This is a genomic window from Streptomyces tendae, assembly GCF_008632955.1.
Classification (GTDB): domain Bacteria; phylum Actinomycetota; class Actinomycetes; order Streptomycetales; family Streptomycetaceae; genus Streptomyces.
The window spans coordinates 225678-687050 of the sequence record NZ_CP043959.1 but is presented as its reverse complement, the minus strand read 5'-3'; the positions used below and the strand labels follow the sequence as shown (position 1 = coordinate 687050).

418 protein-coding genes, 6 tRNA genes, 3 rRNA genes, 10 pseudogenes and 1 riboswitch (1 of these 438 cut by a window edge) are annotated in these 461373 nt (G+C 71.8%); of the genes and pseudogenes, 160 read left to right on the top strand and 277 right to left on the bottom strand.

Features of this window, described 5'->3' with window-relative positions:
- Positions 1-102, bottom strand: partial view of a cupin domain-containing protein gene (locus F3L20_RS03310; RefSeq protein ID WP_150152063.1) — the beginning only. It extends 231 nt beyond the left edge of the window; 102 of the gene's 333 nt are visible here — the first part of the coding sequence; its start codon is at positions 100-102; its stop codon lies beyond the left edge, outside the window.
- A 76-nt stretch (positions 103-178) separates the two neighbouring features.
- Here F3L20_RS03310 and F3L20_RS03305 point away from each other — a divergent pair, with 76 nt between their 5' ends.
- A complete protein-coding gene (locus F3L20_RS03305; RefSeq protein ID WP_150152060.1) occupies positions 179-937 on the top strand; it encodes a YqjF family protein in 759 nt (252 codons plus the stop codon).
- 72 nt (positions 938-1009) lie between these two features.
- Here F3L20_RS03305 and gdhA read toward each other — a convergent pair whose 3' ends face one another.
- The 3 genes from gdhA to F3L20_RS03290 all read right to left on the bottom strand — a co-directional run bounded on the left by gdhA (position 1010) and on the right by F3L20_RS03290 (position 3701).
- Entirely contained in the window at positions 1010-2368 is a 1359-nt protein-coding gene (gdhA, locus tag F3L20_RS03300) for an NADP-specific glutamate dehydrogenase (RefSeq protein ID WP_167534453.1), read from the bottom strand.
- Between the two features lie 251 nt (positions 2369-2619).
- Positions 2620-2829, bottom strand: coding sequence for a DUF397 domain-containing protein (locus tag F3L20_RS03295; RefSeq protein ID WP_150152057.1), 210 nt, complete (start codon positions 2827-2829; stop codon positions 2620-2622).
- Entirely contained in the window at positions 2826-3701 is an 876-nt protein-coding gene (locus tag F3L20_RS03290; RefSeq protein WP_150152054.1) for a helix-turn-helix domain-containing protein, read from the bottom strand. The genes F3L20_RS03295 and F3L20_RS03290 overlap by 4 nt, the downstream gene beginning before the upstream one ends.
- Positions 3702-4070: 369 nt before the next feature.
- Between F3L20_RS03290 and F3L20_RS34395 the strand changes: the two are divergent.
- A pseudogene (locus F3L20_RS34395) lies at positions 4071-4941 on the top strand (helix-turn-helix domain-containing protein).
- Positions 4942-5013: 72 nt separating this feature from the next.
- Here F3L20_RS34395 and F3L20_RS03280 read toward each other — a convergent pair.
- The 3 genes from F3L20_RS03280 to F3L20_RS03270 form a co-directional block, all read right to left on the bottom strand.
- The gene (locus tag F3L20_RS03280) at positions 5014-6195 is read right to left on the bottom strand and encodes an endo-1,4-beta-xylanase (protein WP_150152050.1); all 1182 of its coding nucleotides are present in this window, start codon (positions 6193-6195) and stop codon (positions 5014-5016) included.
- 134 nt (positions 6196-6329) lie between these two features.
- Positions 6330-7175 carry an LLM class flavin-dependent oxidoreductase gene (locus tag F3L20_RS03275; RefSeq protein WP_150157202.1) on the bottom strand — a complete coding sequence of 282 codons (846 nt, stop codon included), beginning with the start codon at positions 7173-7175 and terminating at the stop codon, positions 6330-6332.
- A gap of 143 nt (positions 7176-7318) precedes the next feature.
- Positions 7319-8341 carry an aldo/keto reductase gene (locus tag F3L20_RS03270; RefSeq protein WP_150152047.1) on the bottom strand — a complete coding sequence of 341 codons (1023 nt, stop codon included), beginning with the start codon at positions 8339-8341 and terminating at the stop codon, positions 7319-7321.
- A 166-nt stretch (positions 8342-8507) separates the two neighbouring features.
- Here F3L20_RS03270 and F3L20_RS03265 point away from each other — a divergent pair, with 166 nt between their 5' ends.
- Positions 8508-9095: a TetR/AcrR family transcriptional regulator gene (locus F3L20_RS03265; RefSeq protein ID WP_145829788.1), complete on the top strand. Its 588-nt coding sequence runs from the start codon at positions 8508-8510 to the stop codon at positions 9093-9095.
- A 280-nt stretch (positions 9096-9375) separates the two neighbouring features.
- On the opposite strand, the gene tuf is transcribed toward F3L20_RS03265, so the two are convergent.
- The 15 genes from tuf to F3L20_RS03185 all read right to left on the bottom strand — a co-directional run bounded on the left by tuf (position 9376) and on the right by F3L20_RS03185 (position 28649).
- Complete coding sequence (gene tuf / locus F3L20_RS03260) at positions 9376-10569, bottom strand: elongation factor Tu (RefSeq protein WP_024883185.1); 1194 nt, start codon at positions 10567-10569, stop codon at positions 9376-9378.
- Between the two features lie 170 nt (positions 10570-10739).
- On the bottom strand, positions 10740-12866 hold the full coding sequence (fusA, locus tag F3L20_RS03255) for an elongation factor G (protein WP_145829787.1): 2127 nt from the start codon (positions 12864-12866) through the stop codon (positions 10740-10742).
- Positions 12867-12905: 39 nt separating this feature from the next.
- Entirely contained in the window at positions 12906-13376 is a 471-nt protein-coding gene (gene rpsG, locus F3L20_RS03250) for a 30S ribosomal protein S7 (RefSeq protein ID WP_003998848.1), read from the bottom strand.
- A gap of 2 nt (positions 13377-13378) precedes the next feature.
- Positions 13379-13750 (bottom strand): 30S ribosomal protein S12, encoded by a 372-nt coding sequence (gene rpsL, locus F3L20_RS03245; RefSeq protein WP_003948652.1) that lies wholly within the window; start codon positions 13748-13750, stop codon positions 13379-13381.
- Positions 13751-14550: 800 nt separating this feature from the next.
- Positions 14551-15084: a DUF1707 and DUF4190 domain-containing protein gene (locus F3L20_RS03240; RefSeq protein WP_150152044.1), complete on the bottom strand. Its 534-nt coding sequence runs from the start codon at positions 15082-15084 to the stop codon at positions 14551-14553.
- Between the two features lie 169 nt (positions 15085-15253).
- A complete protein-coding gene (locus tag F3L20_RS03235; RefSeq protein WP_145829785.1) occupies positions 15254-19165 on the bottom strand; it encodes a DNA-directed RNA polymerase subunit beta' in 3912 nt (1303 codons plus the stop codon).
- 94 nt (positions 19166-19259) lie between these two features.
- Positions 19260-22745 carry a DNA-directed RNA polymerase subunit beta gene (gene rpoB, locus F3L20_RS03230; protein ID WP_145829784.1) on the bottom strand — a complete coding sequence of 1162 codons (3486 nt, stop codon included), beginning with the start codon at positions 22743-22745 and terminating at the stop codon, positions 19260-19262.
- A gap of 581 nt (positions 22746-23326) precedes the next feature.
- Positions 23327-23716: a 50S ribosomal protein L7/L12 gene (gene rplL / locus F3L20_RS03220; RefSeq protein WP_145829783.1), complete on the bottom strand. Its 390-nt coding sequence runs from the start codon at positions 23714-23716 to the stop codon at positions 23327-23329.
- 138 nt (positions 23717-23854) lie between these two features.
- Entirely contained in the window at positions 23855-24385 is a 531-nt protein-coding gene (rplJ, locus tag F3L20_RS03215; protein WP_145829782.1) for a 50S ribosomal protein L10, read from the bottom strand.
- 349 nt (positions 24386-24734) lie between these two features.
- The gene (locus F3L20_RS03210) at positions 24735-25676 is read right to left on the bottom strand and encodes a hypothetical protein (protein WP_150152041.1); all 942 of its coding nucleotides are present in this window, start codon (positions 25674-25676) and stop codon (positions 24735-24737) included.
- A gap of 168 nt (positions 25677-25844) precedes the next feature.
- Positions 25845-26570 (bottom strand): 50S ribosomal protein L1, encoded by a 726-nt coding sequence (rplA, locus tag F3L20_RS03205; protein ID WP_145829780.1) that lies wholly within the window; start codon positions 26568-26570, stop codon positions 25845-25847.
- Between the two features lie 81 nt (positions 26571-26651).
- Entirely contained in the window at positions 26652-27086 is a 435-nt protein-coding gene (gene rplK / locus F3L20_RS03200; RefSeq protein WP_024883170.1) for a 50S ribosomal protein L11, read from the bottom strand.
- Between the two features lie 177 nt (positions 27087-27263).
- Positions 27264-28106, bottom strand: a complete 843-nt coding sequence (gene nusG / locus F3L20_RS03195) for a transcription termination/antitermination protein NusG (protein ID WP_150152038.1) — start codon at positions 28104-28106, stop codon at positions 27264-27266.
- A gap of 80 nt (positions 28107-28186) precedes the next feature.
- Positions 28187-28468 (bottom strand): preprotein translocase subunit SecE, encoded by a 282-nt coding sequence (gene secE, locus F3L20_RS03190; protein WP_145829778.1) that lies wholly within the window; start codon positions 28466-28468, stop codon positions 28187-28189.
- A 108-nt stretch (positions 28469-28576) separates the two neighbouring features.
- A tRNA-Trp gene (locus F3L20_RS03185) sits at positions 28577-28649 on the bottom strand.
- A gap of 283 nt (positions 28650-28932) precedes the next feature.
- On the opposite strand from F3L20_RS03185, the gene F3L20_RS03180 reads away from it, so the two are divergent.
- The 3 genes from F3L20_RS03180 to F3L20_RS34240 all read left to right on the top strand — a co-directional run bounded on the left by F3L20_RS03180 (position 28933) and on the right by F3L20_RS34240 (position 32018).
- Positions 28933-30159 carry a pyridoxal phosphate-dependent aminotransferase gene (locus F3L20_RS03180; protein WP_150152035.1) on the top strand — a complete coding sequence of 409 codons (1227 nt, stop codon included), beginning with the start codon at positions 28933-28935 and terminating at the stop codon, positions 30157-30159.
- 126 nt (positions 30160-30285) lie between these two features.
- Positions 30286-31326 carry an adenosine deaminase gene (locus F3L20_RS03175; RefSeq protein ID WP_150152032.1) on the top strand — a complete coding sequence of 347 codons (1041 nt, stop codon included), beginning with the start codon at positions 30286-30288 and terminating at the stop codon, positions 31324-31326.
- 401 nt (positions 31327-31727) lie between these two features.
- A complete protein-coding gene (locus tag F3L20_RS34240; protein ID WP_206338853.1) occupies positions 31728-32018 on the top strand; it encodes a hypothetical protein in 291 nt (96 codons plus the stop codon).
- Between the two features lie 40 nt (positions 32019-32058).
- Here F3L20_RS34240 and F3L20_RS03165 read toward each other — a convergent pair whose 3' ends face one another.
- The 6 genes from F3L20_RS03165 to F3L20_RS03140 form a co-directional block, all read right to left on the bottom strand.
- Entirely contained in the window at positions 32059-33114 is a 1056-nt protein-coding gene (locus F3L20_RS03165; RefSeq protein ID WP_150152028.1) for a UDP-N-acetylmuramate dehydrogenase, read from the bottom strand.
- Between the two features lie 57 nt (positions 33115-33171).
- Positions 33172-33600: a MaoC family dehydratase gene (locus F3L20_RS03160; RefSeq protein WP_145829831.1), complete on the bottom strand. Its 429-nt coding sequence runs from the start codon at positions 33598-33600 to the stop codon at positions 33172-33174.
- Between the two features lie 8 nt (positions 33601-33608).
- Entirely contained in the window at positions 33609-34061 is a 453-nt protein-coding gene (locus tag F3L20_RS03155) for a MaoC family dehydratase N-terminal domain-containing protein (RefSeq protein WP_145829773.1), read from the bottom strand.
- 120 nt (positions 34062-34181) lie between these two features.
- Positions 34182-34346 (bottom strand): 50S ribosomal protein L33, encoded by a 165-nt coding sequence (gene rpmG, locus F3L20_RS03150; RefSeq protein WP_003948671.1) that lies wholly within the window; start codon positions 34344-34346, stop codon positions 34182-34184.
- A gap of 88 nt (positions 34347-34434) precedes the next feature.
- Positions 34435-34507: transfer RNA gene (locus F3L20_RS03145), tRNA-Met, on the bottom strand.
- Between the two features lie 46 nt (positions 34508-34553).
- Positions 34554-34626: transfer RNA gene (locus F3L20_RS03140), tRNA-Thr, on the bottom strand.
- 208 nt (positions 34627-34834) lie between these two features.
- Between F3L20_RS03140 and F3L20_RS03135 the strand changes: the two genes are divergently transcribed.
- A complete protein-coding gene (locus tag F3L20_RS03135) occupies positions 34835-36103 on the top strand; it encodes an amidohydrolase family protein (protein ID WP_150152025.1) in 1269 nt (422 codons plus the stop codon).
- A gap of 180 nt (positions 36104-36283) precedes the next feature.
- On the top strand, positions 36284-36940 hold the full coding sequence (locus F3L20_RS03130) for an NAD(P)H-binding protein (RefSeq protein WP_150152023.1): 657 nt from the start codon (positions 36284-36286) through the stop codon (positions 36938-36940).
- 17 nt (positions 36941-36957) lie between these two features.
- Here F3L20_RS03130 and F3L20_RS03125 read toward each other — a convergent pair whose 3' ends face one another.
- On the bottom strand, positions 36958-37170 hold the full coding sequence (locus F3L20_RS03125) for a hypothetical protein (protein ID WP_078540711.1): 213 nt from the start codon (positions 37168-37170) through the stop codon (positions 36958-36960).
- Between the two features lie 109 nt (positions 37171-37279).
- On the opposite strand from F3L20_RS03125, the gene F3L20_RS03120 reads away from it, so the two are divergent.
- Complete coding sequence (locus F3L20_RS03120) at positions 37280-37816, top strand: hypothetical protein (protein ID WP_167534452.1); 537 nt, start codon at positions 37280-37282, stop codon at positions 37814-37816.
- A gap of 131 nt (positions 37817-37947) precedes the next feature.
- Here F3L20_RS03120 and F3L20_RS03115 read toward each other — a convergent pair.
- Positions 37948-38029, bottom strand: a tRNA-Tyr gene (locus F3L20_RS03115).
- A 236-nt stretch (positions 38030-38265) separates the two neighbouring features.
- Here F3L20_RS03115 and F3L20_RS03110 point away from each other — a divergent pair.
- Positions 38266-38754, top strand: coding sequence for a YajQ family cyclic di-GMP-binding protein (locus F3L20_RS03110; protein WP_030823445.1), 489 nt, complete (start codon positions 38266-38268; stop codon positions 38752-38754).
- A 76-nt stretch (positions 38755-38830) separates the two neighbouring features.
- Here the strand turns inward: F3L20_RS03110 and F3L20_RS03105 are convergent, their stop codons facing one another.
- On the bottom strand, positions 38831-39097 hold the full coding sequence (locus tag F3L20_RS03105; protein WP_145829768.1) for a GlsB/YeaQ/YmgE family stress response membrane protein: 267 nt from the start codon (positions 39095-39097) through the stop codon (positions 38831-38833).
- Positions 39098-39190: 93 nt separating this feature from the next.
- Here F3L20_RS03105 and F3L20_RS03100 point away from each other — a divergent pair, with 93 nt between their 5' ends.
- A complete protein-coding gene (locus F3L20_RS03100) occupies positions 39191-40456 on the top strand; it encodes an APC family permease (protein WP_150152016.1) in 1266 nt (421 codons plus the stop codon).
- 225 nt (positions 40457-40681) lie between these two features.
- Here the strand turns inward: F3L20_RS03100 and F3L20_RS03095 are convergent, their stop codons facing one another.
- From F3L20_RS03095 to F3L20_RS03040, 12 genes are all read right to left on the bottom strand, one after another.
- Entirely contained in the window at positions 40682-41077 is a 396-nt protein-coding gene (locus F3L20_RS03095) for a YccF domain-containing protein (protein WP_150152013.1), read from the bottom strand.
- On the bottom strand, positions 41074-41934 hold the full coding sequence (htpX, locus tag F3L20_RS03090) for a zinc metalloprotease HtpX (RefSeq protein WP_150152009.1): 861 nt from the start codon (positions 41932-41934) through the stop codon (positions 41074-41076). Before htpX ends, F3L20_RS03095 begins: the two co-directional genes overlap by 4 nt.
- A gap of 332 nt (positions 41935-42266) precedes the next feature.
- Positions 42267-43766 carry an NADH-quinone oxidoreductase subunit N gene (locus F3L20_RS03085; protein WP_150152006.1) on the bottom strand — a complete coding sequence of 500 codons (1500 nt, stop codon included), beginning with the start codon at positions 43764-43766 and terminating at the stop codon, positions 42267-42269.
- Positions 43763-45340 carry a complex I subunit 4 family protein gene (locus F3L20_RS03080; protein WP_150152003.1) on the bottom strand — a complete coding sequence of 526 codons (1578 nt, stop codon included), beginning with the start codon at positions 45338-45340 and terminating at the stop codon, positions 43763-43765. The genes F3L20_RS03085 and F3L20_RS03080 overlap by 4 nt, the downstream gene beginning before the upstream one ends.
- Positions 45341-45346: 6 nt before the next feature.
- The gene (locus tag F3L20_RS03075) at positions 45347-47341 is read right to left on the bottom strand and encodes an NADH-quinone oxidoreductase subunit 5 family protein (protein ID WP_150151999.1); all 1995 of its coding nucleotides are present in this window, start codon (positions 47339-47341) and stop codon (positions 45347-45349) included.
- Positions 47338-47745, bottom strand: a complete 408-nt coding sequence (gene nuoK, locus F3L20_RS03070) for an NADH-quinone oxidoreductase subunit NuoK (protein ID WP_145829761.1) — start codon at positions 47743-47745, stop codon at positions 47338-47340. Before nuoK (F3L20_RS03070) ends, F3L20_RS03075 begins: the two co-directional genes overlap by 4 nt.
- On the bottom strand, positions 47745-48371 hold the full coding sequence (locus tag F3L20_RS03065; RefSeq protein ID WP_150151996.1) for an NADH-quinone oxidoreductase subunit J family protein: 627 nt from the start codon (positions 48369-48371) through the stop codon (positions 47745-47747). The genes nuoK (F3L20_RS03070) and F3L20_RS03065 overlap by 1 nt, the downstream gene beginning before the upstream one ends.
- Positions 48368-48919 carry a NuoI/complex I 23 kDa subunit family protein gene (locus F3L20_RS03060; RefSeq protein ID WP_150151992.1) on the bottom strand — a complete coding sequence of 184 codons (552 nt, stop codon included), beginning with the start codon at positions 48917-48919 and terminating at the stop codon, positions 48368-48370. The genes F3L20_RS03065 and F3L20_RS03060 overlap by 4 nt, the downstream gene beginning before the upstream one ends.
- A complete protein-coding gene (locus F3L20_RS03055; protein WP_150151989.1) occupies positions 48919-49887 on the bottom strand; it encodes a complex I subunit 1/NuoH family protein in 969 nt (322 codons plus the stop codon). The genes F3L20_RS03060 and F3L20_RS03055 overlap by 1 nt, the downstream gene beginning before the upstream one ends.
- Positions 49884-51317, bottom strand: coding sequence for an NADH-quinone oxidoreductase subunit C (locus F3L20_RS03050; protein WP_150151986.1), 1434 nt, complete (start codon positions 51315-51317; stop codon positions 49884-49886). The genes F3L20_RS03055 and F3L20_RS03050 overlap by 4 nt, the downstream gene beginning before the upstream one ends.
- Complete coding sequence (locus F3L20_RS03045) at positions 51314-51964, bottom strand: NADH-quinone oxidoreductase subunit B (protein ID WP_150151983.1); 651 nt, start codon at positions 51962-51964, stop codon at positions 51314-51316. Before F3L20_RS03045 ends, F3L20_RS03050 begins: the two co-directional genes overlap by 4 nt.
- Entirely contained in the window at positions 51955-52347 is a 393-nt protein-coding gene (locus F3L20_RS03040; RefSeq protein WP_024883129.1) for an NADH-quinone oxidoreductase subunit A, read from the bottom strand. Before F3L20_RS03040 ends, F3L20_RS03045 begins: the two co-directional genes overlap by 10 nt.
- Positions 52348-52587: 240 nt before the next feature.
- Between F3L20_RS03040 and F3L20_RS03035 the strand changes: the two are divergent.
- The 5 genes and pseudogenes from F3L20_RS03035 to F3L20_RS03015 all read left to right on the top strand — a co-directional run bounded on the left by F3L20_RS03035 (position 52588) and on the right by F3L20_RS03015 (position 59388).
- Positions 52588-53856, top strand: a pseudogene (locus F3L20_RS03035) (sensor histidine kinase).
- A 110-nt stretch (positions 53857-53966) separates the two neighbouring features.
- Positions 53967-55331: a sensor histidine kinase gene (locus tag F3L20_RS03030; RefSeq protein WP_150151977.1), complete on the top strand. Its 1365-nt coding sequence runs from the start codon at positions 53967-53969 to the stop codon at positions 55329-55331.
- 257 nt (positions 55332-55588) lie between these two features.
- A complete protein-coding gene (locus tag F3L20_RS03025; protein WP_276615865.1) occupies positions 55589-56248 on the top strand; it encodes a response regulator transcription factor in 660 nt (219 codons plus the stop codon).
- A 157-nt stretch (positions 56249-56405) separates the two neighbouring features.
- Positions 56406-58337 (top strand): 2-oxoacid:acceptor oxidoreductase subunit alpha, encoded by a 1932-nt coding sequence (locus tag F3L20_RS03020; protein ID WP_150151971.1) that lies wholly within the window; start codon positions 56406-56408, stop codon positions 58335-58337.
- On the top strand, positions 58330-59388 hold the full coding sequence (locus tag F3L20_RS03015) for a 2-oxoacid:ferredoxin oxidoreductase subunit beta (RefSeq protein ID WP_145829752.1): 1059 nt from the start codon (positions 58330-58332) through the stop codon (positions 59386-59388). The genes F3L20_RS03020 and F3L20_RS03015 overlap by 8 nt, the downstream gene beginning before the upstream one ends.
- A gap of 81 nt (positions 59389-59469) precedes the next feature.
- On the opposite strand, the gene F3L20_RS03010 is transcribed toward F3L20_RS03015, so the two are convergent.
- Entirely contained in the window at positions 59470-60690 is a 1221-nt protein-coding gene (locus F3L20_RS03010) for an FG-GAP-like repeat-containing protein (protein ID WP_150151968.1), read from the bottom strand.
- A 234-nt stretch (positions 60691-60924) separates the two neighbouring features.
- Here F3L20_RS03010 and F3L20_RS03005 point away from each other — a divergent pair, with 234 nt between their 5' ends.
- From F3L20_RS03005 to F3L20_RS02995, 3 genes are all read left to right on the top strand, one after another.
- Positions 60925-61779 carry an SDR family oxidoreductase gene (locus tag F3L20_RS03005; RefSeq protein WP_150151965.1) on the top strand — a complete coding sequence of 285 codons (855 nt, stop codon included), beginning with the start codon at positions 60925-60927 and terminating at the stop codon, positions 61777-61779.
- A gap of 181 nt (positions 61780-61960) precedes the next feature.
- Positions 61961-62995: an EamA family transporter RarD gene (gene rarD, locus F3L20_RS03000; protein ID WP_150151963.1), complete on the top strand. Its 1035-nt coding sequence runs from the start codon at positions 61961-61963 to the stop codon at positions 62993-62995.
- Between the two features lie 47 nt (positions 62996-63042).
- Positions 63043-63516: a VOC family protein gene (locus tag F3L20_RS02995; protein WP_150151960.1), complete on the top strand. Its 474-nt coding sequence runs from the start codon at positions 63043-63045 to the stop codon at positions 63514-63516.
- 22 nt (positions 63517-63538) lie between these two features.
- Here the strand turns inward: F3L20_RS02995 and F3L20_RS02990 are convergent, their stop codons facing one another.
- Positions 63539-64165, bottom strand: coding sequence for a hypothetical protein (locus F3L20_RS02990; protein ID WP_346768059.1), 627 nt, complete (start codon positions 64163-64165; stop codon positions 63539-63541).
- A gap of 1357 nt (positions 64166-65522) precedes the next feature.
- Between F3L20_RS02990 and F3L20_RS02980 the strand changes: the two genes are divergently transcribed.
- The 3 genes from F3L20_RS02980 (at position 65523) to F3L20_RS02970 (ending at position 67899) form a co-directional block, all read left to right on the top strand.
- A complete protein-coding gene (locus tag F3L20_RS02980; protein WP_150151958.1) occupies positions 65523-66032 on the top strand; it encodes a DUF6668 family protein in 510 nt (169 codons plus the stop codon).
- The gene (locus tag F3L20_RS02975; RefSeq protein WP_150151955.1) at positions 66029-67180 is read left to right on the top strand and encodes an amidase; all 1152 of its coding nucleotides are present in this window, start codon (positions 66029-66031) and stop codon (positions 67178-67180) included. The genes F3L20_RS02980 and F3L20_RS02975 overlap by 4 nt, the downstream gene beginning before the upstream one ends.
- A 134-nt stretch (positions 67181-67314) precedes the next feature.
- Positions 67315-67899 carry a flavodoxin family protein gene (locus F3L20_RS02970; RefSeq protein WP_150157201.1) on the top strand — a complete coding sequence of 195 codons (585 nt, stop codon included), beginning with the start codon at positions 67315-67317 and terminating at the stop codon, positions 67897-67899.
- Between the two features lie 13 nt (positions 67900-67912).
- Here the strand turns inward: F3L20_RS02970 and F3L20_RS02965 are convergent, their stop codons facing one another.
- From F3L20_RS02965 to F3L20_RS02945, 5 genes are all read right to left on the bottom strand, one after another.
- Positions 67913-68503 (bottom strand): hypothetical protein, encoded by a 591-nt coding sequence (locus tag F3L20_RS02965; protein ID WP_167534451.1) that lies wholly within the window; start codon positions 68501-68503, stop codon positions 67913-67915.
- A 47-nt stretch (positions 68504-68550) separates the two neighbouring features.
- Entirely contained in the window at positions 68551-69420 is an 870-nt protein-coding gene (locus F3L20_RS02960; protein ID WP_150151949.1) for an ABC transporter permease, read from the bottom strand.
- Positions 69407-70417 (bottom strand): ABC transporter ATP-binding protein, encoded by a 1011-nt coding sequence (locus tag F3L20_RS02955; protein ID WP_167534450.1) that lies wholly within the window; start codon positions 70415-70417, stop codon positions 69407-69409. Before F3L20_RS02955 ends, F3L20_RS02960 begins: the two co-directional genes overlap by 14 nt.
- A gap of 43 nt (positions 70418-70460) precedes the next feature.
- Positions 70461-71690, bottom strand: a complete 1230-nt coding sequence (locus F3L20_RS02950; protein WP_150151946.1) for a LolA family protein — start codon at positions 71688-71690, stop codon at positions 70461-70463.
- A gap of 257 nt (positions 71691-71947) precedes the next feature.
- Positions 71948-72958, bottom strand: a complete 1011-nt coding sequence (locus tag F3L20_RS02945; protein ID WP_150151942.1) for a polyprenyl synthetase family protein — start codon at positions 72956-72958, stop codon at positions 71948-71950.
- A 525-nt stretch (positions 72959-73483) separates the two neighbouring features.
- Positions 73484-73655: riboswitch (cyclic di-AMP (ydaO/yuaA leader) on the top strand.
- A 3-nt stretch (positions 73656-73658) separates the two neighbouring features.
- Between F3L20_RS02945 and F3L20_RS02940 the strand changes: the two genes are divergently transcribed.
- The gene (locus F3L20_RS02940; RefSeq protein WP_024883110.1) at positions 73659-74135 is read left to right on the top strand and encodes a transglycosylase SLT domain-containing protein; all 477 of its coding nucleotides are present in this window, start codon (positions 73659-73661) and stop codon (positions 74133-74135) included.
- On the opposite strand, the gene F3L20_RS02935 is transcribed toward F3L20_RS02940, so the two are convergent.
- A complete protein-coding gene (locus F3L20_RS02935) occupies positions 74099-74971 on the bottom strand; it encodes an HAD family hydrolase (protein WP_150151939.1) in 873 nt (290 codons plus the stop codon). The genes F3L20_RS02940 and F3L20_RS02935 overlap by 37 nt on opposite strands.
- Before the next feature lie 314 nt (positions 74972-75285).
- Between F3L20_RS02935 and fahA the strand changes: the two genes are divergently transcribed.
- On the top strand, positions 75286-76500 hold the full coding sequence (gene fahA, locus F3L20_RS02930; RefSeq protein WP_150151936.1) for a fumarylacetoacetase: 1215 nt from the start codon (positions 75286-75288) through the stop codon (positions 76498-76500).
- Positions 76501-76697: 197 nt separating this feature from the next.
- On the top strand, positions 76698-77636 hold the full coding sequence (locus F3L20_RS02925) for a M56 family metallopeptidase (protein ID WP_150151933.1): 939 nt from the start codon (positions 76698-76700) through the stop codon (positions 77634-77636).
- Positions 77637-77812: 176 nt separating this feature from the next.
- Here the strand turns inward: F3L20_RS02925 and recQ are convergent, their stop codons facing one another.
- From recQ to F3L20_RS02850, 15 genes are all read right to left on the bottom strand, one after another.
- Complete coding sequence (gene recQ / locus F3L20_RS02920; protein ID WP_150151930.1) at positions 77813-79786, bottom strand: DNA helicase RecQ; 1974 nt, start codon at positions 79784-79786, stop codon at positions 77813-77815.
- 186 nt (positions 79787-79972) lie between these two features.
- Positions 79973-81625, bottom strand: a complete 1653-nt coding sequence (nuoN, locus tag F3L20_RS02915; protein ID WP_145829735.1) for an NADH-quinone oxidoreductase subunit NuoN — start codon at positions 81623-81625, stop codon at positions 79973-79975.
- Positions 81622-83193, bottom strand: coding sequence for an NADH-quinone oxidoreductase subunit M (locus F3L20_RS02910; RefSeq protein ID WP_145829734.1), 1572 nt, complete (start codon positions 83191-83193; stop codon positions 81622-81624). Before F3L20_RS02910 ends, nuoN begins: the two co-directional genes overlap by 4 nt.
- Before the next feature lie 5 nt (positions 83194-83198).
- Complete coding sequence (nuoL, locus tag F3L20_RS02905; RefSeq protein WP_150151927.1) at positions 83199-85163, bottom strand: NADH-quinone oxidoreductase subunit L; 1965 nt, start codon at positions 85161-85163, stop codon at positions 83199-83201.
- 14 nt (positions 85164-85177) lie between these two features.
- Entirely contained in the window at positions 85178-85477 is a 300-nt protein-coding gene (gene nuoK / locus F3L20_RS02900; RefSeq protein ID WP_004927567.1) for an NADH-quinone oxidoreductase subunit NuoK, read from the bottom strand.
- On the bottom strand, positions 85474-86316 hold the full coding sequence (locus F3L20_RS02895) for an NADH-quinone oxidoreductase subunit J (protein ID WP_150151924.1): 843 nt from the start codon (positions 86314-86316) through the stop codon (positions 85474-85476). Before F3L20_RS02895 ends, nuoK (F3L20_RS02900) begins: the two co-directional genes overlap by 4 nt.
- Positions 86313-86954, bottom strand: a complete 642-nt coding sequence (gene nuoI, locus F3L20_RS02890; protein ID WP_145829731.1) for an NADH-quinone oxidoreductase subunit NuoI — start codon at positions 86952-86954, stop codon at positions 86313-86315. The genes F3L20_RS02895 and nuoI overlap by 4 nt, the downstream gene beginning before the upstream one ends.
- The gene (gene nuoH / locus F3L20_RS02885; RefSeq protein ID WP_145829730.1) at positions 86947-88320 is read right to left on the bottom strand and encodes an NADH-quinone oxidoreductase subunit NuoH; all 1374 of its coding nucleotides are present in this window, start codon (positions 88318-88320) and stop codon (positions 86947-86949) included. Before nuoH ends, nuoI begins: the two co-directional genes overlap by 8 nt.
- Complete coding sequence (locus F3L20_RS02880) at positions 88317-90821, bottom strand: NADH-quinone oxidoreductase subunit G (protein WP_150151921.1); 2505 nt, start codon at positions 90819-90821, stop codon at positions 88317-88319. Before F3L20_RS02880 ends, nuoH begins: the two co-directional genes overlap by 4 nt.
- Positions 90818-92164 (bottom strand): NADH-quinone oxidoreductase subunit NuoF, encoded by a 1347-nt coding sequence (gene nuoF / locus F3L20_RS02875; protein WP_150151918.1) that lies wholly within the window; start codon positions 92162-92164, stop codon positions 90818-90820. The genes F3L20_RS02880 and nuoF overlap by 4 nt, the downstream gene beginning before the upstream one ends.
- Positions 92164-93024 (bottom strand): NADH-quinone oxidoreductase subunit NuoE, encoded by an 861-nt coding sequence (nuoE, locus tag F3L20_RS02870; protein WP_150151915.1) that lies wholly within the window; start codon positions 93022-93024, stop codon positions 92164-92166. The genes nuoF and nuoE overlap by 1 nt, the downstream gene beginning before the upstream one ends.
- On the bottom strand, positions 93021-94331 hold the full coding sequence (locus tag F3L20_RS02865) for an NADH-quinone oxidoreductase subunit D (protein WP_145829726.1): 1311 nt from the start codon (positions 94329-94331) through the stop codon (positions 93021-93023). The genes nuoE and F3L20_RS02865 overlap by 4 nt, the downstream gene beginning before the upstream one ends.
- Before the next feature lie 62 nt (positions 94332-94393).
- Positions 94394-95143 (bottom strand): NADH-quinone oxidoreductase subunit C, encoded by a 750-nt coding sequence (locus tag F3L20_RS02860; protein WP_150151912.1) that lies wholly within the window; start codon positions 95141-95143, stop codon positions 94394-94396.
- Positions 95140-95694: a NuoB/complex I 20 kDa subunit family protein gene (locus F3L20_RS02855; protein WP_006133126.1), complete on the bottom strand. Its 555-nt coding sequence runs from the start codon at positions 95692-95694 to the stop codon at positions 95140-95142. Before F3L20_RS02855 ends, F3L20_RS02860 begins: the two co-directional genes overlap by 4 nt.
- 14 nt (positions 95695-95708) lie before the next feature.
- Positions 95709-96068 (bottom strand): NADH-quinone oxidoreductase subunit A, encoded by a 360-nt coding sequence (locus F3L20_RS02850; protein ID WP_003974383.1) that lies wholly within the window; start codon positions 96066-96068, stop codon positions 95709-95711.
- Between the two features lie 838 nt (positions 96069-96906).
- Here F3L20_RS02850 and F3L20_RS02845 point away from each other — a divergent pair.
- On the top strand, positions 96907-97734 hold the full coding sequence (locus F3L20_RS02845) for a C40 family peptidase (RefSeq protein ID WP_145829724.1): 828 nt from the start codon (positions 96907-96909) through the stop codon (positions 97732-97734).
- A 327-nt stretch (positions 97735-98061) separates the two neighbouring features.
- Here the strand turns inward: F3L20_RS02845 and F3L20_RS02840 are convergent, their stop codons facing one another.
- The gene (locus F3L20_RS02840; protein WP_150151909.1) at positions 98062-99750 is read right to left on the bottom strand and encodes a hypothetical protein; all 1689 of its coding nucleotides are present in this window, start codon (positions 99748-99750) and stop codon (positions 98062-98064) included.
- Positions 99751-99914: 164 nt separating this feature from the next.
- Positions 99915-101198: a geranylgeranyl reductase family protein gene (locus F3L20_RS02835; RefSeq protein ID WP_145829722.1), complete on the bottom strand. Its 1284-nt coding sequence runs from the start codon at positions 101196-101198 to the stop codon at positions 99915-99917.
- A gap of 99 nt (positions 101199-101297) precedes the next feature.
- On the opposite strand from F3L20_RS02835, the gene F3L20_RS02830 reads away from it, so the two are divergent.
- Together F3L20_RS02830 and F3L20_RS02825 are read left to right on the top strand one after the other, a co-directional pair.
- Positions 101298-101804 carry a GNAT family N-acetyltransferase gene (locus F3L20_RS02830; RefSeq protein WP_150151905.1) on the top strand — a complete coding sequence of 169 codons (507 nt, stop codon included), beginning with the start codon at positions 101298-101300 and terminating at the stop codon, positions 101802-101804.
- Positions 101805-101927: 123 nt separating this feature from the next.
- The gene (locus tag F3L20_RS02825; RefSeq protein ID WP_145829828.1) at positions 101928-102281 is read left to right on the top strand and encodes a PASTA domain-containing protein; all 354 of its coding nucleotides are present in this window, start codon (positions 101928-101930) and stop codon (positions 102279-102281) included.
- On the opposite strand, the gene F3L20_RS02820 is transcribed toward F3L20_RS02825, so the two are convergent.
- Positions 102268-102963 (bottom strand): demethylmenaquinone methyltransferase, encoded by a 696-nt coding sequence (locus F3L20_RS02820; RefSeq protein WP_150151902.1) that lies wholly within the window; start codon positions 102961-102963, stop codon positions 102268-102270. The two genes, F3L20_RS02825 and F3L20_RS02820, sit on opposite strands and share 14 nt — an antisense overlap.
- Positions 102964-103216: 253 nt before the next feature.
- Between F3L20_RS02820 and F3L20_RS02815 the strand changes: the two genes are divergently transcribed.
- A complete protein-coding gene (locus F3L20_RS02815) occupies positions 103217-104206 on the top strand; it encodes a chitinase (RefSeq protein ID WP_150151899.1) in 990 nt (329 codons plus the stop codon).
- A 20-nt stretch (positions 104207-104226) separates the two neighbouring features.
- On the opposite strand, the gene F3L20_RS02810 is transcribed toward F3L20_RS02815, so the two are convergent.
- The 4 genes from F3L20_RS02810 to F3L20_RS02795 form a co-directional block, all read right to left on the bottom strand.
- On the bottom strand, positions 104227-104826 hold the full coding sequence (locus F3L20_RS02810) for an imidazolonepropionase-like domain-containing protein (RefSeq protein WP_150151896.1): 600 nt from the start codon (positions 104824-104826) through the stop codon (positions 104227-104229).
- 7 nt (positions 104827-104833) lie between these two features.
- Positions 104834-106033: a cyclic dehypoxanthinyl futalosine synthase gene (gene mqnC / locus F3L20_RS02805; protein WP_150151893.1), complete on the bottom strand. Its 1200-nt coding sequence runs from the start codon at positions 106031-106033 to the stop codon at positions 104834-104836.
- Positions 106034-106101: 68 nt separating this feature from the next.
- The gene (locus F3L20_RS02800) at positions 106102-106839 is read right to left on the bottom strand and encodes a prepilin peptidase (protein WP_150151888.1); all 738 of its coding nucleotides are present in this window, start codon (positions 106837-106839) and stop codon (positions 106102-106104) included.
- Between the two features lie 13 nt (positions 106840-106852).
- Entirely contained in the window at positions 106853-109828 is a 2976-nt protein-coding gene (locus tag F3L20_RS02795; RefSeq protein ID WP_150151884.1) for a BTAD domain-containing putative transcriptional regulator, read from the bottom strand.
- A gap of 137 nt (positions 109829-109965) precedes the next feature.
- Here F3L20_RS02795 and F3L20_RS34390 point away from each other — a divergent pair.
- Positions 109966-110168: pseudogene (locus F3L20_RS34390) on the top strand (hypothetical protein); the annotation flags it as partial.
- 89 nt (positions 110169-110257) lie between these two features.
- Positions 110258-110602, top strand: coding sequence for a hypothetical protein (locus tag F3L20_RS02785; protein ID WP_145829715.1), 345 nt, complete (start codon positions 110258-110260; stop codon positions 110600-110602).
- Between the two features lie 30 nt (positions 110603-110632).
- Here F3L20_RS02785 and F3L20_RS02780 read toward each other — a convergent pair whose 3' ends face one another.
- The 15 genes from F3L20_RS02780 to F3L20_RS02710 form a co-directional block, all read right to left on the bottom strand.
- A complete protein-coding gene (locus tag F3L20_RS02780; RefSeq protein WP_150151881.1) occupies positions 110633-110866 on the bottom strand; it encodes a hypothetical protein in 234 nt (77 codons plus the stop codon).
- 369 nt (positions 110867-111235) lie between these two features.
- Positions 111236-111826: a hypothetical protein gene (locus F3L20_RS02775; protein ID WP_167534449.1), complete on the bottom strand. Its 591-nt coding sequence runs from the start codon at positions 111824-111826 to the stop codon at positions 111236-111238.
- 8 nt (positions 111827-111834) lie between these two features.
- Complete coding sequence (locus tag F3L20_RS02770; protein ID WP_150151875.1) at positions 111835-112446, bottom strand: hypothetical protein; 612 nt, start codon at positions 112444-112446, stop codon at positions 111835-111837.
- The gene (locus F3L20_RS02765) at positions 112443-113759 is read right to left on the bottom strand and encodes a hypothetical protein (protein WP_150151872.1); all 1317 of its coding nucleotides are present in this window, start codon (positions 113757-113759) and stop codon (positions 112443-112445) included. Before F3L20_RS02765 ends, F3L20_RS02770 begins: the two co-directional genes overlap by 4 nt.
- Complete coding sequence (locus tag F3L20_RS02760) at positions 113756-115183, bottom strand: hypothetical protein (protein ID WP_150151870.1); 1428 nt, start codon at positions 115181-115183, stop codon at positions 113756-113758. Before F3L20_RS02760 ends, F3L20_RS02765 begins: the two co-directional genes overlap by 4 nt.
- Complete coding sequence (locus F3L20_RS02755; protein WP_150151867.1) at positions 115180-115509, bottom strand: hypothetical protein; 330 nt, start codon at positions 115507-115509, stop codon at positions 115180-115182. The genes F3L20_RS02760 and F3L20_RS02755 overlap by 4 nt, the downstream gene beginning before the upstream one ends.
- Positions 115510-115630: 121 nt before the next feature.
- Positions 115631-116092, bottom strand: a complete 462-nt coding sequence (locus F3L20_RS02750) for a Tad domain-containing protein (protein ID WP_150151864.1) — start codon at positions 116090-116092, stop codon at positions 115631-115633.
- 38 nt (positions 116093-116130) lie between these two features.
- Positions 116131-116565: a TadE/TadG family type IV pilus assembly protein gene (locus F3L20_RS02745; protein WP_150151861.1), complete on the bottom strand. Its 435-nt coding sequence runs from the start codon at positions 116563-116565 to the stop codon at positions 116131-116133.
- On the bottom strand, positions 116565-117014 hold the full coding sequence (locus tag F3L20_RS02740; RefSeq protein WP_150151858.1) for a TadE family protein: 450 nt from the start codon (positions 117012-117014) through the stop codon (positions 116565-116567). Before F3L20_RS02740 ends, F3L20_RS02745 begins: the two co-directional genes overlap by 1 nt.
- 29 nt (positions 117015-117043) lie before the next feature.
- Entirely contained in the window at positions 117044-117295 is a 252-nt protein-coding gene (locus F3L20_RS02735) for a hypothetical protein (RefSeq protein WP_006133157.1), read from the bottom strand.
- An 85-nt stretch (positions 117296-117380) separates the two neighbouring features.
- On the bottom strand, positions 117381-118310 hold the full coding sequence (locus tag F3L20_RS02730; protein ID WP_167534448.1) for a type II secretion system F family protein: 930 nt from the start codon (positions 118308-118310) through the stop codon (positions 117381-117383).
- Positions 118307-119263 (bottom strand): type II secretion system F family protein, encoded by a 957-nt coding sequence (locus tag F3L20_RS02725; RefSeq protein WP_167534653.1) that lies wholly within the window; start codon positions 119261-119263, stop codon positions 118307-118309. Before F3L20_RS02725 ends, F3L20_RS02730 begins: the two co-directional genes overlap by 4 nt.
- Positions 119264-119384: 121 nt before the next feature.
- Positions 119385-120692 carry a CpaF family protein gene (locus F3L20_RS02720; protein ID WP_150151855.1) on the bottom strand — a complete coding sequence of 436 codons (1308 nt, stop codon included), beginning with the start codon at positions 120690-120692 and terminating at the stop codon, positions 119385-119387.
- The gene (locus F3L20_RS02715; RefSeq protein ID WP_150151852.1) at positions 120689-121555 is read right to left on the bottom strand and encodes a hypothetical protein; all 867 of its coding nucleotides are present in this window, start codon (positions 121553-121555) and stop codon (positions 120689-120691) included. Before F3L20_RS02715 ends, F3L20_RS02720 begins: the two co-directional genes overlap by 4 nt.
- 17 nt (positions 121556-121572) lie before the next feature.
- The gene (locus F3L20_RS02710; RefSeq protein ID WP_150151849.1) at positions 121573-122310 is read right to left on the bottom strand and encodes a hypothetical protein; all 738 of its coding nucleotides are present in this window, start codon (positions 122308-122310) and stop codon (positions 121573-121575) included.
- A gap of 636 nt (positions 122311-122946) precedes the next feature.
- Here F3L20_RS02710 and F3L20_RS02705 point away from each other — a divergent pair.
- The 8 genes from F3L20_RS02705 (at position 122947) to F3L20_RS02670 (ending at position 130021) form a co-directional block, all read left to right on the top strand.
- On the top strand, positions 122947-123831 hold the full coding sequence (locus tag F3L20_RS02705; RefSeq protein ID WP_240810826.1) for a hypothetical protein: 885 nt from the start codon (positions 122947-122949) through the stop codon (positions 123829-123831).
- Between the two features lie 46 nt (positions 123832-123877).
- Positions 123878-124594 (top strand): hypothetical protein, encoded by a 717-nt coding sequence (locus tag F3L20_RS02700; RefSeq protein WP_150151843.1) that lies wholly within the window; start codon positions 123878-123880, stop codon positions 124592-124594.
- Positions 124595-124956: 362 nt separating this feature from the next.
- The gene (locus F3L20_RS02695) at positions 124957-125625 is read left to right on the top strand and encodes a hypothetical protein (RefSeq protein ID WP_150151840.1); all 669 of its coding nucleotides are present in this window, start codon (positions 124957-124959) and stop codon (positions 125623-125625) included.
- The gene (locus F3L20_RS02690; RefSeq protein WP_150157197.1) at positions 125622-126701 is read left to right on the top strand and encodes a hypothetical protein; all 1080 of its coding nucleotides are present in this window, start codon (positions 125622-125624) and stop codon (positions 126699-126701) included. Before F3L20_RS02695 ends, F3L20_RS02690 begins: the two co-directional genes overlap by 4 nt.
- Positions 126702-126760: 59 nt before the next feature.
- Positions 126761-127066, top strand: coding sequence for a hypothetical protein (locus tag F3L20_RS02685; RefSeq protein WP_150151836.1), 306 nt, complete (start codon positions 126761-126763; stop codon positions 127064-127066).
- Positions 127063-128400, top strand: coding sequence for a putative T7SS-secreted protein (locus F3L20_RS02680; RefSeq protein WP_150151833.1), 1338 nt, complete (start codon positions 127063-127065; stop codon positions 128398-128400). Before F3L20_RS02685 ends, F3L20_RS02680 begins: the two co-directional genes overlap by 4 nt.
- Before the next feature lie 395 nt (positions 128401-128795).
- A complete protein-coding gene (locus F3L20_RS02675) occupies positions 128796-129431 on the top strand; it encodes a hypothetical protein (RefSeq protein ID WP_150151830.1) in 636 nt (211 codons plus the stop codon).
- The gene (locus F3L20_RS02670; protein ID WP_150151827.1) at positions 129428-130021 is read left to right on the top strand and encodes a hypothetical protein; all 594 of its coding nucleotides are present in this window, start codon (positions 129428-129430) and stop codon (positions 130019-130021) included. The genes F3L20_RS02675 and F3L20_RS02670 overlap by 4 nt, the downstream gene beginning before the upstream one ends.
- Before the next feature lie 854 nt (positions 130022-130875).
- Here the strand turns inward: F3L20_RS02670 and F3L20_RS02665 are convergent.
- Complete coding sequence (locus F3L20_RS02665) at positions 130876-131175, bottom strand: WXG100 family type VII secretion target (protein WP_006133193.1); 300 nt, start codon at positions 131173-131175, stop codon at positions 130876-130878.
- Positions 131176-131502: 327 nt separating this feature from the next.
- Here F3L20_RS02665 and F3L20_RS02660 point away from each other — a divergent pair, with 327 nt between their 5' ends.
- A complete protein-coding gene (locus F3L20_RS02660) occupies positions 131503-136206 on the top strand; it encodes an FtsK/SpoIIIE domain-containing protein (RefSeq protein ID WP_150151824.1) in 4704 nt (1567 codons plus the stop codon).
- A gap of 306 nt (positions 136207-136512) precedes the next feature.
- Here F3L20_RS02660 and F3L20_RS02655 read toward each other — a convergent pair whose 3' ends face one another.
- The gene (locus F3L20_RS02655) at positions 136513-137361 is read right to left on the bottom strand and encodes a menaquinone biosynthetic enzyme MqnA/MqnD family protein (protein WP_145829690.1); all 849 of its coding nucleotides are present in this window, start codon (positions 137359-137361) and stop codon (positions 136513-136515) included.
- Positions 137362-137696: 335 nt separating this feature from the next.
- Between F3L20_RS02655 and F3L20_RS02645 the strand changes: the two genes are divergently transcribed.
- Positions 137697-137900, top strand: coding sequence for a cold-shock protein (locus F3L20_RS02645; RefSeq protein WP_006133199.1), 204 nt, complete (start codon positions 137697-137699; stop codon positions 137898-137900).
- 213 nt (positions 137901-138113) lie between these two features.
- Here F3L20_RS02645 and F3L20_RS02640 read toward each other — a convergent pair whose 3' ends face one another.
- The gene (locus F3L20_RS02640; RefSeq protein WP_150151818.1) at positions 138114-138680 is read right to left on the bottom strand and encodes a helix-turn-helix domain-containing protein; all 567 of its coding nucleotides are present in this window, start codon (positions 138678-138680) and stop codon (positions 138114-138116) included.
- Positions 138681-138748: 68 nt separating this feature from the next.
- On the opposite strand from F3L20_RS02640, the gene F3L20_RS02635 reads away from it, so the two are divergent.
- From F3L20_RS02635 to F3L20_RS02625, 3 genes are all read left to right on the top strand, one after another.
- Entirely contained in the window at positions 138749-139486 is a 738-nt protein-coding gene (locus F3L20_RS02635) for an AzlC family ABC transporter permease (RefSeq protein WP_167534447.1), read from the top strand.
- Entirely contained in the window at positions 139483-139797 is a 315-nt protein-coding gene (locus F3L20_RS02630) for an AzlD domain-containing protein (RefSeq protein WP_150151815.1), read from the top strand. Before F3L20_RS02635 ends, F3L20_RS02630 begins: the two co-directional genes overlap by 4 nt.
- Positions 139798-139881: 84 nt before the next feature.
- A complete protein-coding gene (locus F3L20_RS02625) occupies positions 139882-140565 on the top strand; it encodes a class I SAM-dependent methyltransferase (RefSeq protein ID WP_150151812.1) in 684 nt (227 codons plus the stop codon).
- 3 nt (positions 140566-140568) lie between these two features.
- Here the strand turns inward: F3L20_RS02625 and F3L20_RS02620 are convergent.
- Together F3L20_RS02620 and F3L20_RS02615 are read right to left on the bottom strand one after the other, a co-directional pair.
- Positions 140569-142487 (bottom strand): annotated as a pseudogene (locus F3L20_RS02620) (AMP-dependent synthetase/ligase).
- Positions 142488-142729: 242 nt separating this feature from the next.
- Positions 142730-144016, bottom strand: a complete 1287-nt coding sequence (locus tag F3L20_RS02615; protein ID WP_150151809.1) for an acetyl-CoA C-acetyltransferase — start codon at positions 144014-144016, stop codon at positions 142730-142732.
- Between the two features lie 100 nt (positions 144017-144116).
- Here F3L20_RS02615 and F3L20_RS02610 point away from each other — a divergent pair, with 100 nt between their 5' ends.
- Together F3L20_RS02610 and F3L20_RS02605 are read left to right on the top strand one after the other, a co-directional pair.
- Positions 144117-145424 carry a 3-oxoacyl-ACP reductase gene (locus F3L20_RS02610; protein ID WP_150151806.1) on the top strand — a complete coding sequence of 436 codons (1308 nt, stop codon included), beginning with the start codon at positions 144117-144119 and terminating at the stop codon, positions 145422-145424.
- 5 nt (positions 145425-145429) lie between these two features.
- Positions 145430-146299 (top strand): MaoC/PaaZ C-terminal domain-containing protein, encoded by an 870-nt coding sequence (locus F3L20_RS02605; RefSeq protein ID WP_150151803.1) that lies wholly within the window; start codon positions 145430-145432, stop codon positions 146297-146299.
- Here F3L20_RS02605 and F3L20_RS02600 read toward each other — a convergent pair.
- The 12 genes from F3L20_RS02600 to F3L20_RS02550 form a co-directional block, all read right to left on the bottom strand.
- Positions 146269-146967, bottom strand: a complete 699-nt coding sequence (locus tag F3L20_RS02600) for a TetR/AcrR family transcriptional regulator (protein WP_150151800.1) — start codon at positions 146965-146967, stop codon at positions 146269-146271. The two genes, F3L20_RS02605 and F3L20_RS02600, sit on opposite strands and share 31 nt — an antisense overlap.
- A 23-nt stretch (positions 146968-146990) precedes the next feature.
- On the bottom strand, positions 146991-148316 hold the full coding sequence (locus tag F3L20_RS02595; protein WP_150151797.1) for an SPFH domain-containing protein: 1326 nt from the start codon (positions 148314-148316) through the stop codon (positions 146991-146993).
- On the bottom strand, positions 148313-149995 hold the full coding sequence (locus tag F3L20_RS02590) for an SPFH domain-containing protein (RefSeq protein ID WP_150151794.1): 1683 nt from the start codon (positions 149993-149995) through the stop codon (positions 148313-148315). Before F3L20_RS02590 ends, F3L20_RS02595 begins: the two co-directional genes overlap by 4 nt.
- A 163-nt stretch (positions 149996-150158) precedes the next feature.
- Positions 150159-152288: a LamG domain-containing protein gene (locus tag F3L20_RS02585; protein ID WP_240810824.1), complete on the bottom strand. Its 2130-nt coding sequence runs from the start codon at positions 152286-152288 to the stop codon at positions 150159-150161.
- 199 nt (positions 152289-152487) lie between these two features.
- Positions 152488-153792: a dicarboxylate/amino acid:cation symporter gene (locus tag F3L20_RS02580; protein ID WP_150151791.1), complete on the bottom strand. Its 1305-nt coding sequence runs from the start codon at positions 153790-153792 to the stop codon at positions 152488-152490.
- 54 nt (positions 153793-153846) lie between these two features.
- Positions 153847-153933: a putative leader peptide gene (locus tag F3L20_RS35540; protein ID WP_311642580.1), complete on the bottom strand. Its 87-nt coding sequence runs from the start codon at positions 153931-153933 to the stop codon at positions 153847-153849.
- A gap of 167 nt (positions 153934-154100) precedes the next feature.
- Positions 154101-154406: a DUF4229 domain-containing protein gene (locus tag F3L20_RS02575; RefSeq protein ID WP_150157194.1), complete on the bottom strand. Its 306-nt coding sequence runs from the start codon at positions 154404-154406 to the stop codon at positions 154101-154103.
- Between the two features lie 119 nt (positions 154407-154525).
- Positions 154526-155050, bottom strand: coding sequence for a GNAT family N-acetyltransferase (locus tag F3L20_RS02570; RefSeq protein ID WP_150151788.1), 525 nt, complete (start codon positions 155048-155050; stop codon positions 154526-154528).
- A gap of 16 nt (positions 155051-155066) precedes the next feature.
- Positions 155067-155705 (bottom strand): UdgX family uracil-DNA binding protein, encoded by a 639-nt coding sequence (locus F3L20_RS02565; protein ID WP_150151785.1) that lies wholly within the window; start codon positions 155703-155705, stop codon positions 155067-155069.
- 440 nt (positions 155706-156145) lie between these two features.
- Complete coding sequence (gene mqnE / locus F3L20_RS02560; RefSeq protein ID WP_145829674.1) at positions 156146-157309, bottom strand: aminofutalosine synthase MqnE; 1164 nt, start codon at positions 157307-157309, stop codon at positions 156146-156148.
- Positions 157310-157358: 49 nt separating this feature from the next.
- A complete protein-coding gene (locus F3L20_RS02555) occupies positions 157359-157817 on the bottom strand; it encodes an Lrp/AsnC family transcriptional regulator (RefSeq protein ID WP_024883040.1) in 459 nt (152 codons plus the stop codon).
- A gap of 100 nt (positions 157818-157917) precedes the next feature.
- A complete protein-coding gene (locus F3L20_RS02550; protein ID WP_150151783.1) occupies positions 157918-158604 on the bottom strand; it encodes a UbiX family flavin prenyltransferase in 687 nt (228 codons plus the stop codon).
- Between the two features lie 91 nt (positions 158605-158695).
- Between F3L20_RS02550 and F3L20_RS02545 the strand changes: the two genes are divergently transcribed.
- Positions 158696-159301 carry a rhomboid family intramembrane serine protease gene (locus F3L20_RS02545; RefSeq protein ID WP_150151781.1) on the top strand — a complete coding sequence of 202 codons (606 nt, stop codon included), beginning with the start codon at positions 158696-158698 and terminating at the stop codon, positions 159299-159301.
- A gap of 256 nt (positions 159302-159557) precedes the next feature.
- On the opposite strand, the gene mqnP is transcribed toward F3L20_RS02545, so the two are convergent.
- Entirely contained in the window at positions 159558-160463 is a 906-nt protein-coding gene (gene mqnP, locus F3L20_RS02540; protein WP_150151778.1) for a menaquinone biosynthesis prenyltransferase MqnP, read from the bottom strand.
- Positions 160460-161917 (bottom strand): menaquinone biosynthesis decarboxylase, encoded by a 1458-nt coding sequence (locus tag F3L20_RS02535; RefSeq protein WP_145829670.1) that lies wholly within the window; start codon positions 161915-161917, stop codon positions 160460-160462. The genes mqnP and F3L20_RS02535 overlap by 4 nt, the downstream gene beginning before the upstream one ends.
- Before the next feature lie 67 nt (positions 161918-161984).
- Here F3L20_RS02535 and F3L20_RS02530 point away from each other — a divergent pair, with 67 nt between their 5' ends.
- The 4 genes from F3L20_RS02530 to F3L20_RS02515 all read left to right on the top strand — a co-directional run bounded on the left by F3L20_RS02530 (position 161985) and on the right by F3L20_RS02515 (position 164239).
- Positions 161985-162317, top strand: a complete 333-nt coding sequence (locus F3L20_RS02530; RefSeq protein WP_150151775.1) for a PLD nuclease N-terminal domain-containing protein — start codon at positions 161985-161987, stop codon at positions 162315-162317.
- Between the two features lie 400 nt (positions 162318-162717).
- Positions 162718-163428, top strand: a complete 711-nt coding sequence (locus F3L20_RS02525; protein ID WP_240810823.1) for a DUF6232 family protein — start codon at positions 162718-162720, stop codon at positions 163426-163428.
- A complete protein-coding gene (locus F3L20_RS02520) occupies positions 163425-163772 on the top strand; it encodes a hypothetical protein (RefSeq protein ID WP_145829668.1) in 348 nt (115 codons plus the stop codon). The genes F3L20_RS02525 and F3L20_RS02520 overlap by 4 nt, the downstream gene beginning before the upstream one ends.
- 17 nt (positions 163773-163789) lie before the next feature.
- The gene (locus F3L20_RS02515; RefSeq protein ID WP_382687899.1) at positions 163790-164239 is read left to right on the top strand and encodes a nucleoside deaminase; all 450 of its coding nucleotides are present in this window, start codon (positions 163790-163792) and stop codon (positions 164237-164239) included.
- A 63-nt stretch (positions 164240-164302) separates the two neighbouring features.
- Here F3L20_RS02515 and ccsB read toward each other — a convergent pair whose 3' ends face one another.
- The 7 genes and pseudogenes from ccsB to hemL all read right to left on the bottom strand — a co-directional run bounded on the left by ccsB (position 164303) and on the right by hemL (position 172097).
- Positions 164303-165412 (bottom strand): c-type cytochrome biogenesis protein CcsB, encoded by a 1110-nt coding sequence (gene ccsB / locus F3L20_RS02510; protein WP_150151769.1) that lies wholly within the window; start codon positions 165410-165412, stop codon positions 164303-164305.
- Positions 165409-167187: a cytochrome c biogenesis protein ResB gene (gene resB, locus F3L20_RS02505; RefSeq protein WP_150151766.1), complete on the bottom strand. Its 1779-nt coding sequence runs from the start codon at positions 167185-167187 to the stop codon at positions 165409-165411. The genes ccsB and resB overlap by 4 nt, the downstream gene beginning before the upstream one ends.
- Before the next feature lie 3 nt (positions 167188-167190).
- Positions 167191-167964, bottom strand: coding sequence for a cytochrome c biogenesis CcdA family protein (locus F3L20_RS02500; RefSeq protein WP_145829664.1), 774 nt, complete (start codon positions 167962-167964; stop codon positions 167191-167193).
- Position 167965: 1 nt separating this feature from the next.
- Positions 167966-168625, bottom strand: coding sequence for a TlpA family protein disulfide reductase (locus tag F3L20_RS02495; RefSeq protein WP_150151763.1), 660 nt, complete (start codon positions 168623-168625; stop codon positions 167966-167968).
- A gap of 77 nt (positions 168626-168702) precedes the next feature.
- A pseudogene (locus tag F3L20_RS02490) lies at positions 168703-169921 on the bottom strand (hypothetical protein).
- A 155-nt stretch (positions 169922-170076) separates the two neighbouring features.
- Positions 170077-170724, bottom strand: a complete 648-nt coding sequence (locus tag F3L20_RS02485; protein ID WP_150157192.1) for a histidine phosphatase family protein — start codon at positions 170722-170724, stop codon at positions 170077-170079.
- 56 nt (positions 170725-170780) lie between these two features.
- The gene (gene hemL, locus F3L20_RS02480; RefSeq protein WP_150151760.1) at positions 170781-172097 is read right to left on the bottom strand and encodes a glutamate-1-semialdehyde 2,1-aminomutase; all 1317 of its coding nucleotides are present in this window, start codon (positions 172095-172097) and stop codon (positions 170781-170783) included.
- 328 nt (positions 172098-172425) lie between these two features.
- Here hemL and F3L20_RS02470 point away from each other — a divergent pair, with 328 nt between their 5' ends.
- Both F3L20_RS02470 and F3L20_RS02465 read left to right on the top strand, forming a co-directional pair.
- Positions 172426-173034, top strand: a complete 609-nt coding sequence (locus F3L20_RS02470) for a hypothetical protein (RefSeq protein ID WP_206338850.1) — start codon at positions 172426-172428, stop codon at positions 173032-173034.
- A gap of 59 nt (positions 173035-173093) precedes the next feature.
- The gene (locus F3L20_RS02465) at positions 173094-173459 is read left to right on the top strand and encodes an ArsR/SmtB family transcription factor (RefSeq protein ID WP_150151757.1); all 366 of its coding nucleotides are present in this window, start codon (positions 173094-173096) and stop codon (positions 173457-173459) included.
- Between the two features lie 337 nt (positions 173460-173796).
- On the opposite strand, the gene F3L20_RS02460 is transcribed toward F3L20_RS02465, so the two are convergent.
- Positions 173797-174618 carry an SDR family NAD(P)-dependent oxidoreductase gene (locus F3L20_RS02460; RefSeq protein ID WP_150151754.1) on the bottom strand — a complete coding sequence of 274 codons (822 nt, stop codon included), beginning with the start codon at positions 174616-174618 and terminating at the stop codon, positions 173797-173799.
- A gap of 116 nt (positions 174619-174734) precedes the next feature.
- Between F3L20_RS02460 and F3L20_RS02455 the strand changes: the two genes are divergently transcribed.
- The 3 genes from F3L20_RS02455 (at position 174735) to F3L20_RS02445 (ending at position 176937) form a co-directional block, all read left to right on the top strand.
- A complete protein-coding gene (locus F3L20_RS02455; protein ID WP_150151751.1) occupies positions 174735-175334 on the top strand; it encodes a TetR/AcrR family transcriptional regulator in 600 nt (199 codons plus the stop codon).
- Positions 175335-175762: 428 nt separating this feature from the next.
- A complete protein-coding gene (locus F3L20_RS02450) occupies positions 175763-176539 on the top strand; it encodes a DUF5994 family protein (RefSeq protein ID WP_346768056.1) in 777 nt (258 codons plus the stop codon).
- Between the two features lie 11 nt (positions 176540-176550).
- Positions 176551-176937 carry an STAS domain-containing protein gene (locus F3L20_RS02445; protein WP_150151748.1) on the top strand — a complete coding sequence of 129 codons (387 nt, stop codon included), beginning with the start codon at positions 176551-176553 and terminating at the stop codon, positions 176935-176937.
- On the opposite strand, the gene F3L20_RS02440 is transcribed toward F3L20_RS02445, so the two are convergent.
- The 4 genes from F3L20_RS02440 to F3L20_RS02425 are packed head-to-tail and all read right to left on the bottom strand — an operon-like array spanning position 176886 to position 178675.
- On the bottom strand, positions 176886-177077 hold the full coding sequence (locus F3L20_RS02440; protein WP_150151745.1) for a hypothetical protein: 192 nt from the start codon (positions 177075-177077) through the stop codon (positions 176886-176888). The genes F3L20_RS02445 and F3L20_RS02440 overlap by 52 nt on opposite strands.
- On the bottom strand, positions 177074-177307 hold the full coding sequence (locus F3L20_RS02435; protein ID WP_150151743.1) for a hypothetical protein: 234 nt from the start codon (positions 177305-177307) through the stop codon (positions 177074-177076). The genes F3L20_RS02440 and F3L20_RS02435 overlap by 4 nt, the downstream gene beginning before the upstream one ends.
- Positions 177308-177345: 38 nt before the next feature.
- The gene (locus F3L20_RS02430; RefSeq protein WP_150151740.1) at positions 177346-177777 is read right to left on the bottom strand and encodes an Asp23/Gls24 family envelope stress response protein; all 432 of its coding nucleotides are present in this window, start codon (positions 177775-177777) and stop codon (positions 177346-177348) included.
- A 55-nt stretch (positions 177778-177832) separates the two neighbouring features.
- Entirely contained in the window at positions 177833-178675 is an 843-nt protein-coding gene (locus tag F3L20_RS02425; RefSeq protein ID WP_150151737.1) for an alpha/beta fold hydrolase, read from the bottom strand.
- Between the two features lie 67 nt (positions 178676-178742).
- On the opposite strand from F3L20_RS02425, the gene F3L20_RS02420 reads away from it, so the two are divergent.
- On the top strand, positions 178743-179198 hold the full coding sequence (locus tag F3L20_RS02420; RefSeq protein WP_150151734.1) for a MarR family winged helix-turn-helix transcriptional regulator: 456 nt from the start codon (positions 178743-178745) through the stop codon (positions 179196-179198).
- A 49-nt stretch (positions 179199-179247) separates the two neighbouring features.
- Here F3L20_RS02420 and F3L20_RS02415 read toward each other — a convergent pair whose 3' ends face one another.
- On the bottom strand, positions 179248-181191 hold the full coding sequence (locus F3L20_RS02415; protein ID WP_150151731.1) for an AfsR/SARP family transcriptional regulator: 1944 nt from the start codon (positions 181189-181191) through the stop codon (positions 179248-179250).
- Positions 181192-181302: 111 nt separating this feature from the next.
- On the opposite strand from F3L20_RS02415, the gene F3L20_RS02410 reads away from it, so the two are divergent.
- The 3 genes from F3L20_RS02410 to F3L20_RS02400 all read left to right on the top strand — a co-directional run bounded on the left by F3L20_RS02410 (position 181303) and on the right by F3L20_RS02400 (position 183691).
- Entirely contained in the window at positions 181303-182181 is an 879-nt protein-coding gene (locus F3L20_RS02410) for an alpha/beta fold hydrolase (protein WP_150151728.1), read from the top strand.
- A gap of 104 nt (positions 182182-182285) precedes the next feature.
- On the top strand, positions 182286-182768 hold the full coding sequence (locus F3L20_RS02405) for a DUF4396 domain-containing protein (RefSeq protein ID WP_150151725.1): 483 nt from the start codon (positions 182286-182288) through the stop codon (positions 182766-182768).
- Positions 182769-183073: 305 nt separating this feature from the next.
- A complete protein-coding gene (locus F3L20_RS02400) occupies positions 183074-183691 on the top strand; it encodes a VOC family protein (RefSeq protein WP_150151722.1) in 618 nt (205 codons plus the stop codon).
- Positions 183692-183709: 18 nt separating this feature from the next.
- On the opposite strand, the gene F3L20_RS02395 is transcribed toward F3L20_RS02400, so the two are convergent.
- The 8 genes and pseudogenes from F3L20_RS02395 to F3L20_RS02355 all read right to left on the bottom strand — a co-directional run bounded on the left by F3L20_RS02395 (position 183710) and on the right by F3L20_RS02355 (position 191034).
- Positions 183710-184003, bottom strand: coding sequence for a CAP domain-containing protein (locus F3L20_RS02395; protein ID WP_150151719.1), 294 nt, complete (start codon positions 184001-184003; stop codon positions 183710-183712).
- Between the two features lie 90 nt (positions 184004-184093).
- The gene (locus tag F3L20_RS02390) at positions 184094-184801 is read right to left on the bottom strand and encodes an AAA family ATPase (RefSeq protein WP_150151716.1); all 708 of its coding nucleotides are present in this window, start codon (positions 184799-184801) and stop codon (positions 184094-184096) included.
- Between the two features lie 44 nt (positions 184802-184845).
- Positions 184846-186111 (bottom strand): ArgE/DapE family deacylase, encoded by a 1266-nt coding sequence (locus F3L20_RS02385; protein ID WP_150151713.1) that lies wholly within the window; start codon positions 186109-186111, stop codon positions 184846-184848.
- Positions 186112-186186: 75 nt separating this feature from the next.
- Positions 186187-187635 (bottom strand): sensor histidine kinase, encoded by a 1449-nt coding sequence (locus F3L20_RS02380; RefSeq protein ID WP_206338849.1) that lies wholly within the window; start codon positions 187633-187635, stop codon positions 186187-186189.
- Positions 187636-188355, bottom strand: a complete 720-nt coding sequence (locus F3L20_RS02375; RefSeq protein ID WP_145829649.1) for a response regulator transcription factor — start codon at positions 188353-188355, stop codon at positions 187636-187638. It lies immediately after the preceding gene.
- 445 nt (positions 188356-188800) lie between these two features.
- Positions 188801-189358 (bottom strand): annotated as a pseudogene (locus tag F3L20_RS02365) (CE1759 family FMN reductase); the annotation flags it as partial.
- On the bottom strand, positions 189355-190473 hold the full coding sequence (locus tag F3L20_RS02360) for an LLM class flavin-dependent oxidoreductase (protein WP_150151710.1): 1119 nt from the start codon (positions 190471-190473) through the stop codon (positions 189355-189357). The pseudogene F3L20_RS02365 and the gene F3L20_RS02360, both read right to left, overlap by 4 nt.
- A gap of 63 nt (positions 190474-190536) precedes the next feature.
- Positions 190537-191034 carry a MarR family winged helix-turn-helix transcriptional regulator gene (locus F3L20_RS02355; RefSeq protein WP_145829816.1) on the bottom strand — a complete coding sequence of 166 codons (498 nt, stop codon included), beginning with the start codon at positions 191032-191034 and terminating at the stop codon, positions 190537-190539.
- A gap of 114 nt (positions 191035-191148) precedes the next feature.
- Between F3L20_RS02355 and F3L20_RS02350 the strand changes: the two genes are divergently transcribed.
- From F3L20_RS02350 to F3L20_RS02340, 4 genes are all read left to right on the top strand, one after another.
- Positions 191149-191484 carry a YnfA family protein gene (locus tag F3L20_RS02350; protein WP_145829646.1) on the top strand — a complete coding sequence of 112 codons (336 nt, stop codon included), beginning with the start codon at positions 191149-191151 and terminating at the stop codon, positions 191482-191484.
- 152 nt (positions 191485-191636) lie between these two features.
- Complete coding sequence (locus F3L20_RS02345; RefSeq protein WP_150151707.1) at positions 191637-192413, top strand: SDR family NAD(P)-dependent oxidoreductase; 777 nt, start codon at positions 191637-191639, stop codon at positions 192411-192413.
- Positions 192410-192553, top strand: coding sequence for a hypothetical protein (locus tag F3L20_RS33885; protein WP_167534418.1), 144 nt, complete (start codon positions 192410-192412; stop codon positions 192551-192553). Before F3L20_RS02345 ends, F3L20_RS33885 begins: the two co-directional genes overlap by 4 nt.
- A gap of 46 nt (positions 192554-192599) precedes the next feature.
- A complete protein-coding gene (locus tag F3L20_RS02340; protein WP_150151704.1) occupies positions 192600-193163 on the top strand; it encodes a dihydrofolate reductase family protein in 564 nt (187 codons plus the stop codon).
- A gap of 19 nt (positions 193164-193182) precedes the next feature.
- On the opposite strand, the gene F3L20_RS02335 is transcribed toward F3L20_RS02340, so the two are convergent.
- Entirely contained in the window at positions 193183-194376 is a 1194-nt protein-coding gene (locus F3L20_RS02335) for an RtcB family protein (protein ID WP_150151701.1), read from the bottom strand.
- Positions 194377-194591: 215 nt separating this feature from the next.
- Here F3L20_RS02335 and F3L20_RS02330 point away from each other — a divergent pair, with 215 nt between their 5' ends.
- The 3 genes from F3L20_RS02330 to F3L20_RS02320 all read left to right on the top strand — a co-directional run bounded on the left by F3L20_RS02330 (position 194592) and on the right by F3L20_RS02320 (position 197746).
- Positions 194592-195416 (top strand): DUF3558 domain-containing protein, encoded by an 825-nt coding sequence (locus F3L20_RS02330; RefSeq protein ID WP_150151698.1) that lies wholly within the window; start codon positions 194592-194594, stop codon positions 195414-195416.
- 133 nt (positions 195417-195549) lie between these two features.
- Positions 195550-196377, top strand: coding sequence for a DUF3558 family protein (locus tag F3L20_RS02325; RefSeq protein ID WP_240810822.1), 828 nt, complete (start codon positions 195550-195552; stop codon positions 196375-196377).
- An 88-nt stretch (positions 196378-196465) separates the two neighbouring features.
- Positions 196466-197746 (top strand): DUF2637 domain-containing protein, encoded by a 1281-nt coding sequence (locus tag F3L20_RS02320; RefSeq protein ID WP_145829640.1) that lies wholly within the window; start codon positions 196466-196468, stop codon positions 197744-197746.
- Between the two features lie 99 nt (positions 197747-197845).
- Here the strand turns inward: F3L20_RS02320 and lysS are convergent, their stop codons facing one another.
- The gene (gene lysS, locus F3L20_RS02315) at positions 197846-199612 is read right to left on the bottom strand and encodes a lysine--tRNA ligase (RefSeq protein ID WP_150151692.1); all 1767 of its coding nucleotides are present in this window, start codon (positions 199610-199612) and stop codon (positions 197846-197848) included.
- Positions 199613-199822: 210 nt separating this feature from the next.
- Here lysS and argS point away from each other — a divergent pair, with 210 nt between their 5' ends.
- Positions 199823-201583 (top strand): arginine--tRNA ligase, encoded by a 1761-nt coding sequence (argS, locus tag F3L20_RS02310; protein WP_145829638.1) that lies wholly within the window; start codon positions 199823-199825, stop codon positions 201581-201583.
- A gap of 81 nt (positions 201584-201664) precedes the next feature.
- Here argS and F3L20_RS02305 read toward each other — a convergent pair whose 3' ends face one another.
- On the bottom strand, positions 201665-202108 hold the full coding sequence (locus F3L20_RS02305; RefSeq protein WP_150151689.1) for a peptidoglycan-binding domain-containing protein: 444 nt from the start codon (positions 202106-202108) through the stop codon (positions 201665-201667).
- Positions 202109-202429: 321 nt separating this feature from the next.
- On the opposite strand from F3L20_RS02305, the gene F3L20_RS02300 reads away from it, so the two are divergent.
- Positions 202430-203233, top strand: coding sequence for a peptidoglycan-binding protein (locus F3L20_RS02300; protein WP_150151686.1), 804 nt, complete (start codon positions 202430-202432; stop codon positions 203231-203233).
- Positions 203230-204084, top strand: coding sequence for a helix-turn-helix domain-containing protein (locus F3L20_RS02295; RefSeq protein WP_150151683.1), 855 nt, complete (start codon positions 203230-203232; stop codon positions 204082-204084). The genes F3L20_RS02300 and F3L20_RS02295 overlap by 4 nt, the downstream gene beginning before the upstream one ends.
- Positions 204085-204087: 3 nt before the next feature.
- Here F3L20_RS02295 and F3L20_RS02290 read toward each other — a convergent pair whose 3' ends face one another.
- Positions 204088-205296, bottom strand: coding sequence for a PLP-dependent aminotransferase family protein (locus F3L20_RS02290; RefSeq protein ID WP_150151680.1), 1209 nt, complete (start codon positions 205294-205296; stop codon positions 204088-204090).
- 107 nt (positions 205297-205403) lie between these two features.
- Entirely contained in the window at positions 205404-206873 is a 1470-nt protein-coding gene (locus tag F3L20_RS02285; protein ID WP_150151677.1) for a transcriptional regulator, read from the bottom strand.
- Between the two features lie 212 nt (positions 206874-207085).
- Between F3L20_RS02285 and F3L20_RS02280 the strand changes: the two genes are divergently transcribed.
- Complete coding sequence (locus tag F3L20_RS02280) at positions 207086-207847, top strand: DUF4232 domain-containing protein (RefSeq protein WP_150151674.1); 762 nt, start codon at positions 207086-207088, stop codon at positions 207845-207847.
- Positions 207848-207860: 13 nt separating this feature from the next.
- Here F3L20_RS02280 and hemB read toward each other — a convergent pair whose 3' ends face one another.
- Positions 207861-208862 (bottom strand): porphobilinogen synthase, encoded by a 1002-nt coding sequence (hemB, locus tag F3L20_RS02275; protein WP_150151672.1) that lies wholly within the window; start codon positions 208860-208862, stop codon positions 207861-207863.
- A 227-nt stretch (positions 208863-209089) separates the two neighbouring features.
- Between hemB and F3L20_RS02270 the strand changes: the two genes are divergently transcribed.
- The 8 genes and pseudogenes from F3L20_RS02270 (at position 209090) to F3L20_RS02235 (ending at position 217343) form a co-directional block, all read left to right on the top strand.
- Positions 209090-210466: an FAD-binding oxidoreductase gene (locus F3L20_RS02270; protein WP_150151669.1), complete on the top strand. Its 1377-nt coding sequence runs from the start codon at positions 209090-209092 to the stop codon at positions 210464-210466.
- A 186-nt stretch (positions 210467-210652) separates the two neighbouring features.
- Positions 210653-211612, top strand: a complete 960-nt coding sequence (locus F3L20_RS02265; protein ID WP_150151666.1) for a D-2-hydroxyacid dehydrogenase family protein — start codon at positions 210653-210655, stop codon at positions 211610-211612.
- A gap of 99 nt (positions 211613-211711) precedes the next feature.
- On the top strand, positions 211712-212317 hold the full coding sequence (locus F3L20_RS02260; protein ID WP_145829628.1) for a LysE family translocator: 606 nt from the start codon (positions 211712-211714) through the stop codon (positions 212315-212317).
- Positions 212317-213033: a B3/B4 domain-containing protein gene (locus tag F3L20_RS02255; protein WP_150151663.1), complete on the top strand. Its 717-nt coding sequence runs from the start codon at positions 212317-212319 to the stop codon at positions 213031-213033. The genes F3L20_RS02260 and F3L20_RS02255 overlap by 1 nt, the downstream gene beginning before the upstream one ends.
- A gap of 14 nt (positions 213034-213047) precedes the next feature.
- Entirely contained in the window at positions 213048-214538 is a 1491-nt protein-coding gene (locus F3L20_RS02250; RefSeq protein WP_150151660.1) for a PLP-dependent aminotransferase family protein, read from the top strand.
- An 89-nt stretch (positions 214539-214627) separates the two neighbouring features.
- A pseudogene (locus F3L20_RS34380) lies at positions 214628-215934 on the top strand (hypothetical protein).
- Positions 215915-216442, top strand: a complete 528-nt coding sequence (locus F3L20_RS02240; protein ID WP_150151657.1) for an SMI1/KNR4 family protein — start codon at positions 215915-215917, stop codon at positions 216440-216442. The pseudogene F3L20_RS34380 and the gene F3L20_RS02240 overlap by 20 nt, the downstream one beginning before the upstream one ends.
- Before the next feature lie 292 nt (positions 216443-216734).
- Entirely contained in the window at positions 216735-217343 is a 609-nt protein-coding gene (locus F3L20_RS02235) for a DUF4232 domain-containing protein (RefSeq protein ID WP_150151654.1), read from the top strand.
- 153 nt (positions 217344-217496) lie between these two features.
- On the opposite strand, the gene F3L20_RS02230 is transcribed toward F3L20_RS02235, so the two are convergent.
- The 5 genes from F3L20_RS02230 to F3L20_RS02210 all read right to left on the bottom strand — a co-directional run bounded on the left by F3L20_RS02230 (position 217497) and on the right by F3L20_RS02210 (position 223202).
- Positions 217497-219194: a uroporphyrinogen-III synthase gene (locus F3L20_RS02230; RefSeq protein ID WP_150151651.1), complete on the bottom strand. Its 1698-nt coding sequence runs from the start codon at positions 219192-219194 to the stop codon at positions 217497-217499.
- Positions 219191-220150, bottom strand: coding sequence for a hydroxymethylbilane synthase (hemC, locus tag F3L20_RS02225; RefSeq protein WP_150151648.1), 960 nt, complete (start codon positions 220148-220150; stop codon positions 219191-219193). Before hemC ends, F3L20_RS02230 begins: the two co-directional genes overlap by 4 nt.
- Entirely contained in the window at positions 220147-221862 is a 1716-nt protein-coding gene (locus F3L20_RS02220; RefSeq protein WP_150151645.1) for a glutamyl-tRNA reductase, read from the bottom strand. Before F3L20_RS02220 ends, hemC begins: the two co-directional genes overlap by 4 nt.
- A complete protein-coding gene (locus F3L20_RS02215) occupies positions 221859-222641 on the bottom strand; it encodes a redox-sensing transcriptional repressor Rex (RefSeq protein WP_150151642.1) in 783 nt (260 codons plus the stop codon). The genes F3L20_RS02220 and F3L20_RS02215 overlap by 4 nt, the downstream gene beginning before the upstream one ends.
- 288 nt (positions 222642-222929) lie before the next feature.
- Complete coding sequence (locus F3L20_RS02210) at positions 222930-223202, bottom strand: glutaredoxin family protein (RefSeq protein ID WP_167534446.1); 273 nt, start codon at positions 223200-223202, stop codon at positions 222930-222932.
- A 116-nt stretch (positions 223203-223318) separates the two neighbouring features.
- On the opposite strand from F3L20_RS02210, the gene F3L20_RS02205 reads away from it, so the two are divergent.
- The 3 genes from F3L20_RS02205 (at position 223319) to F3L20_RS02195 (ending at position 226854) form a co-directional block, all read left to right on the top strand.
- On the top strand, positions 223319-224266 hold the full coding sequence (locus F3L20_RS02205; protein WP_150151639.1) for an HAD family hydrolase: 948 nt from the start codon (positions 223319-223321) through the stop codon (positions 224264-224266).
- Positions 224267-224588: 322 nt separating this feature from the next.
- On the top strand, positions 224589-225365 hold the full coding sequence (locus F3L20_RS02200; protein WP_150151636.1) for an ECF subfamily RNA polymerase sigma factor, BldN family: 777 nt from the start codon (positions 224589-224591) through the stop codon (positions 225363-225365).
- Between the two features lie 247 nt (positions 225366-225612).
- Complete coding sequence (locus tag F3L20_RS02195) at positions 225613-226854, top strand: DUF5667 domain-containing protein (RefSeq protein WP_150151634.1); 1242 nt, start codon at positions 225613-225615, stop codon at positions 226852-226854.
- Between the two features lie 121 nt (positions 226855-226975).
- On the opposite strand, the gene F3L20_RS02190 is transcribed toward F3L20_RS02195, so the two are convergent.
- From F3L20_RS02190 to F3L20_RS02140, 11 genes are all read right to left on the bottom strand, one after another.
- Complete coding sequence (locus tag F3L20_RS02190) at positions 226976-228037, bottom strand: lysophospholipid acyltransferase family protein (protein WP_145829615.1); 1062 nt, start codon at positions 228035-228037, stop codon at positions 226976-226978.
- Between the two features lie 14 nt (positions 228038-228051).
- Entirely contained in the window at positions 228052-229113 is a 1062-nt protein-coding gene (locus tag F3L20_RS02185) for an NAD-dependent epimerase/dehydratase family protein (protein WP_150151631.1), read from the bottom strand.
- 210 nt (positions 229114-229323) lie between these two features.
- Positions 229324-229422 (bottom strand): 30S ribosomal protein bS22, encoded by a 99-nt coding sequence (locus tag F3L20_RS02180; protein ID WP_003948845.1) that lies wholly within the window; start codon positions 229420-229422, stop codon positions 229324-229326.
- A gap of 154 nt (positions 229423-229576) precedes the next feature.
- Positions 229577-229789 carry a helix-turn-helix domain-containing protein gene (locus F3L20_RS02175; RefSeq protein ID WP_167534445.1) on the bottom strand — a complete coding sequence of 71 codons (213 nt, stop codon included), beginning with the start codon at positions 229787-229789 and terminating at the stop codon, positions 229577-229579.
- A 129-nt stretch (positions 229790-229918) separates the two neighbouring features.
- A complete protein-coding gene (locus F3L20_RS02170) occupies positions 229919-230734 on the bottom strand; it encodes a phosphatase (RefSeq protein WP_150151628.1) in 816 nt (271 codons plus the stop codon).
- Between the two features lie 90 nt (positions 230735-230824).
- Positions 230825-231997 (bottom strand): acetoin utilization protein AcuC, encoded by a 1173-nt coding sequence (locus F3L20_RS02165; RefSeq protein ID WP_150151625.1) that lies wholly within the window; start codon positions 231995-231997, stop codon positions 230825-230827.
- Positions 231948-233183 carry an MFS transporter gene (locus F3L20_RS02160; protein ID WP_150151622.1) on the bottom strand — a complete coding sequence of 412 codons (1236 nt, stop codon included), beginning with the start codon at positions 233181-233183 and terminating at the stop codon, positions 231948-231950. Before F3L20_RS02160 ends, F3L20_RS02165 begins: the two co-directional genes overlap by 50 nt.
- A gap of 60 nt (positions 233184-233243) precedes the next feature.
- The gene (locus F3L20_RS02155; RefSeq protein WP_150151619.1) at positions 233244-233909 is read right to left on the bottom strand and encodes an HAD family hydrolase; all 666 of its coding nucleotides are present in this window, start codon (positions 233907-233909) and stop codon (positions 233244-233246) included.
- A gap of 63 nt (positions 233910-233972) precedes the next feature.
- A 5S ribosomal RNA gene (gene rrf, locus F3L20_RS02150) occupies positions 233973-234089 on the bottom strand.
- 84 nt (positions 234090-234173) lie between these two features.
- Positions 234174-237292 (bottom strand): 23S ribosomal RNA (locus tag F3L20_RS02145).
- Positions 237293-237601: 309 nt separating this feature from the next.
- Positions 237602-239125: ribosomal RNA gene (locus F3L20_RS02140) — 16S ribosomal RNA — on the bottom strand.
- The 16S, 23S and 5S rRNA genes sit together here, the layout of an rRNA operon.
- Positions 239126-239962: 837 nt before the next feature.
- On the opposite strand from F3L20_RS02140, the gene trpS reads away from it, so the two are divergent.
- On the top strand, positions 239963-240997 hold the full coding sequence (gene trpS / locus F3L20_RS02130) for a tryptophan--tRNA ligase (RefSeq protein WP_150151616.1): 1035 nt from the start codon (positions 239963-239965) through the stop codon (positions 240995-240997).
- Here trpS and F3L20_RS02125 read toward each other — a convergent pair.
- Positions 240928-241926, bottom strand: a complete 999-nt coding sequence (locus F3L20_RS02125) for a GlxA family transcriptional regulator (protein ID WP_150151613.1) — start codon at positions 241924-241926, stop codon at positions 240928-240930. The genes trpS and F3L20_RS02125 overlap by 70 nt on opposite strands.
- 91 nt (positions 241927-242017) lie before the next feature.
- On the opposite strand from F3L20_RS02125, the gene F3L20_RS02120 reads away from it, so the two are divergent.
- Complete coding sequence (locus tag F3L20_RS02120) at positions 242018-242620, top strand: cysteine hydrolase family protein (protein WP_150151610.1); 603 nt, start codon at positions 242018-242020, stop codon at positions 242618-242620.
- A 63-nt stretch (positions 242621-242683) separates the two neighbouring features.
- Here F3L20_RS02120 and proC read toward each other — a convergent pair whose 3' ends face one another.
- From proC to F3L20_RS02090, 6 genes are all read right to left on the bottom strand, one after another.
- Positions 242684-243496 (bottom strand): pyrroline-5-carboxylate reductase, encoded by an 813-nt coding sequence (gene proC / locus F3L20_RS02115; protein ID WP_150151607.1) that lies wholly within the window; start codon positions 243494-243496, stop codon positions 242684-242686.
- A 243-nt stretch (positions 243497-243739) separates the two neighbouring features.
- Positions 243740-244495, bottom strand: coding sequence for an ABC transporter permease (locus tag F3L20_RS02110; protein ID WP_150151604.1), 756 nt, complete (start codon positions 244493-244495; stop codon positions 243740-243742).
- On the bottom strand, positions 244492-245292 hold the full coding sequence (locus F3L20_RS02105; protein WP_150151601.1) for an ABC transporter ATP-binding protein: 801 nt from the start codon (positions 245290-245292) through the stop codon (positions 244492-244494). The genes F3L20_RS02110 and F3L20_RS02105 overlap by 4 nt, the downstream gene beginning before the upstream one ends.
- Positions 245293-245324: 32 nt before the next feature.
- Positions 245325-246110, bottom strand: coding sequence for a class I SAM-dependent methyltransferase (locus F3L20_RS02100; protein ID WP_150151598.1), 786 nt, complete (start codon positions 246108-246110; stop codon positions 245325-245327).
- A 39-nt stretch (positions 246111-246149) separates the two neighbouring features.
- Complete coding sequence (locus F3L20_RS02095) at positions 246150-246656, bottom strand: EamA/RhaT family transporter (RefSeq protein ID WP_150151595.1); 507 nt, start codon at positions 246654-246656, stop codon at positions 246150-246152.
- Positions 246657-246748: 92 nt separating this feature from the next.
- Complete coding sequence (locus F3L20_RS02090; protein WP_150151592.1) at positions 246749-247114, bottom strand: SH3 domain-containing protein; 366 nt, start codon at positions 247112-247114, stop codon at positions 246749-246751.
- Positions 247115-247298: 184 nt separating this feature from the next.
- Here F3L20_RS02090 and F3L20_RS02085 point away from each other — a divergent pair, with 184 nt between their 5' ends.
- A complete protein-coding gene (locus F3L20_RS02085) occupies positions 247299-249500 on the top strand; it encodes a serine/threonine-protein kinase (protein ID WP_150151589.1) in 2202 nt (733 codons plus the stop codon).
- A gap of 31 nt (positions 249501-249531) precedes the next feature.
- On the opposite strand, the gene ilvD is transcribed toward F3L20_RS02085, so the two are convergent.
- The 4 genes from ilvD to F3L20_RS02065 all read right to left on the bottom strand — a co-directional run bounded on the left by ilvD (position 249532) and on the right by F3L20_RS02065 (position 254216).
- The gene (ilvD, locus tag F3L20_RS02080; RefSeq protein ID WP_150151586.1) at positions 249532-251385 is read right to left on the bottom strand and encodes a dihydroxy-acid dehydratase; all 1854 of its coding nucleotides are present in this window, start codon (positions 251383-251385) and stop codon (positions 249532-249534) included.
- Between the two features lie 141 nt (positions 251386-251526).
- On the bottom strand, positions 251527-252168 hold the full coding sequence (locus tag F3L20_RS02075; protein WP_150151583.1) for a TetR/AcrR family transcriptional regulator: 642 nt from the start codon (positions 252166-252168) through the stop codon (positions 251527-251529).
- Positions 252165-253010, bottom strand: coding sequence for a sugar phosphate isomerase/epimerase family protein (locus tag F3L20_RS02070; RefSeq protein WP_145829334.1), 846 nt, complete (start codon positions 253008-253010; stop codon positions 252165-252167). Before F3L20_RS02070 ends, F3L20_RS02075 begins: the two co-directional genes overlap by 4 nt.
- 273 nt (positions 253011-253283) lie before the next feature.
- Positions 253284-254216 (bottom strand): Ppx/GppA phosphatase family protein, encoded by a 933-nt coding sequence (locus F3L20_RS02065; protein ID WP_150151580.1) that lies wholly within the window; start codon positions 254214-254216, stop codon positions 253284-253286.
- 95 nt (positions 254217-254311) lie between these two features.
- On the opposite strand from F3L20_RS02065, the gene F3L20_RS02060 reads away from it, so the two are divergent.
- Entirely contained in the window at positions 254312-255184 is an 873-nt protein-coding gene (locus tag F3L20_RS02060) for a hypothetical protein (RefSeq protein ID WP_150151577.1), read from the top strand.
- Between the two features lie 135 nt (positions 255185-255319).
- Here F3L20_RS02060 and F3L20_RS02055 read toward each other — a convergent pair whose 3' ends face one another.
- Positions 255320-257122, bottom strand: a complete 1803-nt coding sequence (locus F3L20_RS02055) for a BACON domain-containing protein (protein ID WP_150151574.1) — start codon at positions 257120-257122, stop codon at positions 255320-255322.
- Positions 257123-257329: 207 nt separating this feature from the next.
- Between F3L20_RS02055 and radA the strand changes: the two genes are divergently transcribed.
- Together radA and disA are read left to right on the top strand one after the other, a co-directional pair.
- Positions 257330-258742, top strand: coding sequence for a DNA repair protein RadA (gene radA / locus F3L20_RS02050; RefSeq protein WP_150151571.1), 1413 nt, complete (start codon positions 257330-257332; stop codon positions 258740-258742).
- Between the two features lie 69 nt (positions 258743-258811).
- Positions 258812-259936: a DNA integrity scanning diadenylate cyclase DisA gene (gene disA / locus F3L20_RS02045; RefSeq protein WP_145829329.1), complete on the top strand. Its 1125-nt coding sequence runs from the start codon at positions 258812-258814 to the stop codon at positions 259934-259936.
- A 105-nt stretch (positions 259937-260041) separates the two neighbouring features.
- Here disA and F3L20_RS02040 read toward each other — a convergent pair whose 3' ends face one another.
- A complete protein-coding gene (locus F3L20_RS02040) occupies positions 260042-260911 on the bottom strand; it encodes a hypothetical protein (protein ID WP_150151568.1) in 870 nt (289 codons plus the stop codon).
- A 175-nt stretch (positions 260912-261086) separates the two neighbouring features.
- Here F3L20_RS02040 and F3L20_RS02035 point away from each other — a divergent pair, with 175 nt between their 5' ends.
- Entirely contained in the window at positions 261087-261740 is a 654-nt protein-coding gene (locus tag F3L20_RS02035; RefSeq protein WP_206338848.1) for a phosphatase PAP2 family protein, read from the top strand.
- A 28-nt stretch (positions 261741-261768) separates the two neighbouring features.
- Here the strand turns inward: F3L20_RS02035 and F3L20_RS02030 are convergent, their stop codons facing one another.
- Entirely contained in the window at positions 261769-262434 is a 666-nt protein-coding gene (locus F3L20_RS02030; RefSeq protein ID WP_150151562.1) for a response regulator transcription factor, read from the bottom strand.
- Positions 262431-264005: a sensor histidine kinase gene (locus F3L20_RS02025; RefSeq protein WP_150151559.1), complete on the bottom strand. Its 1575-nt coding sequence runs from the start codon at positions 264003-264005 to the stop codon at positions 262431-262433. Before F3L20_RS02025 ends, F3L20_RS02030 begins: the two co-directional genes overlap by 4 nt.
- 131 nt (positions 264006-264136) lie before the next feature.
- On the opposite strand from F3L20_RS02025, the gene F3L20_RS02020 reads away from it, so the two are divergent.
- From F3L20_RS02020 to cseC, 5 genes are all read left to right on the top strand, one after another.
- Positions 264137-265072, top strand: coding sequence for an A/G-specific adenine glycosylase (locus F3L20_RS02020; RefSeq protein ID WP_150151557.1), 936 nt, complete (start codon positions 264137-264139; stop codon positions 265070-265072).
- 283 nt (positions 265073-265355) lie between these two features.
- Positions 265356-265895: a SigE family RNA polymerase sigma factor gene (locus tag F3L20_RS02015; protein WP_150151554.1), complete on the top strand. Its 540-nt coding sequence runs from the start codon at positions 265356-265358 to the stop codon at positions 265893-265895.
- A complete protein-coding gene (locus F3L20_RS02010; RefSeq protein WP_150151551.1) occupies positions 265883-266542 on the top strand; it encodes a hypothetical protein in 660 nt (219 codons plus the stop codon). Before F3L20_RS02015 ends, F3L20_RS02010 begins: the two co-directional genes overlap by 13 nt.
- 166 nt (positions 266543-266708) lie before the next feature.
- The gene (cseB, locus tag F3L20_RS02005; protein ID WP_150151548.1) at positions 266709-267407 is read left to right on the top strand and encodes a two-component system response regulator CseB; all 699 of its coding nucleotides are present in this window, start codon (positions 266709-266711) and stop codon (positions 267405-267407) included.
- Between the two features lie 8 nt (positions 267408-267415).
- Entirely contained in the window at positions 267416-268759 is a 1344-nt protein-coding gene (cseC, locus tag F3L20_RS02000) for a two-component system sensor histidine kinase CseC (RefSeq protein ID WP_150151545.1), read from the top strand.
- 44 nt (positions 268760-268803) lie between these two features.
- Here cseC and F3L20_RS01995 read toward each other — a convergent pair whose 3' ends face one another.
- Complete coding sequence (locus tag F3L20_RS01995; protein WP_150151542.1) at positions 268804-270378, bottom strand: MDR family MFS transporter; 1575 nt, start codon at positions 270376-270378, stop codon at positions 268804-268806.
- Positions 270379-270529: 151 nt separating this feature from the next.
- Between F3L20_RS01995 and F3L20_RS01990 the strand changes: the two genes are divergently transcribed.
- A complete protein-coding gene (locus F3L20_RS01990; protein ID WP_150151539.1) occupies positions 270530-271114 on the top strand; it encodes a TetR/AcrR family transcriptional regulator in 585 nt (194 codons plus the stop codon).
- A gap of 201 nt (positions 271115-271315) precedes the next feature.
- Here F3L20_RS01990 and F3L20_RS01980 read toward each other — a convergent pair whose 3' ends face one another.
- The gene (locus tag F3L20_RS01980; RefSeq protein WP_150151536.1) at positions 271316-272053 is read right to left on the bottom strand and encodes a M23 family metallopeptidase; all 738 of its coding nucleotides are present in this window, start codon (positions 272051-272053) and stop codon (positions 271316-271318) included.
- Between the two features lie 440 nt (positions 272054-272493).
- On the opposite strand from F3L20_RS01980, the gene F3L20_RS01975 reads away from it, so the two are divergent.
- On the top strand, positions 272494-273159 hold the full coding sequence (locus tag F3L20_RS01975; RefSeq protein WP_150151533.1) for an HAD family acid phosphatase: 666 nt from the start codon (positions 272494-272496) through the stop codon (positions 273157-273159).
- Between the two features lie 71 nt (positions 273160-273230).
- Here the strand turns inward: F3L20_RS01975 and F3L20_RS01970 are convergent, their stop codons facing one another.
- On the bottom strand, positions 273231-275756 hold the full coding sequence (locus F3L20_RS01970; RefSeq protein WP_150151530.1) for an ATP-dependent Clp protease ATP-binding subunit: 2526 nt from the start codon (positions 275754-275756) through the stop codon (positions 273231-273233).
- 431 nt (positions 275757-276187) lie between these two features.
- Here F3L20_RS01970 and F3L20_RS01960 point away from each other — a divergent pair, with 431 nt between their 5' ends.
- A complete protein-coding gene (locus tag F3L20_RS01960; RefSeq protein ID WP_150157189.1) occupies positions 276188-276862 on the top strand; it encodes an SCO3374 family protein in 675 nt (224 codons plus the stop codon).
- On the opposite strand, the gene F3L20_RS01955 is transcribed toward F3L20_RS01960, so the two are convergent.
- From F3L20_RS01955 to F3L20_RS01910, 10 genes and pseudogenes are all read right to left on the bottom strand, one after another.
- Positions 276841-277176: a histone-like nucleoid-structuring protein Lsr2 gene (locus F3L20_RS01955; protein ID WP_024885867.1), complete on the bottom strand. Its 336-nt coding sequence runs from the start codon at positions 277174-277176 to the stop codon at positions 276841-276843. The genes F3L20_RS01960 and F3L20_RS01955 overlap by 22 nt on opposite strands.
- 213 nt (positions 277177-277389) lie before the next feature.
- On the bottom strand, positions 277390-277923 hold the full coding sequence (locus tag F3L20_RS01950) for an amino-acid N-acetyltransferase (protein ID WP_145829316.1): 534 nt from the start codon (positions 277921-277923) through the stop codon (positions 277390-277392).
- Positions 277924-277932: 9 nt separating this feature from the next.
- Complete coding sequence (locus F3L20_RS01945; RefSeq protein WP_261384054.1) at positions 277933-278343, bottom strand: BlaI/MecI/CopY family transcriptional regulator; 411 nt, start codon at positions 278341-278343, stop codon at positions 277933-277935.
- A 149-nt stretch (positions 278344-278492) separates the two neighbouring features.
- Positions 278493-278675 carry a hypothetical protein gene (locus F3L20_RS01940; RefSeq protein ID WP_150151527.1) on the bottom strand — a complete coding sequence of 61 codons (183 nt, stop codon included), beginning with the start codon at positions 278673-278675 and terminating at the stop codon, positions 278493-278495.
- Between the two features lie 26 nt (positions 278676-278701).
- Positions 278702-279290 (bottom strand): annotated as a pseudogene (locus F3L20_RS01935) (hypothetical protein).
- A 122-nt stretch (positions 279291-279412) separates the two neighbouring features.
- Positions 279413-280210: a type III pantothenate kinase gene (locus F3L20_RS01930; RefSeq protein ID WP_024885862.1), complete on the bottom strand. Its 798-nt coding sequence runs from the start codon at positions 280208-280210 to the stop codon at positions 279413-279415.
- Between the two features lie 8 nt (positions 280211-280218).
- Positions 280219-281196, bottom strand: coding sequence for a carboxylating nicotinate-nucleotide diphosphorylase (gene nadC / locus F3L20_RS01925; protein WP_150151524.1), 978 nt, complete (start codon positions 281194-281196; stop codon positions 280219-280221).
- A 5-nt stretch (positions 281197-281201) separates the two neighbouring features.
- Positions 281202-282998, bottom strand: a complete 1797-nt coding sequence (locus F3L20_RS01920) for an L-aspartate oxidase (protein WP_150157188.1) — start codon at positions 282996-282998, stop codon at positions 281202-281204.
- A gap of 11 nt (positions 282999-283009) precedes the next feature.
- A complete protein-coding gene (gene panC / locus F3L20_RS01915; protein ID WP_150151521.1) occupies positions 283010-284008 on the bottom strand; it encodes a pantoate--beta-alanine ligase in 999 nt (332 codons plus the stop codon).
- A 100-nt stretch (positions 284009-284108) separates the two neighbouring features.
- Positions 284109-285074, bottom strand: a complete 966-nt coding sequence (locus tag F3L20_RS01910; protein ID WP_145829311.1) for a Rossmann-like and DUF2520 domain-containing protein — start codon at positions 285072-285074, stop codon at positions 284109-284111.
- Positions 285075-285246: 172 nt separating this feature from the next.
- On the opposite strand from F3L20_RS01910, the gene F3L20_RS01905 reads away from it, so the two are divergent.
- On the top strand, positions 285247-286479 hold the full coding sequence (locus F3L20_RS01905; protein WP_150151518.1) for a threonine aldolase family protein: 1233 nt from the start codon (positions 285247-285249) through the stop codon (positions 286477-286479).
- Positions 286480-286802: 323 nt separating this feature from the next.
- Here F3L20_RS01905 and F3L20_RS01900 read toward each other — a convergent pair whose 3' ends face one another.
- Positions 286803-287159, bottom strand: a complete 357-nt coding sequence (locus F3L20_RS01900; protein WP_150151516.1) for a hypothetical protein — start codon at positions 287157-287159, stop codon at positions 286803-286805.
- Positions 287160-287258: 99 nt separating this feature from the next.
- Here F3L20_RS01900 and F3L20_RS01895 point away from each other — a divergent pair, with 99 nt between their 5' ends.
- Positions 287259-288365, top strand: a complete 1107-nt coding sequence (locus F3L20_RS01895) for a DUF5937 family protein (protein ID WP_150151513.1) — start codon at positions 287259-287261, stop codon at positions 288363-288365.
- 40 nt (positions 288366-288405) lie between these two features.
- Here F3L20_RS01895 and F3L20_RS01890 read toward each other — a convergent pair whose 3' ends face one another.
- The 3 genes from F3L20_RS01890 to F3L20_RS01880 form a co-directional block, all read right to left on the bottom strand.
- Positions 288406-289026, bottom strand: a complete 621-nt coding sequence (locus F3L20_RS01890) for an AAA family ATPase (protein ID WP_150151510.1) — start codon at positions 289024-289026, stop codon at positions 288406-288408.
- Between the two features lie 32 nt (positions 289027-289058).
- Positions 289059-289730, bottom strand: coding sequence for a response regulator transcription factor (locus F3L20_RS01885; RefSeq protein ID WP_145829306.1), 672 nt, complete (start codon positions 289728-289730; stop codon positions 289059-289061).
- A 74-nt stretch (positions 289731-289804) separates the two neighbouring features.
- Positions 289805-291007 (bottom strand): sensor histidine kinase, encoded by a 1203-nt coding sequence (locus F3L20_RS01880; RefSeq protein WP_150151507.1) that lies wholly within the window; start codon positions 291005-291007, stop codon positions 289805-289807.
- Between the two features lie 173 nt (positions 291008-291180).
- Here F3L20_RS01880 and F3L20_RS01875 point away from each other — a divergent pair, with 173 nt between their 5' ends.
- On the top strand, positions 291181-292194 hold the full coding sequence (locus F3L20_RS01875) for an SAM-dependent methyltransferase (RefSeq protein WP_240810979.1): 1014 nt from the start codon (positions 291181-291183) through the stop codon (positions 292192-292194).
- Positions 292195-292197: 3 nt separating this feature from the next.
- On the opposite strand, the gene F3L20_RS01870 is transcribed toward F3L20_RS01875, so the two are convergent.
- The gene (locus F3L20_RS01870) at positions 292198-293349 is read right to left on the bottom strand and encodes an NADH-quinone oxidoreductase subunit D (RefSeq protein WP_150151500.1); all 1152 of its coding nucleotides are present in this window, start codon (positions 293347-293349) and stop codon (positions 292198-292200) included.
- A 31-nt stretch (positions 293350-293380) separates the two neighbouring features.
- Between F3L20_RS01870 and F3L20_RS01865 the strand changes: the two genes are divergently transcribed.
- Together F3L20_RS01865 and F3L20_RS01860 are read left to right on the top strand one after the other, a co-directional pair.
- Entirely contained in the window at positions 293381-293956 is a 576-nt protein-coding gene (locus tag F3L20_RS01865) for a PH domain-containing protein (RefSeq protein ID WP_150151497.1), read from the top strand.
- Positions 293953-295287, top strand: a complete 1335-nt coding sequence (locus F3L20_RS01860; protein WP_150151494.1) for a PH domain-containing protein — start codon at positions 293953-293955, stop codon at positions 295285-295287. Before F3L20_RS01865 ends, F3L20_RS01860 begins: the two co-directional genes overlap by 4 nt.
- Before the next feature lie 63 nt (positions 295288-295350).
- On the opposite strand, the gene F3L20_RS01855 is transcribed toward F3L20_RS01860, so the two are convergent.
- Positions 295351-296700 carry a hypothetical protein gene (locus tag F3L20_RS01855; RefSeq protein ID WP_150151491.1) on the bottom strand — a complete coding sequence of 450 codons (1350 nt, stop codon included), beginning with the start codon at positions 296698-296700 and terminating at the stop codon, positions 295351-295353.
- 566 nt (positions 296701-297266) lie between these two features.
- Here F3L20_RS01855 and folP point away from each other — a divergent pair.
- From folP to F3L20_RS01830, 5 genes are all read left to right on the top strand, one after another.
- Positions 297267-298172, top strand: a complete 906-nt coding sequence (gene folP / locus F3L20_RS01850; RefSeq protein WP_150151488.1) for a dihydropteroate synthase — start codon at positions 297267-297269, stop codon at positions 298170-298172.
- On the top strand, positions 298169-298672 hold the full coding sequence (locus F3L20_RS01845) for a nuclear transport factor 2 family protein (protein WP_145829299.1): 504 nt from the start codon (positions 298169-298171) through the stop codon (positions 298670-298672). Before folP ends, F3L20_RS01845 begins: the two co-directional genes overlap by 4 nt.
- A 250-nt stretch (positions 298673-298922) precedes the next feature.
- Positions 298923-299282 (top strand): dihydroneopterin aldolase, encoded by a 360-nt coding sequence (folB, locus tag F3L20_RS01840; RefSeq protein ID WP_145829298.1) that lies wholly within the window; start codon positions 298923-298925, stop codon positions 299280-299282.
- Entirely contained in the window at positions 299279-299890 is a 612-nt protein-coding gene (gene folK / locus F3L20_RS01835; protein WP_145829297.1) for a 2-amino-4-hydroxy-6-hydroxymethyldihydropteridine diphosphokinase, read from the top strand. Before folB ends, folK begins: the two co-directional genes overlap by 4 nt.
- Positions 299891-299950: 60 nt before the next feature.
- Entirely contained in the window at positions 299951-300442 is a 492-nt protein-coding gene (locus tag F3L20_RS01830) for a DUF3180 domain-containing protein (RefSeq protein ID WP_150151484.1), read from the top strand.
- A gap of 82 nt (positions 300443-300524) precedes the next feature.
- On the opposite strand, the gene folE is transcribed toward F3L20_RS01830, so the two are convergent.
- The 6 genes from folE to dacB form a co-directional block, all read right to left on the bottom strand.
- Complete coding sequence (gene folE / locus F3L20_RS01825) at positions 300525-301130, bottom strand: GTP cyclohydrolase I FolE (protein ID WP_145829295.1); 606 nt, start codon at positions 301128-301130, stop codon at positions 300525-300527.
- A 140-nt stretch (positions 301131-301270) separates the two neighbouring features.
- Positions 301271-303310, bottom strand: coding sequence for an ATP-dependent zinc metalloprotease FtsH (ftsH, locus tag F3L20_RS01820; RefSeq protein ID WP_145829294.1), 2040 nt, complete (start codon positions 303308-303310; stop codon positions 301271-301273).
- Between the two features lie 188 nt (positions 303311-303498).
- Positions 303499-304059 (bottom strand): hypoxanthine phosphoribosyltransferase, encoded by a 561-nt coding sequence (hpt, locus tag F3L20_RS01815; RefSeq protein WP_145829365.1) that lies wholly within the window; start codon positions 304057-304059, stop codon positions 303499-303501.
- 67 nt (positions 304060-304126) lie between these two features.
- Positions 304127-305155 carry a tRNA lysidine(34) synthetase TilS gene (tilS, locus tag F3L20_RS01810; protein ID WP_150151481.1) on the bottom strand — a complete coding sequence of 343 codons (1029 nt, stop codon included), beginning with the start codon at positions 305153-305155 and terminating at the stop codon, positions 304127-304129.
- Positions 305156-305350: 195 nt separating this feature from the next.
- The gene (locus F3L20_RS01805; protein WP_145829292.1) at positions 305351-306484 is read right to left on the bottom strand and encodes a zinc-dependent metalloprotease; all 1134 of its coding nucleotides are present in this window, start codon (positions 306482-306484) and stop codon (positions 305351-305353) included.
- Positions 306485-306815: 331 nt separating this feature from the next.
- On the bottom strand, positions 306816-308408 hold the full coding sequence (gene dacB / locus F3L20_RS01800) for a D-alanyl-D-alanine carboxypeptidase/D-alanyl-D-alanine endopeptidase (protein WP_167534444.1): 1593 nt from the start codon (positions 308406-308408) through the stop codon (positions 306816-306818).
- A 79-nt stretch (positions 308409-308487) separates the two neighbouring features.
- Between dacB and F3L20_RS01795 the strand changes: the two genes are divergently transcribed.
- Complete coding sequence (locus F3L20_RS01795; protein WP_024885835.1) at positions 308488-308979, top strand: inorganic diphosphatase; 492 nt, start codon at positions 308488-308490, stop codon at positions 308977-308979.
- 130 nt (positions 308980-309109) lie between these two features.
- Entirely contained in the window at positions 309110-310810 is a 1701-nt protein-coding gene (locus F3L20_RS01790; RefSeq protein ID WP_150151478.1) for a threonine/serine ThrE exporter family protein, read from the top strand.
- Positions 310811-310845: 35 nt separating this feature from the next.
- On the opposite strand, the gene F3L20_RS01785 is transcribed toward F3L20_RS01790, so the two are convergent.
- Together F3L20_RS01785 and F3L20_RS01780 are read right to left on the bottom strand one after the other, a co-directional pair.
- Positions 310846-311904, bottom strand: a complete 1059-nt coding sequence (locus F3L20_RS01785) for a DedA family protein (RefSeq protein ID WP_150151475.1) — start codon at positions 311902-311904, stop codon at positions 310846-310848.
- Positions 311905-312093: 189 nt separating this feature from the next.
- Positions 312094-312855: a MerR family transcriptional regulator gene (locus tag F3L20_RS01780; protein ID WP_150151472.1), complete on the bottom strand. Its 762-nt coding sequence runs from the start codon at positions 312853-312855 to the stop codon at positions 312094-312096.
- 101 nt (positions 312856-312956) lie between these two features.
- Here F3L20_RS01780 and F3L20_RS01775 point away from each other — a divergent pair, with 101 nt between their 5' ends.
- Together F3L20_RS01775 and F3L20_RS01770 are read left to right on the top strand one after the other, a co-directional pair.
- Complete coding sequence (locus F3L20_RS01775; RefSeq protein ID WP_150151469.1) at positions 312957-314243, top strand: ion channel protein; 1287 nt, start codon at positions 312957-312959, stop codon at positions 314241-314243.
- A 61-nt stretch (positions 314244-314304) separates the two neighbouring features.
- The gene (locus F3L20_RS01770; protein ID WP_150151466.1) at positions 314305-315714 is read left to right on the top strand and encodes a glutamate decarboxylase; all 1410 of its coding nucleotides are present in this window, start codon (positions 314305-314307) and stop codon (positions 315712-315714) included.
- Between the two features lie 42 nt (positions 315715-315756).
- On the opposite strand, the gene F3L20_RS01765 is transcribed toward F3L20_RS01770, so the two are convergent.
- From F3L20_RS01765 to F3L20_RS01745, 5 genes are all read right to left on the bottom strand, one after another.
- Positions 315757-316485 carry an ABC transporter permease gene (locus F3L20_RS01765; protein ID WP_150157186.1) on the bottom strand — a complete coding sequence of 243 codons (729 nt, stop codon included), beginning with the start codon at positions 316483-316485 and terminating at the stop codon, positions 315757-315759.
- Between the two features lie 35 nt (positions 316486-316520).
- On the bottom strand, positions 316521-317492 hold the full coding sequence (locus F3L20_RS01760; protein ID WP_150151463.1) for an ATP-binding cassette domain-containing protein: 972 nt from the start codon (positions 317490-317492) through the stop codon (positions 316521-316523).
- 74 nt (positions 317493-317566) lie between these two features.
- Positions 317567-318208, bottom strand: a complete 642-nt coding sequence (locus tag F3L20_RS01755; RefSeq protein WP_150151460.1) for a PadR family transcriptional regulator — start codon at positions 318206-318208, stop codon at positions 317567-317569.
- A gap of 82 nt (positions 318209-318290) precedes the next feature.
- Positions 318291-319751, bottom strand: a complete 1461-nt coding sequence (locus F3L20_RS01750) for an aldehyde dehydrogenase family protein (protein ID WP_150151457.1) — start codon at positions 319749-319751, stop codon at positions 318291-318293.
- Between the two features lie 100 nt (positions 319752-319851).
- A complete protein-coding gene (locus F3L20_RS01745; RefSeq protein WP_051490012.1) occupies positions 319852-320676 on the bottom strand; it encodes a helix-turn-helix domain-containing protein in 825 nt (274 codons plus the stop codon).
- Between the two features lie 386 nt (positions 320677-321062).
- On the opposite strand from F3L20_RS01745, the gene F3L20_RS01735 reads away from it, so the two are divergent.
- Positions 321063-321572, top strand: coding sequence for an ATP-binding protein (locus F3L20_RS01735; protein WP_150151454.1), 510 nt, complete (start codon positions 321063-321065; stop codon positions 321570-321572).
- A gap of 123 nt (positions 321573-321695) precedes the next feature.
- Here the strand turns inward: F3L20_RS01735 and F3L20_RS01730 are convergent, their stop codons facing one another.
- Positions 321696-321980, bottom strand: coding sequence for a DUF397 domain-containing protein (locus F3L20_RS01730; protein WP_150151451.1), 285 nt, complete (start codon positions 321978-321980; stop codon positions 321696-321698).
- A gap of 377 nt (positions 321981-322357) precedes the next feature.
- On the opposite strand from F3L20_RS01730, the gene F3L20_RS01725 reads away from it, so the two are divergent.
- On the top strand, positions 322358-322924 hold the full coding sequence (locus F3L20_RS01725) for a hypothetical protein (protein ID WP_382685357.1): 567 nt from the start codon (positions 322358-322360) through the stop codon (positions 322922-322924).
- 70 nt (positions 322925-322994) lie between these two features.
- On the opposite strand, the gene F3L20_RS01720 is transcribed toward F3L20_RS01725, so the two are convergent.
- Positions 322995-324110, bottom strand: a complete 1116-nt coding sequence (locus tag F3L20_RS01720) for a DUF2786 domain-containing protein (RefSeq protein WP_150151448.1) — start codon at positions 324108-324110, stop codon at positions 322995-322997.
- A gap of 88 nt (positions 324111-324198) precedes the next feature.
- Here F3L20_RS01720 and F3L20_RS01715 point away from each other — a divergent pair, with 88 nt between their 5' ends.
- Both F3L20_RS01715 and F3L20_RS01710 read left to right on the top strand, forming a co-directional pair.
- A complete protein-coding gene (locus F3L20_RS01715; RefSeq protein ID WP_150151444.1) occupies positions 324199-324945 on the top strand; it encodes a Clp protease N-terminal domain-containing protein in 747 nt (248 codons plus the stop codon).
- A 75-nt stretch (positions 324946-325020) separates the two neighbouring features.
- Positions 325021-326721 carry a bifunctional 3'-5' exonuclease/DNA polymerase gene (locus F3L20_RS01710; RefSeq protein WP_150151441.1) on the top strand — a complete coding sequence of 567 codons (1701 nt, stop codon included), beginning with the start codon at positions 325021-325023 and terminating at the stop codon, positions 326719-326721.
- On the opposite strand, the gene F3L20_RS01705 is transcribed toward F3L20_RS01710, so the two are convergent.
- Positions 326681-328705: an AfsR/SARP family transcriptional regulator gene (locus F3L20_RS01705; RefSeq protein ID WP_150151438.1), complete on the bottom strand. Its 2025-nt coding sequence runs from the start codon at positions 328703-328705 to the stop codon at positions 326681-326683. The genes F3L20_RS01710 and F3L20_RS01705 overlap by 41 nt on opposite strands.
- A gap of 225 nt (positions 328706-328930) precedes the next feature.
- Positions 328931-331894, bottom strand: a complete 2964-nt coding sequence (locus F3L20_RS01700; RefSeq protein WP_240810818.1) for an AfsR/SARP family transcriptional regulator — start codon at positions 331892-331894, stop codon at positions 328931-328933.
- Between the two features lie 106 nt (positions 331895-332000).
- Between F3L20_RS01700 and F3L20_RS01695 the strand changes: the two genes are divergently transcribed.
- Positions 332001-332384: a hypothetical protein gene (locus tag F3L20_RS01695; RefSeq protein WP_150151434.1), complete on the top strand. Its 384-nt coding sequence runs from the start codon at positions 332001-332003 to the stop codon at positions 332382-332384.
- 658 nt (positions 332385-333042) lie between these two features.
- On the opposite strand, the gene F3L20_RS01690 is transcribed toward F3L20_RS01695, so the two are convergent.
- From F3L20_RS01690 to F3L20_RS01680, 3 genes are all read right to left on the bottom strand, one after another.
- Positions 333043-333843 carry an HNH endonuclease gene (locus tag F3L20_RS01690; protein WP_150151431.1) on the bottom strand — a complete coding sequence of 267 codons (801 nt, stop codon included), beginning with the start codon at positions 333841-333843 and terminating at the stop codon, positions 333043-333045.
- Between the two features lie 7 nt (positions 333844-333850).
- Positions 333851-335056 (bottom strand): restriction endonuclease, encoded by a 1206-nt coding sequence (locus tag F3L20_RS01685; RefSeq protein ID WP_240810817.1) that lies wholly within the window; start codon positions 335054-335056, stop codon positions 333851-333853.
- 344 nt (positions 335057-335400) lie between these two features.
- Complete coding sequence (locus F3L20_RS01680) at positions 335401-336153, bottom strand: hypothetical protein (RefSeq protein ID WP_150151425.1); 753 nt, start codon at positions 336151-336153, stop codon at positions 335401-335403.
- 381 nt (positions 336154-336534) lie between these two features.
- Here F3L20_RS01680 and F3L20_RS01675 point away from each other — a divergent pair, with 381 nt between their 5' ends.
- Together F3L20_RS01675 and F3L20_RS01670 are read left to right on the top strand one after the other, a co-directional pair.
- Positions 336535-337026: a DUF4365 domain-containing protein gene (locus F3L20_RS01675; RefSeq protein ID WP_167534443.1), complete on the top strand. Its 492-nt coding sequence runs from the start codon at positions 336535-336537 to the stop codon at positions 337024-337026.
- 619 nt (positions 337027-337645) lie between these two features.
- Positions 337646-338236, top strand: coding sequence for a hypothetical protein (locus F3L20_RS01670; protein ID WP_150151419.1), 591 nt, complete (start codon positions 337646-337648; stop codon positions 338234-338236).
- A gap of 128 nt (positions 338237-338364) precedes the next feature.
- Here F3L20_RS01670 and F3L20_RS01665 read toward each other — a convergent pair whose 3' ends face one another.
- Together F3L20_RS01665 and F3L20_RS01660 are read right to left on the bottom strand one after the other, a co-directional pair.
- Positions 338365-339171, bottom strand: coding sequence for a protein phosphatase 2C domain-containing protein (locus F3L20_RS01665; protein WP_167534442.1), 807 nt, complete (start codon positions 339169-339171; stop codon positions 338365-338367).
- 2 nt (positions 339172-339173) lie between these two features.
- Positions 339174-340019 carry a sigma factor-like helix-turn-helix DNA-binding protein gene (locus F3L20_RS01660; protein WP_150151416.1) on the bottom strand — a complete coding sequence of 282 codons (846 nt, stop codon included), beginning with the start codon at positions 340017-340019 and terminating at the stop codon, positions 339174-339176.
- A gap of 421 nt (positions 340020-340440) precedes the next feature.
- On the opposite strand from F3L20_RS01660, the gene F3L20_RS33880 reads away from it, so the two are divergent.
- The 13 genes from F3L20_RS33880 to F3L20_RS01600 all read left to right on the top strand — a co-directional run bounded on the left by F3L20_RS33880 (position 340441) and on the right by F3L20_RS01600 (position 350675).
- Complete coding sequence (locus tag F3L20_RS33880; RefSeq protein ID WP_167534441.1) at positions 340441-340614, top strand: hypothetical protein; 174 nt, start codon at positions 340441-340443, stop codon at positions 340612-340614.
- A 92-nt stretch (positions 340615-340706) separates the two neighbouring features.
- Positions 340707-340976, top strand: coding sequence for a DUF6284 family protein (locus F3L20_RS01655; RefSeq protein WP_150151413.1), 270 nt, complete (start codon positions 340707-340709; stop codon positions 340974-340976).
- Positions 340977-341038: 62 nt separating this feature from the next.
- Positions 341039-342082: a conjugal transfer protein gene (locus F3L20_RS01650; protein WP_240810978.1), complete on the top strand. Its 1044-nt coding sequence runs from the start codon at positions 341039-341041 to the stop codon at positions 342080-342082.
- Positions 342082-342432, top strand: a complete 351-nt coding sequence (locus F3L20_RS34375) for an RRQRL motif-containing zinc-binding protein (RefSeq protein WP_150151407.1) — start codon at positions 342082-342084, stop codon at positions 342430-342432. The genes F3L20_RS01650 and F3L20_RS34375 overlap by 1 nt, the downstream gene beginning before the upstream one ends.
- Positions 342429-342746 carry a hypothetical protein gene (locus F3L20_RS01640; RefSeq protein ID WP_150151404.1) on the top strand — a complete coding sequence of 106 codons (318 nt, stop codon included), beginning with the start codon at positions 342429-342431 and terminating at the stop codon, positions 342744-342746. Before F3L20_RS34375 ends, F3L20_RS01640 begins: the two co-directional genes overlap by 4 nt.
- Positions 342747-342848: 102 nt before the next feature.
- The gene (locus tag F3L20_RS01635) at positions 342849-344915 is read left to right on the top strand and encodes an ATP-binding protein (protein WP_150151400.1); all 2067 of its coding nucleotides are present in this window, start codon (positions 342849-342851) and stop codon (positions 344913-344915) included.
- 206 nt (positions 344916-345121) lie between these two features.
- The gene (locus tag F3L20_RS01630; protein WP_150151397.1) at positions 345122-345586 is read left to right on the top strand and encodes a hypothetical protein; all 465 of its coding nucleotides are present in this window, start codon (positions 345122-345124) and stop codon (positions 345584-345586) included.
- A 91-nt stretch (positions 345587-345677) separates the two neighbouring features.
- Positions 345678-346370 (top strand): SAM-dependent methyltransferase, encoded by a 693-nt coding sequence (locus F3L20_RS01625; RefSeq protein WP_150151393.1) that lies wholly within the window; start codon positions 345678-345680, stop codon positions 346368-346370.
- Positions 346367-347257, top strand: a complete 891-nt coding sequence (locus F3L20_RS01620) for a bifunctional DNA primase/polymerase (protein ID WP_150151390.1) — start codon at positions 346367-346369, stop codon at positions 347255-347257. Before F3L20_RS01625 ends, F3L20_RS01620 begins: the two co-directional genes overlap by 4 nt.
- 86 nt (positions 347258-347343) lie before the next feature.
- Positions 347344-347685, top strand: coding sequence for a hypothetical protein (locus tag F3L20_RS01615; protein ID WP_150151387.1), 342 nt, complete (start codon positions 347344-347346; stop codon positions 347683-347685).
- Positions 347682-348842: a DUF3631 domain-containing protein gene (locus F3L20_RS01610; protein WP_150151384.1), complete on the top strand. Its 1161-nt coding sequence runs from the start codon at positions 347682-347684 to the stop codon at positions 348840-348842. The genes F3L20_RS01615 and F3L20_RS01610 overlap by 4 nt, the downstream gene beginning before the upstream one ends.
- 178 nt (positions 348843-349020) lie before the next feature.
- Complete coding sequence (locus tag F3L20_RS01605) at positions 349021-349224, top strand: helix-turn-helix domain-containing protein (RefSeq protein WP_019527422.1); 204 nt, start codon at positions 349021-349023, stop codon at positions 349222-349224.
- A gap of 65 nt (positions 349225-349289) precedes the next feature.
- Positions 349290-350675 carry a tyrosine-type recombinase/integrase gene (locus F3L20_RS01600; RefSeq protein ID WP_150151381.1) on the top strand — a complete coding sequence of 462 codons (1386 nt, stop codon included), beginning with the start codon at positions 349290-349292 and terminating at the stop codon, positions 350673-350675.
- 44 nt (positions 350676-350719) lie between these two features.
- Here the strand turns inward: F3L20_RS01600 and F3L20_RS01595 are convergent.
- From F3L20_RS01595 to bldG, 11 genes are all read right to left on the bottom strand, one after another.
- Positions 350720-350796: transfer RNA gene (locus F3L20_RS01595), tRNA-Thr, on the bottom strand.
- Between the two features lie 118 nt (positions 350797-350914).
- Positions 350915-352501 carry an alpha/beta hydrolase gene (locus F3L20_RS01590; protein WP_150151378.1) on the bottom strand — a complete coding sequence of 529 codons (1587 nt, stop codon included), beginning with the start codon at positions 352499-352501 and terminating at the stop codon, positions 350915-350917.
- A gap of 237 nt (positions 352502-352738) precedes the next feature.
- Positions 352739-353944 carry a DNA polymerase III subunit delta' gene (locus tag F3L20_RS01585; RefSeq protein WP_150151375.1) on the bottom strand — a complete coding sequence of 402 codons (1206 nt, stop codon included), beginning with the start codon at positions 353942-353944 and terminating at the stop codon, positions 352739-352741.
- Between the two features lie 157 nt (positions 353945-354101).
- Positions 354102-357287 (bottom strand): dTMP kinase, encoded by a 3186-nt coding sequence (tmk, locus tag F3L20_RS01580; protein WP_150151372.1) that lies wholly within the window; start codon positions 357285-357287, stop codon positions 354102-354104.
- Between the two features lie 134 nt (positions 357288-357421).
- Positions 357422-360250: a type I DNA topoisomerase gene (gene topA, locus F3L20_RS01575; protein ID WP_150151369.1), complete on the bottom strand. Its 2829-nt coding sequence runs from the start codon at positions 360248-360250 to the stop codon at positions 357422-357424.
- Positions 360251-360495: 245 nt separating this feature from the next.
- Positions 360496-360693 (bottom strand): hypothetical protein, encoded by a 198-nt coding sequence (locus F3L20_RS01570; protein ID WP_150151366.1) that lies wholly within the window; start codon positions 360691-360693, stop codon positions 360496-360498.
- Between the two features lie 723 nt (positions 360694-361416).
- Entirely contained in the window at positions 361417-362946 is a 1530-nt protein-coding gene (locus F3L20_RS01565) for a DUF7059 domain-containing protein (protein ID WP_206338846.1), read from the bottom strand.
- A 69-nt stretch (positions 362947-363015) separates the two neighbouring features.
- A complete protein-coding gene (locus F3L20_RS01560; protein WP_145829270.1) occupies positions 363016-363606 on the bottom strand; it encodes a small secreted protein in 591 nt (196 codons plus the stop codon).
- 183 nt (positions 363607-363789) lie between these two features.
- The gene (locus F3L20_RS01555; protein WP_150151360.1) at positions 363790-366198 is read right to left on the bottom strand and encodes a sodium-translocating pyrophosphatase; all 2409 of its coding nucleotides are present in this window, start codon (positions 366196-366198) and stop codon (positions 363790-363792) included.
- Between the two features lie 321 nt (positions 366199-366519).
- Positions 366520-366957, bottom strand: a complete 438-nt coding sequence (locus F3L20_RS01550; protein WP_150151357.1) for an ATP-binding protein — start codon at positions 366955-366957, stop codon at positions 366520-366522.
- 111 nt (positions 366958-367068) lie between these two features.
- The gene (bldG, locus tag F3L20_RS01545) at positions 367069-367410 is read right to left on the bottom strand and encodes an anti-sigma factor antagonist BldG (protein WP_024885807.1); all 342 of its coding nucleotides are present in this window, start codon (positions 367408-367410) and stop codon (positions 367069-367071) included.
- A gap of 79 nt (positions 367411-367489) precedes the next feature.
- Between bldG and F3L20_RS01540 the strand changes: the two genes are divergently transcribed.
- The gene (locus F3L20_RS01540) at positions 367490-370237 is read left to right on the top strand and encodes a DEAD/DEAH box helicase (protein ID WP_240810816.1); all 2748 of its coding nucleotides are present in this window, start codon (positions 367490-367492) and stop codon (positions 370235-370237) included.
- Here the strand turns inward: F3L20_RS01540 and F3L20_RS01535 are convergent.
- From F3L20_RS01535 to ssd, 7 genes are all read right to left on the bottom strand, one after another.
- Positions 370170-370511: an Rv3654c family TadE-like protein gene (locus F3L20_RS01535; protein WP_240810815.1), complete on the bottom strand. Its 342-nt coding sequence runs from the start codon at positions 370509-370511 to the stop codon at positions 370170-370172. The genes F3L20_RS01540 and F3L20_RS01535 overlap by 68 nt on opposite strands.
- Positions 370512-370597: 86 nt before the next feature.
- Positions 370598-370984 (bottom strand): TadE family type IV pilus minor pilin, encoded by a 387-nt coding sequence (locus F3L20_RS01530; RefSeq protein WP_150151350.1) that lies wholly within the window; start codon positions 370982-370984, stop codon positions 370598-370600.
- Positions 370971-371180 carry a DUF4244 domain-containing protein gene (locus F3L20_RS01525; protein WP_145829264.1) on the bottom strand — a complete coding sequence of 70 codons (210 nt, stop codon included), beginning with the start codon at positions 371178-371180 and terminating at the stop codon, positions 370971-370973. The genes F3L20_RS01530 and F3L20_RS01525 overlap by 14 nt, the downstream gene beginning before the upstream one ends.
- A gap of 89 nt (positions 371181-371269) precedes the next feature.
- Entirely contained in the window at positions 371270-372058 is a 789-nt protein-coding gene (locus F3L20_RS01520; RefSeq protein ID WP_150151348.1) for a type II secretion system F family protein, read from the bottom strand.
- A complete protein-coding gene (locus F3L20_RS01515) occupies positions 372055-372981 on the bottom strand; it encodes a type II secretion system F family protein (protein ID WP_150157181.1) in 927 nt (308 codons plus the stop codon). The genes F3L20_RS01520 and F3L20_RS01515 overlap by 4 nt, the downstream gene beginning before the upstream one ends.
- Before the next feature lie 20 nt (positions 372982-373001).
- A complete protein-coding gene (locus F3L20_RS01510; RefSeq protein WP_240810814.1) occupies positions 373002-374219 on the bottom strand; it encodes a TadA family conjugal transfer-associated ATPase in 1218 nt (405 codons plus the stop codon).
- Positions 374216-375322: a septum site-determining protein Ssd gene (gene ssd / locus F3L20_RS01505; RefSeq protein ID WP_150151345.1), complete on the bottom strand. Its 1107-nt coding sequence runs from the start codon at positions 375320-375322 to the stop codon at positions 374216-374218. The genes F3L20_RS01510 and ssd overlap by 4 nt, the downstream gene beginning before the upstream one ends.
- 578 nt (positions 375323-375900) lie before the next feature.
- Between ssd and F3L20_RS01500 the strand changes: the two genes are divergently transcribed.
- A complete protein-coding gene (locus F3L20_RS01500; RefSeq protein WP_150151342.1) occupies positions 375901-376734 on the top strand; it encodes an HAD family hydrolase in 834 nt (277 codons plus the stop codon).
- A gap of 410 nt (positions 376735-377144) precedes the next feature.
- On the opposite strand, the gene F3L20_RS01495 is transcribed toward F3L20_RS01500, so the two are convergent.
- On the bottom strand, positions 377145-377969 hold the full coding sequence (locus F3L20_RS01495; protein ID WP_150151339.1) for an oxidoreductase: 825 nt from the start codon (positions 377967-377969) through the stop codon (positions 377145-377147).
- Between the two features lie 101 nt (positions 377970-378070).
- On the opposite strand from F3L20_RS01495, the gene F3L20_RS01490 reads away from it, so the two are divergent.
- Complete coding sequence (locus F3L20_RS01490; RefSeq protein ID WP_167534440.1) at positions 378071-379051, top strand: ATP-binding protein; 981 nt, start codon at positions 378071-378073, stop codon at positions 379049-379051.
- 3 nt (positions 379052-379054) lie between these two features.
- On the opposite strand, the gene F3L20_RS01485 is transcribed toward F3L20_RS01490, so the two are convergent.
- On the bottom strand, positions 379055-380320 hold the full coding sequence (locus F3L20_RS01485; protein ID WP_150151333.1) for a polysaccharide deacetylase family protein: 1266 nt from the start codon (positions 380318-380320) through the stop codon (positions 379055-379057).
- 332 nt (positions 380321-380652) lie between these two features.
- Between F3L20_RS01485 and F3L20_RS01480 the strand changes: the two genes are divergently transcribed.
- From F3L20_RS01480 to F3L20_RS34370, 6 genes are all read left to right on the top strand, one after another.
- The gene (locus F3L20_RS01480) at positions 380653-383139 is read left to right on the top strand and encodes a bifunctional SulP family inorganic anion transporter/carbonic anhydrase (RefSeq protein ID WP_150151330.1); all 2487 of its coding nucleotides are present in this window, start codon (positions 380653-380655) and stop codon (positions 383137-383139) included.
- A gap of 195 nt (positions 383140-383334) precedes the next feature.
- Positions 383335-385290, top strand: a complete 1956-nt coding sequence (acs, locus tag F3L20_RS01475) for an acetate--CoA ligase (RefSeq protein WP_150151327.1) — start codon at positions 383335-383337, stop codon at positions 385288-385290.
- A gap of 730 nt (positions 385291-386020) precedes the next feature.
- Positions 386021-387457: a Na+/H+ antiporter NhaA gene (nhaA, locus tag F3L20_RS01470; RefSeq protein ID WP_150151324.1), complete on the top strand. Its 1437-nt coding sequence runs from the start codon at positions 386021-386023 to the stop codon at positions 387455-387457.
- 85 nt (positions 387458-387542) lie between these two features.
- Entirely contained in the window at positions 387543-388031 is a 489-nt protein-coding gene (locus F3L20_RS01465) for a phage holin family protein (RefSeq protein ID WP_024885791.1), read from the top strand.
- Positions 388028-388978: an alpha/beta fold hydrolase gene (locus F3L20_RS01460; protein WP_150151321.1), complete on the top strand. Its 951-nt coding sequence runs from the start codon at positions 388028-388030 to the stop codon at positions 388976-388978. The genes F3L20_RS01465 and F3L20_RS01460 overlap by 4 nt, the downstream gene beginning before the upstream one ends.
- 138 nt (positions 388979-389116) lie before the next feature.
- Complete coding sequence (locus F3L20_RS34370; protein WP_078540982.1) at positions 389117-389299, top strand: hypothetical protein; 183 nt, start codon at positions 389117-389119, stop codon at positions 389297-389299.
- 48 nt (positions 389300-389347) lie between these two features.
- Here the strand turns inward: F3L20_RS34370 and F3L20_RS01450 are convergent, their stop codons facing one another.
- From F3L20_RS01450 to nth, 3 genes are all read right to left on the bottom strand, one after another.
- Complete coding sequence (locus tag F3L20_RS01450; protein ID WP_150151319.1) at positions 389348-390547, bottom strand: MarP family serine protease; 1200 nt, start codon at positions 390545-390547, stop codon at positions 389348-389350.
- 45 nt (positions 390548-390592) lie between these two features.
- Entirely contained in the window at positions 390593-391288 is a 696-nt protein-coding gene (locus F3L20_RS01445; protein ID WP_150151316.1) for an NUDIX hydrolase, read from the bottom strand.
- An 88-nt stretch (positions 391289-391376) separates the two neighbouring features.
- A complete protein-coding gene (gene nth / locus F3L20_RS01440) occupies positions 391377-392480 on the bottom strand; it encodes an endonuclease III (protein WP_150151313.1) in 1104 nt (367 codons plus the stop codon).
- 621 nt (positions 392481-393101) lie between these two features.
- Between nth and F3L20_RS01430 the strand changes: the two genes are divergently transcribed.
- Positions 393102-393776, top strand: a complete 675-nt coding sequence (locus F3L20_RS01430; protein WP_006132548.1) for a Crp/Fnr family transcriptional regulator — start codon at positions 393102-393104, stop codon at positions 393774-393776.
- 101 nt (positions 393777-393877) lie between these two features.
- On the opposite strand, the gene F3L20_RS01425 is transcribed toward F3L20_RS01430, so the two are convergent.
- The 4 genes from F3L20_RS01425 to F3L20_RS01410 form a co-directional block, all read right to left on the bottom strand.
- A complete protein-coding gene (locus F3L20_RS01425; RefSeq protein ID WP_150151309.1) occupies positions 393878-394708 on the bottom strand; it encodes an MBL fold metallo-hydrolase in 831 nt (276 codons plus the stop codon).
- The gene (locus F3L20_RS01420; RefSeq protein ID WP_150151306.1) at positions 394705-395586 is read right to left on the bottom strand and encodes an NUDIX hydrolase; all 882 of its coding nucleotides are present in this window, start codon (positions 395584-395586) and stop codon (positions 394705-394707) included. Before F3L20_RS01420 ends, F3L20_RS01425 begins: the two co-directional genes overlap by 4 nt.
- A gap of 191 nt (positions 395587-395777) precedes the next feature.
- Positions 395778-396248 carry a RidA family protein gene (locus F3L20_RS01415; RefSeq protein ID WP_150151303.1) on the bottom strand — a complete coding sequence of 157 codons (471 nt, stop codon included), beginning with the start codon at positions 396246-396248 and terminating at the stop codon, positions 395778-395780.
- On the bottom strand, positions 396245-396406 hold the full coding sequence (locus tag F3L20_RS01410; RefSeq protein ID WP_003975360.1) for a DUF4177 domain-containing protein: 162 nt from the start codon (positions 396404-396406) through the stop codon (positions 396245-396247). The genes F3L20_RS01415 and F3L20_RS01410 overlap by 4 nt, the downstream gene beginning before the upstream one ends.
- 140 nt (positions 396407-396546) lie before the next feature.
- On the opposite strand from F3L20_RS01410, the gene F3L20_RS01405 reads away from it, so the two are divergent.
- Together F3L20_RS01405 and F3L20_RS01400 are read left to right on the top strand one after the other, a co-directional pair.
- A complete protein-coding gene (locus F3L20_RS01405) occupies positions 396547-397524 on the top strand; it encodes an ArsA family ATPase (RefSeq protein WP_150151300.1) in 978 nt (325 codons plus the stop codon).
- 202 nt (positions 397525-397726) lie between these two features.
- Positions 397727-399115 (top strand): ArsA family ATPase, encoded by a 1389-nt coding sequence (locus tag F3L20_RS01400; RefSeq protein WP_150151297.1) that lies wholly within the window; start codon positions 397727-397729, stop codon positions 399113-399115.
- 497 nt (positions 399116-399612) lie between these two features.
- Here F3L20_RS01400 and F3L20_RS01395 read toward each other — a convergent pair whose 3' ends face one another.
- Positions 399613-399951 (bottom strand): WhiB family transcriptional regulator, encoded by a 339-nt coding sequence (locus F3L20_RS01395; RefSeq protein WP_024885781.1) that lies wholly within the window; start codon positions 399949-399951, stop codon positions 399613-399615.
- A gap of 428 nt (positions 399952-400379) precedes the next feature.
- On the opposite strand from F3L20_RS01395, the gene F3L20_RS01385 reads away from it, so the two are divergent.
- On the top strand, positions 400380-402656 hold the full coding sequence (locus F3L20_RS01385; protein ID WP_150151294.1) for a transglycosylase domain-containing protein: 2277 nt from the start codon (positions 400380-400382) through the stop codon (positions 402654-402656).
- A 161-nt stretch (positions 402657-402817) separates the two neighbouring features.
- Here F3L20_RS01385 and F3L20_RS01380 read toward each other — a convergent pair whose 3' ends face one another.
- Positions 402818-403282, bottom strand: a complete 465-nt coding sequence (locus F3L20_RS01380) for a GatB/YqeY domain-containing protein (protein WP_150151291.1) — start codon at positions 403280-403282, stop codon at positions 402818-402820.
- Positions 403283-403386: 104 nt separating this feature from the next.
- Here F3L20_RS01380 and F3L20_RS01375 point away from each other — a divergent pair, with 104 nt between their 5' ends.
- The 3 genes from F3L20_RS01375 (at position 403387) to F3L20_RS01365 (ending at position 405483) form a co-directional block, all read left to right on the top strand.
- Entirely contained in the window at positions 403387-404310 is a 924-nt protein-coding gene (locus tag F3L20_RS01375; protein ID WP_145829242.1) for a metallophosphoesterase, read from the top strand.
- 299 nt (positions 404311-404609) lie between these two features.
- On the top strand, positions 404610-405362 hold the full coding sequence (locus tag F3L20_RS01370) for a Pr6Pr family membrane protein (protein WP_150151288.1): 753 nt from the start codon (positions 404610-404612) through the stop codon (positions 405360-405362).
- Positions 405363-405409: 47 nt separating this feature from the next.
- Positions 405410-405483: transfer RNA gene (locus F3L20_RS01365), tRNA-Pro, on the top strand.
- Between the two features lie 28 nt (positions 405484-405511).
- Here F3L20_RS01365 and F3L20_RS01360 read toward each other — a convergent pair.
- From F3L20_RS01360 to F3L20_RS01335, 5 genes and pseudogenes are all read right to left on the bottom strand, one after another.
- Positions 405512-405886: a hypothetical protein gene (locus F3L20_RS01360; RefSeq protein WP_150151285.1), complete on the bottom strand. Its 375-nt coding sequence runs from the start codon at positions 405884-405886 to the stop codon at positions 405512-405514.
- Between the two features lie 38 nt (positions 405887-405924).
- The gene (locus F3L20_RS01355) at positions 405925-406683 is read right to left on the bottom strand and encodes a DUF6928 family protein (protein ID WP_150151282.1); all 759 of its coding nucleotides are present in this window, start codon (positions 406681-406683) and stop codon (positions 405925-405927) included.
- Positions 406684-407053: 370 nt separating this feature from the next.
- Positions 407054-407488: a hypothetical protein gene (locus tag F3L20_RS01345; protein WP_150151279.1), complete on the bottom strand. Its 435-nt coding sequence runs from the start codon at positions 407486-407488 to the stop codon at positions 407054-407056.
- Between the two features lie 181 nt (positions 407489-407669).
- Positions 407670-407784: pseudogene (locus F3L20_RS35535) on the bottom strand (PIN domain nuclease); the annotation flags it as partial.
- A complete protein-coding gene (locus F3L20_RS01335; protein WP_150151273.1) occupies positions 407741-407965 on the bottom strand; it encodes a type II toxin-antitoxin system VapB family antitoxin in 225 nt (74 codons plus the stop codon). The gene F3L20_RS01335 and the pseudogene F3L20_RS35535, both read right to left, overlap by 44 nt.
- Before the next feature lie 138 nt (positions 407966-408103).
- Between F3L20_RS01335 and F3L20_RS01330 the strand changes: the two genes are divergently transcribed.
- On the top strand, positions 408104-408592 hold the full coding sequence (locus F3L20_RS01330; protein ID WP_150151270.1) for a cation:proton antiporter regulatory subunit: 489 nt from the start codon (positions 408104-408106) through the stop codon (positions 408590-408592).
- A 187-nt stretch (positions 408593-408779) separates the two neighbouring features.
- Here F3L20_RS01330 and F3L20_RS01325 read toward each other — a convergent pair whose 3' ends face one another.
- The 3 genes from F3L20_RS01325 to F3L20_RS01315 all read right to left on the bottom strand — a co-directional run bounded on the left by F3L20_RS01325 (position 408780) and on the right by F3L20_RS01315 (position 412590).
- The gene (locus F3L20_RS01325; RefSeq protein WP_150151267.1) at positions 408780-409985 is read right to left on the bottom strand and encodes a cation:proton antiporter; all 1206 of its coding nucleotides are present in this window, start codon (positions 409983-409985) and stop codon (positions 408780-408782) included.
- A gap of 744 nt (positions 409986-410729) precedes the next feature.
- Entirely contained in the window at positions 410730-411719 is a 990-nt protein-coding gene (locus F3L20_RS01320) for an NAD(P)-dependent alcohol dehydrogenase (RefSeq protein WP_150151264.1), read from the bottom strand.
- Between the two features lie 175 nt (positions 411720-411894).
- Positions 411895-412590: a TetR/AcrR family transcriptional regulator gene (locus F3L20_RS01315; RefSeq protein ID WP_150151262.1), complete on the bottom strand. Its 696-nt coding sequence runs from the start codon at positions 412588-412590 to the stop codon at positions 411895-411897.
- A 174-nt stretch (positions 412591-412764) separates the two neighbouring features.
- Between F3L20_RS01315 and F3L20_RS01310 the strand changes: the two genes are divergently transcribed.
- Positions 412765-414639, top strand: a complete 1875-nt coding sequence (locus F3L20_RS01310) for an NAD-binding protein (protein WP_150157178.1) — start codon at positions 412765-412767, stop codon at positions 414637-414639.
- A 92-nt stretch (positions 414640-414731) separates the two neighbouring features.
- Here the strand turns inward: F3L20_RS01310 and F3L20_RS01305 are convergent, their stop codons facing one another.
- On the bottom strand, positions 414732-416579 hold the full coding sequence (locus F3L20_RS01305) for a S9 family peptidase (protein WP_150151259.1): 1848 nt from the start codon (positions 416577-416579) through the stop codon (positions 414732-414734).
- A gap of 235 nt (positions 416580-416814) precedes the next feature.
- Between F3L20_RS01305 and F3L20_RS01300 the strand changes: the two genes are divergently transcribed.
- Positions 416815-417702, top strand: coding sequence for an SURF1 family protein (locus F3L20_RS01300; protein ID WP_150151256.1), 888 nt, complete (start codon positions 416815-416817; stop codon positions 417700-417702).
- On the opposite strand, the gene F3L20_RS01295 is transcribed toward F3L20_RS01300, so the two are convergent.
- The 4 genes and pseudogenes from F3L20_RS01295 to F3L20_RS01280 all read right to left on the bottom strand — a co-directional run bounded on the left by F3L20_RS01295 (position 417669) and on the right by F3L20_RS01280 (position 422629).
- Positions 417669-418715, bottom strand: coding sequence for a hypothetical protein (locus F3L20_RS01295; protein ID WP_167534439.1), 1047 nt, complete (start codon positions 418713-418715; stop codon positions 417669-417671). The two genes, F3L20_RS01300 and F3L20_RS01295, sit on opposite strands and share 34 nt — an antisense overlap.
- A 437-nt stretch (positions 418716-419152) precedes the next feature.
- Complete coding sequence (locus F3L20_RS01290) at positions 419153-419824, bottom strand: SigE family RNA polymerase sigma factor (RefSeq protein WP_186568499.1); 672 nt, start codon at positions 419822-419824, stop codon at positions 419153-419155.
- Positions 419825-420276: 452 nt separating this feature from the next.
- Positions 420277-421359 (bottom strand): aspartate-semialdehyde dehydrogenase, encoded by a 1083-nt coding sequence (locus F3L20_RS01285; RefSeq protein WP_150151251.1) that lies wholly within the window; start codon positions 421357-421359, stop codon positions 420277-420279.
- A pseudogene (locus tag F3L20_RS01280) lies at positions 421359-422629 on the bottom strand (aspartate kinase). Before F3L20_RS01280 ends, F3L20_RS01285 begins: the two are co-directional and overlap by 1 nt.
- Before the next feature lie 672 nt (positions 422630-423301).
- On the opposite strand from F3L20_RS01280, the gene F3L20_RS01275 reads away from it, so the two are divergent.
- Positions 423302-423775 (top strand): hypothetical protein, encoded by a 474-nt coding sequence (locus F3L20_RS01275; RefSeq protein ID WP_150151248.1) that lies wholly within the window; start codon positions 423302-423304, stop codon positions 423773-423775.
- An 80-nt stretch (positions 423776-423855) separates the two neighbouring features.
- A complete protein-coding gene (locus F3L20_RS01270) occupies positions 423856-424128 on the top strand; it encodes a hypothetical protein (protein WP_150151245.1) in 273 nt (90 codons plus the stop codon).
- Positions 424129-424171: 43 nt separating this feature from the next.
- Here the strand turns inward: F3L20_RS01270 and F3L20_RS01265 are convergent, their stop codons facing one another.
- The 3 genes from F3L20_RS01265 to F3L20_RS01255 all read right to left on the bottom strand — a co-directional run bounded on the left by F3L20_RS01265 (position 424172) and on the right by F3L20_RS01255 (position 425868).
- Complete coding sequence (locus F3L20_RS01265) at positions 424172-424831, bottom strand: DUF5063 domain-containing protein (RefSeq protein ID WP_145829224.1); 660 nt, start codon at positions 424829-424831, stop codon at positions 424172-424174.
- Positions 424824-425423 carry a recombination mediator RecR gene (gene recR, locus F3L20_RS01260; protein ID WP_030863096.1) on the bottom strand — a complete coding sequence of 200 codons (600 nt, stop codon included), beginning with the start codon at positions 425421-425423 and terminating at the stop codon, positions 424824-424826. The genes F3L20_RS01265 and recR overlap by 8 nt, the downstream gene beginning before the upstream one ends.
- A gap of 103 nt (positions 425424-425526) precedes the next feature.
- A complete protein-coding gene (locus tag F3L20_RS01255) occupies positions 425527-425868 on the bottom strand; it encodes a YbaB/EbfC family nucleoid-associated protein (protein WP_024885754.1) in 342 nt (113 codons plus the stop codon).
- A gap of 292 nt (positions 425869-426160) precedes the next feature.
- Between F3L20_RS01255 and F3L20_RS01250 the strand changes: the two genes are divergently transcribed.
- Together F3L20_RS01250 and F3L20_RS33875 are read left to right on the top strand one after the other, a co-directional pair.
- Positions 426161-426907: an SLATT domain-containing protein gene (locus tag F3L20_RS01250; RefSeq protein ID WP_150151242.1), complete on the top strand. Its 747-nt coding sequence runs from the start codon at positions 426161-426163 to the stop codon at positions 426905-426907.
- 183 nt (positions 426908-427090) lie between these two features.
- The gene (locus tag F3L20_RS33875; RefSeq protein ID WP_167534438.1) at positions 427091-427696 is read left to right on the top strand and encodes a hypothetical protein; all 606 of its coding nucleotides are present in this window, start codon (positions 427091-427093) and stop codon (positions 427694-427696) included.
- Positions 427697-427732: 36 nt separating this feature from the next.
- On the opposite strand, the gene F3L20_RS01240 is transcribed toward F3L20_RS33875, so the two are convergent.
- The 3 genes from F3L20_RS01240 to F3L20_RS01230 all read right to left on the bottom strand — a co-directional run bounded on the left by F3L20_RS01240 (position 427733) and on the right by F3L20_RS01230 (position 430788).
- A complete protein-coding gene (locus tag F3L20_RS01240; RefSeq protein ID WP_150151239.1) occupies positions 427733-429637 on the bottom strand; it encodes a serine/threonine-protein kinase in 1905 nt (634 codons plus the stop codon).
- 78 nt (positions 429638-429715) lie between these two features.
- Positions 429716-430186: a MarR family winged helix-turn-helix transcriptional regulator gene (locus F3L20_RS01235; RefSeq protein ID WP_145829220.1), complete on the bottom strand. Its 471-nt coding sequence runs from the start codon at positions 430184-430186 to the stop codon at positions 429716-429718.
- Positions 430183-430788: a DJ-1/PfpI family protein gene (locus F3L20_RS01230; protein ID WP_150151236.1), complete on the bottom strand. Its 606-nt coding sequence runs from the start codon at positions 430786-430788 to the stop codon at positions 430183-430185. The genes F3L20_RS01235 and F3L20_RS01230 overlap by 4 nt, the downstream gene beginning before the upstream one ends.
- 203 nt (positions 430789-430991) lie before the next feature.
- Between F3L20_RS01230 and F3L20_RS01225 the strand changes: the two genes are divergently transcribed.
- The 3 genes from F3L20_RS01225 to F3L20_RS01215 all read left to right on the top strand — a co-directional run bounded on the left by F3L20_RS01225 (position 430992) and on the right by F3L20_RS01215 (position 433993).
- Positions 430992-432347: an aspartate aminotransferase family protein gene (locus F3L20_RS01225; RefSeq protein WP_150151233.1), complete on the top strand. Its 1356-nt coding sequence runs from the start codon at positions 430992-430994 to the stop codon at positions 432345-432347.
- Between the two features lie 153 nt (positions 432348-432500).
- A complete protein-coding gene (locus tag F3L20_RS01220; RefSeq protein ID WP_150151230.1) occupies positions 432501-433274 on the top strand; it encodes a GntR family transcriptional regulator in 774 nt (257 codons plus the stop codon).
- 68 nt (positions 433275-433342) lie between these two features.
- Positions 433343-433993 carry a hypothetical protein gene (locus F3L20_RS01215; protein WP_145829216.1) on the top strand — a complete coding sequence of 217 codons (651 nt, stop codon included), beginning with the start codon at positions 433343-433345 and terminating at the stop codon, positions 433991-433993.
- 3 nt (positions 433994-433996) lie between these two features.
- On the opposite strand, the gene F3L20_RS01210 is transcribed toward F3L20_RS01215, so the two are convergent.
- On the bottom strand, positions 433997-434287 hold the full coding sequence (locus F3L20_RS01210; protein WP_150151227.1) for a hypothetical protein: 291 nt from the start codon (positions 434285-434287) through the stop codon (positions 433997-433999).
- Positions 434288-434427: 140 nt separating this feature from the next.
- Positions 434428-435711 carry an adenylosuccinate synthase gene (locus F3L20_RS01205; protein ID WP_150151224.1) on the bottom strand — a complete coding sequence of 428 codons (1284 nt, stop codon included), beginning with the start codon at positions 435709-435711 and terminating at the stop codon, positions 434428-434430.
- Between the two features lie 186 nt (positions 435712-435897).
- Between F3L20_RS01205 and F3L20_RS01200 the strand changes: the two genes are divergently transcribed.
- Positions 435898-436758 carry a diacylglycerol kinase family protein gene (locus F3L20_RS01200; RefSeq protein WP_145829213.1) on the top strand — a complete coding sequence of 287 codons (861 nt, stop codon included), beginning with the start codon at positions 435898-435900 and terminating at the stop codon, positions 436756-436758.
- Position 436759: 1 nt separating this feature from the next.
- Here the strand turns inward: F3L20_RS01200 and F3L20_RS01195 are convergent, their stop codons facing one another.
- Positions 436760-437293 (bottom strand): GbsR/MarR family transcriptional regulator, encoded by a 534-nt coding sequence (locus F3L20_RS01195; protein ID WP_150151222.1) that lies wholly within the window; start codon positions 437291-437293, stop codon positions 436760-436762.
- A 104-nt stretch (positions 437294-437397) separates the two neighbouring features.
- Between F3L20_RS01195 and F3L20_RS01190 the strand changes: the two genes are divergently transcribed.
- Positions 437398-438342: an ABC transporter ATP-binding protein gene (locus F3L20_RS01190; protein ID WP_150151219.1), complete on the top strand. Its 945-nt coding sequence runs from the start codon at positions 437398-437400 to the stop codon at positions 438340-438342.
- Positions 438339-440000, top strand: a complete 1662-nt coding sequence (locus tag F3L20_RS01185; RefSeq protein WP_206338845.1) for an ABC transporter permease — start codon at positions 438339-438341, stop codon at positions 439998-440000. Before F3L20_RS01190 ends, F3L20_RS01185 begins: the two co-directional genes overlap by 4 nt.
- A 3-nt stretch (positions 440001-440003) precedes the next feature.
- Here the strand turns inward: F3L20_RS01185 and F3L20_RS01180 are convergent, their stop codons facing one another.
- From F3L20_RS01180 to F3L20_RS01080, 20 genes are all read right to left on the bottom strand, one after another.
- A complete protein-coding gene (locus tag F3L20_RS01180; RefSeq protein ID WP_150151216.1) occupies positions 440004-441224 on the bottom strand; it encodes a cytochrome P450 in 1221 nt (406 codons plus the stop codon).
- Between the two features lie 60 nt (positions 441225-441284).
- Positions 441285-441719, bottom strand: a complete 435-nt coding sequence (locus F3L20_RS01175) for a VOC family protein (RefSeq protein ID WP_150151213.1) — start codon at positions 441717-441719, stop codon at positions 441285-441287.
- A 23-nt stretch (positions 441720-441742) separates the two neighbouring features.
- Complete coding sequence (locus F3L20_RS01170) at positions 441743-442408, bottom strand: response regulator (RefSeq protein ID WP_145829208.1); 666 nt, start codon at positions 442406-442408, stop codon at positions 441743-441745.
- Positions 442405-443751 carry a sensor histidine kinase gene (locus F3L20_RS01165; RefSeq protein ID WP_167534437.1) on the bottom strand — a complete coding sequence of 449 codons (1347 nt, stop codon included), beginning with the start codon at positions 443749-443751 and terminating at the stop codon, positions 442405-442407. The genes F3L20_RS01170 and F3L20_RS01165 overlap by 4 nt, the downstream gene beginning before the upstream one ends.
- 114 nt (positions 443752-443865) lie before the next feature.
- Positions 443866-444528, bottom strand: a complete 663-nt coding sequence (locus F3L20_RS01160) for a response regulator (RefSeq protein ID WP_150151207.1) — start codon at positions 444526-444528, stop codon at positions 443866-443868.
- Positions 444525-445847, bottom strand: a complete 1323-nt coding sequence (locus tag F3L20_RS01155; RefSeq protein WP_150151204.1) for a sensor histidine kinase — start codon at positions 445845-445847, stop codon at positions 444525-444527. The genes F3L20_RS01160 and F3L20_RS01155 overlap by 4 nt, the downstream gene beginning before the upstream one ends.
- Positions 445840-447024, bottom strand: a complete 1185-nt coding sequence (locus F3L20_RS01150; protein WP_150151202.1) for an acyltransferase family protein — start codon at positions 447022-447024, stop codon at positions 445840-445842. The genes F3L20_RS01155 and F3L20_RS01150 overlap by 8 nt, the downstream gene beginning before the upstream one ends.
- Positions 447021-448034, bottom strand: coding sequence for an alpha/beta hydrolase (locus tag F3L20_RS01145; RefSeq protein WP_150151199.1), 1014 nt, complete (start codon positions 448032-448034; stop codon positions 447021-447023). Before F3L20_RS01145 ends, F3L20_RS01150 begins: the two co-directional genes overlap by 4 nt.
- A 159-nt stretch (positions 448035-448193) precedes the next feature.
- Positions 448194-449063 carry an alpha/beta hydrolase gene (locus F3L20_RS01140; protein WP_150151196.1) on the bottom strand — a complete coding sequence of 290 codons (870 nt, stop codon included), beginning with the start codon at positions 449061-449063 and terminating at the stop codon, positions 448194-448196.
- 161 nt (positions 449064-449224) lie between these two features.
- Positions 449225-450427, bottom strand: a complete 1203-nt coding sequence (gene kynU / locus F3L20_RS01135) for a kynureninase (RefSeq protein ID WP_150151193.1) — start codon at positions 450425-450427, stop codon at positions 449225-449227.
- On the bottom strand, positions 450420-451250 hold the full coding sequence (locus F3L20_RS01130) for a tryptophan 2,3-dioxygenase family protein (RefSeq protein ID WP_145829200.1): 831 nt from the start codon (positions 451248-451250) through the stop codon (positions 450420-450422). Before F3L20_RS01130 ends, kynU begins: the two co-directional genes overlap by 8 nt.
- Positions 451251-451415: 165 nt before the next feature.
- Positions 451416-451829 (bottom strand): DUF3151 domain-containing protein, encoded by a 414-nt coding sequence (locus tag F3L20_RS01125; RefSeq protein WP_145829199.1) that lies wholly within the window; start codon positions 451827-451829, stop codon positions 451416-451418.
- A 17-nt stretch (positions 451830-451846) separates the two neighbouring features.
- A complete protein-coding gene (locus F3L20_RS01120; protein WP_150151190.1) occupies positions 451847-453316 on the bottom strand; it encodes an MFS transporter in 1470 nt (489 codons plus the stop codon).
- 61 nt (positions 453317-453377) lie between these two features.
- Positions 453378-454409 carry a class II fructose-bisphosphate aldolase gene (gene fbaA / locus F3L20_RS01115; protein WP_150151188.1) on the bottom strand — a complete coding sequence of 344 codons (1032 nt, stop codon included), beginning with the start codon at positions 454407-454409 and terminating at the stop codon, positions 453378-453380.
- A 156-nt stretch (positions 454410-454565) separates the two neighbouring features.
- The gene (pyrE, locus tag F3L20_RS01110) at positions 454566-455114 is read right to left on the bottom strand and encodes an orotate phosphoribosyltransferase (RefSeq protein ID WP_150151185.1); all 549 of its coding nucleotides are present in this window, start codon (positions 455112-455114) and stop codon (positions 454566-454568) included.
- 9 nt (positions 455115-455123) lie between these two features.
- On the bottom strand, positions 455124-455912 hold the full coding sequence (locus F3L20_RS01105) for an aldose 1-epimerase (RefSeq protein WP_150151182.1): 789 nt from the start codon (positions 455910-455912) through the stop codon (positions 455124-455126).
- 351 nt (positions 455913-456263) lie between these two features.
- On the bottom strand, positions 456264-457286 hold the full coding sequence (locus F3L20_RS01100) for an SRPBCC domain-containing protein (RefSeq protein WP_150151179.1): 1023 nt from the start codon (positions 457284-457286) through the stop codon (positions 456264-456266).
- 85 nt (positions 457287-457371) lie between these two features.
- On the bottom strand, positions 457372-459051 hold the full coding sequence (locus tag F3L20_RS01095; RefSeq protein ID WP_150151176.1) for a polyamine aminopropyltransferase: 1680 nt from the start codon (positions 459049-459051) through the stop codon (positions 457372-457374).
- A 59-nt stretch (positions 459052-459110) separates the two neighbouring features.
- The gene (locus tag F3L20_RS01090; RefSeq protein ID WP_167534436.1) at positions 459111-459644 is read right to left on the bottom strand and encodes a DUF2617 family protein; all 534 of its coding nucleotides are present in this window, start codon (positions 459642-459644) and stop codon (positions 459111-459113) included.
- A gap of 812 nt (positions 459645-460456) precedes the next feature.
- Positions 460457-461371, bottom strand: coding sequence for a carbohydrate kinase family protein (locus F3L20_RS01080; protein ID WP_150151167.1), 915 nt, complete (start codon positions 461369-461371; stop codon positions 460457-460459).
- Positions 461372-461373: the final 2 nt, after the last annotated feature.

Below are 461373 nucleotides of genomic sequence, written 5' to 3'. Positions count from 1 at the left end.
CTCGTGGCCGCCGAAGACGGTGGTGGCGCTGCGGCCGCTGGAGGCCGTGGCAGCCTGTTCCAGGTGCGTGCGGACGAGGGCGTCGAGGGAGAACTTCTGCATACGTCCAGCCTGGCCGACTCCTCCGGCCCGCGGCCAGGGCCATGTGGGCCACCGTGGCCTCCGCGATACTGACGCCGTGCCCTCGACACCGCAGCCCGTGACGCCCGACCCGCCGGAGACGATCGCGCGTCCGCTGCTCACCCAGTCCTGGCTCGACCTGACCTTCGTGCACTGGGCGGTGGACCCCGCCGACGTGGCGGGGCTGCTGCCGCCGGGCACCGTGCCCGACACCCTCGACGGGGTCACGTACGTCGGTCTCGTCGCGTTCCGTATGCACCGGGTGGGCTGGCTGCGGCTGCCGGGAGTGCCGTACCTGGGGAACTTCCCGGAGACCAACGTCCGCCTGTACTCGGTGGACGACCACGGGCGGCGCGGGGTGGTGTTCCTCTCCCTGGACGCCTCCCGGCTGATCCCGGTGCTGGTCGGCCGGCTCGGCTTCGGGATGCCGTACGTCTGGTCGCGGATGCGGGTGCGGCACGTCGACGACCGCACCGTCACGTACACCGCGTCCCGCCGCCGGCCGGGCCCGCGCGGCGCCGGTACGCGCCTCACCGTGCGGCGGGGCGAGGCCGTCGCGGAGCCGACGGAGCTGGAGCACTTCCTCACCGCCCGCTGGGGCATGCACGGCACGTTCTTCGGGCGGTCGATGTACCTGCCGAACGCCCATCCGCGCTGGTCCCTGTACCGGGCTGAGCTGCTGGAGTGCGAGGAGGACCTGGTCGCGGCGGCCGGGCTGCCGGTACCGGCCGGGGCACCGGTCAGCGTGCTGTACTCCCCGGGTGTCCCCGCCCGCTTCGGCCGTCCGGCCCGTCCGGCGGGCATCCCCACGCCGTGACGGCGGGCAGGGGCGGACGCACGCGGGGCCGGGGGCAGCGTGCCCCCGGCCCCGCGCTCCCCGGCGTACGCCTCAGATGACGCCCTGCGCCAGCATCGCGTCCGCCACCCGCTCGAAGCCGGCGATGTTGGCGCCGGTCACGTAGTCGCCGGGGGCGCCGTAGCGCTCGGCGGTCTCCGCGCAGGTGCTGTGGATGTCGGTCATGATCCGGGCCAGCTCGGCCTCGACCTGGTCGGCCTTCCAGCTGGTGCGCGACGCGTTCTGCGTCATCTCCAGCGCGCTCACCGCGACACCGCCCGCGTTGGCCGCCTTGCCGGGGCCGAAAGCGACGCCGGCCCGCTGGAAGAGCTGCACGGCCTCCGGCGTGGTCGGCATGTTCGCGCCCTCGGAGACCGCCTTCACGCCGTTGCGGATGAGGGCGTCGGCGTCGACGGCGTTCAGCTCGTTCTGCGTGGCCGACGGCAGGGCGACGTCCGCCGGGACCTCCCAGACGCGTCCGCCGGGCACGAACCGCGCGGAGGCGCCCCGGCGCTCCGCGTAGTCGCTCACCCGGCCGCGCTCCACCTCCTTGATCTGGCGCAGTAGCTCCAGGTCGATGCCCTTCTCGTCGACGACGTAGCCGCCGGAGTCGGAGCAGGTGATCGGGTTGGCGCCGAGGGCGGCGAGCTTCTGGATGGTGTAGATCGCGACGTTGCCGGAGCCTGAGACCACCGCGGTCTGCCCCATCAGGTCCTCGCCGCGGGCGCGCAGCATGGCCTCGGCGAACAGCACGTTGCCGTACCCGGTGGCCTCCGGGCGGATGAGTGAGCCGCCCCAGCCGGCGCTCTTGCCGGTGAGGACTCCGCCCTCCCAGCGGTTGGTGATGCGCCGGTACTGGCCGAAGAGGTAGCCGATCTCACGGGCGCCGACGCCGATGTCACCGGCGGGGATGTCGGTGTACTCGCCGATGTGCCGGTACAGCTCCGTCATGAACGACTGGCAGAAGCGCATGACCTCGGCGTCGCTGCGGCCCTGCGGGTCGAAGTCGCTGCCGCCCTTGCCGCCGCCGATGCCGAGCCCGGTGAGCGCGTTCTTGAAGATCTGCTCGAAGCCGAGGAACTTGATGATCCCGAGGTTCACCGAGGGGTGGAAGCGCAGGCCGCCCTTGTACGGGCCGAGAGCGCTGTTGAACTCGACGCGGAAGCCCCGGTTGACGTGCACGCGGCCGTTGTCGTCCGTCCACGGCACCCGGAACATGATCTGCCGCTCGGGTTCGACGAGCCGCTCCACGAGGCCGGGGTCGGCGTACTCGGGGCGCGCGGCGAGTACGGGGGCGAGCGTCTCCAGCACCTCACGCGCTGCCTGGTGGAACTCCGGCTCGGCCGGGTTGCGGCGCTCCACCTCGGCACGGAGCTGGTCGAGCGAGATCTTGGGGTCGGGGCGTGAGGTCACGGTGTCCCTTTCTGGCACGGCGGGCAGCCGGTTCACGGGCGCATGGGGGACCCAGGGCGGGAACCGGTGAGGAGCGCTCGGCGCCGTTGCCGCGCGCGGGACGACGGCCGCCCGTTCGTATACGACAGGACGGCCGACCCTTCCAGTGTTACTCCAGTGTTAAGCGGATACCAAGGGGCGAGCCCGATCGTCCGTTATCTGGACACCGCGTACGGAGTACGGATGCCCTGCACGGCGGGCCGGTGCGTGCTTCAGCCCTCCGAGGCGTACGTCACGAAGCGGGCCCAAGCGGCGGGCGCGACCGCGAGCCGGGGGCCGGCGGGGGCCTTGGAGTCACGGACGTGGACAGTGCGGGTGGCTATCGCGACCTCCAGGCAGGAGTCGCCGTCGGGCCCGCTGCTGTAGCTGCTCTTGAACCACTTCGGCTCGGAGGAGTCTCCGGCGGAGGCCTTGCGCATCATGTCTCTCCCAGCACGTGCTCGATGAAGGCCAGCGACTCCTCGGGCGGGAGCGCCTGGGCTCGGATGGTGCCATACCGCAGTTCCAGGACACGGAGCTGCTTCGGGTCGGAGGTGGGGCGTCCGTTGTACGCGCCGTCGGACCGGCCCATCGCCGTCCCGTCGGCGAACTTCAGGACCTCGATCCGCCCGCTCAGGCCGGGGTGGGCGCCGCTGCTGGTCGGCATCACCTGGAGGGAGACACTGCGCAACCGGCCCACCTCCAGCAGGCGTTCGAGTTGTCGACGGCACACCATTGTGCTGCCCACCCGTCGCCTGAGGGCCGCCTCTTCCAGGACGAAGCTGAGCGCGGGCGCGGGTGACCGCTCGAAGACGGACTGGCGTGCCATGCGCGCCGCCAGCACACGCTCCAGGTCCTCCTCCGAGTAGGCGGGCTGCCACGCCTCGAACAACGCCCGCGCGTGTTCCGGGGTCTGCAACAGGCCGTTGATGCTGATGCTCTCGTATACGCCGATCTCGACGGCCTGAGCCTCCAACTTGGCCAACTCACGGACCCGCCGCGGGTACCGGACCCTCTTCACGTCCTCCCACGCCGCCGCGAGCAGCCCTCCCGCCCCCAACACCTCGTCGGCCCGCTCCAGATACTCGCGCCGCGGAATCCGCTTGCCCGCCTCGACCTTGTACACGAGATCCTCCCCGTACCCGACGGCCCTCGCGAAGTCGCACACCCGCATCTCCACGGCCTCGCGCCGCAACCGCAACTGCCGCCCCACCGTGGTGATGACGGCGACGCCCCACTCGTCGTCGGGATCCACCTCCCACCCCGGCTCGTCCGCCTCCCCCACACCCCGTACGACCACGCCGTCCACCGTCATACCCACGCCCCTCCGTGCCGTCCCGCGCCGTACCGCGGCGCCCTGCCCGGACCAACGCGCCGGCGGCCCGGACAGCACCGGACAAACAACGGACGGTGACCACCGCCACCGGAACCCAGGTTCCGACGCTCCGGTGGCGCAGGCGGCTCACCAAGCAAGAACTCGGAGAGAAAACACCCCACCAAGCCCCACCCCTCCCGCCCACGGCCCGTGATCACTCGGGCGGGTGAACATCCGCCGATCAACTGGCTTTTCGAACCCTCGGCACCTCTACGCTCAGCGCAACACAACCGAAAAAGACTTCGGCCCCCGCCGGGACGGCAATCCCGAGGCGAGGGCCTGACCACCGAGGAAGTAGGGCTCTTCCTGATGGATACTGAAAACCCTAGCGCGCCCCCGCGCGCCCAGTCAGCCGACGGCGGCAATCCCACCCGTCCGCATCACCACACCGCCGGTGTCGTTCACGAGAACACCCGCCACACCACCCGCTTCGTGGTGATCGGCAACCACCTCACCCAGCACAAGGAGCTCTCGCTCCTGGCGATCGGTCTCGGCTGCCACATCCAGTCGCTGCCCACCGGCACCCTCGTCGACATCAAGAGCCTCGCCGCCCGGTTCACGGAGGGCGCCACCGTATCGCCGCCGCCCTGCGGGAGCTGGAGACCCACGGCTACCTCCGCCGCGAACGCGTCCGCACCGCCACCGGCCGGATCATCACCCGCACGATCTCCTGCAACCAGCCCGGCCACCGCCGCCGTCCGGCCGACACCGACTGCGCCGCGCCACCCCGGACCGCGCACAGACCGAGCCCCGCCCCCGCAAGGCACTCCCGGCCGTCCCCCGGCCCACCCGGGCCGCCGCCACGGCGCTTCAGCAGCAGGCCACCGACCTCCTGGCCGGCCTGCGCCACCGCGACCCCCGCCTCCTGCTGTCCGCCACCGACACCGAGCACCTCGCCCCCGGCGTCGTCGCCTGGCTGGAACGCGAGGTCACCCCCACCGCCGTACGTCACGCCCTCACCACCGACCTCCCGGACGCCCCCCTCCGCCGCCCCGCAGCGCTCCTCGCCCACCGCCTCACAGCCCAGCTGCCACCCCCCCCGTACCGCACCCCCGCCGCCCCGCCTCCCGTCCGCCACACACTCCGCACCTGCGAGACCTGCGACCGCGCCTTCCGCGCCCCGGAAACACAGACCCACTGCCGCGACTGCCGCACAGAAGCCGCCACGGCTCCCGCGTGAGCATGGAACCGCCCCGGACCGGTGACGGGCGACCGGGCCGGGGCGGCGTTGTGGGTGACCTGCGGGGACCGCTCAGTGCTTGCGGTGCTTCGGGCCCTTAGGGCCGCCCTTGCCGCAGTCGTCGTGGCGGGCGTCCTTCAGGGTGTCGCGCAGGGCGTAGTACGCCGGCTTGCGGACGAAGTCACCGGTCATGACCGTCGCCCAGCCCTCACCCTGGAAGAACACCGGGACCCAGGAGTACTTGTCGGTGAAGCCCCAGATCGTGAAGGAGTTGCAGCCGTCGACCTGAAGGCACGCCTGGAGCATCCGCTCGTAGTACTCGGCCTGCTGCTTCTCCTGCGCCGCGGTGGGCGTGCTGCCCTCCGGGACGTCCATCCGCACGTCCAGCTCGGTGATCGCGGTCTCCAGACCGAGGGCGTCGAAGCGGCGCAGGTTGTCCGTCAGGTCGCCGGGGAAGCCGTACCGCGTGCTCAGGTGGCCCTGCACGGAGAAACCGTGCACCGGCACCCGCTGCGCGCGCAGGTCCTTGATCAGGGCGTAGTAGGCGTCGCTCTTCGCGTTGACGCTCTCGACGTTGAAGTCGTTGAAGAACAGCTTCGCCTTGGGGTCGGCCTGGTGCGCCCAGCGGAACGCGTCGGCGACGATGCCCGGGCCGAGTTCGCGGATCCAGACGTTCTCCTGCGTGCGCAGGTTGCCCTGGTCGTCGAAGATCTCGTTGGCGACGTCCCACTGCTGGATCTTGCCCTTGTACCGGCCGACCACCTTGGTGATGTGCTCGCGCAGGATGCCGCGCAGCTCCGCCTTGGAGAAGTCGCCCTCCTCCAGCCAGGCCGGGTTCTGGCTGTGCCACAACAGCGTGTGTCCGCGCACGACCTGGTGGTTGCGGCGGGCGAACTCCACAATCGCGTCCGCCTGCTCGAAGTCGTAGCGGTCACGCTCGGGGTGGATGTAGTCCCACTTCATCTGGTTCTCGGGCGAGACCGAGCTGAACTCCCGCCCCAGGACCTTCCGGTACTCCTTGTCGTACGTGAAGGGGTCCGGGTAGTCCTGCTCCAGGTGGTGGCCGCCGCCCGCCACGGCGGTGCCGATCACGAAACCTTCGGGGGCTGCTGCGCGGAGCCGGTCGAACGAGGCGTGCGAGTGCGGCGGCGCCTTGGGTCCGGCCGACGGGGCGGCGGACGCCGAACCGCCCAGGAGCGGCAGGGCCAGTGCTGCGGTGGCGAGGGCCACGGTGGCGAAACGGAAGGGTCTCATGCGGGGGCTCTCATTCCCGTCGTCATTCTCGAATGTTTCGAAGCTGTATCCGAAACATTAGGGATGGGCGGACGGTACGATCCGGCCGAGCGGCGCGTCAATACCCGTGCACGCGCCGGGTTTTCCGGTTGCCCTCACCCCACCGACGGACGGATCACCTCCTCCGCCACCCACCGGGCGATTCCCTCGGGGAACGGCGCCGGCAGTCCCAGGACGACGTGCGAGAACCCCGCCTCCAGCGCCTCCCCCACCGCCTGCCGCACGGCGTCGGGCCGGCCGGTGTCGACGGGGAGGTGGATCGACCGGACGATCGACGCGGGATCGCGGCCGATGTCGGCGCAGTACCGGTCGAGCAGGGCGCTGCGGCGCAGCACGTCGGCGAGGTCGCCGCCCGGGACGTTCCACAGATCGGCGTGCTCGGCGACCACGCGCAGCGTGGCGGACGACCGCCCGCCGACGAGGATCGGCGGATGCGGGCGCTGCACCGGCTTCGGGCTGCCGAACGCCCCCGTCAGCCGGTGGTGTGCGCCGTGGAAGTCGAAGGGCTTCTCCTCCGTCCACAGCCGCTTGATCAGCGTGCAGGCCTCGGCGAGGCTCGCCACCGCCTGTGCCGGCTCCTGGAACGGCAGCCCGTGTGCCGGATACTCGCGCCACGCCTCGGGCGGATGCGGACGCGAGCCAACGCCTATGCCGAAGTCGAGCCGGCCGCCCGAGACGATGTCGACGGTCGTCGCGATCTTGGCGAGTACGGCGGGCGGCCGGAACCGGTTGCTGGTGACCATGACGCCCAGCCGCATCCGCCGGGTCTGCGCCGCGAGGGCCGACAGCAGCGTCCAGCCCTCGAACGCCGGCCCTTCGGGGTCACCCCAGATGGGCATGAGGTGGTCGAACAGCCAGGCGTGCTCGATCTCGGGCACCTCGTCCGCCTCACGCCAGACGCGGACGAGGTCGTCGTAGCCGACCTGCGAGGGCGCGGTCATGATGCCGAAGCTGGGCCGCTCGGGCCGGGCGGCCGGACGGATCGCGCCGGACGGACGTGTCGCGTCGGGCAGACGTGTCGCGTGGAGTGGTCGGGTCACGTCGGGCATGGGCCAGGGCCCCCTTCCGGTTCGGGTGGCGGTGGTCAGCGACGGCGGCGCAGGGAGGCGTCGAGCAGCGCGGGCGGGGTGTCGAACTTCTCGCCGGGGGCCAGGTCGGTACCGGGGGCGACGATCTCGTCTATCGCGTCGAGGACGTCGGCCGACAGCACGGTGTCCGCGGCGGCGAGCTGCGAGTGGAGGTGCTGGACCGTCCTGGGGCCGATGAGCGCGGCCGTCACGGCGGGGTGCGCGGTGACGAACCCGAGCGCCAGCTGGATCAGGGTGAGCCCGGCCTCGTCGGCGACCTTGCCCAGCCGCTCGACGGCGGCGTACCGGGCCTGGTTGTGCGGGAGCGAGAGGTCGAAGCGCTCCGGCAGGATCGCCGAACGGTGGGTGGCGACGTCCTGCCCCGGGCGCACCGCCCCCGACAGCCATCCCGAGGCCAGCGGGCTCCACGCCAGCACGCCCATGCCGTACTCCTCCGTCACGGGCAGGACGTGGGACTCGATGCCGCGCTGCAGGATCGAGTAGCTGGGCTGCTCGGTCACGTAGCGGCTGAGCCGGTGCTCACGGGCGGCCCACTGCGCCTGCACGATGCGGTACGCGGGGAAGGTCGAGGAGCCGAAGGAGCGGATCTTGCCCGCGCGCTGCAGGTCGGTGAGGGCCGACAGGGTCTCCTCGTCACTGGTCGTCGGGTCCCAGCGGTGCATCTGGTAGAGGTCCACGTGGTCGACGCCGAGACGGCGCAGGCTGTCGTCCAGCGCGGTGTGGATCCAGCGCCGCGAGCTGCCGCGGTGGTTGCGCTCCTCCCCCATCGGCATGGTCGCCTTCGTGGCCAGCACGATGTCGTCGCGGCGGCCGGCGATGGCCTTGCCGACCATCTCCTCGGACTCGCCTGTGCCGTACATGTCGGCGGTGTCGACGAGGTTGACGCCGGCCTCCAGGGCCGCGTCGACGATGGCGGTGGCCTCCTCCTGCGTGGTGCGTCCGATGGCGCCGAAGTTCATCGCGCCGAGCGCGAGGGTGCTGATCTGGACGCCGGTGCGGCCGAGGGTGCGGTACTGCATGCCGTGTCTCCCCACGAGTAGAATCGGAACAGCGTTCCGGTACGCCTCCTACAATACGGAACACCGTTCCGCTTTTCCAGTCCGGATGCCTTCGGACATGCGTGAGGGCCTTCGGGCAGGCGTGAGACCATGCGGTGGCCATGCGAGTGACGAAGGAAACGACGCGGTGAACCAGAGCGATGACGGGGCGGGCGCCGGCCCCTCACGGCGCAAGGACGCCCGGCGCAACAAGGAGACGCTGCTGGAGGCGGCCGCCGCGGCCTTCGTCGCGTCGGGCGTGGACGCCCCGGTGCGTGACATCGCCTCCCGGGCCGGCGTGGGTCTGGGCACCCTCTACCGGCACTTCCCGACCCGGGCGGATCTGATCATCGCCGTCTACCGGCATCAGGTCGAGGCATGCGCCGAAGCCGGCCCCGCCCTGCTGAAGTCCGCCCCCACCCCGCACGACGCCCTGCGGCAGTGGATCGACCTCTTCGTCGACTTCCTGGTCACCAAGCACGGCCTGGCCGCCGTCCTGCGCTCCGACCAGTCGGGCTTCGAGGGCCTGCACGCGTACTTCCTCGACCGGCTCGTCCCCGTCTGCACCCAGCTGCTCGACGCCGCCTCCGCGGCCGGCGAGATCCGCGTGGACATCAGCGCCCTGACTCTCATGCGCGGCGTGGGCAACCTCTGCATCGGCGCCGAGACCGACCCGGACTACGACGCCCGCCGCCTCGCCGCCACCCTGGTCGACGGCCTGCGCCGAACGCACTGACGACCGGCGAGGGACACGGTCCCGCCTCTCCGGGGAGCCACGGTGCCGGGCCCCCTCCAGCCGGGCAACACGGCGACCGACGGCAGCGCCCCGAGGGCGCGTTGGCATACGCCTGGCGGGCCTGGCGGTTATACCGCCCGATCACGCGACCGAGCGAACTGCCCGGCGCGCGTCGACGCTCGGAGCCGCTCCCGTGACAAACGAAGAGGCCCGCACGACCGAAGTCGTGCGGGCCCCTTCAGGTGCTCGCGGTAGGAGCTACCAGGTCAGAACAACAAGCTCACTTGTTGATCTTGGTGACCTGGCCGGCGCCCACGGTCCGGCCACCCTCACGGATGGCGAACTTCAGGCCCTCCTCCATGGCGACGGGCTGGATGAGCTCCACCTTCATCTCGGTGTTGTCACCCGGCATGACCATCTCGGTGCCCTCGGGGAGGGTCACGACGCCGGTCACGTCCGTCGTACGGAAGTAGAACTGCGGGCGGTAGTTGTTGAAGAAGGGGGTGTGACGGCCACCCTCGTCCTTCGACAGGATGTAGGCCTGGGCCTCGAACTCGGTGTGCGGGGTGACCGAACCGGGCTTGATGATGACCTGGCCGCGCTCGACGTCCTCGCGCTTGATGCCGCGGAGCAGCAGACCGACGTTCTCACCGGCCTGACCCTCGTCCAGCAGCTTCCGGAACATCTCGATGCCCGTGACCGTGGTGGAGGTCTTCTCCTGCTTGATGCCGATGATGTCGACGGTCTCGTTGACCTTGAGGACACCACGCTCGATGCGGCCGGTGACGACCGTACCGCGACCGGTGATGGTGAAGACGTCCTCGATCGGCATCAGGAACGGCTTGTCGACGTCGCGCTCGGGCTCCGGGATGGACTCGTCCACGGCCTTCATGAGCTCGAGGACCGAGTTGCCCCACTCCTTGTCGCCCTCGAGGGCCTTCAGAGCGGAGACCTTGACGACCGGAACGTCGTCGCCCGGGAACTCGTACTCGGAGAGGAGCTCACGCACCTCGAGCTCGACGAGCTCCAGGATCTCCTCGTCGTCCACCATGTCGGCCTTGTTCAGGGCGACGACGATGTACGGAACGCCGACCTGGCGGGCCAGGAGCACGTGCTCCTTGGTCTGCGGCATCGGGCCGTCGGTGGCCGCGACCACGAGGATGGCGCCGTCCATCTGCGCCGCACCCGTGATCATGTTCTTGATGTAGTCCGCGTGACCGGGGCAGTCGACGTGGGCGTAGTGACGCGTCTCCGTCTGGTACTCGACGTGCGCGATGGAGATGGTGATACCGCGCTGGCGCTCTTCGGGAGCCTTGTCGATCTGGTCGAAGGCCGAGGCCTCGTTCAGGTCCGGGTACGCGTCGTGCAGCACCTTGGTAATGGCGGCCGTGAGGGTCGTCTTACCGTGGTCGATGTGACCGATGGTGCCGATGTTGACGTGCGGCTTAGTCCGCTCGAACTTCGCCTTCGCCACTGGGGTCCTCCTGTGGAGTGGTTCTGTACGCCTTACTTCATCGGCGCCAGGTGATCTTTGCTGGGAAACCCGGGCCCGGGACATTCCGTCGGTGTGACGGCGGAATGCCCACTTGCAGGCTCCGGGGTCAAGCCTAAAGCGTTGATACGGAGTCCGTTAAACGGAGCCCCTTATTCGCCCTTGGCCTTCGCGATGATCTCCTCGGCGACGTTCCGCGGAACCTCGGCGTAGGAGTCGAACTGCATGGAGTAGCTGGCACGGCCGGACGTCTTGCTGCGCAGGTCGCCGACGTAACCGAACATCTCCGAGAGGGGCACGAGACCCTTCACGACGCGGGCACCGGCCCGCTCCTCCATGGCCTGGATCTGGCCACGGCGGGAGTTGATGTCGCCGATGACCTCACCCATGTAGTCCTCGGGCGTGGTGACCTCGACGGCCATCATCGGCTCCAGGAGCACGGGCGAAGCCTTGCGCGCGGCCTCCTTGAAGGCCTGCGAACCGGCGATCTTGAACGCGAGCTCGGAGGAGTCGACCTCGTGGTAGCCACCGTCGATGAGCGTGACGCGGACGCCCGTCATCTCGTAGCCGGCCAGGATGCCGAACTGCATGGCCTCCTGGGCACCGGCGTCCACCGAAGGGATGTACTCCTTCGGGATGCGGCCACCGGTCACCTTGTTCACGAACTCGTACGAGGCGTCGCCGCCCTCGATCGGCTCGATCGCGATCTGCACCTTGGCGAACTGACCGGTACCACCGGTCTGCTTCTTGTGGGTGTAGTCCACGCGCTCGACGGCCTTGCGGATCGTCTCACGGTACGCGACCTGGGGCTTGCCGACGTTGGCCTCGACCTTGAACTCACGGCGCATACGGTCGACCAGCACCTCGAGGTGCAGCTCGCCCATACCGCCGATGATGGTCTGGCCGGTCTCCTCGTCCGAGTGGACCTGGAACGACGGGTCCTCCTCGGCGAGCCGCTGGATCGCGACGCCGAGCTTCTCCTGGTCGCCCTTCGACTTGGGCTCGATGGCGACCTGGATGACCGGCGCCGGGAAGTCCATGGACTCCAGGATGACCGGGCTCTTGTCGTCGGACAGCGTCTCACCGGTGGTGGTCTGCTTCAGGCCCATGACGGCGACGATGTCACCGGCGCCCACCGACTCGATCTCCTCACGCTTGTTGGCGTGCATGCGGTAGATCTTGCCGATGCGCTCCTTCTTGCCCTTCACGGAGTTCAGCACCTGGGTGCCGGACTCCAGACGGCCGGAGTACACACGGACGAAGGTGAGCTTGCCGAGGTGCGGGTCGCTCATGATCTTGAACGCGAGCGCGGCGAGGGGCTCCTCGTCCGACGGCTTGCGCGCGACGACCTTCTCCGCGTCCTTGGGGTCGTGGCCCTCGATGGCCTCGACGTCCAGCGGGGAGGGCAGGTAGCGCACGACGGCGTCGAGCAGGGGCTGCACGCCCTTGTTCTTGAACGCGGTGCCGCAGAACACGGGGGTGACGGTGGTGCCGTCGCCCTTGCCGGAGGCGATGGTGATACGACGGATCGCCGCGTACAGCTGCTCCACGGAGGGCTCCTGGCCCTCGAGGTACAGCTCCATCAGCTCTTCGTCGTTCTCCGCGACAGCCTCGAGCAGCTTGCCGCGCCACTCCTCGGCGGCCTCGGTGTGCGTGGCCGGGATGTCGACGACGTCGTACATCTCGCCCTTGGCCGCCTCGGCGGACCACACGAAGGCCTTCATCGTCACGAGGTCGACGACACCCTGGAAGTCGGCCTCGGCACCGATGGGCAGCTGCATGACGAGCGGCTGCGCACCCAGGCGGTCGCTGATCATGTCGACGCAGCGGTGGAACTCGGCACCGGTGCGGTCGAGCTTGTTGACGAAGCAGATACGCGGCACGCCGTAGCGGTCCGCCTGACGCCACACGGTCTCGGACTGGGGCTCGACGCCGGCGACGCCGTCGAACACCGTCACGGCACCGTCGAGCACGCGCAGGGAACGCTCCACCTCGACGGTGAAGTCGACGTGGCCCGGCGTGTCGATGATGTTGATGGTGTGGTCGACGTCTTCCAGCGGCCAGTGGCAGGTGGTGGCAGCAGAGGTGATCGTGATGCCACGCTCCTGCTCCTGCTCCATCCAGTCCATGGTGGCAGCGCCGTCGTGGACCTCACCGATCTTGTAGGAAACGCCGGTGTAGAACAGGATCCGCTCGGTGGTCGTCGTCTTGCCCGCGTCGATGTGGGCCATGATCCCGATGTTGCGGACCCTGGCCAGGTCAAGCGAAGTGGTAGCCATAAGGCTTCAGTCTTCTCTCGGTCTCGATGGGGTCTGCGACTACCAGCGGTAGTGCGCGAAGGCCTTGTTGGACTCGGCCATCTTGTGCGTGTCCTCACGCTTCTTCACAGCGGCACCCAGGCCGTTGCTGGCGTCGAGGAGCTCGTTCAGCAGACGCTCGGTCATGGTCTTCTCGCGACGGGCGCGGGAGTAACCGACCAGCCAGCGCAGCGCCAGCGTGTTGGCACGGCCGGGCTTGACCTCGACCGGGACCTGGTAGGTGGCACCACCGACACGGCGGGACTTGACCTCGAGGGTCGGCTTGATGTTCTCAAGAGCGCGCTTCAGCGTGATGACCGGGTCGTTGCCGGTCTTCTCGCGCAGGCCCTCCATGGCGCCGTACACGATGCGCTCGGCGGTGGAGCGCTTGCCGTTCAGCAGCACCTTGTTGATCAGGGAGGTCACCAGAGGAGAACCGTAGACCGGGTCGATGATGACCGGGCGCTTCGGGGCGGGGCCCTTACGAGGCATTCTTACTTCTCCTTCTTGGCGCCGTAACGGCTGCGAGCCTGCTTGCGGTTCTTGACACCCTGGGTGTCGAGCGAGCCGCGGATGATCTTGTAGCGAACACCCGGCAGGTCCTTCACACGGCCGCCGCGCACGAGCACGATGGAGTGCTCCTGCAGGTTGTGTCCCTCACCCGGAATGTAGGCGGTGACCTCGATCCCGCTGGTCAGACGCACACGCGCGACCTTACGCAGGGCCGAGTTCGGCTTCTTCGGGGTGGTCGTGAACACACGCGTGCAGACGCCGCGACGCTGAGGGGAACCCTCGAGTGCGGGCGTCTTGTTCTTCTCGACCTTGTCCTGCCGGCCCTTCCGGACCAGCTGCTGGATCGTAGGCACTACTTCTCCGGTTTCTGTGTGCCGATGGGTACAGCTAACCTGGAACATCTCCGACCCACGCGGTCGGGTGTGTCGAATCCGGCGGACTCCCACCGCAAGGCAGAAGGAAGCGCTGAATCGCGGTGGCCGTTATGCGGCCCCCGGTGCGGTGTGATGGCACGCACGAAGGCCAGGGCACACCCCAGGCACAAGGACTGAGCGTACCTACCTCATGGACTCCGGTCAAAACAAATGGAGCGAGGCTCGACACGCCCGACTTCTTGCGGTTCCTCCTGCCGCCTCCCGTGCATCCCCCGGCGGGGCTTCTGAATCGGTCCCGGGCCGCCCGCGCCACCCGGCCGCCGGCCGGCCATGCCGTCGTCGCAGCGGGCCCGGGAGTAGCCGGAGCCGGGGCTCCGACCGGGGCGGCCGTCTGCCGGTCCGGAGGAGGTTGAGCGCGCAGTTCCCTGGCCCGCTGCGGCTCCCCCGCCCGCGCCGCCCGACGGCACGACTCCCCGCGGACGACCCGTCCCCGCAGGGAAGCGGGGAACTGCACGCCCAACCCCCACCGACCCGCCGGAAGGGCACCACCCGCGCCCACCCGTGCCCTCATGGCGCGACTGCCCGCAAGGGGACGCCCCCCGGGCAGGGAAGCGGGGAACTGCGCGCCCAACCCCCACCGACCCGCCGGAAGGGCACCACCCGCGCCCACGCGCGCCCTCCCCCGGGCCACGATCGCCCGCGGCGACGCACCCCCGCAGCGGGCCGTGGAACGGCTGGTACGCGCCGTGCGTCGGCCGGCACGCCGCCGGTCGATGCCGTCAGCCCGAGGTCGCCACCACGGCCAGCAGTCCGAACAGCCCCAGGAAGATCAGCCAGCCGGCCAGCGAGAGCCAGCCCAGCACCAGCCCGGTCAGCGCCAGGCCGTCACCGCTCTCGCCGGTGCGGCGTATCTCCGACTGCGCCATGTGCCCGAGGATCACGGCCGGGAGCCCGGTGAGGCCGCCGGTGGCCACGCACAACACCCCACAGACCATGGAGGCGAGTGCCTTGCCGTTGGTCCGGGGCTGCGGCCGGGGCAGGAACGTCGGGGGCACCGGACCCTGGACGGTCGTCAGCGGCTGGGGCATCGGGCCCTGCGGCAGATCGGCCACCAGCAGCGACAGCTCGGCCACCGTGCGGGCCGAGTAGGCGCGCGCCACCCGCTTCTCGAACTCCGGGTGGTCCAGCCGGCCCTCGCCGTACCCGGCGCGCAGGACGTCCACCGCCCGCTCCCGGTCGGCGTGGGAGGCCAGCATCGACGGGGCACCGGGTCCCTGCAGGGGGTTGCCCTGCCACGGAGTCGGATACGACACGGCTGCCTCCCCAGGGCCGGGACGGACACGTCCCAGTATGAGTTTTCACCCTCTTGAACGCACCGCGCGGGCCCTTCGGTTCCACGGAGGCCCCCGCTGCGGGGGATGCGGACACGCCGAAGGGCGGCCACCCGCACGGGGTGACCGCCCTTCGGTTCAGGCGACTCGCTTACTGGTTGTACGGACCGTAGTCGTAGTCCTCCAGCGGAACGGCCTGGCCGGAGCCGGTGCCGAACGGCGAGTAGTCGATGTCGTCGTAGCCGACGGCCGAGTACATCGCGGCCTTGGCCTCCTCGGTCGGCTCGACCCGGATGTTGCGGTAGCGGGACAGACCCGTACCGGCCGGGATGAGCTTACCGATGATGACGTTCTCCTTGAGGCCGATGAGGCTGTCGGACTTGGCGTTGATCGCCGCGTCCGTCAGCACTCGGGTCGTCTCCTGGAAGGAGGCGGCCGACAGCCAGGACTCCGTCGCCAGCGAGGCCTTGGTGATACCCATCAGCTGCGGACGGCCGGAGGCGGGGTGACCGCCCTCCTGGACCACACGACGGTTCTCCTGCTCGAACTTCGAGCGCTCGACCAGCTCGCCGGGCAGCAGCTCCGCGTCGCCCGACTCGATGATCGTCACCCGGCGCAGCATCTGCCGGATGATGATCTCGATGTGCTTGTCGTGGATCGACACACCCTGCGAGTTGTAGACCTTCTGGACCTCGCCGACCAGGTGGACCTGGACGGCACGCTGACCCAGGATGCGCAGCACGTCGTGCGGGTTGGTGGCACCCACGGTGAGCTGCTGGCCCACCTCGACGTGCTCGCCCTCGGAGACCAGAACCTTGGCGCGCTTCGAGATCGGGTACGCCGTCTCGTCGCTGCCGTCGTCCGGAGTGACGACGAGCTTCTTCGTCTTCTCCGTCTCCTCGATCCGCACGCGGCCGGAGGCCTCGGAGATCGGGGCGACACCCTTCGGGGTACGGGCCTCGAAGAGCTCGACGACACGCGGCAGACCCTGGGTGATGTCGTCACCGGCCACACCACCGGTGTGGAAGGTACGCATCGTCAGCTGGGTGCCGGGCTCACCGATGGACTGGGCGGCGATGATGCCGACCGCCTCACCGATGTCGACCAGCTTGCCGGTGGCCAGCGAACGGCCGTAGCACATCGCGCAGGTGCCGACGGCGGACTCGCAGGTCAGGACCGAACGGGTCTTGACCTCCTCGACGCCGCGGGAGACGAGCTCCTCGATGAGGACGTCGCCCAGGTCGGTGCCGGCCGGGGCCAGCACCTGACCGTCGACCACGATGTCCTCGGCGAGGCAGCGCGCGTACACGGACGTCTCGACGTCCTCGGCCTTGCGCAGCACGCCGTCCGCGTCGCGGCCCGCGATCTTGAGGCGCAGACCGCGGTCGGTGCCGCAGTCCTCCTCGCGGATGATGACGTCCTGGGAGACGTCGACCAGACGACGGGTGAGGTAACCCGAGTCGGCGGTACGCAGAGCGGTGTCCGCCAGACCCTTACGGGCACCGTGCGTGGAGATGAAGTACTCCAGCACGGACAGGCCCTCACGGAACGACGCCTTGATCGGACGCGGGATCGTCTCGTTCTTCGCGTTCGACACCAGACCACGCATACCGGCGATCTGACGCATCTGCATCATGTTGCCTCGTGCACCCGAGTTCACCATCATGAAGATCGGGTTGGTCTTCGGGAAGTTGTCGTTCATCGCCTCGGCGACCTCGTTGGTCGCCTTGGTCCAGATCGCGATGAGCTCCTGCGTGCGCTCGTCCTTGGTGATCAGACCGCGCTCGTACTGCTTCTGGACCTTCTCGTCCTGCGCCTCGTAGCCCTTGACGATCTCCTTCTTCGCCTCGGGAACGACGACGTCGGAGATGGCCACGGTGACACCGGAACGGGTGGCCCAGTAGAAGCCGGACGCCTTCAGGTTGTCGAGCGTCGCCGCCACGATGACCTTCGGGTAGCGCTCGGCGAGGTCGTTGACGATCTCGGAGAGCTGCTTCTTGCCGACCTCGTAGTCGACGAACGGGTAGTCCTCGGGCAGCAGCTCGTTGAAGAGCGCGCGGCCCAGGGTGGTGTTCAGGCGGAACGGGTCGCCCTGCTGCCACTCGGAGCCGCCCTCGGGCTCGCCGTCCTCGCCCACCGGCGGGGTCCAGCCGCGCGGCGGGATAGTGCCGACCGGGAAGCGGATGTCGATCTTCGACTGGAGCGACAGCTCGCCCGCGTCGAAGGCCATGATCGCCTCCGCGACCGAGGCGAAGGAACGGCCCTCGCCCTTGAGGTCGCGCATCTCGCCGTCGGTGGTGAGGAAGAACAGACCGAGGACCATGTCCTGGGTCGGCATCGTCACCGGGCGGCCGTCGGCCGGCTTGAGGATGTTGTTCGAGGACAGCATCAGGATGCGGGCCTCGGCCTGCGCCTCCGCGGACAGCGGCAGGTGCACGGCCATCTGGTCACCGTCGAAGTCCGCGTTGAACGCGGTGCAGACGAGCGGGTGGATCTGGATGGCCTTGCCCTCGACCAGCTGCGGCTCGAAGGCCTGGATGCCGAGGCGGTGCAGCGTGGGCGCACGGTTCAGCAGAACCGGGTGCTCCGCGATGACCTCTTCCAGCACGTCGTACACGACCGTGCGGCCGCGCTCGACCATGCGCTTGGCCGACTTGATGTTCTGCGCGTGGTTCAGGTCGACCAGGCGCTTCATCACGAACGGCTTGAACAGCTCCAGCGCCATCGCCTTCGGCAGACCGCACTGGTGCAGCTTCAGCTGCGGACCGACGACGATCACGGAACGCGCGGAGTAGTCCACACGCTTGCCGAGCAGGTTCTGACGGAAGCGGCCCTGCTTGCCCTTGAGCATGTCGGACAGCGACTTCAGCGGACGGTTGCCGGGGCCCGTCACCGGGCGGCCACGACGACCGTTGTCGAAGAGCGCGTCCACGGCCTCCTGGAGCATGCGCTTCTCGTTGTTCACGATGATCTCGGGCGCGCCGAGGTCGAGAAGCCGCTTCAGGCGGTTGTTGCGGTTGATGACACGGCGGTACAGGTCGTTCAGGTCGGAGGTCGCGAAGCGGCCACCGTCCAGCTGCACCATCGGACGCAGGTCCGGCGGGATGACCGGGACGCAGTCCAGGACCATGCCCTTGGGGCTGTTGGAGGTCTGCAGGAACGCGGAGACGACCTTCAGCCGCTTCAGGGCGCGGGTCTTCTTCTGGCCCTTGCCGGTGCGGATGATCTCGCGGAGCTTCTCGGCCTCCTCGTCGAGGTCGAAGGACTCCAGGCGCTTCTGCAGCGCCGCGGCACCCATCGAGCCGTCGAAGTACGTGCCGAAGCGGTCGCGCAGCTCGCGGTAGAGCAGCTCGTCGCCCTCGAGGTCCTGGACCTTGAGGTTCTTGAACCGGTTCCACACCTCGTCGAGGCGGTCGATCTCGCGCTGCGCACGGTCACGCAGCTGCTTCATCTCGCGCTCGGCACCCTCGCGCACCTTGCGGCGCACGTCGGCCTTGGCGCCCTCGGCCTCCAGCTCGGCCAGATCGGTCTCGAGCTTCTTGGCGCGGGCCTCCAGGTCGGCGTCCCGGCGGTTCTCGATCTGCTGGCGCTCGACGGAGACGTGGGCCTCCAGCGAGGGCAGGTCGCGGGTACGACGCTCCTCGTCCACGTACGTGATCATGTACGCGGCGAAGTAGATGACCTTCTCGAGGTCCTTGGGAGCCAGGTCGAGCAGGTAGCCCAGACGGCTCGGGACACCCTTGAAGTACCAGATGTGCGTGACGGGCGCGGCCAGCTCGATGTGGCCCATCCGCTCACGGCGTACCTTGGCGCGGGTGACCTCGACGCCACAGCGCTCACAGATGATGCCCTTGAAGCGGACGCGCTTGTACTTGCCGCAGTAGCACTCCCAGTCCCGGGTCGGACCGAAGATCTTCTCGCAGAAGAGTCCGTCCTTTTCGGGCTTGAGGGTGCGGTAGTTGATGGTCTCGGGCTTCTTGACCTCGCCGTGGCTCCACTGACGGATGTCGTCAGCGGTGGCCAGACCGATCCGGAGCTCGTCGAAGAAGTTGACGTCGAGCACTATGCGTCAATCCCTCTCAGGGTTGTAAGTCATGGGGTCTGAAACGGGGGTCCTGGGGCCGGCGGCCTTCACGGGGAAGGCCGCCGGACTCCCGTCAGACCTCTTCGACGCTGCTCGGCTCGCGCCGGGACAGGTCGATGCCAAGCTCCTCCGCTGCGCGGAAGACGTCCTCGTCGGTGTCGCGCATCTCGATGGACATGCCGTCCGAGGACAGCACCTCCACGTTCAGGCACAGGGACTGCATCTCCTTGATGAGGACCTTGAAGGACTCGGGGATGCCGGGCTCGGGGATGTTCTCGCCCTTGACGATGGCCTCGTAGACCTTCACGCGGCCGGTGACGTCGTCGGACTTGATGGTCAGCAGCTCCTGGAGCGCGTAGGCGGCCCCGTACGCCTCGAGTGCCCACACCTCCATCTCGCCGAACCGCTGGCCACCGAACTGAGCCTTACCACCCAGCGGCTGCTGGGTGATCATGGAGTACGGACCGGTCGACCGGGCGTGCAGCTTGTCGTCGACCAGGTGGTGGAGCTTCAGGATGTACATGTAACCGACCGAGATCGGCTCGGGGAACGGCTCACCGGAGCGGCCGTCGTACAGCCGCGCCTTACCGGTCGGGAGCACCATGCGCTCTCCGTCGCGGTTCGGGATGGTGTGCTGCAGCAGACCCGCGAGCTCGTCCTCACGCGCACCGTCGAAGACCGGGGTGGCGACGTTGGTGCCGGGCTCGACCTTGTCGGCGCCGATGACCTGGAGCCGCTCGGCCCACTCCTCGGCGAGACCGGAGACGTCCCAGCCGCGGCTGGCGAGCCAGCCGAGGTGGATCTCCAGCACCTGTCCCGGGTTCATTCGGGACGGCACGCCGAGCGGGTTGAGGATGATGTCGACCGGGGTCCCGTCCTCGAGGAACGGCATGTCCTCGATGGGCAGGATCTTGGAGATGACGCCCTTGTTGCCGTGACGGCCGGCGAGCTTGTCACCGTCGGTGATCTTGCGCTTCTGCGCGACGTAGACGCGCACCAGCTGGTTCACACCGGGGGGAAGCTCGTCGCCCTCCTCGCGGTCGAAGACGCGGACGCCGATGACCTTGCCGATCTCGCCGTGCGGCACCTTCAGCGAGGTGTCACGGACCTCACGGGCCTTCTCACCGAAGATCGCGCGGAGCAGGCGCTCCTCCGGGGTCAGCTCGGTCTCACCCTTGGGCGTGACCTTGCCGACGAGGATGTCACCGGCGACGACCTCGGCACCGATACGGATGATGCCGCGCTCGTCGAGGTCGGCGAGGACCTCCTCGGAGACGTTCGGGATGTCCCGGGTGATCTCCTCGGGGCCGAGCTTGGTGTCACGGGCGTCGACCTCGTGCTCCTCGATGTGGATCGAGGAGAGGACGTCGTCCTGCACGAGGCGCTGCGACAGGATGATCGCGTCCTCGTAGTTGTGACCCTCCCACGGCATGAACGCGACCAGCAGGTTCTTGCCGAGCGCCATCTCGCCGTTCTCGGTGGCCGGGCCGTCGGCGAGGACCTGGCCCTCGACGATCCGGTCACCCTCGGAGACGATGACCTTCTGGTTGACCGAGGTGCCCTGGTTGGAGCGGGAGAACTTGGCCAGGCGGTACGTGATGTACGTGCCGTCGTCGTTGGTCGTGGTGATGTAGTCCGCGGAGACCTCCTGGACCACACCCGCCTTCTCCGCCTTGACCACGTCACCGGCGTCGACGGCGGAGCGGTACTCCATGCCGGTGCCGACGAGCGGGGCCTCGGACTTGATCAGCGGCACGGCCTGCCGCATCATGTTCGCGCCCATGAGGGCACGGTTGGCGTCGTCGTGCTCGAGGAACGGGATCATGGCGGTCGCGACCGACACCATCTGGCGCGGCGAGACGTCCATGTAGTCGACCTCGTCGCCGGGGACGTAGTCGACCTCGCCGCCGCGGCGGCGGACCAGGATGCGGTTCTCGACGAAGCGCATGTCGTCGCTCAGCGGCGCGTTGGCCTGGGCGATGACGAAGCGGTCCTCCTCGTCGGCGGTCAGGTAGTCCACCTCGTCGGTGACCTGGCCGTCCACGACCTTGCGGTACGGCGTCTCGATGAAGCCGAACGGGTTGATCCGCCCGTAGGAGGCGAGCGAACCGATCAGACCGATGTTCGGGCCTTCAGGGGTCTCGATCGGGCACATGCGGCCGTAGTGCGAGGGGTGCACGTCACGGACCTCGAAGCCGGCCCGCTCACGGGAGAGACCACCCGGGCCGAGGGCGTTCAGACGACGCTTGTGCGTCAGCCCCGACAGCGGGTTGTTCTGGTCCATGAACTGAGACAGCTGGCTGGTGCCGAAGAACTCCTTGATGGAGGCGACGACCGGCCGGATGTTGATCAGGGTCTGCGGCGTGATCGCCTCGACGTCCTGGGTGGTCATGCGCTCGCGCACGACGCGCTCCATACGGGCGAGACCCGTACGGACCTGGTTCTGGATCAGCTCGCCGACGTTGCGGATGCGGCGGTTGCCGAAGTGGTCGATGTCGTCGGTCTCGACGATGATCGAGCGGCCCGACTCGCCGACCGTCTCGGTCTCACCGGCGTGCAGCTTCACCAGGTACTTGATCGTGGCGATGATGTCGTCGGTGGTGAGCACGCCGGCGTCGAGCGGCTGGTCGCCGCCGAGCTTCTTGTTGACCTTGTAGCGGCCGACCTTGGCCAGGTCGTAGCGCTTGGGGTTGAAGTAGAGGTTCTCGAGCAGCGTCTGCGCGGCCTCACGGGTGGGGGGCTCGCCCGGACGCAGCTTGCGGTAGATGTCGAGCAGCGCGTCGTCCTGGCCCTGGGTGTGGTCCTTCTCCAGGGTGGCGCGCATGGACTCGTACTCGCCGAACTCCTCGAGGATCTGCTCGGTGGTCCAGCCGAGCGCCTTCAGGAGGACGGTGACGGACTGCTTGCGCTTGCGGTCGATGCGCACACCGACCATGTCGCGCTTGTCGATCTCCATCTCCAGCCAGGCACCCCGGGACGGGATGATCTTGGCGGAGAAGATGTCCTTGTCGGACGTCTTGTCGATGGAGGAGTCGAAGTAGACGCCGGGCGAGCGGACCAGCTGGGACACCACGACACGCTCGGTGCCGTTGATGACGAAGGTGCCCTTGTTCGTCATGAGCGGGAAGTCGCCCATGAAGACGGTCTGGGACTTGATCTCGCCGGTCTCGTTGTTGGTGAACTCGGCCGTGACGAAGAGCGGGGCGGCGTACGTGAAGTCGCGGTCCTTGCACTCGTCGATGGAGTTCTTCGGCGGCTCGAAGCGGTGGTCGCGGAAGGTCAGCGACATCGACCCGGAGAAGTCCTCGATCGGGGAGATCTCTTCGAAGATCTCCTCCAGACCGGACTTGGTGGGGACGTCGTGCCCGTTCTCGAGAGCCTCCTCGACGCGAGCCTTCCAGGCGTCGTTGCCGAGCAGCCAGTCAAAGCTCTCGGTCTGCAGCGCGAGAAGGTTCGGAACCTCGAGGGGCTCCTTGATCTTTGCAAAGGAGATGCGCAGCGGGGCGGTGCTGGCGCCGTTGTTCGTATTCGCGGTCGAGGCGTTGCGCGAGGCGGCCAAGAGGGGGTCCTTCCGAGGGCTCGGACTCACTACGCGCGTACCGGCCCCCCACTGGGCGCGGGGACGGACATTCCAGGTCGGAAAGGATCCGGTCGTCCGTGCTCGAGTGAGGGCATGCCCCTGGTGACGGGCAGGGGACAGCTAACAGGCAGCGCAAAGGGACAGTGTAGCCACTTGGCACACTGATGTCCAATGCGGTGTACGAGACCGGTTGGAGGCCCTCGTTGTACTCAACTCCTGCGGCAAGGCGCTGCCCTCAACGCACCGTGATACTGCCCTCTTTGCCGTCGATCCATGCCTCGGATTCGGATCCTTGTGACGACGCGTCCTGAGAATTGCGCGCTGCGTGCGGTTCGTCAAGGGCCCCCCTTGTTCGAACCGCCGCCGGCCGGCTCATCTCCGCGGCCCCTCGGAGGCACAACGAAGATCACCATACCCCCCGCCGTCCCGGGTGCAAGGCAGTCGCCGCCGACCCCCCGGTACGCCGAAGAGCGACCACCCGGATGGATGATCGCTCCTCGGCGCTTGAGCGTTACACGCCCCGTGGGACGCGTGTCGGATCCTGTCGGACCCGGAAGGTGTTACTTGACCTCGACGGAGGCGCCGGCGGCCTTGAGGGACTCGGCAGCCTTGTCCGCGGCCTCCTTGTTGACCTTCTCCAGGACCGGCTTCGGGGTGCCGTCCACGAGGTCCTTGGCCTCCTTCAGACCCAGGGAGGTCAGCTCACGCACGACCTTGATGACCTGGATCTTCTTGTCGCCGGCACCGGTGAGGACGACGTCGAACTCGTCCTTCTCCTCGGGGGCCTCGGCGGCGGCGCCACCACCGGCACCACCGGCAACGACGACCGGCGCGGCAGCGGCGGCGGTGACGTCGAACTTCTCCTCGAAGGCCTTCACGAACTCGGAGAGCTCGATGAGGGTCATCTCCTCGAACTGCGCGAGCAGGTCTTCCTGGCTGAGCTTCGCCATGATGGCGGTCCTTCCACTAAATCGGCAGGTGCCGGATGTACGGGGTGAGGCGGGCGTATGCCTGACGGCATTACTCCGTAGACGTCGGGCCCGCGTCGACCCTCACCTCAGGCGGCGAGGATCGGAAAGCGAGCCGAGTTACTCGGCACCGCCCTGCTCGTCCTGCTTGGCACGGAGCGCGTCCACGGTGCGGACGAGCTTCGACGGCAGCGCCTGGAAGACGGAGGCAGCCTGGGACTGCTTCGCCTTGAAGGCACCGGCCAGCTTGGAGAGCAGAACCTCGCGGGACTCGAGGTCCGCAAGCTTCTTGATCTCGTCGGCGGACAGCGCCTTGCCGTCAAGGACACCGCCCTTGATGACGAGATTCGGGTTTTCCTTGGCGAAGTCACGAAGACCCTTCGCCGACTCCACCGGGTCACCGGTGACGAAGGCGACCGCCGTCGGGCCAGCGAAGAGCTGGTCGTCGAGCGTGATCCCGGCCTCGTTGGCCGCAATCTTGGTCAGCGTGTTCTTCACCACGGCGTACTGGGCGTTCTCACCGAGCGAACGACGCAGCGTCTTGAGCTGCGCCACGGTGAGACCGCGGTACTCGGTCAGCACGGCGGCGTTGGAGCTGCGGAACTTGTCCGTCAGCTCGGCAACCGCGGCAGCCTTGTCGGGCCTCGCCATAGAGCCTCGGCCTCCTTCCGGGTGATTCGGACCGCGCGGACCCGAAGGAGGACTGGGGAAAACGAAACGCCCCGGGCGCAGGCGCACGGGGCGAAGCTCAACCGGTTCTCCGCGCCTTTCGGCGGCGGTCTCCCGGGAACTCTTCCAATGTCACCTACGCGGGTCGTCCGCAGTTCAGCGGATCCTTCGGCCACCGTGCCCTCGTACGAGCGCACGGCAACGACCAGCGGTCTTTGGCTTCGGTGGAAGACTACGTGAACGGATCGGCGTGAGGCAAATCGGCCGAACGGGGGCTCCCGGCGCACTCCTGGGCGCCGGGAGCCGACGGCTCGGAGGCCGGCTCGGGGGACTAGGAAGCCGCCCCCGCGCCCAGCGACTCCAGCTCCTTCATCAGCTGCATGAAGTCGAAGGTCTCGCCCGCGGCCGGCGCCTTCACCTCGGCCTTGGCGCCGTAGTCCGAGTAGTGGGCGGTCATCTTCATCGTGCCCTGGTCCATGGTCATGCCGACGACCATCTTGGCCGGGTAGTCGTCCTCGTTGACCCAGACCTCGGTGTCGTAGCCCTTCAGGCCCGTCTTCTTCATGTTGGCGACGAGCTGCTCGCGCTCGGCCTTGGTGAACAGCCCGTCGAGCGCCTTGTTGGTGTCGAGCATCTCCTCGACGGTCAGCGTGCCCTTGTAGTGCTGCGTCTCGACGCCGTCGACCTTCTCCGGGCCCACGTGCTTCAGGCTGGGCGAGCCCAGCAGCATGGCCAGCTGCTGCGCCGGGTCCTGGTTCATGTTCTCCAGGCCGCCGGTCATCTGCTTCTGGACCTCCGGGTCGCCGGTCGCGTCGGCGAGGGCCTTGAAGTCCATCTTCATCCAGCGCTTGCCGTCCATCTGCGCGGCCTGCTCGGCACCCATGTCCATGTACATGACGCCGTCCAGCATGATCATGCGGGCCTCCTGGGGCCCGTCCGGGGAGCCCGCGGCGAGGGCCGAGCCCTTCATGGTGACGTCCATGACGGCCGGGTCCCACCCCTGGACACCGGACATCTCCACGGTGCCGCCGCCGTCCAGCCCGGCCGGCATGGTCATCGTCATCCGGACCTTCGAGGACTTCGCCTCGGACGTCTTCTTGAACGCGGCCTGGAGGACCTCGGTCGCCTCGTTCTGCGTCTGGGCCTCGGAGCCGGACGAGCCTCCGGCCTTCTTGCTCCCGCCCCCGTCACCGTCCTGGCACCCCGCGAGGCCCACGACGACCGCTGCGGCCGTCAGACAGACACCCGCGCGCTTCCATGCGGCCATGGCCATGAATACCCACCCCTGATGTTTCGCCGTGCTCCGTGTGTGATTCCTGTGCACGGTAACCCACCGCGCCGACACTGGCGTACGAAAAAACCCGTCCCCCCACCCGAGTTGGGTGTGAGGACGGGTTCTTCGATGCGTGCGCACACCGGCCCGTCGGCCGGCTCACCCGGCTCAGACGGCGGCCGGGTCCTCCTCGACGAGGAGGTTGCGGGTGCGGTTCGGGTCGAGCGGAATGCCGGGGCCCATCGTGGTGGTGAGCGCGGCCTTCTTGATGTAGCGACCCTTGGCGGCGGACGGCTTCAGACGGAGGATCTCCTCCAGGGCCGCGCCGTAGTTCTCCACCAGCTTGGTGTCGTCGAACGACGTCTTGCCGATGATGAAGTGCAGGTTCGCGTGCTTGTCGACACGGAACTCGATCTTGCCGCCCTTGATGTCGTTGACGGCCTTGGTGACGTCCGGGGTCACGGTGCCGGTCTTCGGGTTCGGCATCAGACCACGGGGACCGAGCACGCGGCCGAGGCGGCCGACCTTGCCCATGAGGTCCGGGGTGGCGACGACGGCGTCGAAGTCCAGACGGCCCTTCGACACCTCGTCGATCAGCTCGTCGGCGCCGACGATGTCGGCGCCCGCGGCGCGTGCGGCCTCGGCACGGTCACCGGTCGCGAAGACCAGGACCCGGGCGGTCTTACCGGTGCCGTGCGGGAGGTTCACGGTGCCACGGACCATCTGGTCGGCCTTGCGCGGGTCGACACCCAGACGGAAGGCGACCTCGACGGTGCCGTCGAACTTGGTCGTGGACGTCTCCTTGGCGAGACGGACGGCCTCGAGCGGGGCGTACAGCTTCTCCCGGTCGATCTTGGCGTCCGCAGCGCGGAGAGACTTGCTGCGCTTGCTCACTGAAAGCTCCTGTGCGTTCGAGGAGTTGTGGTCCGGGCCGAGCCGGCCCTGCCACTACTGCTTGGCTTACGGGGGTGGAGGTCAGCCCTCGACCGTGATGCCCATGGAACGGGCGGTGCCGGCGATGATCTTCGACGCGGCGTCCAGGTCGTTGGCGTTGAGGTCGGGCATCTTGGTCGTGGCGATCTCACGGACCTGGTCGGCGGTGATCTTCGCGACCTTGGTCTTGTGCGGCTCGCCGGAGCCCTTCTCCACGCCCGCGGCCTTGAGGATCATCTTCGCGGCCGGCGGGGTCTTGGTGATGAAGGTGAAGGAGCGGTCCTCGTAGACCGTGATCTCCACCGGGATGACCCAACCGCGCTGCGACTCGGTCGCGGCGTTGTAGGCCTTGCAGAACTCCATGATGTTGACGCCGTGCTGGCCCAGCGCGGGGCCGACCGGCGGGGCCGGGTTCGCGGCACCGGCCTGGATCTGGAGCTTGATGAGCCCCGTGACCTTCTTCTTCTTGGGAGGCATGGCTCTCCGGGTCCTTTCGATTCGGGTCCTGCCGGCGTCCTGGCGACAACCAGGACGCAGGCATACCGCACAACGATAACGGGTATGGATGCGCGGCCAAAAACCGAGCAGGTCAGACAAACGCGCGAGCGTTCGCCTGACCTGCGCGGAAGCTGTGCAACAGCCGGTCCAGAAGGGCTAGTTCTTCTGGATCTGGTCGAAGGAGAGCTCGACCGGCGTCTCGCGGCCGAAGATCTCCACCAGACCCTTGACCTTCTTGGAGTCGGGGTTGATCTCGTTGATGGTCGCCTGGAGCGTGGCGAACGGACCGTCGGTGACGGTGACCGAGTCGCCGACCTCGAAGTCCAGCACCTGGACCTCGACCTTGCGCTGCGGCGCCGGCTTGCCCTCGGCCTCGGCGGCCTCGCGGGCGGCCTTCTCCTCGGCCTCCGGGGCGAGCATCTTGACGATCTCGTCCAGGGTCAGGGGGTACGGGTCGTAGGCGTTGCCCACGAAGCCGGTGACACCGGGAGTGTTGCGCACGACACCCCAGGACTCGTTCGTCAGGTCCATGCGGACCAGGACGTAGCCCGGGAGCTTGTTCTGCTTGATCGTCTTGCGGTCGCCGTTCTTGATCTGGACGACCTCTTCCTGCGGCACCTCGGCCTGGAAGATGTAGTCCTCGACGTTCAGCGAGACGGCGCGCTGCTCGAGGTTGGTCTTCACGCGGTTCTCGTAGCCCGCGTAGGTGTGGATGACGTACCACTCGCCGGGCAGGGACCGCAGCTCCTCACGGAGCTTCTCGACCGGGTCGCGGTCGTCCTCGGGCTCCTCCTCGGCCGCTTCCGCGGCTTCGGCGGACTCGTCCTCGTCGGTCTCACCCTCGACGGCCTCGCCGTCGGTGGTGTCGGCAGCCTCGGCCTCTGCGGGGGCCTCGGTGTCCTCGACGACCGTGGCCTCGACGGCGGCGGGCGCGTCCTCGGCGGACTCGGCCCCTTCGCCGTAAGGCTCGACGGCGTCGTTCACGTTCGGGTCAGACACGGTGGCTGCTTCTTCCTGGATACATAGGGGTGGAACATGCGAAAGGAGCGCCGGGTACCTCGGCGCTCTTCGCTCGGGGATCAGCCGAAGACGTACTTGGCGGCGTGACTGAGGCCATAGTCGATCAGGGTGATCAGGCCGATCATCAGGACCACGAAGACGATCACCGCGGTCGTGTACGACGTCAGCTGGTTGCGGGTGGGCCAGACAACCTTGCGAAGCTCCGCGACGATCTGGCGGTAGAAGAGCGCAAGGCGCTTCAGGGGGCCCTTCTTGGCCCGCTTGCCGCCCTTACGAGGCTTCTTGGAGTCTGCCGCGTCCTGGGCATCAGGCATGTCGATGGAGCCCACGGCGTCCGTCACTCGTCCTCACCTGATTCCGGGTCGTGGCCGTGCCGCGCCCGGTCTGAGCCGCACGGCGGTGCATTGCTGTACGTACATGCGCACACATCCTGGCGAAGGAGTGTGTAGCAGGGCCGGAGGGACTTGAACCCCCAACCGCTGGTTTTGGAGACCAGTGCTCTACCAATTGAGCTACGACCCTTTGTGCGTCCCCCAACGTACCGCATCCGACCGGAAGCTTGGTGTGCACCGGCTGAGCGCGGACCGCTGAAGGCCAACGAGGTGTGAGTGTACGTGTTCCTGGGCCGGGCGTCGAACAGAAAGTGCCTGCGAGGGGCCGCACCGGCCGTACGACGGCCGAAGATCGTCCTGGCCACGCCGTCGGCGAACGCGCCGCTCGGACTGGTGTTCAGCGGTTTGCCCGGTGTTGTTCAGTCCGTGAAACCGCTGTGCCGACTGTGTTTCGTGTCTGGAACGATGGGCGCATGAGCGCTGCAACCCCTCCCACCGAGCGCCGGGTCTCCGCCCGAGTCGGCGCGATCTCCGAGTCCGCCACCCTCGCCGTGGACGCCAAGGCCAAGGCCCTCAAGGCCGCCGGGCGACCGGTGATCGGCTTCGGCGCCGGTGAGCCCGACTTCCCGACGCCGGACTACATCGTCGAGGCCGCGATCGAGGCCTGCAAGAACCCGAGGTTCCACCGGTACACGCCGGCCGGCGGCCTGCCCGAGCTGAAGAACGCGATCGCCGCCAAGACGCTGCGCGACTCCGGCTACGAGGTCGACCCGTCCCAGATCCTCGTCACCAACGGCGGCAAGCAGGCCATCTACGAGGCCTTCGCCGCGATCCTCGACCCGGGCGACGAGGTCATCGTCCCGGCGCCGTACTGGACGACGTACCCGGAGTCGATCCGGCTCGCGGGCGGTGTCCCGGTCGAGGTCGTCGCCGACGAGACCACCGGCTACCGCGTCAGCGTGGAGCAGCTGGATGCGGCCCGCACCGAGAAGACGAAGGTCGTCCTGTTCGTCTCCCCGTCGAACCCGACCGGCGCGGTCTACAGCGAGGCCGAGACCGAGGCCATCGGCAAGTGGGCCGTCGAGCACGGCCTGTGGGTGCTCACCGACGAGATCTACGAGCACCTCGTGTACGGCGACGCCGTCTCCGTGTCCCTGCCCGCGCTCCTGCCCGAGCTGCGCGACAAGTGCGTCGTGGTCAACGGCGTCGCCAAGACGTACGCGATGACCGGCTGGCGGGTCGGCTGGGTCATCGGCCCGAAGGACGTGGTGAAGGCCGCGACCAACCTGCAGTCGCACGCCACGTCGAACGTGTCGAACGTCGCCCAGGCCGCCGCTCTCGCCGCCGTCTCCGGCGACCTGGACGCGGTGGCGACGATGCGCGAGGCGTTCGACCGGCGCCGGAAGACCATCGTGCGGATGCTCAACGAGATCGACGGCGTGGTCTGCCCCGAGCCCGAGGGCGCGTTCTACGCCTACCCGTCGGTGAAGGCACTGATCGGCAAGGAGATCCGCGGCAAGCGTCCGCAGAACTCCGTAGAGCTCGCGGCGCTCATCCTGGAGGAGGCCGAGGTCGCGGTGGTCCCGGGTGAGGCGTTCGGCACGCCGGGCTACCTGCGGCTGTCCTACGCGCTGGGCGACGAGGACCTCGTCGAGGGCGTGAGCCGGATCCAGAAGCTGCTGGCGGAGGCGCGGGACTGACACCCCGTCCCTTCCGCATCGGGGGCGCCCGGATTCCTTCCGGGCGCCCCCGTTCATGTGTGCGAGCAAGACCACGAACGGCGAAAGCGCTACCGGCACGGCCGGAACGTGCGGCAGGATCGGCGAATGGAGCGTGTACGTGATGTCTCTGAGCTGCCGAAGGCCCACCTGCATCTGCACTTCACCGGGTCCATGCGGCCGAGCACCCTCATGGAACTGGCCGACAAGTACGGGGTGCGTCTGCCCGAGGCCCTGACCGACGCCCTGACCGGCGGGGAGCCGCCCCGACTGCGGGCCACGGACGAGCGCGGCTGGTTCCGCTTCCAGCGTCTGTACGACGCGGCACGCTCGTGCATCAGAGCGCCCGAGGACATCCAGCGGCTGGTGCGGGAGGCCGCCGAGGAGGACCTGCGGGACGGCTCCGGCTGGCTGGAGATCCAGGTCGACCCGACGTCGTACGCGCCGCGGCTGGGCGGGCTGATCCCGGCGCTGGAGGTCATCCTCGACGCGGTGGACACGGCGGTCCGCGACACCGGGCTCGGAATGCGGGTGCTGGTGGCCGCCAACCGGATGAAGCACCCCCTGGACGCCCGCACGCTGGCCCGCCTCGCGGTGCGTTACGCCGACCGGGGGATCGTCGGCTTCGGGCTCTCCAACGACGAGCGGCGCGGGATGGCCCGCGACTTCGACCGGGCGTTCGCCATCGCACGGGAGGGCGGGCTGCTGTCGGCCCCGCACGGCGGCGAGCTGGCGGGGCCGGCGTCGGTCCGCGACTGCCTGGACGACCTGGACGCGCACCGGATCGGCCACGGCGTGCGGGCGGCGGACGATCCGCGGCTGATGAAGCGGCTCGCGGACCGGGGCGTCACCTGCGAGGTGTGCCCCGCGTCGAACGTCGCCCTCGGCGTCTACGACAAGCTGGCCGACGTCCCCCTGCGCACGCTGTTCGAGGCGGGCGTGCCGATGGCGCTGGGCGCGGACGACCCGCTGCTGTTCGGCTCCCGGCTGGCGGCGCAGTACGAGATCGCGCGCCGGTACCACGCCTTCACGGACGCGGAGCTCGCCGAGCTGGCCCGGCAGTCCGTCCGGGGCTCGGCGGCGCCGGAGGACGTCAAGGAGAAGCTGCTGTCGGGCGTCGACGCCTGGCTGACCGCCCCGGTCGGGTGACGTGGGCGTAGGGCGGATACGGCTTGTAGCAGATCAGGACCTCGTGCGGGTGTCCTCCGCCCGGCTGCTGCACGAGACCGGCAAGGCTGGACACCATCGCGAGCCGCCCGTTCGTGACGCCTTTCCGACGCGACGCCTTTCCGACGCGGTCCCCAGCCAGCCGCGTAGGCGAAGGACATGGCCGCCTCGGCGAAGACGTCCCGGCTACCGAAGAGGAAGAACGTGCGGGCGTGCAGGGCGTGCCGCAGCTCGTCACGGCAGCCGGGACGCACGGCGCGCTCACGCCGGGCGGCCGCGTCACGGTCGGTGCGCACCTCGTCGGTCCGCACGGTCAGGGGCGTCCCCGGACCGAGGGCGCGGCGCACGCGCGGCCACGCGCTCGGGCGCAGTCCGTAGGAGTGGTGGGCCAGGACCAGGTCCACGCGCTGCCCCGTGCCCTCGTCGGGCGGCACCGCGTCGCGCAGCGGCACATGGACGAGGGTGTGGCGGGAGTACGCGGCGAAGGAGAACAGGCCGGCGAGGCGGTTCAGTCCGTCGTGGTCCCCGAGGAGCATGCCGATGGGCTCGGGAGCGAACAGCGACGTGTGGCGCAGCGGCTGACGCGGCCGGACGACACGGTGCTCGTGCGGACCGGTGCGGGGGCGGTGCTGGAGCAGTCTCAGCTGCATGCGGGGAACCTCACCGGCCCATGATCACGGGCGGGTGAGCCGCACGGCAACGGAGTTCGCGGAGCTACAGCCCGACGCCGACCATGACCGGTTCGTTCACCAGGGTGATCCCGAACGCGTCGCGGACGCCCGCCACGACCTCGCGGGCCAGCGCCAGCAGGTCCTCCGTGGTGGCCTGACCGCGGTTGGTGAGGGCGAGGGTGTGCTTGGTGGAGATGCGGGCGGGCCCGTTGCCGTACCCCTTGGTGAAGCCGGCCTTGTCGATCAGCCAGGCCGCGGACGTCTTGGTGCGCCCCTCACCGGCGGGGTAGGCGGGCGGCTCCACGCCGTCCCCCAACCGCTCCCGCACACGCGTACGGAATGCGGCGAACGTCTCGTCGTCGAGGATCGGGTTGGTGAAGAAGGACCCGGCCGACCAGGTGTCGTGGTCCTCGGCGTCCAGCACCATGCCCTTGCCCGCGCGGAGCTTCAGCACCGTGTCGCGGGCGGTGGCCAGCGGCACCCGCTCGCCGGGGGCGACGCCGAGCACGCGGGCCGTCTCGGCGTACTTGACCGGGCCGGACAGACCCCCGGCGTCCTCCAGCCGGAAGCGGACGCGCAGGACGACGTACCGCTCGGGGTCGGCCTTGAAGCGGCTGTGCCGGTACGAGAAGGCGCACTCCTCGTTGGAGAGCGTGACGGTCCCGCCGGAGCGCCGGTCGTAGGCGATCACCTCGGTGATCGTGGAGGAGACCTCCTGGCCGTACGCCCCGACGTTCTGGATGGGGGTGGCGCCCGCCGAGCCGGGGATGCCGGCCAGGCACTCGACGCCGGCCAGCCCGGCCTCCACGGTGGCCGCGACGGCGTCGGTCCACACCTCGCCGGCGGCCAGTTCGAGGTCGGTGCCGTCGAGGGTGACGCCCTTGGTCGCGACGACGAGCGCGGTGCCGTCGAAGCCCTTGTCGCCGATGACCAGGTTGGAGCCGCCGCCGATGACCAGCAGCGGGGTGCCGGCGGCGTCGGCCTCGCGGACGGCGGCGATCACCTCGTCGTCGGTGGTCGCGGTGACCAGCCGGGTCGCGGGGCCGCCCAGCCGGAAGGTGGTCAGCGGGGCGAGGGGGGCGTCGTGGAGTTCCTGCACGGGCTCAAGACTACGAGACGGCGCCGCCGCCCCCGCTCCCCCGCCGTCCGGTCCGGTTCAGGCGAGCCGGACGACCGCCCGGGAGACGCCCAGGACCTTCTGTCCGGCGCTGGTCGCCACGAGGTCCACCCGCACGGTGTTGTCGTCGAGCTTTGCGGCGACCTTGCCGCTGACCTCGATGAGGGCGCCCTTGTCGTCGTCGGGCACGACGACCGGGCGGGTGAAGCGGACGCCGTACTCGACGACCGCGCCCGGGTCGCCGACCCAGTCGGTCACCACGCGGATCGCCTCGGCCATGGTGAACATGCCGTGCGCGATGACGTCCGGGAGGCCCACCTCCTTGGCGAACCGCTCGTTCCAGTGGATGGGGTTGAAGTCGCCGGAGGCACCCGCGTACTGGACGAGAGTGGCGCGTGTCACGGGGAACGTCCCCGCGGGCAGCTCGGTCCCGACCTCGACGTCGGCGTAGGAGATCTTCGCCGTCATGGTGTGATTCACGCCTCCTCGGCCGCGCGGGCCACCAGCTTGGTCCAGGCGGTCACGACGTGTGCGCCGTCCTGGTCGTGCACCTCGCCGCGGATGTCCAGTATGTCGTTGCCGGCCATCGTCCGGATCGTCTCGATGGTCGACGTGACAGTGAGCCGGTCACCGGCGCGCACCGGCCGGTTGTAGGCGAACTTCTGGTCGCCGTGCACCACCCGGCTGTAGTCGAGGCCGAGCTGCGGGTCGGCGACGACCTGCCCCGCGGCCTTGAACGTGATGGCGAACACGAAGGTCGGCGGGGCGATCACATCGGGATGGCCGAGCGCCTTGGCGGCCTCCGCGTCCGTGTACGCCGGATTGGCGTCCCCCACTGCCTCGGCGAACTCGCGGATCTTCTCCCGGCCCACCTCGTAGGGCTCGGTGGGCGGGTACGTCCGCCCCACGAAGGACTGGTCGAGCGCCATGCGCGCGGCACCTCCTGTGTCGGTTCAGGACCGACGTGTCTCACGGCGAGTGATGTCGGTGGTGAAACGACACGAGGCCGCCCCCCGACTGGGGGGACGGCCTCGTGTACGAGCCTGTTTTTATCGCGTTTCGCGATGCGCGGTGTGCGCATTGCAACGCGGGCAGTGCTTCTTCATCTCAAGACGGTCCGGGTTGTTACGCCGGTTCTTCTTGGTGATGTAGTTCCGCTCCTTGCACTCCACGCAGGCCAGCGTGATCTTCGGGCGGACGTCGGTGGCAGCCACGTGAGTGCTCCTTGACGAACGGATGGACTTGATTAACGCAAGAAGAGTAGCCGATCGAAGGACCGACCCCGCAATCGGCTACTGTCTGTAGCGGTGACCGGACTTGAACCGGTGACACAGCGATTATGAGCCGCTTGCTCTACCGACTGAGCTACACCGCTTTGATGCGATCGGGCCCCGCCTCGCGGCGGGAACCTCACACACCAGAGCCCCAAAACGGAATCGAACCGTTGACCTTCTCCTTACCATGGAGACGCTCTGCCGACTGAGCTATTGGGGCGAGCGATGAAGACATTACACGGTCCGCCGCCGATCGCCCAAATCCGTTTCCGGTGCCTGTCCCCCTCCCGGCGGACGGACCACGCCGGTACGACTATTGCGCTCCTCCCGGCGCGTGGCGGGCGGTCATCCTAGGCTCGACTCACTCTGCGTGATCTTGTCTCAGCGTGACGTGCGTCCTCGTGCGCAGCCCGAGTCCCAGGAGCGCGATGCCCGACAACCGGCCGCAGCCACCGTCCCACCCGTGGTCCTCGCCCTCCGGTTCGTCCCCGGGCGAACCGGCCCCGCTGCTGCTGTGCGGTGCCCGTCTCACCGACGGCCGGACCGTGGACGTACGGCTGGGCGGCGGACGCATCGAGGCCGTCGGTACGGCCGGCAGCCTCGCCCCGGACGCCACGCGCGCGTACGTGCCCCGGCTCGACCTCACCGGCTACCTCCTCCTCCCGGCCCCCGCCGAGCCGCACGCCCACGCGGACACCGCGCTGTCCGCCGACGAGCCGGGGCCCGTCTCCGACGACCCGCAGGACGTCCAGCGCCGGGCGACCGAGGCGGCGCTGCTCCAGCTCGGGCACGGGGCGACGGCGCTGCGCGCGCATGTGCGGGTGGGGGACATGGCCGGGCTGGGCGCGCTGAAAGCCGTGCTGCGCGCCGCGCGTTCGCTGCGCGGGCTGGCCGAGCTGACCACGGTGGCGATGCCCCGGGTGCTGACCGGGGCGGCCGGGGCGGACGGGCTGGCGGTGCTGCGGGACGCGGTGAAGATGGGCGCCTCCGTGGTGGGCGGCTGCCCGGACCTCGACCCGGACCCGGCGGGCTATGTGGAGGCGGTGCTGGAGGTCGCCTCCGAGCACGGCTGTCCCGTCGACCTGCACACCGACGCGGCCGACCCGGCCCGGCTGGCCCGCTTCGCGGCGATGGCGGGCGGTCTGCGGCCCGGGGTGACGCTCGGCCCGTGCGGCGCCCTCTCCGACCTGCCCGCCGACCTGGCGGCCCGCACGGCGGACCGGCTCGCGGCGGCCGGCGTGACGGTGGTGTGCCTGCCCCAGGGCGGCTGCGGCGCGGCCGAGATCCGGGGTGCCGCGCCGGTGCGGCTGCTGCGTTCGGCGGGGGTGCGGGTGGCGGCCGGGAGCGGCGCCCTGCGGGACGTGTCGAACCCGGTGGGCCGGGGGGACCCGCTGGAGGCGGCGTACCTGCTGGCCTCCTGCCAGGGCCTGCCCCCCGAGGACGCGTACGCGTCCGTGAGCACGGCGGCGCGGGCGGCCATGGGCCTGCCTGAGGTGCGCGTGGAGGCGGGTTTCCCGGCCGATCTGCTGGCGGTCCGCGGCGACGGCCTCCCGGCCGCGCTGTCCCTGGCGTACAGCCGTGTCGTGGTGCACGGCGGCCGGGTGGTCGCCCGGACGAGCGCGGTACGCGAGTACTGCGACTCGGCGGCCTCCGGCACGGGGCCGGGGCTGCCCCGGCAGGGGCGGGGGCCGGCGTAGCGGTGGTGGGTGCCGGCCGTGACGGCGGTGGGGCGGCGCACGTGGGGCGGACGCGGGACGGGGGTGCGGGACCGCCTCGGCGGAGGCATTGACCGGTGTGGCGCCGCGGGCTTGTCGTGGACGCGGGCGTGTCGCTGAGTCGCGCGGCGAACGGGCCTGCCGCGGCGTACGGTCGAAGACATGCGCATTGTCATCGCTGGTGGTCATGGTCAGATCGCGCTGCGGCTGGAGCGTCTGCTCGTCGCACGCGGGGACGAGGCGGCGGGCATCATCCGCAAACCCGAACAGGCGGACGATCTGCGGGAGCTGGGCGCCGAGCCGATCGTGCTCGACCTGGAGTCGTCGTCGGTGGAGGAGGTCGCGCGTCACCTGGAGGGCGCGGACGCGGCGGTGTTCGCGGCGGGTGCCGGTCCGGGCAGCGGCGTGGGCCGCAAGGAGACCGTGGACCGGGCGGCGGCGGTCCTGTTCGCCGACGCGGCCGTCCGCGCGGGCGTACGCCGCTTCGTGATCGTGTCGTCCATGGGCGCGGACGCGAAGCACCAGGGCGACGAGGTCTTCGACGTGTACCTGCGCGCCAAGGGCGAGGCGGACGCGTACGTGCTCGGTCTGGACGCCCTGGACGCGACGATTCTGAGGCCCGGTCAGCTCACGGACGAGCCCGGCACCGGACTGGTGCGTCTGGAGGCCCGCACGGGCCGCGGACCGATCCCCCGGGACGACGTGGCCGCCGTGCTGGCGGAACTGGTGGACACGCCCGCGACGGCGGGCCTGACCCTGGAGCTGATCAGCGGTTCCGCACCGGTGTCGGTGGCCGTGAAGTCCGTCGCCGGCAACTGAGGCGCGGGGCGCGGACGTCAGAAGAGGGGCATCTGCCCGGGGAATTCCGGCACCACGTACCCGTCCAGCGACGGCTGTTCGGGCCCGGGCAGGGCGAGCCGGCGCGACCCGGGGCAGGAGGTCAGCTCGCCGCTGCCGCGGGCGCCGGGCGGATCGTGCCGCGCGTACCGTCCGGCGACGACGGCGATCTCGCGACGGCACTCGGGGCACGGACGGCGACGGGACGACATGCCCCCAGTGTGCCCCGCGCCCCGCCCCACCGGGCCGTCAGTCCCCGCTCCGGCGGGCCTCCGGCCCGGCCCCTCACGCGTCCCGCGACCGCGTGGTTCAATGCCCCGCATGGAGGCTCACGGTACGCACCTGGGACCGTTGGAACTGGTCGGCGGGCGTTGGGCAGTCGGAGACGCCACCCGCCCGGACACCCACTGGGTGGAGATCCGCCCGGACGGGCTCCATCAGCACGAGCCGGACTCCGAGGGACGGCTGGTCCCGTGGTCGAGGATCATGACCGGTGTCTGGCTCACCTGGGGCAAGCATTCCGGGAGCACGAACAGCAGGGGCATGTACACGTTCAAAGGGCTGGTCGCCGAGCGCGACGGAGGCTGGCTGCACATGACGCTGCGCCACCCGTACGAGAGCCACCAGCTCCGCTTCGACCAGCACACGCGCCCGTACCGGGCGGTGGATGTCCTCCGGCTGGAGAGTCTGCTGCGGCAGCTCGTCGACGAGGGGAAGCTGCACCTCCTCGGCGACCCGGAATGGGTGGGCCGCGCCGTGGCCTGCCTGACCGGCGGGAGGAACAGCTGGCTCACGCAGCGTGCGCTGCGGCGGGCTGCGACCGAGGCCATAGCGACGGCCGGTCCCGGCGGCCTCTGACGGCCCACCGCCGCCGACGGCGCTCGCGCACGCGGTGCGGCGGGCTCATCCAGGGCACCGGATACGGCGGGGTGAACGACGAAAGGGTCTGTGATCAGCATTGCTGCTGATCACAGACCCTTTCGGTCGTGTGGCGGCGCCAGGATTCGAACCTGGGAAGGCTGAGCCGGCAGATTTACAGTCTGCTCCCTTTGGCCGCTCGGGCACACCGCCGGGTTTGCTGCACCTGAGGCCGCCTCTCGGCGGTGCTCGCTGGCAACGACGTAAACAATACCCGATGGGAAGGGGTGCTCCGCCACCCGATTGATCTCCACCCCGGGGCCGGGGGATGACTAGGCTGGTCCGGATGCGGTCCGGGGCCGACACCGGGCCCGGAGGCCGCCTCACGTACGCCGGTACGCGTCCGGCGCGCAGCCCGATACGCACCCCGATACAAGGAGCCACAGGACATGGCCGACTCCAGTTTCGACATCGTCTCGAAGGTCGAGCGGCAGGAGGTCGACAACGCCCTCAACCAGACCGCCAAGGAGATCTCGCAGCGCTACGACTTCAAGGGCGTGGGCGCCTCGATCTCGTGGTCCGGCGAGAAGATCCTCATGGAGGCGAACTCCGAGGACCGGGTGAAGGCAGTCCTCGACGTCTTCCAGTCCAAGCTGATCAAGCGGGGCATCTCGCTGAAGGCCCTGGACGCGGGCGAGCCGCAGCTCTCGGGCAAGGAGTACAAGATCTTCGCGTCGATCGAGGAGGGCATCTCCCAGGACAACGCGAAGAAGGTCGCGAAGATCATCCGGGACGAGGGCCCCAAGGGCGTGAAGGCCCAGGTGCAGGGTGACGAGCTGCGCGTCAGCTCCAAGAGCCGCGACGACCTCCAGACCGTCATCGCGCTGCTCAAGGGCAAGGACTTCGACTTCGCCCTGCAGTTCGTGAACTACCGGTAGATCCGCCGGCGCGCCGGACGGACGGGGAAGGGTGGGTGCCGCTCGGGTGCCCGCCCTTTTCGCGTGCGCGGCGCCGTCAGTCGCGCGAATGGCCGAACAGGATGCGGTAGGCGATCAGCAGGACCAGCGAGCCGCCGATCGCGGCCACCCACGTGGTGCCGTCGTAGAAGTCCTTGCTGATCGGGTGGTCGAGCCAGCGGGACGAGATCCAGCCGCCGATGAACGCGCCGGCGACACCGATCAGCGTCGTGCCGATGAGACCGCCCGGGTCGCGGCCGGGCAGCAGGAACTTCGCGATGGCCCCGGCCAACAGGCCAAGGATGATCCAACTGATGATCGTCATGCCGAGTACCTGCCCTGTCCCGTCGGCCTTTGCACCATGAAGGACGTCACGAGTCCACCTTCCGGTTGCTCTTGATCAGTAGGGTGCGGCCTCATGACGAACCCGCCGGAACCCGGACTGCGCCGCACCCTCGGTGCGAGTGACGCCGTCGTCGTCGGGCTGGGCTCGATGCTGGGGGCGGGGATCTTCGCCGCGCTCGCGCCCGCCGCACGTGCGGCCGGTTCCGGACTGCTCCTCGGGCTGGCGGCCGCCGCCGTGGTCGCCTACTGCAACGCGGACTCCTCCGCGCGCCTCGCCGCCCTGTACCCGGCCTCGGGCGGCACCTACGTGTACGGGCGTGAGCGGCTCGGCGATTTCTGGGGCTACCTGGCCGGCTGGGCGTTCGTGGTCGGCAAGACGGCGTCCTGCGCGGCGATGGCGCTCACCGTGGGGGCGTACGTCTGGCCGGGGCAGGCGCACGCCGTGGCCGTGGGCGCCGTGGTGCTGGTCACGGCGGTCGACTACGGCGGTGTCCAGAAGTCCGCGTGGGTGACCCGGGTGATCGTGGGTGTGGTCCTGGCGGTCCTCGCTTCCGTGGTGGTCGTGTGTCTGACGTCGGGGGAAGCCGACTTCGGGCGTCTGGACACCGGTGTCGAGGGCGGGGTCGGCGGGGTGCTCCAGGCGGCGGGTCTGCTGTTCTTCGCGTTCGCGGGATACGCGCGGATCGCGACCCTCGGCGAGGAGGTGCGGGATCCGGCGCGCACCATTCCCCGGGCCGTCCGGGTGGCGCTGGGTGTCACTCTGGCCGTGTACGCGGTGGTCGCTGTGGCGGTCCTTTCCGTTCTCGGGGCTCGGGAGTTGGGTGAGTCCTCCGCGCCGCTGGCCGACGCGGCGCGGGCCGCCGGGGTGCCCGGGCTCGCGCCGGTGGTGCGGGCGGGTGCGGCGGTGGCCGCGCTGGGGTCGCTGCTGGCCCTGCTGCTGGGGGTGTCGCGGACGACGCTGGCCATGGCCCGGGACCGTCACCTCCCGGGAGCGCTGGCCGCCGTGCACCCGCGGTTCCGGGTGCCGCACCGGGCGGAGCTGGCCGTGGGCGTTGTCGTCGCCGTCCTGGCCGCCACCGTGGATGTGCGGGGCGCTATCGGGTTCTCCTCCTTCGGTGTGCTGACCTACTACGCGGTGGCGAACGCCTCGGCCTGGACGCTCGGTCCGGGAGTGGTGGCCCGCGTGGTGCCGGTGGTGGGGCTCGCCGGGTGCCTGGTCCTGGCGTTCTCGTTGCCGGCGGTCTCGGTGGCCGTGGGCGCGGCGGTGCTCGGCGGGGGTGTGGCGGCCTACGGCGTGCGGAAGGTGTGGGGGCGGCGGAAGGCCAGGGGCGGGCGGTAGCCCACGGCGTCAGGGCCCCGGGGGCCGTCCCGAAGCGCGCCGGGGTGTGTCAGGGCCCTCGGCGTATGCGGTGCGGCGGAACCAGCGGCTCGTACGGCTTCTCGTGCTCGGTCATGGGTTCACCATGCGGTCCGGCCGCGAGCCGTGTGCGGGCCTGTGGACAACTCCGCGGTTGTGGACAACTCCCCCGCCGTCGGGCGTCCTGTGTGGACGCCCGGTGGTGACTCACCAGCGGTCCGTGAACCCCTGATCCGTACGGACGATCTCGCGGCCCAGCGGGAACAGGGAGACCGGGATCAGCTTGAAGTTGGCGATGCCGAGGGGGATGCCGATGATCGTCACGCACAGGGCGATGCCGGTGACGATGTGGCCGAGGGCGAGCCACCAGCCCGCGAGGATCAGCCACAGCACGTTGACGATCAGGGACGGTGCTCCCGCGTCGCGGCGCTCGACCGTGGTGTACCCGAAGGGCCACAGGGCGTAGACGCCGATGCGGAACGCGGCCACGCCGAACGGGATGCCGATGATCGTGACGCACAGCAGCAGGCCGGCGAGCATGTAGCCGAGGAACAGCCAGAAGCCGCTGAAGACGAGCCAGATGAGATTCAGGATGGTCTTCACAGGTGGCCTGCCATCTTCTCGAGCCGGGCGATGCGTTCCGCCATCGGCGGGTGGGTGGAGAACATCTTTGCGAGCCCCTGCCCCGGGCGGAACGGGTTCGCGATCATCATGTGGCTGGCCGTCTCGATGCGGGGCTCGGGGGGCAGCGGAAGCTGTTTGGTGCCCTGTTCCAGCTTGCGCAGGGCGCTCGCCAGGGCCCGGGGGTCGCCGGTGAGCTGGGCACCGGAGGCGTCCGCCTCGTACTCCCGGGAGCGGCTGATGGCCAGCTGGATGAGGGACGCCGCGAGCGGGCCGAGCAGAAGGATCAGCAGCATGCCGAACAGGCCCGGGCCGTCGTCGTCGTCCGAGCGGCCGATCGGGATCAGCCAGGCGAAGTTGACCAGGAACATGATCACGGAGGCGAGGGCACCGGCGACGGAGGAGATCAGGATGTCGCGGTTGTAGACGTGGCTGAGTTCGTGGCCGATGACGCCGCGCAGTTCGCGCTCGTCGAGCAGACGCAGGATGCCTTCCGTGCAGCACACCGCGGCGTTGCGCGGATTGCGACCGGTGGCGAAGGCGTTGGGTGCCTCCGTCGGCGAGATGTACAGGCGGGGCATGGGCTGGCGTGCCTGCGTGGAGAGGTCACGGACCATCCGGTACAGGCCCGGCGCCTCGAACTCGCTCACCGGACGGGCCCGCATGGCCCGCAGGGCCAGCTTGTCGCTGTTCCAGTACGCGTAGGCGTTGGTGCCCAGAGCGACGACGACGGCGACGACGAGCCCCATGCGGCCGAAAAAACTGCCGATGACGATGATGAGTGCGGACAGTCCCCCGAGGAGGACCGCGGTCCTGAGCCCGTTGTGCCGGCGGTGCACGGTACGCCCTCCAAGTCGTGCGGCAGGGGAACCCTTGCTTGCTGATCTTCCTTCTGACCCGCGCTGCCCACTGGTGCCGTGGTGCCACGTCCAGTGGACCCTCCCGTACCGGTCAACGCCAGGCGAGGGGCACTAGTTCCCTTGTGCGCGTGGTGGCGCGTGTCAACCGTCCGGGTGACCACCGCGCGGAACGTGGGCCCGCGGCACGCGCGCGTGGAGGCCAGGGCGGCTCCCGGCGGGCGTGGGGGCCGGGCGGTCTTCGGCGGGCGTAGGGGCCGGGCGGCTCCCGGCGGGCGTAGGGGCCAAGGGCTCCCCGCGCGTAGACGGCCGCGCTAGAACAGCCCGGTGTCGGTGAAGCGCAGGACCAGCTGGGGAGCCCCGGACAGGGCGATGCCGAGGACGCCGGTGAGGGCGAGTGCCGCGGTGAGGGGCGCGGTCAGGCGGTAGGTGGCCGCTTCCCCCTCCGGTGCGCGGAACAGCAGTGCCGTCCAGCGCAGGTAGTAGACCAGCGCGATGACGACGTTGACGGCCATGACGACGGCCAGCCAGCCGAGCCCGGCGTCGACGGCCGCGGCGAACACCGTGACCTTGGCGAAGAGGCCGATGACGCCCGGCGGGAGTCCGGCGAGGCACAGCAGGAAGAAGCCCATGAGCAGTGCGGTGAGGGGGCTCGCGGCGTACAGGCCGCGGTAGTCGGCGACCCGGTTGAGCCGGTGTGCGCGGCCGACGAGGGCGGCCACGGCGAAGGCGCCCAGGTTCACGGCTCCGTACATGAGGGCGTAGGCGAGGGTGGAGCCGATCGGCCTTTCGGGGTCGTCGGAGTAGCCGGCGGCGGCGATCGGCACCAGGAGGTAGCCGGCCTGGCCGACGGACGACCAGGCGAGGAGGCGTACGGCGCTGTACGCGCGCGTGGACCGCTGGCGCAGGGCGCCGAGGTTCCCGACGGTCATGGTGAGGGCGGCCAGCACGGCGAGCGCGGGAGCCCACGCGTCGGCGTACGAGGGCAGGGCGACGACCGTGACGAGGATGAGGCCGGAGAAGCCGACCGCCTTGCCGATGACCGACAGATACGCGGCGACGGGCAGCGGGGCGCCCACGTAGGTGTCGGGGACCCAGAAGTGGAAGGGGACGGCGGCCGTCTTGAACGCGAAGCCGACGAGGGTGAGGACGACGCCGGTCTGCGCGAGGGTCTGGAGCTGCCCGTCGACGTGCTGGATGCGCTCGGCGACCCGGGCGAGGTGGAGGGTTCCGGTGGCCGCGTAGACGAAGCTGATGCCGAGCAGGCTGACCGCGGTGGCGGTGACGGAGGACAGGAAGAACTTCAGGGCCGCCTCGGAGGACCGGCGGTCGCCGTGCCGCAGGCCGACCAGGGCGAAGGCGGGCAGGGACGCGACCTCCAGGGCGACGACCAGGGTCGCGAGGTCCCGGGAGGCGGGCAGCAGGGCGGCGCCGGCCGCGGAGGAGAGGAACAGGAACCAGTACTCGCCCTCGGGGAGCCGCTTGCCGGAGTCCTTCAGCGCGGTGACGGACAGCAGGGCGGCCAGCAGGGCGCCGCCGAGGACCAGGAACTGGATGACGAGGGTGAAGCGGTCCGCGGTGTAGCTGCACACACCGGTGTCGCCCACCAGGCAGAACGTGCTGCGGTCGGCGTCGAGGAGGGGCAGCAGCATGAGCGCGGCGGCCGCGAGCCCGGCCACCGCGATCCAGCCGAGCAGGGGCTTCCTGGCCTCGGCGACGAACAGGTCGGCGACGAGGACGACGAGTCCGACGACCGCCGTGATGGTGGGCGGTGCGATGGCCAGCCAGTCGACGGACTGGACGAGGGAGCTCATCGGGTGCCTCCTGCGAGGAGCTGCTGCACGGCCGGGTCGGTCAGCCCGAGGAGGGCCTTGGGCCACAGGCCGGCGACGACGGTGAGGGCGACGAGCGGGGTCCAGGCCGCGAACTCGTAGGAGCGCACGTCGGTGAGGCGTGGGGCGTCGTCCCGGGGCGCTGCGCCCATGCAGACCCGGCGGACCACGACCAGCAGGTAGGCGGCGGTGAGCAGGGTGCCGAACGCGCCGATCGACATGAAGGTCAGGAAGGCGGGCCGGCTGAGCCCCTCGGCGGGGTCGAAGGCACCGAACAGCGCCAGCATCTCGCCCCAGAACCCGGCGAGACCGGGCAGGCCTAGAGAGGCGACGGCGGCGAAGGCGAGCAGGCCGCCGAGGCGCGGGGCCCTGCCGTAGAGCGCGGCTCCGGTCTCCTGGGCGAGGGCGTCCAGATCCGTGCTGCCGGTGCGCTCCTTCAGACCGCCGACCAGGAAGAACAGCAGGCCGGTGATGAGGCCGTGGGCGATGTTGGCGAACAGGGCGCCGTTGACGCCGGTCGGGGTCATGGTCGCGATGCCGAGGAGGACGAAGCCCATGTGGCCGACGGAGGAGTAGGCGATGAGCCGCTTGAGGTCGCCCTTCGCGCCCTTCCTGGCCAGGGCGAGGCAGGCGAGGGATCCGTAGACAATGCCGACGACGGCGAAGGCGGCCAGGTACGGCGCGAAGGTGCGGAAGCCGTCGGGGGCGGCCGGGAGCAGGATCCGTACGAAGCCGTACGTGCCCATCTTCAGCAGGACGCCGGCCAGCAGGACCGAGCCGACCGTCGGCGCGGCGGTGTGGGCGTCGGGCAGCCAGCTGTGCAGAGGCCACATCGGCGTCTTCACCGCGAGCCCGATCCCGACCGCCAGTACTGCGATGACCTGCACGGATGTGGTCAGCGACCGGCCGTTGTCAGTGGCGAGTGCCACCATGTCGAACGTGCCCGCCTTGATCCCGATCAGGAGCAGGCCGAGCAGCATGACCACCGAGCCGAGCAGGGTGTACAGGATGAACTTCCAGGCCGCCTCGGCCCGGCCCTCGCCGCCCCAGCGGGCGATGAGGAAGTACATCGGGACGAGGACCGTCTCGAAGGCGAGGAAGAACAGGACCAGGTCGAGGACGGCGAAGGTCGCCAGGGTGCCGGACTCGAGGACGAGCAGCAGGGCGACGAAGGCCTTCGGGGACGGTCCCGCGGGCGGCTTGAAGTACGAGTAGAGGGCGCTGAGGAAGGCCAGCAGAGCGGTCAGGACCAGAAGGGGGAGTGAGATGCCGTCGGTGCCGAGGTGGATCCGCACGTCGAGTGCGGGGATCCAGCTGATGTCGGTCGTGGCCTGCATCTTCGACGGGTGGTCGTGGTCGAAGCCGAGTGCCAGGACGATCGCCGCGGCGAGGATCACTCCGGTGACGGTGACGCCGTGCCGCAGCACGGCCTGCTCGGGCGACTTCCCCTTCAGTCCGGGCGGTGCGGGCAGCAGAGCGGCGGCGGCGCCCAGGAGCGGGCCGACGACCAGGAACGCCAGAAGGAACTGCATCACGGACTCGTTGATATCGATCACGCCTGCTCACGCTCCCGTGGCGACGAGGACGGCGGCGACCGCGAGGACGACGGTGCCGGCGAGCAGCGCGCTCACATAGGTCTGCAGATTGCCGGTCTGGGCCCGTCGTACGGCGGCGCCGAGCCAGCGGGGCAGGGTGCCCGCGCCGCGTACGTAGGTGTCGACGACCTCCCGGTCGAGGAACCGTACGAGGCTCGCGCCGGCCCGGACCGGGCGGACGAACAGCGCCGAGTACACGGCGTCCAGGTGGAAGCCGACGGCGGCGTGCCGGTGCAGCCGGCCGAGCAGCAGCCGCCCGGGGTCCGAGGGGTCGGCCGCGTACGCGATGTCCCCGTAGGCCGGTTCGTGGCTCGCGATGGCCTCCGCCTCGACCCGGCCGGCGTCGCCCTCGGGGTGGGCGGCGACGGCGCCGAGCGGGATGCGGGTGGCGTGCGCGGTGGTGTGCCGCCAGGTGGCGTAGGTGACGATGCCGCCGACCAGGGCCACGCCCGTGCCGAGCACGGAGGTGGTGAGGGCCGGGGTCAGCTCGTGGCCGTCGAACCAGTCGGGCAGCACCCGGAAGGCGAACCCGCCGAGCGCCAGCGACGGGACGGCGAGCACCCACAGCACCGCGGTCATGGTCAGCGGCTGCCGGCCGTGGTCGGGGGCCTCGGTGCCGCTGCCGCGGAAGGCGAGCAGCCACAGCCGCATCGCGTAGGCGGCGGTGAGGAGGGCGGTGAGCAGACCGGCGAGGAGGACGATCCAGCCCGCCGCCGCGGGGGCGTGCTCGGTGTGGCCGGTGACGACGTGTTCGGCGACGCCGAGGACGGCCTCCTTGGAGAAGAAGCCGCTGAACGGCGGGATCGCGGCGAGCGCGAGCAGCGCCACGGTCGTCGTCCAGTAGGCGTCGGGGACGCGGTCGCGCAGGTGGCCCATGCGGGACATGGCGGCCAGCGAGTTGGTGCCGGCGGCGTGGATGATCACGCCGGCGGCGAGGAACAGCAGCGCCTTGAAGGCGCCGTGGGACAGGAGGTGGAAGACGGCGGCGCCCCGGTCGGCGACGGCGAGGGCGCCGGTCATGTAGCCGAGCTGGCCGATCGTCGAGTAGGCGAGGACGCGTTTGATGTCGTCCTGGGCGAGGGCGGCGAGCGCCGAGCCGGTCATCGTCACGGCGGCCATGACGGCGAGGACGGTCATCGCCGCCTGCGAGGCCTCGAAGAGCGGGAGGAGACGGGCGACGAAGTAGACACCGGCGGCGACCATCGTCGCGGCGTGGATCAGCGCGGAGACGGGCGTGGGGCCCGCCATCGCGTCGGGGAGCCAGGTGTGCAGCGGGAACTGCGCGGACTTGCCGGCCACGCCCGCGAGGAGCAGCAGGGCGATCAGCGTGGGGTGGTCGATGCCGCCGTGTGCGACGGCGCCGAGGATCCGGGTGATGCGGAAGGACCCGGCGTCGGCGGCGAGAGCGAACAGGCCGATGAGGAAGGGGACGTCGCCGAGCTTGGTGACCAGGAAGGCCTTGAGCGACGCGGCGCGGGCCTCCGGCGTCTCCCAGTAGTGGCCGACGAGGAAGTAGGAGCAGATGCCCATGACTTCCCAGCCGACCAGCAGCACCATCAGGTCGCCGGTGTAGACGACCAGGAGCATCGCGGAGGTGAACAGCGAGACGAGGGCGGCGTAGGACGGGTAGCGCGGGTCGTCGCGCAGGTAGCCCGTGGAGTAGATCTGCACGCAGGTGGCGACGGTGGCGACGACCACGGCGGTGAGGGCGGCGAAGCCGTCGATGTGCAGGGCGAGTTCGATCGGGACCGAGCCGGTGGGGGTGAGTTCGGTGGCGGCGTCGACCGGATCGCCGCCGCCCTGGCGCGCGGCGACGACGGCGGCGAGCGCCAGGGAGGCCAGTGCCGGCAGGACGGCGAGCGGGCGGGCGAAGCCGGGTGCGGTGCGGCCCAGCAGCAGACCGCTGAGTGCGCCGAGGAACGGAAGGAGGGGGACGAGGACGGCGAGGGTGGTCGTGGTCACGCGGTGGCCTCGGCCTTCTCGCCGGCGGCCGGAGGCGCGGGGATCGCTCGGCCGGTGGCGTCGCTGTCGGGTTCGTCGGGTCCGTGGCCCTCGGCGGTGTCGCGGAGCCGGTCGATGTCCGAGCTGCCGCGGTTGCGGTACACGGCGAGGACGATCGCGAGGCCGATGCCGATCTCGGCGGCGGCGATCGCGATGGTGAAGAGGGCCAGGGCCTGTCCGGAGTGCAGCGTCTCCTCGGCGGCCCGGCTGAGCCAGACGTCGAAGGCGACGAGGTTCAGGTTGACGGCGTTGAGCATCAGCTCGACCGACATCAGCACGAGGATCGCGTTGCGGCGGGCGAGGACGCCGTAGACGCCGGTGCAGAAGAGGAGGGCGGACAGGACGGCGGGATAGGCGAGGTGCATCAGCGGGCCCCTTCCGTGTCGCGCCGGGTGTCCGTCGCGCGGGTCGCGGCGTCGGCCTTTGCCTTGCGGGACAGGACGATCGCGCCGACGAGGGCGGCGAGGAGGAGGACGGACAGGGCTTCGAAGGGGAGGACCCAGTGCTGGAAGAGGCTGGCGCCGGTGACGTCGGTGGAGCCGGCGGGGGCTCCGTCCAGGTCGATCCAGGTGGTACGGAAGGCGTCGACGACCACCCAGACCAGGGCGGCCGCCGCGGCGACGGCGACGGCGAGGGCGACCCACCGGTTGCCGGAGTCGGCGTCCGGTGAGCGGCCGACGGGGGCGCGGGTGAGCATCAGCCCGAACAGCAGCAGGACGACGACGGAACCGACGTAGATGAGGACCTGCACCCAGGCGATGAACTCGGCGGTGAGCAGGAGGTATTCGACGGCGAGCCCGCCGAGGGCCACCACCAGCCACAGGGCGGCGTGCACCAGCTGCCGGGTGGTGACGGTGACGGCGGCGGCCCCGAGGGTGACGAGGCCGACGAGGAGGAAGGTGATCTCGACGCCGGTCGGGGAGAGGAAACCGTGCGACTCGGCGGCGGTCGTGGCGTGCGCGGCCGTTCCTGCGGCTGCGGTCAGGGTCACGACTCCTCCTCCTGCGGTTCGGCCTGGGCGGCGGCGAGCTTGTCTGCGGTCTTGCGGGCGGCGGCCACTTCCTTCGGTTCCTCGGCCGCGAGGTCGAGGGCGGGCGGGGCCGGGACGGTCCACATCCATTCGCGGAGCTTGTCGCGCTCGTGGGTGAGGTCGCGGATGTCCGTCTCGGCGTACTCGAACTCCGGGGACCAGAACAGCGCGTCGAAGGGGCAGACCTCGATGCAGATACCGCAGTACATGCACAGGGAGAAGTCGATGGCGAAGCGGTCGAGGACGTTGCGGCTGCGTTCGCGGCCTCCGGGGGCCGCCGGGGGGACGGTCTCCTTGTGCGAGTCGATGTAGATGCACCAGTCGGGGCACTCGCGGGCGCACAGCATGCAGACCGTGCAGTTCTCCTCGAACAGGCCGATCACCCCGCGGCTGCGGGGCGGCAGTTCGGGCTGGGTGTCCGGGTAGGGGGCGGTGACGGACTTCCGCGTCATCGTCCGCAGGGTGACGGCCAGGCCCTTGGCCAGGCCGGAGCCGGGGATCGGGGCCATTACAGGAACACCACCTTGACGACGCCGGTGAGGGCGATCTGGGCGAGGGAGAGGGGGACCAGGAGCGTCCAGCTGAACTTCTGCAGCTGGTCCTCGCGCATGCGGGGATAGGTGACGCGCAGCCAGATGACGACGAAGGCGAGGACGGCGGTCTTCAGCAAGGTCCACACCCAGCCGAGGCCGTCGGCGCCCCAGGGGCCGTGCCAGCCGCCCAGGAAGAGGACGGTGGTCAGGCCGCACAGGACGACGATGCCGGCGTACTCGGCGAGGAGGAACAGGGCGAAGCGCAGGCCGGTGTACTCGGTGTACGCGCCGAAGATGATCTCCGAGTCGGCGACCGGCATGTCGAAGGGCGGGCGCTGGAGTTCGGCGAGGCCCGCGACGAAGAACACCAGCGCGCCGGTGATCTGCCAGGGCACCCACCACCACTCGAACGCGTCGAGGATGCCGACGAGGGAGACGGTGCCGGCGGCCATCGCCACCGAGGCGGCGGTGAGCAGCATCGGGAGTTCGTAGGCGAGGAGCTGGGCGGCGGTGCGCAGGCCGCCGAGGAGGGAGAACTTGTTGGCGGAGGCCCAGCCGGCCATCAGTGAGCCGAGGACGCCGACGCCCATGACGGCGAGGACGAAGAACACGCCCGCGTCGATCACCTGGCCGACCGCGCCCTCACCGGGGCCGATCGGGACGGCGAGCAGGACGAGGAGGTACGGCAGCAGCGCGACGGCGGGCGCGAGCTGGAAGACGCGGCGGTCCGCGCCGGCCGGGACGACGTCCTCCTTCTGCGCGAACTTCACGCCGTCGGCGATGAGCTGGGCCCAGCCGTGGAAGCCGCCCGCGTACATCGGGCCGAGGCGGCCCTGCATGTGGGCCATCACCTTGTGCTCGGTCTGGCCCACGACGAGGGGGAAGGTGAGGAAGACGACGAACACGACCAGGAGTCGCAGGGCGACGTCGAGCACGTCGTTCACTGCCGGCCTCCTGAGGGGTCGTCGGGGGTGGTGTCTTCGGGGGCGGGGTCAGAGTCGGGGCGCGATTCCGTGTCCGGCTCGGGCCGAGGGTCCGAATCCGGCTCCGGCTCTGGCTCCCCCGCGGGCTCGTCCTGCGCCGGCTCGTCCTGCGCGGGCGCGTCCTGCGCGGGCTCCTCGAAGGCCGGGCGGGCGTGGTGCCACGGAGCGTCCGGGCTGCGCGGGGCGATCGGGGGCTTGAGGTCGGGACGTCCCTCGGCGGGACCCGCTTCCGTGTCGTCCGCGGCCGGCGCCTGCTCCTCTGCCGCGCGCTGCGACGCCGACCCCTCGCTCGCGCTGCGCGAACGGCGCGCGGGGGGGTCGGCCCGCCGGCCGGCCGACCCTTCCGACGCGGACCGCGACCGACGCGGCGCACCCGGCGCCTGCGCACCGGCCTCAGCGCCGCCGGTGTCCCTCTGGCTCGCCGACCCCTCCGACACCGACCGCGACCGACGCGGCGCACCCGACGGCTGCGCACCGCCCTCGCCCGCACCCGCGCCGGAAGCAGCACCCGCACCGGCACCGCGCTGACTCGCCGACCCCTCCGACACCGACCGCGACCGACGCGGCGCACCCGGCGCCTGCGCCGCGCCCTCGCCCGCGCCGGAAGCACCGGCACCGGCACCGGTACCCGCAGGGACACCCGCACCCGTACCAGCGCCCCCCGCGCCCGCACCCGTACCGCCCCCGGTACCCGCCGTCCCCGCCGCCGTCTGGCCGGCCAAGCCCTCCGAGGCCGTGCGGGTGCGCCGGGGCGGGCGTTCGCCCGGTGTGCGTGCCGCCGCGGTGGCCGCGCGGCGGGCCGGGCGGGCCGGGGCGGGCGGGAGCTGGCCCTTGAGGGGTCCCCACTCGTTGGGGTCGGGCACACCCGGCGGCAGCATCTGCCGCCGCTTGGGGCCGCCGTGCTCGGACTCCCCCGGTTCCTTGGCGCCGGGCCACGCCTTGGCGACCCGGGCCGCGAGGACGAAGTTTTTGCGCAGCGGGTGCCCCTCGAAGCCCTCGGGCAGCAGCAGGTGGTCCAGGCCGGGGTGTCCGGTGAAGCCGACGCCGAACATCTCGTGGGTCTCGCGTTCGTGCCAGGCCGCGCCCGCGTAGACGCCCACGGCGGAGGGCAGTTCCGGGGCGTCGTGCGGCACCGTGGTGCGCAGCAGGAGCCGCCGCACCGGGGACAGGGCGGCGACGTGGGCGGCCACGCGGAAGCCGGTGCCGGGTTCGTCGACCGCGCTGAGCCAGTCGAAGAAGGTGCAGCCCAGCCGGTCACGCGCGGCCTCCAGCGCGGGGATCCAGGCGTCGGACGGCACGTCGACGGTGAGGACGCCGTACGACTCCTCCGCCGTGGCCTGCGCGCCGAAGAGTTCCGCCACGTCCGCGGGGAGCCAGCCGACGGAGGTCATCGGGCCTCCTTCCCGCCCGTCGGCCCGTCCTTCGGTGCGGGCGGCTCGACCAGCCCGCTCCGCAGCGCCGCCGCCGAGGGGCGTCCGGCGGAGGCGGTGCCGTACCGCTCCGCCAGGGACTCGCGGGCGATCTTCTCCTGGAGCTTGAGGATGCCCTGGAGCAGCGCCTCCGGCCGGGGCGGGCAGCCGGGGACGTAGACGTCGACCGGGATGATCTGGTCGACGCCCTTGGTGACGGAGTAGGAGTCCCAGTAGGGGCCGCCGCAGTTGCTGCACGCGCCGAAGGAGATGACGTACTTCGGCTCGGGCATCTGCTCGTAGAGGCGTTTCACGGCGGGCGCCATCTTGTCGGTGACCGTGCCGGAGACGACCATCAGGTCGGCCTGGCGGGCCCCGGGGGCGAACGGGATGACGCCGAGGCGGATGAAGTCGTGCCGGGCCATCGACGCGGCGATGAACTCGATCGCGCAGCAGGCGAGGCCGAAGTTGAACACCCAGAGCGAGTAGCGGCGGCCCCAGTTGAGAACCACCTTCATCGGCTCGGGGGCGAGCCGGGCGAGCGCGCCGAGCCTCCCCCCGCCTTCGCCGGGGGGACCCCCGGGTACCGGCAGCAGCACCGGCTCGGGTGCGGCAGGGTTCACGTCCATGTCAGGACGCCCTTCTTGTAGGCGTACAGCAGGCCCACGGCGAGGAAGCCGAGGAAGACGAACATCTCCACGAGGGTGGTCGCGCCGTAGCCGTCGGCGGCGAAGACGGTCGCCCAGGGGAAGAGGAAGATCGAGTCGACGGCGAAGATCACGTAGAGGAAGGCGTAGACGTAGTAGCGGACCTGGGTGTGGGCCCAGCCCTCGCCGACGGGGTCGACGCCGCACTCGTACGTCAGCAGTTTCTCCGGGGTGGGCACCACCGGCCGCAGCAGGCGGCCCGCCCCGAAGGCGACGGCGACGAACAGCACGCCGACGACGGCGAGCAGTCCGACGACCGAGTAGGACTGGAAGTAGTCCGCCGCGACGACGGTCGTTTCCCGCACGTCCGCCCCTCACTCCTCAGATCGGCGACCAGGCGTCCCCACCTGTGCCCTGCCCTTGATCCGTGCCGGTGAACGTCGAACGCCACGGTCCGACGATCTGTACGCACGGGAGTCTAGGCCCTGATAAAGGCACGGTAAGCAGCCCGTCGGGGCTCGGCACCCGGGGGTGGGGTTTTCCTCAGGGCGCCCCGGCGGTCGGCCTCATGGCGCGGGCCCCCGGCGCCGGGCACGCTATGCCCCATGACCGAACCGAATCCGCAGCCGGGCACGCCCGTGAGGACCCTCCCGGACCCGGCCGCCCCCGGACCGGCCGGGCCCGGCGACCGCCCGCCCCCGGCCCGCTTCGCCTACGACGCGCACACGTGGAAGGAGATCGCGCATCTCCTGACGAACCTGCCTGCGGCGCTGGTGGGCTTCGTCTACACGGTGACCGTGCTGTCCGTCGGTGCCGGGCTGACGGTCACGGTGATCGGACTTCCCCTGCTCGCCCTCGGTCTGCTGGGGGCGCGGCAGCTCGGCCGGCTGGAGCGGGCGCGCGCGAGGGCCATGCTCGGGGTGCGGGTGGAGGAGCCGAGCCCGCTGCCGTGGCGCGGTTCCGGCGGCTTCTGGCCGGGGCTGTGGCAGGGGGTCAAGGACCCGGTGGGCTGGCGGACGTTCCTGTTCATGCTGATACGGCTGCCGTGGGGCATCCTCACCTTCGTCGTCGCGCTGACGGGCCTGTTCGTGCTGTGGCCGGTGCTGGCGTTCGTCGTGCGGGCGCTGGCCGACGTCGACCGGGCGCTGGTGCGGGGCCTGCTGTCGCCGTCGGACGAGCTGGAGCGGCGCATCGCCGAACTGGAGTCGGACCGGGGCGTGGTGGTCGACGCGGCCGCGGCGGACCTGCGGCGCATCGAGCGGGACCTGCACGACGGGGCGCAGGCGCGCCTGGTGAACCTGGCGATGGGGCTGGGTCTGGCCAAGGAGAAGCTGCTGGAGGACCCGGACGCGGCGGCGTCGATGGTCGAGGAGGCGCACGGCGAGGTGAAGCTGGCGCTCCAGGAGCTGCGGGACCTGGCGCGCGGCATCCACCCGGCGGTGCTCACCGACCGGGGCCTGGACGCGGCCCTGTCCTCGGTCGCCTCACGGTGCACGGTCCCGGTGCGGGTCACCGTCGACTTGGCCGAACGGCCCGCCCCGGCGATCGAGGGCATCGCCTACTTCACCGTCTCGGAGCTGCTGCAGAACGTCAGCAAGCACAGCCGGGCGCGTTCGGCCGCGGTGGAGGTGTGGCGGTCGGAGGACCGGCTGTTCCTGCAGGTGTCGGACGACGGCAGGGCGGGCGAGCCTGGACGGCGGCACGGGTATGCGGGGCTGGCCGACCGGCTGGGCGCGGTGGACGGCCTGTTCGTCGTGGACTCCCCTGAGGGCGGTCCGACGACGGTGACGGCCGAGCTGCCGTGGCGGGACCGTTCCGGCACAGCGGCCGGAAGCGCGCCGGGGAAGGGGGCGTCCGCCCGCGCCCGTAGGTAGGGAAAACCCCCCGGCCAAGACTGCGACGGACTCCATTCCGCGCCGACCTGCGGCACAGCAGTCTGGACGTACGACAGCACAGCCGCCGGACGAGGAGAAGGACGAAGCCGATGGCCACGGAGTACGGACAGGGCTACGGGCTCCCCACCGAGCCCGGACACGCGCGGGGCGTGGGGGAACGGCGGCACCGGATGCCGGCCGCGCTGCGGGCGCCGGTCGAGGGACGCCACTGGCGGGAGCTGGCGTACGTGCTGCTGGGCCTGCCGATCAGCATCCTGCTGTTCACCTACGCGGTCACGATGGTGTCGCTGGGCGCGGGCCTGCTGGTGACGTTCCTCGGGGTGCCGGTGCTGGCGGCGGCGCTCGCCGGCTGCCGTGCCTTCGGGTCGGTGGAGCGGGCCAGGGCACGGGGGCTGCTGGGCCTGCGGGTGGGTGAGCCGGCGCCGCTGCGGACCGGGCGGCAGGGGTTCATGGGCTGGATCGGGGCCGTGCTCAAGAGCGGCACCTCGTGGCGGGCGCTGCTGTACTCGGTGCTGCAGCTGCCCTGGGCGGTGTTCACCTTCGCCGTCAGCGTCACGTTCTGGGCGCTGGGCTGGTCGCTGGTGACCTATCCGCTGTGGTTCTGGGTGCTGCCGACGTACGCGGGCCAGGACGGCATCCAGCTCTACGGCGACGAGCAGCACTCGGTCTACCTGGACAACCCGTTCGAGATCGCGGTGACGGCGGGCGTGGGTCTGCTGTTCACGCTGGCCACGCCGTGGATCGTGCGGGCGCTGACGACGGTGGACCGGTGGATGGTGTACGGGCTGCTGGGCCCGTCCCGGCTGGCCAGCCGGGTGGTGGAGCTGGAGTCGGACCGCGGGGTCGTGGTGGACACGGCGGCGGCGGACCTGCGGCGCATCGAGCGTGATCTGCACGACGGGGCGCAGGCCCGGCTGGTGGCCCTGGCCATGGACCTGGGGCTGGCGAAGGAGAAGCTGCGGGAGGACCCGCAGGTCGCGGCGCAGATGGTGGACGAGGCGCACGGCGAGGTGAAGACGGCGCTGCAGGAGCTGCGGGACCTGGCGCGGGGCATCCATCCGGCGGTGCTCACCGACCGGGGCCTGGACGCGGCCCTGTCCTCGGTCGCCTCGCGCTGCACGGTCCCGGTGCAGGTGGAGGTGGACCTGACCGAGCGGCCGGCGCCCGCCATCGAGGGGATCGCCTACTTCACGGTCTCGGAGCTGCTGCAGAACGTCAGCAAGCACAGCCGGGCGACCTGGGCGGCCGTGGAGGTGTGGCGGACCGACGACCGGCTGATGCTCCAGGTCGTGGACAACGGCGTGGGCGGTGCCGAGCTGTCCTCGGGCTCCGGACTGGCGGGGCTGGCGGAGCGGCTGGACGCGGTGGACGGGATCCTCGTGGTCGACTCGCCGGCCGGCGGGCCCACCCGGGTGACCGCGGAGCTGCCGTGGCGTGCGGAGCGGGCCCGATGACCGCGCGGTGAGACACGCGGTCCGGCGGACGGACACACGGGCGGGTGCGGGCCTCGGGCGCGCACCCGCCCGCCGACGCGGACGCGGGAGTGCGAAGGGTGTGCGGAGCCACCCGCGGCGACCGGTGACGACACCCCCACATCGCGTTGCCCCGGCCCGTCCTCCCCCGATTGCTGGAATGCTGGACCCGACGACCGGACGCGCCACCAGGGCGGTCCGGGCGCGGGCTTTGGGGGGCCGACGACGTGGAGGACAGGGTGCGGGTGGTCATCGCCGAGGATTCGGTGCTGCTGAGAGAGGGCCTGACCCGGCTGCTGACCGACCGGGGGCACGAGGTCGTGGCCGGGGTCGGCGACGGTGAGGCACTGATCAAGACCGTCACCGAGCTGGACGCCCAGGGCCGGCTGCCGGACGTGGTGGTCGCCGACGTGCGGATGCCGCCGACGCACACCGACGAGGGCGTGCGGGCCGCGGTGCAGCTCCGTAAGGCCCACCCCGACCTGGGGGTGCTGGTGCTGTCGCAGTACGTCGAGGAGCGGTACGCGACCGAACTGCTGGCGGGCTCCAGCCGGGGCGTGGGCTATCTGCTGAAGGACCGGGTCGCCGAGGTGCGCGAGTTCGTCGACGCGGTGGTCCGGGTGGCGCGGGGCGGCACGGCCCTGGACCCGGAGGTGGTGGCGCAGCTGCTGGGCCGCAGCCGCAAGCAGGACGTGCTCGCGGGGCTGACCCCGCGCGAGCGGGAGGTGCTGGGGCTGATGGCGGAGGGGCGGACGAACTCGGCCATCGCCCGGCAGCTGGTGGTCAGCGACGGCGCCGTGGAGAAGCACGTCAGCAACATCTTCCTGAAGCTGGGGCTGTCCCCGAGCGACGGCGACCACCGTCGGGTGCTCGCGGTCCTCACGTATCTGAACTCCTGAGCGGGGCGACGGGCCGTCCCGCGGCCCCGGCCGTGTCCACCATCCGAGCCGTTCAACCGATCCTTCACGGCGGGCGCCCCTCGCGGTCGTAGGGTTTATGCGGGGAAGGCCTGCGGGAAGGCCGTCCCGGACAGCCGCCTCGAGGAGGTCCAGTTCAGTGACCAGCCAGGTCAGCAGCCCAGCGGAGCAGGCCGACGGAACAGTCGTAGGAGAGCAGCGCACAGCGGCGGGCACGAAGGACGTCCGCCGGCTCGACCGAGTGATCATCAGGTTCGCGGGGGACTCGGGTGACGGGATGCAGCTCACGGGTGACCGTTTCACCTCGGAGACCGCGTCCTTCGGCAACGACCTCTCCACACTGCCGAACTTCCCCGCCGAGATCCGGGCCCCCGCCGGAACCCTGCCGGGGGTGTCGTCGTTCCAGCTGCACTTCGCAGACCACGACATCCTCACCCCGGGTGACGCGCCGAACGTGCTGGTGGCGATGAACCCGGCCGCGCTGAAGGCGAACATCGGCGACCTGCCGCGCGGGGCGGAGATCATCGTCAACACCGACGAGTTCACCAAGCGGGCGATGCAGAAGGTCGGCTACGACGCCTCGCCGCTGGAGGACGGCTCGCTGGACGGTTACCACCTGCACCCGGTGCCGCTGACGACGCTGACGGTGGAGGCGCTGAAGGAGTTCGACCTCACCCGTAAGGAGGCCGAGCGCAGCAAGAACATGTTCGCGCTGGGCCTGCTGTCGTGGATGTACCACCGGCCCACGGAGGGCACGGAGAAGTTCCTGCGGTCGAAGTTCGCCAAGAAGCCCGACATCGCGGCGGCGAACATCGCGGCGTACCGGGCGGGCTGGAACTTCGGGGAGACCACGGAGGACTTCGCGGTCTCCTACGAGGTGGCGCCGGCGGCGACGGCGTTCCCGCCGGGCGTGTACCGCAACATCTCCGGGAACCTGGCCCTGTCCTACGGGCTGGTCGCCGCCTCCCGGCAGGCGGACCTGCCGCTGTTCCTGGGCTCGTACCCGATCACGCCCGCCTCGGACATCCTGCACGAGCTGAGCCGGCACAAGAACTTCGGTGTGCGCACCTTCCAGGCGGAGGACGAGATCGCCGGGATCGGGGCGGCGCTGGGTGCGGCGTTCGGCGGGTCGCTCGCGGTGACCACCACGTCCGGGCCGGGCGTCGCTCTGAAGTCGGAGACGATCGGTCTGGCGGTGTCGTTGGAGCTGCCGCTGCTGATCGTGGACATCCAGCGCGGCGGCCCGTCGACGGGTCTGCCGACCAAGACGGAGCAGGCGGATCTGCTGCAGGCGATGTACGGGCGCAACGGTGAGGCGCCGGTGCCGGTGGTGGCGCCGAAGACCCCCGCGGACTGCTTCGACGCCGCTGTGGAGGCGGCACGCATCGCGCTGGCCTACCGCACACCGGTGTTCCTGCTGTCCGACGGCTACCTGGCCAACGGCAGCGAGCCCTGGCGGATCCCGGAGCTGGAGGAGCTGCCGGACCTGAAGGTGCAGTTCGCGCAGGGACCGAACCACACCACGGGCGACGGCGCCGAGGTGTTCTGGCCCTACAAGCGCGACCCGCACACACTGGCCCGCCCGTGGGCGGTCCCGGGCACACCGGGCCTGGAGCACCGGATCGGCGGCATCGAGAAGCAGGACGGCACGGGCAACATCTCCTACGATCCGGCCAACCACGACTTCATGGTCCGCACCCGCCAGGCCAAGGTCGACGGCATCGCCGTCCCCGACCTCCAGGTCGACGACCCCGACGGCGACGCCCGCCTGCTGGTCCTCGGCTGGGGCTCCACCTACGGCCCCATCACCGCCGCGGTACGGCGTATCCGCAAGGAAGGGGGCCGGATCGCGCAGGCCCACCTGCGCCACCTCAACCCCTTCCCGCACAACCTCGGCGAGGTCCTGCGCGGCTACGACAAGGTGGTGATCCCCGAGATGAATCTCGGCCAGCTCGCCACCCTCGTCAGAGCGAAGTACCTGGTCGACGCCCGCTCGTACAACCAGGTCAACGGCATGCCGTTCAAGGCGGAGCAGCTCGCCACGGCGCTGAAGGAGGCCATCGATGACTGACGCCGACACGCTGCTCCAGCTGGTGCCCAAGGCCGAGGGCAAGCAGACGATGAAGGACTTCAAGTCCGACCAGGAGGTGCGCTGGTGCCCCGGCTGCGGCGACTACGCCGTGCTGGCCGCCGTGCAGGGCTTCATGCCGGAGCTGGGCCTGGCCCGCGAGAACATCGTGTTCGTCTCCGGCATCGGCTGCTCCTCCCGCTTCCCGTACTACATGAATACCTACGGGATGCACTCCATCCACGGCCGCGCCCCCGCGATCGCCACCGGCCTGGCGACCTCGCGCCGGGACTTGTCCGTGTGGGTGGTCACCGGCGACGGCGACGCGCTGTCCATCGGCGGCAACCACCTCATCCACGCCCTGCGCCGCAACGTCAACCTCAAGATCCTGCTGTTCAACAACCGCATCTACGGGCTGACCAAAGGCCAGTACTCCCCCACCTCCGAGGTCGGCAAGATCACCAAGTCGACGCCGATGGGCTCCCTCGACGCGCCCTTCAACCCGGTGTCGCTGGCGATCGGCGCGGAGGCCTCCTTCGTCGCCCGCACCGTCGACTCCGACCGCAAGCACCTCACCGAGGTCCTGCGCCAGGCCGCCGACCACCCCGGCACCGCGCTGGTGGAGATCTACCAGAACTGCAACATCTTCAACGACGGCGCCTTCGAGGTCCTCAAGGACCGGCAGCAGGCCGAGGAAGCGGTGATCCGTCTGGAGCACGGACAGCCGATCCGCTTCGGCACCGACCGTTCCAAGGGCGTCGTCCGCGACCCCGCCACCGGAGACCTCAGGGTCGTCACGGTGACACCGGAGAACGAGGCGCGGGTGCTCGTCCACGACGCGCACTCCGCGTCCCCGACGAACGCGTTCGCGCTGTCCCGGCTCGCCGACCCCGACACCCTGCACCACACCCCCATCGGGGTGTTCCGCTCGGTGGACCGGCCGGTCTACGACACCCTCATGGCCGACCAGCTCGATACCGCCGTCGACCAGCACGGCAAGGGCGACCTCGCCGCACTCCTGGCCGGCGGCGACACCTGGACGGTTGTGGGCTGAGCACGCACGCACGCCCGCAGGCACGGGAAGGGCCCCGGCATCCATGGATGCCGGGGCCCTTCCTCATCGGGTGGAGTGTCCTCAGCAGAAGTCGCCGAGGCCCCACCACTCGCCGTGGGTCCGCTGGGCTCCGTACACGGTTCCGCCCGCCCGTCCGCGGTAGGTGATCAGCCAGCCCGGGTTGCCCGAGTAGCCGTCGATCACGTACCGCTCGTTGCTGACGGCGGCCAGGTCGGGACGCCCGTCGCCGGAGAAGTCACCGACCGCGATCAGGTGCTCCATGGCGCTCCAGCCGCCGCCGACGAGCGTGCGCGAGCCGAGCCGCGCGGTGGAGGTCCCCGGGTAGAGCCACAGCTTGCCCGTGGCCTTCTCGCGGGCGTACAGGTCGGGGCGTCCGTCACCCGTCACGTCACCCATGCCGGCCAGCGCGTTCATGCCGTTCCAGCCGCCGGAGCCGATGAGCTTGCGCCCGCCCAGCTTGCCGCCGGAGGCGCCCGGGTAGAGCCACAGCGCACCGGTGGACTTCTGCACGGCGATCAGGTCGGAGCGCCCGTCGCCGGTCTGGTCGCCGTAGGCGGTGATGTGGTTCATCGAGTTCCACCCGCTCGCGCCCAGCAGCTTGCGCGTGCCGAGGGAGCCGGTGCCGGTGCCGGGGTAGAGCCACAGCTTGCCGGTGGCCTTCTCCCGGGCGACGACGTCCTCGCGGCGGTCGCCGGTGAAGTCGCCGTGGCGGGTCAGGGTGTTCATGGCGTTCCAGCCGCCGGAGCCGATGAGCCGGCCGGTGTCGTTCCCCGGGGTGAACCAGAGCCGTCCGGCCAGGTCACGGGTGATGACGTCGGCCTTGCGGTCGCCGTTCATGTCGCCGAAGCCCTGGGCCGTGGGGGAGGTCTCGGAGACCCAGCTCGGGTAGGCGGTCTGGCTGCACTCGCGTTCGGTGCGGACGAACTTGACCGAGCTGGTGGTCGCCTCCGAGGAGCTGCTGAGTTCGCCGGGTGAGTTCGGGTCCTGGGCCCAGTAGCCTCCCCACGGAACGTAGTCCTTGTCCTCGTACAGGCAGGCGATCGACTGCGTACGGTTGACGTACGAGCGGATCCTGTTGTCCCAGCTGCCCAGGTCCGCGACGTTGTTCTTCGTCTTCCACATCGAGCCCTTGGCGTCCTCGCCCGACCACCCGCAGAAGTAGCCGGACGGGCAGTCGTAGGAGCTCGCCGCCGCCGGGGCGGCGGTCGCGACGGTCAGGCCGGTGCCGGCCAGGGTGAGTCCGACGAGCGCCGCCACGCCCCGGTTGAATCGTTTCCGCATGGATGAGTTCCCCTCCCATTGAGGCGCGTCGCGTCCGCTCCTCGCACCCCCCGATGCGACGGCCCCCGGCGGACTGCCTGGGCCGTGCGGCGGCTGCACGCGCGAGCGTGATCGTAGAGCAACGCCGGGCCCCTTCGCGCCCCCGGGCCGCAGGCGCGAAGGGCTTACGCTTTCTAAAAGTTAGCGCCTGCCGTACAGTTAGTGCCAAGCCACCCCCTGAGGAGTTGTCGCATCATGAGCATCGTCGTCACCGGAGCCAGCGGGAAGCTCGGCCGTCACGTCGTGGAGCAGTTGCTGGAGAAGGTCCCCGCGGAGCAGGTCACCGCCGTCGTCCGCGACCCGGAGAAGGTGGCGGACCTCGCGGAGCGCGGGGTGCGGATCGCGATCGCCGACTACAACGCCCCGGAGACCTTCGACGGCCTCTTCGCGGCCGGCGACAAGGTCCTGCTGATCTCCGGCAACGAGTTCGACAAGGGCAGGGTGCGGCAGCACACGGGGGTCATCGACGCCGCCAAGGCGGCCGGTGTCGCGCTGCTCGCCTACACCAGCGCCCCCGGCACCCTGAAGGCCGCGCTCGCCGACGACCACCGCGGCACCGAGCGGGCACTGCTCGACTCGGGCGTGCCCTACGTGCTGCTGCGCAACGGCTGGTACCACGAGAACTACACCGAGAACCTGGCCCCGGTGCTGGAGCACGACACGGTGCTCGCGGCGGCCGGCGAGGGCCGGGTCTCGTCCGCCTCCCGGGCCGACTACGCGGCCGCCGCGGTCGCCGTGCTGACCGGCGAGGGCCACGAGAACACCACGTACGAACTGGGCGGCGACGAGGCGTGGAGCTTCGCCGAGTACGCGGCCGAGCTGAGCCGGCAGACCGGCCGGGAGATCGCCTACAACCCGGTCACCACCGAGGCGCTCACCGGCATCCTGGCCGGTGCGGGGATCCCCGAGCCGGTGGCGGCCGTCCTGGCGGGCGTCGACGCCTCGATCGCCGAGGGTGAGCTGGTGGTCGACAGCGGCGACCTGTCCCGGCTGACCGGCCGCCCGACCACGCCGATCGGCGAGGCGATCGCCGTCGCGCTGAAGGGCTGACCTCCGGGCCGCGAGGGTTCGGGTCTCCGCGAGACGCCGGACACCCCCACCGGTCATGACCGTATGCCGGTACGGACATGACATGTGGGGGTGTCCGGCGTTACCGTCGTCCGGTGGGTCCGCGCGCGCGTCTGCGGGCCCCCGTCGACTTGGGGACGCGTCGGACACGAAGGAGGGGCCCGTGACCGGGAAGCCGGCCGCAGAGCGGCGCATAGGACTGCTGAACGGCTTCGCGGCGTACGGGATGTGGGGGCTCGTCCCCCTGTTCTGGCCCCTGCTGAAGCCCGCGGGAGCGGTGGAGATCCTGGCCCACCGGATGGTGTGGTCCCTGGTCTTCGTCGCCGCCGCCCTGCTGGCCGTCCGCCGCTGGGCGTGGATCGGCGAGCTGCTGCGGCAGCCGCGCAAGCTGGCCCTCGTCACCGTGGCCGCCGCGGTCATCACCGTGAACTGGGGCGTGTACATCTGGTCCGTGAACTCCGGGCACGTCGTCGAGGCGTCCCTCGGCTACTTCATCAACCCGCTGGTCACCATCGCGATGGGCGTCGTGCTGCTGAAGGAACGCCTGCGGCCCGCCCAGTGGGCCGCGGTCGGCGTCGGCGCCCTGGCGGTCGTCGTCCTCACCGTCGGCTACGGCCGGCCGCCGTGGATCTCGCTGTGCCTCGCCTTCTCCTTCGCCGTCTACGGGCTGGTGAAGAAGAAGGTCAACCTGGGCGGCGTCGAGTCGCTGGCCGCCGAGACCGCGATCCAGTTCCTGCCCGCGCTGGGCTACCTGGTGTGGCTGAGCACCCAGGGCGACTCGACCTTCGCCGCCGAGGGCGCGGGACACGCGCTGCTGCTCGCCGCGACCGGCATCGTCACCGCCATCCCCCTGGTCTGCTTCGGCGCCGCGGCGATCCGCGTCCCCCTGTCGACACTGGGTCTGCTGCAGTACCTGGCCCCCGTCTTCCAGTTCGTGCTCGGCATCCTCTACTTCAAGGAGGCCATGCCGCCGGAGCGCTGGGCCGGGTTCGCCCTGGTGTGGCTGGCGCTCACCCTGCTCACCTGGGACGCGCTGCGCACCGCCCGCCGCACCGCCCGGGCCCTCGCCGGACGGACGGCCGCCGCGCGCGGGACGGCCGCACGCGAGACCGCCGCCGATCCGGGCGCCGGCGGGTCCGTGCCCGTCGCCGCGCCACTGTCCGAGGCGGAGGCCAAGGCGCTGGAGACCAAGCCGTAGGCGCGTGGCGGACCGGCGTTGTCGGTGCCGCGCCCTATAACGGGCGCATGACGCAGACACCCACTCCGGCCACGCCGGTGCACTGGAAGCTCGTTGTGGACGCGGCCGACCCGCACGCCCAGGCCGGCTTCTGGGCCGCCGCCCTGCACTACGTGGTCGAGGACAACAGCGCGCTCATCGAGAAGCTGCTCGCGGCGGGGGCCGTGCCCGAGGCGCTCACCGTCGAGTCGCACGGCCGCCGCGCCTGGCGTGACCTGACCGCCGTACGGCACCCCGACGACCCCTTCGAGGAGGAGAGCGGCACCGGGCGCGGACGGCGGCTGCTGTTCCAGCGGGTGCCCGAGGAGAAGACGGTCAAGAACCGCCTCCACATCGACCTGCACCCCGGTGCGGACCGCCGCGACGAGGAGCAGGCCCGGCTCGAAGGGCTCGGCGCCCACGTGCTGCGGCGGGTGGACGAGCCCGGCGGGAGCTGGGTCGTGATGGCGGACCCGGAGGGCAACGAGTTCTGCCTGCACTAGCCGGCTCCCCGGGGCGCGCCGCTCAGGTCTGACGGTCGCGGGCGCGGGCGGTCAGGCGGTCCATGCGGGCGTGGGCGGACTCCAGCTCGTCCGCCTCGTCGGCGGCGGGTCCGCCCTCGGCGGCGAGCTCGGTCCACAGCGCCGTCAGCTCGTGGCCCAGCTCCAGCCCGAGCAGCGGGTCGCGCACCCCGCGCCACGCGGTGGCCGCGCTGCGGACGTTGCCGTACGCGGCCTCCGCGTCGCCCACGCGGCGGCAGACGGCGGCGAGGTCCATGGAGAGCCGGAAGGCGCGCAGGGGCTCACCGCCGAGGTAGGCGATGTAGGCGGTCAGCTCCCGCAGGCGCAGCACCTCCGGGTGCTCCGCACCGAGGGTCTGCGAGGCGTGCGCCACGGTCTCGTCGGCCAGGCCGGCCGCCGTGTCGATCCTGCCCGCCCGGACGGCGTCGTTGATCCGCTCCAGGGGTGCGGCGAGGGGGCTGCCGGCGGGGGCGGCGGGCTCGTCTCCGAGCACGGCCTCGGCGACGGCGTCGAAGCCGCGGGGCGGGGTGGGCCGGGCGTCCGGGTCGGCGTCGAGCACGAGGTCGGTGGGCGCGCCGCGGCCGCGGACGGGCGCCGGGGCCGCCGCGTCCTGGTGGGGCCGCGGCCCCATGGACGGCGGCGGTCCGAACGCGCCCGTCGGAGGTGCGACCGTGCCGGGCGGGGTGCCCGGGGGCACGGGGCCGGTCACCGTCCGCAGCCGGAACGTGGGCGGGGAGTCGAGGGGTTCCTGGGTCCCAGGGACCGGGTGCAGCGGGAAGGTGGGGGTGACGTCCCGTACGGGACGGGGGGCGGCCTGGGCGTCGTCCTCCGCGGACGGGCGCAGAAGACGCGTCGGCAGGTCGCCGGCCTGGGGCTGCGGCGCAGGCGAGGGGGAGGCCGGGGCCGGACTGTCCGAGAGGCCGGCCGGCAGCGCGGGCAGCGGTGCGAGCAGGGTCCGAGGCAGCGGTGCGAGCAGGGTCCGAGGCCTCGGTGCGAGCAGGGTCCGAGGCCTCGGTGCGAGCAGGGTCCGAGGCCTCGGTGCGGGCCGGGTCCCAGGCAGCTGTGCGGGCCGGGTCCCAGGCAGCTGTGCGGGCCGGGTCCGAGGCGAAGGAACCGGCCGGGTCGGAGGCAGTGCCCCGCGTCGGGTCCGGGGCGGCGGACCCGGAGGTAGCCGGGGCGGAGGTCCCGGTCAGGTCAGTGGCGGAACTCCGCGTCGGGTCGGAGACATCGGACCTGGAGGGATCCCGCGCGGCGGACCTGGCCGGGTCCGAGGCCGGTGTCCGGGCCGGGTCCGGGGCCTCGGTGCGGGCCGGGCCCCAGGCAGCGGTGCGGGCCGGGTCCGAGGCGAAGGAACCGGCCGGGTCAGGGACAGTGCCCCGCGTCGGGTCCGGGGCGGCGGGCCCGGAGGGAGCTGGGGCGGCGGGCATGGAGGGGGCCGGGGCGGGGGGCCGGGCTGTGGTTATGTCGGGGTCGAGGTCTCCCGGCGCCGGCGGAGCCGCACCGGCGGCCCGGTGGCTCTCCTGGACGGCGCGCAGCAGCGTCGGCCGGTCCGTGAAGCGGCTGGAGCCGTCCGGGGCGACCAGGAGCGGGACGACGTACCCGATGCGCTCGTCGCGCACGGTGGCGATCACGGCGTGCCCCGAGGCGACGGCGATGCCGTGCAGACGGTCGAGCACCGCCTGCTGGATCTCCTCGCCGGGACCCGCGATCACCCGCACCCCGTCGACCGAGGCTCCCGGCTCGCCCGACCCGTCGGCCGGGACACGGACGTCGACCGGCACCGCGGCCTGCTGCTGTTCTCGCTTCTTCTCGCGGCTGAGTCGAGTCATCGTTCCCTCATTCGGGTCGTACACCTACCGTCGAGTCTGTCCGCTCGCCCGCGCTCTGCACGTCACCGCGTTGTCACAGGCTCGTCCCAACGGTCGAGGGCCCCGCTTCCGTGCGGGCGGAAGGGCATGGACGATCGGGCCGGCGAGCAGGAGAGGGACATGCGGGATGCCACGGAACGGGGACCGGAGATCTGGCTGCGGGGGCCGGTGGCGGCACCGGAGGCGGAGGGCCCGCCGGGGCCCGCGCACGCCCGGGCGACCGCCCGGAGCTTCTCCTGGATCGGTCTGCACGGCGGCGCGGGCGTCTCCACGCTCGCCGCGGTCTACGGCGGTCACGACGGCGGACGTGCCTGGCCCGCGCCCACCGCCCCGCGGTCGGTGCTGCTCGTCGCCCGGACCCACGCGGCCGGGCTGGACGCGGTGCTGCCGGCCGTCGACCTGTTCCGGCGCGGCGAGGCGCCGCACGGGCTCGACCTGGACGCCGTGGTCCTCGTGGCGGACGCGCCGGGACGGCTCCCGCGCCCCCTCGCGCAGCGGGTGCGGCGGATCGAGTCGGTGATCGACGTGTACCGGGTGCCGTGGGTGCCGGACTGGCGCCTCGGCGACCTGGGCGGCCGGCTGCCGCGCGAGACGGAGCCGCTGGCCCGCCTCACGGGCGCCGTGCGGTGAGCGGGGACGGCGCCCGTGAGATCGCGGCCGCCGTACGGGACGGCTCGCGCAAGGCCGTGGACGTGGTCGCGGAGGCGCTCGCGCGGATCCGGCGGGCCGACCCGGTGCTGTGCGCGTTCGCCGAAGTGTGGGACGAGGAGGCGCCGCGGCGGGCGGCGGAGGTGGACGCGCGGGTCGCCGCCGGTGAGGACCTCCCGCTGGCCGGGGTGCCGGTCGCGGTCAAGGGGCGGCGGGGACTGCGGGCGGCGGGGCCGCTGCTCGCGGCCGGCGCGGTCGCCGTGGGCGCCACCGCGGTGCCGGGTCCGGGAACGTCCTGGCAGACCTGGGGGCTCGGGGCGGGCGGCCGTACCGTCAATCCGTGGCGGGCGGACCGTACGCCCGGCGGGTCCTCGGCGGGGGCGGCGGTGGCGGTGGCGGCCGGGCTGGTGCCACTGGCGACGGGCTCGGACGGGGCGGGGTCGGTGCGCATCCCGGCGGCGTGGTGCGGGGTGCTGGGCCTGAAGGTCACGGGCGGCCGGTTCCCCTCGCCCGACCGTACGGGCCTGACCGCTCCCGGAGTCCTCACCCGCACGGCGGGGGACGCGGTGGTGTGGTGGCGGCTGGTGTCGGGGCGGGCCGCACCGTCCGCCCCGCCGTTCCCCGTCGCGGCGGTCTGGTCCCCCGACCTCGGCTTCGCGTCGCCCGACGCGGAGCCCGTCGCGCTGGCCCGGCAGGCGGTCGGCCGGCTCGTCGACGCCGGGGTGGTGCGCCTCGTACGGCCGCCGGCGGCCCCGTTGCTCCTCGACCCCGGACCGGCCTGGCTCGCGCTGCGCACCCCGGGCGCCGACCTCACCGACGCCCACCAGGTCCGGGCGGCCGACGACGAGCGTCTGCGCGCCCTCTTCACCCGCACCGACCTGCTGCTCACCCCCACGACACCCACCGCGCCGCACGGCCACGACGGCCCCGGTGACGTCTACTCGACCGCCCTCACCTGGGCGTTCAACCTCAGCGGTCACCCCGCGCTGAGCCTCCCGGCCGGCTTCGGCGCCGACGGCTGCCCGGCGGGACTCCAGCTCGTGGCACGCCACGACCGGGAGGACCTGCTGCTCTCCGTGGCGGCGGAGGCGGAGAGACGGGGGGCGGTCGAACCGCTGAGGACGCCGTAGCGGAGGCGGGGACTCCGCGCCACGAGGCGCGTCGGGGAAGAGCCGCCCGGTCCCCTCCCCTTGGACATTTACTTGCATACGCATAAGATGCAGAAGCTTGTTACTGGCGAACGCCGAGTATGTGGGGGATGACCATGACCCGCCGTTTCCTGTTCGTCCTGGGCAGCGCCCGCCCGGACGGCAACTCCGCACTGCTCGCCCGCCGGGCCGCCGAACAGCTGCCCCCGGACGTGGAACAGCAGTGGATCGACCTCACCGCCCACCCACTGCCCGAGTTCGAGGACCTGCGTCACGACAGCGACCACGTCCGTCCGACCGAGGGCACCACCGCCCTCCTGCTGGACGCCACGCTCGCGGCGACGGACCTGGTGATCGTCTCGCCGCTGTACTGGTACGCGGTGTCGGCGCAGACCAAGCGCTACCTGGACCACTGGTCGGGCTGGCTGCGCACCCCCGGCCTGGACTTCAAGGACACGATGGCGGGCCGCACGCTCTGGGGCGTCACCGCGCTCGCGCACGAGGAGCCCGAGGTCGCCGACCCGCTGGTCGGCACGCTGAACAACTCGGCCGCGTACATGGGGATGCGGTTCGGCGGGGTGCTGCTCGGCAACGGCAGCAAGCCGGGGGACGTGCTCAGCGACACGCAGGCGCTGGCGCGGGCCAAGACGTTCTTCGCGCAGGACGCCCCGCTCGCCCGCTTCCCGTACGAGGCCGGCTGACTCCGGCGCCGTCTCACCAGCCGAGCTGTGCCTCACCCAGGACCTCGCTGCCGATGTGGGCGGCGCGTTCCTGGGCGAGGGGCAGGTCTCCCCACTTGGTCACATGGACGAAGACGGTGTGCTCCTCCGTCCAGTTGCCCCGCTGGGCTTCGTCACCGTGGAACACGACCTGGATCCCGTCGTACTTCGAGGGCCAGTCCACATCCGCGTCCGAGTCGTCCGGCCAGCGGCCGTGCCACTCGATGGAGGCCATGCCCTCGCCCAGCGCGGCCAGGATCCCGGCCTCGACGCGCTCCCGCTCGACGTGCTCCGAGAAGGTCAGCGGCAGGTGTTCCGTCAGTGCCGCGTCCTCCAGTGCCGTCACGTCGAGGTCGAACCGGAGGTAGTCACCCGTCGCCGGATCGGTCCGGTTCTCCGAGTAGTCGAAGGGCAGTCCGGGAGCGAGCGCGGCGATTTCCCGAACCTCGGAGACCGTGGCCAGTTCGGCGAACAGCCACACCTTGTCCTCAACATTTCTCAGCAGCGCGCACAGCCGCCTGGCCTGCCGAAACGCCTCGGCCGCGTCGGTGGTCCGCAGGACGGGGTACGCCCGTGAATTGCCCATGGGCCGAACCGTCACACGTCCCGGCCCGCCCGTGCGAGCGCATTTCCCTACGCGGTGATGTCCTTGCCCGTGAATCGTGCCCAGGCCGCCGAGCCGAACACGAGCGCGTAGAGGGCCTGGAGGCCGAGGTTCTTGGTCAGGTCGTCCCAGTAGACCGGTTCGCGCATCAGGTCGGCGAAGGACAGCCAGTGGTGGGAGAAGAGGTAGGGGTGGAGGGCGTGCAGCTGTGGGATCTGGTCGAGGATCTGCACGGTGATCAGCAGCCCGACGGTGGTCGCCATCGCCGCGATGCCGCTGTTGGTCAGCGTGGAGACGAACAGGCCGAGTGCCGCCACCCCGGTCAGTGAGACGGCGACGACCAGGGCGATCAGCAGGGCGCGGAGCAACCCCTCGGAGAAGCTGATCCGGGTGCCCGAGATGGTCGTGAGGTCACCCAGCGGGAACAGCAGCGCGCCGGTGATCAGCGCCGAGACGGCGACCACGAGGGTGGCGACCAGACAGAAGGCCATGACCGTCGCGTACTTGGTGAGCAGCAGACGGGTGCGGCCGGCCGGAGCGACCAGCAGGTAGCGCAGGGTGCCGGCGCCGGCCTCCCCGGCGACGGCGTCGCCCGCGATCACGCCGACGGCCATGGGCAGGAAGAACGGCAGGGTGGCGGCGAGCGCCGTGAAGACCAGGAACAGTCCGTTGTTGGTGATCTGCGCGATGAACGCCGGTCCTCCGCCGCCACCGCCGCCTGCCGACGAGCCGTCCCCGGTCTCGATCCGCACGGCGATGCCGACCAGTACGGGCACGGCCGCCAGCACCCCGAGCAGGGCGAGGGTCCGCCAGCGCCGGAAGGTGGTGAGCACCTCGCTGCGGAACAGCCCGAGGGTCCACAGCGGGTTCACCCTCCGTACCGCTTCACCCCGCGACATCGAAGCCCTCCCCGGTCAGCGCCACGAACGCGTCCTCCAGCGAGGCCCGCTCGACGCCGAAGCCGCGTACCCGCACGCCTGCCGTCACCAGTGCCGCGTTCACCTCGGCGAGGTCACGCCCGGGCGCCTCGCCGGTCACCCGCTCCCCGTCCACGACGACGTCGGCGACCCCCTGCTCCTTCAGCACCCGGGTGGCGTCCGCCGAATCCGGTGTGGTCACGACCAGCCGGCCCCGGGCGCCCGCGGCCAGGTCGGCGACCGGCCCCTGGGTGATCAGCCGGCCCCGGGCCATCACCGCGACGTGTGTGCACACCTGCTCGATCTCGTCGAGGAGGTGGGAGGAGAGGAAGACGGTCGTGCCGTCGGTGGCCAGCTCGCGGACGAGCGCGCGGATCTCCCGCATGCCCTGCGGGTCGAGGCCGTTGGTCGGTTCGTCCAGGACCAGCAGCCGGCGCGGGCGCAGCAGGGCGGCCGCGAGACCGAGGCGCTGCTTCATGCCGAGCGAGTACGCCCGCGCCTTCTTGCCGGCCGCGGCCGTGAGCCCCACCCGGTCCAGGGCGGCGGCCACCCGTGCCTTCCGGGTGCGCGGGTCGGCGGTGGGGTCGGCGGCGTCGAGGCGCAGGAGGTTGTCCCGGCCGGAGAGGAAGCCGTAGAGGGCGGGGCCCTCGATGAGGGCGCCGACGTGGGGCAGGACGGCGCGCGCGGAACGCGGCATGGGCCGCCCCAGCACGTGCGCCGTCCCGTAGGTCGGTTCGATCAGGCCCATCAGCATGCGGATGGTGGTGGTCTTGCCGGAGCCGTTGGGGCCGAGGAAGCCGAAGACACTGCCCGCCGGGACGGTCAGGCGCAGGTCGTCGACGGCGAGCTGTCCGCCGCGGTAGCGCTTGGTCAGTCCGCGGGTGACGACGATCCCGTCGCCCGCGGACGTCCCGTCGCGCGTCTGCTCCGTGGCGGACGTCCCGTCGCGCGTCTGCTCGGTGGCGGACGCCTCGTCCATCCGGGTTCCCCGTTCCCCTCGCCGCGCCGCTGGGTGCGGGTACCTACTTCCCCGCGTCGGCCGCCTTCACCAGCGCGTCCTTGGTGACGGTACCCACGTAGACCTTGCCGTCCTCGGTGATCAGGGCGTTGACCAGGCGGGTGCCGAACACCGTGCCGGTGCCGAAGTCACCCTTGACCTCCTCGCCGAGCGAGCCGAGGAAACCGCCGAGGTCACCGCCCGCCTCCGCGGTGGGCAGGCCGGCCCCGCTGCCGGTGTCGAAGGTGGCGACGGTGTTCCAGCCCTCGCCGAGCATCGTCAGTCCGTCGAAGCCCTTGGCCAGGTCCTCCTCGGACTTCGCACCCCGCTCCGGCTTCCCGAAGTGGCCGCGGTCGCGTCCCTGTTCGTCGCCCTCGGTCACCTTGGCGCCCTTCGGCGGGGTGAAGTCGAAGGTGGAGGCGTCCGGGCGGTCGAAGCTCACCTTGGTGAAGCCGACGTCCACGACGGCCGCGCCGCCGCTCGACGGGGTGAGCGTGAACTTCAGCGGCAGGCCCGTCTCGTGGTCGACCGCGATGCTGATGGCGCCGACGGTGGAACCGGACCCCTTGGGTTCGACGACCAGCTTGTACGCGTCCCGGCCGGCCACCTGGGCGGTGCCGTCGACCTTCACGGACGTGGTGTCGTCGACCGCCTTCAGCGCCTCCTCGGCGAAGTCCTGCGGGGTGGCCGGGGGCCGCTCCTCGCCGCGCCCGCCGGGAGCGTCCGCGTCGTCCACCGTGGCGTGGTAGACCTCGTTGGAGCCGCTGTCGTAGCCCCAGACGTCCTTGCCGTCGTGGATGAGGCTGTACTCCGCCGCGTTCTCCAGCAGGGAGAGCTTCTGGCGGTCCGGGCCGTCGGCCGCGACCCGCAGGGTGTGCGTGCCGGACGCCAGCTCGGTGAGCCGGCCGGACGGGTCGGCGGAGGAGCCTCCCTCCTCGTCGGAGCCGGCCGCGCCGGACAGCAGGCCGCTCTCCAGGCCGCCGAGGTCCGGCAGTCCGAGGTCGGTGGTGATCTTCACGGTGCCGGACAGGTGCTCCACGTCCGACTGCGCGATCTTCTCGATGAGCTGGGCGGCGGTGATCTCCGGCAGATCCGGGTCACCGGAGTCGGCGAGCGCCGGGACGAGTCCGATCGTCGCGGCCGCCACGCCCATCACCGTGACAGGGACGACGTAGCGGGCGGCCCTGCGCCGCGCCGTGCGCGGCTCCTCGGCCTCTCCCGCGGTCGTCGTGTCGTCGGATGCGTACGGTGCCATGTGTGCCCTCCGTCGTCGGCGGCGGCTTCCGTCTCGTGTCCTCACACCAGTCTCGGCCCGAGCCGCCATTCTCACCCGAACCGGTGAGAAGTGGTGTTGTCCGTCGTGTTCCATCTGACCAAACCCGCGCGGCGGATTCGTCAGACCGCGGGCTCAACTGCGCGTACTGCTGCGGTATGACACGGGACGACGCCGCCTCACCCGCCCCGTAGGGGTCACCCGGGTGCGGGAGGCGTACGGGACCGTACGGGCGCCGGTCAGCCGGCCCGGTGCACGACCGCGTCGCACAGCTCGACCAGCGCCGACTTGGCGGGACCGTCGGGCAGCGGGGCGAGCGCGGCGCGCGCCTCCTCGGCGTAGCGCACGGTGTCCCGGCGGGCCTGCTCCAGGGCGGGGTGGGCGCGCAGCAGCCGCAGCGCCTCGGCGTGCCGGGCGTCGTCGGTGAGGTCGGAGTCGAGCAGCTCGCACAGGGCGATGTCCTCGGCCAGCCCCAGCCGGGCCGTCCGCTCGCGCAGCCGCAGCACGGGCAGGGTGGCGATGCCCTCGCGCAGGTCCGTGCCGGGGGTCTTGCCCGACTCGTGGGAGTCCGAGGCGATGTCCAGGACGTCGTCGGCGAGCTGGAAGGCGACGCCGAGCCGCTCGCCGTACTGGGTGAGGACGTCCACCACCGTCTCGTCGGCGCCGGACATCATGGCGCCGAACCGGCAGGAGACGGCGACCAGGGAGCCGGTCTTGCCGCCGAGCACGTCCAGGTAGTGGTCGACCGGGTCGCGTCCGTCCTGGGGGCCCGCGGTCTCCAGGATCTGTCCGGTGACCAGCCGCTCGAACGCCTCGGCCTGCACCCGCACGGCCTCCGGGCCGAGGTCGGCCAGGATGTGCGAGGCGCGGGCGAAGAGGAAGTCGCCGGTGAGCACGGCGACCGAGTTGCCCCAGCGGGCGTTCGCGCTCGCGACCCCGCGCCGCACCTCGGCCTCGTCCATCACGTCGTCGTGGTACAGCGTGGCCAGGTGGGTCAGCTCCACCACCACGGCCGACGGCACCACACCGGGCGCGTAGGGGTCGCCGAAGCGGGCGGCGAGCATCACGAGCAGCGGACGGAACCGCTTGCCGCCGGCCCGCACCAGGTGCTGGGCGGCCTCCGTGATGAACGGCACCTCACTCTTGGTGGCCTCGAGCAGCCCTTCCTCGACAGCCGTCAATCCGGCCTGGACATCGGCTTCCAGAGCCTGGTCCCGCACGCTCAGCCCGAACGGCCCGACGACGGTCACGAGGGGTCTCCTGTCTGCTGGTGTCTGCTGGCGGTTACACGGTTTGTCGATAGGTCGCTGCCACCACTCGAGTCAGCGTATCCGGTCACCTTTCGATCACCGCCAGGCCCCGGGGTCACAAGCAGGGCGATAGGGGATCAGAAGCGGAGTGTTTTTGATCGGCTGACAGCAACGGACATTCCTCTGTTTCCCGGACACAGTGGCCGGTGAACCATCCTGCCCGCCCTGCCGTCCGATTTGCCGTCATTGCTGTGCGAATTCCTGTACGCCGCAAATGCGCTCGCATCCCGCGTCCCGTGAGGTGAGTCACGCGTCGACGCGCCGGCCGATCAGCCTCCCGCAACGCCGCGATCCCGCTCCACGCAACGGAGTTGACCCTTGGCGATCGCAAAGGATCAAGCGCCCAAAAGCACCCATCTCAAGATCAAACGGAGTCTTGCGTGATCGTCGCACTTGTTCCCGACATGTGCTCTCGCATACGTTCCGGGCCTGCCGGGTGGACGCCTAGTCCTGCCGCCACCCGCATCACACCCGACGACGAACTCACGCACGGCAGGAGCGGGGGACCCAGGTAAGCCGCCGTACCGGACATCACGCCCGGACGGCTCGGGGTGAAGCCATGCCCGCAGGGGCACGGCCGGGCACTCTCCTCGCCCGAACCCGACAGCTCACCTCGCAGGCGTAGGAGAGGAACCCAGACATGCCCGTCATCGCTTCGTCCCGCCGCCGCCTCGTCCGCTCCCTCGCCGTCGCCGGCACCGGCGTCGCCGTGGTCGCGCTGCCGCTGTTCGGTGCCACCGGCGCCTCCGCCGCGACCACGACCCAGGCCACGACCGCCGCCTCCACGACCGCGTACCCGGAGAACCTCGACGGCTGGATCCGCGAGGCCATGGACGTCATGGCGCAGAACGGCATCCCGGGCTCCTACGACTCCATCCACCGCAACATCATGCGGGAGTCGTCCGGCAACCCGGCCGCCATCAACCTGTGGGACTCCAACGCCGCCATGGGCACTCCGTCGAAGGGCCTGCTGCAGGTCATCGACCCGACCTTCCAGGCGTACCACGTGCCCGGCACGGCCTTCGACCCGTTCGACCCGGTCGCCAACATCGCCGCGGCCTGCAACTACGCCGCCGACCGCTACGGCTCGATCGACAACGTCTTCGGCGCGTACTGAGCCGACCGCTGACGGCCGACTCCGGCCGTCCGCCCGAACAGTCGCTCGAGGACGACGGCCACGCCGTCGTCCTCGTTCGACAGGGTGACCTCGTCGGCCACCGCCTTGAGCTCGGCGTGCGCGTCGGCCATGGCGACGCCGTGGCCCGCCCACCGGAACATGGGGACGTCGTTCGGCATGTCGCCGAAGGCGATCGTGTCCTCGGGACGCAGCCCCAGGTGCTCGGCGGCAAGCGCCAGACCGGTCGCCTTGGTGACCCCGCACGGCTGGAGCTCCACCGTCCCCGGCCCCGACATGGTCACCGTGGCCAGCGAGCCGACCACGGACCGGGCCGCCGCCGCCAACGCGTCGTCCGAGAGCCGCGGGTGGCGCAGCAGCACCTTGCTGATCGGCCGCGCCCACAGGTCGTCGCGCCGCTCCACCGGCACCGACGGAAGCGTCGGGTGCGGCATCCGGTAGCCCGGCTCGATCAGCGTCCGCCCGTCGACCCCGTCCTGGTCGACCGCCGCGTACACCTCACCCACCTCGGCCTCGATCTTGCCGAGCGCGGTCTCCGCCAGCTCCCGGTCCAGCCGGACCGACCACAGCATCCGGTCCGTCCCGGCGTCGTAGACCTGCGCCCCCTGTCCGCACACCGCGAGTCCCGTGCAGCCGAGGTCGCCGAGCAGCGACCGCACTCTGGGGGCCGGGCGGCCCGTCACCACGAGGTGCCGGGCACCGGCGCGCTCCGCCTGCGCGAGGGCGGCGAGGGAGCGGTCGGACAGGGTGTCGTCACCGCGCAGCAGCGTCCCGTCCAGGTCGGTGGCGATGAGAGAACAATCGGTGGGTGCGGCCATGATCAGAGAATACGGACAAGAGGACCGTCCGATTCACCGCGCCCGTATGCCCTCGCTTCGGGTGCCATTTCCCTTCTTTCGGCGCCCGATCAGGACCGGTTGAGGACCGTTTCCCCCATGGGTCGGAACACCGTGCGCCGCCTCCCGTTCCGGTGCCCCTCGCCCGGGTGCCTGCCGGACGGATCCGGGACGCCCGCCCGGCAGGCCCGGACGTCGCCGAATTAACAGGGGCTCACCCGGACGCGACCCCGTAACGTGTGGCACGGCCACGGACACGTGGCGCACCGGCGCACACGAAAGCGAGGCAGCACCCGATGCCCCCCTTCGATGTCCCCGAGGGCGATCCCTTCGGCCCGCACAACCTGCCGTACGGCGTGTTCTCGCCCCCCGGTTCGGCGGACCGCACCGTGGGCGTCCGGCTGGGCGACCACGTCCTCGACGCCGGCGCGGCGGCACACGCCCTGGGCTCCCCCTACGCCTCCCTGCTCGCCCGCCCCACCCTCAACCCGCTGCTGGCGGCGGGCCGTACGGCCTGGTCGGACGTGCGGCGCGCGCTCACCGCGTGGGTGACGGTCCCGGCGCACCGGGAGACCGTCGAGCGGTTCTTCCACCCGCTGTCCGAGGTCACCCTGCACTTGCCGTTCGAGGTCGCGGACTACGTCGACTTCTACGCCTCGGAGAACCACGCCCGCAACGTCGGACAGATCTTCCGCCCCGACGCCGCCGACTCCCTGACCCCCAACTGGAAGCACCTGCCGATCGGTTACCACGGGCGCTCCGGTACCGTCGTGGTGTCCGGCACCGACGTCGTACGCCCCTCGGGGCAGCGCAAGGCGCCCACCGACACCGCCCCGGTCTTCGGCCCGTCCGTCCGGCTGGACATCGAGGCCGAGGTCGGCTTCGTCGTCGGTGTGCCGTCCGAGCAGGGCAGCACCGTGCCGCTCGGCGCCTACCGCGACCACGTGTTCGGCCTCTGCCTGCTCAACGACTGGTCCGCCCGCGACATCCAGGCCTGGGAGTACGTGCCCCTCGGCCCCTTCCTCGGCAAGTCCTTCGCCACCTCGGTGTCGGCGTGGATCACGCCGCTGGACGCCCTGGAGGAGGCCCGCGTCGCCCCGCCCGCGCGCACCCACGAGCTGCTGCCCTACCTGGACGACGCCCGGGAGGAGCCCGGCGGCTACGACCTGCGCATCACCGTGGCGATCAACGGCCACGAGGTCTCCGAGTGCCCCTTCTCCACCATGTACTGGACGGCCGCCCAGCAGCTCGCCCACATGACGGTGAACGGCGCCTCCCTGCGCACCGGTGACCTCTACGGCTCCGGCACGGTCAGCGGCCCCACCGAGCGGGAGCGCGGTTCGCTGCTGGAGCTGACCTGGAACGGCCGTGACCCGCTCGAACTCCCCGACGGGAAGCGGACGTTCCTGGAGGACGGCGACGTGGTGACGCTGTCCGCCTGGGCACCCGGTCCCGACGGTGCGCGGGTGGGCCTCGGCGAGGTCACGGGACGGGTGGTCCCGGCCCCCTGACCCATGAGGCCCCCTGGCACGGCCCCTTGAGGCCCTGCCGATCCGGCCGCGCACGCTGACTCGCACCGCCCTTCGCCGTCATACTTGGCGTCGGGCGGTGCGTCGTCGCGCACACCGCGGTCGTCGTACGCCGCGTGCCCCGCACCACCCGCACGTCCCCGAGCCGCACCCTTCCGACAGGATCCGGAGCCCGTGGCATGACGTACTGCCTGCTCCTGCTGAGCGTGGTCGCCGTGACGGCCGCCGTGCCCGTCCCGCGCGTGCTGACCCGGGCGAAGTGGCCGGAACGCGAGCCGGTGGTCGCCCTGTGGGTGTGGCAGTGCCTGGTCGCCACCGTGCTGCTGTGCTGTCTGACCGCCCTGGCGCTGGGCGCCGCGGCCGTCTTCGGCACCGTCCGCGCCCAGCTCTTCGCACCCGCTCCGCCCGCCGTGACCGCCGCCTACGACCTGTCCGCAGCGTCGCCGTGGACGACCGTGCTCACCGTGCTGCTGGCGTCCGGCGCGGCGTGGACCACGGCCATGCTGGGGCGCGAGCTGGTCGAGGCCCGCCGCCGGCGGGCCCGCGCCCGGGAGCACCTGCGCGACCGCGCGCCCGACCTGCCCTCGGGACTCCCCGAGGGGCGGGGCCCCTTGCTGGTGCTGGAGGAGGAGTATCCCGACGCCTGGTGGATGCCGGGCAGCCCGCCCCAGCTGATCGTCACCACCGGCGCCCTGCAGCGCCTCACCGACCACCAGCTGGACGCGGTCCTCACCCATGAGCGCGGCCACGCCCGGGCCCGCCACGACTGGCTGCTGCACCTGTCGACGGCGCTGGCGACGGGTTTCCCGCGCGTCCCGCTGTTCGCCCACTTCTGCGAGCAGACCCATCGTCTGGTCGAGCTGTCCGCCGACGACACGGCCTCCCGCCGCTGCGGCCATCTCACCACCGCGCTCGCGCTGATCGAACTCAACCAGCACCGGGGCGTGCTGTCCTGCGCCTCCAGCCACCGCCTGCTCGGCGAGCGCGTCGACCGCCTCCTGGAGCCGCCGCCCCGCCTGGACCGCCGCCACCGCGCCCTGACGACGGCCGCGGCGGCCCTGGTCCCCTTCGTCCCCCTCCTGATCACCTTCGCCCCGGGCCTCACGGCGCTGCCGTAGCCGACACTCCGGCCTGTGCGGCTGACGCCCGCCGCAGTACCCGGCGTCCTTGCCAACGCCCTCTGCGGTGCGGTGGCCGGCGCTCCGGCCCGCCCAGCTGACACCCGCTGCGGTACCCGGCCGACGCGGCTGACGCACGCTGCGGTGGCGGCCGGGCCGGCCGGGCGGCCGGGCGCTCAGGACCAGTCGGGCTCGTCGTCGGGCCAGTCGTCCGGGGCCTCCTCGGGGGCGTCTGGCGCGGCGGCGGCATCCCGTGCGGGTGCCGGCGCCGGTCCTGGTGCCGACAGCCCTGCCAGCACGGCCACCACCCCTTCCCCGTACGTCGCCCGCTTCTTCTCGCCCACGCCGCTGATCCCGCCCAGCTCCGCCACCGAGGTGGGCCACGCCGTGACGATGTCCCGCAGCGTGGCGTCGTGGAAGATCACGTACGCCGGGACGCCCTGTTCCCTGGCCTGCTCGGCCCGCCAGGCGCGCAACGCCTCGAACGCGGGCTGAAGCTCCTCGGGCAGCTCGGCCGCGGCGGCCTTGGCCTTGCGATCGCCCCGGCTGCCCGCGCCCTTGGCGGACACCGGCTTCTCGGGCTCCTTGCGCAGCGGCACCTCCCGCTCCCGCCGCAGCACCGCCCCGCTGGCCTCGGTCAGCACCAGCGTGCCGTAGTCGCCCTCGACCGCGAGAAGTCCCTGGGCGAGCAACTGGCGGACCACACCACGCCATTGCGCCTCGCTCAGCTCGCCGCCGATCCCGAACACGGAGAGCTGGTCGTGGTCGAACTGGATGACCTTGGCGGAGCGCCGGCCCAGCAGGATGTCCACGATCTGCACGGCGCCGAACTTCTGCCCGCGCTCACGCTGCAGCCGTACGACCGTGGACAGCACCTTCTGCGCCGCCACCGTGCCGTCCCAGGTCTCCGGCGGGACCAGGCAGGTGTCGCAGTTGCCGCAGTGCTCGCCGTCCGGCTCCTGGCCGAAGTAGGCGAGGAGCTGGCCGCGCCGGCACCGCACGGTCTCGCACAGGGCGAGCATGGCGTCCAGATGCTGGTTGGCCCGCCGCCGGAACGCCTCGTCGCCCTCGCCCGACTGGATCAGCTTGCGCTGCTGGATGACGTCGTTGAGTCCGTAGGCCATCCACGCCGTCGACGGCAGTCCGTCGCGGCCCGCGCGGCCGGTCTCCTGGTAGTAGCCCTCCACCGACTTGGGCAGGTCGAGGTGGGCGACGAAGCGGACGTCCGGCTTATCGATGCCCATGCCGAAGGCGATGGTCGCCACCACGACCAGCCCTTCCTCGCGCAGGAACCGCGCCTGGTGCGCGGCGCGCGTCCCCGCGTCGAGACCCGCGTGGTACGGCACCGCCTCGATGCCGTTGCGCGACAGGAACTCGGCGGTCTTGTCCACCGAGTTGCGCGAGAGGCAGTACACGATGCCCGCGTCCCCCGCGTGCTCCTCGCGCAGGAAGGCCAGCAGCTGCTTGCGCGGGTCGGCCTTGGGCACGATGCGGTACTGGATGTTGGGCCGGTCGAAGCTGGCGACGAAGTGCCGGGCGTCGGGCATGCCCAGCCGCTCGGTGATCTCCCGGTGGGTGGCGTGCGTGGCGGTCGCCGTGAGGGCGATGCGGGGCACGTCCGGCCACCGCTCCCCCAGCACGGACAGGGTGAGGTAGTCCGGCCGGAAGTCATGGCCCCACTGGGAGACGCAGTGCGCCTCGTCGATGGCGAAGACGGAGATCTTGCCGCGGGAGAGGAGGTCGAGGCTGCTGTCCAGGCGCAGCCGCTCCGGCGCCAGGTACAGCAGGTCGAGCTCGCCGGCGAGGAACTCGGCCTCGACCGTCCGCCGCTCGTCGAAGTCCTGCGTGGAGTTCATGAAGCCGGCCCGCACGCCGAGCGCCCGCAGCGCGTCCACCTGGTCCTGCATCAGCGCGATCAGCGGGGAGACGACCACGCCCGTGCCGGGCCTGACCAGGGCCGGGATCTGGTAGCAGAGCGACTTGCCGCCGCCGGTCGGCATGAGCACGACCGCGTCGCCGCCCGCGATCACATGGTCGACGACCGCTTGCTGCTCACCGCGGAAGGCCTCGTAGCCGAAGACCCGGTGCAGCGCCGCCGACGCCCCACTGTCCGTCACTGTCATCCCGGCGACACCGCCCGTCCCGTACATCCCGTACCCCGCGGCCGTCCCTCGACCACTGCGTCCACCTTAGGCGCCCGCACCGACAGCCCCGGAGTTGTCCACAGGCCGCCCGGAACGCTCCGTCCCTCAGCGGAACGCGACCGGGAACGACCGCGGCCCGGCACCCCTTCCGAGGGGTACCGGGCCGCGCCTGCCGTCCGGCGGGCGTGCGCCTCAGCGCACGAACACCCCCGCGTCCCCGGCCAGCTCCAGGAAGTACTGCGGTGCCACACCGAGCACCACCGTGACCGCCACGCCGACCCCGATCGCCGTCATCGTCAGCGGCGACGGCACCGCGACGGTCGGGCCCTCGGGGCGCGGCTCGCTGAAGAACATCAGCACGATGACGCGGATGTAGAAGAACGCCGCGACCGCCGACGAGATCACGCCGATCACGACCAGTGGGGCCGCCCCGCCCTCCGCCGCCGCCTTGAACACGGCGAACTTCCCGGCGAAGCCCGAGGTCAGCGGGATGCCCGCGAAGGCCAGCAGGAACACCGCGAACACCGCCGCCACCAGCGGGGAGCGCCGGCCCAGGCCCGCCCACTTGGACAGGTGGGTCGCCTCGCCGCCGGCGTCCCGCACCAGCGTGACCACGGCGAAGGCGCCGATCGTCACGAAGGAGTAGGCCGCCAGGTAGAACAGGACCGACGAGATGCCCGACGGCGTGGCCGCGATGACACCCGCGAGGATGAAGCCCGCGTGCGCGATCGAGGAGTACGCCAGCAGCCGCTTGATGTCGGTCTGGGTGATCGCCACGATCGCGCCGGCCAGCATGGTGACAATGGCGACGCCCCACATGACCGGCCGCCAGTCCCAGCGCAGCCCCGGCAGCACCACGTACAGCAGGCGCAGCAGGGCGCCGAACGCCGCGACCTTGGTGGCCGCCGCCATGAAGCCGGTGACCGGCGTGGGGGCGCCCTGGTAGACGTCGGGCGTCCACATGTGGAAGGGCACCGCGCCGACCTTGAACAGCAGGCCCATGACCAGCAGCGCCGCGCCGATCAGCAGCAGCGCGTCGTTGCCCATGGTGTCGGCGAGCGCCGGGGTGATCTCCGGCACCGTGCCGTCGACGACCTGCGCGATCGTCGCGTACGACATGGAGCCCGCGTAGCCGTACAGCAGGGCGATGCCGAACAGGGTGAACGCGGAGGCGAACGCGCCGAGCAGGAAGTACTTGACCGCCGCCTCCTGCGACATCAGCCGCTTGCGGCGGGCCAGCGCGCACAGCAGGTACAGCGGGAGGGAGAGGACCTCCAGGGCCACGAACAGCGTCAGCAGGTCGTTGGCCGCCGGGAAGACCAGCATGCCCGCGACCGCGAAGAGCAGCAGCGGGAACACCTCGGTGGTGGTGAACCCCGCCTTGACGGCCCGCTTCTCGGCGTCGCTGCCGGGGACGGCCGCGGCCTGCGCGGCGAAGGAGTCGACGCGGTTGCCGTGCGCCTCCGGGTCGAGCCGGCGCTCGGCGAAGGTGAACAGACCCACCAGCGCCGTCAGCAGGATGGTGCCCTGCAGGAAGAGCGCCGGTCCGTCGACGGCGATGGCGCCCATCGCCGCGATGCCCGCCTTCGTGGTGGCGTACCCGTCCGCGGCGAGCGCCACCACCGCGGCGAACGCGGCGGCGAGCGCGACCACGGCGACGAACATCTGCGTGTAGTACCGGGACCTGCGCGGCACGAACGCCTCGACCAGCACCCCGACGAGCGCCGCGCCGACGACGATCAGGGTGGGCGCGAGCTGCCCGTACTCGATCTTGGGTGCGTCGATCTTGGCGATCGGATCGGCCGCGGTTGTCCACAGGCTGTGGACGGCTGCTGTTGCGCTCACTTGGCCGCCTCCACCTCGGGCTGGGGGTCCTTCTTCTGTACGTCGGACATGGTGTGCTCCACCGCCGGGTTCACGACGTCCGTGACGGGCTTCGGGTAGACGCCCAGGAACACCAGCAGCACGACCAGCGGCGCCACCACCGCGATCTCCCGGACCCGCAGGTCGGGCATCGCGGCGACCTCGGGCTTCACCGGGCCGGTCATCGTCCGCTGGTACAGGACGAGGGTGTAGAGCGCGGCGAGCACGATGCCGAAGGTGGCGATGATCCCGATCACCGGGTAGCGCGTGAACGTGCCGACCAGGACAAGGAACTCACTGACGAAGGGCGCGAGCCCCGGCAGCGAGAGGGTCGCCAGACCCCCGATCAGGAAGGTGCCGGCGAGTACCGGGGCCACCTTCTGCACACCGCCGAAGTCGGCGATGAGCCGGGAGCCGCGCCGGGAGATCAGGAACCCGGCGATCAGCATCAGCACGGCGGTCGAGATGCCGTGGTTGACCATGTAGAGCGTCGCCCCGGACTGGCCCTGGCTGGTCATCGCGAAGATGCCCATGACGATGAAGCCGAAGTGGGAGATCGAGGCGTAGGCGATCAGCCGCTTGATGTCGCGCTGGCCGACGGCGAGCAGCGCGCCGTAGATGATGCTGATCACTGCCAGCACCAGGATCACCGGGGTCGCCCACTTGCTGGCCTCCGGGAACAGCTGGAGGCAGAAGCGCAGCATCGCGAAGGTGCCCACCTTGTCGACGACCGCCGTGATCAGCACGGCCACCGGCGCGGTGGACTCCTGCATGGCGTTGGGCAGCCAGGTGTGCAGCGGCCACAGCGGCGCCTTCACCGCGAACGCGAAGAAGAAGCCGAGGAACAGCCAGCGCTCGGTGCTGGTCGCCATCTCCAGCTCGCCGTTCGCGCGGGCCTGCGCGATCTCGGTGAGGGAGAAGTTCCCGGCGACCACGTACAGCCCGATCACCGCGGCCAGCATGATCAGACCGCCGGCCAGGTTGTACAGCAGGAACTTCACCGCCGCGTACGACCGCTGGGTCGCCGCCTTCTCCTCGCCGTCCTTGTGCGCACGGTCCCCGAAGCCGCCGATGAGGAAGTACATCGGGATGAGCATGGCTTCGAAGAAGATGTAGAAGAGGAAGACGTCGGTGGCCTCGAAGGAGATGATCACCATCGCCTCGACGGCCAGGATCAGGGCGAAGAAGCCCTGAGTCGGCCGCCACCGCCTGCTGCCGGTCTCCAGCGGGTCGGCGTCGTGCCAGCCCGCCAGCACGATGAACGGGATCAGCAGGGCGGTCAGCGCGATCAGCGCCACCGCGATGCCGTCCACGCCCAGTTCGTAGCGGACGCCGAAGTCGGCGATCCACGAGTGGGACTCGGTGAGCTGGTAGCGGTCGCCGCCCGGGTCGAAGCGGACCAGGACGGTGATCGCGAGGGCGAGGGTGGCCAGCGAGAACAGCAGGGCCAGCCATTTGGCCGCCGTGCGCTTCGCGGCCGGTACGGCGGCCGTGGCGATCGCCCCGATGGCCGGGAGCGCCGCCGTCGCTGTCAGGAGAGGAAAGGACATCGGTATCAGACCGCCCTCATCAGCAGGGTCGCGGCGACGAGGACCGCCGCGCCGCCGAACATCGAGACCGCGTAGGACCGCGCGAAGCCGTTCTGCAGCCTGCGCATCCGCCCGGACAGGCCGCCCACGGAGGCCGCCGTGCCGTTGACGACGCCGTCGACCAGGGTGTGGTCGACGTAGACCAGCGAGCGGGTGAGGTGCTCGCCGCCGCGGACCAGGACCACGTGGTTGAAGTCGTCCTGGAGCAGGTCGCGGCGGGCGGCCCGGGTGAGCAGCGAACCGCGCGGGGCGACGGCCGGCACCGGGTGCCGTCCGTACTGCGCCCAGGCGATCGCCACGCCGACGACCATGACCGCGACCGTGGACAGCGTCACCGTCAGCGCGCTGACCGGCGGGTGCCCGTGGGCGTGCCCGGTGACCGGCTCCAGCCAGTGCACGAAGCGGTCGCCGATGCTGAAGAACGCGCCGCCCGCGACCGATCCGACGGCCAGCACGATCATCGGGACGGTCATCGACTTCGGCGACTCGTGCGGGTGCGGCGGCTCGTACTCCCCGCGCGTCTCGGCGGCCGGCTCGACGTCCGGGGCGGCCGGGGACGGCGTGGGCGCGTTGCGCCAGCGCTCCTCGCCGAAGAACGTCATCAGCATCACGCGCGTCATGTAGTACGCGGTGATGGCCGCGCCCAGCAGGGCGCAGGCGCCGAGGATCCAGCCCTCGGTGCCGCCCTTGGCGAACGCCGCCTCGATGATCTTGTCCTTGGAGAAGAAGCCGGACAGGCCCGGGAAGCCGATGATCGCGAGGTAGCCGAGCCCGAAGGTGATGAACGTGACCGGCATGTACTTCCTGAGGCCGCCGTAGCGGCGCATGTCGACCTCGTCGTTCATGCCGTGCATGACCGAACCGGCGCCGAGGAAGAGGCCGGCCTTGAAGAAGCCGTGCGTCACCAGGTGCATGATCGCGAAGACGTAGCCGATCGGGCCGAGGCCCGCGGCCAGCACCATGTAGCCGATCTGCGACATGGTCGAGCCGGCCAGCGCCTTCTTGATGTCGTCCTTGGCGCAACCGACGATCGCACCGAACAGCAGCGTGACCGCGCCGACGATGGTGACCACCAGCTGGGCGTCCGGGGCGCCGTTGAACACGGCCGCGGAGCGGACGATCAGATAGACGCCCGCCGTGACCATGGTCGCCGCGTGGATGAGGGCCGAGACCGGGGTCGGGCCCTCCATCGCGTCCCCGAGCCAGGACTGCAGCGGCACCTGGGCGGACTTGCCGCACGCGGCGAGCAGCAGCATCAGGGCGATCGCGGTCAGCTTGCCCTCGCCCGCCTCACCGGCGAGACCGGCCTCCCCGTGGCCGCCGAGCACCGGCCCGAAGGCGAAGGTGCCGAACCACAGGAACATCAGCATGATCGCGATCGACAGGCCCATGTCGCCGACGCGGTTGACCAGGAAGGCCTTCTTCGCGGCCGTGGCCGCGCTGGGCTTGTGCTGCCAGAAGCCGATCAGCAGGTAGGAGGCGAGACCGACGCCCTCCCAGCCGACGTACAGCAGCAGGTAGTTGTCGGCGAGGACCAGGATCAGCATCGCCGCGAGGAAGAGGTTCAGGTAGCCGAAGAAGCGGCGGCGCCGCTCGTCGTGCTCCATGTACCCGACGGAGTAGAGGTGGATCAGCGAGCCCACGCCCGTGATCAGCAGCACGAACGTCATCGACAGCTGGTCGAGCCGGAAGGCGACGTCCGCCTGGAAGCCCTCCACCGGGATCCAGCTGAACAGGTGCTGCGTGACGGTGCGTTCCTCGGCGCCCTTGCCCAGCAGGTCGCTGAAGAGCACCAGGCCGAGGGCGAACGAGACGGCGGCCAGCGCCGTGCCGATCCAGTGGCCGACGGCGTCCAGCCGGCGTCCGCCGCACAGCAGGACCACCGCTCCGAGCAGAGGCGCCGCCACCAGCAGCGCAATCAGGTTCTCCACGATTCAGCAGCCCCTCACAGCTTCATCAGGCTGGCGTCGTCGACCGAGGCCGAGTGGCGGGAACGGAACAGGGACACGATGATCGCCAGCCCCACCACGACCTCCGCGGCGGCGACGACCATCGTGAAGAACGCGATGATCTGGCCGTCGAGGTTGCCGTGCATGCGGGAGAAGGCGACGAACGCGAGGTTGCAGGCGTTGAGCATCAGCTCGACGCACATGAACACCACGATCGCGTTGCGCCGGATCAGCACACCGGTGGCGCCGATGGTGAACAGCAGCGCCGCCAGATACAAATAGTTGACGGGATTCACTTCGACGCCTCCTCGGCCCGCTTGAAGTTCGGCGGATCGATCGCCCGGCGCTCCAGGCGCTCCTCCGCGCGCTGCTCCATCGCCCGCAGGTCGTTGATCGCCTCCTGCGACACGTCACGGACCTGGCCGCGGTCCCGCAGCGTCTTGCTGACGGTGAGGTCCGAGGGGGTGCCGTCGGGCAGCAGGCCCGCGATGTCCACCGCGTTGTGCCGGGCGTAGACGCCGGGCGCGGGCAGCGGCGGCAGGTACGTGCCCTCGCGGACGCGCTGCTCGGCCATCTCCCGCTGGGTCCTGGCCCGTTCGGTGCGCTCCCGGTGGGTGAGCACCATGGCGCCGACGGCGGCCGTGATGAGCAGGGCGCCGGTGATCTCGAAGGCGAACACGTACTTGGTGAACAGCAGGGAGGCCAGGCCCTGTACGTTCCCGCCGGCGTTCGCCTCGCCGATGCCGTTGAACTCGTTCAGCGAGGCGTTGCCGATGCCGCCCACCAGCAGGACGCCGAAGCCGAGGCCGCACAGCAGGGCCAGCCAGCGCTGGCCCTTGATGGTCTCCTTCAGGGAGTCCGCCGCCGTGACGCCGACCAGCATCACCACGAACAGGAACAGCATCATGATCGCGCCGGTGTAGACGACGATCTGCACGACGCCCAGGAAGTAGGCGCCGTTGGCCAGGTAGAACACGGCCAGGATGATCATGGTGCCGGCCAGGCAGAGCGCGCTGTGCACGGCCCGCCGCATGAAGACGGTGCACAGGGCGCCGATCACGGCGACGGTGCCGAGCACCCAGAACTGGAAGGCCTCTCCGGTGGAGGTGGAGTAGGCGGCGAGCTGGCCGGTCATCGCCCGATCACCTTCTCCGACGCGGGCTCCTCGGGACCGAAGGTCGAGTCGGCCTCCTGCACCACCTCGCCCTTGGAGTGGGCGACCTGACGCTCCGTACCGGGGGCGGCCTCGGTCACCAGGCCCCGGTAGTAGTCCTGTTCGTCGGTGCCCGGGTACATGGCGTGCGGGGAGTCGACCATGCCCTCCTCCAGGCCCGCTAGCAGCTGCTCCTTGGTGTAGATGAGGTTGGCGCGGCTGGAGTCGGCCAGCTCGAACTCGTTGGTCATCGTCAGCGCGCGCGTGGGGCACGCCTCGATGCACAGCCCGCACAGGATGCAGCGGGCGTAGTTGATCTGGTAGACGCGGCCGTACCGCTCACCCGGCGAGTAGCGCTCCTCCTCGGTGTTGTCCGCGCCCTCCACGTAGATCGCGTCGGCGGGACAGGCCCAGGCGCACAGCTCGCAGCCGACGCACTTCTCCAGGCCGTCCGGATGGCGGTTGAGCTGGTGCCGTCCGTGGAAGCGCGGAGCGGTGGTCTTCTGCTGCTCCGGGTACTGCTCGGTGAGCCGCTTCTTGAACATGGCCTTGAAGGTCACGCCGAAGCCGGCCACCGGGTTCAGGAAACCGGGCTTGGTGTCCTTCGGTTCCTCAGCCATCGGACGCCTCCTTTCCATCCGTCGATCCGCCCTGGGATTCGTCACTGTGAGTATCGGGTCCGCCACTGACAACGAGCTCCCGCTCCCGGCGCGGACGGCGTCGCGGCACCGGCGGCAGCTCCTGCCCGGGCAGCGGCGGCACGGGGAACCCGCCCGCCATCGGGTCGAAGGGAGGCTGGTCGACGGGCTCCCCGGTGTCCTGGCCCCGGCCGCGGAACATGTCCGCGACGAAGGAGAGCAGCAGCAGGACGAGGACGCCGCCGGCGATGTAGAGCGCGATGTCGGCGAAGTCGTAGTTCTCGTTGCGCAGCGCCCGCACGGTGGCGACCGCCATCAGCCACACCAGGGAGACCGGGATGAGGACCTTCCAGCCGAGCTTCATCAGCTGGTCGTAGCGGACGCGCGGGAGCGTGCCGCGCAGCCAGACGAAGCCGAACAGCAGGGTCAGCAGCTTGCCGGTGAACCAGAGCATGGGCCACCACCCGTGGTTGGCGCCCTCCCAGAAGGTGCTGACCGGCCAGGGAGCCCGCCAGCCGCCCAGGAAGAGGGTCACCGCGACCGCCGAGACGGTCACCATGTTGATGTACTCGGCGAGCATGAACATCGCGAACTTGATCGACGAGTACTCGGTGTTGAAACCGCCGACCAGGTCGCCCTCGGACTCCGGCATGTCGAACGGGGCGCGGTTGGTCTCACCGACCATCGTCACGATGTAGATCAGGAACGACACCGGCAGCAGCAGCACGTACCAGCGGTCGGCCTGCGCCTCGACGATCGTCGACGTCGACATCGACCCCGAGTAGAGGAAGACGGAGGCGAACGCGGCGCCCATGGCGATCTCGTAGGAGATCATCTGCGCGCAGGAGCGCAGGCCGCCGAGGAGCGGGTAGGTGGAGCCGGAGCTCCAGCCCGCCAGGACGATGCCGTAGATGCCGACCGAGGCGACCGCGAGGATGTAGAGCGCCGCGATCGGCAGGTCGGTGAGCTGCATCGTGGTGCGCTGGCCGAAGATCGAGATCTCGTTGCCGGCCGGGCCGAAGGGGATCACCGCGAACGCCATGAAGGCCGGGATCGCGGCGACGATCGGTGCGAGGACGTAGATCGCCTTGTCCGCGCGCTTGACGATGACGTCTTCCTTCAGCATCAGCTTCACGCCGTCGGCGAGCGACTGGAGCATGCCCCAGGGGCCGTGCCGGTTGGGGCCGACGCGCAGCTGCATCCAGGCGACGACCTTGCGCTCCATGACGATGGAGAGCAGCACGGTCACCATCAGGAAGGCGAAGCAGAACACCGCCTTGACGAGGATCAGCCACCAGGGATCGCGGCCGAACATCGAGAGGTCTTCAGCGGCGAGGTACGGGCTCATGCCTCCACCTCCTGGGGAGCCTCACCGGCGAGGGTCGCCGGGCCGATGCGGACGAGGGAGCCGGGAAGTGCCCCGGTGCCGGAAGCGACCCCGCCGTCCGTGGAGTTGAGCGGAAGCCAGACCACCCGGTCGGGCATCTCGGTGACGGACAGGGGCAGTTCGAGGGTCCCGGCGGTGCCGGTCACCGCGAGCGTGTCGCCGTCCTTGACGCCGACCTCGGCGGCCGTGGCGGCCGACAGCCGGGCGTGGGCGGCGTGCCGGGTGCCGGCCAGCGCCTCGTCGCCCTGCTGGAGCACGCCCAGGTCGAGCAGGAGCCGGTGACCGGCGAGCACCGCCTCGCCGGCGGCCGGCCGGGGCAGGGCGCCCGCGGTCTCCACCGGGTCGGCGGCGCGCGGGCCGTCCCACACGCCGAGCCGGTCGATCTCCGAGCGGACCGTGCGCAGGTCCGGCAGGCCCAGGTGGACGTCCATGGCGTCGGCGAGCATCTGCAGCACGCGCGCGTCGGTGGGCGGGAGCCGCCGGGTCATCTGGTCCGGCTTGAGTGCCGCCTCGAACAGCCGCACCCTGCCCTCCCAGTTGAGGAAGGTGCCGGCCTTCTCGGCGACGGCGGCGACCGGCAGGACCACGTCGGCGAGTTCGGTGACCTCACCGGGCCGCAGCTCCAGGGAGACCACGAACCCGGCCTCGGCGAGCGCGGCACGCGCGCGGGCCGGGTCGGGCAGGTCGGTGACCTCCACGCCCGCCACCAGCAGCGCCTGCAGCTCACCGCGGGCGGCCGCCTCGACGATCTGGGCGGTGTCCCGGCCGTAGCGGTGCGGCAGTTCGGCGACGCCCCAGAGGGCCGCCACCTCCTCCCGCGCACGCGGGTCGGTCGCCGGGCGCCCGCCCGGCAGCAGCGACGGCAGCGCGCCCGCCTCGATCGCGCCCCGCTCCCCGGCCCGGCGCGGGATCCACACCAGGCGGGCGCCGGTCGCGGTGGCGAACCGCACGGCCGCGGTGAGCCCGCCGCGTACGGCGGCCAGCCGCTCGCCGACGACGACGACCGCGCCCTCGGCGCGCAGCGCCTCGGCGGCCGCGGCCCCGTCGCCCTCCAGGCCGACGCCGCTCGCCAGCGCGTCCAGCCACTCGGTCTCGGTGCCGGGGGCCGCCGGCAGCAGCGTGCCGCCGGCCTTGGTCAGACCGCGCGTGGCGTGCGTGGCCAGGGCGAAGGTGCGCTGCCCGTGTCCGCGCCAGGCCTTGCGCAGCCGCAGGAAGACGCCCGGTGCCTCCTCCTCGGACTCGAACCCGACCAGCAGTACGGCCGGGGCCTTCTCCAGGGAGGTGTAGGTGACACCGCCGCCGTCCAGGTCGCGGCCCCGTCCCGCGACGTGCGCGGCGAGGAAGTCGGCCTCCTCGGGGCTGTGCACGCGCGCCCGGAAGTCGATGTCGTTGGTGGCGAGCGCGACCCGGGCGAACTTGCTGTAGGCGTAGGCGTCCTCGACGGTCAGCCGGCCGCCGGTCAGCACGCCCGTGCGGCCCCGGGAGGCCAGCAGGCCCTGCGCCGCGATCTGCAGCGCGTCCGGCCAGGACGCCGGCTCCAGGTCACCCTCCGCGTTGCGCACCAGCGGGGTGCCGAGACGGTCCCGCTGCTGGGCGTACCGGAACGCGAAGCGGCCCTTGTCGCAGATCCACTCCTCGTTGACCTCGGGGTCGTCGGCGGCGAGCCGCCGCATGACCTTGCCGCGCCGGTGGTCGGTGCGGGTGGCACAGCCGCCCGAGCAGTGCTCGCACACCGACGGCGAGGAGATCAGGTCGAACGGGCGGGAGCGGAACCGGTAGGCGGCCGAGGTGAGCGCGCCGACCGGGCAGATCTGGATGGTGTTGCCGGAGAAGTACGACTCGAAGGGGTCGCCCTCGCCGGTGCCGACCTGCTGCAGCGCGCCCCGCTCGACCAGCTCGATCATCGGGTCGCCGGCGATCTGGTTGGAGAACCGGGTGCAGCGGGCGCACAGCACGCACCGCTCGCGGTCCAGCAGCACCTGCGTGGAGATCGCGACGGGCTTCTCGTAGGTGCGCTTCTTGCCCTCGAACCGGGACTCGGCGTTGCCGTGCGACATCGCCTGGTTCTGCAGCGGGCACTCACCGCCCTTGTCGCAGACCGGGCAGTCCAGCGGGTGGTTGATGAGCAGCAGCTCCATCACACCCTTCTGGGCCTTCTCCGCGACCGGGGAGGAGAGCTGCGTCTTCACCACCATCCCGTCGGTGCAGGTGATGGTGCAGGACGCCATGGGCTTGCGCTGGCCCTCGACCTCCACGATGCACTGGCGGCAGGCGCCGGCCGGCGCGAGCAGCGGGTGGTCGCAGAACCGGGGGATCTCGATGCCGAGCTGCTCGGCGGCCCGGATGACCAGGGTGCCCTTGGGCACGCTGATCTCGGCGCCGTCGATGGTCAGCGTGACGAGGTCCTCGGGCGGGACCGCCGCCTCTCCCCCGCCGGAGGGAGCGTTGGTGGTCACAGTCATGCGTGCACCTCCGTACGGTCGGCCCAGGCCGTCGACGCGGCCGGGTCGAAGGGGCAGCCACGGCCCGTGATGTGCTGCTCGTACTCCTCGCGGAAGTACTTCAGCGAGGAGAAGATCGGCGAGGCGGCGCCGTCGCCGAGGGCGCAGAAGGACTTGCCGTTGATGTTGTCGGCGATGTCGTTCAGCTTGTCGAGGTCGGACATCTGTCCCTTGCCGGCCTCGATGTCGCGCAACAGCTGGACGAGCCAGTACGTGCCCTCGCGGCACGGGGTGCACTTGCCGCAGGACTCGTGGGCGTAGAACTCGGTCCAGCGGGTGACGGCGCGGACCACGCAGGTGGTCTCGTCGAAGCACTGCAGCGCCTTGGTGCCGAGCATGGAGCCCGCGGCGCCGACCCCCTCGTAGTCGAGCGGGACGTCGAGGTGCTCGTCGGTGAACATCGGCGTCGAGGAGCCGCCCGGCGTCCAGAACTTCAGCCGGTGGCCCGGCCGCATCCCGCCGCTCATGTCGAGCAGCTGCCGCAGGGTGATGCCGAGGGGCGCCTCGTACTGCCCGGGACTCGCGACGTGGCCGCTGAGCGAGTAGAGCGTGAAGCCCGGGGACTTCTCGCTGCCCATCGACCGGAACCAGTCCTTGCCCCGGTTCATGATGGCGGGAACCGACGCGATGGACTCCACGTTGTTCACCACGGTGGGGCACGCGTAGAGGCCCGCGACGGCGGGGAAGGGAGGACGCAGGCGGGGCTGGCCCCGGCGGCCCTCCAGCGAGTCGAGCAGCGCGGTCTCCTCACCGCAGATGTACGCGCCCGCGCCCGCGTGCACGGTGAGTTCGAGGTCGAGTCCGCTGCCCAGGATGTTCTGGCCGAGGAAGCCGGCCTCCTTGGCCTCGCGCACGGCCTCGTGCAGCCGCCGCAGGACGGGGACGACCTCACCGCGCAGGTAGATGAAGGCGTGCGACGACCTGATGGCGTGGCAGGCGATGACGATGCCCTCGATGAGGCTGTGCGGGTTGGCGAAGAGCAGCGGGATGTCCTTGCAGGTCCCGGGCTCCGACTCGTCGGCGTTGACGACGAGGTAGTGGGGCTTGCCGTCGCCCTGCGGGATGAACTGCCACTTCATGCCCGTCGGGAAGCCGGCGCCGCCGCGTCCGCGCAGTCCGGACTCCTTGACGTACGCGATGACGTCGTCCGGCGACATGGCGAGCGCCTTGCGCAGCCCCTCGTACCCGTCGTGCCGCCGGTAGACGTCGAGCGTCCAGGACTTGTCCTCGTCCCAGAAGGCCGACAGCACCGGTGAGAGCAGCTTCTCCGGGCTGGTGTCCTTCAGTTCGGGTGCCAAGGTCATCACTCCCCCTCCTCGGCGACGGGTCCGGACGGGTTGGACGGGTCGGAGGCCGCCGTGTCCTGCGGCGCGTCGTGCGAGCTGAGGTGCTCGGCGGGCGACGGCTCGTGCGGCGGGGTGTCCTGCGGCGCCTCGCCACGCGGGTGCACCACGCGCGCGGGGGTGGCCTCGCCCTTGGCCAGCCTCAGGCCGATCAGGGAGGCGGGGCCCGCGCTGCCGGTGGCCTCGACGGCCCCTTCCCGCTCGTCGGGGAAGCCGGCCAGGATGCGGGCGGTCTCCTTGAAGGTGCACAGGGGCGCCCCGCGGGTGGGCGCGACCGGGCGGCCGGCGCGCAGGTCGTCGACCATGCGCTTGGCGCTCTCGGGGGTCTGGTTGTCGAAGAACTCCCAGTTGACCATCACGACGGGCGCGTAGTCGCAGGCCGCGTTGCACTCGATGTGCTCCAGGGTGACCTTGCCGTCGCCGGTGGTCTCGCCGTTGCCGACGCCCAGGTGCTCCTGCAGTTCCTCGAAGATCGCGTCGCCGCCCATGACCGCGCACAGGGTGTTGGTGCACACCCCGACCTGGTAGTCGCCGCTCGGCCAGCGCCGGTACATGGTGTAGAAGGTGGCGACCGCGGTCACCTCGGCGGTGGTCAGGTTCAGCATGTCCGCGCAGAACCGCATGCCGGTGCGCGTGACATGGCCCTCCTCCGCCTGCACCAGGTGCAGCATCGGCAGGAGGGCGGACCGGGAGTCCGGGTAGCGGGCGACGATCGCGCGCGCGTCGGTCTCCAGCCGGGCCCGGACGTCGTCCGGGTAGGCGGGGGCGGGCAGTTCCGGCATGCCCAGGCTGACGCCCCGCTCGGAAGAAGAGGTGGTCACCGGTCGACGCCTCCCATCACGGGATCGATGGACGCGACGGCGACGATGACGTCGGCGACCTGGCCGCCCTCGCACATCGCCGCCATGGCCTGCAGGTTGGTGAAGGACGGGTCGCGGAAGTGGACCCGGTAGGGGCGGGTGCCGCCGTCGGAGACGACGTGCACTCCGAGTTCGCCCTTGGGCGACTCCACGGCCGCGTACGCCTGGCCCGGCGGGACCCGGAAGCCCTCGGTGACCAGCTTGAAGTGGTGGATCAGGGCCTCCATGGAGGTGCCCATGATCTGCTTGATGTGGTCGAGGGAGTTGCCGAGTCCGTCGGGTCCCAGGGCAAGCTGGGCCGGCCAGGCGATCTTCTTGTCCTCGACCATGACCGGTCCGGGCTGGAGCCGGTCCAGGCACTGCTCGACGATGCGCAGCGACTGGCGCATCTCCTCCAGCCGGATCAGGAAGCGGCCGTAGGAGTCGCAGGTGTCGGCGGTCGGGACGTCGAAGTCGTACGTCTCGTAGCCGCAGTACGGCTGCGTCTTGCGCAGGTCGTGCGGCAGGCCGGTGGAGCGCAGCACCGGGCCGGTGGCGCCGAGGGCCATGCAGCCGGCCAGGTCCAGGTACCCCACGTCCTGCATGCGGGCCTTGAAGATGGGGTTCCCGGTGGCGAGCTTGTCGTACTCCGGGAGGTTCTTCCGCATCTTCTTGACGAACTCGCGGATCTGGTCGACAGCGCCGGGCGGCAGGTCCTGGGCGAGTCCGCCGGGACGGATGTACGCGTGGTTCATCCGCAGGCCGGTGATCAGCTCGTAGATGTCGAGGATGAGTTCACGGTCACGGAATCCGTAGATCATGATCGTGGTGGCGCCGAGCTCCATGCCGCCGGTGGCGATGCACACCAGGTGGGAGGAGAGCCGGTTCAGCTCCATCAGGAGCACCCGGATGACCGAGGCGCGGTCGGGCACCTGGTCCTCGATGCCGAGCAGCTTCTCGACCGCGAGGCAGTACGCCGTCTCGTTGAAGAACGGCGTCAGGTAGTCCATGCGCGTCACGAACGTGGTGCCCTGGGTCCACGTCCGGTACTCGAGGTTCTTCTCGATGCCGGTATGGAGGTAGCCGATGCCGCAGCGGGCCTCGGTGACCGTCTCGCCGTCGATCTCCAGGATCAGCCGGAGCACTCCGTGGGTGGACGGGTGCTGCGGACCCATGTTGACGACGATGCGTTCGTCGTCGGTCCGGGCCGCGGTCTCGACGACCTCGTCCCAGTCGCCGCCGGTGACGGTGTAGACGGTGCCTTCCGTGGTCTCACGGGCGGATGCCATCGAGGAGGTGGTCCCGGAGGGACTCGATGAGGGGTGGTGGCCGGGCGAAGGGTTGGGAGTGCTCACGAGTACGACCTCCGCTGGTCCGGAGCCGGGATCTGGGCGCCCTTGTACTCGACGGGGATGCCGCCGAGGGGGTAGTCCTTGCGCTGCGGGTGGCCCTGCCAGTCGTCCGGCATCATGATCCGGGTCAGGGCCGGGTGGCCGTCGAAGACGATGCCGAAGAAGTCGTACGTCTCGCGCTCGTGCCAGTCGTTCGTCGGATAGACCGAGAACAGCGACGGGATGTGCGGGTCGCTGTCCGGCACGCTCACCTCCAGGCGGATCACCCGGTTGTGGGTGATCGAGCGCAGGTGGTAGACCGCGTGCAGCTCGCGTCCCTTGTCGTCCGGGTAGTGCACGCCGCTGACGCCGGTGCACAGCTCGAAGCGCAGGGCGGGATCGTCGCGGAGCGTCTTCGCCACCCTCACGAGGTGCTCCCGCTCGATGTGGAAGGTGATCTCGTCGCGGTCGACGACCGTCCTCTCGATGGCGTTCCCGGGGAGCAGGTCCTGCTCCTCCAGCGCCCCCTCCAGCTCGTCGGCGACCTCGTCGAACCAGCCGCCGTAGGGGCGGGCCGCCGGTCCCGGGAGCCGGACCGAGCGGACCAGGCCGCCGTAACCGGAGGTGTCGCCGCCGTTGTTGGCGCCGAACATGCCGCGCTGGACGCGGATCTGCTCGCCGCCCTCACCGCGCTGGCCGGGGAGGTTCTCGGCGGAGAGCTCCTTCTCGGGGTTCACGTCGTCACCCGCGGTGTTGTTCACGTCGCTCATCGCAGCAGCCCCTTCATCTCGATCGTGGGCAGGGCCTTGAGCGCCGCCTCCTCCGCCTCGCGGGCCGCCTCCTCGGCGTTCACGCCGAGCTTGGAGCTCTGGATCTTCTGGTGGAGCTTGAGGATGGCGTCCATCAGCATCTCGGGGCGTGGCGGACAGCCGGGGAGGTAGATGTCGACCGGCACGACGTGGTCGACGCCCTGGACGATCGCGTAGTTGTTGAACATGCCGCCCGAGGAGGCGCAGACCCCCATGGAGATCACCCACTTGGGGTTCGGCATCTGGTCGTAGACCTGCCGGAGCACCGGCGCCATCTTCTGGCTGACCCGCCCGGCGACGATCATGAGGTCCGCCTGCCGCGGCGAACCGCGGAAGACCTCCATGCCGAAGCGCGCCAGGTCGTAGCGGCCCGCGCCGGTGGTCATCATCTCGATGGCACAGCAGGCGAGGCCGAACGTGGCGGGGAAGACGGATGACTTGCGCACCCAGCCCGCGGCCTGCTCGACGGTGGTCAGCAGGAATCCGCTCGGCAGCTTTTCTTCGAGTCCCATGACTTAGTGGCCCCTCAGTCCCATTCCAGGCCGCCGCGCCGCCATACGTACGCGTACGCGACGAAGACGGTGAGCACGAAGAGCAGCATCTCCACGAGCCCGAAAATCCCCAGGGCGTCGAAGGTGACGGCCCAGGGGTAGAGGAAGACGATCTCGATATCGAAGATGATGAAGAGCATCGCCGTCAGGTAGTACTTGATGGGGAAGCGCCCGCCGCCGGCCGGCGTGGGGGTCGGCTCGATGCCGCACTCGTAGGCCTCGAGCTTTGCCCGGTTGTACCGCTTCGGACCGATCAGCGTGGCCATGACCACGGAGAAGATCGCAAAGCCTGCCCCGAGGGCTCCCAGTACGAGGATGGGCGCATACGCGTTCACCGCTCCTCGCTCCTCTCAGTCGGCACTGACTGCTGGCGGTTTGCATTGGACTCACGCGCCCCGCACGCCCCTCGAACCACGCCCGCCCCGGCGAAGATCGAGAACATGTGAAGCAGGTCACAAGCCCAACCGCTCCGCATCTTATGCCTGTGGGTCTGTGATCTGCGACACGGGGTATTGCACAAGCTTTGTGATCTCCACCACCTGACGAACGATCATGAAGTCGGATGAGCAGTGATCTTCACACGCCAAGCGTCCGCGCGATCACCAAAGGTGACATCTTGACCGGTCGGTGCAGCTCAGAGGGGTTCCGGAGGGGGCGTCTCCATATCAAGACGATTCCTCTGCATGCAAATTGGTGCTGGGCGCGATCGCTTGATAGAGGACGCGTTCACACATGAGGGGGGTCGCGGGGCGCGATGTGGACGTGTGCACGCGTTCACGAAGTCCGGATCGCACCCCGGGCACCCAACACCCCCTCCACGCGGTCGTCTCGGGCGGGGCAAACCGGGCACTTCATCTCACGAAGGCACCTCAGGAGCCGCGAACCGGACAAGCGACCCTCGCGGAGGTGCCCGCCGGCCCACCGGACGCCCTGGCAGCCCCAATCGTTCCGTGACCTCCGTCACACTTCTGAGAGGCCCTCAGGAACGGGGCTTGGCCAACCAGCCCAACCGGTGGTAAGCGGGGAGCAATTCGGGCGTAACGATGAAAGTACGTGATCACGGCCCGGTCACGGCCGCCCGCAATGTCCGTTGTGGCGTCAATGGAGAGGGACACGGGGGGAATTTGCGCGCCCGATTGAACAACTGTGGCGCAGCACACGTTTCTTGAAGATATGAAGCAGCCCCTGGTACCGGTTGTTCCCATGTCCCACACCGCTCACATACGCAGCCACCGGAAACCCCGCCGCACCGCGCCCTCCACGATCGCGATGCGGGCCGGAGTTGCCGGTGGCGTCCTCAGCACCCTGGCAGTGGCCGGGGCGTCGGGTTCGGCGAACGCCGCCGAGCCGGTGACGCAGACCCTCGAACTGCCCACCCTGACGGCCGACCTGGCCGCCCAGGTCGCCGAGTCCGCGGACGCCACCCAGCAGGCGGCCGCGAACTACCAGCTGCGGGCCGAGCGCGACGCGGCGGCCGAACTGGCCGCCAAGCAGGCCAAGGCGGACCTCGCGGAGGCCAAGAAGAAGGCCGAGGCCAGGAAGAAGGCGGCCGAGGAGGCCCGCGCGGCAGCCGCCGAGCGCGCCGCCCGCGACGCCGAGCGCCCCTCGCTCACCACGCAGACCGCGACCGTCTCCGCGCCGGCCAGCGGCAGCGTCGCGACGGTCATCGCCTTCCTCCAGGCGCAGGTGGGCGACGCCTACGTCATGGGTGCCACGGGCCCCAACGCCTGGGACTGCTCCAGCCTGGTGCAGGCCGCGTTCAAGCAGGTCGGTGTGGACCTGCCGCGCGTATCCCAGGACCAGTCGATGGTGGGCACCGACATCCCGCTGTCGCAGATCCAGGTCGGCGACATCCTCTACTGGGGCGGCAAGGGTTCCGCGTACCACGTGGGTGTCTACATCGGGAACGGCCAGTACCTGGACGCCGCCAACCCCTCGAAGGGCGTCGTCATCCAGGACCTCTCCGGCTACCCGGCGTCGGGTGCCGTGCGCGTGCTCTGAGCCGCGCCCCACGGACGGAAGGGCCGCTGCCTCACGGAGGCGGCGGCCCTCCGCGTACCTGAGGGACGGGCCCGCACGGGGCGCGGTCCCTCGCGGTGACCACGCAGGACGCCACCGCGGTGACCGCGCACGCCCGCACGGCGGGGCAAGATCACCGTAATGCCGGAATTGCACCCCATGTGGGGTGCGTTGGCGGCGCGCGAAGCGCCACCGCGACCCCCGCCGCGCCCTGTGACGGGCCCTCACGGAGCCCGGGACCCGCGACGGGGGCCGGAGTCCGACACGCCGGACTCCGGCCCCCACAGGGGCGTCACAGCGACGCGCGCGTCAGGCGGCCGCCTCTCCCTCGCGCCGTGCGCGGCGGCGCTGGTGCGCCACGACGCCCGCGCCGAGCCCCAGCGCGAGCAGTGCCGCGCCGCCGAGCAGACCCACACCCTGGGCGCCGGTGAGCGCCAGACCGCCGCCGGTGTCGCCGCCCGCGGCGCCGCCGGAGGTGCCGTTCGTCCCGTTCGTCCCGCTGTCCGGTCCGTCGGAGCCGCCCTCGTCACCGGTCCCGGGTGCGGAGGGGCCGGCCGACGGGCCGCCGTCGGACCCGCCCGCACCGCCGTCTCCCGGCGCGTCCGGAGCGTTCAGCACGATCCACGCGGTGTCGTTGGCGGGGTCGGAGTCGAAGGGGTTGTCCCAGTCCGGCATCGCCACCTTGCCTCTGGCGCCCTCCACGACCCGGTCGACGCGCAGCTCGAACGGGAAGGTGAGCCGGGCGTCCTCCCGCAGCGGGGTCGCCACCGAGCAGCGGTGGCCCGGCACGCTCCCGTCGACGGTGATGGTCCGGCATTCCTTGGGCGCCGAGGTGACGGTCGACCCCTCGGGCGCGACCACCGTGAAGGAGAACGGCTCCCCGCCGGAGCGCAGCGCGCTGATCCAGGCCGGCCCGTTGTTGGCGAACCCGATCTCCGCCGTGACCGTGTCCCCGGCCCTGCCGGACGCGGAGGCGCCGGTGAGCTCCAGGTCGTAGGTGTTGGTCGTGGGCAGGTCCAGCTCGGCGTACTTGGTGTACTGCGCCGGGTCCGCCTCCCCGGCCCGCTGCAGCGTCAGATCGGGACCGCTGCCCTGCCGGCGCCCCTCGCCCCGGTGCAGGGTCTTCGCCTCGCCCGGCTCCAGGGGCCGGAACGAGTACGAGAAGATGTCATGCAGCGCGAAGTCGGCGGTCTTCACCCGCACCGGACCGGCCAGGGAGTACGCCGCTCCCGCCTCGAGGATGCCGGGGAAGGTGCAGAGCACCTCGGTGTGCTGCCGCAGCAGCGGGCCGGTGTCCACCACGGACGAGGAGCAGTTGCCGAAGCCGTCCGGGAAGGACAGCCCGCGCGAGCCGTACAGACGCAGTACCGTGCCCTCGGCCGGCAGCCCGCCGACGTTCATCACACCCAGCGGCGGCTCGAAGGTCTCGCCGGCCTTCAGGGTCTTGGGCAGGGAGAGTTCGCGGTTCAGCAGCTCGGGCCCGCCGACGCGCACGTCGATCGTGAGCGGCCGGAAGTCCAGCCCCTCGCCCTCGCCGGTGACGACGATCTTCCCGGCGTCCCCGGCCTCGCTGTCGTCCGCGAGGTCCAGCCTGATGCCGCCGACCCGGTTGTAGGTCGTGCCGGCGTACAGGTCGTAGCCCGAGCAGACCGCGACCAGGCCGTCGGCGTCGCACGGCAGGTCGGCCTTCGCGACGCCCTTCAGCCCGCGGGCGTCGATGCGGACCGTGTAGTCCCCGAGGTGCACCGGCGGGACCTCGCCGTCGCCCTCGAACGGCGTGCCGGGAACGTCCAGCCGCAGGTCGACCTGGGGCTCGGTGGGGTCGCCGTTGTCCGAGTGGAGGGACAGGTCCACCCGGTCCTCGCCCGTGATCACCACCGGGAGCGGGGCGTCGGCCGCGTGGGCCGCGCCCTGGACCCCGGCGGCGGCCAGAGCCGTGGCGCCCACCGCTCCCAGTGCCGCGAGCCGCGCGCGCAGCCGTCTCGCCTGCTGTGTCATGAATGGCTCTTTCGTCGAACGGGACGTGCCCGACTGGGTCACGTCCCGTTCGACACCGCCCGGAGTCGATCAGTTGTTCACGGATGCGTCACGCGACGATCACGATCGGACACCGTGCCCGGCCATGCCGGACATGCCCGCCGACATCGGTCACGCGCCGCCGGTCACGCCTTCGGAGCCACCTTGCTCAGGCCGTTGATGATGCGGTCCATCGCGTCGCCGCCCGTCGGGTCCGTCAGGTTGGCGAGCAGCTTCAGCGTGAACTTCATCAGCATCGGGTGCGTCAGGCCGCGCTGGGCGGCGATCTGCATGACCTTCGGGTTGCCGATGAGCTTCACGAAGGCGCGGCCGAGCGTGTAGTAGCCGCCGTAGGTGTCCTTCAGGACGCGCGGGTAGCGCTGGAGGGCGACCTCCCGCTGGGCCGGGGTGGCCCGCGCGTGGGCCTGCACGATGACGTCGGCGGCGATCTGCCCGGACTCCATCGCGTAGGCGATGCCCTCACCGTTGAACGGGTTGACCAGGCCGCCCGCGTCGCCGACGAGCAGCAGCCCGCGCGTGTAGTGCGGCTGCCGGTTGAAGGCCATGGGGAGCGCGGCGCCGCGGATCGGGCCGGTCATGTTGTCGGGGGTGTAGCCCCAGTCCTCGGGCATGGACGCGCACCAGGCCTTCAGGACCTCGCGCCAGTCCAGTTCCTTGAAGGAGTCGGAGGTGTTGAGCACGCCGAGGCCGACGTTGGAGGTGCCGTCTCCCATGCCGAAGATCCAGCCGTAGCCGGGCAGCAGCCGGTCCTGCGGGCCGCGGCGGTCCCACAGCTCCAGCCACGACTCCAGGTAGTCGTCGTCGTGGCGGGGCGAGGTGAAGTAGGTGCGCACGGCGACGCCCATCGGGCGGTCCTCGCGCCGGTGCAGCCCCATCGCCAGGGACAGCCGGGTGGAGTTGCCGTCGGCGGCCACCACCAGCGGGGCGTGGAAGGTGACCTCCCGCTTGTCCTCGCCGAGCTTGGCCTTCACGCCCGTGATGCGGCCGGTGCGGTCGTCGACGATCGGCGCGCCCACGTTGCAGCGCTCGTAGAGCCGGGCGCCCGCCTTCTGGGCCTGCCGGGCGAGCTGCTCGTCGAAGTCGTCGCGCTTGCGGACGAGTCCGTAGTCCGGGAAGGAGGCGAGTTCCGGCCAGTCGAGCTGGAGGCGGACGCCGCCGCCGATGATGCGCAGGCCCTTGTTGCGCAGCCAGCCGGCCTCCTCGGAGATGTCGATGCCCATCGCCACGAGCTGCTTGGTGGCGCGCGGGGTCAGACCGTCGCCGCAGACCTTCTCCCGGGGGAACTCGGTCTTCTCCAGCAGGAGCACGTCGAGTCCGGACCGGGCCAGGTGGTAGGCGGTGGTGGAGCCGGCTGGCCCCGCGCCGACGACGATCACATCGGCGGTGTTGTCGGAGAGGGGCTCGGTCACGGCGGGATCTCCCCAGGGTTCGAAATCTTCGTGCCGACCGGCACTGGACACAGGCAGTCTATTCAGCGGACGTGATCACCCGGCTGAAGGGCTGCCCCCGTGAACCGAGCTCTCCCCGCTGTACGGCTGCGAGTCCCCACCGACGAGGACGCCGTCACCTGGCACCGGATCTTCGACGACCCGGACGTGATGGAGTTCCACGGCGGGAAGGCGGCGGAGCTGTCGGTCTACGAGGAACTCACCGCGCGCCAGCGCCGGCACGACGCCGAACTGGGCTTCTGCCTGTGGAGCATGCTCGACGCGACGGGCCGGGTCATCGGCTTCACCGGCGCCCAGCCCTGGCCGCACGCGTGGGGCCCGGCCGGTGAGATCGAGATCGGCTGGCGGCTCGCCCGGGAGCACTGGGGCAAGGGGTACGTCACGGCGGCGGCCGTGGAGACGCTGGAGCGGGTGCGCGCGACGGGCCTGAGACACGTGGTGGCGATGGTGGACACCCGCAACGCCCGGTCCGCGGCGGTCACCCGGCGGCTGGGCATGCGACTCGCCGAGACGTTCACCTCGCCGGCGTCACGGCGGGAGGGCCACTGCTACCGGCTCGACCTCTGACCGCACCACCCCCGGCGACACATCACTCTCGGTAGTCGAATGTCACGGAACGCCACACGCTGCTTCCGTCGGGCGCGTCCCCGGCCTACCCTGCCGGTACCGCTGGGGGTGACGACCGTGCGTATGACACCCGAGAGTTCCAGGACATCCGGGGTGCGCGTGCCGCGCCTGGTCGGCCTGATGGCCGTGGACGCGCGCGAGTCGGCCCGGGCGCGGGGCCTGTCCGTCGAGGCGCCGGGCCGGCCGGACTTCCGTCACGCCGTCGTGGACTACGTGGTCCGCCAGTACCCGCAGCCCGGCACCGAGGTGCCCCGCCACTCCGTGGTGCACGTGTGGCTGGACTTCGGCGAGGGCGAGGGGGGCGGCGGGGTGCGCGAGCCGCGCGGCCCGCTGCCGCCGCCGGGCGGGCTCCGGTGCGAACGGGACGAACCCGGCGCCGGGGCCGCCGCGCGGGTCGTGGTGCTCAGCTCTCCTTGAAGCCCCGGTGCAGCGCCACCACACCGCCGGTGAGGTCGCGCCACGCCACCTTGGACCAGCCGGCCCGCTGGAGCCGTCCGGCCAGTCCCGCCTGGTCCGGCCAGGCGCGGATGGACTCGGCGAGGTACACGTAGGCGTCCGGGTTGGACGACACGGCGCGGGCGACCGGCGGCAGCGCCCGCATCAGGTACTCGGTGTAGACCGTGCGGAACGGCGCCCACGTCGGGTGCGAGAACTCGCAGATGACGATCCGCCCGCCGGGCCGGGTCACCCGGTGCATCTCGCGCAGCGCCGCGTCGAAGTCCTGCACGTTGCGCAGGCCGAAGGAGATGGTGACGGCGTCGAACACGTCGTCCTTGAACGGCAGCCGGGTCGCGTCGCCCGCCGTGTACGGCAGCCAGGCGTTGGTCCGCTTGCCGACCCGGAGCATGCCCTGGGAGAAGTCGCAGGGCACGACGTAGGCGCCGGTGCGGGCGAAGGGCAGGGAGGAGGTGCCGGTGCCGGCCGCCAGGTCCAGGACCTTCTGCGCGGGCCGGGCGCCGACCGCCTTCGCGACCTCCTTGCGCCAGCGCCGGTCCTGTCCGAGGGACAGCACGTCGTTGGTCAGGTCGTACCGTTCCGCGACGTCGTCGAACATCGAGGCGACTTCGTGCGGCTGCTTGTCCAGGGATGCGCGGGTCACGCGCCCATTCTTGCAGCCCGCCCGTCCGGCGGAGGCGTCGGCCGGTCCCCGGCCCTACGGGGTCCCCGCCGGCGACGGGCCCGGATCCGGCCCGTCGGCGCGTCCGCGTACCCTGTGGGTCTCCCGAGGAATCACACGAACCCGGCCGTCCGCCGAGAATCACCGACATTCAGGTGTACGTCCTCAGAAAGCGCACAGACTCGTGTGCCATGGTCACCCCCTCCGACGTCGTCTCATGAACGGAACGCACCCGATGCGCGGTCCGCTGTCCTCCGCTGCCGGGCTCGCCCTCCTCGCCGCCCTGGCCCTGGCCGGCGTGGGCTGCTCCGCCGGGGACGACGCGGCGGACGCGAACTCGGCGTCCTCCGCACCGGTCACCGCGTACGCGCCCTACGTCAACGCCTCCACCGCTTCCGGCACCGACACGGCGGGCTCTCCCACGACGTACAACCTGGCGTTCGTCATCTCCTCCGGCGGCGGCTGCACCCCGGGCTGGGACGGCGTCCAGGACGTCGACGACGCGCAGGTGACCTCCCGGATCGCCGGGCTCACCCGGTCGGGCGCCGACGTGCGGGTCTCCTTCGGCGGCGCCCACGGTGACGAACTGGCGGCCGCCTGCGACACCCCCGAGGACCTGGCCGGGGCGTACGGCGCGGCGCTCGACGCAGCCGGTTCCCGCCGCGCCGACTTCGACATCGAGGGCGACGAACTCGCCGACTCCGACTCGGTGGACCGGCGTTCGGAGGCGATCGCCATCCTCCAGGAGGAACGCGACGATCTGGAGGTGACGTTCACCCTCCCGGTCATGCCGTCCGGACTCGACGACGAGGGACTGCGCCTGCTGGAGTCGGCGAACGACCACGGCGTCCAGGTCGCCACCGTCAACCTCATGACGATGAACTACGCCGAGTCCTACGACGGCGACATGGGCGACTACGCCCTCACCGCCGCCCGGTCGGCGAACGCCCAGCTCCGGGACGTCTTCGGCCTGTCGGAGACGGCGGCCTGGCGGGGCATGGCGCTCACCCCGATGCTCGGCGTCAACGACGTGGCGGGCGAGACGTTCACGCTGGAGGACGCGGCGCAGCTCCGTGCCTTCGCCGAGGACAAGGGCGTCGCGTGGGTGTCGGCGTGGTCGGCGTTCCGGGACCGCCCCTGCGAGAAGGACGCCGACGACCCGCTGACGGACTGCAGCGGGGTGGAGCAGGAGGACGGCGCGTTCGGCGAGACGCTCGCGGGCTGAGGACCGGCCGGCGTGATCGGTCAGCGCCGCCGGTGCACCAGACGTCCGGCCACCACGGTCGCCACGCACGTGGACGCGCCCTCCCGGACCAGGGCATCGCGGTCGGGCACGTCGAACACCGCGAACCGCGCGGGCTTCCCGGCGGCGAGCGGCGGCAGCAGCACCAGCGGCACCGGGGAGAGCGCCGGGGTCCCGGGCAGTGCGGCCGGGCGCCCCGCCAGGGCGAGCCCGGCCCTGCGTACCGCGTCCACGGCCTCACGGCTGCGCAGTTCACCGGCGACCGCGACCGTGCCGTGCGCCAGCAGGCGCTGCACCCCGCGGCGCGCGCTGGCGCCCCGCGCGGAGGGCCCGGAGGCGAGGAGTGCCCGCGCGCGCAGCCCGAACAGCGGCTCGGTGCCCAGCCGGTCCGCCTCGCGCGGATCGGGGTGGTAGGCCTGCTCCAGCAGTTCCGGACCGTACGGGTTGAGCAGTCCGGGCGTCATGATGCCGGGCCACCGCCGCAGCCGGGCGTCCGGGTGGGCGGCGGCCAGCTCCTCGTGCGGGCCGACGGCGGCGATGAGCGCGCCGTCGACCAGGACGGCCGTCCCGGGCGAGGCGTCGGCGACGTGAAGGGTCAGCACCGGGGCGTCAGTTGGCCGGCAGGAGCTTCAGCTCCGGGTGGGCCGTGCCGCCTTCGATGGCGGTGGAGGAGATGTGGGATACGACCCGGTCGTCGACGGGGTCGTTCGCCGGGTCGTCGTGCACGACGAGGTGCTCGTACGTCGTCGACCGCTGTGCCGGGACCCGGCCCGCCTTGCGGATCAGGTCGATGATCTCCAGCCGGTTGGAGCGGTGCTTGGCACCGGCGGAGGAGACCACGTTCTCCTCGAGCATGATCGAACCGAGGTCGTCCGCGCCGTAGTGCAGGGAGAGCTGGCCGACCTCCTTGCCGGTGGTCAGCCAGGAACCCTGGATGTGCGCCACGTTGTCCAGGAAGATCCGGGCGATGGCGATCATCCGCAGGTACTCGAAGAGCGTCGCCTGCGTACGGCCCTTCAGGTGGTTGTTCTCCGGCTGGTAGGTGTACGGGATGAACGCGCGGAAGCCGCCGGTGCGGTCCTGCACGTCCCGGATCATCCGCAGGTGCTCGATCCGCTCGGCGTTGGTCTCGCCGGTGCCCATCAGCATGGTGGAGGTGGACTCCACGCCCAGGTTGTGGGCGATCTCCATGATCTCCAGCCAGCGCTCGCCGGACTCCTTCAGCGGGGCGATGGCCTTGCGGGGCCGCTCCGGCAGCAGTTCGGCGCCGGCACCGGCGAAGGAGTCGAGACCGGCCGCGTGGATCCGCGTGATCGCCTCCTCGACGCTCACCTTCGAGATCCGCGCCATGTGCTCGACCTCGCTCGCCCCCAGGCTGTGGATGACGAGCTGCGGGAACTCCTGCTTGATGGCCGCGAAGTGCTTCTCGTAGTACTCGACGCCGTAGTCCGGGTGGTGGCCGCCCTGGAACATGATCTGCGTGCCGCCCAGCTCGACGGTCTCCGCGCAGCGGCGCAGGATGTCGTCGAGGTCGCGGGTCCAGCCCTTGGCGGTGTCCTTGGGGGCCGCGTAGAACGCGCAGAACCTGCACGCCGTGACACACACGTTCGTGTAGTTGATGTTCCGCTCGATGATGTACGTGGCGATGTGCTCGGTGCCCGCGTAGCGGCGCCGGCGGACGGCGTCGGCGGCGGCGCCCAGCGCGTGCAGCGGGGCGTCGCGGTAGAGGACCAGGGCCTCTTCGGGGGTGATCCGCCCACCGGCGGCGGCACGGTCGAGGACGGGCTGAAGGTCGGCCTTCTCGGTCACCGGTGTCCCTTTCGCAGGGGTGTGGACGGACGGAATCAGCGTACGTCAGCCGGTTGCGCCCGTTGACGTCAGGCCGCGTACGCGCCCATCAGCAGCCCCGCGAAGGCCCCGCCGATCAGGAACGGGCCGAACGGGATGGACGTCCTGCGCCCCGCCTTCCGGGCGACCACGAGAGCCCCGCCGTACAGCGCCCCGCACAGGAATCCGGCGAGTGTGCCGAGCAGCACGGTCGGCCAGCCGTACCAGCCGAGGACCGCGCCCGCGCCGAGCGCCAGCTTCACGTCGCCGAAGCCCATCCCGGCCGGGTTGACCAGGAACAGCACGAAGTAGCCGGCGCCGAGCGCGAGCGCGCCCAGCAGGGCGTCCGTCCACTCCCCGGCGTGTTCGGGGACCAGTGCGGTCAGGCCCAGCAGCACCAGGGCGGCGGCCGCGAACGGCAGGGTGAGCGGGTCGGGCAGCCGCTGCACCCGGAAGTCCACGGTCGCGAGCAGCACGCCGGCGGGTGCCAGCAGCAGCCACACCGCCAGCTCGGGACGGGTCCCGGTGGCCGCCGCGAGGGCGGCGCAGACCAGCACGGTGACCGTCACGGGGACGGCGGCGCCCTTGCCGTACGGCGTCCCCCCGCAGTCCCGGCAGCGGGCCGGTCCGAGCCAGCCGGCGAGCGGGTGCCCGTGCGGGCACGCCGTGCGCCACTCCTCCCCGGACGGAACGGCGAACCGGTGGGCGGCGCGGGGCAGCACCGCGCCGGCCGCCGCGCCCCACAGGGCGGCGACGGCGATCAGCGCGACCTCCGGGCCGTCGGTCATCCCGTCCGGCCGCTCAGCCCGCCGCCGCGACGGCGTCGCGCCACGCCGGCAGCAGTTCGTCCAGCAGCGCCTCGGTGCGCGGCGGCAGCCCGCGGGCACCGCCGCGGGCGACCAGGTCGGACGCCAGGGCGGTGAGCCGCGCCGGGTCGTCGAGGGCGTGGGTGGCGCGCAGCAGCTCGTTCCACAGCCGCTCGTCGGCCGGGGCGGTGCGCAGCGCGGCGTTCAGCGCCTCGATGGCCTTCTCCGCGCGGTTCTTCTCCATGTGGAACCCGGCGAGCGCCAGACCGGTGTCCGCGACGAGCAGCGGCAGCTGCGCGTCGACGATCTCGTGGGTGAGCCAGCGGTAACGGCCCTCGGGCCGGTCGGCCAGCAGCGGGCCGCGCACCAGCACCAGCGCGTCGGTGAGCAGCCGCCCGCGCACCGCCCGGCTGTCCACCCCCTTGCCCTGCGTCGCCTCGTGGTACAGCGAGCGCAGCACGTCCAGGTCGGAGACGACGGACTTGGCGAGGGTGAGCCGGCCGGTGCCGTCGGTACGCAGCCGCGGGCTGCCGTCGGGGTCGGTGCCGAGCCAGTCCCGCAGCCGGCCGATCAGCGCCTCGCGCACGTCGTCGGTGACGCCGCGCGGCCACAGCGCGGAGGACAGCACCCGCGGGTGCACGCCCTCGCGGTGCAGGAGCAGCAGCGCCAGCGCCTCGTGGAGCAGCGCGCTGCGCTCGCCGTCGGGCGTCTCCAGACCGATGATCTCGTACGACCCGACCAGGCGCGCGTACACGGCGGGCCGGCCCTGCTCGCTGATGTCGACGAGGAACGGCGGCGTGGTGCCGGGCCCGTCGGGGCTGCGATCCGGGTCGGACTCGGTGAACAGCTCGACGACCGCGCGCTGTTGAGCGGCCGGCAGGAGCTGCGCGTCGAGTTCCAGACCGAGCAGCGGGGCGAGCAGCTTGCCCGCGCCGGTGATCTCCATCTCCCAGGCGGCGCCCGGCAGATCGCCGCTGCCGGTGCCGACGAGGTAGCCGATGCCGAGGCGGCCGGCGTCCGCGGCGAGTTCGGCGAGCGTCATGGCGTCGTCGGGGGACGGCTCGGCGGCGAGCAGCACCAGGTGCGGGGCCCAACGGGTGTGCTGCGCCGGGCCGGTGCGGCCGGTGAGCACGGAGTCGTGCCCGGCCGCGCCGAGCGCGCCGCGCCGCTGCCGGGTCTCCGCCTCCATCGTCTCGATCAGCGCCTCGATGCCGTCGAGGTGGCGCAGCCGGCTGGGCGCGAGGGCGGTGAGGTCCTCGCCGAACCCGACGAGCGTGATGGTCATCCGGTCCGACCAGCCGTTGGTCGCCAGCTCGGCGGCGACGGACGCGAACACCGCCGCGCGGTCCTCCTCACGGCCGCTCAGCGACACGATGCCGGGGACCGACTCCAGGTTGAGCAGCAGCCGGGAGTCGTCCATGGTGCCCAGGCTGACCAGGCCGGGGTACGGCGCGGCGGTGTCGACGTCCTCGTACCTCTCGGCGTCGGCGCGGGCCAGCATCCAGAACGTCTGGTCCTGCCCGAGCCGCCAGGGCGCCGGCGGCTTCCCGGACGGCTGGGCGAGCTGGAGGTGCAGGTCGCCGTTGCTGAGCCAGGCCGCGTAGACGGTGGGCAGCGGGCGGGACTCGGAAGCCAGCGACGCGGCGAGCCCGCGCAGCGACCGATCGAGCAGCCGTACGCCCTCGGGGTCGGCGCCGACGAGCAGCGCGTCCTGGACGTCGAGGGCGTCGCCGGTGGGCGTCGGCGGCTCCATGCCGCGCCGCCCGCCGATACCGCCGAACGCCGACTGCCACAGCGCCTGCCGGCGCCGGTGCCCGAGCGCCCCGAGCAGGCCGGCGGCCAGCAGCGGGGCGGCGAGCAGCGCCTCGGGGAGCCCGAACGACGAGGAGTCCCGGGCGGGCGTGGCCACCTGCTCCGGCGCGGGGCGTCGCAGGTCCGCGTGACCGGTCTCGCCGGCGGGCGCGGGCCGCTGCTCGGGCACGTTCACGTGGGCGGTGCCGCCGCTGCCGCTGTCGCTGCCGCCGCCGCCCTGCGCCTGGTCGCCGCCGCCGGCCGCGCCGTCACCGGTCTTCGCGTAGTCGCTGATCTGCTGCCGCACCTCGGGCGACACCTCGGGGGCGTCGTCCGGCATCTCGACGAGGTCGCCGCCGCGGGCGTCGCCGGGCATCTCCATGATCCAGCCGGGGCGGATCAGACTGGCCTCGTTCAGCCGCGAACCGTCGGGCTGCACGCGGTCCTTGTTGAGTTCGAAGATCTCCTTGTAGCGGCGTCCGTCGCCGAGGTGCCGCTCGGCGATCTCCCACAGCGAGTCGTGGTGACGGCCCTCGGGCGGCTGGATCCGGTAGAACTTCGTGTCGCTCTGCTGCCTGGCGGCGCCGCCGGCCGCCTCGGTGTGCGAGGCCTGCTCGGCGACCGCGGCGGCGGTGCCGGCGGCCTGCTCCTGCTGCTGGGCGAAGAGGCCGGGCGTCTGCTGGGCGGCGGCCACCGTGGGCCGCTGGTTGTCGTCGAAGGTCTGCCCGAGCTGGGCGAGCGACGGGGTGAAGCTGGCGGCGGTCGCGCCGACGAGCAGCAGGGCCGCGACGAGCTGGCGGGCGAGCAGCTGGCTGGGCCCGGCGCCGGGCACCCGCCCCGGCACGCCGACCCCGGACAGCGCGGCCTTCATCTCCACCAGCACGCACGCGGTGAACTGCGCCCAGGCGAGCCAGACGATGAACGTCAGGATGGAGAGGAAGGTCGAGACGGAGATGTCCTGCTTGAGCCACTCCATCGGCTCGAACGTGTCGGGGAACGGCCAGCCCGCCGTCATCGCCAGCGCGAGCGGCACGCCGACGAGCAGCACGAGCAGCGCCACGAACGCGAGGAACGCCTTGACGAAGTCCCCGAACGAACGCCGCCGCACCCGCACGGGCTGCGGCGTCCTGTTCCTCGGAGCCGTCGAGCTCGACGGGCTGTCACTGCGGCGTCGCGGCATGGCGGGTGTCCTGAGGTGTGGGGAGAAGGGTCCTTGAGGCTAGGGGGATCTTATTGACTCGAATGGCCGCAGTCGAAGGGTCCCGCCCGCCTCCGCCCGGCCGGCCTGTTCCGGCGGGACGCCGGCGAGGTCCCGGACGGGCCCGAGGCCCCGGCACCGGCCTGTGGACGGCGACCACCGCCAGGCCCGTCGCGCTGCCCCTGGACGCGGGTACGAAGGACGCGGAGACGTATCCCGCCTAGGCGACCGCGGGATCGACGCCGACGGCTGCCTCCCCGACGGCACGTTCGACACGACGCAGGACATGACCGTCCAGGAGATCCAGTCCGTCAACCACTGAACGGAGCCGCGGCCCGGCCGGTGCCGGTCGTACCCTGCTGAGGAGTGCCGAGCCGGCCGTCGGGGCCGGACTGCCGAGGGGGATGCCGTATGGGTGAGGGCAAAAGCGATCTCGCGCTTCCGTTGTCCGATCTGGAGGATTACGGGCGGCGGTTGCGGTCGCTGAAGAAGCGGATGAACCACACCAAGAAACTCTTCGACTCGTACAAGGACGACATCGGCGACGGCAGCGTCAACGACGCGCTCTCCGACTTCGAGTCGAACTGGGAGGACGGCCGTGAGGACATCACCCAGCAACTCGACGCGCTCGCGAGCATGTCCGACGCCGTGGTCCGCGAGTTCAAGAAGCTCGAGGACGAACTCACCAAGCAGGTCAACGAGAAGATGAAGGTCGAGGACAAGCGCCCCAGGAAAGGCGGCGGGGCCGAGAAGTGAACTCCCCGGCCCCGGCCTCGTGACGCCGGCTCAGTACAGCGTGGCGTGCAGGTGGGCGTCCACCGCGACGCCCTGCGGGGAGAGCGAGACGCCCACACCCGCGGTGAGGCCTATGTTCCCGGCCTCGACGTGGGCACCGAGGGCGCCCGCCTCCGCGTGGACGCCGAGGCCGAGGCCGGCGCCGCCGCCCGCCTGGCCGCCGGAGACGAGGTCCAGGTCGGCGTCGGAGAGTTCGGCGGTGTCCACCCGGGGGGCAGGATTCATGGGGGCGCGTTTCCCTTCGTGTCGGACGTCGCGTCGCTGGGTGTCCGCCAATTTCCGTCACGGAATGCGGAATGGTCCGCGGCGGCGGACCGCGATCGCCTCACCGATCAAAGCACGCGCGCATTTCCCCGACCAGCGACGTTCGTCCGGCGGACCACTCCGGAGCACCGAACACGTCACAGGTGTGACGGGAACGGCGAGAAATAGGCGCGGCTTCTTCACGTCCGGCACCCGGTGATCGGCCACGCACCGGTCACGGCCCCGGAATTCAGCGGTTCCCGTGACCGCCGCGAGAAGCAGCCGTGAATCCTGTGCCGATTCCCGGGTTTCTTCGGTCGGAGCGTCAGAACGTCACGACGTCGGCGCGCGTCACAGCGTCAGGGTCCGCGCGATGCCGTCCACGATGCCCTCCAGCGGTTCGTCGAGGACCGGTTCGGTCCAGGACACCATCAACGTGACGGCCGCGTCCGTCGTCGGCGGGCGCACGCCGTAGAAGAGCGTGCGGACGACCGGCCGCGGCCCGAACGGCCGCTTGCGCTCCTCGACGAGGTTCTGCCGGATCCGTACGGCGTCCCCGAGCGGCAGCCGCACCCGGCTGACGTCCGGCGGCCCGAAGTCCGTCGCCGACATGGACTCGGCGAGGAGGTCGAGTGTCACCTCGAGGTAGGTCGCGTCGGGGTGGATCGCGTCCAGTTCGAGCACCGCCGCCACGGACTGGTGCCCGCTGACGTACCAGCCGAACGCGCCGAGCGGCTCCCGGCCGCGGCAGTCGGCCGCCGCGCGTTCGAGGTCGCGGGCCAGCAGCCGGGCGCTGCCCTTCTCGCCGTCGCGTGCGTAGCGCTCGACGAGTTCCTTCGCCTGGTACTTGGCCCAGTAGGACAGGTCCAGCGTGCCGGCCACCGGGAACGGCACCCAGTCCTCCGAGCACTCCAGGCCCAGCTTCGACAGGTCGTCGGTCATCGGCGGGATCACTCCGTCCAGGTCAGCGAGGAGGCGATGGCGTCGAAGAGGCCGGCCATGGCGTCGGCCACGGGTTCCAGCGGCGTCGAGAAGGTGAGCAGCAGGTACTGGGCGGTGCCGGGGACCGGCACGTGGTACTCGACCGAGACGGACGCGCGGTGCCCGTCCTGCCGCTCCCGCTCCGTCGGCCGCGTGGCGGACCGGACCCGTACGGCCGTGCCCGCCGCCAGGTCCTCGACGCTCACCTGCGTGCCGTCGTCGTCCGGTCCACTGTCCCGTGCGAACGCGCGCGCCAGGTCCTGCGGCGCCGGCGGCTCGGGGCCGCGCAGCGGGGCGAGGCTCACCAGCAGCGAGGCCGGGACGGTCAGCGGTCCCGCCTCCTGGAAGCTGAGGTACAGCTCGATGCCGCCGCCCTCGTAGGCCTCGGCGGCGCGACGGCGCAGGTCCGCGCGCATCTCCTCCTTGAGGTGCGGCGCGTTGTCGATGCCCCGGAAGCGGCGCTCCACGAGCGCGTCGACCGACGTGTCCCGCTGCTCGGGGTCGAGCAGGATCCGGAACCACCCGTCGGGCAGCAACAGCTGGTAGTCGGAGGGCGGTTCGGTGTTCTCGGGGTCGGTCATCGTCGGGCCTCCTCAGGTGTACGCTCCGCCGCCGGCCGGTCGAGGACCAGCCGGCCGCGCAGTTCGTGCACGGCGTACGGCACGGCCTGCAGGACGAGACCGAGCGCCCCGGCCGCCACCGCCACGGCCCCGGCTCCGGGCGCCGTGTCGGCGACACGTACGCCCTGGACGACGGAGAAGACCGAGCCGAAGGCCATGACGGCGGTGGACGACACCCCCGCCGCCGTACCGGGGAAGCGGGCCGCCCGGCGGGCCTCCCCGCCGGTCCTGGGCAGCAGGCCGGTGCCCAGCACGGGCCCCTTGGGCCAGGTCCGCCTGCCGCTGAGCCGGCGCTCGGACACCGTCAGCCCGGTGCCACGGCACAGCCGCGACCATCCGTCGGCGCCGTCCTCGCCGGCGAACCACAGGTGCCACGGAAGCACCGCCCGCACGTGTTCGCCGGGGCCCCGCAGTTCCACCCCCACAGGACGGCCGGTCCCGTCGGTCACCCGGACCAGCCGGGTCACCGCGTGCGGACCGGACCGGGCGAACCAGTACTCCTGGCCCCCCAGGTCGCGCAGCACCAGGTCGCGGTCCTGCACCCGCAGCTCGGTCTCCCGCAGGAACCGGACCGTGGCCCCGGCCCCCGGCGCCGGGCCGGGCACGACGCGCTCGACGACCGTCACCCGGCGGCGGCCCGCCCGCAGCCGCGTCCAGCCGCGCAGCGCCAGCCGGGCCACGGGTCCGCACAGGGCGGTCAGGGCGAGCAGCAGCACCAGCCATCCGGGCGCGGTGTCGGAGAAGACGACCACGGTGAACGCGGAGAACCACAGCGTCCCGGCGACGGCACGCACGCACCAGTACCAGAGCGGGAAGGCCGGTCCGGGCCCGAGGGAGACACCCGAACTCCCCGCCTTCCGGCCACCGTTCCGGTCGCGCGCCACGTGCAGCGGCACGCCCGCGGCCTTCAGCAGGCCGGCCACGCCCGACCGCTCCAGCAGCTGCTCCCCCTGCACGGAGCCCGGCGGGAGCGCGGGCGCCTCCGGCAGCCACTCCTCGACCGCTGTACGGGCGACCGGCGCCCCTTCCCCATCCAGCAACCGCACCTCGCCCCAGGCCCCCGGACGGCCCGGCTCCTGCCGTGCGGCCTCCCCGGCGGGCGCGTCGACGAAGACCGCGCGGACGACACCGCCCTCACCGACGGGGATCCGGCGGGTACGGCCGCGGGCGCGCAGGACGAGCGCACCGTCCTCCACCGACAGCCGGGACCCGTGACACCGTTCCAGACCCGGACCGCGCCCGCCGGCCGGCCGGAGAGCGGGCTCGTCACTCATGGGGTGACCCGGTCCGCCACCGAGGTCACCGCACCGTAGGCGCCCTCCGCCCCGGCGGTGACACCGGTGGCCGTGGCGCCCGCCCAGACGTTGGTCTGGCCGGTGAAGTTGTTCAGCGCGCTGCTGACCGCGGGGAACTCACGGGCGGCCGGGGCGATGCCGTCGAGCCCGGCGGCCGCCCGGGCGAGGTCCGGGTCCAGCGTGCCCGCGGAGCGCGGGGCGGCCATGCCGCTCAGCCCCTCGCGCCAGCCCTCCCGGGAGAACGCGTTGCGTACGGATTTCACACCGTCGACCGTATCCCGGTACATCGCGGTGGGGCTGAAGCCCTCCTTGATGTTGTTCCAGTTCGGCAGCTTGCCCTTGGGCATGGTGGCCATCGCCCGGGCCGCGTCCTTGCCGCGCACCGATCCCTGCGCACCGCGGTTGGCGAGGTTCCATGCCTTGTTGGTCTTCATGCCGGAGCGTACGGCGTTCTTGTAGAGGTTGCTGCGGGCCAGCGCCTTGCTGCCCGCGGCCACCCCCTTGGCGCCGGCCATCGCGGCCCGCCCGAGGCCGAAGGTGGCCACGCCCACGGCGTCGAGGATGACGGACTTCCAGCTGCCCTCACCGCCCAGCGCCAGCACCAGGTCGGTCGCCAGCGCGACGACGCTCGCCGCCAGGGCGACGGCGTTGGCGACGACGGCGATGGCCTGGCCGATGACCGGTATCCAGCCGAGGGCCAGGGCCGCCACCCCGGCCCACAGGGCTATCCGGCCCGCCCATTTGGAGATCTCCTTGAGCCAGCCGGCGTTGTCGTGGACCCAGTTCTTGAACTTGTCCTTCCAGCCGTCCTTCAGCCCGTCGTTCTCGATGACGTCGTGGATCGCGTCGGCGGCGGCCTGCGCGGCGCGGTCACGGATGCCCTTGGCGGCCTCCAGGGCCTTCTTCGCGGAGGACAGCGCGGAGGTCGCCGCCTTCCGCTGCGCGGTGTGCCGCTTGCGGTCAGGGTCGTCGTCGGGGGCGTCGTCGGGCAGACCGTCCAGGGCCCGGCGCGCGGTCCCCAGGTCCTCGTCGGCCGCCTCGGCGTCCCGCAGCGCCTGGTCGGCCATCTGCTGGGCGCGGTGCAGCTCGGAGGCGTACTCGTTGCTGCACACGCCCTCCCGCACCTGGGTACCGAGCGCCTGCGCGGCCTCGTCGTAGCGCTTGAAGGCCTTGCGGAGCTTGCCGCTCGCCCCCTCGGCGGCACCGCGGAACTCGGTGGCGGTCTTGCCCTTCCAGTTGTCGACCGACGCCAGCGCCTCGATCTCGCGGGCCTCCTTGTCGATGGCCTCGGCGGTCCTGCGCAGCGTGCGTCCGAGCCGGGCGACCGTCTCCGGGTCACCGGGGACCGGGTCGGCGGACTCGTCGAGGACGGCCCAGCGGTGGGCGGCCGGTCTGGCGGTCATCGGCCCGCTCCCTTCGGCTGGTCCTTGCCGGTGCGCTCGTCGGTGCGCCGCAGTGCCTCGGCGAGCTCGTGGTCGAGTTCCTCGTACGACTGCGCGGCGGTCTTGGTGATGCCGCGCAGCTTCTCCAGTTCCTCGGTGAGCTGGCGGCGGTGGATCTTCCAGTTGCCGGCGAACGTGTCGAAGGCGTCCAGGATCTTCTCCGAGCCCAGGTCGTCCACGCCGTACCCCTCGGCCGGGTTGGCCCGCTCGGCGAAGGTGTCGCGGATGCGCCCCAGCGCCCGGGCGGTCTCCTTGATCCGTGCGATGTCGGCTTCCTGGTCTCCCACCGTCTCCTCCTTCGCCCGCGCCGCTTCCGCTCCGTACTCCCGGCCCGTACGTCCGCTCCGTACTCCGGCCCGTACGTCCGCTCCGTAGGTCCGGCCGCGCGACCGTTCCGTACGGCCGTTCTCAGCCGACCTCGTTCTCCGCGACCGCCTGGCCGCGCACGACCACGTCGCCGCCGTAGAACATGCCCGTGAAGACGGGGGAATAGGTGAGCTGGACCTCGACCTCGACCGCGTCGACGGTCGCCGTGACGCAGTGGGTCCCCGCGATGTCCGCGCCCGACATGTCCATCTCTCGGGCGAAGGCCTTCACACGGGCGTCGCAGTTCTCGTAGTTGATCGGCGCGGGGCCGCCCTCGTTGTCGTAGAGGGCCTCGCGGTCGATGTCCTGGGCGGCGTACCGGGCCGCCTGTTCCGCGATGTCCGCCGCGCGCTCCCGCTTGGAGATGGACATGCCGCCGTCGATGACGAAGGCCGCCAGCGACAGGAACACCAGGGCGAAGATGATGACCGCGCCGGCGCCCGAGCCACGGTCGTCCAGCCGTGCGCCGCGCTGCTCCAGCCAGGTCCAAACGCACGCGCTCACGCCGCCGGGAACAGGCGAAGGCGCGGGTGCGGGTGCCGTCACGCCGTCCTCCGGTACGGGTCGAGCGGCGAGCTGAAGCTCGCGGTCAGGGTGGTCGGGATGTCCAGGCCCAGCATGGCGAGGCCCCGCACCTCGCAGCTCACCTGGACGCTGAAGAGGGTGTCCGGCTCGAAGCCGGGACTGGTCTGGACGACGGTGACCGGGCCCGAGCAGACGTCCTGGAGGTTCGCCTCCGCCGCCGCCCGCGCCTCGGCCATCGCGGTGGCGTGGTCCTTCTGGATCGACCCCGCGCGGGCCGCGTCCCGTGCCGCTCCGTCCAGCGCGCCCCGCCCGTCGACCAGTTGCCCGAAGCCCACCAGGACGAGGATGAAGAGGATCATCACCGGCGCGAGGATGACGACCTCGACCGTGGACAGACCCCGGTCGGCGGTGTCCTGCCACGTCGCCCGCAGACCCCGGAGGGAACGGCGCATCAGTTCTCCCCCTCCTGCACGAACCGCTCCACCGGACCCACCGACTGGGCGTGCACCGTGAGGTCCAGGCCCGGGAACACCGTCGGGATACGGGCGGTGATCTCCACGCCGACCGTGTTCTGCTCCGGATGGAGCAGCTTCACGTCCGGGGCGATCACCAGTTGCGGGCCCAGCTGCCGGATGTAGCTGTCCACCACGTCGCGTGCCTCGCCCCGCCAGCCGCCGGGCTCGGCGTCCGCCGTCGCCCGCGCCTTGCGCGCGCCCGCCTGCGCCGCCGCCTGCGCGACGTGATCGGCGAAGAAGTACAGCGCGAACTGCACCGTCGCGAAGATCATGAAGAACAGGATCGGCGTGAGGAACACGAACTCGATCGCGGTCATGCCGGAGTCGCCGCGGGCGGAGGCGGCCTCCGCCCGTCGGCGTACCCAGCTGCGTACGCGCACCGGCATCCCCGTTGACGTCGAGAAGGTACGTGCGGTCAGCAGGTCTTGCCCGCGTCCGCACCCTTGATGCAGTCGCCGACCTTGTTGGCGCCCTCGCTGAGCGCGGCGTTGATGATGGCGGCCACCACGCCGACGATCGCCACGACGACGGCCGAGATGATGACCCACTCCACCGCGGAGGCGCCGCGGTCCAGTTCGCCGGAGCGCGCCCGCTCGACGCGGGCCCGCATGAAGGTGACCAGGAAGTCGACGGCGGGAATGCCGGTGTGGAAGGTACGTCCGTTCATGACGCGTTGTCCTCTCGAATTCGGTTCACGGAAGTTCTGACGTACGGCGCGCGGTCCGTGGTTCGCGGATCACAGGTCCGGGATCTCACACCTGGAACACCCGCATCGCCGCCGGGAAGATCAGGAACACGAGGAACCCCGCGCACAGCAGCAGCTGCGCCACGAGCATCGACTGGGACTTCTCACCCGCGCTGCCCTCGATCTCGGCGAGTTCGCGGTGCCGCATGGTCTCGGCGCGCGAGGCGAGAGACTCCCGCACCTTGGCGCCGTCGTCGGCGACCAGCGCCAGCGAGGCGGAGAGGTCCTTGAGTTCCTCCACGCCCAGCTCCTCGCCGAGCTGGCCGAGCGCCTGCCACTGGCTGATGCCGGTGATACGGGCGTCGGCGAGGGCGCTGCGGATGCGCTGTGCCGCCCAGCCGTCGGACACCTCGGCGGCGGCCATCAGCGCCTCCGGCAGCCCCCGGCCGCCGGCCAGGCTCATCGACACCAGGTCCAGGTACGCGCCGATCACCCGGCGCAGGTCGCGCCGCTTCTCGGCGGCGTCCCGGCGGACCTCCAGGTCGGGCAGGACGAAGAACAGCACCGCGCACAGCAGCGCCAGCCACACCGGGATGGCCGGGCTGCGGCTGAAGCCGAGCTGCCAGACGATGGCGAACAGGAACGGTCCGAAGAACAGACCGGCCACCGCCAGCAGCACCTTGGTCGCCAGGAACCTCTCCCAGCTGCGCTCCAGCACGGCGAGGTCGGCCCGCAGCGACCGCTGCTCCCACCCCTGCTGCTGGTAGAACTCCGCGACCTTGGCACCCACTTGGGCCCGCAGCGAGCCAAAACGTCCGGTCTCCTGCGCGGCCGGCCGCGCCGACTCGTACGCCGAGCCGCGCGCCCGCATCGCGTCGATCCGGGCGACCTGGGAGAGGGCGCTGCGCCGGGTCGGCATCAGCGCCCGGACCAGGCAGTAGATCCCCAGTCCGACGACCGCGCCGACGACCACCGGCATCGTCAGTCCGTCACTCATCGGCGTACCCCCTCCTCCGGCTGGAACGGCGTCGCCTGCGCGGGTGTGGCACCCGGGGTGCGCGGACGCACCAGCCGCACCGACGACTCGTCGCGCACCAAGAAGCGTTCGGGCGTCTCGATGGTGGACAGCTTGCGCAGCCACCAGAAGCCCAGCGCGAACAGCCCGCACACACAGGCGAGGACGAGCTGGCCGACGGCCGTGCCGTACGGCTCGACGAAGTCGCGGTTGAAGATGGACAGTCCGAGCACGAACGCGACCGACACGGCGACCACGATCTGCACCGAGCGCCGGGTGGAGGCGCGCTGCGCCATCACCCGCTGGCGCATGTCGACCTCCTCGCGCGCCGACTTCGCCAGCGCGCCGAGCACCTGCCGCAGACCTGGGCCGCGCAGCCGGGCGTTGAGGATGAGGGCGGCGACGATGATGTCGGCGGACGCGTCGTCGATCTCGTCGGCGAGCTGCTGCAGCGCCTCGGGCAGCGGGGTGCGGGCGCGCAGCCGGTCGACCAGCGCGTCCAGGTGCGGGCGCAGCACGGGCGCTGCGGCCCGCGCGGACGCCGGGATGGCCTGTTCCAGGCCCACCGCGCCGGCGATGGTGTCGCGCAGGGACTCCGTCCAGGAGGCGAGGGCCTCCACGCGCCGCATGGCGGCCCGCTCCTCACCGGCGCCGCCGAACAGGCGGTCCCAGAAGAAGACGAGGACGGCGGCGGCGACGCCGGCCACCACCCAGCGGGTCATCAACAGCACGGCGAGCCCGACGAGCGCGGCCAGCGAACCGCGCCGGCCGACGAACCGGAGCACCTCGTTCGCCCGCTCGCTCGCCTTCTGCTTCTCGTGCTCGGGCTTGGCGGGCAGGCCCCGTACGGCGACGGCGAACAGGGCGAGGCCGCCGCCGACGGCGACGCCGCTGGCGAGGGCGTACAGCACGGTGGTGGAGAACAAGCCGCCCATGGAGCCGAGCGAGCCGAGCGCGGCCAGGTCCGTGGTGGCGGGTACGGCGGAGGTCACCGGCCCCTCGGTCATCGGCACATCGGTCATCGACAGGGCAGTCATCGGCACACTGGTCATCGGCTCACCCCCACGTTCCGCTGGGGCGGTAGCCGTAGGCCATCAGTTCCTCCAGGCAGGCTATGGGGGCGTGCGCGGTGACCCGGCCGTCGGGCGTCTCGGCGAAGACCTCGCTGGACAGCACGCGTCCGTCGACGCCGTTGACCTCGCGCACCGAGGTGACCATGCGCTGGAGCCGGCCGCCGCTCTGGTACTCGTTGCGCCGCTGGATGAACACGACGAAGTTCACCGCGCCCGCGATCAGCATCTGGCTCGCCTCGATGGGCAGCCGTTCGGTGGCCTGCAGGGCGTACGTGGAGATGCGGTTGAACACCTCGCTGGAGCTGTTGGCGTGGATCGTGGACAGCGAGCCGTCGTTGCCCTGGGACATCGCGTTCAGCATGGTCACGATCTCGTCGCCGAGCACCTCACCGACGATGACCCGGGAGGGGTTCATACGCAGTGACCGGCGCACCAGCTCCGCCATCGAAATGGCGCCCTGTCCCTCGGAGTTGGGCAGCCGCTCCTCGAACGCCACCACGTTGGGGTGCAGGTCGGGGAAGGTGTCGAGCCCGAGCTCCAGCGCACGCTCCACGGTGATGAGGCGCTCCTGCGGCGGGATCTCGTTGGCGAGGGCCCGCAGCAGCGTGGTCTTACCGGCGTTGGTCGCACCGGCGATCATGATGTTCTTGCGGGCGCGGACCGCACAGGCGAGGAAGTGCCCGAGCTCGGGGGTCAGCGTGCCGTTGCCGACCAGGTCGGAGATGAACACCTTGCCCATGCGGGCCCGGCGGATGGACAGCGAGGGCCGGCGGGCCACGTCCATGACGGCCGACAGACGCGAGCCGTCCGGCAGCCGCAGGTCGAGCTGCGGGTTGGCGGAGTCGAAGGGCCGGGACGACAGACCGGAGTACGCGCCGAGCACCTGGATCAGCTCGATGAGCTCCTCGTCGGTCTCGGCGACCGGCTCACCGCGCGTCTCGCGCCCGTCGGAGTAGCCGACGAACACCTGGTCGCAGCCGTTGATGTCGATGTTCTCGACCTCGGGGTCGTCGAGCAGCGGCTGGAGCCGGCCCACCCCGAACAGCGCCGCGTGCACGGCGGCCGCGTACTGTTCCTCGGTCTCCGCGTCCAGCGGCGTACGGCCCGCGTTGATCTCGGAGCGGGCGTACTCCTCGAGGATCTGGGCTATGACGGCACGGGCGTACTGCCGCTCGTCCTCGGTGGACATCGGCGTGACGCCGTTGACCTGGTCGAGTCGGCGCTGCTCGGCGATCCGGTCACCGGCGTCCTGCCGGAACCGCTTGACCAGGGAGTGGTCGACAGCGGTCATCGCCCGGCTCCGTGACCCTGGGGCGGTTGCCCGGCGTGCGCCTGCTGGGCCTGCGCCTGGGCCGCCCAGGCGGCGCCGTACTGCTGGTACACGTCGGCCGTCACCTTGCGCGCCGAGCGGATCAGCAGCGACTTGTCGAGCCGTCCGCGGCGGCGTCCGGCGAGCTGCTCGGCGCCGGCCGGGTCGTCGGCGAGGGTGCCGACCACGCGGGCGCCGGTCTGCGCGTGCACGAGCATGTCGTTGACCTGGCCGGCCAGCTTGGCGGCGTTGCCCGGGTCGGCGACGAGGACGACGCCGATCACCGGGTTGTTCAGGCTCGCGGCGCCGCGCGGGCCGCCGTGCAGCTTGCCGGATAGCGCGGCCGCCCGGTCCCTCACCCGGGCCAGCGCCTCGGGCTCGGTGCGGGAGATCAGCAGCACCAGGGAGGCGTGCGGGAACAGCTCCACGGCCGGGGTGTCGCCGCTGATGCGTCCGCAGTCGGCGATGACGTCGGCGGGCGCGTTGGGCGAGTCGGCGAGGGAGGCGAAGGCGTGCCCGAGCGTGGGCCACAACCCCGCGAGCCCGGCGGCCTGCTCGGCGACGCCGAGCCCGACGAGCACTTCGAGTCCGCCGCTCAACGGCTGAACGTGGTCCCACAGTTGGTCGGGCACAAGGCCGCGTCGCGCGGTGGCGGCGATGGACAGCATGCCGGTGTTGGGGTTGAGCGGACCGCCGTGCGCGGCCGCGCTGCGGTACACGAGGTCACCGCCCGCCGGGTCGGTCTCGGCGAGCAGCACGCGCCGCGGCCAGACCGCCGCGAGGGCGACGGCCGCGGTCGTGACGCCGGGGGAACCCTTGTCGGCGGCGAGGGCGATGAGGGCCATGGGTGGGGTGCCGCCTTCTAGTTGCCAGGAACGAGGACGAGCGCCACCTCGCCGTTGGAGGCGGCCTGGGTGAGCGCCGCGGCCTGCGCGCTGTCGACGAGGAGCGTCACGGGCCGGTTGCTGCTGCTGACGAGGTCGTCGCCCTTGGCGTCCTGGACGTAGTCCACGACCGCCTTGTCCACGATCACGGAGTCGCCGCCGGAGGAGCCGGAGGAGCCCGAGGAACCGCTGTCGCCCTCACCGCCCGACCCGGACCGCGAGGTCCCGCCGACCCGGTAGGCGGCCACCGTCGAGCCCGACTTCAGACCGGCCGGATACTGGCCCTCCTTGAGGGACAGGCCGACGAGGGCCTTCCCGTCCGGGACCTTGGCCTCCTCGCCGAACATCTCGCCGACGGCGACCACACCGCCCGGGATGGTGGTGACGGCCTTCAGCTTCTTCAGGGCGCCGAGCTGCGAGTACTTGACGTAGTGGATGCCCGGGTCCTCGGCGACCATCACCGACGTGGTGTTGCTGTCGGTGACCGCCTGTCCGGCCGGGATCTCCTCGGTGATCTTGACGACCTCGATCCGGTCACCGGCCTGCAGCACGAGCATGGTGGCGCCGAGCGCACCCACCAGGATCAGCAGCACGGCCAGCGCGGCGAGGGCCGGCTTGCGCTCGCGGGGCGGAGTGGGAAGCCGGTCACCGACCGGCGGTTGAGCCGGAGCCGCGGAACGACCCGCGCCCGCCCCCGTACGCTCCTGGATCTTCACGCAGCCGCTCCCCGTACACCCAAGATGATGTCTGCCAAGTTCCTTGTAATTGCGGACACTTCACCCGTGTCGGCTCGCGCGTGGACATGCGGGACGCGTCGGACGTACCCGCTCCGATCCGGGCGGATAGCCAACGCGTAAGTGAGTGTCAAGCCATCGCACCGTATCAGCCACGCATACGCCCCTCAAGACGGAAGCGACCACTCCCGGCTCGCCGCACACACCGTTGTTCAGCTGCAATTTCAGCGTTGAACAACCCAGTTGGCAGCGGCCGGTGAGACGGTACTTCCGCTGTGCGGACGCGAATCCCCAACTGTGCATGCCGCCCCGGCAGCTGAGCCGCTTCCTCACTCAGCGCACACCTCTCCCCCACGAACCGCTCACGAGGACTGTCGGAGGCACGTGCCATGATCGTGCTCCGCCACAGTGACCACTCGGTAGCCGAAAGCGACGGATGTCACACAATCGAGCGCCGGACGTACCGGTCCCGGCGTCGGCATCGATAGTCGGTATCGGTATCGGTTCGGCATTGGCGGAGGCCGCCGGGGGCTGGATGTACGGGGAAGAGCGGGGAAACGGGGAGCTTCGACGATGACGGGGACACGGGCGGTGACGCCGCCGCTGGAAGGCGCGGCAATGACGGCGAACCCGCGCCTGCTGGAAAAGGTGCGCGTGGTGAGTGGGCGCACCGGCGTCGACTACACGGACGACGCAGTGCTGAGCGAGCTGCTCCTACGGCACCGGCGCGCCGTGGACGGGGCGAGCCGCGGCCCCGTCGGCTGGATCGGCGGGACCGCCCTGGTGACGGGCGTGATGTGGCCGTTCGTGGGTCACATGGTCCCGGCCATGGCCGACAACCCGCTGCTGGCCTACGCCCCTGCGGGCCCGCTGCTGATCGTGGCGGTGGCGTGCCTCACCTTGGTCCACGTCCGCTGGAAGCGCGCCCTGCTGCACACGGAACTGGCGGGCTACCGGGAGGTCCTGGGCCTCGCCCGGGCACACGGCGTCGAGCCGGCCCACGTGCCGCCGTGGCTGGAGGGCCGCAGGCAGGGCGGAGGAGGCAAGGGCGCCGCGCCGATACCGAGGTACGCGCCGGTTGAGCGGGCGGATGCGCCGGACGCACCTGGTGACGCACCTGGTGATGCCTCTAGTGGCGCCTCGGACGAACGCACCGGCATGCCTCCGGTTGCCACGGTGCCGCCGAAACCGGACGCGGTGGCGGCGTACGAGCGCATCGCCGACGAGGGCGGCTGGCACGACGAGGTGGGCTGCCTACTGCTGCTCGCCGGTGTGATCGGCGCCGCCGTGGCAGTGTCCTCGGGCACGCCGCTCGGTCTTGCCGCACTGGCGCTGGTCCCCCTCGCCGTCGTCGTCTGGGTCAAGGGCCACCGCCAGGGGACCGAGAAGGCGGGCCTGCGGACGGAGGCGGAGGCGTACGCCAGAGCGGTGGTCGCGGCCCGGGCAGCGGGCGCGGACACCCCGGACCTGTCTCCTCAGCTACGCGCGCTGCTCGACGACTGACATCGCTCGTCATCCCCCCACTCAGGCTTAAGAGGAGCCCCCCACCGTGAACCGTTCTACCCATGCCCTGACCCTGCTCTGCCTCGCCGCACTCGCGGCGTGCGGCGGAGGCGGGGAGTCCGACAATTCCACCGGCGAACCCCGGCCCTCCGCGACCCGCACCGAGCAGCCCGCGCCCGCCGAACGTCTGGTGGGGCTGATGGTCACCCCTGCCGAGGTGAAGGGGTTCACGCTGCAGGAGTACGACGACGAGTTCGCCATCGCCAAGTCGTCGTCGGACCTGTCGTCGGACAAGCCGGCCTGTGCACCGCTGGCACTCGCGCTGAACCAACTGCCGCTCGGTGAACCGCAGGCGGACCTCACGCGGGTCCTGAACTCGGAGTCCGAGGGCCTGACCGGCGCACACACGTACATCACGCTCACCACGTACGCGCCCGGCAAGGCACAGGCCGTCCTGGCGGACGTGAAGAAGGCCGTGGCCGCTTGCGGCGACGGCTTCACGGCTGAGGGCGACAACGGCAGCAGCGTGTACGACTCCGTCGCGGCGGAGGAGACCACCCCGGCCGGCGACGAGACCGCCGGCTTCACGGCCACGATGTCGTACCAGGGTGTGTCCCACACCCTCCACACCCAGGTCGTCCGCGCCGGCGACGTCGTGGGCGTCTACTTCTCCGCCAACGGCCTGGCCATCGCCAACGCCCGCCCGAGCGAAGCGAAGCTGCCGACAACGGTGGTGGAGGCGCAGAACGCGAAGCTGGGATGAGCACGTGTTGCTCACCGTCACGCCACGCACCCCGCCTGCTTCCAACTCCACCCGCCTGGCGGAGCGCACCGGAGCACCCCACGGGGTCGCGGCATTCGTGGCCGCCGCCACCCGCCGTCTTCGCACTGGCATTGGGAAAAAGACGGCTGCACGGCCTGGTTGAGTCGCTCACACTGAGATCTCGTCAGGGACGGTTTGAGCGACATGACCTGCACGCCTTCGTCGTACGCCCCGATCGCTCCCATTCAGCCCCGGCCCGCCGGAAACGCACCGTTCGCGGGACCCTTCGCCCTGGCGAAACCGGAAACCGCACCGATACCGTCATTGCTCTCGACTGCACATCTGTCTCACGGGGAGTCACTGTGAAGCGCCGCACCTTGCCCACCGCCGCCGCGTTCGCCGCCGCGACAGCCCTGCTCCTCACGGCCTGCGGGGGCGGGGACGATGAGCCCGCCGACAACGACAAGGTCGTCGGGGCAAGCCGGCAGCCTGAGGAACCGACCAAGTCCGCCGAGCCGGGAGCGCCTCAGGAGGAGAAGCCGGACGGCGTGGATCTGTCCCTGCCCAAGGACGTCAACTTGGTCTTCGACTGGGACGAGCCTGAGAACGAGAACGAGGCGGCCGCCATGGATGACGCCGCCAACTTCTTCCGGGCCATCTACCGTGGCGTCGACAAGCGCACTGCCAAGGACGCGGGTGTCGTCGCCTACGCGACAGGCGAGGGGCTGCATTACGCACAGACTCAGGTCAACGCCTGGATCGACGGCGGCTGGACCGCGACCGGCACCCTGCGCCACTACGACGCCACCACCCGGTCCGCCGGGGACGGCACGTCGGTGGAGGTGGCCTTCTGCGCCGACTCCGGCAAGTTCTTCGGCAAGGAAGTGAAGACGGGAAAGGTCCTCACGACCAGGCCAAGCATCGAGGACTTCGACTACTACAAGCTCATCATGGTCAAGCTCCCCACTTCTGACACGCTATGGCAGGCATCGAAGGTCTTCGTCGAGACGAAGGCGGCGAAGTGCCAGTGAGGAAGACGCGTCGCACGTCTGTCGGTGTCACGGCGCTCACCCTGGCTCTCAGCGTCATCGCTTTCAGTGAAGCGGCCTACGCCGCAAAGCCAGTGGGATCCGGCAAAGGAGCCAGCACCGAGCAAACCGGTGGTGGAGACGAAACCGGCATCTACGCCGCCGCCCGCATCACGTACTCCGGTTCCGTGGCCGCGAACGGCGGCACAGGCAACGTGAGGTCCTCAGACGTCAACTGGACGCCACCGGCCTGCTGGTACGCCCCGTACCTCGGAGCCAAGGACTTCAAGAAGAAGATGTCTGCGGACATCGAGCGCCAGATAAAAACTCCTGGCATCGGCGGCACCGCCGGCGCGGCGCTCACCGAGCTGAAGCGCCACTACGAGGACGACTACGGCTGGACCGACACCCCCGGCTACAAGGATTACAACGTCGACAAGGACGGCGAGGGCATGTTCTGGGCCGGCGTCGAGAATCCGAACGAACCCGATGTGCTGAAGCGCGGCTCCTGCAACGACCTCCCCTTCTGGGTGGAGAACGGAGAAGCACCGCCTCCGCAGTACGAGCAGGCGATCAGTCCCGAGATCCTCGCGGCCCTGGCCTACCAGCACATGGAGCTGCCCGACACCGAGGTCAGCCTCGCTCCGGAGCAGACCACCAAGGTGAACCTGCCCACCTGGGCATGGTTGGACAAGGCCGTGTTCGACGAGGTGCAGGCGACGGCGGCTCTCAACGTGCCGGGCTTCAACATTCAGGCCACGACGACGGCAACGCCGGTCTCACTGACCCTCGATCCCGGCACCGACGACGCCATGACCTACCCCGCCTCGGGCGAGTGCACCATCACCGATGACGGCTCGATCGGAAAGCCGTACGCGAGAGGCAAGGCAGACCGGACCCCGCCCTGCGGCATCAAGTACCTCCGCTCATCGGGCGACGGCACCTACAACCTCCAGGCCACGATCACCTGGGACATCTCATGGACCGGCACCGGCAGCACCGGCGGCGACCTCCCCGACGGCAGCTTCGCCAACGGTCAGGCGGTCACCGTTCAGGAGATCCAGTCCGTCAATCGCTAGGCGTTCTCAGTACCGAGGCACCACACCAGTGACATCCTTCTCTGGAGACCAGTAGAGCCATGGCAGGCGATTCAAATCTCATTGTCAACGTCGACCTTCTTGTTGAATCGGAGTCCGCCCTGAGCAAGATCCAGAAGGATCTGAAGGACGTAGGAAACAGGAAGGACGACATGCGCCCCTACTGGGGTAGCAGCGAGATAAGCGACGCAATGGGTAAATTCGCGGATAACTGGGACGACTATCGCGGGAAAATGCTCGAAAGTGTAAGCAGCGTAGGGAAGCTCGTAACCAACACCATCAACGGCTTCACTGGGACTGACGCCGCCCTCGCGAAGGAACTGAGAAAGGCAAGGAAGGGCAAGTGAGCACTTCCTCGAAACCGCGCCCTCGAGACTGGCATCCGCTCGCCGAGTCCGATCCTGTTCCGGGAGATCCGGAGGAGATCCGCGACGAGGTCACGCACATGAAGAGCGTGGCAACCACTCTCCGAGACCAAGCCGAGCGCCTACGCAAGATCAAGAATGACGACGAACTAAAGGGAAAGTACGCAGGTAAACTACGCGATGAATCTGAAGTACTCGAAAAACATTTTCGCGAAGTCGCGAGTCGCTACGAACGAGTTCAAGTCCATTTGAACAAATGGGCCACCGAGCTCGAGCAATTCCAGGAAGATGCCGACAAGATCCTCACAACCGCGAAAAAAGAGCAGGAGCGACTCAAAGCCGAGAAAACCAAAGAGGAAGCGAACGCAGAAGGCACGCCACAGTCTTCAGCTAGTGAAACTGAAGGTGACCCGCTCCATGAGTACCGGGTCAAGCTCAGCGGCATCACGGGTGACCGGGACGATCGCGCAGCGCACTACGCCAGCAAGATCCGTGACGAAATTGACGACATCATCGAGGACAGCTTCTGGGACGACATCAAAGGATGGATTCATGACAACATCGATAGGATCAAGTGGGTCCTCGACGCTCTAGGCTGGGCGGCCTCTGTCCTAGGCACGCTTGCACCATTCCTTGCCTTCATCCCTATTATCGGGCCCTTTATCGCGGGGCTTGCCGTCGGACTTTCCATTTTCATCGCAGCATCCCGTTTCGTCCTTTTCCTTGCCGGGGAAGCAAGTCTGACGGAAGTGCTGATGGACTGCGTCGGACTGGTTGCCTTTGCTGCGGGCACGAAGATGCTCGTCAAGCTAAAGACAGCGAGCAAGGCCGTCAAAACAGCCGCCAAGGAGCAGCGGAGACAGCGGCTGAAAGAAGCACTGCGCGTGAACAGGTCTGTGCGAAACGAGATCACTCGCGTTATGGCTACGACCAGCGATGACGGCCTCCGGGAGTTCGGACGTCAGACGATGAACCGCATGCGGAAGGAGATATCCCAGAACGCTGGGCGCGTTGCCGACGAAACGCCTTTGCGTCCCAGCCACCTTGAGCAACTGGGGTTCGGGGATGCTGAGGCCCGATCCCTCATCAACGGCATCCGCCGGAACGCTGAAACTTTTCCCGACGCCGCTGCAGTTGCGGAAAGGTCGGAGACCTACTACAAGGTTGCGGTGGGTACCGCAGTTACGGGCGCGACCGCAGATGTCGCCGACAAGGCGCTCGGCGAAAGCCCTGTTTTTCCGGGCAAACCGTTCAATGAGACTTACGAGAACTTCAAGGGTGAAACCGGAAAGCTGCCAGAGGACACTCATTGGTAGCTGAACGCAAGGAAGAAGCGTCATGAGTTCAAACCGACGAACCCTGGGCTACGGCCAGCGGGGTGGGGGGCCGACCGCGCTGGCGAAGCTATGTCTCATCATTGGAGTTTCCTCCATCTTCCTGGTGATGATCGCAGGGGCTCTTCCACCCTCTTTGAAGGATGCCGTCTACTGGGTTCAGCGCATCATTGTGGGTGCAGCCATCCTGACTCTGCTAGCGCTTTTCCTCAGGCATCCGATTCCGTCCCGACGCCCTGAAGGCCTTACGGAAGTTTTCATTTACTCACCCGGCCTCTTTCTGGCCGCTTGGGTAACCGGAGTCTGGGCAGGCGTCTTTGCAGCTCCCTTGATCCCCCTGCTCGCCCTTGGGGCATGGATGACAGAGAGACTCCGTCGTGACTGAACAGAGCTTGACGCGATCGCCAGTGCCCACCGGCTTCAACCTGGTACTCCCGCCCGGGTGGGGGAAAGTTGACCTCCATGAGGAGGTCGTGAACGAATCGATTCTGACTCTCGTTGACAGATCCATCGATCAGCTCCCGAAAGATCTCCCCAGGGATGACGTAAGCAAAGTACGAATGGAACTCTTCAAGCAACTGAGAAAGGCGGCAAGAAAAGCCAGCAGAGCAAACGGGATGGTGCTCTATCTTCCTGTGGAACGGGTCCGCGGCAGTGTGGTTCCAGCATCGTTCGTCGTGTCAGAACCGATTAACGCAACCGGTGCCGGATTCCACTCGAATCAAGTGGTCAACGGAGTAGCAGCGGAGCGAGGAGAAAGCGAAACCGTAACTGTCGACGGATCAACCGCAACCAGAATCGAGCGGATTGTCCCGCCTCCGGAAAGATCCGAGATCGAGTTCTCCTCCCGGCGTGTCGAGTACATACTTCCCCTTCCTGGCAGCCCGTTCCCTCGCTGGTTGGCTGTCACATTCAGCACGGTCGGCGACGGAAAGCCCGACAGTGAATACTCCTCCGCCCTCGTCGACCTGTTCGATGCTGTCATGATGACTTTCCGTTGGAGTTACGAGTGATTTTCTTCGAAACCGAGGCAGATCCTACCGAGTGGTTCCTCATGCCACTTCACTGGACAGATCTCCGTCAGACTGAGATCGACGAGTGGTCGGCTACCTGCGCCGAGATCATGTACCGACGCCACAAGAAGTGGTGGCGAAGCCCCAACCGTGACGCTTTGGCGCACAGTTTCCGAATGCTGGTCGAAGCTCATCCGCGCCCCAGCATTCCAGCGCACCAGGTGTTCCTTTACGGCGGCGACCCGCGCAGGGTACCGCAACCCTTCTATGCCCTGGTCGTGCAACCGGAAGACGGAACCCGAGAGAAAGAGCTTCGCAGCGTCGTCCAGGCGTCCGAGACAAGCCCGAACCGCCCACCCGACGTAGCGGAGTTTGACTCCGACCGGATAGGGCCGGGGCTGCGTTGCCTTCGGTACTTCGGTGACAAAGACGGCTTGGGGGTATCCCTGAATTACGGCTGGTGGTCCGAGGAACACCGAGTGTATGCCTCGATCCGAACGGTGACTGACGAAGTCGGCTGGTTGGCCACAAACCTGGATGTCTTCGACGACTTCGCACGCAGTATCTGGCTCAATCCCAATCCTGAGTGACCCAGCTCAGACCGAAGGAAGAGGGCGGAGGCTCATCCGCCTGGGTTCTCGCACACTGCGAATCTTGTTCCGTCAGCGAGGAGAGTCTGACGTGCCATGCAGGGGCGATCAGTCTGCGGCGATGAGGCGTCATCGCATCTACACCAAGGCCGGCGACGGGTGCACGATCGACACAACTTCGCGCTCCTGCGGATGTGCCCCAGGATTCGATCAATTTTCGACTGCGCCCGACGAGAGTGTGGCCACTGGGCGTGCTCGGTGCGGTACTCGGGACACCCATGTTCCCCACTGCCGTGGCCGGTCACGCGGCCCCACTGGTGGCTTCTGCTCGCGACCGGGAGGGGATCATCGTGGGGCCCCACCGCGCCGCGATTCGCCGAGCGTCCCGTCGTGCAACAGGCAGTTGATCAGCATTTCGGCCAGCGAGGGCACCAGTGCCATTGGGGGTCACGCACGACCAAGGTGTAGCCGCCGGTGAAGAGACGTGCCTGACAGACGGCGTAGGCGTTGTGCGGCGGCATTCCTGCAGGGCGCACCACAGGTTCGGCCGACCGCGACAACGGTTCGGTTTCCGTCGACTGTTCCACCATCAGGCCGTCTCAGTCGCCCTCCGGCCGAAGGCGTGCGCCGGGGAGCTGGCCCCCAGCGCTCCCGTGCTCGCCTACCCCTCCTCCTGAGCATGCCTGCCGTCTCAGCGCCTTCGTCGGCCACCGTCCGGCACCGTGGAGATCCGTGATGTGCTCCTGCGGGCAACCACCGTCGGTTCGACTCCAAGTAGTGCACGAAACGGGCCGGTGGGGCGAGCAGCCATGCCCGCCCCACCGACCGTGTAAACCGCACCCAGCGCCCGGAAGTTACTTCCGCGCCGCCTTCGCCAGCTCGTCGTCGATCTGCTCGAACTTGTCCGCCGCCATGGTCAGGTAGTCGCCCATGCCGTCCAGGCCGTCCAGCGTGGTCTTCGCGCCGTTGGTGAACTCGTCGAAATTCTCGTCGAAGGCCTTGGAGGAGCTCTTCGTGACGTAGCCGGAGTTGACCAGGTTGTTGATGTACTTGCGGAGGCCGTCCAGCTTCTCCTGAAGCTTTTCCTTCTCCTTCACGACATGCTTGGCAGCTTCCCGCATGTCCTGATATGTGATGTCAAGGTCTTTGGCCATGAAGCCGCTTCCTCTCGCATCGCCGCAGGGCCAACCCCCGTGGCTCCCTTGTTTGCGGAACTACCGGCCTGCCGTCGCGCCCCCTGCGGCTCAGGGGCCGCCATGGCCCACCGGTGTGTCCGTCCGCTCTTGCGGCAGAAGCTTACGGGGGTGAACTCGGCTGCCACATCCCCAGCTTGTGAAGGCGGCGTTCACAAGTCGCGTATGCCGTTGCTGCCGGGAATGCGGCCCGCTCCCCGACTGCCTCCGACCGCGGCACAGCCGATATCGTCGGCGGCACTGTGAGCCGCGGGGTGGAAGCGGCCACAGGGCCTGGGGAGGACAAGCGTGCGCCTGACTCTGACCGTCGTCGATCCGTACGGCGGGGATACCGCCGATGTCGTACTCGATGCCGATCCCGAGTCGACCGTCGGGGACATCGCGCGCGAGCTCGCCTCGCAGGTCGGGGCCGCCGGTGCCCAGGTCATCCCCATCGGGCACCAGGGACAGGCACCCGCCGGGAACGCGCCGCTGGTGTACGTCGACGGGTACGCCGTCGACTCCTCCGCCACCGTCGTCGGGTCGCCCCTGCGCGACGGCGCCGTCGTGTCCCTCCAGGACCCCTCCGGATGTCTCCCCGGTGAGCCCACCGGGCTCGTCGAGCTGCGCGTCGTCGGCGGGCCGGCCGCCGGGTTCGTGCACCGGCTCGGCGTCGGGCGCTACGACATCGGCAGCGGCGCCGCCTCCTACGTCCGGGTCGACGACCCCGAGGTCGAGGCCCGCGCGCTGACCCTTTCCGTCGCCACCGACGGCACCTGCCAGGTCGTCGTGCACGGCGACGACGCCGACGTCACCCTCGACGGCAAGCCCATCGCCGACGCCCAGCAGGACGCCCAGGACGGCGGCGACGACAGGACGGGCGAGGCCAAGGACGGCAAGCGCAGGAAGAAGGCCAGGAAGGCCAGGAAGGCCAGGAAGAAGAAGGCGCGCGCGGACGGCGGCGAGACCCCGGCGCGTCGCGGTGAGCGCTTCGACTGGCCGCTCGGCGGTCAGATCTGCCTCGGCAACAGCCTGCTGGAGCTGACCCGTTACACCCCGCCCAACGCCGCCCTGAAGTGGTCCGACGACGGTGTCGGCCTCGACTACAACCGGCCTCCCCGCCTCAGGCAGCCGGAGCGGCAGACCACCTTCCGGCTGCCTTCCAAGCCTCGCGAGTACGAGGCCCGGCCGCTGCCCTGGCTGATGGCGCTGACGCCGCTGGTCGGCGCGGTCGTCATGGTGACGATCTTCCAGCGCTGGTACTACCTGATCATGGCGGGGCTCAGCCCCATCCTCCTCTTCGCCAACTACTTCAACGACAAGAAGCACGGGCGCAAGTCCCACGCCAAGCAGGTCAAGGAGTACGAGGAGCAGAAGGAGCGGATCGAGAAGGACGCCCAGGAGGCGCTGGTCCAGGAGCGCAACGACCGCCGGCACAGCATCCCCGACCCGGCGACCGTGCTGTCGATGGGCACCGGGCCGCGCACCCGGCTGTGGGAGCGGCGGCGCACCGACCGCGACCATCTGCTGCTGCGGTTCGGCACCGGACGCCTGCCGTCCGAGGTGGTATTGGACGACCCCGAGCAGGACGACCACCGGCGCCAGGTGACCTGGAAGATCGAGGACGCCCCCGTCGCGCTGAACCTGCGGTCGCTCGGCGTCATCGGCGTCGCCGGGCCCGGTGACTCGGCGCGGGCACTGGGGCGGTGGGCCGTCGGCCAGGCCGCCGCGCTGCACAGCCCGATGGACGTGCAGTTCTACGTGCTGAGCGAGAACTCGGCGCAGCCGTCCTGGGACTGGGTGCGGTGGCTGCCGCACGCCCGCCCCTCCGGCGGCCAGGACGTCAACGTCCTCATAGGAACCGACGCCGAGACGGTCGGCGCCCGTATCGGCGAGCTGACGCAGATCCTCGACGCCCGTAAGAAGGCCGCCGAGCAGAACCGCTCCCAGGGCGCGACGTTCAGCGACCCCGACATCGTGGTCGTCTGGGACGGCTCGCGGCGGCTGCGGTCGCTGCCCGGCGTGGTGCGGCTGCTCCGCGAGGGCCCCTCGGTGTCCATGTACGCCCTGTGCCTCGACGCCGAGGAGCGGTTCCTGCCCGGCGAGTGCCAGGCCTTCGTCGTCGCCGAGCCCCGCCCGCAGGAGCTGGAGCAGCAGCAGGCCGACCGCGCGGCCCAGCCGGCCGTGGCCGGTGGTTTTCCCTCCTTCCATGCCTGGCACAGCAACTCCCCGGAGCCCGGCCGCGCGCAGCAGGCGCCCGACGAGCTGCGGCTGCGCGTCGAGGAGGCCGGCGCCGAGCGCATCAAGGACGTGCGGCCGGACTTCGTCACCCCCGCCTGGTGTCTGCGCCTGGCCCGCTCCCTGTCCCCGCTGCGTGACATCAGCGGGGAGACCGAGGACTCGGCGCTGCCCGGGTCCAGCCGGCTGCTGGACGTCCTCGAGCTGGAGCCGCCGACGAGCGACGCGATCGCCGCGCGCTGGCGCATGGGCGGGCAGTCGACGCTCGCTGTCATCGGTGAGTCGTACGACGGGCCGTTCGGCATCGACATGCGCAAGGACGGACCGCACGGCCTCATCGCCGGTACGACCGGTTCCGGCAAGTCCGAGCTGCTGCAGACGATCGTCGCGGCGCTGGCCGTCGCCAACACCCCCGAGAACATGACGTTCGTCCTCGTCGACTACAAGGGAGGCTCGGCGTTCAAGGACTGCGTCAAACTCCCGCACACGGTCGGCATGGTGACCGACCTCGACGCCCATCTCGTGGAGCGCGCCCTGGAGTCGCTGGGCGCCGAGCTGAAGCGGCGCGAGCACATCCTGGCCGCCGCCGACGCCAAGGACATCGAGGACTACCAGGACCTGGTGCGGCGCGACCCCTCGCACCCGCCGGTGCCGCGGCTGCTCATCGTGATCGACGAGTTCGCCTCGATGGTGCGTGACCTGCCGGACTTCGTCACCGGCCTGGTGAACATCGCCCAGCGAGGACGTTCCCTCGGCATCCACCTGCTGCTCGCCACCCAGCGGCCGAGCGGTGTCGTCTCCCCCGAGATCCGCGCCAACACCAACCTGCGCATCGCCCTGCGGGTGACGGACGCCGGTGAGTCGACGGACGTCATCGACTCCCCCGAGGCCGGGCACATCTCCAAGAGCACGCCCGGCCGTGCCTACGCGCGGCTGGGGCACGCCTCGCTCGTGCCGTTCCAGTCGGGGCGGGTCGGCGGCCGGCGGCCCGGCGCGGCCGACCCGGCGGCCCTCGCGCCCTGGGTGGGCCCGCTGACCTGGGAGGACCTGGGGCGGGCCGCGCTCACCAAGCCGAAGTCGGAGGCGCGTGAGGACGAGGAGATCACCGACCTGAAGGTGCTGGTCGACGCGGTCCGCGACGCCAACCGTGCGCTCGGCATCCCCGCCCAGCACAGCCCGTGGCTGCCCGCCCTGGACGAGACGCTGCTGCTCGACGACGTGGAGGTTCCGCCGTACGCGCCCGCGCCGGGCACGCTGCCGCCGGCGCCGTTCGGTGTCGAGGACCTGCCGTCCGACCAGGCCCGCCGTCCGGTCGTCGTCGACTTCTCCTCCTTCGGTCACCTGATGATCGGCGGCGCCCCGCGCAGCGGCCGGTCGCAGGTGCTGCGCACCATCGCGGGCTCGCTGGCCCGCACCCACTCCGTGGCGGACGTCCACCTGTACGGCATCGACTGCGGTAACGGCGCGCTCAACGCGCTGACCCGGCTGCCGCACTGCGGGGCGGTCGTCGGGCGCAACCAGACCGAGCGGGTGATCCGGCTCGTCAACCGTCTCAAGGGCGAACTGTCGCGCCGCCAGGACCTGTTGGCGGACGCCGGCTTCGCGGACATCGGCGAGCAGCGGGCCGCGGTCGCCGAGGACGAGCGGCTGCCGCACATCGTGGTGCTGCTGGACCGCTGGGAGGGCTGGGTGCCCACGCTCGGCGAGATCGACCACGGCTCGCTGACCGACGAACTGCAGACGATGATGCGGGAGGGCGCGAGCGTCGGCATCCACCTGGTGCTGACCGGCGACCGGACGCTGCTGGTGGGCCGGATCGCGAGCCTCACGGAGGACAAGTACGGTCTGCGGCTGGCCGACCGCAGCGACTTCTCCTCGCTGGGCATCCCCACCCGCAAGGTGCCGGAGGAGATCCCGCCGGGCCGCGCCTTCCGCAACGAGTCCGGTACGGAGACGCAGTTCGCGCTGCTCGCCGAGGACACCACCGGTCAGGGGCAGGCGGCGGCGCTGACCGCCATCGGCGAGGCGGCGGCCGCACGGGACGCCGAAGTGCCCCGCACCCGGCGGCCGTTCCGGGTGGACAGCCTGCCGAGCCGGATCGCCTTCCCGGAGGCGTGGGAGATGCGCGACCCGGAGGCGTCGCGGTCCAAGCTGTACGGCCTGGCCGGCATCGGCGGCGACGAGATCGTCGGCTTCGGGCCCGACCTCGCCGACGGCGTACCGGCGTTCGTGATCGCGGGTCCGGCCAAGTCGGGCCGCTCCACGGTGCTGATGAACTTCGCCCAGTCGTTCCTGGCGCAGGGGACCCGCCTGGTGATCGCCGCCCCGCGCCAGTCGCCGCTGCGGCAGCTGGACGGTGCCGAGGGTGTGCTGAAGGTGTTCACCGGTGACGACATCGACGAGGACGAGTTCGAGGAGCTGGTGGACGAGGCGTCCCTGGAGGAGCCGATCGCCGTGCTCGTCGACGACGGCGAGATCCTCGAGGACTGCGACGCCGAGAGCCAGTTGAAGAAGCTGGTCTCCCGGGGCGCCGAACGCGGACTCGCCCTCGTCATCGCCGGTGACGAGGAGGACGTGTGCAGCGGCTTCTCCGGCTGGCAGGTCGACGCGAAGAAGGCGCGGCGGGGCATCCTGCTCTCCCCTCAGGAGACCTCCAGCGGTGACCTCATCGGCGTCCGGCTGTCCCGCGGGATGGTCGGCGGACAGATCGCCCCGGGCAAGGGCATGCTGCACCTCGGTGACGGCGAGCTGCGGACGGTCGTCGTCCCGGGCTGACCGAAGCCTCCCGCGGACCTGAGGCCCGGCTGCTCGATCTTCGGGAACCGGGCCTTCGGCGACTCCGACTGGGCTGCGGCCCAGGCGGACCCGGCCCATCCGGCCGGGCCGAGCCGGCCGAGCAGCCGGCCGGGCCCACGACCGTGGGCTCGTCGGCATGGAGCAGCCGCATGGCGTCGCCCCTCGCCCGTCGTCACGCCCGTACGCCGTTGTCACCCGGCGGCGGAGTGGCAGGCCCCGGCCGGGGCCCCGGACCGGCCGCGCGGCGCCCGACGGTCGCGGGTGGGCGGCCGTCGGGCCGTCGCGTCACGGGCGCAGCAGTTCCACCCGTACGTCCGCCGGGAAGCCCGTCGTCGGGCCCACCCTGCGGGCGAACTCCGCGACCGCCGCCAGCTGCGGCGCGCCGAAGCGGAAGTCGAGGGTGGTGAAGTACTGGGCCAGGGTCTTCTCGTCGAAGGCCTCCCAGCGGGCCGCCTGCTCGGCCACCTTGTCGACCTCGTCCAGGGAGAGGTTGCGGGAGGCGAGGAAGGCCTCGTGCACCTTGCGGGTGAGCGCCGGCTCGCGCTCCACGTACTCCTTGCGGGCCGCCCAGACGGCGAAGACGAACGGCAGGCCGGTCCACTCCTTCCACAGCGCGCCCAGGTCGTGCACGTCGAGGCCGTAGCGGGGGCCGTCGACCATGTTGGCGCGCAGGGCCGCGTCGCCGATGAGGACGGCCGCCTCCGCCTCCTGCATCATCAGGCTCAGGTCGGGCGGGCAGGTGTAGTAGTCGGGCTGTACGCCGTACCGCTCGGCGAGGAGGAGCTGGGCGAGCCGTACGGAGGTGCGGGAGGTCGACCCGAGGGCGACCCGCGCTCCGTCCAGCCGGTCCAGCGGGACCTGCGAGACGATCACGCAGGACATCACCGGGCCGTCGCAGCCGACGGCGATGTCGGGGAAGGCGACGAGCTGGTCCGCGTGCTTGAGGTACTCGACCAGGGTGATGGGCCCGATGTCGAGGTCGCCCTGCACCAGCTGCTCGCTGAGCTTCTCCGGGGTGTCCTTCGTCAGCTCGAAGTCGAGGAGCGTGCCCGTTCTCGCGAGCCCCCAGTACAGGGGCAGGCAGTTCAGGAACTGGATGTGGCCGACGCGCGGCCGGGTGCGAGGATTGTCCACATCGTGAGGCTAGACCTTGTCCCGGTCGGCGGAACCGTCGCCCCCGCCCCGTCGCGCGGCCATCCGGGACGCCGCCATTCCGGCCGGATCGAACGCACGAACGTGACGGACGGGGCCTGCAAACATTCGGGTGACGTGATCTTGACCTCTATTGCGATCGGGCCCCTGCGTGCTAGGCTCATCGCAAGTTGCAGTTTGGTTTCCCTTGCAGTACAGAGCCTGCGGAGCATGTGACCGCGGGCTCTCGTCGTTCTCAGACGGATGCAGTTGTGCGGAATAGTCTTCACACTTGCTGGTTCTGGAGCAGGGCAACCCTTTGGGCCCAAGGAGGGCTTATGGCTACCGGAACCGTGAAGTGGTTCAACGCCGAAAAGGGCTTCGGATTCATCGCCCAGGAGGGCGGCGGCCCCGACGTCTTCGTCCACTACTCCGCGATCAACGCGACCGGCTTCCGGTCCCTCGAGGAGAACCAGCAGGTCACCTTCGACGTCACGCAGGGCCCGAAGGGCCCGCAGGCGGAGAACGTCACCCCGGCCTGACCCTGATCCTCCGATCCGGGAACGACTAGCAGTACCCAAGGAGCCCCACGCCGCGAGGCGAACGGGGCTCCTGCCTTTTCTCCGGAGCCGGCCGGGGCCGCCCCTGATCGCCCGTCGTCCCGGATCTCCTGGGACACGGCCCGGTGAATGTCCGGCGAATTCTCGCCGCACGACCCCTAAGGGCCGGGCCCCATTCGCCCCGGGCATCCGCCTTCAGACGTGCTGCATGATCAGCACGAATTGCGTCCCGGGCTCCAGCGCCTCATAGCGGTGCGGCACATCCCCGCGATACGCCATGTAGTCACCGGGGCCGAGTTCCACCTCCTCCCCCTCAGGTCCCGCCTTCACCCGTCCGGCGCTCACCACGATGTGCTCCACCGTTCCCGGAATGTGCGAGTCCGAGGCACGGACGGCCCCCGGCTCCACGTCCACCGCGTAGATGTCGCGCCGCGCGCCGGGCGGGCTCGCCGACAGCAGGGCCGCGACATAGCTCGACCGGTCGGAGCGCACGGCCGGCCCCTCCCCCGCCCTGATCACCTGGACGGCGGGCGCCGGGGGCTCCACCAGCGCGCTGAACGGCACCCCCAGCGCCACCGCCAGCGCCCAGAGGGTCTCCATGCCGGGATTGCCGCCCGCGCCCTCCAGCTGGGACAGCGTGGACTTGGCGATGCCGGCCCGTTTGGCCAGCTCGGAGAGGGAGAGACCGGCGCGGGTGCGCTCGCGGCGCAGCGCGGCGGCGATCCAGTCGAGGGGGAGGCGGGACGGCGTGCCGTCAGTCATGTCGTTCGCTCCAGGAGGCTGATCGTTCGGCTTGACGAACGCGACAGTGTCTGTTCATTGTAGGAAACATGCGTTCGGTGAAGCGAACACCCTCGTCCGGTCCCGGTCCGGGTCGCCGCCCCGGACCCGGTCCGTCGGCCGTCGACGCGGGCCTGCTCAGAGACGTGGCCCTGGTGTGCCTCGCCGGGGGCGTCGTCGGCGTGTCGTTCGGGGCGATCGCGGTCGCCGGTGGTCTGCCGGTGTGGGTGCCGGTGGTGATGTCCCTGGTGGTGTACGCGGGGTCCGCCCAGTTCAGCGCGGTGGGCGTGCTGCTGGCCGGGGGCGGTCCGGTCGCGGCGGCGGCCACGGGGCTGCTGCTCAACACCCGGACGGCGGCGTACGGCCTCGCGGTCGCCGAGCACATCGGGCGCGGCAGGCTCGCCCGCCTGGTCGGGGCGCACCTGGTGACCGACGAGACCGTCGCCTTCACCCTCGCCCAGCAGGACCCGGCACGGCGCCGTACGGCCTTCTGGGTGTCGGGGGTCGGCCTGTTCGGCACGTGGAACGCGTGCGTGGCGGCGGGCGCCCTGGCCGGCAGCGCCCTCGGCGACACGGCCCGCTACGGCCTGGACGCGGCCTTCCCCGCCGTCCTGGCCGCGCTGGTGCTGCCCGCCCTGCGCGAGGACGCCGGCGTCCGCCGGGCCGCCCTGGCCGGTGCCGCCGTCGCCCTGGCGCTGACCCCGGCGGTCCCGGCGGGCGTGCCCGTCCTGGCGGCGCTCGCGGGACTGCTCCTGCACGGACGCGGGCGGAAGGAGTCGGGGTCGTGAGCGGGACGGTCGGGATGGTGCTCGCGCTGGCGGCGGGGACGTACGCCTTCCGGCTGGTCGGGCCCGCGCTGCACGGGCGGGTGGAACTGCCGGACCGGGTGCGGGTGCTGCTGTCCGCCGGTGCGGTGGTCCTGCTGGTGGCGCTGCTGGCGACGGGGGCGCTGACCGAGGGCGGGGGGTTCGCCGGGTGGGCCCGCCCGGCCGGGGTCGCCGTGGGCGGGGTGCTGGCGTGGCACCGGGCGCCGTTCGTCCTGGTCGTCCTCGGTGCGGCGGCGACGACGGCGGTGCTGCGGGCCGTGGGGGTGGCGTAGCCGGAAGGGACGCGGCCCTCGGCACCGGGGCGCGCCACGCGCGCCCTGAGGGACTGTCAGTGGGGGCCGGTAGCGTCCGGACCCATGACCATCAGCCGACCCGCGGACACCGATCAGCCGGAGCACGTCCTCGCCACCCGCGCCTTCTACGACGCGATCGCCGAGGACTACGCCGTGATGTTCCGGGACCTCCCCGCCGCCACACCGCTGGACCGTTCCCTGCTGGCCGGGTTCGCCGAGCTGGTCGGGAAGGGCGCCCGGGTGGCCGACGTGGGGTGCGGTCCCGGCCGGGTGACCGGGTACCTCGCCTCGCTCGGGCTGGACGTCCACGGCGTCGACCTGTCCTCGTCGATGCTGGCGATCGCCCGCCGGGAGAACCCAGGACTGCGCTTCGAGCAGGGCTCGATGCTCGGCCTCGACCTCCCCGACGGCGCCCTCGCCGGCCTCGTCTCCTGGTACTCCACGATCCACACCCCGCCGGAGCACCTGCCCGCCGTGTACGCGGAGTTCCGCCGGGTACTGGCGCCCGGGGGCCATCTGCTGGTGGCGTTCCAGATGGGCGACGAGCCGCGTCGGCACGAGCGGCCGTGGGGCCACCCGGTCACGCTCGACTTCCGCCGGATGAGACCGGAGCGGATCGCGGAGCTGATGGAGGCGGCCGGCTTCGCCCTCGTGCAGCGCACCGTCCGGGAGCCCGACACCCGGCAGGGCGAGCCCACCCCCCAGGCCTTCCTGGTCGCCCGCGCGCCGGACGGACCCGCCTCCTGACGGTCACCTCGCGTACAGCGCCTCCACCTCGTCCGCGAAGTCCCGCATGATCTCCGCGCGCCGCAGCTTCATCGAGGGTGTCAGATGGCCGGCCTCCTCGGTGAAGTCCTCCGGCAGGACGGCGAAGCGCCGGATGGACTCCGGGCGGGACAGCATCTTGTTGGCCTCGTCGACGGCGCGCTGCAGGACCGCCAGCAGCTCCTCGTCGTCGACGAGGAGCTTCGCCGGGACCGGGTGCTTGCCGTTCATGCGGCGCCAGTGGCTGATGCCGGCGAGGTCGAGGGTGATCAGGGCGGACACGTAGGGGCGGTCGTCGCCGAGGATCATGACCTGGGAGATCAGGGGGTGGGCGCGGAGCCAGTTCTCCAGCGGGGCCGGGGCGACGCTCTTGCCGCCCGCGGTGATGATCAGCTCCTTCTTGCGGCCCGTGATGGTCAGGTAGCCCTCGTCGTCCAGCTCGCCCAGGTCGCCCGTGGCGAACCAGCCGTCCCGGGTGGCGGGCACGACTCCACCCGCCTGCGGGTCCCAGTAGCCGCGCAGCACGTGTTCGCCCGCGACCAGGACCTCGCCGTCCGCCGCGATGCGGATCCTCGTGCCGGGCAGCGGCCAGCCCACCGTGCCCAGGCGGGGCTGCAGCGGGGGCGTCACGGTCGAGGCGCCGGTGGTCTCGGTGAGGCCGTAGCCCTCGAAGATCTCGATGCCGGCGCCGGCGTAGAAGGCGGCGAGACGGCGGCCCAGCGGGGAGCCGCCGCAGATGGCGTAGCGGACCTTGCCGCCCATGGCGTTGCGGATCTTCCGGTAGACCAGCGGGTCGTAGAGGGCGCGGGCCGCCTTCAGGGAGCGGGAGGGGCCGCCGCCGCTGCCGGTCTGGCGGGCCTCAAGGGCCTCGCCGTAGCGGCGGGCCACCGCCGCCGCGCGGTCGAAGGTGGACTGCCGGCCGCCCGACTCGGCCTTGGCGCGGGCGCTGTTGAAGACCTTCTCCAGCATGTACGGGATGGTGAGCAGGCAGGTGGGGCGGAAGCTCGCCAGGTCCGGCAGCAGGTCCTCGGCGGCGAGGCTGGGCGCGTGCCCGAGACGCACCCGGGCCCGTACGCAGGCGACGGCGACCATCCGGCCGAACACGTGGGACATGGGCAGGAACAGCAGCACCGAGGCCTCGTCGTTCGTCCGGTCGCGGAAGACGGGGTAGAGCAGCTCGATGGCGTTGTCGACCTCGGCGAAGAAGTTGCCGTGGGTGAGGGCGCAGCCCTTGGGGCGGCCGGTGGTGCCGGAGGTGTAGACGAGGGTGGCGAGGGTGTCGGGGCCGAGCATGCCCCGGCGCACCTCGACCTCGTGGTCGGGCAGGTGGCTCCCGGCGTCCGCGAGGGCGTCGACGTGGCCCTTCTCCATGACCCACACGTGCCGCAGGTCGGGCAGGTGCGGGAGTTCCGGGCCGAGCGCGGCGGCCTGGGCGGAGGTCTCGGTGATCACGGCGACGGCGCCGGAGTCGTGCAGGATCCAGCGGGCTGGTAGGCCGAGGTGGGGTAGACGGGCACGGTGACGAGGCCGGCGGCCCACGCGGCGAAGTCGAGGACCGTCCACTCGTAGACGGTGCGGGCCATGACGGCGACGCGGTCGCCCGGCATCAGTCCCTCGGCGACGAGTCCCTTCGCCGCGGCGAGGACCTCGGCGGCGAATCCCTCCGCCGTGACGTCGCGCCAGGAGCCGTCCGCCGTCTTGCGGCTGAGGACGACGTCACCCGGTGCCGCGCTCGCGTTGTCGAAGGGCAGGTCGGCGAGGGACCCGTGCCGCACCGGCTGCGCGAACGACGGTACGGACGCCTCCCGTACGGCCCCGTCCAGCCGCCGGGTGGCCGGCCTGACGAGGACGGGTGCCCCGTGGACGTCGTCGTCGAGGGCGGTGGCGTGGTGCGGGGTGGACACGGGCGGCTCCTGGGGCGTGCAGGCGAACTGCGGTGTGCCACGACGTACGTGCCTCGCACGCCGAGGCGCTCACCGGTGGCGTCCGCGGCTCGGTCCGCCACCGGTCGGTGCGGGGATCGTACGGCCCTGGCGTGAGGGGTTCGTGCGGGTCCGGCAAGGGACCGGGATCAAGCGTGTGCAGTGTCGGGGGTTACGTGAGGGTCACTCAGGTATGCCCCCGTCCGGGGCCGGGGCGGTCGTGCTCAGGGCCGTTCCAGGATCGCCGTGACGCCCTGACCGCCGGCCGCGCAGACCGAGATCAGCCCGCGGCCGGGGGCGTCCCGTTCGGCGAGGAGCTTGGCGAGGGTCGCCACGATGCGGGCGCCGGTGGCGGCGAAGGGGTGTCCGGTGGCCAGGGACGACCCGGCCACGTTCAGCCGGGACCGGTCGACGGGCGGCAGGCCGCGCTTCTCCCAGGCGGCCAGGGTGGCCAGCACCTGGGAGGCGAACGCCTCGTGGATCTCGATCAGGTCGAAGTCGTCCAGGCCCAGCCCGGCCCGCTCCAGCATGCGCGGGACCGCGTACGCGGGGGCCATCAGCAGGCCGTCCTCGCCGTCCGCCACGTCGCCGTGCACGAAGTCCACGGCGGCGGTCTCGTGGGCGGTGAGGTAGGCCAGCGGTTCCAGGCCCCGCTGCTCGGCCCACTCCTCGCTCGCCAGCAGCACGACGGCGGCGCCGTCGGTGAGGGGGGTGGAGTTGCCCGCCGTCATGGTGGGCTCGGGCCGGTCGAGGCCGAACACCGGCTTGAGCGTGGCCAGTTTCTCCACCGTGGAGCCGGGGCGCAGGTTCTGGTCCCGGGCGAGGCCTCGGAAGGGCACCACCAGATCCTGGAACAGCCCGCGTTCGTACGCCGCCGCCAGCCGCTGGTGGCTGGCCGCCGCCAGTTCGTCCTGCGCCTCGCGGCTGATGCCCCAGGCGCGGGCCGTCACGGCGGCGTGCTCGCCCATGGACAGCCCGGTGCGCGGCTCCGCGTTGCGCGGGATGTCGGGGACGAGGTGGCCGGGGCGCACCTTGGCGAGCACCTTGAGGCGGGCGCCGAACGACGTGGCGCGGCGCGCCTCCAGAAGCACCTTGCGCAGGTCGTCGTTGACGCCGAGGGGGGCGTCGCTCGCGGTGTCGGAGCCGCCGGCGACCGCGGCCTCGGTCTGGCCGAGGGCGATCTTGTTGGCGGCGGCCACGATCGCCTGAAGCCCGGTGCCGCAGGCCTGCTGGATGTCGTAGGCGGGGGTGCGGGGGTCCAGGCGTGAGCCGAGGACCGTCTCCCGGGCGAGGTTGAAGTCACGGCTGTGCTTGAGGACCGCCCCGGCGACGAACTCGCCCACGGCGCCCGGCTGTTCGAGCCCGTACCGCTCGACCAGGCCGTCCAGGGCGGCGGTGAGCATCTCCTGGTTGGAGGCGGTGGCGTAGGGCCCGTCGGAGCGGGCGAACGGGACACGGCTGCCGCCGATGACCGCGACGCGCCGCGCTGCGGCCGGTTTCAGGGTGCTCATCTCGACCTGCTCCTCCACCGTGACATAGGCTTACCTTCGGTAACCTTACTCCAGAGTAAGCACCGAGTGAGCCCTTCGCACGCACACCTGGGAGTCCCCGATGGCCGACCGCTATCTGAGCTTCACCGGCACCGCGCCGGGCCGCTTCCTCACGCGCCGGCTGGGGCTGCCCCGGCCCGCCCCGCTGCGCCGCTGGTCGGCGGAGCACCCGGCGCTGGAGGGCGGGCTGCTCCACCTCACCGCGGGCGCCTCCCGGCTCGGCCTCGCGCCCGTCCTCGCCCGCACCGGACTCGGCACCGACGACACCGCCGGCAGGCCCGCCGCCGTCGTCCTGGACGCCACCGGGGTGCGCACCGTCGAGGACCTCGCAGAGGTGCACGCCGCCCTGCACCCCGTCGTGCGCTCGGTGGCCGAGAGCGGCCGGATCGTGGTGCTCGGCGCCCCGCTCGACCCCGCGGACCACCATCAGGCCGCCGCCCAGCAGGCGTTGGAGGGCTTCACCCGCTCGCTCGGCAAGGAGACCGGCGGCGGCAGGACCGTGAACCTGGTCCGCCTCACCGACGCGGACGCGGCCGAGTCCACCCTGCGCTTCCTGCTCTCCCCGAAGTCCGCCTACGTCAGCGGCCAGGTCGTCACCGTCGGCGGCCAGGAGAGCCCCGCCGCCGAGGACGCCGACCGCCCGCTGACCGGACGCACCGCCCTGGTGACGGGCGCCGCGCGGGGCATCGGCGAGGGCGTCGCCGAGACGCTGGCCCGGGACGGCGCCGAGGTGGTCGTCCTCGACGTCCCGCAGGCCGAGCAGGACGCCCGCCGGGTGGCCGAACGGATCGGCGGCAGCGTGCTGTTGCTCGACTTGACCGCCGCCGACGCGGGCGCCCGGATCGCCGAGGCGCTCCCCGGCGGACTGGACGTACTCGTCCACAACGCCGGCATCACCCGCGACCGCCGCCTGGTCAACATGCCGAAGGACCGCTGGAGTCCGGTGCTGGAGGTGAACCTCGCGAGCGTGCTGCGCACCACCGACGCGCTGCTGGAGGCGGGGGCGCTCCGGCGCGACGGCCGGATCGTCGCCACCGCCTCCATCGCGGGCATCGCCGGGAACGCCGGCCAGACCAACTACGGCGCGAGCAAGGCCGGCATCACGGGGCTGGTCCGCGCCCTCGCGCCCCGCGCGCTCGCCGAGCACGGGGTGACGGTGAACGCGGTCGCGCCCGGCTTCATCGAGACCAGGATGACGGCCGCCGTCCCCCTGTTCATCCGGGAGGCCGGGCGCCGGATGAACTCCCTGGCCCAGGGCGGTCTGCCCGTCGACGTCGCCGAGACCACCGCCTGGCTCGCCCACCCCGGCTCGGGCGCGGTCAACGGCCAGGTCGTGCGCGTCTGCGGCCAGAGCCTGCTGGGGGCGTGAACGCCATGACACCGCCCCCCTCGGACCGCGCCGAGGCCGTCCTCACCCACGCCCCGGCCCTCACCCCGCTGCTCGCCCGCGGCGCGGTGCTGTCGCCGTTCCGCCGCCCGGACCCCGCCGCCGCGCACCCGCGCACCCGGCTGGTACTCCCGGGCCTGCGCGCCGATCCCGCCCGGCTCACCGCGTACGAGAGGGTGTGCGGCTTCCCGGACGGCACGGGCACGCTGCCCGTGACGTATCCGCACGTGCTGGGCTTCCCGCTCGCCATGCGGCTGATGAGCGCCCGGGACTTCCCGCTCCCGCTGCTCGGGCTCGTCCACACCTCGATCGGCATCACCCGGCGCCGCGCGACGCCGTCCGCCGACGCCTACGACCTGAGCGTGCAGGTCGACGGGCTGGTCCCGCACCGGCGCGGCACCGAGGCCGCCGTGGTCACGGAGCTGCGGGCGGGCGGCGAGGTCGTGTGGGAGTCACGCAGCACCTACCTGGCCCGGCACCGGACCACCGCCACGCCCCCCAAGGACCCTGAGGAGACACGGGAGGACGCCGAAGGGCTTCCCGCCGTCGCGGAGTGGCGGCTCGCCGGGGACCTGGGCCGCCGCTACGGCGCCGCGTCCGGTGACCGCAACCCCATCCACCTGCACCCGCTCACCGCACGCCTCTTCGGATTCCCCCGCGCCATCGCGCACGGCATGTGGACCGTCGCCCGCTGCCTCGCCACGCACGGCACCCCGGACGCGGCCACCGTACGGGCGGACTTCCGCGCCCCGGTGCTGCTGCCCGGCACGGTGACCTACGCGGCGGACGGCGGGCGGTTCGCCCTGCGCGGCGGCCGCGGCCGGGTTCACCTCACCGGTGAGGTCAGCCCGCTCTGAGGCCCGGGGGCGTCCGCGTCGCCGGTGTCGTCGGGGGGCGACCAGTGCCGGCCGGCCATCAGGTCGCCCAGGCCGGCCCACGCGAAGTTCATCAGCGTGGCCGCCGCCTGCCGGGCGGTGACCCCGGGGGTGACATTGGCCCAGTCGGCCAGCGACTCGGCGGCCCCGACCAGCGCCTCGGCCAGCCCGGACACCTCGGCCTCGCGCAGGTCCGGGTCCCGGTGGGCCTCCCGCGCGGCGGCCAGGATGAGCTGCGTCACGAACGCGACGATCTCCGCGCGCATCGCCGCGACCTCTGCGGCGAACACCTCGCCGTGCGTGCGCGCCTGGAGATGCAGCACCGCCCAGCCGTCGGGGTGCCGCGCGGTGTGCGTGAAGAACGCGGTCAGGCCCGACCAGAGCTGCCGGTCGGCCGGCAGTTCGGGCCGGGCCCCGGCGCGGACCGCCTCGGTCAGCGCCCTGGCCTCACGCCGGATGCACGCGGTGAACAGGTCCTCCTTGGAGTTCAGGTACAGGTACACCAACGGCTTGGACACGCCCGCCAGTTCGGCGATCTCGTCCATCGACGCGGCCATGTACCCCCGGTGACCGAAGGTCCGTACGGCCGCGTCCAGCATCTGCTGTTCGCGGACCGCACGCGGCATGCGCTTCGTCTTCACGGCACCCATGGGACACAGCGTACGGTCCGCCGCTACCGCGGGTCGTGGTCACCGTCCTCCGCCGGCCGGACCGCGCCGCCGGTCACCAGCCGGTCGCCCGCCGTCAGCCGCGGCAGCAGCTGCGCGGTGAACAGCGTGGACAGCGCCGAGGTGTCGGTGCCGCCGTCGGTGCGCACCACGACCGGACGCGGTGCCTTGCCGGCCAGTCCGGCGCCCACTTCGAGCCGCCTGCGGGCCAGTTCGTACTGGAGCACCGCCCGGTTGTCGCGGTAGGCCTTGGCGAGGGCCTGCTGGGCGCGGGCCTCGTTCTCGGCGGCGATGAGACCGCTGCGGCCCCGCGTCTCGATCTCGAAGCGCACCCGCTGGGCCTCGGTCTCCTGCCGCTCCAGCAGCTGGGCGACCTCCTCACGGGCCCGGTTCAGCGCGGCCCGCACCTCGACGATCCGGGCGTCGCGGATCTTCTTGGCGCGCTCGATGTCCATGCCCAGGCTGTCGATGCGGCGCTTGCGGATCAGCCCCCACTCCTGCTCGTAGGCGGTGCTCTCCTTCGCGACCTGCTCCCGGGTGGCCAGGTGCTGCTGGTACTGCGCCGGAAGCTGCACGTCGGGAATGTTGCAGCCGGTGATGCGCACGCCGTAGCGGGACAGCTGGTGGTTCAGCAGGTCCTGCATGTCGGCGACGTCGGAGCCGCGCAGGTCGTAGGCGCGCTCGGTACGCACCCGGCGGGCCCGCTGCCGGATCGCGTCCTGCACGGCGCTGGACAGCACCAGGTCGAAGTTGCCCGCGCCGATGGTGCGGACGAACAGCACGGCGTCGGTGATGCGGAACTTCAGGAAGAACTCGATCGAGCGCAGCGGCACGTTCTCCTGCGTGGGGCAGGCCATGACGGGCGCCGAGTACGGGATCTCGGTGGCCGTGTCGACGACGAAGTCGACCCGCGACCAGGGGTGCCACAGGTAGTGCCGGCCCGCGTCCAGGGTGCGGACGACGGCGCCGTACCGGGTGAGCACGCCGTTGGTGCCCTGCTCGATCTCGACGATCGAGGAGCGCCACCACCACAGCCCGCCGGCCACCAGCAGCAGCACGCCGACGGTGTAGGAGAACGTGGCCAGGGCACCGGCGGCCATGCCGCCCAGCCCGTCGGAGCCGGACTCCTTCAGCGTCAGCATCACGCCCGACAGCAGGGCGTAGGCGCCGGCCCAGAACGGCAGCATCCACCACAGCCTGCGGCGGTGCTTGGGGATGATGACCGGCAGCAGGGTGCCGGCCTCGCCGCCACGCAGCAGGCGGGCGATGTCACCCCAGGGCGCGACGGCCTCGGAGATGACCGAACGACGGTGCATGCGGGCGGAACTCACGGCTGGACCTCCTCGGCGGACCCGGACACTTCGTCGGCTTCGGCGCTCTCGGGGGCAGCGCTCGTCACGCCCGTCTCCGGCACCTCGGGCACCGTCGGCCGCTCGGCCGCCAGCAGCGCGCCGATCTCCTCCTCACGGGCGGCGATCCGCGCGGACACCTCCGCCAGTCGTTCCCGTACGGCGGCCATCTCGCCCTCGCCGAACAGCTCCCCGCCGCGCTCGCCGACCAGCTCGCGTGCCAGCTCCAGGAAGTCGATCCCGGCGGCCCCCGTGCCGTCGGCGCCGCCGATGCGCACCAGACGCGGCAGGTGGTCGGCGACCTGCTCCAGGGTGTCGAGCACCTGCTGCTGGTAGCGGTACTCCAGGATCTCCGGGGCCTGCGCGGCGGTCACCGCGCGGATGTCCAGGGCCTGCGCCTCCAGCAGCGCCGCGTTGGCCTTGGCCTCCGACTCGGCCTGCACGTAGCGCTGGCGGGCCAGCGCCTCGGCGCGGTTGGTCTCCCGCTCCACGGCGGTGTCCATCTGCGCCTGGTACTGGGCAATGTCGGCCTGGATCGCGGACAGCGTCTCCTGGCTGGAGGCGAGTTCGCGGTTCAGGTCGCCCTCGTCCTGCTCCTTGCGCAGCTGGAGCGCGTACTCGTGGGTGTACGCCTCCTTGGCCATGCGGACCATCTCGGGTGCGGCCAGGTCCATCCGGTAGCGGCGGTCGGAGGGCTCGGCGTGCGTGATGTTGGCGTTGGTGAGCTCCACCGCGGGACGGAACTGCTGGTTGAGCTGCTCCAGCAGACGGCCGCTGTCCTCGCCGACCATGTCGTAGATGCCGGCCGCCTCCTGCTCGTAGATCAGGCTGCGGATGGTCTCGCTGACCGCGTTGCCGAGCTTCTCCTCGAAGCCGCGCACCGCGCCGAGCGTGTAGACGAACTCCACCGGGTCGCTGATCCGGAACTGGATGAACAGGTCGATGGACGCCTTCACGCCGCCCTTGGTGGGGGCCTCCCGCACCGGCGCGTTGAAGGGGTACTCGCGGGTGGTGTTGACGATGTACGACACCCGCTTCCAGGGGCTGAGCAGGGTGACCCGCCCGGGGCCGACGACCTTCTCCAGCTTGCCGAACCGGGTGATCATCGCCTGACAGCCGTCCGGCACCATGACCAGGCCCTGCCGCCACCACACGAACGCGACGGCGGCCACCGCGATCACCCAGTAGTGCAGCCCGAACACCGGCTGGGTCACGCTCCAGCCACCGGCCGCCGAGGAGACCGACGTGCCCACGATCCCGATCACCGGCAACGACAGCACCGGCAGCATGGACATCAGGGAGCGGCCCTTGGGCATCACCATCGGGTAGATGGCGTGCACGGTCTCGCCGTCCTCCCGCAGCTGCTCACTGCGGCTCAGCGCCTCGCCGGCCTCGTCCAGCGACACGGTCTTCTGCCGCATCACCGTGTCGACGGAGCTGCCGTCCTGCTCCCGGGCGGCCGGGAAGTCGGCCGGATCCATGCCGTCGCCCTCGGCGGGCCACTCCTCGTGATCGTCCCCGGTGTCCCGGCGCGACGCGCTCTGTGACGTGCCGCCGCCGGTGCGGCGGCGCAGTTCGTCACGGGCCGCGGCGCGCGGATCCGCGCCGCCGACGACCGACTGAGCGACGTTGCGTAGGCTTTGCGCCCGCGTACGTGCCACGGGGTCCCCCTTCGCCTGTGGTGCTGTTCCCGCGGTTCACTGCGGGACATGTGTGTGGTCCTGTGACCACACACCACCACGGCACCATGCGTAAGGGGCGCTCCCCAGCAACGGTCACCACTCACTCGTTGCCGGAAAGCACCCCCTGCACGCCGGTGCGGCGTCAGCACAGACAGGGATCGGTCTCCCAGCCCAGTTGGCGTACGTCTTCGTCCGTCAGGGCGCCCGCGTACGCCTGGAGCTCGTCCACCTGGCCCTTCAGGTGTTCGCCCCACCCGTCGGCCGTGCGGGCACGGCCCACCTGAAGCGGACCGGTGCTCGTCCAGCCGTCCTGGAGGTGGGCGGTGGCGTCCGCCTCGGTGTAGCCGTCGGCGAACAGCCTGACCGTGTCGGTCGCGTCGTCGTAGACGATGGCCAGCTGGGTGCCGTAGCCGTTGGCGCCGTCCGGCATCGTGAGCTGCGAGACCACCTTCTCGGGCGCGCCGGCCTCGTCCCGCTCCGGCATGATCAGCTGCCAGGCGTACAGCGCCGGGTCGTAGCGCAGCTTGAAGGCTTCGGTGTGCTCACCGGCCTGGGAGAGCACCGTCATCGGGCGGGTGGCGTCGTTCTGCTCGATCCGTGCGACGACTCCGAGGGTGAAGCTGTCACCGGTGTCGACGACGGGGGTGTCGAGGGCGGCGTGACCGCTCTCACCGTCCAGCTCCAGGTGCCCATCGCCGACCAGCGGGTACCGGGGCCACGTCGTGCAGTCGGGATCGACGTCGGGGGTGCACATGTCCGACACGCGGTAGACCGACGCGCCCGTCCCGAGCCGCAGGGGCGCTCCGCCCGCGTTCTCGGGCGTGGTGCCGTCGTCGCCCGTGCTGAACGACCAGTGCCCCAGCAACCTCGGCTTGCGGTGGGCCAGGTCGGTCACCTCGCTCGGGACGACGAGGCGGTCGTACGCCCGGACGTCGCCGACGTCGCCGTGCCAGTGCCGGCGGTAGCCGTTCGGGCCCAAGGTCCGGCCGATCTGGAACGCGCCGTCCGCCCTGACCGGAGCGGCCTCGGTCTTGGTGCCGACCTCGCGACCATCGACGAAGAGCTGGGCGTACCCAGTCTCGGTGTCGTAGACGCCCAGCAGGTAGGCCCATTCACCGGCCTCGGGCGTGCCGCCGGTGACTTTCGCGTCGCCAAGGGTGAAGGACCAGGAGGCGCTCGCCTTCCGCGGGGCCTCGAGAGCCAGGGCGTAGGCGGCGCCGGACGCCGTGTCCTGGCTCAGCACGTTCATGGAACGGTCGTCGCGCGCCGGGCGCACCCAGGCGCCGACGGCGAAGGTCCTGCCGCTGTCGACGGCCGGGCTGCCGGTGGTGAGGAAGCCGTGACGGCTGCCGTCGAGGGTGGCCGTGGACGTGAGCGGGGTCCCTGAGGGCGCGGGGCCCGCGAAGGTCACACCACGTCCCGCCCGGGCGGCCTCCCCCGCCTCGGCCGCCGCCGTGGCGGAGCCGGCCTCGTCGTCGAGCTTCCAGCGCGAGACGGGCGCGCTCGCCGCATTCGGATAGAAGGAGTAGTCGGTGCGCCCGCTCACCCGGCCGGCGCGGTCCAGCGCCTGGACGCTGAGGATCTGCGAACCCCTGCTCAACGGGACGTAACGGATGGTGGCGGGGCCGCCCATCTCGGCGGGGCGGGCGGTGCCGCTCGGGCCGCCGAGGAAGGTGTACCGGTACTCGACGACGTCCGCGGAGGGAGAGTCCATGGTGAAGCTGCCGTAGATGCCGACCCCACCGGTCCACCACGTGTCCGCCGGGTACTCCGGTGAGCTCACGACGGGAGCGGCCGGGCTCGCGTCGTCGTACACGAACCGGCACGCGGCGCCCGGCGCTTCCGAGCTCCAGGGCGAGTACGCCACGCCATCGTTGGCCCGAACATGCCATGAGAGGACCGTGTCCGACGGGATGTCGGGCGGCAGGGTGATGCGGTGGACCAGGCCCACGGGGTACGGCGAGGTGGTCCAGGTGCGCCGCTGTGCGGTGCCGTCCGGATCGGACCACCAGATCTCGAACTCGGCGGTCAGCTGCTCCGGATACCCGATGCGGTCGTCCTCCACCGGATCGGTCAGCCGGGCCTGGAGCGCCGGAGGGCTGCCGACATACGCCGGCTCGTCACCCGACGCGCAGTCTTTGAACGCGGTCTGCAGGTCCTGCACGGCAGGCGGCAGGTTGGACTGCTCCGCAGCGGACGCGGCGGACGGCGTCACCGCCCCCACCACCAGCGCCGCCAGGCAACTGCCTAGCAGCCCACGTCTCTTGCGCACTCTTCCCGACATGGACGAAAGCCCCTCCCCTGTAATGCCCGATCACCGAACGGCCGAGCGGCAGGAGGCTAACAGCGGCCTCCGACATCGGCGATCATGTGTTCCGGGGGCCGGTCGGCGGGCTTCACAGAGGCCGGGGCGACAGGGAGCGTCCCCGGGACCACGAACGGTCCCGGGGACGCTCGTCGAGGCGCGTCGGTCAGGCGGCGACCGCCACCCGCGGTTCGTCCGCGTCGATGGGTGCCGACGCCACGGTGTCGTACTTCTCACGGTCGAGCAGGCCCTCGCGGGCGGAGACGACGACCGGGATCAGGGCCTGCCCGGCGACGTTGGTCGCCGTGCGGATCATGTCCAGGATCGGGTCGATGGCGAGGAGCAGGCCCACGCCCTCCATCGGCAGGCCGAGGGTGGACAGGGTGAGGGTCAGCATGACCGTGGCGCCGGTGAGGCCGGCCGTGGCGGCGGAGCCCACCACCGAGACGAACGCGATCAGCAGGTAGTCGCCCACCCCGAGCGGCACGTCGAAGATCTGCGCGACGAAGATCGCGGCGATGGCCGGGTAGATGGCGGCGCAGCCGTCCATCTTCGTGGTCGCGCCGAACGGCACGGCGAAGGAGGCGTACTCCTTCGGCACGCCCAGGCGCTCGGTGACCTTCTGGGTCAGCGGCATGGTGCCGACGGAGGAGCGGGAGACGAAGGCGAGCTGGATCGCGGGCCAGGCGCCCTTGAAGAACTGCACCGGGTTGACCTTGGCGGCGGTCGCCAGCAGCGCCGGGTAGACGCCAAAGAGGACGATCAGGCAGCCGACGTAGATGTCGGCGGTGAAGGTGGCGTACTTGCCGATCAGGTTCCAGCCGTAGGTGGCGATGGCGTTGCCGATGAGGCCGACGGTGCCGAGCGGGGCCAGGCGGATGACCCACCACAGCGCCTTCTGCAGCAGCTCCAGGACGGACTCGCTCAGGGTGAGGATGGGCTGGGCCTTCTCACCGAGCTGGAGGGCGGCGATGCCGGCGACGGCGGCCATGAACACGATCTGCAGCACGTTCAGTTCGGTGAACGGCGTGATCACGTCGGTCGGCACGATGCCGGTGAGGAAGTCGATCCAGGAGCCGGTCTTCTCCGGGGCCTTGCCGTCGGCCGGGGTGAGGCCGGTGCCCGCACCCGGGTTGGTGACCAGGCCGATGACCAGGCCGATCGCCACCGCGATCAGCGAGGTGACCATGAACCACAGGAGGGTCCGCGAGGCCAGCCTGGCCGCGTTGTTGACCTTCCGCAGGTTGGTGATGGAGACCAGGATCGCGAAGAAGACCAGCGGGGCGACGGCGAGCTTCAGCAGGCCGATGAAGGTGCCGCCGACCTTCTCCAGGGTGGTGACCAGCCAGGAGAGGTCCTGGCTGCGGGCGAGCCAGCCGAGCAGGACGCCCAGGACGAGGCCGGCGAGTATCTGGGCCCAGAAGGGCACGCGGACAGGCAGCTTTGACTGCGTGTTCGAGGACACGGACATGCTCCGGAGGGGAAAGGCGTGGGGATGTGACGGGACTCGGGTGGGGGCGGAACGTCAGGGACGACAGTTCGCGGCGGTGACCCGGCAGAGGTCCACGTGCAGGCGCGCCACGAGCGGAACACTCCGGGGCGTGGGGAACACGGCTGCTGACTTCACCAGGAGACCGTAACACCTGAACTTTGAGATCCTCAAAGCCTTACTTTGGAAGGCGTGAGGGCAAACACACACAGAGAACGCAAAGCGCCCCGGGTTCCCGCCGATGCGGGAGCCCGGGGCGCCGACGATGCGGTGCGCGGGTGTGAGGGACGTTACGAGGTCTGCGCCTGGCCCTGGGCGCGGGCCGTGTCGTCGGCCGCGTCCTCCTGGGTGCGGTTGGCGTCCAGGTTGGCCTTGGCGCGCTCCACCCGCCGCACGATCCGCTCGGAGGCCCGGTCCCGCTCCTTGCGGAGCACGACGAAACTGATGGGGGCGGAGACCAGCAGCGCGAGCAGCACGACCCACAGGCCGTTGGAGTCGCCGAGACCGCGCGGCGCGACACCGGAGTAGACAAGGCCCCAGACGACTACGAGGCAGCCCGCGAAGACTCCGAGGCGCATCAGCGTGTAGCGGAGCATCTCATCCACTCTTCCGTGCGTACGGTCAGAAACGTCCCCGAGGGGACGACGTCCAGTGAAGCACGTCCGGCGGCCGATCTTTCAGCGGGGTACGGCGCCGTGGCGGATCCGCACCGGGCTCAGGTCAGCGGCAGCAGCATGATCACGTCGTCCCGGTCGTCGCCGGGTGCCACGCGGATCGCGCCCGGGACCCGGCCGACCTCCTTGTAGCCGCAGGCCGCGTAGAAGCGCTCCAGGCCGAGGCCGCCGCGGCAGGTGAGGCGGATCGCCTCCACGCCGTCGAGGGTGCGGGCGGAGCGCTCGGCGGCGGCGAGCAGGTCGCGGCCGTAGCCCTTGCCCTGGTGGCGGGGGTGGACCATCACCGTGTACAGCCAGATCCAGTGCGTCATCAGGGGGTGGGTGTTGCGGGTGAGGAACGCCGTGGCGGCGACCTCGCCCTCCTCGTCGTGCCCCACGAGCAGCCGGGAGCGGCCCTCCGCCATGTCGGCGAACTGCCGCAGCAGGGTGGGGCGGATGTCCTCCCGCGTCACCGGCGGTACGAAGCCGACGGCGCCACCCGCCTCGGTGACGTCGGCCCAGAGGTCGAGGATGCCGTCGCGGAGTCGGCGCGTGACCTCAGGGTCCAGGGTGAAAGTAAGGGGCATGGAGGGAGTGTAACTATTACTTCAGCGCCCGCGCAGCCACTTTCAGGTCGGAGACCAGCCCTTGGTACGCGGCGTCGCGGTCGTCGGAGCGCAGTACGGCCGAGGGGTGCACGGTGGGGACCAGGCGCCGCCGGTGGCCGTGGATCTCCTCCTCCAGCACCGTGCCGCGTACATGGGTGACCCGGAACGAGGAGCCGAGCAGCGCCTTCCCGGCGGTCGCGCCGAGGACGACGACCATCTCGGGCTCGACGGCCGCGAGTTCGGCGGCGAGCCAGGGGGCGCAGGCGGCGGCCTCCCGGAGGGTCGGCGCCTTGTGGATACGGCGTTTGCGGGGCTCGGCCCGGGTGAACCTGAAGTGCTTCACGGCGTTGGTGACGTAGGCGTCGGCGGGGTCGAGGCCGGCGTCGGCGAGGGCACGGTCGAGCAGATGCCCCGCGGGGCCGACGAAGGGGGTGCCCTGACGGTCCTCCTGGTCACCTGGCTGCTCCCCGACGAGCATCAGGCGGGCGGTGGCCTTGCCGGTGCCGAAGACCGTTTGCGTGGCGTCGCGGTGGAGGGGGCAGCCTCGGCAGGTGGCGGCGGCCTTCCTGAGTGCGGGGAGTCCGCCGCGGGTGGGCAGGAAGGGGGCGGCTGTGTAGGCGTCCTCGGTCACCATGCGGAGCGGGTACCCCGCCGGGGGCGTCGGCACCATCGCCGGGTGCGGCCCGGCAGCCGTTCGCGCAGTTCCCCGCGCCCCTTCGGGTGGGTCTCGGCGGGCATGCCGGGTGCGGGTGGTCGTGGGTCGCCCGCGCAGTTCCCCGCGCCCCTGAGGGGTTGGGGGTTCGGGCGCATGCCGGGTGCGGGTGATCTTGGGGTTGCTCGCGCAGTTCCCCGCGCCCCTGGAGGGGGCTGCTGTGCCGCCGGCTGTGAAGCGAGGACCGGCCGGCACACCCCTAGGGGCGCGCGGGGAACCGCGCGACCAGCCCACACCCCGCCGCAGATGGCAGCGCACCGAGTCCCCCACCCCCCTCAGGGGCGCGGGGAACTGCGCGAGCGGCCCGCCACCCCGCCGCGGGCGGCGTCGAACCAGAGCCCCCGCAACCCCCGGAGGGACCCTCAGACCCGCATCGGCTGAGGCGACTCCCGGCGCGCCGGGTCCGGCCCGTCGTACTCACGGATGATCTCGTACCGCGTGTTCCGCTCCACGGGCCGGAAGCCCGCGTCCCGGATCAGATCCAGCAGATCCTCACGCGTCAGCTTGTTCGGCGTCCCGAAGTTGTCCGCGTCATGCGTGATCTTGTACTCGACGACCGACCCGTCCATGTCGTCCGCCCCGTGCTGCAGCGCCAGCTGCGCCGTCTGCACGCCGTGCATCACCCAGAACACCTTGACGTGCGGCACGTTGTCGAACAGCAGCCGCGACACCGCGAACGTCTTCAGCGCCTCCGCCCCTGTCGCCATCTGCGTCCGCGCCTGCAGCCGGTTGCGGATCTTGCCGTCCTTCATGTCCACGAAGTCGTGCTGGTAGCGCAGCGGGATGAACACCTGGAAGCCGCCGGTCTCGTCCTGCAGCTCACGCAGCCGCAGCACGTGGTCGACCCGGTGACGGGGCTCCTCGATGTGGCCGTACAGCATGGTGCTCGGGGTCTTCAGACCCTTCTCGTGCGCCAGCCGGTGGATGCGGGACCAGTCCTCCCAGTGGGTGCGGTGGTCCACGATGTGCTGCCGGACCTCCCAGTCGAAGATCTCGGCGCCGCCGCCGGTGAGCGACTCCAGCCCCGCGTCGATGAGTTCGTCGAGGATTTCGCTCGCGCTCAGCCCGGAGATCGTCTCGAAGTGGTGGATCTCGGTGGCGGTGAACGCCTTCAGCGACACCTCCGGCAGCGCCGCCTTCAGCTCCCGCAGCGAGCGCGGGTAGTAGCGCCACGGCAGGTTCGGGTGCAGCCCGTTGACGATGTGCAGCTCGGTGAGGTTCTCCGAGCGCATCTCCTCGGCGAGCTTCACCGCCTCCTCGATGCGCATCGTGTACGCGTCCTTCTCGCCCGGCTTGCGCTGGAAGGAGCAGTACGCGCACGACGCCGTGCAGACGTTCGTCATGTTGAGGTGGCGGTTGACGTTGAAGTGCACGACGTCGCCGTTCTTCCGCGTCCGCACCTCGTGCGCCAGCCCGCCGAGCCAGGCCAGGTCGTCCGACTCGTAGAGCGCGATGCCGTCCTCGCGGGTCAGCCGCTCACCGGAGCGGACCTTCTCCTCCAGCTCGCGCTTGAGCCCGACGTCCATGCCGTTACCTCTTTCCCAGAAGACAGACCCGCACCACCGTACGCCCCGGTCAGTCGACCTCCTCGGGCAGCTCACCGACGCGGTTCTCCCACTTGGTGGAGAGCACGATGGTGGTGCGGGTGCGGGAGACGCCCTTGGTGCCGGACAGCCGGCGGATGATCCGCTCCAGGCCGTCCACGTCGGTGGCGCGCACCTTGAGCATGAACGAGTCGTCGCCGGCGATGAACCAGCAGTCCTCGATCTCCTGCAGATCCTTCAGCCGCTGCGCCACGTCCTCGTGGTCGGCGGCGTCGGACAGCGAGATGCCGATGAGGGCGGTCACGCCGAGGCCGAGCGAGGGGGCGTCCACCGTGGCGCGGTAGCCGGTGATGACGCCGGCCGCCTCCAGCCGGTTGATGCGGTCGGTGACGCTGGGTCCCGACAGACCGACGAGGCGCCCCAGCTCCGCGTAGGAGGCCCGGCCGTTCTCCCGCAGGGCCTGGATGAGCTGCCTGTCCACCGCGTCCATCGAATCGATGCCTTCCACTGAAGAGGTACGAAGTTTCCGAGAGGTGGTGCCGTGTGGTGCCGTCGCGGCCGGCGGGCGCGCCGGGCCGCGGTCGGGCGGGTCAGTCGTCCTCGCGGGTTCCGCCGCCGAGTTCGCCCTTCCAGCGGCGGTACAGGGTGTGGGGGACGCCCGCCGCGTCGAGTACGCGTCCGGCGACGAAGTCCACCAGGTCCTGGATGTGCGTCGCGCCCGCGTAGAAGGCCGGCGAGGCGGGCAGTACGGTCGCGCCCGCCTCGTCCAGCGTCACCAGGTGCCGCAGCGTCTGGCCGTTCAGTGGGGTCTCCCGTACGGCCACGACCAGCGGGCGTCCCTCCTTGAGGGTCACGCTCGCCGCCCGCTGCAGCAGGTCCTTGGACAGCCCGAGCGCCACTCCGGCGACGCTCGCCGTGGAGGCGGGCACGATCAGCATGCCCTTGCTCGGATACGACCCCGAGGAGGGGCCGGCCGCGAGGTCACCGGCGGCCCAGTACCGTACGCCGTCGAGGTCGGCGGAGAAGGTGTCCGGCTTGCCGTCCGCCCCCCGGGACAGCCATTCCCGCAGGTCGTCGCGCCAATGGGCGTCCCGGAAGGCGATCTTGGTCTCGTCCAGCAAGGTGAGCCGGGAGGCCCGGCTGACGACGAGGTCGACGCTCTCCCCCGCGGCGAGCAGCCCCCGCAGCACCGCGGCGGCGTAGGGAGTGCCGGAGGCGCCCGAGACCCCTACGATCCAAGGCGTACGCCGCGTCTCTCCTGGCTTGGCTGGGTTCACGGGACCGAGCCTATCCAAAGTCGCAGGGCGGGAACCGGGCCAGGGTCGCCGGGCGTTCTACCGGACAACGGCCCGGCGGTGGGGGTGGACGATGACGGACTCGCGTCTGACGTGGTCGCGCGGCGACCGGGTGCGGGCCGCCGCCGTGATCGCCGCGGGCTGGGTGGCGCTGCTGTGGCTGCTCGAGGTGGCCGACGTGCTCAGCGGTCACGCGCTGGACGGCTTCGGCATCGTGCCGCGCACCCCGTCCGAGCTGGTGGACGTCGTCCCGGCGGCGTTCGTGCACTTCGGCTTCTCCCATGTGGCCGCGAACAGCGTGCCGCTGCTGGTGCTGGGTTTCCTCGCGGCGCTCGGCGGGATACGCAGGTTCCTCGCGGTGTGCGCGCTGATCGTCCTCGCGGACGGCCTGGGCGTGTGGCTCGTCTCCCCCGCCGGCAGCAACACGGCCGGCGCCTCCGGCGTGATCTTCGGCCTGTTCGGCTTCCTGCTGGTCAGCGGCTTCGTCGAGCGAAGGCCCCTGGGCATTCTGGCCGGGGTGCTGGTGGCGGCGGTCTGGGGCGGCTCGATCCTCGCGGGCCTCGCCCCCACCCAGTCCGGCATCAGCTGGCAGGGCCACCTGATCGGTCTGGCGGCGGGCATCGCGGCGGCCTTCCTCCTCCGCCGCCGCCCCGCCAAGCCCCTCGAACCGGTTCTCTAGCCCGCGCGCGCCGCGGCGACTTCCCGTCATGTCCAACGGCTGCGCGAGGGCGGTCGGTCGGCACCGGACCGGCGTGTGACGCTTCGCCCGGCCCGCCGGCCTGTCGCGGCACCCCGTGACGGCCCCGCACCGCACTGCCGGCCGTCCCCGGTACGGCGGACCCGGCGCACCCGGCGGAGGACGTCGCCGCCGGACGCCTGCGCCTGACCGACGACGGGCCGGCCCTCCTCGACGGACCGGCCCTCCGGACCGCCCGTTACACCGTCAGCCCACGCACCAGCAGGTCCAGGAGGGCGCAGACGAAGAGGGCGATGCCGATGAAGCCGTTGACGCTGAAGAACGCGCGGTTGAGGCGGGTCAGGTCGTGCGGGCGGACGATGGTGTGCTCGTAGACGAAGGCGCCGGCCACGATCAGCAGCCCGAGCCAGAAGAAGGCGCCGGCGCCGGTGAGCACCGCGTACCAGGCGAACAGGGCCGTCGTCACGGTGTGGCAGGCGCGGGCGCCCCAGATCGCCGCGGGGATGCCGAAGCGGGCCGGGACGGACTTCACGCCGATCTCCCGGTCGGTGTCGACGTCCTGGCAGGCGTAGATGAGGTCGAAGCCGCCGATCCAGATGCCGACCGCGAGGCCGAGGACGACCGCCTCCCAGGACCAGGAGCCGGAGATCGCCAGCCAGCCGCCGACCGGGCCCATGGCCTGCGCGAGACCGAGGATGGCCTGCGGGAAGTTGGTGAACCGCTTGCCGTACGGATAGACCACCATCGGGATCACCGCGACGGGGGCGAGGGCGAGGCACAGCGGGTTGAGCAGGGCCGCCGCGCCCAGGAAGACGGCGAGGGCGATCAGCGCGCCGGTCCAGGCGTGCTTGACCGACATGGCGCCGGTGACCAGCTCCCGCTGCGCGGTGCGCGGGTTACGGGCGTCGATCTCCCGGTCGATGATGCGGTTGGCGGCCATCGCGAAGGTGCGCAGGCCGACCATGGCGACGGTGACCAGCAGCAGCCGGCCCCAGTGGATGTTCTCGTCCCACTCGTACATCGCCGTGAGGGCGGCGATGTAGGCGAAGGGCAGCGCGAACACCGAGTGCTCGATCATCACCAGCCGCAGGAACGCCTTGGTGCGTCCCGGCTGCCGGGGAAGCGCGGCGGAGGCCGAGGTCACAGTCCGTACTCCTTCCAGCGGCGGTCGACCTTCGACGCCGTCTCCGGGTCGGACTCCACCATCTCGGGCCAGCCCCCGTCCCGCGTGTACCCCTCCTCGGGCCACTTCCTCGTCGCGTCGATGCCCGCCTTGCCGCCCCAGAACTGCTGGTAGGAGGCGTGGTCGAGATGGTCGACGGGGCCTTCGACGACGGTGAGGTCGCGGGCGTAGTCGGTGTTGCCGAGGGCCCGCCAGGACACCTCGTGCAGGTCGTGGACGTCGCAGTCGGAGTCCACGACCACGATCAGCTTGGTCAGCGACATCATGTGCGCGCCCCAGATGGCGTGCATCACCTTCTGTGCGTGCTTCGGGTACTTCTTGTCGATCGAGACGATCGCGCAGTTGTGGAAGCCGCCCGACTCGGGGAGGTGGTAGTCCACGATGTCCGGGACGATGATCTTGAGGAGGGGCAGGAAGAAGCGTTCCGTCGCCCGGCCCAGCGGTCCGTCCTCGGTCGGGGGCCGGCCGACCACGATCGACTGCAGCAGCGGGCGCTTCCGCATCGTCACGCAGTCGATCGTCAGCGCGGGGAAGGGCTCCTGCGGGGTGTAGAAGCCGGTGTGGTCGCCGAACGGCCCTTCGGGCAGCATCTCCCCGGGCTCCAGCCAGCCCTCGATCACGACCTCCGCCTGCGCGGGCACCTGGAGCGGGACCGTCTTGCAGTCGACCATCTCGATCCGCTTGCCCTGCAGGAACCCGGCGAACAGGTACTCGTCGATGTCGCCGGGCAGCGGGGCGGTGGAGGCGTACGTCACGGCCGGCGGGCAGCCGAAGGCGATGGCGACCGGCAGCCGCTCACCGCGCCGCGCGGCCACCTGGTAGTGGTTGCGGCTGTCCTTGTGGATCTGCCAGTGCATGCCGATGGTGCGCTTGTCGTGGCGCTGGAGCCGGTACAGGCCGAGGTTGCGGACGCCCGACTCCGGGTCCTTGGTGTGGGTGAGGCCCAGGTTGAAGAAGGAGCCGCCGTCCTTGGGCCAGGTGAAGAGCGCCGGGAGCTGTTCCAGGTCCACGTCGTCGCCGGTGAGCACGACCTCGTGCACGGGCGCGTCGGACGACTTCACCTTCTTCGGCGGCACGTGTGTCATCGCGCCTAGTTTCCCGAAGGCCTCGCGCACCCCGACGAAGCCGTGCGGCAGCTCGGGCTTGAGCAGCCCGCCGATCTTCTCCCCGATCTCCGCGTACGACTTCAGACCGAGCGCCTTCAGCAGCCGGCGGTCGGTGCCGTAGACGTTCATGGCGAGGGGCATCGAGGAGCCGCGCACGTTCTCGAAGAGCAGGGCGGGACCGCCGGCCTTGTTCACCCGGTCGACGATCTCACCGACCTCCAGATGCGGGTCGACCTCGGCCTTGATGCGCTTGAGGTCGCCCTCGCGCTCCAGCGCCCTGAGCAGGGAGCGAAGATCGTCGTAAGCCATGGGGTCCAGTATCCCCGAGCGGCTACGCTGGACTCGTACCGCCCACCTCTTTCGCTGGAGAGGCCCCATGCTTCGGGTGCTGATGTTCCTCGTGCCACTGGCCCTGAGCGTCTACGCGTTCATCGACTGCATCAGCACGAAGGACGAGGACATCCGTCACATGCCCAAGCCGCTGTGGGCGATCCTCGTGCTGCTGTTCCCGCTGGTCGGGTCGATCTCCTGGCTCATCGCCGGCAAGAAGCGCCAGCCCGTCGGCGCGGGCGGTTCCGCCTGGGGCGGGAGCGGCGGCCGCCGCCAGTGGGTCGCCCCGGACGACAACCCGGACTTCCTGAAGTCCCTCGACGAGGACAAGAAGCGGGAGAAGGACCGCGACGCGGACGAGGACCCCAGGAACGACTGACGCTGCCCCCCCCCGCACACGATCCGGGCACGTCGGCTGCCGGTTCCGGCCGGGCCTCGGTGACACGCACCCGCCCCGCGCCCCGCGCTCACCGGGTGACCGCCGGCGCCGGCCACCGTGCGCCGCATCCTGCGACAGACCCGGCCCCCGCCGCCGGCCCCGAGCCCGCTCGGCTCTGTCCCCGTCCGCTGTCGCCGTGAGCACCTGCGGGGCCGCCACGGCCACTCACGGGCGGTGCGTCTTCCAGCACGGCAGCCCCAAGTAAGCCTGTGCGCACCTATGGTGAGGGTCCGTCAGACGAGCGGCCCGCGCCGGGCGTAATGACTTGCGCCGGAAACACTCTGCGTGGTTAATGGGTCACCTGTTGACGAGCATTCAGCTGACGGGAGGTCGGGAGACCATGGGAAGCGCCCCGCCGCCCTCGCCCGGCACGCCCCCGTCGGGGCCCGCCACCCCGCCGCCGATGTACGGGTACCCCGCGCCTCCCGTGCACCCCGCGCCACCGGGCCGGCGGGCGCAGCCGCCGGGGCACCACGACATCCCGTCCCCGCCCGCCGTGCCCCCGCGCGCTGTGCGCGCCGTCGACCTCCGCGTCGGCAAGCGCCTGCTGTGGGTGGACGGGGCCGCGTACCCCCTGCAGAACATCACCAGGGTCTACACCTTCACCCTGACGCCCCGGCGCAAGGAAGCCACGCTGCGGTTCCTCAAGCGCGCGGCGCTGACCCTCTCGGTGGCTTTCGGACTGACGATCGTCGCCGGACTGGCGTCGATCGGGAACACCTCGATGGCCGGCGGCATCCTCATGTTCACCTGGATGGGGGCACTCGCGGCCCTGGTGTTCAGCGCGGTGGAGCTGTTCTCCGTCCTGGGGGCGCCGCCCCAGTACGTGCTGGCGATGGAGACCTCCGGGCCCTCCATCGCGATGGTGACCAGCGGCGACCCGCGCCAGCTCGACCGGCTGGTCGAGCCCATAGTGCGGGCCATCGAGAATCCTGAGGCGGAGTTCCAGGTCAAGGTGGAGCAGCTCCTGGTCAACCCCAAGAACTATTACTTCGGCGACAACGTCAACATGTACGGCGGATCCGGCAACGTGGGAGTGGGTCACTCGTGAGCGGCGACAACTACTACTTCGGTGACAGCGTCTCGATGCACGGCGGCCTCGGCAACACCGGCATCGTCAAGAACCAGGCCGCTGCCGGGGCCGGGACGTCGCCCGCCCTGGAGGCGGCGATCGCGCAGCTGGTCGAGCTGGTCGCCGAGCTGCGCGCGCAGGTGCCGCCGGCCAGGGCGCAGTCCATCGACGAGGTGCTGCCCGACGTCACCAGGGCCGACGCCGAGCCGCAGCAGCGCCACCGCGCCCTGCTGGCGGTCGCGGGCATCGCCGCCACGGTGGGTGCGGTCGGCCAGCCCGTGGTCGAGGCCGTGAACAGCGTCCTCGCGCTGCTCGGCGGCTGATCCCCCCGGTGCGGCGGATCGACGGGGCGATCGCCCGGGCCTGGCTCGCCACCGCGGTCGAGGAGGCACGGGCCGGTCTCGCCGAAGGAGGCGTCCCGATCGGGGCGGCGCTGTACGGCGCGGACGGGGCGCTGCTCGGGCGGGGGCGGAACCGGCGGGTGCAGGACGGGGATCCCTCGACGCACGCGGAGACGGCGGCCTTCCGGGCGGCGGGGCGGCAGCGGTCGTACCGGGGGACGACGATGGTGACCACGCTCTCGCCCTGCTGGTACTGCTCGGGGCTGGTGCGGCAGTTCGGGATCTCGCGGGTGGTGGTCGGGGAGTCCGTCACCTTCCACGGCGGGCACGACTGGCTGGCGGAGCACGGCGTGGAGGTCGTGGTGCTCGACGACCCGGAGTGCGTGGCGATGATGCGGGAGTTCGTCGCCCGCCGCCCCGAGCTGTGGCACGAGGACATCGGGGAGTGAACGCGACGGAGGCCGTCCCGGACCAGGGTCCGGGACGGCCTCCGTACGACGGGACGGCTCTGCTCAGAAACCGACCGCCTGGAGCGCGCCCAGGCCGACGTCGGCGTAGGAGTGCTTGCCGGAGACGAAGATGTTGACGCCGTAGTAGTTGAACAGCCAGCAGCCGAAGGCGAGCAGGGCCAGGTAGGCGGCCTTGCGGCCCTTCCAGCCGGCGGTGGCGCGGGCGTGCAGGTAGCCGGCGTAGGCGACCCAGGTGATGAAGGACCAGGTCTCCTTGGGGTCCCAGCCCCAGTAGCGGCCCCAGGCGTCGCCGGCCCAGATGGCGCCCGCGATGATCGTGAACGTCCACAGCGGGAACACGGCGGCGTTGACGCGATAGGCGAACTTGTCCAGGGAGGCCGAGGCGGGCAGCCGCTCCAGGAACGACGTCGCGAAGCTGCCGGGCTTGCCGCCGTTGGCCAGCTTGTTCTCGTACGCGTCCTTGAACAGGTACATGATCGTCGTGAAGGCGCCGACGTAGAAGACCGCGCCGCACAGGATCGCCGTCGAGACGTGGATGTACAGCCAGTACGAGTGGAGCGCGGGGACCAGCTGGTCGCTCGCGGTGTACAGGACGGTGACGGCGAGACCGAGGTCGAGGAGGACCGACGTGGTCAGGAACAGGCCGAGCCAGCGGACGTTCTTCTTCAGCGCCAGCAGCAGGAGGTACACGCCCACCGCGGTGGTGGAGAAGGTGATGTTGAACTCGTACATGTTGCCCCACGGCGCCCGCTGCACGGACAGCGCGCGGGTGAGCACACCGCCGACGGAGAGCAGGAAGGCGAGCACGGTGAGGGAGATGGCGACGCGTCCGTAGAGGTCGCCCTTCTCGTCGCCGCCGTGCGCCCCCGGCCCGTCGGGCACGTCACGCGAACCGGAGGCCGCGCGCACCACGACCTTCGGCCGCTCCAGTACCGCGGTGCCGCCGCCCTGCTTCACGGTGACGGCAGGTGCCGTCACCGCCGACGCCTTCGGGGTGAGCGCGGCCGCCGTGCGGGCGACCTTGCTGCGGCTGCCGAGGAGCCACTCGGCGATGTACGCGAAGAAAGCGAGGGTGTAGACCGCCATCGCGGAGTAGATCAGCACATTGCTGATCTCCGCGAGGTTCTCGTTGGTCGCGGCGGCGAGAGTCACTGCTGCTCAGCCCCTTCGGCAGGCACGGCTTGAGGGTCGGGGTCGGTGGACTTGGTGGTTCCGGATCCGCTGGGCGTTCCGGGGTCTTCGGAGGGTGTGGCGTCCGGCTCGGGGTCGGGCGCGCCGGGGGCCAGGTCGTAGAGGATCCCGGCGAGCTCGCCGAGCTCCTCGGGCACCTTCGCGGACTCGCTGCGGCCGAGGCCCGCCATCTCGACGACGGTCACGCCGTCGTCGCCGCGGACCGCGCGCACCCACACCCGGCGGCGCTGGACGAACAGCGAGGCGGCCAGTCCGCCGATCGCGGCCACGGCGCCGCCGAGCGCCCAGCCGCCGCCCGGCTCCTGCACGACCTGGAAGCCGGCCCACTCCTTGATGTCCTTCTCCAAGGTGATCGAACCGGCACCGCCGGGGAGCGTCATGGTCTCGCCGGGGGTGAGCAGCTGCTTGAACAGCTCGCCGTCGGCGTCCTTGAACTCCTTCATCTTGGTCTTGTCCATCTGGTACACGCTCTGCGGGATGCCGGAGTCGGCCTTCAGGTCCCCGTGGTAGGCGTTGAGCGCGAGCACCGGGTAGTCCAGTGCCGGGAACTGGGAGAGCATCGTGCCGCTCGCGGACCCGCCGAAGGTGGGCACGAAGAAGGCCTGGAAGCCGAGCTGCTCCTTCTTGCCCTGCGGGTTGCGGTAGCCGTCGAGGACCTTGATGACGCCGTTGGAGGTGACGTTGTTGTCCAGCGGCAGCAGCGGCACGGCGTCCCGGTAGACGACCTGGCCCTTGCCGTCGCGGACGGTCACGACGGGCGCGTAGCCGTGGCTGACGAGGTAGACCTTGGCGTCGCCGATCTCCAGCGGCTTGTTCACCTTGATGACGGCGCGCTTCTCGTCGCCGTCCGGCCCGTCGGTGTACGTCACCTCGGTCTCGTACGTGCGCGGGGTGCCCTTGTTGGGGCCGGTGCGCTCGTAGGTGCCGGTGAACTCCTTGACGTCGAAGCTGAACGGCACCAGGTCGTCGTTGGTGAAGAGGTTGCCGGACTTGAAGTCGTCGTACTGGGTGAGCGTGTTGGAGAAGCCGTCGCCCTCGACGACGATCTTGTTGCCCTCGGACTTGAACAGCTGGCCCCAGGCGAACGCGATCAGCATGACGATGAGCGCGAGATGGAACGCCAGGTTGCCGAGCTCACGCAGGTAGCCCTTCTCGGCGGCGACGGCGTCCCCGACGACATGGGCGCGGAAGCGGCGCTTCTTCAGCAGCGCGAGGGCGGCCTCGCGCACCTCCCCCGCGTCGGTCCTGGTGCGCCAGGTGGTGTGCGCGGGCAGCCGGGTCAGCCGGCGGGGCGCGCCCGGCGGGCGGCCGCGCAGCTGGCCGACGAACTGCCAGGTGCGGGGCACGATGCAGCCGATGAGCGAGATGAACAGCAGGATGTAGATCGCGGAGAACCACACCGAGCTGTAGACGTGGAACAGGCCGAGCTTGTCGTAGACGGGCGCGAGGATGTCGTGCCGCTCGCGGAAGTCGGCGACGCGGGTCTCGTCGACGCCGGTCTGCGGGATGAGCGAGCCGGGGATCGCGGCCAGCGACAGCAGCAGCAGGAGCAGCAGCGCCACCCGCATGGAGGTGAGCTGCCGCCAGAACCAGCGGGCCCAGCCGATCACGCCGAGCGCGGGCAGGTTGGGCGAGGGCGCGTCCTCCACGGGCGCGGTGGACATCTGCGAGCCGGCGGCGCCCAGGTCCTGGTCGTCACCGGCCGTCGTGGTGTTGTCCGTCGTGGTGTCGCTCATGGGTCAGATCCCCACCGTGAAGCCGTTGGACCAGGTCTGCATCTCCGCCACGAGGCTGTCCCACGCGCCGGTGAGCAGCAGCACACCGGTCGCGATCATCATCGTGCCGCCGATGCGCATCACCCAGGCGTAGTGCCGCTTGACCCAGCCGAAGGCACCGAGCGCCTTGCGGAAGGCCACGGCGGCCAGCACGAAGGGCACGCCCAGCCCCAGACAGTACGCGACGGTCAGCACCGCGCCGCGTCCGGCGCTCTCCTGCTGGGCGGAGAGCGTGAGGACGGAGGCGAGGGTGGGCCCGATGCAGGGGGTCCAGCCGATGCCGAACAGGGCGCCGAGGACGGGCGCGCCGATCAGACCGGTGGCCGGCCGCTTGTGGAAGCGGAACTCCCGCTGGGTGAGCCAGGGCATCAGGCCCATGAAGAAGACGCCCATGAGGATCATGAAGACGCCGAGGATCTTGGACAGGACGCCCGACTGCTCCTGGAGCGTCTGCCCGAAGTAGCCGAAGAAGGCGCCGCCGGAGACGAACACGACGGTGAAGCCGAGCACGAACAGGGAGGCGCCCGCGACCATCCGGCCGCGCCGGGCCTCGGCCAGGTCGGTGCCGGAGACGCCCGTGACGTAGGAGAGGTAGCCGGGGACCAGCGGCAGGACGCAGGGCGAGAAGAAGGAGACGAGCCCGCCGAGCACGGCGATGGGCAGCGCCACCAGCAGGGCGCCGTTGAGCACCGTGCCGTTGTAGCCCGTCTCCGCGGCGAGCGTGTGCAGGGCCGTCACGTCACTTCTCCGCGACGACCGGTTCGAGCATCTTCCGCAGCCGTTCCTCGTCGAGGGCGGTCAGCGAGCGGGCGGCGATCCGGCCCTCCCGGTCCAGCACCAGGGTCGAGGGGATGGCCTGCGGGTTGAGGGTGCCCTTCTCGAAGCGGAGCATCAGCTTGCCCGTCGGGTCGTACAGGCTCGGGTAGCCGATGCCGAAGTCCTTCTCGAAGGCCAGGGCGGCCGTGGTGCTGCCGTCCCGGGTGTTGATGCCGACGAACTGGACGTCCTTGCCGGCGTACTCCTGGGAGACCTTGGCGAAGTACTTGGCCTCCGCGCGGCACGGGTTGCACCAGGAGCCCCAGACGTTGAGGACGACGACCTTGCCCTTGTAGTCGCCGACGTCGAGCTTCTTGCCCTCCAGGGTCTCCCCGGACAGTTCCGGCGCTGCGACGCGCTTGCCGGCGGCGACGGTGGAGATGCCGTCGGTGCCGGTGACGAAGCCCGTGTTGCCGCCCCCGCCCGAAGTGCCCCCGGAACCGCACGCGGTCAGGAGCAGTGCGGCCGCGGCGGCACCGGCGGCCAGGGTGGCGCGACGGCGGGCGGGCACGGCGCGTGCGGCGCGGTTCGAGCTCTGCGCGGCTCGGTTCGAGCGCTGGGGGGCGCGGCTGGCGGCACTCATGTGAAAAGTTTCGCATGCCCGTTCCGGGGATCTTGCGCACCCCCCTGCGGGCCCCGGTGCGGGCGGAAACCCGCATCTCAGGCGGGGTCGGCGGCTCCGGTCGCGGTGGTGCCGCCGAGGTCACGGGTGAACGCCTGCCAGCCACCTGCGGGTTCCTGGCCCACGTCCAGGGTGCGCAGCCGGTCGAGCATCGCGGGCTTCTGCACGTCCAGCCAGTCGGTGAACTGCCGGAAGGAGACGAGCCTCACGTCCTCGCCCTTCTCCTTCTCCCGCGCGATGTGCCGCAGTGCCTCCTCGACGGCGTCCATGTAAATGCCGCCGTTCCACTGCTCGAAGTGGTTGCCGACGAAGAAGGGTGCCCGATTCGTCTCATATGCCCGCTTGAAGCCTGATATGTACGCCTTTGCCGACTGCCGTCGCCAGCCCGGGTAGTTGTGGGCCGGGGCGTTGGTCGAGTTGACCGACTGGTTGGCGAGCATGTTGTAGTCCATCGAGAGAACCTCGAATGAGTGTCCGGGGAAAGGTATCTGCTGGAGCGGAAGGTCCCAGATGCCCTTCTTCCTGGACGGCCAGGTCTGCCGCCCGCCGGGCGAGGAGGCGTCGTAGCGCCAGCCGAGCTCACGGGCGGTGGGCAGCAGCTGGTCCTGGCCCAAAAGACAGGGCGTACGGCCGCCGACCAGTTCCTTGTCGTAGTCGAACGGCAGGGACTCCACGTCGGTCCACCCGGAGTTGGTCCGCCACTCCTTCACGAACGACTTCGCCTGCTCGATCTCGTCGCGCCACTGCTTCGGCGTCCAGTTGCCGACGCTGCCCGAGCCGCCGCAGAAGTGGCCGGAGTGGGTGCCGCCCGTCGGTGAGGTAGCCGATGTCGGAGGCGCCGCGCGGGTTGTTCGGCGGGTCGTAGAGCCGCTTCTTCGACTCGGGCAGCAGATACAGCCCCGAGAGGAAGAAGGTCATGGACGCGCCGTGCTCCTTGGCCAGGTCGAGGAAGCGCGGGAACAGTCCGTTGCCGACCTCGCCGGCGCCGTCCCACGAGAACACGACGAACTGCGGCGGCGTCTGACCCGGCTCCAGCGGCACGGGCGCGTCCGGCTGATGGGGCTGCCTGCCGGTGAAGGAGGTGGAGCCGTCACCGATCGGACGGGCCGTCGCGGTGGGTTGTGGCTTCGGTGTCGTCGGGCGGTCGCCGTGGCCGGTGCGGGAACCGCCGCCGGGGGTCGATCCGTCGGAGTCGGTGTGGCCGCCGCAGCCGGCCAGGGAGACGGCGGCAGCGGCCCCCGCGCCGAGCCCGAGCATTCCCCTGCGGGAGAGAGTGCGCATGGCATCCCCCTTCGTCACGTCCGTGAGTGGTCACCCAGTCAGAGGACTTGACGAAGGGGGAGGTTCCCGTCAGATGCGGAGGTTTGGCAACGAAACCCCGGCCGGGGCCGCGCACGGCGGACACACCGGCGTCACGCGCCGAAGGCCTTGCCCTGCCCCTTCACCGGCTTGGCGCCCGCCCGCAGGTGCGCGGGCACCAGGTCACGGGCCGGTTCGCTGTAACCGACCGAGACGATCTTGTCGCCGCGGTAGGTGAATGTGGTCAGCGAGGCCAGGGTGCACTGGCGGCGGCGCGGGTCGTGCCACAGCCGGCGCTTCTCCACGAAGGACCGCACGATCCAGATCGGCAGCTGGTGGCTGACCAGCACGGCCTCGTGCCCGCGCGCCGCGTCCTTCGCCGCGTCCAGCGCGCCCATCATGCGGACCACCTGGTCCACGTAGGGTTCGCCCCAGGACGGCTTGAACGGGTTGACGACGTGCTTCCAGTTGCCCGGGCGGCGCAGCGCGCCGTCGCCGATGCCGAAGGTCTTGCCCTGGAAGACGTTCTCCGCCTCGATCAGCCGCCGGTCGGTGGCGATGTCCAGGCCGTGCGCCTTGGCGATGGGCTCGGCCGTCTCCTGCGCCCGCTCCAGCGGGGACGCGCAGACGTGCACCACGTCCCGGGGGGCCAGGTGCTCGGCGACCCGGTCGGCCATGCGCCGGCCCAGCTCGGAGAGGTGGTAGCCGGGCAGGCGGCCGTAGAGGACGCCGTCCGGGTTCTCGACCTCGCCGTGCCGCATCAGGTGGACGACGGTGACGTCCTCGTTCTCAAGGGTCCCGAAGGTCTTCTCGGAGCTCACGCGGTGGCCTCCGCCGCTGCTCGGGCCGCCGCCGGAAGGGCGTCGGCGATGCGCTGGACGGCCCGCTCGTCGTGGGCCGTGGACACGAACCAGGACTCGAAGGACGACGGCGGCAGGTAGACGCCGTTCGCCAGCAGCGAGTGGAAGAACGCGGTGTAGCGGAACGACTCCTGCTTCTTGGCGTCCTCGTAGTCACGCACCGGGTTCTCCGTGAAGAACACGGAGAACATGTTGGAGGCGTTCTGCAGGGTGTGCGCGACGCCTTCCTTGCTCAGCGCCTCGGTGACGAGCGACTGGATCCGCGCGGAGACCGCGTTCACCTTCTCGTACGCGGCGTCGTCGAGCAGCCGCAGCTGCGCGAGCCCGGCGGCGGTGGCGACCGGGTTCCCGGAGAGGGTGCCGGCCTGGTACACGGGCCCGGCCGGGGCGAGGTGCGCCATCACGTCGGCGCGTCCGCCGAAGGCCGCGGCCGGGAAGCCGCCGCCCATGACCTTGCCGAAGGTCATCAGGTCGGGCCGCACGCCGTCGACGCCGTACCAGCCGGCGCGGCTGGTGCGGAAGCCGGTCATCACCTCGTCGGAGATGTACAGCGCGCCGTTCTCGGCGCACGCGTCCTTGAGCCCCTGGTTGAAGCCGGGCAGCGGCGGGACGACGCCCATGTTGCCCGGGGACGCCTCGGTGATCACGCAGGCGATCTCGCCGGGGTGGGCGGCGAACGCGGCCCGCACGGCGTCGAGGTCGTTGTACGGCAGCACGATCGTGTCGCCGGCCTGGGCGCCGGTCACACCGGGGGTGTCCGGCAGCGCGAAGGTCGCCACACCGGAGCCGGCCGAGGCGAGCAGCGAGTCGACGTGGCCGTGGTAGCAGCCGGCGAACTTGACCACCTTGCTGCGCCGCGTGAAACCGCGGGCGAGCCGGATCGCCGACATGGTGGCCTCGGTGCCGCTGGACACCAGCCGCACCTCCTCCAGCGGCGCGATCCGGGCGACCATCTCCTCGGCGAGCGCGACCTCTCCCTCACCGGGGGTGCCGAAGGAGGTGCCGCGCGCGACGGCCTCCTGCACGGCGGCGATCACCTCGGGGTGCGCGTGCCCGAGGATCATCGGCCCCCAGGAGCACACCAGGTCGACGTACTCCCGCCCGTCGGCGTCGGTCAGATACGGCCCGCTGCCGGAGACCATGAACCGGGGCGTGCCGCCGACGGCGCGGAAGGCACGCACCGGTGAGTTCACACCACCGGGAGTGACGGCCGCGGCACGATCGAACAGCGCCTGCGAGGCTGGGGCTTCGTACGTGTATGGCAGTTCGCTCATGACCTGCGACTTCTCCGACCTTTTCCGACGTCCCGGGTATCTCGCCGGGCTGCGGCTGCTGTGACTCGTTTCAGGGTAGGCCAGGGGCGCTCCACGGCATCCCCGCCCCGATCAGGGCGGTGATCGGGGTCCCGGATCCGCTGTGATCTGCGAAACTGGCCCCTGGTGCACACACCCGGCACGGCCGGGCCGGGTGCGGCCCGCGAAGATCCAGCGGTCGGATGTTTCACCGCACGTTTCGGCGGGCGGCCGTGGGGGAGGTCACTGTCACGATGATCGGGTTGCGCGGCGGGGGCCACGCGTCCTAGAAAAGCAGTCGGGTGGAGATATGCATCGCGGTGGCGGACTGGGCGAGGGGACCGACGACCTGGGTCCTCGACGTGCCCGGCGGGGAAGGCACCGACGCGAGGCGGAGGAGACGGAACAGACGCGTCGTTCACACGGCGAGCCGGAGCGGATCGGCCCACTGGACGGGGCGGGGAGCAGGAATGGTGGTCGGGTGGGGGTGACGTACAAGTACTTCGGTGCGCCGGACGGCGCCACCGCGGCCCGCGTCCCGATCTCCATGCGCCCCGAGGAGCTCGGCGGGGACGAGCTGGGCATGGGCGGCATGTTCACCAAGATCAAGCCGGAGACCATGGCCGCGATGGTCCTCACGGGCATCGAGGGCGTCCCCCTGCACAAGGTGCCGCCGCTGGAACTGGTCGTCCTGCACCCCGACTACGCGGTCGTGAAGCTGCCCATGACGGTGGTGGACCCGCTGCGGGACATAGGCGAGGAAGCGGTGGGCGCGGCGGCCTTCATCTGGTCGACGGTCCCGGACCGCGGCGGCCCGCGCGACGCGTTCAACGTCTACCAGCTGCTCCACGAGTGGCAGGACTTCTCGCACCGGCTGCACGAGGCGGGACATCAGCCCTATTGCCTGGTGTGGCCCTGAGCGGGGCGTCAGGCACACACAGGCAGGGCGACAGCGAATCGACGAGTCAACATAGACGCATGTCGAAACCAGAGGTCACTGAACTCCCCGTCCTGCAGGACGGTGACGCCGTGCCGTGCTGCCCGCCGATCACCGCCGGAGAGCTGTCCCAGGCGGACGCGGAGAAGATGGCCGCCATGTTCAAGGCACTGTCGGACCCGGTGTGCCTGCGCCTGTTCTCCAAGATCGCCTCACATCCGGGCGGGGAGGCGTGCGTGTGCGACATCGCCGACGTCGGGGTGTCCCAGCCGACCGTGTCCCACCACTTGAAGAAGCCGCGCGAGGCCGGTCTGCTGAATTCCGAGCGGCGTGGTACCTGGGTATACCACCAGGTCGCCCCGTCCGTGGTGGCGGCCATGGCCACGATGCTCGATCTGCGCGCCTGACCACACCGCCCACCTCGCTGCAGCTACGGCGGCGGGCCCGGCATCCGGTCTCCGGTAGCCGTGCGAGCCGGGCCACGAGGTCCAGGCTCCGGCGGCCCAGGTGGTGACCGGCTGCGAGCCCTGCCTGGCCGCCCCCGACCACCACCACATCCGTGTACTGCGTCACGGCGCCGTCGTCACCGCGCCGGCGGCGAACTTCCTTCGCCAGGCGAGCGCGACGCGACGCGGACCGGACAGACCCGGTGCCTCCTCCACCCACAGTCCCGGGAGTCCGGGGAGCCGCAGACGACCGGTGTGACAACTCCCGGGAGGCCGGCAACCCGGCAGGCGAACCCGGTCAGCCTGGCGCGAGACGGCTGAGGTGCTCCCAGGACCGGTACAGATCCGCTTGGGCTCGGTCCATCTCCAAGACGTGATCGAAGGACTGGCTGCCGACAATCAGCCGCCGGGGAGGATCCGGCAGTGTGGCCAGCTTCATGATCACCGGGGCCGCGGTGTCCGGCTCCGGCGCGACGGCATCGCCCCACATCGCCTCCATCTCGGTGCGCAGGGGCTGATAGTGCGCCAGGGATTCGGTGTTCGTGGTGCCGGCGGTGAACAAGCCGGTGTTGTAGCCGCCCATCTGCACGATGGTGACCTTGATGCCGAACCCTTCGACCTCCATCGCAAGGGCCTCGCTCACGGAGTCCAGTGCTGCCTTGCCCGCACCGTAGTAGCCGACGGTGGCCATGCCGCCGCCGCTACCCATCGAGGTGACCTGGAGAAGCCGCCCCCCACCCTGGGCACGCAGGTAGGGAAGGACCGCCTGAGCCACCCACACGGCGCCGAAGAAGTTCACATCCATGTGTGCCCGGATCTGCTCCTCCGTGGCCTCCTCCACCATGCCGTAGAGCATCGCGCCCGCGTTGTTGACGACGACGTCCAGCCTGCCGAAGGCGGCCACCGCCCGCGCCACCGCGTCGAACACCACCCGGCGGTCGGCGACGTCCAAGGGCAGCGGGACCAGGTGGTCGGGGTACACCTTCGCCAGTTCCTCCAGGGGCCCGACGTTGCGGGCGGCGGCCACCACGCGGTCGCCGCCCGCCAGAGCGGCCTCGGTGAACGCGCGTCCCAGGCCGCGGGAGGCGCCAGTGATGAGCCAGACCCTTGTGTCCGTCATGATGCGCCGCTCCAAGTAAACAAAACGAGCCGTCTCGGTTCGTTTTGAGGGTAGGACATCGGGGCGGTCACATCAATACGGCCCGTCTCGTTTTCTTTCCCGGGTAGGCTGGACGCATGTCCAGGGAGAAAGGGCCGGACCACTCCCGGCGCAAGGAACGGTCCCGGCAGGCGATCCTCGCGGCTGCCCGAGCCCTCGTCACCGAAGAGACGTACGAGAAGGTCACGGTCGAAGCCATCGCCGCCCGCGCCGGCGTGGGCAAGCAGACGATCTATCGGCGGTGGCCGTCGAAAAGCGCGGTCGTCGTCGCCGCCCTTCTGGCCCTGAGTGAGGACGCGGACGGGCAGTCGGTCACCCTGCCCGACACCGGTGACCTCCGAGCCGACCTGGTGCTCGTCATGCGCGCCACGGTCGAGGAGTTCGCCGACCCGTCCTTCGACAAGCTGATCCGCGCTGTCAACACCGAGCTCACCAACGACCCCACACTGGCGGCCGAGTACCGCGAGAAGCTGGCCGGGCCGCTGGACGAGGCGAAGAAGGCACGCCTGCGCAGCGCCCAGAAGGCGGGCCAGCTCGCCTCCGACGCAGACCTCGACCTGGCCCTCGAAATGCTCTACGCGCCGCTCTTCCTGAGGTGGCTGCACCGCAGCGGTCCACTGACGACCGCGTACGCGGATTCGCTCGTTGACGCGACACTCCGAGCTTTCGCTCCCTGACCCGGGACGGAGGGGCGGGAGCGTCCTGGAGCAGGACGGAAGACCGTGGCTGCGGCTTCCGCGCGTGACCTGGTTGTTGACCGACCGGAACGCCCAGTCACGCCATGGGCTCCCCTCGGTGCGCTCCGGCGCGAGGTCGCGACCTGCCATCAGGTTCGGAGGCGTGTGGCAGGTCAGCGGTTGAGGACCGTCCCGATGCCGGCGGCCACGCGCTGAGCCCGGACGTCACGCCGCGGCCCTCTTGACGCGCATGGGTCGAGGCGAGGAGCGGCGTGTGCGGCACGCAAGGCTTACCGCCGGATGGGGCGGGCGCGGGCCCTTGGGGTGACGCCACCCGGCGTGCCCCGCCTCCGTCCGATGTCGTCGCGCGGCAGCTATTCCACATCCAGGCGGCCACTGCGCCTCGCCGCCGGGAAACGCGGAGTAGCGTGGGCAGTACCGAGGGCATCTCGCACACCGGCTTCCACGCCGGGTCGTCCTCGGTGAGAGACGAACCCCGGTCCGCCACAGAGGCGGCCCGGAGACGGGTCCGCGTCATGTCGGCGACCTCGCACCCCACCGCGCCACACCCCGAGCCCGTCGCAGCCCCGGCCGCGCGGGTGGCCCTGAAGAACGACGGCGCCCCCCGCGGGCTTCTGGACGGAGCCTGGTGGCCCCGTTCCCGGGACCTGGCGGGCGAACTGACGGCGCTCATGGAGGTGTTGGACCCCCTGTGGGGCCGCATCACCCGCATCGCCGTCAACCCCGAGCACTGGCCGGTCATCCCGCGCAAGATCCCCGTGGACGGGCACATCGTCAAGGCCGGCTGGTTCACCCCGGAGATCGACCCGCACAAGCTGCTGCTGCTCTCGTACGGCACCGGGCGCTGGGATCTCCTGGTCGTCCCGCCCGAGACCGGGGCGAAGTCGGCGGCCCGCCTGATGGCGGCCGCGTCCGGCCGTGACGGCCCGCATCTGACCGCGAGCGCGCTGATCGCCGCGGACGCGGCCCGGCCCGTCGTCCCCGCCACCGACCGGACACTGAACCCGGACGAGGCGTGGGAGTACGAGGGCGGCGCCTCCGGGGTGCCCGCGTCCGTACCCCGACAGGACGGTACGCCGAAGCCGCCGAGCCGGCTGGTCGCGGTGGCTGAGGTGACCGCCTTGGACGCCGTGCCGGGCCGCGCGTGGACCGAAGTATCCGAAGACAAGGACCTGCGCACCTGAATCGAGGCGTCATGACTCTTCCGCGGCTGAACATCTACCGGCACGACCGGGGCGGGAGGGCACTGGTCACCCTGGCGGGTGTGATCGACCCCGCCACCGCGCCCAAGGTGCGCACCGCTCTGGAGCGGTGTCTGCACGACGGCATCACCGTCATCGACGTCGATCTGACCACCGTCGACCGCTGTGACGGAAGCGGCCTGCGCGTGTTCCTCGACGTGTCACGGCACGCGGCGCGGAACCACGCGACCCTGCGGCTGTACCACCCCTCCGCGCAGACCGAACGACTGCTCACGGACACGGGCTTCGACCGCCTGCTCCGTGAGACGAGGCCGGGAGGGGCACGGCCTCAACGGGTGTGGCGCCGAGGGGAGCGCCACAGGGAGCGTGCTGCCAGGTAGAGCAGATCGACGAGAAGGAGCAGCACGCCGGCGGACATCAGACGAAGCGTGCCGCCGACGGTCGCGCCGATGACGATCAGAGCGATCCCGGCGACGAGCAGCATCAGGAAGAGGACCATGGCGGCCTCCCACCCGGTCACTGCCGCCGGTCTCCGCGAACCCGAGCCCGTCGACGGTCGTCGCGGATCCGTTCCTCCCGGTCCCGGCGGCGGACGAAGTCGCCCGGTCCGAGATCACCTTGCGTGAACCGCCCGACCACGAGACCGGCGACGCCCAGCGCGAGCACCAGCAGGAACGCCCAGCCATTACCGAAATACGCGGCGAATCCCAGCGCCATTCCGGCCATCAGACCCACCTCGGCCCTGCTCATCACGCGTCCCTTCCTTCACTCTGCCCGTTGCGCCCCCGCTACCGGATCCGCTGCTGCTCCTCCCCTTCGTCCTCCTCGTCAGGGAGCTTCACGTCACCGACCGTGATGTTGACTTCGACGACTTCCCTGCCCGCCATCCGTTCCACCGCGGAGATCACGCTTTCCCTCACCTCACCGGCGAGGTCCGTGATCGAGAAGCCGTACTCGACCACGATCCCCAGTTCGATGGCCGCCTGCAGTTCTCCCACCTCGACATCGACCCCGCGGGTGACGGACTTGCCGCTGCCGGCACCGGGCATCCGCTCCCTCACGGATCCCATGGAGCGGGCGAAGCCACTGCCCAGGTCATGGACACCGGGCACGTCCCGTGCCGCCATTCCTGCGATCTTCGCCACCACCACGTCGGCGACCGTCGTCCTGCCACGATCAGCGGGAGCGCCGCTGTGCCTTACACCGGTGTTCTCGGCCATCGGACATTCCTCCTCAAGAGGTCTAACTGTCCCCTGTTGGCCTAATTGTATTATTTCAGCCCAGAAAGCGCGTCAGCTGGCCGTTCAGCTCCTCCGGGCCGGCGAGGGGGAGCGAGTGGTGGGTGGCTCCGGAGAGCACCGTCACCTGAGCCTGGGGCAGGGCCCGGCGGGCCTTGTCCGCGACCTCGGCGGCGCGGTGTGCGCGGCTGTTCTCGGCGAGCAGGACAAGGACCGGCATGGCGAGTTCGGCGGTCCGGGGGCGGCGGCCGGCGATCAGCTTGCGGCCGGGGGCGGTGGTGGCCAGCGCGTAGAGGTGCTGCCAGGTCTCGTCCGGGTGGACGCCCGCCGTTTCCCAGGACAGGAACGCGCGGGCCCGGGCCTCGCTCGGACGGATCAGCGAGGGCAGCGCGCGCAGCAGGTAGCCGGGCCGGAACCCGGCGAACACCTGGGTGGGGTCCACGAGGGCGAGCCGGTCGACCCGCTGCGGCGCGCGCACCGCGTACGTGGCGGCCAGCCAGGCGCCGTAGGAGTGACCGCACAGGTGCGTGCGGGTCAGCCCCAGCCCGTCGAGCAGCGCGTCCAGCCAGGCCGTCAGGTCGTCGGCGCCCTTCAGGGGCGCGCCCCGGCGTTCGGTGCGGCCGGCGTCACCCAGCAGATCCACCGCGTACAGCCGGTGGCGGCGGCCGAGGGCCGGGGCGTTGGCGAACCAGACCAGGCCGGTGGCGGAGCCGCCCGGCAGCAGCACCAGAGGACTGCCGTCCGCCGGACCGTGGATGTGGACCCGGGTGGGCCCGTACGGGGTCTCCACGTCGCGTTCCTCGGTCGACTCGGGCCAGCGGGCGCGGAGTTGCCCGTAGGCGCGGTCGAAGGCCGAAGACGGTGCGGACTGGACGGACATGGAGATACCCCTCGCTCGGCGATAATCTCGTTCAGCGAGATAATAGGACGGTTTCGAGGGAGTGCGCATGGACGAGCGGGACCCGGCCATGGAACTGGTGCATCTGCTGCGGGCGGTGACCGTGGAATTCGACCTGCTGGGGGCCGAGTTCGCCGCGCGCCACGGTCTGCATCCCACCGATGTGCGCGCCCTGATCCACCTGCTGGACGCGGCACGGTCCGGCACCCGGGCCACGCCCGGGTGGCTCGGCGAGCAGCTGCGCCTCAACTCGGCGGGGACCACGGCGCTGGTGGACCGCCTGGAACGGCTGGAACTGGTCCGGCGCAGCAGGGACACCGTCGATCGCCGGCGCGTGCTGCTGGAGGTGGAGGAGAAGGCCACCCGGCTCGGGTGGGCCTTCTTCGGTCCGGTGATCGACGAGGTGGTGGCGGCCTCGGACGACTTCGACGCGGGCGAACTGGCCACGGTGCGCCGCTTCCTGACCTCGGTGCTGGAGTCCACCCGGGCCACCCGTACGCCCTGACGAGGGCCTGGCCGGCCGCCCCCCGTCGGGTGAGCGGTCGTGGAGCGGGTCAGGCTGGTGGTCCCGCGCAGTCCCGCGCCTCGGCCAGGTAGGACGTCACCGGGCCCAGGGTGAGCAGACCGGAGGCGGCGCCCGCGTGTTCCGGGCGGGCGGGCGCGAGGGCCGCGGCGGCCCGGGCCGCGACGGTGCGGTCGCCGAGGCGGGCCGCGGCTCGGGCGGTGAGGCACCACAGGGCTTCCTGAAGGTGGTCGGGCGGTGGTGCGGGCGCCGCGGCGAGGGCGGCGCGGGCCTCCTCGGTGCGGCCCGCGTCGAGGAGGAGCAGGGGCTCCGCCCAGGGGCGGTACGGGCCCCAGTCGAGGCGGGGGTCTGCGGGCGCGGGCCGGCCGTGCTGCAGGCGCAGACCCAGCAGGGCGAGCGGGAGCAGGCCGCGGTGCAGCCCCGGCATCCCGGCCGTTCGCAGGACCTCGTCGGCGTCCCGGTACCGCGCGGCGACCGTGGCGGCGGACGGTCCGCCCGGCTCGGTGCTGCGGGTGGCCGCGGCCCGGGCCCGGAACCAGCGGGTGAGGACGGGGACGAGGGGCGCCTCGGTGGTGGCGGCGAGCCGCTCGGCCTCCTCGGCGTGCGTGAGCGCGGCGTCCAGGTCGCCGAGGGCCGAGGCGGACTGCAGCCGTACGAGCCGGCCGAGCACGGCGAAGGCCGGCAGCCCGTGCCGGGTGGACAGGCCGAGGATCTCGGCGCCGATGCCGTCCCGTTCATCCGCGCCCCCGGGGCGGGTGAAGGACTGCAGGAACACCCCGTTGAGGGCGAACACCAGCAGGGCGGGGTCGCCCAGGTCACGGGCCTGCGCCTCGGCCCGCCGCGCCGCGTCCCGCGCGCGTTCCCGTTCCGGCCCGGACACGTCGGCGCTGCGGCTCTCGACCGCGACCGTGGCCAGGAGGCGGGCGGTCAGGTCGGCGGGACCGTCGGGACCGAGCGCGGCGAGGGTCCGCTCGGCGGCCGCGACGACCTCCCGGGACTGCGCGGGGTCGTCGGCCCGGCTCCACAGCGCGGGCACGTCGTAGGCGCCGATGATCCGCGCGGTGAGGGCGAGGTCGCCGGTGCGTTCCGCCGCCCGGACGGCGGCGAGGCGGTCGTGCCGGGCGCGGACCAGCGCGTCGCCGCCCGCCAGGGCGAGGGTGCGGGCCAGGTCCACGGTGGTGCGCGGGCCGAGCCGGACACCGGGACCGGTCCAGGTGGTGGCGGTGGCGCCGGACGGTACGACGCCGCCCAGGATGTCCGTCTCCAGGCGGCGGAGCTCGTCGCCGGGGTCGAGTCCGAGCCGGTCGGCGAGCATCGCGCGGACGCGGCGGAGGGTGTCCAGGGCGTCGGCCCGGCGGTCCGCGCGGTGCAGGGCGCGGGCGAGGAGCGTCCAGGCGGGCTCGCGCCACGGATGCGCGGCGGCATGGTCGCCCAGCTCGGCGACGAGGCCGGCGCCCTCGCCGCGGTCGAGCAGGGCGCGGGCGCGCAGTTCCACCGCCTCCGCCCGCAGCTCCTCCAGCCGTACGCGCTCGCGCTCCGCCCACGCGGCGCCGGTCACGTCGGCGTAGGCGGGTCCGCGCCAGGCCGCGAGCGCCTCGCCGAGTGCGGTCACCGCGCCGGGGGTGTGCCGGGCGCGGGCCAGGGCGTCCTCGAAGCGGTGGACGTCCACGTCCTCGCGCGGCAGGCGCAGGGCGTAGCCGGGGCCTTCGGTGACCAGGACGCGCGACGGGGTGCGGGGCGTGCGGCCGGGTTCGAGGGCCCGGCGCAGCGCGGCGACGAACGTGCGCAGGGCGCCCACGGCACGGGGCGGCGGCTCGTCGCCCCACAGGTCGTCGACGAGGGTGCCGGTGGTGACCATCCGGCCCCCGGCGGCGACGAGCCGGGCCAGGACCTCGCGGTGGCGGGGCCCGCCCAGGGCGACCGGGGCGCCGTCGTCGCCGAAGGCCCGTACGGCACCCAGCACGTCGATTCGCATGCCCCCATCCTCGCGGCCGGGACCGGTCCGGCCCAGCCGTACTGATCGGCTGCTGATCGCGGTGGCGGACGCTTCCCGGGTCAGTGCCCCACCAGGAAAGACGGCCCCGCCATGACACTCTCCCTCCCCGGCTTCGACCACGTCCGCCTGCCCGGCGCGGACGGCGTGGAACTGGCCGCCGCCGTCGGCGGCGGCGGCAGCCCGGTCGTGCTCCTGCACGGCTTCCCCCAGACGCACCTGATGTGGCGGCACGTCGCCGAGCGGCTGGCCGCCGAGCACACGGTGATCTGCCCCGACCTGCGGGGCTACGGCGCCAGCGACAAACCCGCCGCCGACACCTCCGACGTCTACGCCAAGCGCGCCATGGCGGCGGACGTCGTCGCCGTGGCGGCGGCGCTCGGTCACGACCGCTTCGCCCTCGTCGGCCACGACCGGGGTGCCCTGGTCGCCTTCCGGGCCGGTCTCGACCACCCGGACACCGTCACCCACCTGGGCATTCTCGACGTCGTACCGACGCTCGACATGTGGAACGTCCTGCACGGCGTCTCGGCGGCCGTCGGCTACCACCTCTTCCTCATGGCCCAGCCGCCCGGCCTGCCGGAGGCGATGATCGCGGGCAGCGCGGACGCGTTCTTCGGGTCGTTCCTCGACGCGTGGGCGGCCGACCCGGCGGCGCTGCCGCGGGAGGTGCGGGCCGAGTACCTGCGGGCGAGCGCGGCGGCGGTGCCGTCGATCGTCGCGGACTACCGGGCCTCGGCGGGCATCGACATCGCGCACGACCGGGCCGACCTGGACGCGGGGGCCCAGCTCGCCATGCCCGTGACGGTGGTCCAGCAGGACTGGGGCGCGCGGCTGGGTTACGACGCGGCCGAGGTGTGGCGGGCCTGGGCACCGGACCTGGACCACCGGCCGACCCGGGCGGGCCACTTCATGGCCGAGGAGGCGCCCGACGAGGTCGCGGCGGCGATCCGGGACCTGCTGGCCCGCTGAGTTCCCCGGAAAATCCCCACTGGGAATACCCCTGGGGGGTATGTTGTTGCGGCGCGTGGGGGCACACGGTCCCCGTGGCAGCACCTCGAAGGGGGATGAGGTCCATGGACCACGCCATGCACCACCCAGGGCACCACTCCGGCACGGCGCCCGGGGCCACCTGGTCGATGGCGGTGCGGGCCACGCTGCACTGCCTGCTCGGGTGTGCCCTCGGCGAGATCCTCGGCATGGTCATCGGCACGTCGCTGATGTGGGGGAACGTCCCGACGATGGTTCTGGCCATCTCCCTGGCCTTCGTCTTCGGTTACTCCTTCACCCTTTTCGCCGTGGTGCGCGCCGGGGTGTCGTTGAGGGCGGCGGTCAAGATCGCGCTGGCCGCCGACACCGTCTCCATCGCGGTGATGGAACTGGTCGACAACGCGATCATCGCGCTCACCCCGGGCGCGATGGACGCGCAGCTGTCCGAGGGGCTGTTCTGGTACGCGCTGCTCGGCGGCTTCGCCGTCGCGTTCCTGATCACCACCCCGGTCAACAAGTGGATGATCGGCCGGGGCAAGGGCCACGCGGTGGTCCACGCCCACCACTGAGCCGTCCCGCGCCCCCGCCACCGGCCGCCCGTGCCTGTCCGGGCGACCGGTGGCGCGGGCGGCCGGGGCGCACGGGCGCGTGGTGGGCACGGGCGACCGGCGGGCTCGTCGGGCTCGACGAGCCCGGCGCCCGCGTCCACCCGACGCTCGGCGGCGAACTCACCGGCGGCCACCGAGCCGGCGCCGGGCGGCCGGAGGGGCCCCGGCGGGCTCGGAGGGCCGCCCCGTACAGGTCGGCGGGACACCCCGGCACCGGTCAGTTTCCGAGAAGCGCCGGCGGCCGGTGCGCCCCTACCGTCGTCGGCATGAACTCCATCGACTCCGTCACGCTCGAAGTGGACGACCCCACGGCCGCCGCCCGCTTCCACTCCGACGCCTTCGGCCTCGACGGGGACCGGGTGCGCGTGCGCGCGTCCACCGAGCCCACCGGCGGCTTCCGCGGTTTCACCCTGTCCCTGATCACGTCCCAGCCCGGCGACGTGGACGCGCTGCACCGGGCCGCCCTCGACGCGGGCGCCACCCAGCTGAAGCCCGCCGAGAAGTCCCTGTGGGGCTACGGGGGCGTCGTCCAGGCCCCCGACGGCACGGTCTGGCAGCTCGCGACGTCGTCGAAGAAGAACACCGGCCCCGTCACCCGGACGGTCGACGAGATCGTGCTGCTGATCGGCGTCGAGGACGTGAAGGCGACCAAGCAGTTCTACGTCGGGCGCGGCCTCACCGTCGGCAAGAGCTTCGGCGGCCGGTACGTCGAGTTCGCCTCCGACCCGGGCACCGTCAAGCTGTCGCTGTACAAGCGCCGGGCGCTGGCGAAGGTGGCGGGGGTGTCCGCCGACGGCACCGGCTCCCACCGCGTCGTCCTGAGCAGCCCCGTCGGCCCGTTCACCGACCCGGACGGCTTCGTCTGGGAGGCGCCCGGTCAGTAGCCGAGGGGGGAGAGGCCGTCAGTGGCCGAAGACCTGGGTCCAGGTCCAGTCGCTGCTGACCACGCCGACGCCCAGACCGGTCAGCGAGCAGTTCAGGATGTTGGCGCGGTGACCGGGCGAGTTCATCCGGGCTTCCATGACGCTCGCCGCGGAGCCCTGGCCCCGGGCGATGTTCTCCGCACCCGGACTCGGATGTCCCTGCGCCCGGGCGCGGTCCGCGAACGTGCTGCCGTCACGCCCGGTGTGGGAGAAGTAACCCCCGCGGCTCGGGTCGCCGCCCCGTCCCCCGCCGGGTCCAGTGCTCGCTGCCACGCTCGTCCACGCTCCTTCTCGGTCCCGGGCAGTCCGCCCGTCATGACAGGAGAGCCACCGCCCGGGTCCGGATAACGGAAAGTCCGGAGGTCAGTCCAGGACGTGCCGGAGGTAGGCGGCCGGGTCGGCGAGGTAGCGCCGCCAGTGGTCGACCAGGGCGAGGTCCTGCCAGGCGGTGTGCCGCAGTCCGTGGTCGCCGACCTCGACGATGTCCGCGCCGGGGAGGGCGGTCAGCAGCGGGGAGTGGGTGGCGCACACGACCTGCGCGCCGGCCCGGGTCAACTGGTCGATGTGGCCGAGGAGTTCCAGGCAGGAGGAGAAGGACAGGGCGGCCTCGGGCTCGTCCAGGACGTACAGCCCGGGCCGCAGGAACTTGTCGCGGAACGCCGCGAGGAAGCCCTCGCCGTGGCTGCGCTCGCCGGGGGCGAGCCCTTCCCGGTCGAGGGCGTCCAGGGCGGTCTCGGCGCGCAGGAAGAAGCCCTGGCGGGCGGACCAGGAGGCGAGCATCCGGCGGCCACGGGGGGCCGCGTCGAACCGGATGTGCTCGCCGAGCACCGACTTGGCGCGGTGGCTCGCGTAACGCCACTCGTGGGAGCCGCCCCACGGGTCCAGGCCGAAGCCCTCGGCGAGCGCCTCGACCAGGGTCGACTTGCCGGAGCCGTTCTCACCGACGACGAAGGTCACCGGCGCGGTGAAGCGCAGGCCGCCGTCGAGGAGCGCGCGGACGCAGGGCACCGACCACGGCCACTCCCCCGCGTCGTACGCGCCCACATGTGCGTACGCACGTTCGATGATCACGGGTCGAGTGTGTCACGCCCTCCCCGCGCGGGCAGCCCCGCAGCTCACTTCGTCCCCACCGTCCGCAGCACCGTCAGCACGAGGGTCCGCGCGGCCTCCACCACCTCCCGCACGCTCACGTGCTCCCGCTCGCTGTGGGCCACCGCGATGTCGCCCGGACCGTACTGCAGGGCCGGTATCCCGGCACCGGCGTAGTGCCTGAGGTCGCTGCCGTACGTCGCCCCGCGCCGCCGGGGCGCCGGGCCGCCCGTCGCGTCGGTGTGCGCGGCGGCGACCACGCCGGCGAGGGGGTGTCCCTGCGGCAGCATACCGCTCGCGAACTGCCCGCCCGGCCAGGTCACCGTGGCCGGGTGCCCGCGCAGCCAGGGGTCGGCGGCGCACGCCTCGGCCACGCACCGCTCCAGCGCGGCCCGCGCCCGCGCCGGGTCCTCACCGAGCCGCACGCCCAGTCTGCCCTCGGCGACCAGCAGGTCGGGCACGCTGCTGGCCCAGTCCCCGGCCCGCAGCGTGCCCACCGACAGGCCGTACGGGATCGGGTACTCGGCGAGCAGCGGGTCCGGGTCCCGGTTCCGCTCGGCCTCCAGCGCGGCCAGCGCCCCGTGCAGCGGCAGGTAGGCGTCCACGGCACTCACCCCCTGCTCCCGGGAGCTGCCGTGCGCGGCCTTCCCGGGCACGCGGATCCGGAACGTCAGCGCGCCCGCGTTGGCGGTGATCAGGGTGCCGGCGGTGGGTTCGGCGATGACGCAGGCGTCACCGCCGTGGCCCCGCCGCAGCGTGCCGAACGCGCCGAGGCCGCCGTCCTCCTCGCCGACGACGAAGTGCGCGGCGACCCGGCCGCGCAGCCGGATCCCCGCCGCCCGTATCGCGGCGAGCGCGGCGAGGTGCGCCGCGAGCCCGGCCTTCATGTCGCACGCCCCGCGCCCGTGCACCACATCCCCCGTCACCCGTGGGACGAACGGGTCCCCGTCCCACGCGGCCAGATCCCCCGGCGGTACGACGTCGACGTGCCCCTGGAGGATCAGCGTGGGCCCGTCGCCCCCGTCGGGCGTGGTGCCGACCAGCCCCCAGGCCTCCTCGCGCGGGGCCTCCGTGCCGGGGAACTCCGGGTCGGCGCGCAGCGCGGGCAGGTCCATCGACCACAGGTCGACGTCCATCCCCAGCCACTCCAGCCGCCCGGCGAGCTGATGCTGCAGCTCGGACTCGGCGGCGCTCCCCGTGACGCTCGGTACGGAGATCAGTTCCTTCAGTGTCCGCGCTGTGGCCGCCTCGTCGACCGCCGCCAGTGCCGCGGCCTCGTCGTCCGTGAGCATGCGTCCCTCCCCTTCCTCCCCCGGGGACGACACGGCACCGCCCCCGCATGCATACCTGCGCCGGGCGCGGACCGGCTACGCCTCCGAGTCCCCCCGGTCCGCCGCCGCCCCGGCGACCGTGAACCCGGTGACCGTGCCGCCGCCCTCCCGCCGGAAGGCGTACGGCGCCCCGCCATGGGCGAGGGCCACCTCCCGGACGATGGACAGGCCGAGGCCCGAGCCGGGCAGGGAGCGGGCGTCGGCGGCGCGGTAGAAGCGGTCGAAGACGCGGGTCAGGTCGTCGTCGGCGATGCCCGGTCCCCGGTCGCGCACCTCCACCCGTACCGTGCCCGGGCGGGCCGGGCCCGCGATGTGGATCTCGACCGGGGCGCGGCCCTCCCGGTCGAACTTCACCGCGTTCTCGACCAGGTTGGACAGCGCCCGGGTGAGCATCCCGGGCCGTCCGTCGGTCGTGGTGTCCCCGCTGGCACGCACCAGGACCTCCCGGCCGGTGCGCCGCCGGGCGGTTCCCGCGACGTCCTCGGCGACGTCCGCGAGGTCGACCCGCTGCGGCGGCTCGGTGTCGGACTGCCCGGCGGCGAGGTCGACCAGCTCGTTGACCAGGTCGGTCAGTTCGCGGGCCTCTTCGGCGAGGTCGGTGACGAGTTCCTCGCGGCTGTCCGGCGGGAGTTCGTCGATGCGGCGCAGCAGCGAGATGTTGGTGCGCAGGGACGTGAGCGGGGTGCGCAGCTCGTGCCCCGCGTCCTGGACCAGCCGGCGCTGGTCCTCCTCGGACTGGGCGAGCCGGCCCAGCATCCGGTCGAAGGCGCGGCCGAGGCGCCCCACCTCGTCGTAGCCGGCCACCGGCACCTGGATGCCGAGCCGGCGGGTACGGGCGACGGCCTCGGCGGTATGGGTGAGCACCACCAGGCGGCGGGTGATGCGCCGGGCCAGCCACCAGCCGAACAGCCCCGCGCCGACCACCACGGCCGCCATCAGCAGCAGCGTGCGCCGTTGCAGTGCCCGCAGCAGGTCCTCGGTGTCGCTGAACTCCTGGGCGACCTGCACCGCGCCCCTGCCGCCGCCCAGTGAGACGGTCGCGACCCGGTAGACGTCGTCGCCGACGTCGACACCCGCGTGCACGACCACGCTCCCGGCGTCGCCCGCGCCCGCGATCCGGCGGTCGGCGTCGACCACCGGCAGCCCGGGGTCGCCCGGGTCGACGATCCCGCCGTCCGGCCCGAGCACCTGCACGTCGGTCCGGGCCGGGCGCACCAGGTCGTGGCCGGGCGCGGCGGAGGAGAAGTCGTGCGGCGACATCCGGTTCGTCCGGACCTCGCCCCGCAGGTCCCGCACCACCTCGTCGAACACGGACTGCTGGTCCACCCGCACCAGCCGGGCGGCCGCGTTGTACGACAGGAAGCCGATGAGCAGCGTGACGGTGGCGGTCACCGCGGCGAACGCGACCGCGAAGGTGGTGCCGAGCGACAGCAGGCGCAGCCGGTGGCGGGGGACGGCCGATCCGCGCGCACCGCCGGCGGTCACTCAGCCCTCCCGCAGGACGTAGCCCACCCCGCGGACCGTGTGGATCAGCTGGGGGGCGCCGGGCTCGTCGAGCTTGCGGCGCAGGTAGCCGACGTAGACGGCGAGGTTCTTGGAGCCCGGGCCGAAGTCGTAGCCCCAGATGCGGTCGTAGATGGTGGAGTGCTCGAGGACGACGCCGGCGTTGCGGATCAGCAGTTCCAGCAGCTCGAACTCGGTGCGGGTCAGCTCCAGCTCGCGGTCGCCGCGCCAGGCCCGGCGGGCCTGCGGGTCCATGCGCAGCCCGGCCGCCTCCAGGCAGCGCCCGGAGGGTGCCGGTCCGGGAGCCTCCGGCCGCTCGGGCTCCGCGGTCACGGGCGCCGCGCGGCGCAGCAGGGCGCGCAGGCGGGCGAAGACCTCCTCGACGTCGAAGGGCTTGACGACGTAGTCGTCGGCGCCCGCGTCGAGTCCGGCGATCCGGTCGGCGGTCTCCACCAGCGCGGTCAGTATCAGCACCGGGGTGCGGTCGCCCTCGGCGCGCAGCACCCGGCACACCTGGAGACCGTCGATGCCCGGCATCATCACGTCGAGCACCAGGACGTCGGGCCGGCTGCGGTGGGCCTGCGCGAGGGCCTCGACGCCGTCGGCGACGGCCGTGACGTGGTAGCCCTCCAGGGTCAGCGCGCGCTCCAGCGCGTTGCGGATGGCGCGGTCGTCTTCGGCGAGCAGAACGGTGTGCGGCACCCGCACAGTGTGCCAAGCCGCCGGGGCCGGGCGGCCCCGGCGGCGGCCGGGAGGGGTGCTTCTTACCGCTGTCTCACCCGCCGGGACGCAATGCGGCGAGCCGCTCCTCGAAGGGGGTCACGCTCTCGAACGTGTCCTTCTTGGGCAGGGGAGCACCCACGCCGGCCCCCTGCCGACCCGGTCCCCGGCCGGTGGGTGCGTTCCGGGACCTCGCGTCACCGGGCACGGCCGCGGGCCCGGGCGACGGGTGACCGTCGGCCGTCCTCGGCCCTTCCGGGCCGCGGCCGGCCGCGGCCTGCCGGGACTCCGGGCCGCCGGTCACGGTGACGGGCCCCGGCGACGGGTGACCGTTCACCGCGCCCGGACCACGGGCCGCCGGGCCGCCGGGCCACGGCTCCGAGCCGCCGGGAACGGGTGACGGGCGGCCCGCCGCAGGGGTCTGGCGGGGGAAGGAACGGGCCGCCGAGGTGGCCGACATCAGCGCGGCCAGCTCGCCGGCCGCCCGTGCGATCCGCCCGTCGAGACCCTCGGCACCCCAGTCCTCGGAGGCCGCGTAGACGCCGGTCGGGACGACGACGGCCCGCAGGTAGGCGAAGAGCGGCCGCAGCGCGTGGTCGAGCACCAGCGAGTGCCGTGCGCTGCCACCGGTCGCCGCGATCAGCACCGGCGTGCCCGCCAGGGCGTCGGGGTCGGTGGAGCTCAGCGCGTCGAAGAAGGACTTGAACAGCCCGCTGTACGACGCGGAGAACACCGGGGTGACCACGATCAGCCCGTCGGCCCCGGTCACCGCGTCGAACGCCTCCGCGAGCGCCGGGCCGGGGAAGCCGTTGGTGAAGGTGTGCGCGATCTCCACGGCGAGGTCCCGCAGCTCGATCACGCGGACGTCGGCGCGGCCCGGCTCGGGGGCGGTCGCGGCCGGGGCGGCGACCGCGGCGAGCCGGTCGCCGAGCAGCCGTGTGGAGGACGGCACGCTCAGCCCGGCCGACACGACGACGATCCTCATGTCCGCGCTCCTTCCTGGTTCTTCGCGGTGTCCTCGGCGGTGTTCCTCCCGCCGGCGAGCAGCGAGGCGTGGGTGGGCGCCTCGGGCACGTCCGCCGGGCGGTTCTTCGCGAACTCCTTCCGCAGCACTGGCACTACCTCCTCGCCCAGCAGGTCGAGCTGCTCCAGCACCGTCTTCAGCGGCAGACCGGCGTGGTCCATCAGGAACAGCTGGCGCTGGTAGTCGCCGGCGTAGTCGCGGAAGGACAGCGTCTTCTCGATGACCTGCTGCGGGGAGCCCACGGTCAGCGGGGTCTGCGCGGTGAACTCCTCCAGCGACGGCCCGTGCCCGTAGACCGGGGCGACGTCGAAGTAGGGGCGGAACTCGCGCACCGCGTCCTGGGAGTTCTTCCGCATGAACACCTGACCGCCGAGGCCGACGATCGCCTGCTCGGGGGTGCCGTGCCCGTAGTGGGCGTAGCGGGCCCGGTACAGCTCGACCATGCGCTTGGTGTGGTCGGCCGGCCAGAAGATGTTGTTGTGGAAGAAGCCGTCGCCGTAGTACGCGGCCTGCTCGGCGATCTCCGGCGAGCGGATGGAGCCGTGCCAGACGAACGGCGGCACGCCGTCCAGCGGGCGGGGCGTGGAGGTGAAGCCCTGCAACGGGGTGCGGAACTTCCCCTCCCAGTCGACGACGTCCTCGCGCCACAGGCGGTGGAGCAGGGCGTAGTTCTCGACGGCGAGGTTGATGCCCTGGCGGATGTCCTGGCCGAACCAGGGGTAGACCGGGCCGGTGTTGCCGCGGCCCATCATGAGGTCCACCCGGCCGTCGGCCAGGTGCTGGAGCATCGCGAAGTCCTCGGCGATCTTCACCGGGTCGTTCGTGGTGATCAGCGTGGTGGAGGTGGAGAGCACCAGCCGCTCGGTGCGGGCCGCGATGTAGCCGAGCATGGTGGTCGGCGAGGACGGCACGAACGGCGGGTTGTGGTGCTCACCGGTCGCGAACACGTCCAGGCCCACCTCCTCGGCCTTCAGCGCGATGGCGACCATGGCCTTGATCCGCTCGCGCTCCGTCGGCGTGCGCCCCGTCGTCGGGTCGGGGGTGACGTCCCCGACGCTGAAGATCCCGAACTGCATGGCGCTCACCTTCCAGGTTGTTGACGGTTCAACTATACCCCTGGAACGACACCCCGGCCCGTCCTATTCCGCCTCCCGCATCTCTCCCGCCCGCAGCCGGGCCGCCTGCTCGGCGCCGTACTCCGTGGTGCGCCGCATGTGCTCGACGAACAGCTCCAGCTCGCCGTCGTCCAGGTCGTCGAACAGCGCGAACCAGCCGCCCCCGACCCGCTCCCACATCCGCCCCACCTCGGCGGCCCGCTCCGGCACCGGCGCGACCAGCACCAGCCGCCGGTCCGCCGCGTCCCGCTCCCGGACCACGTACCCCGCCCGCTCCAGCCGGTCCACCAACCGCGTCGCCGACCCGGTGGTCAGACCCGTCAGCTCCGCGATCCGGCCCGTGGTCACCGGGCCGCGCTCCAGGGTGAGCAGGTTCAGACACTGCAGGTCCGTCGGATGCAGCCCCAGACGGTCGGCGAGGGCCTGGTTGAACAGGGCGTACGACGCCATGTACCGCCGGGCCACCACGCCGAGCTCCGCCAGCAGCCGCGACCGCGCGTCCGTGGGCGACCCCGTCCCCATGACACCCCTCACCCGTCCGTCCGGTCCGTCCGTCACGGGGCATGTATCCCCGGCACACCCGGTCGCAGGCGCCCTCCAACAGGTGACACGGCACGGACGTGCGAGGCTGCGGCCATGCTCATCCTCCGCTCCGCCGCCCTGTTCGTCCTCGCCGCGATCCTGGAGATCGGCGGCGCCTGGCTGGTCTGGCAGGGCGTCCGGGAACACCGCGGGTGGATGTGGGCGGCCGGCGGGGTCCTCGCCCTCGGCGCCTACGGCTTCGTGGCCACCTTCCAGCCCGACGGGCAGTTCGGCCGCGTGCTCGCCGCGTACGGCGGCATCTTCGTCGCCGGGTCGATCCTGTGGGGCGTCGTCGCCGACGGCTACCGCCCCGACCGCTGGGACATCACCGGCGCGCTGGTCTGCCTCGCCGGGATGGCCGTCATCATGTGGGCCCCGCGGGGCGGCTGAACCCGCCCGCGCACGGGCTGCGCGCACCGCCCCCGAGAGCATCCCGGCCCCCGCTTATGCTGGCCGGGCGACGGCCCCGGCCGCGCCCGGTGCGCGCCCGCTCCGGCCGTCCGCCCGTCCGCCCTCACCACCGCTCGTCCGAGGAGCAGCCCATGGCCACCGCCGTACCGCCCGCCGCGTCCCGTATCGCCGTCGTCACGGGAGCGAGCAGCGGGATCGGTGCCGCCACGGCACGCCGGCTCGCCGAGGCCGGGTACCGCGTCGTCCTCACCGCCCGCCGCAAGGACCGCATCGAGGCGCTCGCCGAGGAGCTGACCGCGACCGGCCACTCGGCGACGGCGTACCCCCTCGACGTCACCGACCGCGCCGCCGTGGACGAGTTCGCCACCGCGTTCAGGACCGTCGGCGTACTGGTCAACAACGCGGGCGGGGCACTCGGCGCGGACCCGGTCGCCACCGGCGACCCGCAGGACTGGCGCACGATGTACGAGACCAACGTCATCGGCACCCTCAACCTCACCCAGGCCCTGCTGCCCAAGCTGGACGCGAGCGGCGACGGCACGGTCGTGGTCGTCTCCTCCACCGCCGGCCACGCCACCTACGAGGGCGGCGGTGGCTACGTCGCCGCCAAGCACGGCGCGCACGTCCTCGCCGAGACCCTGCGCCTGGAGATCGTCGGCCGTCCGGTGCGCGTCATCGAGATCGCGCCCGGCATGGTGAAGACCGAGGAGTTCGCCCTGACCCGCTTCGGCGGCGACGCCGAGAAGGCCGCCAAGGTCTACCAGGGGGTCGCCGAGCCCCTCACCGCGGACGACGTGGCCGAGACCGTCACCTGGGCGGTCACCCGCCCGCCGCACGTCAACATCGACCTTCTCGTGGTCCGCCCCCGGGCCCAGGCGTCGAACACCAAGGTGCACCGGGAGGCGTGATGACCACGGACGGCGAGCGCCGCCGCCTCGCACTGGAGAAGAAGCGCGAGCGCTACGTCTGGTACTACCTCGCCTACTTCCTCTTCGGCATCCACATCGTGGCCTTCGTCATGATCTACGCGGTGACGCACACCAAGTAGGGCCATCCTGTACGGGTACGGGACCCCTACCCGAGGAGGACGTGGCATGCGGGACGTGACCTATGCGATGGGCATCTCGCTCGACGGCTACATCACCGGGCCGGACGGCGGCCTCGACTGGTCGGCGCCCGACCCGGAGGTCTTCCGCTTCTGGATCGAGGAGACCCGCGGCATCGGCGTGCATCTGCTCGGCCGGCGGCTGTACGAGACGATGCTCTACTGGGAGACCGCGGCCCAGGACCCGTCGCTCGACGACGCGGAGCGCGAGTGGACCGAGCTGTGGAACCCCCTGCCCAAGGTGGTCTTCTCCCGCACGCTGACGGAGGTGCGGGGCAACGCCCGGCTGGCCACCGGCAGCCTCACCGAGGAGGTCGAGCGGCTGCGGAAGGAGCCGGGCGGGGGCGAGATCGCGATCGGCGGGGCGACGCTCGCCGCCGAGGCGGCCGCGGCGGGCCTGATCGACGAGTACCGCACGGTCGTCCACCCGGTACTGGTCGGCGGCGGCACCCGCTACTTCCCCCACGACGAGCGCCGCGTCGCCCTCGACCTCGTCGAGACCCGCACCCTCACCCCGAACGTGGTGTACATGCGCCACCGCGTGCAGAGGTGACCCCGCACGCGGCGGACGCTCAGCCCTTCACGCAGACGACCTGCTTCAGCTTCGCGACGACCTCCACGAGGTCCCGCTGCTGGTCGATGACCTGCTCGATCGGCTTGTACGCGGCCGGGATCTCGTCGACCACGCCGGAGTCCTTGCGGCACTCCACGCCCCGCGTCTGCTCCTCCAGGTCCTTCGCCGTGAAGCGCCGCTTCGCCGCGTTCCGGCTCATCCTCCGGCCCGCGCCGTGCGAGGCCGAGTTGAAGGCCTTGTCGTTCCCCAGACCCCTCACGATGTACGAGCCCGTGCCCATCGAGCCCGGGATGATCCCGTACTCGCCGGACCCCGCGCGGATCGCGCCCTTGCGGGTGACGAGCAGGTCCATGCCGTCGTAGCGCTCCTCGGCCACGTAGTTGTGGTGCGCGCTGATCTCCTGCTCGAAGGTGGGCTTCGCCTTCTTGAACTCCTTGCGGACCACGTCCTTCAGGAGCGCCATCATGATCGAGCGGTTGTACTTCGCGTACTCCTGCGCCCAGAACAGGTCGTTGCGGTACGCCGCCATCTGCGGGGTGTCCGCGACGAAGACCGCGAGGTCGCGGTCGACGAGGTTCTGGTTGTGCGGGAGGTTCTGGGCGACGCCGATGTGATGCTCGGCCAGTTCCTTGCCGATGTTGCGGGAACCGGAGTGCAGCATCAGCCAGACGGAACCCTCCGTATCAGTACAAACTTCAACGAAATGGTTTCCTCCCCCCAGCGTCCCCATCTGCTTCGTCGCCCGCCCCTCGCGGAACTTCACCGCGTCCGCGACCCCGCCGAACCGGGTCCAGAAGTCGTCCCAGCCGGCCGTCGCGAAGCCGTGCAGCCGGCCCGGGTCGACCGGGTCGTCGTGCATGCCCCGGCCGACCGGGATGGCCTGCTCGATCCGCGAGCGCAGCCGCGACAGGTCGCCCGGCAGGTCGTTCGCCGTCAGGGAGGTCTTCACCGCGGACATGCCGCAGCCGATGTCGACGCCCACCGCCGCCGGGCACACCGCGCCCCGCATCGCGATGACCGAGCCGACCGTCGCGCCCTTGCCGTAGTGCACGTCCGGCATCACGGCCAGGCCCTGAATCCAGGGCAGAGTGGCGACGTTGCGCAGCTGCTGGAGCGCGCCCTCCTCCACCGTCGCCGGATCCGTCCACATACGGATCGGCACCTTCGCACCCGGCAGTTCCACGTACGACATGAGGTCCCCATTCCCCCGGAAAAAGTACAGAAGTCGAAAACCGCAAAACCGGCGCCAAGGTCGACGAAAAGGGATGACGGACCGGCGTCCACGGCAGTGCGTGCGATACACATTGTCTGCGAACGGCGCCCCCCTGCGGCAAGCGATTAACCAGCGGGGACACTGGACAGACCCGGCGGGCCGCGGCCCGCACCCACCGTCGAGAGGACCCGACCGTGCAGCGGAAGGCGTACGTACCCGGCGTCGCCGCGCTCCTGGTGGCCGTACTGGCCGGCTGCACCGGAAGCCCCGACAGCGGGGGGCAGTCGGACGACTCCAACCCCGGCAGCGCCGGTACGGCGTCGCAGGCGGCGCAGCCCGGCAGGTACGCCACCCTTCCCGAGCCGTGCGGCGCGGTCGACGGCCGGACGCTGGAGGAACTCCTGCCCGGCCTGGTGGAGTTGACGGACGAGCAGCAGCGGGAGAAGGCGTACACGGGCGAGGCGACGCTCACCTACGACACCGACCGGAAGGTGGGCTGCCGTTGGAAGGTGGAGTCGACGGCGGCGACCGACCGGCTGCTGGTCGACTTCGAGCGGGTCGTGTCCTACGACAACGCGGTGAGCGACGACGCCCAGGCCGAGGAGCTGTTCGCGCGGAAGCAGACGGCGGCGCGGCTGCCGGTGCCGACGGTGACGGGGTCGGGCTCGCCCTCCCCGTCGGCGAGCGGTTCGACGGGCCCGGCCGCCACCGGCACGCCCACGGCGCCCGGTTCGCCTCCGTCGTCCTCGACCGCTTCGCCGTCCGTCGCGCCCTCCGATCTCCAGCCGCGGGTCCTGGAGGACCTCGGTGACGAGGCGTTCCTCGACGACGGCCTCGACAGCTCCGGTTCGACCGCTCAGGAGCGCACCGTGACTGTGGCGTTCCGCACGTCCAACGTCATCGTCACCATCGAGTACGCCGAGCAGCCGGTGACCGTCGGAGCGGTGCCGGACAGCAAGGAAATGCAGGACAGGGCCCGGAAACTGGCCGCCGAGCTGTCCGACGCGCTGGGCGGCTGAGCCTCGTTCACCGCCCCTTCACCCTCTGCGCGAAGCCCTCGAAGTACGGCCGTACGGGTGACGGGGCGCGTACCGTGACCCCTCGGACACCGTTCCGACCGCAGGGAACACGAGCGTCATGAGTGAAGGAACCATGCAGCGACGAGCACAGCGAGAGCAGCCCGAGCGAGCCAAGCGCCTGACCCGCGTCCTTGTCTGCGCGGCAGCCGTCCCCGTGATGCTGATCGCCTCCGGCTGCTCCTCGGACTCCGGCTCCGACGGCGGCGGGGACAAGGCCGCGAGCGCCTCCGCGTCGGCGAGCCCGTCCCCGACCGTGCAGGCGGCGGCGTACCGGACGCTGCCCGAGGCGTGCGGCGTACTGACGAAGAAGACCCTGAAGGATTTGGCGCCGAAGGCCAAGTCGGGCAAGGAGGGCAGCTCCGACGACGTGGCCTCGCGGGCCAGCTGCTCCTGGAGCAGCCTGGACAACAACGGGGTCAAGGGGTCGCAGTTCCGCTGGCTGAACGTGTCGCTGATGCGCTTCGAGTCGGACACCACGCGCGGCCCGGGCGAGAAGCTGGCCGAGGAGTACTACGACAAGCAGGTGCGCGTCGCCCGGGAGGTGGAGGGCGCGAAGGGCATCCGTGCGGTGCCGGTGGCCGGCACCGGCGACGCGGCGACCGCGGTGAGCTACGACCTGAAGAAGAAGGAAGGCACCTTCAAGCAGCAGACGGTCGTGGCGCGCGTGGAGAACGTGGTCGTGACCCTCGACTACAACGGCGCGGGCCTGGCCGGCGACAAGACGCCGGACGCGGCGGCGCTGCTGTCGGACGCCAAGAAGGCCGCCAGGGAGGCCGTCCTCTCGGTGACGAGGGCGAACGGGTCGGCGTCGGCGAGCGGTTCGCCGTCCGCGCCGGCGTCGGGGAAGCCGTCCGCGCCGGCCTCCGGGTCGGCCTCGGCGTCGGCCGCCGGCAAGAGCTGAGTCTCCTCATCCAGAACCGGCCACCCGTTCCCCGCACACATGTGCCACTCTGTTGCGCGCAACAACATGCACTGGGAGGGGAGTACGGGTGGCCGCGCCACTGCAGCTGACACGGATGCACCGGGTTCTCATCGGCGTGGTCGTCACCGGTGCCGTCGTCATCGCCGGGATCGGCTTCGCCGGTTCGTACGCGGCGGTCCGTGAACTGGCCCTGCAAAAGGGCTTCGGCAACTTCAGCTACGTCTTTCCGATCGGCATCGACGCGGGCATCTGCGTGCTGCTGGCGCTGGATCTGCTGCTGACCTGGATCCGCATTCCGTTCCCGCTGCTGCGGCAGACGGCGTGGTTGCTGACGGCTGCGACGATCGCGTTCAACGGCGCCGCCGCCTGGCCGGATCCGCTCGGTGTGGGCATGCACGGCGTGATCCCGGTGCTGTTCGTGGTCTCCGTGGAGGCGGCCCGGCACGCCATCGGCCGCATCGCCGACATCACCGCAGACAAGCATATGGAGGGCGTCCGGCTGACCCGCTGGATGCTCTCGCCGGTGCCGACCTTCCTGTTGTGGCGCCGCATGAAGCTGTGGGAGCTGCGCTCCTACGAGCAGGTGATCAAGCTGGAGCAGGAGCGGCTGGTCTACCAGGCCCGGCTGCGGTCCCGATTCGGCCGCGCCTGGCGGCGCAAGGCACCGGTCGAGTCGCTGATGCCGCTGCGTCTGGCGAAGTACGGCGTCCCCCTCTCCGAGACGGCCCCCGCGGGCCTGGCGGCGGCGGGCATCGAGCCGGCGCTGCTGCCCCCGGCGCCCGAGCTGCCCGAGCAGGCCCGGCCCGGCGTCCCGGCCGAGCCCGCCCGCGCGGCGGCACCTCCTGGCGAGCAGCGCCTGGAACTCGAGGGGAACCAGGGCTCCGGGGACGAGGAGGAAGCTCCCAACAACCCGTGGCTGCACGCCCGCGACCCGCAGACGGTCGAGTACCACGGCGGCTACGACCCTTCGTACGACCCGGACGAGGAGTACGCCCGCTGGATGGCGGAGCAGCAGCAGGCCGAGCAGTACGCGGACCAGTTCCGGGAGGAGCCTCCGCTCCAGGAGCCCGCTCCGGAGGAGACCGGCACCTTCCCGATCCCGGTGATCCCGGGCGGCCGCACCCGGGAGCTCGGCGAGGGGGGCAACCCGTCCGCCGACCCGGACGAGGAGGAGTACTACCAGGTGTTCCGCCAGTCCATAGACGGCAGCTACCCCACGCCCCGCGTCCTCGGTGACAACATCCAGGCCACCTACGGCACTTCGCTGGCCCCCGGCGTCCTGAAGGACCTGGTCGACCGCTTCCAGAAGCGCCACATGGCGGAGCTGGAGGAGGACCACATCGCCTGAGAGCCGTCCGCCGGGCCCACCGGCTCGCAGCGCGAAGGAGGCGCCCGGCATGTCGCCGGGCGCCCCCTTCGTCGTCGGTGCGGAGTCCGCTCGCCCCCGTCAGTCCCCGAGGAGGGCCCGCACCCGCTCCTGGCCCACCGCCAGAAGCAGCGTGGGCAGACGCGGGCCGGTGTCGCGGCTCACCAGCAGCTGGTAGAGCAGCGCGAAGAAGGACCGCTGGGCGGTCTTGATCTCCGGCGGCAGCTCCTTGGGCGTGGCGTCGGCGGAGAAGCCCGCCTGGACCTTCGGGACGCCGTAGACGAGGTGGGTCAGGCCGTCCAGGGACCAGTTGGCGGCGAGACCGTCGAGCAGCAGCCGCAGGGACTGCTGCGCCTGCTCGTCGAGCGACTTCAGCAGTTCCGCGTCGGGCTCGTCGCGGACGATGGTGCGCTGGTCGGCGGGGACGTGGGTGTTGATCCACGCCTCGGCCTTGTCGTAGCGCGGGCGGGCCTCGTCGAGCGAGCCGAGCGGGTTCGCCGGGTCGAGGTCGCTGAGGATGCGCAGCGCCTGGTCCTCGTGGCCGGCGGTGATGTCGGCCACCGAGGCCAGCGTGCGGTACGGCAGCGGCCGGGGCGTGCGCGGCAGCTCACCGCTCGCCGTGCGCACCGCGCGGGAGTGCGCGGCGGCGTCGGCGGGCAGCGCGGAGCCGTCGGCCACCTTGGCGTCCAGCCGGTCCCACTCGTCGTAGAGGCGCTGGATCTCCTGGTCGAAGGCGATCTTGAAGGACTGGTTCGGGCGGCGGCGGGCGTACAGCCAGCGCAGCAGCTGCGGCTCCATGATCTTCAGGGCGTCGGCCGGGGTGGGCACACCGCCCTTGGACGACGACATCTTCGCCATGCCGCTGATGCCGACGAAGGCGTACATCGGGCCGATCGGCTGCTTGCCGCCGAAGATTCCGACGATCTGCCCGCCGACCTGGAAGGACGAGCCCGGCGAGGAGTGGTCCACGCCGCTGGGCTCGAAGATCACGCCCTCGTAGGCCCAGCGCATCGGCCAGTCGACCTTCCAGACCAGCTTGCCGCGGTTGAACTCGCTCAGCCGGACCGTCTCCGAGAAGCCGCAGGCGGTGCAGGAGTAGGTCAGCTCGGTGGAGTCGTCGTCGTAGGACGTGACGGTGGTGAGGTCCTTCTCGCAGTTGCCGCAGTACGGCTTGTACGGGAAGTACCCGGCGGAGCCGGAGCTGCCGTCGTCCTCGGCGGCGGCGCCGGAGCCCTCGGCGGCCTCCAGCTCCGCCTCGTCGACCGGCTTCTGCTGCTGCTTCTTCGCCGGGGCCTTCTTGGTGCGGTACTGGGCGAGGATCGCGTCGATGTCGCCGCGGTGCTTCATCGCGTGCAGGATCTGCTCGCGGTAGGCGCCGGAGGTGTACTGCTGCGTCTGGCTGATCCCGTCGAACTCCACGCCCAGCTCGGCCAGCGACTCGACCATCGCGGCCTTGAAGTGCTCGGCCCAGTTCGGGTGCGGGGAGCCCTTCGGGGCGGGGACTGAGGTCAGCGGCTTGCCGATGTGCTCGGCCCAGGACTCGTCCACGCCGGGGACGCCCGCCGGGACCTTGCGGTACCGGTCGTAGTCGTCCCAGGAGATCAGGTGGCGGACCTGGTGGCCGCGGCGGCGGATCTCGTCGGCGACCAGGTGCGGGGTCATGACCTCGCGCAGGTTGCCCAGGTGGATGGGGCCGGAGGGGGACAGCCCGGACGCGACGACGACCACCGGCGCGCCGGCGCCCGATGTTTTCGCGCCCGGGGCCCGACGCTCCGACTCCTCGATGACCTCATCCGCGAAACGGGAGACCCAGTCGGTGGTCTCGGTGCTCTGAGCCACGATCGGCACGTCCTTCTTTCTGCTCGGGCAGCCGGTACGGTCGCACGGCTGACCGTGCCATTCTCCCAGCTCCCCCGGCCACCGCGAAAACGCCTTTTCACCGGCCCGGGCGGGGCAGCGGGAGACCGTGCGCGGCGCCGCGCACGGAAAAACCGCTTTACCCCCCATGGGATACTGGCCGTGTCTATCTGAACCCACGAGGAGAACGGCACCCACTCCATGGCCTCGGTCACATCGCTCACCGATCTCGTCAGCAAGCAGCTCACGTCCGCCCTCTCCGCCGCCCGGCCGGAGACGTCCGCGGACCCGCTGCTGCGACGCAGCGACAGGGCGGATTTCCAGGCCAACGGCATCCTCGCGCTGGCGAAGAAGGCGAAGGCGAACCCGCGGGAGCTCGCGACCGAGGTCGTCTCGCACCTCACCACCGGCGACGTGATCAAGGACGTCGAGGTGTCCGGCCCCGGCTTCCTCAACATCACGATCGCCGACCGGGCGATCACCGGGAACCTGGCCGCGCGGTACGCGGACGACACGGACCGCCTCGGTGTGCCCCTCGCCGCCGAGCCGGGCACCACGGTGATCGACTACGCCCAGCCGAACGTGGCCAAGGAGATGCACGTCGGTCACCTGCGCTCCGCGGTGATCGGCGACGCCCTGCGCGGCATGCTCGACTTCACCGGTGAGAAGACGATCGGCCGGCACCACATCGGCGACTGGGGCACCCAGTTCGGCATGCTGATCCAGTACCTGCTGGAGCACCCGGGCGAGCTGCGGCCGGCGTCCGAGGTCGACGGCGAGCAGGCCATGTCGAACCTCAACCGGGTCTACAAGGCCTCGCGGGCGCTGTTCGACGCGGACGAGGAGTTCAAGGAGCGGGCGCGCAAGCGGGTCGTCGCCCTGCAGTCCGGCGACAAGGAGACCCTCGAGCTGTGGCAGCAGTTCGTGGACGAGTCGAAGGTCTACTTCTACTCCGTCTTCGAGAAGCTGGACATGGAGATCCGCGACGACGAGATCGTCGGCGAGTCCGCGTACAACGAGGGCATGCCGGAGACCGCGCGGATGCTGGAGGAGATGGGCGTCGCGGTCCGCTCCGAGGGCGCGCTGGTGGTGTTCTTCGACGACATCCGCGGCAAGGACGACCAGCCGGTCCCGCTGATCGTGCAGAAGGCCGACGGCGGCTTCGGCTACGCGGCCTCCGACCTGACCGCGATCCGCAACCGGGTCTTCGACCTGCGCGCGACGACCCTGCTGTACGTGGTCGACGTGCGGCAGTCACTGCACTTCAAGATGGTCTTCGAGACCGCCCGCCGGGCCGGCTGGCTGGGCGACGACGTCACCGCTCACAACATGGGCTACGGCACGGTGCTGGGCGCGGACGGCAAGCCGTTCAAGACCCGTGAGGGCGAGACCGTACGGCTGGAGGACCTGCTGGACGAGGCCGTGCAGCGGGCCGCCGAGGTCGTGCGGGAGAAGGCCAGGGACCTCACCGAGGACGAGATCCAGGAGCGGGCCGCGCAGGTCGGCATCGGCGCCGTGAAGTACGCCGACCTGTCGACGTCGCCGAACCGCGACTACAAGTTCGACCTGGACCAGATGGTCTCGCTGAACGGCGACACCTCGGTGTACCTGCAGTACGCGTACGCCCGTATCCAGTCGATCCTGCGCAAGGCCGGGGACGTGCGGCCCGCGGCCCACGAGGAGCTCGAACTGCACGAGGCGGAGCGGGCGCTGGGGCTGCATCTGGACGCGTTCGGAGACACGGTGTTCGAGGCCGCCGCGGAGTACGCGCCGCACAAGCTGACGGCGTACCTGTACCAGCTGGCGTCGCTGTACACGTCGTTCTACGACAAGTGCCCGGTGATCAAGCCGCAGCCGCCGCGGGACGTGGCGGAGAACCGCCTGTTCCTGTGCGACCTCACGGCCCGCACGCTGACCAAGGGCATGGCCCTGCTGGGCATCCGCACGCCCGAGCGCCTCTGACAACGGCACGGCACGGCACGACGCGAGCGCGGCCCGTCCGCTCCCTCGGGGGGAGCGGACGGGCCGCGGTCGTCGCCGGCGTCAGAGCCGGTTGGCCCACGCCCCGAACGCCTTCTTGGTGCCGTCACCCGCGATGCCGTCGATCGGGCCGCTGTAGTCCCCGTTGGCCTTCAGGAGACGCTGGAGCGCCGAGACCGTCCCGCCGCCGACGATGCCGTCGATGGCGCCGGTGTAGCCCCAGTACTTCTTCAGGCAGCGCTGGAACGCCTTCCAGCTGTTGGTGCCCAGCTGGCCGTCGATGGCTCCCGTGTACCCGTGGTGCGTCTTCAGCCAGCGCTGCACGTTCTTGGCCTGGGCGGAACTCAGCCCCAGGTTGACCACGGCGAGCGTGCCCGCGTCCGCGGTCACCACCCGCTCCTGGGCCGTCGCGGGAGCCGCCATGGCCGTGCCCGCGGTCGCCAGGCCGCCGGCGGCGATCCCGATGGCGGTGGTGACACCGACGAGCGTCTTCGTCAGAACGCGCATTCCGTTTCCCTCCGTTGAGGTGCGATGGGCGGAACCGGTCGCGGCCGGCTCCGCCACGAGACTGCTGGGCCGGCACGACGCCTCGCCACAGTTGACGCAGAAGTGACGGCCGTCCGGGACGTCCCGGCCGCCGACCTGCTGGGACGTCGTCCGCGTCGGCGGCCTCACGGGACGCCCGGCGGCCGGATCCCGTGCCCGGTGGCGCTCCGAACTCCCTTGCGGGCGGGCGTGCTTGGTGCAGAATGGCGCCCGGGCCCGGGTGACCACCTGGCCCACGGGGGTCCGGGATCGGCGGCGGTCCCGAACGCGAACGGGGGACACATGTCGCGTGGAAAAGAGCTGCCCGCGGAACTGCATCCACAGGTACGGCATCTGATCGTGCGCCTGCGCCGGCTGAAGGACCGCAGCGAGTGCAGCACCCGCCAGGTGGCCGCGAGAACCGGGTACAGCGCGCGGTCGTGGGAGCGTTACCTCGGCGGACGGTCACTGCCACCCCGGGAGGCCGTCGAGGCACTGGCCCGGGTGTGCGGCGGTGATCCGAACAGTCTGCTGGTGCTGCACGAGATGGCGTCGCACCACTGGGGGGAGGCGCACGAAGGCTCCCCGTCCGCGTCACCGCCGGCCACGGGGCACGAGCCGCCCGCGCCGGTGACGCCGTGGCCGTACGGGCGCGCGATGCGTGTCGCGCTGACGGCGGGCGCGACGGCCCTGGTGCTGTCCGTCTCGGCGGTGCTCGTCCTCGCCGCCGAACTGGCCGAGGCGCGGGAGACCGCCAGGGCCGCCCGTGCCGACACCGTCGCCGCGGCCGGCGCGACGGCGCCCGATCCGGCGGCCGTGCTGCCGTCGCTCCACACCTGCCGGCTCGAGCAGGACGGCGGCCGCTGGTACGCGGGGCACAGCCGCACCCGGCAGGCCGTCGCCACCTACGGCCACGTGGGATCGGTGGTGATCGAGGCACAGTGCCTGCTGCGCCGGGCGGGCGCGTCACCGGGGGACGTCGACGGGATCTACGGTCCGCTGACCCGGCGCGCGGTCCGGCGGTTCCAGGACCGCGAGGGGCTGACCGTGGACGGCGTCGTCGGTCCGGACACCTGGCGGGCGCTGCGGACGTGGAGGGCGACGTGACCACTGCTCACACCCGGCTGACCACGGAGTTGCGCGAACTGAGGGCACGGACGGGCCTGAGCCTGGCGGCACTGGCGAGGAGCACGGCGTACAGCAAGTCCACCTGGGAGCGGTACGTCAACGGCAAGGCGCTGCCGCCGCGGCATGCGGTCCGTGAGCTGTGCCGGACCGCCGACGAGCCGGACGCTCGGCTGCTGGCGCTGTGGGAGCTCGCCCAGGCGGAGTGGAACGGGAGGGCGGCGGTGGTCGCGCCCGCGCCCCGTGTCCCCGATCCGGCGCAGCCGCCGCCCGTCGAGCCGGAACCGCCGGCGCGGCCCCGCTGGGCGCCCGGCAGCCCGGTCAAGCTGCTCCTGGTGCTGACCTCGGCGTACGTGGTGCTCGCCGGCGGTGTCGCGCTGGCGTTGCTCCTGGCGCCGCTGCGGGGCATCGCGCCCGGTGAGCCGCTGTCGGCGCCCCACTCGGCCACCTCGTACGTCGTCGCCCCTCGCTGCCACGGAGCCTCGTGCGAGGGCGAGGACCCGGTCCGCATGGTCTGCACCGTCGTTCCCGAGACGGTCACCACGTACCGCACGGACACCGGCGCGCTGGTGGAGGTCCGGTACAGCGAGGCGTGTGCGGCGGCCTGGGTCAGGATGTGGGGCGCGCGCGTCGGTGACCGGGTGGACGTCACCGCGGGCGGCCCGGTCCGGGAGGCGTGGACCGCGGACCGCGCCGACGCGGACACCTACGTCTACACCGGGATGACGCGGGCCCGGCCGGGCAGCGTCGTCCGCTCCTGCTTCCGGTCCGCGGGCGGCGGCGCACGCGAGTGCTTCGACGCCCCGGTCCGGTCGGGCGACGAACGGCTCTGACGGCTATGGCCGTTCCCGCAGCGCCGTCCCCAGCCTCCGCAGCCCCTCCGCGATCTCCTCCGGGGTCTGGGTGACGAAGCACAGGCGGAGGGTGGAGCGGTCGGGGTCACCGGCGTGGAAGGGGGCGCCGGGGACGTATGCCACGTCGTGCCGGACCACCTCGGGGAGCAGGGCCGTGGTGTCGTACGCCTCCGGGAGCCGCACCCAGAGGAACATGCCGCCCTCGGGGCGGGTCCAGGACGAGCCGTCGGGGAGGGCGCCCGCGAGGCCGGCCAGCATGGCGTCCCGGCGCTCGCCGTACACGGCGGCCACCCGGCGGACGTGGGCGTCCAGGTCGCGGTCCGCGAGGTAGCGGGCCGCGGCGAACTGGTTGACGGTCGGGGTGTGCAGGTCGGCGGCCTGCTTGGCGACGGCGCAGGCGCGGCGCAGCCTCTCGGGTGCGCGCAGCCAGCCCAGCCGCAGCCCGGGCGCCATGATCTTGGAGAGGCTGCTCAGCAGCACCGTGCGGTCCTCGGCCCCCGGGTGGGCGGCGATCCACGGCACCCGTTCGCCCTCGTAGCGCAGTTCGCCGTACGGGTCGTCCTCGACGATCCACAGTCCGCGGCGGGCGGCGACCCCGGCGACGGCGGCCCGGCGGGCGGCGGGCATGGTGCGGCCGGTGGGGTTCTGGAAGGTGGGCACGGTGTAGAGCAGCTTGGGCCGCTCCCGCACCACCAGCTCCTCCAACGCCTCGAGGTCGAGCCCGTGTTCGTCGCCGGGGACCGCGACCACTCGCGCCCCGGCCAGCCCGAACGCCTGAAGTGCCGCGAGATAGCAGGGGTCTTCGACGAGGACCGTGTCGCCGGGTTCGAGCAGCGCGGTGGCGAGCAGGGACAGCGCCTGCTGGGAGCCGGTGGTGACGAGCAGGTCGTCCGGGCCGGTGGGCAGCCCGCGCGCGGTGGTGCGTCCGGCGAGGGCGGCCCGCAGCGCCGGTTCGCCCTCGGTCGTGGAGTACTGCAGGGCCCGCGCGGGTGTCTCGGTGAGCACCGCCCGGTACGCCGCCGCGATGCCGTCGGCGTCGAACAGCTCCGGTGCCGGAAGGCCGCCCGCAAAGTTGATCACCTCGGGGCGGGCGGTGACGGCCAGGATGTCCCGTACGGGCGAGCCGCCGACCGCGGAGGCCCGGGCGGCGAGCCTCGGGGTGGGGGCGAGGGCGGGCTCGGTGAGGGACATGACACGGCTCCTTCGGCTGGGACGGCGCGTTCCCGCAGCCTAGGAAAAAACGTGCGGTTTACATGCGCCTTTCCGCGATCCGGACGTGCGCCGCCCTTCCGGTCCAGTTACTCGAGCTTGGTGGTCCCCTCCGGCACCCATCCGTCGCCGCCGATCGGGAACTCGAACGCCGGGCGGCCCTCGTTCCCGCTGGTGCGGAACGGGCGGCCTTCGTCGTCGACGGTCAGCGTGCCGCTGCGGCCGCCGCTGGACCACTTCAGTTCCAGGTACCAGTCGACGTCGTACGCGGAGACCGAGGCGGTGATGTAGTACACCTCCGGGTCGGATTCGCTCACCTTGAACGGGAAGTCCTCGTTCCCCGGTTCCGGCGTCAGGGACGGCCGCGCCGAGTCCAACGAGACGCCGAACGCCCGTGTCCGGACGCCGCCTCCGCAGCCCACGCCGGGATAGGCCATGGTGTAGTCGTTCCAGGCGAGCGGCGCCCGCTTGCCCGCCACCCGCACGGTGAGGCCGTCGACGACCACCGTCCCGGGGCCGGTGCCCTGCACGGTGAGCCGCAGGTACTGCTGCCCCGAGGACACCGCGCCGTGCGCCGCCACCCAGCCCGCGGCGCCCTCCTCGACCGGCGGGGGTTTCATCTCGCCCGCCGGTTTGTCGGCCAGGTACCGCTGCGAGCAGGGGCTCTCCCAGGCGTACGGGTCCGCCTGCACGCTGACCGGCACCCCGCTCCTCTCCTCGCCTTCGCCCGGCGCCTCGGCGGGCGCGGAGCCGGCGGGTGTCCTGGCCTGGCCCTTGTCCTTGCCCGAGGGGGACGGTGAGGCGGTCGCACCGGAGGAGGGGGACGGTGAGGACGACGCGGGGGAGGTCTCGTCGGCGGTCACCCCGGCCGCGCCGACCGGACGGTGCCGGCCACCGTCGCCGTCCCCGTCCCGGCCGCCGCCCGGCAGCCCGACGGCGAGGGTGACCCCGGCGGCCACGGCGGCGACCGCGATGCCCGCGAGGACGGCGGTACGGGTACGGCGCCGGGCGGGGGCCGGGCTCGTCCTGCCGGGGGCATCGGCATCCGTGGGGGCGCTCGCCGGGGCCCCTGCTCCCGAAGGGCCGGTAACCGTTGGGCCGACCGGGGCGAGCGGGGGCGCATCGACCGGAGGCGTATCGGCTGAGGGAGCCTCGGCCGGAGGCGCATCGGCCGGGGGCGCGGCCTCGGAAGCCGCGTCCCCGGGTTCCGCGCCCGCCTCCCCGGCTTTGGCACCCGCCTCCCCGGGTCCCGCACCCGCCTCCCCCGGGGGCGCCTCGGCGGCGGCCACCCCCGAAGCCCCCTTCCGCCCTCGCGCCGCGTCCGCCAGCACCCACCGCCGGTGCAGCTCGACCAGTTCCTCGGGGCGTGCCCTGCACAGCCGGGCCAGCCGCTCCACCGGCGCGTAGTCGGCCGGCACCGCGTCGCCGTTGCAGTACCGGTGCAGGGTCGACGTACTCATGTGGAGCCGCCTGGCGAGGACGCCGTAACTGAGCCCCGACCGGTCCTTCAACTCCCGCAGGTGCGCCGCGAACTCCCTCGCCGCCGTCTCCTCCGCCACCGTTCCTCCATCCCCCGTGTCCCGTTCCACCGTTCCAGGGCAGGTCAGTTTTCCCTGGTCACAGCGTTGTGAGCGTTCCAGCGTCCCGCGTCGCCCGCCGGCTGTGGCGGCCGGGACGGATCACGCCGCACGCTTCTGTCATCCAAGCACGCCGCTCCCGCCGACCGGTCGAGCGGCGGCGTCAGATCCCTTACGACGACAAGGAATTCGCCATGCGCACGTCTCGCCTTCACCTGCTCGCCGCGGCCGGAGTCACCGTCGCCACCCTCGCCCTGACGGCCTGCCAGGACGGCACCGGCACCCGCGACGAGGGGGCCTCGGCCGCGCGGCCCGCCGCGACCGCGGGCACGGACACCTCCTCGCCGTCCCCCGCCGAGTCGGCCTCGAGGGGCGCCGGCACCGACGCGAACGGCGGCTCCGCGAACGAGGGCTCCCCGAACGGCGGCTCCGGGACCGGCGTGGACACGTCCGGGAAGGGCGACTCGGGCGGCGGCAGGACCGGCCAGGGCACGAAGGACGAGAAGGGCTCCGGGGACGCCCCCGCGACCTTCACCTCCTGCAACGGCTCGAACACCGCCGTCTCCGCCCAGCCGGTGTCCCGCCCCGTCAACCACATGCTGATCACGGTGGAGAACACCGGTACGATGAACTGCAACCTCACCTACTACCCGGTGCTGCGGTTCGACGAGATGCAGTGGGTGCCGCAGCCGGTCGAGGAGTCCAAGCCGCAGGCCGTGGTCACCCTGGCGCCGGGTGAGTCGGCGTACGCGGGCGTCCTGCTGTCGGCCGCCGACGGCAGCGGCTCGGGCGGCGCCACCGGCAAGAAGCTCGCCGTCGGCTTCCAGGGCCGCACGCCGAACAGCAGCGGCGGCCCCTCCGCGATCCCCGCCCTGCCGGCCAAGGGCGTGTACTACGACAGCACCCTGACGGTGACGTACTGGCAGTACTCGATGGACGACGCCCTCACCTACTGAGCGACGGCCGGCGTCACCGTGCGGCGTTCAGCTTCTGGGCCACTTCGGTGGCCCAGTAGGTGAGCACGGTGCGGGCGCCGGCCCGGCGGATGCCGGTCAGCGACTCGAGGATCGCCCGGTCCCGGTCGATCCAGCCCTTCTCGGCGGCGGCCTCGATCATCGAGTACTCGCCGGAGATCTGGTAGGCGACCACCGGCACGTCCACCGCGTCCGCGACCTTGGCGAGGACGTCCAGGTAGGGGCCCGCCGGCTTGACCATGACCATGTCGGCGCCCTCTTCCAGGTCGAGCGCCAGCTCGCGCATCGACTCGCGGAGGTTGGCCGGGTCCTGCTGGTAGGTGCGGCGGTCGCCCTGCAGCGAGGAGCCGACGGCCTCCCGGAACGGTCCGTAGAAGGCGGACGCGTACTTGGCGGTGTAGGCGAGGACGGCGACGTCGTCCCGGCCGATCTGGTCGAGGGCGTCGCGGATGACGCCGATCTGCCCGTCCATCATTCCGCTCGGTCCGACCACGTGGGCGCCCGCGTCGGCCTGGACCTGCGCCATCTCGGCGTACCGCTCCAGCGTGGCGTCGTTGTCGACCCGGCCCTGCGCGTCGAGGACCCCGCAGTGTCCGTGGTCGGTGAACTCGTCGAGGCACAGGTCGGACATGACGAGCAGGTCGTCGCCGACCTCGGCCCGCACGTCCCGCAGGGCGACCTGGAGGATGCCGTCCGGGTCGGTGCCCGCCGTGCCCGCACCGTCCTTCTTCGCCTCCTCGGGCACGCCGAACAGCATGATCCCGGAGACCCCGGCGGCGGCGGCATCGGCCGCGGCCTTCTTCAGGCTGTCGCGGGTGTGCTGCACGACCCCCGGCATCGCCGAGATCGGCACCGGTTCCGTCGCGCCCTCACGGACGAAGGCCGGGAGGATGAAGTCGGCGGGGTGCAGCCGGGTCTCGGCGACCATGCGCCGCATCACCGGGGAGGTACGCAGACGCCGCGGGCGCGTGCCGGGGAAGGATCCGTACGTCGTCATACCGCCTACGCTACGCCCGCCCCGCCCGTGCCTTTGCCGACGCCCAGTCGGCGCCCGGCCGGTGCCCAGTCGGCGCCCGGCCGGTGGTGCCCGGCCGGCGCCCGCGGCCCGCCGTGCGGGTCCCGCGCCCGGGGACCATGCTGGAGGCAGGACCCGGCGAGGGGCCCCGGACAGTCGAGGTCCCGCGGCCGCCGCCGTCCCTCCGTACGCCAGCCGCGGAGGCCGTGATGACCACCCTGCACCACACACCCGACCTGTTCGCCCTGTCGGAGATCCGCGGACCCGTGCTGCGCCCCGGCGACGACGGCTACGCCGAGGAGGTCACCGGCTTCAACCTGGCCGCCCTGCACACCCCCGACGTGGCCGTGGGGGCGACCGGCGCCGACGACGTGGTGGCCGCGCTGCGCTGGGCGACGGCCACCGGGACGCCCGTGGCCGTCCAGGCGACCGGCCACGGCGCCAACTTCCCCATGGACCACGGACTGTTGATCAGCACCAGGCGGATGACCGGTGTGCGGGTCGACCCGGAGCGCGGCACCGCGACCGTGGCCGCCGGCGCCCGGTGGCGGGACGTGCTGGCGGCGGCCGCACCGCACGGCCTGGCGGCGCTGTGCGGCACCTCCACGCACGTGGGCGCGGTCGGCTACACCGTGGGCGGCGGCCTGCCCGTCCTCGGCCGCGCCCACGGGTACGCCGCCGACCTGGTCCGCTCGTTCCACGTGGTCACCCCGGACGGCACGCTGCACGAGACCGGCCCGGACCGCGAACCGGACCTGTTCCGGGCGCTGCGCGGCGGCAAGGGCAACGTCGGCGTGGTGACGTCGATGGTCACGGAGCTGCTGCCGCTGCGCACCCTGCTCGGCGGCGGGCTCTGGTTCCCCGGCGAGCACGCGGAGGCGGTGCTGTCCGCCTGGTGCGGGTGGATCAGCACGGTGCCGGACGAGATGTGCACGTCGTTCGCGCTGCTGCGGCTGCCGCCGATCCCGCAGATCCCCGAGGCGCTCCGCGGCGGCTTCTGGGCCCGGGTCGCGGTCGCGTGGACCGGCGACCCGGCCGAGGGCGAGGAATGGCTCGCGCCGGTCAGGGCGGCCGCCCCGGTGGCCGTCGACGCCGTGCGAGAGATGCCGTACGCGGACCTGGACCGCATCCACCTGGAGCCGCAGGACCCGCTGCCCGTCCGGGAGTCCTGTCTGCTGCTGCACGAGCTGACGCCGGTGGCGGTCCGGACGTTCCTGGACCAGGTCGGACCCGACGTCCCCGACTGCCCGCTGCTGCTCGCCGAGATCCGGCACATGGGCGGTGCCCTGTCCCGTCCCGCGCGCACCCCGGACGCGATCTGCGCCCGCGACGCGGCCCACCTCCTGCAGTCGGTGGCGGTCGTCGCCACCCCGCCCGACGCGGAGGCCGTCGAGCACGCCACGGCCGCCCTGCACGCCGCGATGTCGCCGTACGGCACGGGCCGCACGATGGTCAACATCCACGGCACCCCGGGCGGGCCCGCCGACCGCGCCCGCGCCTGGACCCCGGAGGTCCACGACGACCTGCGGCGCCTCAAGGACACCTACGACCCCGACGGCCTCCTGCGTTTCGGCCACACCCCTTAGGGCCTGTCCGGCGGATCGCGTATGAAGGTGACCGACGGCGCTTCACGGCCCACCCCGCGTCTTCGGCATGATCCGCCGGAGCGGGCCCCTGAGCCTCGCCGTCCCCGTCACGCTCCCGTGCCGGACAATCTCCTGGTGTCCGCCCGAGCGGGGGCGGGGGCGCCGGCTTCACGGGAAAGGACCGCCATGCGACTGCGCTGTGCCGTGCTCGACGACTTCCAGGACGTCGCCACCACGATCGCCGACTGGAGCCCCGTACGGGACCGGGTGGACGTCACTTCCTTCACCGAGCACTTCACCACGGAGGACGAACTGGCGGCGGCCATGGCCGACTTCGACATCGTGGTGACCCTGCGCGAACGCGTGCCGTTCCCCGCCTCGCTGCTGGACCGGCTGCCCCGGCTGAAGCTGGTCGTCGCGTCCGGCATGCGCAACTCGGTCATCGACTACGCGGCCGCCGAACGCAACGGCGTCACCGTCTGCGGCACCCGCAGCTTCCCCACCCCGCCGGTGGAGCTGACCTGGGCGCTGCTGCTCGGCCTCGCCCGCGGCCTGGTCACCGAGAACAACTCCCTGCGTGCGGGCGGCGCTTGGCAGTCGACGGTCGGCGCCGACCTGCACGGCCGCCACCTCGGCCTGCTCGGACTGGGCAAGATCGGCAGCCGGGTGGCGCGGGTGGGTCTCGCCTTCGGCATGGAGGTCACGGCGTGGAGCCCGCACCTCACCAAGGAGCGCACGGACGAAGTCGGCGTCGAACTCGCCCCGTCCAAAGAGGAGTTGCTGCGCGGCAGCGACTACGTCTCCCTGCACCTCGTCCTGGGCGACACCACCCGGGGCCTGCTCGGCGCCAACGAGTTGGCCCTGATGAAGCCGAGCGCCCACCTGGTCAACACCTCCCGCGCGGGCCTCGTCGACCAGGACGCCCTGCTCGCCGCGCTGCGCGAGGGCCGTATCGCGGGAGCGGCGGTGGACGTCTTCGACACCGAGCCGCTTCCCGCCGGCCACCCCCTGCGCACGGCCCCCCGCCTGCTGGCCACCCCGCACCTCGGGTACGTCTCCGAGCTCAACTACCGCACGTACTACACCGAGGCGGTCGAGAACATCACGGCCTACCTGTCCGGCGCGCCGGTCCGCCGCCTCCACTGAACCCCGGTTGTGGACCTGCCGGCCCGGCCCTCTTTGGCTCTGTCCACCAGACCATGACCACACCAGGCTGGGAGAACCGACGATCTCCCGGAGGTTCTCTTGAGTGTCGCGTTCCTGCTGGCCGCCCTGGTCGTGGTGGTCACCCCCGGCACCGGTGTGGTCTACACGCTCGCCGCCGGACTGTCCCACGGCCGGCGCGCGGGCCTGGTGGCCGCCTTCGGCTGCACGCTCGCCGTCGTACCCCACCTGCTGGCCACCATCACCGGCCTCGCCGCGCTGCTGCACTCCAGCTCCGTCGCGTACGCGGTGGTGAAGTACCTGGGCGCCGCCTACCTGCTGTACATGGCGTGGGCGATGCTGCGCGACAAGGAGGCGTTCACCGTCCGGCCGGAGTCCGAGCCGCGCCCGGCGCTGCGGGTGATCACCTCCGCGGTTCTGATCAACGTGCTGAACCCGAAGCCGGCGCTGTTCTTCGTCGCCTTCCTCCCGCAGTTCGTCCCCGCCGGGTCGTCCGGCTCCGTCGGTCTGATGCTGCGGCTCGGTGCGGTCTTCATGGCGCTGACCTTCGTGGTCTTCGCCGCGTACGGGGTGTCCGCCGCGGCCGTGCGGGACCGTCTGCTGACCAGTCCGAGGCTCACCACCGGTCTGCGCGGGCTGTTCACCGCCTGCTTCGTCGGGCTGAGCATCCGGATGGCGGTGGCGTGATGCGTTTCCGGCACGCCGACGCGATCTGGTCCGCCCACCCGCTGCTCGCGGCGGGCGCCCTCCACGCCGACGGCATCGACGGCACGGCGGACGTGAGGGTGCGGGTGGAGGAGTACACCTCCCGCGCCCGGGAACGGCTGGCCGGCGGATCCGAGAGCCAGTTCCCCGAAGTGCTGGCCTGGCGGCGGGCGTTCGCCCGGATGGGGCTGCGGCCGACGCAGTACCGGTGCGCCTCCGAGTCGCTGCTGCGCCGGCTGCGCAAGGAAGGCACCCTGCCACGCATCCACCCGGTCGTCGACCTGTGCAACGCGATCTCCGTCGCGTACGCCGTCCCCGTCGCCGTGCTCGACGCCGACCGGATCACCGGCCCGCTCCTCGAAGTACGGCCCGCCCACGGCGACGAGGAGTACACGACCTTCGACGGCCGCACCGAGCACCCGGCCCCGGGCGAGGTGACGTACGCCGACTCCGCGGGACGCGCGCACGCCCGCCGCTGGACCAGCCGGCAGAGCGGTCATTCCGCGGTCGGCGACCGCACCCGCCGGATCCTCGTGGTGACGGAGGCCCTGCACGACGGCGCCGCGGACACCGTCGCACGGACCCTGGAGACGATCGCCCGGGAGCTGGCCGCGCACTGGCCGGTCACTCCCGAGACCACGCTGATCGACGCTCTCGACAGGGAGTTCACGCTCGAGGAAACCCCACAGGTGTCCTAGCGGTGCATGGCAGCATGAGTGCGGTGACCGACAGGGACGAGACGGCGCACGGCCCGGCCGCCGCTCCGCACGGCTCGGACTTCCTCCAGCTGCGGGCCGACGACGTACCCGCCGACGGCAAGGCCGACTGGCTCGCGCGGCGGCTTCGGCAGGCGATCACCGACCGCCGGCTGACCGTGGGCAGCAGACTGCCCGCCACCCGGCTGCTCGCCGGCGAACTGCGTGTCTCACGGGGCGTGGTCACCGAGGCGTACCGGCGGCTCGCGGAGGACGGCCACGTCGAGGGCCGCAGGCGTGGGGGCACAGTGGTGGTCGGGGCGCCCCCGCATCCCCTGCCGCCCCGTGCCCGACACGCCGCCGTGGGCTCCCCGTTCGCGCAGGCGCCCGACCCTCGCGTCTTCGACGCGTTGCGCGCCGCCGACGCCCGTATCGACCTCACCCCGGGCCGTCCGGACCTCTCCGCCTTCCCCCGTACGGCCTGGCTGCGCGCCGAACGGGCGGTGCTCGCCGAACTGTCCAGCGCCGACCTGGGGTACGGCGACCCGCGCGGCGCCCCCCGGCTGCGCCGCGCCGTCGCCGACTGGCTGGCGCGCAGCCGTGGGATCGCCGTGGAACCGGACGGCATCCTGATCGTCGCCGGCATCGCCCAGGCGCTCGCCCTGCTGCACCCCGTGCTGCGGGCGGACGGCGTCACGGCCGTCGCGGTGGAGGAACCCGGCTCGCTCGGCACCCGCCAGCACCTGGCGAGCGGCGGGCTGGCCACCCCGCCGGTGCCGGTCGACGCACACGGCCCGGACGTCGGCGCGCTCCGCGACAGCGGTGCCCCCGCGGTCCTGCTCACCCCCGCCCACCAGTTCCCCACCGGCGTGGTGACCAGCGGGGAGCGCCGCCGCGAGCTCCTGCGGTGGGCGGCGGACGGCGGACTGATCCTGGAGGACGACTACGACGCGGAGCACCGCTACGACCGCCCGCCGGTCCCCGCGCTGCGCTCCCTGCTCACCGACCGGCTGTGCTACATGGGCAGCGTCTCCAAACTGCTCGCCCCCGCCCTGCGGATCGGCTGGATGATCCCCCCGCACCGGCACCTGCGGGCGCTGACCGACGCCAAGCGCTTCACCGACCTGGGCAGCGCCGTGCTCCCCCAGCTGGTCCTCGCCCGCCTGATGGAGTCGGGCCACCTGGAGCGCCACCTGCGGCTGCTGCGCGCCCGCCACATCCGCCGCCGGGACGCGATGATCGCGGCGGTCACCGCCCACCTCCCGGGCGCGACGGTCCACGGCGCGGCGGCGGGCCTGCACCTGACGGTGACGTACGACGCCCCGGACGTCCCCGACACCGAACTGGCCGCCACGGCGCTGTCGTTGGGGGTCAAGTGCCACCCACTGTCCTGGCACCGCCAACTCCCCGGCCGCCCCGGCCTGGTCCTCGGCTACGCCGCCGACCCCCCGGACACCCTCACAGAGGGAGTCATCGTCCTCGCCCGGGCCCTACGGTCCCTGACCTGAGGAACCCGCTTCGAGGACCGCCCCGGACCCGCTATGATCCCTCCGTCAGCCTTCGGCGCCCCCAACAGGGCAGCACGGAGGCTTTTTTCATGCCCTACGACAACGCCACGAACGCCCCGGACCCCGCCCCCACGCCCGGTTACCGCGCCCTCCTGGGCAACCGGGAGTTCGCCGGTCTGTACGCCGGCTTCACGCTCACCGTCGCCGCGAGCACCCTGTCCGGCTTCGCGCTCGGCACGCTCGTCGACCGGTCGACCGGCTCGCCGTTCCTGACCGCCGTCAGCATGTACGGCGCGACCTTCGCGACCGTGCTCGGCGCGACGACGCTGATGTCGGTCGCGGACGGCGACCGCCCCGCCGCACCCTCGTCGCGCTCCAGTTCGTCGCGCTGGCGGGCGCCTGCGCACAGGCGGTCCCCGGGCTGCTGCTGGCCGCCCGCTTCGGCCTGCTCCTGCTGCTCGGCTTCTTCCAGTCCCTGAACACCGGCACGCGCATGGGTCTGCTCGCCGAGGTGGTGCCCGCCTCGGCGTACGTCCCGGCGCGGTCGCTGATGAACATCACCGCGGGCGGCACGGCCGTCCTCGGCTTCACCCTCGGCGCCCTCCTGCTGCGTCACCTCCCCCCGCAGGGCCTCTTCCTCACGGCGGCCGCCCTGACCGCGGCCGGTCTGGCCGTCACCGCGGCGACCGTCCGCGAACGCTCCGTCCGCCCGCCCCGCCGCCCCGGCCTGCGCGAGACGTGGACGACCAACGCCGCCCTCCTCTCCCGCTCCGGCCCCCGCGCCCTCCTGCTCAACCTGTGGGTCCCCAACGGCCTGATCGTCGGCTGCGAGGCCTTGTTCATCCCCTACGCCCAGGACCACGCGGGTGTCCTGCTGGCCGCCGCGTCGGCGGGGATGCTGCTGGGCGACCTGACCGTCGGCCGGCTGCTCACCGCGGCGTGGCGGCGCCGCAGCGCGTTCGCCCTGCGTCTGCTGCTCGCCGCCCCGTACCTCCTCTTCGCCCTGCACCCGTCGACGCCCGTGGCGGCGGTCGCGGTGTTCCTGGCCAGTGCCGGTTTCGCGGCCACGCTGCCCCTCCAGGAACGGCTCTTCGCCCTCACCCCGGAGCAGGTGCGCGGCCAGGTGCAGGGCGTCGAGTCCGCCGGCCGCATGACGTGGCAGGGCATCGGGGCCGCGCTCGCGGGTGGCACCGCCCAGTTCCTCTCCCCCGCCACGACGATCACCGCCCTGGCCGCGCTCTCCGTCGCCGTGACGGTCCTCTCCCGCCCCTCCGTGGAGCGCACCGGCCCCTGTCCTTCGCGCCACGCCCACCACGACGGTGACGGTGCGACGGAGCGTCGCCGTCGATGTCGGCGGACGCGGCTAGGTTGCGCGCATGAACGACATCGCCGTTGACGACCGCCGCCTGCCGCCCGCCCTCGCCGAACTGGCCCGCACGCCCATCGACTACGCGGACGGTGAGGGCGTCGACTTCGAGCCCTACGACGCCTTCGACTCGGCGGAGGCAACCACCGAGTGGCTGCGCCAGTGGACGGGGAACCCCGAGCTGGACGGCGACGCCTTCCGTGTGTTCGGCCAGGACGGCACCGGCGGCCTCGCCGCCCTCTGGCGGGTGCGCACCGGCCGTCCCCTCACCGAGCAGCCCGTGGTCTTCCTGGGCTCGGAGGGCGAGACGGGTGTCGTCGCGGGCAACCTCTCCGACTTCCTGTGGGTGCTGGCGGAGGGCATCGGCCCGCTGGAGTCCGTCCTGTACGACGACCATTCTCCGCGCCCCGACGGCGCCCTTCCCGCCCTGGCCGCCCAGCACGCCACGACCCCCCGCCGTCCGGCCCGCACGATCATCTCCGAGGCGCGCTCCGAGTTCCCGGCTTTCGCCGAGTACGTCGACGCCCTGTGCCGCTGACCTCCTCACGCACGCCCGTCAGGCCGACTGGCGTGCGTCACGGGCCGGTTCGGACCGCGCTCGCCGTCCGCCCACCGAAGCCCGTCCCGCCCGGCTCCGGTGCGCGGCGCACCGAGGACCGTGCCGGGCACGGTACGGATGTCACCGCGCATGCCCCCGTCGGTAACAGGCGTGTCCGGGCGGGGGGTCGGACGAAACGGCGGGCGGGCGGGGCGGCTCTTGTGGTGCGGAACGGCCCCACCGACGGGCCGTCACCCCGACCGGCACCGAAACCGACACCGAGGAAGACACCATGTGCGCCCACAAGCTCACCGTCGCCGCCCTGGCCGTCGTCGCGGGCCTCTCGCTCACCGCCTGCCAGAACGAGGACGTCGCCGCCGACCCCAAGCCGGCCACCTCGGCCTCCACCACGAACGGCGGCGACACGGACCAGGCCCAGGAAGGCACGGTCGCCGGGACCGGCAGCAACGAGGACGGCAAGGTGGACGACTGCCGTACCGACGAGCTGGAGGTCACCGCCTCGGACGTCACCATCGACGGCGACACCGTCGGCACCGTCGCGGTGGACTTCACCAACGGCGGTGGCCGTGACTGCGCTCTCACCGGCTACGCGGGCGTCGATCTGAAGACCGATGCGGACTCCCTCTCCGCCGAGCGCACCGGCGAGGAGGCCCCCTCGGTCGTCCTCAAGGACGGCGACAAGGTGTCGTTCGCCGTCACCTACCCGGTCAACGACTCCGGCGGCTCCGGCGTCCGCGTCACGGGCCTGGTCGTGACCCCGCCCGACGAGACCAAGTCCGTCACCCTCGACTGGCCGGGCGGCTCCTCCCAACCGGTCACGGACGGCTCCGGCACCCCGGTGAAGGTCGGCCCGATCGGCAGCGCGGGCCAGGGCGGCTGACCACCCGGACCACCTGGGTGACCTGGGCCGTCAGCCCCCCGTCGTCCCGGCAAGGGCGCGCGACCGGAAGGGCGGCGGGGATGAGCGGACGGGAAGAAACGACGGCGGGGCGTGCCCGAAGGCACGCCCCGCCGTCGACAACCGCGGATCACCTCACGTCGTCGACCGACGTCTCCGCGCCCCCGGCCGCCGCTCGCTGGGCCGGGTGACCGGGTCGCCCGCCTCCAGCGCCGCCAGCCGGCGCCGCGTACCGAAGTCGGCCAGGGCCTCGGCCAGCTTGTGGACCGACGGCTCGGGAGCCATCACGTCCACCCGCAGCCCGTGCTCCTCGGCCGTCTTCGCCGTGGCCGGGCCGATGCACGCGATCACCGTCACGTTGTGCGGCTTGCCCGCGATGCCGACCAGGTTCCGCACCGTCGACGACGAGGTGAACAGCACCGCGTCGAAGCCACCGCCCTTGATCGCCTCACGGGTCTCCGCCGGCGGCGGCGACGCGCGCACGGTGCGGTACGCCGTGACGTCGTCGACCTCCCAGCCCAGCTCGATCAGACCCGCGACCAGCGTCTCGGTGGCGATGTCGGCGCGCGGCAGGAAGACACGGTCGATCGGGTCGAAGACCGGGTCGTACGGCGGCCAGTCCTCCAGCAGACCGGCGGCCGACTGCTCGCCGCTCGGCACCAGGTCCGGCTTCACGCCGAAGGCGATCAGCGCGTTCGCGGTCTGCTCGCCCACCGCCGCGACCTTGATCCCGGCGAAGGCACGGGCGTCGAGCCCGTACTCCTCGAACTTCTCCCGCACCGCCTTGACCGCGTTGACCGAGGTGAAGGCGATCCACTCGTAGCGGCCGGTCACCAGGCCCTTGACGGCACGTTCCATCTGCTGGGGCGTGCGCGGGGGTTCGACGGCGATCGTCGGCACCTCGTGCGGCACGGCCCCGTAGGACCGCAGTTGGTCGGAGAGCGACGCCGCCTGCTCCTTGGTGCGCGGCACGAGCACCTTCCAGCCGAACAGCGGCTTGGACTCGAACCACGCCAGCCGGTCCCGCTGGGCGGCGGCGGAACGCTCGCCGACCACGGCTATCACCGGCCGGCCGCCCTCCGGGGAGGGCAGCACCTTCGCCTGCTTCAGCGTCTGCGCGATCGTGCCGAGCGTCGCCGTCCAGGTGCGCTGCCGGGTCGTGGTGCCCGCGACGGTCACCGTCAGGGGGGTGTCGGGCTTACGTCCGGCGGACACCAGTTCGCCCGCGGCGGCGGCCACCGAGTCCAGCGTGGTGGAGACGACCACCGTGCCGTCCGACGCGCCGACCTCCGTCCAGCACCGGTCGGACGCCGTCCGCGCGTCGACGAACCGCACGTCGGTGCCCTGGGCGTCCCGCAGCGGCACACCGGCGTACGCGGGCACGCCGACCGCGGTGGCGACACCGGGCACGACCTCGAACGGCACCCCGGCCGAGGCGCACGCCAGCATCTCCTCGGCGGCGTACGCGTCCAGTCCGGGGTCGCCTGACACCGCACGGACGACCCGCTTGCCGCCCCGCGCGGCCTCCATGACAAGATGTGCGGCATCCCTCATCGAGGGAACTCCGGCGGTTGTTGACGCGCCGTCAACGACCGTCAGCTGGGGCGTGCCCGTGCCCGGCGCGGACGTGTCCGCGTCCGTGTGCACCTCGGAGACGCCCTGCCTGGCGTGCGTCCGTACGACATCGAGCACGTCGTGCTCGGCGACGAGGACGTCCGCGTTCGCCAGGGCCTCCACGGCGCGCAGGGTCAGCAGTCCCGGATCCCCGGGTCCGGCACCGAGGAAGGTGACGTGCCCTTGTTCCGGAGGGGCGGGAAGAGTGGTGGGGCTCAAAGTGCTCGCTCCCCCATCAGACCGGCCGCGCCCTGCGCGAGCATCTCGGTGGCGAGTTCGCGACCGAGCGCCATCGCCGCCTCGTGCGTCTCGGGTACGGGACCGGTGGTGGACAGCTGCACCAGCGTGGAACCGTCGGTCGAGCCGACGACGCCCCGCAGGCGCATTTCCTTGACAATCTGCCCGTCGACCAGAAGGTCGGCCAACGCACCCACGGGTGCGCTGCAGCCGGCCTCCAGGGCGGCGAGCAGTGACCGCTCGGCCGTCACGGCGGCCCGCGTGAACGGGTCGTCGAGTTCGGCGAGCGCGGCGACGAGTTCCGCGTTGTCCGCGGTGGTCTCGACCGCCAGTGCCCCCTGGCCGGGGGCGGGCAGAACCGTGTCGACCGACAGGAAGTCGGTCACCTCGTCGCTGCGGCCGACCCGGTTGAGCCCGGCGGCCGCCAGCACCACCGCGTCCAGGTCGCCCTTGGTGACGTACCCGATGCGGGTGTCGACGTTGCCCCGGATCGGGACCGTCTCGAAGTCCAGGCCGTGGGTGCGCGCGTACGCGTTCAGCTGCGCCATGCGGCGCGGCGAACCGGTGCCGATGCGCGCTCCGCGCGGCAGGTCGGCGAGCTTCAGCGTGTCCCGCGCGATGATCACGTCCCGCGGGTCCTCCCGTACCGGGATCGCCGCCACGACCAGCTCGTCGGGCTGCGTGGTCGGCAGGTCCTTCAGGGAGTGCACCGCGAAGTCCACCTCGCCGCGTGCCAGCGCCTCCCGCAGGGCGGCGACGAAGACGCCCGTGCCGCCGATCTGCGCGAGGTGCTCGCGCGAGACGTCGCCGTACGTGGTGATCTCGACGAGCTCGACGGGCCGTCCGGTCACCTGGCTCACGGCATCCGCCACCTGCCCGGACTGGGCCATGGCGAGCTTGCTGCGCCTGGTCCCCAGCCTCAGTGCCTTCTCAGTCATCCCGGCCCTCGGTTCTCTGCGTTCTTCTCGGTGCTTTCCTCGGCGCGGGAGACGGAGGCCACCGTCTCGGGGTCGAGGTCGAACAGGGTGCGCAGCGCGTCCGCGTACCCGGCTCCGCCGGGCTCGGCCGCGAGCTGCTTGACCCGGACCGTCGGGGCGTGCAGCAGCTTGTCGACCACCCGGCGCACGGTCTGGGTGATCTCCGCGCGGTGCTTGTCGTCCAGGCCGGGCAGCCGCCCCTCCAGGCGGGCGATCTCACCGGCCACCACGTCGGCCGCCATGGTCCGCAGGGCGACGACGGTCGGCGTGATGTGCGCCGCCCGCTGTGCCGCGCCGAACGCGGCGACCTCGTCGGAGACGATACGCCGGACCTGGTCCACATCGGCAGCCATCGGAGCGTCCGCGGACGCCTCCGCGAGCGATTCGATGTCCACCAGCCGCACGCCGGGCAGGCGGTGCGCCGCCGCGTCGACGTCCCGCGGCATGGCGAGGTCCAGCAGGAAGAGCACGGGCTCCGGCCGCGGCGGCGCGTCCACCGGCTCCGGGCGGCGGCGCTCGGGGATGCGGCCGATCGCGGACGCGGTCGCGGCGAGCGCGCCGATGACCTCGGCGTCCGCCTCGGGGCCGGTGCCGCGGGCGGCGTCCCGCCGGTCGACGGCGGAGCCCGCGGCCCAGGCGCCGTGCTGCTCCAGCGTGGCCGCGTCCATCCCGGCGACGGCCGCCTCCCCCATCACGGAGAAGCCGGGCCGCACCGCGGGCAGGTCCACCGGGCAGCCGTCCTCGGCGGGGGTCTGCGGCTGCGTGGCCGGAGCGCCCTCGCGGGTGTCCTCGTCGGCGACCGCGTCGAGGTCGACGACCGGCATCCCGCCGGCCCTGCCCTCGACGCCCGCGGCAACCATCTCGGCCGTCAGGACCAGGCCCGTGGCCCCCGTGCAGGACACGACCACATCGGCACGTGTCAGCTCGAACGGCACCGATGTCATCGGGACCGCGCGGGCCGCCACGTCCGTGTCGTCCCCCTCGGTGAGGGTCCGCACCAGTCGTTCGGCTCGGTCGGGCGTGCGGTTGGCGACGACGACCTCGGCGACCCCGGCACGCACGAGCGTGGCCGCGGACAGCGAGGACATCGAGCCGGCGCCTATGACCAGGGCTTTCTTGCCCCGGGCCCAGGCCTCGACCGGGGTGCCGAGCGCGAGCTGCTCCAGGCCGAAGGTGACCAGGGACTGCCCGGCGCGGTCGATGCCGGTCTCGGAGTGGGCGCGCTTGCCGACCCGCAGCGCCTGCTGGAACAGGTCGTTCAGCAGCCGGCCGGCGGCGTGCGTCTCCTGCGCCCGGGCGAGCGAGTCCTTCATCTGGCCGAGGATCTGCCCCTCGCCCACGACCATCGAGTCCAGTCCGCAGGCCACCGAGAACAGGTGGTGCACCGCCCGGTCCTCGTAGTGCACATAGAGATAAGGAGTGAGCTCCTCCAGGCCGACCCCGCTGTGCTGGGCGAGCAGCGTGGACAGCTCGGCGACGCCGGCGTGGAACTTGTCCACGTCGGCGTACAGCTCGATGCGGTTGCAGGTGGCGAGGACCGCGCCCTCGGAGGCGGGCTCCGCGGCGACCGTGTCCTGCAGCAGCTTGGTCTGCGCGTCCGCGCTCAGCGACGCCCGCTCCAGCACGCTGACCGGGGCGCTGCGGTGGCTCAGTCCGACGACGAGGAGGCTCATGCCGGCATCACGGCGGGTACGTCCCCGTCGGGTCCCTGGTCGGTGGCGGACTTCTCCCGCGCGGCGGCCGCGGCGGGGGCGCCTGCGGCGGCCTGGGCCGCGACCTCGGCGGCCTCCTCGCCGGCCTTGCGCTGCTCATGGAAGGCGAGGATCTGCAGCTCGATGGAGAGGTCCACCTTGCGCACGTCGACCCCGTCCGGCACGGACAGCACGGTCGGCGCGAAGTTCAGGATGGAGGTGACACCGGCGGCCACGAGCCGGTCGCAGACCTGCTGGGCGGCACCGGCGGGGGTGGCGATGACACCGATGGACACGCCGTTGTCCCGGATGATCGCCTCGAGCTCGTCGGTGTGCTGCACCGGGATCCCGGCGACGGGCTTCCCGGCCATCGCGGGGTCGGCGTCGATCAGCGCGGCGACCCGGAAACCACGGGACGCGAACCCGCCGTAGTTGGCCAGGGCGGCGCCGAGGTTACCGATACCGACGATCACAACCGGCCAGTCCTGCGTGAGGCCCAGTTCACGGGAGATCTGGTACACGAGATACTCGACGTCGTAGCCGACACCCCGGGTGCCGTAGGAGCCCAGGTAGGAGAAGTCCTTGCGCAGCTTCGCGGAGTTGACCCCCGCGGCGGCCGCCAGTTCCTCGGAGGAGACCGTGGGCACCGAGCGCTCGGAGAGCGCGGTCAGGGCGCGGAGGTACAGCGGAAGCCGGGCGACGGTGGCCTCGGGAATCCCTCGGCTACGGGTCGCCGGTCGGTGAGTTCGGCCAGTTGCCACGGTGCTCCTGCGGGTAGAGCGGGGCTTCAGGCGGTCATACGTCCCCGGACCGCCCCGTCGAATGCAGGCTATGTCTTTGTGAACGCGTGCACAAAGATTGTGTCCGATTTGCCCGGCCAACGTGACCGGGGTCACGCGCCCCCGGCGCACGTGGACGGAACCGGCGCACCCGCAGCGCCGTTCCTTTTCTTCTAGGGGCAAAACATCCACTTCCCTCTGTGAATCCCGCCCCCGAGACCAAGTCACCATCGATCCTAAGCGACTTTCCGGCCAGTTTGGACTGGCCGGTCAGTCACTCAGCGCCGCGCGGAGCCGGTCCTCGTTCACACGCCAGAAGGTGTGCTGACGGCCGTCGACCAGCACCACCGGGATCTGCTCCCAGTACCGGTCGTACAGCTCCCGGTCCTCGGTGATGTCCTTCGACTCCCACGGGACGCCGAGGTCGGCGCACACCTTCTCCACCACCACCTGCGCGTCGTCGCACAGATGGCAGCCGGGTTTGCGCACCAGGGTCACGAGCCGGTCCCCCTCGGGCCGGGCGCGACGGAAGAGTGGACTCATGCGGGCCATTCTCCCGCGCGGCACGAGGCCGGGGACAACCGTCGGGACACACGGAGTTCACGACGTCCGTACCTCTCGGCTCCGGAATGGCCTCGCACACTGGCTATGCTCACGCCATGGCCGCTCTCGGATGGCTCACTCCCCGTAGGCGCTCCGCCACGGCGCGGAGCGTGTTGGCAGGCGAGGCCTCGGCGGAGGCCGCACGCAAGTCCACCCAGGAAGTTTCCGAACGCGAACCCGAGTTCCCGGTCCCCGGTGACGAGCGGGCCGCCGCGTTCTTCGACCTGGACAACACCGTGATGCAGGGCGCCGCCCTGTTCCACTTCGGGCGGGGCCTGTACAAGCGGAAGTTCTTCGACACCCGTGAGCTCGCCCGGTTCGCCTGGCAGCAGGCGTGGTTCCGGCTGGCCGGCGTCGAGGACCCCGAGCACATGCAGGAGGCCCGCGACTCGGCGCTCTCCATCGTCCAGGGCCACCGCGTCTCCGAGCTGCAGTCCATCGGCGAGGAGATCTACGACGAGTACATGGCGGAGCGGATCTGGCCCGGCACCCGGGCGCTGGCCCAGGCACACCTCGACGCGGGACAGCGGGTGTGGCTGGTCACCGCCGCCCCGGTGGAGATCGCCACGGTGATCGCCCGCCGGCTCGGCCTGACCGGCGCCCTGGGTACCGTCGCCGAGTCCGTCGACGGCGTGTACACGGGCAAACTGGTCGGCGAGCCGCTGCACGGCCCCGCGAAGGCGGAGGCGGTCCGCGCGCTGGCCCTCGCGGAGGGGCTGGACCTCAGCCGCTGCGCCGCCTACAGCGACTCGCACAACGACATCCCGATGCTGTCGCTGGTGGGCCACCCCTACGCGATCAACCCCGACTCCAAGCTGCGCAAGCACGCCCGCCGGATGGACTGGCGGCTGCGCGACTACCGCACCGGCCGCAAGGCGGCCAAGGTCGGCATCCCGGCGGCGGCCGGCGTGGGCGCGGTGGCCGGGGGCACGGCCGCCGCCATCGCCCTGCACCGCAAGCGCCGCCGACGTCACGCGGCGGGTTCGCGCGCTTGCCCGCCGTGAGCGGGCCGGGCCGCGACACGCCCAATCCGACTGCCGTACCCCGCAACCGCCCCCAGCAGTCCTCTTGGCTGCACACGGCCACAACTCGCCCGGGACTTAACCGGAATACGAAAGCTTCCGGTCACCAATCGGTCAACGGGTCGCCCCTGAACATGCGTCAACCGGTTACGGAAGCGACGTAATCGGTGATTTGAGCAACTGGGTGTAGCAGGGCCTGTACGAAGCGTTATTCTCCTCAGACGCATTCCGGGACCATCCCTTCGTCACGACGGGTGAACGGCCCCGCACTGCACGTGATGGAAGCTCTGCCTCTGGGAGACCCGTGTACCCACACGTCGGGGTTGACGCCTCGGGCCTGGCTACGCTGCGCGCGACAGTCGCGACAGCCCGAGACATGTTGCGCGGAATCGTCCCCCCCGCGTACGCCGTCCCCGCATTCGCCACCGCCCCCGCCGGCCCGTGCTACGCCCTTGCCGAGGGCACGGCCGCGGTCGGCAGACGGGGACGCCCCTCCGGCGCCGCCACCACCCGCCGTCCGGCCGCCGACAGCGACAGCGCCCGGATGATGGACCTCGTGGAGCGCGCCCAGGCGGGCGAGGCGGAGGCGTTCGGCCGGCTCTACGACCAGTACAGCGACACCGTCTACCGCTACATCTACTACCGGGTCGGCGGGAAGGCGACCGCCGAGGACCTCACCAGCGAGACCTTTCTGCGGGCCCTGCGCCGCATCGGCACCTTCACCTGGCAGGGCCGCGACTTCGGCGCCTGGCTGGTGACCATCGCCCGCAACCTCGTCGCCGACCACTTCAAGTCCAGCCGCTTCCGTCTCGAGGTCACCACCGGCGAGATGCTCGACGCCAACGAGGTCGAGCGCTCCCCCGAGGATTCCGTTCTCGAGTCCCTGTCCAACGCCGCCCTCCTCGATGCCGTACGACGGCTCAACCCCCAACAGCAGGAGTGCGTCACGCTCCGGTTCCTCCAGGGGCTGTCCGTCGCCGAGACCGCCCGCGTCATGGGCAAGAACGAGGGCGCGATCAAGACCCTCCAGTACCGGGCCGTCCGCACACTCGCCCGACTGCTCCCGGACGACGCCCGCTGACGCACCCTCCACCGGGCGGCACGCTCGGCGACAGCCAACTCACCGTAAGTGAAACCGGGTTGGTTTCTCGATTCGGGCATCCGATGTCCGTAACCCAAGTGCCGCGCCCGTCGTTGTGCGGGATACAGGCTCCCTGTGGTCACCCCCTGACCGGCTCCGCTCACCCGATCGTGTGGCGTCGGCCGGCCCGGGGAACCCTCAGGACCCCCTGGGGAGTCGACCGTCATGACGAGAGGAGGTGCCGCCAGTGATCGCGAACGTATCGGCGCACCGGCGGGCGAACGCCTTCGCCCAGGCCCTGGAGGAGCAGTCCGACCGGGGCACGGCGGCCGAGCGAACCGAAGGACCGGCCCCGGCCCCGGCCGCCGCCGAGACCGAACGGGACCGGCTGCTCACGCTGGCCTCCGGTCTGGGCGCGCTGCCCAAACCGGAACTGGACCCCGAGGTGAAGGTCGTCCAGCGGGCCCAGCTGGTGGCCGCGTTCGAGGCCATGCTCCAGGAGGGCACCGCCGCGGGCGAGGCGACGGACCGGGCCGTCCCCGGACAGCGCTCACACCGGGCCAAGGGCGCCCACCGGGCGACCCCGCTGGGCAAACTGCGGCCCCGGTCGCGGCTGGCCAAAGGACTCACCGCGGGCGGACTCACCGTCGGCGTCGCCGCCGGCGCCCTCGGCGGAGTGGCCGCCGCCAGCTCCGACGCCCTCCCCGGCGACTCCCTCTACGGGCTCAAGCGCGGCATCGAGGACGTCAAGCTCGGACTCGCCGACGGTGACGACGAGCGCGGCCGGGTCTACCTCGACCACGCCTCCACCCGGCTGAGCGAGGCCCGCCGCCTCATGGAGCGCGACCGCGGCGGCCCCCTCGACCACGAGGACCTGAGCGAGATCCGCCGCACGCTCTCCGGCATGCGACACGACGCCTCGGAGGGCCACCGGCTGCTGCGCGAGGCCTACGAGCGCAACCCCGACTCGCTCGGCCCCATGCAGGCGCTGTCGTCCTTCTCGCAGGCCCACCGCGACACCTGGGGCAGCCTGCGCGACCGGCTCCCCGTACAGCTGGGCGACGTGAGCGAGCAGGTCTCGTCGGTGTTCGACGCCATAGACGAAGACGTGGCCCCGCTGCGGTCCCTGCTCCCCCAGCCGCCGGACGACAAGCAGGGCGAAGGGGCGCGACGCGACGGCACCGCCTCGGCCACCGGCACCCCGTCCGAGTCCGGCCCCTCGCAGTCCCCCGGCACCGGCCGGGACACCGCCGAGGAGCGCGACGCGGACGGTGCGGGACCGACCGGATCCGCCGACAGCGGCCGCGAGAAGGACGGACTGCTCGGCGGCAACACCGGCGGCCTCCTCGACCCGCCGAAGGAGAGCGGCCAGAGCTCCCCGCCGCCCACCGGCACGGCCACCCGGCCTCCCGCCCCCGACGTCACCCTCCCGCCTCTCCTCCCCGGGCTCCTCCCGGGGCTGGGCATCGACGCGGAGGACCGGGACTAGCGCGCTGGGGGCGCCCCTCACACCGAGGGCCGCCCCCAGAACGCACGCGCCTCCGACAGGGCACCATCGGCCCGCGACCCGCCCGGCGACTCACCGCCCCGTCCCCGCACAGGGGACGCCGTCAGAAGAACACCGACCGCCGCTGCACCAGCAGTTTGTACAGCGTGTGCTGGATCTGCTCCCTGACCTGGTCGGTCAGGTTGAACATCAGCATCGGGTCCTCCGCCGCCTCCGGCGGATACCCGTCCGTGGGGATCGGCTCCCCGAACTGGATCGTCCACTTCGTCGGCAGCGGGATCGCCCCGAGCGGCCCCAGCCAGGGAAACGTCGGCGTGAGCGGGAAGTACGGAAAGCCCAGCAGCCGCGCCAGCGTCCTGGCGTTGCCGATCATCGGGTAGATCTCCTCCGCCCCGACGATCGAGCACGGCACGATCGGCACACCGTGCCGCAGCGCCGTCGACACGAACCCGCCCCGACCGAACCGCTGCAGCTTGTACCGCTCGGAGAACGGCTTCCCGATGCCCTTGAAGCCCTCCGGCATCACCCCGACCAACTCGCCCTGCGCCAGCAGCCGTTCGGCGTCCTCCGCACAGGCCAGCGTGTGGCCCAGCTTCCGCGCCAGCTCGTTCACCACCGGCAGCACGAACACCAGATCCGCCGCCAGGAGCCGCAGATGCCGCTCGGCGGGATGGTGGTCGTGCACGGCGACCTGCATCATCAGCCCGTCCACCGGGAGCGTCCCCGAGTGGTTGGCGACGATCAACGCGCCGCCCTCCGACGGGATGTTCTCGACGCCCTTCACCTCGACCCGGAAGTACTTCTCGTACATCGGACGCAGCAGGGACATCAGGACCTGGTCGGTGAGCTCCTCGTCGTAGCCGAAGTCGTCGACCTCGTAGTCCCCGGTGAGCCGGCGGCGCAGGAACGCCAGCCCGCTCGCGAGGCGCTGCTCCAGACCGCCGTCGCCGTCACGGTCCGCGGCCGGCTCCCTCGGCTGCTCCTCGTCACCGGTCACGGGCTCATCCTGCCGCACCGGCACCGCCCCCGGCAGGGGCTGGACCTCCCCCACCGCGGCGGGCCGCCCGCCGCCCGTGCGCCGGCCGGCCGCCCCACGGCGACGCGACGCGGCACCCCCGCGGGAGCGGTGGTCGTCGTCGAACGGAATGACCTTGGCGTCCGCCATCGTTGCTGCGCTCCTCAGTTGGCGCTCTGCGTCGGCACATGACCGCTGCCCGGCAGGGGCAGCGCGGCGACCCGGTCGACAGCCCTCGCGACGGTCTCCGGCGGCAGCAGCCCGGGACCACGGCTGCGCACGAAGTCCGCAAACGTTTCAGCAGTCGAGTACTTGGGGGTGAAACCGAGCGTCTCCCGCATCTGGTCCGTCGCCACCACCCGTCCGTGCGTCAGCAGCCGGATCTGCTCGGGCGAGAAGTCGGACATACCCAGCGTACGCACCAGGGAGCCCGCCCAGGTGACCGCGGGGAGCAGCAGCGGCACCGTCGGCCGGCCCAGCCGCCGCGAGCACTGCGACAGCAGCAGCACCCCGTCGCCGGCGATGTTGAACGTCCCGCTGTTGAGCGTGCCCCGCCGCGGCTCGTGCGCGCCGATCCGCAGCACCTCCACCACGTCGTCCTCGTGCACGAACTGCAGCCGCGGGTCGTAGCCGAACACCGTCGGCAGCACCGGCAGCGCGAAGTACGAGGCGAGCGGGGTGTCCGCGGCCGGGCCCAGGATGTTGGCGAACCGCAGCACGCACACGGCCACGTCCGGGCGGCGGCGGGCGAAGCCGCGCACATAGCCCTCGACCTCCACCGTGTCCTTGGCGAAACCGCCGCTGGGCAGCGACTTGGGCGGGGTCGACTCGGTGAACACCGCCGGGTCGCGCGGCGCCGAACCGTAGACGTTCGTGCTGGACTTCACCACCAGCCGCTTGATGTTCGGCGACTTCTGGCAGGCGCCCAGCAACTGCATGGTGCCGATGACGTTGGTCTCCTTCAGCGACGCCCGGCTGCCGCTGACCAGCGGCGTGCCCGTCACGTCGAGGTGGACGACCGTGTCGGCGCCCGACTCGGCCAGCACCCGCGCGATGGTGGGCTGCCGGATGTCCGCCTGGACGAAGTCGGCGCCGCCCAGATGGTGCTCCGGCCGGACCGCGTCCACGGCGACGACCCGGTCGACTTCGGGATCCCGCTGGATCCGCCGCACGAAACGGCCCCCCAGCTGCCGGGCCACCCCGGTCACCAGCACGACCTTCCCCAAGATCAGCGCCCTTCTCTCACCCTGCTGCCGACGGCCAACCTATCGGGTCCCCGTCGCCCAGCGACGGCGAGCGGATACGTGAAGTGACAACATCCCCGGGACGTACCACCGCGCGCGCCGCCCGCGCCGGACCCGCCGGGCGTATCACAAGGCAGTGGCCCCCCACCGAATCGCGGTGGGGGGCCACTGGACACGCTCTCGCGCTGTCGCTTACTTCTTGTTGCGACGCTGGACGCGCGTGCGCTTGAGCAGCTTGCGGTGCTTCTTCTTGGCCATCCGCTTGCGCCGCTTCTTGATAACAGAGCCCACGACTACCCTCGCTCACTTCTCATCACTCGGTGTTTGGGCGCCATGGGCCCACACGACCTACGAGGGGCTAGCCTACCCGCCCGAGCGCTGAGGTCGTAATCGAGGTGACCGGGAAGGCCCATGAGTGCCCGATACGGACCTTCCCGGATCGCCGTCAGGAGGTTTCCACCCCCACGTAGCTCTCGCGGAGGTACTCGTGCACCGCTTGCTCCGGGACGCGGAAGGACCGCCCCACACGGATCGCGGGCAGATGACCGCTGTGCACCAGCCGGTACACGGTCATCTTCGACACTCGCATCACCGAGGCGACTTCCGCCACGGTAAGGAACTGAACCTCGTTCAGAGGCCTCTCGCCAGCTGCAGCCATGACACACCTGAACCTTCCGCACTCGACGGCCACCGGCTTCCCCTTCCGGTGACTCTTCGTCGTTGCGTGCTCACTCCCCAATGTAGGGGCGGGTGATGCGAGTGGGGAAGAGGTGCACCCATCGGCGGCCTACTGTGACAGACACGCTCGATTGAGTACGTAGCGGGTCAGCGGCAGGTAGTCATCGGACCGCACGCCGTCGTCAACCGGAACGACCACGGACACCGCCCCCTCGGCCTGTCCGACGAACGGCGCCGGGTCGTTCACATCCGCCAGGCCGACACTCGCGAACCCCAGCTGACCTGCCCCGCAGACCCAGCCGTGGTCACCGATCACCAGCCCGGGAAGCGGCCCGCCGGCGTCCGCCGCCGCGGCCAGCGCGACCCGAACCGGGAGAGGGGAGTGCGTGTGCGCGCCCGGCTCACAACCGGGGCGCCGCGAGGTCGCGCCCCGGACCAGCCCGACCCCCCGGACGTAGTCGAGGTTGCCCGTGCGTAGACCGAACCGGGTCGTTATGTCGACACAGCGACCCTGCGCCGGGGTGAGGACGTCACATCCCGCCGCCGACAACGCGTCTGCGAGCACGGCGTAGAAACCGAGCAGCCGATGCGGGTGACCGGTGCCCAGCAGCACCGGAACCCGGTGGAGCGCGGCCTCCGCCAGCAGCCCCGCACAGGCGTCCAGGGCGGCCAGCGTACGCTCCGGATCGATCCTCTCGGGCCCCGACGTGGTCCCCGGGTCGGCCGAGACCCCGCACCGGTCCGCCATCAGCGCCAGGACCTCCCGCTCACCCCACGCCCCGACGGGGTCGAGACCGATCAGCACACGCGGGTCCCGCGCGGCGAACAGCCGGTAACTGCGCAGGCTCTCCTCCCGGGCGGTACCCACCACCCCGGCGAGCCCGGCCCTCACGAGATGCGCCCGCAGGCGCTCGGCGGTCCCCACCCGAGTGATGGTGCGCCACCCGGCCGCGCCCCGTGGCCGGAACCCGGACCACACCCCACGGTCGGCGTAACGCCCGCCCCCATGGGACGGTCAGGGCAGCAGCCCGCGCAGCGGGAACACCGCCCGCCGGGACGCGAGGATCGCCTGGTCCAGCCGGTCCGCCGGGTCGTACCCGTCGTCCCACGCGGCCCAGGACACCGGCCACCGCCCGTCCGTCATCCGGCGCGGGCCGGGCTGCCGGGTCCGCGCGTACACCTCCTGACGCCACCCCTCCGGGATCATCGTCGTGGGCTCCACCGGCCGCTCCGCCGCGATGCCCACCAGATGCGACCAGGACCTCGGCACCACTTCGATCACCGCGTAGCCCCCGCCGCCCAGCGCCACCCACCGGCCGTCGGCATGCTCGTGCGCCAGCTCGTGGCAGGCCATCTGCACCGCCCGCTGCGCGTCCAGCGACACCGCCAGGTGCGCCAGCGGGTCCTCGAAGTGCGTGTCGGCCCCGTGCTGCGTCACCAGCACCTGTGGCCGGAAGTCCGCGATCAGCTCCGGCACGACCGCGTGGAACGCCCGCAGCCACCCCGCGTCCCCGGTCCCGGCCGGCAGCGCCACGTTCACCGCGCTGCCTTCCGCCTCCGGCGCGCCCGTCTCAGCCGGCCACCCGGTCTGCGGGAACAGCGTGCTCGGATGCTCGTGCAGCGAGATCGTCAGCACCCGCGGGTCCTCCCAGAACGCCGCCTGCACCCCGTCCCCGTGGTGCACGTCGACGTCGATGTACGCGACCCGCTCCGCGCCCAGCTCCAGCAGCCGGGCGATCGCCAGCGCGGCGTCGTTGTACACGCAGAACCCGGAGGCGGCGCCCGGCATCGCGTGGTGCAGCCCGCCCGCGAAGTTCACCGCGTGCGGCGCGTCGCCCCGCCACACGGCCTCCGCCGCGCCCACCGACTGGCCCGCGATCAGCGCCGACACCTCGTGCATCCCGGCGAACGCCGGATCGTCGATCGTCCCCAGCCCGTACGACTGGTCCGCCGCCCCTGGATCGGCCGACGCGGCCCGCACCGCGTCGATGTAGTCCTCCCGGTGGACGAGCCGCAGCGTCGACTCCCCGGCCGCCTTCGCCGCGACCACGTCGACGTCACGGTCCAGACCGAGGGCGCCGACCAGGCTCCGGGTCAGCGCCAGCCGGACCGGGTCCATGGGGTGGTCCCGCCCGAAGTCATAGCCCGTTACTGCTTCGTCCCACATCAGCTGTGTCCGGCCGCTCATGCCCGCCACCGTATCGGTCGGCCCCCGGCGCGAACGCACGGGCGTGCACGAGCGTCACCAGCACCAACACCATCGGCACCAGCATCGCCCCGCGGTAGCTCCAGGCGTCGCCCAGCGCACCCACCAGCGGCGAACCGATCAGGAACCCCACGTAGTTGAAGACGTTCAGCCGCGCCACGGCCGCGTCCGACGCACCAGGCCGCCCCGACTCATACGCCCGCCGCCCCGCCGCCGCGAACGTCTGCGGCACCAGGACGCACAGCCCGAGCCCCAGCAGCGTGAACCCCAGCATCCCCGCCCACGCCCCCGGCGCCGCGGCCACCACGGCGAACCCCGCCGCGGCCACCACAGCCCCCGACCGCACCACCGCCACGGCACCGAACCGCCGCACCCCGACGTCCCCGATCGTCCGCCCCAGCAGCGTGGTCACCATGTAGACGTTGTACGGGACGGTCGCCATCTGCTCGGAGCTTCCCAGCACGTCCTGCAGATACTTCGCGGACCAGTTGGAGACCGTCGAGTCCCCGATGTACGCCACCGTCATCACCAGGCACAGCGGCAGCAGCCACTTCAGTCCGCCGCCCACGCCCCCGTCGGCCGGCGCGTCCTTCTCCGCCGGCGCCCGGGTCTCCCCGTCGACGTACCACCGGCTGCCCACCAGCGCGGCGGGCAGCAGCACCAGCACCACCGGCAGGTACGACACCCACAGCGCCAGCTCCCAGTGCGCCCCCACCCAGGCGAGCGACGCCCCGACGATCCCGCCCAGGCTGTACGCCGCGTGGAAACTCAGCATGATGCTGCGCCCGTACGCCCGCTGCAGACTCACCCCGAGCATGTTCATCGAGGCGTCCAGCGCCCCTACGGCCAGGCCGAACGCCGCCAGCGCCACGGCGAGTACGACCATCTGCCGCCCGGCGCCCACACCCAGCAGCGCCAGCAGCACGACGGGCTGGGACCACCGCAGTACCCGGCTGGGCGGCATCCGCTTCACCAGCCGCTCCGTGGAGACACTGCCGATGCCGGCCAGGATGGGCACGGCGGCCAGGAAGACGGGCAGCAGCGCGTCCGAGACCCCGTACCGGTTCTGGATGCCCGGGATGCGCGTCACGAGCAGAGCGAAGGCGACGCCCTGCACCAGGAAGCTGAACGCCAGCGAGGCCCTGCCGCGCCGCAGCACATCAGTCATGGCGGCGAGCGTAGGGCTCGGGGGTACCGGTGGGTAGATCCGGTCAAAGATGAATCGTGCTCAGTTTCCGGGGCGCTCCTCGGCGGCCAGGAGGGGGAGCAACTCGCGCATGTCGCCGAAGAGTCGGGTGGCGCGGGCCAGCTTCTCGGCGGGCGTCATCGCGGTGAACCCGTACACGTCCATCCCGGCGGCCACGGCGGCCTGCATCCCGAGCGGGCTGTCCTCGACGACCACGCACCGCTCCGGTGTCGAGCCCATCCGCTCGGCAGCGTGCAGGAACAGGTCGGGGGCGGGCTTGCCGCGGCCGACGTCCTGCGAGCTGAAGATCCGCTCGTCGTCGAACCACCGGTCGAGCCCGGTCGTCCGGTGCCCCACCCGGATCCGCTCATGGCTCCCGGACGACGCCACGCAGTACGGCACCCCGTCCGCCGCCAGCTGCTCGAGGACGTCCACGGCGCCGGCGACCGGCTTCAACTCCCGTTCGAACGCGGCGAAGACGCGCGCGTGGAAGATGTCGTCGAAGTCTGCCGGCAGCCGATGCCCGGTCCGCTCTTCGACGAGATCGTGCACCCGGTGCATCGCCGACCCCATGTAGTCCCGGATGGAGTCCTCGTAGGAGGTGGGGTGGCCGAGCTCGGTGAGGTAGGCGGCAAGGAGACCGTTGGAAATCGGCTCGCTGTCGACGAGAACGCCGTCGTTGTCGAAAATGACCAGGTCATAACGCATGACCTCGACCCTAAACGCAGAAAGCCCCCGTGCCGAAGGGCACGGGGGCTTTCCACAACAATTGTTCGGCGGCGTCCTACTCTCCCACAGGGTCCCCCCTGCAGTACCATCGGCGCTGTAAGGCTTAGCTTCCGGGTTCGGAATGTAACCGGGCGTTTCCCCTACGCTATGACCACCGAAACACTATGAAACTGACAACCGCACCATGTGTGGCACATGGGGCTGTTCGTGGTTTCAGAACCAACACAGTGGACGCGAGCAACTGAGGACAAGCCCTCGGCCTATTAGTACCGGTCAACTCCACACGTTACCGTGCTTCCATATCCGGCCTATCAACCCAGTCGTCTACTGGGAGCCTTACCCTCTCTAGGAGGTGGGAGTCCTCATCTCGAAGCAGGCTTCCCGCTTAGATGCTTTCAGCGGTTATCCCTCCCGAACGTAGCCAACCAGCCATGCCCTTGGCAGAACAACTGGCACACCAGAGGTTCGTCCGTCCCGGTCCTCTCGTACTAGGGACAGCCCTTCTCAAGACTCCTACGCGCACAGCGGATAGGGACCGAACTGTCTCACGACGTTCTAAACCCAGCTCGCGTACCGCTTTAATGGGCGAACAGCCCAACCCTTGGGACCGACTCCAGCCCCAGGATGCGACGAGCCGACATCGAGGTGCCAAACCATCCCGTCGATATGGACTCTTGGGGAAGATCAGCCTGTTATCCCCGGGTACCTTTTATCCGTTGAGCGACGGCGCTTCCACAAGCCACCGCCGGATCACTAGTCCCGACTTTCGTCCCTGCTCGACCCGTCGGTCTCACAGTCAAGCTCCCTTGTGCACTTACACTCAACACCTGATTGCCAACCAGGCTGAGGGAACCTTTGGGCGCCTCCGTTACTCTTTAGGAGGCAACCGCCCCAGTTAAACTACCCATCAGACACTGTCCCTGATCCGGATCACGGACCCAGGTTAGACATCCAGCACGACCAGACTGGTATTTCAACGACGACTCCCCCTGAACTGGCGTCCAGAGTTCACAGTCTCCCAGCTATCCTACACAAGCCGAACCGAACACCAATATCAAACTGTAGTAAAGGTCCCGGGGTCTTTCCGTCCTGCTGCGCGAAACGAGCATCTTTACTCGTAGTGCAATTTCACCGGGCCTATGGTTGAGACAGTCGAGAAGTCGTTACGCCATTCGTGCAGGTCGGAACTTACCCGACAAGGAATTTCGCTACCTTAGGATGGTTATAGTTACCACCGCCGTTTACTGGCGCTTAAGTTCTCAGCTTCGCCCCACCGAAATGGAGCTAACCGGTCCCCTTAACGTTCCAGCACCGGGCAGGCGTCAGTCCGTATACATCGCCTTACGGCTTCGCACGGACCTGTGTTTTTAGTAAACAGTCGCTTCTCGCTGGTCTCTGCGGCCACCCCCAGCTCGAGGAGCACGTCCTCTCACCAGTGATGGCCCCCTTCTCCCGAAGTTACGGGGGCATTTTGCCGAGTTCCTTAACCATAGTTCACCCGAACGCCTCGGTATTCTCTACCTGACCACCTGAGTCGGTTTAGGGTACGGGCCGCCATGAAACTCGCTAGAGGCTTTTCTCGACAGCATAGGATCATCCACTTCACCACAATCGGCTCGGCATCAGGTCTCAGACACATGCCAGGCGGATTTACCTACCTGACGTCCTACACCCTTACCCCGGGACAACCACCGCCCGGGATGGACTACCTTCCTGCGTCACCCCATCACTCACCTACTACCAGCTCGGGTCACCGGCTCCACCACTCCGACCTCGTCCGAAGACTCAGCCGGCGGCTTCACGGGCTTAGCATCACTGGATTCGATGTTTGACGCTTCACAGCGGGTACCGGAATATCAACCGGTTATCCATCGACTACGCCTGTCGGCCTCGCCTTAGGTCCCGACTTACCCTGGGCAGATCAGCTTGACCCAGGAACCCTTAGTCAATCGGCGCACACGTTTCTCACGTGTGAATCGCTACTCATGCCTGCATTCTCACTCGTCAACCGTCCACAACTACCTTCCGGTGCTGCTTCACCCGGCAGACGACGCTCCCCTACCCATCACAGCACCCGTTGGGGCTATATGCTGCAATGACACGACTTCGGCGGTACGCTTGAGCCCCGCTACATTGTCGGCGCGGAATCACTAGACCAGTGAGCTATTACGCACTCTTTCAAGGGTGGCTGCTTCTAAGCCAACCTCCTGGTTGTCTGTGCGACTCCACATCCTTTCCCACTTAGCGTACGCTTAGGGGCCTTAGTCGATGCTCTGGGCTGTTTCCCTCTCGACCATGGAGCTTATCCCCCACAGTCTCACTGCCGCGCTCTCACTTACCGGCATTCGGAGTTTGGCTAAGGTCAGTAACCCGGTAGGGCCCATCGCCTATCCAGTGCTCTACCTCCGGCAAGAAACACACGACGCTGCACCTAAATGCATTTCGGGGAGAACCAGCTATCACGGAGTTTGATTGGCCTTTCACCCCTAACCACAGGTCATCCCCCAGGTTTTCAACCCTGGTGGGTTCGGTCCTCCACGAAGTCTTACCTCCGCTTCAACCTGCCCATGGCTAGATCACTCCGCTTCGGGTCTTGAGCGTGCTACTGAAACGCCCTGTTCGGACTCGCTTTCGCTACGGCTTCCCCACCCGGGTTAACCTCGCAACACACCGCAAACTCGCAGGCTCATTCTTCAAAAGGCACGCAGTCACGAGACACCAAGCAAGCTTGATGTCCGACGCTCCCACGGCTTGTAGGCACACGGTTTCAGGTACTATTTCACTCCGCTCCCGCGGTACTTTTCACCATTCCCTCACGGTACTATCCGCTATCGGTCACCAGGGAATATTTAGGCTTAGCGGGTGGTCCCGCCAGATTCACACGGGATTTCTCGGGCCCCGTGCTACTTGGGTGTCTCTCAAACGAGCCGCTGATGTTTCGACTACGGGGTCTTACCCTCTACGCCGGACCTTTCGCATGTCCTTCGCCTACATCAACGGTTTCTGACTCGTCGATCAGCCGGCAGACTGATCAAGAGAGATCCCACAACCCGAATGCGCAACCCCTGCCGGGTCTCACACGCATACGGTTTAGCCTCATCCGGTTTCGCTCGCCACTACTCCCGGAATCACGGTTGTTTTCTCTTCCTGCGGGTACTGAGATGTTTCACTTCCCCGCGTTCCTCCACTTGCCCTATGTGTTCAGGCAAGGGTGACAGCCCATGACGACTGCCGGGTTTCCCCATTCGGACACCCCGGATCAAAGCCTGGTTGACGACTCCCCGGGGCCTATCGTGGCCTCCCACGTCCTTCATCGGTTCCTGGTGCCAAGGCATCCACCGTGCGCCCTTAAAAACTTGGCCACAGATGCTCGCGTCCACTGTGCAGTTCTCAAACAACGACCAACCACCCGTCACAACCCACCGAAGCGGATTTTTACCGGGGCCGGCACTGAAGGCGACCACACGGCCGTACCCTCAGACACCCAACAGCGCGCCCGGTCCGGTCCCACCCGGTGATCATGCGTTCCACGCTCCGAAGAGCAGTACTGGCAGCCACCGACCCGAGATCCGGACCGAATAGTCAACGTTCCACCCATGAGCAACCAGCATCAGACGTTCGCTGATGAACTGGCCTCTGACCAACCGAAGTTGGTAAGAAGTGCTCCTTAGAAAGGAGGTGATCCAGCCGCACCTTCCGGTACGGCTACCTTGTTACGACTTCGTCCCAATCGCCAGTCCCACCTTCGACAGCTCCCTCCCACAAGGGGTTGGGCCACCGGCTTCGGGTGTTACCGACTTTCGTGACGTGACGGGCGGTGTGTACAAGGCCCGGGAACGTATTCACCGCAGCAATGCTGATCTGCGATTACTAGCGACTCCGACTTCATGGGGTCGAGTTGCAGACCCCAATCCGAACTGAGACCGGCTTTTTGAGATTCGCTCCACCTCACGGTATCGCAGCTCATTGTACCGGCCATTGTAGCACGTGTGCAGCCCAAGACATAAGGGCATGATGACTTGACGTCGTCCCCACCTTCCTCCGAGTTGACCCCGGCGGTCTCCCGTGAGTCCCCAGCACCACAAGGGCCTGCTGGCAACACGGGACAAGGGTTGCGCTCGTTGCGGGACTTAACCCAACATCTCACGACACGAGCTGACGACAGCCATGCACCACCTGTACACCGACCACAAGGGGGGCACTATCTCTAATGCTTTCCGGTGTATGTCAAGCCTTGGTAAGGTTCTTCGCGTTGCGTCGAATTAAGCCACATGCTCCGCCGCTTGTGCGGGCCCCCGTCAATTCCTTTGAGTTTTAGCCTTGCGGCCGTACTCCCCAGGCGGGGCACTTAATGCGTTAGCTGCGGCACGGACGACGTGGAATGTCGCCCACACCTAGTGCCCACCGTTTACGGCGTGGACTACCAGGGTATCTAATCCTGTTCGCTCCCCACGCTTTCGCTCCTCAGCGTCAGTATCGGCCCAGAGATCCGCCTTCGCCACCGGTGTTCCTCCTGATATCTGCGCATTTCACCGCTACACCAGGAATTCCGATCTCCCCTACCGAACTCTAGCCTGCCCGTATCGACTGCAGACCCGGGGTTAAGCCCCGGGCTTTCACAACCGACGTGACAAGCCGCCTACGAGCTCTTTACGCCCAATAATTCCGGACAACGCTCGCGCCCTACGTATTACCGCGGCTGCTGGCACGTAGTTAGCCGGCGCTTCTTCTGCAGGTACCGTCACTTTCGCTTCTTCCCTGCTGAAAGAGGTTTACAACCCGAAGGCCGTCATCCCTCACGCGGCGTCGCTGCATCAGGCTTTCGCCCATTGTGCAATATTCCCCACTGCTGCCTCCCGTAGGAGTCTGGGCCGTGTCTCAGTCCCAGTGTGGCCGGTCGCCCTCTCAGGCCGGCTACCCGTCGTCGCCTTGGTGAGCCATTACCTCACCAACAAGCTGATAGGCCGCGGGCTCATCCTGCACCGCCGGAGCTTTCGAACCTCGCAGATGCCTGCGAGGGTCAGTATCCGGTATTAGACCCCGTTTCCAGGGCTTGTCCCAGAGTGCAGGGCAGATTGCCACGTGTTACTCACCCGTTCGCCACTAATCCCCACCGAAGTGGTTCATCGTTCGACTTGCATGTGTTAAGCACGCCGCCAGCGTTCGTCCTGAGCCAGGATCAAACTCTCCGTGAATGTTTACCCGTAATCGGGTGCACACATCACGAGAGCGGAACATCGGGAGGAATAGTCCCGACGTTCACAGCGTCCTCGCTGTGTTTTTTCTTCAAAGGAACCTCGACCATCCGAAACCGGATGGACGGGGTATCAACATATCTGGCGTTGACTTTTGGCACGCTGTTGAGTTCTCAAGGAACGGACGCTTCCTTTGTACTCACCCTCTCGGGCTTTCCTCCGGGCGCTTCCCTTCGGTCTTGCGTTTCCGACTCTATCAGATCTTTCCGACCCGATTTCCTCGGCGCTTTCCAGGTCCGCGCTTTCGCGTTTTTCCCTTTCCGACGGTTCCGACTTTATCAGATCCAGTTTCTCGCTCTGACCCCCAGTCAGTGGGGCTCGTCTTCCCGGCTGTTAGGCCGTTCCGACGAGGTGAGACTTTAGCGGATTCCCGGTCCCCGACCTAATCGGGGTCCTGCTCCCTTTCGGGTGCGGATTCCTCATTCCGTACATACACACGACGACGGCGCGTCGGCAGACAGACTGCTGACGTGCATCAGTAGTGGTGGTGCGGGATGGCTGTCCGGGGCCGACCGGAGCCGGTGCTCACGTCGGACAACTCGGAGAACAGTACGGATCCCCCGGATGCGTGTCAACTCGCTGCGGCGCCCCATCCCCGGGGCGTAGTCTCGTGTGCATGACGACGCGTACGCACAGCCAGTCCTGGCGGGCCGCCTGACGGCGGCCGTCCTGCGTGTGCACTCATCGGCCGCCGCTTCGGCGGCCGTTTTGTTTCTCCCTCCGGAACTCCGAGGGGCGGCCGCACGGGCGGTGGCCTCGACAGGAGAGGGAGAAGAGATGACTCGGGTCTTCAGTGGCATCAAGCCGACCGGACATCTGACGCTGGGGAACTACCTGGGGGCCATGCGGCAGTGGGCCACGGTCGACCAGCACCGTTCGGAGGCGCTGTTCTGCATCGTCGACCTGCACGCGCTGACCGTGGACCACGATCCGGCGCGGGTGCGCCGGCTGAGCAGGCAGGCGGCCACGCTGCTGCTGGCGTCCGGACTGGACCCGGATCTGTGCACGGTGTTCGTGCAGAGCCATGTCGACGAGCACGCGCGGCTGTCGTACCTGCTGGAGTGCGTGGCCACGGACGGCGAGATGCGCCGGATGATCCAGTACAAGGAGAAGGCGGCGCGTGAGCAGCGGCGCGGCGGGAGCGTACGGCTGTCGCTGCTGACGTATCCGGTGCTGATGGCGGCGGACATCCTGGCGTACGGGACGGACGAGGTGCCGGTCGGGAACGACCAGACGCAGCACGTGGAGCTGGCGCGGGATCTCGCGGTGCGGTTCAACCAGCGGTACGGGCACACCTTCGTCGTGCCGCGGGCCACGAACCCGGCGGTGGCGGCGCGGGTGATGAACCTTCAGGACCCCGGTTCCAAGATGGGCAAGAGCGACGACTCCGGGCCGGGGATCGTCTACCTGCTGGACGAGCCCGAAACGGTGCGGAAGAAGGTCATGCGGGCCGTGACCGACAGCGGCAGCGAGGTGGTCTACGACCGGGAGTCGCGGCCGGGGCTCGCCAACCTGCTGGAGATCCTGGCCGCGTGCACGGGCGGCGATCCCGAGCAGCTGGCCGATGCGTACGACGGGTACGGGGCGCTGAAGAGAGACACGGCGGACGCCGTGATCGAGGTGCTGCGGCCGTTGCGGGAGCGGCATCAGGAGCTGTGTGCCGATCCCGGTCATGTGGAGGGTGTGCTGCGGGAGGGTGCGGCGCGGGCGCGGGGCATGGCCCGGCCGACCGTGGACGCCGCCTACCGGGCGATCGGCCTGTTGCCCGCGGAGTCCGAGGACGGGGCCGTGGCGCTGAACGCGGCCCGGTAGGCGCGGGGGCTGGTGGCGAGGCGCGATGCGAAGTGCTGGCGCATCGTGACCTCGCTGCCGAAGCCGGCGCGGCGGGCCACCTCGGGCATGGGGAGGTCGGTGCGTTCGAGGAGGCGCTGGGCCGCGGCGACGCGCTGGTCGAGGAGCCAGCGCAGCGGGGTGGTGCCGGTCGCCGCGGCGAAGTGGCGGGCGAAGGTGCGCGGGGCCATGCCGGCGTGGGCGGCCAGGTCGGTGACGGTGAGCGGTTCGTGGAGCCGGCGCAGGGCGTACTCGCGTACGGCGGCGAGGGTGTCGGCGTCTCGGTCGGCGCGCGGGGTGGGCTGCTCGATGAACTGGGCCTGGGTGCCGGTGCGGAAGGGGGCCGTGACCATGGAGCGGGCGACGGTGGCGGCGGCCTCGGCGCCGTGGGCGACCCGGACCAGGTGGAGGCAGAGGTCGATGCCGGCGGCGGTGCCGGCCGACGTCCACAGGTTGCCGTCCTCGATGAACAGCGCGTCGGGTTCGACGGTGATCCGCGGGTGGCGGGCCTGGAGACGGGGGGCGAGATGCCAGTGGGTGACGGCACGGCGGCCGTCGAGGAGTCCGGCCCGAGCGAGGACGAAGGCGCCGGCGCAGAGGGCGGCGATCGGGGTGCCGGTGCGGTGGGCGCGGCGCAGGGCGTCGAGGACGGGTTCGGCGACGGGCGTCTCGTGGTCGACCAGCCCCGGCACGACGATGAGGTCGGCCTCCTCCAGCCAGTCGAGGGGGCGGTCAGGGGTGAGGGTGAGGCCGCCCGGCATGAGGACGGGGTCGCCGGGGGCGGTGGCGGCGCGGCGCAGTTCGAAGGGCGGGACGCCGGGGAGGGTGCGTTCGCTGCCCCAGACCTCGGTGATGACGGAGACGTCGAAGGCGCGGATGCCGGGGAACGCGAGGAGAGCGATGCGCTGCATGGCCCCATGATGGCAGTGGAGGCAGGAAGCCATCGATGCGCAGCGTTCCTGCCACTGTTGTGCGGGGTGGGCGGGCGGCAGCATCGAGGGCATGGAGAAGAAGACACAGCTCGAGGTCGCGGGGAACGCCGCGCTGGTCGTCGTCGACGTGCAGAAGGGGTTCGAGGACCCGTTCTGGGGGCGGCGGAACAATCCGGAGGCGGAAGCGAACATCGCCGCGCTCCTCGACGCGTGGCAGGGTACCGGTCGCCCAGTGGTGTTCGTGCGTCACGACTCGCCCGCGGGGTCGCGGTCGCCGCTGCGGGTGGGGCACGAGGGCAACGACTTCAAGGACTTCGTCGAGGAGCGGCGGGGCAAGGGGGCGGGGCCCGAGGTGCTGGTGACGAAGTCGGTGAACTCGGCCTTCTACGGCGAGCCCGGTCTCGACGGCTGGCTGAAGGGCGCCGGGGTGCGGCAGATCGTGATCGCCGGCATCCAGACGAACATGTGCAACGAGACGACGGCCCGCATGGGCGGGAACCTCGGCTACGACGTGCTGTTCCCGCTGGACGCCATGCACACGTTCGACCTGGCCGGGCCGTTCGGCTGGACGGCGACCGCGGACGAGCTCACGCGGGCGACGGCGGTGTCCCTGCACGGCGGGCGGTTCGCGCGGGTGGTGACGACCGAGGACGTGGTGGCCGCGGCGCGGTGACGCACGCGGGCCACAGTCGGTGACACACGTGGGCAGCGGCTGGGGAGACCGCGGCCCGGCGGGTCAGCCGTTGCTGCCGGAGGCCAGTTCGCGGCTACGGTCGCGGGCGGCTTCGAGGGCGGCGATAAGGGCGGCGCGGACGCCGTGGTTCTCCAGCTCGCGGATGGCGTTGATGGTGGTACCGGCCGGGGACGTCACGTTCTCGCGCAGCTTGACGGGGTGCTCGCCGCTGTCGCGGAGCATCGTCGCGGCGCCGATCGCGGACTGGACGATCAGGTCGTGCGCCTTGTCGCGGGGCAGGCCGAGCAGGATGCCGGCGTCGGTCATCGCCTCGACCAGGTAGAAGAAGTACGCCGGGCCGGAGCCGGAGAGCGCCGTGCAGGCGTCCTGCTGGGACTCGGGGACGCGGAGGGTCTTGCCGACGGCGCCGAAGATCTCCTCGGCGTGGGCGAGGTGGCCGGCGGTCGCGTGGCGTCCGCCGGAGATGACGGACATGGCCTCGTCGACCAGGGCGGGCGTGTTGGTCATGACCCGGACGACGGGGGTGCCGGCGGTGAGGCGCTCCTCGAAGAACGCGGTCGGGATGCCGGCGGCGCCGCTGATGACCAGGCGGTCGGCGGGGACGTGCGGGGCGAGCTCGTCGAGGAGGGTGCCCATGTCCTGCGGCTTGACCGTGAGGATCAGGGTGTCGGCGGTCTTGGCGGCCTCCTGGTTGGTGACCGGGGTGACGCCGTGACGGGCGCGGAGCTCGTCGGCGCGCTCCTGGCGGCGGGCGGTGACCAGGAGGTCGGCGGGGGCCCAGCCGGCGCGGATCATCCCGCTGAGCAGGGCTTCGCCGATCTTGCCGGTGCCGAGGACTGCGACTTTCTGGGTCATGGCTGGGGGTGCCCTCCGGGGGTGGGTCGTCCTGGAGGCGATTGTCCCATCCGGGGGGTCGTGGGGGGTGGTTGTCCGGTGGGCGGACGGAGCTCGGGGCGCGGGGCGAGGGGTGCGGGCGGGTGGGTCGCCCCCGCCGCCCCTTCCCTCCCCACTCTCGACTCCGCTCGAGCGGGGGACCCCATCGTCCCGGGGCTGCGCCCCGGACCCCCTTTCGGCCCAAAGCACCGGACCGGCCGGGGGTTACGCCGTACGGCGTTTCAGCGTGGCGGCGCCCAGGGTGAGGACCAGGAGGGCGCAGGCGGTGACGATCGTGATGTCGCGGAGGAAGGCCGTCGTGAGGTCGGTGTGGTGCAGGACCTCGTTCATGCCGTCGACGGCGTAGGACATGGGGAGGACGTCGGAGAGGGCCTCCAGGACGGGGTGCATGGCGTCGCGCGGGGTGAACAGGCCGCAGAGGAGGAGCTGGGGGAAGATCACCGCCGGCATGAACTGGACGGCCTGGAACTCGGACGCGGCGAAGGCCGAGACGAACAGGCCGAGGGCGGTGCCGAGGAGCGCGTCGAGGAGTGCGACCAGGAGCAGCAGCCAGGGGCTGCCGGTGACGTCGAGGTCCAGCACCCACACGGCGAGACCGGTGGCGAGGACCGACTGGACGACCGCGACGGCGCCGAATGCCAGGGCGTAGCCGGCGATGAGGTCGGCCTTCCCCAGCGGCATGGCGAGCAGGCGTTCCAGGGTGCCCGAGGTGCGTTCGCGCAGGGTGGCGATCGACGTGACCAGGAACATCGTGATGAGCGGGAAGATCCCGAGCAGCGAGGCGCCGATGGTGTCGAAGGTGCGGGCGCTGCCGTCGAAGACGTAGCGGAGCAGGAACAGCATCACGCACGGGACGAGGAGCATCAGCGCGATGGTGCGCGGGTCGTGGCGGAGCTGGCGCAGGACCCGGACCGCGGTGGCGGTGGTGCGGGACGGGCTGAGGGTGCCGGTGGCGGTCATCGGGTGGTCTCCGGGGTCTGCCGGGTGCGTCCGGCGGCGGCCGCCTCGTCGACCAGGTGCAGGAAGGCGGCCTCGACGGTGTCGGCGCCGGTGCGGGTGCGCAGGGCGTCGGGGGTGCCGTCGGCGAGGACCTCGCCGGCGCGCATGAGCAGCAGCTGGTGGCAGCGCTCGGCCTCGTCCATCACGTGCGAGGAGATCAGCAGGGTGGCTCCGCGCTCGGCGGCGAGGGTGTGGAAGAGCTGCCACAGGTCGCGGCGCAGTACGGGGTCCAGGCCGACGGTGGGTTCGTCGAGGACCAGGAGCTCGGGGGTGCCGAGGAGGGCCACGGCGAGGGAGACCCGGCTGCGCTGGCCGCCGGAGAGGGTGCCGGCGAGGGCGTCGGCGTGGCTGGCGAGGTCGACGTCGGCGATCGCGCGGGTGACGTGTTCGTGGCGGCGGTCGGCGGCGGCCCGGCCGGGGTCGAGGATCGCGGCGAAGTAGTCGAGGTTCTGGCGGACGGTCAGGTCGTCGTAGACGGACGGCGCCTGGGTGACGTAGCCGATGCGGGTGCGCAGGGCGGGGTGGCCCGCGGGGCGGCCGAGGACGTCGAGGGTGCCGGTGACCTTGGCCTGGGTGCCGACGACGGCCCGCATCAGGGTCGACTTCCCGCAGCCGGAGGGGCCGAGGAGGCCGGTGATCCGGCCGCGCGGGACGGTGAAGCCGAGGCCGCGCAGGACGGTGCGGGTGCCCCGGACGACGGTGAGGTCCTGGGCGCGCACGGCCGGTTCCTCCGGTGGCGGGGAGGAGTAATTCATCATGCGATGAATAATGCTCCCGTGGTGTGGGCGCGTCAAGCGTCCGTGGGTGTGGAGGCGAGGAGCAGGACGACGTCGTAGGTCTCCTCGACGACGCCGTCCGGGAAGACGTCCAGGACGTGCGCCCGCTCCTCGGCGAGGTAGGCCGCGGTGCGTTCCGCGCTCTGGACGAGGAAGAGGGAGTGGCTGCCGAGGTTGGCGAGGTGGGCGTCGACCGGGACGCGGCGGCTCCAGCGGACGGTGCGGCGCCGGAAGCGCAGGCGGCCCGAGGGGTCGGCGGTACGGGCGTCCAGGTCGCGCTCGGCGGAGAGGTCCCGGCCGAAGTGGCGGCCGGCCCGGGCGGACGCCTCGGCGATCCACGGCACGTCGACGGCGCTGGTGTTCCACCACAGCGCGAGGGCGCCGCCGGGACGCAGCACCCGTACGGCCTCCGGGACGGCGCGGGCCGGATCGGTCCAGTGCCAGGACTGGGCGTAGGTGATCAGGTCGACGCCGCGGCCGGCGAGGGGGAGGGCGTTGCCGTCGCCGCGGACGACCGGCACGCCGGGGAGGGCGCGGCGGAACTCGGCCGCCATGCCCGCGCCGGGCTCCACGGCGACCACGTCGGCGCCGCGCGCGAGGAGCAGGGCGGTGGCCATGCCCGTACCGGCACCGACGTCCGCCACCCGGGCACCGGCCAGGGGGCGGCCGATCAGCTCCTCGACCGTGTCGAACAGCACGGGCGGATAGGAGGGGCGGTGGGCGGCGTACTGCGCGGCCGCGGCGTTGAAGGAGTGGGCTCGGGCGGTGTGCGTGACCTTGTCTGCGCCGGGTGTCGTCATAGGGCCATGGTGGCCGCGGGTCGGCCCGCGGGGCGTGGTTCAGGAGCGGCGGCGCTTCTTGGAGGGGTTGCCCGAGCGGCGGGTGACGCGCCGGTCGTACTCCTCGCGGGCCCGCGCGTACTCGGCGCGGTGCAGCTTCTCGCCGGGGGCCTCGGTGAGGGAGCGGAAGAAGTAGGCGAGGAGCGAGCCGATGAAACCGATGGTCAGCAGGCCGCGCAGGGTCGCCTGGCGGTCGGGGTCGGGGCGGGTGGAGAAGGAGGACCAGGTGTGGCGGAAGGCGAGCGCGCTGCAGATCGCGAACATCACGACGACGAGGAGCGACACGAAGCTGCCGACCGCGGCGATCTGAAGGCCGTCGTAGGCGAACCGCAGCGCGAAGCAGGCGGCGGCCGCGGCGACCAGCGCGCCGGCGGCGACACCGGCGCGGCGGGCGGCGTACCCGCCGGAGTGGTCGACCCAGGTGGTCCCGAAGAACCGGATGGGCTCGGGCTGCGGCCCGGCGGGGGTGGCGGCGACGCCGTTCGTGGGGTTCTCTTCTGCGCTCACGGGTCGATTGTGACTCCTCCCCCGCGTGGCCGTGGGAGCCCCCCGCCCCCACCCCGCCGAGCGGCCGGCGGGATGGGGGCGGGACATGACGCCTAGCAGCGGGGGGCGACGTACCCGTCGCTGCCGGTGAGGATGTAGGTGTCGGAGACGTACTGGCCGTTGCCGATGTTGTCCCACATGGCCGATGTGCCGTACGGGCCCGTGACCAGGGTGCCCGTTGTCTGGCAGTTGATCCGGACCCTCGCCCCCTCGGCCAGGACACGGACCACGGAGTAGCCGGTGCCGGGGCCGCTGCGGACGTTCAGCCGGTAGCCGGGCGCCACCGGGTAGGAACTCGCGAGCGCCGCCGCGGTGGTGGCGGCCGCCCCGGCCGTCCTCCCCTCCGCGCCCGCGACGTCCGCGACCGCCCCTTCGGCGACGTCCCCGCCCGTGAAGTTGCCGGTCTGCTCGACAGACATGGAAAAACCTCCCCCGTTGCACCCCACGACCGTCATGGGGTCACGTTGATTCCCTACGGAACACTGATGAAACACCAGCTCCCCTTTCGCACAGTGAGGCGGGCACGCCGCAGCTGTCCCGCACACACCATCGACTAGGCTCCGCAACGTCGCGCGCGCGAACGAACAGCACGGGGGTGGTTCCATGGCGCCGCAGGGGAACACCGGAGCGGATGCGGAAGCGGAGCTTCCTGAGTACGCCGGTCACTACCGTCTGGAGTCCTGCCTCGGGTCCGGGGGCATGGGCGTCGTGCATCTGGCCCGCAGCACCTCAGGCATGCGGGTCGCGGTGAAGGTCGTACACGCCCGGTACGCCAAGGACCCCGAGTTCAGGGGACGTTTCCGGCAGGAGGTGGCCGCCGCGCGACGCGTGAGCGGAGCCTTCACGGCACCGGTCGTCGATGCCGACCCGGACGGCGGACGCCCTTGGATGGCCACCCTCTACATCCCCGGTCCGACGCTCTCCGAGCAGGTGAACCGGAACGGCCCCATGGACCCGGACCAGTCGCGCAGGCTGATGGCCGGGCTCGCCGAGGCGCTGCGCGACATCCACCGGGTCGGCGTCGTGCACCGGGACCTGAAGCCGAGCAACGTCCTGCTCGCCGACGACGGGCCGAAGGTCATCGACTTCGGGATCTCCCGGCCCACGGACAGTGAACTGCGCACCGAGACCGGGAAGTTGATCGGAACGCCGCCGTTCATGGCGCCCGAGCAGTTCCGGCGCCCGCGTGAAGTGGGCCCCGCCGCCGACATGTTCGCGCTCGGCTCGCTCATGGTGCACGCGACGACAGGGCGCGGCCCCTTCGACTCCGACAGCCCTTACGTCGTCGCCTACCAGGTCGTCCACGACGAGCCCGACCTGACGGGTGTGCCGGAGTCCCTCGCACCCCTGGTACGGCGGTGTCTGGCCAAGGAGCCCGACGGACGGCCCACGCCGGACGAACTGATGCGGGAACTGCGCTCGGCGTCCGCGGCGTACGACACGCAGGTGTTCCTGCCGGCACAACGGGTTCCGGAGACACGGGAGTCGGCCGGAGCGGGGGGTCCGGCAGGCCGCCCGGGCCCCGGCACACCGGAGACATCCGGCGCGCGGCAGAAGGCCGGCGCCCGGGAGGGTGCCGCTGCCGAAACCCCGGCGGACGCGTCCGCGAAGCGGTCCGTGCGGCGTCCGGGCCGGCGGGCCGCCCTGGTGGCCGGGGTGCTGTGCGTCGCCGTGCTCGGCGGGCTCGCCGCGCTCCAGGTGTGGGACGACACGGAACCGCCGCGCCGGACCACCGCCGCGCAGAGCACCCCGGCGGGCCCCGGTGCGTGGGAGGTGGTGCCCGCCTCGGAGGACAGCGGTGTGCCCCAGTGCGTGCACGGAGCCGGGAAGCTGCTGTGCGCGGTGCCCGGCCTGGTCCTCGCCCTCGATCCGGCCGACGGCCGCACCGTGTGGCGGCACGACGTCGCCCCGGGGACGACGCGCAGCGAACCGCCGGCTCTGTCCGGCGGTCTCGTCCAGCCCTCCCTCGACCGGATCGGCGACCTGGAGGCGCTCGACCCGGCCACGGGCGAGCCGGTGTGGCGGAAGGACACCCCCGCCTACGACGGGGTTCGGGCGGTGGGCGACACCGTCCTGCTGACCCGCGCCGACGGGATGGTCACGGGCGTGGACGGTACCTCGGGCGAAACCCTCTGGTCCCACCGGATCCCCGGCCAGGCCGTGCCCTACTTCGCCTCGTTCGACGACGAGTCGCAGGAGCCGTCGGCGTACGCGGCGAGCCTGTCCGCGGACGGGAGCACGACGCACGTCACCGCGGTCGACCCGGCGACGGGGGACGTCCGGTGGGACGCGGAGCTGGACGGGTCGCTGACGCCCGTGGGAGCCGCGGACGGGCACGTGTACCTCGTCGCCGACGGCATGGTCCAGGGTGACGCCGGGACCGTCGTCCGGTTCACGCCCGGCACCGGCGACACCCGGCGGGTGGCGCTGCCCGTGGCGATCCCGGACGCGGAGGCCGGCGTGCACGGCGACACGGTGTACCTCATGGGGACGGGCGGGTCGCTCGCGGCCGTCGACATGGCGGCCGGGAAACAGCGGTGGCGGCTGGAGACCGGGGTGAGCTGGGGCTCCGTGCCCGCCTCCGACGGACGGCACGTGTACGTGGCCGCCCCCGACGGACGGCTGCTCGGCGTCGACGCCCGCGAGGGCGAGCTGCTCGGGCAGACCCGGCCGCGGCTCGGGCCCGCGTCCGACCGTGTCCCCGGGACACTGGCCGAGCCCGTTCTCGCCGGTGACCGCGTCTACGGCTCCGCCCCCGACGGCACCGTCTTCGCCGTCGACGCGCGCGACCCCGCCGCCTGGTGAGAGGCGGCGGGGTCGTGGCGGCGGAAGGGCGTCAGCCGAGCTTGCTCACGTCGCGGACCGCGCCCTTGTCCGCGCTGGTCGCCATCGCCGCGTAGGCCCGCAGCGCCGCCGAGACCTTGCGCTCGCGGTTCTTCGGGGCGTAGCGGCCGCCGAGGGCCTCCTCGCGGCGGGCCAGCTCGGCGTCGTCCACCAGCAGTTCGATGGAGCGGTTCGGGATGTCGATGCGGATGCGGTCGCCGTCCTCGACCAGGGCGATGGTGCCGCCCGAGGCCGCCTCGGGGGAGGCGTGGCCGATGGACAGGCCCGAGGTGCCGCCGGAGAAGCGGCCGTCGGTGATCAGCGCGCACGCCTTCCCGAGGCCGCGGCCCTTCAGGTACGACGTCGGGTAGAGCATCTCCTGCATGCCGGGGCCGCCCTTGGGGCCCTCGTAGCGGATGACGACGACGTCGCCCTCCTTGACCTGCTGGGTGAGGATCTTCTGGACGGCCTCCTCCTGCGACTCGCAGACGACCGCCGGGCCCTCGAAGGTCCAGATGGACTCGTCGACGCCGGCCGTCTTGACGACGCAGCCGTCCGCGGCGAGGTTGCCGCGCAGCACCGCGAGGCCGCCGTCCTTGGAGTAGGCGTGCTCGACGGAGCGGATGCAGCCGCCCTCGGCGTCCTCGTCCAGCGAGTCCCAGCGCTCGGACTGGGAGAACGCCTCGGCGGAGCGCTTGCAGCCGGGGGCCGCGTGCCAGAGCTCCACGGCCTCCGGCGACGGGGAACCGGCGCGGATGTCCCAGGTCTTCAGCCAGTCCGCCAGGGACGGGCTGTGGACGGAGTGGACGTCCTCGTTGAGCAGGCCCGCGCGGTGCAGTTCACCGAGGAGGGCCGGGATGCCGCCGGCACGGTGCACGTCCTCCATGTAGTACGTGCGGTCCTTGGCGACGTTGGGCGCGACCTTCGCCAGGCAGGGGACGCGGCGCGAGAGGGCGTCCATCTCGGTGAGGCCGTAGGCGACCTCCGCCTCCTGGGCGGCGGCCAGCAGGTGCAGGATCGTGTTGGTCGAGCCGCCCATCGCGATGTCGAGCGCCATGGCGTTCTCGAAGGCCGCGGGGGTGGCGATGTTGCGGGGCAGGACCGACTCGTCGTCCTGCTCGTAGTAGCGGCGGGTGAGGTCCAGGACCGTGTGGGCCGCGCGGACGTACAGGTCCTTGCGGGCGGTGTGGGTGGCGAGGACCGAGCCGTTGCCCGGCAGGGACAGGCCGATGGCCTCGGTCAGGCAGTTCATCGAGTTGGCGGTGAACATGCCCGAACACGAGCCGCAGGTGGGGCAGGCGTTCTCCTCGATGCGGAGGATGTCCGCGTCGGAGATCTTGTCGTTGACCGCTTCCGACATCGCGTCGACCAGGTCGAGCGTGCGGACCGTGCCGTCGACCAGAGTGGCCCGGCCGGACTCCATCGGGCCGCCGGAGACGAAGACCGTGGGGATGTTCAGCCGCAGCGCGGCGTTGAGCATGCCCGGGGTGATCTTGTCGCAGTTGGAGATGCAGATCAGGGCGTCGGCGCAGTGGGCCTCGACCATGTACTCCACGCTGTCCGCGATCAGGTCGCGGGAGGGCAGCGAGTAGAGCATGCCGCCGTGGCCCATCGCGATGCCGTCGTCGACGGCGATGGTGTTGAACTCGCGCGGGATGCCGCCCGCCGCGACGACCGCCTCGCTGACGATCCGGCCGACCGGGGCGAGGTGGGTGTGGCCGGGGACGAACTCCGTGAAGCTGTTGGCGACCGCGATGATCGGCTTCCGGCCGATGTCCGCACCGGGTACACCGGAGGCGCGCATAAGGGCGCGGGCGCCCGCCATGTTGCGGCCGTGGGTGACTGTGCGGGACCTCAGCTCGGGCATCGTCGCTCGCTCCTTCAGACCTTCGGGGAGTCTCCGCCAGAGAGTTCTGACTGCACCGAGCGTACGCCGGTCATCCAGAGGGCGGGACGGGGTGTCCGGAATACGGGACGCGTGTCTCGGTGGACAAGGCGTCGTGCGGCGTCAGTCGCCGGTGAGGTGTCCCTGCACCACCGGGGCCACGCGCCGGACGATGTCCTCGGGGTCCGCCGAAGCGAGCGGCTCCACCCGGATCACGTACCGGATCATCGCGATGCCGACCAGCTGCGCGGCGGCGAGCTCGGCGCGCAGTTCCGCGTCCGGCCGGTCGAGCTGTCCGGCGATCCGGCGCAGCAGATGGCTGGCGACGAGGTGGCGGAAGACGGCGGCGGCGGTGTCGTTGTTGACGGCGGAGCGGACGATCGCCAGCAGCGGGGCGCGTGTGACGGGGTTCTCCCACAGTCCGATGATCATGCGCGTCATCCGCTCGCCCACCTCGTCCAGCGGGCCTTCGAGCACCGCCTCCCGCTCGTCGAGCACCGGCCCGAAGGCGACCTCCACGGCGGCCTCGAAAACGCGTTCCTTGGTGCCGAAGTAGTGGTGCACCAGCGCCGGGTCCACCCCGGCGGTCTTCGCGATGCCCCGTACGGACGTCTTGTCGTACCCCCGTGCGGAGAACTCCTCGCGGGCGGCGTCGAGGATGCGGTCGCGGGTGCCGGCCGACTCGGTGCGCGGGGGGCGGCCGCGGCGCCGGGCGGGGCCCGGCGTGGGGGCGGCCGGGCCGTCGCCCGCGGTGACGCCGGTCATCGCCGGGGCACCCGCAGGGCGGACGGGGAGGACGCGGAGGCGAGATGGAGACGGGTGAAGGCCAGCGCCTCCGCCAGATCGGCCTCGCGTTCGGCGCCGGACATGGCGCGCCGGGTGTTGACCTCGATCACGACGTGCCCGTCGAAACCGATGGCCGCCAGCCGGTCCAGCACCTCGGCGCACGGCTGGTCGCCCCGGCCGGGCACCAGGTGCTCGTCCTTGGCGGAGCCCCGGCCGTCGGCCAGGTGGACGTGCCCCAGCCGGTCGCCCATCCGCTCGACCATCCCCAGGGTGTCGGTGCGGGAGGTGGAGGCGTGACTGAGGTCGATCGTGAAGTGCCGGTAGTCCTCTTTGGTGACGTCCCAGTCGGGGGCGTAGGCGAGCATCTCGCGGTCGCGGTAGCGCCACGGGTACATGTTCTCCACGGCGAAGCGCACGTCGGTCTCGTTCGCCATCCGCCAGATGCCGTCCACGAAGTCGCGGGCGTACTGCCGCTGCCACCGGAAGGGCGGGTGGACGACGACCGTCGAGGCGCCGAGCTTCTCGGCGGCGGCCCGGGCCCGCTGGAGCTTGGTCCAGGGGTCGGTGGACCATACGCGCTGCGTGATCAGCAGGCACGGCGCGTGGATGGCGAGGATGGGGATGCGGTGGTAATCGCTGAGTCTGCGGAGGGCCTCGATGTCCTGACTGACCGGATCGGTCCAGACCATCACCTCGACGCCGTCGTACCCGAGGCGCGCGGCGATCTCGAAGGCCGTCGCCGTCGACTCCGGATAGACGGAGGCCGTCGACAGGGCGACCTTCGCATCCGGGATGCGGACTACGTCCCTTGCTTCTGCCACGAGCCTCAGGTTACGGGGTGGGGTGGGGGCGGTGCGGGGTGCCGCTTCGCCGTTGTGGTGTTTGCCATAGCGGGCCGCCCCCGCGGGGGTGGCCCGCCGGACGTCCGCCATGGGCCCGGGCCCCACGAGGCACGGAGCCGGGCGACTCAGGCTCCGCCCGGGGGGCCGAGCCTTGGCGCGTCAGGTCCGCCCGGGGGGCCGGGCCCGTGTGGGTCAAGCCCGGGGCCCGTGTGGTGGGTCAGGCCGGGCCCGTAGCAACAGGCCCGGGTCGGCCTACGCCTGGCCCATGTGGTCCAGGCGGCGGAGTATGACGCCTTCGCGCAGGGCCCAGGGGCAGATCTCCAGGCGCTCGACGCCGAACAGGTCCATGGCGCCCTCGGCAACCATGGCCCCGGCGAGCAGCTGCCCCGCGCGGGCCTCGGACACGCCCGGCAGCTCGCCGCGTTCGGCGGCGGTCATCCCGGCCAGCCGCGGCACCCACGCCTCCAGCGACTCGCGCTTCAGCTCGCGCTGGACGTACGGACCCTCGGCGGAGCCCGGGGCGCCGGCGAGCCGGGCGAGCTGCTTGAAGGTCTTGGAGGTGGCGACCACGTGGTCCGGCGCGCCGAAGCGGCTGAATTCGCCGACCGTGCGCGCTATCTCGGTGCGGACGTGACGGCGCAGCGCGCGTACGTCCTCCGCCTCGGGCGGGTCCCCGGGCAGCCACCCGGCGGTGAGCCGGCCCGCGCCGAGCGGCAACGACACGGCCGCGTCCGGTTCCTCGTCCAGCCCGTAGGCGATCTCCAGCGAGCCGCCGCCGATGTCGATGACGAGCAGCTTCCCCGACGACCAGCCGAACCAGCGGCGGGCCGCGAGGAAGGTGAGCCGGGCCTCCTCCTCGCCGCTGAGCACCTGCAGTTCGACGCCGGTCTCCTCGCGGACGCGGGTGAGCACGTCGTCGGCGTTGCGGGCGTCACGCACGGCGGACGTCGCGAACGGCACGATCTCCTCCACGCCCTTGTCCTCGGCGGCCTGGAGCGCCTCGTGCACGACCGACACCAGCCGGTCGATACCGTCGGGGCCGATCGAACCGTCGTCGTCGAGGAGCTGGGCGAGGCGCAGTTCGACCTTGTGCGAGTGCGCGGGCAGCGGCCGCGCGCCGGGGTGGGCGTCGACCACCAGCAGATGCACCGTGTTCGAACCCACGTCGAGGACACCGAGTCTCATGTACGGAACGCTACTGCCCGACGCGCGCCGTGTTGCCCGGTTCGCCACGGCCGGACCGGTGCCTGCGCGGGGGCCGGGCGACTTACCCTGGACGAGTGCCAAAGACGAAAAAGGCGAAGGACGACAAGACGGACAAGAAGGCCAGAAAGGACAAGATGGCCGGATTGACCGGGGGTCCCTCGCGGGTGCCAGCACCGCAGCCGCCGGGGGCGGCTCCGGCCGACGACGAGAAGGGCCTCGACTTCGCCCGCGCCTGGGTGGAGTTTCCCGATCCTGCGGACGACGAGCAGGTCTTCCGCTGCGATCTGACATGGCTCACCTCTCGGTGGAACTGCATCTTCGGCAGCGGCTGCCAGGGCATCCAGGCCGGCCGCGCGGACGACGGGTGCTGCACCCTGGGTGCCCACTTCTCGGACGAGGACGACGAGAAGCGGGTCGCCGCGCATGTGGCGAGGCTCACACCGGACATCTGGCAGCACCACGCGGAGGGCACCAGCAACGGCTGGGTATCCGAGGACGAGGACGGCGAGCGCCAGACGCGCCCGTTCCAGGGTTCGTGCATCTTCCAGAACCGTCCGGGCTTCAAGGGCGGTATGGGCTGCTCGCTGCACATCCTCGCCCTCAAGGAGGGCCGCGAGCCGCTGGAGACCAAGCCGGACGTCTGCTGGCAGCTCCCCGTCCGGCGTACGTACGACTGGATCGACCGGCCGGACGACACGCGCGTACTGCAGGTGTCGATCGGTGAGTACGACCGGCGCGGCTGGGGTCCCGGCGGCCACGACCTGCACTGGTGGTGCACCTCGGCCACCTCGGCGCACGGCGCGGGCGACCCGGTGTACGTCTCCTACCGCCCGGAGCTGATCGAACTGATGGGCAAGGCCGGGTACGACCGCCTGGTCGAGCTCTGCGAAGAGCGGCTGGCGTCGCAACTGCCGCTGCTGGCGCCGCATCCGGCGGACCCCGCCTGACACGGCCGGCCCCCCCGACACGGCCGCCGGCCGGCCCGGACGCCCGTCTCCTGCCCGCACCGTGGGGAGGGGGCGGGCGTCCGCGCGTCGTCGGTCCACGTGCCGGGCGGTCCACGTGACGGGCGGTCCGCGGTGTCAGGACGTGCCCGGGTCCGGCGTGCCCGTGCCGGCGGGGGCGGAGTCGTCCGGAGTGGGGGATCCGGGCGTGGTGGAGCCCGGGTCGCCCGGCGCCGGACCACCGGGGTCCGGCTCGCCCGTCGAGGGCTCGGGGTCGGGGTCCTGGGAGGACGGGGGGTCGGTCGGGGTGGGGTCCGAGGGCGTCGGTGTGGTGGGCGTGGGGTCCGGGTCGGGAGACGACGGAGGAGGACTGCCCGGGGTGCTCGGCGTGCCCGGTGTGCCCGAGGGGGAGCCGCCGGCCGGGGCGGACGGGGCGGGGCCGTATCCCTCGATGGACACGACGGACCCCGCCGGGGAGACCGCCACCGTGGCCCTCCAGTGGCCGGACGGCTCGCGCAGCTGGTCGACGAACACCCTGATCGTCACCGACTCGCCGGGGGCGAGCGTGCCCGAGGACCGGCTCAGGTACAGCCAGGACGCGCCCGTCGACGCGGACCAGCGGACCGGGCCCGTGCCCTTCGCGGTCAGGGTGATCAGCGTGGTGTCGCCGCTGTGGGCGGCCGTCACGCCCATCACGGCGGCGCCCTCGCGTCCGGCGCCCGCGACCTCGACGACCTCCACGGACACGTCCGGCGCGCCGTCCGCGCCGAAGCCCGTGGTGCCGGGCCGGGGAGCGGCGTTGCCGGCGTTCTCGTAGCCCGCGCCGCCGTCGCGGCCGTCGAAGTCGACCGTGCCGTCCTCCCGCGCGGAGGCCGGTCCGCCGTCCGTCCCCTCGCCCACCGGGGTGCCCCGGTACGCGGCCCACAGCGCGAGCACGGGCGCGGCGACGACCGTGGCGACGACGGTCGTGGTCACGGCACGCGAGCGCAGCCGGTCCCGGCGGGCCACCCGGTCCTTGGGGTCCACGGGGAAGCCGCGCCGGTCGAAGCGGGGCGCGGTGCCGCGCACGCGGGGGTGGTGCGCGAGGGCGGTGACCAGGGCGGCATCCGGCGCGGGCAGGACGGGCAGGGCGTCCGGCGTGACGCTGGTGCCGGGCCACCGGCCCGGGACGGCCCGCTCGGCGGTACGGCGGCAGCGTGGGCAGTCGTCGACGTGGCGCACGAGTTCGCGGCGCAGTGTCGTGCCGAGCACCAGCCCCTGCTCGCCGGTGAGATGCGCCACGCCCGGGCAGGTGCCGGTCTCCACGACGGCGAGCGCCGCGCGGGTGCGCTCCACCTCGCACGCCGCGGTGGCGAGCAGCTCGCGCGCCGCCGCCGGTGCCATGCCGAGCACGGCGGCGATCTCATGGGCGGCGAGGCCGTGGCGGACGGCGAGCTCCAGCGCCTCACGCTGCTCCGGGGTGGTGCCGGCGGCCTCCGGCCAGGCCAGGGCGGCCAGTTCGCGCCGGCGCCGCTCCTGGACCTCGGCGGACACGGTCGGAGCGGGGGCGTCCGCAGCGGCTCCCTTGGACACGCGCTGCCTGCGGCCCACGGCGTGGGAGGCCTGACGTTTCTGCCTGGCCTCGGCGAGCTTGCGCAGGCAGGCCCAGCGGGCCAGGGCGTACAGCCAGGCCCTGCGGCTGCCGAGTTCCTCCGGGACGTGCCGGTCGCGGCGCTCCGCGAGGTGCAGCGCGTCGGCCAGGGCGGCGGTCGCCGCGTCGTGGTCGCACAGGACGGACAGGCAGTAGGTGAACAGGCCGTCGAGGTGCGGCGCGTAGCGGGCGGCCGGCCGCTGCGCCACCGTGCGCGCGGCCGCGTGGTCGCGCGCCTCGCGGTGCGTCCGGTGTGTTCCGGTCGTACGGGTGGACGTACGGGTCGAGGTCTCCGGGCCGCTGCTCGTCATTCGGCGACCGTAGGGGGCGCGGGGCGGCGCCTTCCGGCGCCCTGCGCACTTTTAATCCGTACGGGTGAAACGATCCCTCAATCCGGGGACGGGCCGGGGACGGGAACCTCTCCCCGGCGCCTGAGCGGCCAGGACGCCCCGGCCCGGCGAGCCCGCGGGCGGGCGGGCGCGGGGCCCGTTGTCGGAGGGGGCCGTTACCTTGGGCGCATGGCTGCCCGTACCAAGACCTCCAAGGACCGTCCGTCCTACCGCTGCACCGAGTGCGGGTGGCAGACGGCCAAGTGGCTCGGCCGCTGCCCCGAGTGCCAGGCCTGGGGGACGGTCGAGGAGTACGGGTCGGCGCCCGCAGTCCGGATGACCGCGCCGGGCCGGGTCACCACGTCCGCGCTGCCCATCGGCCAGGTCGACGGCCGTCAGGCCACCGCCCGCTCCACCGGCGTGCCCGAGCTGGACCGGGTGCTGGGCGGCGGTCTGGTCCCCGGCGCCGTGGTGCTGGTGGCCGGTGAGCCGGGCGTCGGCAAGTCGACGCTGCTGCTGGACGTCGCCGCCAAGTCGGCGAGCGACGAGCACCGCACCCTGTACGTCACGGGTGAGGAGTCGGCGAGCCAGGTGCGGCTGCGCGCCGACCGCATCCACGCGATCGACGACCACCTGTACCTCGCCGCCGAGACCGATCTGGCCGCCGTGCTCGGCCACTTGGACGCGGTGAAGCCGTCGCTGCTGATCCTGGACTCGGTGCAGACGGTGGCGTCCCCGGAGATCGACGGCGCCCCGGGCGGCATGGCGCAGGTACGCGAGGTCGCGGGCGCCCTCATCCGGGCGTCCAAGGAGCGCGGGATGTCCACCCTGCTCGTGGGCCACGTCACCAAGGACGGCGCGATCGCCGGCCCGCGCCTGCTGGAGCACCTGGTGGACGTCGTCCTGCACTTCGAGGGCGACCGGCACGCGCGCCTGCGCCTCGTCCGCGGCGTCAAGAACCGCTACGGCACGACCGACGAGGTCGGCTGCTTCGAACTGCACGACGAGGGCATCACGGGCCTCGCGGACCCGAGCGGACTTTTCCTGACACGTCGGGCGGAACCGGTCCCGGGCACCTGTCTGACCGTCACCCTGGAGGGCCGCCGCCCCCTGGTCGCCGAGGTCCAGGCGCTCACCGTGGACTCGCAGATCCCCTCCCCCCGCCGCACCACCTCCGGCCTGGAGACCTCCCGGGTGTCGATGATGCTGGCGGTGCTGGAACAGCGCGGGCGCATCAGCGCCTTGGGCAAAAGGGACATCTACTCCGCGACGGTGGGCGGGGTGAAGCTGTCGGAGCCGGCCGCGGACCTGGCCGTGGCGCTCGCGCTGGCCTCGGCGGCGAGCGACACCCCGCTGCCGAAGAACCTGGTGGCGATCGGCGAGGTCGGGCTCGCGGGCGAAGTGAGACGGGTCACGGGAGTTCAGCGCAGGCTCGCCGAGGCGCACCGCCTGGGCTTCACGCACGCCCTGGTGCCGGGCGACCCGGGCAAGGTCCCGGCGGGCATGAAGGTCCTGGAAGTGGCGGACATAGGGGACGCGCTGCGGGTCCTTCCCCGCTCCCGTCGGCGAGAGGCCCCACGGGAGTCGGAGGACCGCCGGTAGACTTTGCCCAGGTCTCGCCCGTCCGTACGAAGCGCGGGGGCGCCCAGAACCTGCGACCGGAGGAGTGCAGTGGCAGCCAACGACCGGGCAGCAGCTCCCGGAAAGTCCGGTGGGAGTGCCGGTTCCGATGGCCTGATGCGCGCCTCGCTGAGCGCCGTGGCACCCGGTACCGCCCTGCGTGACGGCCTGGAGCGCGTGCTCCGCGGCAACACCGGCGGTCTCATCGTGCTCGGCTCCGACAGGACCGTCGAGGCGCTGTGCAGCGGCGGCTTCGTGCTGGACGTGGAGTTCACCGCGACCCGGCTGCGTGAGCTGTGCAAGCTGGACGGCGGCATCGTGCTGTCGTCCGACCTGTCCAAGATCCTGCGGGCGGGCGTACAGCTGGTGCCGGACCCGACGATCCCCACGGAGGAGACCGGCACCCGGCACCGCACCGCCGACCGCGTCAGCAAGCAGGTCGGCTTCCCGGTCGTCTCCGTCTCCCAGTCGATGCGCCTGATCGCGCTCTACGTCGACGGTCAGCGCCGTGTCCTGGAGGACTCGGCGGCGATCCTGTCCCGCGCCAATCAGGCGCTCGCCACCCTGGAGCGCTACAAGCTCCGCCTCGACGAGGTCGCGGGCACGCTGTCCGCGCTGGAGATCGAGGACCTGGTGACGGTCCGGGACGTCTCGGCGGTCGCACAGCGGCTGGAGATGGTGCGCCGCATCGCCACCGAAATCGCCGAATACGTGGTCGAACTGGGCACCGACGGCCGTCTTCTCGCGCTCCAGCTCGACGAGTTGATCGCGGGTGTGGAGCCGGAGCGTGAACTGGTCGTACGGGACTACGTCCCCGAGCCGACCGCCAAGCGCTCCCGCACGGTCGACGAGGCGCTGCACGAGCTGAACGTGCTCACCCACGCGGAGCTCCTCGAGCTGTCGACGGTGGCGCGGGCGCTCGGTTACACCGGCTCCCCGGAGACGCTGGACTCTGCGGTGTCGCCGCGCGGCTTCCGGCTGCTGGCCAAGGTGCCGCGGCTGCCGGGCGCGATCATCGACCGGCTGGTGGAGCACTTCGGCGGTCTGCAGAAGCTGCTGGCCGCGAGCGTGGACGACCTGCAGACGGTGGACGGCGTCGGCGAGGCCCGCGCCCGCAGCGTCCGCGAGGGCCTCTCCCGCCTGGCGGAGAGCAGCATCCTCGAACGCTACGTCTGACGGTCACGGCCGACGGGGCCGGTAAGGGGCGCGGGGGACCGCGCGCCCGGCCTCCACCGACCGTCGGGTCACGCCGGACCTGACGGCCTGGTCGGCCTGGTCGGCCTAGTCGGCCTTCAGCACGAACGACGTCCGCACCTTCTCGTACCCCGGCGCCTTCGCCTCCACCAGATACGTCCCCGGCTGTGCCGCCCCACCCTTGGGCGTGGCGCACTGCGCCGCACTCCGCTTGCGGTCCCACTTCACGGTGTACGTGATGCTGTCCCCGGCCGGCACCCGGAACACCAGGCTGCGCGCGCCCTTGGGGCAGTCGTCCGACGCCCAGAACACGTCGTCACCCGTGGCCTGGGAGACGGTCACCACCGTGTGCTCGGGCCCGAGGTCGATCTTGCAGTCGGCGCCGGACGTGTTCCGCGCGGTGAGCAGGAAGGTGGGCGTCTGCCCGGGACCGTACGTGTTCTCCTCGCTGCGCAGGCTGAACCGGACCGCGTTCGCAGCGCAGTTGGGGAGCCCCGACCCGGAGCCCGCCGGAAGCGCGTCGCCCGAGCCGACCCCGGCGGACGTACCGCCCTCGGATCCGCCGCCCGCGCTGCCGCCACCGCCCGATCCGTCCGCACCGCCCGCGCCCGCGGAGTCCGCGGGATCGCCGTCGCCGTTCGAGCCGTTCGAGCCGTCCGAGGATCCACCGGACCCGCCCGATCCGCCGGACCCCTCCGACCCGCCGTCACCCGTCTCGTCGCGTCCGCCCGGTGCCTGGCTGATCGCGGGACCCGAGCCGGAGGGTCCGGGGGTGATGGAGGGCACGGGATTCTTGCCGTTGGCGCCGTTGTCCCGGTTGTTGCCGCCGCCACCGCCGGAGACCACGACCCAGGTGATCAACAACGCCAACACGGCGAGCACGGACAGCAGTACGGCCCTCCGACGCCAGTAGATGGAGGAGGGAAGCGGCCCGACCGGATTGCGCAGAGATCCCACGGCGCAAACTGTACGAGAGATCCGAGCGTTCGCTTGTCCCACCCGCCGCTCAGGCACACAACTTTTCCGGATCATCATCCCGGTAACCGGCCGCACACCCCTGTCTTTCGTCAGGTGCGACACCCGACGATCGCGGGGTGTGACCGTTCCGCCCGTTCACCTACGGTCGGTGACCATGGACTTCGTGGACAGCGGGCTCTACCGCGACATCACCGACCACGCGTACGACGCCCCGGCGTGGCTGCGGCACACGGCCGAGATCGGGACGGAGGCCGGACTGCTCGTGTTCGTCGCCCTGTTCGTGGCCGGCTGGTGGCGGGCACGGCACGCGGACACCCGGGCGTTCGCGATCGCGGTCCTTGCACCCCTGGCCACGGCTGTGGCGTACGTGTGCAGCGAACTCCTCAAGTCCGGTGTGACGGAGGAGCGTCCGTGCCGCGCCGTGACCGGTGCCGCTCCTCCCCTCGCGGAGTGTCCGCCGCACGGCGACTGGTCGTTCCCCAGCAATCACGCCACCATCGCCGGCGCGTCGGCCGTCACGCTGGTCCTGGTGCGCCGCGCGCTGGCCTGGCTGACGGCGCCGCTGGCTCTACTCGTCGCGTTCTCACGGGTGTTCGTCGGCGTGCACTACCCGCACGACGTGGCCGCGGGACTGCTGCTCGGCACCCTGGTGTCCCTCGCCGTCGTGGGTCCGGCCACGGGTCCGGCGCTCCGGCTGGCCGCGGCGATGCGCGGCTCGACGGCGCCCGCCGCGCGCTGGCTCACCGGGCCGGGCCCGCGCTCCGGGGCGACCGCCCCCACGCCGTACGCCACGCACCGCCGTCACTGAACGAGGCGAGCGGCGCCCATGGACGGGCTCAACTCCCCACCAGGCCCGCCTCGTACGCGACGATCGCCGCCTGTACGCGATTGCGCACGCCGAGCCGGTCCAGGACCGCGCTGACGTACGCCTTCACCGTGCCCTCGACGAGGTGCAGCCGGGCGGCGATCTCCGGGTTGGACAGCCCCGCCCCGACCAGGGCGAGCACCTCGCGCTCGCGCGGGCTGAGCAGTGCCGCGCGGGCCCGTGCGTCGGCCTCGCGGGCCAGCCGCCCGCCACCGTCGGTGCCGCCGAGGCCCTCGATGACGTACCGGGCCACCTTGGGCGACAGGAAGGCCGCGCCGCCCGCCACCGCCCTTACACCGGCGAGGAGTTCGTAGGGGTCGCCGGTCTTGAGCAGGAAGCCGGTGGCGCCGCCGGCCAACGCCCGGGCCACGTAGGCCCGTTCGGAGAACGTCGTCAGGACGGCGACGGCCGTGCCCGGCACGGTGCGGACGATCTCCTCGGCCGCCGAAAGCCCGTCCAGGCGGGGCATGCGGACGTCGAGCAGCGCCACGTCCGGACGGTGCGCGCGGGCGAGTTCGACGGCCTGGTGCCCGTCGCCGGCCTCGGCGACGACCTCCGCCTCCCCGCCGCTGTCCAGGATGGCGCGCACCCCGGCCCGCACCATCGCCTCGTCGTCGGCCAGCAGGACGCGGATCACCGTACGAACTCCTCACGCCGTGACTTCTGTTGTCCGCCCACGCGCGGTACGACGTCCTTGGCGGCCAGGCGCCCCCGGTCGTCGAAGCAGAGGCGGTAGTGGTCGACGGAGACGAACAGTTCGCCGCTCGCGCGGTAGTAGCGGCAGTCCGTGCGGTCGGGCGGAGCCGGGGCGCGGTCCGTCGGCGGGTCCTGGACGTGCCGGTCGGGCAGGTCGAGGTCGGCGAGGAGCGCGCCCGGGCGAAGTCCGGCGTAGGCCGCGGGTTCCAGCACCGCGTGCGTCTCGGTGTACGCGTACCAGCCGACCGACGCCGCGACCAGGACGGCCCCCGTGCCCGCCGCGACGCCGAGCGCGGTGACGACCCGGCGGCGGGCGCGGGTGTAGGGGGCGGAAGGCGGAGGCGCCGGGACGACGGCCGCCGGGATGAGGGCGGGGACGTGGGCACTGACCCGGTACCCCTCACCGTGCGGCCCCGCCTCGAAGGTCCCGCCGACGGCGGTGACGGCGGCACGCAGTGCCCGCAGCCCGCTGCCGCCCCCGGAGCACGCCGGACGACTCCCGTCCGCCGCGCGCCGGTTGGTGACGGTGACGGTCACTCCCGAGGTGGCGTCGCCGGTGACCTCCACGACGACCGGTGCGCCGGGGGCGTGCCGTGCCGCGTTGGTGAGCGCCTCACGGGCGACCCGGTGCAGCAGCCGTTCGGCGACCCCGCCCGGTGCCACGGTCCCGGTCCGAGCGCCGGTCCCCCAGCGGACCGGCAGCCCGGAGTCGGCGGCGCGGGCTACGAGTTGCTCGACGGTCTCCCCGGCCGGGGCGAGCGGGAGCGGTGCGTCGTCCTCCTCCCGCAGCACGCCGATGACGCGGTGCAGCCGGTCCGTGGCGTCCGCGGCCGCCGCACGCAGGTCGGCCGCCGCGGCCCGGTGCCGCTCCGGCAGGTCGGGCGCCACCTGGAGCACGCCCGCCCGCAGCGCGAGCAGGCTCAGCTCGTGCCCGAGGGAGTCGTGCATGTCCTGGGCGATCCTGGCCCGCTCGCGCAGCCGCGCGCGCTCCTCGGCGAGGCGCTGCTCCTCCTCCAGCCGGGCCGCCCGCAGCCAGCCCGCGGCGGTGAGCTCACGGCTCTGCCGCCAGTAGCGGCCGCCGAGCCAGGGCAGGACGCAGGCGAAAAGCAGGGTGCCGGTCATGACCAGCCACTCCGGGACCGGATCGGCACCGCCGAGTGCGATCCTCACGGTCCCGGCGCCACCGACGGCGAGGAAACAGAGGGCGGCGGGGCCGGTGCGGCCCTCCCGCAGCCCGAGCAGCAGGGCGAACACGGCGAGCGCGGGGCCGTAGGAGAGGCTGAACAGGGCGGGGGCGGCGGCGAGGCACAGGGCGGCCGTGAGGGCGAAGGCGGTGAGCGGGCGGCGCCCGGCCAGTGCGGTGGCGACGGCGAGCACTCCCGCCCCGGCCAGCTGCTGTCCGAGGGGACGCGGCTCGTTCAGTCCGAGCCGGCCGGCACCGAACGCGGGCAGCGCGAGCGCCGCCCAGAGCAGACAGCGGCCGGCGACGACGACGGTGCGGGCACGGTCCATGCGCCCGACGCTACAAGCGGACGCCGGGCGCCGCCCCTGCCGATCGTCAGGTCCCGTGTCACCTTCCGGGAGGTCCTTCCCCGTGGCGCTCGGCCGTCGACGGGGCCCGGCGTGGCAGGATCGGACAGGTCATGACTGCTCCCACGAAGCCCCCGTACGGCACCGCCGCCGATTCCGCGTCCGAGCATGCTCCCGGTGAGCCGCTGCACTCCCCCGTCATCGACTGGTTCGACGAGCACGCCCGGGACCTTCCGTGGCGACGCCCGGAGGCCGGCGCCTGGGGGGTGATGGTCAGTGAGTTCATGCTGCAGCAGACCCCGGTGAACCGGGTGCTGCCCGTCTACGAGCAGTGGATGGCCCGGTGGCCGCGCCCCGCCGACCTCGCCGCCGAGGCGCCCGGCGAGGCCGTCCGCGCCTGGGGCCGGCTCGGCTACCCGCGCCGCGCGCTGCGGCTGCACGGAGCCGCCGTGGCCATAACGGAACGGCACGGCGGCGACGTACCGGCGGACCACGCCCAGCTGCTGGCGCTGCCCGGCATCGGCGAGTACACGGCCGCGGCCGTGGCGTCGTTCGCGTACGGGCAGCGGCACGCGGTGCTGGACACCAACGTCCGCCGGGTGTTCGCCCGCGCGGTCACCGGCACGCAGTACCCGCCGAACGCCACCACGGCCGCCGAGCGCCGGCTCGCCCGCGCGCTGCTGCCCGAGGACGCGGAGACGGCCGCCCGCTGGGCCGCCGCCTCCATGGAACTCGGCGCGCTGGTGTGCACGGCGAAGAACGAGGCGTGCCACAGCTGCCCGATCGCCGCACAGTGCGCCTGGCGGCTGGCGGGCAAGCCCGCGCACGACGGTCCGCCGCGCCGCGGCCAGACGTACGCGGGCACCGACCGCCAGGTCCGTGGCCGGCTGCTGGCCGTGCTGCGGGAGGCGCACGGGCCGGTGCCGCAGACGGCGCTCGACCGGGTGTGGCACGAACCGGTGCAGCGCGCCCGCGCGCTGGACGGTCTGGTCTCCGACGGTCTGGTCGAGCCGATGCCCGGCGGTCTGTACCGGTTGCCGCTGAGCTGACCCGAGCCGCTTCCCGTCACACGGTCCGCACCCGTCACACCCCGCGTGACGGGTGATACCGCCGCATACCCGCATCGAACGGTCCGTCGCTTCGTCCCGTTCGTCCCTCCGTTACACAACCGACGGACAGCCGAGGGCTGCCCGCAGGGTGCTCCGCACAGTGCCGTGACAACGCCTCCGTACCTTCGATCACGTGCTCGACAAGGGCACGACGAGACGGATCACAGGCGGTACGGCCGGCCCGAGCGGGCCTGCCGGAACGGGGAGCGGAAGGCGGTACACCATGGCGCAGGGCGAGGTGCTCGAGTTCGAGGAGTACGTCCGCACCCGGCAGGACGCGCTGCTGCGCAGCGCCCGGCGCCTGGTCCCGGACCCCGTCGACGCGCAGGACCTGCTGCAGACGGCCCTGGTGCGTACGTACGGCCGCTGGGAGACCATCGTGGACAAGCGGCTGGCCGACGCCTATCTGCGCCGGGTCATGATCAACACGCGGACGGAGTGGTGGCGGGCGCGCAAGCTGGAGGAGGTGCCCACCGAGCAGCTCCCCGAGCCCTGCGTGGACGACGCCACCGAGCAGTACGCCGACCGCGCCCTGCTGATGGACGTGCTGAAGGTCCTCGCCCCGAAACAGCGCAGCGTCGTGGTGCTGCGACACTGGGAGCAGATGTCCACCGAGGAGACGGCCGCCGCACTCGGCATGTCGGCCGGAACGGTCAAGAGCACGCTGCACCGGGCGCTGGCCCGGCTCCGCGAGGAGCTGGAGTCCCGCGACCTGGACGCACGCGAGCTGGAGCGTGAGGAGCGGGAGCGTTGCGCGGCGTGACCGGCGCCGGGTCCGCACGGACCCGTTCCACCGCCAGGACGGCGAGTACGGCGACGGCCGTGCTCGCCGTCGGCGTGCTGTTCCTCAGCGGGTGCGGTGCGAGCGGCACCGGCGCGCGGGACGAGGGCCCGGCCCGCGTGGACGGGCCGACCAGCCCCGCCGCCTCCAAGGCACCCGCGACGGCGCCCTCGCCGACCCCCGACCGGATCGACGCCGTACGGCTGATCAAGCGGGACCCGGCGGTCTCCGACGAGGTGAAGCGGGAGCTCAAGCCCTGCGTCGCCGACGAGTACCCGGTGGACGTCAGCTACGGCAACCTCACCGGCGAGGCCCTGGACGACGTCGTCGTCAACGTGCTGACCTGCGGAGACGCGGTCGGTATCGGGACGTACGTGTACCGGCACCAGGGCGACGCGTACGTCAATGTGTTCAGCGCGGAGGAGCCGCCGGTCTACGCGGAGATCGACCGCGGCGACCTGGTGGTGAGCAAGCAGGTCTACGACCGCGGCGACCAGGTGTCGAACCCGTCCGTCGAGATCGTGATCACGTACCGCTGGGTCTCGGGCCGGTTCGTCGAGAAGTACCGCACCCACAACGAGTACGGCCCGGTGGCCGGCCCCGCGCCGACACCGGCACCCGACAGCTGAGACCTGGCTCACACGCGGGAACCGGCAGCGTGCCGCCGGACGATGAAGGGATGAACCCGTCGTGCGGCCGGTGCGTCCCGTGAGGTGGGCGTCGAGCAAGCGCCGTGACCGGGCGGGGACGGGGGCCCGCCCGGCCCGGGACCACACGAGAACTGAGAGCAGCGGGATGGCAGACCAGACCCACGTCCTGTTCGTCGAGGACGACGACGTCATTCGCGAGGCCACCCAGCTCACCCTGGAGCGGGACGGCTTCGCGGTCACCGCGATGCCCGACGGGCTGTCGGGCCTGGAGGCGTTCCGCGCCGACCGGCCGGACATCGCGCTCCTCGACGTCATGGTGCCCGGGCTGGACGGGGTCAGCCTGTGCCGGCGGATCCGGGACGAGTCGATGGTGCCGGTGATCATGCTGTCGGCCCGCGCCGACGCCATCGACGTGGTGCTGGGCCTGGAGGCGGGTGCCGACGACTACGTGACCAAGCCGTTCGACGCCGCCGTCCTGGTCGCCCGGATCCGCGCGGTGCTGCGCCGCTTCGAGCGGGCGGGCGGGGCCGGACAGGGGCGGGACGCAGAGGACGTCGGCGCCGTCCTGGCGTTCGGCGAACTGGTGGTCGACACCGAGGGTATGGAGGTGCGCAAGGCGGGCGAGCCGGTGGCGCTGACCCCGACCGAGATGCGGCTGCTGCTGGAGTTCTCCGCGGCGCCGGGCACCGTGCTCTCCCGCGACAAGCTGCTGGAACGGGTCTGGGAGTACGGCTGGGGCGGGGACACCCGGGTCGTCGACGTCCATGTGCAGCGCCTGCGGGCGAAGATCGGCCAGGACCGCATCGAGACGGTCCGCGGCTTCGGCTACAAGTTGAAGGCCTGAGCGAACGGATGCGTGGGTATGTCCGGCGCCTGGTGACGACGCTTGTCCGGCGGGCGGGCATCGGCGCCGGCCTGAGGTGGAAGCTCAGCGCGGCGATCGCGCTGGTCGGGGCACTGGTGGCGATCGCGCTGAGCCTGGTGGTGCACAACGCGGCCCGGGTGTCGATGCTGGACAACGCGCGCGACCTGGCCGACGAGCGCATCATGGTCGCGCAGCGCAACTACGAGCTGTCCGGACGGCTGAACTTCCCCAATACCAAGATCGACGACCCCCAGCTGCCCCGGGAGCTGCGGACCAAGGTCGACGAGGGCCGCCGGGCGACCTACGTGGCCGACCGGGGCGGGGCGCCGGACATCTGGGCGGCGGTGCCGCTGAAGAACGGGCACGTGATGTCGCTGCACTCCGGCTTCACCGACCGCAGCTCGGACATCCTCAAGGACCTCGACCAGGCCCTGTGGATCGGCTCCCTCGCCACCGTCCTGGGCGGCTGCGCGCTCGGCGTCCTCATCGGCGGGCATCTGTCGCGGCGGCTGCGCAAGGCGGCCACCGCCGCCAACCGGGTCGCGGGGGGCGAGACGGACGTCCGGGTGCGGGACGCCATCGGCGGGGTGGTGCGGGACGAGACCGACGACCTCGCCAGCGCGGTGGACGCGATGGCGGACGCGCTGCGCCAGCGGCTGGAGGCGGAACGCCGGGTGACCGCCGACATCGCCCACGAGCTGCGCACCCCGGTGACCGGCCTGCTCACCGCGGCGGAACTGCTGCCGCCGGGCCGGCCCACGGAGCTGGTGCAGGACCGTGCCAAGGCGATGCGCACCCTCGTCGAGGACGTCCTGGAGGTCGCCCGGCTCGACAGCGCCTCCGAACGGGCCGAGCTGCAGGACATCCTGCTCGGCGAGTTCGTCGCCCGGCGGGTCGCGGCGAAGGACCCGGACGCCACCGTGCGCGTGGTGCACGAGTCCGAGGTCACCACCGATCCCCGGCGGCTGGAGCGGGTGCTGTTCAACCTGCTGGCCAACGCCGCACGGCACGGGGCGCCGCCCATCGAGGTCACCGTGGAGGGCCGGGTCGTCCGGGTCCGCGACCACGGGCCCGGCTTCCCGGAGGACCTGCTCGCCGAGGGGCCGAGCCGGTTCCGCACCGGCAGCGCGGACCGGGCGGGCCGGGGCCACGGCCTGGGCCTGACCATCGCGGCCGGCCAGGCCCGGGTCCTGGGCGCCCGGCTGACCTTCCGCAACGTACGCCCGGCGGGTGCCCCTGACGGCACGCCGCCCGAGGGCGCCGTCGCCGTCCTCTGGCTCCCGGAACACGCCCCGACGAACACGGGCAGCTATCCGGTACTGGGGCAGTGAGCACGCTTCCGGGGCGCGTGGCACCCCGGAAGCCGCTTCTCTGCTCAGACCGCCTCGGAGGCCGGCGCCGCCGTCGGGGTTTCCTCCCGCTGCGGGCCCGCGCCCTTCAGCGGGACCTCCTTGACGAACACCGCCGCCGCCAGCGACAGCACCGCGATCACCGAGCCGAGCAGGAACGCCCCGTGCGTACCCGAGGACACGGCGTGCTGGTACGCCTCACGCGCCGCCTCCGGCAGCTTCGCCAGGCTCGCCGCGTCCAGCTGGGCGGACTGCTCGGTCACCTTGGAGCCCAGCGCGCCGGCCTTCTCGGCCATGACGTCCTGGACCCGGTGGTTGAACAGCGCGCCCATGACCGCGACGCCGAAGGACGAACCGAGCGTGCGGAACAGGGTGGTCGACGAGGACGCCACCCCCATGTCCCGCGGCTCCACGCTGTTCTGTGCGACCAGCATGGTGATCTGCATCAGGCAGCCCATGCCGAGCCCGACCACGGCCATGTAGACGCCGGAGGTGAGGCGGGAGGTCCCGGTGTCCATGGTGGACAGCAGGAACAGGCCGACGACCAGCAACGCGCTGCCCACCACGGGGAAGACCTTGTAGCGGCCGGTGCTGGTGGTCACCCGGCCCGCGACCATCGAGGTGACGAGCATCGCGCCGAGCATCGGCAGGAGCAGCAGGCCGGAGTTGGTGGCCGAGGCGCCCTGCACCGACTGCTGGTACAGCGGCAGGAAGAGCGTCGCGCCGAACATCACGAAGCCGACGATGAAGCCGATGACGGACATCAGCGTGAAGTTACGGCTGCGGAAGATGTGCAGCGGCACCACCGGCTCGGCGGCCCGGGTCTGCCAGAACACGAAGCCGACCAGGGACGCGACCCCGAGGCCGATCAGCTCCATGATCCGCGCGGAGGTCCAGGCGTACTCCGTCCCGCCCCAGGTGGTGACCAGGACGATCGCGGTGATGCCGACGGTCAGCAGCGCGACCCCGGGGTAGTCGATGCCCGCCTCGGACCGCTTCTTCGGCAGGTGCAGCACGGCGCCCACGGCGGCCAGCGCGATCGCGCCGAGCGGCAGGTTGATGTAGAAGGCCCAGCGCCAGCCCCAGTTGTCGGTGATGGTGCCGCCGACCAGCGGCCCGCCGATCATCGCCAGGGCCATCACGGCGGCCATCATCCCCTGGTACTTGCCCCGCTCCCGGGGCGGGATGAGATCGCCGATGATCGCCATGACGCCGACCATCAGACCGCCGGCGCCCAGGCCCTGCACCGCGCGGAAGCCGATCAGCTCGCCCATGTTCTGCGCCATGCCGCTGAGCGCGGAGCCGACCAGGAAGATCACGATGGAGGTCAGGAACGAGCCCTTGCGCCCGTACATGTCCCCGAGCTTGCCCCACACCGGGGTGGAGGCCGCGGTCGCCAGCGTGTAGGCGGTGACCACCCAGGACAGGTGCTCCAGACCGCCCAGCTCGCCCACGATGGTCGGCATCGCGGTGCCGATGATCATGTTGTCCAGCATCGCGAGCATCATCGCGATCATGAGCGCGAGCAGCACCACCCGCACGCTTCTCGGCTGTTTGCCGTCGTCCGTCCGTGCGGCCTCCGCCGCCACCGTGTCCGTCATCGATCCCACTCCCCCGGCCACACGGTGTGTGGCCCACTTCTACTTACTTGCCGACCGGCTAGTTCACTACACTGGGAAGCTAGTCGCGTAACTAGCCGGGCGTCAAGTAAGTTTTCGTCAAGAGGGTCCGAGTAGGAGGATGGGCGTCACCATGGACGGCACCAGACAGCGGCGCCGCGGGAACACCCGCCAGCGCATCCAGGACGTGGCCCTCGGACTCTTCGCCGAGCAGGGCTACGAGAAGACCTCGTTGCGCGAGATCGCCGAGCAGCTGGACGTCACCAAGGCGGCGCTCTACTACCACTTCAAGACCAAGGAAGAGATCCTCGTCAGCATCTTCGAGGACCTCTCCCGGCCGCTGGAGGACCTGATCGCCTGGGGGCGGGAGCAGCCGCACTCGCTGGAGACCAAGCAGGAGATCCTGCGCCGCTACAGCGAGGCACTCGCGGCGGCGGCCCCGCTCTTCCGCTTCATGCAGGAGAACCAGGCGACCATCCGCGAGCTGCGCATCGGCGAGCTGTTCAAGACCCGGATGTTCGGACTGCGGGACATCCTCACCGATCCGGACGCCGACCTGGTCGACCAGGTGCGCTGCGTCAGCGCCCTGCTCACCCTGCACGCGGGGATGCACATCCTCCAGGACACCGAAAGCGACCCCGAGGAGAAGCGCAAGGCCGTCCTCGAGGTCGCCGTCGATCTGATCACCCAGGCCCACCGCGGTTCCGCGGGGGCCTAAGGCCTGTCTGGCAATGTCCGTCGTCGCCCGGAGGGCGGGGGCGCGGCGTCAGGTGCGTGCTCTCGGCGTGCCGGCCCCAGGCCCTCGTACTGGCTGTACTTGGGCCTGGGGCCGGTGCGGCGAGAGTGCGTGCATGACGTCGCGCAGCAGACGGACATTGCCAGACAGGCCCTAGGGGGACACCTGCCCGCTTCCCGCGGGTCAGACCGTCACGCCGTGGCCGCGCAGGAAGGTCACGGGGTTGACGGCGGAGCCGTAGTTCGGGGTGGTGCGGATCTCGAAGTGCAGGTGGGGACCGCTGGAGTTGCCGGTGTTGCCGGACAGGGCGATCTTCTGGCCGGTCTTGACGACCTGGCCGACCTTCACGTGCACGGACGACAGGTGGGCGTACTGGGAGTACGTCTTGCTGCCGTGCTTGATCACGATGGCGTTGCCGTACGCGGGGCCGTCACCGGCGCCGTTGCCGCCGGCCTTGACGACGGTGCCGCCGTGGGCGGCCATCACCGGGGTGCCGGTCGGGACGGCGTAGTCCTGGCCGGAGTGCTTGTGGGCCCACATGCCGCCGTTCTGCGCGAAGCTCGCCGACAGCTTGTAGCTCTTGACCGGGTCGATCCAGGACGCGGCCTTCTTCTTGGCGGCGGCCTTGGCGGCCTTCTTCGCCTGGGCGGCCTTCGCGGCGGCGGCCTTCTTCGCCTCGGCGGCCTTCTGGGCCTTGGCGGCCTGCGCCTGGACGGCCTTCGCCTGGACCTCCGCGGCCTTGGACTGGGCGGCCGCCTGCGCCTGCACGGCGCCGGCCGCGCCGGAGGCGGCCGTGGTGTCGACGGCGGCCGCGACCCCGGCTCCCAGGACGACCGAGGTGCCCAGGCCGGCGGCCAGGACGGCCGCACGGGTACGGGTGGCGGACGTACGGGGGAAACGGGACGTGACGCGCTCGAACATCAAAACCTCGTGGGGGAGGGGACAGAGGAGAGCCACCTGCTCGCGAAGCCCGCGACGTGGTGGCCATTCAGTGGTAACCCTTTCGCCCATAACGGCGCAAAGGTGTGACCTACGATCGAAAGTCGTAGATACCGACTGAAATGCACACCCCGTGACGTAAGCCACTCAGGGGGCGAATCCCCCATTTCAAGCCGTTCGCCCACGTTTTCGCCACGAATGTCCGATGTAGTTTCGGTGTCTACCTACTATTCCGGGCCGTACGTGACGTAGCTCCTGTGCCCCATGTCACCGGCCGCCCGAATGCGGTGCCGCAGAAATGTGGCGCAGGCCTCTAGGCACCTACCGTGCGGTAACCCTACGGTTCACCTCGCGTCACCCTCGCACACGAGCATGCACACGACATGTTGGCAGCGTCACGGACGTGAGAGGACCCCCACGACATGAGAAGCCGACGCCCCTGGTTGCGCCGCGTATCGGTGACCGCCGTCTCCGCGACCGCCCTGGTGGCCCTCGCCGCACCGGCCGAGGCCGCACCCGCCACCGCGACGCCCGCGACGGCCACCGCCGTCCCGCCGGCCGCCGCCCCGGCCGCTCCCGCCGCCCTCGCGGCGGACGTCGGCTACGACACCTGGCAGCGCGACTGCCAGGCGGTCATGGACCAGGCGCTGCCCTATGTGAAGCAGCGGATCGCCGACGCCCGGCCGGACGAGAAGCAGGCCATCGTCCTCGACATCGACAACACCGCCCTGGAGACCGACTTCGGCTTCAGCTTCCCCCAGCCCGCCAACGAGCCGGTCCTGGAGGTCGCCCGGTACGCCGAGGAGCGCGGGGTCGACCTGTTCTTCGTCACCGCCCGGCCCGGCATCATCCACGCGCCCACCGAGTGGAACCTCGACCACGCCGGCTACGAGTCCTCCGGCCTGTACGTCCGCGGCTTCCTGGACCTGTTCAGGAACGTCGCCGACTACAAGACGGCCCAGCGCGTCGCCATCGAGCGCAAGGGCTACACGATCATCGCCAACATCGGCAACAGCGCCACCGACCTCTCGGGCGGCCATGCCGAGCGCGCCTTCAAGCTCCCGGACTACGACGGCCAGCTGTCCTGACCCCGGACACAGCAGAGGGGCCGGCACCCTTCCGGGTGCCGGCCCCTCTCACTGGCCGTGAAGCGGGACGCCTACGCGTCCTTGCTCAGGTTCGGGCCGGCGCCGCCGGCCGCCTGCTCGATCGGCGGGACGTCGGGCAGGGCCGACTTCTCCTCGCCGCGGAAGGTGAAGGTCTGGCTCTCGCCCTCGCCCTCGGTGTCCACGACGACGATGTGCCCCGGACGCAGCTCGCCGAAGAGGATCTTCTCCGACAGCGAGTCCTCGATCTCCCGCTGGATGGTCCGGCGCAGCGGCCGGGCGCCCAGCACGGGGTCGTAGCCCTTCCTGGACAGCAGCTCCTTGGCGGACTGGGAGAGCTCGATGCCCATGTCCCGGTCCTTCAGGCGCTCGTCCACCTTGTCGATCATCAGGTCGACGATCCGCAGGATGTCGCCCTGGGTCAGCTGCGGGAAGACCACCACGTCGTCGACGCGGTTGAGGAACTCGGGGCGGAAGTGCTGCTTGAGCTCGTCCGAGACCTTGTTCTTCATGCGCTCGTAGTTGGTCTTCGTGTCACCCGCGGCGGCGAAGCCCAGGTTGAAGCCCTTGGAGATGTCCCGGGTGCCGAGGTTGGTCGTCATGATGATGACCGTGTTCTTGAAGTCCACGACCCGGCCCTGGGAGTCGGTCAGACGACCGTCCTCCAGGATCTGCAGCAGCGAGTTGAAGATGTCCGGGTGGGCCTTCTCGACCTCGTCGAAGAGGACGACCGAGAACGGCTTGCGGCGTACCTTCTCCGTCAGCTGGCCGCCCTCCTCGTAGCCCACGTAACCGGGGGGCGAACCGAAGAGACGCGAGACCGTGTGCTTCTCGCTGAACTCCGACATGTCGAGGGAGATCAGCGCGTCCTCGTCGCCGAAGAGGAACTCCGCGAGCGCCTTGGACAGCTCCGTCTTACCGACACCGGACGGACCGGCGAAGATGAACGAGCCACCCGGACGCTTCGGGTCCTTCAGACCGGCGCGGGTACGGCGGATCGCCTTGGACAGCGCCTTGACGGCGTCGTCCTGGCCGATGACCCGCTTGTGCAGCTCCTCCTCCATGCGGAGCAGGCGGCTGGACTCCTCCTCGGTCAGCTTGAAGACCGGGATGCCGGTGGCGGTCGCGAGGACCTCGGCGATCAGGTCGCCGTCGACCTCGGCGACGACGTCCATGTCGCCGGCCTTCCACTCCTTCTCCCGCTTCGCCTTGGCGGCAAGGAGCTGCTTCTCCTTGTCGCGCAGCGAGGCGGCCTTCTCGAAGTCCTGCGAGTCGATCGCGGACTCCTTGTCCCGGCGGACACCGGCGATCTTCTCGTCGAACTCGCGCAGGTCCGGCGGCGCGGTCATCCGGCGGATGCGCATCCGGGAACCGGCCTCGTCGATCAGGTCGATCGCCTTGTCCGGCAGGAAGCGGTCCGAGATGTAGCGGTCGGCCAGGGTGGCGGCCTGGACCAGGGCCTCGTCCGTGATGGAGACGCGGTGGTGCGCCTCGTAGCGGTCGCGCAGACCCTTGAGGATCTCGATCGTGTGCGGCAGGGACGGCTCGGCGACCTGGATGGGCTGGAAGCGGCGCTCGAGGGCCGCGTCCTTCTCCAGGTGCTTGCGGTACTCGTCCAGCGTGGTCGCACCGATGGTCTGGAGCTCTCCGCGGGCCAGCATCGGCTTGAGGATGCTCGCCGCGTCGATGGCGCCCTCGGCGGCACCCGCACCGACCAGCGTGTGCAGCTCGTCGATGAACAGGATGATGTCACCGCGGGTGCGGATCTCCTTGAGTACCTTCTTCAGGCGCTCCTCGAAGTCACCGCGGTAGCGGGATCCGGCCACCAGGGCACCGAGGTCCAGGGTGTAGAGGTGCTTGTCCTTGAGGGTCTCGGGCACCTCGCCCTTGACGATGGCCTGGGCGAGGCCCTCGACGACGGCGGTCTTGCCGACGCCGGGCTCACCGATCAGCACCGGGTTGTTCTTGGTACGGCGGGACAGCACCTGCATGACCCGCTCGATCTCCTTCTCGCGCCCGATGACCGGGTCGAGCTTGGACTCACGAGCGGCCTGGGTGAGGTTCCGGCCGAACTGGTCGAGGACCAGGGACGTGGAAGGCGTGCCCTCCGCAGGACCGCCGGCGGTGGCGGTCTCCTTGCCCTGGTAACCGGAGAGCAGCTGGATGACCTGCTGCCGCACCCGGTTCAGATCGGCGCCCAGCTTGACCAGGACCTGGGCGGCGACGCCCTCGCCCTCACGGATCAGGCCGAGCAGGATGTGCTCCGTGCCGATGTAGTTGTGGCCCAGCTGAAGGGCCTCGCGGAGCGACAGCTCCAGGACCTTCTTGGCACGGGGGGTGAAGGGGATGTGACCCGACGGGGCCTGCTGGCCCTGCCCGATGATCTCCTCCACCTGCTGGCGGACCGCCTCGAGCGAAATCCCGAGGCTCTCAAGGGCCTTGGCGGCGACACCCTCACCCTCGTGGATCAGGCCCAGGAGGATGTGCTCGGTGCCGATGTAGTTGTGGTTGAGCATCCGGGCTTCTTCCTGAGCCAGGACGACAACCCGCCGCGCGCGGTCGGTGAACCTCTCGAACATCGTTAATCGCTCCTCAGAGCGGTCAGGCAGTGGGGGGAACTTCCCCTCCCTGTCCTTCCGCAGCTTAGTCCCGCAAGCGGGGACCGCTCATTCCAACTGCCGACACCGTCGATGGCCTCCTGACCCCGCTCACGCCGACATCTGCTCCAACCCGATGGTGCGAGACGATGTTCCCGCAGGCCAGGCAGTTACCCCCTTCGCCAGTACGCCCGTGGCGAACGGGAGCCGTCCCGCCCTGCGTGTCGCCCCCTCCCACTAGGGATGTCTTACCCGCTGCTACGGACCGTCCATGCCGAGTGCACGGGTTCCCTCCGCTACGGGCGAACAACCTTGCTCCCCGCCGCACCCCCGCGCGCCCCCTTGTTCGATACCGTCCGCACACTTCCGCGCACCCAGCGTAACCCGACGGGGTGTCGGCCGTTGCGCCGGGCATGGCCGCCACCCGCACCGTCACCGTCCCGCCCCCGCGAGGGCCGGCCGCGTCCGCTCAGGGCGACAGGACACGCCTCTGGTACGAGAACGTACTGGGCTGGCCGACGGTGCCAGGTGTCCCGCCGCGGCTGGTGGTGGGGGTGGCCTTCGACGTCCTGGACGTGCCCGCGGAGGCGGGGTGCGTGGCACTGGAGCGTCTGGGCGCCGCCGGGCAGGGCTTTCCGGTCGCCCTTCAGGCGGGCCGACTGCGGCTCCTGGTGGCCCCGGGAAGCGCGGGCGAGCTGCCGGGCCTGCTGGAGTGGCTGGAGTGGGGCGGGGCGGGCCTCGACCTGGCGGCGGTGGGCGAGGGCGGCTTCATGGACGCCCCCGTCCCCGGGGCGCCCGCGGCCGGGCCGGGCGAGGCCCGGAGCGCCGGGAGGTGCGGCCGGGGTGGTGACGGTCCGCAGGGGGCCGCCGTGTGGCTGCGACCCCCCGAACCGGGGCGCGAGGCCGGGGCCTCGCTGCCGACGCTGTCGGCGATGGGCACGAGGGGCTCGCGAGGGGACGGTGCCGGCCCCCCAAACCTCGTGCGGCTGGTGAACACCGTGGCGACGCAGGTCCACCGGGTCCGCCTGCGGCGGGCCGGTGCGGGCGGCGCCGCGCGGGCGGAGGGTCAGCCGTTGGCCTTCTCGTAGGCCTCGCGGATGGACTGGGGAACGCGGCCGCGGTCGTTGACCTCGTAACCGTTCTCCTTGGCCCAGGCGCGGATCGCCGCGGTGTCCTGGCTGCCGCCGGAGGAGGAACGCGCCTTTCCACGCCCGCCGGAAGCGCGGCCCCCGGTGCGACGGCCACCCTTCACGTAAGGCTCGAGAAGGCCGCGGAGCTTCTCCGCGTTGGCGGTGGTGAGATCGATCTCGTAGGTCTTGCCGTCCAACGCGAACGTCACGGTCTCGTCCGCCTCGCCGCCGTCGAGGTCGTCGACAAGAAGGACCTGAACCTTCTGTGCCACCGGATTTCCTTTCATCGATAACTTGAGGGCCGGGGTGAGCCGGCGTCCGCCGTATCGCCGCCCCTTGTTATATGCAGTACTGCAGTACCTCGGAAAGCAAACCGCTTTTGACGTAAAAACACAAACCCCCGGGAGAGGCCCGGCTCACGCTCATGGCCCGGAAACATGCGCGTTTCGGACATAGGGCACCGGCATAGGGCGCCCCGGCGCAGATCACAGATGCAGAAGCATCCGGCTGTTGCCCAAGGTGTTCGGTTTCACGCGTTCGAGACCGAGGAACTCCGCGACACCCTCGTCATAGGAGCGGAGCAACTCCGCGTACACATCCCGGTCGACGGGTGTCTCACCGATCTCCACGAAGCCGTGCTTGCCGAAGAAGTCCACTTCGAAGGTCAGACAGAAAACGCGACGAACACCGAGCCAGCGGGCGGTCTGCAGCAACTTCTCCAGCAGCCGGTGTCCGACGCCGGCCCCCTTCAGACCCGGCTTCACGGCGAGAGTGCGCACTTCCGCGAGGTCTTCCCACATCACGTGCAGGGCGCCGCAGCCGACGACCTCCGCGTTGTCGTCCCGTTCCGCGACCCAGAACTCCTGGATGTCCTCGTAAAGCGTCACCGTCGCTTTGTCGAGCAGGATGCCCTCGCGGACGTAGTCGTCCAGCAGGTCGCGCACGGCCGGCACATCGCTGGTGCGGGCCCGTCGGACGGAGAGGGCATTTGCGGTGACTTCGGGGCTGTCTGCTGACATGGACGGACGCTATCGCCCGCCGGGACCGTCGGGAGAGCCGGGGTTGTCGTCAGGGGTTTGCGGGAGCTGGACGATCCGCATGGCGTCCGTGAGAGCCTGGCGCTGTTCCTCGCTCATCATGCCGAAGAACGCCACGAGAGCGGCGGCGGCGTTGTCGCTCCGCGACCACGCCTCGTTCATCAGGGCGGCGGCGTAGGCGGCGCGAGTGGAGACGGCCTCATATCGATAGGCACGGCCTTCGGACTCCCGGCGCACCCAGCCCTTCTGATGGAGATTGTCCAAAACGGTCATCACCGTGGTGTACGCGATGGACCGGTCCTTCTGAAGATCTTCCAGGACTTCCCGAACGGTCACGGGGCGGTTCCACTTCCACACCCGCGTCATGACCGCGTCTTCGAGTTCTCCCAAGGGGCGAGGCACAACTCAGAACAATAGTGGGAGATCCCGCCAAGGGCGTGCCGGACGGGCATGATCACCGGCAAACACTGACAAAAGGGGCGTACGACGGTTCGTCGTACGCCCCTGTGGTGCGACTGCGATCGGTGTCCGGCGCCCGGCGGGCGGGCCGGTCAGGCGTCGGTCTTGGGGGCGGCGGCCGCGGGGGCGGTCTCCGTCCGGGCGAGGGCCGCGTCGACGGCGGCGTCCTCCTTGGTCTTGTTGGCGCCGCCCTGGGTCTTCACGATCACGCGGATCACGCCGATGAAGAAGACGGCCATGACGACCGGGGGCAGGAGCGCGGAGACGTAGTCCATGCGTCCAGGGTAGCCAGGCGGGCGGCTCAGCCCGCGGCCAGGTGCTGGTCCGGCGGCGTGGCGGGTTTGCGACGCGGGAAGACCTCGCCGGGCGTGGGCACGGGCCTGCGGGTGGGCTTGGGCGTGCCCGGGGTGGGGGCCGGCGTGGGCGCGGGGCTGGGGTTCGGCGCCGGGTGCGGCTTCGAGGGCCGCTCGGCGGGCTCGCGCTCCTGCCCGGAGTCCGCGCGCCCTCCGGGCAGCGCGGTCAGGCGGACGCGCTCGCAGTGCCGCAGCAGGTCCGCGGCGGTGGGGTTGCCGCGCAAGGCGCGCAGGGCGGCCAGATCGTCCGGGTGCGGCCGGTATCCGGCTCCCAGTGCCTCCTCCAGGAGCGCGAGGTACCCGGCGGCGGTGCCGGGAGGGCGGCGCGGTAGCGGCCGAGATCGGCCACGAGGAAGGCGCGCAACCGGCGCTCTCCCGCCTCGCCTCGTCGAGGGACGCGGCGAGGCGGAGGCAGTCCTGGACGTCGTCGGCCGTGGCGGGGCTGGGGTGCACGGCGAGGGCGAGGGCGCGGCGGAGCACACGCAGCTCCTCCGCCCCGAACGCCAGGCCGCCGCGGGATCCGTAGGGCGTGGGCATGCTGCGACGATACGCGCTAATCAGACAAATGTGGATCAAAGCCGCAGGTGTGGCGCGGTCACCACCCGGGTGGCCCGACCAGGCGGGACGCCCGGGTGGGGCGGCCGTGGGCGGCGTAAGCGCTACATGCGGGACACGTTCCGCTCGTAGACCAGGCGGAGCCCGATCAGCGTCAGCCACGGCTCGTGCTCGTCGATCACCGTGCTCTCCCCCAGCACCGTCGGCGCCAGCCCGCCGGTGGCGATGACCGTCACGTCGTCCGGGTCCTCCGCCAGCTCCCGCGCCATGCGGTTGACCACCCCGTCCACCTGGCCGGCGAAGCCGTACACGATGCCCGACTGCATCGCGGCGACCGTGTTCTTGCCGATGACGGTGCGGGGCCGCGCCACCTCGATCTTGCGCAGTTGCGCGGCCTTGACACCGAGCGCCTCCACGGAAATCTCGATACCGGGCGCGATGACCCCGCCGACGTACTCCCCGCGCGCGGAGACCGCGTCGAAGGTCGTCGCCGTGCCGAAGTCGACGACGATCGCCGGACCGCCGTACAGCTCGTTCGCCGCGACCGCGTTGATGATGCGGTCGGCGCCGACCTCCTTGGGGTTGTCGAACTGGATCGGCACGCCCGTCTTCACGCCGGGCTCCACCAGGACCGCGGGCACGTCGCCGTAGTAGCGGCGGGTGACCTCGCGCAGCTCGTGCAGCACGGACGGGACGGTCGCGCAGATGGCGATGCCGTCGATGCCGTCGCCCAGCTCCTCGCCCAGCAGCGGGTGCATGCCCATGAGGCCCTGGAGGAGGACGGCGAGCTCGTCGGCCGTGCGCCGCGCGTCCGTGGAGATGCGCCAGTGTTCGACGATCTCGTCGCCGTCGAACAGGCCGAGAACGGTGTGCGTATTGCCCACGTCGATCGTCAGCAGCATGACCGGTCCTACTCCCCAGCGCGCAGGTCGAGGCCGATGTCGAGGATCGGCGAGGAGTGGGTGAGGGCGCCCACGGCGAGATAGTCGACGCCCGTGTCGGCGTACGCCTTGGCGCCCGCGAGGGTCAGCCGGCCGGATGCCTCCAGCGCCGCGCGGCCGTCGACGAGGGACACCGCCTCCTCGCACTCGCCGGGGGTGAAGTTGTCCAGCAGGATCAGGTCGGCGCCCGCGTCCAGCACCTCACGGAGCTGGTGCAGGGTGTCGACCTCGACCTCGATCGGGACGTCGGGGAACTGCTCGCGGACCGCCGTGAAGGCCTGCGCGACGCCGCCGGCGGCCACCACGTGGTTGTCCTTGACCAGCGCGGCGTCCGACAGGGACATGCGGTGGTTGACGCCGCCGCCGCAGCGCACGGCGAACTTCTCCAGGCTGCGCAGCCCCGGGGTGGTCTTGCGGGTGTCGCGCACCTTCGTCCTGGTGCCCTCCAGGGCGTCCGCCCACGCGCGTGTGGCCGTCGCGATGCCGGACAGGCGGCACAGCAGGTTGAGGGCGCTGCGCTCCGCGGTGAGGATGTCGCGCGTGCGGGTGGTGACCGAGAGCAGCACCTGCCCGGCCTCCACGCGGTCGCCGTCCTCCACGTGGCGTTCGACCTCGAACTCCTCGGTGCAGACGATCGACATGACCGCCTCGGCGACCCGCAGGCCGGCCACCGTGCCCGCCTCCCGTGCGGTGAAGTCGGCGGTGGCGACGGCCTCCTCCGGGATGGTCGCGACCGTGGTCACGTCCACGCCGTGCGCCAGGTCCTCCTGGAGGGCCACGTTGGCGATGTCCTCGACCTCGACGGGGTCGAGGCCCGCGTCGGCCAGGAGCTGGGCGAGCGCGGGGTCGAGCCCGCACTCCAGGTACGTGTCCTCCTCGCCGGCGCCGCAGGCGCAGCCGTCGCCACAGCCGCCGGAGGAGACGAGGGGAAGGTCGGGGGTGGTCACTGCTGTCACTGCTCCTGGGCCTGGGGGAGGGTCGGGGGGAAGTCTGTGGTGTCGGTGGTGCGCACCGCCAGCGATCGGTCCGGATTCAGCCGTACGACGATGTGGCGGCGCCATGCGGTGTCGTCCCGCTCGGGGCGGTCCTCGCGCCAGTGGCAGCCGCGGGTCTCCTCGCGCAGCCGTGCGGCGGCCACCAGGACGCGGGCCACGCACAGCAGGTTGGTCGCCTCCCAGGTGTCGACGCCCGGCTCGGCGGTCTTGCCGTTCTCGTCGAGGGCGTCACGCGCGTCGGCGTGCAGCCGGTGCAGGCGCTCGGCGGCCTCGGCCAGGGACGCCTCGGAGCGCAGCACGCCCGCGCCTCGGGTCATCGTCCGCTGGACGGTGAGGCGGGCCTCCGGCGGGAGCAGCGGGTGCGTGGGGCGCTCTGCGGCGGGCAGCGGCTGCGGCACGCGCGCGTGAACGCCGGTGCGGGAGATGTCGGAGGCGATGCGCTCGGCGTAGACGAGGCCTTCGAGGAGCGAGTTGGACGCCAGCCGGTTGGCGCCGTGCACACCGGTGCACGCGACCTCGCCGCAGGCGTACAGGCCGGGCACGGTGGTGCGGCCGCGGGAGTCGGTCCGCACGCCGCCGGAGGCGTAGTGGGCGGCCGGGGCGACGGGCACGGGCTCGGTGACCGGGTCGATGCCGTGGGCGCGGCAGGCGGCCAGGATCGTCGGGAAGCGGCGCTCCCACATCTCGGCGCCGAAGTGGCGGGCGTCGAGGTACATGTGCTCGGCGTCGCGCTCCCGCATGCGGCGCATGATGCCCTTGGCGACGATGTCCCGGGGCGCCAGCTCCGCCAGTTCGTGCTGCCCCAGCATGAAGCGCACGCCGTCGGCGTCGACCAGGTGGGCGCCCTCACCGCGCACCGCCTCGGAGACCAGCGGCTGCTGGCCCTCCGCGTCCGGGCCGAGGAAGAGCACCGTGGGGTGGAACTGGACGAACTCCAGGTCGCTCACCTCGGCGCCCGCGCGCAGCGCGAGGGCGACGCCGTCGCCCGTGGAGACGGCCGGGTTGGTGGTGGCGGAGAACACCTGGCCCATGCCGCCGGTGGCGAGGACCACGGCGGGCGCGTGCACCGCGCCCACGCCGTCGTGCTGGCCCTCTCCCATGACGTGCAGGGTGACGCCGGCGGTGCGGCCCTCCGCGTCGGTCAGCAGGTCCAGCACGAGCGCGTTCTCGATCGTCCGCAGTCCCGCCCGTCGCCCGCCACCGCCCTTGGCCGGGCGCGCTTCGCGCTCGCCCCTCCCGCTCGCGCGGACCGCCTCGACCAGGGCGCGGGAGATCTCCGCACCGGTCGCGTCGCCGCCCGCGTGGGCGATGCGGCGGCGGTGGTGGCCGCCCTCGCGGGTGAGTTCCAGCCGGCCGTCGGTGGACGCGTCGAACTGCGCGCCGGTCGCGATGAGCCGCCGTACGGCGTCGGGGCCCTCGGTGACGAGGATGCGTACCGCCTCCTCGTCGCAGAGGCCGGCGCCGGCGACCAGGGTGTCGTCCAGGTGCTGCTCGGGGGTGTCGCCCTCGCCGAGGGCGGCGGCGATGCCGCCCTGCGCCCAGCGGGTGGAGCCGTCGTCGAGGCGGGCCTTGGTGACCACGACGGTCGTCAGTCCCGCCGCCTCGCAGCGCAGGGCGGCGGTGAGGCCGGCGACCCCGGAGCCGACGACCACGACGTCCGCGTCGATGGACCACCCGGGCGCGGGCGCGTGCAAGCGGGGCCGGGCGCGAGGCGCTTCCGCTCGAGGGTGGCGGTGGGCGACGGGCGGGCGTATGCCTGTGCCGGTCACGAGGCGGCTCCGAGGTTTCCGAAGGTCAGGGGGATGTTGTCGATCAGCCGGGTGGCGCCCACCCGCGCGGCGACCGCGAGGACGGCCTCGCCGGTGAAGTCGTCGCCGATGTCGGTGAAGTCCGACGGGTCGACCAGCGCCAGGTAGTCCAACGTCAGCGGCGGATCCAGGCGGGCGGCCTCGTCCAGCACCAGGCGGGCGGCGGCGCGGATCGCGGCGGGGCCGCCGGCGGTGGTGGCCACGGCGTGCGCGTCGGCCGCGGCGCGGGACTCCCCGATCGCGCTGAGCGCCTCGGCACGCGCGCGGGTGGCCGGCACCTCGCGGGCCCGGGCGCGCAGCGCCTCCTGCGCGGCGTGCCGGTCGCGGCCCGCGAACAGGGCCTGCGACAGGGCGAGCGCGGTGCGCCGCTCGGCGGGCGAGAGGTAGCGGTTGCGGCTGGACAGGGCGAGCCCGTCCTCCTCGCGGACGGTGGGCACGCCGACGATCTCGATGCCGAAGTTCAGGTCCCGCACCATGCGCCGGATCAGGGCGAGCTGCTGGGCGTCCTTCTGCCCGTACAGCGCGACGTCGGGGCGGGTGAGGTGCAGCAGCTTGGCCACGACGGTGAGCATGCCGTCGAAGTGGCCGGGGCGGGCGGCGCCCTCCAGGCGTTCGCCCATGGGTCCGGCGCTGATCCGGACCTGCGGTTCGCCGCCCGGGTAGACCTCGTCGACGGACGGGGCGAACACGGCGTCGGCGCCGGACCGCCCGGCCAGCTCGACGTCGGCGTCCAGGGTGCGCGGGTAGCGGTCCAGGTCCTCGCCGGCGCCGAACTGGAGGGGGTTGACGAAGACCGTGACGACGACCTCGCCGTCGGGGCCGGCGATCTTCCGCGCGGCGCGGATCAGGGTGGCGTGGCCCTCGTGCAGCGCGCCCATGGTCATGACGACGGCACGGCGGCCGGTACGCGCGCGGGCGTGCAGTTCGGCGGCGGTGCGCAGCAGGGTGGCGGTCATCGGGCGGCTCCGTTCCGGGACGCGCGCGGGGGCGTACGGGTGAGGCGGGTGCGGGGTGCGCGGTCACGGCCGTCCGCGCCGTGTCCGCGGCCGGCGCGGCTCACGGGGTGTCCCCCGGGGTGCTTCCGCCGCCGTCGGTCCCGCCGGTCGTTCCCGTCCCGGCCGCCGAGTCGGCGAGGACGCCGAGGAGGGTCTCGGCGAGCTCCGGCTTCAGCAGTCCGTGGGCGAGCGCGCGGTCGGCGGTGGCGCGGGCCATGGCGAGGTATCCGGCGACCGTGCCGGGGGCGTGCCGGCGCAGCTCGGAGACGTGCGCGGCGACCGTGCCGGCGTCGCCGCGGGCGACCGGTCCGGTGAGGGCCGCGTCGCCGGAGCGCAGCGCGTTGTCCAGGGCGGCGCCGAGCAGCGGGCCGAGCATCCGGTCGGGGGCACCGACGCCCGCGGTGCGCAGCAGCTCCAGGGACTGGGCGACGAGGGTGACCAGGTGGTTGGCGCCCAGGGCGAGGGCGGCGTGGTAGAGCGGGCGGTTCTCCTCGGCGATCCACTCCGGCTCGCCGCCCATCTCGATGACCAGGGCCTCGGCCGCCAGCCGCAGCTCGTCGGGCGCGGTCACGCCGAAGGAGCAGCCGGCGAGCCGCTGCACGTCGACGGGGGTGCCGGTGAACGTCATCGCCGGGTGCAGGGCCAGCGGCAGCGCGCCTGCCCGCAGGGCGGGGTCGAGGACCTTGGCGCCGTAGCGGCCCGAGGTGTGCACCAGCAGCTGTCCGGGGCGCACGGCGCCGGTGTCGGCGAGGCCGCTCACCAGCTCGGGCAGGGCGTCGTCGGGGACGGTCAGCAGCACCAGCTCGGACCGCTCCAGCACCTCGGCGGGCGGCACCACCGGCACGTCCGGCAGCATTTCCTCGGCCCGCCTGCGGGAGGTGTCGGAGACGGCGGAGACGGCCACCGGGCGGTGCCCGGCCAGCTGGAGGGACGCGGCCAGGGCGGGACCCACGCGTCCGGCGCCTACGACGCCGACGGTGAGCCGCGCGGGGCGGTCCCGGGGATCGGGCTGTGGGGTTGTGTTCACGCGAGGGTGGCCTTCCCGTTCCAGTCCGCTCGGGGTACCGGACGATTTCTCGTCATGTTAACGCGATCGGTTCCGGCGGCGACCGGTTGTCCACAGGCTGTGGGCCACCGCACGCGCGCATCCGCCCCGCGCGCGTGCCCCCTTGGGGGTGACCGCGCGGAGAGGGCGCGGGATGATCACGGGCATGACTGACACGGCGCACGGCACGGACGGCACCAAGGGGGCGCGGGACGAGGGGAGCCCCGGCCGGGACGCGGAGGAAGCGGCCCCGCCCACCCCGCGTGAACGGCGCATCGCGGCCTGGCGGAACGCCCCGCGCGTGCTCGCGCGCCTGGGCTTCCTCGCCCCGCTCCGGGAGCGGATGGCCCTGCTGGACGCCGCGGGTGAGGTGTACGACCTCGACGAGACCTCGGACCTGTACGGCAACGGAGTGGTCGAGGCCTTGGAGCAGCGCGTGGCCGGGCTGCTCGGCACGGAGGCCGCCGCCTTCTTCCCGACCGGCACGATGGCCCAGCAGGTCGCCCTGCGCTGCTGGGCCGGCCGCACCGGGAACCCGGCGGTCGCGCTGCACCCGCTGAGCCACCCGGAGGTGTACGAACGGAACGCGCTCAGCCAGGTCAGCGGCCTGCGCCCGGTGCGGTTCACGAACGAGCCCCGGCAGCCCACCGCGGAGGAGGTCCGCGGACTCGACGAACCCTTCGGCGCGCTGATGCTGGAGCTGCCGCTCAGGGACGCCGGGTTCGTGCTGCCCACCTGGGACGAGCTGACCGGGCTGGCGGACGCCGCGCGGGAACGCGACGCGATCGTGCACCTCGACGGCGCCCGGCTGTGGGAGTGCACCGAGCACTTCGGCAGGCCGCTTGAGGAGATCGCGGGCCTCGCGGACAGCGTCTACGTGTCCTTCTACAAGTCCCTCGACGCGTTCGGCGGCGCGGCCCTCGCCGGACCGGCCGGCCTGATCGAGGAGGCGAAGGCCTGGCGGCACCGGTACGGGGGCGCGGTGTTCCAGCAGTTCCCGACCGCGCTGTCCGCGCTGATCGGCCTGGACCGGGAACTGCCCCGGCTGCCCGAGTACGTCCGCCACGCGCGCGTGGTGGCGTCCGCCCTGCGCGAGGGCCTGGAAGCCGGGGGGTTGCCCTGGTTCCGGATCCACCCCGAGGTCCCGCACACCCATGACTTCCAGCTGTGGCTGCCCTACGAGACCGAGCTGGTGGCGGAGACGGCGATCCGGGCGGGCGAGGAGACGGGCAGCATGCTGTTCGCCAACCACTGGGACCCGAAGGGCCCGGGGCTGACGTTCACCGAGGTGTACGTCCGTGCCGCGGCCCTGGAGTGGACGGCCGACGACGTACGCGAGGCGGCCACGGACTTCGCCCACCGCCTGACCGCCACGGGCGCGGCGTAGCCGTGCCGGATGCGGGCGGCCCGGTCCGCCCGTCGGGGCGGCCGGCCCCGACCTGGGCCGGCCACCTCCCCGCCCTGACGACCACGGTGGCCGCCGGATCACCGGCCCGGGCGGCCGACGCGGCGCGCGGACGGCCACGGTCCTCCCGGTCCGCCGCCGGCCGGACCGACGAGGCCACGCGCCCGGTCACCGTTCGGGGCGAGCCCAGCAGTCCGGCCGGGCAGCCCGCGGCCCGGCTCACGCCCCACGGGCAGGCCACGCCCGGGACGGCCTGCGCACGGCCGCACGGACGGTCCGGCCGGCCGGCCGCCCCGCCGTTCCGCTCAGGCGGTCCCGGCCGGAGGGCAGGCCGGACGGCAGCCCGGTCCGGAGGCCGCACGGGGAGTCGGTCCGGAAGCCGGGCGGGGAGCCGGTCCGGAGGCCCGGCGGGAAGCCCGTCCGGAGGCCGGTGCGGAAGGGCGTGGGAGCAGGCGGGTCAAGGCGCGGCGGAGCCGGCGGGCGGTACGGGTGCCGGGGTCGCCGCGGTTCGGGCGGTGGGGGCGGGCCGCGCGGAGGCGGTGCAGTTCGCCGCCCAGTTCGCGGACGACCTGCCAGTCTTCGAGGCCCGGTGCGGGCGGGGCCGGCACGCCCAGCCGGGAGGCACGGTAGGTGTCGAGGAGGTACTGCTGCGTGAGGCTCATGCCGTCCACGCTGCGCCTTCCCGGCCGCCGCGTCTCCTCGATTGACGGGGCCCGTCAATCGGGGTCCGCGGTGTCGGTGGTCCGGTGCACCATGTGGTCATGGGCGTGCACATCGACATCACGGGGCTGCGGCCGGAGAGAACGGCCGTCGTGCTCTCTTCCCTGGCCGAGCTGGGCATGGCGCTGCACGCGCTGTCCGAGCCGGCGCACCATCCGGGGCTGCAGGCCTGGGTGACGGGGGTGACCGCGCGGCTCGACCCGCACCTGGCCGACCGCATGTGCGAGGCGGACTTCCTGTGGCGGACGACGTTCTCCGACCTGTTCCTGCCGTGCGCCGGGGTACCGGGCAGGACGACGCTGCCCGGCGCCACGCTCGCCGAGGAGCTGGACCTGCTGGACAAGCTGTCGGACGAGCAGTTCGTGGACGCGGCCCTGGAGTTCACCTGCGCCCTCCCGTACGACGTCCCGGGGGGCGGTCCGCTCGTCGACGAGGGTCTGCGCCGCCGCGCGCTGGAACTGGCCGCGGCGCGCGGGCCGAGCCAGGTGCTGTTCACCGAGCGGCTGCTGGCCGATCCGCCGCGCATCAGGGACTGGCTGCGGCAGTTCCTGCGCGACTGCGACGAGGCGTTCTTCGCGGAGACCTGGTCCCGGCTGCGGCAGCAGCTCACCGCGGACGCCCGCCTCAAGACGGACCTGCTCCGGCACAAGGGGCTGGGCGAGGCACTGGCCGCGGTCTCCCCCGCAGTGACGCTGGACGCGGCGGCGGCCCGGATCACCGTCGACAAGCTGGGCGACGGGCGTTCCGTCACGGGTGACGGCGGGCTGCTGCTGATCCCCACCAGCCTCGGCTGGCCCCATCTGATGGTGCTGCACCGCCACAACTGGCAGCCGGTGCTGCACTACCCGGTCGGCTCACCCGAGCCGGCCGCGCCCCCGAGCGTCGACCAGCTGAGCCTGCGGATGACCGCGCTGTCCCACCCGGTGCGCATGCGGATGTGCCGCAACCTCGCCCGCGGCGCGTTCACCACGAGCGAGCTGGCCCAGGTGCACGGCATGACCGCGCCGGAGATATCCCGGCACCTGGGCGTGCTGAAGAAGGCGGGCCTGATCACCACACGCCGCCGCGGCCGGTACGTCCTCCACCAGCTGGACGTGACCGTCGTGGCCCGCCTCGGCAGCGACTTCCTGGAGAGCATCCTCCGCTGAGTCGCTCCCTCGGGCCGTGCGCGGGCACGGGTGCCCGCCGTCAGCCCGGGCGGATGTGCCGGACGCCCACGCCCGCCTGACGGAGACGGGTGCGCAGCCGGCCCTCGTGGTTGGGGCGCAGGGTGAGGCCGGCGAGGACGGCGATGCGGTCCGCCGTCCTCGGCACCGTGGTGTGGTCGGTCCACAGGTGCTCGGCGAACTCCGGCTCGGCGAGCCGCTCCAGACAGTGGTCGAGCCGCTCGACCGCCCAGCTCTCCCGGCGCAGGCTCCGGGCGCCGCCCAGCAGGTGCCCGAGCCCCCGCTCCCGCAGCCGCCGCAGCACCGTCTCCCGCTCGGCGAGGAGCGTGAAGTGCCGCACGTCGTGGCCCAGTTCGCGCAGTCGGCCCACGGTCTCGGCGAAGTGGCCGGGATCGGTGACGGTCATGGGCGCGATCACCACGCCCTCGCGCCGGGTGAGGGTGAGGTCGAGGACCTCGACGACCCCTTGCCGCCAGGCCTTCAATTCCCGGAAGTCGCCGCGCAGTTCGGGCGGCAGCATGCGGTGCAGGCCGAGGCCGGGCTGCTCCGGGCCGCAGACGACGCTGCCGGGCAGGCGGCGCCGTATCTCGTGTGCGGTCTGCGTCTTGCCGCCCCCGAAGGGGCCGTTGATCCACAGGAGCATGCGCGGCACCCTACCGGCGGGCGGGGCTCCGCTCAGCCGTGTCCGCCGGCCCGCACCAGACCCGTCTCGTAGGCGAGGACGACCACCTGCACCCGGTCCCGCAGCCCCAGCTTGGTGAGGATGCGGCCCACGTGCGTCTTCACGGTCGCCTCGGACAGCACCAGCCGGGCCGCGATCTCCCCGTTGGACAGGCCCTGGGCGACCAGCACCATGACCTCGCGCTCGCGCTCGGTGAGCCGCTCCAGCTCCTTGTGCTCGGGCTGCTTGCCGGTGCTGGGCAGCATCGGAGCGAACCGGTCGAGGAGCCGGCGGGTGGTGGACGGGGCGACCACCGCGTCACCGCTGTGCACCGCGCGGATCGCGCTCAGCAGTTCACCGGGCGGCACGTCCTTGAGCATGAAGCCGGACGCGCCCGCCTTCAGCCCGGAGAAGGCGTACTCGTCGAGGTCGAAGGTGGTCAGGATGAGCACCTTCGGCGGGTCGGTGTCCGCGCAGATCCTGCGGGTGGCCTCCACCCCGTCGAGCTTGGGCATGCGGACGTCCATCAGCACCACGTCGACGGCCGTGGACCGCAGCACCTCCAGGGCCTCCACGCCGTTGCCCGCCTCCGCCACGACCTCCATGTCCGGCTGGGCGGCCAGCACCATCCGGAACCCGGTGCGCAGCAGCACCTGGTCGTCGACGAGCATCACGCGGATCGTCATCGTGGCCTCTTCCGTTCGGTCGTCGGGTCGCCGCAGGGGGCGTGACAGGTGTCAACAGGGGGCGTGCGGATGCGTCAATGCGCGGGTTTGAGCGGCAGCAGCACACTGATGCGGAATCCTCCGCCCGGCCGCGGTCCGGCGTCCAGCGTTCCGCCGACCATGCCGACCCGCTCGCGCATGCCGATCAGTCCGTGTCCCTGGCCGTCGAGCCCGCCCTCCTCGTACAGCTCGTGCGGGGCGCCCTTGCCGTCGTCCTCCACGAGCAGGCCGAGCCCGTCGTCGAAGTACACCAGCCGCACGCTCGCGCCCGCGTTGGGCCCGCCGTGCTTGCGGGTGTTGGTCAGGGCCTCCTGGACGATGCGGTACGCGGTCAGCTCGACCCCGCTGGGCAGCTCGCGCGAGGTGCCCTCGATCTTGAAGTCCACGGGCAGCCCGGACTCCCGGCACTGCTCGACGAGATCCTCGATCTGCTGCACCCCCGGCTGCGGGACGTACTCCCCCGCCTCCTGGTGCTCGCCGGTGCGCAGCACGCCGAGCAGGCGCCGCATCTCGGCGAGGGCCTGCCGGCCTGTGCTGGAGATGGTCTCCAGGGCGTTCTTGGCCTGGTCGGGCGCCGCGTCGAGGACGTAGGCGGCGCCGTCGGCCTGCACCACCATCACCGACACGTTGTGCGCGACCACGTCGTGGAGCTCGCGGGCTATCCGGGCGCGTTCGGCGGCGACCGCGACCTTGGACTGCGCCTCGCGCTCCTTCTCCAGCCGGGCGGCGCGCTCCTCCAGCTGAGCGAAGTACGCGCGGCGGGTGCGGATGGAGTCGCCCAGCACCCACGCGAGGGCGAACGGCACGGCCTGGAAGACCGTGATGGCGATGTTGCCGGCCGTCCCCGTGTCCTCGCTGGGCCAGCGCAGCGTCGCGAACGGGGCCGCGCACAGGCCCGCGGTCAGCGCGAGGCGGGAGGCCCAGCGGGCACCGGTCGCCGCGACGGTGTAGACGATCACCAGGAGGGCGAAGTCGGCGGGGAGGGGTGCCACGTCGGCGGCGAGCTGTCCGAGGCCGACCGCCACGGCGAGGACCAGCATCCGCTCCGGCATCCGCCGGCGCAGCGCCACCACCAGGGACAGCAACAGGACGACCGGGACGACGAGAGCCGCCCGGTCGGTGCCCCTGGACGCCCCCGTGGCCGCTCCGCCGACCACCGAAATCCCGAAGAGGATCACGGCCCAGAAGCCGTCGACCCACGTCGGGTGCCTGCGGAGGAAGTCATAGAGGCGCTGCACGTAACCCAGCGTAGGGAAGCGAAATGCGTGCAGGGGTCAACCGGAGGGCCGATCCCCGCCCGGTACGTGTACTCCGCAAGGTGGAGGCCGGGCCGGTGCGCGCACGTGATCCGGGCTGCCGCGCGCACGTAATCTGGGCCGGTGACGACGGCGGCGACGGGCGCGGGGAAGCGGTGACGGCAGGGACGGCACGGGGCGGCTTCCGCGGCTGGCGGGAGGCGGCCGAGGAGGCCCTGTACGGGCCGGACGGCTTCTACCGCCGCCCCGGCGGAGCGGGTCCGGCCGGACACTTCCGCACCTCCGTGCACGCGTCGCCGCAGTTCGCCGGGGCCGTGGCACGGCTGCTGTGCCGGGTCGACGAGGCGCTGGGACGGCCGACGGCGCTCGACTTCGTGGACATGGCGGCGGGCCGGGGTGAACTCGTCACCGGCGTCCTGGGCGCCCTGCCCGCCGATGTGGCGGACCGGGTGCGCCCGTACGCCGTCGAGCTGGCCGGGCGTCCGGAAGGGCTCGACGGGCGGATCGAGTGGCGGACCGCGCCGCCGGAGCGGGTCACGGGCCTGCTGTTCGCCAACGAGTGGCTGGACAACGTGCCCGTGGACGTCGCCGAGGTGGACGCCTCCGGCGCAGCCCGGCGGGTGCTGGTGCGGGCGGACGGCACCGAGCGGCTCGGGGAACCCCTCACCGGGCCGGAGGCCGCGTGGCTGGCCCGGTGGTGGCCGCTGCCCGCCGAGGAGGGACTGCGCGCGGAGATCGGACTGCCCCGGGACCGGGCCTGGGCGGCGGCCGTCGGCACCCTGGCGCGCGGGCTGGCCGTCGCCGTGGACTACGCGCACACGGCCGGCGCGCGGCCCCCGTTCGGCACGCTGACCGCGTTCCGGGAGGGACGGGAGACGGCACCGGTGCCGGACGGCTCCCGCGACCTCACGGCACACGTCGCGCTGGACGCGTGCGCCGCCGCCCCCGCCCTGCCGGGCGCGCGCCTGCTGACGCAGCGGGACGCCCTGCGCACGCTCGGCGTGACGGGCGGGCGCCCCCCGCTGTCCCTGGCGAGCACCGACCCGGCCGGTTACGTCCGTGCCCTCGCCGCCGCCGGGGAGGCCGCCGAACTCACCGCGCCGGGCGGCCTCGGGGACTTCGGCTGGCTGGCGCAGCCGGTGCGGACCGGGGACGTCCTCACCGGGTGACGGCTACTTGTCGATGTCGCCGACGACGAAGAACAGCGACCCCAGGATCGCCACCATGTCCGCGACCAGCGTGCCCGGCAGCAGCTCGGTGAGCGCCTGGATGTTGTTGTACGACGCCGAGCGCAGCTTCAGCCGGTACGGCGTCTTCTCGCCCTTGCTGACCAGGTAGTAGCCGTTGATGCCGAGCGGGTTCTCGGTCCACGCGTACGTGTGGCCCTCCGGCGCCTTGAGGACCTTCGGGAGCCGCTGGTTGACCGGGCCGGGCGGCAGCTCCGCCAGCCGGTCGAGGCAGGCGTCGGCAAGGTCCAGGGCGTTGTGCGTCTGCTCCAGCAGGCACTCGAACCGGGCGAGGCAGTCGCCCTCCTCGCGGGTGACCACCTTCAGGACGTCACCCAGCTCGCCGTAGGCCAGGTACGGCTCGTCCCGGCGCAGGTCGAAGTCGACGCCCGAGGCGCGCCCGATCGGCCCGCTCACCCCGTACGCGTGCACGGCCCCGGCGGACAGCACGCCGACGCCCCGGGTGCGGCCCCGGAAGATCTCGTTGCCGAGCACCAGGCCGTCGAAGCGGTCCATGCGGGAGCGCACGCCGGCGACGGCGCCGCGCGCGCGGGACGTCCAGCCCGCCGGGAGGTCCTCCTTGAGGCCGCCCACACGGTTGAACATGTAGTGCATGCGCCCGCCGGAGACCTCCTCCATGACGTGCTGGAGCTCCTCGCGTTCGGTGAAGGCGTAGAAGATCGGGGTGATGCCGCCGAGCTCCAGCGGATAGGAGCCGAGGAACATCAGGTGGTTGAGCACCCGGTTCAGCTCGGCGAGCAGCGTGCGCAGCCACACCGCGCGCTCGGGGACCTCCATGCCGAGCATCCGTTCCACGGCGAGGACCACGCCCAGCTCGTTGGAGAACGCCGACAGCCAGTCGTGCCGGTTGGCCAGCATGATGATCTGGCGGTAGTCGCGGGCCTCGAACAGCTTCTCCGCGCCCCGGTGCATGTAGCCGATCACGGGCTCCGCGCGGACGATCCGCTCGCCGTCCAGGACGAGCCTCAGCCGCAGCACGCCGTGCGTCGACGGGTGCTGCGGGCCGATGTTGAGCACCATGTCGGTGCTCTCCGCCGCACCGCCGATTCCGACCATGGTCTCCGTCGTAGGAGTCATGCACACAGTCTGTCCTACGTACGCTGGCTCCATGGAGACGGGGAGCCCGCACGACACGGGGACAGCGGACGTGCCGGAGGCGGCGGCGCCGGACACGGCACACCCGCCCGCCGCACCGGATGCCGGTGCGGCGGAAGCGGCGGCGGAGCCGGTGTGGCGGGCGCTGCCGCCCCGGCTGCTGACGATGCGGCGGCTGCTGCTGGTGGTGTGGCTGGGACTGCTGACGCTCGCCACCGCGCTGGTGCCGGGCCTGCTGGCCGGGCCCGGCTGGTCCGCCTTCGCGGTGCTGCCGCTGGCCGTGCTCGGCTGGGGCTGGGTGATGCTGGAGCGCAACTGGCGCTCCTGGCGGTACGCCGAGCGCGCCGACGACCTCCTGATCAGCCGCGGTGTCCTCTGGCAGGAGGAGACGGTCGTGCCGTACGGGCGGATGCAGCTGGTAGAGGTCACCTCCGGACCCGTCGAGCGGTACTTCGGGCTGGCCAGCGTGCAGCTGCACACGGCCGCCGCGGCCACCGACGCCACCATCCCCGGCCTCGACCCGGCCGAGGCGGAACGGCTGCGCGACCGGCTCACCGAGCTGGGCGAGGCCCGGTCGGCGGGGCTGTGACGACGTCCGGCGTCCAGGAGGACGTACGCGACCGGCCGCCCGTGACCGAGAGGCGGCTCCACCCGGTCACGCCGCTGCGGCGGGCCTGGGCGCCCGTGGCCGTCCTGATGGGGTGGGCGGTGCACGACCTCGACGGGGCGCAGCGCCAGCTCACCCGGCTGACCACCACCACGCTGCTGATCGGGCTCGGCGTGCTCATCCCGGCCGCCGCCCTCTACGGCTTCCTCAGCTGGTGGTTCACCCACTTCGCGGTGACCGACAGCGAACTGCGGGTGCGCACCGGGCTGCTGTTCCGGCGCACCGCGCACATCCGGCTGGAGCGGATCCAGGCCATCGACGTCACCCAGCCGCTGCTGGCGCGGGTCGCGGGCGTGGCGAAGCTGAAACTCGACGTCATAGGCACCGACAAGAAGGACGAGCTCGCCTTCCTCGGGGCCGGCGAGGCGCGGGCGCTGCGCGCGGAACTGCTGGCGCGGGCCGCCGGGTTCGCCCCGGAGACCGCGCACGAAGTGGGCGAGGCGCCCTCCCGGCAGATGCTGCGGGTGCCGCCGGGCGTACTCGCCGTCTCGCTGCTGCTGACCGGCGCCACCTGGGTCTGGCTGCTGGTCGCCGCGGTGGCGCTGCCGCTGCTGTGGACGGCCACCCACAGCCTGTGGACGGTGCTCGCGGCGGGCGTGCCGATGCTCGGCGCGGCGGGCGCGAGCAGCGTGGGACGTTTCGTCGCCGAGTACGACTGGACGCTGGGCGAGTCGCCCGACGGCCTCCGGATCGACCACGGGCTGCTGGACCGGGCGCACGAGACGGTCCCGCCGGGCCGCGTGCAGACCGTACGGCTGGTCGAGCCGCTGCTGTGGCGCAGGCGCGGCTGGGTGCGCGTGGAACTCGACGTGGCCGGTTCGTCCAACTCCCTGCTGCTGCCGGTGGCGCCGCGCGAGATCGCCGAGTCGGTCGTCGCCCGCGTCCTGCCCGGGGTGACCGTGCCGCCGCCCGAGGCACTCGTCCGCCCGCCGCGACGCGCGCACTGGTGCGTGCCGGTGTGGTGGCGGGGCTACGGACTCGCCGTCACCGACGCGGTGTTCGCCGCCCGGCACGGGCTGCTGCGGCGCAGCCTGTCGCTGGTGCCGCACGCGAAGGTGCAGAGCGTCCGGCTGGTCCAGGGGCCGTGGCAGCGGGCCCGCGGGGTCGCCGACGTGCATGTGGACACCGGCGCCAACGGCACCGTCGCGGCGCGCCTGCGCCCCGCCGACGAGGCCGCCGTGCTGCTGCGCGCCCAGGCGGAACGATCCCGCACGGGCCGCAGGGACGCCCTTCCGGACCGCTGGATGGCCTGACCGGCCGGGCACGCGAAACGGGGCCCCGCATGTGCGGGGCCCCGTCGGCGGTGGCGGGCGGGTTCAGGAAACCGCGCTGCGCAGACCCTGGACGTCGATGTGCTCGGTCTCGTCGTGGGCCGTCAGGTCGATGACCTGACCGACACCGCGCGCCTCCTCGGTGGCCGGCTTGTACCGCGCCTCGGCCTCCGCCTTGTGCAGCGCGAGCGCCTCCTGGCCGACCACGTCGGCGAGGTCCTCGTTCTGCACGGCGTCCAGGGCGGCGGGTTCCGTCTCCTGCTTCGTGCCGAAGAAGTCGAAGCCACCTCCCGTCACGGGCCGCCGCACGGGCGCCGTCGGCGGGACGACCGCGACGGCGGTCGGCACGGTGAAGTGCCCGGAGGGCTGCCGCACGGCCGAACCCCCGGACCCGGCCGGTGCGGTGGAGGCGGTCGCGCGCTCATGGTCGCCGACCGCCCGGGACTGCCCCCCGGCCTCGTCCTCCTGCGTCTGATCCGGCCGGGACCGCTTCGTGGGCTCGGGACCGTCGTCCTCGGGCGTGCCGCCGCCCTTGGGGGCGGTGTCGCTCGTGGGGGCGGTGTCCTGCCGGGGTGCGTCGGCCCGCTGCGGGGCGCCCTCGGAGGCGGGCCCGGCGGCGGGAGCGCCCGGGGCACTCTCCTTCCGCGCGGCCGGTACGGCGGCCCCGGGGGCGGCCTGCTCCGTCGCGCCGCCGTCCGTTGCCCCGGTGTCCGTTACGTCGTCGGCGGCGTCCGGCTTCGCGGCCTCGGCACCCCCGGCCCCCGGCTTCCCGGCGAACCGGGCGAGGGCCGCGTCGGCCCGCAGGTACAGGTTCGAGCCCTCCGGGGAGAAGACGCCGGAGGGCTCCGGGTCCTGCCCTCCCTTCGGCTCGTCGGCGTCCGCCACGGTGTCCGCCGCGCTCTCCGCACCCGCGGGTGCCGTCGGCTCCGGTGCTTCCCCGGGCGCCGACGAGGTCCCCGCCGGCAGCGCGCGCGCCGGGACGGTGGCCTCGATCTCGAGCACCCGGCGTTCCTCCAGGACGCTCGCCCGGTCCACCTCGGCCGCCGCGTACCGGCGCAGCAGCGAGGCGTGCTCGTTGCGCAGTCCGGCGAGTTCCGCGCGCTTGGCGCGCAGCCGCTGCTCCAGCTTCATCCGCAGCTCACGCGACTCCTCGAGGTCCGACTCGAGTTCGGCGACCCGCTCCTCGAAACGCCACTCGTCGCTCGCCCGCGCGCGCGTCAGATCGGCGACGCGTTTGCCCGCCTGGGCGTCCCAGTGACGCATCACGACGGCACCCACGATCGCCGTGACCGCGGCTGCCGCGGCCAGGAGACGAAGCACCACCGGTTGTGTGAACACCCAGGGCCCCAGAGCGCAGACGACGGAGACGCCTGCGATCGCCGACGGGGGCAGCATCCTGTGCAGAGGCGGGGAATGACGGTGACGTCCACGTGGCATGGCCAGAAACTTACCGCGCGTAGGCGAATGATGGTGCCCCGCCCCGCAAAAAGAAAGCGAGTTGAGGCGTTTCACAGCCCAACGGCGAACCGGGGCGCCCGTGAATAGCGGCATCTTGCAATTTCATCAAGATCATTTCTGGGCCCGGTTGGCGCACAACTCCCGCTCCCGGCATTCCACTTCGCCCCGCCACCGCCGCCCTGGGCCCCCTCCGCGCTCCTCCCGCCGGGCGCGCCCCCGCCCGCGCCGCGCCCGCCCCCGGCCCGCTCCCACCCGCGCGCCCCGAAACGACGCCCCACCCGGCGCCTCCCCGAGTCACGGATCTCGACCCGAGATCCCGTTCCGCCCGCCCCGCCGTGAACCGCGTTTCCCGCCCTTTCCCGCCTCCCTCGATCTTCGCGCGCGCAGCCCCGCCGCAATGCGGGGGCGAAAGACTCCGGCAATCCCCGCCGCCGCGTTTCCCCGCGCCCCGCCCACCGGCCCGCGCGGCATCCGGGACCCGCCCCGGGGCCTACGCTGAACGTATGAGCAATCACAGCGGACGCCGTCAGATCGCGGGCCTCCCCCACTGGGACCGGTGCGCGGTCATGGGAGTCGTGAACGTCACCCCCGACTCCTTCTCCGACGGCGGCCGCTGGTTCGACACGACGACCGCCGTCAAGCACGGCCTCGACCTGGTCGCCCAGGGCGCCGACCTGATCGACGTGGGCGGCGAGTCCACCCGCCCCGGCGCCACCCGCGTCGACGAGGCCGAGGAGCTCAAGCGCGTCATCCCGGTCGTCCGCGGCCTCGCCGCCGAAGGCGTCACCGTCTCCGTCGACACCATGCGCGCCTCCGTCGCCGAGCAGTCGCTCGCGGCCGGCGCCGCCCTGGTCAACGACGTCAGCGGCGGCCTCGCCGACCCCGCCATGATCGGCGTCGTGGCCGCCGCCGGCGCGCCGTTCGTCGTCATGCACTGGCGCGGCTTCCTGGAGGGCGGCAACGTCCGGGGCGTGTACGACGACGTGGTCACCGAGGTCGCCGACGAACTGCGCGCGCGCGTGGAGACCGTGCTGGAGGGCGGTGTCGCCGCCGACCGCGTGATCGTCGACCCCGGCCTCGGCTTCTCCAAGGACGCCGGACACGACCTCGCGCTGCTCGCCCGACTCGACCGCCTGACACGCCTCGGCCACCCCCTGCTCGTCGCCGCGTCCCGCAAGCGGTTCCTCGGCCGGGTACTGGCCGGCCCCGAAGCCCCGCCCCCGCCGGCCCGGGAGCGCGACGCGGCCACCGCCGCCGTCTCCGCCCTCTCCGCGCAGGCCGGCGCCTGGGCGGTGCGCGTGCACGAGGTCCGCGCCAGCGCGGACGCCGTACGGGTCGTCCGCGCGATAGACCAGGCGCGCGCCGACGGCCCCACACCTCCCCCATCTGGCGCGGAAGGAGCCTGGTGACCGCTCCCCACACCGACGTCGAGCAGGTCGAGGCCGCCAACACCGCCTTTTACGAGGCGCTGGAGCGGGGCGACTTCGAGGAGGTCGCGTCCGCCTGGCTCACCCCCGCCGACCTCGGGGTCGACGAGACGTACCACGACCCCGCCGACAGCGGCGTGGTCTCCTGCGTGCACCCCGGCTGGCCCGTGCTCACCGGGCGCGGCGAGGTCCTCAGGTCGTACGCCCTGATCATGGCGAACACCGACTACATCCAGTTCTTCCTCACCGACGTGCACGTCTCCGTCACCGGCGACACCGCCGTGGTGACCTGCACGGAGAACATCCTCAGCGGCGGGCCTGCCCCGGAGGCCGGCGAGGAACTGGGCCCCCTGGTCGGCCAGCTCGTCGTCGCCACGAACGTCTACCGCCGCACCCCGGCCGGCTGGAAGCTCTGGTCGCACCACGCCTCACCCGTCCTCGCCGAGGAGGACGACGACGAGGACGACGAGGCACCGGCCTGACCGGCACGGGGCGCGCCCGGCGGCCGCCCCGCGTGGCGGGAATCACCACGGGCGACGCGCCGGACGCCACCGGCCCGTGAGCACCCCGCCCCGGCCGGGCAGACGCACAGTGAGGACGACGGACGCCGGACCGCGACGGCCACCCGCGCCACCGGCTCCGCCGCCCGCCGCGGGTAGATTCAAAGACGGGCCGGTGTGCCGTCCGCACAGGCACCGACCGGCCGGACCGACGACTGCAGGAGTGATTCGCGTGGATCGTGTCGCGCTGCGCGGCCTGAAGGCCCGCGGGCACCACGGTGTGTTCCCGAAGGAGCGCGAGGAGGGCCAGACCTTCCTCGTGGACCTGGTCCTCGGCCTGGACACCCGCCCGGCCGCCGCCGACGACGACCTGACGAAGACCGTGCACTACGGCATCGTCGCGGAGGAGGTGGTGGCCGTCGTAGAGGGCGAGCCCCTCAACCTCATCGAGACCCTCGCCGAGCGCATCGCCCAGGTCTGCCTGAAGCACGACGCCGTGCGGGAGGTCGAGGTATGCGTCCACAAGCCGGACGCGCCGATCACCGTGCCCTTCGACGACGTGACCGTCACCATCACCCGGAGCCGCGTATGACCAGGCCGTCCACCACGGGCCACACCGACCCGACCGTCCAGCCCGTCCCCGCCTCCGTGGTCGAGCAGGTGGACGCGGCCGACACCACCCTGCAGAACCCCAAACGGGCCGTGGTCTCCCTCGGCGCCAACCTGGGCAACCGCCTGGAAACCCTGCAGGGGGCCGTGGACGCCCTGGAGGACACCCCGGGCATCCGGGTCAAGGCCGTCTCCCCCGTGTACGAGACGGAGCCCTGGGGCGTCGATCCCGGCAGCCAGCCGTCCTACTTCAACGCGGTCGCCGTCCTGCGGACGACCCTGCCGCCGTCCTCCCTCCTGGAGCGCGCGCACGCCGTCGAGGAGGCCTTCCACCGCGTACGGGACGAGCGCTGGGGCCCGCGCACCCTGGACGTGGACATCGTCGCCTACGCCGACCTCCACTCGGACGACCCACAGCTCACCCTCCCGCACCCGCGCGCCCACGAGCGGGCCTTCGTGCTGGCCCCCTGGCACGACATCGACCCCGCGGCGGAGCTCCCGGGCCGCGGCCCCGTGGCCGACCTGCTGGACGCCGTCACCCGCGAAGGTGTCACGCCCCGCGCCGACCTGGAACTCCGGCTGCCCGAGTAGCCGTTAAGGTCGAGACGGCCACAGCCCGGGGCACCGGTCCGGGGAACGCGAAGGGACACCGTGAAAGAGCTGCGCATCAGGGTGCTGGCCGGCGTCTTCGTCGTCGCCGGAGTCCTGTCCTGGGCCGGGGCCCGCCTGTGGAACTCCTTCGGGACCCTCCCCAGCGTGCCCGTCGCCGCGCCCATCGTGCTCGCCCTGATCGCCGTGGTCCTCGCGGCCACCGCGCTCTCGCTGCGGGCCCGCCTCAAGGCGCAGCGCGAGCGCCGGCCCGACGCCAAGGGCGTCGACCCCCTGATGGCGGCCCGCGCGGTGGTCTTCGGGCAGGCCAGTGCCCTGGTGGCCGCCCTGGTCGCGGGCCTGTACGGCGGCACCTTCGTGGTCCTGCTGGGCTCCCTGGACATCCCCGCCCGCCGCGACCAGGCCATCTACGCCGGCTTCTCGGTCGTCGCGGGCATCGGCGTGATAGCGGCGGCGATCTTCCTGGAGCGGGTCTGCAAGCTCCCGGAGGACGAGGACGACGACAACCACCCGGGCACGGCCCCGGCGAGCTAGGGACGTCGTACACGGAAGAAGGGGGCATGGTTCGCGCGAACCATGCCCCCTTCTTCCGTGGCCCCTATCTCCGCGTACGACGTCAGCGCGCCATGATCAGGCTCATCGCCTCGTTGCGGGTCGCCGCGTCCCGCAGCTGGCCGCGCACGGCCGAGGTGAGCGTCTTGGCGCCGGGTTTGCGGATGCCCCGCATCGACATGCACATGTGCTCGCACTCCACGACCACGATCACCCCGCGCGGCTCCAGGATCTCCATCAGCGAGTCGGCGATCTGCGTGGTGAGTCGTTCCTGCACCTGCGGGCGGCGGGCGTAGACGTCGACCAGCCGGGCCAGCTTGGACAGCCCGGTGATCTTGCCGCTGGTGGACGGGATGTACCCGACGTGCGCCACGCCCCGGAACGGCACCAGATGATGCTCACATGTCGAGTACACCTCGATGTCCTTGACCAGCACCATCTCGTCGTGGCCGATGTCGAACGTCGTCGTCAGGACGTCCTCGGGCTTCTGCCACAGCCCCGCGAAGATCTCCCGGTACGCCCGCGCCACCCGCGCCGGCGTCTCCTGCAGGCCCTCACGGTCCGGGTCCTCGCCCACCGCGATGAGCAGCTCGCGCACGGCGTTCTGCGCCCGCTTCTCGTCGAACTCGCCGACGGGGGCTATGCCGTCCAGCGTCACGGGGTCGGTCATGGGGTGCCTCGTTCCTGTGCCTGCACGCGTGAGGGGCACGCGTCTCGAACCGCGGGTTACGCAAATGCCGCGTCCCCCAGGCTAGAACCTGGGGGACGCGGCATCCATTCCGGGCCCGGCGGGGCACGGGGAGCCTTGGATCAGCTCTCCGGGCGCTCCTCCGGGGACCGCTCCGGCTGCGGGGCGGGCTCCGTCGTGGCGGTCTTCGCGGTGGAGATGGCCGGCGTGGCGCCGTTCGCCCCGTTCGTCAGGGCCAGCTCCTTGGGGGAGAGGACCGGCGGACGGGTGGACGGCGTACGGCGGGAGGAACCGGTCCAGGCGGGCCTGGGCGGGCGCTTGACGATCGGCGCGAAGATCTCGGCGATCTCCTCCTTGCCCAGCGTCTCCTTCTCCAGGAGGGCCAGGACCAGGTTGTCGAGGACGTCGCGGTTCTCGACGAGGATCTCCCACGCCTCGTTGTGCGCGGTCTCGATGAGCTTCTTGACCTCTTCGTCGACCAGCGCGGCGACCTCTTCCGAGTAGTCGCGCTGGTGAGCCATCTCCCGGCCGAGGAAGGGCTCGGTGTTGTCGCCGCCGAACTTGATGGCGCCGAGCCGCTCGGTCATGCCGTACTGGGTGACCATCGCGCGGGCCAGTCCGGTGGCCTTCTCGATGTCGTTGGCGGCACCGGTGGTCGGGTCGTGGAAGACGAGCTCCTCCGCCGCGCGGCCGCCCAGCATGTAGGCCAGCTGGTCCAGCATCTCGTTGCGCGTGGTGGAGTACCTGTCCTCGTCCGGCAGGACCATGGTGTAGCCGAGGGCACGGCCTCTCGACAGGATGGTGATCTTGTGGACGGGGTCGGAGTTCGGTGAGGCCGCCGCGACCAGGGCGTGTCCGCCCTCGTGGTACGCGGTGATCTTCTTCTCCTTGTCCGACATGATCCGGGTCCGCTTCTGCGGGCCCGCCACCACACGGTCGATCGCCTCGTCGAGCATGTGGTTGTCGATGAGCTTCTGGTCGCTGCGCGCGGTGAGCAGCGCGGCCTCGTTCAGCACGTTGGCCAGGTCGGCACCGGTCATGCCGGGCGTGCGGCGGGCGACGGCGCCGAGGTCGACGTCCGGGGCGACCGGCTTGCCCTTCTGGTGCACCTTGAGGATCTCGAGGCGGCCCTGCATGTCCGGGCGGTCGACCGCGATCTGGCGGTCGAAACGGCCGGGACGCAGCAGCGCCGGGTCGAGGATGTCCGGGCGGTTCGTGGCGGCGATGAGGATCACGCCGCCCTTCACGTCGAAGCCGTCCATCTCGACGAGGAGCTGGTTCAGGGTCTGCTCACGCTCGTCGTGACCGCCGCCGAGGCCGGCGCCGCGGTGGCGGCCGACCGCGTCGATCTCGTCGACGAAGACGATCGCGGGGGCGTTGGCCTTGGCCTGCTCGAACAGGTCACGGACCCGGGAGGCACCGACACCGACGAACATCTCGACGAAGTCGGAACCGGAGATCGAGTAGAACGGCACGCCCGCCTCGCCGGCGACGGCGCGCGCGAGCAGCGTCTTGCCGGTACCGGGCGGGCCGTAGAGCAGCACGCCCTTGGGGATCTTGGCGCCGACGGCCTGGAACTTCGCCGGCTCCTGCAGGAACTCCTTGATCTCGTGGAGCTCCTCGACGGCCTCCTCGGAGCCCGCGACGTCGGAGAACGTCGTCTTCGGGGTGTCCTTGGTGATGAGCTTCGCCTTGGACTTGCCGAAGTTCATGACGCGGGAGCCGCCGCCCTGCATCTGATTCATCAGGAACAGGAAGACAACCACGATGAGGACGAAGGGAAGCAGGGACAGCAGAATGCTCACGAAGGGGTTCTGCTTGGACGGCGAAACCGTGTAGCCGTCCGGGATCTGCTTGTTCTGGAACTTGTCCTGCAGCGTGCTGGCGATGGTGACGCCCTGGTCGCCGATGTAGCTCGCCTGGATCTTCGAGCTGCCCTCGACCTTCTGGCCGTCCTTGAGCTCGACCTTGATGATCTGCTCGTCGCCGGTGGTCAGCTTGGCCTGTTCGACCTTGTTCTCATTGATCGCCTGGACGACCTGGCCCGTGTCCACCGTCTTGTAGCCGCCGGACGAACCGACGACCTGCATCAACACGACCACGGCAAGGACGGCCAGCACGATCCACATGACCGGCCCACGGAAGTATCGCTTCACGTCCATCCATACGGAGCGGTGCCGCCCCGTCCCTCCTGCCATAGTGAGTTTGATAAAGGCTGTTCTTCGGACGGTACCCCAGCATGGCCCCCCGAAGCTGCGGGGGACGGCCGACAGTGGCGTCCACGCAAGCTCCAACGCCGAGGAGCCCGCCGGGGTTCCCGATCACGTACGGCGGCCGGAGCCGCCAGGGGTCAACCGCCGTAGACGTGGGGCGCGAGCGTACCCACGAACGGGAGGTTGCGGTACTTCTCGGCGTAGTCGAGGCCGTAGCCGACGACGAACTCGTTGGGGATGTCGAAGCCGACCCATTCGACGTCGATGGCGACCTTGGCGGCCTCGGGCTTGCGCAGCAAGGTGCACACCTTGAGGGAGGCGGGCTCGCGCGAGCCGAGGTTGGAGATCAGCCAGGACAGGGTCAGTCCGGAGTCGATGATGTCCTCGACGATCAGGACGTGCCGGCCCTTGATGTCCGTGTCGAGGTCCTTGAGGATCCGCACCACGCCGGAGGACTGGGTGCCCGCCCCGTACGAGGACACGGCCATCCAGTCCATCGTGACGGGGGTGGACAGCGCCCGGGCGAGGTCCGCCATCACCATCACCGCGCCCTTGAGCACGCCGACGATCAGCAGGTCCTTGCCCGCGTACTCCGCGTCGATCTTCGCCGCCAGCTCCGCCAGCTTGGCGTCGATCTCTTCCTTGGTGATGAGTACCTTCTCGAGGTCGGCACCCATGTCGTTCGCGTCCACCCGCATCACTTTCGGTCGTCCCACCGGCCGGTCCGGTCCGCCCCGTGACTCGTACGGGTCGGTGGGTCCGGATTCAGCCTTGCCGAATCACCAGTCTGCCACCCTGCCGGCGGGCGACGACCCGGCCGGGGAGATTGATGGCCCCCTGGCCGCGCCAGCCGGTGATCAGCCGGTCGACCTCCTCGATGTGGCGGGCGAACAGCGAACCGGCCGGGGCGCCCGCCTCGATGGCGGCCCGGCGCAGCACCCGCCGGCGCACGGCGGGCGGCAGGTCGTGCAGGGCGTCGCACTCCAGGCGGCCGTCGTCGTCGCGGACGCCGGCCGCGGCCTTCCCGGCCCAGGCGTCGAGGGCGTCCGCGTCGTCGCGGGAGAGCTGGGCCGTACGGGCGAGAGCCTCGACGACGCCCTTGCCGAGGGCCTTCTCCAGGGCGGGCAGGCCCTCGTGGCGCAGCCGGGAGCGGGTGTAGGCGGGGTCGACGTTGTGCGGGTCGTCCCAGACGGGCAGGGACTGCACCATGCAGGCCTTGCGGGCGGTCTGCCGGTCGAGCCGGAGGAAGGGGCGCCGGTAACGGCCGTCGGCCCCCGAGACCGCGGCCATGCCGGACAGGGATCGGATGCCGGAGCCGCGGGCGAGGCCGAGCAGGACCGTCTCGGCCTGGTCGTCGCGGGTGTGGCCGAGCAGGACCGCGGCGGCGCGGTGGCGCTCGGCGGCGGCGTCCAGGGCGGCGTAGCGGGCGTCCCGGGCGGCGGCTTCCGGACCGCCGTCGCGGCCGACGGTGACGGCGACCGACTCGACGGGGTCCAGACCGAGTTCGCGCAGCCGGGCGGCGACCTCGGCGGCGCGCAGGTCGGAGCCCGCCTGGAGGCCGTGGTCGACGGTCACGCCGCCGGCGCGCAGGCCGGCCCGGGGGGCTTCGAAGGCGAGGGCGGAGGCGAGTGCCATGGAGTCGGCGCCGCCGGAGCAGGCCACGAGGACGAGCGGGGAGGAGGACCGCTCGTCGGTCGCGGGCCGGCCGGGCGGTCGGCCGTGTTCGGCGAGGATGTCGTTGAGGACGCGGCGGACCGCCAGGCGTATCGCCGCGACCGCAGGATGGGGACCCATGTCCGGTTCCCTTCGATGATGTTCCGGGGGGTTGAGCCCGAAGGTTCGGTCACGCAGAGTGTGTAGATGGTGACAGAACCGGGCCGTTCCCCGAGCATTGCACGCCTGCCCTGGGCCCACGGTCCCTCGGACGGGTGATTGGCGGGGCGTCCGTCTGCCGTCGGCCGGACACCCCGCGCGACCGGGGCGCGGCGCTCATGCCTCCGGTTTGCGGTGCACCCGGGTGATCCAGTCCGCCGGTTTGCCGATCTCCGCCTTGGTGGGGAGCGTGTTGGGCGAGGTCCACACGCGGTTGAAGCCGTCCATGCCGACCTCGTCGACGACCGCGCGGACGAAGCGTTCCCCGTCGCGGTACTGCCGCAGCTTGGCGTCCAGGCCGAGCAGCTTGCGCAGGGCCATGTCCAGGCGGGAGGCGCCCTTGGCGCGGCGCTGCTGGAACTTCTCGCGGATCTCGGCGACGCTCGGCACGACCTCGGGGCCCACGCCGTCCATGACGTAGTCGGCGTGCCCTTCCAGCAGGGACATCACCGCGGTGAGCCGGCCGAGGATCTCGCGCTGGGCCGGGGTCTGCACGATCTCGACAAGGGAGCGTCCGTCGTCGCCCTCCTCGCCCTCGGGACGGCCGCCGGCGAGCGACTGGGCCGCCTCGCGCACCCGTTCCAGGACGGTCATGGGGTCGACGTCGGTCTCCTGAAGGAACGCCTGGATCTCACCCTCCAGGTGGTCCCGCAGCCAGGGCACGGCGGTGAACTGGGTGCGGTGGGTCTCCTCGTGGAGGGTCACCCACAGGCGGAAGTCGTGCGGCTCGACGTCGAGTTCGCGTTCGACGTGGACGATGTTCGGGGCGACCAGCAGCAGCCGTCCGCCGCCGTTGGCGCCGGCCGGGAGGTCGCGGGTCGCGGGGGCGAAGGTCTCGTACTGGCCGAGGACGCGGGAGGCGAGGAAGGACAGCAGCATGCCCAGCTCCACGCCGGTGACCTTGCCGCCGACGGCGCCGAGGACCGCGTTGCCGGGGCTGGTGCCGCGCCGCTCCTGCATCTTGTCGAGCAGGGGTTTGAGCAGTTCGCGGAAGCCGGCGACGTTGGCCCGGACCCAGCCGGGGCGGTCCACCACGAGGAGGGGCGTGTCGTGGGTCTCGGCGGTGCCGAGACCGGTGAAGCCGCGGACGTGTTCCTCCGCGGCCTGCGCGTGGCGGCGGAGTTCCGCGACGACGGCGCGGGCCTCGTCCCGGCTGACGTCGGGGCCCGGCCGCATGAGCCTGGTCGCGGTCGCGACCGCGAGGTTCCAGTCGACCATCCCGGAAGAGGCAGCACCACCGATGCTCGTCATGCGTCAACGGTACGTGAGTGGTGGGGTTACGGGCAGGGCGAGGAAGTGGGGGCCCGTTCGCGCGGCTCCCCGCGCCCCTTGGGCGACATGGTCGCCGCGTTTTCCAGCCGGCCTGGCCCCGCTTCAGGGGTCACCCCCCGACACCCCCGTTCGCGCAGTTCCCCGCGCCCCTAGGGAACTGCCGTTCCCGGCACCTGTGGCCTCGCACTCCCGGGGGCACGGGGAACCGCGCGAAGGGGGTCCGGGGCAAGGCCCCGAAGTGGGTGAGGGAGTCGGCCCCTCGCCTCTGCAGCGCGCCCGTCGCGCAGTTCCCCGCGCCCCCTGAGGGGCTTCAGCGGCAGCCGCAGGCCGACAGGGCGGTGGCTGCCTTGTCGAGGGCTGTCTGGGCCGCGTCCGGCCCCGGGGTGTCGTTGGCCAGGAAGGCGAACGACAGAAGGCGCCCGTCACGGTCGACGACCGTGCCGGCCAGCGTGTTCACGCCCGTCAGCGTGCCGGTCTTGGCGCGGACCACACCGGCCGCACCGTCCTCGTACCGGCCGGACAACGTGCCGGTGAAGCCGGCGACCGGCAGCCCGGTGAGGACGGGCCGCAGCTCGGGGTGGGCCGGGTCGCCGGCCTTGACCAGCAGGGCGGTGAGCAGGTCGGCGGTGAGCCGGTCACCCCGGTCGAGACCGCTGCCGTCCTTGACCTCGATGCCCTTCACGGGCAGCTTCAGCTGCTTCAGGCGGGCGGTGACCGCCGCTCCCCCGCCCGCGAAGTCGGCCGGCTTGCCGGTGGCGACGGCGGTGTGCCGGGCGAGCGCCTCGGCGAGGTCGTTGTCGCTGTGGGTCAGCATCCGCTCCACGAGCGAGGCGAGCGGCGGCGAGGAGACCGTCGCGAGGGTGGTGGCGCGGGTCGTCGACTTGGACGGGCCGGGCGGCGTCGCCGTGATCCCGTGATCCTTGAGCAGGTCCCCGAACGTCCGGGCGGCGTCGGCAGCGGGGTCCGCGACGCGTGGCGCGGGTCCGCTGGAGGAGTCGTCGGTGCGCCCCTCGTCGGCCATCAGGGGGGTGACGGCGGCGAGGTTGGGGTTGACCCCGATCGGGTGCATCGTGCCGCCCTTGTAGAGCGTCGTGTCGTACGACAGCGTCACCTTGCGCACGCCCCGCTTGCCGAGGGCCGCGGCGGTGCGCGCGGCGAGGTCCCGCAGGCTCGCGAACCCCTTGGCCTGCTTGCGGGCGGTGAGCGTGGGGTCGCCGCCGCCGACCAGGACGACCTCCCGGGTGTCGGGTTCGTAGACCGTGCGGGTGGTGAGGCGGTGGTCGGCGCCCAGGGCGGACAGCGCGGCGACGGCGGTGGCGATCTTCGTGGTGGAGGCGGGGGTGAGCGCGTCGCCGGAGCCGTCGCCGTAGAGCCGCTTGCCGGTGGCGACGTCGACCACGGCGGCGGACCGGCGGCCGAGCGCCGGAATGTTCAGCAGCGGGTCGAGGACGGCGGCGAGCGCCTTGCCCGCGGGCGCCGACCGCACGGTGGTGGCGGTGCCGCCGAGGCCGGTGAGGACGGAGGGGGCGGGCGGGGCGGCCTGCGGTCCGCGCGGCGGGGTGCCGGCGTGCGCCCGGGAGCCGTCGTGATCTGTGCCACGCGAGGCCGCCAGGGCCACGGCCCGGTCCCGCTCGGCCGTACGCTGACCCGTGGAGTCCCAGGGGCCGGCAGCGGTCACCACACCCGCGGCCAGCGCCAGACCGGCAGTGGCGGCGGTCGCGGTGTACCAGCCGGTACCGGGCCGCGCGACCCGCGGGGCCTGCGGCGATCCCGGCCGGCCCCACCGCGTGAACCACGGCCCGGCGGCCGCGGCGACGCGCGCCAGACGCGGTCGTACGGCGTCCGCGATCCGCACGACGTGCGGTCCCGCGGCCCGCCAAGGCCTCAGCTCTGGCACGACCACCAGCCCCTTTCGCGATCACACACCTGCGTGAGGGACACTTAACCACCAGAACTATGTGCTGATCATGGAGGAGCGTCCGGTGGAGTTCGACGTCACGATCGAGATCCCGAAGGGTTCGCGGAACAAGTACGAGGTGGACCACGAGACGGGTCGGATCCGCCTGGACCGTCGGCTCTTCACCTCGACCGCCTACCCGACCGACTACGGCTTCGTCGAGAACACCCTCGGCGAGGACGGCGACCCGCTGGACGCGCTGGTCATCCTGGACGAGCCGACGTTCCCGGGCTGCCTGATCCGCTGCCGCGCCATCGGCATGTTCCGCATGACCGACGAGGCCGGCGGCGACGACAAGCTGCTGTGCGTCCCGTCGACGGACCCGCGCGTGGAGCACCTGCGCGACATCCACCACGTGTCGGAGTTCGACCGCCTGGAGATCCAGCACTTCTTCGAGGTCTACAAGGACCTGGAGCCCGGCAAGTCCGTCGAGGGCGCCGACTGGGTCGGCCGGGTGGACGCCGAGGCCGAGATCGAGCGGTCCTACAAGCGCTTCAAGGACCAGGGCGGCCACTGAGCACCGCCGCCGAGAGGCACCGGACGGGCCGCACGCGCACGCGTGCGGCCCGTCTCGCTGTGCCTGCGCAAGACCGGCGTGGCACGGGGCACACTGAGGGACGGTGTCGTCAGCAGGGAGAGCACAGCACGTGACGGACGCGGAGGACCGCAAGCCACAGTCGGACGAGGCGAGGAACGCCTTCGTACCCCCCTCCGGTGTCGCGGCACCGGCCGACAGCGAGTCGCAGACGACCTCAGAGTTCGCCGTCCCCGACGGGCTGGCCGTGCCGAAGCCGGGCCCGGAGTCGGAGACCACCTCGGAGTTCGCCCTTCCGGACGGTCTGGACGTGGCCCCGCCCCCGCCGTCGCCGGAGGCGGAGGGGTCGGCGTTCAGCACGCCGAGGACCTACAGCGCACGGCAGGCCGCGGCCTTCACCCCGCCGGCCGGCGTCCCGCTGGTGCGGCTGACCAAGGACGTGCCCTGGCAGGACCGGATGCGCACGATGCTGCGCATGCCGGTGACCGAACGGCCCGCCCCGGAGCCGGTGCAGCGGCACGACGAGGCCGGTCCGGCCGTGCCGCGCGTGCTGGACCTGAGCCTGCGTATCGGTGAGCTGCTGCTGGCCGGCGGTGAGGGCGCCGAGGACGTGGAGGCGGCGATGTTCGCCGTGTGCCGCTCCTACGGCCTGGACCGCTGCGAGCCCAACGTCACCTTCACCCTGCTCGCGGTCTCCTATCAGCCGTCACTGGTCGACGACCCGGTGACGGCCTCCCGCACGGTGCGCCGCCGCAGCCCCGACTACACCCGGCTGGCGGCCGTCTACCAGCTGGTGGACGACCTCAGCGACGACGAGACCCAGGTGACCCTGGAGGAGGCGTACCGGCGGCTGGCGGAGATCCGCCGCAACCGGCACCCCTACCCGGGCTGGGCGCTGACCCTCGCGAGCGGGCTGCTCGCCGGCTCCGCCTCGGTGCTGGTCGGCGGTCAGCTGCTGGTGTTCGTCGCGGCGGCGATCGGCGCGATGCTCGGCGACCGGCTGGCGTGGCTGTGCGCCGGGCGCGGACTGCCGGAGTTCTACCAGTTCACGGTGGCCGCGACGCCGCCGGCCGCGATCGGTGTGGCACTGACCCTGGCGCACGCGGACGTGAAGGCGTCCGCGGTGATCACCGGTGGTCTCTTCGCGCTGCTGCCCGGACGGGCGCTGGTGGCGGGCGTGCAGGACGGCCTGACCGGCTTCTACATCACGGCGTCCGCGCGTCTGCTGGAGGTCCTGTACTTCTTCGTCGCCATCGTGATCGGCGTGCTGACGGTGCTGTACTTCGGCGTGCAGCTCGGCGCCAATCTGGTCCCGGACGCAGCGCTCGGCGGCTCGGACCCGCAGCCACTGCTGCAGATCACGGCGTCGCTGGGGCTGTCGCTCGCGTTCGCCGTACTGCTCCAGCAGGAGCGGGCCACGGTGCTGATGGTGACGCTGAACGGCGGGGTCGCCTGGGTGGTCTACGGGGCGATGCAGCAAACGGGCAACATCTCGCCGGTGGCATCCACGGCGGTGGCGGCGGGTGTGGTCGGCCTGTTCGGGCAGCTGCTGGCCCGCTACCGGTTCGCGTCCGCGCTGCCGTACACCACGGCGGCGATCGGGCCGCTGCTGCCCGGTTCGGCCACCTACTTCGGTCTGCTGGGCATCGCGCAGAACGAGGTCAACCGGGGTCTGACGTCGCTCACCAAGGCGGTGGCGCTGGCGATGGCCATCGCGATCGGGGTGAACCTCGGATCGGAGATCTCCCGGCTGTTCCTGCGGATCGGCTCCGCGGAGAAGCGCCGGGCGGCGAAGCGGACGCGAGGCTTCTAGACCTCGGCCCACGGCAGCCGCCGCCCGGCACCGGCTCAGTAACCGCCGTTGTACGGCTGCTGCCGGTCGTACTGCTGGTCGTCCCCGTAGGGCTGCTGCCGGTCGTCCTCGTAGGGCTGCTGCCGGTCGTCCCCGTAAGGCTGCTGCCGGTCGTCCCTGTACGGCTGCTGCCGGTCGTTCCCGTAGGGCTGCCGCGGGTCGTACTGCCCGCCGTCGCCGTACGGCTGCTGCTGGTCGTACCTCTGACCGTTCCCGTACTGCTGCTGACGGGGCTGCTGCTGCGGGTGGCCGTTCGGGGTGTTGCCGTAGGGCGGGCGGGGCTGCTGCCGGGGGTGGCCGCCCTGGTTGCCGTAGGGCTGCTGACCGGGCTGCTGCGGGGCGGCCGGGGTGACACGGCGCAGCTGGGTGGTGGCGTCGTCCATGACCGGCGGCTGGGCGTACTGCGGGGCGGCGGCCGGGGCCTCGGCGGCGGCGCGCTTCTTCTTCCCGCGTTCGCGCAGGTACTCGATGAGGATCGGGACCACGGAGACGAAGACGATCAGGATGAGGATCGCCTCGACGTTGGTCTTGATGAAGTTGATCTGGCCGAGCCAGTACCCGGCGAGGGTGACACCCGTGCCCCAGGCGACACCGCCGATGATGTTGTACGTGAGGAACGTGCGGTACTTCATGCGGCCGGCGCCGGCCACGATGGGCGCGAAAGTCCGCACGATGGGGACGAAGCGGGCCAGGACGATCGCCTTGGGGCCGTACTTCTCCATGAACTCGTGGGCCTTCTCCAGGTTCTCCTGCTTGAAGAGCTTGGAGTTGGGCCGGCTGAACAGCCGGGGCCCGAAGAACTTGCCGATCATGTAGCCGACCTGGTCGCCGATCACCGCGGCGAGCACGATCAGGAGGCACACCAGCCACAGCGGCTGGCTGATGTAGGTCCCCTCGGCCACGAACAGACCCGCCGTGAACAGCAGGGAGTCACCGGGCAGGAACGCGAAGAGTCCGGACTCCGCGAAGACGATCAGCAGGATGCCGGGGAGGCTGAAGGTCTCGATGAGGTAGTCCGGGCTCAGCCACTCGGGGCCGAGCGCAAGCGTGGTCACGGGGATGTGGCTCCTGCAGCTGGGGGTCAAGGGCGGGGGCTGGCTGCCCAAATTATGAACGCAACCATTGAAGCCCAGGTTCCGCGGGGGTACCCAGGATGCACTGTGCCCCCGCCCGGGGAAAGCCGCGAGCCGGCGCCATGAGCGATCGCCGCTGGTCGTGGCCCGGGCCGTCCGGGCCACGACCGCTCAGGCGGTGTGCCGTACCGCGTTGGCGAGGATCGCGTCCCGCATGTAGGCGGCCAGACCGGGCTTGGCCTGGTCGATGTTCCGCGTGAACCGCTCGTCGCCGACGTACATCTCGCCCAGGCAGGTGTGCATCTCGTGGCCGCAGTCGTAGTGGTTGCGGGAGATGCCCCGGCGGTGGTCCTCGGCCGCGTCCATCGCGGCCTCGGAGTCGGCCGGCTCGCCGGCCTCCATCAGGGCGACGAACCGGCGGGTCAGCTCGTCGGCCTCGCGCTGGATCCGCTGCCAGTCCTCCTTGGTGTAGGAGGCCGTCCGCTCCCGCGACTGGCGGTAGGCGTCGGTGTCGCCCCAGCGTTCCTGGACCTCCTCCTGGTACTGGTCGGGGTCGAAGTCCCCGAAGACCTCGAACTTCTCCTCCGGTGTCAGGTTGATCCCCATCGTGCGTGCCTCCATGGCCTGTTCCACGGCCGCCGCCATCTTCTGCAGCCTCTCGATCCGGGCGGTCAGCAGGTCGTGCTGGCGGCGCAGGTGCGCGCGCGGGTCCGCGTCCGGGTCGTCGAGCAGGGCGGCGACCTGCTCCAGCGGGAAGCCGAGCTCGCGGTAGAACAGGATCTGCTGCAGCCGGTCGAGGTCGGCGTCGCCGTACCGGCGGTGCCCCGCGTGGCTGCGCCCGGTCGGCACCAGCAGGCCGATGGCGTCGTAGTGGTGCAGGGTGCGCACCGTGACACCGGCGAAGCCGGCCACCTGTCCTACGGAGTAGCTCACTTCCGCTCCCCTTCCGTTCCGTGCCCCAGCCTGGGTCCTCACGCCACGTGAGGTGCAAGCGGGTTCCCGGTTTATCCCTTTCGCCCGCTTATCGTGTGCGCGTGGCCCAGGACAGCACGCAGCCGGCTCCCGCCGCCGTCCCGGCGACCGCGGCGCGCACCCTCCTGCCGACCATCGTGCCCGCGCTGCTGGTCGGCGTGGTGACGAGCCTGGTCCTGCTCGGGGTGAGCGCGGCGGCCGAGGAGCTGCAGGACGTGTTGTGGCAGACCCTGCCGGACGCGGTCGGCGTCGGCCGGTACTCCGTGCTGTGGATGTTCACGGTGCTCGTCGCCACGGGGGTGGCGGTCGGGCTGGTGGTCTGGAAGGTGCCCGGCCACGCGGGCCCCGACCCGGCGACCACCGGGCTGGAGGCGCCGGTGCTGCCGCCCGCGGTGCTGCCCGGGCTGCTGCTGGCGACCGCGTTCGTCCTGGCCGGCGGCCCCAGCCTGGGTCCGGAGAACCCGATCATCGCGGTGAACGTCGCGCTGGCCCTCTGGCTCGGCACCCGGGCCTTCCCCCGGGCGCCGCAGCGCGGGTGGGTGGCCCTGGCGGAGGCGGGGACCATCGGCGCGCTGTTCGGCACACCGGTCGCCGCCGCGCTGGTGATCTCCGAGGCGCTGGCCGGGCAGCGCGTGAAGGGGCAGCTGTGGGACAGCCTCTTCGCCCCGCTGGCCGCCGCCGGGGCCGGGGCCCTCACCACCACGCTGGTGTCCGAGCCGAGCTTCGACCTGCATCTGCCGCCGTTCGGGCGACCGGGCTGGAGCGACCTGCTGGCGTCCCTCGTGGTCGCCCCGGCGGGCGCGCTGCTCGGCATGTGCGCCGTGTACGCCTTTCCCTTCGTCCACCGGGCGTTCGGGCGGCTGCGCCACCCGATGCTGATGCTCCCGGCCGGCGGCGCCGTCCTGGGCGGCCTCGCGGCGCTCGGCGGACATCTGACGCTGTTCAAGGGGCTCGACGAGATCGCCGAGCTGGCCCGCGACCCGGACGGCTGGTCGGCGGGCGAGTTCGCCACGATGACGGTGGTGAAGCTGGCCGCGCTGCTCGTCGCCACCTGCAGCGGTTTCCGCGGCGGCCGGATCTTCCCCGCGGTGTTCGTGGGAACCGCGCTCGGCCTGTGCGCCCACGCGCTGGTGCCCGCGGTGCACCCGGCGGTCGGCGTGTCGGCGGGCGTCCTGGGCCTGCTGCTGGCCGTCACCCGACAGGGCTGGGTCAGCCTGTTCGTCGCGGCCGTGCTGGTCGCCGACACCGGCATCCTCACCCTCCTCTGCCTGGCCACCCTTCCCGCCTGGCTGCTCGTCACGGGCCGCCCGCACATGCAGTTGCGGGCGGACGGGACGGCGGTCCGGTGACCGTCCGCTTCCCTCTCCGAACGGCCCGCGCCCGGGCCGTCCGACACCGTACGGAGGACCCATGCCGCTGCACCAAGGCCGGACGGCCGGCGAGCGCCCGCTGTCCGTCAACCCGTTCCTCGGACCGGCGAACCCGGTCGGGGGTATGACCGAGGCGCCGCCCAAGCACCGCCTCCCGGACGACCCGATGGCGCCGTCGACGGCGTATCAGCTGGTGCACGACGAGCTGATGCTGGACGGCAACGCGCGGCTGAACCTGGCCACCTTCGTCACCACCTGGATGGAGCCCGAGGCCGGGCTGCTGATGGCGGAGTGCCGGGACAAGAACATGATCGACAAGGACGAGTACCCGCGCACCGCCGAGCTGGAGCGGCGCTGCGTGTCGATGCTCGCCGACCTGTGGCACGCCCCCGACCCCGACAAGGCCGTGGGCTGTTCGACCACCGGCTCCAGCGAGGCCTGCATGCTGGCCGGTCTGGCGCTCAAGCGGCGCTGGTCGCTGCGCAACGCCGGCCGGTACCCCTCGCGCGAGGCCCGCCCCAACCTCGTGATGGGCGTGAACGTGCAGGTCTGCTGGGACAAGTTCTGCACCTTCTGGGAGGTGGAGCCCCGTCAGGTGCCCATGGAGGGCGACCGGTTCCACCTCGACCCGGCGGCGGCCGCCGAGCTGTGCGACGAGAACACCATCGGCGTCGTCGGCATCCTGGGCTCCACCTTCGACGGGTCCTACGAGCCGATCGCCGAGCTGTGCGCGGCGCTGGACGACCTCCAGGAACGCACCGGCCTGGACGTCCCCGTGCACGTCGACGGGGCGTCCGGGGCGATGATCGCGCCGTTCCTCGACGAGGACCTGGTGTGGGACTTCCGCCTGCCGCGGGTGGCGTCCGTCAACACCTCCGGGCACAAGTACGGGCTGGTGTACCCGGGTGTGGGCTGGGTGCTGTGGCGGGACGTGACGGCGCTGCCCGAGGAACTGGTCTTCCGGGTGAACTACCTGGGCGGCGACCTGCCCACCTTCGCGCTGAACTTCTCCCGCCCGGGCGCCCAGGTCGTGGCGCAGTACTACTCCTTCCTGCGCCTGGGCCGCGAGGGCTACCGGGCGGTGCAGCAGGCCGCCCGGGACGTGGCCACGGGGCTGTCCGCGCGCATCGAGGCGCTCGGCGACTTCCGGCTGCTCACCCGGGGCGACGAGTTGCCGGTGTTCGCCTTCACCACCGCGCCGGACGTGACGGCGTACGACGTCTTCGACGTGGCCCGGCGGCTGCGGGAGACCGGCTGGCTGGTGCCCGCGTACACCTTCCCGGCGAACCGTGAGGACCTGGCGGTGCTGCGGGTGGTGTGCCGCAACGGCTTCTCCGAGGACCTCGCCGACCTGTTCGCCGAGGACCTGACCCGGCTGCTGCCGGACCTGCGCCGCCAGCCGCACCCGCTCACCCGGGACCGGAACGCGGCGACGGGATTCCACCACTGACCGTGGTCCGGCTCCCGCGCGCATGGGAGCCGGACACGTGTTTCAGCGGCTGAGCCGCGCGAACCGCCGGACCGCCAGCGGGAAGAAGACCGCGAGCAGGGCGAGCGGCCAGGCGATCGCCGCCCCCACGTGCCCCGGTTCCCCGCCGGGCCCGCCGAACAGGTCCCGTACGGCCGTGGCCGTGTGGGACAGCGGGTTCCATCCGACGACCGTGGCCAGCCAGCCGGGCATGGAACCGGGGGTGGCGAAGGCGTTGGAGAGGAAACCGACCGGCCAGACCAGGATCTGCACGGCCTGCACCATCTCCGGCCTGCCCGCCACCAGCGCCAGGTGGATGCCGATCCACAGCATCGCGAACCGGAACAGCAGGAGCAGCCCCACCGCGCCCAGGAACGCGGCCGGTCCGCCGTGGGCGCGCCAGCCCAGCGCGGCGGCCACGCCGAACAGCACCACGAGACCGAGCGCCGACTGGAGCATGTCGGCCGCGGAGCGGCCCACCAGCACCGCGCCGTCCGCCATCGGCATGGACCGGAAGCGGTCGAGGACCCCCTTGTTCATGTCCTGGGTGACTGCGATCATCGTGCCCTCCAGCCCGAAGGCCATGGTGAGCGCGAGCATGCCCGGCACCAGGAAGTCGAGGTAGTCGCCGCTCACCCCCCGGCCGCCGCCGACCAGGTAGCCGAACATCAGCAGCAGCATCACCGGGAAGACCAGGTTCACCACCACGGCGACCGGCTGCCGGCCCCAGCGGGCCAGCTCCCTGCGGGTCATGGTCCAGGAGTCGGTCAGTGCGTAGGCCGTGCTGCTCACGCTGCCTCCTTCACTCGTTCGTCGCGCCCGGTCAGATGCAGGAACACCTCGTCGAGGGTCGGTCTGCGCAGGGCGATGTCCTCGGCCTCGACACCGGCGCCCTCCAGGGCGCGGACCACGGCGGCGAGGGCCGCCATGCGGTCGGTGACGGGGGCGCTCAGCAGCCTCCGGTCGGTGTCCACGGTGACCGCCTCCCGCTCCACGGGCAGCAGGGCGGCGGCCGCGTCCAGCTGTCCGGCGTCGCGCAGGACGACGTCGATGCGGTCGCCGCCGGTGGCCGCCTTGAGCTCGTCGGCCGTGCCGTCCGCGACGACCCGGCCGGAGTCCACCATCGAGACCCGGTCGGCCAGTTGGTCGGCCTCCTCCAGGTACTGGGTGGTGAGCAGGACCGTCGTCCCGCCGCCCACCAGGGAGCGGACCGCGCTCCACACCTCCGCGCGCCCGCGCGGGTCGAGTCCGGTGGTCGGTTCGTCCAGGAAGAGCACCTCCGGTTCGGTGATCAGGGAGGCGGCGAGGTCCAGCCGGCGCCGCATGCCGCCGCTGTACTGCCGCACCGCCTTGGCCCCGGTGCCGGAGAGCTCGAAGCGCTCCAGCAGTTCGCCGGCCCGGGCGCGGGCCCGCCGTGCGCCCAGGTGGTGGAGGCGGCCGAACAGTTCGAGGTTCTGCCGGCCGCCGAGTTCCTCGTCGAGTGCCGCGTGCTGGCCCAGCAGGCCGATCCGCAGCCGTACCTCGTACGCCTCGCGCACCACGTCGTGCCCCGCGACCACGACCCGGCCGGAGTCGGGGCGCAGCAGGGTGGACAGGACCCGCACCAGGGTGGTCTTGCCCGCGCCGTTCGGCCCGAGCACCGCGTGGACCGTGCCCCGGGCGACGGTGAGGTCGAGTCCGTCCAGTGCGGGTGTGCCGGTGCCCTTGGGCCCCCGGTACGTCTTGCGTGCTTCCTCGACGGTGATCGCCGCGTCGGACACTGAAGCCCCCTTATTAGTCAAACTTGACTAGCGCCTCGACCGTAATGCCCGGCCCACCCACTCGTCAAACTTGATTACTCGACATCCCCCGGATGCCGCTGTCCCGTCCCGTACGGGTTCTCCTCGCCCTCGGCGAGCACGCCGACGAACGGCTCGCCCTCGCCGGCGAAGGTGTAGGCGCCGCCCCGGATGCGTTCGACGAGGCCGCGGGTCCAGGCGGCACCGGTGTCCGCCGAGTGCACCCAGAAGTCCATGATCTCGCCGATGTGGCCGAGCCGGCCCGGGCCGCCCTCGGGCGTGTAGTACTCCGTGACGGCCTTGCGCCACTCCCCGATCGACGCCAGCCGCTGCTCCAGCAGGGCCAGGGCCTCCGCCCGCTCCAGGTCGACCATCAGGCCGAGCCCGGCCGAGAGCACGTCCGGCTTCTGGTCGTAGGAGGTCAGCGCCTCCCGCAGCAGCCGGAAGTACTCCTCGGCGCCCTGCTCGGTGACCTCGTACTCCGTGCGCGGCGGGCCGCCCGCCGTGGAGGGGGCGGTCTCGTGCGCACGCAGCAGTCCCTGCTTGGCCATCTGCTTCAGCGCGTGGTAGATCGACCCGGGCTTGGCGTTGGACCACTCGTGCGCGCCCCAGTACTCCAGGTCGTTGCGCACCTGGTAGCCGTGGGCCCGCCCGTGCTGGCGCACCGCGCCGAGCACGAGAAGACGGATCACTGACATGCGGACCAGCGTAGGCCCGCTTCCGGCCGGGCCGGAAGCGGGCCTGCGAGGCGCGCGGTACGTACGGGGCCCGGGGTGCGGCTCAGAACGGGAAGCCGCTGCGGCCGTGCTGCACCGAGATCCACTTCGTGGTGGTGAAGGCGTCCAGCATGGTGTCGCCGTTCAGCCGGCCGACGCCGGAGTGCTTCTCGCCGCCGAACGGCACGATCGGCTCGTCGTGCACGGTGCCGTCGTTAACGTGGAACATCCCGGAGTCGATCTGCTTGGCGAAGCGCACGCCCCGCTCGACGTCCCCGGTGTGCACGGCACCGCTGAGCCCGTACGGGGTGTCGTTCACGATGCGTACGGCCTCCTCCTCGCCCTCGAACGGGACGAGGAAGGCGACGGGGCCGAACACCTCCTGGCGCAGCAGGGCGGAGTCCGCGGGCAGGCCGGTGACGACGGACGGCTCGACCAGGTTCTCGCGGCGGGCGCCGTGCACCAGGGCGGTGCCGCCCTCGGCGAGGGCCTGCTCGACGACACCCATGAGGGCGTCCGCCTGGCGGGAGTTGATCACCGGGCCGATGACGGTGTCCGGGTCGCGCGGGTCGCCGGCCTTGAGGGAGCGGACCTTGGCCACGAACTTCTCGGTGAACTCGTCGGCCACCGCGCGGTCGACCAGGACGCGGTTGGCGGCCATGCAGACCTGGCCCTGGTGCACGTACCGGCTGAACACGGCCGCGTCGACCGCGTAGTCCACGTCGGCGTCGTCGAGGACGACCAGCGCGCTGTTGCCGCCCAGCTCCAGCACCGCGCGCTTGAAGAGGGAGGCGCACACGGTCGCCACGTGCCGGCCGACCTGGTCGGAGCCGGTGAAGGAGATGACCTTCGGGACCGGGTGCTCCAGGAAGGCGTCACCGATCTCCGCGATGTCGGTGATCACGACGTTGAGCAGACCGGCGGGCAGCCCCGCGTCCTCGAAGATCTTCCCGATCAGGGAGCCGCCGACGATCGGCGTGTTCTGGTGCGGCTTGAGCACCACGCCGTTGCCCAGCGCGAGCGCGGGGGCGACGGACTTCAGCGACAGCAGGAAGGGGAAGTTGAACGGGCTGATCACGCCGACCACGCCGACCGGCACCCGGTAGACGCGGTTCTCCTTGCCGTCCACCGGCGAGGGGATGATCCGGCCCTCGGGGGCCAGCGCCAGGTGCACCGACTCGCGCAGGAACTCCTTGGCGAGGTGCAGCTCGAAGGCCGCCTTGAGGCGGGTGCCGCCCAGCTCGGCGACGATCGCCTCGGCTATCTCCTCCTCGCGCTCCTCGACCAGCCGGAGCGCCTTCTCGAACACCGCGCGGCGGGCGTAGGGGTTGGTGGCCGCCCACTCCTTCTGCGCGCGGGCGGCCGACCGGTACGCCTGGTCGACCTCGTCGACCGTGGCGATGGTGATCGACGCGAGCTTCTCGTCGTCGTACGGGTTGAAGTCGATGATGTCCCAGGAGCCGGTGCCCGGGCGCCACTCACCGTCGATGTACTGCTGAGCCAGGTCGGTGAAGTACGACGACATGCGATCCCTCGATCCCTTGCTGCGTCAGCAGAGCGCTGATCAGCTCCGTGGTCTGATCGCACGTCATCGTACTTGTGTTTCAAGGGAGTTGGCGGCGCCCTCAGGACAGTTGCAGCAGGCCCCGGAGCAGGTCCCGGCTCTCCGCCGGACCCGGGCTGTCGTGCTGCAGTTCCTTGAGCGCCTTCTCGTACTGGGCCACGTCCTCGGACTTGTCCAGGTAGAGCGCGCTGGTGAGCTGCTCCAGGTACACGACGTCCGACAGGTCGGACTCGGGGAAGCTGAGAATGGTGAACGCGCCGGACTCCCCGGAGTGGCCGCCGAGGCTGAACGGCACCACCTGAAGACGGATGTTGGGCCGCTCGGAGATGTCGATGAGGTGCTGGAGCTGGCCGCGCATCACCGCGCGGTCGCCGTAGGGCCGGCGCAGGGCCGCCTCGTCGAGGACGACGTGGAACTCGGGGGCGTTCTCCGACACCAGGTACTTCTGCCGCTCCAGGCGCAGTGCCACCCGCCGTTCGACGTCGGCGTCGCTCGCGCTCTTCATGCCGCGCCGCACCACCGCGCGGGCGTACTCCTCGGTCTGCAGCAGACCGTGCACGAACTGCACCTCGTAGGCGCGCAGCAGGGAGGCCGCGCCCTCCAGGCCCACGTAGGTGGGGAACCAGCTGGGCAGGACGTCCGAGTAACTGTGCCACCAGCCCGCCACGTTGGCCTCCTTGGCGAGGGAGACCAGCGAGGCCCGCTCCTGCTCGTCCGTGATGCCGTACAGCGTCAGCAGGTCTTCCACGTCCCTGGTCTTGAAGCTCACCCGGCCCAGCTCCATCCGGCTGATCTTCGATTCCGAGGCGCGGATCGAGTAGCCCGCGGCCTCGCGCGTGATCCCCCGCGCCTCACGCAGTCGCCTGAGTTGTGATCCGAGCAGCATGCGCCGCACCACCGATCCCGGCTCTCCCGCGCTCACGTTCGACAGCCTCCCCAACGGTCTTCAGGGCCCGCAGTCTGCCACTAAAACACTTCGAGCAGTACTCGACCGGTTACGGAAACGGAATCCAGCTCAGCGATCCGGTCAGGAACGTGCACCGGACGGACGGCGAAGCGCAACCGGATGAGAAGAGAACAGCCAGGAGGGAACGAGGAGATGACGGAAAAATTGCCCAACAAACCCGTACGGTGGGGCTGATTTCGGTCAGCTGCACGTGCATCTGCCCTTGCATCTGCTGTACGCATCCGAAACCATGGTCTCCGCACCACCGCCGCCTCGCTACGACCGCGAATTCGGGAGTGCCTCGCATGGGGACGAATGGATCGACCATGCTCGAGCCGTTACGGCAGGGCCTTCCTCCGCTGAACCTCGCGGCCGCCTCCGACGCAGCGTCCTGCGCCCTGCACGCCCGCTACGAAGCGGTGCGCGAGGCACGGCAGTTCACCCGCGCGACCCTCGACCAGTGGCACATGGGCGACCGGTTCGACGACGTCTGCCTGGTGGTCTCCGAACTGGTCACCAACGCCCTGCGCCACGCGCTGCCGGCCGGTGCCCCGGGACCGGCCGCCCCGGAACCGCCGGTCCGGCTGCACCTGATGCGGTGGACCGGGCGGCTGGTGTGCGCGGTGCGCGATCCCAGCGACGACAGTCCGGTCACCCGGGACCCCGGGGACCTGTCCCACGACTGCTCCGCCGAGTCGGGGCGCGGTCTGTTCCTGGTCGACTCGTTCAGCGACAGCTGGGGCTGGCACCCGCTCGCGGGCGCGCTCAGCGGCAAGGTGGTGTGGGCGCTGTTCCGGCACCCGGGTGCGGCGGACCGTCCGGTGCCCGGCCTCTGACACCTCCGGGCGCATATGCGTGCGGCAGGTCTACGCGCGTTGCCGACCGGGGTGCGGGCCGGCTTCCGGACGAGATCGCCGGGCGGCACCCGGTTTCTCCGGACTCCGGCCGCCCGGACGGCGTCAGCCCGCGACCAGGTGGTCGAACTCGCCGTCCTTCACGCCCAGCAGCATGGCCTCGATCTCCGCACGCGTGTAGACGAGCGCGGGCCCCTCGGGAAAGCGGGAGTTGCGCACCGCGACGTCCCCGCCGGGCAGCCGGGCGAACTCCACGCAGGACCCCTGCGAGTTGCTGTGCCGGCTCTTCTGCCAGGCCACACCGTCCAGCCGGGTGGCCGCCATGCCGTTGTACACGCCGGACGCGCCGGCACCGTCGCGCCCGTCGCCGTCGTACACGTCGTGGTCCACAGGTCGCTCCCCGCTGGTGCACTGGCTGGTGTGGCCATTGATGCAGTAGTCAACTGACCCGGATCATAACTCCGTTCACCTGCATATGCATGGGCAGATGCACGTGCACGCGGGGTGTTCCCCCGATTACAGCCTCACCGGACCCCCGATGTCCGCTTTGACGGACGCTTTACCGAACCTCGCTGCTTCAAAGACGCACGCGAGCGCCTTTGTGTTCCCTCGTGTGCCGTTCTGGTGGGAGGACGGTGACGTGCCTCCGACGAGCCGGCGCCGGGGGTGCGAGGTCCGTCACGCGGGTCTGGCCGGGTACCGGGCGGTTCCTGTTAGCTGGCTGCGGTCGTCCGGCCGTCCGGGCCGGCTACAGGGAGGGGCTCGCAGTGACTTCGAAGGCTTCGGTGGGTACGGCGGACCGGGCCGGTCCGGCGGCGTACGGGCGGACACGTCGCGGAACCCGTTCCCGGCGCGCGCGGATCGCCGCCGCGGCCGTGGGTCTGGTCGGCACGCTCACCCTGACGGCGTGCAGCGACGGCGGCTCGGACGACCACCCGTCCTCGTCCACGCCGCCGGCCACGCGCACCCCGGACGACGGGGGCGGGACGGGAGGCTCCGGTGCGGGCGAGGCCCCGGCCGGGGGACTCCAGGGCAGCTGGCTGACGACCGCGGACGGCAACGCGGTGGTCCTCATGGTCACCGGCGGGGAGGCGGCCCTGTTCGCCACGGGCGGCACCGTGTGCAGCGGCACCGCGACGGAGGACGACGGGGGCGGCTCGATCAGCCTGAAGTGCCCGGCCGGCAACGGGGACCGTACGAAGGGCACGGTGGAGTCGGTCGACTCGACGTCCCTCACGATCGCCTGGACGGGCGGCGCCGGCACGGAGACATACACCAAGGCGGAGGGCGGCTCGCTGCCTCCGGGGCTGCCGACGGAGGGCCTGGGTTCCTAGGCCCCGTCCGCCGGATCCGCGGCAGGACCCGGCAGCCGTCTCACCGGCCGCGAGTGCGGCCCTGGCGGGCTCAGGGCAGGCGCGGCCGCCCCCGCACCTGCGCCTCGTCCGCCGCGCGGGCTCCCTGTTCCCAGCCCGCCGCGTCGCTCACGCCGCGCAGGCGCGTGGTGGTCGTCTCCGGGAACAGCCGGTCCGTCCGTTCGGTGACCGCGACCTCCCGTGAGGCCAGGACGGGCAGCAGGTCGTCGCTCACCTGCACCTCGGCCGCCGCCGCGAGCCGCGCGCCCACGCGGTGCGCGTACGCGGCGAGGAAGGACTGCCGGAAGGTCTTGGTCCGCTTGCGGCCGCCCTTGCGCTGCTCGGCCTCCGCCCTGGTCATGGCTGTGGTTGCCTGCACCAGGAGCGAGGTGTGGAGCAGTTCGACCGCCTCCAGGTCGGAGGCGAAGCCGACCACCGTGGAGAAGCCGAACGGCTCGTTCCACACCGCCCGGCAGTGGTTCGCCGTGGCGACCGCGTCCAGCAGTACCGCCTTGGCCTGCTCGTACGGCGGCTCCACGCCGATCCGGCAGGCGTCCGGCGTCCGGGCGGCGGGCGACCGCGCCGCGAGCAGCGCCTCGTCGACGCTGTGCCGCGCCATCAGTTCCTGCGCCTTGGCGCTGAGCGCCTCCGCCTCCTCCGGGAACCCCGTCCCCTCCGCCTTCGCCAGCAGCGCCCGGATGCGGCCGAGCACGCGCGACTCGGGCCGCCGCTCCCGCCCGCCGGGTGCCGTCACGTCGTCCAGCGGTTCCAGCGGGGGCAGCCGCAGCAGCAGTCGGTACAGCTCCAGGACGGCGGTGGCGTACGAGAAGCGGTCACCGCGCGGGCCGGTGTCCGTCGGCAGTTCGTCGAGCTGGGCCTTCCAGCGCGGCCCGCGCGGCCGGCCGTCGCGCGGCGCCCGGGCCCGGATCAGGGAGGCGGCCAGGCGTACGTGGGTCTCGTCCAGTTCGCGGCGCACCACCCGGACCACGTCGGCGGGCTGCCAGCCGCGCTGCCACGCGCTCGCCACGAACTCCTCGCCACGTCGCGCCAGTTCCGCGTCGGCGGCCGGGTCGGCCGCGAGCAGCGAGGCAGCCGTGTCCAGGGCGTCGTCGCCCGTGTCGTAGAGGGCGGATCGGAAGGCGCGGTCGACGGTGCCGGACGTACTCACACACCCGATCGTGCCATGCCTCGGAATGTCACTCGAAGGTGTCAACCACGGGTTGACACTCCCCTACTGTCAACTTACGGTTGACACCATGACGACGAACCCCGCCATCAAGTCATCCGTCCGTCTCGACGACCTCATCGCGGCCATCAAGACGGTCCACGACGAACCGCTCGAACAGCTCCAGGACGCGGTGCTCGCCGGCGAGCACCTCGGTGACGTCGCCGACCACCTGATCGGCCACTTCGTCGACCAGGCCCGGCGCTCCGGCGCATCCTGGACGGACATCGGCAAGAGCATGGGCGTCACCCGGCAGGCCGCCCAGAAGCGCTTCGTGCCGAAGGAGGGCAACGACCTCGACCCGAACCAGGGCTTCAACCGCTACACGCCCCGCGCCCGCAACACGGTCATGGCCGCCCACAACGAGGCCCAGGCCGCCCACAACGCCGAGGGCCTCCCCGAGCACCTGGTCCTCGGCCTGCTGGCCGAACCGCAGGGCCTGGCCGTCAAGGCGATCACCGAGCAGGGCGTCACCCTCGACGCGGTCCGTGAGGCCGCACGCGCGGCGCTGCCCCCGGCCGTCGAGGACGCCCCCGAGCTGGTGCCGTACGGCCCGGCTGCCAAGAAGGTCCTGGAGCTCACGTTCCGCGAGGCCCTGCGCCTCGGCCACAACTACATCGGCACCGAGCACATCCTGCTCGCGCTCCTCGAACACGAGAACGGCACCGGTGTGCTCAGCGGTCTCGGCGTCGACAAGGCCGCCACCGAGCGGTACCTCGTCGAGATGCTCGCGCAGTACGTCGAGACGAAGACGGAGGGCGAGCCGGCGCGGGACTGACCGCCGGGCTGGACGACACCTCCCACGACGCCTCCCACCAGGCCGTTGTCAGACCCCCCTGCGACACTCGCGTACATGACCGGCCGCTGGGCGCTCGCTCCGGCCGAGGACGGTGGCGTGGACGTCGCCCCCCTCGGCCCGGACGGGCTGCCCTGCGGGCCGGTGCGGCGCGAGGCGGACCTCGCCGAGGCCGTGCGGAGCCGGCCGGGCGTGGTCCGGTGGGTGTGGCGGTCCACCGCCGAGGTGTATCCGCGCCTGCTCGCCACGGGGGTGCGAGTGGAGCGGGCCTACGACATCGAGGCCGTCGAGACCCTGCTCCTCGGCCACGAGGGGCGGTACGGGGAGCCGCACTCGGCCGCCGCCGCGCTGGCCCGGCTGCGCGGCGGCCCCGTACCGCCCGATCCGCCGCAGCGGCACGCCGAACCGGGTGCGCAGTCGCCGCTGTTCGACCCGCAGGCGACCCCGCTGCCGCTGGCCGACCTGCTCGCGGTCTACGCCGAGCAGCAGCGGCGCACCGACGCCACCGCGCACCCGGACCGGATGCGGCTGCTGACCGCCGCCGAGTCGGCCGGCACGCTGGTCGCCGCCGAGATGAACCGCGCGGGGCTGCCCTGGCGCGCGGACGTGCACCGCGCGGTGCTGCACGACCTGCTCGGCGAGCGGTACGCGGGCGGGGGCGAGCCGCGCCGGCTGGCCGAGCTGGCCGACGAGGTGTCCACCGCCTTCGGCCGCCGGGTGCGGCCCGACCTGCCGGCCGACGTGGTCAAGGCGTTCGCGCAGGCCGGGATCAAGGTGACCTCGACCCGCCGCTGGGAACTCCACTCGGTCGACCACCCGGCGGTCGAGCCGCTCCTGGAGTACAAGAAGCTGTACCGGATCTGGGTCGCCCACGGCTGGTCCTGGCTGCAGGACTGGGTGCGTAACGGCCGCTTCCGCCCGGAGTTCCTCGCGGGCGGCACGGTGACCGGCCGCTGGGTGACCAACGGCGGGGGCGCCCTGCAGATCCCCAAGGTGATCCGCCGCGCGGCGGTCGCCGACCCCGGCTGGCGGCTCGTCGTCGCCGACGCCGACCAGATGGAGCCCCGGGTGCTGGCGGCGATCTCCCGCGACCCCGGGCTGATGGAGGTGGCCGGGCGTGAGAGCGACCTCTACCAGGCGGTGTCGGAGCGGGCCTTCTCGGGCGACCGCGACCGCGCCAAGATCGCCGTGCTCGGCGCGGTCTACGGCCAGACCTCCGGCGACGGCCTGAAGAACCTCGCCGCGCTGCGCCGCCGCTTCCCCAAGGCCGTGGCGTACGTCGACGAGGCCGCCCGCGCGGGCGAGGAGGGCCGGCTGGTGCGGACGTGGCTGGGCCGCACCTGCCCGCCGGCCGCCCGGACGACGGACGACGCCACGGAGGAGGCGGGCATCCCGGTCGGGCCGGCCGGGGAGGAGGACCGCGCCTCCGACGCCCGCGTGTGGGTCCCCGGGTACGCCTCGACCGACGCCCGCGCCCGCGGCCGCTTCGCCCGCAACTTCGTGGTCCAGGGCAGCGCGGCCGACTGGGCGCTGCTGCTGCTCGCGGGGCTGCGCCAGGCGCTGACCGGGATGGCGGCGGAGCTGGTGTTCTTCCAGCACGACGAGGTGATCGTCCACTGCCCCGAGGAGGAGGCGGAAGCGGTGACGGCGGCGATCCGCGGGTCCGCCGAGGCGGCGGGCAGGATCGCGTTCGGGCAGACGCCGGTACGGTTCCCGTTCAGCACGGCGGTGGTGGAGTGCTACGCCGACGCGAAGTGACCGGCCGCCGCTGTCGGACCTGACCGTCCCTGGCCCCGTCCCCGTCGTCGCCCCCGCCCTCGCCCGCCGTAGCCCCGGCCGCGCGTTCGCGGGCGAAGTCACGGACCAGCTCGTACGGCACGTAGCGCCCGTACGCGGTCTCCTCCAGCAGGGCCACGTCCACGAGCCGGTCCAGTGCCGCCTCTGCCCGCATCTCGTCGATCCCGGCGAGCCGCGCCAGCACCGGGGCGGTGCAGGACGGCAGGTCGTGGGCGCCGAGGTGGCACAGGGCGAGGGCCGCGTCCCGGTCGACGCGGCGCTCGGAGGCGGCGAGCGTGTCGTGGGTGACGGCCAGCGAGCGGCGGACGCTGAGGTCGTCGTACTCCAGGTGGGACAACCTGTTTTCGGCGGCGGTGAGTTGTCCGGCGAGCGCGTCCGGGGTGAGGGCCCGGCGCGCGGCGAGCCGGGCCGCGACCACCCGCAGCGCCAGCGGAAGGCGCCCGGTGAGCGCGACCAGCGGATGGCCGGCGGCCAGGCCGTCCCGCCCCGAGGCGGCGCGCAGCAGCTCGGCGCTCTCCTCGCCGGTCAGCGGACCGAGCGGGAAGCGCGCGAAGCCGTCGAGGGCGGTGAGGGGTGAGCGGCTGGTGACGATCACGGCACAGCCCCCTCCGGCCGGCAGCAACGGCCGTACCTGGGCGGCGCTCGCGGCGTCGTCCAGCACCAGGAGCGTGCGGGTGGGTGCGAGCAGGGACCGCAGCAAGGCGGATGCGGCTTCCTGGTGTTCGGGGATGTCGCAGGGTGAGACACCGAGGTCACGCAGGAGCACGGCGAGCGCCTGCGCGGCGGTCAGGGGTGCCGTACCGGGCACCGTGCCCTGCAGGGCGACGTACAGCTGACCATCGCTGAAACGTTCCGCCAGGGCATGCGCGACATGGAGCGCGAGGGCGCTCTTGCCGACCCCGGCCGTCCCGCTCAGGACTACGGCGGCGGCACCTCCGCCCGTGCCCGGCGCCCCGGCGAGCGCCTGCCGTATGTCCTCCCGTACGCGGGCCCGTCCGGTGAACCAGGCGGGTGGGGGCGGCAGTTGAGCGGGCCGCACCCGCCCCATGCCCTCACCCGACCGGTCCGATCGGTCCGGGCGGTCCGGGCGATCCGGGTGATCCGGGCGGTCCGGGCGGTCCGGGCGGTCCGGGCGGTCCGGGCGGTCCGGGCGCTGGGGCCGCGCCCCGCTCCCCCGCAGCACCGCCACGTGGGCCTCGCGGACCCCCCGCCCCGGCTCGACACCGAGTTCGTCGGCCAGGCGGGCCCGCAGATCACGGTGGACCACGAGGGCCTCCGCCTGGCGGCCGGTGCGGTGCAGCGCGAGCATCAGCTGCCGGTGGTACGCCTCACGCAGCGGATGCTCGGCGGCCAGCGCCGCCAGTTCGGGGACGAGGTCGGCGAGACGGTCGCCGCCCAGGGCGAGTTCGGCGTCGTGGCGCCACTCCAGGAGCAGCAGCCGCGCCTCCTCCAGCCGCCGCACCAGGGCGTACCCGCCCACCTCCTGCGGCAGCCCGGCCAGCGGACTGCCCCGCCACAGCGCGAGCGCGCCCTCGCAGGCGCGGCGCACCCGCTCCCAGTCGCCCTCGACGTACGCGGCACGGGCGGCGGCGGTGTGGGCGTCGAAGACGTGGACGTCCAGCTCGCCCTCGTCGACGCGGAGCACGTACCCGGTGGGCACGGTGACCAGCCGGTCCGGCTCGTCGAGCAGCCGCCGCAGCCGGGCCACGTGGTTGTGCAGCGAGGGCAGCGCGGAGAGGGGCGGTGCGGCGCCCCACAGGGCCTCCTTCAATGCCTCCACGGAGACGACCCGTCCGGCGTCGAGCAACAGGACGGCCAGCAGTGTGCGCAGCTTGGGACCGGTCACGGTGAGAAGCGGGGCGTCACCCTGCTCCTCACCGGCCCGCTCACCGTCGTGGAGGACCGGTGTCCCGAGCAGTCCGAAACGCAGCACGCGCCGTGTCACGCCGCACCACTGCCTTCCGGGTGACCGAACGGGGATCCATTGGCCATATGTTAGCCATCGGTTGGCAAGGTTTGATGTGATCACTACATCGGATCTGGCCCGGGGGTGCGCGCGTCAGCCGCGCAACTCGGGGGAGTGTCGCCGCCGTGGCCCGATCCGACCCACGAGGACCCCCGGTCGCCAGAGGTGAACGACCGGGGCCTCGTCCTTCTCCGACGGGCGTGATCACCCGGGACGCACGGGGTCCTCGCCGGGACCGAGCCCTTCGACCGCCTGAGCGTGCTCCTTGGGGTACTTGTGGGCGCCGGGCACCGCCAGCGCGGTCCGGAACTGCTCCCGGGCCTCGGCGAGCCGCCCGGCCGCCCGGTAGGTGCGGCCCAGCCGGCACCGCAGGTCCATCTCCCGCCGGTCGCGGTCGGGATCGTCGAGCGGAGCCGGTGTTCCGAGCTGCGCGAGGGCGTGCCGGAATACGGCCGCTGCGGCGTCGAGGTTCCCCGCCTTGTGCTCCGCCGTCCCGAGCCGGGCCAGGGTAAGGGTGTGGAGCAGGACGTCACCGGTCCGCTGGACGAGGTCCGCCACCTGACGGAACAGGACTCTGGCCGCCGACGGGTCGAGATAGAGATGGAGGTCGAGGTTCGAGGTCAGCGCCCTGCTCATGGCCCGCGGCCGGCCCATGGCCCTGCCCCGGGCGTGTGCGTCGCGGAAACAGGCGAGTGCTTCCTCGTCCCTGCCCTGGCCGTGGCGGACGAAGCCGAGGGCGAAGGAGGCCATCGCGACGAGCCAGTGGTCGTCGTAGCGCTCGGCCAGTTCCCGGCCCGCGACGATCCAGGACGCCCCCTCGTCGCTCCGGGCGGCATCCGGTCCCGTGGCGCCCAGCCCGGTCATCGCGCCGAGGCCGACGAGGGCCCGTCCCTCCTCGTGCCGCTCCCCGCGCTCCCGGCTGAGGTGGAGCGCACTGCGCAGGTGGCGGAAGGCCTCGGGGAAGCGTGCCCGATGGGTGAGCGTGTAGCCGAGACAGTTGTGCAGGGCGGGCGCCATCCGCCGGTCCGCCACCGCGTCCGCATGGGGTAACGCCGTCTCCAGCGCCGCCTGGCACTCGTGGAGGCGGCCCCGGCCGACGAAGTGGTCCGTCAGGGCCTCGGCGATCCAGCAGGCGTGGTCGGCCCGGCCGTACGCCACCGCTTGGCCGACGACGTCCACCAGCTCCCCGCCGGCCTCGTCCAGCCAGACCGCGGCCTCCCGCCAGTCGGTGAACGACGTCGCGGACGGTTCGGGACCGGTGGGATAGCCGCCGGCTCCCCAGTCGCTGCCCACCCGGGCGGCGTCCAGGTAGAGGCGGAGCGCCGCCTCGCGGGCGGTGCCGGCCTCGGCGGGTACCGCTGCGGCCAGGCGCCGCGCGTGGACCCGGACCAGGTCGTGCAGCCGGTAACGGCCCGGCAGGGGCTGCTGCAGGAGGCTCGTGTCGACGAGACTCTCCAGGATCTGCTCGACGTCACGGGCCGGCCGCCCCAGCATGGCCGCCGGGGTCCGCACGTCGAACTCCACCGTCGGCACCACGCCCAGTGTCCGGAAGCCCCGCTGCTGCTCCGGCGGCAGCTGGTCGTACGACAGCCGGAAGGCCGCCTCCACACTGCGGTCACCGGCGCTGAGCTCCACGAGGCGCCCCTCGTCGCCCGCCATCCGGTCCACCAGGTACGCCAGCGTCCAGGCCGGCCGGGTCTGCAGACGCGTGCCCGCGATACGCAGCGCCAGGGGAAGCCCGGCGCACAGCCGCACCAGTTCGCCCGCCGCCTCCGGCTCCTGGTCCGTGCGCTCCCGCCCGACGATCCGGCGGAGCAGCGAGGTCGCCTCGCCGGTGCCGAGGGACTCCAGCGTGATCCGTCGGCCGGCGTCCAGCCCCGCCAGCCGCTGCCGGCCCGTGACGATCACCCTGCTGCCGGGACCGGCGGGCAGCAGCGGCCGGATCTGCCCGGCGTCCGCGGCATCGTCGAGGAGAAGCAGCAGCCTCAGCGAACTGGTGACGGCGCGCCAGGCCGCCATGAGGTCGTCGAGGTCGTCCGACACCTCACCGCCGTCCGCACCGATGGAGCGCAGCAGTCGCCGCAGCACCCGTTCCGGTGCGGGCCTGCCGCGTTCGGCGCTGTGGGCGTGGAGATCCACGAACAGGCACCCGTCGGGGTAGCGGTCGCGGATCCGGTGGGCGGCCCGGACCGCGAGGGCGGTCTTGCCGACCCCCGCGGCACCGTCGACCGCCACCACGGACACCGCGTCGTCGGGGTCCGGGGATGTGAGCGCCGCCAGCTCGGCCTCCCGTCCGACCAGTTGCCCCGTGTCACCCGGCAGTTGGTTGACGGAACGGCGCGCCGGAACCGGCTGGGTGAGAACGGCCGCCCGCACCGCGGGGCCGAGGAGGGAGACGTCGTCCTGACGCAGCACCGCTTCGTGGACCCGGCGCAGTTCCTCGCCGGGGTCGACCCCGAGTTCGTCGCTCAGGCGTCTGCGCATGTCCTCGTACGCGTGGAGCGCCTCCGCCTGGCGTTCGCCGCCGTAGAGGGCGCGCATCCTCAGCGCCAGCATCGACTCGTCGTAGCGGTCGGAGTCGGGCAGGGACGCCAGGTCGTCCAGGGCGTCGCCGTACCGGCCGAGGTCGACGAGGCAGGCGAGCCGGGCCAGCCGCAACGTCCGCCGTCTCTCCAGCAGTCGCTCCCGCTCCGCGAGGGCGAACGGTCCTGACAGGTTGGCCAGCGGCTCCCCCTGGAACAGCGCGAGTGCCGTGTCCAACTGGTCGGCCGCGCCCGCGAGATCACCGGACGCCTTGGTCCGCAGCGCCTCGTCGCCCTGCTCGGCCAGGTCCGCCAGATCTAGCCGGACGTCGTCCAGCACGAAGCGGTACCAGCCCTTGCCGCTGCGGATCACCGACTCCGTGTGCCGGGTTCCTGTGCGGTCGAGCGTCCTGCGCAGCGGATTGACATGACTGGCGAGCACCTTGGTGCCGGACGCGGGCGGATCGGCACCCCACACGCCGTCGAGCAGTTGCTCGTGGCTGACCACGGCCCCGTTCCGGAGCAGCAGCGCGGCCAGCACGGTCTGCCGTCTGACGGGCCCCAGATGCAAGAGGGTCCCGTCGCGCCAGGCCCGCAGCGGCCCGAGCACCTCGATCCGCAGCCGATGAGGGAATTCGCCGCCCACCCCGAGCCTCCGCTCCCGCACTTCATCGGTATTTCATCAGCATTGCAGCACCTCCGGACACAGTGACCGATGCGATCACGCACAACCCGCACATCCGAAGGGACCCATGGTGACCGGAGTGGAACTGGTGGCCACCGCGTTGACCACGGGCGCGGCGGCCGGGCTGACCGGCGCCGCCCCCCGCGGAACCGTCCACGAACTCCACGACGCGCTGAGGGCAGCGGTCCGCCGCCGTCTGACCGCCTCCGACGGCCCGGGCGGGAGAAACGGCGTACGAGTCCTCGACGCCCATGCGACGGACCCCGATGTGTGGGGGACGCGACTGCTCCGCGTCCTCGTCGCCTCCGGGGCGGGAGAGGACGAGGAGATCCTCGCGGCGGCCCGCGCACTCCTGCGCGCCGAGCGCCTGCCGACCCGCCCCACGCGGGGCGCGCCCGCCTGGCCCACCTCTCCGGAGACAACACAAAAGACCAGGTCGGCAACTACCTGACCTGGTCTTTGAAGAGAGCCGCCTTCGGGATTCGAACCCGAGACCTACGCATTACGAGTTGTCCGATCTTGGTCCGGGGACGTCCGCGAGCGTCTGTGGAGTCGGCTCCGCGCCTGGTCACGAGGGTTGTTAAGCCCTGGCGGACATGAGCGGACAGACCCGGAACGGGTGGCAAGCGAGACCGCAACTGAGACCGCGCCGCCTTCGTCCCCTTCGGCAACAAGCCTCCAGCGTCGCCCGTCGACAGCTCCCAGCGGCGACGACCTACAAGGGCTTCTGATAGACCTCAGGCATCGGGTGCCCCGTACCTGCGCGCCACTGGTGCCGCTGGGCGTTGTACTCCGTGTCAGCCTTGATATCGCCGCCACGAGATTTGGCGCCGCACTCGCAACGCCAGTGCCAATTGGGCTCGTTCTGGGACCAGTCGTACCCGGAGTCTGAGGCGGACTCTGACTGCGCCGCAGCATTCTGAAGCGCACGCCGAATGATCAAAGCCCCGGCCACGACCACTGCGGCCGTCGCGCGACCGGCCCACCTTGGAATCCCCATGCGCCGAACCGTAACGCCTCGCTGCTCTCTACACGGAGAGGGCCCCGGAACTGGTCCGAGGCCTCTGCGTCCTGCTGCAACCGTGCTGCGGCCCCGTACGGCCTGGTGGTCAGCCCTTCTCGCCGAGGCGCTCGGCCAAATTTCCGATGACTCGGTCACGGTCTGGCGCAGCCAGTCGGCGTGCGCGGTCGTATGCCTGGTCGACCCGGGACCGCGGTCGCTCGCCCTTCCGCATCCATTCGAGAAGCTGTCCTGCTTCTTTGGCGGTGAGCCGCTTGAGCCCAGCCAGGACTTCGTCGAGCTGTTCCGGGTCGGGGACCTCATCACGCACAGTCTCGTTGCAGCGGGAGCACTCAGTGCGCCAGTTGCTGAGATCGTCCCGGGCCCCTCGAGACTTCAGCCGCTCCTGCGGAACCAGATGACCGATGGTGAGCCGGACCCGTTCCCCGTCCTCGTAGTACGTATCGTCGGGCCCCAACCCGCAGATCCTGCACCGCGAACCGTCCTGGTCCATGACCAGGCGGCGGATGCGGGCGCTGGGGGCGAACTTCTTGTACTTGTCCCTCTCACCGGGAAGCCAGATCTGTCCGCCCTTAGCCTTGAGCCGGTATTCGTCCTGAGCCAAGGTGCTGTCGGTCCGCTGGGAGGGGATGCTCCAGTCGCATTTGCGGAGTTCTCGCAGGCGCCGGTTGAGGTGCTCGGCGTTGTCGGCGATATCCGGCCCCAGGGCAGCACGCAGCTCCCGCATCGTGAACGTGTCACCCAGGCTCTTGTTGAACCACAGCCAGGCGGCGAGGCGCTTCTCCTGGCCGAAGGGCTTCGCCTTTGTTCCGGGCTGGATGGTGAGGTCCCACCACGGCGTCCCGTCAGGCGCTCGGGTCTCGTCGTTTTCACTGGTCTCGACAGGCATATGCCAATCATCTGCCACGCGCAGGATCTTGCCCAGCGGTTCGATCGAGTCTCTGCTCCGAGCCCGCCTGAGTCCGAGGGAAGCTCTGTTGCAGCCAGTCCTTCACCGCCGCGGGAGTGGTCCTGCCGTGCTGGCGGAGCGCGTCTGTGATGTCACGCCCGCAGACCAGGGCGATCGGATGCCCGTCTTCGTGTACCTCGCTCTGGACCTGCTGGTTGAAGTGCGAGGTGGTGACGAGGACTCCGAAGTTCCGGTGTCGAATGCGGGAGATGAGCCGGGAGACTTCTCTGACCCCAACGCTGTTGCCCGGCCCGTAGCACTTGGCCTCCAGGGCGAAGTCGATGCTGATGGGAGCTGCCGACGGCCCGAGGACGTACGAGCCGACGGCATCGCGGCCACCGTCCCGGCTGGGGCGTGTCACGTCCACCGTCCCGGTGGCCGGCGCAATCAGACGCCAGATAGCCACGGCACAGGCCTCGAACTCTGTTTCGCGCCCGCGGAAGTACTCCCGGATTTCCGACAGGATGGCTTCGCCGACCGGATCGCTGGGCAGCTGCTGAGCTGTCGAGCGTATGACCGTCGTAGCAGGGGCCAGCAGCGGCCTGTAGACACGGCTTTCTACCCAGGTCCGCCAGGCTTCCGGACAGTCGCCCCCGAGAGGATCTCCACCCGCCAGCAGGTGGCGGATCCAGGTACGCGGGACACTGGCTTCGGCCAACACCGTGAAGCGGGCGCGGTAGTTCTGGAACCGGCGGGCGCCAGATGCCCGCCAGATGGCGGAGAGTTCATCGTCCGGCGCCAGAGTCGGCCCCCCGGGCGCTAGCAACCCGCGGAAACGGACACTCCGGCCAGGCGTAACCTTCTCGAAAAGCAAGAACGGCGGCACGCCGCTGGCCCGTTGCTGTGCGGTGCCATGTGAGAGCTCGAAGGCATCGCGCAGCAGCACGTTACCCTTGCGCGGCGTCTCGTGAAGCCCCCTACCCGGGGTCCGGTTGTCGCCGTAATAAGTGAAGGTACCGGTCTCCACATCCAGGTGGTCCGGCCAGTCCACAGCACCGCCACTGGTGTACAGCACAGCCAAGCGGACGGTCCCCTGCGCCGGCGACCCGGCGTAGCGAAATCCTCCCTGGTTGCCGGTACCGGGGACCAGCTTGCTGATGGGGTCATCGCCAGAGTGCCCGAAGGTCCCACCGGCGTAGACCGCGTCAATCACCAGGTCAGCGTCACCAAGGTGCTCGAACCGGGTAGTCGGCTCGGCTGAGCGGGGCGCAGAGACCATGGTGTACGTCTATCAAACGTCAGTGTCCGACGCCGATGATCCCCATAAAGCATCCCGAGTCAGAAGCGCGCATCACGAGTTGTCCGAACTTGATCCGGGACTGTCCATGAGCGTCCGCCATCAGACTCAGGCCACAGGCCAGCCCGACCTCGGGCTGACGCGGATCGGTGAACAGCTCCGGATACCTGCCTTACTGAGACCTATGGGGAAGCTGGCCCGCCCCTTACCTCACAGCACGCGGTTGGTATGAGATCGGCAGTCAAAGTCGGTACAGGTGGTCATGATGAGGACGCTGATCCTGCCTGCGCTCCCACAGCGCCATCTGTCGGAGCTCCCACAGGCGGACCTGCGATCACCGCCTTCGCCAAGTCTGCCAACACTTCGGCCCTCTGCTCAGCTTCAAGACCCCCGTCCCGCACCATGCGCTCAGCGGCGAGGTACCGCGAGAACTCCAAAGGTTGCTCAAAGTAGGCATGCAGATGCCCCGCAGCGACTTCCGCCGACTTCACGAAGGTTCGGCTCACATAGCCAGCTAGAGCCGCGGCCACCGCGCCCAGGCCGCCAGCGACAACAGACCCAGCTGTCGTGCTCGCCCTGAGAGCCACCACAACGAAGGCCACAAGCAGCACGAACCCCGCTCCGCTGGCCATCTGCGCGTTCCGGAAAGATCGCCTCGCTTGCCCCAGCGCGATCTCGTGATAGAGATCCAGACGGGAGTGTGTAACGCCCCATAGCGCTGGCAGTGTCAGGGCCGCTCCACCGTCGTCCTCGTGTGTGCTGGCTTCCTGGGCGTGGCGGCGGAGCGCCTCACCCAACAGGCGTTCGGCGTCGCGCAGCCGCTCTCTCCCCTCAACGACATGAGGGCTCTCGGTACCCACCCGCGCCATCGACAGCAGGCCCAGAACAAACCCCCCTAGGGCCAGCAGCAAGCCGGTGAGGCTTACTACTTGAGCAGCACCCAAGGTCACAGCGCGCGTCCGAATCAGGACCACGCCCCCAACTATTAGCGCACTGCCGACCACCATCAGCACACCTGCAAGGTTGCGGCGCCATCTCATGGACTGGCCACGCGCATCAGTCGACGAACTTCTCCCCATAGCTGATCAGCTTGAGGCCGCCATGACGAACCGTCCACAGATCCAGACAAGGTGATCTTCGGGGGGATGGAGAAGGCAACCGCCGGCAGGGGGAAGACCTGAGGAAGACCCCGAAGGTGCGCGGGTGTCAGTGCCTCGCATTAACGTTCGACTCATGATGACGACCCAACCACTCCCCGTAGCGGCGCAGTTGATCTACTCTCATATGAGACGACATGGAGGGTGTCTCGTATGGGGGGTTCGCGGGAGGCGGACGGCGGCAAGAAGCCCCGGGCTCAGAACATCAGAGCAGTACACCCGCGCACCGTCACGAAGATGATGGAGCAGCTCCAAGAGGGGTACGTCTCCAGTGTGGCCGCGAGCGCCGGCTGCTCGGCTGAGGTGATCGGCAAGGACACCTTCGGAGTCGATGTCCAGTTCATTCGACCTGCCGCCTCGCATGTCCAACAGGAGGCCATGCTCTTCGCTCAGCTGAAGTGCACCACGCAGGTCACCCCCGACCGCGACACCAAGTCGTTTCAGTACAGGTTCTCGAAGCGGGAGTACTTTGAGGGCCTGGCCGCCCCGCGCACGTACCCGAAGAAGATCCTTATCGTCATGACGGTGCCGTATGAACAGCTCTCATGGACGGAGGTTGTGGACGGCGGCCTACTGGTCAAGCGTGAGTGCTACTGGACGCACCTGGAGGGCCAGACGTCAGCTCTGGTCAAGCCGGTGATCGACGTACCAACAGAAAACCTGTTTGATGCTGCTGCATTAGTCAAGATCATGGAAAGGCAGGACAGGGGTGAGACACTTGATGGATAACGTCGAGACCGCGATCCCCGAGAATGTCGATCCACGCAGGCTTCAGGTAGTACTCAAAGACCTAGGCTGGGAGGAAGTCGGGGGTCGCGAAGGCATTTACGCCCGATACTCACCATCTCGATCGGCAGGCTCTTCCTCGACCACGCCCAGTGTCCTCATCCCACTCGACCAGTCAGCGTCAGATTTCCGACTTCTTATGCGCTCAGCGTTGCTTCAGCTGTCACGTGAGCACGATTTTTGGACTCGGTCACTCTACCCCCGGATTGCACTGTCTTCATCAGATGAGTTTCGATTTAGGAAGGAATCACGAGCACCGAGCGGACTTATCTCCTGGAGGAGCGGCGAGCGCCTTATCGAGTCTGCACGTAGGACGCTGCTGGCTGGCGCCAAATACTACCTGGGCCCCGAGCGGCACTACGTAAACCGGCACGGGAGGTTCGCCAGCCGGTATCTGGATCGAGTGATGATGGGCCAAACGGCACCGGGGAGCTATATCGTTACGGCCCTGGCGCCACCTGATGATGAGGTAAGCCTCAAGCCGTCTCCCGGCGCCCTCCCGTCCGCCTGGGACCCAGGAGTCATTCGCCTACGCACGGTCAATGAAGCAGTTGCGCATGCCGTGGGAGCGACCGTCGAAGCCTTGGAACACTACAGGTCAAGTGGTTCCCTCTCGGGATTTGAGAGCGGCGTAGTGGATGGCATTTCGTACGAAATGACCAACGCGATTCTCGGTATCGCCACAAATGCCGATGAGGCCGATCTGACAATTGAGTGGGATAAGACATCGGCGCCACCTACCAACCTGGAGAATCGCTTCGAGTTCCGCGCATCAGACGTCCCCACGCTGGCGCAGGCCGCGATCAAACTCGCCGAGGACCAGTCGATAAGCCAAGTTTCGATCACTGGTCGAGTCCACCTGCTGGCCAAAAAACAAGCAGGAAGCCCCGGCGTATTCGGCGTAGATTCCCTGCTATCTACTGGCCCTCGAAAGGTTCGGGTGAGACTCGCGGATGACGAGGACTACCACGAAGCAATTAGAGCGCACGAGGAAGATCTAGCTATCCAGGTGAGTGGGAGACTTGAGAAAGAAGGAAACTTGAGTTGGCTTTATGACGCCACGGTGATCCGAACTCTTGGCCCCCTCGATGAATACGAGACATCGCGACGCTCCCACTCCGAGGCAAATACTGATCAGCTCGACCTGTTCTAACGTGCCCGGAGGGCAAGCTGCGAGCCGCTCACATACAGAGCCTTCAAGGCAAGCGTGCCATCCACCTACTGTACGGCGCGCCTGCCTCAAGGCTCGCAGCGGATTAGAAGGTCACCTCGGCACGGCCATCACCATTGACAGAACGCAACGGACGCGTCGTCGCCCGACTTGTAGCGCGGCCAACGCCGACCCGTCGGATCCGTGGCTTCCACCTTCCGAACCTCTCTGAGTAGCTCGCGCGGTCCGTCCGCTCGCAGCATTGCGAAGACTTCAGCCCACGTTGCCATTGCGTACTCCGTCACGAGACGCGAAGCGCCGTCGGACAGAACGGCGGCGGCACGTACTGCCTCAGCGGCCGTGCTGCCCACGATGGCGTGAGAAGCAGCCTCGGGATCGGCTGCCGCTACCCAGTAGCCGGTGGAGGTATTGCGACTCTGTCGCTGTGCGGTCACGAACCGTCGCAGAGCTTTTTCGTGCTCCACCGTGTGAGTCTCGTACTGCTCGACCTCGGCTCTCAGATCCGGAAGGACTTCATCGACACGGAGATCAGTGATCACAGTGAAGTCATGATGTTCTTCAAAGACAACTGGCGAATCCGCCAGGACTAGGTGATCGAGGTACCCGCCCCGTTGACGGAGAACGGAAACCGTGGCTGAGGGTGTGCCAGGGTTCTTCAAGTCGCATCCGGGATGTAGCGCCGCCACCCGTTCGATGGCCTCGGCCAGACCAGCCGCCAAGGAGACACTGGTATTTGCTAGGGCAGCCACGAGTTGGCTGCCGAGGTGGGACACGTACCACGGCACACCATGGCGACACCCCGTGTCCAGGCCTGCCGTACTGAGTCCATCCAGCACAACAGCGAGTGTCGGCGTGCCAGCCACCCAGTCTTCGTTGGGTGCGGAACCACCGGGTTGGGTTTCAATGGCAACTTGCATGATCAGCCCTCGTGTCGGTACAGAGGAGTCACCCTGCGGCTCTCCAGCACTTCCAGGGTGTCGGGGTTGTAGCGGCACGAGATCAGCGTGGAGAAGCGCTTCGTGCGGACCTCTCGGTACAGCTCAGCAAGGTTGTTGTCCAGGTAGTGGACGACTCCGTTCGCACCGATGGCATGGATGCCGGCCACGTAGAGGAAGGTGCCGCGACCATCGAGCCGCGGAAGGCGACCGAGATAGCCGAAGTCACCATGGGTTCCGTCCTCGTCCATCGGCGACCGGTACCGCTGCCCGGTCTTCTGGTCAACCAGGTGCCAGGCGTGATCCTTCTCAAACCGTAGGTAGTCATCCCCCTCCAGCACCTGAGCCACGATGGGCGACAGGCGGGGACCGCACACAACCACATGGTTGTCACGGTTCAGGTTGACGATGCCGGACGGCGGAATCACCTCGTACTGCGCGTCCAGCTTCATGCCGCTCAGCAGCTTCCGCAGGTGCTCGAAGTTGTCGAGGTCCTCCCTGGCCACTACCTCGCCCGGGTTCTGCTCAGGCCCCTTCCCGGCCTCGTACTTGCCTCCGAGGGAGACGGTCACGAGGTCGGTGCCGAAGAACGCTCGCTCCGGGGGCGGGCCGGCGGATGCCAGCTGGCCGACACGCCCACGGCTCACACCCAAACGAGTAGCGATCTCCGCTTGAGTCATGCCGGACGCCTGCGCTTCTTCGATGGCCTCGCGGCGGATGCGAGACAGCTCAAGCACCCACCCCTGATACGTCGCCATCAGGTCGATTGCTGCCTTAGCCCGGTCAACGGGCTCCGCAATCCCAGCGACTCGCTCCATGTCGTCGTGCACGACTCTCCAATCATCGCCTAGGGGGGCTATCCGACTGTATCGCCAGAGGGGGTTGCGCGCACCCATAGGTTTGCTTACCGTACCTATCACGCAATGACGCAACCCCCCCTAAGCAAGACGGGGGGCGTTGTTGTGGCTGTTCGACCTGCACTACCAGGGGCCCGGGACAGAGCGGGCCGAGGGCGCACCCGACCCTTGTCATTCGGGAGGGCTTAGACCGAAAGGTCACGTCTCCATACGCCTGAAACGGGAGCTCGTGTTCCCGAAGGAGATACCACGCACCTCAGCCTCTCCGCAGCTCATCGGCTGCGGCCGGTTGCCTCCGCTGCGCGTCTCGTACGTGCGGCGCCGAGGGGAGCCGGTTCCCCGCCCACCTCGGGCGGGCCGGTCGTCCACCCTTCCCAACCGAAGAGGGCCAGGCATGCGCCGGATCACCAACCCCAAGCACATCTACGTCGACCATGTCGGCACGGTCGTCGACTACGAGGGCGAGAAGCACTTGATCACCGACGTGGGCGGCGGCTGCTTCAAGATCGTCCGCCTGCGCGACGGCTACGGCCGCAACGTCGAGATCCGCAAGATCGTCCGCCACTGACAGCGGACCCCATCCCACAACGGCGCGCCCCCGGAGTTGCAGCTCCGGGGGCGCTGTTCGGGCCGTTTCACCTGCTAGGGAGACCACGACCCATGAGCCACATCGTCACTGTTCAGGAAGCTGTTACCGCGTTCGGCGACTTCATGGAGCCGACGGACGCGGAGCTGGACGCGATCGAGCGGGAGATGCCCGTCATCCTGGCGGACGTCGACCTGCTCGACGCCTACATCACCGCCCTGGACCGCACGCCGACCGAGCTGGACAACCGGCGCATCCGTCGGGCCCGCCGCCGCGCGCTCGCCGCCCGTCTCGCCCAGCTCAACCAGACGGACGGCGCGAGCCTGCCGGGAGGTGCCGCGTGAGCACCCCGGACCGGTCTCTGACCCGCGCACAGATTGCCGTGATCACTGCCGCGTTCGTGCCGATGCTGGCCACGGGCGTGTTCGGCGGGATCGGCACCTACAGCAACATCGGCCACGCCTACGGCAAGGGCACCGCGCTCGGTGCGCTCGCCGCCGGTGAGGGCGCCACCGCCGTGCTCGCCCTGGTGCTGCTCGGGCTGACCATGCTGGGCCAGTCCTCCCCGCGCATCGTCCGCGTCGGCCTGTGGGCGCTGCCGGCCGCCGCCGCCGTCATGGGCGCGATGGCCGCCCCCGACCTCGGGCGCACGGTCATCTACGCCCTGACCCCGATGGGCATGTCCGTCTCCGCCGAGGGGATGGCGTTCCTGGCCCGGCGGATCGTGGTGCACACCGACGGCCGGGACGCGGAGAACGAGCGCCGCACGGCCGATCTGGTGCAGGCTCTCGCCTACCACCGGGCCCGCGCCGCCCACCACCCCAGCGATCGGGTCAAGAAGCGGTCCGAGCGCAAGTCGTGGCGGCTGGCCCGCAAGGTCGGGGTCGGCGACGCCACGCTCGGATCGAGGCTGCTGGACGTGCAGCGCGACCGCGTCACCGCCGGCGCTGACGCTGCCCTCGCCTCGATGTTCGGCACCCCCACCCTCACCGCCACCACAGGCACGAATATGGAGGAATCCACCGAGTCCGTGAGGAAACGGTCTATGGCTGACGTGCCGGAATCGGCTCCGCCCGCCCCGGTGACGCTGACCCGGCTGACCGTGCCGGAACCGGTCGCGGTCGACCTGGGCAAGTCGATTCCCCCGCTCAAGCCGATGCCCGCCATCCCCGCCCCGACCGACCCTGCGCCCGCCGCACGGCGGCCGGTGGCGGCGGAGTCGAGTCGGCCGCGTCGGGCGACCGGTCGACTTCCCGAGGTGGCCCGATCGCCCCGACCCAAGCGCACCTGGGAGCAGTTGCTTGCTGAGGCGCGGGCGGCGACGGCCGACTGGCCGGACGCCAAGGTGTCGGCCGAGGGCATCCGCCGAACCATCCATACCTCGCCCGCGAACGCCCGCAAGTTGCGCGACACCCTCCTTGCCGAGCGCGCCGTGGTTGAGGCCGCGTGATGGGAGCGCTGCCGGTGTTCCGGTGGCGCCTCGCACCGGACGGTTACGCCACCCGCCGCCAACTCCGCGCGCTCGGGCTGCGGCCCGGCGGCCAACCGGTTGCGGCGCAGCTCGAACGGCCCCGCCGTCGTCGGGGCCCGCTGGTGGCCTACCTGTATCGCGTCGACCTGGCCGTGCCGGTCCGTCCAATGACCCCGGCACGGCGGGCGGCGCTGGAGAGGGCCAACCGCGCGCGTCGTACGTGTCCGTCCTGCCGGCGTGATGCCGGATACGTCATCCCCGCAGCGCTGGGCTGTTGCGTGCCCTGCGCCTACCCCGACCCGCGCGGGTCGGAAGGGAGCACACCGTGAGCAACGCTGACATTCGCCGTCTGGACCGCGAGATCCGGCACACCAACAAGAAGCTGGAAGCGGTCCGGCGGGGGGAGTTGTGGCCGCTGTCCGGCCGTGAGCGCCGCGCGATGGCCCGCGCCGCCGCGAGCGGCACCTACCGCCTCGCCCGCGGCCGTTCCACCGGCCGCGCGGAGCAGCAGCTCGAGTCCACCACGTCCGCTGCGGAGATGCGGCTGACGGCGGAGTTGAACGCGCTGCACGGCGAGCGGCAGCGGCTCATCACCGAGGCCGCCCGCGCCAAGGCCGCCAAGAAGTCATCCGGCTGGTGGTGACCAGCCCCGAAACGCGCCGGGGTGGCCGCGCTTTCCACGGCCCCGGCCACCCCGGCTCTCCCTCACAACCGCCCCAGTGGGGCAGTCAGGAGAACTCCCAGCATGTCTGAGAACGTCGTACACCTCCACAAGGCCCCTGACGGGCCCACCTCGCGACCCGTGCCGTTGTGGGTCCGGTCGGGGCGCGCCGTGAAGGCTGCGGTGACGCACGAGCGCACCCGGTCGGCCGGCCGCGCCGTTGTCCGGCACGGCCTCTACACGTTCAACGGCGGGCGGATCGTGGCCCGCCGTGCCTGGGACGGCCGTACCGGCGCCCGCTATGAGCGGATGATCCGGGCGGCGGAGGCCGCGGGGAACCTGGAGGCGGCGGAGGAGTGGGAGGAGCGGCTGAGCCGTTTCCGCGCCGCCCGCCATCACCGCCGTATGGACCTGCTGCACTCGCCCGTGGATGCTGCCAAGGGTGTAGCCGTGGGCGCTGGCATGAGCATCGGCGTCCTGGTCGCCCTCGGCGTCGTCCTCGCCATCAACTCTGGTGAGGTGAGGGACGTGGTGACGCCGTTGTCGGCGACCATCGACTTCATCGCGTTACTCGTCCGCATCGTGCAGATCGTCTGGGGACCGGCCGTCACGATCGGCCCGTTCCTCGCGCTGCTCGCCCTGTGGGCCGTCGGCCGGCAGCAGCAGGCAGCACCCCATTGGGCGCTCCCGGCGAACGTCCGCTCGGGTGAGGGGGAGCCGATCACGCCGTCCATCGTGGTCAAGGCGCTGCGCGACCTCGGTATCCCCGCGCTGCGCAACGCCATCAAGGAGATGGGCGACGCCGGAGCGTCCATGCTCGGGCCGATCACGATCGCGGGATGCGGCGTGGAAGTCGACGTCACGCTCCCGTCGGGGGTGTCGACGATCGAGGTGCAGAACCGGCGGCGGAAGCTCGCGGAGAACCTCACCCGGCACGAGCATGAGGTATTCATCACCATCCCCCAGGCCGCCCGCACCGTCCGCCTGTGGATCGCCGACTCCGGCGCACTGGACGAGCCGATCGGCCCGTCCCCGCTGGTCACCGACGAGACGCTGACCGCCGACTACGCCAAGGGCAAGGCACCGTGGGGTCAGGACCTGCGCGGCGACGCCGCCGCCCTGTCCCTCTACCAGCGGCACCTGCTCATCACCGGCCTGTCCAACCAGGGCAAGACCGCCGCCCTGCGCGCGCTCGCCCTCTGGCTGGCGCTGGACCGCACGGTGGAGTTCCGGATCGCCGACCTCAAGGGAGCCGGCGACTGGGCCATGTTCGACGGCCTCGCCACCGTGCTCATCCAGGGCCCGACCGATGACCACGTCATCGAGGCGACCGAGATGATCGAGGACGGCGTGAGCGAGATGGAGCGCCGTCTCCAGGCCCCGCCCGGCACCGCCTTCCCGCCGCTGATCCTGCTGGTCGATGAGGCGCAGGTGGCGTTCATGTGCCCGCTGGTCGACGCCGACAAGCGGCCCTACGGCGGCTCCAAGGCCACCTCGCGGTACTTCATGGCCGCCCGCAAGATCCACAACCAGGGGCGGGCGGTGAACGTGCTGCTGTGGCAGGGCACCCAGGACCCCACCGACCAGAACCTCCCCAAGCTGGTCCGCGAGGGCGCCCACACCCGCGCCGCTCTCGCCCTCGGCACGGAGTCGCAGGCGCGCATGGCGCTGGGGGACAAAGCCGTCGACGGCGGCGCCGCCCCCAACCTCCTGCGCCCCGGACTCGACAAGGGCACCGTGGTCGTCGCCTCCGACGGGATCGCCATCCCGGCGGGGCAGTCGTCCATCACGGTCCGCACGCACTACATCGACACCGACACGGCCACCGAGGTCGCCGAGCGTGCGAAGCGGATGCGGGACGGGGTGACCACGCTGCGGGTCATCGACCGCGGCGAGGACCGTGACCCGCTCGCCGACATCCACAGCGTGTTCGGCGAGAGCCCGCGGCTAGTCACCCAGGACGTCCTCAAGCGGCTCACCGCGCTCAACGAGGACGCCTACGGACGGTGGACGTTCGCCGACCTGCGCCGCGTCCTGGACGGCACCGGCGCGGAGCCGTACAAGTCCGACGGCCGCATGGTCGTCGCCCGCGAACGCCTCACCCGCGCCCTCGCCAACCGCGACTCAGACGGTTCCGCTTCCGCCGGATGACGGCAGGGAGCCGACCACCTGCGGGTCAGGGAGGCAGGGAGAACTCCCTCACAGCCTCCCTGACCCGCCTCCCTGCCCCTGACCAGCACTCTTGACCGGTCAGGGAGTCAGGGAGGCCCGCACGTCAGACCCCCGAAACCCCCCTCCAGAACACCCCGGCAGGGGGTGTCTCCACCTCCCTCACCGAGCACCGGAAGGGATTCCGCATGCACGCCGACCACAACCCCAAACGCCCCGCACAGCGGGCCGTGGAAGTCCACCAGCCCACCCCGATACCGCCCCCGGCCGTCCACCCGGCGCCGGTCGTGCCGGTACAGCCAGGAACGGTGCCGACGGTGGCGAGCATCGTCCTCCCCAACGGACGCGTCGTCACCGGCTACGCCATCGACCCCGCCCGAACCGAACCCGTGGCCGCCAAGCCGGCCGTCTCCCGTGCGGCGGTGAACGTCGCCCTCGGAGGCGTCGGCTTCCTCGCCGTCTGCGGCGGACTGCTGCTGCTCACCTCGTTCATCGCCGCGCTCACCGCGTTCGTCGCCCAGCTCGTCATCCTGGCCGCCGTCGTCTTCGGCGGCTGGCTCGCCGTCCAGGTCCTCGGCACGAACGGCGGCAGCAGCGGCACGACGGTGAACATCCGCCGCGCCGTGTTCAAGCGCAACCACTTCCACAGCTAGCTACGCCAAGGGCGGCCCCCACCTCACGCCAATGAACGCGGGGCCGCCCTTGCCCAACCAATCCACAACAGATCTGTTGGAGGACTCCAGCATGACCCACCCCGCCATCGTCCGGCGAGTGTCCGGCCGTCGGCCGCACTTACTGGACCTGTTCTGCTGCCAGGGCGGCGCAGCCGCGGGCTATGCCGACGCCGGTTTTGACGTGACCGGCGTCGACATCGCCCCGCAGCCCCGCTACCCGTACCGGTTCGTGCAGGCGGACGCGATCGCCTACGCCCTGGAGCACGGGGCCGGATTCGACTTCATCCACGCCTCGCCGCCGTGCCAGCACGACAGCGAGTGCCAGCGCATCCAGGGCAACACCCACCCCGACCTGATCGCCCCCACCCGCGCCGCCCTGGAAGCCACCGGCCGTCCGTGGGTCATCGAGAACGTGCGCGGCGCGGTGCCTAAGCTGCGTCAGCCGGTGATGCTGTGCGGGCCCATGTTTGGAGTGGCCACCTACCGGCACCGGTTCTTCGAGACCGGCGGCGGCTTCACCCTCCCCCAGCCCGCCCACCCCGCGCACCGGGTCCCGCAGGCGAAGATGGGCCGCCCCGTCCCGCTCGGCCACTACGGGCAGTTCGTCGGCAACTTCTCCGGCGTCGACCTCGCCCGCCGTGTGATGGGCGTGCCCTGGATGAACCGCGATGGCATCCGAGAATGCATCCCGCCCGCTTACACCCGCTGGACCGGCCGCCACGCCCTCACCCACCTCGCCGCAGCGTGGGAGGTAGCAGCGTGAGCGAGCACCTGCTGAATGCGGCCCTGGAAGCGGCAGAACGCGGCTGGCACGTCTTCCCGCTCCGGCCGTGCACCAAGCGGCCCGCCCTGCACGGTGAGAGGGCCTGCACCCGCACTGGCCCGTGCGCGGCCGGGCATCTGAAGTGGGAGCAGCGCGCCACCACGGACCCGGACCGTATCCGCGCGGCGTGGTCACGGGCGTCGTTCAACGTCGGGATCGCTACCGGTCCGTCGGGGCTGCTGGTGGTCGACCTGGACACGCCCGAGCACAAGGGCAATTCGGACGCGCCTTGCGGCGCGGCGACCTTCGCAGCGCTCTGCGAGCGCGCCGGGCACGCCGTCCCCACCACCTACCGGGTGCGGACCGCGACCGGCGGGACGCACCTGTACTTCACCGCCCCCGACGGCGTGCAACTGCCTAACACGGCGGGCACGGTCGCGGAATCCGTCGACACGCGGGCGTGCGGCGGTTACGTCGTCGCCGCCGGCAGCATCGTCCCCGCCGGACGGTACGAGGCGCTGAATGCCGCTGTGGCCGCACCGCTGCCCGGATGGCTGCTCGCCATCCTGCGTCCAGCTCCCGCGCGCTCTGCGGGCCCGTTGCGGTTGCCTGCGGTCGACGGCAGCCGCGCGGCCGTGGCCGCACTGGAAGCCGAGTGCGCCACGGTGGCCGCCGCCCCGGACGGCCTGCGCAACACCACGCTCAACCGCAGCGCGTTCAAGGTGGGGCGGTTCGTTGCATGGGGCGACCTCCCCCGCCACGTGGCAGAGGACGCCTTCCAAGCGGCGGGCGAGGCGGCCGGACTCACCGCTGCCGAGTGCCGCACCACCATCCGCAGCGCCCTGGACAGCAGCCAGCGCACCGCCCGCCCGCGGGAGGCTGCATGACCACCGCACCCCGCCCCCGCTTGGAAGGCCAACCGACCGCACACACCGGCCCGCACGCCGCCCCACAGCCTGTGGACGCAGCGGCCGTGGGCGAGCCGAAGGGCGCCGCCCGTCAGGGCGTCGTAACTGCTCTTCCCCGCACGACGAGCCGATTCCCGGCCGACGGCGCGCACCCCAGCGCCGACCCGACGCCAGAGCGGCCCGGAATCCGCATCTACGCCCCGCCGGTCTACCGCCACCACTACGACGGCGCCCGCTGGTCCAAGCGGCACGCCAGCATCCCCACCGCCGCCTACGCCTGCCCCTGCGGCCACACCAACAAAGCGCGCGGAGCGGACGCGGTGGCGGCGCTGGTCACCGAGTACGCCGCGCACAAGCACTTCTGTACGGGAGCTCCCGCCCTGCCGGAACGGAGGAACGCCGCATGACCCCCACCACGCTCGACGGGGCTGCGCTGCTGGACGAGGTGGAAGCCTTCCACCGACGGTTCAACGTCTTCCCCACCGAAGCCGCCTACGTCGCGGTCGCCCTGTGGGACGCGCACGCCCACCTGCTCGACTGCTTCGACTCCACCCCCCGCCTCGCCTTCCTCTCCCCCGAACCGGGGTCCGGAAAGTCGCGGGCGCTGGAGATCGTGGAAACCCTCGTGCCACAGCCAATGGTGGCCGTCAACGCGTCCGCCGCCGCCCTGTTCCGGGCCGTCTCCGGGGCCAACGGCCGGCCGACCATCCTGTTCGACGAGATTGACACCATCTTCGGCCCCAAGGCCGGGGACAACGAGGAACTGCGCGGATTCCTCAATGCCGGCCACCGCCGCACTGGGGTCACCTACCGGTGCATCGGCGACGGCGGCAACCAGACCGTGCAGGCCTTCCCCTCGTACTGCGCGGTCGCGGTCGCCGGACTCGGCTCCCTGCCGGACACGATCCTGACCCGCTCCGTCGTCATCCGCATGCGCCGCCGAGCCCGCAGCGAACGTGTTGAGCCCTTCCGGGCCCGCATCCACGAAGCCGAGGGACACGCCTTGCGCGATCGCCTCGCCGCGTGGGCGGAGCAAGCACGCGACCAGGTGGCGGGAGCCTGGCCGGAGATGCCGGACGGCGTGACCGACCGGCCGGCCGACGTGTGGGAGCCGCTGCTCGCGGTCGCCGACGCCATCGGCGGCCACTGGCCCGAGCGCGCCCGCGAGGCGTGCGTCACGCTGGTCACCGCAGCGCAGCACACCGACAAGCACAGTCTCGGAATCCGGCTGCTGACCGACCTGCGCGACCACGTGCTCATCGGTATCGACCGACTGCCGACCGTCGCCATCCTCGACCGGCTCAACGCCCTCGACGACGCCCCCTGGGCCGACCTCGACGGCAAGCCGCTCGACAACCGGCGCCTGTCCCGGATGCTCGCGGAGTACATGACGGCCGACAACGAGCCGATCCGCTCCCGCAACATCCGCACCGCCGGCGGAGTTCTCAAGGGATTCCACGCCGCCGACCTGGCCGACGCGTGGGCCCGCTACTGCCCACCTCCCCAGAACACCGCTACAGCCGCTACGCCGCTACAGCCCAGCTCAGAGCCGGTGAATCTGTAGCGGCACCCGAGCGTGTAGCGGCTACACCCACTACCCCGTAGCGCACACGTAGCCGCTACACGCCACTTCTCCGCTACAAAAATCCGCCCGCTGACCTGCGATGTAGCGCTGTAGCGGATGTAGCGGACTTCTGAGAGCAGGGTCACCCGCCAAGCAACCCCGCCTAGGAGACATCCGGATGAGCACAGTCATCGCCGCGCCTGTGGACCGGCTGCTCTACACGCCGGAGGAAGCCGCCGAAGCTCTCGCTATCGGCCGCTCCACCCTCTACGAGCTGATGGCCGACGGAGCCTTGAAGTACATCAAGTTGGGACGCTGCCGGCGCATCCGGCGCTCGGACCTTGAGGCCTACGTGGCCAACCTCGCTCCCCTGCCCAACTGACCCACGCATCATCACCAGGCGGCCCCCGACCTCGCGTCTGGGGCCGCCTCCGCATGGAGGAACACATGAGCCCCCGCAGGGCGAACCTGGAATCGTCCATCTACCTCGGCAATGACGGCTGGTGGCACGGTCGCGTGACGATGGGCGTCAAGAACGACGGCAGCCCGGATCGTCGGCACCGTAGGGCACGCACTGAGGCCGAGGTGCGGCGCAAGGTCCGCGAGTTGGAAACTCTTCGCGACAAAGGACGCGCGCCCAAGGCCGGACGTAAGCCGACGGTGGAGCAGTGGATGACCACCTACCTCACCGACATCGCGTCGCTGAAGCTCAAGCCCCGTTCCCTGGACGACTACTGGTCCAAGACCCGGAACGACATCATCCCCGGCATCGGCAAGCACAGGCTCGACAAGTTGGCCCCGGAACACCTTGAGCGGATGTACCGGGCCATGCTCGACGAGGGCCACGCTCCCTCCCACGTGCTGAAGGTCCACCGCATCCTGTCCCGCGCCCTGAAAATCGCTCACCGCCGCCGTCTCGTCGTGGAGAACGTCGCCACGCTCGTGGACCCGCCCAGCGTGGACGAAACGGAGGCGAACCCGTTCACCACCGAGGAAGCCAAAGCGTTCCTCGAGGCCGCCGCCAAACGGCCCACCTTCATGAGGTGGTGCGTCGGGGTCGGAATGGGATTCCGACAGGGTGAAACGCTCGGCTTGCGGTGGCCGTACGTCGACCTCGACAACGAACTGTTCAGGCCCGAGTGGCAGCTTCAGCGCCTCACATGGCGGCACGGCTGCAAGGACCCGCACGCATGCGGCGCCCAGTTCCATCGCTTTGAGCCCTGCCCCGCAGACTGCAAGACGCACAAGAGCTACAAGCGCGGGTGCCCCAAGCCGTGCCCGAAGGGCTGCACGCGGCACGCTCGGGCTTGCCCCGAGCGACAGGGCGGCGGGCTGGTGTTCACCCGGCCCAAGACCAAGAAGAGCCGCAACGCCGTGCCGATCCCCCCGCCGTTCATCCCGTACCTGCGCGAGCACAAGGCCCAGCAGGACGAGATGCGCGCCGCAGCCGGGGAGCTGTGGCAGGAACACGGGCTTGTCTTCACCCGACCGGACGGACGGCCCCTGGACCCCCGGCAGGACTGGGCGGAGTTCAAGGAACTACTCGCGGAAGCAGGCATCGACGACCGCCGTCTGTACGACGGGAGCCGCCACACCGCCGGCACGATCCTGAACGAGCTGGGGGTGGACATGCCCACGATCATGGAGATCCTGCGGCACACGCAGATCAGTCAGACCCGGCGGTACGTGAAGGGAAGGTCTCACCTCTCCAAGGACGCGATGCGCCGCATGGGGGACACGTTCATGCCCAGCCCCAGAGCCGCTACTGAGACCAGAACTGAGACCCCGGACACCCGCGCGGCCCGCTCCCGCCGTCGGCGCCGCATCCGCTGAACGACAAAACCCCAGGTCGGATGCCTTCCGTCCTGGGGTTCCAGTGGAGCCGCCTTCGGGATTCGAACCCGAGACCTACGCATTACGAGTGCGTTGCTCTGGCCATCTGAGCTAAGGCGGCGCGCCGTGTGCACCATGGTGCGATCAGCGACGTCGGTAAGTCTACACAGTTTCCGAGGGTGCTTCGTACCGGCCCCGGAGGCGGGCCCGAGCCACCGCCTCCGGGGTGCCCGCACCCTCTACGAGCAGCGCTTTCCGTTCCTCGGAGGGGTGCCGTCGATCAGGTAGGTGTTGATCGCGGAGTCGATGCAGGAGCTGCCGCGGCCGTAGGCGGTGTGGCCGTCGCCCTCGTAGGTGAGCAGGCGGGCCGAGTCGAGCTGGCCGGCCAGGGCCTCCGCCCAGCGGTACGGGGTCGCCGGGTCCCGGGTGGTGCCGACGACGACGATCGGGGCCGCGCCCTTCGCCTCGATCCGCTGCGCCTCCCCCGTGGCCCGCACCGGCCAGTAGGCGCAGTTCAGCGACGCCCAGGCGAGCCCCTCGCCGAACACCGGGGACGCCTTCCTGAAGGCGGGGAGCGCCTGCCGCACCTGGTCCGGTCCCTCGAAGGCGGGCGGGAGGTCGAGGCAGTTCACGGCCGCGTTGGCGAACATCAGGTTGCTGTACGTCCCCTTCGCGTCCCGCTCGTAGTAGCTGTCGGAGAGGAAGAGGAGCCCGGCGCCGTCCTTCTCCTTCATCGCCGCCGTCAGCGACTCGCGCAGCTGCGGCCAGGCCGCCTCGTCGTACAGGGCGGCGATCACGCCCATGGTCGCCAGCGACTCGGTCAGCCTGCGGCCGTCGGCGTCACCGGTGGCGAGCGGGCGGGCGTCGAGCGCGTCGAAGAACGTCTTCAGGTTCTCGCCGACCCGCGCCGGGGACGCCCCCTTGCCGCCGAGCGGGCAGTCGCTCTGCCGCACGCAGTCCTCGGCGAAGGCGGTGAACGCCGCGCCGAAGCCCTCCGTCTGCTCCAGGTTGAGCTGCCGGGCGGACAGCGAGGGGTCCATCGCGCCGTCCAGCACCAGCCGCCCGGTCCGGTCCGGGAACAGCCCCGCGTACGTCGCCCCGAGCAGGGTGCCGTACGAGGCGCCGACGTACGTCAGCTTCTCGTCGCCCAGCGCCGCGCGCACGATGTCCATGTCCCGGGCCGCCTCGACGGTCGACACATGGCGCAGCAGCTTCGGCGCGCCCGCCCCGCACCCCTCGGCGAACTTCCGGTACGCCGTGACGAGCGCCTCGGTCTCCTTCTCGTCGTCCGGCGTGGTGTCGACGCGGGTGTACGCGTCCATCTCCGGCCCGTCCAGGCACTCGACGGGCTCGCTGCGGGCGACGCCCCGCGGGTCGACGGCGACGACGTCGTACCGGGCGCGCACGTCGGCCGGGTAACCGAGGCCGGCGTACGCCTGGAGGTAGCCGACCGCCGAGCCGCCCGGTCCGCCGGGGTTGACCAGCAGCGAGCCGAGCCGCTTGCCGGGCCCTGTGGCCTTCTTGCGGGAGACGGCGAGGCGCACGTCACCCGCGGACGGTTCGGCGTAGTCGAGCGGGGCCTTGAGCGTGGCGCACTGGAAGCCGGGGGCGCCGCAGTCCCGCCAGGCCGGTTTCTGCTTGTAGTACGGCGCGAGGGCCGACGGCGTGGGGCCGGGCAGGGGGGCGAGGGCGGCGGCCGCTCCCGCCACCGGCGTACTGGCCCTGCTCGTCGAACTTCCGGAGGAGCAGCCCGCGAGCAACAGCGCGGCCGTGGCGAGCAGGGCGGCTGCGGTACGGGTCCTGCGTGGGGTGCGCCTTGTGTGCATGCTGCGAGCGTAACGGTGCGCGACCGGGTGAATGCTCTGTGCACACGCCGTTCCCCGTACGAGTTACGGCGCCACGGCGCGGTATGACCGGGCCGCCGTCGTGCGGGGGCTCAGCCGGCCTTCGGTGACCGTGGCTCGACCGGCCTTCGGTGACCGTGGCTCGGCCAACCCTCCGTGACGGTGGCTCGACCAACCCTCCGTGACGGTGGCTCGACCGGTTCCCCGGGTGACGCCGGCTCAGCCCGCCCTCAGCGCCATCGTCATCGCCTCCACCGCGAGCAGCGGCGCCACGTTGCGGTCCAGTGCCTCACCGCAGGCGGCGATCGCCTCGATCCGGCGCAGCGTGGCCTCCGGGGTGCTGTTCCGGGCCAGTCGCTCCAGCGCGTCCTCGGCGTCCGTGTTGGCGAGGGCGATGCGGGAGCCGAGCTGCAGGGCGAGGACGTCCCGGTAGAAGCTGGTGAGGTCGGCCAGGGCGACGTCGAGGCTGTCGCGCTGGGTCCGCGTCCTACGCCGCTTCTGCATGTCCTCCAGGTCCTTGACCACCCCTGCCGTGCCGCGGGGCAGTCGGCCGCCCTGGACCGCGCCGAGCGCCGCCTTGAGGTCCTCGGTCTCCTTGCCGTCCATCTCCTCGGCGAGCTGCTTGGCGTCCTCGGCCGCCGCGTCGACGAGTTCCTGAGCGGCCTTCAGCGCCCCGCCGACGTCCTCGACCCGCAGCGGCAGCTTCAGCACGGAGGCGCGGCGGGCGCGGGCGGCCGGGTCGGTGGCCAGACGGCGCGCCCGGTCGACGTGGCCCTGGGTGGCGCGGGCGACGGAGGCGGCGACGTCCGGTTCGATGCCCTCGCGCCGGATCAGCATGTCGGCGACGGCGTCCACCGACGGCGTGCTCAGGTTGAGGTGGCGGCAGCGGGAGCGGATCGTCGGCAGGACGTCCTCGACGGAGGGCGCGCACAGCAGCCAGACCGTACGGGGGGCGGGCTCCTCGACGGCCTTGAGGACGGCGTTGGCCGACTTCTCGTTGAGCCGCTCGGCGTCCTCGACGAGGATCACCTGCCAGCGGCCGTTCGCCGGGGCGGTGAACGACTTGCGGACGGTGTCGCGCATGTCCTTGACCAGGATCTCCGCGCCGACGGCGGCGACCGTGGAGACGTCGGCGTGGGTGCCGACCAGCGCGGTGTGGCAGCCGTCGCAGAAGCCGCAGCCGGGGGTCCCGCCGAGGGCCCGGTCCGGGCTGACGCACTGCAGCGCGGCGGCGAAGGCCCGCGCCGCCTGGTTGCGGCCGGCGCCGGGCGGGCCGGTGAACAGCCACGCGTGGGTCATGCGGGACGCCTCGGGCGGGGGCGCGTCGCTCGACGCGGCGGTGACGAGCGCGTCCGCGTCCCGGGCGGCGGCGGCGAGCTGTTCGCTCACCCGCTGCTGTCCGACGAGGTCGTCCCACACGGTCATGGGTCAGCCCGCCCTTCCGTCACATCGGTGCCTTGCCGGATCCATTGTGCGGGTCGGCACCGACACACCCGTCCCGGCGGGCGTCACATCCGCCGCCTACGACGGTGCCGGGCGCGCCCGAAGGCCCGCCCGGCACCACCTGTGGAACAAGCGCCCCTCAGCGCCGACGCCACCGCCCGCCGCCACGGCCCTCGTCGTCGCCCTGGTCGTCGTGCGGGCCGAGCAGTTCGTCGGCCAGGGACGGCAGGTCGTCCAGCGGGGTCTCCTCGGCCCAGTCGGACCGCTGCCGACGGCGCGGGGCGCCTTCGGCGTCCACCTGGGGCAGCTCACGCGTACGGTCCTCGGGCTCCTCCGCGCCCCGGCCCGGACCGGGCTCGCCGCCCCGCACCGGAGGCAGTACCGCCGTCTCGTCGGCCGCGCCCGGCGGAACCGGGGGCAGCACCGCCGTCTCGTCCGCCGCACCCGGCGGCACCTGCGGCAGGGGCAGTTCCGTCGTCACCTCGGTGTCGGCCGGCGCCGGCCGGTCCGGCTCCGGTGCGCCGTCCTCGTCCCGCACCCGGGGCAGTACGGCCGTCTCGTCCACCGGTCCGCCCGTCGCGTTCGTCGGCGTCACCAGCGGCGTCGGCACGGTCAGGGCCTCGTCGGCGGCCGGACCCGCGGAAGGCCGGGGCGGCGTTCCGGAGGGCCGGGCCGGGGCCTCGGAGGGCGTCACGGTGTTGCGCGGGCCCGCCTCCGCGGCGGCCGCCGCGCGCTCGGCGAGCTGCCGGGCCTGCTCCGCGCGCAGCAGTGCCTCCTCCGCCTTGCGCTGCTTCTCCAGGCGCTGTGCCTCCGCCTCGGCGCGCAGCCGCTCCTCTTCCTCGGCCTGCTTGCGGCGGCGCTCCTCCTCGGCCTTGCGGCGCGCCTCCTCCTCGGCACGCGCCTTCTCCTCGGCGAGCAGCCGCTGACGCTCCTCCTCGGCACGCCGGCGGGCCTCCTCGGCACGCTGCCGGGCCTCCTCCGCCTGCCGCTCGGCCTCGCGCCGCTGGGCCTCCTCCAGCTCGCGCCGCTTGCGCTCCTCCTCCTCGGCGCGCAGCTTGGCGAGCTGCTCCTCGCGCTCACGCTCCAGGCGCTCCTCCTCGGCCTTGCGGGCGGCCTCCTCCTCCGCCTTGCGGCGGGCCTCTTCCTCGGCCTTGCGGCGCGCCTCCTCGCGCGCCGCGATCTCGGCCTCGGACAGCGGCAGCACCCGGTCGAGCCGGTGCCGGATCACCGTGGTGACCGCCTCCGGCTCCTGGCCGGCGTCGACCACCAGATAGCGGCCGGGGTCGGCGGCGGCCAGCGTGAGGAAGCCGGAGCGCACGCGCGCGTGGAACTCCGCGGGCTCGGACTCCAGCCGGTCGGGCGCCTCGGTGAAGCGCTCCCGCGCGGCCTCCGGCGAGACGTCGAGCAGCACCGTCAGGTGCGGTACGAGTCCGTCGGTGGCCCAGCGGTTGATGCGGGCGATCTCGGTGGGCGACAGGTCCCGCCCGGCGCCCTGGTAGGCGACGGAGGAGTCGATGTACCGGTCGCTGATGACCACGGCGCCGCGCTCCAGCGCCGGGCGCACGACGGTGTCGACGTGCTCCGCGCGGTCGGCGGCGTACAGCAGGGCCTCGGCGCGGTGCGAGAGGCCGGCGCTGGAGACGTCCAGCAGGATGGAGCGCAGCCGCTTGCCGACCGGGGTCGCCCCCGGCTCGCGCGTGAGGACGACCTCGTGGCCCTTGGAGCGGATCCACTCGGCGAGCGCCTCGGCCTGGGTGGACTTCCCGGCGCCGTCGCCGCCCTCCAGGGCGATGAAGAAACCGGAGGCGGCGGAGGTGGGCGCGGGGTCGTCGCCGCCGAGCAGCGCGTCGCGCAGGTCCTGCCGCAGCGGGACGCCGGAGCGGTCGTCGACCTTGGCCAGCACCAGCGCGGCCACCGGCAGCAGCAGCGCGCCGACCAGTATGAGCGTGAAGGCGGCGCCGCCGTGCGCGAAGACGAACTTGCCGTTCTCCAGGCGGTGCGGTCCGATCGCCGCCGCCGCCACGGGGGCGACGACCGCGCCGAGCGCCACGTACACGCGGACCACCGCGTGCAGGTGCTCGGTGACCCGGGCCCGGCGCTGCTCCTCGGTCTCCTGGTCGAGCAGGGTGTGCCCGATGTTGGCGGCCATTCCCGCGCCGGCGCCGGCCAGGGTCAGGATCAGCAGCACGCTGGTCACGTCCGGCACGAGTCCGGCGGCCAGCAGGGCGACGCCCGTGAAGGCGAGCGTGAGGGAGAGCATCCGGCGCCGGGACAGGGACGGCATCAGCAGCGGCGCGGTACGGATGCCGACGACCACGCCGCCGGTCAGCGCGCCCACCATCAGGCCGAAGAGCACGGGCCCGCCGCCCAGGTCCTTGGCGTGCAGCACCGACACGGCGACGGCGGCCGCCACCGCGCCGGCCACGGACGCGCCCGCGAGCACCAGCAGCGGCAGCGCGCCGGTGCGGCCCTTGTCGGGTCCTGCGGCGCCCCGCGGGCGGCGCAGGCCCTCCAGCGGCGAGCGCGGGCGGGGCGTGCGGGTGCCGGGCAGGTCCAGGAAGGTGACGACGGACAGCGACGCGGCGAACAGTCCCGCCGCGACGTACGAGGCGAGCGCCGCCTGGTGCTCGCCGAACCACTCGATCCCCGTGCCCAGCAGGTTGTTGCACAGGGCGGCGACGACGAGCGTCAGGGCGGCGAGCGGTATCGCGACGAAGCCGGTGCGCAGGGACAGCCGGCGCAGGGCGTCCATGTGGTCGGGCAGCGGCCGGATGCTGGCGCCCTCGGGCGGCGGTCCGGGCAGCAGGGCGGGCGCGGCGCTCTCGCGGCACACCGTCCAGAACCGCTCGGCGACGCCGGCCACGAACGCGGTGACCAGGAGGATCGCCAGCGCGTTGTCCGGGGTCCAGTCGATCCACAGCGGCGCCACGATGAGCAGCGCGGCCCGCAGTCCGTCCGCGCCGACCATGGTCCAGCGGCGGTCCAGGGGCCCGTCCTGGGAGGTGAGTGAGGTGAGCGGGCCGAGGAGCACGGCGCCGAACAGCAGCGTCGCGAGGATGCGCACGCCGAAAACGGTCGCCACTGCGAACGCCGCTCCGCGGTACCCGCCGCCGAACGCCTGCTCGGCGACCGAGGCCTGGAGGGCCAGGAGCACCAGCACGAGGAGGGCGAGGACGTCACCGATCCCGCCCACGAGCTGCGCGCTCCACAGTCGTTTCACCTGCGGTCGGCGCAGCAGGGCGCGGACGGCACGCTCGCGGGAGTCCGCGACAAGGGCGTCGTCGGGGGCCGGTTGAGGGGCCGTGGGCTGCTCGGCTCGCGTCATGCGTTCAGCCTATCGGCCCGCGAGGACAGCCCGCGGCCGACGCGCCTGACATGCACACGTCCCGACACGGAACCGTGCCGGGACGTTCGCATTCCGAACGCCGGGTGGTGGAACCCGGCGTCACCGGACGGGGATCAGTCCTCCGCGCCGTTCGCCGCGGTCGCCTTCTTGGCGGCGGCCTTCTTCGTCGTCGTCTTCTTGGCGGCCGTGGTCTTCTTCGCCGCGGTCGTCTTGGCGGCCGCGGTCTTCTTCGCGGGCGCCTTCTTGGCCGTCGTCTTCTTGGCGGTCTTCTTCGCCGTCTTCTTGGCGGGACCCTTGGCCCGCTTCTCGGCGAGCAGCTCGAAGCCGCGCTCCGGCGTGATCGTCTCCACACTGTCGCCCGAGCGCAGCGTGGCGTTCGTCTCGCCGTCGGTCACGTACGGGCCGAAGCGGCCGTCCTTCACCACGACCGGCTTCTCGCTGACCGGGTCGGTGCCCAGCTCCTTCAGCGGCGGCTTGGCCGCGGCCCGGCCACGCTGCTTGGGCTGGGCGTAGATCGCCAGCGCCTCCTCCAGCGTGATGGTGAAGAGCTGCTCCTCCGACTGCAGCGACCGCGAGTCCGTCCCCTTCTTCAGGTAGGGCCCGTAGCGGCCGTTCTGCGCGGTGATCTCCTGGCCCTCGGGGTCGGTGCCGACCACGCGCGGCAGGGACATCAGCTTCAGCGCGTCGTCGAGCGTCACCGTGTCCAGGGACATCGACTTGAAGAGGGAGGCGGTACGCGGCTTGACCGCGTTCTTGCCGGTCTTCGGGGTGCCCTCGGGAAGGACCTCGGTGACGTACGGGCCGTAGCGGCCGTCCTTGGCGACGATCGTGTGCCCGGTCGCCGGGTCGGTGCCCAGTTCGAAGTCGCCGCTCGGCTTGGCGAGCAGTTCCTCGGCGAGCTCGACGTCCAGCTCGTCGGGGGCCAGATCCTCCGGGATGTCGGCGCGCTGGTGCTGCTCGGTGTCCTTCTCGCCGCGCTCGATGTACGGGCCGTAGCGCCCGACCCGCAGCACGATGCCGTTGCCCACCGGGAACGACGACACCTCGCGCGCGTCGATGGCACCCAGGTCGGTCACCAGCTCCTTGAGGCCGCCGAGGTGGTCCCCGTCACCGTTGCCCGCCTCGGCCGCGTCGCCGTTGCCGGTGCCCTCGCCGAAGTAGAACCTCTTCAGCCACGGCACGGCGCGGGCCTCGCCGCGCGCGATGCGGTCGAGGTCGTCCTCCATGCGCGCGGTGAAGTCGTAGTCGACCAGCCGGCCGAAGTGCTTCTCCAGCAGGTTGACCACGGCGAAGGAGAGGAAGGACGGCACCAGGGCCGTGCCCTTCTTGAACACGTAGCCGCGGTCGAGGATCGTGCCGATGATCGACGCGTACGTCGACGGGCGGCCGATCTCCCGCTCCTCCAGCTCCTTGACCAGCGACGCCTCGGTGTAGCGGGCCGGGGGCTTGGTGGCGTGCCCGTCGACCGAGATCTCCTCGGCGCTCAGCGCGTCGCCCTCGGCGACCTGCGGCAGCCGGCGCTCACGGTCGTCGAGCTCGGCGTTCGGGTCGTCGGCGCCCTCGACGTAGGCCTTGAGGAAGCCGTGGAAGGTGATGGTCTTGCCGGACGCGCTGAACTCGACGTCACGGCCGTCGGCGGATGTGCCGCCGATCTTCACGGTGACGGAGTTGCCGGTCGCGTCCTTCATCTGCGAGGCGACGGTCCGCTTCCAGATCAGCTCGTACAGCTTGAACTGGTCACCGGTCAGCCCGGTCTCGGCGGGCGTGCGGAAACGGTCCCCCGAAGGACGGATCGCCTCGTGCGCCTCCTGCGCGTTCTTCACCTTGCCCGCGTAGGTGCGCGGCTGCGGCGGCAGGTAGTCGGCTCCGTACAGCTGCGTGACCTGGGCGCGGGCGGCGGCGACGGCCGTCCCGCTCAGGGTCGTCGAGTCCGTACGCATGTAAGTGATGTAGCCGTTCTCGTACAGCTTCTGCGCGACCTGCATGGTGGCCTTGGCGCCGAAGCCGAGCTTGCGGCTCGCCTCCTGCTGCAGCGTCGTCGTACGGAACGGCGCGTACGGCGAGCGGCGGTACGGCTTGGACTCGACCGAGCGGACCGCGAACCGCGTGTCCGCCAGGGCGGCGGCGAGGGCGCGGGCGTTCGCCTCGTCGAGATGGAGGGTGTTGGCGCTCTTCAGCTGCCCCAGCGAGTCGAAGTCGCGGCCCTGCGCGACCCGGCGTCCGTCGACCGTCTGCAGCCGGGCGACCAGCGTCGACGGGTCGCTCGCGTCACCGGCGCGGCCGGTGGAGAAGGTGCCGGTCAGGTCCCAGTACTCGGCGGTGCGGAACGCCATGCGCTCACGCTCCCGCTCCACCACGAGCCGGGTGGCCACGGACTGGACGCGGCCGGCCGACAGGCGCGGCATGACCTTCTTCCACAGGACCGGCGAGACCTCGTAGCCGTAGAGACGGTCGAGGATGCGGCGGGTCTCCTGGGCGTCGACCAGCTTCTGGTTGAGCTCGCGCGGGTTGGCCACGGCCGCCCGGATCGCGTCCTTGGTGATCTCGTGGAACACCATGCGCTTGACCGGGATCTTCGGCTTGAGCACTTCCTGGAGGTGCCACGCGATGGCCTCGCCCTCGCGGTCCTCATCGGTGGCGAGGAAGAGTTCGTCGGACTCCTTCAGCAGGTCCTTGAGCTTCTTGACCTGGGCCTTCTTGTCCGCGTTGACCACATAGATCGGCTGGAAGTCATGGTCGACGTCCACACCGAGGCGGCGCACCTCGCCGGTGTACTTCTCCGGAACCTCGGCAGCGCCGTTGGGAAGGTCGCGAATGTGCCCGACGCTCGCCTCGACGATGTAGCCAGGGCCGAGATAGCCCTTGATCGTCTTCGCCTTGGCAGGCGACTCGACGATGACGAGTCGGCGGCCGCCGTTCGCGGTCTCGCTGGTCGGGGACAACTTCGCTCTTCTCTCCGTCGACGCTCGGGCCTCCCCAGGCGCTTCTCCCCGGGGGCGGGTCATGGTGACGCTGCGGAGTGTGACGGTACATCCCGCCCCCGTGTCAAACGGGAAAAGCCCGCAACGGCCACTCGAACGGTAACCCGACTACCACCGTTCCTGCCGCCCGGAGTGTCCAGACTCCGCCCGCCCATATGCGGAGCGCGATCTTACGGTTACCGGCGGCGGCCGGTGACGCCGGTTCCTCAGAGGCGGGTGAAGCACCAGGCGCCGAGGGCCAGGGAGACGACCGCGACGCTGCCGGCGACGGTGACCGATGCGACACGGCTCACACCGAGGGCGACCGGCCGGCGGTGCCGCGCGCGGGTCACGGTCCAGGCCAGCAAACCGGCGCCGAACAGGCAGAACACCATCCCCGTGAAGATCGCCGGTCCGCTCTCCATCGTCGCCCGCGCCCCCTCTTACCCGTCCGTGTACCGCCCTGGGGGGACGCTGCCACGCCCGGGCGGCACCGGGACGAACCGGAGGTGAACGCCAGGGCTCGGGGGAGAAGCGAGGAAGCGGGAAACGGGCCCGTACGGTGCGCTTCCGAAAAAATCCGATCGATCCGGACGGCCCGGCACCGCGCCCGACATGGGCGTGAAAGATGCGGCGGAAGACACAGGGGTGCACGCCCGTTGGTCAGCGTGATCTGTGTGACGGCTGGGACACGGGGGCCTGACCGGGCGCCCCGACAGCGTGACGGGGTGCCCCGTGAGCGTGACATACAGCCCGTAAGCGTGGCGGACGGCACGTGAGCGTGACGGGTGGCCCGCGATCGGGTCGGGGCGGCGCGGGGCAGGCCGGGATCCGGGCAGGGCGGCCAGGGGACCCGGGATTCGGGCAGGGCGGGCCAGGACCGGGGGCAGGGCGACCCGGGATCCGGGCAGGGCGGGCCCAGGACGGGGGGGGCGACCCGGGATCCGGCAGGGCGGGGACCCAGGACCGGGGGCAGGGCGACCCGGGATCCGGGCAGGGCGGGCCCAGGACCGGGGGCAGGGCGCCCGGGATCCGGGCAGGGCGGGCCCAGGACCGGGGCAGGGCGACCCGGGATCCGGGCAGGGCGGCCCGCGGTCGTGAACGGGCGCCCCTCGATCGTCGCGGAGCGCCCCCGCCTCCGCCCCGCCTCAGCCCACCGGGTTCAGGAAGCCCTGCTCCACCAGCAGCCGGATCTGGGCCGGCGTCCGGTCGCGCAGCAGCACGGGGTCCTCACCGAGCAGCTGGGCGATGGCGTCCAGGATCCGGCCCGCGGTCATGGTGCCGTCGCACACGCCCGCGAACCCCGCGGCGATCGTGTCGACCTTGGTCGCCCGGCGCATCCCGCGGTTCTGCCGCAGCACGACATGCTCCGGGTCCTCGGCGCCGGGCAGCCCGACCTGCTCCTGCACCACCTCGGGCGCCAGCTCGAACCGCGCCTCCAGCAGCGCCGCGTCGTCGTGCGCCCGCAGGTAGTCGAGCCGCTCGAAGTGCGCCCGGACCGCTTCGCCGAGCGGCTGCTCCACCGGGTGCGGCCACTCCTCCACCGTGACCGACGGCACGGCGGCACCCGACCTGCGCAGGGTGATCCAGCCGAAACCGACGGCCTTCACCTTGCGCGCCTCGAACTCGTCGAGCCACGCGTCGTACCGCGCCCGGTACTCCGCCTCGTCCCCGCGGTGGTCGCCCGCGTCCCGCAGCCACAGCTCGGCGTACTGCGTGACGTCCTGCACCTCACGCTGCACGATCCACGCGTCGCAGCCGCGGGGCACCCACGACCTGAGCCGGTCCTGCCAGTCCTCCCCCTCCACGTGCTGCCAGTTGGCGAGGAACTGGGCGAACCCGCCCTCGTTCAGCCGCTCCCCCGCCTCCGCGACGAGCGTGCGGCACAGGTCGTCCCCGCCCATCCCTCCGTCACGGTAGGTGAGCCGGGCGCCGGGCGAGATCACGAACGGCGGGTTGGACACGATCAGGTCGTACGTCTCGTCGTCCCGCAGGGGTCCGAACAGCGAGCCCTCGCGCAGATCGGCGGCCGGGACCCCGGAGAGCGCGAGGGTGAGCGCGGTGATGTGCAGCGCGCGCGGGTTCAGGTCGGTGGCCGTCACGCGGGTGGCGTGCCGCGCGGCGTGCAGCGCCTGGATGCCGGACCCCGTGCCGACGTCGAGCGCGGACGCCACGGGCGTACGGACGGTGATGCCGGCCAGGGTGGTGGAGGCGCCGCCGACGCCGAGCACCACGCCCGCGTCCCGGCTGCCGATGCCCCCGGCGCCGCCGACCGCGCACCCGAGGTCCGACACCACGAACCAGTCCTCGCCGCCCGGCCCGCCGTACGGCCGTACGTCCACGGTCGCGGTCAGCGTGTCGGGGCCCGGACTCGTGAGCCACCCGCTCTCCAGGCAGGCGTCGACGGGCAGGACCTCGGCCACTCCCGCGCGCGGCACGGGCTGCTGAAGCAGGAACAGCCGTACGAGCAGCTCCAGCGGTGTGTCCCCGCGGGTGGCACGGAGCGCGGGCACGGTCTCGCTGCGGGCCAGCGCCGTGTACGCGGGGGCGCCGAGCAGGTCGAGAAGTCCGTCGGCGGTGAAGGAGGCGCCGAGCAGCGCCTCCCGCAGCCGGACGGCGGCGTCGGGGCGGTCGGACGAGGGCAGGGGCGGCAGGCTGGCGTCACTCACGCCCCCCATTGTGGCCGCCACCCCGGCCCGGCGCGCACCGCGCCCGCTGAGCCGACGTCAGCTCCGGCCCTGCGCGGCTCAGCTCTTGGTCGCTCCCGCCGACGCGGTGGCGGTCTGGCAGCTGGCCTGCCGGGACATCGCCTCGCCGACCTTGCCCTCCTCCAGCGTGCTGAGGGCGTCGCTGCCGCTCTTGCTCAGCTTGTCCAGCTCGGCCGCGATGTCCTTCAGACCGTCGGCGAACTTCGCCTGGTCCTCGGTGTTGAGGGCGTCGACCTGCTTCCTCAGGGTGGCGTAGGACGCGGAGATGCTGTTGAGCTCCTTGACCGCGTCCTGCTGCTTCTGCTCGCCGTTGTCGACGTCCGGCGCCCCGGCCTTGCTCACGGCCGCGCCGATCGCCTTGTAGGCGTCGGACATGTCCTGGAAGGCCTTCGAGTCGGCCTGCTGGACCGCCTGCGGCGTGCTGTTGTCCGAGGTTTCCTTCTGGATCGCGGTGTTGGCCGACTTGATCTTGGCAGCCTGCGGCTGCACCGCGTCACAGACGTCCTTCGCCCATGCGTCCAGCTTCTCGTCGCTGTCGTCGCCGCCGCATCCCGTCAGCGCCAGTACCAGTACCGCACCGCCGGACAGCGCGGCCGCGAGCTTCTTGTTCACCGGATTGGTCCCTTCCATGGCCTTCGGCCCCGGAACATACACGCCGGATGGCCTACACCCACTCGTCGAACGTCCGGTACCCCCCTTTTTAGAGCCATTTGCACCAGGCGAGAGAAGGCTCACGAGCACACGGACACCGCGGGCGGGCGACGCGTCAATCCGCGCCGTCCGCCCGCAGCTTGATCCGGTGCCCGGAGACCGCTATCCGGAAACCACGGCCGGATCGGGCGACTTGGGCCGGGGCCCGGCGTCGTCCTCGTCGTCCACGGCGATTCCGCGCCGCTTGGACACGTAGACCGCGGCGATGATGACCAGCGCCGACAGCACCGCGATGAGCACCCGCATCCCCACGCTCCTGTCCGCGCCGTAGGAGAACTCGATGACCGCGGGCGCGATGAGCAGCGCCACCAGGTTCATCACCTTCAGCAGGGGGTTGATCGCGGGACCGGCGGTGTCCTTGAACGGGTCGCCGACCGTGTCACCGATGACGGTGGCCGCGTGGGCCTCGCTGCCCTTGCCGCCGTGGTGGCCGTCCTCGACGAGCTTCTTCGCGTTGTCCCAAGCGCCGCCGGAGTTGGCGAGGAACACCGCCATCAGCGTGCCCGTGCCGATGGCGCCCGCGAGGAAGGCTCCCAGGGGCCCGACGCCGAGCGTGAACCCGATGAAGATGGGCGCCATGACGGCGAGCAGACCGGGCGTGGCGAGCTCCCGCAGGGCGTCCTTGGTGCAGATGTCGACGACCTTGCCGTACTCCGGTGTCTCGCTGTAGTCCATGATCCCGGGCTTCTCGCGGAACTGCCGCCGTACCTCGTAGACCACCGAACCCGCCGACCGCGACACCGCGTTGATCGCCAGCCCCGAGAAGAGGAAGACGACCGCCGCGCCGGCGATCAGCCCGACGAGGTTGTTGGGCTGCGAGATGTCCATCATCAGGCTCAGCGGCGCGCCGTCACCGGTGAGCCGTTCGCCCACGTCTCTGGCGCCCGTGGTGATGGCGTCCCGGTAGGAGCCGAACAGCGCCGCCGCCGCGAGCACCGCCGTGGCGATGGCGATGCCCTTGGTGATGGCCTTGGTGGTGTTGCCGACCGCGTCCAGGTTGGTGAGCACCTGGGCGCCCGCGCCCTCGACGTCGCCGGACATCTCGGCGATGCCCTGCGCGTTGTCGGAGACGGGGCCGAAGGTGTCCATCGCGACGATCACCCCGACGGTGGTGAGCAGGCCGGTGCCGGCCAGCGCCACCGCGAACAGCGCGAGCATGATCGACGTGCCGCCGAGCAGGAACGCCCCGTACACGCCGAGGCCGATCAACAGGGCGGTGTAGACGGCCGACTCGAGACCGACGGAGACCCCGGCGAGGATCACGGTGGCCGGGCCCGTGAGCGACGTCTTCCCGATGTCCCGGACAGGGCGCCGGGTGGTCTCGGTGAAGTAGCCGGTGAGCTGCTGGATCAGGGCGGCGAGCACGATGCCGATGGCCACCGCGACGAGCGCGAGGATCCGCGGGTCGCCGCTCTTCCCCAAGATCGCTTCGTCGGTCACCCCGTCGAGGCCGGCGTACGACGACGGCAGGTAGACGAACACGGCGATCGCGACCAGCACGAGCGAGATCACGGCGGAGATGAAGAACCCGCGGTTGATCGCGCTCATGCCGCTGCGGTCGGCGCGCCTGGGCGCCACCGCGAAGATTCCGGCCATCGCGGTGATCACCCCGATCGCGGGGACCAGCAGCGGGAACGCCAGCCCTGCGTCGCCGAACGCCGCCGAACCGAGGATCAGCGCCGCCACCAGCGTCACCGCGTACGACTCGAAGAGGTCGGCCGCCATGCCCGCGCAGTCGCCGACGTTGTCGCCCACGTTGTCGGCGATGGTCGCGGCATTGCGCGGATCGTCCTCCGGAATGCCCTGCTCGACCTTGCCGACCAGGTCGGCGCCGACGTCGGCGGCCTTGGTGAAGATGCCGCCGCCGACCCGCATGAACATCGCGATCAGCGCGGCCCCGAGGCCGAAGCCCTCCAGCACCTTCGGCGCGTCGGCCGCGTACACCAGCACGACACAGGCGGCGCCGAGCAGACCCAGCCCCACCGTGAACATGCCCACGACGCCGCCCGTACGGAAAGCGATCTTCATCGCTTTGTGCGAGACGGTGGTGAGATCCTTTTCCGGCTCACCCTCGGCCGGAGTGGCTTCGCGGGCCGCCGCGGCGACCCGGACATTACTGCGCACGGCAAGCCACATGCCGATATAACCGGTGGCCGCCGAGAACGCCGCTCCGATCAAGAAGAACACCGACCGCCCGGCACGCTGATTCCAGTCGTCCGCGGGCAGCAGCATGAGCAGGAAGAACACGACCACGGCGAATACGCCGAGGGTGCGCAGCTGGCGGGCCAGATAGGCGTTGGCGCCCTCCTGTACCGCGGCTGCGATCTTCTTCATGCTGTCGGTGCCCTCGCCGGCCGCGAGTACCTGGCGTACCAGGACCGCCGCGACCGCCAGCGCCGCCAGGGCCACGATGCCGATGGTCACCACGAGCACGCGGTTCTCGTCGGTCAGCACGGCGGCTGCGAGGGATGTGGGTTGGCCCGACTCGTATGAGGTGGAAAGCCCCGCCATTCGTCCTCCTTGACGCTTGGGCTGAGCTCAAGATGTGGACGGGATTGTAGGTACCGGAACCTGATCAAAACAGACCGCGAGAAATGTAAATGGCCTGCATGCACTCTTTCCCATTGATCACCGGGAGGCCATCGACCCGAAATCGGTAATGCCCTTGAGGCATTCTCGTGATCGAATTTCAGAGCGCCTGAGCGATAGTGAACGAATTCACGCGATCAACCGCTCGGGACCACTGTAAGCACGGTCCGCGGAACCCGCACATGCCGAAGGGCCCCCGAGCAGGGGGCCCTTCGGAAAACGGTCGGCGTACGGGTGAACCGGTCAGGTGAACAGCGCGGCCGGCGACGTGGCGGGCCACCTCATGCGGATCGATCCGCCGCTCTCCCCCGCACTCACCTCGACGTCGTCGACGAGGCCGCTGATGACCGCGAGGCCCATCTCGTCCTCCTCGGTCTCCGCGTCCGCGTCACCCGGCGCAGCTCCCGCCGCACGGGCACCGGCGGGGGCATGGGGCGCCTCGTCGCCGACCTCGATGGAGAACTGCTTCTCCTCCTCGATCAGCAGCACCTTCACAGGCGCCGAGATGCCGGAGTTCTGGTGCAGGCCGACGGCCCGGGTGCAGGCCTCGCCCACGGCGAGCCTGACCTCGTCGAGGACGGCCTCGTCGACTCCGGCCCTGCGCGCCACCGCCGCCGCCACGAGACGGGCGGTCCGGACGTGCTCGGGCAGCGCGCTGAAGCGGAGTTCGACGGTGGCCATGCATCCCCCTCGCGACTACGGGCGTGCGGTGAGGAGGCCGGGCTGCCGAAAGCCCGGCCCCCCTCGTGTGTCTCTCGTGCTGCCCGGGCACGACGGCCCGGGAGCGGGTGTTCAGTCGGTCGCCGCCACCGCTTCCTCGACCGAGGTGTGAATCGGGAACACCTTGGTGAGGCCGGTGATGCGGAAGATCTTCAAAATGCGCTCCTGGTTGCAGACCAGGCGCAGCGAGCCCTCATGGGCACGCACCCGCTTCAGGCCGCCGACCAGCACGCCGAGTCCGGTGGAGTCGAGGAAGTCCACACCTTCCATGTCGACGACAAGGTGGAAACTGCCGTCGTTCACCAGCTCGACCAGCTGCTCGCGCAGCTTGGGCGCGGTATATACGTCGATTTCGCCACCGACCCTGACGATCGTGCGATCGCCGATGGTCTCGGTCGACAAGGACAGGTCCACGGATCCTCCAGCACCTAGCTATCGAGCGGTCGCCCTTGGGACATCTCGGCTCAGCCCCCGGGACGGTTCGCCAGCCGCCATGGCATTCAATCACTTACCGGCAGGCGTGCACGACGCCTTGGCCCCATTGTCCGTCACGCCAGTGACACACTCGGTGCCGATGGCCAAGAATCACCGATCCGATCGACCCCCGACGGACACGCGATCCAGGACCGCCGCGCCGGGCGCCGTCCTGGACCGGCTCGCGTCCGGACCGAGCCGGGCTTCGCGCATTACCCATACGGAGCACTTGCCCCCGCGTGCGGGTCGGCATGCCGTCTGGCCGGACCGGATCCGCGCGGAGGTCGTCGCCGCGGTGCGGGCCGCGGGCATCGAACACCCCTGGGCCCACCAGGCACGGGCCGCCGAGCACGCCCTGGACGGCGAGTCCGTGGTCGTCGCGACCGGCACGGCCTCGGGGAAGTCCCTGGCGTATCTGATGCCCGTCCTGTCCACGCTGCTGGACGGCGCCGAGGCCCCGAACGGCAGGGGCGCCACGGCGCTGTACCTCTCCCCCACCAAGGCCCTCGCCGCGGACCAGCTCCGGTCCGTGAAGGAACTTTCACAGCCACTGGGCCATTCGGTGCGCGCGGCGGTCCACGACGGCGACACGCCGTTCGAGGAACGCGAGTGGATCCGCCAGTACGCCAACTACGTGCTGACCAACCCGGACATGCTGCACCGGAGCATCCTGCCGTCCCATCCCCGCTGGGCCTCCTTCCTCAAGTCGCTGAAGTACGTCGTCGTCGACGAGTGCCACACCTACCGGGGCGTGTTCGGCTCGCACGTCGCCCAGGTGCTGCGCCGGCTGCGGCGGCTGTGCGCCCGCTACGGCTCGTCGCCCGTGTTCCTGCTGGCCTCGGCGACCGCCGCCGAGCCGGCCGTCGCCGCCCGCCGCCTCACCGGGCTGCCGGTGGTCGAGGTGGCCGACGACGCCTCACCCCGCGGTGAACTGGTGTTCGCCCTCTGGGAGCCGCCCCTGACCGAGCTGCACGGCGAGAGGGGCGCCCCGGTGCGCCGCACCGCCACCGCCGAGGCCGCCGACCTGCTGACCGACCTGACCGTGCAGGGCATCCGCTCGGTCACGTTCGTCCGCTCCCGGCGCGGCGCCGAGCTGATCTCCGTGATCGCCCAGGAACGCCTCGCCGAGGTCGACCGGTCGCTGGCCCGGCGGGTCGCGGCCTACCGGGGCGGCTACCTCCCCGAGGAGCGCCGCGCCCTCGAACGCGCCCTCCACTCCGGTGAACTGCTCGGTCTCGCCGCCACCAACGCCCTCGAACTCGGCATGGACATCTCCGGCCTGGACGCCGTGGTCATCGCCGGCTACCCGGGCACCCGCGCCTCCCTGTGGCAGCAGGCCGGCCGCGCCGGACGGTCCGGTCAGGGCGCCCTCGCCGTCCTAGTCGCCCGCGACGACCCCCTGGACACCTTCCTCGTCCACCATCCCGAGGCGCTCTTCGACCGGCCCGTGGAGTCCACCGTCCTCGACCCCGACAACCCCTACGTGCTCGCCCCGCACCTGTGCGCCGCGGCCGAGGAACTCCCTCTGACGGACGACGACCTCGCCCTCTTCGGTCCCGCGACCGAGGACCTGCTGCCGCAGCTGGAGGCCGCGAAGCTGCTGCGCCGGCGGACGAGGGCCTGGCACTGGACCCGCCGCGAGCGGGCCGCCGACCTCACCGACATCCGCGGGGAGGGCGGCCGGCCGGTCCAGGTCGTCGAGACCGGGACGGGCAGGCTGCTGGGCACGGTCGACGCGGGCGCGGCGCACACCAGCGTCCACGAGGGCGCGGTCCACCTGCACCAGGGCCGCACCTACGTCGTCCGCTCCCTCGACCTGGAGGACTCCGTCGCCCTGGTCGAGCAGGCCAGCCCGTCCTACACCACCGTGGCCCGCGACACCACGTCGATCTCCGTGCTGGAGACGGACACCGAGATCCCGTGGGGTGACGGGCGCCTGTGCTTCGGCTCCGTCGAGGTCACCAACCAGGTGGTCTCCTTCCTGCGGCGGCGGGTCATCACCGGCGAAGTGCTCGGCGAGACAAAACTCGACCTCCCTCCTCGTACGCTGCGCACCCGGGCCGTGTGGTGGACGGTCACCGAGGACCAGCTGGACCGGGCGCGGATCAACCCGGAGATCCTCGGCGGCGCCCTGCACGCGGCCGAGCACGCGTCCATCGGCATGCTGCCGCTCTTTGCCACCTGCGACCGCTGGGACATCGGCGGCGTCTCGATCCCGCTGCACCCCGACACCCTGCTGCCCACGGTCTTCGTCTACGACGGCCACCCGGGCGGCGCGGGCTTCGCGGAACGTGCCTTCCACACCGCCCGCTCCTGGCTGACGGCGACCCGCCAGGCCATCGCCTCCTGCGAGTGCGACGCCGGCTGTCCCTCCTGCATCCAGTCCCCGAAGTGCGGCAACGGCAACGACCCTCTGCACAAGCGGGGCGCCGTCCGGCTGCTCACCGTCCTGCTGGAAGGTGCGCCGCCCGAGAAGCAGGACGAGAAGCAGGACGAGGGGGCGGACGGGAAGCGGGAGGAGAAGCCGGAGGAGGGGGCGGACGGGAAGCGGGACGAGAAGCCGGAGGAGGGGGCGGGTGACGCGGAGGTGCCCGAGGCGGCGGCAGCCACGCGGGGGCCGGAGGCCGCCCAGGCGGCCGAGGCTGCGGAGGAGCCGACGGCTGCGGGAGCCCGGGCGGACGCGGAGGTTGCCGGCGAGGTCAGCGAGCCAGGCGCGGGCCCGGCTGCGGAGGCTGCGGCGGACCGGCAGGTCCCGCCCGGGCCCTGACCTCCACCGTGAAAGGTCCTCGGCCGGACGCCACCGACACGTCCGACACCTCGCCGGTCATCGCGCACCGCACGAGCCGGGCGTCCTGGGCCCGGGCCACCCGGTCGGCCCGCGCGCAGGCCGCCTCCGCACCCTGTACCCAGTGGTCCGCGGCGGCGAGTGCCGCGAGGTCCGCACCGCCCGCCGCCCGGTGCCGGACCACCACGGCGTGCCCCAGGGCGAGCACGACACCGAACACCACGCACAGCACGGCGATCGCGCCGACACTCCACACGGACGCCGACCCTTGGTCCGAGCACCGCCGGGAGGTGCGGCGAACCGCCGGCGATCTCGCGCGCCCCCGCCCGTCACAGACGCCCTTCACGTCCTCCTCCCCTCAGCCCCCGGCGCCACCGCCACCGCCTCCTCCGCCGCCGCGACGGCTTCCTCCCTCAGCTCGAAGGGCAGCCCTCTCAGCATCGGCGCCCTGGCCACGACGGTCACCCGGACCTGCTCGGCGTCCCGGCTGACCGTGACCCTCGCGCCGGCCGGTGCTGCCTCGCGGACCACCTCGGCCACCACGTCGGGCGGATCCTGGCGGGCCGCCGCCCGGGCACCCGCCCGGGCCGCGTCCACGCACTGGATCTGCGCGGCGACCACCAGCAGCCCCCAGACCAGCGCCGTCGCGAACAGCACCAGCACGGGCAGCACCAGCGCCGACTCCGCCGTCACGAACCCACGGTCGCCGCGACTGTCACATCCGGCCATCGAGTGCCTGCTGCACGATGTTCCGCAAGGCCGTGCTGACCGGCCCGCTGTTGACCACCTTGTAGAGCACCACGGCGAACGCCACCGCCGCGACGATTCCCATCGCGTACTCCGAGGTCACCATCCCGGCGTCCCTCCGCGCCCCGCGCACCCTGACCGTCAGGGCACGCAGCCGCGCCCGCACCACCCGATACATCCGAACCTCCATACGGGCCATGTCCGTTGTCCTCCTTCGTCATCCGTCATCCGCCATTTGTGCCGGTCCTGCCGCGCTCCCCCGTCCCCTCACCCACCCCCTTCCGCTCCGAGCACCCCGCCCGCCAGGCCGATCACCACGGGCAGCACCCCGACGGCGATGAAGGCGGGCAGGAAGCACAGCCCCACCGGGGCGCTGACCAGGACGGCCGCCCGTCGGGCCCGTGCGGTCGCCGCGCGGTTCCACCCGGCCCGGGCCTCGGCGGCGAGCCGGCCCACCGGGGCGGCCAGGGGGAGCCCGGACACGTCGGCCCGCTCCAGCAGCCGGGCCAGCGGAACCGCGCCGGGCAGTGCGGCCAGCCGGCGCCAGGCCTCGCCCGGTTCACCGCCGAGCCGTACCTCCGCCGCGCCCCGCGCCAGGGCGTCCCCGACGGGGCCGCCCAGGGTCTCCCCGACGGCCTGTGCCGCGGGTACCGGTCCGGCACCCGCCGCGATGCAGGCGGACAGGAGGTCGGCCGCGAGCGGGAGTTGCCGCGCCACCTCCGCGGTGTCGGGCTCCCGTGCCTGCGCGGCCGCCGTCTGTCGCCGGTGCCAACGCCACAGTCCTGCCGCCACGACCAGTCCCAGCCCCAGCCCGGTGAGGCCGCCCACCAGCACCCACCCGGCACCCGCGACGCCCACGTACGGCAGCCGGTCGCGTGCCGCCCTCAGCAGCGGGAGGGGCACCACCGCCTTTCTGCGCTCCCTCGCCGTCAGCGCGTCCAGGCGCCGCCGTGCCCGCCGCTCGCACCGGGCCCGGTGCCACCACGCCGCCGACCACGCGAGCACCGCCAGCGCCCCCACCGCTGTCCCCAGCCTGTGGACGACGTCTCCGCTCATGACGCCGCCTCCTCGGCGCCCCGCATGATGCGGAGGACCCACCACAGGCCCAGCCCTTCCAGCACCCCGCCGGCCGCCAGACATACCAACCCCGACGGCGTGTGCAGCAGGACGTGCAGCGGATCGGCGCCCAGGGCCGCGCCCAGCGCCAGCCCCACGACCGGGAGCCCCGCGAGCATCACCGCCGTGGCCCGGGCGCCGGCCAACTGGGCGCGCAGGTCGGCACGCTGGTCCCGCTCGGCACGCAGCGCCGCCTCCAGCCGGTCGAGACCGTCCGCGAGGCCCGCGCCCTGGTCCACCGCCACGCGCCAGCAGGCGGCGAGACCGCGCAGCCCCTCGGCGCCCGGCTGCCGGGCCGCCGCCGCGAGCGCGTCCGGCACGTCCCCGCCGAACCGCGCCGCCGCCAGCACGGCCGCCTGCATGTCGCCGAGTCCGCCGGAGTCCCGGACGGCCGGCAACAGCGCCTCACCGGGCTGCCGCCCGGCCCGTAGTTCCCCGGCGAGCGCCCCGCAGAGCGCGATCACCGCGTCCGCCCGGCTTTCCCGACGCCCGCGGTCGGCGGTTGCGCGCCGCACTCTCCGCAGCACGGGGACCCCGGCCGCCCCCGCGACGACCGGCAGCACCGACGCTCCCAGAACCGCCAGCACCACCCCCGCGGCCAACGAGACGCAGTCGAGGGTCAGCCGCCGCAGCAGCCGGTTACCCGCGCGCACCACGCGTGGCCGCCATCCCGGAGGCCCGGCGTCCCCCGCGCCCTCCCCGACGACCGCACCCCCGCGGGTGACCTCTCCCCCGCCGGTGGCCGCACTCCCACCGCGGATCGCGCTCCCGCCGGCGCAGAGCGCCCGCACCCGTCTGGCTTCCGCGTGGCCGCCGCCCAGCAACCAGGCCGCGGCTCCCAGGCACGCGACCGCCGCGCCCATCGACGTCCCGGTCGCCCCGTTCACGAGCCGACCGCCTCTCGCGGCGCCCGGGCCTCGTCGTCGTGCGGGGCGCGCAGCAGCTCCCGCAGGCGCGGCCATCCCGGTTGGGCGACGAAGGTCTCCGGCCCCCACCGCAGCGCCGGTGCCGTCCGCACCAGCCCCGAGGCGTCCCGTTCCAGCACGTGCACCTCGGCGATCCGTCGCCTGCCGTTCCGGTCGCGTACGAGGTGCAGCACCACCGACAACGCCGCCGCCAGCTGGCTGTGCAGGGCGAACCGGTCGAGCCCCGCTGCCGTACCGAGCGCCTCCAGCCGGGCGGGCACGTCACTCGCCGCGTTGGCGTGAACTGTTCCCGAGCCGCCTTCATGGCCCGTGTTGAGAGCGGCGAGCAGATGGACCACCTCCGGCCCGCGCACCTCGCCCACGACGAGACGGTCCGGCCTCATCCGCAGGGCCTGGCGCACCAGGTCCTCGAGGGTGACCAGTCCCGCGCCCTCCTGGTTGGCGGGCCTGGTCTCCAGGCGCACGACGTGGGGGTGGTCGGGCCGCAGCTCGGCCGAGTCCTCCGCCAGCACGATCCGCTCGTCGTGCCGGACCAGCCCCAGCAGGGCGCTCAGCAAGGTCGTCTTGCCGGTGCCCGTGCCCCCGCTCACCAGGAAGGAGAGCCGCGCGTCCATCAGGGCCCGCAGCATCCGGTCGCCGCCCGGTGGCACCGTCCCCGCCGCCACCAGCTCGTCGAGCGTGAAGGCGCGTGGCCGCACGACCCGCAGGGACAGGCAGGTGCCGCCCACCGCGACCGGCGGAAGCACCGCGTGCAGACGGGTGCCGTCGGGAAGCCGCGCGTCCACCCAGGGCCGCGCGTCGTCCAGGCGCCGGCCGGCCACCGCGGCGAGCCGCTGCGCCAGGCGCCGGACGGACGTCTCGTCCGGGAAGGCGACCGTGGTGAGCACCAGACCCCCACCCCGGTCCACCCACACCCGGTCCGGTGCCGACACCAGCACATCGGTCACCGTGGGGTCGGACAGCAGCCGCTCCAGCGGTCCGCTGCCGACCAGCTCGGACCGCAACTGCTCGGCCGCCCCGAGCACTTCCGCGTCACCGAGCACCCGGCCCTGTTCCCGCAGGGCCTGCGCCACCCGGGCGGGCGTCGGCTCGGCCCCGCTCTCGGCCAGCCACCGCCGCACCCCGTCCAGCAGACCGGGCGGCATCCCCGCCCCGGTCATCTCCGCGCCGCTCATGCCGCCCTCGCCTCCACCAGCGCGCGCTCCCAGAACTCCTTGCAGAAGCGGGCCAGCGGGCCCCGGCCCGACACCCCGGGCGGCCGCTCCGCCCCGTACGGGCGCTGCAGCACCGTTTCGAGAGGCACCTCCCCGACGAGGGGCAGCCCGAGCAGCCGGGCCACCTCGCGATCGTCCAGGCCGGGCGCATACGGTCCGCGGACCGCGACGCGCAGGTCGCGCAGGACCATGCCCACGGCGGAGGCGACACGGCCCGCCGCGGCGACGGCGCGCAGCTCCGCGGGGACCACGAGAAGCGCCAGGTCGAGCTGGGCGAGAACCTCGGCGACGCCCTCGTCGACGCGTCGCGGCAGGTCGACCACGACGGTGCCGCCCCCGCGCCGGGCGGCGGCGAGCACCGCGCGCACGGCTCGCGGCGGCACCGCGAGACAGTCACCGCGGTCCCAGCTGAGCACCCGCAGCGAGTGCAGTTCCGGCAGCGACTCCTCCAGCGCCCCGCCTCCGACCCGGCCGTGCGACGCGGCGAAGGCGGGCCAGCGCAGCCCCTTGGCCGTCTCACCGCCGAGCGCCACGTCGAGGCCCCCGCCCAGTGGATCGGCGTCCACGAGGAGGGTGCGCAGCCCTTCGCGGGCGGAGGTGACGGCGAGCGCACAGGCGAGGGTGGACGCTCCCGCGCCGCCCCGGCCGCCGATGACCCCGACGGTCAGGGCGGGCCGTCCGACGCCTTCGGCGACGTCGGCGATGCGATCGACCAGCCACTGCTCGCCGTCGGGCAGCATCAGCACGTGGTCGGCGCCGATCTCGACGGCCCGCCGCCAGACCCCGGGGTCGTCCTGGTCGCGGCCGACCAGGACAACTCCCGGCCTGCGGGGCGTGGAGCGGGCCAGGCGGGCGGCGTCGTCGCCGACGAGGACCAGCGGTGCGGTTTCCCAGCTTCCGCGCGGCCCGGGCAGTCCGTGGTGGACCTCCGGTGTGGCGCCGGCGGCGGCGCACAGTCGCAGCAGGTCGTCGAGGAGCCCGGTGTCCTCGGTGAGGATCAGCGGTACGGCCGGCCGGTTCCCTCCGGGCGTCGGCGGCGGGTCGTGCGTGATGGATCCGGTCATGGCGTCCCCCTGTGCTCCCTCTCTCGCGGAGGCCCTCGGGCCCCGCTCGTCCCAGGTGTGGGGAAACCGCGGAGCGGCCTCCCGTCGGACGGCCGGCGAAAACCGGCCGTACGCATCCCGGCAAAGAGAACCGCCGTGAACTCGCGGCGAGCGGGGTGCGCGGGAATGACAGTGCAGCGCTCCCGGAAATCGTGGGGATCTTGGTGGAAAACTGTGGACGGGGCGGTGCCTGTGAATATCGCGGTCACTCATACCGGTGAGGTCGCCATGCCTTCTGTGCGATTACCGCAGAGCAGTCCGACCGTTACACACGGTTATAAGTCAGGGGCATGACAAGGAAGTCCCGCCGATCGAACCGCCGGGACTCCGGCACGCAGGGAAAGGGACGGAAAATGCATCCGGACATGCGACGACCCCCGCCGGGGGGGAGAGCGGGGGTCGTCCCCACGGCCGACTCGGGGGGGGAGGAGTCGGACCGGGTTAGCACGGTCGCGAACGATCCGTGACTTCCATGGTGTACCCGAGGGCCCTCTCAGGCAAACCCACGCGCCACACCTTACGCCGAATGGGCTGCGCCTATGCTCAGGGACGTGGAAAACCACTTGTTGCCCCGTACAGCGGCCTTCTTCGACCTGGACAAGACGGTCATTGCGAAGTCGAGCACACTCACCTTCAGCAAGTCGTTCTACCAAGGCGGCCTGATCAACCGCAGGGCCGTGCTGCGGACCGCGTACGCGCAGTTCGTGTTCCTCGCCGGCGGCGCGGATCACGACCAGATGGAGCGCATGCGCAAGTACCTGTCCGCGCTGTGCCGCGGGTGGAACGTCCAGCAGGTCAAAGAGATCGTCGCCGAGACCCTGCACGACCTGATCGACCCGATCATCTACGACGAGGCCGCCACGCTCATCGAGCAGCACCACACCGCCGGTCGCGACGTCGTGATCGTGTCGACCTCGGGCGCCGAGGTCGTGGAGCCGATCGGTGAACTGCTCGGCGCCGACCGGGTCGTGGCCACCCGCATGGTGGTGGGCGACGACGGGTGCTTCACCGGCGAGGTGGAGTACTACGCGTACGGACCCACCAAGGCGGAGGCCGTCCGGCTGCTGGCCGCGTCCGAGGGCTACGACCTGGCGCGCTGCTACGCCTACAGCGACTCGGTGACCGACGTCCCGATGCTGGAGGCCGTGGGGCATCCGCACGCCGTGAACCCCGACCGGGCGCTGCGCCGGGAGGCGCTGGTACGCGAGTGGCCGATCCTCGACTTCCACCGCCCGGTGCGGCTGAAGCAGCGGTTCCCGGCATTCTCCGTCCCGCCGCGCCCCGCTCTCGTCGCGGCGGCCGCGATAGGTGCCGCGGCGGCCACGGCGGGCCTGGTCTGGTACGCCAGCAGGCGCCGCACGACGGTTGCCTGAACCTACTTTTCTCGGAGCGCTTCGCCTCCTCCGGCCACACCCGGCACTCAGGCGTCCGTTTACTGCGCCTTTGAGCCCAAAAGTAAAGAAGCGCGGCCGGGACTTCCCCTCTCCGGGAAGCCGGAGTACAAAGGAGCTAAGCGGCCCGCGAGACCAAGGACATCCGCGAGGATCCCCTTCAGAACGCTTCTGGCCCCACGGACCGAGCATGAAGACCGCGCACCCACGCGACGTCGACCCGTCGATTACGGGCCAGCCCCACCAGGTGACGGGCAAAGACCCCGACCTGATGGGCACACATCGAGGACGCTTGGTAACGCGGTGGACATGCCAGCGGCGGTACGAGTATTCGTACCGCCGCATTCTCTGCGCGAGGACAGGTTCCCGGCCCGCGCGCTCCGGCCCGCCCTTCAGGCCGCTCCGCGCTGCAGCGCCTCGCACACCGCCGTCGACTCGCGCGCGCCCAGCTCGACCGCGCGCCCGCAGTGGGTGATCCAGGCGGCCACGCCCTCCGGAGTGCCGGACACGTAGCCCTCCAGTGCCCGCAGATAGGCGTCCCGTCCCAGCTCGGCGTGGCCGACCTCGGCGGCGCACACCGACTTGGGGTCCAGGCCGCTGCCGACCAGGACGATGCGTTCAGCCGTCCGTGCGACCAGACCGTTGTGGGAGGTGAAGGGGCGCAGCGCGAGCAGCTCGCCGTGCACCACGGCGGCCGTCACCAGCGCCGGCGCCGAACCGCCCGCGATGATCAGCCCGGCCAGCCCGTCCAGCCGGCCGTGCGCCTCCGCGGCGCCCGGCAGGGGAAGCGCGACCAAGGGCTCGTCGACCTGCTCCCCCTCCTGCCGGGGACGGCCCACCTGCTCCGCCTTGTCGGCCGCCGCGACCAGGTGCAGCCGCGCCAGCACCCGCAGCGGCGACTGCCGCCAGATCGACAGCAGCTGGCCCGCCTCGGCCGTCAGCCGCAGCGCCGCACCCACGGTGCGCGCCTCGTCGTCGCCGCTGAAGTCGCTGCGCCGCCGCACCTCCTCCAGGGCCCAGTCCGCGCCGGACAGCGCCGCCGAGCCCCGGGCGCCACGCAGGGCCGCCTCGGAGGTGATCTCGTTGCTGCGCCGCCGCATGACCCGGTGGCCGTAGACCCGGTCCACGGCCTTGCGTACGGACTCCACGGAGTCGGCCACACCGGGCAGGGAGCCCAGGGCCGCGAGGGGATCGGCGGTCGCGCCCGTCGTACTCATGAGTACGACCCTACGCACCCCGGGCGCCCGCCCCACGAAGGAGTGGTCTTCTTCACGCCCGGCCGTGACGTACAGCTAGCAGTCCACTACTCTTGGTGAACATGAAAATTGCTTTCGTTGGGAAGGGCGGGAGCGGAAAGACGACCCTGTCCTCCCTCTTCATCCGTCACCTCGCGGCCGACGGCGCTCCGGTCGTCGCGGTCGACGCCGACATCAACCAGCACCTCGGGGCCGCCCTGGGCCTGGACGAGGCGGAAGCGGCCGCCCTCCCCGCGATGGGCGAGAACCTGCGGCTGATCAAGGACTACCTGCGCGGTGGCAACCCGCGCATCGCGTCCGCCGAGACGATGATCAAGACGACGCCGCCCGGCGAGGGCTCCCGCCTGCTGCGGGTGTGCGAGGACAACCCGGTCTACGACGCCTGCGCCCGGCCGGTGGAGCTCGACGGCGGCACCGTCCGCCTGATGGTCACCGGGTCCTTCACCGACGCCGACCTCGGGGTCGCCTGCTACCACTCCAAGACCGGCGCCGTGGAGCTCTGCCTGAACCACCTGGTGGACGGCCCCGACGAGTACGTGGTGGTCGACATGACGGCCGGCTCCGACTCCTTCGCGTCCGGCATGTTCACCCGCTTCGACATGACGTTCCTGGTGGCCGAGCCGACCCGCAAGGGGGTCTCCGTCTACCGCCAGTACAAGGAGTACGCCCGCGACTTCGGCGTGGCGCTGAGGGTCGTCGGCAACAAGGTGCAGGGCCCGGACGACCTGGACTTCCTCCGCGCGGAGGTCGGGGACGACCTGCTGGTGACCGTGGGCCACTCGGACTGGGTCCGGGCCATGGAGAAGGGCCGCCCGCCGCGCTTCGACCGTCTGGAGGAGTCCAACCGGCTCGCCCTGCGCACGCTGCGTGCCGCCGCCGACGCGACCTACGAGCTGCGGGACCCGGAGCGTTACACCAAGCAGATGGTGCACTTCCATCTGAAGAACGCCCAGTCGTGGGGCAACGAGCGCACCGGGGCCGACCTGGCGGCGCAGGTCGACCCCGGTTTCGTGCTCGGCGGGAGCGTCACCGCCGGCGCCTGATCCTCACTCCTTCGGCGCGGGGGAACCCGGTGCGCCCTTGGGGGCCGGGGCGGGGCCGGCGGCCAGGAAGGACGTCCAGCCCTTCTTCGGCGCCTCCCCGACGCCCAGCGTGCGCAGCTTCGCCAGGGTCGCCGGGTCCTGCGCGTCCAGCCAGTCGGCCAACTGCCGGAAGGAGACGCACCGCACGTCGGACTTGGTGCAGACCGCCTCGACGACCTCTTCGACGGCCCGCATGTAGGCGCCGCCGTTCCAGGACTCGAAGTGGTTGCCGATGATCAGTGGCGCCCGGTTGCCGTTGTAGGCGCGCTCGAAGCCCTGGAGCAGGCCGTCCCGCATCTGGTCGCCCCACATCTCGTGCTTGGCGGGGTCACCCTGGGTGGTGGTGCCGGACTGGTTGACCATGAAGTTGTAGTCCATGGTGAGCTGCTCGAAGGAGTGCCCGGGGAAGGGCACGAGCTGCATGGACAGGTCCCACAGTCCTTCCTTCTTGTCCGGCCAGACCTGGTTGTTGACGCCGCTGGTGTCGTAGCGGAAGCCCAGCTCCCGGGCGGCCTTCATGAAGTTCTTCTGCCCCTCCAGGCAGGGAGTGCGGGCCCCGATCAGCTCCTTGTCGTAGTCGAAGGGCAGCGGGGCCGCTTCCTTCATGCCGGTGTTGGTCTTCCAGGTCTTCACGAACTGCTTGGCCTGGGAGATCTCCTCCTTCCACTCGTCCACCGACCACTCCCCGACCCCGCCGGCGCTGCCGCAGAAGTGACCGTTGAAGTGGGTGCCGATCTCATTGCCCTCCAACCAGGCCAGCCGCAGCTGCTTCACGGTGTCCGTGATGCCCTGCTGGTCGTTGAAGCCGATGTCGGAGCGGCCCGGCGAGTGCTGCGGCGGGTGGTACAGGTCCCGCTTCTCCTCGGGGAGCAGGTACACGCCGCTCAGGAAGTACGTCATGGTCGCGTCGTTCTTCTTGGCGACCTTGCGGAAGTGGGAGAAGAGCTTCTGGCTGTCCTCGCCCGCGCCGTCCCAGGAGAAGACCACGAACTGCGGCGGCTTCTCACCGGGCTTCATCCGCTCGGGCCGGGGCAGGTGCGGCTGGGCGCCGGTGTACGCGGTGGAGCCGTCGCCGATCAGCCGGACGACGTTCTTCGGCGCGGGGGCCGGCTGCGCCTTCTCCTTCTCCGGTCCGCCGTCGCCGTCCGTGCCGGCTCCGCAGCCGACGAGCGAGGCGAGGGAGACCGCGACGATCACGGTGCCCGTGGCGATCCTGTGGGTGGCGGCCATTCGCCCACCTTCTTCCTTCTCTCGGGCCGAGCCTGATGAGGGGCGTTGTGTGGTGCTGCGCCGGTCCTTACCGACCGCGCCGCCAACGTCGCACGAAAGAAGAAGGGAATTAATACGACAAGCCGATGAAATGGCTACTTCACTCCTCGGAGTGACTGATGCCGCCATTTGCCCGGAAAGTCTATGCCAGCCCTTTACTCGCAATTACGCTCTGTTTACTGAGTGTTGCTCCATCCCGCCGTTCTGGGGCCGTGCCCCACGGCCGCGACCGCTCGCACCGAGCGGGGCCACCACGTCACGCGACCGCGCAGACCCGAAGGAGACGGGAGACCATGTCAGCCTGCGTTCCCGCCGGCACCACCGATTCGGCGCACACCGAGCGCGCCCACCCGCCGCACAGCCCGCCGCCGCCCGGCCGTCCCCGGCGCTTCCGCATCGCGGGCGCCGATCTCTCGGCCGCGATCGCGGTGTTCCTCATCGCCCTCCCCCTGTCCCTCGGCATCGCCCTCGCCACCGGCGCACCGCTCCAGGCCGGCCTGGTCGCGGCGGCCGTGGGCGGGCTCGTCGCCGGACGGCTCGGTGGCTCACCGCTCCAGGTGAGCGGACCGGCGGCGGGCCTCACCGTCGTCACCGCCGACCTCATCCAGCACTACGGATGGCGCACCACCTGCGCCGTCACCGTCCTCGCCGGCCTGGCCCAGCTCGGGCTCGGCTGTCTGCGGGTGGCACGCGGCGCCCTCGCCGTGAGCCCCGCGATCGTGCACGGCATGCTCGCCGGTATCGGCGTCACCATCGCCGTCGCCCAGGTGCACATCATGCTCGGGGGTCAGCCGCAGAGTTCCGTGCCCGACAATCTCCGCGCGCTCCCCGCCCAGCTGGCGCATCTGGACCCCGCGGCCCTGGCCGTCAGCGTGCTGACCCTGGCCGTCCTGCTGCTGTGGCCCCGGCTGCCGGGCCGGACCGGGCGCCTGCTGCGCAAGGTGCCGACCGCGCTCGTCGCCGTCGCCACCGCCACCGCGGTCGCCGCGGCGGCCGGTCTGGTCCTGCCCCTGGTGGACCTGCCGTCGTGGCGCAGTCACGCCCTGGCCGGGCTGCCCGAGGGTCCGGTGCTCGGCCTCGTCGCGGCCGTACTGACCACGACACTGGTGTGCAGCGTGCAGTCGCTGCTCGGCGCGGTGGCCGTGGACAAGCTGGCGGCCGCCCGGCCCGCCTCCCGGGACGTCGTCCGCTCCGACCTGGACCGTGAACTGCTGGGGCAGGGCGCGGCCAACGTCGTCTCCGGCTCCCTCGGCGGCCTGCCCGTTGCCGGGGTCGCGGTCCGCAGCACCGCGAACGTCCACGCGGGCGCCGTCAGCCGGAACTCCACGATGGCGCACGGCGTTCTGGTGGTGGCGGCCGCGCTGCTCCTGGTCCCGCTGCTGGAGCTGATCCCGCTCGCCGCGCTCGCCGCCCTGGTCATGGCCGTCGGCATCCAAATGGTGTCCCTGCACCACATCCGCACGGTGACCCGCCACCGCGAGGTCATGGTCTACGCCGTGACCACCCTCGGCGTGGTGTCCTTCGGCGTGCTGGAGGGCGTGGCGCTCGGCATCGCCGTGGCCGTCGGGGTGGCCCTGCACCGGCTCACCCGGACCCGGATCACGCATCGGGAGGAGGACGGGGTCCATCAGGTCCACGTCCGCGGTCAGTTGACGTTCCTCGCGGTGCCACGGCTCAGCCGGGCGCTGCACCTCGTGCCGCAAGGCGCCGACGTGGTCGTGTCGCTGGACGGTTCCTTCATGGACCACGCGGCGTACGAGACGCTGCAGGACTGGCAGAACACGCACACCGCGCGGGGCGGCACCGTGGAGATCACCGGCCGGCGCGCCGGGGTACGGATCGCCGAGCCCGCGGTCCTCACCTCCGGGCCCGCGGCCGAGACGGGCGCGGAAGGCGTCGACACCGGCGACTGCCGCTGCCGCCCCTGGACGGCCTGGCGCAACCACCAGTGCGACCGCCCGGCCTCCGGCCCGGACACCGCGCCCCCGCCGGGTACGGCGACCGCAGGCGACCCCGCGACGGCATGGACCCACCCCGCGGCGACCGAACCGGCACCGGCCGTCCCCGACGGGACCGGCACCCACGCCCCGGCCCGCGCGGGCGACACGAGCGGCACCCAACTGGTGCGCGGGCTCAGCACGTTCCAGCGCAGAACGGCGCCCCTGGTCCGGGGGGAGCTGGCGCGGCTGGCGCGCGAAGGACAGCGGCCCTCGCAGCTGTTCCTCACCTGCGCCGACTCCCGCGTGGTCACATCGATGATCACGTCCAGCGGCCCGGGCGACCTGTTCGTGGTGCGCAACGTCGGCAACCTCGTGCCGCCGCCCGGCACCGAGAGCGGCGACGACTCGGTGGCGGCCGCGATCGAGTACGCCGTCGAGGTGCTCGCGGTGCGGTCGATCACGGTGTGCGGCCACTCGGGGTGCGGCGCCATGCAGGCGCTGCTCGACTCCCGGCCCACCGGCTCCGTCGCCACGCCGCTGAGACGCTGGCTGCGGCACGGCGGGCCGAGCGTGGAGCGCCTGCGCGACGCCGGTGCGCCCGCGCCACGGCTGACCGGGCGGGCCCCAGCCGACGACGTCGAGCGGCTCTGCCTGACCAATGTGATCCAGCAGCTGGAGCATCTGCGCGCCCATGAGTCGGTGGCCCGCGCGTTGCGGGACGGCGCCCTGGAGCTGCACGGGCTGTACTTCCATGTGGGTGAGGCCCAGGCGTATCTCCTCACCGAGCAGGGTGAGGACCGGGTGTTCGACCGGGTGCGGGACGTGGACCTGGCGGTGTGAGACACGGCCGGATGTGAGAGGCGTTACACCTCTTGAACCGGCTTGCTCCCCGCCCCGTGGGAAGGGTTGTCGGGCCCCGTGACGACAGGGCCCGACAGGTCTAAACCAATTTCCCGTCGACCCTTGTCATCGCACCCCCGGGTCTGATGAGCTGTGGCCTGGGACACAACGGACACCCTGGGAAAGGCAGATGCCGTGAGCAATGAAAGCCTGGCCAACCTTCTGAAGGAGGAGCGACGCTTCGCGCCCCCCGCCGACCTGGCCGCGAACGCCAACGTCACCGCGGAGGCGTATGAACAGGCCAAGGCTGACCGGCTCGGCTTCTGGGCCGAGCAGGCACGTCGGCTGACCTGGGCCAAGGACCCGGCCGAGACCCTCGACTGGTCGAACCCGCCGTTCGCCAAGTGGTTCCAGGACGGCGAGCTCAACGTCGCCTACAACTGCGTCGACCGGCACGTGGAGGCCGGCCACGGGGACCGGGTCGCGATCCACTTCGAGGGTGAGCCGGGCGACAGCCGCGCCATCACCTACGCCCAGCTCAAGGACGAGGTCTCCAAGGCCGCCAACGCCCTGCTGGAGCTGGGGGTCCGCAAGGGCGACCGGGTCGCCGTCTACATGCCGATGATCCCCGAGACCGCCGTGGCGATGCTGGCCTGCGCCCGCATCGGCGCCGCGCACTCCGTGGTCTTCGGCGGCTTCTCGGCCGACGCGCTCGCCACCCGCATCCAGGACGCGGACGCGCGCGTGGTCATCACCGCCGACGGCGGCTACCGGCGCGGCAAGCCGTCCGCGCTGAAGCCGGCCGTGGACGAGGCCGTCAGCCGGGTGGAGAGCGTCGAGCACGTCCTCGTCGTCCGCCGCACCGGCCAGGACGTCGCCTGGACCGAGGGCCGCGACGTGTGGTGGCACGAGGTGGTCGACCGGCAGAGCAGCAAGCACACCCCGGAGGCGTTCGGGGCCGAGCACCCGCTGTTCATCCTCTACACCTCGGGCACCACGGGTAAGCCGAAGGGCATCCTGCACACCTCCGGCGGCTACCTGACCCAGACGTCGTACACGCACTGGGCGGTGTTCGACCTCAAGCCGGAGACCGACGTCTACTGGTGCACCGCCGACGTCGGCTGGGTCACCGGGCACTCGTACATCGTCTACGGCCCCCTCGCCAACGGCGCCACCCAGGTCATGTACGAGGGCACCCCGGACACGCCCCACCAGGGCCGCTTCTGGGAGATCGTGCAGAAGTACGGCGTGACGATTCTCTACACGGCGCCCACCGCGATCCGGACGTTCATGAAGTGGGGCGACGACATCCCCGCGAAGTTCGACCTGTCGTCGCTGCGGGTGCTCGGCTCCGTGGGTGAGCCGATCAACCCCGAGGCCTGGATCTGGTACCGCAAGAACATCGGCGCGGACCGCACCCCGGTCGTCGACACCTGGTGGCAGACGGAGACCGGCGGCATCATGATCTCGCCGCTCCCTGGTGTGACCGCCGCCAAGCCGGGCTCCGCCCAGACCCCGCTGCCCGGCATCTCCGCCACCGTGGTGGACGACGAGGCGCGCGAGGTGCCCGACGGCGGCGGCGGCTACCTGGTGCTCACCGAGCCGTGGCCGTCGATGCTGCGCACCATCTGGGGCGACGACCAGCGGTTCATCGACACCTACTGGTCGCGCTTCGAGGGCAAGTACTTCGCCGGTGACGGCGCCAAGAAGGACGACGACGGCGACATCTGGCTGCTCGGCCGGGTCGACGACGTGATGCTGGTGTCCGGCCACAACATCTCCACCACGGAGGTCGAGTCCGCGCTGGTCTCCCACCCTTCGGTCGCCGAGGCGGCCGTGGTGGGCGCCGCGGACGAGACGACCGGCCAGGCGATCGTCGCCTTCGTGATCCTGCGGGGCACGGCGGCGGAGAGCGACGACCTGGTCGGCGAGCTCCGCAACCACGTGGGTGCCACGCTGGGTCCGATCGCCAAGCCCAAGCGGATCCTGCCGGTGGCCGAGCTGCCGAAGACCCGCTCCGGGAAGATCATGCGCCGCCTGCTGCGGGACGTCGCGGAGAACCGCCAGCTCGGGGACGTCACCACGCTGACGGACTCCACGGTCATGGACCTCATCCAGGCCAAGCTTCCGGCTGCGCCCAGCGAGGACTGACACGCGCCCCGGCCGGGCGGGCGGGCGGGTCGACCCCGCTCCGCCCGGCCGGGCGGGCGGGCAGGTCCCGCGTCCTGCCCGGACCCGCCGGGCGGGCAGACCTCGCTTCCCGCGCCCGACCCCGCCGAGGGGCAAGCTCCCGCCCCGCTCGGGCCGGTTCCGCGGGCTTGTCGTCCTGCCCCGCCCGGTCGAGTAGGCGGGCTACTCGTCTCACCCGCCCGGCCAAGTAAGCGGGCTTCTCTTCCCACGCGCCCACCGCGTAGGCGGGCTCCTCGTCTCACCCGCCCGCCCAAGTAAGCGGGCTTCTCTTCCTACCCGCCGACCGCGTGACCGGGCTTCTCGACCTGCCCACCCGACCGCGTGGGCGGGCTTCTCGACCTGCCCGCCCGGCCGCGTAGGCGGGCTCCTCGTATCGCCCGTCATGTGAAGCGAGCCACGTCCGTGGCGTCCCGTCACCGTGAGGTGACGCCCTTCGCACGGTCGGTCACCTCGCGCCACATGACCCTGCACCACCACGTTCCCGCAGGTCAGGGGCGTGTCCGCGGGCTCCGCCCCCCTCCGATCGCTCACCTCTGGCCCCGGTGCCTGACCGGGCCCGGGCCAGAGGTGTTGCTGGTGCGGCCTCGGGGCACGTTAGCTACGCTAAAGAACACAACACGCTGTCTCATGGAGCGCCGGGAAGTCTGGTCGGCACGCGATTCGTGCTGCCCGCCGACCGAAGGACCACACTGTGAGCGCCCCCCGCACCCCCACTCCCCACAAGGCTTTCGGACGCCTCTCCCTTCCCGAACGCAATTACGTCACGGAGGCGCTGCGCACCGAGACCGTCGGGGGTGTCCTGCTGCTGCTCGCCGCCGTCGCCGCGCTGGTCTGGGCGAACATACCCGCGCTGCACGACAGCTACGAGAGCGTCAGCGACTTCCACTTCGGCCCCGGGGCCATCGGGCTGAACCTCTCCGTGGCGCACTGGGCGGCCGACGGTCTGCTCGCGGTCTTCTTCTTCGTCGCCGGCATCGAGCTCAAGCGTGAGCTCGTCGCCGGTGACCTGCGCGATCCCAAGGCCGCCGCACTCCCGGTCGTCGCCGCCCTGTGCGGCATGGCCGCGCCGGCGCTGGTCTACGCGGTCACCAGCGGTGTGGGCGGCGGTTCCCTCGCCGGCTGGGCCGTGCCCACCGCCACCGACATCGCGTTCGCCCTGGCCGTCCTCGCCGTCATCGGCACCTCCCTGCCCAGCGCGCTGCGCGCCTTCCTGCTCACCCTCGCCGTCGTGGACGACCTGTTCGCGATCCTGATCATCGCTGTCTTCTTCACCGACCAGCTGAACTTCGCGGCGCTGGGCGGCGCGGTCGTGGGCCTGTTCGTCTTCTGGCTGCTGCTGCGCAAGGGCGTGCGCGGCTGGTACGTGTATGTGCCGCTGGCGCTGGTGATCTGGGGGCTGATGTACAACAGCGGCATCCACGCCACCATCGCCGGTGTCGCGATGGGCCTGATGCTGCGCTGCCACCGCCGCGAGGGCGAGGAGCAGTCCCCCGGCGAGCACATCGAGCACCTGGTCCGGCCGCTGTCGGCGGGCCTCGCGGTCCCGCTGTTCGCCCTGTTCAGCGCCGGAGTCGCGATCTCCGGCGACGCGCTCGCGAAGGTGTTCACCCAGCCCGAGACGCTGGGCGTGGTCCTCGGTCTGGTCCTCGGCAAGACGCTCGGCATCTTCGGCGGCACCTGGTTGACGTCCCGCTTCACGCGCGCCTCGCTCAGCGACGACCTGGCCTGGCCCGACGTGTTCGCCGTGGCGACACTCGCCGGCATCGGCTTCACCGTGTCGCTGCTCATCGGGGAACTCGCCTTCGAGGACGACGCGACGATGACGGACAGCGTGAAGGCCGCGGTCCTCGTCGGCTCGCTGCTCGCCACCGCCCTGGCGACCGTGCTGCTGAAGATCCGCAACGCCAAGTACCGCAAGCTGGCCGACGAGGAGGAGCGGGACGAGGACCTCGACGGTGTGCCGGACGTCTACGAGCAGGACGACCCGGAGTACCACCTGCGCATGGCCGAGCTCCTCGAGAAGAAGGCCGCGGAGCACCGGCGACTCGCCCGGGAGAAGGCCGCCGAACGGGACGCGCTTGCCGAAGTGCCGGGCGGGGCAGGCGATCGGCACGACGGTCCGGCATGATCTGACGAGACGGTACAAAAGACGGGACCGTCCCGCGCAGGCACGACGGACGTACGCGACGCGTACGCAGAAGAGGGAGACCGCGATGAGCGCACCCGACGGCAGCCCGGTCGGCGCCGAACGCAGCATCGGCCAGCTGTTCGCATCGGCGACGGCGGAGATGTCGGCACTGGTGCACGACGAGATCGCGCTGGCGAAGGCTCAGCTCAGGCAGGACGTGAAGCGGGGCGCGACCAGCGGTGGCGCGTTCATGGCGGCGGGCGTGCTGCTGCTGTTCTCCCTGCCGATGCTGAACTTCGCCCTGGCGTACGGCATCCGCACCTGGAGCGGGTGGAACCTCGGGTGGTGCTTCCTGCTGTCCTTCGCGGCGAACTGCATCGTCGCCGGTCTCCTCGCGCTGATCGGCGTCACCTTCGCCAAGAAGGCCAAGAAGGGCCGCGGCCCGCAGAAGGTCGCCGCCTCGATGAAGGAGACGGCGGGCGTCCTGCAGAAGGCCAAGCCGCATCCGCGTCCCGCCCTGCCGGAGAACCGGGGTCCCGAGGCCATCGAGGCTGTGGCACGCTCGTCCTCATGACGGACCCCGCCACTCCTTCGGCGCAACCAGCCTCGGTCGTACGCCTGGACATCCCGGGCGGCCCGGGACTCATCCACCGGGACGTCGCCGCCAACGGCGCCCGTTTCCACATCGCGGAGCTCGGCGACGGCCCGCTGGTGCTGCTGCTGCACGGCTTCCCCCAGTTCTGGTGGACGTGGCGGCACCAGCTGACCGCGCTCGCCGACGCCGGTTTCCGGGCCGTCGCCATGGACCTGCGGGGTGTCGGCGGCAGCGACCGCACGCCGCGCGGCTACGACCCGGCGAACCTCGCGCTGGACATCACCGGCGTGATCCGCTCCCTGGGCGAGCCGGACGCGGCGCTGGTCGGCCACGACCTGGGCGGCTACCTGGCCTGGACGGCGGCGGCCATGCGCCCCAAGCTCGTACGGCGGCTGGCGGTGTCCTCGATGCCGCACCCGAGGCGCTGGCGCTCCTCGATGCTCGCCGACGCCCGGCAGACGGCCGCCCAGTCGCACATCTGGGGGTTCCAGCGGCCGTGGGTCCCGGAGCGCCGGCTCACCGCGGACGACGGGGCGCTGGTGGCGCGACTCATCCAGGACTGGTCCGGGCCGCAGCCGCCCGATGAGAAGGCCCTGGAGATCTACCGGCGGGCCATGTGCATCCCGTCCACCGCGCACTGCTCGATCGAGCCGTACCGCTGGATGGTGCGGTCCCTGGCGCGCCCCGACGGCATCCAGTTCAACCGCAGGATGAAGCGCCCGGTGCGGGTGCCGACCCTGCATCTGCACGGCTCGCTGGACCCCGTGGTGCGCACGCGCAGCGCGGCGGGCTCGGGCGAGTACGTCGAAGCGCCGTACCGGTGGCGGTTGTTCGACGGGCTGGGGCACTTCCCGCACGAAGAGGACCCGGTCTCGTTCTCGACGGAACTGATCAACTGGCTGAAGGATCCCGAGCCGGATCGGTGACCGTACGGACGCTCTCGGTACCCGTCACACCCTCGCGGCCTGAACGCTTGTCCTACGAACGCCAATTGCCTGGCGCATAGGCCAATTGGCGGCCCCTCAGGCGGTTATGGACCTTGGGGCGGGGGCACACGTCGGGGTATGGGCTGGACGCACGACTACAGTGACGCAAGCCGCAATCGCCGCTCGGCGAGCGGTATGGGTTCCCACCAGCGAGGCGGTGCACCACAGATGGCAGCTACGGACCTCCGGGTCGGAATCCCGCGCATTCTCCGCCGCCGTGCGCGCTGGGTCTCGGTCCGGCTGCGTCACCCGCGCGGCTGACGGTCCGTCCGATCCGTTCGTGCGGGCCGCCGGTCCGGCTGCACCCGCTCAGAGCGCGCACTTGTCGCTGTCCACCTGCTGGGCGGCGGTACGGCCCTTGGCGATGTCCTCGCGGATCTCGTCGACGGTGAGCGCGTATCCCGTCTCGGCGTCGTCCAGCGACTTCGCGAAGACCACGCCGTAGACCTCGCCCTCCGGGGTGAGGAGCGGGCCGCCGGAGTTGCCCTGACGGACCGTCGCGTACAGCGAGTAGACGTCGCGGCGCACCGTGCCGCGGTGGTAGATGTCGGGGCCGTTGGCCGTGATGCGGCCGCGCAGCCGCGCCGCGCGGACGTCGTACGCGCCGTTCTCCGGGAAGCCGGCGACGATGGCGCTGTCCCCGCTGCTCGCGTCCTCCGTGGCGAAGCGCAGCGCGGGCGCGTCCAGATCGGGTACGTCGAGCACGGCGATGTCGCGCTCCCAGTCGTACAGGACGACGGTCGCGTCGTACTTCCTGCCCTCGCCGCCTATCTGCACGACCGGCTCGTCGACGCCGCCCACCACATGGGCGTTGGTCATGACGCGCCGGTCGTCGAAGACGAAGCCGGTGCCCTCCAGGACCTTGCCGCAGCTCGTCGCGGTGCCCGTCACCTTGACGATGGAACGCTGCGCGCGCAGCGCCACGGGGCTGCCCGCGAGCGCCGGGTCCGGCGGGCGGACGTCGGTGATGGGCTCGTTGGCGAACGGGCTGAAGACCTGCGGGAAGCCGTTCTGCGCGAGGACGGAGGAGAAGTCGGCGAACCAGATGTCCGCCTTGCCCGGCAGCGCCCGGGAGACGCCGAGCAGCACCTTGGAGCCGCGCACCTCCTTGCCGAGCGTCGGCAGGGTGGTACCCGCCAGGGCGGAGCCGATCAGCCAGGCGACCAGGAGCATCGCGACGACGTTGACCAGGGCACCGCCGGTGGCGTCCAGCGCCCGAGCCGGTGACCAGGTGATGTGGCGGCGCAGCTTGTTGCCGAGATGCGTGGTCAGGGCCTGGCCGACGGAGGCGCAGACTATGACGATCACGACCGCGACGACGGCGGCGGCGGTGCTCACCTCGGAGTTCTCCGTCATCGCGTCCCAGATGACGGGCAGTGCGTAGACGGCGACCAGTCCGCCGCCGAGGAAGCCGATCACCGACAGGATGCCGACGACGAAGCCCTGGCGGTAGCCGACCACGGCGAACCACACGGCGGCCACCAGCAACAGGATGTCCAGCACGTTCACCGATTCACGCCTCGCCTTGTCCTACGCAGCACGGCGCCCACCCTGTCACGCCCGCCAGTCCAGCGGGACCCGCTTGTCCCGATCCCAGGGACGCTCCCAGCCCGCGAAGTGCAGCAACCGGTCGATGACGCCCGCGGTGAACCCCCACACGAGGGCCGATTCGACCAGGAATGCCGGTCCCTGGAAGCCGCTGGGGTGGATCGCGGTCACGCGGTTGTCGGGGTGGGTGAGATCGGCCACTGGCACGGTGAAGACCCGCGCCGTCTCATTCGGGTCGACGACGCCCACCGGGCTGGGCTCGCGCCACCAGCCGAGCACGGGGGTGACGACGAAGCCGCTGACGGGGATGTACAGCTTCGGCAGCACGCCGAAGAGCTGCACGCCGGACGGGTCGAGCCCGGTCTCCTCCTCGGCCTCGCGCAGCGCCGCGCGCAGCGGTCCGTCGCCCTGCGGGTCGCCGTCCTCCGGGTCGAGGGCACCGCCGGGGAACGACGGCTGGCCGGCGTGCGAGCGCAGCGAGGTCGCCCGCTCCATGAGCAGCAGCTGGGGGCCGCGCTCGTCCTCGCCGAAGAGGATGAGGACGGCGGACTGACGCCCTGAGCCGTCCCCCGGCGGGAGGAAGCGGCTGAGCTGCTTCGGCGCGATCGTCTCTGTCACGTGGACCACCGGGTCCAGCCACGCGGGCAGCCCATCCCCGCTGAGGGTCACCGAACCCCCTTGCGTCCCGCTCGCGCGTGTCATACCCACCCCCGTCGTGCCGCGTCCCACGGATCCAACGCCCGGCCGCCCCGCGATCGTTCCACGGGCCGCACACACGCCCACCGTGCCGTCATCCGGCCCCCAGCGGCGGGGCGGGCCGGCCGCCGGCGTCGAGATACGCCTGCGGGGGCTTCAGGCGCTGGCCCGGCTGACCGGCCTTCTCGTACTTCAGCAGCTTGCGCGCCTTCTCCGGATCCGTCTCGCCCTCGCCGTAGGCCGGGCAGAGCGGGGCGATCGGGCAGGCGCCGCAGGCCGGCTTGCGGGCGTGGCAGATGCGGCGGCCGTGCCAGATGACGTGGTGGGACAGGTCGGTCCAGTCGCTCTTGGGGAACAGCGCGCCGACCGCCGCCTCGATCTTGTCGGGGTCGGTCTCCTCGGTCCAGCGCCAGCGGCGCACCAGGCGCTGGAAGTGGGTGTCGACGGTGATCCCGGGGCGCCCGAAGGCGTTGCCGAGCACGACGAACGCGGTCTTGCGGCCCACGCCGGGCAGCTTGACCAGGTCCTCGAGGCGGCCCGGCACCTCCCCGCCGAACTGCTCCACGAGCGCCTTCGACAGCCCGATGACCGACTTGGTCTTGGCGCGGAAGAAGCCGGTGGGGCGGAGGATCTCCTCCACCTCCTCCGGGTTGGCGGCGGCCAGGTCCTCGGGGGTGGGGTACCTCGCGAACAGTCCGGGGGTCGTCTGGTTGACGCGCAGGTCGGTCGTCTGGGCCGACAGCACGGTGGCGACGACGAGTTGGAAGGGGTTCTCGAAGTCCAGCTCGGGGTGGGCGTACGGGTAGACCTCGGCGAGCTCGCGGTCGATCCGGCGCGCCCGCCGCACCAGCGCGGTGCGGGATTCGCCCCGCGGGTGCGGGTCGACGGTCCTGGCGGGGGAGGCCGACACCGCGGCGGTGGCCTTCTGGGGCGCGACAACCTGCTTCCTGGGAGCGGGCGCCTTCTTGACGGCAGCGGCCTTCTTGACGGGAGCCGCCTTCTTGGCGGCGGGAGCCTTCTTCCGGGCGGCGGGAGCCTTCTTGGCGGAAGCCGCCTTCTTGGCGCTGGACGTCTTCTTGGCGGGGCTGGCCTTCCCGGCGGACGGAGCCTCCTCGACCGCGGTCGACTCCTCGGCGAAGCTCGCCTCCCCGGCCGACGCCGCCTTGTTCGCGGCGGCGGCCTTCTTGGCAGAGCTCACCTTCCCGGCCGACGCCGCCTTCTTCGCGGCGACGGCCTTCTTGGCAGAGCTCGCCTTCCCGGCCGACGCCGTCTTCTTCGGAGCGGCGGCCTTCTTGGCAGGGCTCGTCTTCTTGGCGGGCCTGGCCTTCCCGGCGGACGGCGCCTGCTTCGCCGCGCCCACTCCCTCGCCGGCGCTCGCCTTCTCGGCAGTGGCCTTCTTGGCCGACCCGGCCGCACCCTGGGGCGCTCCCGCGCGGGCCGGGCCGGACGTCCTCACGTCGTCCGGCGTCGCGGCCCCCCGCGACGCCGACCGCTTCGCCGCTTTCGTCGTTTCCCTACCGCCATCGGAGCCCTGTTCGCCCACAGCGGAATCGCGACCTGAACTCACCCGCGCAGCTCCCTCGGCCTGTGCTCTCACCGGCGATTTGGACACCCGGCCAGCCTACGACCCGACTCGGACATCCGCCCCGGACCCCGAAGATCGGCGTCCAATTGGACCCCTGCCGCTTACCCCGGCCGACCTGTGCGGCATCCTTGTGACAGATCACACTGTTTGGACCGTCCGGCAAAATGGGAACCACGGTCCCCTGGCACGTGGGGGAACCAAGATCCCCTGAGCAGGTCGACAAGGAGAGTACTCGTGGACGACGTTCTGCGGCGGAACCCGCTTTTCGCGGCGCTCGATGACGAGCAGGCCGCGGAGCTTCGCGCCTCCATGAGTGAGGTGACCCTGGCACGGGGCGACTCACTGTTCCACGAGGGCGACCCGGGCGACCGCCTGTACGTGGTCACCGAGGGCAAGGTGAAGCTGCACCGCACCTCCCCCGACGGCCGCGAGAACATGCTCGCCGTGGTCGGCCCGGGTGAGCTGATCGGTGAGCTGTCCCTGTTCGACCCGGGCCCGCGCACCGCGACCGCCACGGCACTCACCGAGGTGAAGCTGCTGGGCCTGGGCCACGGCGACCTGACGCCCTGGCTGAGCGCCCGCCCCGAGGTGGCCACGGCGCTGCTGCGGGCCGTCGCCCGCCGCCTGCGCAAGACCAACGACGCCATGTCCGACCTGGTCTTCTCCGACGTTCCGGGCCGTGTCGCGCGCGCCCTGCTCGACCTGTCCCGCCGCTTCGGCGTGCAGTCCGAGGAAGGCATCCACGTGGTGCACGACCTCACGCAGGAGGAGCTGGCCCAGCTGGTCGGCGCGTCCCGCGAGACGGTCAACAAGGCCCTGGCGGACTTCGCCCAGCGCGGCTGGCTCCGCCTGGAGGCCCGCGCGGTGATCCTCCTCGACGTGGAACGCCTCGCCAAGCGCTCCCGCTGACGCCTCACCTCGGAACCACCTCCGCGCCCCCACGGTCCCCGGCCTGTGGGGGCGCGAGTGTGTCCGGGGCGGCACGGAAGACGGCCGCGTGGGCGTCCGCGTCAGAGGATGCCGTGCTCCTTCAGATACTCCAGCTGCGCGCGCACGGAGAGCTCCGCGGCCGGCCAGAGGGAGCGGTCGACGTCGGCGTAGACGTGGGCGACGACCTCGGACGGGGTGCGGTGGCCGTCCTCGACGGCCGTCTCCACCTGGGCGAGCCGGTGGGCGCGGTGGGCGAGGTAGTACTCCACGGCGCCCTGCGCGTCCTCCAGCACCGGCCCGTGCCCGGGCAGGACCGTGTGGACACCGTCGTCGACCGTGAGCGACCTGAGCCGGCGCAGGGTGTCCAGGTAGTCGCCGAGGCGGCCGTCGGGGTGCGCCACGACGGTCGTGCCGCGCCCCAGCACGGTGTCGCCGGTGAGGACCGCCCGGTCCGCCGGCAGATGGAAGCACAGGGAGTCCGCCGTGTGCCCCGGGGCCGGGACGACCCGCAGCTCCAGGCCGCCGACAGTGACGACGTCCCCCGCGGCCAGCCCTTCGTCGCCGAGCCGCAGCGCCGGGTCCAGGGCGCGCACCTTCGTGCCGGTCAGCTCGGCGAACCGGCCGGCGCCCTCGGCGTGGTCCGGGTGACCGTGCGTCAGCAGGGTGAGGGCCACCCGCTTGCCCGCCTGCTCGGCGGCGCCGATGACGTGCCGCAGGTGACCGTCGTCCAGCGGTCCCGGGTCGACGACGACGGCGAGGTCCGAGTCCGGCTCGGAGAGGATCCAGGTGTTGGTGCCGTCCAGGGTCATGGCCGACGGGTTGGGCGCGAGCACGTTGACCGCGCGTGTGGTGGCGGGACCGGTGAGGACCCCGCCGCGCGGCTGGCCGGGAAGGGTGTTGGCGTCCGTCATGCGGGGGCTCCCCCGGTCGGGATGTGCTTGGTGAACTCGTCGTGCCCCGGCCAGGAGAGGACGATCTCGCCGCCCACCAGGCGTGCGGAGGCCAGCACCGGCGTGAGGTCCCGGGCGGGCGCCGCGTCGAGCGCCTCCGCCGGCGTGCCGTACGCCGTGAGCTGGCGCAGGGTCGCGATCGTCGGGGGCATCATCAGCAGTTCGCCCCGGTCGTACGCGGCCGCCGCCTCGCGCGGGGTGATCCACACCGTGCGGTCGGCCTCCGTGGAGGCGTTGCGGGTGCGCTGGCCCTCGGGGAGCGCGGCGACGAAGAACCAGGTGTCGTAGCGGCGGGGCTCGAACTCGGGGGTGATCCAGCGGGTCCAGGCGCCGAGCAGGTCCGAGCGCAGCACCAGACCGCGCCGGTCGAGGAACTCCGCGAAGGACAGCTCCCGTGCGACGAGCGCGGCCCGGTCGGCCTCCCAGTCCGGGCCGGTGGTGTCGCCCACCACGGAGTCGGGGGCGGGCCCGGCCAACAGCACGCCGGCCTCCTCGTACGTCTCCCGTACGGCCGCGCAGACGATCGCCTGGGCCACCGCCCGGTCGACGCCGAGCCGGTCGGCCCACCAGTCGAGGGAGGGGCCGGCCCAGCGGACGTGCCGGTCGTCGTCACGCGGGTCGACACCGCCGCCGGGGTAGGCGTACGCGCCGCCCGCGAACGCCATGGACGTACGGCGGCGCAGCATGTGCACGGCGGGTCCGCCGGCGGTGTCCTTGAGGAGCATGACGGTGGCCGCCCGCTTCGGCGTGACGGGAGTCACCTCACCGCTCGCCAGGGCCCTGATCCGCTCGGGCCACTCCGGCGGGTACCACTGCCCGCCAGCCTGCGCATTCGCCATGGCCGGAGGCTATCCCGAGACGCCCGGATGTTCGAGTGCCCCTCGGGGCGGGCGGGGAGCACGGGCCCGGAGACGGCCGTCGTCACCCGCCCGGAGCAGCGGGGGCCGGACGGCCGTCGCCCCGGCCGTGCGAAGTGGCCACGGCCGGGGCGACGGTCGAAGGAAACGCGCGGAGGGCGCTCCGGGGAGGGCTACGCCTCCGTGAGCTCCACCTGCATCTCGACCTCGACCGGGGCGTCCAGCGGCAGGACCGCGACGCCCACCGCGCTACGGGCGTGGACGCCCTTGTCGCCGAGCACCTCGCCCAGGAGTTCGCTCGCGCCGTTCACCACGGCGGGCTGGCCGGTGAAGTCCGCGGCGGAGGCGACGAAGCCGACGACCTTCACCACGCGCGCCACGCGGTCCAGGTCACCGACGACGGACCTGACCGCGGCGAGCGCGTTCAGCGCGCAGATGCGGGCCAGGTCCTTGGCCTCCTCGGGGGTGACCTCCGCACCGACCTTGCCGGTCGTCGGAAGCTTGCCGTCCACCATCGGCAGCTGGCCGGACGTGAACACGTAGCGGCCCGACGTGACGGCCGGCTGGTACGAGGCGAGCGGCGGGACGACCTCCGGCAGGCTCAGGCCCAGCTCGGCCAGCCTGGCCTCGACGACGCCGCTCATGCCTGCTTCTCGCGCTTCAGGTAGGCCACCAGCTGCTCGGGGTTGTTCGGCCCGGGCACGACCTGGACGAGCTCCCAGCCGTCCTCGCCCCAGGTGTCCAGAATCTGCTTCGTTGCGTGGACGAGCAGCGGCACAGTCGCGTATTCCCACTTGGTCATGCGGCCGACTCTAGCCGCTGCCGCGACCGCCGCCCGCGCCGCCGTCACGCGGCACGGGACGAGGGCGCGGGGCGCCACACGAGGCCGGGAACATCACCCGGAGCCGCCACTGCGCGCGGCAAGCATTTAGGCTCGAAGACGTGAGCAGGCTCCAGGTCGTGAGTGGCAAGGGCGGAACCGGCAAGACCACGGTGGCCGCCGCTCTGGCGCTGGCCCTGGCCGAGGAGGGGAAGCGGACGCTTCTCGTCGAGGTCGAGGGCCGGCAGGGCATCGCGCAGCTCTTCGAGACGCAGGCGCTGCCGTACGAGGAGCGGAAGATCGCCGTCGCTCCTGGGGGCGGGGAGGTGTACGCCCTCGCCATCGACGCCGAACTGGCTCTTCTGGACTACCTCCAGATGTTCTACAAACTCGGCAGCGCCGGCCGGGCCTTGAGGAAACTCGGCGCGATCGACTTCGCCACCACCATCGCACCCGGCGTCCGGGACGTCCTGCTCACCGGCAAGGCGTGCGAGGCGGTGCGGCGCAAGGACCGCAGCGGCCGGTTCGTCTACGACTACGTCGTGATGGACGCCCCGCCGACCGGCCGCATCACCCGCTTCCTCAACGTCAACGACGAGGTGGCCGGGCTCGCCAAGATCGGCCCGATACACAATCAGGCGCAGGCGGTCATGCGGGTGCTGAAGTCACCGGAGACGGCCGTGCACCTGGTGACCCTGCTGGAGGAGATGCCGGTGCAGGAGACCGCGGACGGCATCGCGGAGCTGCGCGCGGCCCGGCTGCCGGTGGGGCGGGTCATCGTGAACATGGTGCGCCCGCAGGTGCTGGACGCGGACGCCCTGGAACGCGTCGGGTCCGTCCCCCGTTCCTCCGTCGCGCGGTCGCTGTCCTCCGCCGGGCTGGGCGGCGCGCGGCGCGGCGGCCACGCCGAGCGGCTGGTGGAGCCGCTGATCGGGCAGGCGGAGGAGTACGCCGAGCGGTACGCGCTGGAGACCGAGCAGCGGGCCGTGCTGGCGGACCTCGGGGTGCCCTTGCACGAACTGCCGCTGCTGGCCGAGGGGATGGACCTGGCCGGGCTGTACGCGCTGGCGCGGAAGCTGCGCGGACAGGGCGTCTCGTGACCGCCCGCACGACCCGGACAGTCGTGACCGGCCGCACGCCCCGGACGGTCGTGACCGGTCGCCGTACGGCCCGGACGGTCGTGACCGGTCGCCGTACGGCCCGGTCGCCGCTCGCTGGGCGTTCCTGTCGCACCCGCCCGCACCACCGTCACCGCCGTATCGGCCCCGTCACGAGTCGGAAGCACCGGAAGCAGGGGATGTCATGAGTCGTCGTCCGGAACCGGCGCAGGCGAACGACCCGGTCCGTCACCACCTCTCGCCCACCCTCTCCCTCGACATCGACCCGCTGATCGAGAACCCGGACACCCGGATCGTGGTGTGCTGCGGCTCGGGCGGCGTCGGCAAGACGACCACCGCCGCGGCCCTGGGGCTGCGCGCGGCCGAGCGGGGCCGCAAGGTGGTGGTCCTCACCATCGACCCGGCGCGCCGCCTCGCCCAGTCCATGGGCATCGACTCACTCGACAACACCCCGCGCCGGGTGAAGGACGTCGACGACTCCGCGGGCGGCGAGCTGCACGCGATGATGCTCGACATGAAGCGCACCTTCGACGAGATCGTCGAGGCGCACGCGGATCCCGCGCGGGCCGCCGCGATCCTGGGCAACCCCTTCTACCAGTCGCTCTCCGCGGGCTTCGCCGGCACGCAGGAGTACATGGCGATGGAGAAGCTGGGGCAGCTGCGGTCCCGGGACGAGTGGGACCTCATCGTGGTCGACACCCCGCCGTCCCGTTCCGCGCTGGACTTCCTGGACGCGCCCAAGCGGCTCGGCTCCTTCCTCGACGGCAAGCTCATCCGGGTGCTGCTGGCGCCGGCGAAGGTCGGCGGCCGTGCGGGGATGAAGTTCCTGAATGTCGGGATGTCGATGATGACCGGCGCGCTGGGCAAGGTGCTGGGCGGTCAGCTGCTGAAGGACGTCCAGACCTTCGTGGCCGCGATGGACTCGATGTTCGGCGGGTTCCGTACCCGCGCGGACGCCACGTACAAGCTGCTCCAGGCGCCCGGGACGGCGTTCCTCGTGGTGGCGGCCCCGGAGCGGGACGCGCTGCGCGAGGCCGCCTACTTCGTGGAGCGGCTGGCGGCGGAGGACATGCCGCTGGCCGGTCTGGTGCTCAACCGGGTGCACGGCAGCGGCGCCGACCGGCTGTCGGCCGAGCGGGCGCTGGCCGCCGCGGAAAATCTTGAGGACTCCCGCATTGTGGATCAGGGGGACGGGAAAGCTGGACTTCGTAACTCTCCCGACACGTACGGCAGTTCAGAGTCACCCGCGCGTAACGTCACCGACGGAGGCTCCCCCGCCACCGAGGACGGCACCGGCGCGGCTCCCGAGCACCCGGCAGCGGACGGCGACGCGGACGCGGAGCGGTCCGTCGACCGTCTCACCGCGGGCCTGCTGAGGCTGCACGCCGAGCGCATGCAGCTGCTCTCACGCGAGCAGCGCACGCGTGACCGCTTCACCGCGCTGCACCCCGAGGTGGCGGTGGCCGAGGTGGCCGCCCTGCCCGGCGACGTGCACGACCTCGCGGGGCTGCGGGACATCGGCGAGCGGCTCGCGGCCGGGCGACCGGAGCTGCCGGAAACGCCCCTGATGTGACGCGACGCGTCCCGTTACGCGGCAGAAAGGGGCGTAGGCACGGCGCAGCACCTCGGGAAACGGCACGTCACGTCCCGTACGGCGACGCACACGTCGGCACCGGGCCGGCCCCGTTCCGCACCCGCGCGCGAGAACGCGCGATCAAGGCGGGGCACACCCACCGGCGCGGGGCACCCGGCACTCCACGGGTCCGCCCCGGAGCATCCGGCCTCGCAGGCGCGCGAGGCCGCCGTTCCGGCCCCGTCCCGAAGGTCCGGCCCCGTCCCGAAGGTCCGGCCCCATCCCGAAGGTCCGGCCCCATCCCGAAGGTCCGGTCCGAGCCCGAAGCCTCATGGCGCCATGGCCCCATCACTCAGGGGCCCTGTGACCCCATCACCCAGGGGCCCTGTGACCCCATGACGCCATGGCCGGACGGCTCATGGCCACGACCCCTGCCCCGAGAGACCGCGTGCACCCGGTCACGGAACCGGGCACGCGCCGAGGACCCCCGAAAGCTCTCAGCTCACCGCGGCGTAGTCCTGGAAGACCTCGTCGTCGCTGAGCGGCACGACGCCCGTGCCACGCTCGTACTCCGAGCGCGCGGTCTCCAGCAGCCGGCGCCAGGAGGTCACGGTCGGCCGCCGGCGCAGCAGCGCGCGGCGCTCACGCTCCGTCATGCCTCCCCACACGCCGAACTCGACGCGGTTGTCGAGCGCGTCGGCCAGGCACTCGGTACGCACCGGGCAGCCGGTGCACACCGCCTTGGCCCTGTTCTGCGCTGCTCCCTGAACGAACAGTTCATCCGGATCGGTAGTGCGGCAGGCAGCCTGCGCACTCCAGTCGGTAACCCAGCCCATACCGGCGCCGTCCTCTCCCGAATCGAGGCTCCCCCACGGCGGCAGCGGCATATTCACCGCCGCCAGTTGAGGACGTTACGGAAGGTGGACACAGCGCAACACCCCCAGCGGGCCCAATCTTGAATGGTCCGAACGGACTATGGGTAAGCGGCAGATCACCCGGGGGAGTGAGGGGGCGACATGCGGGACCAAGCGGGCATATAGGGGTAGTTCAGTTGCGTCACAACGGGCACCACGTGACACACGAGGCGATCCGGACACGGTCTCCACGCCCCTCGACTGAACTCATATGAAGAAAGTCGAGAAGATCCGGAACGATTCGGGGTCGCCGGACGTATTGATACGTGGCCTCACTGCTGTGACAGTTGAGTGCAGCTTAGGCCAAGGCATATACGCTTGTCCGGCGAATGAGAACGTAGGCTGCTCCCATGCCAAAGAAGCGCTCGGGCGGTGGTCTGTCCTCCACGCAGCAGGCCGCCAAGTTCCTCGGTGTCAGTGTCCTCGCGGGGGCCGTGATGGCCGGCATCGCACTGCCCGCGGTGGGCGCGCTGGGCCTCGCGGCGAAGGGTTCGGTCGAGAGCTTCGACGAGCTCCCGGCCAATCTGAAGACGCCGCCGCTGAGCCAGCGCACCACCATCCTCGACGCCGACGGCGGCCTCATCGCCACCGTCTACTCGCGCGACCGCACGGTGGTCGACCTCAAGGACATCTCGCCGTACATGCAGAAGGCGATCGTGGCCATCGAGGACTCCCGCTTCTACCAGCACGGGGCGGTCGACCTGAAGGGCGTGCTGCGCGCGCTCAACAAGAACGCCCGCAGCGGTGAGGTCTCCGAGGGTGCCTCCACGCTCACCCAGCAGTACGTGAAGAACGTCTTCGTCGAGGAGGCGGGCGACGACCCGACGAAGGTCGCGCAGGCCACCCAGCAGACCATCGGCCGCAAGATCGCGGAGCTGAAGTACGCGATCCAGGTCGAGGAGGAGCTGGGCAAGAAGAAGATCCTCGAGAACTACCTGAACATCACGTTCTTCGGCCAGCAGGCCTACGGCGTGGAGGCGGCCGCCCAGCGCTACTTCTCCAAGCCTGCCAAGGACCTCAAGCTCCAGGAAGCGGCCCTCCTCGCCGGCATCGTCCAGTCGCCGAGCCGCTACGACCCGGTCAACGACGAGGCCGAGGCGAAGAAGCGGCGCAACACCGTCCTGCAGCGGATGGCCGAGGTCGGCGACATCTCGACCGAGGAGGCAGCCGAGGCGGCACGCTCCCCGCTGGGCCTCAAGGTCAGCAAGCCGAAGAACGGCTGCATCACCGCGGCCAAGGGCGCGGGCTTCTTCTGCAAGTACGTGGAGAAGGTCTTCCTCAACGACCCGGTCTTCGGCAAGACCCGCGAGGAGCGGGCGAAGACCTGGAACCAGGGCGGCCTGACCATCCGTACGACGCTGGACCCGCAGGCGCAGGAGTCGGTGCAGGACGCGCTGAAGGACCACGTCTACCAGTCGGACAAGGTCGCCGCCGCCTCCACGCTGGTGGAGCCGGGCACCGGCAAGGTCGTCGCGATGGGCCAGTCCAAGCCGTACGGCTACGGCAAGGACGAGACGGAGATCAACTTCTCCGTGGACTCGGCCTGGGGCGGCTCCAACTTCGGGTTCCCGACCGGTTCGACGTTCAAGCCGTTCGTGGCCGCCGCCGCCCTGGAGGAGGGCCGGCCGCCGACGCAGACGTACTCCGCGCCGTACGAGATGCCGTACCCGGACACCGTGCGCGGCTGCGACAAGCCGTGGGTGAACGACGGCAACTACAAGCTGGAGAACGAGAACGAGTCCGAGGTCGGGCCGTACCCGCTGCAGGAGGCGATGGCCAAGTCGGTCAACACCTACTTCGTGCAGATGATCGAGGACATCGGGATGTGCCCGGTGGTGACCATGACCGACAAGCTCGGCGTGGTCCAGGGCAACGGGGACAAGATCCCCGAGGTGCCGTCCTCGATGACCCTCGGCTCCACCGGCCTCTCCCCCCTCACCATGGCGAGCGCCTACGCGGCCTTCGCCTCGCGGGGCATGTACTGCACGCCGGTCGCCATCGAGTCGATCACCCAGAAGAACGGCGACCAGTCGAAGTCGCTGCCGGTCCCGAAGTCGACGTGCTCGCGGGCGATGAGCGAGCAGACCGCGGACACGGTCAACACCCTGCTCAAGGACGTGATCGACTCCGGTACGGGGCAGCAGGCCGGCCTCGGCGACGCGCGCGACAACGCCGGTAAGACGGGTACGACGGACGAGCGCAGGAACGCCTGGTTCGTCGGCTACACGCCGAACATGTCGGGCGCCGTGTGGGTGGGCAGCGCCAGCCAGAAGGTGAAGATGCGGGACATCACCATCGGCGGCCAGTACCACTCGCTGGTCTTCGGTGGCGCCGTCCCGGGCCCCATCTGGCGCGACGCCATGACGGGCGCCCTGGAGGGCAGGGAAGCGCCGGACTTCCACACGGTGCACATCCCGAAGCCGGAGAAGCCCGGAAAGCCCGGCGGCGACGGTGACCGTGACGACGGCGGCAACGGCGACGAGGGCTTCATCGGCGGCCTGATCAACGGCGGCAACGGCAACGGGGGCGGCAACGGCGGAGGCGGAGGCGGCGAGCCCAACCCGGGCATCTCCCTCCCCGAGGGCTTCATCCAGGGCCCGGGCAACGGGCCGGGCGGCCGCCGCTGAGCCCTGGCGGGCGGCAAGGACGAGGTGAACGGCGGGCGGCCCCTTCCCCGGGTGGGGAAGGGGCCGCCCGCCGTTTCACGGCTGTTCAGTCAGAGAGACGAGGTGCCGTACGCGGCTGCCTCCCCGGGGCGACGGGGCGCTGCCGCGCCGGTTCGCCCGGCTCAGCCCGCCAGCAGCTTCTTCACGACGGCGGCCACCCGGCCGCCCTCCGCCTGACCGGCCACCTTCGGGTTCACGATCTTCATGACGGCACCCATGGCACGCGGACCCTCGGCACCGGCGGCCCGGGCCTCCTCCACGGCCTGCGCGACGATCACGTTCAGCTCGTTGTCGGACAGCTGCTTGGGCAGGTACGCGGCCAGCACCTCGCCCTCCGCCTTCTCCCGCTCCGCCTGCTCGGGACGGCCACCCTGCGCGAAGGCGTCCGCCGCCTCACGGCGCTTCTTCGCCTCGCGGGTGATCACCTTCTGCACCTCGTCGTCGGACAGCTCGCGCTTCGCCTTGCCCGCGACCTCCTCCTTGGTGATCGCGGCGAGCGTCAGCCGGAGCGTCGAGGAGCGGAGCTCGTCGCGCTCCTTGATCGCGGCGTTGAGGTCATCCTGCAGCTTCGACTTGAGCGTGGTCATGACTTGATTGTCGCAGGTGCCGGGGCGGCGGCGCCTGCCGATTTGCGGTGCCCCGCCGCCGAGGTCCGTTCGGAGGGACCGTCAGGGTCTGACACGATGGGCTCATGCGCGCGCGATACGGAATCCCCCTGGGAATCACGGCGGCCGGCGCCGCCGGACTGCTGTACGCCGCGGGCTTCGAGGCCCGCTCCTTCCGCCTCCGACGGGTGACCGTCCCCGTCCTCCCCTCAGGGATGCGTCCCCTGCGCGTGCTGCAGGTGTCCGACATCCACATGGTCGGCGGCCAGCGCAAGAAGCAGCGCTGGCTGCGCTCGCTGGCAGGGCTGCGTCCCGACTTCGTGATCAACACAGGTGACAACCTGTCCGACCCCGAGGGCGTCCCCGAGGTCCTGGACGCGCTGGGCCCCCTGATGGAGTTCCCCGGCGCGTACGTCTTCGGCTCCAACGACTACTACGGCCCCCGGCTCCGAAACCCGGCCCGCTACCTGCTGGAGAAGGTGCAGGGGCGGCACGGCCTGAACGGCAACCCGCCGGTCGTCGACGCCGTCCACAACCCGTGGGAGGACCTGCGGGACGGTTTCGACTCGGCGGGCTGGCTCAATCTGACCAACACCCGGGGCACCCTGAAGATCGAGGGCTCGTCGATCGAGCTGACCGGTCTGGACGACCCGCACATCAAGCGCGACCGCTACCCGGAGGTGGCGGGCGGCCCCTCGGCCGGCGTCGACTTCTCGATGGGCGTGGTGCACGCGCCGTACCTGCGCGTCCTGGACGCCTTCGCCGCCGACGGCTACCCGCTCATCCTGGCCGGCCACACCCACGGCGGCCAGCTCTGCATTCCCTTCTACGGCGCCCTGGTCACCAACTGCGACCTGGACACGGACCGCGTGAAGGGCCTGTCCACCCATACGGCGGAGGGCCGCCGGTCGTACCTGCACGTGTCGGCGGGGTGCGGCACGAGCCGCTACACGCCGGTCCGCTTCGCCTGCCCGCCGGAGGCGACGTTGCTGACGCTGGTCGGCCGGTGAGGGCGGTAAGGCCTGTCGGCCGGTGAGGCCGGTCGCTGAAGAGGTCGGTGTACGGCCGGGCCCGTTGACGTGAGTCGGCGGGCCTGGCGGCGTATCGGGGGCACGTCGAGCCGGCGGTGTATCCCCGGCGGGCCGACCCCTCGCTGCCGTATCGCGGTGGCCCAGCCGCGCCGCCCAGGATTCAGGCGAGGGCGCGCGAGCGGGTCGGCGGCCCAGCGGGCCTGCGGGCGATCGGGCGGGTAACCCGACCGGTCCACCCCACATCGCCCCGAACCGGACACCGGCCCACGCTGGGGTGCATGACCGCCCCGATACCCAGGGACATCCCGGACCTCCCCGCCCTGCCGCGGACGGCACCGGCACTGCTCCCCTCCGTCGTCCCCGCCAGAGCCGTCGTACCGCCGGTGCGCCGCCCGCTGACAGCGGTGTACCGGCTGGTGCTGGCGGTGGTCGCGACGGCGGCCGTACTGGTCGAGATCCTCCTCGGCAGTCCCACCCGGGTGCTGAGCTACTTCGTGATCCAGAGCGGGGTCCTGCTGGCACTGGTGACGTTCGCCTCGGCCCGCCGCGCCTGGACCGCCCGGCACCCCCTGCCGGGCGCGGTCACCGGGGCCGCGCTGCTGTACGTCGTCATGGCGGCCCTGGTCCACCACATCCTCCTGGCGGACGCGTCCCCGGCCTTCTCCATGACGGGCCCGGTGTCCGGCGGCGCCTCGTGGCTTGAGCCGGTCGCCGCGCACACCCTTCACACGGTGCTGCCGGTGGCCGCGGTACTGGACTGGCTGATCCTCACGCCACCGGCCCGCATGCACCTGCGCCAGGCGCCGACATGGCTCCTGTACCCCTTGGCCTACCTGGCCTTCACCCTCGGCCGGGGCGAGCTTCTGCCCGGCTCCCCGGTCCGCTACCTCTACCCGTTCCTCGACGTCGCCCGGCACGGCTACAGGAGCGTGCTGGCCAACGGACTCCTCGTGGGGCTGGCCTTCTACGCCGTGGCGGTCCTCCTGGTGGCCCTGGACCACACCCGCCCGAAAACCAGATTTCGTCTCTAGCCACCGGTGGGCTAAAGTAAACGTCGTCGCCGCGACAGCAGCGACACCGGGGTGTGGCGCAGCTTGGCAGCGCGCTTCGTTCGGGACGAAGAGGTCGTGGGTTCAAATCCCGCCACCCCGACAGCCATAACAACAGGTGAGGCACCTACTCATGTGAGTAGGTGCCTCACCTGTTTTTGTGTGCCACCAATGGCCTTCCACGGTGTGGAGGCCGGACTCCGTGTCATCATCGGGCGATGCTGAGTGAGGAGGACGCGCGTCGGTTGGTGCTGGCCGAGATCGACCTTCAGCGGGTCCACGTCGAGTACGACCTTGAGATCCTGCGCGTAGGAGCGGTGTCCTTCGGGTGGATCTTCTACTGGGGAGCGGTCCAGGACGACGGGAACGGGCAGCGCCCTCGGCCGGGAGGTAATGGCCCTTTCCTCGTGGATCGCGACAACGAGCGGTTGATCCGCACCGCCACCAGCATCCCCGTAGCCCGTCAAGTCGCCGACCATGAACGGCGGCTGCGGCGCGAGGCCCACGCTCGCAACGTGGCAGCGAAACGCTTCGGACCAAGTGCTCAGATGCCGTCGCACTCGACCAGTGAGCCTTCGGGTGTCAGTGAGTAGACGCGCGGTGGACGCAGGGCTTGTGCGGCTGTGCGGAGCCTGGCTGCCTGTTCGTCGGGGTCGGGGGCGTGTGGATCCTCCACCCGGAAGCCGTACAGGGTGATGGCTTCCGCGTCCACGTCGGTGGGGTGGGGCAGGCCCTCCTGGATGAAGCCGCAGAGCGTTCTCAAAGCCTCCTCGCCCAGCTCCAAGGGGTGGAACGGCAAGGCGTACGGCTCGTCCTCCTCACCCGGCCAGGGGATGATGTCCGCCGGGCGGTCGCCTGCCCAGTACGGTCTTTCGAAGGGGAGCGGGTCGCCGATGTTCTCGATGATACCGCTGTCGGGCGACAGGCTCAGGGAGCGGATGAGGCGTCCGTCCTCCCATACCGCGAACGCCAGCCAGTCGACGACGCTGTGCATCGCGTGCAGGACCAGGCGTCGGCCTGTGCTCGCCGCCACCATGTGGTCCGGGAGCTGGGACGGGCGGTCGATCATCACTCGCTGGTCGCCCATCACCTCCACGCCCGGCCAGCTGGCCGCGTACACCGTTCCCTCCGTCGGGTAGACGCCGTCCCAGAGGTTCGATCCCTCGCACCGCGCTGTCTCCCTGCCCGGGTGGAGGCGTCGCACCAAGGCCTCGGTGCGGTCGAGGTCCGCCGTCCCCACCTGCCGCAGCAGCGCCGGCACGTCGCCGTCCGCGTACACCAGCAGCCCCGTCTTGGCCCCCACGGCCCCTCCTTGAGTGTCACGCTCGATGGTGGGGGCACCGTATCCGCAGACGCTGACAGCTGACTTGGTCTGTTGACCTGTCGTGCCCGAGTACTCGCCGGCTATGTGCCTTCCAGGCGGCGGACCAGGGCGCGTAGGGCGCGGAGTTCCGTGTCCGGGTCGTGCTTGCCCTCGCGGGTGAGGGTGATCCAGGTGCGGGGGCGACGGCCCGCGTAGTCCTTTCTCCAGGGTGATCAGAGGGGGGTGGACCCGCCATGGTCGCCGCAACCGCCAACTACTCGGCAGGGTGCAGTAGTTGGCGCGCAAGAGCTATCTGCTCGCGCGTCGAACGGCCTCGCGTGTCAGAGGGAGGAGAAGGTCGCCGCTCGGGTTACGGCCTCGCGAGCGGCAGCGCCGCCGCCACCGTGTTCCGGTCCTTGCGGCCGAGCAGGGGGAAGACGATGCGCAGGCACTGCTCGTATCCCGGATACGACGCCACGAAAGACGAGTTGAGCACCCGCTCCTTGATCTCCGATCGCACGAGGCCGTCGCGCGGGAACGTCATCAGGTGCTCCTGCGGGCGGGCGAAGACCGGGTCCGCCCGGAAGACGAAGAACCGCCGGTCGGTCATGACCAGGTACATGGGGGTCGGCGTCGGGATCACGGCCATCCCCCCGCTCAGGAGGGCCGACGCCGCCGCGAACGCCGCGGTCCGGGCCACCGAGACGGTACTCAGGTTCACGACGGTCGCCACCTCGACCCGCTCGCCGGGTTCGAGCATCGGTTCGACGGTGGCCAGAAGCAGGCGGCGGCGCTTTCCGTTCACGGGCGGTACTCCTGAAGTCGGGCCGACCGGACGGTACCCCCGGTCCGGCGTGCGAGGGCCCGGCTCCCCCCGGGCGTCGCCGTAGGCTACCTGCGGCCGAAAAGGGCCCTTGTGCTAGGGCTTCGTCACCCCGTGCGGACAGCGGCCGATGCCCACCCTCGTCAGACGCGGGACAGCTTTGGAGCAGCGTGGGTCCCGTCTGCTCCGCGGCGGGCGGTCACGAGGAGGTCGACGGCTCCGGCGCTGCGATGCTCACCTTTGGCGGTGAGTTCTCGCTGGACCACACGCGCGCGCCGAGTACAGCACACGGACGCGCCAGCCCCGGTAGTCGCGCTTGTCCAGGAGGAGTTCGGCGTCGAAGGCGGCCTCGTCCGTGAGGACCCGCAGTTCATGCAGGGCGCCAAGCCGACGTTTGCGGGCCACGCTCTCGCGGAGGGCGGTGTTGACGGTGTCCCGCTTCGTGGTCGTACCTCCCATGGACGACGAGACGTCTATCCATATGCACGCCGGGGTGTATCAAGGGCGAGGTCGGCCCGGATGACACCTCGGCCGGCACGTGCCGTAGGGTGCCGTCGGTCATGGCCCGTAGGACAACTGAGGTGTAGGGGGACGGTCATGGGCGGCGCTGCGCGCGTGGGGCACACTCCGTTGCCGGGGATCGGTGTGCGATACGACCTCGTCACGCGGGAGCGGCGGCGGTTGTCGGTGATCGCCCATCTCGACGGTTCCCGGACGCTGAACGTCCACCGCAAGGACGATCCGGACGACACCGCGCTGTGCCTGCGCCTGAATACCGAGGAGGCGGCGGCCGTCGTCGACGCCCTGCTCCCCTCGCACCACAGCCCGAACCTGCTGGCGACGGCCGAACTGGGCCTGGTCGCCGAGCGGATCGAGCTGTCGGCCACCTCGCACTGGAACGGACGCCTGCTGGGCGACACCCGCATGCGCACGGAGACCGGCGTCTCCGTGGTGGCCGTACTGCGTCGCGCCGAGGCGATCCCGTCGCCGGGCCCGGACTTCCGGCTGGCCGGCGGCGACACCCTCATCGTGATCGGCACGCGCGAGGGTGTCGGTGTCGCCGCGGAGATCCTCGGACGGGAGTGAGCAGCCAGTGATCACCGGCCGGCCCCGCTCCGCCAGGAAGGCCGGTCGGCGAGTACTCCGCCCGCAAGCGCCGGTCGGCAAGTACTCCGCCGGGAAGCGTCGGTCAGCAAGCACTCCCCCAGAAAGCGCCGGTCATGAGTGACCCGCCGGACCTCACCGGTCAGGAGTGACCGGCCGCCGCCGGCCGTCAGACCTTCGCCGGCTCCGGCGTCGGCCGCTCCGTGTCCACCGGCGTGTCCGTCCGGCCGCCGGTGAGGCGGCGGGCCAGCGGCTCGGTCCAGCGGGCGGTGAGAGGACCGACGACCACCAGGATCAGCACGTACGCCGTGGCCAGCGGGCCGATGCGGGGCTCGACGCCGACCGCGAGGCCCGCGATGACGATCGAGAACTCGCCGCGCGCCACCAGCGTGCCGCCCGCACGCCAGCGCCCCGCACCCTTGATGCCCGCGCGGCGTGCCGCGTACCAGCCGGTGGCGATCTTGGTCAGCGTGGTGACGAGGGCCAGGAGCAGGGCCGGGACCAGTACCGGCGGGATGTCGGCCGGGTCGGTGGACAGGCCGAAGAAGACGAAGAAGACGGCGGCGAACAGGTCCCTCAGCGGGGTGAGCAGGTTGCTCGCACCCTCGGCGACCTCACCGGACAGGGCGATGCCCACGAGGAACGCGCCGACGGCCGCCGAGACCTGCAGTTCCTGCGCGAGGCCGGCGACGAGCAGCGTCAGGCCGAGCACGACCAGGAGCAGCATCTCCGCGTTGTCCGAGGAGACCGCGCGGCTGATCAGGCGGCCGTGGCGCAGCGCCACGTAGAGCACGGCGCCCACGGTGCCGAGGGAGATCAGCAGGGTGACCGAGCCGCCCGCCAGGCCGGCGCCCGCCAGCACCGCGGTGAGGATCGGCAGGTAGACCGCCATCGCCAGGTCCTCGATCACGAGGACGCCGAGCACCACCGGTGTCTCCCGGTTGCCGAGCCGGCGCAGGTCGCCGAGCACCTTCGCGATCACGCCCGAGGAGGAGATCCAGGTGACACCGGCCAGCGCGACGGCCGCGACCGGACCCCAGCCCAGGATCAGCGCCGCTACGGCGCCGGGCACCGCGTTGAGGACGAAGTCGACCGCCCCGGACGGGTACTGCGTCTTCAGGTTGGTGACCAGTTCGGAGGCGCTGTACTCGAGGCCCAGCATGAGCAGCAGCAGGATGACGCCGATCTCGGCGCCGACGGCGGTGAACTCCTCGCTGGCCTGCAGCGGCAGGATGCCGCCGTGCCCGAAGGCGAGTCCGGCCAGCAGGTAGAGCGGGACGGGCGAGAAGCCCACCCGTCCGGCGAGGCGGCCCAGCAGTCCGAGGGCGAGGATGATCGCGCCCAGTTCGATGAGCATGGTGGCGGTGTTGTGCACGGGCGTCGGTCCTCCGGGTCGGTGACGGCGGCGTCAGTGCCTGAGAAGGGATGGGGTGGAGCGGGCGGGCGGACGGCGGGAGGCCGTGGGTCGCGCGCGGAATCCGCAGGGTGCGGTGACGGGTGACGGCGGAGTGTCCTGGTCCGTGCGCGACGCGACGCCGGGGTGGGCGGGTGTGCGGCGTGCGTGCGGGCGCTGCCGCGCCCTTGACGGAGGGGCGGCGGCCGGGCGGTCAGGCGCCGAAGTGAAGGGCGTCCGGTTCGGGGACGCTGTCGCGGGGGGTGATGTCGATGCGCACGGGCCGGTTCGTGTCGCGCCGCACTGCGCGTCGGTTCATGTCACGTCCCCCCTCGCATCCAGGTCCGCTTCCCGCGGACTGAGCATCCGGCGGCTCAATGGAGCGCCAAGGCGAAGTAAAGTTTACCGCACGACAAATTGCGTGTACGTGACATATAGGTACGGAGTGTGTAAAACGCGTGGCGGTGTGCGGTCGCGGGTGCGCCGTCCCCCAGCGGAGCGCCGACCGCCGGAGCCCGGTCCCACCCTTCGGGCAGCCGCGTCGGGCCTTCGTTCACGGAAGGGCGTGAGCCGGCACCGCGTCGGCGCAACCGGGACGGTCAGATCGTCTTACAGGCTTATGGCCGGCACCCGGTGCCGGGCCGTGTTCGGTGCGATCGGCGCGCGCGGGGGCAGTCCGGCTCACCCCACGCATCGCACGCACCCGGCTCACCCCACGCCCCGTACTCACCCCACGGTGAGCACCGTCTTGCCGCGGGCATGGCCGCGCTCGACGTGGCGCACAGCGTCCGCCGCGTCGGCCAACCGGTAGGTGCGGCCGATCACCGGGGTGAGCCGCCCGGACTCGACGAGCGCCGTCACGGCGGTCAGGTCCTCATGGGCCGGGCCGGACGGGGCCGTCGGGAGGATCACGGCCAGCCGCTGACGGACGACGGTGTTCAGGGCCAGTACGTGCAGCATGCCGCCGATCGCACCGAACACCCGCCCGGGAGGGCCTCCGCCGTTAGCCACCAGTGTGCCGGTCGGGGTCAGCGCCCGGCGCATCCGGGAGGGCGGCCGGTTGCCGACGTTGTCCAGGATCACGTCGTAGCGCCGTCGCCCGTCCGTGACGTCCTCGCGGGCGTGGTCGACGACGTGCGCGGCGCCCAGGGAGCGCACCAGGTCGGTCTTCTCCGCGCCGCACACGCCGGTGACCTCGGCGCCCAGCGCCACGGCCGCCTGCACCGCGAACGAGCCGACGCCGCCACCCGCCCCGATGACGAGCACCCGCTGCCCGGGCCGGACCCGCCCCACGGTCCGGATGCCGCGCAGTGCGGTCACCGCCGCCATCGGGAGCGCCGCCGACTGCTCGAACGTGAGCCCCGCGGGCCTCGGGACCAGCAGGTCAGGGGTGGTGAGGGCGTACTCGGCGAAGGCCCCGGGGCAGAAGCCGAGCACCTCGTCGCCGGGGCGCACCCCTCGTACCCCGGCACCGACGGCCGCCACCCGGCCGGCCGCGTCGATCCCGGCCACCCGCGCCTTGGGGCGGGTCAGGCCGACGCCTCCGAGCAGCCGGGCCGCATAGGGGTCGCCACGCAGCATGTGCCAGTCGTAGGGGTTGACCGCGGCGGCGTGCACCTGGACCAGCACCTGTCCGGCCGCCGGTTCGGGACGGTCGACGTCCGCCGGCCGGAGGACGTCCGGCGGTCCGAAGCGGTCCTGGACGATCGCCTTCATCCTGTCTCCTCCATCGCTCGGTGAGGTGAACGGACGGCTGGGTGGTGTACGGCGTACACCACCCAGCATGGGTGTACGCCGTACACCTGGCAAGAGGGCGGCAGCGACAAGATGACGCGGGAGGGCAGAAGTTGACGTACCGTCAATCCGCGGCGGCGCGGCGCCTGGCGTACCGTCAGCCCGCGGCGGCGCGGAGGCGTTCCAGTCCGTCCAGGGTCAGGTCCAGCGCGAACTCGAACTCGAACTGGTCGTCACAGCCCGCGCCGACGACCGACCCCTCGTCGTGCGTCACCGCCCGGGCCAGCGCGGCGATGTGCGGGTAGCGCGCGGCCGCCTCCTCGGGCGGCAGCGCGTCCGCGTCCGGGGGGCGGCCGGGGCTGTCGTCGAACAGCTCCTGCGAGAACCCCAGCAGCCGGCTGCCCATGACGTGCATCGCGTGGTGGAGGAGGTCGAGCGGGAACCCCCCGGCCCGGAACACGCCGATCATCTGGTCCAGGTACGCCGTCACCGCGGGCGTCGGGGCGGCACGCGCCTTCATCCGCGCCTCGATCACCCCCGGCGCCCAGGGGTGACGCAGCAGCATGCGGCGGGCGGACAGCACCCGCAGGCGGACGGTGGTCTTCCAGTCGGCGTCCTCGACGGGCGGGTCGATCTCGCCGACGACGGCGTCGATCATGCCGTCGAGCAGTTCGTCCTTGTGCGCCACGTGCTTGTACAGCGCCATGGGGACGACACCGAGGTGCTGCGCGATCTTCCGCATGCTCAGCGCGTCGGCCCCGCCCTCGTCGGCGAGCGCGACGGCGGCGGACAGCACCCGCTGCCGGCTCAGGGGGGCACGGGGCCGGTGGGCCTCGTCGGCCTGCCTCGGCATCTCCGCCGTCCCCCTCTCCCTCGGACCGGCCACCGGGTGTACGGCGTCCACCGGCGGCGTGCGCACGTCATGCTAGTCGTGCGCCCTGGAACCACGCGCCGCCGTCAGGCAGTCTTCTGCCCTGTGGTGAGCCTCCTTCCCAACCCCGCCCCGCCCAGCGACCCTTCGGCACACATGGTGGTGTGCGGTGACGACGGGCTGGCGCACCGCCTCGCCGCCGAACTGCGCGGTGTGTACCGCGAACAGGTCGTCCTCGTCGTGCCCTCCGCCGGGCGCGCGCCCCAGCCGATGACGGGACGGGCCCGGGCGGCCTCCGCCGCACTGCTCGACCGGGTCGTGACCGCCGTCAACCGGGGCAACGGCGGCTCCGACGACACCCTGGTCCCCGGCGAACGGGTGATGGAGGCCGCCGAACCCACCGAGGCCGTGCTCGCCGACGCGGGCGTGGAGCGGGCCGCCGCGCTGGCGCTGGTGTACGACGACGACGAGACCAACATCCGCGCCGCGCTCACCGCCCGCCGCCTCAACCCCCGGCTCCGCCTGGTGCTGCGGCTCTACAACCGGCGTCTCGGCCAGCACATCGAGGAACTCCTCGACCAGGCCGCCGCACTGGCGGGCGGCGCCACCCCCGGACGCGCCGGCCACGGGCACGACAACGCGACGACCGTGCTGTCCGACGCCGACACGGCCGCTCCCGCGCTGGTCGCCACCGCCCTCGTCGGCACCAGCAAGGTCGTCGACGCCGAGGGACTGCTGCTGCGCGCGGTGGAACGACGCCCGCCGGGGCCCGGCGAGGTGGCCGACCCTGGCCTGTGCACGCTGGCGCTGCTGTCCGCGACGAGCAACGACCCCGCCGGCGCCGAGGGTTCGGAGGACAGCGGGGACCAGGGGCCCCAACTGCTGCCCGGCGCCGAGGCGGTGGCGGCGGCGACCGGACGCGGGACGGTGGTGCTGGAGCAGCTGTCGTACTCCGGTCCCCCGCTGCCCTCGCGGCGCGGCACGGTCCCGCCGTTCGCCTCGCTGTTCTCGGCGCGGCTGCGCTGGTCGCTGGCGGGACTGGTGGCCGCGGTCGTCGCCCTCGCGGTGGCGCTGATCCTGGTGACCGACGACCACCCGCTGCACGCCATCTACGTCACGCTGCTGGACCTGTTCGCCATCAACGAGCCCGCGCTCGACGCGCCGACCGGACAGCAGGTGCTCCAACTGCTGTCGGGACTGGTCGGACTGCTGCTGCTGCCGGTGCTGCTGGCGGCGGTCCTGGAGGCGCTCGGCACGTTCCGTACGGCGTCGGCGCTGCGCAAGCCGCCGCGCGGACTCGGCGGGCACGTGGTGCTGCTCGGGCTGGGCAAGATCGGCACTCGGGTGCTCACCCGGCTGCGGGAGCTGGACATCCCCGTGGTGTGTGTGGAGGCGGACCCGGAGGCGCGCGGCGTGGCCGTCGCGCGGCGGCTGCGGGTTCCCGTGGTCGTCGGGGACGTCACGCAGGAGGGCGTCCTTGAGTCGGCGAAGATCCACCGCGCGGACGCGCTGCTCGCCCTGACCAGCATCGACACCACGAACCTGGAGTCCGTGCTGTACGCCCGCTCGGTACGCCCCGACCTGCGCGCGGTGCTGCGGCTGTACGACGACGACTTCGCCAAGGCGGTCTACCGGACGCTGCGCATGGCGCACCCCACCGGGCTGACCCGCAGCCGGAGCGTGTCGCACCTGGCGGCGCCCGCCTTCGCCGGGGCCATGATGGGGCGGCAGATCCTCGGCGCGATCCCCGTGGAGCGGCGGGTGCTGCTGTTCGCGGCGGTCGTCGTGAACGGGCATCCGCAGCTGGAGGGGCGCACGGTCGCGGAGGCGTTCCGGCCCGGGGCCTGGCGGGTGCTGGCGCTGGACACGGCGGCCCGGGGCGACGGGGCGGGGGCCGACGCTCCGGGGTCCGGGCTGGTGTGGGACCTGCCGGCCACCTACGTCCTGCGGGCCGGTGACCGGGTCGTGCTGGCCGCGACCCGCAGGGGACTCGCGGAGCTGCTGGGGCGCCGGACGCGCAGCACGGCGTGACGCGGCGGACCGTGCGCCGGGGTGGGGCCGGGCCCGCCCCGGCGCACGGAGCCGGGGTGGGGCGGGCCCGCCCCGGCGCACGGAGCCGTGGGTCAGGACGGCAGGTGGCGGGCCGCGAAGTCGAGCTCCAGGCGGATCTGCTTGATGCGCTCGTCGACCACCAGCGAGCCGTGACCGGCGTCGTAGCGGTACACCTCGTGAACCGCGTTGCGGGACTCCAGGCGCTTGACGTAGTTCTCGATCTGCTGGATGGGGCAGCGCGGGTCGTTCACCCCGGCCGAGATGTAGACGGGGGCCTTCACCCGGTCGACGTAGGTGATCGGGGACGAGGCCTCGAAGCGCTCGGGGACCTCCTCCGGGGTGCCGCCGAGCAGCGTGCGGTCCATCGCCTTCAGGGCCTCCATCTCGTCGTGGTACGCCGTGACGTAGTCGGCGACCGGGACCGCCGCGATGCCCAGCGCCCACGCGTCCGGCTGCGTGCCGAGACCGAGCAGGGTGAGGTAGCCGCCCCAGGAGCCGCCGGTGAGGATCAGCCGGGCGGGGTCCGCCAGCCCCGAGGAGACCGCCCACGCGCGGACCGCCTCGATGTCCTCCAGCTCGATCAGGCCCACCCGGTGCTTCAGGGCGTCCGTCCACGCCCGGCCGTACCCCGTGGAACCCCGGTAGTTGACGCGGACCACCGCGTAGCCGTGGTCGACCCAGGCTGCCGGGCCGGCCGCGAAGGAGTCGCTGTCGTGCCAGGTGGGGCCGCCGTGGATGTCGAAGACCGTCGGCAGCGGGCCGGTCGCGCCCGCCGGCTTCTGCACCAGCGCGTGGATACGGCCGCCCGGCCCCTCCACCCACACGTCCTCCACCGGCACCGAGCCGGGCGACTTCATGCCGGGCGGGTCGAGGACCACGCCACCGGACGTGGAGCGGACCGCCGGGGGCTGGGCCGCCGAGGACCACAGGTACTCCACGCTGCCGTCGGGACGGGCCGTCGCGCCCGAGACCGCGCCGCGCGGGGTGGAGATCTTCTCCAGCCGCCGCTCCGCCAGGTCGTAGCGGAAGAGCTCGCCGCGTGCCTCGAAGCCGTGCGCGATGAGCAGGGCCGAACCGTCCGGGAACCACTCGGCGCTCACGTCACCGGGCAGGTCCAGCGACAGGTCCGTCTCCTCACCCGTCGCCACGTCCCACACCAGGGGCTCCCAGCGGCCCCGCCGCTGGTGACCGATGAGCAGCCGGGTGTCGCCCTCGACCGGGGCGAAGCCCAGCACCTCCAGACCGAGCTCCTCGGTGCCGCCCCGGGTGTCGTCCAGCTCGGCGACCGTCGTGCCGTCGGGGCGCATCACGCGCAGCGCGGAGTGCATAGCGTCCCCGTGCTCGGTGTGCTCCACGGCGATCAGCGAACCGTCGTAGGAGAGGTCGCCCACGCCCGCCGACTCACGGTGGCGGTACAGCTCGACCGGCGCCTCACCGCCGCGCACCAGGTGGATCGTCGTACCGTCCTCGTCGGTGGAGCGGCCGACGACGGCCGTACGCCCGTCGCGGCCGAGCGCCAGGCCCGCCGGGTACGAAGGGTCCAGGCCCGGGGCCGCGAGCTCGTCCTCGCCGCCCGTGAACCGCTGCCGGCGCCAGACGCCGAACTCGTCGCCGTCCTTGTCGTCGAACCACCAGATCCACTCGCCGTCGGGCGAGAGCACGCCGTCCGTCGTGCCGTTGGGCCGGTCGGTCACCTGGCGCTGCTCGCCGGTCGCCCGGTCCCAGGCGTACAGCTCGTACGTCCCCGTCGCGTTCGACACGAACAGGGAGCGGTCGGGGGCGTCCTCGGCCCAGTCGGGAAGGGACACCCGGGGCGCCCTGAAGCGCTTCTCCCAGTCGGGCATCTCCCCGGTCTGCTGCACTCGCTCGGTCTGGTGGTCCGCCCGGTCCGGCGCGTCGGACCCGTTGCTCTCAGTCATGTCCCCATACTGCCCGTCCGGACCGCCCTCGCGCGTCCGAGGTCCCCAGCCTGTGGACAACTTCCTCCGGAACTTCCACCGGACCTCTCACCCGAGGCCGCCCGGCCGGGCCCGCCCGGCGCTTCCCCCGCCGGTCACCACCCGCCCCGCGCGCGGCGCCACGGGCCGCCCGGAGGCCACGCCGCAGCCGACCCCGCGGGACGGGAACCGTCCGCGGGCCCGTACCGTTGAGGGCGTGTACCGGTTTCTGCTGACCCCCCGCTGGTGGGCGATCAACGTCTTCCTGCTGCTCTCCATCCCCTTCTGCATCTTCATGGGGTCCTGGCAGCTGGGCCGGTTCGAGGACCGGGTGGACAACCACCGCGAGGCGGAGGAGCGCGTCACCTCGGCCCAGCAGGAGGCGGCCCGGCCCCTGGACGGCCTGCTGCCCGTCACCAAGGCCACCTCCGGCAAGCAGGCCACCGCGACCGGCCGGTACGACACCCAGCTCCTCGTGCCCGACCGCACGCTGGACGACAAGCACGGCTACTACGTCCTGACCCTGCTGCGCACCGACACCGGCCGCGCGCTGCCCGTCGTCCGCGGCTGGCTGCCCGGCGAGCCGGACCCGGCGAAGGTGCCCGCGCCGCCCACCGGCCAGGTCACCGTCACCGGCGCGCTCCAGGCGTCCGAGACGCCGGGCAGCAACGGCGTCAGCAGCCGCAGCGGCCTGCCCGAGGGCCAGACCGCCGCGATCAGCGCGGCCAGCCTCGTCAATCTCGTGCCGTACGACGTGTACGACGCCTGGGTCACGCTCAACCGCGGGGACTCGGGGATGAACGCGGTGCCCGCGGCCGCGCCCGGCGGCACGGGGCTGGACCTGAAGGCCTTCCAGAACCTCGGCTACACCGCCGAGTGGTTCGCCTTCGTCGGCTTCGTGATCTTCATGTGGTTCCGGCTGCTGCGCCGCGAGGTGGAGCTCGCCCGCGACGCGGAGCTGGGCCTCGGCCCCGACGCCGACGGCGGTGAGCCGCGCGGCACCGACGGGGACGACGGCGACGGCGGGCAGCCGCAGGCCGCCGACGGGACCGACGGCGACGACGTCCCCCGTCAGCCGACCGGCGTGAGCAGCCCCGTCCAGTAGACCGTGCCGGCGCAGGCGTTGGCGACGGTCGCGGTGGCCGAGCCGGAGCCCGTCACCGCCGTGTAGGTCACCGTCACGCTGCCTTCGGTGCCGCCGTCCTCCCGGAGCAGCTGCGTCGCCGTACCGCCGCCGGTGCCGGTCGTCGCGCCGGCCGTGTTCGTCGGGTTGTCGGACGGTGTCGGGTCCGCCGTGGGACCGCCGGTGCCGCCGCCCGTCGTGTCGCCGGGCACGGGACACGTCTCGGACGGCACCCAGGCGAACCGCACCTCGTACGCGTCGCCCGGCTTGAGCACCAGGGTCGCCGCCTCCAGGGACGGGTCGGGCAGTCCGGCCGCCGCGTCACCCGCGACATGCCGCGCCGTCCCGACCTTCGCCGCGTCGGCCGCGCCCTGCGGGGTCGCGCCCACGGAGCCCGCGCCCTCCACGGTGCAGCTCGCACCGGAGACGTTGGCGACCCGGAACGAGCCGTAGACCGCGCCCGCGGAGTCGGGGGCGGCGCTGGTCGCGGTGGCCGGGCCGAGCTGGGAGCCGGTACAGGCGGGGGCGGCCGCCGTGGTGCCGGCCGACGGGTCGGTGCCCTCGGTCGCGCCCGTGCCGGTGCCGGCGCCGGCACTGGCCTTGTCCCCCTCCTTCTTGCCTCCGTGGTCGTCGCCCTCGACCTCGTCGGAGGCGCCGCCGGCGGTGGTCTCGCCCTGGCCCGGGTCCTTGCCCTGACCGGTGCCGCCCTGGGCCTGCGAGGCGTGGCCGACGGCGGACGGGTTGGCGTCCGAGCCGGCGGCGCCGGAGACGTGGACCAGCGCGGGGACGGCGGTGCCGAGGAACAGCGCGGCGGCGGCCGCGCCGACGAGGGCCTGGCGTTTGCGCGCGCGGCGGGCGGGGACGGCCCGGCGCAGGTAGTCCAGGGTGCCGTCGCTCGGCTCCACGTCCTGGACGGCCTGGTGCAGCAGGGCTCGCAGTTGCAGTTCGTCCGAGTCGAGCCCTTCGGGGCTCTGTTCGTCCCGGCCGTCGTTCACAGTTCCGTTCCCAGCGTGCGTGTGTGTCGGGTGCTGCCCGGGCGGTGTCACGAGCGCGCGCAGCCGCGCGAGCCCGTCCGCCACGGGCACGCCCTCGTGTTGCGGGCCGCGCGCGGGCCCGGGCAAGTGCAAGGGCGGGGCCTCGCCGGCGTCCGCACGCCCGTCGCCGTCGCCGTCATCGGTGTCCTCAACGGCATCCGGCGCCCGGCCGCCCTCGGACTCCCGGCCGCTTTCGGACTCAACGGGCTCCTGCCGGTCGGCGGGCTCCCGACCGTCCTCGGGCTCCTGCCGGTCGGCGGGCCCCCGACCGTCCTCGGGCTCCTGATCGTCAGCCGACTCCCGATCGTCCGCGGACCCCGCCACGCCGGCGGACGTGCCGCGCGGGTCCTCCGGCTCACGCTCCTCGTGCCGCGGGTCCCGCATGTCCTGGCCCTCGCTCATGCCGGTGCCTCCATGGCCACCCGCAGCGCCGCGATGCCCCGTGAGCCGTACGCCTTCACCGAGCCCAGCGAGATGCCGAGCGTCTCGGCGACCTGGGCCTCCGTCATGTCGGCGAAGTAGCGCAGCACCAGCACCTCGCGCTGGCGGCGCTGCAGGTTCTTCATCGCCTTGATGAGGGAGTCGCGCTCGAGCTGGTCGTACGCCCCCTCCTCCGCGCTCGCCATGTCCGGCATCGGCTTGGACAGCAGCTTCAGGCCGAGGATGCGGCGGCGCAGCGCGGAACGGGAGAGATTGACGACCGTCTGCCGCAGGTAAGCCAGCGTCTTCTCGGGGTCCCTGACCCGTTTGCGGGCGGAGTGGACGCGGATGAACGCCTCCTGGACGACGTCCTCGCAGGAGGCGGTGTCGTCGAGGAGGAGCGCCGCGAGTCCCAGCAGGGAGCGGTAGTGGGTGCGGTAGGTCTCGGTGAGGTGGTCGACCGTGGTACCGGCCGCCACGGTGTCGTCGGCGCCGTCGCGCTGACCGGGGATGCGGGCGGGGCGCGCTGCGGGCATGGGCGCGATCACCGGCATGCCACCGGACGCGCCGGCCACGCGGGGCCGGAGCGTGGCGCGGGGCGGCCGGAGGGCCGTGCCGCGCGGCGCTGTGAAGTCGAGTACCTCTGCCACGCCAGTTGGACACGCTTCCCCCCGTAAGGGTTGTACGTGCCGGGCGTCACGTATGCGCCGACCGGTGCCGTCCACCGCCCACCCGCGTCAGGCAGCACCACCGACAGCACATCGAATGCCCTCATGCGACCCGCTCTTCCCCTGTGTTTCATATGAACGGACGTCCCCACGCCCGGTTCCAGACGTCCCCACGTCTGGGAAGCAGCGTCCCCACGCCCCGGATAAGGGTGACCGCAAAGACGCTCCCCGCCCTCCGCTCGGTTGCGGCTGGCGGGGAGGTGAATCCTCGTCTGCAATCCTCGGTCCAGGAAGTTGCATGTTCAAGTGGTCCAGACCGAAGAACCGGTCCACAAGTTCCTCACGGATCCTACAAACGAATCCTCCGTGATCCAGAACATTTACCGGCCGGGGTATGCGCCCGGGGCCAGGGCACCGCGGGTATGCGCCCGGGGCTAGGGCACCGGCCGCTCGGCGGCCACCAGTTCGGCGATCTGCGCGGTGTTGAGCGCGGCGCCCTTGCGCAGGTTGTCCCCGCACACGAACAGCTCCAGCGCCGTCGGGTCGTCCAGGGTCCGGCGCACCCGGCCGACCCAGGTCGGGTCGGTGCCGACGACGTCGGCGGGGGTGGGGAACTCGCCCGCGGCCGGGTTGTCGAAGAGGACCACGCCGGGGGCGGTCGCGAGGATCTCGCGGGCCTTGGCGACGGTGACCTCGCCCTCGAAGCGGGCGTGCACGGTGAGGGAGTGCACGGTGACCACGGGGACGCGGACGCAGGTGACCGCGACGGGAAGGGAGGGCAGGCCGAGGATCTTGCGGGACTCGTCCCGCACCTTCATCTCCTCGGACGACCAGCCGTCCTCCCGCAGCGAGCCGGCCCACGGCACGACGTTCAGCGCGACCGGCTCCGGGAACGGCCCGGTGTTGTCCCCCACGGCCCGCCGCACGTCGCCCGGATTCGTGCCCAGGTCGGTGCCGGCCACCAGGGACAGCTGTTCGCGCAGGGTCCGCACGCCGGCCTGACCGGCCCCGCTGACCGCCTGGTACGAGGAGACGACCAGCTCACGCAGGCCGAACTCGGCGTGCAGCGCGCCCATCGCGACGATCATCGACAGGGTGGTGCAGTTGGGGTTGGCGACGATGCCGCGCGGGCGGCTCCGCACCGCGTGCGGGTTGACCTCGGGCACGACCAGCGGCACGTCCGGGTCCATGCGGAAGGCGCCGGAGTTGTCGACGACCACGGCGCCGCGGGCGGCGGCGACGGGCGCCCACTCGGCGGAGACCTCGTCGGGCACGTCGAACATCGCGACGTCGACCCCGTCGAAGGCGTCCCCGGTGAGCGCCACCACCTCGACCTCCTCGCCGCGCACGGCCAGCTTGCGGCCGGCCGAGCGCGGGGAGGCGATGAGCCTGATCTCGCCCCAGACGTCCGCGCGCTGGGACAGGATCTGGAGCATGACCGTGCCGACGGCCCCGGTCGCTCCCACGACCGCGAGCGTCGGCCGCCCGGAACGTCCGGGTCCTGCGGTGCCGGTCATCAGCGGCCGGTGCCTCCGTAGACCACGGCCTCGTCACTGTCGGAGTCCAGGCCGAAGGCGCTGTGCACGGCGCGCACGGCCTCCGGCACGTCGTCCTTGCGGGTGACGACCGAGATGCGGATCTCGGAGGTCGAGATCAGTTCGATGTTGACGCCGGCGTCGCTGAGCGCCGTGAAGAAGTCGGCCGTGACGCCGGGGTTGGTCTTCATGCCCGCGCCGACGAGGGAGATCTTGCCGATCTGGTCGTCGTAGCGCAGGGAGTCGAAGCCGATGGTGCCCTTGTTCTTCTCCAGGGCGTCGATGGCCTTGCGGCCCTCGGTCTTCGGCAGGGTGAAGGAGATGTCCGTCAGCCCCGTGGACGCGGCGGACACGTTCTGCACGACCATGTCGATGTTGATCTCGGCGTCCGCGATCGTGCGGAAGATCGACGCGGCCTCGCCGGGCTTGTCGGGCACGCCGACGACCGTGACCTTGGCCTCGGAGGTGTCGTGCGCGACACCGGAGATGAGAGCCTGCTCCACCTGCTTGTCCCCTTGCTCGATCGGCTCGCTGCTGACCCACGTGCCCTGCAGTCCGCTGAAGGACGAGCGGACGTGGATCGGGATGTTGTACCGGCGGGCGTACTCCACGCAGCGGTGGAGCAGCACCTTGGAGCCGGAGGCGGCCAGTTCGAGCATGTCCTCGAACGAGATCCAGTCGATCTTCCTGGCCTTCTTCACCACGCGCGGGTCGGCGGTGAACACACCGTCGACGTCCGTGTAGATCTCGCACACCTCGGCCTCGAGCGCGGCGGCGAGGGCGACGGCGGTGGTGTCGGAGCCGCCGCGGCCGAGCGTGGTGATGTCCTTGGTGTCCTGGCTGACGCCCTGGAACCCGGCGACGATGGCGATGTTGCCCTCGTCCACCGAGGCCTTGATCCGGCCCGGTGTGACATCGATGATGCGGGCTTTGTTGTGGACCGAGTCGGTGATGACACCTGCCTGGCTGCCGGTGAAGCTCTGGGCGTTGTGGCCCAGGTTCTTGATCGCCATGGCCAGCAGGGCCATGGAGATCCGGCGGTCAGCAGCATGTCGAGCTCGCGGCCGGCAGGGATCGGGGAAACCTGCTCGGCGAGATCGATCAGCTCATCCGTCGTGTCGCCCATCGCGGAAACCACGGCGACCACCTGGTGGCCGTTCTTCTTGGCTTCCACGATCCGCTTGGCGACGCGCTTGATGCCTTCGGCATCGGCTACGGAGGAGCCTCCGTACTTCTGCACGACAAGGCCCACGTGCGCTCCTCGCTCAGTCCGTCGTTGTCCACAGTCCGCCCACACATGTGTGCGGCGTGGTCCGCTCAGTCTATCGACGTCCGAAAATCCCCCCTTCGCGATATCGCATGGTGAGACATCGGACGCTCGCCAGGGGCTCATGCCCAACCGCAGCCCCGCCACTCGAAAAGTGCCCCGCGTCACACTTCGGCGTGGCAGTTTTCAGTCGCTGAGGCTTTTGGAACCGGGTGTGGGGGCTGACGCCCACGGGCGGCCCGGGACGGTCGACGACGCCGGACGGGCCGGAACGTGTCGGGCACCGGCGCCGGCCCGCGTTCCGCTCCATTTTCTCTCAAGCTCCGACGGCCTGCGGAAACGCGGGAGATTCGAGGGCGTCGCCGACAAGCCCCGGACGTTGAATTCAAAACTGAATTACCCGACCCCGCGGACAGGTGAACAAAAACAGCCATTGGCGAGATGATCATCCACCGTGTTACATTCCTGCCGCGTCGAACACCTGGCCTGACCAGCCGGGTTCGGACGCCGGAACCGCCCTTACGAAGTGACGCGGCGGCCGGAGGGGAAGTTAATCGGGGGAAGAAGTCCACGGGGGGACCATTTCGGTTTCCACGCCAGTCCAGGTCGCCCTTTTGGGCTTCCTCCCCTTGTGATTGAACACAAGGGAGATCGTACATGACCCGCACTACTCTGCGTCTGGCCGCTGTTTCGGCCGTCGCCGTCCTGGCGGTCGGGGCGGGCGCGAGCCTGGCGCAGGCCTCCGAGGCCACCACCTCGGCCCCCGCGGCGGTTTCGTCCGCGCCGGCACTCACCGCGGCCCAGGCCCGCGCGCTCCTCGCCGACCCGGCCGTCTCCGCCGGACTGAACGCCCGGGACACCACGTCCCTGCGGGCCGTGGCCGACGGAACGGCCACCGAGGTCCAGGCCCGTGGGGCCGTCGGAGGCGCCGCCAAGGCCCTGTTCAACCTGCTGAAGAAGCACGGCGGCAAGGTGTACAGCGGCGCGGTCAAGGCCGCCAAGTCGAACTGGGGCAAGTTCCGTTCGTACATGGACGGTCTGCCCTGGTACCACCCGGTCCGCATCGCCTGGGTCGCGGCCGGCGCCGAGGCTCAGTACCAGCTGTACACGTACATCCGCGGCCTCGTCTGAGACACCGGACTCGTCGTGTGGGGGTGGTGCGCCGTGCCGGGGGGACGGCGCACCACCCCGCGGCGGAAGGAGACACATCGATGAGCGACGTCGAAGCCCCGCAGGCGCTGCGGCACCTGTGGGCCTCTCCCGCGCTGTTCGTCCTGGCGGCGTTCGTCGCGTTCAACGTGGCCGGCAGCCGTGCGGCGGGGTGGGCGCTGATGGCCGGAGGGCTGTCGGGGCCGCTCGTCGCGCTCGCGTGGCAGACGGTACGGCGGGAACGGCCGGAGACGGCGTTCGTCGTCGTACCGCTGGGGCTGCTGGTGCTGATGTCCGTGCTGTTCGGGATCAACGAAGGGCCGCCCTGGGGCTGACGGGGCGCGGCGCGGAGTCGAGGACCGCGGTCTCGCAAGCCCCTCAGGTGACGGGACGCACGCCCAGAGGGGTGCCGATCTCCTCGGCCATGACCCTGCCCGCCTCGAACTCGAGGGTGTCGTCGCCGATGCCCTGGTCGGTGTCCAGGCCGTCGAGCTCGGCCAGGGGCTGGTTCAGGCGGACGTGGGCGACGACCGACTGCAGGGCGCGCAGCGACGCGGACGCCGTGGAGCCCCAGTTGGAGAAGTAGGAGAACTGCCACCACCACAGCGCCTCCGACGTACGGCCGGCGCGGTAGTGGGCCATGCCGTGGCGCAGGTCGGTGATGACGTCGGTGAGGTCGTCGGAGATGCGGGCCGGAACCGGGGCCTTGCGGGGCTCGTAGGGGTCGAAGACCTCGGAGTAGACGTCGATCGGATCCAGGAGCCGGGCGAGGTTCTCGCGGAGTTCGTCGACGTCCGCCTCGGGGCCCATGTCGGGCTCGTAACGCTCGTCGGGGACGATGTCCTCGTGGGCGCCCAGGCGACCGCCGGCCAGCAGCAGCTGGGAGACCTCCAGGAGGAGGAACGGCACGGCCGAGTCCGGCTCGTCGCCTTTCGCGACCTCGGTGACGGCGACCAGGAAACTCTCGATCTGATCGGCGATCTGTACCGCGAAGTCGTCCGGGTTCTGGTGCGTCGCGTGCAGCGTGGCGTCAGACATCTAGGAGTCGTCTCCCCTCGAAGGCGCGGCCGAGGGTCACCTCGTCCGCGTATTCCAGGTCGCCGCCCACCGGGAGGCCGCTGGCCAGGCGGGTGACCTTCAGGCCCATGGGCTTGATCATGCGGGCGAGGTACGTGGCCGTGGCCTCGCCTTCGAGATTGGGGTCCGTGGCCAGGATCAGCTCGGTCACCGTGCCGTCCGCCAGCCGGGCCAGGAGTTCCCGTATGCGCAGATCGTCGGGGCCGACCCCGTCGATCGGGCTGATCGCGCCGCCCAGCACGTGGTAGCGGCCCCGGAACTCACGGGTGCGCTCGATGGCCACGACGTCCTTGGGCTCCTCCACGACGCAGATGACCGCGGGGTCGCGGCGGGTGTCGCGGCAGATGTTGCACTGCTCCTCCTGCGCGACGTTCCCGCAGGTCGCGCAGAAGCGGACCTTCGCCTTGACCTCCATCAGCGCGTGCGCCAGACGCCGTACGTCCGTGGGCTCCGCCTGCAGGATGTGGAAGGCGATCCGCTGCGCGCTCTTGGGACCGACGCCGGGCAGCCGCCCCAGCTCGTCGATGAGGTCCTGGACCACGCCTTCGTACAACGGACTGCCGTCCTTCCTGGTGTTCCTTCACTACGTACGGTAGAGGCCCGCGGCCCCGCTTAGAAGCCCCGAAGGCCCGCGAGGCCCGGGCCGGTGGCCTCGCTCAGAAGGGGAGACCGGGGATGCCGCCCCCGCCGAGCCCCTGGGCGAGCGGACCGAGCTTCTGCTGCTGCAGCGTCTGGGCGTTCTCGTTGGCCGCCTGGACCGCCGCGACGACCAGGTCCGCGAGGGTCTCGGTGTCCTCCGGGTCCACCGCCTTCGGGTCGATCTTCAGCGACCGCAGTTCGCCGGATCCGGTGACGGTCGCCTTGACCAGACCGCCGCCGGCCTGGCCCTCGACCTCCGTCCTGGCCAGTTCCTCCTGGGCCTTGGCCAAATCCTGCTGCATCTTCTGTGCCTGCTGGAGCAGCTGCTGCATGTTGGGCTGGCCACCACCGGGGATCACGATTCAGCTCCTAGGTCGGTCCGTCGGTCCGGGTGCGAGGGGACGCACCGCTCGGCACGAGCCTACGTGGTCGGGACAGCCGTCGCCCCGGCACACTTTCGGGTGAGTCCCCTCGGGGGCCCTATACCTGATCACGGCCCCCTTCCGGGCGTAAAAGGACGCGAACCCCCGACGCGCCCACCCGTTGGGCGGTAGGAAAGGCCCGGCGCGCGAGCACCACGCGTGACCGGCCGAGCGCGCACGGTGCGTGGGCGCGGAGCCGGCCAGGTCGGTTCAGGAGGGGAGATACCGGGTGGTTCAGCCGGAGATGCAGCCCGAGGGTCGGCCACACGACGGGCGGGGCGACGGCGCGGCCGGACCGTGGCCCGGCGACCCCGGAGGGCGGGCGTTCCCGCTCGGGGACTGGGGTGAGCCGGCCGCGCGGCTGGACGAGCTGTACCGGTGGGTGGAGCGCGGGGCGCTGGACACGGCCGCCTGGTACCTGGCCGACCGGGCCTGGAAGCGGCGGTGCGCGTGGGCGCTGCGGGCCGGCTCCGCGCTGGGCGCGCTGACCGGGGCCGCGCTGCCGCTGCTGGACCTGACCGGGGCGGCGGACGGTGTCACGCCCTGGGGATATCTCGCGCTGCTGCTCGCCGTGGCGTGCGTGGCGGGCGACCGGTTCTTCGGGATGACGTCCGGCTGGATGCGGGACGTCGCGACCGTGCAGGCCGTGCACCGGCGGCTGCAGGCGTTCCAGTTCGACTGGGCGTCGGAGTGCGTCCGCGAGGTGCTGGGCCCCGCGGAGGGCACGGCCGGTGAGGCGGCGGAGCGCTGTCTGACGGTGCTGCGGCGCTTCACGGAGGACGTGACGGAGCTGGTCCGGGTCGAGACTGCCGACTGGATGATGGAGTTCCGCAGCGGGGGCGCGCCGCTGGGGGTGCGGACGGTGCTGGCCGGGGCGGGGCGGCCGGAGGGCGCCGTCCCGGCCGGTCGTCTTCCGTCCCCGCCGAACGGCGCCCGGCCGAACATGCCCCGGCAGCGGCCGCCGGAGGCCCGCTGAGGGAACGCTGTGCACACGCGGCGCGTCGATCGGCGCCGGCGCGGGTGCGGGGGGTGTTCACGTACGGGGTGCCGGCCGGAACCACCGCTTCTCCGAACGCGTCTTCGACATGCGACTGGTGCCACCTGTGCGTCTGTGGCAGGCGGTGCCGTACACGACGACGTGACGACCGGGACGGTGCGAGTGAGCGACAGAACGAAGCATGTGGGCTGGGTGACCGCGGGACTGCTGGCGGCGGCCGCGGGCCTCACGGGCTGTTCCGGCGAGGACGGTCCCACGACCGACGCGAAGGCGACGACGAGCAGCTCACCGGCGGCGTCCCCGCAGTCCCCCTCAGCGTCCGCCCCGGCGGACTCGTCCACCGCGGACCGGTCCTCGCCGGAGGCGACGGTCGCCGCATGGGTCACCGCTGTCGTCACGGGCGAGGTGAAGCAGGCGTGCCTGCTGATGGGCGAGGAGGGCCCGCCGCCCACCACCGGTTCCGAGGAGACCTGCGCCGACGACTCGGCGCAGGGCCGGCGCATCCAGAAGAGCATCGGCGCGTTCCAGGAATCGTTCACCCCCGCGTCCGGGACGGAGAACCCGAGCGTGGAGGTCACCGGGGCGCCGGCCGACGGCGACACGGCGCGCTACTCCGCCGACGAGATCACGATCGACGGCCGGACCCTGGAGGACGTCATCCTGTCCAACTCCACCGGCTTGGAGAAGGGCCAGCTCGAGGTGGGCATCGAGTCGTCGAAGCTGGACGGCGGGTGGTACGTGACCGACATGGCCTTCGACATCGGCTGACCGTGCGGCGCGCCGCGGCCGGGGCACCCGCGACGGTCAGTCGCGGGTGTACGTCAGCTGTTCGCCCGTGCCGCTGCTCACGCGGCGCAGCGAGCCGTCGGGAAGCAGGGTGATCTCGCTGGACGAGCCGGGCGTGCAGGCGCCCGACCCGCCGACGGTGACGGTGGACGGGCCGATCCGCAGCAGGCCGTCGGAGGCGCCGGTGAGAGGCGCCTCGAAGACGCAGTGGTAGGAGCCGCTGCCGGTGGGCCCGTCGGCCACCAGGGACATCACCGTGTCGCCGACCTCGCCCTGCTGGACGGTGAGCCGGCGGCTGTGGTGCCCGCTGTCGTTGTCGATGGTGGTGGACCAGCTGCCCAGGAACTCCGTGGGAACCGTCCCGCCCGCCGGGTCGTCGCCGCTCGGCTCCCCGCTCCCGGCCGGCCGGCCGTCGTCGGTGGTCGCCGGGCCGCCGGTGCTCCGCTGCTCGCTGTCCGACGCCGCGGCCGGCGTCGTCGGGTCGCCGCCCGCGCGGTGGTCGCGCTCGCTGCCGTTCATCAGCGCGTACACGGTGCCGCCCGCGGCGAGCGCCACGACCAGCGCGATCACCACGAGGAGCGCGGTGGACCGGCCGTCCCGGCGCGGGTCGTGCGGCGGCGCGTACGGCTGCGGGTGCCCGGTGAAGGGCGGCGGCCCGTACGGCGGGGTCCCGCCCGGGCCGTGGCCGCCGTAGGGGTAGCCGTACGCGGGCGGCTGGGGGTGCGGCTGCGGGTGGCCGTACGCGCCGCCCGGCGCCGGTCCCGGGGGCGGGGCGGGGTGGCCCGGGCCGACCACGACCGTGGGCAGGTGGTTCACGCCGGGCTGTCCCGGCGGGGGCGGGGCGGAGGCGTCGGGCGGTGGCGCGGCGGTGGCGTCGGCGGCGCGGGCGTGCTCGGGCGTGGCACCGGGCGGCCCGGCAGGAGCGGGCGCCCGCACACTCCCCGGCTCCCCCGGTCCCGCGCCGGCCGGCGCCTCCGGGTCCTCCACGTCCAGGAGCCGTACCGCGTGGCGGCCGAGCTGGGCGACCAGGGCGCTGGGCAGCCACGGGTCGCGGGAACGCCCGTCGGCGACGGTGTCCTCCGCGCCGGTGCGGGCCAGCACCTCGTCGAGCGTGGGCCGTGCGGCCGGGTCCTTGCGCAGGCAGGCCCGGACCAGTTCGGCGAGCCCCTCGGGCACCTGCTTCAGGTCCGGTTCCTCCTGGGCGATGCGGAACATCAGGGCGTGCACCCCGCTGTCGGCGGTGCCGAAGGGAGGCACGCCGGTGGCGGCGTAGGCGAGGACCGAGCCGAGGCAGAAGACGTCGCAGGCGGACGTGACGCGGTCGCCCCGCACCTGCTCGGGCGCCATGAAGCCGGGCGAGCCGACGAGCGCCCCGGTGCGGGTGAGCCCGCCGTCGGTCACCGTCTCCAGCGCCCGCGCGATGCCGAAGTCGATGACCCGCGGCCCGTCGATGGTGACCAGCACGTTGGACGGCTTGAGGTCACGGTGGACGATCCCCGCCGCGTGGATGTCCTTCAGGGCGTACGCGAGCCCGGCGGCGAGGATGCGCACCGACCGTTCGGGCAGCGCCCCGTGGTCGTGTCCCACCACCTGCTGGAGGCTCGGCCCGGCGACGTACCCGGTGGCCACCCACGGCACGGCCGCCTCGGTGTCGGCGTCCAGCACCGGCGCCGTCCAGTCGCCCCCGACCTGCCGGGCGGCCCGCACCTCCTGGCGGAAGCGGGCACGGAACTCCTCCTGCCGGGCCAGCTCCTCGCGGACCAGCTTCACGGCGACCGTGCGTCCCCGGTCGGACCGGGCGAGATAGACCTGGCCCATGCCGCCGGCGCCCAGCCGTGCGAGCAGCCGGTAGGCCCCGATCCTCCCCCAGGGCTGTCCGCCCGGGGGTACCCCCGTCGGATCCCCGAACCCGAGCTCGTCCATCGCTGCGCCGCCTTCCCCCCGCAGTGAGCAACAGATCGAGGATAGTGGCGGCCCGGTGCCCGGTGAGCTGGGCGACCTCTACGGTTCCGTAACAGGCGGGCCGAGGGCGTCGAGGACCTCGGACAGGCGTTCCAGCGCGCGCACCGCCTCCGTGAGCCCTTCCTGTCCGTACGCCTCCTCGAAGGCGCGCGCGAGCCGCCCCGCGTAGGCCGCGTGCCCGGGGTCGATCCGGCGGACGGCCGCGCGGCCCTCCTCGGTCGGGGCGAGGAGCTTGGCGCGGCGGTGGGCGGGGTTGGGCCGGTACTCGGCCAGGCCGCGCTCCGCCAGCAGGTCGGCGACGCGCTGCACGCTCTGCCGGGTGATGCCCATGGCCCTGGCGATCCCGGACACCGGCAGCGGTTCACGGAGGACCGCGCCCAGCACCTGCCACCAGGCGGCGGTGAGCCCCGCGGGGCGGGCCAGTTCCTCGGCGACCGCGAGGAACTGGCCGTTCAGCCGGAAGGTGCCGAGCGCGCCCCGGCTGAGCAGGTCCTGTTCCTCCCGGCTCACCGGCCCGCCGCCTGCGTCCACTCGGCGAACGCGGCCGGGTCGGAGTCGTGGAACAGCCGGTACCAGGCGTCGACCGCCTTGTCGTCGTAGGCGCCGAGCAGCGTGAGGATCTCGCGGGCGAAGGCGACCGGTTCGGTCGGCCCCGCGGTGACGAGGGCGCCGTCGGTGACGGCGTCCGCCTCGACGTACCGGTCCGCGCCCGCGTAGCCGGTCGCCGCGAGGTAGGGGGCGGCGGCGCTGGTGTGGGCGCGGTCGTCGAGCAGACCCTCACGGGCGAGTCCGGCGGTGGCACCGCAGATCGCGGCGACCGGGACGCCCGCGCCGAGGAAGGCGCGCGCGGTGCGGGCGGCGGGGGCCAGGTCGTCGCCCTCGTCCCAGGCGGCGGCGCCGGGGAGGATCAGCAGGGAGCTGTCCTCGGGGCGCAGCTCCTCCAGCGCGAGGTCGGGCAGGGCACGGAGACCGCCCATGCTGGTGACGGGCCGGCCGCCGGGGGTCGCGGTGCGGACCTCGTGGCCCGCGAGGGCGAGGTGCGCGGTGGCGTGACCGGTCTCCCAGTCGGCCCAGGTGTCGTAGAGGGCGAGATGCACGGGCTTGCGGGTCATGACCGCTCCCTGAAGTCGGATGCTCTTGGTTCCTCCGCCGAGCTATGACAACAGGCTGTCATGACGACAGTAGACTGTCAGACTGTCAATCACTCGTGCGGGGTCACCCGGCCCCCCTTGTCGACAACCTGTCGCGGAAAGCTCCCGACCGCAGACAGGCCGCCGATGTCGCTCCCCCACCGCTCCCCCCTACCCTCGGGCGCATGACCCCTCAGCCCAACCCCCAGGCCGGTGCGGCCGTCAAGGCCGCCGACCGTGCGCACGTGTTCCACTCCTGGTCCGCGCAGGAGCTCATCGACCCGCTCGCCGTCGCCGGGGCGGAGGGGTCGTACTTCTGGGACTACGACGGCCGCCGCTACCTCGACTTCACCAGCGGCCTCGTCTACACCAACATCGGCTACCAGCACCCCAAGGTCGTCGCCGCGATCCAGGAGCAGGCGGCGCGGATGACGACCTTCGCGCCCGCGTTCGCGATCGAGGCGCGTTCGGAGGCGGCCCGGCTGATCGCGGAGCGCACCCCGGGCGACCTGGACAAGATCTTCTTCACCAACGGCGGCGCCGACGCCGTGGAGCACGCCCTGCGCATGGCGCGGCTGCACACCGGCCGGCCCAAGGTCCTCTCCGCGTACCGCTCGTACCACGGCGGCACCCAGCAGGCCGTGAACGTCACCGGCGACCCGCGCCGCTGGCCCTCCGACAGCGGCACCGCCGGGGTCGTGCACTTCTGGGCGCCGTTCCTGTACCGCTCGCGCTTCTACGCCGAGACCGAGGAGCAGGAGTGCGCGCGGGCGCTGGAGCACCTGGAGACGACGATCGCCTTCGAGGGGCCGTCCACGATCGCCGCGATCATCCTGGAGACCGTCCCGGGCACCGCCGGCATCATGCCGCCCCCGCCCGGCTACCTCGCCGGGGTCCGCGAACTGTGCGACAAGCACGGCATCGTCATGGTGCTGGACGAGGTGATGGCCGGGTTCGGCCGCACCGGCACGTGGTTCGCGGCGGACCTGTACGACGTCGTGCCCGACCTGATGACCTTCGCCAAGGGCGTGAACTCCGGTTACGTGCCGCTCGGCGGAGTCGCCATCTCCCCCGCGATCGCCGACACCTTCGGCACCCGCCCCTACCCGGGCGGCCTGACCTACTCCGGGCACCCGCTGGCCTGCGCAGCCGCCGTCGCGACGATCAACGTGATGGAGGAGGAGGGCGTCGTCGAGAACGCCGCCTCCCTCGGCGCGTCCGTCGTCGGCCCCGCGCTGCGGGAGCTGGCCGAACGCCACCCGAGCGTGGGCGAGGTGCGCGGCACCGGCATGTTCTGGGCGGTGGAGCTGGTGCGCGACCGGGAGACCCGGGAGCCGCTGGTGCCCTACAACGCCGCCGGTGAGGCCAACGCCCCGATGGCCGCCTTCGCCGCCGCCGCGAAGAAGGCCGGCCTCTGGCCGTTCGTGAACATGAACCGCACCCACGTGGTGCCGCCGCTCAACACGAGCGAGGCGGAGCTGAAGGAAGGGCTGGCGGCCCTCGACACGGCTCTCGCGGTGGCCGACGAACATGTGAGGTGACCGACTGCGTCACCGGCCTTCTCAGCGGGCGCGAGGGGTCTCCCCCTCGCGCCCGTTCGAACATCCGGCGCCGCGCCTGAACCGCGTAAGGTGGCCTGCCCGTGGACCTTTGCGAGTACGCCACTCGAACGCGATGAGGGAGACGCCCCGACCATGCCCCGCCTCAGCGGCAACGTCGCCGTGACCCGCAGCACCCTGCGGCAGCAGATCGCCGACGCGCTCCGTGACGAGGTGCTGGCCGGGCGGCTCCAGCCGGGGCAGGAGTTCACCGTCAAGGAGATCGCCGACCAGTACGGCGTGTCCGCGACGCCCGTGCGGGAGGCACTGGTCGATCTGTCGGCGCAGGGCCTGCTCGACGCCGACCAGCACCGGGGCTTCCGGGTGCACGAGTACTCCGCCGACGACTTCCGCGGCATGATCGAGGCGCGCAGCCTGGTGACCGAGGGGATGTTCCACGCCCTGGTCCACGACGACCTGCCGCACCTCAGGCCGGGAGAACCCCGGCTGGCCGCGCTGCTCGCCGGGGTGCGCAGGCGCGGCGAGGAGGCCCGGCGCGCGGCCCAGGCCGGCGAGGTCACCGTGCTGATCGGCTACGACCTGCGGTTCTGGCGCGAACTGGCGTCCGCGTTCGGCAATCCGTACCTCACCGACTTCCTGCACCGGCTGCGCGTGCAGATGTGGGTGTACGTGGTGCAGCACCTGCGGCAGCTGCCCGATCCGCGGGGGCGGCTGTGGGCGGAGCACACCGAGCTGGTCGACGCCCTGTCACGCCGCGACATCGACACCGCCCGCGTGATCCTGGAGGCGTACACCGCGTACTCCCTCTCCCTCGTCGAGGGGCTGACGGCCGACGCGGCGGGTAAGGGACCCGTACGACGGCCCGCACAGCAGGATCCACCCGCACGGGACGCCGATACGCTTCCCTGACCACGTCCCGACCCCGTCCCGGACCCGGACGTCCCACCCGACGACCGCGCGATGCGAGGAGTCCTCTTTTGGCCTGTGACCTGTGGCTGGTACCGCTCGTCGACGTGTTGTGCCACACGCCCGACAATCCCTTCGCCGAGGAACTCGCGCAGTACAACACGGTGCTCGCCGACGCGGGACTGCCGCCGGTGCCGGTGTACCAGTACATGCCGGGTCTGACCGGCGAGGTGGCCCCGGTCGCCGGATTCGACTACGACGCCCTGCACTTCCTGCGGCGCGTGTACCTGCTCCAGGTCTGCGGCCTCCCGGTCACCCCGGTCGACGAACTGGGCGGCGACTACGAGCAGTTGCTGGAGATGTTCGAGTCCACGGCCCAGCAGTCGCACCTGGTCTGGCACTACGACCACGCCGGCGCCTACGTGCCCGTCGACTTCCCGAGCCCCCTGTCCAGCGACGAACTCCTCGCGGGCGGCGGCCCCTTGGGCTCCTCGCACGCGCTGCTGCGGGAACTGGAGCTGGTCGCCCCGTCCATCGGCATCGACCCGGGAAACCCGCCGGCCGCGCCCGAGCCGCCGGGGGCCCCGACCGAGCTGGAGGAGCCGGCCGTGCCCGCGCCGTACGACCCCAGCCCTTTCGCCCGCGAGCGGCACGTGTGGCTGGGTCTGCACGCGGCGGCGACCCGGAGCCTCGCCCAGGGTTCGATGATCGTCTTCAGCTGAGCGTCACCGCAGCTCGGAGAGCCCCTTGCGCAGGTCCTCGGCGTTCATCACCGGGGTCATCTCGACCTCGGCGCCGAAGTGCGAGAAGAACGGCTCGCCGGCGGGCGGGATCTGTGAGCTGTCCTCGAGGTCGAGGACCAGCAGGCAGGTCCGCCGGCCGCCGAGCGGCCCGAAGTAGGCGGCCTCGGGATGGAGCCGCTCCATGGTCTCCTTCATCAGCTCGGGCATCTTCCCGCTGCGGATGACCTCGTTCGCCTTCTCCGTGTCCAGCGTCGCCTTGAGCATCACGCGCATCGCACTCACCCTCTTCCGCGTCGATACACGCGGGGATACAGCCCCAGGCTATGCCTGTGCACCGGCGCCCGCGCGGGCGCCGGTGCACACGGCGGCAGACCTACAGGTCCGCAGGTCCACAGGCCTACAGGCCTACAGGCCTACAGGAACGAGTTGATCTGGATCGTCTCGTCACGGCCCGGGCCCACACCGATCGCGGAGATCGGGGCGCCGGACATCTCCTCCAGGGCCTTCACGTACGCCTGGGCGTTCTTCGGCAGGTCGGAGAAGGACTTCGCCTTGCTGATGTCCTCGCTCCAGCCCGGCAGCATCTCGTAGACCGGCTTCGCGTGGTGGAAGTCGGACTGCGAGTACGGCAGCTCCTCGACGCGCCTGCCGTCGATCTCGTACGCCACGCACACCGGGATCTGCTCCCAGCCGGTGAGGACGTCGAGCTTGGTGAGGAAGAAGTCCGTCAGGCCGTTCACGCGGGTGGCGTAGCGGGCGATCACCGCGTCGAACCAGCCGCAGCGCCGGTCACGGCCGGTGGTGACACCGCGCTCGCCGCCGATGCGCCGCAGCGCCTCGCCGTCCTCGTCGAGCAGCTCCGTCGGGAACGGGCCGGCGCCGACCCGGGTGGTGTACGCCTTCAGGATGCCGATGACCCGGCTGATCTTCGTCGGGCCCACGCCCGCGCCCGTGCAGGCGCCGCCCGCGGTCGGGTTCGACGAGGTGACGAAGGGGTACGTGCCGTGGTCGATGTCGAGCAGGGTGCCCTGGCCGCCCTCGAAGAGGACCACCTTGTCCTGCTCCAGCGCCTCGTTCAGCACCAGCACGGTGTCGGAGACGTACGGGGCCAGCTTCTCCGCGTAACCCAGCAGTTCCTCGACCACCTGCTCCACGGCGATCGCGCGCCGGTTGTAGAGCTTGGTGAGCATCTGGTTCTTGACGTCGAGGGCGGCTTCGACCTTCTGGGTGAGGATCGACTCGTCGTAGAGGTCCTGCACCCGGATGCCGACCCGGTTGATCTTGTCGGCGTAGGTCGGGCCGATGCCCCGGCCGGTGGTCCCGATCTTGCGCTTGCCGAGGAACCGCTCGGTCACCTTGTCCACCGTCACGTTGTACGGCGTGATGATGTGGGCGTTACCGCTGATCAGGAGCTTGGACGTGTCGACGCCGCGCTCGTTCAGACCGCTCAGCTCGGAGAGCAGGACCGACGGGTCGACGACGACACCGTTGCCGATGACCGGCGTGCAGCCGGGGGAGAGAATCCCGGAAGGGAGCAGGTGCAGGGCGTACTTCTGATCGCCCACGACCACCGTGTGGCCGGCGTTGTTGCCGCCCTGGTAGCGCACCACATAGTCGACGGAACCACCGAGAAGGTCCGTCGCCTTTCCCTTGCCTTCGTCACCCCACTGAGCACCGAGCAGCACAAGTGCGGGCACGCGCGTACACCCCTTCCGGGCGGGGCATGTCCAAGGTCAGGGGCGCACACGGAGGATCTCCGCCGCGTGCACCGCGACCACCGTTGGCCGCCAACCGTCGGACCGGATGCCCCGGAATAGACGAAGCCCCTGGCGCAATAGCGCAAAGGGGCTCTTGCACAAAGATGCTACCCGAGGAAGCGAGGCATGGCCGAGGTGGCGACTTCCGGGACTTCTTCCGCGACGTCCGATCAGCTTCTGGTGGTCATCGATCCGGTCGCCCGGCGGGCGGACGGCGAGTCGGTCCGTATCGCGAAGGACGTGCTCAGCGCCGGTTCGGCCGGTGCGAAGGTGTGTCTGCCGGACGGTCCGGAGGAGTTCGCCCGGGCACTGGCCCGGCGCGGCTCACGCCGTCCCGTGGTGGTGGGCGACGACCGGGCGCTGGTGCGGACGGTGGAGCTGCTGCACCGGCACCGGGAGCTGGCCGGATGCGCGCTGTCCCTGGTGCCGGTGGGGGGCGCGGTGTCGCTCGCCCGGTCGCTGGGCGTCCCGTCCGGGGCGGTGGCCGCGGCGCGGGCCGTGCTGGACGGGGCGGAGCGCCGGATGGACCTGCTGGTCGACGACAGCGACGGCGTGGTGCTGGGCGCGCTGCGCATCCCGCCGCTCGGCGGTCCGCCCCGGGTGCGGGACACCGACGGCGGGGTGACCCGGCCCTGGCTGCAGACCTGCCGCTCCTTCGTGCGGACGCTGGCGCCCGCCCGGCCCCCCGCCGCACCCGGGTCGGGACCGACGCGGCTGCTGGTGGAGGTGGACGGGGTGACGCTGGTCGGCCTGCACCAGTCGGTGGAGGCGGTCTCGGTGGTCCCCGGTGTCGCGGGCACGGCCCGCGTCGAGGTGCGTCCGGCCTCGGTGGGCGCGGAGGCGTCGCCCCTGTCGGCCGACGCCCGCACGGTCACCGTCTCGGGCGCCCACTTCCGCTACCGGGCGGACGCCACCGTCTCGGGCCCGGTCCGCACTCGCACCTGGGAGGTCCACGAGGCGGCCTGGGGCCTGACGCTGCCGGCGTGAGTCAGGCTCCGCTCCCCGTACGGGCCGGCGGGTTCTCCCCGTCGCCGCCGAACAGGTCCTGCCGGTGGGCGCGCCAGCGTCCCATCATCGCCTCGACCTCCTTCTCCACGAACTCGAAGAAGGCCAGCGTCTCCGACAGCCGGTGGCCCGCCGGGGTGTCCCTGCCCAGACTGGCGATGCCTTCCCGCAGGGCCCCCTCCCAGCGCCTGATGACGGCCTCTCGATTGGTGAGGGCCTCGTACCACTGGTCGCCGTGGACCCGGTAGCGCTCCCGGCGGGAGCCCGGTTCGCGCTCGCGGGAGACCATGTGCTGGCGCGCCAGGTAGCGCACCGCGCCCGAGACCGCGGCCGGTGAGATCGTGAGCCGTTCGCTCAGCTCGGCGGAGGTCAGGACGCCGGCGTCGGAGGCGAGCAGGGCCGCGAAGACGCGGGCGGGCATGCGCGGGAGCCCGGCTTCCACCAGCTGCGCCGCGAAATGCTCCACGAACCGCGAGACGGCCGCCGGGTCCCGGTCCGTCCCGTGCTGCTCGGTCATGATCCAGCCCTCTCCCCTGCTCGACGAGGTGCCGGTCAGTCTAGCTATCTTCGCTCAGTTTTCTGTATTCACAAATCTATGAAAGAAGCGTACGTTCCAGGGCCATGACGAAGGCCATCTCCGTGTCCGGTCTGAGCAAGTCGTTCGGCCGGACCCGCGCCCTGGACGGACTCGACCTGACCGTCGGGACCGGTGAGGTCCACGGCTTCCTCGGCCCCAACGGGTCCGGCAAGTCGACCACCATCCGCGTGCTGCTCGGTCTGCTGCGCACCGACTCGGGCACCGCCCGGGTACTGGGACAGGACCCGTGGAGCGACTCCGTGTCGCTCCACCGCCGCCTCGCCTACGTCCCCGGCGACGTGGAGCTCTGGCCGGGCCTGACCGGCGGCGAGGCCATCGACCTGCTGGCCCGCCTGCGCGGGCGGCTCGACGAACGGCGCCGCGCCGAACTCCTCGAACGCTTCGACCTCGACCCGACCAAGAAGGGCCGCGCCTACTCCAAGGGCAACCGGCAGAAGGTCGCCATCGTCGCCGCGCTCGCCTCCGACGCCGAACTGCTGCTCCTCGACGAGCCGACCTCGGGACTCGACCCGCTCATGGAGGTGGTCTTCCAGGACGTCATCGCCGAGGCCAAGGCGGCCGGACGGACCGTCCTGCTCTCCAGCCACATCCTGGCCCAGGTGGAGAAGCTCGCCGACCGCGTGAGCATCATCCGGCAGGGACGGACCGTCCAGTCCGGCACGCTCGGCGAACTGCGCCACCTCACCCGCACCACCATCGAGGCGGAGACCGAACGGCCCGCCACCGGCCTCGCCCGGCTGCCCGGCGTCCACGACCTGCGGACCGTCGACGAAGCCACCGGCCGGGTCCGCTTCACCGTGGACGGCGGCCAGGTCGGCGCCGCCGTCCGCGAACTCACCGGACTCGGCGTCCGCAGCCTGATCAGCCACCCGCCCACGCTGGAGGAGCTGATGCTGCGCCACTACGGCGACGAGCTGGCCGCCAACGGACACCACGCCGGCCAGGACGCGAACGGGGAGCCCCGATGACCTCCGTGACCGCCGCCCCCGGCACCCGGCGGCCCACCGCGCCGTCCCCGGGCGGCAACGCGCTCGCCGGAACCCGGACGCTCATCCGCTTCGCCCTGCGCCGGGACCGGGTCCGGCTCCCGGTGTGGGTCCTCGCCCTGACCCTCGCCACCCTCATGACCGCGGACAGCCTCGGGACGCTGTACAGCGACCCCGAGGACCGGGCGAACGCCGTCGCGAGCGTGGACAGCCCCGCCGGTCTGGCCATGTCAGGCCCCCGCCACTACCTCGTCGACGACGGCCTCGGCTCCATCCTGGCCCACCAGATGCTCGGCTTCACGGCCGTCCTCGTCGGCCTCATGAGCGTGCTGATCGTCACCCGGCACACCCGCGCCGAGGAGGAGACGGGACGCGCCGAGCTGGTGCGCTCGGCCGTCGTCGGCCGCCACGCCCACCTCGCCGCCGCCCTGTCCGTCGCCGCCCTGGCGAACCTCGTCCTCGCCCTGCTGCTGGCCGTGGGCCTGACCGGCCTGGGCCTGGAGGGCGTCGACGCCGGCGGGTCGCTGGTCTACGGCGTCGCCCACGCCGGCGCCGGCCTCGTCTTCGCCGGCGTCGCGGCGGTCACCGTCCAGGTCACCGCGCACACCCGCGGCGCGTCCGGCTTCGCGCTCGCGGCCATCGGTGTCGCCTACGTGCTGCGCGCCGCGGGCGACAGCGGGGACGGCGACGTCCTGTCCTGGCTGTCCCCGGTCGGCTGGGCGCAGCGCAGCTACCCGTACGTCGACGACCGCTGGTGGCCGCCTGCGCTGTGCCTGGTCTGCGCGGCGGCGTGCGCGGCGGCCGGGTTCGCGCTGTCCACCCGGAGGGACGTGGGGGCGGGTCTGCGCGCGGAGAAGCTGGGCCGCCCCCGCGCCACGGCCGCGCTGACCACCCCGGTCGGCCTGGCGCTGCGGCTGCACCGCGGCATGCTCGCCGGTTTCGGCGCCGGCCTGTTCCTCATGGGCGCGATGTACGGGGCGATCCTCGGGGACGCCGAGGACATGCTGGCGGGCGTGGACGAGATCGAGGAGGCCCTGGACCGCATCGGCGGCGCGGACGTCGTCGAGTCCTTCGCCTCGATGGTGATGATCGTGCTGGCGGTGGTGGCGTCGGTGTACGTCGTCCTGGCGGCCCTGCGGCCGCGCTCCGAGGAGACCGCGGGGCGCGCCGAGCCCTTGCTGGCCACCGGCCTGTCGCGGACCCGCTGGGCCGGCGGGCACCTGGCCGTGGCGCTCGGCGGCGGCACGGCCGTCCTGGCGCTGGCCGGGCTCGGCTTCGGCCTGGCGGGCGCGGCCTCGACCGGTGACATCGGTCTGCTGCCCGAACTGCTGGGCGCGGCCCTGGTGTACGCGCCCGCCCTGTGGGTCACGGCCGGCGTGGCCGCGGTCCTCCTCGGCTGGTTCCCGCGGGCGGTGCGGGCCGCCTGGATCGTGCCGGTGTTCGCCTTCGTCGTCGGCTACCTCGGCCAGATCCTCCGGTTCCCGGCGTGGACGGAGGACCTCTCCCCCTTCGGTCACGTCCCCCGGCTGCCCGCCGACGACCTGGCGCCGACCCCGTTGCTCCTGCTGACCTGCGTGGCCGCCGGACTGGTGTGGCTGGGGCTCGCGGGCTTCCGGCGCCGGGACCTGGACATGAAGTGACCCTCAGGCCACCTCCACCTCCAGGCCCTCCAGCCCCCGGATGACGAAGTTCGGCTTCCGCGCCGGTTCTGCCGCCAGGCGGAGGGTGGGGCAGCGGGTCAGGAGGGCCGTCATCGAGGCGGTCAGTTCGATGCGGGCCAGGGGGGCGCCGATGCAGTAGTGGATGCCGGCGCTGAAGGAGATGTGCGGGTTGTCCCGGCGGGTGAGGTCCAGGCGGGACGGGTCGGTGAAGACCGCCGGGTCGTGGTTGGCGGAGCCGAAGAGCATCGCGATCTCCGCGCCCCGGGGGATCACCTGGCCGTCGATCTCGATGTCGTCGAGCACCCAGCGCTCGAACAGCTGCAGCGGGGTGTCGTAGCGCATCAGCTCCTCGACCGCGGTGGGCACGAGGGAGTGGTCGGCGCGCAGGGCCGCGAGCTGGTCGGGGTGGCGGAACAGCGCCCACCAGCCGTTGACCGTGGAGTTGACGGTGGCCTCGTGGCCCGCGTTCAGCAGCAGGACGCAGGTGGAGATCATCTCCTGCTCGGTGAGCCGGTCGTCCTCGTCGTGGGCGGCGATCAGCCCGGAGACGAGGTCGTCGCCCGGGTTCTTCCGACGCTCGGCGATCAGCTCCCGCAGGTACTCCGAGAACTCCAGCGACGCCCGGACGGCCCGCGCCGCCGCGTCCCCGGACGGGTTCAGCTCGTACATCCCGCAGATGTCCGCCGACCAGGGGCGCAGGGGTGCCCGTTCGGACTCCGGGATGCCCAGCATCTCCGCGATCACCGCGACCGGCAGCGGCTCGGCGACGTCCCTCAGCAGGTCACCGCCGCCCGCGTCGACGAGCCGCGCCACCAGGTCGTCCGCGAGCTTCCGCACGTACGGCTTGAGGCGCTCGACGGTGCGCGGGGTGAACGCCTTCGACACCAGGCGGCGGATGCGGGTGTGGTCCGGCGGTTCGAGGTCGAGCATGCCGTGGTCGTTGAGCGTGTGGAACGGCTCGTGCTCCGGCGGGGGCGGTGTGCGGCCGAACTCCTCGTGACTGAAGCGGTGCAGGTACGTCCGCCCCAGGCGCCGGTCGCGCAGCAGCGCCGAGACGTCCGCGTGGTGGGCGACCAGCCACTGGTTCGTCGGCTCGAAGTACCGCACCCGGCCCTGTGCCCGCAGTTCGGCGTAGGCGGGGTAGGGGTCGGCGAGGAAGGCCGGGTCCCACGGGTCGAAAGCGAGGTCGGAAGGAGCTGCCATGCACGGACGGTAGACCGCCGTCCCCCTCCCTGACCAGGGGTGAGGCCCTCCGGGCGCCCGTCAGGCGGTGCCGAGGTCGGGGATGGTGACCGTGCCGTCCTCGGCGAGCGGGAAGCCGGGGTTGTGGGCGACCTCCCAGGCGTGGCCGTCGGGGTCGGTGAAGGCGCCGGAGTAGAAGCCGATCTCGTTGGCGGCACCCGGCTTGGTGACCGTCCCGCCGGCCTGCTCCACCGCCGCCAGCAGCTCGTCGACCTCGGCGTCGGAGCGGACGTTGTGCGCGAGGACGATGCCGCCGAACCCGCCCGCCGTCCCCGGTGCGAGACCGGCGTCACGCGCCAGCTTGTCCCGGCCCCACAGGACCACCCCGAGACCGCCCGCCTGGAAGAAGACGGTCTCCTGCACCTCCTGCCCGCGCCAGCCCAGCGCCTCGTAGAACGCCTTCGACCGGGCGAGGTCGGTGACTCCCAGCGTGATCAGGGTGATGCGCTGCTCCATGGGCCTCAGCCTAGGGCGCGCGGTCAGCCCGGCGTGACCAGCCGCGCCTCGTAGGCGAACACCGCCGCCTGCGTGCGGTCCCGCAGGCCAAGCTTCACCAGGATGCGGCTCACATGCGTCTTGATCGTCGACTCGGCGACCACCAGCCGCCCGGCGATCTCCGAGTTCGACAAGCCCTGCGCGATCAGCACCAGCACCTCCGTCTCCCGCTCGGTCAGGTCGCCGTACGCCGCCTGCGCGGACGGCATCAGCCGGGGTGCCTCGGACAGCTTGGAGAACTCGGTGATCAGGCGCCGGGTGACCGACGGGGCGAGCAGCGCCTCACCGGCCGCGACGATCCGGACCCCGTCCGCGAGCTGACGGGCCGACGCGTCCTTCAGGAGGAAGCCGGACGCGCCCGCGCGCAGCGCCTGGTAGACGTACTCGTCCAGGTCGAAGGTGGTCAGCACCAGCACCTTCGCCGAGCCGTCGGAGGCGACGATCTCCCGCGTCGCCTCGATGCCGTTCAGCTCGGGCATGCGGATGTCCATCAGGACCACGTCGGGGGCGAGTTCGCGGACCCGCTCGACCGCCTGCCGGCCGTTGACCGCCTCGCCGACGACCTCGATGTCCGGCATCGCGTTCAGCAGGACGGAGAACCCCTCGCGCACCATCATCTGGTCGTCCGCGATCAGCACGCGAATGGTCATGCGTCACCCTCGTTCACCGCGGTGACCGGCAGGAACACCGCGACCTCGTAGCCGCCGTCGTCGGTGGCGCCGGCGGTCATCTCGCCGTTCAGCATGGCGACCCGCTCGCGCATCCCGGTGATGCCGTGACCGGCCCCGGGCGAGGGCTTCACCAGGCTCGGCTCGGGCATCGCACCGTTGACGACCCGGACACCGAGGCCGCCGAGAACGTACCCGATCTCCACGCGGGCGCTCGCGCCGGGCGCGTGCCGCAGGCTGTTGCTCAGCGCCTCCTGCACGATCCGGTACGCCGACAGCTCCACGCCCTGCGGCAGCTCCCGCACCGCGCCGGTCACCACCTTCTCCACGGTCAGGCCGGCGTCCCGCACGTTGACCAGCAGCGCGCCCAGGTCGGCGAGGGTGGGCTGCGGGGCGTCCGGGGCCTCGTAGTCCTCGGCGCGGACCACGCCGAGGATCCGGCGCAACTCGGTGAGGGCGGCGACCGCGTTCTCCCGGATGGTGGCGAAGGCACGCTCCAGCTCCTCCGGCGGGTTCTCCACCCGGTACGGCGCCGCCTCGGCCTGGATGGCGACCACCGACATGTGGTGGGCCACCACGTCGTGCAGCTCACGGGCGATGGTGGTGCGCTCCTCCAGCAGGGTGCGCCGGGAACGCTCCCGCGCGGTGACCGTCTGCTGCGCGGTGACCTCCTGCTGCGCGGTGTGCCGGACGTGCCAGAGACAGACCAGGAGCAGGGCGAACGAGGACGTCAGCAGCATCGGGGCGCCGTTGCTGTAGTAGTACGACCCGCCGAAGAGGACGTCGGAGCAGACGACGTAGACGGCGGTGACGACCCACATCCAGACGGCGGTGCGGGGCCGGGTGCGCAGCGCCACCACCACCAGCACCGTGAGGTGGCTGAGGAACGCGCCGGGCATCCACGGCCAGTCCGACCCGTCGCCGTTGAGCACCGCGGTCACCGGCGCCACCACGAGGGACAGCCAGAACGCGCCGACCGGCCGGGACAGCGTGGCGACCACGGGCAGCGCGCACAGCAGACCGGCCAGCAGGGCCCTGCCGTCGCCGCCGGGCACGCTGCCGGAGACGGTGCCGACCAGCAGGGTGATCAGCGCGACCGCTCCCACCACCGCGTGCGGGAGCCGTTCCGCGCCGGTGCGCATCCGCGCGGGCAGCCGGCGCAGGAGCGGGCCGTCCGCCGGCCGGGGGCCCAGCGGGCGGTAGGCGAAGGGGTCGCGGAAGAGGTCCTCGCGCAGTCCCCGCAAGGAGTTCTGGGCCAGCCGGTACTCCGGGCTGCGGTCCCCGTCCCCGGCGCGCGGGGACTGCTGGTGCGTCGTCTCGGTCACGCTCACACGGTAGGCCGACCGGGTGGTCGCGGTCGTCCCCGCCGAGTCGGGTTCCCGGGCGTCCGTCTCAGGTACTACGCAGGCCGCGCCGGGTTACCCCGCGGTACCGCGGGCTCAGTAACCGGAGGGACGGACCAGGCCCGACTCGTACGCGAACACCGCGGCCTGGGTGCGGTCGCGCAGGCCCAGCTTCACCAGGATCCGGCCGACGTGCGTCTTCACGGTCTGCTCGGCCACCACCAGGCGCACGGCGATCTCCGCGTTCGACAGTCCCTGGGCGATCAGCCCGAGCACCTCCGTCTCGCGTCCGGTCAGATCACCGACCCGCTGCCGCAGCGGGGAGCGGGGCCTCGGGTCCAGGCGGGAGAACTCCGCGATCAGCCGGCGGGTGACGCCCGGCGCGAGGAGGGCGTCACCGGCCGCCACCACCCGGACCGCCTCGGCGAGCTGCTCGGCGGAGGCGTCCTTGAGGAGGAAGCCGGACGCGCCCGCGCGCAGCGCCTCGTACACGTACTCGTCCAGGTCGAAGGTGGTCAGCACCAGCACCTTCACCTCGGGGGTGACGGCGGTGATGCGGGCGGTGGCCTCGATGCCGCCGAGCTCGGGCATGCGGATGTCCATCAGGACGACGTCCGGGGCGAGCACGCCGACCTGCTCGACCGCCTCGATCCCGTTCACCGCCTGGCCGACGACCTCGATGTCGGGCTGGGTGTTCAGCAGCACGGTGAAGCCCTGCCGGACCATCTGCTGGTCGTCGGCGATCAGTACGCGGATCATGCGGTGCCGTCCTGGGAGAGGGGGTCGGTGGCGGGCGGGGAGGAGACCGGGAGGCGGGCGTCGACCCGGAAGCCGCGCCCGGACCCGGGGCCGGCCGTCAGGGTGCCGCCGAGCATGACGGCGCGTTCCCGCATGCCGAGCAGCCCGTGCCCGGCCCCGGCGGACGGCGGCTGCTCCCGGGTGGGGCCGGTGTCGACGACCCGCACCCGCAGTTCGCGCGGCTCGTAGGCGACGGCGACGTGCGCGGTGGCGCCGGGCGCGTGCCGCAGCACGTTGCTCAGGGCCTCCTGCACGATCCGGTACGCGGACAGCTCCACGCCGGGCGGCAGCGGGCGCCGCTCGCCGGTGACCTCGGTGGTCACGGTGAGTCCGGCGGCGCGGGTGTTCTCCACCAGCGCCTCCAGCCGGTCGAGGGTGGGCTGGGGGGCGTCCGCGCGTTCGCCGGGGGCGGGGTGTTCGGAGCGCAGCACGTCGAGGACGCGGCGCAGTTCGGTGAGCGCCTCGACGGCGTTCTGCCGGATGCCGGCGAGGTTCTCCTTGAGCTCGTCCGACGGGTCCTGCACGAGGTGCGGGGCAACCTGTGCCTGGATGGAGATCACCGACATGTGGTGAGCCACCACGTCGTGCAACTCGCGTGCGATGCGGCTGCGTTCCTCCAGCAGCGTGCGGCGGGCGCGTTCCTCGGCGGTGAGCGTGGTCTGCCGCCCCAGTTCGACGCGGGCCTCGCGGCGGCCGCGCAGGGCGATGCCGAGGACGACCACGACGGCTGACAGCGCAACGGTGACCTGGCCGGTGGGCGCGTAGTTCCACGCGCCCCACAGGCCCTGGAGGGCGTAGGTGAACAGCCCCGTCAGGACCAGCGCCTCGACCGACACCCGGGTGGGCACGCGCAGGGCGACCAGCAGCAGCACCAGCAGGTGGGCCACGATGGCCCACGCGGTCCATGGCCACGTGAAGCCGTCGATCTGACCGGCCATCAACATGCGGCGCGTCAGTACGGCAATCGCCAGCGTGGCGCCGAGCGACAGCCACAGCCCCGGCACCGGCCGCCGCAGCGCGAGGACTGCCGCACAGCCCTGCCCCACCCCGAGCAGCATGGAGTAGCCGAGGTCCAGCCCGCCCTGGTCGTTCAGTTGAACGGCTCCCACGATGGTCAGGACGACGCCGACGATCCACACGACCCCGTGCGGCAGCCACCGCAGCCACGTCGACGGCGGCAAGGGGTCGACCCGCGTGGTCATCAGGTCGTCGCGCAGGACGCCCAGCCACCGTCGTATGTGCTCCGCCCCCGTGTCCGCCACGGCGTTCAGCCTAGACATGGGGGGCGCGCCCGGTCATCGGGCGGTGGGCGCGGACCACCCGGGACCGCTCCCGCCGCCCGCCCCCGCCCCGCTCCCATGTCCGGAACGCGGCCCCGCAGACCACGAGGGCGAGGGCGAACACCGGGAGCCACACCAGCCGGGCGGCGACCCAGCCGGGGCCGTCCGGGACGGTGTGCAGTCCGGGCAGCGGACCGGCCGGGAGGGCGACGGCGGTGGTGGCCATCAGGGCGGTCTGGTGCCACAGGAACACCGTCATCGCGGACAGGTTGACCAGCGCCACCGCCGCCCACGCCACGGGCCGGCGCATCGCGTGGCGCAGCCGGTCGCGCAGCAGCAGCGCCAGTCCGCTCTGGGCGAGGCCGAAGGTGACGGCGGCCAGCGTGGGCGGGTTGAGGTTGGACACCTCGGCGCCCGGCACCCCGACCATGGCGGCCGGGTAGCCCGCCCACACCACCAGGGCGGCCGTGGCAGCCGTACCGCAGATCACCAACGCCCAGCCGGACCTGCGGCGTTCCAGCTCGCCGCGGGTCCAGGCCGCGCCCAGCGTGTACGGCACCAGCCAGCCCGCGGCCAGGTTGAGCCAGCCGAGCCAGGCCGGGGCGCCGAAGCCGAACCGCAGCACGTCGACGTGGAGGACGACGGCCAGCGGCCACAGCGGGTGGAGGCGGGTGAGCAGCGGGGTCGCGGCGGTGAGGGCGGCGAAGACGAGCAGGAACCACATCGGGGACAGGGCCAGCTTCACCAGGGTGCGTACGGTCGCGTACTCGGCGTCCGTCAGCAGCAGGGTGAGCGTGACCGCCGTCCACAGGGTGAGGACGGCGGCGACCGGGGCGAACAGCCGGGCCAGCCGGGCGTGCAGCCACCGGTGGTACGGAATGCCCCGGCCCCGGGCGGAGGCGTACGAGCGGGTGGCGACGTGCCCGCCGACCAGGAAGAACACGGCGAGGGTCTGGAAGCCCCAGGACACCGGTGCCGGCCAGGTCATGTGCTGCAGCGGGCTGGCGGTGCGCAGGGTGCGGCCGTCCGCGACCAGCGCGGTGACCAGCCAGTGGCCGAGGACCACTCCGAGGACGGCGAGCGCCCGCAGTGCGTCCACGGCGCGGTCGCGGTGGGCGGGGGTGGCCGCGTCGATGCGGGTGGCGGCCCCGCGTATCCCGGCGGGGAGGCGGGTCATGAGGTCACCGCCCGGGTGTCGCCGAGGACGATCCGGGTCAGGTTGGCCAGGGAGGGCGAGCCGGGCGCGAAGTAGTCGCTGTGTCCGCCGTCGCCGGCCGCGAAGACGCGGGCGCCGAACTCCCGGGAGACGGGGTCGGTGCCGAAGCCGACGGTGGTGCCGAACAGTTCGGCGTCGATGTGCGGCACGTGCTCGACCCAGTCACCCGCGCCGCGGGCGGCCCACACCCGGGCGCGCGTACGCAGGTCGGCGGCGGTGCCGGCGCCGGTGCCGGGGCTGCCCAGGAACACCAGGTCGTCGATGTCGAGGCCGGATGCGGCCCGGGCGCAGACGACGGAGCCGTAGGAGTGGCAGAGCAGCGACAGGCGCGCCCGGGGACCGGCGACGGCTCTCAAGCCGTCGACGAGTTCCCGGAGTTGGGGTGCAGCGTCCTCGGCGCGGCCGGTGGTGGTGACCGAGGGGCTGAGGGTGCCGGGTGTCTCGTAGCCGAGCCAGGCAACCACCGCCGTGCGCACCCCTGCCGGTGCCTCCCGCGCGAGCCGCCCGTGCAGCGCGAGGGCGGTGGCGCGGAACCGGTCGTAGGTGTCGATGCCGGTGTCGGACCCGGGGACCAGGACGGCGACGCGGCCGGCGTGCGCCAGGTCGCCGAGCACCTCGGTGACCAGCCCGGCCCCGCGCCCGTCGAAGGCCAGCAACTGCCGTGTCGACAGCGCTCGTTCGGCGGTCGCCCGGTCCCCGTAACCGTGCCGGTCGGCGATGCGGGCGGCCTCGGCGGCGTCGGCCCGGTGGGCGGCGTAGGCCGCGTCGAGGGTGACGGCGGTCGGCGGCGGGAGCTCCGTGGGCGCCGGCGCGGGCACCTGGGGGCGCGCCGCCCCGGCGAGGGGCACGGCGACGGCGGCGGCGACGAGCGCCGCGAGCAGCCCGCGCCGCAGGCGTCCGGCCGGGGGGCGCGCCGGGCGCCCCGCCCCTTCCGCGGGTGCGCCCGCGGTTCCCTCGTGCCCGTGCTCCATCGTCGCCGTTCCCTTCCCCGTCCGCCCGGTCATCGGGCCTGCCGGGAAAGGAAGTTACGGAGCGTGGCCTGTAGTCCGCGTCCCACCGGGGGACTCATCCGCGGGGTGGCTCTCAGGTACTAGGGGTATGACCGGGCCCGCGTCCGCGGTGAGGTGGGGTCACCAGGCGAGCTGGGCGATCTCCTCCGCCACCACCGCGCAGGCGTCCGCCGCCGGATCGATGAGCGGGAAGTGGCCGACGTCCTCCAGCAGCGTCACCCCCACCACCTCGCCGGCCTTCGCCGCCCCGTCCGCGTACGACTCGGCGACCGCGAAGGGGACGTCGACGTCCGTACGGCCCTGGACGAGGGTGGTGGCGATCCCGGTGGGCAGCAGCAGCGCCGGATCGGCGTGCGGCCGGCGCTCGGCGAAGTGGTCGTCGCCGCCCAGGAGTTCACGGGCGGCACCACCGCACACGCCGAGCTTGTCGGCGACCTCGAGGTCCGCGATCGGGGCGAGGGCGACGACCCCGCGCAGCGGCGCGGGGGCGTCCGTGCGCCAGGGCGAACCGGCCGGCAAGAGGTGCCGGGCGGCGGCCCACAGCGCCAGATGACCGCCGGCCGAGTGGCCGGTCAGGACGATGCGGCGCGGATCGCCCGCCGGGAGGTGCTCGCGTATCAGCCCGGGCAGCGCGTCCACGGCCGCGGCGACGTCGTCGAAGGTGTCGGGCCACCGCCCGCCCACCGGGTCCCCGCCGCCCGTCTCCCCCGCCCCGCGCCGGTACTCGACACTGGCCACGGCGAAGCCGCGGGCCGCCAGGAACGCGGCGAACGGGCTCATGTGGCGCCGGTCGTAGGGTGCGCGCCAGGCGCCGCCGTGCAGGACGACGACCACCGGGGCGGGGCCGGCCCCGCCGCGCGGCGCGTACAGGTCGATCACCTGGTCGGGGTCGTCGCCGTAGGCCGCCGTGGTGTCGGGGGCGACCGGCTGATGGGAGAGAGCCGACTCCTCCTCGGCGGCGGCCCGGGCGGCTGCGACGTCGTCCGTCATGCTCCAACCTCTCAGCGATACAACGTGGTTCGACCGGACCGGGCACACACACGGCCGTTCGGCCGGGACGGTACCAGTACCTCGGGGGTCCCTCTGACCGGGAGGTCCCGCCTGACCGGCGGGAACGGGGCCGGGACGGTGCCGCCCGGCCCCGTCCCGGCCTAGCCCAGCTCCTCGGCGAGCGCCCGCGCCGCCCGCTCCACGTCCGCGAACCCGACGTACAGCGGGGTGAAACCGAAGCGCAGCACGTCCGGGTGGCGGAAGTCGCCGACCACGCCCCGCTCGATCAGCCGCCGCATCACCGGCCCGGCGTCCGCACAGCGCAGCGCGACCTGGCTGCCCCGCTCCCCGTGCGGCAGCGGGGTCAGGCACTCCACCCGGCCCTCGGGGACGTACTCCGCGACGCACTCCAGGAAGAAGTCGGTCAGCGCGAGGGACTTGGCCCGCACCGCCTCGACCGTCACCCCGTCCCAGACCTCCAGCGCGGCCTCCAGGGCCAGCATGGAGAGGATGTCAGGGGTGCCGACCCGCCCGCGCACCGCGCCGTCGGCCGGCTCGTACTCCGAGCGCATCCCGAAGGGCTCCGCGTGGGAGTTCCAGCCGGGCAGCGGGGAGTCGAAACGGTCCTGGAGGTCCGCGCGCACGTACAGGTACGCGGGCGAACCGGGGCCGCCGTTGAGGTACTTGTAGGTGCAGCCGACGGCCAGGTCCACGCCGTGCGCGTCCAGGCCGACCGGCAGCGCGCCCGCGCTGTGGCACAGGTCCCAGACGGCGTACGCGCCCGCCGCGTGCACGGCCGCCGTGAGGGCGGGCAGGTCGTGCAGCCGGCCGGTGCGGTAGTCCACGTGGTTGAGCAGCACGGCGGCCGTACGCTCCCCGAGCGCGCCCGGCACCTCGGACGGCTCCACCGGGCGCAGCGTGCAGCCGGTCATCCGGGCCGCCGACCCGGCGATGTAGCCGTCCGTGGGGAACGTGCTCGCGTCGACCAGGATCTCGTCCCGCCCGGCATCGGTCTCCCGCGCCAGCCGTACCGCGCCGACCAGCGCCTTGAACACGTTGACGCTGGTGGAGTCGCCCACCACGATCTGCCCCGCCGCCGCGCCGACCAGCGGGGCGATCCGGTCGCCGATCCGTTCCGGCGCCGTCCACCAGCCGCCCTCCGTCCAGGAACGGATGCGCATCTCGCCCCACTGGCGGCGCACCACGTCCTCGACCCGGCCCGGGACGGCGACGGGCAGCGCGCCCAGCGAGTTGCCGTCCAGGTAGACCGCGCCGTCGGGCCCGTCGAGGACGAAGTCGTCACGCTTGGCGGCGAGTTCGTCGACGGCGTCCAGCTTCCGTGCCTTCTCCGTCAGCTCAGACATAGGACCGCGCCGTCCACAGCTCGGGGAACACGCTCTTCTGCGCCCGCTTCTCCAGCCACGCCACGCCCGCGGACCCTCCTGTCCCGGTCTTGGCACCCATGGCCCGGCGGGTGGCGACCAGGTGGTCGTTGCGCCAGCGCCACACCAGCTCGGCGACATCGGTCAGCGCCTCGCCGAGCCGTGCCACCTCGTCCCGCTCGTCCCCCGCGTAGACGGACGTCCAGATCCCCTCGACCTCGGGCGACGGCTCGTACTTCTGCGACACGTCGCGCTCCAGCACCGCCTTCGGCACGGGGTGCCCGCGCCGCGCGAGGAACCGCAGCACCTCGTCGTACAGGCTGGGCTCGTGCAGGGCCTTCTCCAGCTCGGCGTGCACCCGGGGCGCGCCCCGGTGCGGGACCAGCATCGACGCGGACTTGTCGCCGAGGAGGAACTCCATGCGCCGGTACATCGCCGACTGGAAGCCGGAGCCCTCGCCGAGGGCGCTGCGGTAGGAGTTGAACTGCGCCGGGGTGAGCCCGGCCAGCGGCTTCCAGGAGGCGTTCAGCGCCTCCAGCTCGCGCCGCGAGCGCCGCAGCGCGTCCACCGCGGTCGGTACGTCGTCCCGGCGCAGCGCCTTCGCCGCGGTCTCCCACTCGTGGACGATGACGGTGAACCACAGCTCCATGACCTGGGTGGTGACCAGGAAGACCATCTCTCCGGGGTCGTCCGAGAGGGTGTGCTGGAGGTGGGTGAGGACGTCGGCCCTGACGTAGTCCTCGTAGGGGGTCGTCCCCTGGAAGTCGAGATGCGGGGTCTCGGGCTCGTGAGCCTCGTGGGACATCGCTGTCTCCTGAAATGTTCTCCGGGTAGCGGTCCGCCCCTGCCGTTACCGGCACGGGGGCCCCGGTCCCCACGGTGCATCCTGCGTAATCGTCCCCCACCACCGCAAGGCCCGCCCGTCCGGCAGGCGGGCCCCGCGGTGATCAGGTTCCGGTTACCGGCCGGTTCAGCCCAGGACCTGCGCCGCGGTCGGCGAGGAGTCCTTCAGGAACTGCGTGCAGCGCTCGTACTCCTCCTGCTCGCCGATCGCCTGCGCCGCGCGGGCGAGGGCGTGCAGGGCGCGCAGGAAGCCGCGGTTGGGCTCGTGCTCCCACGGCACCGGGCCGTGGCCCTTCCAGCCGCTGCGGCGCAGCGCGTCCAGGCCCCGGTGGTAGCCCGTACGGGCGTACGCGTAGGACTCGACGACGCTGTCCCGCTCGAACGCCTCGTCCGCGAGCCGCGCCCAGGCCAGCGAGGAGGTGGGGTACCGGCCCGCGACGTCGGCGGCGGAGGCACCGGACGCCAGCAGTTCGCGGGGCTCCGGGTCGTCGGGGAGGTGGGTCGGGGGCGGGCCCCCGAGGAGGTTCTCGTGAATCGACATGGGTCCAGTCTCGTACATCAGACGGCGTCGCTCCCGCCCCGGCGTCCCGCCTCCAGCGGCGGCACCGCGACGCTGCCGTGGGTACGGCACTCCGGGCGCCGGCAGTCCGGGGCGGGACGCCGGACGGTCGCCAGCGCGAAGAGCGACCCGGCCACCAGCACGCCCGCGCACAGCACCATCGCCCGGCGGAACGCGGAGTCGAACGCCTCCGGCTGCCGGTACGCCTCCGGACCCATCCCGGCGAGCAGCGGCAGCGCCGCAACCGCCAGCAGCCCGGCGGCGCGGGCGGCGGCGTTGTTGACGCCGCTGGCCAGGCCCGCCCGCGCGGTGTCCACGGAGGCCAGGACGGTCGCCGTCAGCGGCGCCACCAGGGTGACCATGCCGAGACCCAGCACCAGCAGCGCGGGCAGCACGTCGGTGGCGTACGCGGCGCCCGGCCCGACCCGCAGCATCAGCAGCACCCCGGCCGCGCTCAGCAGCGGTCCCACCGTGAGCGGCAGGCGCGGCCCGATCCGGTCGGCGAGCTCGCCGGAGCGGGCGGAGAGCAGCAGCATCAGGGCGGTCGTGGGCAGCAGGGCCGTCCCCGCGGCGAGCGCGGACCAGCCGACGACGACCTGAAGCTGGAGCGCGGCGAGGAAGAAGAAGCCGCCGAACGCCGCGTACACGCACAGGGTGACGCCGTTGACCGCCGAGAACTGGCGGGACGCGAAGATCTCCAGCGGCATCATCGGCCCCGGGCGGCGCTTCTCCACCAGCACGAAGCCCACGGCGGCGGCGAGCCCGGCCACGGCGGAGCCGGCGACCAGCAGCGACCCCTCCTCCGCCTCGATCAGCGCATACGTCACCAGCGCGAGGGCGACCGCGCCGAGCGCCGCGCCGAGCACGTCGAAGTGACCCTCGGCCTTCCCGCCCGACGACTCCGGCACATGGCGCACGGCGACGGGCGCGCACAGCAGCGCGAACGGCACGTTGAGCAGGAACACCCAGCGCCAGCCCGGACCGTCCACCAGCCAGCCCCCGACGAACGGGCCGACGGCCGCGCCGATCCCGCCGAACCCGGACCACAGGCCGACCGCCCGGCCCCGGTCGTCGGGGTGGAAGGACGCCTGGATCAGCGCGAGCGAACCGGGCGTGAGCAGCGCGCCGCCCACCCCCTGCAGGGCCCGGGCGCCGATGAGCACGCCCGTGTTCGGCGCGAGCCCGCACAGCAGGGAGGCGGCGGCGAACCACAGCACGCCGACGACGAACACCCGGCGCCGCCCGAACCGGTCGCCCAGCGCCCCGCCCAGCAGGATCAGCCCGGCCAGCGTGACCATGTAGGCGTTGACGGTCCACTGCAGCGCGCCGAGGTCGGCGTCGAGGTCCCGGCCGATCGCCGGGAGGGCGACGTTGACCACGGTCGAGTCGAGCAGGGCCATGCCGGATCCGAGGACCGTGGTGAACAGGATCCACCTGCCCTGCGGGGAGGCCAGCCGGACATCGGGCATACCGGGAGCATACGGAAGGGCCCGGCACCTGGACAGGTGCCGGGCCCGACGCGCGGAAGGGTTACTTGATGCGGGTGCCCGTCGAACGCAGGTGACCGCACGCCTCCACGACCCGGGCGGCCATGGACGCCTCGGCCAGCTTGCCCCAGGTGCGCGGGTCGTAGGTCTTCTTGTTGCCGACCTCGCCGTCGACCTTCAGCACGCCGTCGTAGTTGCGGAGCATGTGGTCGGCGACCGGACGCGTGAACGCGTACTGGGTGTCGGTGTCGATGTTCATCTTCACGACGCCGTTCTCCAGGGCGGTGCGGATCTCCTCCTCGGTGGAGCCCGAGCCGCCGTGGAAGACGAAGTCGAACGGCTGCGAGCCGGCCGGCTTGCCGTACTTGGCGGCGACGCCCTCGTTGAGCTCCTTCAGCAGCTCGGGACGGAGGACGACGTTGCCCGGCTTGTACACGCCGTGCACGTTGCCGAAGGACGCGGCGAGCAGGTAGCGGCCCTTGTCACCCAGGCCCAGCGCCTCGGCCGTGCGGATCGCGTCGTCGACCGTGGTGTAGAGGGAGTCGTTGATCTCGTGCGTGACGCCGTCCTCCTCGCCACCGGTCGGGGTGATCTCGACCTCGAGGATGATCTTCGCGGCCCGGGCGCGCTCCAGCAGCTCCTGGGCGACGCTCAGGTTGTCCGCGAGGGTCTCCGCGGAGCCGTCCCACATGTGCGACTGGAACAGCGGGTTGCGGCCGGCCTTGACGCGCTCCTCGGACACCCCGAGCAGCGGGCGGACGTACCCGTCGAGCTTGTCCTTCGGGCAGTGGTCGGTGTGCAGGGCGATGTTGACGTCGTACTTCTCGGCGACGATGTGCGCGAACTCGGCGAGGGCGACGGCGCCGGTCACCATGTCCTTGCTGTGCTGGCCGCCCAGGAACTCGGCACCGCCCGTCGAGATCTGCACGATGCCGTCGCTCTCCGCCTCGGCGAAGCCGCGCAGAGCCGCGTGCAGGGTCTGGGACGAGGTGACGTTGATGGCCGGGTAGGCGAACTTTCCTGCCTTCGCCCGGTCCAGCATCTCGTTGTAGACCTCGGGAGTTGCGATGGGCATCTGTCCGCTCCTTTAAGCGTGCGGTGTGGGGTGCTGCGTACTGTCGGCCCTGACCTGGAACCTTGGAAGCGACGCCGTTGTCGGCCCCATCTTCCCAGACATGGGGGCCACGTCGACGGTGCAGGTCGAGTCGTTATGACGGCGATGTCGGGCCGGTCAGTCCAGGCCCAGCTCGTCCTTGGAGAAGGCGAACAGGTACGGCACCCCGGCACCCTCCTGGATCTTCTCGGCGGCACCGGTCGCCCGGTCGACGATGGTCGCGACGGCCACGACCTCCGCGCCGGCCTCGCGCACCGCCTCCACGGCGGTGAGCGGCGAACCGCCGGTGGTGGAGGTGTCCTCCACGACCAGCACGCGGCGGCCCTTGATGTCCGGGCCCTCCACGCGGCGCTGCAGGCCGTGCGCCTTGGCGGCCTTGCGTACGACGAACGCGTCCAGCCTGCGGCCGCGCGCCGCGGCGGCGTGCAGCATGGCGGCGGCGACCGGGTCGGCGCCCATGGTCAGGCCGCCCACGGCGTCGAACTCCAGCTCCGCGGTCAGGTCCAGCAGCACCTGCCCGACCAGCGGGGCGGCCTCACCGTCGAGGGTGACGCGGCGCAGGTCGACGTAGTAGTCGGCCTCCAGACCGGAGGAGAGGGTCACCTTGCCGTGCACCACGGCCTTGTCCTTGATCTGCTGCAGCAGCGCGCCGCGTGTGTCCGTCATGCCGCCAGCTTAAAGGCGGGTCCACGTCCAGGTCGTCGAGGCCTCCAGCGGCTCCAGCGGCGTGACCAGGCGCGGGTGGCTGTTCAGCCCGTCCGGCGGTCCGGTCTGGGGTTCCACGCAGACGGCCTCGTCCTGCTCGTCGTAGACGACGACCCACTCCTCGCGGCTGGTCACCTTCAGCTGGAGCTGCCCCGGCCAGGTGAGGGTGACGTCCACCCCGCCGGGCATCCCGAAGCAGTCGTCCCACGGGCCGGGCCGCGGGTCGACGCGCCGGCCGGTGGGCAGGTGGTCGTCCCCGCGCTCCTCCTGCCAGGCGGGCTCGAAGCCGATCGTCACGTCCTCGCCGCCGAGGTTGCGCAGGAACCACGGGTGCCAGCCGACCTGCGCCGGGAACGACGACTCGTAGGTCTCCACGCCCATCGTCAGCGTCAGGGACTCCTCGCCGAGCACCACCTGCTGGGTGACCCGCCCCGAGTACGGCCACGGATCGGTCAGGTCGTACGTCAGCACGGCCTCGTCGGTGCTCTTGCGGGCGGTGCGCCAGGGGGAGGTGCGGGCCGTGCCGTGGATGGCGTGCGGAGGGGCGTTGAGCGGCATCTGCTGCACGGTGGCGCCGTCCCGGAAACGGCCGTCGCGCAGCCGCCCGCACCAGGGGACCATCGGGAAGCACCCGAATTTCTCCCCCTGCCGCAGCAGCTCCACGCCGCCGATCCGCAGCCCCCCGACCCGTCCGCCGTTCCCCGGCAGCACGTCCACCTCCGCGTCGCCCGCGGTCAGCGTGATGTGTTCGTTACTCACCCTTCGACCCTACTGGGGTGATCAAGGGGACGGGGCCCGCGTCCGCGGGACGAGGAACGGGGGGAGCGTCGCGGGCCGGGGTGTCTCCCGCGTGCGGCATTCGGGCGGCCCGCGTCGCGCACGTCCGCGGGACCGGTGCAGGCTGCCCGCGCGTGCGGGGAAACGGATGGGCGGGGTCGCCCGCGCGGCACACGGGCGGGCCGCCGCCCTGCGCGGGCGCCTTCCGGCTCGGGTCGGCGGCGTACCGGTGGCGCGGAAGCGGCCGGGGGCGGCGGGCCGGGGCCGCCGGACGTGGATCACCGGGGCGGGGCGGACTGCCCGCACCTGTGCGGCGGAGGCCCGGCGCGACGGTCAGTGGCGGCGGCGGAGGGCTCTGATGGCGACGACGGCCGAGGCGACCGCGAGGGCGGCCGCCGGGGCGGCCCAGCGCAGAGGGGTGGAGGAGGCGACGGTCTGGGGCGCCGGGACCGGGGCGTACCGGCCGCGCGGGGGTGCGTGGTCGACCTCCTCGGCGCTGCGGCCGATCATCGTCCGCCGGGCGTGCGCGGCCTCGGCGAGGGAGTCGTCGTCCTCGTCGTCGCCCCGGAACGACCCGTCCCCGAACCCCGGGGGCAGCCCGACGGGCTCCGGCCCGCTCCCGGCGCCGGACCGCGGCGGCGGCTCGTCCGAGTGGCCCTCCTCCGACTCGGCCCCGGAGGCGGACGGCGGCTCGGACGCGGAGGGCTCCTCGGACTCCGGCACGGGCCCGGACGTTCCGTCCGACCTGGACGTTCCGTCCGACGCGGACGCGGGCCCGGACGTGCCGGTCGGCTTGGGCCGTTCCGGTGGCGGGGCCGGGTCCTCCGCGTCCGGGGTGGTCTCGAAGTCGGTGGTGGCCTGCGGCTCGAAGTCGCCCGTCGACAGCTGTTCCGGTGACTCCGCGGGCGGGTGGGGCGCGGCCCCGGCGTCCTCCGCGGCGAGCGCGCCCAGGTTCTCCGCGAAGCGGTTGAGCAGACGGGTGACCGCCGACCCCACCGCCTCCGGCGGCAGCTCCGTGATCCGCCCGTCGGCCGTCGCCGTCCCCGTGACGACGAGTGCCGTGCCGGCGTCCACCGCGCGCGGGCGCAGCCTCAGCGCCAGCCGCACCGACCCGCTCCCCCGCGTCTCCGCCGCGTCACCCTCGACGGCGTAGGACCCGTCGTCCTCCGCGGTCACCCGTACCGACCCGCGGTAGGTGATGGAGGAGCTTCCGACGCGCACCTTCAGACGCCCGGCGACGGGATCCGCACCGGCGTCGTGCTGGAGCCCGGGCACCGCCCGGGCGACCCGCGCGGGGTCGTCCAGCACCTCCCTGAGCCGCTCCGCCTCGACCGGAACGAACACCTCGTGCTCCATGAGTGCGGAGCCTACCCACGGGACGCCGGACCGCACCCCCATCCGTGAGAAGTCACGGCGCGTCGGTGCGGTGCGCGGCAGGGGGTCAGTCCGTGTAGCGGGGGTGGACCAGCGTGGACGGCGGCAGCCCGCGCACGCGGGTACGTTCCGCCGCACGGACGTCCGCCGCGAGGGAGGAGTCGGTCAGCGTACGCGGCCGGGGGCCGGCGGGGTCGAGGCGCGGCCGGGGGGTGTGCAGGCCGGCGGCCAGCACGAAGCCCCAGTCGCGGTGGGCGTGGGCCGTGTCCGCGGGGCCGCGGTCGGGTCCTGCGGCGAACCCGGACTGCCGGCCGCGCACCCGGTAGGCGGTGGTGCGCAGGCCCGCGGCGCGCAGGGTGGCGTCCACCGTCCAGAAGTCGCGGGGCCGGGACGCCACCGCGCCCCCGTGCACCACGAGCCGCCCGCCCGGGGCCAGCACCCGCCGGGCCAGGCCGTAGAACTCCTGTGCGTACAGCTTGGTGCTGGCGGTGATCCCGGGGTGCGGCAGGTCCGCGACCACCACGTCGTACGCGGCCGGGGGTGCCGTCCGCAGCCAGTCGAAGGCGTCCGCGGTGATCACCCGGACGCGGTGGTCGTCGAGGGCGTGCGCGTTGAGCGCGGACAGCGCGGGATCGTGGCGGGCCAGCCGCACCACACCCTCGTCGAGTTCGACGACGTCCACCCGCCGCACGCCCGGGTGGCGCAGCACCTCGCGCGCGGCCAGCCCGTCTCCCCCGCCCAGCACCAGCACGCGCGCGTGCCGCCCCGCCATCGCGGGGTGCACCAGGGCCTCGTGGTAGCGCAGTTCGTCCCGGCCGCCGACCCGCAGACGTCCGTCGAGGAACAGGTTCAGCGGCCGCCCGTCCCGGCCGCCGGTGAGCAGCACCTCCTGCACGTCCGTGTGCACGGCGACCCGTACGTCCTCCCCGTACAGGGCGTGCCGGGCGGCGCGTTCGAAGTCGTCGACGAGGATGGCGGCCGAGGCGAGCAGGGCGAGCACGCACACGTTGGCGACCACCAGCAGGCGGCGGGCGCGCCGGGTGAGGTCGCGCCGGAACAGCCCGAGCACCAGCGCGCCGCCGACGACCGCGTTGACCGCGCCGGTGATCAGCGCGCCCGTCAACTGGCCCAGGACCGGCAGGAGGAGGAAGGGGAAGGCGAGTCCGCCGACCAGGGCGCCGACGTAGTCCGCGGCGGACAGGTCGGCCACCGCGCCGCCCGCGTCCTGCCGGCGGATCCGCTGGATCAGCTCCATCAGCAGCGGCACCTCGGCGCCGATCAGCAGCCCGGTGGCGAGGGAGAACGCGACCAGCAGGCAGCGCGGGCCGTGCGCCCACATCCCGCCCCAGTCGCCGGTCCAGGCGAACACCGCGTACAGGGCCATGGCGCTGTATCCGCCGACCAGCGCGAGCGCCGCCTCGATCGCACCGAACCCGGCCGCCGCGTGCCGGCGCAGCCGTTTGGCGGCGAGGGAGCCGATACCCATCGCGAACACCATCACGGACAGCACGACGGACGTCTGGGCGACCGAGTCGCCCATCAAATACGCGGCCAGTGCGACCAGTTCCAGCTCGTACACCAGTCCGCAGGCGGCGCAGACGAACACTCCCGCGAGGACCAGCCACCGCCCGGTGCCCTGCCGCACGGGCAGCGGCAGCTCACTCGCGGTGTCGTCCCCCCGGGAGCCGTCAGGCCCGTCCCAGGACTGCGTGGAGCCGGGCGGAGCGGGGGCCTGCGGTTCGATCACCCCAGGGACGTTACGTCACGCACTCATCGCACAACGTCACCCACACGCGTGATTCGTGTTTACGCCCGCACGGCACCGGCGTGGGCGGTCATGCGTGCTCCCACGCGGGTGCGGGTGGCGACGAGCTGGCCGTCCTGCGGGTAGGCGTGCCAGGTGCGCCAGTGGAACTGGCCCTCGTGGCAGCGGGCGAGCATCGCCGTGAACGCGTGCGGGCTGCCGGGGAACACCCCGGCGAGGCCCTGCGGGTGGTCGGAGACCAGGGCGAGCAGTTCCTGCGCCCGGCCGGCGAACGCACCCGGAGGCAGAACCTCCACCCGGGCGGCGAACTCGTACTCCCAGTCGTCCACCCGCTTGGCCACGCCCAGCGGAAGCGGCGTGCTGCTGCCCGGGATGCACGCCACCGTCTCCGAGCAGAGGCCGCGGTCCTCCTCCAGGAGCACTTGGTGGGACGCGCCGAGCAGCCGCAACTGGAGCCTGGCCCCCTGCAGTTCGAGGTCGAGGGTGGCCAGCGCCGGAAGCGGCTCGCGCCCCAGTGCCCAGGCGAGGTCGGCCGCGCGCGTGTCGGAATAGGCGGTGTTCAGGGTCGTGAGCATGGATCGGCTCCGCAAGCACACAAGGAAGAAATACGGGCCCGCGCACCCGGGTGGGACCGGGGACTCGGCCCGTCAGCCCGGTCGCCCGGCTGGAAAAAGGGTCCGCGGGGAGATCCGATGGCTGCGCTGGTGATTTATAGGGAATCATGAACTGTGCTGCCACCACAGCGTTTTTACCCAACTTCGTGGGCTTTCCATCCCCTGGGGGGCTCCACAGCTCACGTGTTCAACTACGGCGTACGCCCGGAGTGACGTCGCACTCCGCCGCACCTCGCGCCAACCGGAACCGGAGTCCGTGCCGCCGCTGAACACCACAGCGGGGCCCGCCCCAGGTGCGGACCCCGCCGTCGCGGATGCGTTCTCCCGAAGTGGAGCCGTGCTGCCCCGTGTCAGCCGCCTCCACCGCCGCATCCGCCGCCTCCGCAGGACGACCCGCCTCCGCAGGACGAGCCTCCGTCGGAGGACGATCCACAACTGCCCGCGGTCCCGCCGCCGGCCCACCAGCCGCCGCTGCCCCCGTCGGCGTGGCCGCCGCCCGAGGACGACCCGCCGCGTCGACGGCCCGCCCCCGCCCCGGCGCGACGCGGCGCCGAACTGCGGGACGCCCGCGACACGAACACGAGGAGCAGGGCGAAGAGCACTACCAGGATGATGCCGACAGTCATGGCGCCACCCTCCTTCCGGTTCCCCCGTGATCCCCCGAAGCAGCCCCCCGTGGGTGCCTCGCTCACGGTGTGACCGGGACATGCCCTCCCCCACTCCGCCCCAAAGCAGAGTTGAGCAACTCCAGAGGTTTCCCCGGGACCGCGCCCTCAGACCTCCCGCTCGGCGGGCGGGACCTGGGCGACGAGTTCGTCCGTCGCCTCCCGGTCGGGGTAGCCGCCCTGGGCGCCGAGGTGGCCGCAGGCGGAGGTCGCCGACACCACCGCGGCCCGCAGCGCCGCGGCAGGGTCCGCGCCGGACAGGCGGCGCGCGACATAGACGCCGGCCAGGCAGTCACCGGCTCCGGTGGTGTCGACGATCGGCGCCGACGGCGGCGGCGCGACGCCGATCCGCCGGGTGCCCAGCGTCAGCGCGGCTCCCCGCGGTCCCAGGGTGCGGACCACCGACCTCACCCGGTGGCCGGCGGCGAAGGCGTCCACGTCGCCCAGCTGCGCCGTGGCCTGCTCGTTGAGGAAGACGACCTCCGCCCCGTCGAGGACCGGTGCGAGAGCTTCCGTGCCATGCGTCAGCGCCAGGGGCTCCAGGTCGACGGACAGCCTGATGCCGACGGCCCGGGCCCGCCGGGCGAGCACCGCGGCGGCTCCGGGGTGCAGGCACGAGGTGTGGATCCAGTCGACGCCGTCCAGGTCCGCGTCACGCAGCCGCCGCGGCGACGGGTACTGCGACACGGACGAGGTGTGGACGAGCCGCTTCTCCCCGTCGCCGGCGAGCGTGCACACCGAGACCGCCGTCATGCCGGGCACCGGGACCACCCCCTTGACGTCGACGCCCCGCGCGGCGAGGAACTCGGTCGCCTGGGCGCCGAGCACGTCGTCGCCCACGTCGGCGATCAGAGCGGTGGCGACGCCCTGCCGGGCGCAGGCGACAGCCGAGTTCGCCGCCACACCGCCGGCGCTCACCAGGCTCTCGAAGGCGTGCGTCTTCTCGTCCGGAGCCGGATGGTGCGCGACGCGCAGCGCCACGTCGAAGGCGACGTCTCCGCAGAACAGGGCCGTGGCCGTCATGC

Coding starts and splice junctions, on each gene's coding strand:
- F3L20_RS03295 (WP_150152057.1), bottom strand. CDS start 2,829: ATGATGCGCAAGGCCTCCGCCGGAGACTCCTCCGAGCCGAAGTGGTTC.
- F3L20_RS03290 (WP_150152054.1), bottom strand. CDS start 3,701: ATGACGGTGGACGGCGTGGTCGTACGGGGTGTGGGGGAGGCGGACGAG.
- F3L20_RS03280 (WP_150152050.1), bottom strand. CDS start 6,195: ATGAGACCCTTCCGTTTCGCCACCGTGGCCCTCGCCACCGCAGCACTG.
- F3L20_RS03275 (WP_150157202.1), bottom strand. CDS start 7,175: ATGACCGCGCCCTCGCAGGTCGGCTACGACGACCTCGTCCGCGTCTGG.
- F3L20_RS03270 (WP_150152047.1), bottom strand. CDS start 8,341: ATGCAGTACCGCACCCTCGGCCGCACCGGCGTCCAGATCAGCACCCTC.
- fusA (WP_145829787.1), bottom strand. CDS start 12,866: ATGGCTACCACTTCGCTTGACCTGGCCAGGGTCCGCAACATCGGGATC.
- rpsG (WP_003998848.1), bottom strand. CDS start 13,376: ATGCCTCGTAAGGGCCCCGCCCCGAAGCGCCCGGTCATCATCGACCCG.
- rplL (WP_145829783.1), bottom strand. CDS start 23,716: ATGGCGAAGCTCAGCCAGGAAGACCTGCTCGCGCAGTTCGAGGAGATG.
- rplJ (WP_145829782.1), bottom strand. CDS start 24,385: ATGGCGAGGCCCGACAAGGCTGCCGCGGTTGCCGAGCTGACGGACAAG.
- F3L20_RS03210 (WP_150152041.1), bottom strand. CDS start 25,676: ATGGCCATGGCCGCATGGAAGCGCGCGGGTGTCTGTCTGACGGCCGCA.
- rplK (WP_024883170.1), bottom strand. CDS start 27,086: ATGCCTCCCAAGAAGAAGAAGGTCACGGGGCTCATCAAGCTCCAGATC.
- F3L20_RS03180 (WP_150152035.1), top strand. CDS start 28,933: ATGAGCGCTGCAACCCCTCCCACCGAGCGCCGGGTCTCCGCCCGAGTC.
- F3L20_RS03175 (WP_150152032.1), top strand. CDS start 30,286: ATGGAGCGTGTACGTGATGTCTCTGAGCTGCCGAAGGCCCACCTGCAT.
- F3L20_RS03160 (WP_145829831.1), bottom strand. CDS start 33,600: ATGACGGCGAAGATCTCCTACGCCGACGTCGAGGTCGGGACCGAGCTG.
- F3L20_RS03155 (WP_145829773.1), bottom strand. CDS start 34,061: ATGGCGCTCGACCAGTCCTTCGTGGGGCGGACGTACCCGCCCACCGAG.
- F3L20_RS03135 (WP_150152025.1), top strand. CDS start 34,835: ATGCCCGACAACCGGCCGCAGCCACCGTCCCACCCGTGGTCCTCGCCC.
- F3L20_RS03130 (WP_150152023.1), top strand. CDS start 36,284: ATGCGCATTGTCATCGCTGGTGGTCATGGTCAGATCGCGCTGCGGCTG.
- F3L20_RS03125 (WP_078540711.1), bottom strand. CDS start 37,170: ATGTCGTCCCGTCGCCGTCCGTGCCCCGAGTGCCGTCGCGAGATCGCC.
- F3L20_RS03120 (WP_167534452.1), top strand. CDS start 37,280: ATGGAGGCTCACGGTACGCACCTGGGACCGTTGGAACTGGTCGGCGGG.
- F3L20_RS03110 (WP_030823445.1), top strand. CDS start 38,266: ATGGCCGACTCCAGTTTCGACATCGTCTCGAAGGTCGAGCGGCAGGAG.
- F3L20_RS03105 (WP_145829768.1), bottom strand. CDS start 39,097: ATGACGATCATCAGTTGGATCATCCTTGGCCTGTTGGCCGGGGCCATC.
- F3L20_RS03100 (WP_150152016.1), top strand. CDS start 39,191: ATGACGAACCCGCCGGAACCCGGACTGCGCCGCACCCTCGGTGCGAGT.
- F3L20_RS03085 (WP_150152006.1), bottom strand. CDS start 43,766: ATGAGCTCCCTCGTCCAGTCCGTCGACTGGCTGGCCATCGCACCGCCC.
- nuoK (WP_145829761.1), bottom strand. CDS start 47,745: ATGCACCTCGCCTATCCCGCCGTCCTGTCCGCCCTCCTCTTCTGCACC.
- F3L20_RS03060 (WP_150151992.1), bottom strand. CDS start 48,919: ATGGCCCCGATCCCCGGCTCCGGCCTGGCCAAGGGCCTGGCCGTCACC.
- F3L20_RS03050 (WP_150151986.1), bottom strand. CDS start 51,317: ATGACCTCCGTCGGCTGGCTCCCCGCGGACGTGGCGGAACTCTTCGGC.
- F3L20_RS03045 (WP_150151983.1), bottom strand. CDS start 51,964: ATGGACGTGAACCCTGCCGCACCCGAGCCGGTGCTGCTGCCGGTACCC.
- F3L20_RS03030 (WP_150151977.1), top strand. CDS start 53,967: ATGGCCACGGAGTACGGACAGGGCTACGGGCTCCCCACCGAGCCCGGA.
- F3L20_RS03015 (WP_145829752.1), top strand. CDS start 58,330: ATGACTGACGCCGACACGCTGCTCCAGCTGGTGCCCAAGGCCGAGGGC.
- F3L20_RS03010 (WP_150151968.1), bottom strand. CDS start 60,690: ATGCGGAAACGATTCAACCGGGGCGTGGCGGCGCTCGTCGGACTCACC.
- F3L20_RS03005 (WP_150151965.1), top strand. CDS start 60,925: ATGAGCATCGTCGTCACCGGAGCCAGCGGGAAGCTCGGCCGTCACGTC.
- F3L20_RS02995 (WP_150151960.1), top strand. CDS start 63,043: ATGACGCAGACACCCACTCCGGCCACGCCGGTGCACTGGAAGCTCGTT.
- F3L20_RS02990 (WP_346768059.1), bottom strand. CDS start 64,165: ATGGGGCCGCGGCCCCACCAGGACGCGGCGGCCCCGGCGCCCGTCCGC.
- F3L20_RS02980 (WP_150151958.1), top strand. CDS start 65,523: ATGCGGGATGCCACGGAACGGGGACCGGAGATCTGGCTGCGGGGGCCG.
- F3L20_RS02970 (WP_150157201.1), top strand. CDS start 67,315: ATGACCCGCCGTTTCCTGTTCGTCCTGGGCAGCGCCCGCCCGGACGGC.
- F3L20_RS02965 (WP_167534451.1), bottom strand. CDS start 68,503: ATGGGCAATTCACGGGCGTACCCCGTCCTGCGGACCACCGACGCGGCC.
- F3L20_RS02960 (WP_150151949.1), bottom strand. CDS start 69,420: ATGTCGCGGGGTGAAGCGGTACGGAGGGTGAACCCGCTGTGGACCCTC.
- F3L20_RS02955 (WP_167534450.1), bottom strand. CDS start 70,417: ATGGACGAGGCGTCCGCCACCGAGCAGACGCGCGACGGGACGTCCGCC.
- F3L20_RS02950 (WP_150151946.1), bottom strand. CDS start 71,690: ATGGCACCGTACGCATCCGACGACACGACGACCGCGGGAGAGGCCGAG.
- F3L20_RS02940 (WP_024883110.1), top strand. CDS start 73,659: ATGCCCGTCATCGCTTCGTCCCGCCGCCGCCTCGTCCGCTCCCTCGCC.
- F3L20_RS02935 (WP_150151939.1), bottom strand. CDS start 74,971: ATGGCCGCACCCACCGATTGTTCTCTCATCGCCACCGACCTGGACGGG.
- fahA (WP_150151936.1), top strand. CDS start 75,286: ATGCCCCCCTTCGATGTCCCCGAGGGCGATCCCTTCGGCCCGCACAAC.
- F3L20_RS02925 (WP_150151933.1), top strand. CDS start 76,698: ATGACGTACTGCCTGCTCCTGCTGAGCGTGGTCGCCGTGACGGCCGCC.
- recQ (WP_150151930.1), bottom strand. CDS start 79,786: ATGTACGGGACGGGCGGTGTCGCCGGGATGACAGTGACGGACAGTGGG.
- F3L20_RS02910 (WP_145829734.1), bottom strand. CDS start 83,193: ATGTCCTTTCCTCTCCTGACAGCGACGGCGGCGCTCCCGGCCATCGGG.
- F3L20_RS02895 (WP_150151924.1), bottom strand. CDS start 86,316: ATGACCGGCCAGCTCGCCGCCTACTCCACCTCCACCGGAGAGGCCTTC.
- nuoI (WP_145829731.1), bottom strand. CDS start 86,954: ATGGCTGAGGAACCGAAGGACACCAAGCCCGGTTTCCTGAACCCGGTG.
- nuoH (WP_145829730.1), bottom strand. CDS start 88,320: ATGAGCCCGTACCTCGCCGCTGAAGACCTCTCGATGTTCGGCCGCGAT.
- F3L20_RS02880 (WP_150151921.1), bottom strand. CDS start 90,821: ATGACTGTGACCACCAACGCTCCCTCCGGCGGGGGAGAGGCGGCGGTC.
- nuoF (WP_150151918.1), bottom strand. CDS start 92,164: ATGACCTTGGCACCCGAACTGAAGGACACCAGCCCGGAGAAGCTGCTC.
- F3L20_RS02865 (WP_145829726.1), bottom strand. CDS start 94,331: ATGGCATCCGCCCGTGAGACCACGGAAGGCACCGTCTACACCGTCACC.
- F3L20_RS02860 (WP_150151912.1), bottom strand. CDS start 95,143: ATGAGCGACGTGAACAACACCGCGGGTGACGACGTGAACCCCGAGAAG.
- F3L20_RS02855 (WP_006133126.1), bottom strand. CDS start 95,694: ATGGGACTCGAAGAAAAGCTGCCGAGCGGATTCCTGCTGACCACCGTC.
- F3L20_RS02845 (WP_145829724.1), top strand. CDS start 96,907: ATGAAGCAGCCCCTGGTACCGGTTGTTCCCATGTCCCACACCGCTCAC.
- F3L20_RS02840 (WP_150151909.1), bottom strand. CDS start 99,750: ATGACACAGCAGGCGAGACGGCTGCGCGCGCGGCTCGCGGCACTGGGA.
- F3L20_RS02825 (WP_145829828.1), top strand. CDS start 101,928: ATGACACCCGAGAGTTCCAGGACATCCGGGGTGCGCGTGCCGCGCCTG.
- F3L20_RS02815 (WP_150151899.1), top strand. CDS start 103,217: ATGCGCGGTCCGCTGTCCTCCGCTGCCGGGCTCGCCCTCCTCGCCGCC.
- F3L20_RS02800 (WP_150151888.1), bottom strand. CDS start 106,839: ATGACCGACGGCCCGGAGGTCGCGCTGATCGCCGTCGCCGCCCTGTGG.
- F3L20_RS02795 (WP_150151884.1), bottom strand. CDS start 109,828: ATGCCGCGACGCCGCAGTGACAGCCCGTCGAGCTCGACGGCTCCGAGG.
- F3L20_RS02785 (WP_145829715.1), top strand. CDS start 110,258: ATGGGTGAGGGCAAAAGCGATCTCGCGCTTCCGTTGTCCGATCTGGAG.
- F3L20_RS02780 (WP_150151881.1), bottom strand. CDS start 110,866: ATGAATCCTGCCCCCCGGGTGGACACCGCCGAACTCTCCGACGCCGAC.
- F3L20_RS02775 (WP_167534449.1), bottom strand. CDS start 111,826: ATGACCGACGACCTGTCGAAGCTGGGCCTGGAGTGCTCGGAGGACTGG.
- F3L20_RS02770 (WP_150151875.1), bottom strand. CDS start 112,446: ATGACCGACCCCGAGAACACCGAACCGCCCTCCGACTACCAGCTGTTG.
- F3L20_RS02765 (WP_150151872.1), bottom strand. CDS start 113,759: ATGAGTGACGAGCCCGCTCTCCGGCCGGCCGGCGGGCGCGGTCCGGGT.
- F3L20_RS02760 (WP_150151870.1), bottom strand. CDS start 115,183: ATGACCGCCAGACCGGCCGCCCACCGCTGGGCCGTCCTCGACGAGTCC.
- F3L20_RS02745 (WP_150151861.1), bottom strand. CDS start 116,565: ATGCGCCGTTCCCTCCGGGGTCTGCGGGCGACGTGGCAGGACACCGCC.
- F3L20_RS02740 (WP_150151858.1), bottom strand. CDS start 117,014: ATGCCGGTGCGCGTACGCAGCTGGGTACGCCGACGGGCGGAGGCCGCC.
- F3L20_RS02735 (WP_006133157.1), bottom strand. CDS start 117,295: ATGAACGGACGTACCTTCCACACCGGCATTCCCGCCGTCGACTTCCTG.
- F3L20_RS02730 (WP_167534448.1), bottom strand. CDS start 118,310: ATGAGTGACGGACTGACGATGCCGGTGGTCGTCGGCGCGGTCGTCGGA.
- F3L20_RS02725 (WP_167534653.1), bottom strand. CDS start 119,263: ATGGGCGGCTTGTTCTCCACCACCGTGCTGTACGCCCTCGCCAGCGGC.
- F3L20_RS02720 (WP_150151855.1), bottom strand. CDS start 120,692: ATGACCGCTGTCGACCACTCCCTGGTCAAGCGGTTCCGGCAGGACGCC.
- F3L20_RS02715 (WP_150151852.1), bottom strand. CDS start 121,555: ATGGCCCTCATCGCCCTCGCCGCCGACAAGGGTTCCCCCGGCGTCACG.
- F3L20_RS02705 (WP_240810826.1), top strand. CDS start 122,947: ATGACGGCGAACCCGCGCCTGCTGGAAAAGGTGCGCGTGGTGAGTGGG.
- F3L20_RS02685 (WP_150151836.1), top strand. CDS start 126,761: ATGGCAGGCGATTCAAATCTCATTGTCAACGTCGACCTTCTTGTTGAA.
- F3L20_RS02665 (WP_006133193.1), bottom strand. CDS start 131,175: ATGGCCAAAGACCTTGACATCACATATCAGGACATGCGGGAAGCTGCC.
- F3L20_RS02645 (WP_006133199.1), top strand. CDS start 137,697: ATGGCTACCGGAACCGTGAAGTGGTTCAACGCCGAAAAGGGCTTCGGA.
- F3L20_RS02640 (WP_150151818.1), bottom strand. CDS start 138,680: ATGACTGACGGCACGCCGTCCCGCCTCCCCCTCGACTGGATCGCCGCC.
- F3L20_RS02635 (WP_167534447.1), top strand. CDS start 138,749: ATGCGTTCGGTGAAGCGAACACCCTCGTCCGGTCCCGGTCCGGGTCGC.
- F3L20_RS02625 (WP_150151812.1), top strand. CDS start 139,882: ATGACCATCAGCCGACCCGCGGACACCGATCAGCCGGAGCACGTCCTC.
- F3L20_RS02615 (WP_150151809.1), bottom strand. CDS start 144,016: ATGAGCACCCTGAAACCGGCCGCAGCGCGGCGCGTCGCGGTCATCGGC.
- F3L20_RS02610 (WP_150151806.1), top strand. CDS start 144,117: ATGGCCGACCGCTATCTGAGCTTCACCGGCACCGCGCCGGGCCGCTTC.
- F3L20_RS02605 (WP_150151803.1), top strand. CDS start 145,430: ATGACACCGCCCCCCTCGGACCGCGCCGAGGCCGTCCTCACCCACGCC.
- F3L20_RS02600 (WP_150151800.1), bottom strand. CDS start 146,967: ATGGGTGCCGTGAAGACGAAGCGCATGCCGCGTGCGGTCCGCGAACAG.
- F3L20_RS02580 (WP_150151791.1), bottom strand. CDS start 153,792: ATGTCCGTGTCCTCGAACACGCAGTCAAAGCTGCCTGTCCGCGTGCCC.
- F3L20_RS02575 (WP_150157194.1), bottom strand. CDS start 154,406: ATGCTCCGCTACACGCTGATGCGCCTCGGAGTCTTCGCGGGCTGCCTC.
- F3L20_RS02570 (WP_150151788.1), bottom strand. CDS start 155,050: ATGCCCCTTACTTTCACCCTGGACCCTGAGGTCACGCGCCGACTCCGC.
- F3L20_RS02565 (WP_150151785.1), bottom strand. CDS start 155,705: ATGGTGACCGAGGACGCCTACACAGCCGCCCCCTTCCTGCCCACCCGC.
- mqnE (WP_145829674.1), bottom strand. CDS start 157,309: ATGGACGTCGGGCTCAAGCGCGAGCTGGAGGAGAAGGTCCGCTCCGGT.
- F3L20_RS02555 (WP_024883040.1), bottom strand. CDS start 157,817: ATGGACGCGGTGGACAGGCAGCTCATCCAGGCCCTGCGGGAGAACGGC.
- F3L20_RS02545 (WP_150151781.1), top strand. CDS start 158,696: ATGACGGACTCGCGTCTGACGTGGTCGCGCGGCGACCGGGTGCGGGCC.
- F3L20_RS02535 (WP_145829670.1), bottom strand. CDS start 161,917: ATGGCTTACGACGATCTTCGCTCCCTGCTCAGGGCGCTGGAGCGCGAG.
- F3L20_RS02530 (WP_150151775.1), top strand. CDS start 161,985: ATGCTTCGGGTGCTGATGTTCCTCGTGCCACTGGCCCTGAGCGTCTAC.
- F3L20_RS02525 (WP_240810823.1), top strand. CDS start 162,718: ATGGGAAGCGCCCCGCCGCCCTCGCCCGGCACGCCCCCGTCGGGGCCC.
- resB (WP_150151766.1), bottom strand. CDS start 167,187: ATGAGCGACACCACGACGGACAACACCACGACGGCCGGTGACGACCAG.
- F3L20_RS02495 (WP_150151763.1), bottom strand. CDS start 168,625: ATGAGTGCCGCCAGCCGCGCCCCCCAGCGCTCGAACCGAGCCGCGCAG.
- F3L20_RS02485 (WP_150157192.1), bottom strand. CDS start 170,724: ATGCGGCACGGCGAGGTCGAGAACCCGGACGGCGTCCTCTACGGCCGC.
- hemL (WP_150151760.1), bottom strand. CDS start 172,097: ATGAGCGAACTGCCATACACGTACGAAGCCCCAGCCTCGCAGGCGCTG.
- F3L20_RS02470 (WP_206338850.1), top strand. CDS start 172,426: ATGCATCGCGGTGGCGGACTGGGCGAGGGGACCGACGACCTGGGTCCT.
- F3L20_RS02465 (WP_150151757.1), top strand. CDS start 173,094: ATGTCGAAACCAGAGGTCACTGAACTCCCCGTCCTGCAGGACGGTGAC.
- F3L20_RS02460 (WP_150151754.1), bottom strand. CDS start 174,618: ATGACGGACACAAGGGTCTGGCTCATCACTGGCGCCTCCCGCGGCCTG.
- F3L20_RS02455 (WP_150151751.1), top strand. CDS start 174,735: ATGTCCAGGGAGAAAGGGCCGGACCACTCCCGGCGCAAGGAACGGTCC.
- F3L20_RS02445 (WP_150151748.1), top strand. CDS start 176,551: ATGACTCTTCCGCGGCTGAACATCTACCGGCACGACCGGGGCGGGAGG.
- F3L20_RS02435 (WP_150151743.1), bottom strand. CDS start 177,307: ATGAGCAGGGCCGAGGTGGGTCTGATGGCCGGAATGGCGCTGGGATTC.
- F3L20_RS02430 (WP_150151740.1), bottom strand. CDS start 177,777: ATGGCCGAGAACACCGGTGTAAGGCACAGCGGCGCTCCCGCTGATCGT.
- F3L20_RS02425 (WP_150151737.1), bottom strand. CDS start 178,675: ATGTCCGTCCAGTCCGCACCGTCTTCGGCCTTCGACCGCGCCTACGGG.
- F3L20_RS02420 (WP_150151734.1), top strand. CDS start 178,743: ATGGACGAGCGGGACCCGGCCATGGAACTGGTGCATCTGCTGCGGGCG.
- F3L20_RS02415 (WP_150151731.1), bottom strand. CDS start 181,191: ATGCGAATCGACGTGCTGGGTGCCGTACGGGCCTTCGGCGACGACGGC.
- F3L20_RS02410 (WP_150151728.1), top strand. CDS start 181,303: ATGACACTCTCCCTCCCCGGCTTCGACCACGTCCGCCTGCCCGGCGCG.
- F3L20_RS02405 (WP_150151725.1), top strand. CDS start 182,286: ATGGACCACGCCATGCACCACCCAGGGCACCACTCCGGCACGGCGCCC.
- F3L20_RS02400 (WP_150151722.1), top strand. CDS start 183,074: ATGAACTCCATCGACTCCGTCACGCTCGAAGTGGACGACCCCACGGCC.
- F3L20_RS02385 (WP_150151713.1), bottom strand. CDS start 186,111: ATGCTCACGGACGACGAGGCCGCGGCACTGGCGGCGGTCGACGAGGCG.
- F3L20_RS02360 (WP_150151710.1), bottom strand. CDS start 190,473: ATGCAGTTCGGGATCTTCAGCGTCGGGGACGTCACCCCCGACCCGACG.
- F3L20_RS02355 (WP_145829816.1), bottom strand. CDS start 191,034: ATGGGGACGGGGTCGCCCACGGACGCGCGGTCGCGGCTGCTGGCGGAG.
- F3L20_RS02350 (WP_145829646.1), top strand. CDS start 191,149: ATGCTCATCCTCCGCTCCGCCGCCCTGTTCGTCCTCGCCGCGATCCTG.
- F3L20_RS02345 (WP_150151707.1), top strand. CDS start 191,637: ATGGCCACCGCCGTACCGCCCGCCGCGTCCCGTATCGCCGTCGTCACG.
- F3L20_RS02340 (WP_150151704.1), top strand. CDS start 192,600: ATGCGGGACGTGACCTATGCGATGGGCATCTCGCTCGACGGCTACATC.
- F3L20_RS02335 (WP_150151701.1), bottom strand. CDS start 194,376: ATGTCGTACGTGGAACTGCCGGGTGCGAAGGTGCCGATCCGTATGTGG.
- F3L20_RS02325 (WP_240810822.1), top strand. CDS start 195,550: ATGCAGCGACGAGCACAGCGAGAGCAGCCCGAGCGAGCCAAGCGCCTG.
- argS (WP_145829638.1), top strand. CDS start 199,823: ATGGCCTCGGTCACATCGCTCACCGATCTCGTCAGCAAGCAGCTCACG.
- F3L20_RS02305 (WP_150151689.1), bottom strand. CDS start 202,108: ATGCGCGTTCTGACGAAGACGCTCGTCGGTGTCACCACCGCCATCGGG.
- F3L20_RS02300 (WP_150151686.1), top strand. CDS start 202,430: ATGTCGCGTGGAAAAGAGCTGCCCGCGGAACTGCATCCACAGGTACGG.
- F3L20_RS02290 (WP_150151680.1), bottom strand. CDS start 205,296: ATGTCCCTCACCGAGCCCGCCCTCGCCCCCACCCCGAGGCTCGCCGCC.
- F3L20_RS02280 (WP_150151674.1), top strand. CDS start 207,086: ATGCGCACGTCTCGCCTTCACCTGCTCGCCGCGGCCGGAGTCACCGTC.
- hemB (WP_150151672.1), bottom strand. CDS start 208,862: ATGACGACGTACGGATCCTTCCCCGGCACGCGCCCGCGGCGTCTGCGT.
- F3L20_RS02270 (WP_150151669.1), top strand. CDS start 209,090: ATGACCACCCTGCACCACACACCCGACCTGTTCGCCCTGTCGGAGATC.
- F3L20_RS02265 (WP_150151666.1), top strand. CDS start 210,653: ATGCGACTGCGCTGTGCCGTGCTCGACGACTTCCAGGACGTCGCCACC.
- F3L20_RS02255 (WP_150151663.1), top strand. CDS start 212,317: ATGCGTTTCCGGCACGCCGACGCGATCTGGTCCGCCCACCCGCTGCTC.
- F3L20_RS02250 (WP_150151660.1), top strand. CDS start 213,048: ATGAGTGCGGTGACCGACAGGGACGAGACGGCGCACGGCCCGGCCGCC.
- F3L20_RS02240 (WP_150151657.1), top strand. CDS start 215,915: ATGAACGACATCGCCGTTGACGACCGCCGCCTGCCGCCCGCCCTCGCC.
- F3L20_RS02235 (WP_150151654.1), top strand. CDS start 216,735: ATGTGCGCCCACAAGCTCACCGTCGCCGCCCTGGCCGTCGTCGCGGGC.
- hemC (WP_150151648.1), bottom strand. CDS start 220,150: ATGACTGAGAAGGCACTGAGGCTGGGGACCAGGCGCAGCAAGCTCGCC.
- F3L20_RS02220 (WP_150151645.1), bottom strand. CDS start 221,862: ATGAGCCTCCTCGTCGTCGGACTGAGCCACCGCAGCGCCCCGGTCAGC.
- F3L20_RS02210 (WP_167534446.1), bottom strand. CDS start 223,202: ATGAGTCCACTCTTCCGTCGCGCCCGGCCCGAGGGGGACCGGCTCGTG.
- F3L20_RS02205 (WP_150151639.1), top strand. CDS start 223,319: ATGGCCGCTCTCGGATGGCTCACTCCCCGTAGGCGCTCCGCCACGGCG.
- F3L20_RS02190 (WP_145829615.1), bottom strand. CDS start 228,037: ATGGCGGACGCCAAGGTCATTCCGTTCGACGACGACCACCGCTCCCGC.
- F3L20_RS02175 (WP_167534445.1), bottom strand. CDS start 229,789: ATGGCTGCAGCTGGCGAGAGGCCTCTGAACGAGGTTCAGTTCCTTACC.
- F3L20_RS02165 (WP_150151625.1), bottom strand. CDS start 231,997: ATGAGCGGCCGGACACAGCTGATGTGGGACGAAGCAGTAACGGGCTAT.
- F3L20_RS02160 (WP_150151622.1), bottom strand. CDS start 233,183: ATGACTGATGTGCTGCGGCGCGGCAGGGCCTCGCTGGCGTTCAGCTTC.
- F3L20_RS02155 (WP_150151619.1), bottom strand. CDS start 233,909: ATGCGTTATGACCTGGTCATTTTCGACAACGACGGCGTTCTCGTCGAC.
- trpS (WP_150151616.1), top strand. CDS start 239,963: ATGACTCGGGTCTTCAGTGGCATCAAGCCGACCGGACATCTGACGCTG.
- F3L20_RS02125 (WP_150151613.1), bottom strand. CDS start 241,926: ATGCAGCGCATCGCTCTCCTCGCGTTCCCCGGCATCCGCGCCTTCGAC.
- F3L20_RS02120 (WP_150151610.1), top strand. CDS start 242,018: ATGGAGAAGAAGACACAGCTCGAGGTCGCGGGGAACGCCGCGCTGGTC.
- proC (WP_150151607.1), bottom strand. CDS start 243,496: ATGACCCAGAAAGTCGCAGTCCTCGGCACCGGCAAGATCGGCGAAGCC.
- F3L20_RS02110 (WP_150151604.1), bottom strand. CDS start 244,495: ATGACCGCCACCGGCACCCTCAGCCCGTCCCGCACCACCGCCACCGCG.
- F3L20_RS02105 (WP_150151601.1), bottom strand. CDS start 245,292: ATGATGAATTACTCCTCCCCGCCACCGGAGGAACCGGCCGTGCGCGCC.
- F3L20_RS02100 (WP_150151598.1), bottom strand. CDS start 246,110: ATGACGACACCCGGCGCAGACAAGGTCACGCACACCGCCCGAGCCCAC.
- F3L20_RS02090 (WP_150151592.1), bottom strand. CDS start 247,114: ATGTCTGTCGAGCAGACCGGCAACTTCACGGGCGGGGACGTCGCCGAA.
- F3L20_RS02085 (WP_150151589.1), top strand. CDS start 247,299: ATGGCGCCGCAGGGGAACACCGGAGCGGATGCGGAAGCGGAGCTTCCT.
- ilvD (WP_150151586.1), bottom strand. CDS start 251,385: ATGCCCGAGCTGAGGTCCCGCACAGTCACCCACGGCCGCAACATGGCG.
- F3L20_RS02075 (WP_150151583.1), bottom strand. CDS start 252,168: ATGACCGGCGTCACCGCGGGCGACGGCCCGGCCGCCCCCACGCCGGGC.
- F3L20_RS02065 (WP_150151580.1), bottom strand. CDS start 254,216: ATGAGACTCGGTGTCCTCGACGTGGGTTCGAACACGGTGCATCTGCTG.
- F3L20_RS02055 (WP_150151574.1), bottom strand. CDS start 257,122: ATGACGAGCAGCGGCCCGGAGACCTCGACCCGTACGTCCACCCGTACG.
- radA (WP_150151571.1), top strand. CDS start 257,330: ATGGCTGCCCGTACCAAGACCTCCAAGGACCGTCCGTCCTACCGCTGC.
- F3L20_RS02035 (WP_206338848.1), top strand. CDS start 261,087: ATGGACTTCGTGGACAGCGGGCTCTACCGCGACATCACCGACCACGCG.
- F3L20_RS02025 (WP_150151559.1), bottom strand. CDS start 264,005: ATGGACCGTGCCCGCACCGTCGTCGTCGCCGGCCGCTGTCTGCTCTGG.
- F3L20_RS02020 (WP_150151557.1), top strand. CDS start 264,137: ATGACTGCTCCCACGAAGCCCCCGTACGGCACCGCCGCCGATTCCGCG.
- F3L20_RS02015 (WP_150151554.1), top strand. CDS start 265,356: ATGGCGCAGGGCGAGGTGCTCGAGTTCGAGGAGTACGTCCGCACCCGG.
- cseB (WP_150151548.1), top strand. CDS start 266,709: ATGGCAGACCAGACCCACGTCCTGTTCGTCGAGGACGACGACGTCATT.
- cseC (WP_150151545.1), top strand. CDS start 267,416: ATGCGTGGGTATGTCCGGCGCCTGGTGACGACGCTTGTCCGGCGGGCG.
- F3L20_RS01995 (WP_150151542.1), bottom strand. CDS start 270,378: ATGACGGACACGGTGGCGGCGGAGGCCGCACGGACGGACGACGGCAAA.
- F3L20_RS01990 (WP_150151539.1), top strand. CDS start 270,530: ATGGACGGCACCAGACAGCGGCGCCGCGGGAACACCCGCCAGCGCATC.
- F3L20_RS01980 (WP_150151536.1), bottom strand. CDS start 272,053: ATGTTCGAGCGCGTCACGTCCCGTTTCCCCCGTACGTCCGCCACCCGT.
- F3L20_RS01975 (WP_150151533.1), top strand. CDS start 272,494: ATGAGAAGCCGACGCCCCTGGTTGCGCCGCGTATCGGTGACCGCCGTC.
- F3L20_RS01970 (WP_150151530.1), bottom strand. CDS start 275,756: ATGTTCGAGAGGTTCACCGACCGCGCGCGGCGGGTTGTCGTCCTGGCT.
- F3L20_RS01960 (WP_150157189.1), top strand. CDS start 276,188: ATGGCCGCCACCCGCACCGTCACCGTCCCGCCCCCGCGAGGGCCGGCC.
- F3L20_RS01950 (WP_145829316.1), bottom strand. CDS start 277,923: ATGTCAGCAGACAGCCCCGAAGTCACCGCAAATGCCCTCTCCGTCCGA.
- F3L20_RS01940 (WP_150151527.1), bottom strand. CDS start 278,675: ATGGACTACGTCTCCGCGCTCCTGCCCCCGGTCGTCATGGCCGTCTTC.
- F3L20_RS01930 (WP_024885862.1), bottom strand. CDS start 280,210: ATGCTGCTGACGATCGACGTGGGCAATACGCACACCGTTCTCGGCCTG.
- panC (WP_150151521.1), bottom strand. CDS start 284,008: ATGACCGCCACCCTGCTGCGCACCGCCGCCGAACTGCACGCCCGCGCG.
- F3L20_RS01905 (WP_150151518.1), top strand. CDS start 285,247: ATGATCACGGGCATGACTGACACGGCGCACGGCACGGACGGCACCAAG.
- F3L20_RS01900 (WP_150151516.1), bottom strand. CDS start 287,159: ATGAGCCTCACGCAGCAGTACCTCCTCGACACCTACCGTGCCTCCCGG.
- F3L20_RS01895 (WP_150151513.1), top strand. CDS start 287,259: ATGGGCGTGCACATCGACATCACGGGGCTGCGGCCGGAGAGAACGGCC.
- F3L20_RS01890 (WP_150151510.1), bottom strand. CDS start 289,026: ATGCTCCTGTGGATCAACGGCCCCTTCGGGGGCGGCAAGACGCAGACC.
- F3L20_RS01885 (WP_145829306.1), bottom strand. CDS start 289,730: ATGACGATCCGCGTGATGCTCGTCGACGACCAGGTGCTGCTGCGCACC.
- F3L20_RS01870 (WP_150151500.1), bottom strand. CDS start 293,349: ATGACTCCTACGACGGAGACCATGGTCGGAATCGGCGGTGCGGCGGAG.
- F3L20_RS01865 (WP_150151497.1), top strand. CDS start 293,381: ATGGAGACGGGGAGCCCGCACGACACGGGGACAGCGGACGTGCCGGAG.
- F3L20_RS01855 (WP_150151491.1), bottom strand. CDS start 296,700: ATGCTGCCCCCGTCGGCGATCGCAGGCGTCTCCGTCGTCTGCGCTCTG.
- folP (WP_150151488.1), top strand. CDS start 297,267: ATGAGCAATCACAGCGGACGCCGTCAGATCGCGGGCCTCCCCCACTGG.
- folK (WP_145829297.1), top strand. CDS start 299,279: ATGACCAGGCCGTCCACCACGGGCCACACCGACCCGACCGTCCAGCCC.
- folE (WP_145829295.1), bottom strand. CDS start 301,130: ATGACCGACCCCGTGACGCTGGACGGCATAGCCCCCGTCGGCGAGTTC.
- ftsH (WP_145829294.1), bottom strand. CDS start 303,310: ATGGACGTGAAGCGATACTTCCGTGGGCCGGTCATGTGGATCGTGCTG.
- hpt (WP_145829365.1), bottom strand. CDS start 304,059: ATGCGGGTGGACGCGAACGACATGGGTGCCGACCTCGAGAAGGTACTC.
- tilS (WP_150151481.1), bottom strand. CDS start 305,155: ATGGGTCCCCATCCTGCGGTCGCGGCGATACGCCTGGCGGTCCGCCGC.
- F3L20_RS01805 (WP_145829292.1), bottom strand. CDS start 306,484: ATGACGAGCATCGGTGGTGCTGCCTCTTCCGGGATGGTCGACTGGAAC.
- F3L20_RS01770 (WP_150151466.1), top strand. CDS start 314,305: ATGCCGCTGCACCAAGGCCGGACGGCCGGCGAGCGCCCGCTGTCCGTC.
- F3L20_RS01765 (WP_150157186.1), bottom strand. CDS start 316,485: ATGACCCGCAGGGAGCTGGCCCGCTGGGGCCGGCAGCCGGTCGCCGTG.
- F3L20_RS01755 (WP_150151460.1), bottom strand. CDS start 318,208: ATGTCAGTGATCCGTCTTCTCGTGCTCGGCGCGGTGCGCCAGCACGGG.
- F3L20_RS01750 (WP_150151457.1), bottom strand. CDS start 319,751: ATGTCGTCGTACTTCACCGACCTGGCTCAGCAGTACATCGACGGTGAG.
- F3L20_RS01745 (WP_051490012.1), bottom strand. CDS start 320,676: ATGCTGCTCGGATCACAACTCAGGCGACTGCGTGAGGCGCGGGGGATC.
- F3L20_RS01735 (WP_150151454.1), top strand. CDS start 321,063: ATGCTCGAGCCGTTACGGCAGGGCCTTCCTCCGCTGAACCTCGCGGCC.
- F3L20_RS01715 (WP_150151444.1), top strand. CDS start 324,199: ATGACGACGAACCCCGCCATCAAGTCATCCGTCCGTCTCGACGACCTC.
- F3L20_RS01710 (WP_150151441.1), top strand. CDS start 325,021: ATGACCGGCCGCTGGGCGCTCGCTCCGGCCGAGGACGGTGGCGTGGAC.
- F3L20_RS01695 (WP_150151434.1), top strand. CDS start 332,001: ATGGTGACCGGAGTGGAACTGGTGGCCACCGCGTTGACCACGGGCGCG.
- F3L20_RS01690 (WP_150151431.1), bottom strand. CDS start 333,843: ATGCCTGTCGAGACCAGTGAAAACGACGAGACCCGAGCGCCTGACGGG.
- F3L20_RS01675 (WP_167534443.1), top strand. CDS start 336,535: ATGATGGAGCAGCTCCAAGAGGGGTACGTCTCCAGTGTGGCCGCGAGC.
- F3L20_RS01665 (WP_167534442.1), bottom strand. CDS start 339,171: ATGCAAGTTGCCATTGAAACCCAACCCGGTGGTTCCGCACCCAACGAA.
- F3L20_RS33880 (WP_167534441.1), top strand. CDS start 340,441: ATGCGCCGGATCACCAACCCCAAGCACATCTACGTCGACCATGTCGGC.
- F3L20_RS01655 (WP_150151413.1), top strand. CDS start 340,707: ATGAGCCACATCGTCACTGTTCAGGAAGCTGTTACCGCGTTCGGCGAC.
- F3L20_RS01650 (WP_240810978.1), top strand. CDS start 341,039: ATGCTGGCCACGGGCGTGTTCGGCGGGATCGGCACCTACAGCAACATC.
- F3L20_RS34375 (WP_150151407.1), top strand. CDS start 342,082: ATGGGAGCGCTGCCGGTGTTCCGGTGGCGCCTCGCACCGGACGGTTAC.
- F3L20_RS01635 (WP_150151400.1), top strand. CDS start 342,849: ATGTCTGAGAACGTCGTACACCTCCACAAGGCCCCTGACGGGCCCACC.
- F3L20_RS01630 (WP_150151397.1), top strand. CDS start 345,122: ATGCACGCCGACCACAACCCCAAACGCCCCGCACAGCGGGCCGTGGAA.
- F3L20_RS01625 (WP_150151393.1), top strand. CDS start 345,678: ATGACCCACCCCGCCATCGTCCGGCGAGTGTCCGGCCGTCGGCCGCAC.
- F3L20_RS01610 (WP_150151384.1), top strand. CDS start 347,682: ATGACCCCCACCACGCTCGACGGGGCTGCGCTGCTGGACGAGGTGGAA.
- F3L20_RS01605 (WP_019527422.1), top strand. CDS start 349,021: ATGAGCACAGTCATCGCCGCGCCTGTGGACCGGCTGCTCTACACGCCG.
- F3L20_RS01600 (WP_150151381.1), top strand. CDS start 349,290: ATGAGCCCCCGCAGGGCGAACCTGGAATCGTCCATCTACCTCGGCAAT.
- F3L20_RS01590 (WP_150151378.1), bottom strand. CDS start 352,501: ATGCACACAAGGCGCACCCCACGCAGGACCCGTACCGCAGCCGCCCTG.
- F3L20_RS01585 (WP_150151375.1), bottom strand. CDS start 353,944: ATGACCGTGTGGGACGACCTCGTCGGACAGCAGCGGGTGAGCGAACAG.
- tmk (WP_150151372.1), bottom strand. CDS start 357,287: ATGACGCGAGCCGAGCAGCCCACGGCCCCTCAACCGGCCCCCGACGAC.
- F3L20_RS01570 (WP_150151366.1), bottom strand. CDS start 360,693: ATGGAGAGCGGACCGGCGATCTTCACGGGGATGGTGTTCTGCCTGTTC.
- F3L20_RS01565 (WP_206338846.1), bottom strand. CDS start 362,946: ATGGGGGGCGTGAGTGACGCCAGCCTGCCGCCCCTGCCCTCGTCCGAC.
- F3L20_RS01560 (WP_145829270.1), bottom strand. CDS start 363,606: ATGGAAGGGACCAATCCGGTGAACAAGAAGCTCGCGGCCGCGCTGTCC.
- F3L20_RS01555 (WP_150151360.1), bottom strand. CDS start 366,198: ATGGCGGGGCTTTCCACCTCATACGAGTCGGGCCAACCCACATCCCTC.
- F3L20_RS01550 (WP_150151357.1), bottom strand. CDS start 366,957: ATGGCCACCGTCGAACTCCGCTTCAGCGCGCTGCCCGAGCACGTCCGG.
- F3L20_RS01540 (WP_240810816.1), top strand. CDS start 367,490: ATGGCATTCAATCACTTACCGGCAGGCGTGCACGACGCCTTGGCCCCA.
- F3L20_RS01530 (WP_150151350.1), bottom strand. CDS start 370,984: ATGGCCGGATGTGACAGTCGCGGCGACCGTGGGTTCGTGACGGCGGAG.
- F3L20_RS01525 (WP_145829264.1), bottom strand. CDS start 371,180: ATGTATCGGGTGGTGCGGGCGCGGCTGCGTGCCCTGACGGTCAGGGTG.
- F3L20_RS01520 (WP_150151348.1), bottom strand. CDS start 372,058: ATGAGCGGAGACGTCGTCCACAGGCTGGGGACAGCGGTGGGGGCGCTG.
- F3L20_RS01515 (WP_150157181.1), bottom strand. CDS start 372,981: ATGGGCGCGGCGGTCGCGTGCCTGGGAGCCGCGGCCTGGTTGCTGGGC.
- F3L20_RS01510 (WP_240810814.1), bottom strand. CDS start 374,219: ATGAGCGGCGCGGAGATGACCGGGGCGGGGATGCCGCCCGGTCTGCTG.
- ssd (WP_150151345.1), bottom strand. CDS start 375,322: ATGACCGGATCCATCACGCACGACCCGCCGCCGACGCCCGGAGGGAAC.
- F3L20_RS01500 (WP_150151342.1), top strand. CDS start 375,901: ATGCTCAGGGACGTGGAAAACCACTTGTTGCCCCGTACAGCGGCCTTC.
- F3L20_RS01495 (WP_150151339.1), bottom strand. CDS start 377,969: ATGAGTACGACGGGCGCGACCGCCGATCCCCTCGCGGCCCTGGGCTCC.
- F3L20_RS01490 (WP_167534440.1), top strand. CDS start 378,071: ATGAAAATTGCTTTCGTTGGGAAGGGCGGGAGCGGAAAGACGACCCTG.
- F3L20_RS01485 (WP_150151333.1), bottom strand. CDS start 380,320: ATGGCCGCCACCCACAGGATCGCCACGGGCACCGTGATCGTCGCGGTC.
- F3L20_RS01480 (WP_150151330.1), top strand. CDS start 380,653: ATGTCAGCCTGCGTTCCCGCCGGCACCACCGATTCGGCGCACACCGAG.
- F3L20_RS01465 (WP_024885791.1), top strand. CDS start 387,543: ATGAGCGCACCCGACGGCAGCCCGGTCGGCGCCGAACGCAGCATCGGC.
- F3L20_RS01460 (WP_150151321.1), top strand. CDS start 388,028: ATGACGGACCCCGCCACTCCTTCGGCGCAACCAGCCTCGGTCGTACGC.
- F3L20_RS34370 (WP_078540982.1), top strand. CDS start 389,117: ATGGGCTGGACGCACGACTACAGTGACGCAAGCCGCAATCGCCGCTCG.
- F3L20_RS01445 (WP_150151316.1), bottom strand. CDS start 391,288: ATGACACGCGCGAGCGGGACGCAAGGGGGTTCGGTGACCCTCAGCGGG.
- F3L20_RS01425 (WP_150151309.1), bottom strand. CDS start 394,708: ATGACGGACGCCAACACCCTTCCCGGCCAGCCGCGCGGCGGGGTCCTC.
- F3L20_RS01420 (WP_150151306.1), bottom strand. CDS start 395,586: ATGGCGAATGCGCAGGCTGGCGGGCAGTGGTACCCGCCGGAGTGGCCC.
- F3L20_RS01415 (WP_150151303.1), bottom strand. CDS start 396,248: ATGAGCGGCGTCGTCGAGGCCAGGCTGGCCGAGCTGGGCCTGAGCCTG.
- F3L20_RS01410 (WP_003975360.1), bottom strand. CDS start 396,406: ATGACCAAGTGGGAATACGCGACTGTGCCGCTGCTCGTCCACGCAACG.
- F3L20_RS01400 (WP_150151297.1), top strand. CDS start 397,727: ATGAGTCGTCGTCCGGAACCGGCGCAGGCGAACGACCCGGTCCGTCAC.
- F3L20_RS01395 (WP_024885781.1), bottom strand. CDS start 399,951: ATGGGCTGGGTTACCGACTGGAGTGCGCAGGCTGCCTGCCGCACTACC.
- F3L20_RS01385 (WP_150151294.1), top strand. CDS start 400,380: ATGCCAAAGAAGCGCTCGGGCGGTGGTCTGTCCTCCACGCAGCAGGCC.
- F3L20_RS01380 (WP_150151291.1), bottom strand. CDS start 403,282: ATGACCACGCTCAAGTCGAAGCTGCAGGATGACCTCAACGCCGCGATC.
- F3L20_RS01375 (WP_145829242.1), top strand. CDS start 403,387: ATGCGCGCGCGATACGGAATCCCCCTGGGAATCACGGCGGCCGGCGCC.
- F3L20_RS01370 (WP_150151288.1), top strand. CDS start 404,610: ATGACCGCCCCGATACCCAGGGACATCCCGGACCTCCCCGCCCTGCCG.
- F3L20_RS01335 (WP_150151273.1), bottom strand. CDS start 407,965: ATGGGAGGTACGACCACGAAGCGGGACACCGTCAACACCGCCCTCCGC.
- F3L20_RS01330 (WP_150151270.1), top strand. CDS start 408,104: ATGGGCGGCGCTGCGCGCGTGGGGCACACTCCGTTGCCGGGGATCGGT.
- F3L20_RS01320 (WP_150151264.1), bottom strand. CDS start 411,719: ATGAAGGCGATCGTCCAGGACCGCTTCGGACCGCCGGACGTCCTCCGG.
- F3L20_RS01315 (WP_150151262.1), bottom strand. CDS start 412,590: ATGCCGAGGCAGGCCGACGAGGCCCACCGGCCCCGTGCCCCCCTGAGC.
- F3L20_RS01310 (WP_150157178.1), top strand. CDS start 412,765: ATGGTGGTGTGCGGTGACGACGGGCTGGCGCACCGCCTCGCCGCCGAA.
- F3L20_RS01305 (WP_150151259.1), bottom strand. CDS start 416,579: ATGACTGAGAGCAACGGGTCCGACGCGCCGGACCGGGCGGACCACCAG.
- F3L20_RS01285 (WP_150151251.1), bottom strand. CDS start 421,359: ATGACCGGCACCGCAGGACCCGGACGTTCCGGGCGGCCGACGCTCGCG.
- F3L20_RS01275 (WP_150151248.1), top strand. CDS start 423,302: ATGACCCGCACTACTCTGCGTCTGGCCGCTGTTTCGGCCGTCGCCGTC.
- F3L20_RS01270 (WP_150151245.1), top strand. CDS start 423,856: ATGAGCGACGTCGAAGCCCCGCAGGCGCTGCGGCACCTGTGGGCCTCT.
- F3L20_RS01265 (WP_145829224.1), bottom strand. CDS start 424,831: ATGTCTGACGCCACGCTGCACGCGACGCACCAGAACCCGGACGACTTC.
- F3L20_RS01240 (WP_150151239.1), bottom strand. CDS start 429,637: ATGGACGAGCTCGGGTTCGGGGATCCGACGGGGGTACCCCCGGGCGGA.
- F3L20_RS01230 (WP_150151236.1), bottom strand. CDS start 430,788: ATGACCCGCAAGCCCGTGCATCTCGCCCTCTACGACACCTGGGCCGAC.
- F3L20_RS01225 (WP_150151233.1), top strand. CDS start 430,992: ATGACCCCTCAGCCCAACCCCCAGGCCGGTGCGGCCGTCAAGGCCGCC.
- F3L20_RS01220 (WP_150151230.1), top strand. CDS start 432,501: ATGCCCCGCCTCAGCGGCAACGTCGCCGTGACCCGCAGCACCCTGCGG.
- F3L20_RS01210 (WP_150151227.1), bottom strand. CDS start 434,287: ATGCGCGTGATGCTCAAGGCGACGCTGGACACGGAGAAGGCGAACGAG.
- F3L20_RS01200 (WP_145829213.1), top strand. CDS start 435,898: ATGGCCGAGGTGGCGACTTCCGGGACTTCTTCCGCGACGTCCGATCAG.
- F3L20_RS01195 (WP_150151222.1), bottom strand. CDS start 437,293: ATGACCGAGCAGCACGGGACGGACCGGGACCCGGCGGCCGTCTCGCGG.
- F3L20_RS01190 (WP_150151219.1), top strand. CDS start 437,398: ATGACGAAGGCCATCTCCGTGTCCGGTCTGAGCAAGTCGTTCGGCCGG.
- F3L20_RS01185 (WP_206338845.1), top strand. CDS start 438,339: ATGACCTCCGTGACCGCCGCCCCCGGCACCCGGCGGCCCACCGCGCCG.
- F3L20_RS01180 (WP_150151216.1), bottom strand. CDS start 441,224: ATGGCAGCTCCTTCCGACCTCGCTTTCGACCCGTGGGACCCGGCCTTC.
- F3L20_RS01175 (WP_150151213.1), bottom strand. CDS start 441,719: ATGGAGCAGCGCATCACCCTGATCACGCTGGGAGTCACCGACCTCGCC.
- F3L20_RS01170 (WP_145829208.1), bottom strand. CDS start 442,408: ATGACCATTCGCGTGCTGATCGCGGACGACCAGATGATGGTGCGCGAG.
- F3L20_RS01160 (WP_150151207.1), bottom strand. CDS start 444,528: ATGATCCGCGTACTGATCGCCGACGACCAGCAGATGGTCCGGCAGGGC.
- F3L20_RS01155 (WP_150151204.1), bottom strand. CDS start 445,847: ATGTCTAGGCTGAACGCCGTGGCGGACACGGGGGCGGAGCACATACGA.
- F3L20_RS01150 (WP_150151202.1), bottom strand. CDS start 447,024: ATGACCCGCCTCCCCGCCGGGATACGCGGGGCCGCCACCCGCATCGAC.
- F3L20_RS01145 (WP_150151199.1), bottom strand. CDS start 448,034: ATGGAGCACGGGCACGAGGGAACCGCGGGCGCACCCGCGGAAGGGGCG.
- F3L20_RS01140 (WP_150151196.1), bottom strand. CDS start 449,063: ATGACGGACGACGTCGCAGCCGCCCGGGCCGCCGCCGAGGAGGAGTCG.
- kynU (WP_150151193.1), bottom strand. CDS start 450,427: ATGTCTGAGCTGACGGAGAAGGCACGGAAGCTGGACGCCGTCGACGAA.
- F3L20_RS01130 (WP_145829200.1), bottom strand. CDS start 451,250: ATGTCCCACGAGGCTCACGAGCCCGAGACCCCGCATCTCGACTTCCAG.
- F3L20_RS01125 (WP_145829199.1), bottom strand. CDS start 451,829: ATGTCGATTCACGAGAACCTCCTCGGGGGCCCGCCCCCGACCCACCTC.
- F3L20_RS01120 (WP_150151190.1), bottom strand. CDS start 453,316: ATGCCCGATGTCCGGCTGGCCTCCCCGCAGGGCAGGTGGATCCTGTTC.
- fbaA (WP_150151188.1), bottom strand. CDS start 454,409: ATGCCCATCGCAACTCCCGAGGTCTACAACGAGATGCTGGACCGGGCG.
- pyrE (WP_150151185.1), bottom strand. CDS start 455,114: ATGACGGACACACGCGGCGCGCTGCTGCAGCAGATCAAGGACAAGGCC.
- F3L20_RS01100 (WP_150151179.1), bottom strand. CDS start 457,286: ATGGAGCACGAGGTGTTCGTTCCGGTCGAGGCGGAGCGGCTCAGGGAG.
- F3L20_RS01090 (WP_167534436.1), bottom strand. CDS start 459,644: ATGCTCACGACCCTGAACACCGCCTATTCCGACACGCGCGCGGCCGAC.
- F3L20_RS01080 (WP_150151167.1), bottom strand. CDS start 461,371: ATGACGGCCACGGCCCTGTTCTGCGGAGACGTCGCCTTCGACGTGGCG.